355 protein-coding genes, 12 tRNA genes, 1 other RNA gene and 5 pseudogenes (1 of these 373 cut by a window edge) are annotated in these 396,610 nt (G+C 62.4%); 186 read left to right on the top strand and 187 right to left on the bottom strand.

The window, feature by feature from the left end; all coding sequences use genetic code 11:
• From HMPREF3176_RS05625 to HMPREF3176_RS05610, 4 genes are all read left to right on the top strand, one after another.
• Window positions 1-33, top strand: a tRNA-OTHER gene (locus HMPREF3176_RS05625) (it extends 54 nt beyond the left edge of the window).
• A gap of 22 nt (window positions 34-55) precedes the next feature.
• Window positions 56-126, top strand: a tRNA-Cys gene (locus HMPREF3176_RS05620).
• Between the two features lie 46 nt (window positions 127-172).
• Window positions 173-246, top strand: a tRNA-Val gene (locus HMPREF3176_RS05615).
• A 73-nt stretch (window positions 247-319) separates the two neighbouring features.
• Window positions 320-1,171, top strand: coding sequence for an HAD hydrolase family protein (locus HMPREF3176_RS05610; protein WP_070458753.1), 852 nt, complete (start codon window positions 320-322; stop codon window positions 1,169-1,171).
• 2 nt (window positions 1,172-1,173) lie between these two features.
• On the opposite strand, the gene HMPREF3176_RS05605 is transcribed toward HMPREF3176_RS05610, so the two are convergent.
• Window positions 1,174-2,166 (bottom strand): L-lactate dehydrogenase, encoded by a 993-nt coding sequence (locus tag HMPREF3176_RS05605; RefSeq protein WP_070458877.1) that lies wholly within the window; start codon window positions 2,164-2,166, stop codon window positions 1,174-1,176.
• 167 nt (window positions 2,167-2,333) lie between these two features.
• Between HMPREF3176_RS05605 and thrS the strand changes: the two genes are divergently transcribed.
• From thrS to HMPREF3176_RS05545, 12 genes are all read left to right on the top strand, one after another.
• Window positions 2,334-4,334, top strand: a complete 2,001-nt coding sequence (gene thrS, locus HMPREF3176_RS05600) for a threonine--tRNA ligase (RefSeq protein ID WP_016664402.1) — start codon at window positions 2,334-2,336, stop codon at window positions 4,332-4,334.
• Between the two features lie 5 nt (window positions 4,335-4,339).
• Complete coding sequence (locus HMPREF3176_RS05595) at window positions 4,340-4,942, top strand: HIT family protein (RefSeq protein WP_040386938.1); 603 nt, start codon at window positions 4,340-4,342, stop codon at window positions 4,940-4,942.
• Window positions 4,939-6,216, top strand: a complete 1,278-nt coding sequence (locus tag HMPREF3176_RS05590) for a PrsW family intramembrane metalloprotease (RefSeq protein ID WP_070458751.1) — start codon at window positions 4,939-4,941, stop codon at window positions 6,214-6,216. Before HMPREF3176_RS05595 ends, HMPREF3176_RS05590 begins: the two co-directional genes overlap by 4 nt.
• Window positions 6,217-6,239: 23 nt before the next feature.
• On the top strand, window positions 6,240-6,995 hold the full coding sequence (locus HMPREF3176_RS05585; RefSeq protein ID WP_016664405.1) for a YebC/PmpR family DNA-binding transcriptional regulator: 756 nt from the start codon (window positions 6,240-6,242) through the stop codon (window positions 6,993-6,995).
• A 20-nt stretch (window positions 6,996-7,015) separates the two neighbouring features.
• Window positions 7,016-7,600 carry a crossover junction endodeoxyribonuclease RuvC gene (gene ruvC, locus HMPREF3176_RS05580; protein WP_070458749.1) on the top strand — a complete coding sequence of 195 codons (585 nt, stop codon included), beginning with the start codon at window positions 7,016-7,018 and terminating at the stop codon, window positions 7,598-7,600.
• 27 nt (window positions 7,601-7,627) lie between these two features.
• Window positions 7,628-8,284: a Holliday junction branch migration protein RuvA gene (ruvA, locus tag HMPREF3176_RS05575; RefSeq protein WP_070458747.1), complete on the top strand. Its 657-nt coding sequence runs from the start codon at window positions 7,628-7,630 to the stop codon at window positions 8,282-8,284.
• Window positions 8,281-9,390: a Holliday junction branch migration DNA helicase RuvB gene (ruvB, locus tag HMPREF3176_RS05570; RefSeq protein ID WP_061212487.1), complete on the top strand. Its 1,110-nt coding sequence runs from the start codon at window positions 8,281-8,283 to the stop codon at window positions 9,388-9,390. The genes ruvA and ruvB overlap by 4 nt, the downstream gene beginning before the upstream one ends.
• 67 nt (window positions 9,391-9,457) lie before the next feature.
• The gene (yajC, locus tag HMPREF3176_RS05565; protein ID WP_246826658.1) at window positions 9,458-9,832 is read left to right on the top strand and encodes a preprotein translocase subunit YajC; all 375 of its coding nucleotides are present in this window, start codon (window positions 9,458-9,460) and stop codon (window positions 9,830-9,832) included.
• A gap of 62 nt (window positions 9,833-9,894) precedes the next feature.
• Window positions 9,895-11,766 (top strand): protein translocase subunit SecD, encoded by a 1,872-nt coding sequence (gene secD, locus HMPREF3176_RS05560; RefSeq protein WP_070458743.1) that lies wholly within the window; start codon window positions 9,895-9,897, stop codon window positions 11,764-11,766.
• Window positions 11,766-12,755, top strand: a complete 990-nt coding sequence (gene secF / locus HMPREF3176_RS05555; protein WP_016664411.1) for a protein translocase subunit SecF — start codon at window positions 11,766-11,768, stop codon at window positions 12,753-12,755. Before secD ends, secF begins: the two co-directional genes overlap by 1 nt.
• The gene (locus HMPREF3176_RS05550; RefSeq protein ID WP_016664412.1) at window positions 12,752-13,300 is read left to right on the top strand and encodes an adenine phosphoribosyltransferase; all 549 of its coding nucleotides are present in this window, start codon (window positions 12,752-12,754) and stop codon (window positions 13,298-13,300) included. Before secF ends, HMPREF3176_RS05550 begins: the two co-directional genes overlap by 4 nt.
• 81 nt (window positions 13,301-13,381) lie before the next feature.
• Window positions 13,382-15,652, top strand: a complete 2,271-nt coding sequence (locus tag HMPREF3176_RS05545) for a RelA/SpoT family protein (protein ID WP_016664413.1) — start codon at window positions 13,382-13,384, stop codon at window positions 15,650-15,652.
• On the opposite strand, the gene HMPREF3176_RS05540 is transcribed toward HMPREF3176_RS05545, so the two are convergent.
• Together HMPREF3176_RS05540 and HMPREF3176_RS05535 are read right to left on the bottom strand one after the other, a co-directional pair.
• Window positions 15,619-16,356, bottom strand: coding sequence for a hypothetical protein (locus HMPREF3176_RS05540; protein ID WP_141742368.1), 738 nt, complete (start codon window positions 16,354-16,356; stop codon window positions 15,619-15,621). The two genes, HMPREF3176_RS05545 and HMPREF3176_RS05540, sit on opposite strands and share 34 nt — an antisense overlap.
• 86 nt (window positions 16,357-16,442) lie before the next feature.
• Window positions 16,443-18,026, bottom strand: a complete 1,584-nt coding sequence (locus tag HMPREF3176_RS05535; RefSeq protein ID WP_070435982.1) for a DUF349 domain-containing protein — start codon at window positions 18,024-18,026, stop codon at window positions 16,443-16,445.
• A gap of 171 nt (window positions 18,027-18,197) precedes the next feature.
• On the opposite strand from HMPREF3176_RS05535, the gene HMPREF3176_RS05530 reads away from it, so the two are divergent.
• The 5 genes from HMPREF3176_RS05530 (at window position 18,198) to HMPREF3176_RS05510 (ending at window position 22,408) form a co-directional block, all read left to right on the top strand.
• Window positions 18,198-18,929 (top strand): MBL fold metallo-hydrolase, encoded by a 732-nt coding sequence (locus HMPREF3176_RS05530; RefSeq protein WP_070458740.1) that lies wholly within the window; start codon window positions 18,198-18,200, stop codon window positions 18,927-18,929.
• Window positions 18,930-18,977: 48 nt separating this feature from the next.
• Window positions 18,978-20,324: a histidine--tRNA ligase gene (gene hisS / locus HMPREF3176_RS05525; RefSeq protein ID WP_070435983.1), complete on the top strand. Its 1,347-nt coding sequence runs from the start codon at window positions 18,978-18,980 to the stop codon at window positions 20,322-20,324.
• Between the two features lie 38 nt (window positions 20,325-20,362).
• Complete coding sequence (locus HMPREF3176_RS05520) at window positions 20,363-20,731, top strand: thioredoxin family protein (protein WP_070435984.1); 369 nt, start codon at window positions 20,363-20,365, stop codon at window positions 20,729-20,731.
• A gap of 112 nt (window positions 20,732-20,843) precedes the next feature.
• Entirely contained in the window at window positions 20,844-21,698 is an 855-nt protein-coding gene (locus HMPREF3176_RS05515) for a siderophore-interacting protein (protein ID WP_070458874.1), read from the top strand.
• A 98-nt stretch (window positions 21,699-21,796) separates the two neighbouring features.
• A complete protein-coding gene (locus HMPREF3176_RS05510) occupies window positions 21,797-22,408 on the top strand; it encodes a DNA-3-methyladenine glycosylase I (protein WP_070458738.1) in 612 nt (203 codons plus the stop codon).
• A gap of 12 nt (window positions 22,409-22,420) precedes the next feature.
• Here HMPREF3176_RS05510 and nirD read toward each other — a convergent pair whose 3' ends face one another.
• Entirely contained in the window at window positions 22,421-22,774 is a 354-nt protein-coding gene (gene nirD / locus HMPREF3176_RS05505) for a nitrite reductase small subunit NirD (RefSeq protein WP_070435987.1), read from the bottom strand.
• Between the two features lie 240 nt (window positions 22,775-23,014).
• Between nirD and nirB the strand changes: the two genes are divergently transcribed.
• The 3 genes from nirB to HMPREF3176_RS05490 are packed head-to-tail and all read left to right on the top strand — an operon-like array spanning window position 23,015 to window position 27,658.
• Window positions 23,015-25,723 (top strand): nitrite reductase large subunit NirB, encoded by a 2,709-nt coding sequence (nirB, locus tag HMPREF3176_RS05500; RefSeq protein WP_070458736.1) that lies wholly within the window; start codon window positions 23,015-23,017, stop codon window positions 25,721-25,723.
• Window positions 25,724-25,727: 4 nt separating this feature from the next.
• Complete coding sequence (cobA, locus tag HMPREF3176_RS05495; RefSeq protein WP_161493641.1) at window positions 25,728-26,801, top strand: uroporphyrinogen-III C-methyltransferase; 1,074 nt, start codon at window positions 25,728-25,730, stop codon at window positions 26,799-26,801.
• An 11-nt stretch (window positions 26,802-26,812) separates the two neighbouring features.
• Window positions 26,813-27,658: a uroporphyrinogen-III synthase gene (locus tag HMPREF3176_RS05490; RefSeq protein WP_052126885.1), complete on the top strand. Its 846-nt coding sequence runs from the start codon at window positions 26,813-26,815 to the stop codon at window positions 27,656-27,658.
• On the opposite strand, the gene HMPREF3176_RS05485 is transcribed toward HMPREF3176_RS05490, so the two are convergent.
• Genes HMPREF3176_RS05485 through metG form a run of 3 tightly spaced genes read right to left on the bottom strand, consistent with a single transcriptional unit; the run spans window position 27,639 to window position 30,957 of the window.
• Entirely contained in the window at window positions 27,639-28,361 is a 723-nt protein-coding gene (locus HMPREF3176_RS05485) for a sirohydrochlorin chelatase (protein ID WP_070458734.1), read from the bottom strand. The two genes, HMPREF3176_RS05490 and HMPREF3176_RS05485, sit on opposite strands and share 20 nt — an antisense overlap.
• Window positions 28,362-28,371: 10 nt before the next feature.
• Window positions 28,372-29,145, bottom strand: a complete 774-nt coding sequence (locus HMPREF3176_RS05480) for an ABC transporter permease (protein ID WP_070458732.1) — start codon at window positions 29,143-29,145, stop codon at window positions 28,372-28,374.
• Window positions 29,146-29,160: 15 nt separating this feature from the next.
• A complete protein-coding gene (gene metG / locus HMPREF3176_RS05475) occupies window positions 29,161-30,957 on the bottom strand; it encodes a methionine--tRNA ligase (RefSeq protein ID WP_070458730.1) in 1,797 nt (598 codons plus the stop codon).
• Window positions 30,958-31,008: 51 nt separating this feature from the next.
• On the opposite strand from metG, the gene HMPREF3176_RS05470 reads away from it, so the two are divergent.
• The 3 genes from HMPREF3176_RS05470 to HMPREF3176_RS10635 all read left to right on the top strand — a co-directional run bounded on the left by HMPREF3176_RS05470 (window position 31,009) and on the right by HMPREF3176_RS10635 (window position 34,368).
• Complete coding sequence (locus tag HMPREF3176_RS05470) at window positions 31,009-32,382, top strand: UTP--glucose-1-phosphate uridylyltransferase (RefSeq protein WP_070458729.1); 1,374 nt, start codon at window positions 31,009-31,011, stop codon at window positions 32,380-32,382.
• Between the two features lie 293 nt (window positions 32,383-32,675).
• Window positions 32,676-33,359, top strand: coding sequence for a DUF6318 family protein (locus HMPREF3176_RS05465; protein ID WP_141742367.1), 684 nt, complete (start codon window positions 32,676-32,678; stop codon window positions 33,357-33,359).
• Complete coding sequence (locus tag HMPREF3176_RS10635; RefSeq protein ID WP_305790911.1) at window positions 33,352-34,368, top strand: PKD domain-containing protein; 1,017 nt, start codon at window positions 33,352-33,354, stop codon at window positions 34,366-34,368. Before HMPREF3176_RS05465 ends, HMPREF3176_RS10635 begins: the two co-directional genes overlap by 8 nt.
• A gap of 582 nt (window positions 34,369-34,950) precedes the next feature.
• Here the strand turns inward: HMPREF3176_RS10635 and pdxY are convergent.
• Window positions 34,951-35,805 (bottom strand): pyridoxal kinase PdxY, encoded by an 855-nt coding sequence (gene pdxY / locus HMPREF3176_RS05455; protein WP_070458721.1) that lies wholly within the window; start codon window positions 35,803-35,805, stop codon window positions 34,951-34,953.
• 41 nt (window positions 35,806-35,846) lie between these two features.
• Window positions 35,847-36,458 carry a thymidine kinase gene (locus HMPREF3176_RS05450; RefSeq protein WP_070458720.1) on the bottom strand — a complete coding sequence of 204 codons (612 nt, stop codon included), beginning with the start codon at window positions 36,456-36,458 and terminating at the stop codon, window positions 35,847-35,849.
• Window positions 36,459-36,540: 82 nt separating this feature from the next.
• Here HMPREF3176_RS05450 and HMPREF3176_RS05445 point away from each other — a divergent pair, with 82 nt between their 5' ends.
• The 13 genes from HMPREF3176_RS05445 (at window position 36,541) to HMPREF3176_RS05385 (ending at window position 53,981) form a co-directional block, all read left to right on the top strand.
• Window positions 36,541-37,512 carry a sugar phosphate isomerase/epimerase family protein gene (locus HMPREF3176_RS05445; protein WP_070458718.1) on the top strand — a complete coding sequence of 324 codons (972 nt, stop codon included), beginning with the start codon at window positions 36,541-36,543 and terminating at the stop codon, window positions 37,510-37,512.
• A gap of 114 nt (window positions 37,513-37,626) precedes the next feature.
• Complete coding sequence (locus tag HMPREF3176_RS05440) at window positions 37,627-38,652, top strand: 3-oxoacyl-ACP synthase III (protein ID WP_070458868.1); 1,026 nt, start codon at window positions 37,627-37,629, stop codon at window positions 38,650-38,652.
• Window positions 38,646-41,309 (top strand): alpha/beta fold hydrolase, encoded by a 2,664-nt coding sequence (locus HMPREF3176_RS05435; protein WP_070458716.1) that lies wholly within the window; start codon window positions 38,646-38,648, stop codon window positions 41,307-41,309. The genes HMPREF3176_RS05440 and HMPREF3176_RS05435 overlap by 7 nt, the downstream gene beginning before the upstream one ends.
• Window positions 41,306-42,286, top strand: coding sequence for an NAD-dependent epimerase/dehydratase family protein (locus HMPREF3176_RS05430; RefSeq protein ID WP_083286260.1), 981 nt, complete (start codon window positions 41,306-41,308; stop codon window positions 42,284-42,286). Before HMPREF3176_RS05435 ends, HMPREF3176_RS05430 begins: the two co-directional genes overlap by 4 nt.
• Complete coding sequence (locus HMPREF3176_RS05425) at window positions 42,279-42,947, top strand: vitamin K epoxide reductase family protein (protein ID WP_070458714.1); 669 nt, start codon at window positions 42,279-42,281, stop codon at window positions 42,945-42,947. The genes HMPREF3176_RS05430 and HMPREF3176_RS05425 overlap by 8 nt, the downstream gene beginning before the upstream one ends.
• 148 nt (window positions 42,948-43,095) lie before the next feature.
• Entirely contained in the window at window positions 43,096-43,878 is a 783-nt protein-coding gene (locus tag HMPREF3176_RS05420) for a ComEA family DNA-binding protein (protein ID WP_070458712.1), read from the top strand.
• The gene (locus tag HMPREF3176_RS05415) at window positions 43,859-46,240 is read left to right on the top strand and encodes a ComEC/Rec2 family competence protein (RefSeq protein WP_168161950.1); all 2,382 of its coding nucleotides are present in this window, start codon (window positions 43,859-43,861) and stop codon (window positions 46,238-46,240) included. Before HMPREF3176_RS05420 ends, HMPREF3176_RS05415 begins: the two co-directional genes overlap by 20 nt.
• Before the next feature lie 118 nt (window positions 46,241-46,358).
• Entirely contained in the window at window positions 46,359-47,978 is a 1,620-nt protein-coding gene (locus HMPREF3176_RS05410) for an ABC transporter substrate-binding protein (RefSeq protein ID WP_070458707.1), read from the top strand.
• Window positions 47,975-48,931 (top strand): ABC transporter permease, encoded by a 957-nt coding sequence (locus tag HMPREF3176_RS05405; RefSeq protein ID WP_070458706.1) that lies wholly within the window; start codon window positions 47,975-47,977, stop codon window positions 48,929-48,931. The genes HMPREF3176_RS05410 and HMPREF3176_RS05405 overlap by 4 nt, the downstream gene beginning before the upstream one ends.
• Entirely contained in the window at window positions 48,928-49,806 is an 879-nt protein-coding gene (locus HMPREF3176_RS05400) for an ABC transporter permease (protein ID WP_016664445.1), read from the top strand. Before HMPREF3176_RS05405 ends, HMPREF3176_RS05400 begins: the two co-directional genes overlap by 4 nt.
• Before the next feature lie 4 nt (window positions 49,807-49,810).
• On the top strand, window positions 49,811-51,655 hold the full coding sequence (locus HMPREF3176_RS05395; protein ID WP_070458704.1) for a gamma-glutamyltransferase family protein: 1,845 nt from the start codon (window positions 49,811-49,813) through the stop codon (window positions 51,653-51,655).
• A 9-nt stretch (window positions 51,656-51,664) separates the two neighbouring features.
• The gene (locus HMPREF3176_RS05390) at window positions 51,665-53,290 is read left to right on the top strand and encodes a dipeptide ABC transporter ATP-binding protein (RefSeq protein WP_070458866.1); all 1,626 of its coding nucleotides are present in this window, start codon (window positions 51,665-51,667) and stop codon (window positions 53,288-53,290) included.
• Window positions 53,283-53,981 (top strand): GntR family transcriptional regulator, encoded by a 699-nt coding sequence (locus HMPREF3176_RS05385; protein WP_040386529.1) that lies wholly within the window; start codon window positions 53,283-53,285, stop codon window positions 53,979-53,981. Before HMPREF3176_RS05390 ends, HMPREF3176_RS05385 begins: the two co-directional genes overlap by 8 nt.
• A 19-nt stretch (window positions 53,982-54,000) precedes the next feature.
• Here HMPREF3176_RS05385 and HMPREF3176_RS05380 read toward each other — a convergent pair whose 3' ends face one another.
• Complete coding sequence (locus tag HMPREF3176_RS05380) at window positions 54,001-54,804, bottom strand: sulfite exporter TauE/SafE family protein (protein WP_051120649.1); 804 nt, start codon at window positions 54,802-54,804, stop codon at window positions 54,001-54,003.
• A gap of 99 nt (window positions 54,805-54,903) precedes the next feature.
• Between HMPREF3176_RS05380 and holA the strand changes: the two genes are divergently transcribed.
• Window positions 54,904-55,893: a DNA polymerase III subunit delta gene (holA, locus tag HMPREF3176_RS05375; protein ID WP_016664450.1), complete on the top strand. Its 990-nt coding sequence runs from the start codon at window positions 54,904-54,906 to the stop codon at window positions 55,891-55,893.
• A gap of 213 nt (window positions 55,894-56,106) precedes the next feature.
• On the opposite strand, the gene rpsT is transcribed toward holA, so the two are convergent.
• Both rpsT and HMPREF3176_RS05365 read right to left on the bottom strand, forming a co-directional pair.
• Entirely contained in the window at window positions 56,107-56,373 is a 267-nt protein-coding gene (rpsT, locus tag HMPREF3176_RS05370) for a 30S ribosomal protein S20 (RefSeq protein WP_016664452.1), read from the bottom strand.
• 253 nt (window positions 56,374-56,626) lie between these two features.
• Window positions 56,627-57,229: a type II toxin-antitoxin system PemK/MazF family toxin gene (locus HMPREF3176_RS05365; protein WP_070458702.1), complete on the bottom strand. Its 603-nt coding sequence runs from the start codon at window positions 57,227-57,229 to the stop codon at window positions 56,627-56,629.
• 121 nt (window positions 57,230-57,350) lie between these two features.
• Here HMPREF3176_RS05365 and lepA point away from each other — a divergent pair, with 121 nt between their 5' ends.
• Genes lepA through hemW form a run of 3 tightly spaced genes read left to right on the top strand, consistent with a single transcriptional unit; the run spans window position 57,351 to window position 61,144 of the window.
• Complete coding sequence (lepA, locus tag HMPREF3176_RS05360) at window positions 57,351-59,192, top strand: translation elongation factor 4 (protein ID WP_034372992.1); 1,842 nt, start codon at window positions 57,351-57,353, stop codon at window positions 59,190-59,192.
• Between the two features lie 10 nt (window positions 59,193-59,202).
• On the top strand, window positions 59,203-59,976 hold the full coding sequence (locus HMPREF3176_RS05355; protein WP_070458701.1) for an MOSC domain-containing protein: 774 nt from the start codon (window positions 59,203-59,205) through the stop codon (window positions 59,974-59,976).
• Complete coding sequence (hemW, locus tag HMPREF3176_RS05350) at window positions 59,960-61,144, top strand: radical SAM family heme chaperone HemW (protein ID WP_016664456.1); 1,185 nt, start codon at window positions 59,960-59,962, stop codon at window positions 61,142-61,144. The genes HMPREF3176_RS05355 and hemW overlap by 17 nt, the downstream gene beginning before the upstream one ends.
• A gap of 584 nt (window positions 61,145-61,728) precedes the next feature.
• Here hemW and HMPREF3176_RS05345 read toward each other — a convergent pair.
• A complete protein-coding gene (locus HMPREF3176_RS05345; protein ID WP_016664458.1) occupies window positions 61,729-62,607 on the bottom strand; it encodes a DUF3097 domain-containing protein in 879 nt (292 codons plus the stop codon).
• 125 nt (window positions 62,608-62,732) lie between these two features.
• Between HMPREF3176_RS05345 and hrcA the strand changes: the two genes are divergently transcribed.
• From hrcA to HMPREF3176_RS05290, 11 genes are all read left to right on the top strand, one after another.
• Window positions 62,733-63,761 carry a heat-inducible transcriptional repressor HrcA gene (gene hrcA, locus HMPREF3176_RS05340; protein WP_016664459.1) on the top strand — a complete coding sequence of 343 codons (1,029 nt, stop codon included), beginning with the start codon at window positions 62,733-62,735 and terminating at the stop codon, window positions 63,759-63,761.
• A gap of 33 nt (window positions 63,762-63,794) precedes the next feature.
• Window positions 63,795-64,946 carry a molecular chaperone DnaJ gene (dnaJ, locus tag HMPREF3176_RS05335; RefSeq protein WP_016664460.1) on the top strand — a complete coding sequence of 384 codons (1,152 nt, stop codon included), beginning with the start codon at window positions 63,795-63,797 and terminating at the stop codon, window positions 64,944-64,946.
• Window positions 64,943-65,734: a 16S rRNA (uracil(1498)-N(3))-methyltransferase gene (locus tag HMPREF3176_RS05330; RefSeq protein ID WP_070458699.1), complete on the top strand. Its 792-nt coding sequence runs from the start codon at window positions 64,943-64,945 to the stop codon at window positions 65,732-65,734. Before dnaJ ends, HMPREF3176_RS05330 begins: the two co-directional genes overlap by 4 nt.
• Before the next feature lie 162 nt (window positions 65,735-65,896).
• Window positions 65,897-66,247, top strand: a complete 351-nt coding sequence (locus tag HMPREF3176_RS05325) for an HIT domain-containing protein (RefSeq protein WP_016664462.1) — start codon at window positions 65,897-65,899, stop codon at window positions 66,245-66,247.
• Between the two features lie 2 nt (window positions 66,248-66,249).
• Entirely contained in the window at window positions 66,250-67,257 is a 1,008-nt protein-coding gene (locus tag HMPREF3176_RS05320; protein WP_016664463.1) for a PhoH family protein, read from the top strand.
• On the top strand, window positions 67,254-67,748 hold the full coding sequence (gene ybeY, locus HMPREF3176_RS05315) for an rRNA maturation RNase YbeY (protein ID WP_016664464.1): 495 nt from the start codon (window positions 67,254-67,256) through the stop codon (window positions 67,746-67,748). Before HMPREF3176_RS05320 ends, ybeY begins: the two co-directional genes overlap by 4 nt.
• Window positions 67,745-69,046 carry a hemolysin family protein gene (locus HMPREF3176_RS05310; RefSeq protein ID WP_016664465.1) on the top strand — a complete coding sequence of 434 codons (1,302 nt, stop codon included), beginning with the start codon at window positions 67,745-67,747 and terminating at the stop codon, window positions 69,044-69,046. Before ybeY ends, HMPREF3176_RS05310 begins: the two co-directional genes overlap by 4 nt.
• Window positions 69,047-69,056: 10 nt before the next feature.
• The gene (gene era / locus HMPREF3176_RS05305) at window positions 69,057-69,995 is read left to right on the top strand and encodes a GTPase Era (protein ID WP_052126893.1); all 939 of its coding nucleotides are present in this window, start codon (window positions 69,057-69,059) and stop codon (window positions 69,993-69,995) included.
• 177 nt (window positions 69,996-70,172) lie between these two features.
• Entirely contained in the window at window positions 70,173-71,885 is a 1,713-nt protein-coding gene (gene leuA, locus HMPREF3176_RS05300) for a 2-isopropylmalate synthase (RefSeq protein WP_070458862.1), read from the top strand.
• Window positions 71,886-71,897: 12 nt separating this feature from the next.
• Entirely contained in the window at window positions 71,898-72,668 is a 771-nt protein-coding gene (gene recO / locus HMPREF3176_RS05295; RefSeq protein ID WP_016664468.1) for a DNA repair protein RecO, read from the top strand.
• Window positions 72,665-73,465, top strand: coding sequence for an isoprenyl transferase (locus tag HMPREF3176_RS05290; protein ID WP_016664469.1), 801 nt, complete (start codon window positions 72,665-72,667; stop codon window positions 73,463-73,465). Before recO ends, HMPREF3176_RS05290 begins: the two co-directional genes overlap by 4 nt.
• Window positions 73,466-73,471: 6 nt before the next feature.
• Here the strand turns inward: HMPREF3176_RS05290 and HMPREF3176_RS05285 are convergent, their stop codons facing one another.
• The 5 genes from HMPREF3176_RS05285 to HMPREF3176_RS05265 are packed head-to-tail and all read right to left on the bottom strand — an operon-like array spanning window position 73,472 to window position 77,227.
• Window positions 73,472-74,035: a DedA family protein gene (locus HMPREF3176_RS05285; RefSeq protein WP_070458697.1), complete on the bottom strand. Its 564-nt coding sequence runs from the start codon at window positions 74,033-74,035 to the stop codon at window positions 73,472-73,474.
• Window positions 74,036-74,050: 15 nt separating this feature from the next.
• Window positions 74,051-74,458, bottom strand: coding sequence for a Fur family transcriptional regulator (locus tag HMPREF3176_RS05280; protein ID WP_269472711.1), 408 nt, complete (start codon window positions 74,456-74,458; stop codon window positions 74,051-74,053).
• A 5-nt stretch (window positions 74,459-74,463) separates the two neighbouring features.
• On the bottom strand, window positions 74,464-75,333 hold the full coding sequence (locus tag HMPREF3176_RS05275; protein WP_016664472.1) for a metal ABC transporter permease: 870 nt from the start codon (window positions 75,331-75,333) through the stop codon (window positions 74,464-74,466).
• Complete coding sequence (locus tag HMPREF3176_RS05270) at window positions 75,330-76,064, bottom strand: metal ABC transporter ATP-binding protein (RefSeq protein WP_034373007.1); 735 nt, start codon at window positions 76,062-76,064, stop codon at window positions 75,330-75,332. Before HMPREF3176_RS05270 ends, HMPREF3176_RS05275 begins: the two co-directional genes overlap by 4 nt.
• Before the next feature lie 44 nt (window positions 76,065-76,108).
• The gene (locus tag HMPREF3176_RS05265) at window positions 76,109-77,227 is read right to left on the bottom strand and encodes a metal ABC transporter substrate-binding protein (RefSeq protein ID WP_141742362.1); all 1,119 of its coding nucleotides are present in this window, start codon (window positions 77,225-77,227) and stop codon (window positions 76,109-76,111) included.
• A gap of 142 nt (window positions 77,228-77,369) precedes the next feature.
• Between HMPREF3176_RS05265 and HMPREF3176_RS05260 the strand changes: the two genes are divergently transcribed.
• From HMPREF3176_RS05260 to dnaG, 4 genes are read left to right on the top strand one after another with little or no spacing between them, the layout of a single operon-like run.
• A complete protein-coding gene (locus HMPREF3176_RS05260) occupies window positions 77,370-78,758 on the top strand; it encodes a glycine--tRNA ligase (protein WP_070436019.1) in 1,389 nt (462 codons plus the stop codon).
• 16 nt (window positions 78,759-78,774) lie between these two features.
• Window positions 78,775-79,932 (top strand): tRNA dihydrouridine synthase DusB, encoded by a 1,158-nt coding sequence (gene dusB, locus HMPREF3176_RS05255; RefSeq protein ID WP_016664476.1) that lies wholly within the window; start codon window positions 78,775-78,777, stop codon window positions 79,930-79,932.
• Between the two features lie 3 nt (window positions 79,933-79,935).
• Entirely contained in the window at window positions 79,936-81,249 is a 1,314-nt protein-coding gene (locus tag HMPREF3176_RS05250; RefSeq protein WP_034373020.1) for a deoxyguanosinetriphosphate triphosphohydrolase, read from the top strand.
• A 15-nt stretch (window positions 81,250-81,264) separates the two neighbouring features.
• Window positions 81,265-83,268 carry a DNA primase gene (gene dnaG / locus HMPREF3176_RS05245; protein ID WP_070458693.1) on the top strand — a complete coding sequence of 668 codons (2,004 nt, stop codon included), beginning with the start codon at window positions 81,265-81,267 and terminating at the stop codon, window positions 83,266-83,268.
• Between the two features lie 29 nt (window positions 83,269-83,297).
• On the opposite strand, the gene HMPREF3176_RS05240 is transcribed toward dnaG, so the two are convergent.
• From HMPREF3176_RS05240 to HMPREF3176_RS05225, 4 genes are all read right to left on the bottom strand, one after another.
• Window positions 83,298-83,789 carry a DUF3145 family protein gene (locus HMPREF3176_RS05240; RefSeq protein ID WP_070458692.1) on the bottom strand — a complete coding sequence of 164 codons (492 nt, stop codon included), beginning with the start codon at window positions 83,787-83,789 and terminating at the stop codon, window positions 83,298-83,300.
• Window positions 83,790-83,874: 85 nt separating this feature from the next.
• The gene (locus HMPREF3176_RS05235) at window positions 83,875-84,360 is read right to left on the bottom strand and encodes a peptide deformylase (protein ID WP_070458690.1); all 486 of its coding nucleotides are present in this window, start codon (window positions 84,358-84,360) and stop codon (window positions 83,875-83,877) included.
• Window positions 84,360-84,848, bottom strand: coding sequence for an OsmC family protein (locus HMPREF3176_RS05230; RefSeq protein WP_061211880.1), 489 nt, complete (start codon window positions 84,846-84,848; stop codon window positions 84,360-84,362). Before HMPREF3176_RS05230 ends, HMPREF3176_RS05235 begins: the two co-directional genes overlap by 1 nt.
• Window positions 84,849-84,928: 80 nt before the next feature.
• A tRNA-Asn gene (locus HMPREF3176_RS05225) sits at window positions 84,929-85,001 on the bottom strand.
• A 151-nt stretch (window positions 85,002-85,152) separates the two neighbouring features.
• On the opposite strand from HMPREF3176_RS05225, the gene HMPREF3176_RS05220 reads away from it, so the two are divergent.
• Window positions 85,153-85,229, top strand: a tRNA-Ile gene (locus tag HMPREF3176_RS05220).
• 10 nt (window positions 85,230-85,239) lie between these two features.
• Here the strand turns inward: HMPREF3176_RS05220 and xerC are convergent.
• Complete coding sequence (gene xerC, locus HMPREF3176_RS05215) at window positions 85,240-86,397, bottom strand: site-specific integrase (RefSeq protein WP_070458688.1); 1,158 nt, start codon at window positions 86,395-86,397, stop codon at window positions 85,240-85,242.
• Window positions 86,398-86,683: 286 nt separating this feature from the next.
• Between xerC and HMPREF3176_RS10235 the strand changes: the two genes are divergently transcribed.
• Window positions 86,684-86,965, top strand: a complete 282-nt coding sequence (locus HMPREF3176_RS10235; RefSeq protein WP_141742361.1) for a hypothetical protein — start codon at window positions 86,684-86,686, stop codon at window positions 86,963-86,965.
• A gap of 72 nt (window positions 86,966-87,037) precedes the next feature.
• A pseudogene (locus HMPREF3176_RS10230) lies at window positions 87,038-87,483 on the top strand (transposase); the annotation flags it as partial.
• A 343-nt stretch (window positions 87,484-87,826) separates the two neighbouring features.
• Here HMPREF3176_RS10230 and HMPREF3176_RS05205 read toward each other — a convergent pair.
• Both HMPREF3176_RS05205 and HMPREF3176_RS05200 read right to left on the bottom strand, forming a co-directional pair.
• A complete protein-coding gene (locus HMPREF3176_RS05205; RefSeq protein WP_055087787.1) occupies window positions 87,827-88,048 on the bottom strand; it encodes a hypothetical protein in 222 nt (73 codons plus the stop codon).
• Complete coding sequence (locus HMPREF3176_RS05200; RefSeq protein ID WP_055087789.1) at window positions 88,045-88,353, bottom strand: ArsR/SmtB family transcription factor; 309 nt, start codon at window positions 88,351-88,353, stop codon at window positions 88,045-88,047. Before HMPREF3176_RS05200 ends, HMPREF3176_RS05205 begins: the two co-directional genes overlap by 4 nt.
• A 349-nt stretch (window positions 88,354-88,702) precedes the next feature.
• On the opposite strand from HMPREF3176_RS05200, the pseudogene HMPREF3176_RS05195 reads away from it, so the two are divergent.
• Together HMPREF3176_RS05195 and HMPREF3176_RS10060 are read left to right on the top strand one after the other, a co-directional pair.
• Window positions 88,703-90,024: pseudogene (locus tag HMPREF3176_RS05195) on the top strand (ISL3 family transposase).
• A gap of 17 nt (window positions 90,025-90,041) precedes the next feature.
• A pseudogene (locus tag HMPREF3176_RS10060) lies at window positions 90,042-90,875 on the top strand (IS3 family transposase); the annotation flags it as partial.
• 102 nt (window positions 90,876-90,977) lie between these two features.
• Here the strand turns inward: HMPREF3176_RS10060 and HMPREF3176_RS05190 are convergent.
• Window positions 90,978-91,580: a cadmium resistance transporter gene (locus HMPREF3176_RS05190; RefSeq protein ID WP_070458686.1), complete on the bottom strand. Its 603-nt coding sequence runs from the start codon at window positions 91,578-91,580 to the stop codon at window positions 90,978-90,980.
• The gene (locus tag HMPREF3176_RS10055) at window positions 91,577-91,936 is read right to left on the bottom strand and encodes a Cd(II)/Pb(II)-sensing metalloregulatory transcriptional regulator CmtR (RefSeq protein WP_083286253.1); all 360 of its coding nucleotides are present in this window, start codon (window positions 91,934-91,936) and stop codon (window positions 91,577-91,579) included. Before HMPREF3176_RS10055 ends, HMPREF3176_RS05190 begins: the two co-directional genes overlap by 4 nt.
• 92 nt (window positions 91,937-92,028) lie before the next feature.
• Here HMPREF3176_RS10055 and HMPREF3176_RS10435 point away from each other — a divergent pair, with 92 nt between their 5' ends.
• Complete coding sequence (locus HMPREF3176_RS10435) at window positions 92,029-92,355, top strand: hypothetical protein (RefSeq protein WP_016664491.1); 327 nt, start codon at window positions 92,029-92,031, stop codon at window positions 92,353-92,355.
• 27 nt (window positions 92,356-92,382) lie between these two features.
• The gene (locus tag HMPREF3176_RS05180; protein WP_016664492.1) at window positions 92,383-92,574 is read left to right on the top strand and encodes a hypothetical protein; all 192 of its coding nucleotides are present in this window, start codon (window positions 92,383-92,385) and stop codon (window positions 92,572-92,574) included.
• Window positions 92,575-93,480: 906 nt separating this feature from the next.
• Here the strand turns inward: HMPREF3176_RS05180 and HMPREF3176_RS05175 are convergent.
• From HMPREF3176_RS05175 to aceE, 6 genes are all read right to left on the bottom strand, one after another.
• On the bottom strand, window positions 93,481-94,719 hold the full coding sequence (locus HMPREF3176_RS05175; RefSeq protein WP_016664494.1) for a beta-ketoacyl-[acyl-carrier-protein] synthase family protein: 1,239 nt from the start codon (window positions 94,717-94,719) through the stop codon (window positions 93,481-93,483).
• An 86-nt stretch (window positions 94,720-94,805) separates the two neighbouring features.
• Entirely contained in the window at window positions 94,806-95,054 is a 249-nt protein-coding gene (locus tag HMPREF3176_RS05170) for an acyl carrier protein (protein ID WP_016664495.1), read from the bottom strand.
• Between the two features lie 188 nt (window positions 95,055-95,242).
• Window positions 95,243-96,244 carry a beta-ketoacyl-ACP synthase III gene (locus HMPREF3176_RS05165; RefSeq protein WP_016664496.1) on the bottom strand — a complete coding sequence of 334 codons (1,002 nt, stop codon included), beginning with the start codon at window positions 96,242-96,244 and terminating at the stop codon, window positions 95,243-95,245.
• A 5-nt stretch (window positions 96,245-96,249) separates the two neighbouring features.
• Complete coding sequence (locus tag HMPREF3176_RS05160; RefSeq protein WP_016664497.1) at window positions 96,250-97,191, bottom strand: ACP S-malonyltransferase; 942 nt, start codon at window positions 97,189-97,191, stop codon at window positions 96,250-96,252.
• A gap of 12 nt (window positions 97,192-97,203) precedes the next feature.
• The gene (locus HMPREF3176_RS05155) at window positions 97,204-97,596 is read right to left on the bottom strand and encodes a GntR family transcriptional regulator (RefSeq protein ID WP_016664498.1); all 393 of its coding nucleotides are present in this window, start codon (window positions 97,594-97,596) and stop codon (window positions 97,204-97,206) included.
• 5 nt (window positions 97,597-97,601) lie between these two features.
• Window positions 97,602-100,370 carry a pyruvate dehydrogenase (acetyl-transferring), homodimeric type gene (gene aceE / locus HMPREF3176_RS05150; RefSeq protein ID WP_141742359.1) on the bottom strand — a complete coding sequence of 923 codons (2,769 nt, stop codon included), beginning with the start codon at window positions 100,368-100,370 and terminating at the stop codon, window positions 97,602-97,604.
• 229 nt (window positions 100,371-100,599) lie between these two features.
• Between aceE and HMPREF3176_RS05145 the strand changes: the two genes are divergently transcribed.
• Together HMPREF3176_RS05145 and HMPREF3176_RS05140 are read left to right on the top strand one after the other, a co-directional pair.
• Window positions 100,600-101,010: a DUF3052 domain-containing protein gene (locus HMPREF3176_RS05145; RefSeq protein ID WP_016664500.1), complete on the top strand. Its 411-nt coding sequence runs from the start codon at window positions 100,600-100,602 to the stop codon at window positions 101,008-101,010.
• A gap of 79 nt (window positions 101,011-101,089) precedes the next feature.
• Window positions 101,090-101,163: transfer RNA gene (locus tag HMPREF3176_RS05140), tRNA-Val, on the top strand.
• Window positions 101,164-101,795: 632 nt separating this feature from the next.
• On the opposite strand, the gene HMPREF3176_RS05135 is transcribed toward HMPREF3176_RS05140, so the two are convergent.
• Complete coding sequence (locus HMPREF3176_RS05135; protein WP_016664501.1) at window positions 101,796-102,875, bottom strand: GNAT family N-acetyltransferase; 1,080 nt, start codon at window positions 102,873-102,875, stop codon at window positions 101,796-101,798.
• A gap of 59 nt (window positions 102,876-102,934) precedes the next feature.
• Between HMPREF3176_RS05135 and HMPREF3176_RS05130 the strand changes: the two genes are divergently transcribed.
• From HMPREF3176_RS05130 to HMPREF3176_RS05110, 5 genes are all read left to right on the top strand, one after another.
• Window positions 102,935-103,531 (top strand): TetR/AcrR family transcriptional regulator, encoded by a 597-nt coding sequence (locus HMPREF3176_RS05130; protein ID WP_311201024.1) that lies wholly within the window; start codon window positions 102,935-102,937, stop codon window positions 103,529-103,531.
• A 574-nt stretch (window positions 103,532-104,105) separates the two neighbouring features.
• Window positions 104,106-105,398 carry an aminotransferase class V-fold PLP-dependent enzyme gene (locus HMPREF3176_RS05125; protein ID WP_070458684.1) on the top strand — a complete coding sequence of 431 codons (1,293 nt, stop codon included), beginning with the start codon at window positions 104,106-104,108 and terminating at the stop codon, window positions 105,396-105,398.
• Window positions 105,395-105,859 (top strand): Fe-S cluster assembly sulfur transfer protein SufU, encoded by a 465-nt coding sequence (sufU, locus tag HMPREF3176_RS05120; protein WP_016664504.1) that lies wholly within the window; start codon window positions 105,395-105,397, stop codon window positions 105,857-105,859. The genes HMPREF3176_RS05125 and sufU overlap by 4 nt, the downstream gene beginning before the upstream one ends.
• Before the next feature lie 34 nt (window positions 105,860-105,893).
• Window positions 105,894-106,721: a Nif3-like dinuclear metal center hexameric protein gene (locus tag HMPREF3176_RS05115; protein WP_070458682.1), complete on the top strand. Its 828-nt coding sequence runs from the start codon at window positions 105,894-105,896 to the stop codon at window positions 106,719-106,721.
• The gene (locus tag HMPREF3176_RS05110; protein ID WP_070458681.1) at window positions 106,718-107,764 is read left to right on the top strand and encodes a S66 family peptidase; all 1,047 of its coding nucleotides are present in this window, start codon (window positions 106,718-106,720) and stop codon (window positions 107,762-107,764) included. The genes HMPREF3176_RS05115 and HMPREF3176_RS05110 overlap by 4 nt, the downstream gene beginning before the upstream one ends.
• Before the next feature lie 3 nt (window positions 107,765-107,767).
• On the opposite strand, the gene yaaA is transcribed toward HMPREF3176_RS05110, so the two are convergent.
• Window positions 107,768-108,538: a peroxide stress protein YaaA gene (gene yaaA / locus HMPREF3176_RS05105; protein WP_070458679.1), complete on the bottom strand. Its 771-nt coding sequence runs from the start codon at window positions 108,536-108,538 to the stop codon at window positions 107,768-107,770.
• Between the two features lie 49 nt (window positions 108,539-108,587).
• Here yaaA and rnpB point away from each other — a divergent pair.
• Window positions 108,588-108,922, top strand: an RNA gene (rnpB, locus tag HMPREF3176_RS05100) — RNase P RNA component class A.
• Window positions 108,923-108,951: 29 nt separating this feature from the next.
• Here the strand turns inward: rnpB and ppgK are convergent.
• Together ppgK and map (HMPREF3176_RS05090) are read right to left on the bottom strand one after the other, a co-directional pair.
• Window positions 108,952-109,803, bottom strand: coding sequence for a polyphosphate--glucose phosphotransferase (gene ppgK / locus HMPREF3176_RS05095; protein ID WP_070458677.1), 852 nt, complete (start codon window positions 109,801-109,803; stop codon window positions 108,952-108,954).
• 41 nt (window positions 109,804-109,844) lie between these two features.
• On the bottom strand, window positions 109,845-110,750 hold the full coding sequence (gene map, locus HMPREF3176_RS05090) for a type I methionyl aminopeptidase (protein WP_070458675.1): 906 nt from the start codon (window positions 110,748-110,750) through the stop codon (window positions 109,845-109,847).
• A gap of 52 nt (window positions 110,751-110,802) precedes the next feature.
• On the opposite strand from map (HMPREF3176_RS05090), the gene HMPREF3176_RS05085 reads away from it, so the two are divergent.
• A complete protein-coding gene (locus HMPREF3176_RS05085) occupies window positions 110,803-111,015 on the top strand; it encodes a hypothetical protein (protein WP_070458860.1) in 213 nt (70 codons plus the stop codon).
• Window positions 111,016-111,028: 13 nt separating this feature from the next.
• On the opposite strand, the gene panB is transcribed toward HMPREF3176_RS05085, so the two are convergent.
• Complete coding sequence (gene panB, locus HMPREF3176_RS05080; RefSeq protein WP_070458673.1) at window positions 111,029-111,841, bottom strand: 3-methyl-2-oxobutanoate hydroxymethyltransferase; 813 nt, start codon at window positions 111,839-111,841, stop codon at window positions 111,029-111,031.
• 102 nt (window positions 111,842-111,943) lie between these two features.
• Between panB and HMPREF3176_RS05075 the strand changes: the two genes are divergently transcribed.
• Genes HMPREF3176_RS05075 through HMPREF3176_RS05065 form a run of 3 tightly spaced genes read left to right on the top strand, consistent with a single transcriptional unit; the run spans window position 111,944 to window position 117,167 of the window.
• Window positions 111,944-113,275: a glutamine synthetase family protein gene (locus HMPREF3176_RS05075; RefSeq protein WP_070458672.1), complete on the top strand. Its 1,332-nt coding sequence runs from the start codon at window positions 111,944-111,946 to the stop codon at window positions 113,273-113,275.
• Window positions 113,276-113,282: 7 nt separating this feature from the next.
• The gene (locus HMPREF3176_RS05070; RefSeq protein ID WP_070458670.1) at window positions 113,283-116,255 is read left to right on the top strand and encodes a bifunctional [glutamine synthetase] adenylyltransferase/[glutamine synthetase]-adenylyl-L-tyrosine phosphorylase; all 2,973 of its coding nucleotides are present in this window, start codon (window positions 113,283-113,285) and stop codon (window positions 116,253-116,255) included.
• Window positions 116,256-116,267: 12 nt separating this feature from the next.
• A complete protein-coding gene (locus HMPREF3176_RS05065; protein ID WP_070458668.1) occupies window positions 116,268-117,167 on the top strand; it encodes a hypothetical protein in 900 nt (299 codons plus the stop codon).
• A 27-nt stretch (window positions 117,168-117,194) separates the two neighbouring features.
• On the opposite strand, the gene glnA is transcribed toward HMPREF3176_RS05065, so the two are convergent.
• The gene (gene glnA / locus HMPREF3176_RS05060; protein WP_070458666.1) at window positions 117,195-118,619 is read right to left on the bottom strand and encodes a type I glutamate--ammonia ligase; all 1,425 of its coding nucleotides are present in this window, start codon (window positions 118,617-118,619) and stop codon (window positions 117,195-117,197) included.
• 114 nt (window positions 118,620-118,733) lie between these two features.
• Between glnA and HMPREF3176_RS10045 the strand changes: the two genes are divergently transcribed.
• Window positions 118,734-119,165 carry an RDD family protein gene (locus tag HMPREF3176_RS10045; RefSeq protein ID WP_168161949.1) on the top strand — a complete coding sequence of 144 codons (432 nt, stop codon included), beginning with the start codon at window positions 118,734-118,736 and terminating at the stop codon, window positions 119,163-119,165.
• Between the two features lie 70 nt (window positions 119,166-119,235).
• On the opposite strand, the gene HMPREF3176_RS05050 is transcribed toward HMPREF3176_RS10045, so the two are convergent.
• The 3 genes from HMPREF3176_RS05050 to lipB form a co-directional block, all read right to left on the bottom strand.
• Window positions 119,236-119,949, bottom strand: coding sequence for a DUF4191 domain-containing protein (locus HMPREF3176_RS05050; protein ID WP_034373100.1), 714 nt, complete (start codon window positions 119,947-119,949; stop codon window positions 119,236-119,238).
• Window positions 119,950-120,016: 67 nt separating this feature from the next.
• Window positions 120,017-121,078 carry a lipoyl synthase gene (gene lipA, locus HMPREF3176_RS05045; RefSeq protein WP_016664518.1) on the bottom strand — a complete coding sequence of 354 codons (1,062 nt, stop codon included), beginning with the start codon at window positions 121,076-121,078 and terminating at the stop codon, window positions 120,017-120,019.
• Window positions 121,079-121,174: 96 nt separating this feature from the next.
• Window positions 121,175-121,864 (bottom strand): lipoyl(octanoyl) transferase LipB, encoded by a 690-nt coding sequence (lipB, locus tag HMPREF3176_RS05040; protein ID WP_168161948.1) that lies wholly within the window; start codon window positions 121,862-121,864, stop codon window positions 121,175-121,177.
• 130 nt (window positions 121,865-121,994) lie between these two features.
• Here lipB and HMPREF3176_RS05035 point away from each other — a divergent pair, with 130 nt between their 5' ends.
• Window positions 121,995-123,221: a hypothetical protein gene (locus tag HMPREF3176_RS05035; RefSeq protein ID WP_070458660.1), complete on the top strand. Its 1,227-nt coding sequence runs from the start codon at window positions 121,995-121,997 to the stop codon at window positions 123,219-123,221.
• Between the two features lie 58 nt (window positions 123,222-123,279).
• Here HMPREF3176_RS05035 and sucB read toward each other — a convergent pair whose 3' ends face one another.
• The 3 genes from sucB to HMPREF3176_RS05020 all read right to left on the bottom strand — a co-directional run bounded on the left by sucB (window position 123,280) and on the right by HMPREF3176_RS05020 (window position 128,081).
• The gene (sucB, locus tag HMPREF3176_RS05030; RefSeq protein WP_070458657.1) at window positions 123,280-124,950 is read right to left on the bottom strand and encodes a 2-oxoglutarate dehydrogenase, E2 component, dihydrolipoamide succinyltransferase; all 1,671 of its coding nucleotides are present in this window, start codon (window positions 124,948-124,950) and stop codon (window positions 123,280-123,282) included.
• 18 nt (window positions 124,951-124,968) lie between these two features.
• A complete protein-coding gene (lpdA, locus tag HMPREF3176_RS05025) occupies window positions 124,969-126,378 on the bottom strand; it encodes a dihydrolipoyl dehydrogenase (RefSeq protein ID WP_016664522.1) in 1,410 nt (469 codons plus the stop codon).
• Between the two features lie 233 nt (window positions 126,379-126,611).
• Window positions 126,612-128,081: a leucyl aminopeptidase gene (locus tag HMPREF3176_RS05020; protein WP_070458654.1), complete on the bottom strand. Its 1,470-nt coding sequence runs from the start codon at window positions 128,079-128,081 to the stop codon at window positions 126,612-126,614.
• A 47-nt stretch (window positions 128,082-128,128) separates the two neighbouring features.
• Between HMPREF3176_RS05020 and HMPREF3176_RS05015 the strand changes: the two genes are divergently transcribed.
• The 8 genes from HMPREF3176_RS05015 to HMPREF3176_RS04980 all read left to right on the top strand — a co-directional run bounded on the left by HMPREF3176_RS05015 (window position 128,129) and on the right by HMPREF3176_RS04980 (window position 136,402).
• Entirely contained in the window at window positions 128,129-128,476 is a 348-nt protein-coding gene (locus tag HMPREF3176_RS05015) for a hypothetical protein (RefSeq protein WP_016664524.1), read from the top strand.
• Window positions 128,473-128,916 carry a hypothetical protein gene (locus HMPREF3176_RS05010; protein WP_016664525.1) on the top strand — a complete coding sequence of 148 codons (444 nt, stop codon included), beginning with the start codon at window positions 128,473-128,475 and terminating at the stop codon, window positions 128,914-128,916. Before HMPREF3176_RS05015 ends, HMPREF3176_RS05010 begins: the two co-directional genes overlap by 4 nt.
• Window positions 128,917-128,920: 4 nt before the next feature.
• Window positions 128,921-130,309: a replication-associated recombination protein A gene (locus tag HMPREF3176_RS05005; protein ID WP_070458651.1), complete on the top strand. Its 1,389-nt coding sequence runs from the start codon at window positions 128,921-128,923 to the stop codon at window positions 130,307-130,309.
• 140 nt (window positions 130,310-130,449) lie between these two features.
• The gene (rpsD, locus tag HMPREF3176_RS05000; RefSeq protein WP_016664527.1) at window positions 130,450-131,073 is read left to right on the top strand and encodes a 30S ribosomal protein S4; all 624 of its coding nucleotides are present in this window, start codon (window positions 130,450-130,452) and stop codon (window positions 131,071-131,073) included.
• A 138-nt stretch (window positions 131,074-131,211) separates the two neighbouring features.
• The gene (gene alaS / locus HMPREF3176_RS04995; protein WP_070436037.1) at window positions 131,212-133,893 is read left to right on the top strand and encodes an alanine--tRNA ligase; all 2,682 of its coding nucleotides are present in this window, start codon (window positions 131,212-131,214) and stop codon (window positions 133,891-133,893) included.
• Complete coding sequence (gene ruvX / locus HMPREF3176_RS04990) at window positions 133,890-134,372, top strand: Holliday junction resolvase RuvX (RefSeq protein WP_070458648.1); 483 nt, start codon at window positions 133,890-133,892, stop codon at window positions 134,370-134,372. Before alaS ends, ruvX begins: the two co-directional genes overlap by 4 nt.
• 9 nt (window positions 134,373-134,381) lie before the next feature.
• Window positions 134,382-135,530, top strand: a complete 1,149-nt coding sequence (mltG, locus tag HMPREF3176_RS04985) for an endolytic transglycosylase MltG (RefSeq protein ID WP_070458646.1) — start codon at window positions 134,382-134,384, stop codon at window positions 135,528-135,530.
• Between the two features lie 23 nt (window positions 135,531-135,553).
• Window positions 135,554-136,402, top strand: a complete 849-nt coding sequence (locus HMPREF3176_RS04980; protein ID WP_168161947.1) for a shikimate dehydrogenase family protein — start codon at window positions 135,554-135,556, stop codon at window positions 136,400-136,402.
• Here the strand turns inward: HMPREF3176_RS04980 and HMPREF3176_RS04975 are convergent.
• Window positions 136,399-136,863 carry a tRNA (cytidine(34)-2'-O)-methyltransferase gene (locus tag HMPREF3176_RS04975; protein WP_070458643.1) on the bottom strand — a complete coding sequence of 155 codons (465 nt, stop codon included), beginning with the start codon at window positions 136,861-136,863 and terminating at the stop codon, window positions 136,399-136,401. The genes HMPREF3176_RS04980 and HMPREF3176_RS04975 overlap by 4 nt on opposite strands.
• A 154-nt stretch (window positions 136,864-137,017) precedes the next feature.
• Between HMPREF3176_RS04975 and HMPREF3176_RS04970 the strand changes: the two genes are divergently transcribed.
• Together HMPREF3176_RS04970 and HMPREF3176_RS04965 are read left to right on the top strand one after the other, a co-directional pair.
• Window positions 137,018-137,103 (top strand) — tRNA-Leu (locus tag HMPREF3176_RS04970).
• Window positions 137,104-137,735: 632 nt separating this feature from the next.
• Window positions 137,736-138,560, top strand: coding sequence for a hypothetical protein (locus tag HMPREF3176_RS04965; RefSeq protein ID WP_016664533.1), 825 nt, complete (start codon window positions 137,736-137,738; stop codon window positions 138,558-138,560).
• 169 nt (window positions 138,561-138,729) lie between these two features.
• Here the strand turns inward: HMPREF3176_RS04965 and HMPREF3176_RS04960 are convergent, their stop codons facing one another.
• On the bottom strand, window positions 138,730-139,185 hold the full coding sequence (locus tag HMPREF3176_RS04960; protein WP_168161946.1) for a prepilin peptidase: 456 nt from the start codon (window positions 139,183-139,185) through the stop codon (window positions 138,730-138,732).
• A 111-nt stretch (window positions 139,186-139,296) separates the two neighbouring features.
• On the bottom strand, window positions 139,297-139,584 hold the full coding sequence (locus HMPREF3176_RS04955) for a DUF5703 family protein (protein WP_016664535.1): 288 nt from the start codon (window positions 139,582-139,584) through the stop codon (window positions 139,297-139,299).
• A 112-nt stretch (window positions 139,585-139,696) separates the two neighbouring features.
• Between HMPREF3176_RS04955 and HMPREF3176_RS04950 the strand changes: the two genes are divergently transcribed.
• Together HMPREF3176_RS04950 and HMPREF3176_RS04945 are read left to right on the top strand one after the other, a co-directional pair.
• On the top strand, window positions 139,697-139,990 hold the full coding sequence (locus HMPREF3176_RS04950) for a hypothetical protein (protein WP_016664536.1): 294 nt from the start codon (window positions 139,697-139,699) through the stop codon (window positions 139,988-139,990).
• 147 nt (window positions 139,991-140,137) lie between these two features.
• On the top strand, window positions 140,138-141,010 hold the full coding sequence (locus HMPREF3176_RS04945; RefSeq protein WP_016664537.1) for an undecaprenyl-diphosphate phosphatase: 873 nt from the start codon (window positions 140,138-140,140) through the stop codon (window positions 141,008-141,010).
• A 33-nt stretch (window positions 141,011-141,043) separates the two neighbouring features.
• Here HMPREF3176_RS04945 and HMPREF3176_RS04940 read toward each other — a convergent pair whose 3' ends face one another.
• Window positions 141,044-141,895, bottom strand: coding sequence for a PAC2 family protein (locus HMPREF3176_RS04940; RefSeq protein WP_070458640.1), 852 nt, complete (start codon window positions 141,893-141,895; stop codon window positions 141,044-141,046).
• 79 nt (window positions 141,896-141,974) lie between these two features.
• On the opposite strand from HMPREF3176_RS04940, the gene HMPREF3176_RS04935 reads away from it, so the two are divergent.
• The 15 genes from HMPREF3176_RS04935 to HMPREF3176_RS04865 all read left to right on the top strand — a co-directional run bounded on the left by HMPREF3176_RS04935 (window position 141,975) and on the right by HMPREF3176_RS04865 (window position 157,581).
• Complete coding sequence (locus tag HMPREF3176_RS04935) at window positions 141,975-143,066, top strand: M50 family metallopeptidase (RefSeq protein WP_083286247.1); 1,092 nt, start codon at window positions 141,975-141,977, stop codon at window positions 143,064-143,066.
• Between the two features lie 30 nt (window positions 143,067-143,096).
• Entirely contained in the window at window positions 143,097-144,134 is a 1,038-nt protein-coding gene (locus tag HMPREF3176_RS04930; RefSeq protein WP_070458637.1) for a tRNA (adenine-N1)-methyltransferase, read from the top strand.
• Window positions 144,131-145,687: a proteasome ATPase gene (arc, locus tag HMPREF3176_RS04925; protein WP_070458634.1), complete on the top strand. Its 1,557-nt coding sequence runs from the start codon at window positions 144,131-144,133 to the stop codon at window positions 145,685-145,687. Before HMPREF3176_RS04930 ends, arc begins: the two co-directional genes overlap by 4 nt.
• Window positions 145,684-147,360, top strand: a complete 1,677-nt coding sequence (dop, locus tag HMPREF3176_RS04920) for a depupylase/deamidase Dop (RefSeq protein ID WP_083286246.1) — start codon at window positions 145,684-145,686, stop codon at window positions 147,358-147,360. Before arc ends, dop begins: the two co-directional genes overlap by 4 nt.
• Before the next feature lie 63 nt (window positions 147,361-147,423).
• Entirely contained in the window at window positions 147,424-147,612 is a 189-nt protein-coding gene (locus tag HMPREF3176_RS04915; RefSeq protein WP_016664543.1) for a ubiquitin-like protein Pup, read from the top strand.
• The gene (gene prcB, locus HMPREF3176_RS04910; protein WP_070458631.1) at window positions 147,609-148,367 is read left to right on the top strand and encodes a proteasome subunit beta; all 759 of its coding nucleotides are present in this window, start codon (window positions 147,609-147,611) and stop codon (window positions 148,365-148,367) included. The genes HMPREF3176_RS04915 and prcB overlap by 4 nt, the downstream gene beginning before the upstream one ends.
• On the top strand, window positions 148,364-149,047 hold the full coding sequence (prcA, locus tag HMPREF3176_RS04905) for a proteasome subunit alpha (protein WP_034373137.1): 684 nt from the start codon (window positions 148,364-148,366) through the stop codon (window positions 149,045-149,047). The genes prcB and prcA overlap by 4 nt, the downstream gene beginning before the upstream one ends.
• On the top strand, window positions 149,044-150,432 hold the full coding sequence (gene pafA, locus HMPREF3176_RS04900) for a Pup--protein ligase (RefSeq protein WP_070458628.1): 1,389 nt from the start codon (window positions 149,044-149,046) through the stop codon (window positions 150,430-150,432). Before prcA ends, pafA begins: the two co-directional genes overlap by 4 nt.
• A complete protein-coding gene (locus HMPREF3176_RS04895) occupies window positions 150,429-151,421 on the top strand; it encodes an FKBP-type peptidyl-prolyl cis-trans isomerase (protein ID WP_070458625.1) in 993 nt (330 codons plus the stop codon). The genes pafA and HMPREF3176_RS04895 overlap by 4 nt, the downstream gene beginning before the upstream one ends.
• A gap of 21 nt (window positions 151,422-151,442) precedes the next feature.
• Window positions 151,443-151,817 carry an FKBP-type peptidyl-prolyl cis-trans isomerase gene (locus HMPREF3176_RS04890; protein ID WP_034373142.1) on the top strand — a complete coding sequence of 125 codons (375 nt, stop codon included), beginning with the start codon at window positions 151,443-151,445 and terminating at the stop codon, window positions 151,815-151,817.
• Between the two features lie 128 nt (window positions 151,818-151,945).
• Window positions 151,946-153,901, top strand: a complete 1,956-nt coding sequence (locus tag HMPREF3176_RS04885; protein WP_070458622.1) for a primosomal protein N' family DNA-binding protein — start codon at window positions 151,946-151,948, stop codon at window positions 153,899-153,901.
• 24 nt (window positions 153,902-153,925) lie between these two features.
• Window positions 153,926-154,873 (top strand): methionyl-tRNA formyltransferase, encoded by a 948-nt coding sequence (gene fmt / locus HMPREF3176_RS04880; protein ID WP_070458851.1) that lies wholly within the window; start codon window positions 153,926-153,928, stop codon window positions 154,871-154,873.
• A complete protein-coding gene (locus HMPREF3176_RS04875; RefSeq protein ID WP_070458619.1) occupies window positions 154,870-156,417 on the top strand; it encodes an RsmB/NOP family class I SAM-dependent RNA methyltransferase in 1,548 nt (515 codons plus the stop codon). The genes fmt and HMPREF3176_RS04875 overlap by 4 nt, the downstream gene beginning before the upstream one ends.
• Before the next feature lie 27 nt (window positions 156,418-156,444).
• The gene (gene rpe, locus HMPREF3176_RS04870) at window positions 156,445-157,122 is read left to right on the top strand and encodes a ribulose-phosphate 3-epimerase (RefSeq protein WP_070458617.1); all 678 of its coding nucleotides are present in this window, start codon (window positions 156,445-156,447) and stop codon (window positions 157,120-157,122) included.
• Between the two features lie 9 nt (window positions 157,123-157,131).
• Complete coding sequence (locus HMPREF3176_RS04865) at window positions 157,132-157,581, top strand: PH domain-containing protein (protein WP_070458614.1); 450 nt, start codon at window positions 157,132-157,134, stop codon at window positions 157,579-157,581.
• Here the strand turns inward: HMPREF3176_RS04865 and HMPREF3176_RS04860 are convergent.
• Window positions 157,571-158,677 carry a DUF3866 family protein gene (locus tag HMPREF3176_RS04860; RefSeq protein ID WP_070458611.1) on the bottom strand — a complete coding sequence of 369 codons (1,107 nt, stop codon included), beginning with the start codon at window positions 158,675-158,677 and terminating at the stop codon, window positions 157,571-157,573. The genes HMPREF3176_RS04865 and HMPREF3176_RS04860 overlap by 11 nt on opposite strands.
• Window positions 158,678-158,716: 39 nt before the next feature.
• On the opposite strand from HMPREF3176_RS04860, the gene HMPREF3176_RS04855 reads away from it, so the two are divergent.
• The 8 genes from HMPREF3176_RS04855 to HMPREF3176_RS04820 all read left to right on the top strand — a co-directional run bounded on the left by HMPREF3176_RS04855 (window position 158,717) and on the right by HMPREF3176_RS04820 (window position 169,008).
• The gene (locus HMPREF3176_RS04855; protein WP_070458608.1) at window positions 158,717-160,678 is read left to right on the top strand and encodes a WYL domain-containing transcriptional regulator; all 1,962 of its coding nucleotides are present in this window, start codon (window positions 158,717-158,719) and stop codon (window positions 160,676-160,678) included.
• Window positions 160,679-160,787: 109 nt separating this feature from the next.
• Complete coding sequence (gene tatA, locus HMPREF3176_RS04850) at window positions 160,788-161,183, top strand: twin-arginine translocase TatA/TatE family subunit (protein ID WP_070458604.1); 396 nt, start codon at window positions 160,788-160,790, stop codon at window positions 161,181-161,183.
• Window positions 161,184-161,256: 73 nt separating this feature from the next.
• Window positions 161,257-162,144, top strand: coding sequence for a twin-arginine translocase subunit TatC (gene tatC / locus HMPREF3176_RS04845; RefSeq protein WP_070458601.1), 888 nt, complete (start codon window positions 161,257-161,259; stop codon window positions 162,142-162,144).
• Window positions 162,141-163,076, top strand: a complete 936-nt coding sequence (locus HMPREF3176_RS04840; protein ID WP_070458598.1) for a diacylglycerol/lipid kinase family protein — start codon at window positions 162,141-162,143, stop codon at window positions 163,074-163,076. The genes tatC and HMPREF3176_RS04840 overlap by 4 nt, the downstream gene beginning before the upstream one ends.
• Window positions 163,073-165,910: a DEAD/DEAH box helicase gene (locus HMPREF3176_RS04835; RefSeq protein WP_070458595.1), complete on the top strand. Its 2,838-nt coding sequence runs from the start codon at window positions 163,073-163,075 to the stop codon at window positions 165,908-165,910. Before HMPREF3176_RS04840 ends, HMPREF3176_RS04835 begins: the two co-directional genes overlap by 4 nt.
• Window positions 165,911-166,049: 139 nt before the next feature.
• On the top strand, window positions 166,050-167,657 hold the full coding sequence (lnt, locus tag HMPREF3176_RS04830) for an apolipoprotein N-acyltransferase (protein WP_083286244.1): 1,608 nt from the start codon (window positions 166,050-166,052) through the stop codon (window positions 167,655-167,657).
• Window positions 167,654-168,397, top strand: coding sequence for a polyprenol monophosphomannose synthase (locus HMPREF3176_RS04825; RefSeq protein WP_070436054.1), 744 nt, complete (start codon window positions 167,654-167,656; stop codon window positions 168,395-168,397). The genes lnt and HMPREF3176_RS04825 overlap by 4 nt, the downstream gene beginning before the upstream one ends.
• The gene (locus tag HMPREF3176_RS04820) at window positions 168,394-169,008 is read left to right on the top strand and encodes an FxsA family protein (RefSeq protein ID WP_083286243.1); all 615 of its coding nucleotides are present in this window, start codon (window positions 168,394-168,396) and stop codon (window positions 169,006-169,008) included. Before HMPREF3176_RS04825 ends, HMPREF3176_RS04820 begins: the two co-directional genes overlap by 4 nt.
• A gap of 38 nt (window positions 169,009-169,046) precedes the next feature.
• On the opposite strand, the gene HMPREF3176_RS04815 is transcribed toward HMPREF3176_RS04820, so the two are convergent.
• From HMPREF3176_RS04815 to HMPREF3176_RS04795, 5 genes are all read right to left on the bottom strand, one after another.
• Window positions 169,047-169,400 (bottom strand): RNA polymerase-binding protein RbpA, encoded by a 354-nt coding sequence (locus tag HMPREF3176_RS04815; RefSeq protein WP_016664563.1) that lies wholly within the window; start codon window positions 169,398-169,400, stop codon window positions 169,047-169,049.
• Window positions 169,401-169,492: 92 nt separating this feature from the next.
• Window positions 169,493-170,290 carry a glycerophosphodiester phosphodiesterase family protein gene (locus HMPREF3176_RS04810; RefSeq protein ID WP_232049731.1) on the bottom strand — a complete coding sequence of 266 codons (798 nt, stop codon included), beginning with the start codon at window positions 170,288-170,290 and terminating at the stop codon, window positions 169,493-169,495.
• Between the two features lie 8 nt (window positions 170,291-170,298).
• Window positions 170,299-171,225: an SURF1 family cytochrome oxidase biogenesis protein gene (locus HMPREF3176_RS04805; RefSeq protein ID WP_016664565.1), complete on the bottom strand. Its 927-nt coding sequence runs from the start codon at window positions 171,223-171,225 to the stop codon at window positions 170,299-170,301.
• Window positions 171,222-171,617, bottom strand: a complete 396-nt coding sequence (locus HMPREF3176_RS04800; protein WP_016664566.1) for a DUF3099 domain-containing protein — start codon at window positions 171,615-171,617, stop codon at window positions 171,222-171,224. Before HMPREF3176_RS04800 ends, HMPREF3176_RS04805 begins: the two co-directional genes overlap by 4 nt.
• Window positions 171,607-172,128 (bottom strand): hypothetical protein, encoded by a 522-nt coding sequence (locus HMPREF3176_RS04795; RefSeq protein WP_016664567.1) that lies wholly within the window; start codon window positions 172,126-172,128, stop codon window positions 171,607-171,609. The genes HMPREF3176_RS04800 and HMPREF3176_RS04795 overlap by 11 nt, the downstream gene beginning before the upstream one ends.
• 61 nt (window positions 172,129-172,189) lie before the next feature.
• Between HMPREF3176_RS04795 and fabG the strand changes: the two genes are divergently transcribed.
• Together fabG and HMPREF3176_RS04785 are read left to right on the top strand one after the other, a co-directional pair.
• Entirely contained in the window at window positions 172,190-172,972 is a 783-nt protein-coding gene (fabG, locus tag HMPREF3176_RS04790) for a 3-oxoacyl-ACP reductase FabG (protein ID WP_016664568.1), read from the top strand.
• Between the two features lie 102 nt (window positions 172,973-173,074).
• Complete coding sequence (locus HMPREF3176_RS04785) at window positions 173,075-173,563, top strand: SixA phosphatase family protein (RefSeq protein ID WP_051120652.1); 489 nt, start codon at window positions 173,075-173,077, stop codon at window positions 173,561-173,563.
• A 57-nt stretch (window positions 173,564-173,620) separates the two neighbouring features.
• Here the strand turns inward: HMPREF3176_RS04785 and glgC are convergent, their stop codons facing one another.
• Complete coding sequence (glgC, locus tag HMPREF3176_RS04780) at window positions 173,621-174,871, bottom strand: glucose-1-phosphate adenylyltransferase (RefSeq protein ID WP_016664570.1); 1,251 nt, start codon at window positions 174,869-174,871, stop codon at window positions 173,621-173,623.
• A gap of 211 nt (window positions 174,872-175,082) precedes the next feature.
• Between glgC and glgA the strand changes: the two genes are divergently transcribed.
• Window positions 175,083-176,276, top strand: a complete 1,194-nt coding sequence (glgA, locus tag HMPREF3176_RS04775; protein WP_070458592.1) for a glycogen synthase — start codon at window positions 175,083-175,085, stop codon at window positions 176,274-176,276.
• Here glgA and HMPREF3176_RS04770 read toward each other — a convergent pair.
• Window positions 176,246-177,034: a hypothetical protein gene (locus HMPREF3176_RS04770; protein WP_070458589.1), complete on the bottom strand. Its 789-nt coding sequence runs from the start codon at window positions 177,032-177,034 to the stop codon at window positions 176,246-176,248. The genes glgA and HMPREF3176_RS04770 overlap by 31 nt on opposite strands.
• Entirely contained in the window at window positions 177,031-178,563 is a 1,533-nt protein-coding gene (locus tag HMPREF3176_RS04765) for a ribonuclease catalytic domain-containing protein (RefSeq protein WP_070458586.1), read from the bottom strand. The genes HMPREF3176_RS04770 and HMPREF3176_RS04765 overlap by 4 nt, the downstream gene beginning before the upstream one ends.
• 65 nt (window positions 178,564-178,628) lie before the next feature.
• On the opposite strand from HMPREF3176_RS04765, the gene HMPREF3176_RS04760 reads away from it, so the two are divergent.
• From HMPREF3176_RS04760 to HMPREF3176_RS04735, 6 genes are all read left to right on the top strand, one after another.
• The gene (locus HMPREF3176_RS04760; RefSeq protein WP_034373196.1) at window positions 178,629-179,423 is read left to right on the top strand and encodes an ABC transporter ATP-binding protein; all 795 of its coding nucleotides are present in this window, start codon (window positions 178,629-178,631) and stop codon (window positions 179,421-179,423) included.
• Entirely contained in the window at window positions 179,420-180,241 is an 822-nt protein-coding gene (locus HMPREF3176_RS04755) for a TrmH family RNA methyltransferase (RefSeq protein ID WP_051120653.1), read from the top strand. The genes HMPREF3176_RS04760 and HMPREF3176_RS04755 overlap by 4 nt, the downstream gene beginning before the upstream one ends.
• Before the next feature lie 150 nt (window positions 180,242-180,391).
• Window positions 180,392-181,186 carry a hypothetical protein gene (locus HMPREF3176_RS04750; protein WP_016664576.1) on the top strand — a complete coding sequence of 265 codons (795 nt, stop codon included), beginning with the start codon at window positions 180,392-180,394 and terminating at the stop codon, window positions 181,184-181,186.
• Entirely contained in the window at window positions 181,186-182,994 is a 1,809-nt protein-coding gene (locus HMPREF3176_RS04745) for a DNA polymerase Y family protein (RefSeq protein WP_070458583.1), read from the top strand. The genes HMPREF3176_RS04750 and HMPREF3176_RS04745 overlap by 1 nt, the downstream gene beginning before the upstream one ends.
• 119 nt (window positions 182,995-183,113) lie before the next feature.
• Window positions 183,114-186,650 carry an error-prone DNA polymerase gene (locus HMPREF3176_RS04740; protein WP_070458580.1) on the top strand — a complete coding sequence of 1,179 codons (3,537 nt, stop codon included), beginning with the start codon at window positions 183,114-183,116 and terminating at the stop codon, window positions 186,648-186,650.
• A gap of 103 nt (window positions 186,651-186,753) precedes the next feature.
• On the top strand, window positions 186,754-187,479 hold the full coding sequence (locus tag HMPREF3176_RS04735) for a queuosine precursor transporter (RefSeq protein ID WP_070458578.1): 726 nt from the start codon (window positions 186,754-186,756) through the stop codon (window positions 187,477-187,479).
• A 184-nt stretch (window positions 187,480-187,663) separates the two neighbouring features.
• On the opposite strand, the gene HMPREF3176_RS04730 is transcribed toward HMPREF3176_RS04735, so the two are convergent.
• Window positions 187,664-188,545 carry an oxygen-dependent tRNA uridine(34) hydroxylase TrhO gene (locus tag HMPREF3176_RS04730; protein ID WP_070436061.1) on the bottom strand — a complete coding sequence of 294 codons (882 nt, stop codon included), beginning with the start codon at window positions 188,543-188,545 and terminating at the stop codon, window positions 187,664-187,666.
• A gap of 85 nt (window positions 188,546-188,630) precedes the next feature.
• Between HMPREF3176_RS04730 and HMPREF3176_RS04725 the strand changes: the two genes are divergently transcribed.
• The gene (locus tag HMPREF3176_RS04725) at window positions 188,631-189,587 is read left to right on the top strand and encodes a PAC2 family protein (protein ID WP_034373208.1); all 957 of its coding nucleotides are present in this window, start codon (window positions 188,631-188,633) and stop codon (window positions 189,585-189,587) included.
• Window positions 189,588-189,592: 5 nt separating this feature from the next.
• Entirely contained in the window at window positions 189,593-190,402 is an 810-nt protein-coding gene (locus tag HMPREF3176_RS04720) for a ParA family protein (protein WP_016664586.1), read from the top strand.
• Between the two features lie 163 nt (window positions 190,403-190,565).
• On the opposite strand, the gene HMPREF3176_RS04715 is transcribed toward HMPREF3176_RS04720, so the two are convergent.
• Both HMPREF3176_RS04715 and HMPREF3176_RS04710 read right to left on the bottom strand, forming a co-directional pair.
• Window positions 190,566-191,147 (bottom strand): MerR family transcriptional regulator, encoded by a 582-nt coding sequence (locus tag HMPREF3176_RS04715; RefSeq protein ID WP_016664587.1) that lies wholly within the window; start codon window positions 191,145-191,147, stop codon window positions 190,566-190,568.
• 125 nt (window positions 191,148-191,272) lie between these two features.
• Window positions 191,273-191,704, bottom strand: a complete 432-nt coding sequence (locus HMPREF3176_RS04710) for an FHA domain-containing protein (protein ID WP_061211961.1) — start codon at window positions 191,702-191,704, stop codon at window positions 191,273-191,275.
• A 224-nt stretch (window positions 191,705-191,928) separates the two neighbouring features.
• Here HMPREF3176_RS04710 and HMPREF3176_RS04705 point away from each other — a divergent pair.
• A tRNA-Pro gene (locus tag HMPREF3176_RS04705) sits at window positions 191,929-192,002 on the top strand.
• A gap of 110 nt (window positions 192,003-192,112) precedes the next feature.
• The gene (locus HMPREF3176_RS04700) at window positions 192,113-194,506 is read left to right on the top strand and encodes a hypothetical protein (protein WP_168161945.1); all 2,394 of its coding nucleotides are present in this window, start codon (window positions 192,113-192,115) and stop codon (window positions 194,504-194,506) included.
• Between the two features lie 6 nt (window positions 194,507-194,512).
• On the opposite strand, the gene HMPREF3176_RS04695 is transcribed toward HMPREF3176_RS04700, so the two are convergent.
• The 10 genes and pseudogenes from HMPREF3176_RS04695 to HMPREF3176_RS04650 form a co-directional block, all read right to left on the bottom strand.
• On the bottom strand, window positions 194,513-194,998 hold the full coding sequence (locus HMPREF3176_RS04695; protein WP_016664590.1) for an NUDIX hydrolase: 486 nt from the start codon (window positions 194,996-194,998) through the stop codon (window positions 194,513-194,515).
• Window positions 194,999-195,009: 11 nt separating this feature from the next.
• A complete protein-coding gene (der, locus tag HMPREF3176_RS04690) occupies window positions 195,010-197,196 on the bottom strand; it encodes a bifunctional cytidylate kinase/GTPase Der (RefSeq protein ID WP_034373215.1) in 2,187 nt (728 codons plus the stop codon).
• A gap of 71 nt (window positions 197,197-197,267) precedes the next feature.
• Entirely contained in the window at window positions 197,268-198,401 is a 1,134-nt protein-coding gene (locus HMPREF3176_RS04685; RefSeq protein WP_070458573.1) for a prephenate dehydrogenase, read from the bottom strand.
• The gene (locus tag HMPREF3176_RS04680) at window positions 198,398-199,276 is read right to left on the bottom strand and encodes a pseudouridine synthase (RefSeq protein ID WP_226998156.1); all 879 of its coding nucleotides are present in this window, start codon (window positions 199,274-199,276) and stop codon (window positions 198,398-198,400) included. Before HMPREF3176_RS04680 ends, HMPREF3176_RS04685 begins: the two co-directional genes overlap by 4 nt.
• Window positions 199,273-200,142 carry a ParA family protein gene (locus HMPREF3176_RS04675; RefSeq protein WP_016664594.1) on the bottom strand — a complete coding sequence of 290 codons (870 nt, stop codon included), beginning with the start codon at window positions 200,140-200,142 and terminating at the stop codon, window positions 199,273-199,275. The genes HMPREF3176_RS04680 and HMPREF3176_RS04675 overlap by 4 nt, the downstream gene beginning before the upstream one ends.
• Before the next feature lie 115 nt (window positions 200,143-200,257).
• Window positions 200,258-201,205, bottom strand: a complete 948-nt coding sequence (locus tag HMPREF3176_RS04670; RefSeq protein WP_070458571.1) for a site-specific tyrosine recombinase XerD — start codon at window positions 201,203-201,205, stop codon at window positions 200,258-200,260.
• A 9-nt stretch (window positions 201,206-201,214) separates the two neighbouring features.
• Window positions 201,215-202,174, bottom strand: a complete 960-nt coding sequence (locus HMPREF3176_RS04665) for a heme o synthase (protein WP_070458568.1) — start codon at window positions 202,172-202,174, stop codon at window positions 201,215-201,217.
• 149 nt (window positions 202,175-202,323) lie between these two features.
• Window positions 202,324-203,309: pseudogene (locus HMPREF3176_RS04660) on the bottom strand (IS481 family transposase).
• Window positions 203,306-204,550 (bottom strand): MFS transporter, encoded by a 1,245-nt coding sequence (locus HMPREF3176_RS04655; RefSeq protein WP_016664599.1) that lies wholly within the window; start codon window positions 204,548-204,550, stop codon window positions 203,306-203,308. The pseudogene HMPREF3176_RS04660 and the gene HMPREF3176_RS04655 overlap by 4 nt, the downstream one beginning before the upstream one ends.
• Complete coding sequence (locus tag HMPREF3176_RS04650) at window positions 204,547-206,199, bottom strand: ABC-F family ATP-binding cassette domain-containing protein (RefSeq protein ID WP_016664600.1); 1,653 nt, start codon at window positions 206,197-206,199, stop codon at window positions 204,547-204,549. The genes HMPREF3176_RS04655 and HMPREF3176_RS04650 overlap by 4 nt, the downstream gene beginning before the upstream one ends.
• 432 nt (window positions 206,200-206,631) lie before the next feature.
• Here HMPREF3176_RS04650 and tkt point away from each other — a divergent pair, with 432 nt between their 5' ends.
• The 5 genes from tkt to aroD all read left to right on the top strand — a co-directional run bounded on the left by tkt (window position 206,632) and on the right by aroD (window position 214,041).
• Window positions 206,632-208,731, top strand: coding sequence for a transketolase (gene tkt / locus HMPREF3176_RS04645; protein WP_016664601.1), 2,100 nt, complete (start codon window positions 206,632-206,634; stop codon window positions 208,729-208,731).
• A gap of 54 nt (window positions 208,732-208,785) precedes the next feature.
• Complete coding sequence (gene tal / locus HMPREF3176_RS04640) at window positions 208,786-209,889, top strand: transaldolase (protein ID WP_070458565.1); 1,104 nt, start codon at window positions 208,786-208,788, stop codon at window positions 209,887-209,889.
• Between the two features lie 87 nt (window positions 209,890-209,976).
• Complete coding sequence (gene zwf / locus HMPREF3176_RS04635) at window positions 209,977-211,515, top strand: glucose-6-phosphate dehydrogenase (RefSeq protein WP_016664603.1); 1,539 nt, start codon at window positions 209,977-209,979, stop codon at window positions 211,513-211,515.
• Window positions 211,512-213,209: a 6-phosphogluconolactonase gene (gene pgl / locus HMPREF3176_RS04630; protein ID WP_016664604.1), complete on the top strand. Its 1,698-nt coding sequence runs from the start codon at window positions 211,512-211,514 to the stop codon at window positions 213,207-213,209. Before zwf ends, pgl begins: the two co-directional genes overlap by 4 nt.
• A gap of 55 nt (window positions 213,210-213,264) precedes the next feature.
• A complete protein-coding gene (aroD, locus tag HMPREF3176_RS04625; RefSeq protein WP_070458562.1) occupies window positions 213,265-214,041 on the top strand; it encodes a type I 3-dehydroquinate dehydratase in 777 nt (258 codons plus the stop codon).
• A gap of 159 nt (window positions 214,042-214,200) precedes the next feature.
• Here the strand turns inward: aroD and secG are convergent, their stop codons facing one another.
• From secG to uvrA, 9 genes are all read right to left on the bottom strand, one after another.
• Window positions 214,201-214,443, bottom strand: a complete 243-nt coding sequence (gene secG, locus HMPREF3176_RS04620; RefSeq protein WP_016664606.1) for a preprotein translocase subunit SecG — start codon at window positions 214,441-214,443, stop codon at window positions 214,201-214,203.
• A 108-nt stretch (window positions 214,444-214,551) separates the two neighbouring features.
• Window positions 214,552-215,334, bottom strand: a complete 783-nt coding sequence (tpiA, locus tag HMPREF3176_RS04615; protein ID WP_016664607.1) for a triose-phosphate isomerase — start codon at window positions 215,332-215,334, stop codon at window positions 214,552-214,554.
• Between the two features lie 2 nt (window positions 215,335-215,336).
• Window positions 215,337-216,533 carry a phosphoglycerate kinase gene (gene pgk, locus HMPREF3176_RS04610; RefSeq protein ID WP_016664608.1) on the bottom strand — a complete coding sequence of 399 codons (1,197 nt, stop codon included), beginning with the start codon at window positions 216,531-216,533 and terminating at the stop codon, window positions 215,337-215,339.
• A 147-nt stretch (window positions 216,534-216,680) separates the two neighbouring features.
• Window positions 216,681-217,685, bottom strand: a complete 1,005-nt coding sequence (gap, locus tag HMPREF3176_RS04605) for a type I glyceraldehyde-3-phosphate dehydrogenase (RefSeq protein WP_061211973.1) — start codon at window positions 217,683-217,685, stop codon at window positions 216,681-216,683.
• Window positions 217,686-217,849: 164 nt separating this feature from the next.
• Window positions 217,850-218,833, bottom strand: coding sequence for a DNA-binding protein WhiA (gene whiA, locus HMPREF3176_RS04600; RefSeq protein ID WP_070458559.1), 984 nt, complete (start codon window positions 218,831-218,833; stop codon window positions 217,850-217,852).
• A gap of 1 nt (window position 218,834) precedes the next feature.
• On the bottom strand, window positions 218,835-219,815 hold the full coding sequence (gene yvcK / locus HMPREF3176_RS04595; RefSeq protein ID WP_040386554.1) for a gluconeogenesis factor YvcK family protein: 981 nt from the start codon (window positions 219,813-219,815) through the stop codon (window positions 218,835-218,837).
• A 42-nt stretch (window positions 219,816-219,857) separates the two neighbouring features.
• Window positions 219,858-220,760, bottom strand: coding sequence for an RNase adapter RapZ (gene rapZ / locus HMPREF3176_RS04590; protein ID WP_070458847.1), 903 nt, complete (start codon window positions 220,758-220,760; stop codon window positions 219,858-219,860).
• A 13-nt stretch (window positions 220,761-220,773) separates the two neighbouring features.
• The gene (gene uvrC, locus HMPREF3176_RS04585) at window positions 220,774-222,690 is read right to left on the bottom strand and encodes an excinuclease ABC subunit UvrC (protein ID WP_016664613.1); all 1,917 of its coding nucleotides are present in this window, start codon (window positions 222,688-222,690) and stop codon (window positions 220,774-220,776) included.
• Complete coding sequence (gene uvrA, locus HMPREF3176_RS04580) at window positions 222,690-225,524, bottom strand: excinuclease ABC subunit UvrA (protein ID WP_070458556.1); 2,835 nt, start codon at window positions 225,522-225,524, stop codon at window positions 222,690-222,692. Before uvrA ends, uvrC begins: the two co-directional genes overlap by 1 nt.
• A 50-nt stretch (window positions 225,525-225,574) precedes the next feature.
• Here uvrA and HMPREF3176_RS04575 point away from each other — a divergent pair, with 50 nt between their 5' ends.
• Entirely contained in the window at window positions 225,575-226,267 is a 693-nt protein-coding gene (locus HMPREF3176_RS04575; protein ID WP_016664615.1) for an MBL fold metallo-hydrolase, read from the top strand.
• Between the two features lie 9 nt (window positions 226,268-226,276).
• On the opposite strand, the gene HMPREF3176_RS04570 is transcribed toward HMPREF3176_RS04575, so the two are convergent.
• The 3 genes from HMPREF3176_RS04570 to coaE form a co-directional block, all read right to left on the bottom strand.
• A complete protein-coding gene (locus tag HMPREF3176_RS04570; RefSeq protein ID WP_016664616.1) occupies window positions 226,277-226,750 on the bottom strand; it encodes a YbhB/YbcL family Raf kinase inhibitor-like protein in 474 nt (157 codons plus the stop codon).
• Between the two features lie 91 nt (window positions 226,751-226,841).
• Complete coding sequence (gene uvrB / locus HMPREF3176_RS04565; RefSeq protein WP_016664617.1) at window positions 226,842-228,941, bottom strand: excinuclease ABC subunit UvrB; 2,100 nt, start codon at window positions 228,939-228,941, stop codon at window positions 226,842-226,844.
• A 22-nt stretch (window positions 228,942-228,963) separates the two neighbouring features.
• Window positions 228,964-229,638: a dephospho-CoA kinase gene (coaE, locus tag HMPREF3176_RS04560; RefSeq protein WP_083286239.1), complete on the bottom strand. Its 675-nt coding sequence runs from the start codon at window positions 229,636-229,638 to the stop codon at window positions 228,964-228,966.
• Window positions 229,639-229,717: 79 nt separating this feature from the next.
• On the opposite strand from coaE, the gene HMPREF3176_RS04555 reads away from it, so the two are divergent.
• Window positions 229,718-230,524, top strand: coding sequence for a trimeric intracellular cation channel family protein (locus tag HMPREF3176_RS04555; RefSeq protein WP_016664619.1), 807 nt, complete (start codon window positions 229,718-229,720; stop codon window positions 230,522-230,524).
• Window positions 230,525-230,540: 16 nt separating this feature from the next.
• Here HMPREF3176_RS04555 and aroB read toward each other — a convergent pair whose 3' ends face one another.
• The 5 genes from aroB to polA all read right to left on the bottom strand — a co-directional run bounded on the left by aroB (window position 230,541) and on the right by polA (window position 238,109).
• Window positions 230,541-231,638, bottom strand: coding sequence for a 3-dehydroquinate synthase (aroB, locus tag HMPREF3176_RS04550; protein WP_016664620.1), 1,098 nt, complete (start codon window positions 231,636-231,638; stop codon window positions 230,541-230,543).
• A 13-nt stretch (window positions 231,639-231,651) separates the two neighbouring features.
• Window positions 231,652-232,245: a shikimate kinase gene (locus tag HMPREF3176_RS04545; RefSeq protein WP_083286238.1), complete on the bottom strand. Its 594-nt coding sequence runs from the start codon at window positions 232,243-232,245 to the stop codon at window positions 231,652-231,654.
• Entirely contained in the window at window positions 232,242-233,477 is a 1,236-nt protein-coding gene (gene aroC / locus HMPREF3176_RS04540) for a chorismate synthase (RefSeq protein WP_016664622.1), read from the bottom strand. The genes HMPREF3176_RS04545 and aroC overlap by 4 nt, the downstream gene beginning before the upstream one ends.
• A gap of 129 nt (window positions 233,478-233,606) precedes the next feature.
• Window positions 233,607-235,070, bottom strand: a complete 1,464-nt coding sequence (gene rpsA, locus HMPREF3176_RS04535) for a 30S ribosomal protein S1 (protein WP_016664623.1) — start codon at window positions 235,068-235,070, stop codon at window positions 233,607-233,609.
• A 354-nt stretch (window positions 235,071-235,424) separates the two neighbouring features.
• Window positions 235,425-238,109, bottom strand: coding sequence for a DNA polymerase I (gene polA, locus HMPREF3176_RS04530; protein ID WP_070458553.1), 2,685 nt, complete (start codon window positions 238,107-238,109; stop codon window positions 235,425-235,427).
• A 25-nt stretch (window positions 238,110-238,134) separates the two neighbouring features.
• On the opposite strand from polA, the gene HMPREF3176_RS04525 reads away from it, so the two are divergent.
• Window positions 238,135-238,599, top strand: coding sequence for a PaaI family thioesterase (locus tag HMPREF3176_RS04525; protein ID WP_051120656.1), 465 nt, complete (start codon window positions 238,135-238,137; stop codon window positions 238,597-238,599).
• On the opposite strand, the gene HMPREF3176_RS04520 is transcribed toward HMPREF3176_RS04525, so the two are convergent.
• On the bottom strand, window positions 238,596-239,234 hold the full coding sequence (locus HMPREF3176_RS04520) for an ANTAR domain-containing response regulator (RefSeq protein WP_051120657.1): 639 nt from the start codon (window positions 239,232-239,234) through the stop codon (window positions 238,596-238,598). The genes HMPREF3176_RS04525 and HMPREF3176_RS04520 overlap by 4 nt on opposite strands.
• 206 nt (window positions 239,235-239,440) lie before the next feature.
• On the opposite strand from HMPREF3176_RS04520, the gene HMPREF3176_RS04515 reads away from it, so the two are divergent.
• Window positions 239,441-239,522 (top strand) — tRNA-Leu (locus HMPREF3176_RS04515).
• Window positions 239,523-239,581: 59 nt separating this feature from the next.
• Here the strand turns inward: HMPREF3176_RS04515 and pyk are convergent.
• From pyk to abc-f, 17 genes are all read right to left on the bottom strand, one after another.
• Window positions 239,582-241,060: a pyruvate kinase gene (gene pyk, locus HMPREF3176_RS04510; RefSeq protein ID WP_034373272.1), complete on the bottom strand. Its 1,479-nt coding sequence runs from the start codon at window positions 241,058-241,060 to the stop codon at window positions 239,582-239,584.
• A gap of 141 nt (window positions 241,061-241,201) precedes the next feature.
• The gene (gene lgt / locus HMPREF3176_RS04505) at window positions 241,202-242,137 is read right to left on the bottom strand and encodes a prolipoprotein diacylglyceryl transferase (protein ID WP_016664628.1); all 936 of its coding nucleotides are present in this window, start codon (window positions 242,135-242,137) and stop codon (window positions 241,202-241,204) included.
• Window positions 242,134-242,940: a tryptophan synthase subunit alpha gene (gene trpA, locus HMPREF3176_RS04500; RefSeq protein WP_016664629.1), complete on the bottom strand. Its 807-nt coding sequence runs from the start codon at window positions 242,938-242,940 to the stop codon at window positions 242,134-242,136. Before trpA ends, lgt begins: the two co-directional genes overlap by 4 nt.
• A 1-nt stretch (window position 242,941) precedes the next feature.
• Window positions 242,942-244,213 (bottom strand): tryptophan synthase subunit beta, encoded by a 1,272-nt coding sequence (gene trpB, locus HMPREF3176_RS04495; protein ID WP_070458841.1) that lies wholly within the window; start codon window positions 244,211-244,213, stop codon window positions 242,942-242,944.
• A gap of 31 nt (window positions 244,214-244,244) precedes the next feature.
• Entirely contained in the window at window positions 244,245-245,048 is an 804-nt protein-coding gene (trpC, locus tag HMPREF3176_RS04490) for an indole-3-glycerol phosphate synthase TrpC (protein WP_016664631.1), read from the bottom strand.
• A gap of 93 nt (window positions 245,049-245,141) precedes the next feature.
• Window positions 245,142-245,369, bottom strand: a complete 228-nt coding sequence (locus HMPREF3176_RS04485; RefSeq protein WP_034373278.1) for an HGxxPAAW family protein — start codon at window positions 245,367-245,369, stop codon at window positions 245,142-245,144.
• Between the two features lie 102 nt (window positions 245,370-245,471).
• Window positions 245,472-246,092 (bottom strand): Trp biosynthesis-associated membrane protein, encoded by a 621-nt coding sequence (locus tag HMPREF3176_RS04480; RefSeq protein ID WP_070458550.1) that lies wholly within the window; start codon window positions 246,090-246,092, stop codon window positions 245,472-245,474.
• Window positions 246,092-247,678 (bottom strand): anthranilate synthase component I, encoded by a 1,587-nt coding sequence (locus HMPREF3176_RS04475; protein WP_052126915.1) that lies wholly within the window; start codon window positions 247,676-247,678, stop codon window positions 246,092-246,094. The genes HMPREF3176_RS04480 and HMPREF3176_RS04475 overlap by 1 nt, the downstream gene beginning before the upstream one ends.
• Window positions 247,679-247,710: 32 nt before the next feature.
• Window positions 247,711-248,916, bottom strand: a complete 1,206-nt coding sequence (metK, locus tag HMPREF3176_RS04470; protein WP_034373288.1) for a methionine adenosyltransferase — start codon at window positions 248,914-248,916, stop codon at window positions 247,711-247,713.
• A 52-nt stretch (window positions 248,917-248,968) separates the two neighbouring features.
• A complete protein-coding gene (coaBC, locus tag HMPREF3176_RS04465) occupies window positions 248,969-250,231 on the bottom strand; it encodes a bifunctional phosphopantothenoylcysteine decarboxylase/phosphopantothenate--cysteine ligase CoaBC (RefSeq protein WP_016664636.1) in 1,263 nt (420 codons plus the stop codon).
• Between the two features lie 15 nt (window positions 250,232-250,246).
• Window positions 250,247-250,588, bottom strand: coding sequence for a DNA-directed RNA polymerase subunit omega (gene rpoZ / locus HMPREF3176_RS04460; protein ID WP_070458547.1), 342 nt, complete (start codon window positions 250,586-250,588; stop codon window positions 250,247-250,249).
• Window positions 250,589-250,702: 114 nt separating this feature from the next.
• Entirely contained in the window at window positions 250,703-251,290 is a 588-nt protein-coding gene (gene gmk / locus HMPREF3176_RS04455; protein ID WP_141740659.1) for a guanylate kinase, read from the bottom strand.
• Window positions 251,287-251,613 carry an integration host factor, actinobacterial type gene (mihF, locus tag HMPREF3176_RS04450; RefSeq protein ID WP_016664639.1) on the bottom strand — a complete coding sequence of 109 codons (327 nt, stop codon included), beginning with the start codon at window positions 251,611-251,613 and terminating at the stop codon, window positions 251,287-251,289. Before mihF ends, gmk begins: the two co-directional genes overlap by 4 nt.
• 253 nt (window positions 251,614-251,866) lie before the next feature.
• A complete protein-coding gene (gene pyrR, locus HMPREF3176_RS04445; protein ID WP_016664640.1) occupies window positions 251,867-252,436 on the bottom strand; it encodes a bifunctional pyr operon transcriptional regulator/uracil phosphoribosyltransferase PyrR in 570 nt (189 codons plus the stop codon).
• A 14-nt stretch (window positions 252,437-252,450) separates the two neighbouring features.
• Complete coding sequence (nusB, locus tag HMPREF3176_RS04440) at window positions 252,451-252,954, bottom strand: transcription antitermination factor NusB (protein ID WP_016664641.1); 504 nt, start codon at window positions 252,952-252,954, stop codon at window positions 252,451-252,453.
• Window position 252,955: 1 nt separating this feature from the next.
• Window positions 252,956-253,513 carry an elongation factor P gene (efp, locus tag HMPREF3176_RS04435; protein ID WP_016664642.1) on the bottom strand — a complete coding sequence of 186 codons (558 nt, stop codon included), beginning with the start codon at window positions 253,511-253,513 and terminating at the stop codon, window positions 252,956-252,958.
• 121 nt (window positions 253,514-253,634) lie between these two features.
• Window positions 253,635-255,239 (bottom strand): ribosomal protection-like ABC-F family protein, encoded by a 1,605-nt coding sequence (gene abc-f / locus HMPREF3176_RS04430; RefSeq protein ID WP_016664643.1) that lies wholly within the window; start codon window positions 255,237-255,239, stop codon window positions 253,635-253,637.
• Window positions 255,240-255,482: 243 nt separating this feature from the next.
• Here abc-f and ald point away from each other — a divergent pair, with 243 nt between their 5' ends.
• Together ald and HMPREF3176_RS04420 are read left to right on the top strand one after the other, a co-directional pair.
• On the top strand, window positions 255,483-256,604 hold the full coding sequence (gene ald / locus HMPREF3176_RS04425; RefSeq protein WP_034374907.1) for an alanine dehydrogenase: 1,122 nt from the start codon (window positions 255,483-255,485) through the stop codon (window positions 256,602-256,604).
• Between the two features lie 138 nt (window positions 256,605-256,742).
• The gene (locus HMPREF3176_RS04420; RefSeq protein WP_016664645.1) at window positions 256,743-258,008 is read left to right on the top strand and encodes a dicarboxylate/amino acid:cation symporter; all 1,266 of its coding nucleotides are present in this window, start codon (window positions 256,743-256,745) and stop codon (window positions 258,006-258,008) included.
• Between the two features lie 79 nt (window positions 258,009-258,087).
• Here the strand turns inward: HMPREF3176_RS04420 and HMPREF3176_RS04415 are convergent, their stop codons facing one another.
• Genes HMPREF3176_RS04415 through HMPREF3176_RS04390 form a run of 6 tightly spaced genes read right to left on the bottom strand, consistent with a single transcriptional unit; the run spans window position 258,088 to window position 262,968 of the window.
• The gene (locus tag HMPREF3176_RS04415) at window positions 258,088-258,408 is read right to left on the bottom strand and encodes a metal-sulfur cluster assembly factor (protein ID WP_016664646.1); all 321 of its coding nucleotides are present in this window, start codon (window positions 258,406-258,408) and stop codon (window positions 258,088-258,090) included.
• Between the two features lie 32 nt (window positions 258,409-258,440).
• Window positions 258,441-259,193: a Fe-S cluster assembly ATPase SufC gene (gene sufC, locus HMPREF3176_RS04410; protein ID WP_016664647.1), complete on the bottom strand. Its 753-nt coding sequence runs from the start codon at window positions 259,191-259,193 to the stop codon at window positions 258,441-258,443.
• A 15-nt stretch (window positions 259,194-259,208) separates the two neighbouring features.
• Window positions 259,209-259,544 (bottom strand): non-heme iron oxygenase ferredoxin subunit, encoded by a 336-nt coding sequence (locus HMPREF3176_RS04405; RefSeq protein WP_034373298.1) that lies wholly within the window; start codon window positions 259,542-259,544, stop codon window positions 259,209-259,211.
• Window positions 259,545-260,738 carry a Fe-S cluster assembly protein SufD gene (gene sufD, locus HMPREF3176_RS04400; RefSeq protein WP_034373302.1) on the bottom strand — a complete coding sequence of 398 codons (1,194 nt, stop codon included), beginning with the start codon at window positions 260,736-260,738 and terminating at the stop codon, window positions 259,545-259,547.
• Window positions 260,738-262,165: a Fe-S cluster assembly protein SufB gene (gene sufB, locus HMPREF3176_RS04395; protein WP_034373305.1), complete on the bottom strand. Its 1,428-nt coding sequence runs from the start codon at window positions 262,163-262,165 to the stop codon at window positions 260,738-260,740. Before sufB ends, sufD begins: the two co-directional genes overlap by 1 nt.
• Window positions 262,162-262,968, bottom strand: coding sequence for a helix-turn-helix transcriptional regulator (locus HMPREF3176_RS04390; RefSeq protein WP_016664651.1), 807 nt, complete (start codon window positions 262,966-262,968; stop codon window positions 262,162-262,164). Before HMPREF3176_RS04390 ends, sufB begins: the two co-directional genes overlap by 4 nt.
• Window positions 262,969-263,153: 185 nt before the next feature.
• Here HMPREF3176_RS04390 and HMPREF3176_RS04385 point away from each other — a divergent pair, with 185 nt between their 5' ends.
• The 5 genes from HMPREF3176_RS04385 (at window position 263,154) to HMPREF3176_RS04365 (ending at window position 269,135) form a co-directional block, all read left to right on the top strand.
• Window positions 263,154-264,050, top strand: a complete 897-nt coding sequence (locus HMPREF3176_RS04385) for an ABC transporter ATP-binding protein (RefSeq protein WP_070458545.1) — start codon at window positions 263,154-263,156, stop codon at window positions 264,048-264,050.
• Window positions 264,047-264,838: an ABC transporter permease gene (locus HMPREF3176_RS04380; RefSeq protein WP_016664653.1), complete on the top strand. Its 792-nt coding sequence runs from the start codon at window positions 264,047-264,049 to the stop codon at window positions 264,836-264,838. The genes HMPREF3176_RS04385 and HMPREF3176_RS04380 overlap by 4 nt, the downstream gene beginning before the upstream one ends.
• Before the next feature lie 37 nt (window positions 264,839-264,875).
• Complete coding sequence (locus tag HMPREF3176_RS04375) at window positions 264,876-265,844, top strand: COX15/CtaA family protein (RefSeq protein ID WP_016664654.1); 969 nt, start codon at window positions 264,876-264,878, stop codon at window positions 265,842-265,844.
• On the top strand, window positions 265,841-266,629 hold the full coding sequence (map, locus tag HMPREF3176_RS04370) for a type I methionyl aminopeptidase (RefSeq protein WP_016664655.1): 789 nt from the start codon (window positions 265,841-265,843) through the stop codon (window positions 266,627-266,629). Before HMPREF3176_RS04375 ends, map (HMPREF3176_RS04370) begins: the two co-directional genes overlap by 4 nt.
• A gap of 265 nt (window positions 266,630-266,894) precedes the next feature.
• Window positions 266,895-269,135 (top strand): CAP domain-containing protein, encoded by a 2,241-nt coding sequence (locus HMPREF3176_RS04365; RefSeq protein ID WP_016664656.1) that lies wholly within the window; start codon window positions 266,895-266,897, stop codon window positions 269,133-269,135.
• Window positions 269,136-269,637: 502 nt separating this feature from the next.
• Here the strand turns inward: HMPREF3176_RS04365 and acnA are convergent.
• Genes acnA through HMPREF3176_RS04350 form a run of 3 tightly spaced genes read right to left on the bottom strand, consistent with a single transcriptional unit; the run spans window position 269,638 to window position 275,669 of the window.
• The gene (gene acnA, locus HMPREF3176_RS04360; RefSeq protein WP_070458543.1) at window positions 269,638-272,298 is read right to left on the bottom strand and encodes an aconitate hydratase AcnA; all 2,661 of its coding nucleotides are present in this window, start codon (window positions 272,296-272,298) and stop codon (window positions 269,638-269,640) included.
• A gap of 39 nt (window positions 272,299-272,337) precedes the next feature.
• Complete coding sequence (locus tag HMPREF3176_RS04355; RefSeq protein WP_070458540.1) at window positions 272,338-273,663, bottom strand: class I SAM-dependent RNA methyltransferase; 1,326 nt, start codon at window positions 273,661-273,663, stop codon at window positions 272,338-272,340.
• Window positions 273,664-273,704: 41 nt separating this feature from the next.
• The gene (locus tag HMPREF3176_RS04350; protein WP_070458537.1) at window positions 273,705-275,669 is read right to left on the bottom strand and encodes an APC family permease; all 1,965 of its coding nucleotides are present in this window, start codon (window positions 275,667-275,669) and stop codon (window positions 273,705-273,707) included.
• A 144-nt stretch (window positions 275,670-275,813) separates the two neighbouring features.
• Between HMPREF3176_RS04350 and HMPREF3176_RS04345 the strand changes: the two genes are divergently transcribed.
• Complete coding sequence (locus HMPREF3176_RS04345) at window positions 275,814-276,482, top strand: potassium channel family protein (protein WP_016664660.1); 669 nt, start codon at window positions 275,814-275,816, stop codon at window positions 276,480-276,482.
• Window positions 276,479-277,189, top strand: coding sequence for a potassium channel family protein (locus HMPREF3176_RS04340; RefSeq protein WP_034373330.1), 711 nt, complete (start codon window positions 276,479-276,481; stop codon window positions 277,187-277,189). The genes HMPREF3176_RS04345 and HMPREF3176_RS04340 overlap by 4 nt, the downstream gene beginning before the upstream one ends.
• Window positions 277,190-277,229: 40 nt before the next feature.
• Here HMPREF3176_RS04340 and HMPREF3176_RS04335 read toward each other — a convergent pair whose 3' ends face one another.
• From HMPREF3176_RS04335 to dut, 4 genes are read right to left on the bottom strand one after another with little or no spacing between them, the layout of a single operon-like run.
• Complete coding sequence (locus tag HMPREF3176_RS04335; RefSeq protein ID WP_016664662.1) at window positions 277,230-277,928, bottom strand: DUF3159 domain-containing protein; 699 nt, start codon at window positions 277,926-277,928, stop codon at window positions 277,230-277,232.
• Complete coding sequence (locus HMPREF3176_RS04330) at window positions 277,925-278,287, bottom strand: OB-fold nucleic acid binding domain-containing protein (RefSeq protein ID WP_070436089.1); 363 nt, start codon at window positions 278,285-278,287, stop codon at window positions 277,925-277,927. The genes HMPREF3176_RS04335 and HMPREF3176_RS04330 overlap by 4 nt, the downstream gene beginning before the upstream one ends.
• A 3-nt stretch (window positions 278,288-278,290) precedes the next feature.
• The gene (locus HMPREF3176_RS04325) at window positions 278,291-278,974 is read right to left on the bottom strand and encodes a DUF3710 domain-containing protein (RefSeq protein ID WP_034373338.1); all 684 of its coding nucleotides are present in this window, start codon (window positions 278,972-278,974) and stop codon (window positions 278,291-278,293) included.
• Between the two features lie 2 nt (window positions 278,975-278,976).
• Window positions 278,977-279,477, bottom strand: coding sequence for a dUTP diphosphatase (dut, locus tag HMPREF3176_RS04320; RefSeq protein WP_034373341.1), 501 nt, complete (start codon window positions 279,475-279,477; stop codon window positions 278,977-278,979).
• 114 nt (window positions 279,478-279,591) lie between these two features.
• Between dut and HMPREF3176_RS04315 the strand changes: the two genes are divergently transcribed.
• A complete protein-coding gene (locus tag HMPREF3176_RS04315) occupies window positions 279,592-280,080 on the top strand; it encodes a DUF3093 domain-containing protein (protein ID WP_070436090.1) in 489 nt (162 codons plus the stop codon).
• Window positions 280,081-280,094: 14 nt separating this feature from the next.
• Here the strand turns inward: HMPREF3176_RS04315 and HMPREF3176_RS04310 are convergent, their stop codons facing one another.
• Complete coding sequence (locus tag HMPREF3176_RS04310) at window positions 280,095-280,397, bottom strand: DUF4193 domain-containing protein (protein ID WP_016664667.1); 303 nt, start codon at window positions 280,395-280,397, stop codon at window positions 280,095-280,097.
• Between the two features lie 244 nt (window positions 280,398-280,641).
• Here HMPREF3176_RS04310 and sepH point away from each other — a divergent pair, with 244 nt between their 5' ends.
• Entirely contained in the window at window positions 280,642-281,925 is a 1,284-nt protein-coding gene (sepH, locus tag HMPREF3176_RS04305; protein WP_070436091.1) for a septation protein SepH, read from the top strand.
• Between the two features lie 22 nt (window positions 281,926-281,947).
• Here the strand turns inward: sepH and HMPREF3176_RS04300 are convergent, their stop codons facing one another.
• The 3 genes from HMPREF3176_RS04300 to HMPREF3176_RS04290 are packed head-to-tail and all read right to left on the bottom strand — an operon-like array spanning window position 281,948 to window position 286,040.
• Window positions 281,948-283,042, bottom strand: a complete 1,095-nt coding sequence (locus HMPREF3176_RS04300) for an alkaline phosphatase family protein (protein WP_070436092.1) — start codon at window positions 283,040-283,042, stop codon at window positions 281,948-281,950.
• Window positions 283,039-283,596 carry a DUF5998 family protein gene (locus HMPREF3176_RS04295; protein WP_016664670.1) on the bottom strand — a complete coding sequence of 186 codons (558 nt, stop codon included), beginning with the start codon at window positions 283,594-283,596 and terminating at the stop codon, window positions 283,039-283,041. Before HMPREF3176_RS04295 ends, HMPREF3176_RS04300 begins: the two co-directional genes overlap by 4 nt.
• Window positions 283,593-286,040 (bottom strand): GNAT family N-acetyltransferase, encoded by a 2,448-nt coding sequence (locus tag HMPREF3176_RS04290; protein WP_070436093.1) that lies wholly within the window; start codon window positions 286,038-286,040, stop codon window positions 283,593-283,595. The genes HMPREF3176_RS04295 and HMPREF3176_RS04290 overlap by 4 nt, the downstream gene beginning before the upstream one ends.
• Window positions 286,041-286,102: 62 nt before the next feature.
• Between HMPREF3176_RS04290 and HMPREF3176_RS04285 the strand changes: the two genes are divergently transcribed.
• Together HMPREF3176_RS04285 and HMPREF3176_RS04280 are read left to right on the top strand one after the other, a co-directional pair.
• Window positions 286,103-288,565: a DNA gyrase/topoisomerase IV subunit A gene (locus HMPREF3176_RS04285; protein WP_070458534.1), complete on the top strand. Its 2,463-nt coding sequence runs from the start codon at window positions 286,103-286,105 to the stop codon at window positions 288,563-288,565.
• Complete coding sequence (locus HMPREF3176_RS04280) at window positions 288,562-289,431, top strand: D-hexose-6-phosphate mutarotase (protein WP_070458532.1); 870 nt, start codon at window positions 288,562-288,564, stop codon at window positions 289,429-289,431. The genes HMPREF3176_RS04285 and HMPREF3176_RS04280 overlap by 4 nt, the downstream gene beginning before the upstream one ends.
• Before the next feature lie 3 nt (window positions 289,432-289,434).
• Here the strand turns inward: HMPREF3176_RS04280 and HMPREF3176_RS04275 are convergent, their stop codons facing one another.
• Window positions 289,435-291,552 (bottom strand): DNA gyrase/topoisomerase IV subunit B, encoded by a 2,118-nt coding sequence (locus HMPREF3176_RS04275; RefSeq protein ID WP_070436096.1) that lies wholly within the window; start codon window positions 291,550-291,552, stop codon window positions 289,435-289,437.
• Between the two features lie 150 nt (window positions 291,553-291,702).
• On the opposite strand from HMPREF3176_RS04275, the gene HMPREF3176_RS04270 reads away from it, so the two are divergent.
• A complete protein-coding gene (locus tag HMPREF3176_RS04270) occupies window positions 291,703-291,903 on the top strand; it encodes a DUF7455 domain-containing protein (RefSeq protein WP_016664675.1) in 201 nt (66 codons plus the stop codon).
• Between the two features lie 90 nt (window positions 291,904-291,993).
• On the opposite strand, the gene HMPREF3176_RS04265 is transcribed toward HMPREF3176_RS04270, so the two are convergent.
• The 3 genes from HMPREF3176_RS04265 to HMPREF3176_RS04255 form a co-directional block, all read right to left on the bottom strand.
• Window positions 291,994-293,529 (bottom strand): RNA polymerase sigma factor, encoded by a 1,536-nt coding sequence (locus HMPREF3176_RS04265; protein ID WP_101686352.1) that lies wholly within the window; start codon window positions 293,527-293,529, stop codon window positions 291,994-291,996.
• A 127-nt stretch (window positions 293,530-293,656) separates the two neighbouring features.
• The gene (locus HMPREF3176_RS04260) at window positions 293,657-294,082 is read right to left on the bottom strand and encodes a universal stress protein (RefSeq protein WP_061211813.1); all 426 of its coding nucleotides are present in this window, start codon (window positions 294,080-294,082) and stop codon (window positions 293,657-293,659) included.
• A 74-nt stretch (window positions 294,083-294,156) separates the two neighbouring features.
• Window positions 294,157-295,452: a hypothetical protein gene (locus HMPREF3176_RS04255; protein WP_070458529.1), complete on the bottom strand. Its 1,296-nt coding sequence runs from the start codon at window positions 295,450-295,452 to the stop codon at window positions 294,157-294,159.
• Between the two features lie 162 nt (window positions 295,453-295,614).
• Here HMPREF3176_RS04255 and HMPREF3176_RS04250 point away from each other — a divergent pair, with 162 nt between their 5' ends.
• A complete protein-coding gene (locus tag HMPREF3176_RS04250; RefSeq protein WP_070458526.1) occupies window positions 295,615-296,697 on the top strand; it encodes a polyprenyl synthetase family protein in 1,083 nt (360 codons plus the stop codon).
• Window positions 296,698-296,748: 51 nt separating this feature from the next.
• Here HMPREF3176_RS04250 and HMPREF3176_RS04245 read toward each other — a convergent pair whose 3' ends face one another.
• Complete coding sequence (locus HMPREF3176_RS04245) at window positions 296,749-297,123, bottom strand: Rv2175c family DNA-binding protein (RefSeq protein ID WP_232049701.1); 375 nt, start codon at window positions 297,121-297,123, stop codon at window positions 296,749-296,751.
• Between the two features lie 64 nt (window positions 297,124-297,187).
• On the opposite strand from HMPREF3176_RS04245, the gene pknB reads away from it, so the two are divergent.
• Window positions 297,188-299,317, top strand: coding sequence for a Stk1 family PASTA domain-containing Ser/Thr kinase (gene pknB / locus HMPREF3176_RS04240; RefSeq protein WP_070436101.1), 2,130 nt, complete (start codon window positions 297,188-297,190; stop codon window positions 299,315-299,317).
• 6 nt (window positions 299,318-299,323) lie between these two features.
• On the opposite strand, the gene HMPREF3176_RS04235 is transcribed toward pknB, so the two are convergent.
• Window positions 299,324-300,748 carry a class II 3-deoxy-7-phosphoheptulonate synthase gene (locus tag HMPREF3176_RS04235; protein ID WP_052126924.1) on the bottom strand — a complete coding sequence of 475 codons (1,425 nt, stop codon included), beginning with the start codon at window positions 300,746-300,748 and terminating at the stop codon, window positions 299,324-299,326.
• Between the two features lie 46 nt (window positions 300,749-300,794).
• Window positions 300,795-301,520, bottom strand: coding sequence for a lysophospholipid acyltransferase family protein (locus HMPREF3176_RS04230; RefSeq protein ID WP_070458838.1), 726 nt, complete (start codon window positions 301,518-301,520; stop codon window positions 300,795-300,797).
• 133 nt (window positions 301,521-301,653) lie between these two features.
• On the opposite strand from HMPREF3176_RS04230, the gene HMPREF3176_RS04225 reads away from it, so the two are divergent.
• Complete coding sequence (locus HMPREF3176_RS04225; RefSeq protein ID WP_070458523.1) at window positions 301,654-303,453, top strand: AMP-dependent synthetase/ligase; 1,800 nt, start codon at window positions 301,654-301,656, stop codon at window positions 303,451-303,453.
• 24 nt (window positions 303,454-303,477) lie between these two features.
• Window positions 303,478-305,238 carry a DEDD exonuclease domain-containing protein gene (locus HMPREF3176_RS04220; protein WP_083286230.1) on the top strand — a complete coding sequence of 587 codons (1,761 nt, stop codon included), beginning with the start codon at window positions 303,478-303,480 and terminating at the stop codon, window positions 305,236-305,238.
• Here the strand turns inward: HMPREF3176_RS04220 and trpD are convergent.
• A complete protein-coding gene (trpD, locus tag HMPREF3176_RS04215) occupies window positions 305,189-306,286 on the bottom strand; it encodes an anthranilate phosphoribosyltransferase (protein WP_141742356.1) in 1,098 nt (365 codons plus the stop codon). The two genes, HMPREF3176_RS04220 and trpD, sit on opposite strands and share 50 nt — an antisense overlap.
• Before the next feature lie 228 nt (window positions 306,287-306,514).
• On the opposite strand from trpD, the gene HMPREF3176_RS04210 reads away from it, so the two are divergent.
• The 5 genes from HMPREF3176_RS04210 to HMPREF3176_RS04190 all read left to right on the top strand — a co-directional run bounded on the left by HMPREF3176_RS04210 (window position 306,515) and on the right by HMPREF3176_RS04190 (window position 311,200).
• On the top strand, window positions 306,515-307,201 hold the full coding sequence (locus HMPREF3176_RS04210; RefSeq protein WP_016664687.1) for an aa3-type cytochrome oxidase subunit III: 687 nt from the start codon (window positions 306,515-306,517) through the stop codon (window positions 307,199-307,201).
• Window positions 307,202-307,249: 48 nt separating this feature from the next.
• Window positions 307,250-308,050, top strand: coding sequence for a cytochrome bc1 complex diheme cytochrome c subunit (locus HMPREF3176_RS04205; protein WP_070458520.1), 801 nt, complete (start codon window positions 307,250-307,252; stop codon window positions 308,048-308,050).
• 5 nt (window positions 308,051-308,055) lie between these two features.
• Entirely contained in the window at window positions 308,056-309,132 is a 1,077-nt protein-coding gene (locus tag HMPREF3176_RS04200; RefSeq protein ID WP_070458832.1) for a cytochrome bc1 complex Rieske iron-sulfur subunit, read from the top strand.
• Window positions 309,133-309,138: 6 nt separating this feature from the next.
• Window positions 309,139-310,770: a cytochrome bc1 complex cytochrome b subunit gene (locus HMPREF3176_RS04195; RefSeq protein WP_034373367.1), complete on the top strand. Its 1,632-nt coding sequence runs from the start codon at window positions 309,139-309,141 to the stop codon at window positions 310,768-310,770.
• 100 nt (window positions 310,771-310,870) lie between these two features.
• Window positions 310,871-311,200: a hypothetical protein gene (locus HMPREF3176_RS04190; protein ID WP_070458517.1), complete on the top strand. Its 330-nt coding sequence runs from the start codon at window positions 310,871-310,873 to the stop codon at window positions 311,198-311,200.
• Between the two features lie 414 nt (window positions 311,201-311,614).
• On the opposite strand, the gene HMPREF3176_RS04185 is transcribed toward HMPREF3176_RS04190, so the two are convergent.
• The 5 genes from HMPREF3176_RS04185 to HMPREF3176_RS04165 form a co-directional block, all read right to left on the bottom strand.
• Window positions 311,615-312,031, bottom strand: coding sequence for an aa3-type cytochrome oxidase subunit IV (locus tag HMPREF3176_RS04185; RefSeq protein WP_070458513.1), 417 nt, complete (start codon window positions 312,029-312,031; stop codon window positions 311,615-311,617).
• Between the two features lie 2 nt (window positions 312,032-312,033).
• Window positions 312,034-313,746, bottom strand: coding sequence for an aa3-type cytochrome oxidase subunit I (gene ctaD / locus HMPREF3176_RS04180; RefSeq protein WP_070458512.1), 1,713 nt, complete (start codon window positions 313,744-313,746; stop codon window positions 312,034-312,036).
• Window positions 313,743-314,651, bottom strand: a complete 909-nt coding sequence (gene coxB, locus HMPREF3176_RS04175; protein ID WP_016664695.1) for an aa3-type cytochrome oxidase subunit II — start codon at window positions 314,649-314,651, stop codon at window positions 313,743-313,745. The genes ctaD and coxB overlap by 4 nt, the downstream gene beginning before the upstream one ends.
• A gap of 336 nt (window positions 314,652-314,987) precedes the next feature.
• Window positions 314,988-315,344 (bottom strand): HesB/IscA family protein, encoded by a 357-nt coding sequence (locus HMPREF3176_RS04170; RefSeq protein ID WP_070458509.1) that lies wholly within the window; start codon window positions 315,342-315,344, stop codon window positions 314,988-314,990.
• A gap of 43 nt (window positions 315,345-315,387) precedes the next feature.
• The gene (locus HMPREF3176_RS04165; protein ID WP_070458506.1) at window positions 315,388-316,761 is read right to left on the bottom strand and encodes a dipeptidase; all 1,374 of its coding nucleotides are present in this window, start codon (window positions 316,759-316,761) and stop codon (window positions 315,388-315,390) included.
• 132 nt (window positions 316,762-316,893) lie between these two features.
• Between HMPREF3176_RS04165 and HMPREF3176_RS04160 the strand changes: the two genes are divergently transcribed.
• Window positions 316,894-317,493 carry a DUF3043 domain-containing protein gene (locus HMPREF3176_RS04160; RefSeq protein ID WP_016664698.1) on the top strand — a complete coding sequence of 200 codons (600 nt, stop codon included), beginning with the start codon at window positions 316,894-316,896 and terminating at the stop codon, window positions 317,491-317,493.
• A 74-nt stretch (window positions 317,494-317,567) separates the two neighbouring features.
• Here the strand turns inward: HMPREF3176_RS04160 and aspS are convergent, their stop codons facing one another.
• Window positions 317,568-319,379 carry an aspartate--tRNA ligase gene (aspS, locus tag HMPREF3176_RS04155; protein WP_070458503.1) on the bottom strand — a complete coding sequence of 604 codons (1,812 nt, stop codon included), beginning with the start codon at window positions 319,377-319,379 and terminating at the stop codon, window positions 317,568-317,570.
• Between the two features lie 145 nt (window positions 319,380-319,524).
• The gene (locus HMPREF3176_RS10330) at window positions 319,525-319,842 is read right to left on the bottom strand and encodes a hypothetical protein (protein WP_168161943.1); all 318 of its coding nucleotides are present in this window, start codon (window positions 319,840-319,842) and stop codon (window positions 319,525-319,527) included.
• Window positions 319,843-320,274: 432 nt separating this feature from the next.
• Between HMPREF3176_RS10330 and HMPREF3176_RS04140 the strand changes: the two genes are divergently transcribed.
• The 3 genes from HMPREF3176_RS04140 to HMPREF3176_RS04130 all read left to right on the top strand — a co-directional run bounded on the left by HMPREF3176_RS04140 (window position 320,275) and on the right by HMPREF3176_RS04130 (window position 325,930).
• Window positions 320,275-322,164, top strand: a complete 1,890-nt coding sequence (locus tag HMPREF3176_RS04140) for a DEAD/DEAH box helicase (protein WP_070458496.1) — start codon at window positions 320,275-320,277, stop codon at window positions 322,162-322,164.
• 151 nt (window positions 322,165-322,315) lie between these two features.
• Window positions 322,316-323,830: a peptide MFS transporter gene (locus tag HMPREF3176_RS04135; RefSeq protein ID WP_246826654.1), complete on the top strand. Its 1,515-nt coding sequence runs from the start codon at window positions 322,316-322,318 to the stop codon at window positions 323,828-323,830.
• A 39-nt stretch (window positions 323,831-323,869) separates the two neighbouring features.
• A complete protein-coding gene (locus HMPREF3176_RS04130) occupies window positions 323,870-325,930 on the top strand; it encodes a CocE/NonD family hydrolase (protein ID WP_070458493.1) in 2,061 nt (686 codons plus the stop codon).
• A 68-nt stretch (window positions 325,931-325,998) separates the two neighbouring features.
• Here the strand turns inward: HMPREF3176_RS04130 and HMPREF3176_RS04125 are convergent, their stop codons facing one another.
• Complete coding sequence (locus HMPREF3176_RS04125) at window positions 325,999-326,352, bottom strand: sigma factor-like helix-turn-helix DNA-binding protein (RefSeq protein ID WP_070458491.1); 354 nt, start codon at window positions 326,350-326,352, stop codon at window positions 325,999-326,001.
• Window positions 326,353-326,504: 152 nt separating this feature from the next.
• Here HMPREF3176_RS04125 and HMPREF3176_RS10325 point away from each other — a divergent pair, with 152 nt between their 5' ends.
• Both HMPREF3176_RS10325 and HMPREF3176_RS04120 read left to right on the top strand, forming a co-directional pair.
• Complete coding sequence (locus HMPREF3176_RS10325) at window positions 326,505-326,669, top strand: hypothetical protein (RefSeq protein ID WP_016664704.1); 165 nt, start codon at window positions 326,505-326,507, stop codon at window positions 326,667-326,669.
• A gap of 14 nt (window positions 326,670-326,683) precedes the next feature.
• The gene (locus HMPREF3176_RS04120) at window positions 326,684-327,517 is read left to right on the top strand and encodes an SDR family NAD(P)-dependent oxidoreductase (RefSeq protein ID WP_070458489.1); all 834 of its coding nucleotides are present in this window, start codon (window positions 326,684-326,686) and stop codon (window positions 327,515-327,517) included.
• 59 nt (window positions 327,518-327,576) lie between these two features.
• Here HMPREF3176_RS04120 and HMPREF3176_RS04115 read toward each other — a convergent pair whose 3' ends face one another.
• Together HMPREF3176_RS04115 and HMPREF3176_RS10705 are read right to left on the bottom strand one after the other, a co-directional pair.
• Entirely contained in the window at window positions 327,577-328,173 is a 597-nt protein-coding gene (locus tag HMPREF3176_RS04115; RefSeq protein ID WP_246826652.1) for a cation diffusion facilitator family transporter, read from the bottom strand.
• Window positions 328,174-328,417: 244 nt separating this feature from the next.
• A complete protein-coding gene (locus tag HMPREF3176_RS10705) occupies window positions 328,418-328,561 on the bottom strand; it encodes a hypothetical protein (protein WP_371327112.1) in 144 nt (47 codons plus the stop codon).
• Window positions 328,562-328,752: 191 nt separating this feature from the next.
• On the opposite strand from HMPREF3176_RS10705, the gene HMPREF3176_RS04110 reads away from it, so the two are divergent.
• From HMPREF3176_RS04110 to pepT, 4 genes are all read left to right on the top strand, one after another.
• Window positions 328,753-329,433, top strand: coding sequence for a hypothetical protein (locus HMPREF3176_RS04110; protein ID WP_141742355.1), 681 nt, complete (start codon window positions 328,753-328,755; stop codon window positions 329,431-329,433).
• Between the two features lie 80 nt (window positions 329,434-329,513).
• Window positions 329,514-330,095: a hypothetical protein gene (locus HMPREF3176_RS04105; protein WP_141742354.1), complete on the top strand. Its 582-nt coding sequence runs from the start codon at window positions 329,514-329,516 to the stop codon at window positions 330,093-330,095.
• 177 nt (window positions 330,096-330,272) lie between these two features.
• Window positions 330,273-331,775, top strand: coding sequence for an AbgT family transporter (locus tag HMPREF3176_RS04100; RefSeq protein ID WP_070458476.1), 1,503 nt, complete (start codon window positions 330,273-330,275; stop codon window positions 331,773-331,775).
• A gap of 25 nt (window positions 331,776-331,800) precedes the next feature.
• Window positions 331,801-333,054: a peptidase T gene (pepT, locus tag HMPREF3176_RS04095; protein ID WP_210386450.1), complete on the top strand. Its 1,254-nt coding sequence runs from the start codon at window positions 331,801-331,803 to the stop codon at window positions 333,052-333,054.
• 79 nt (window positions 333,055-333,133) lie between these two features.
• On the opposite strand, the gene HMPREF3176_RS04090 is transcribed toward pepT, so the two are convergent.
• From HMPREF3176_RS04090 to HMPREF3176_RS04080, 3 genes and pseudogenes are all read right to left on the bottom strand, one after another.
• Entirely contained in the window at window positions 333,134-335,788 is a 2,655-nt protein-coding gene (locus HMPREF3176_RS04090) for an esterase-like activity of phytase family protein (RefSeq protein WP_070458474.1), read from the bottom strand.
• A 193-nt stretch (window positions 335,789-335,981) separates the two neighbouring features.
• Entirely contained in the window at window positions 335,982-338,009 is a 2,028-nt protein-coding gene (locus tag HMPREF3176_RS04085) for a S9 family peptidase (RefSeq protein ID WP_070458472.1), read from the bottom strand.
• 236 nt (window positions 338,010-338,245) lie between these two features.
• A pseudogene (locus HMPREF3176_RS04080) lies at window positions 338,246-339,553 on the bottom strand (phage portal protein).
• Between the two features lie 53 nt (window positions 339,554-339,606).
• Between HMPREF3176_RS04080 and HMPREF3176_RS10320 the strand changes: the two are divergent.
• The gene (locus HMPREF3176_RS10320) at window positions 339,607-339,759 is read left to right on the top strand and encodes a hypothetical protein (RefSeq protein WP_161493624.1); all 153 of its coding nucleotides are present in this window, start codon (window positions 339,607-339,609) and stop codon (window positions 339,757-339,759) included.
• Window positions 339,760-340,118: 359 nt separating this feature from the next.
• Here the strand turns inward: HMPREF3176_RS10320 and HMPREF3176_RS10220 are convergent, their stop codons facing one another.
• The 15 genes from HMPREF3176_RS10220 to HMPREF3176_RS04020 all read right to left on the bottom strand — a co-directional run bounded on the left by HMPREF3176_RS10220 (window position 340,119) and on the right by HMPREF3176_RS04020 (window position 353,639).
• Window positions 340,119-340,661 carry a hypothetical protein gene (locus tag HMPREF3176_RS10220; RefSeq protein ID WP_141742353.1) on the bottom strand — a complete coding sequence of 181 codons (543 nt, stop codon included), beginning with the start codon at window positions 340,659-340,661 and terminating at the stop codon, window positions 340,119-340,121.
• The gene (locus HMPREF3176_RS10215; RefSeq protein ID WP_141742352.1) at window positions 340,630-341,253 is read right to left on the bottom strand and encodes a hypothetical protein; all 624 of its coding nucleotides are present in this window, start codon (window positions 341,251-341,253) and stop codon (window positions 340,630-340,632) included. The genes HMPREF3176_RS10220 and HMPREF3176_RS10215 overlap by 32 nt, the downstream gene beginning before the upstream one ends.
• A gap of 26 nt (window positions 341,254-341,279) precedes the next feature.
• Window positions 341,280-341,855, bottom strand: a complete 576-nt coding sequence (locus HMPREF3176_RS10210; RefSeq protein WP_141742351.1) for a hypothetical protein — start codon at window positions 341,853-341,855, stop codon at window positions 341,280-341,282.
• Between the two features lie 724 nt (window positions 341,856-342,579).
• Window positions 342,580-342,652 (bottom strand) — tRNA-Ala (locus HMPREF3176_RS04075).
• Between the two features lie 46 nt (window positions 342,653-342,698).
• A complete protein-coding gene (locus HMPREF3176_RS04070) occupies window positions 342,699-343,340 on the bottom strand; it encodes a histidine phosphatase family protein (protein WP_070458470.1) in 642 nt (213 codons plus the stop codon).
• Complete coding sequence (gene rsfS / locus HMPREF3176_RS04065; protein WP_061211780.1) at window positions 343,340-343,729, bottom strand: ribosome silencing factor; 390 nt, start codon at window positions 343,727-343,729, stop codon at window positions 343,340-343,342. The genes HMPREF3176_RS04070 and rsfS overlap by 1 nt, the downstream gene beginning before the upstream one ends.
• On the bottom strand, window positions 343,726-344,754 hold the full coding sequence (locus tag HMPREF3176_RS04060) for a hypothetical protein (RefSeq protein WP_070458467.1): 1,029 nt from the start codon (window positions 344,752-344,754) through the stop codon (window positions 343,726-343,728). Before HMPREF3176_RS04060 ends, rsfS begins: the two co-directional genes overlap by 4 nt.
• A complete protein-coding gene (nadD, locus tag HMPREF3176_RS04055) occupies window positions 344,741-345,349 on the bottom strand; it encodes a nicotinate-nucleotide adenylyltransferase (RefSeq protein WP_082738721.1) in 609 nt (202 codons plus the stop codon). The genes HMPREF3176_RS04060 and nadD overlap by 14 nt, the downstream gene beginning before the upstream one ends.
• A gap of 10 nt (window positions 345,350-345,359) precedes the next feature.
• A complete protein-coding gene (locus HMPREF3176_RS04050; protein ID WP_061211778.1) occupies window positions 345,360-345,569 on the bottom strand; it encodes a hypothetical protein in 210 nt (69 codons plus the stop codon).
• Window positions 345,570-345,657: 88 nt separating this feature from the next.
• Entirely contained in the window at window positions 345,658-346,938 is a 1,281-nt protein-coding gene (locus HMPREF3176_RS04045; RefSeq protein ID WP_061211846.1) for a glutamate-5-semialdehyde dehydrogenase, read from the bottom strand.
• Window positions 346,939-346,975: 37 nt separating this feature from the next.
• Window positions 346,976-348,148: a glutamate 5-kinase gene (proB, locus tag HMPREF3176_RS04040; protein WP_061211777.1), complete on the bottom strand. Its 1,173-nt coding sequence runs from the start codon at window positions 348,146-348,148 to the stop codon at window positions 346,976-346,978.
• Window positions 348,148-349,686, bottom strand: coding sequence for a GTPase ObgE (obgE, locus tag HMPREF3176_RS04035; protein ID WP_061211776.1), 1,539 nt, complete (start codon window positions 349,684-349,686; stop codon window positions 348,148-348,150). The genes proB and obgE overlap by 1 nt, the downstream gene beginning before the upstream one ends.
• A gap of 148 nt (window positions 349,687-349,834) precedes the next feature.
• The gene (gene rpmA / locus HMPREF3176_RS04030; protein WP_034373440.1) at window positions 349,835-350,089 is read right to left on the bottom strand and encodes a 50S ribosomal protein L27; all 255 of its coding nucleotides are present in this window, start codon (window positions 350,087-350,089) and stop codon (window positions 349,835-349,837) included.
• Window positions 350,090-350,122: 33 nt separating this feature from the next.
• On the bottom strand, window positions 350,123-350,431 hold the full coding sequence (gene rplU / locus HMPREF3176_RS04025; RefSeq protein ID WP_016664727.1) for a 50S ribosomal protein L21: 309 nt from the start codon (window positions 350,429-350,431) through the stop codon (window positions 350,123-350,125).
• Between the two features lie 241 nt (window positions 350,432-350,672).
• The gene (locus HMPREF3176_RS04020) at window positions 350,673-353,639 is read right to left on the bottom strand and encodes an Rne/Rng family ribonuclease (protein WP_070458464.1); all 2,967 of its coding nucleotides are present in this window, start codon (window positions 353,637-353,639) and stop codon (window positions 350,673-350,675) included.
• A gap of 515 nt (window positions 353,640-354,154) precedes the next feature.
• Here HMPREF3176_RS04020 and HMPREF3176_RS04015 point away from each other — a divergent pair.
• From HMPREF3176_RS04015 to HMPREF3176_RS03995, 5 genes are all read left to right on the top strand, one after another.
• Complete coding sequence (locus tag HMPREF3176_RS04015) at window positions 354,155-355,729, top strand: cytochrome ubiquinol oxidase subunit I (RefSeq protein WP_034373446.1); 1,575 nt, start codon at window positions 354,155-354,157, stop codon at window positions 355,727-355,729.
• 21 nt (window positions 355,730-355,750) lie between these two features.
• Window positions 355,751-356,839, top strand: a complete 1,089-nt coding sequence (cydB, locus tag HMPREF3176_RS04010) for a cytochrome d ubiquinol oxidase subunit II (protein WP_070458461.1) — start codon at window positions 355,751-355,753, stop codon at window positions 356,837-356,839.
• Window positions 356,840-356,912: 73 nt separating this feature from the next.
• Window positions 356,913-358,565: a thiol reductant ABC exporter subunit CydD gene (cydD, locus tag HMPREF3176_RS04005; protein WP_083286229.1), complete on the top strand. Its 1,653-nt coding sequence runs from the start codon at window positions 356,913-356,915 to the stop codon at window positions 358,563-358,565.
• Window positions 358,562-360,421 (top strand): thiol reductant ABC exporter subunit CydC, encoded by a 1,860-nt coding sequence (gene cydC / locus HMPREF3176_RS04000; RefSeq protein ID WP_070458455.1) that lies wholly within the window; start codon window positions 358,562-358,564, stop codon window positions 360,419-360,421. The genes cydD and cydC overlap by 4 nt, the downstream gene beginning before the upstream one ends.
• On the top strand, window positions 360,396-361,577 hold the full coding sequence (locus HMPREF3176_RS03995; RefSeq protein WP_070458452.1) for a sensor histidine kinase: 1,182 nt from the start codon (window positions 360,396-360,398) through the stop codon (window positions 361,575-361,577). The genes cydC and HMPREF3176_RS03995 overlap by 26 nt, the downstream gene beginning before the upstream one ends.
• Window positions 361,578-361,592: 15 nt before the next feature.
• Here the strand turns inward: HMPREF3176_RS03995 and HMPREF3176_RS03990 are convergent, their stop codons facing one another.
• The 7 genes from HMPREF3176_RS03990 to HMPREF3176_RS03960 form a co-directional block, all read right to left on the bottom strand.
• Window positions 361,593-362,183 carry a response regulator gene (locus HMPREF3176_RS03990; protein WP_034374951.1) on the bottom strand — a complete coding sequence of 197 codons (591 nt, stop codon included), beginning with the start codon at window positions 362,181-362,183 and terminating at the stop codon, window positions 361,593-361,595.
• A 187-nt stretch (window positions 362,184-362,370) separates the two neighbouring features.
• Window positions 362,371-363,333: a bifunctional DNA-formamidopyrimidine glycosylase/DNA-(apurinic or apyrimidinic site) lyase gene (mutM, locus tag HMPREF3176_RS03985; RefSeq protein WP_070458449.1), complete on the bottom strand. Its 963-nt coding sequence runs from the start codon at window positions 363,331-363,333 to the stop codon at window positions 362,371-362,373.
• Window positions 363,334-363,345: 12 nt separating this feature from the next.
• Window positions 363,346-364,095 (bottom strand): ribonuclease III, encoded by a 750-nt coding sequence (gene rnc, locus HMPREF3176_RS03980; protein WP_083286228.1) that lies wholly within the window; start codon window positions 364,093-364,095, stop codon window positions 363,346-363,348.
• Complete coding sequence (locus tag HMPREF3176_RS03975) at window positions 364,092-364,712, bottom strand: YceD family protein (RefSeq protein ID WP_083286227.1); 621 nt, start codon at window positions 364,710-364,712, stop codon at window positions 364,092-364,094. Before HMPREF3176_RS03975 ends, rnc begins: the two co-directional genes overlap by 4 nt.
• Entirely contained in the window at window positions 364,709-365,224 is a 516-nt protein-coding gene (gene coaD, locus HMPREF3176_RS03970) for a pantetheine-phosphate adenylyltransferase (protein ID WP_070458447.1), read from the bottom strand. Before coaD ends, HMPREF3176_RS03975 begins: the two co-directional genes overlap by 4 nt.
• A 9-nt stretch (window positions 365,225-365,233) precedes the next feature.
• Window positions 365,234-365,815, bottom strand: coding sequence for an RsmD family RNA methyltransferase (locus HMPREF3176_RS03965; RefSeq protein WP_070458444.1), 582 nt, complete (start codon window positions 365,813-365,815; stop codon window positions 365,234-365,236).
• Window positions 365,816-365,817: 2 nt separating this feature from the next.
• Window positions 365,818-368,046, bottom strand: coding sequence for an ATP-dependent DNA helicase RecG (locus HMPREF3176_RS03960; RefSeq protein WP_070436140.1), 2,229 nt, complete (start codon window positions 368,044-368,046; stop codon window positions 365,818-365,820).
• 213 nt (window positions 368,047-368,259) lie between these two features.
• Between HMPREF3176_RS03960 and rpmB the strand changes: the two genes are divergently transcribed.
• On the top strand, window positions 368,260-368,451 hold the full coding sequence (gene rpmB / locus HMPREF3176_RS03955) for a 50S ribosomal protein L28 (RefSeq protein ID WP_016664741.1): 192 nt from the start codon (window positions 368,260-368,262) through the stop codon (window positions 368,449-368,451).
• A gap of 131 nt (window positions 368,452-368,582) precedes the next feature.
• Here rpmB and HMPREF3176_RS03950 read toward each other — a convergent pair whose 3' ends face one another.
• Genes HMPREF3176_RS03950 through HMPREF3176_RS03940 form a run of 3 tightly spaced genes read right to left on the bottom strand, consistent with a single transcriptional unit; the run spans window position 368,583 to window position 371,372 of the window.
• Window positions 368,583-369,233, bottom strand: coding sequence for a class I SAM-dependent DNA methyltransferase (locus HMPREF3176_RS03950; protein WP_371327110.1), 651 nt, complete (start codon window positions 369,231-369,233; stop codon window positions 368,583-368,585).
• 18 nt (window positions 369,234-369,251) lie between these two features.
• Window positions 369,252-370,280: a thiamine-phosphate kinase gene (thiL, locus tag HMPREF3176_RS03945; RefSeq protein WP_070458441.1), complete on the bottom strand. Its 1,029-nt coding sequence runs from the start codon at window positions 370,278-370,280 to the stop codon at window positions 369,252-369,254.
• Window positions 370,281-371,372 (bottom strand): GNAT family N-acetyltransferase, encoded by a 1,092-nt coding sequence (locus tag HMPREF3176_RS03940; RefSeq protein WP_070458820.1) that lies wholly within the window; start codon window positions 371,370-371,372, stop codon window positions 370,281-370,283.
• A gap of 66 nt (window positions 371,373-371,438) precedes the next feature.
• Here HMPREF3176_RS03940 and HMPREF3176_RS03935 point away from each other — a divergent pair, with 66 nt between their 5' ends.
• Window positions 371,439-371,969 carry a DUF3515 family protein gene (locus HMPREF3176_RS03935; protein WP_070458818.1) on the top strand — a complete coding sequence of 177 codons (531 nt, stop codon included), beginning with the start codon at window positions 371,439-371,441 and terminating at the stop codon, window positions 371,967-371,969.
• 3 nt (window positions 371,970-371,972) lie between these two features.
• Here the strand turns inward: HMPREF3176_RS03935 and HMPREF3176_RS03930 are convergent, their stop codons facing one another.
• The 6 genes from HMPREF3176_RS03930 to leuC all read right to left on the bottom strand — a co-directional run bounded on the left by HMPREF3176_RS03930 (window position 371,973) and on the right by leuC (window position 378,228).
• A complete protein-coding gene (locus HMPREF3176_RS03930; protein ID WP_070458438.1) occupies window positions 371,973-373,073 on the bottom strand; it encodes a D-alanine--D-alanine ligase family protein in 1,101 nt (366 codons plus the stop codon).
• Window positions 373,074-373,083: 10 nt separating this feature from the next.
• The gene (locus HMPREF3176_RS03925; protein ID WP_256365629.1) at window positions 373,084-374,103 is read right to left on the bottom strand and encodes an NAD(P)H-dependent glycerol-3-phosphate dehydrogenase; all 1,020 of its coding nucleotides are present in this window, start codon (window positions 374,101-374,103) and stop codon (window positions 373,084-373,086) included.
• Complete coding sequence (locus HMPREF3176_RS03920; RefSeq protein WP_070458435.1) at window positions 374,087-374,680, bottom strand: hypothetical protein; 594 nt, start codon at window positions 374,678-374,680, stop codon at window positions 374,087-374,089. The genes HMPREF3176_RS03925 and HMPREF3176_RS03920 overlap by 17 nt, the downstream gene beginning before the upstream one ends.
• Before the next feature lie 33 nt (window positions 374,681-374,713).
• Window positions 374,714-376,030, bottom strand: a complete 1,317-nt coding sequence (gene murA / locus HMPREF3176_RS03915; RefSeq protein ID WP_070458432.1) for a UDP-N-acetylglucosamine 1-carboxyvinyltransferase — start codon at window positions 376,028-376,030, stop codon at window positions 374,714-374,716.
• A gap of 116 nt (window positions 376,031-376,146) precedes the next feature.
• Complete coding sequence (leuD, locus tag HMPREF3176_RS03910) at window positions 376,147-376,758, bottom strand: 3-isopropylmalate dehydratase small subunit (RefSeq protein WP_070458429.1); 612 nt, start codon at window positions 376,756-376,758, stop codon at window positions 376,147-376,149.
• Between the two features lie 33 nt (window positions 376,759-376,791).
• Window positions 376,792-378,228, bottom strand: a complete 1,437-nt coding sequence (gene leuC / locus HMPREF3176_RS03905; protein ID WP_070458426.1) for a 3-isopropylmalate dehydratase large subunit — start codon at window positions 378,226-378,228, stop codon at window positions 376,792-376,794.
• 146 nt (window positions 378,229-378,374) lie between these two features.
• Here leuC and HMPREF3176_RS03900 point away from each other — a divergent pair, with 146 nt between their 5' ends.
• Complete coding sequence (locus tag HMPREF3176_RS03900; protein WP_040387009.1) at window positions 378,375-379,094, top strand: IclR family transcriptional regulator; 720 nt, start codon at window positions 378,375-378,377, stop codon at window positions 379,092-379,094.
• A gap of 26 nt (window positions 379,095-379,120) precedes the next feature.
• Here HMPREF3176_RS03900 and HMPREF3176_RS03895 read toward each other — a convergent pair whose 3' ends face one another.
• From HMPREF3176_RS03895 to HMPREF3176_RS03845, 11 genes are all read right to left on the bottom strand, one after another.
• Complete coding sequence (locus HMPREF3176_RS03895) at window positions 379,121-379,939, bottom strand: universal stress protein (RefSeq protein ID WP_070436146.1); 819 nt, start codon at window positions 379,937-379,939, stop codon at window positions 379,121-379,123.
• A gap of 128 nt (window positions 379,940-380,067) precedes the next feature.
• Window positions 380,068-380,140, bottom strand: a tRNA-Glu gene (locus tag HMPREF3176_RS03890).
• Between the two features lie 76 nt (window positions 380,141-380,216).
• Window positions 380,217-380,288 (bottom strand) — tRNA-Gln (locus tag HMPREF3176_RS03885).
• Window positions 380,289-380,426: 138 nt separating this feature from the next.
• A complete protein-coding gene (locus tag HMPREF3176_RS03880) occupies window positions 380,427-381,587 on the bottom strand; it encodes a hydroxymethylglutaryl-CoA synthase (protein WP_070458423.1) in 1,161 nt (386 codons plus the stop codon).
• Window positions 381,584-382,645: a hydroxymethylglutaryl-CoA reductase (NADPH) gene (locus HMPREF3176_RS03875; RefSeq protein ID WP_016664755.1), complete on the bottom strand. Its 1,062-nt coding sequence runs from the start codon at window positions 382,643-382,645 to the stop codon at window positions 381,584-381,586. The genes HMPREF3176_RS03880 and HMPREF3176_RS03875 overlap by 4 nt, the downstream gene beginning before the upstream one ends.
• Window positions 382,638-383,723 (bottom strand): type 2 isopentenyl-diphosphate Delta-isomerase, encoded by a 1,086-nt coding sequence (fni, locus tag HMPREF3176_RS03870; protein ID WP_016664756.1) that lies wholly within the window; start codon window positions 383,721-383,723, stop codon window positions 382,638-382,640. The genes HMPREF3176_RS03875 and fni overlap by 8 nt, the downstream gene beginning before the upstream one ends.
• Window positions 383,716-384,843: a phosphomevalonate kinase gene (locus tag HMPREF3176_RS03865; protein WP_016664757.1), complete on the bottom strand. Its 1,128-nt coding sequence runs from the start codon at window positions 384,841-384,843 to the stop codon at window positions 383,716-383,718. Before HMPREF3176_RS03865 ends, fni begins: the two co-directional genes overlap by 8 nt.
• On the bottom strand, window positions 384,840-385,832 hold the full coding sequence (gene mvaD, locus HMPREF3176_RS03860) for a diphosphomevalonate decarboxylase (RefSeq protein ID WP_070458420.1): 993 nt from the start codon (window positions 385,830-385,832) through the stop codon (window positions 384,840-384,842). Before mvaD ends, HMPREF3176_RS03865 begins: the two co-directional genes overlap by 4 nt.
• On the bottom strand, window positions 385,829-387,001 hold the full coding sequence (gene mvk, locus HMPREF3176_RS03855; protein WP_016664759.1) for a mevalonate kinase: 1,173 nt from the start codon (window positions 386,999-387,001) through the stop codon (window positions 385,829-385,831). The genes mvaD and mvk overlap by 4 nt, the downstream gene beginning before the upstream one ends.
• A complete protein-coding gene (gene gltX, locus HMPREF3176_RS03850) occupies window positions 386,998-388,539 on the bottom strand; it encodes a glutamate--tRNA ligase (protein ID WP_083286223.1) in 1,542 nt (513 codons plus the stop codon). Before gltX ends, mvk begins: the two co-directional genes overlap by 4 nt.
• A 51-nt stretch (window positions 388,540-388,590) precedes the next feature.
• A complete protein-coding gene (locus HMPREF3176_RS03845; protein WP_070458417.1) occupies window positions 388,591-389,382 on the bottom strand; it encodes a fumarylacetoacetate hydrolase family protein in 792 nt (263 codons plus the stop codon).
• A gap of 193 nt (window positions 389,383-389,575) precedes the next feature.
• Here HMPREF3176_RS03845 and HMPREF3176_RS03840 point away from each other — a divergent pair, with 193 nt between their 5' ends.
• Genes HMPREF3176_RS03840 through HMPREF3176_RS10315 form a run of 5 tightly spaced genes read left to right on the top strand, consistent with a single transcriptional unit; the run spans window position 389,576 to window position 395,208 of the window.
• The gene (locus tag HMPREF3176_RS03840) at window positions 389,576-390,520 is read left to right on the top strand and encodes a 3-methyladenine DNA glycosylase (protein WP_070458414.1); all 945 of its coding nucleotides are present in this window, start codon (window positions 389,576-389,578) and stop codon (window positions 390,518-390,520) included.
• 48 nt (window positions 390,521-390,568) lie between these two features.
• Window positions 390,569-391,390, top strand: a complete 822-nt coding sequence (locus tag HMPREF3176_RS03835) for an endonuclease/exonuclease/phosphatase family protein (RefSeq protein ID WP_070458411.1) — start codon at window positions 390,569-390,571, stop codon at window positions 391,388-391,390.
• A 34-nt stretch (window positions 391,391-391,424) separates the two neighbouring features.
• Window positions 391,425-393,980 (top strand): DEAD/DEAH box helicase, encoded by a 2,556-nt coding sequence (locus HMPREF3176_RS03830; RefSeq protein ID WP_070458410.1) that lies wholly within the window; start codon window positions 391,425-391,427, stop codon window positions 393,978-393,980.
• Complete coding sequence (locus HMPREF3176_RS10030; RefSeq protein ID WP_168161942.1) at window positions 393,977-394,495, top strand: PTS sugar transporter subunit IIA; 519 nt, start codon at window positions 393,977-393,979, stop codon at window positions 394,493-394,495. The genes HMPREF3176_RS03830 and HMPREF3176_RS10030 overlap by 4 nt, the downstream gene beginning before the upstream one ends.
• Window positions 394,496-394,533: 38 nt before the next feature.
• Complete coding sequence (locus HMPREF3176_RS10315; protein ID WP_083286221.1) at window positions 394,534-395,208, top strand: hypothetical protein; 675 nt, start codon at window positions 394,534-394,536, stop codon at window positions 395,206-395,208.
• Between the two features lie 363 nt (window positions 395,209-395,571).
• On the opposite strand, the gene HMPREF3176_RS10205 is transcribed toward HMPREF3176_RS10315, so the two are convergent.
• Window positions 395,572-395,772 (bottom strand): hypothetical protein, encoded by a 201-nt coding sequence (locus tag HMPREF3176_RS10205; protein WP_016664767.1) that lies wholly within the window; start codon window positions 395,770-395,772, stop codon window positions 395,572-395,574.
• 178 nt (window positions 395,773-395,950) lie between these two features.
• On the opposite strand from HMPREF3176_RS10205, the gene HMPREF3176_RS03820 reads away from it, so the two are divergent.
• Window positions 395,951-396,310, top strand: coding sequence for a Cd(II)/Pb(II)-sensing metalloregulatory transcriptional regulator CmtR (locus HMPREF3176_RS03820; RefSeq protein WP_070458407.1), 360 nt, complete (start codon window positions 395,951-395,953; stop codon window positions 396,308-396,310).
• A partial coding sequence (locus HMPREF3176_RS10540) for a cadmium resistance transporter (RefSeq protein ID WP_371327109.1) occupies window positions 396,307-396,610 on the top strand: 304 nt, incomplete at its 3' end. The genes HMPREF3176_RS03820 and HMPREF3176_RS10540, both read left to right, overlap by 4 nt.

The raw sequence follows: 396,610 nt of genomic DNA, 5'->3' as shown, positions 1-396,610 counted from the left end.
TGAGGGTCGCGGGTTCGAGTCCCGTCATCCGCTCTGGAATCTCAGGTTTCCACGTGGTGGGTTGGCCGAGAGGCGAGGCAGCGGCCTGCAAAGCCGTATACACGGGTTCGAATCCCGTACCCACCTCTCGTGTGGCCCGCAGCCACGCAAAATAGACCGCACGGTCTCATAAGGGCGATTGGCGCAGTTGGTTAGCGCGTTTCCTTGACACGGAAGAGGTCGCTGGTTCGAGTCCAGTATCGCCCACAGATAAAGACGCCCCGCGGGGCGTCTTTTTTATTGTCATCTCTCGTTTCCCTTGCCGTGAGAGAGTACAAGTATGAGCGGACAGCACGCACTCTTTCTCGACTTCGACGGCACACTTGCCGACCACGGAATCGTTCCTAAGGCTCACGTCGACGCACTCGCGCGCGTGCGCGACGCCGGTCATCTGGCGTTTCTGTGCACCGGCCGCCCGCACTCGCTCATTCCGCGCGACGTCGAAATGGCGCTCGACGGCGTCATCGGCTCGGCGGGAGCCTACGTCAAAGTGGGGGAGTCCATCCTTGAGGATTCGCGCTTCCCCGCGCACCTTGCCCGCCGAACCGTCGACACGCTCCTCGCAGCCGGCGATTTTCCCTTTGTTCTCGAGGCGCCCGAGGCGACCGTCGGAAACGCGACCGCAGAACAGTACATTCGCGAGCGCCTCGCCACGAGCTTTCGCAGCGGCACGGTCTCGCAAAAGGAAACGGGAACGCTCGGGCAGGGATCCGCGGATCTCCTCGGCGCCTTTGAGCGTCACAGTGATCTCTCGCAGGTCTCTTTTGCGAAAGTCGTCGCGTGGCGATGCCCGGTCAGCATTACCGAGATCGCACGGTCAATTGGCCCGGAGGTCCGCGACATGCCCTATTCGATTGGCGAGGATCAGGACACCTCTGGTGAACTGCAACTTTCCGCGATCGACAAGATCGACGGAGTTAAGCGCGTTCTCGAGCACACGGGGATTCCGCTCGAGCGTGCGGTCGGTTTCGGCGATGGCATGAACGATGTCGGCATGCTTCGCGGGGTGGGAGTCCCGGTGCCGGTCGAGGGGTCCGACGCCTCCCGCGCCATCAGCGACCCTGCTTATGTCATGAGTGGGCCGCGCGAAGGCGGTCTTGCCGACGCGCTCGAAAAGCTGGGACTCGTGTAGCCCTACTCGAGCTCGAGGCCGAGCTCCTCCTGGATGGCGGAAAGCTGACCGGCCGACGCCCTCAACAGATGGGTTTCGTGCTCATCGAGCGGAATGTCGAGCACGCGCTCGACACCGCCACGGCCCACGACGCTCGGGACGCTCATCGCCACACCGCTGACGCCACGGTAGTCATTCAGGACCGTCGAGACCGTCAGCACGGCTTTTTCGTCATTAATGATGGCCTCGCAAATCCGGGCCGCGGAAACCCCGATCGCCAGGTTTGTTGCGCCCTTGCCCTGGATGATTTGGTACGCCGAATTTGCGACCTCGTCGCGCACCGCGTCCAGTTCGGCCTCGGTGAAGGCGAGGGAACCGTCGGAATTCCTCCACTCGCGAAGCGGAATGCCGCCGATATTGGCGTTTGACCACACGGCAAACTCGCTATCGCCGTGTTCACCAATAATGCGTGCGTGCACGCTGCGTGGGTTCACGCCGATCCGCTTGCTCAAGAGCCATTTGAGCCGGCTCGAATCCAGAACGGTTCCCGAGCTAAAGATGCGAGACGGATCGAGTCCAGTGGCCTGCTGGGCGGCAACCGTGAGGACATCGCACGGATTCGTGACGAGCATGAACATCGCTTCGGGCGCCTGCTCGAGAAGCTGCGGCATAAGGGAGCGAAGAATCTTGACGTTGGTGCCCGCAAGATCGAGACGGGTCTGGCCGGGCTTTTGACGCGCACCAGCGGTGATCACGACGACGTCGGCGTCGGCCACGCACGAAATGTCGCTCCCGCCAAGGATCGTCGCTCCTGAGCCGAACTGTGCGCCGTGAGCGAGATCGAGAACCTCGGCCTCGGCCTTAGCGGTCGCGAGGTCGTACAGGGCAATCGTCTGCGCGCTCCCGCGCAGCATCGCGGCATACGCGACGGACGAGCCCACACTGCCGGCGCCGATCACGGCAATCTTGGTGGGGCGAGTGGAGGGAGAACCAGCTGAAACAAGGGGAGAAGTCATATTTTTATGGTTCGCTCGCGCGAGGCCCTTTGGCAAGTGAGTGATCCTCTTTTCACACGATCGATTCCCTCTCGCAGGCGCAGAAACCTTGAGACCTCACTCGTTAGACTGGACGGCGGAGCCGGCAGTGTAGGTCGGTTCGCACCCGAGAACTAAAGGAGTCATCCGTGTCCCAGCTTTCCATCGTCCTCGACGGCTCACCCACCACGATCGAGCAGGGGACCACGGGAGAAACGCTGTACGAGGGTCGCCGCGAGATCGTCGCCCTGCGCATCAACGGCGAACTGAAGGACCTGTACATCGCGCCCGCCGAAGGCGACACCGTCGAGGGCGTGGACATCGCGAGTGAGGATGGCCTCAACATTCTGCGTCACTCGTGCGCACACGTTCTCGCGCAGGCCGTTCAGCGTCGCGACAGCAACGCCAAGCTCGGTATCGGCCCGTTTATTACGGACGGCTTCTACTATGACTTCGACGTCGCCGAGCCTTTCACCCCCGAAGATCTCAAAGCGATCGAGAAGGACATGCAGCGTATCGTCAAGGAAGGGCAGCGCTTCCAGCGCCGCGACATCGATGACGCCGACGCGCGTGAAGAGGAAAAGGACGAGCCGTACAAGCTTGAGCTGATTGGCCTGAAATCGAATGCCGATACCGCCGCCGAAGGCGCGAGCGTCGAAGTCGGCGACGGTGGCCTCACGATGTACGACAATGTGAATAAGAAGGGCGAGGTCGTGTGGACCGACCTGTGCCGCGGGCCGCACCTGCCCTCGACGCGCCTCATCGGCAATGGCTTCTCCCTCATGCGCTCCGCAGCCGCCTACTGGCGCGGCAGTGAAAAGAACCCCATGCTCCAGCGCATCTATGGAACGGCGTGGGCGACGAAGGACGACCTGAAGGCCTACAAGTTCCGCCTCGAGGAAGCGCAAAAGCGCGATCACCGCAAGCTGGGCAGCGAGCTCGACCTGTTCAGCTTCCCCGATGAAATCGGCTCTGGCCTTGCCGTGTTCCACCCCAAGGGCGCCATGGTACGCATGGAGATGGAAAACTACTCCCGTCAGCGGCACGTTGAGGCCGGGTACGACTTCGTGTATACCCCTCACGCGACCAAAGGGCAGCTCTTCGAAACCTCCGGGCACCTCGACTGGTATCGCGACGGCATGTACCCCCCGATGCATCTCGATGAAGAACGCGATGCTGAGGGCAACGTCACCAAGCAGGGCCAGGACTACTATCTCAAGCCCATGAACTGCCCGATGCACAATCTCGTGTTCGCCGCCCGCGGGCGCTCCTACCGTGAGCTTCCCCTGCGACTGTTCGAGTTCGGCACCGTGTACCGCAACGAAAAGAGCGGCGTGATCCACGGTCTCACGCGTGCGCGGGGTTTCACCCAGGATGACGCCCACATTTACTGCACGCGCGAGCAGATGCGCGATGAGCTCACAACGCTTCTGACCTTCGTGCTCGACCTGCTCAAGGATTACGGCCTCGACGACTTCTATCTCGAACTGTCGACGAAGAACCCCGAGAAGTTCGTGGGTAGCGATGACGTGTGGGAAGAGGCGACGCGAACGCTCGAAGAAGTCGCGACCGCCTCCGGGCTCGATCTCGTTCCCGATCCGGGTGGCGCAGCGTTCTACGGCCCCAAGATTTCCGTTCAGGCGAAAGATGCGATTGGGCGCACGTGGCAGATGTCGACCATTCAGCTCGACTTCAACCTGCCCGAACGCTTCGATCTCGAATACACGGCGCCTGACGGCTCGCGCCAGCGACCCGTCATGATCCATCGCGCGCTCTTCGGCTCCATCGAGCGCTTTTTCGGTGTTCTCACCGAGCACTACGCGGGTGCCTTCCCCGTGTGGCTCGCGCCGGTGCAGGTCGTGGGGATTCCCGTAGCGGGAGAATTCGTGCCCTACCTCGAGGAGGTTGCAGCGAAGCTTCGCGCTCACGGCGTGCGCGTCGAAGTCGATGCGTCTGATGACCGCATGCAGAAGAAGATCCGCAACCACACCAAGGAAAAGGTGCCGTACATGCTGATCGCTGGCGGTGAGGATCGCGACGCCGGAGCCGTGAGCTTCCGCATGCGCGACGGAAGCCAGGACAACGGCATTCCGGTTGACGATGCAGTCGAGCGCATCCTCGAAGCGATCCGCACGAAGGCTCAAGTGTGAACCCGATGAACGGTGAGCAGGAGGCTCGAGTCGGGGAGGCCTTCGAGGACGCCCACGCATTCGCCGGCACCCCCGACTCCCTCCAGCGCCTGTGGACACCGCACCGCGTGGCATACATTCAGGGGGAGGGGAAACCCTCGAGCGCGGAGGCTACCGACGAATGCCCGTTTTGCACGGGGCCGGACAAGAGCGATGAGGACGCACTTATCGTTCACCGAGGCGACTTCGCGTTCGTGATTCTCAATCTTTTCCCCTACAACTCCGGGCACCTTCTCGTGTGCCCCTACCGTCACGTGAGCGACTACACCGACCTCACGCGCGAGGAATACCTCGAAATCGCGGAGCTCACGCGAACGGCGATGCGCGTGGTACGTGCCGTGTCCAATCCCGCGGGCTTCAACCTCGGGATGAACCAGGGAGAGGTTGCCGGGGCTGGAATCGCCGCGCACCTTCACCAGCACGTCGTACCGCGGTGGCTCGGCGATGCGAATTTCCTTCCAATCGTGGGGCGCACCAAGGCCCTCCCGTTCCTGCTCTCGCACACACGCGACATGTTTGCTGAAGCGTGGCCCGAGGCAGGGAAGAAAGGCGCAAAGGAGCACACGTGAGCACTACAGGGCAGTCGCGCGGCTACGGCTACGACGTTTACCGCGATGTCCCTGAGGACATCGCCCATGCGATGCCATCGTTCGGGGAACGTGCGAAAAAGAAGCCGCGCGGCAAGGTCGCCACGTGGATCATCTTTTTTCTCGCCTTTCTCGCGCTCGCCATCACCGCACTGCTGCTCTTCTACTTTGTGATCCTGCCGCAGGGGATTGGGACGAGCCTCGTCTCGCTCACGGCCGCCCTCGTACCGTTCGGCATTGTGCTCAGCGCCGTGTGGTGGCTCGACCGTAATACCCCTCAGCCGCGCTTTACGAAGACCTACGCCTTTTTGTGGGGATCCATCGGCTCCATTGCCATGACGTATATTTTCGGCACGGCAGTCGTCTTTTTGATCGCCATGCAGGCCAAGGACGCAAGCTCTCAGGAATTCCTCGCGGTGGCGTTCCAGGCCCCGGTCGTCGAGGAGTCGACGAAGGCGCTTGGGCTCGTGCTGCTCCTCCTTTTCGGGCGGCGCTACATTTCTGGGACGATCGACGGCGTTATTTACGCGATGCTCATCGCTGCTGGCTTCGCCTTTACCGAAAACATCACGTATTTCGCACGATCATTCGCTGCTGCTCAAGTCGAGGGTAACTCGACCGTTTTCTGGCAGACCTTCTTCTTACGCGGGCTTCTTTCACCGTTCGCGCACGCGAGTTTCACCTCGCTCGTCGGGCTCGGTGTCGGTATCGCGGCGGAGCGCCGGAGCCTCCCTCTCTACTTTTTCTTAGGAGCCGGCGGTCTGAGTCTCGGTATGGGCCTGCATGCCCTGTGGAATGGCGGTTCGATGCTCCTCGCGCTCAATGGCGTGACGAGTCTGAAAGGGCTTCTGTTCTGGTACGCGATCATCGAGGTGCCGATCTTCCTCACACTTGCGCTGCTCTTCATTTTCCTTCGCTGGCGCGAGAGGCGGATTCTGCGCTGGCGTCTTTCCGACTACGGGCGTGCCGGGTGGTTCACCCCTAGCGAGGTTGACATGCTCGTGGGCCTGCGCCGCCGTCGCCGCGCCGTGGCCTGGGCGGCAAGCTATGGAGCAGTTACCGCTTGGTCGATGAAAGAGTTCCAGCGCGTGGCGCTGCGCCTCGCCGCACAGCGGCAAGCTGCGCTTGCGGGACACACGTCCTCCAGGATCAAGGAATCCGAGGCCATGTTGCTTTCGCAACTGACTGAAACGCGGCGAGTACTGGCCGCGCTCACGTATCCGGTTGCGCCGGCGCGTACAATGGTTCAGCGATAATTTCCGAAGAACGAGGGAAACCGATGTCAGGTCACTCTAAATGGGCAACCACGAAGCATAAGAAAGCTGCGATCGATGCTAAGCGTTCGAAGCTCTTCGCGAAGCTCATCAAGAACATTGAAGTTGCGGCGCGCATTGGCGGCCCCGACCCCGCCGGTAACCCCACGCTCTACGACGCGATCCAGAAGGCCAAGAAGAGCTCCGTCCCGAACGACAACATTGATCGCGCGGTTAAGCGTGGCGGCGGGCTCGATGGCGCAGGAGTCAACTACGAGACTCTCATGTACGAAGGCTATGCCCCCGGCGGCGTCGCGCTTCTCGTCGAGTGCCTTACCGACAACAAGAACCGCGCCGTTTCGGAGGTGCGCGTGGCCTTCACGCGCAACGGTGGAAACATGGCTGACTCCGGCTCGGTGTCCTATCTCTTCAACCGCAAGGGCGTCGTGACCGTCACCAAGGCAGGCCACACGGAAGATGAGCTGCTCGAGATCGTGCTCGACGCGGGTGCCGAAGAGATCAACGACGAGGGCGAGGTTTTCGAGATCATCTCGGAGGCGTCGGACGTCGTCAGCGTCCGCACCGCACTCCAGGAAGCCGGCGTGGACTACGACAGTGCCGAGGCCTCATTCGTGCCGACCATGCGAACTGCGGTGGATCTTGAAGGTGCCCAAAAGGTGCTGCGCCTTATCGACGCGCTCGAAGACAGCGACGACGTGCAGAACGTGTACTCAAACCTCGATATTCCCGAGGACGTTGCCGCGCAGCTCGAGGCCGAATAGTCGGCCCACACGAGGGCTGTATGCGAGTTCTGGGAATTGATCCCGGTCTCACCCGGTGCGGGTTTGGGGTCGTCGATGGCGGCCCCGCCCGATCCGTGCGTCTTGAAGCCGTTGGCGTGATCACGTCGCCCCGGGACGCCGGCGTGGATGCACGCCTCCTCGAGATTTATCAGGGACTCGTGCACGTGATCGAGCAGTATGCACCGGATATCGTCGCGGTCGAGCGTGTGTTCTCGCAAAATAACGTTTCGACCGTCATGGGGACGGCGCAGGTGTCGGGTCTCGCGATTGTGCTCGCGGCCGAGAGGGGAATCCCGGTCGCGATGCACACTCCTTCCGAGGTTAAGCGCGCGATCACGGGCAACGGCCGCGCCGACAAGGCGCAGATTCAAACGATGGTCCAGAAGATTTTGCATTTGAATGCGCCGCCCAAGCCCGCGGATGCGGCGGATGCGGTGGCGATCGGGATCACGCAGCTGTGGCGAGGCTCAGGTCCGGTCAAGTTAGGGTCCGACGGCGCCCGGCGAACAAGCGCCCAAGCTCAGTGGGCCGAGGCCGAGCGAAAGGCTCGACTCGCCCAGGAGAAGTCGACCTCCCGCCTGTAGTCGTACGCGTGTTCTAAAATCGGGGGCGTGATTGCTTCCCTTCGCGGCGCCGTGAGCGCCATCGCTCTCGATTCTTTCGTCCTCGATGTTGGCGGGGTGGGGTACCTGGTCAACACGTCACCACAAACGCTGTCTGCTGTGCGTACGGGGCAAGAGATGCTCGTGCACACGGAGCTTGTGGTGCGCGAGGATTCGATGACGATCTACGGCTTCCTGACGAAAGACGAAACCGATCTCTTCCGCACGATTCAATCGGTTTCGGGGATCGGTCCGCGGATTGCGATCGCCGTGCTTGCAGTCATGGACCCCGCAACTTTCGCGCGCGCGGTCCTCGACGAAGACCTCAAGACCCTGACCTCGGTGCCGGGAATCGGCAAGAAGGGGGCTCAGCGCATGACTCTCGAGTTGAAGGACAAGATCGCCCCCTTCGCGGCGGGCACGTCGGAGGGCGCAGCCCCCGCTCCCTCGGCGCCGGAGACCAATGAAAGTTCGGTTCTCGATTCGCGCGCCGCGAAAGACGTCGTGCAGGGCCTTCAGGGCCTGGGGTGGCCCGAGAAGGGAGCCAAGGAGGCCGTCGAGGCGGTGCTGCTGAGCTATGAAGAGTCCGAGCAAGGATCGAGTGCGAGCCTCGATTCGGGTGTGCTGCTGCGCCTTTCGCTCCGTCAGCTGGGTGGGCGTTCATGATTGAACATTCCGGCGTGAGCGGCGAGGGAGCTGAGACAGGCGAGACTCTCCAGCGGATCATCGGTGCGGAAGCCGGCGCCCTTGACCGCGCGGCAGAGGGTGCCCTGAGGCCCCGTGAGCTTGCCGACTTCGTAGGGCAGAAGAAGGTGCGCGAACAGCTCTCGCTCGTGCTCGATGCCGCATCGCTGCGGGGAGCACCTCCTGAGCACATGCTCCTATCGGGGCCTCCGGGCCTCGGGAAAACAACACTCGCGATGATCATCGCGCACGAGCTGGGCTCGCCCCTCAAAATTACGTCCGGGCCAGCCGTCCAACACGCCGGTGATCTCGCCGCCATCCTCTCGTCGCTTGAAGAGGGCGAGGTGTTGTTCATCGACGAAATCCATCGCCTCGCACGCCCCGCCGAGGAAATGCTCTACATGGCTATGGAGGATTTTCGCGTCGATGTTGTGGTGGGCAAAGGGGTCGGGGCCACGGCGATCCCACTCGAACTTCCCCCCTTTACGGCGGTCGGAGCGACGACGCGCGCCGGGATGCTTCCCTCGCCTCTTCGCGACCGGTTTGGATTCACGGGTCACCTGGACTACTACACGGCTGAAGAACTCGCCCTTGTCATCGCAAGGAGTGCCGCGCGGCTGGAGATTGATATCGATCCTCAAAGCGCGCACGAGATCGCCTCGCGCTCGCGCGGTACGCCCCGTATCGCTAACCGACTTCTGAGGCGCGTACGCGACTACGCCCAGGTGCGCGGCGGCGGCGCGATCACGATGGACTCCACGCTCGAAGCGCTCACGGTGTACGAGGTCGATCCCCGTGGCCTCGATCGCTTGGACCGAGCAGTGTTGCAAGCACTGTGCACAAAGTTTGGTGGCGGACCGGTTGGCCTTTCTACCCTCGCGATCGCAGTCGGCGAGGAAACAGAGACCGTCGAGACCGTCGTCGAACCGTTCCTCGTTCGCGAAGGTCTCCTCGGGCGCACCCCGCGCGGCCGCATCGCGACACCGGCGGCATGGGAGCACCTGGGGCTTGACGTTCCCGCCGTCGACCCCGCACGTGGCGGAACACTCTTCGATGAGCCCGGACGTGAGGACGGTCGCTTTAACTGAGTGGGGAATAGCGGCCATACGCGGGTACAGTGGAACGGATTGTGACTCCCGATGGAAGGCTCGTCTCGTGCAAAACCCCATGCTTTTGATGATCATCATGCTCGTCGTGATGGCTGTACCGATGTTTCTCATGTCGCGCGGTCAGCGAAAGAGGATGCAGCAGCACCAGGAACTTGTGAAGTCTCTTGGCGTCGGTGATGAAGTTCGTACCCACTCGGGCTTTTACGGCATGATCGTCGAAGAAGAGGGCGACACGGTGATCCTGGAAACCGAGGACGGCTCGCAGCTCAAGTGGAACCGCAACGCGATCGCCGAGCGTGTCGACAGCTTCGGCGAAAACTCGGCCGAAGCGACCTTGAGCGATGCTCCCGCCTCCGATGCCGACCTGCGAAGTGACGCGGAGAAGAGCTCGGACTTCCTCGCTGACGACAGCAAGAACTGAATCGAAGAAGGCGACGCGCGGTACCCACGTGCGTCGCCTTCGTATGACTTAAAGGACCGTTCATGCCAGCACGACGCATAGCGCTTACGACGCTCACCGTCCTGATTCTCGTCCTCGGGGGCATCCTCGGCTTCGGCGTGGCGAACAACGGGTGGAAGGCCGCCCCGAAGCTCGCGCTCGATCTCGAAGGAGGCACTCAGGTCATCCTGCAAGCCAAGTCTCACGGCGGTGAGGCGATCACTCCCGAGCAGATGGAGCAGGCACGCCAGATCATTTCTCAGCGCGTGAACGCGATGGGCGTAGCGGAGACGGAGATCTCCGTCCAAGGCGGCACGAATATTGTCGTGAACGTTCCCGGGAAACTCGATGAGGCTACGAGCGATGCACTGCGGCGCACCGCCACCATGAGCTTCCGTCCTGTGCTTCTGCAGGTGGCGCCCAACGCTGGTGTTTCCGACGCAGGCGGGGCAAGCGACGGGACGAGCGAGAATGCTGCGTCGCTCGGTCCCGTTGCGCAGGACGTTGCAGCTGCCTCGGATGGCGGGGGAGAGGGATCCTCATCTTCGGCGAGCAAAGGCGTGAACACCTATAAAGGGGCGAAGGCCTGGAGTCAAGAATGGCTCTCAACGGTCGACCAAAAAGAGTTCGCCAAGCTCGACTGCACCGACCCCGACACGCTCAACAACCATTCGGTTACAGGCCGCGATGACGAAGCCGTCGTCGCCTGCGGAGCCGGTGGAACCTCGAAGCTGATCCTCGGTCCAGTTGTCGTCAGCGGCGAAGCGATCAAGGACGCGAGCGCCGGTGCGGACAAGAACAAAACCGGTCAGGATACGGGTTTCTATGCAGTCAATCTGACCTTTAACGATGCGGCCGGTAAGGCCTTCGGCGAAATGAGTTCGGCGCTCTACGGCGATCAGGGAGCGACTAAGCAGTTCGCAATCGTGCTCGATTCCCTCGTGATCTCTGCACCGCAGGTCCAGGCCGTGACGACAACCCAATCCACGATTACGGGCAACTTCACGGCCGATCAGGCGAAGGAACTTGCGAGCCAGCTCAAGTTTGGCGCGCTCCCGCTCGAGTTCACGGTGCAGTCAGAACAACAGATTTCCGCGACGCTCGGCTCCGATCAGCTCACCTCGGGCCTCATCGCGGGTCTTATCGGCCTTGCTCTCGTCGTCATCTATGCCGCATTCCAATACCGAGTGCTCTCAATCGTGACAACCGCATCGCTTGCCATCATGGGCGTGCTCGCTTACCTCATCATCACGCTCATGTCGAACATGCCTGAGATCGGCTATCGCCTTTCTCTTGCAGGAGTTGCCGGCCTTATCGTGTCGATTGCCTTCACTGCGGATTCGTTCATTGTGTACTTCGAACGTGTTCGCGACGAAATCCGCGATGGGCGCGGCATCGTCGCAGCGATCGACCACGGCTGGGACCGGGCGAAGCGTACGATCCTCGCGTCCGACGCCGTCAACGTCATCGCTGCTGTCGTGCTGTATCTCGTGAGCGCGGGCAGCGTACGCGGCTTCGCCTTCACGCTCGGTCTTACAACGGTTCTCGACCTTCTCGTGGTGTTCTTGTTTACGCACCCGCTCCTGCAGAGCCTTGGGCGCAAGAACTTCTTCGGGAAAGGGCACCCAGCCTCGGGCCTCGACCCCGCACTGCTCGGGCGCGACGTTCCAGCGTATGCGGGCCGCGCGCGCTTCCGCAGCTCCGAAGAACGCGGAAAGGGGCGTAAAGCCAAGGGCGGCGATAGGGGCGCGGCTGGCGTCGGAACTGAAACCCTTGCCGAGCGCAAGGCGCGCCTCGCACGCGAAGCCGCGGAGGACTCGCATGGTGCCGACCACAACGCCACTCCTACCGGCTCGCACTCAGCGACCACCGAAGCCTCCTCGCCCGAGGACACAACCCCGAAGGAGGACCGCTGATGTCGCGCTTTTCCACGTTCGGCAACGAACTCCACTCCGGTCAACGCTCAATCCCCATCGTTCCTCGCCGCAAATGGTGGTACTTGGGCTCTGCGCTCATCCTGGTGATCCTCGCAGCGATCACGGGGGTGCGGGGCGTGAACTGGGGTATCGAATTCACGGGTGGCAGCGAGTTCCAGATCTCGCACGTGAAGAACCCGGACCAAGCTCTCGCCCGTGATGTTGTGCGCGAACACGTGCCCTCGAACGAGCCGCGCATCTCGCAGGTGGGTGGCAATATTCTGCGCGTTCAAACGGAAGAGCTCTCCACCGATGCGACGAAGGCGCTCAGCGCAGACCTCGCGAAGGCCTACAACGTGCCTGCGGAGGATGTTTCGAGCTCATTCGTCGGGCCCAACTGGGGCGGGGACGTCACCGCGAAGGCTATCCAGGGCATCGTCATCTTCATGCTGCTCGTGACCATTGTGATGGCGCTCTATTTCCGAAACTTCAAGTCATCGGTTGCCGCGATGGCCGCGCTCACCCACGACCTTCTCTTCACAATCGTGGCGTATGGCGCGATCGGATTCGAGGTCACCCCCGCCACGGTGATCGGTTTTCTTACGGTCCTTGGCTACTCGCTCTATGACACGGTCGTCGTCTTCGACAAGGTGCGAGAGAACACTGAGGGCTTCCTCGAGCGCACTGACGCGAGCTTCGCGACCCTCGTCAACCGAGCGACGAACCAAACGCTCGTGCGTTCAATCAATACGTCGGTTGTTGCGCTCTTGCCCGTCGGCTCGATCCTGATTATCGGCGCATTTATTCTTGGAGCCGGAACGCTGAAGGATATTTCGCTCGCCTTGTTCGTGGGCATCATCGCCGGCACCTACTCATCCATCTTCCTTGCGCCGAGCTTCCTCGTGGACCTGCGTAAGGGCGAAAAATCTATCAAGGACCACACACTGCGCGTTGAGCGCACACATGAAAAGGACGTTGTCACGGCATGACCACTACGCCAGTACCCCCCGAAATTGCCGAAATCGAACGCACACACATCGGGCTCTACCAGGATTTTCCGCAGCCCGGCGTCCTCTTTCGCGATATCACCCCGCTTCTGCGTGACCCCAAAGCGATGAAAACCGTCATCAAGTACTGGGCGAGCACCGTTCCCGCCGAGGTTGATCTGGTTGTGGGAACGGAGGCACGTGGTTTCGTTTTTGGTGCCCCGCTCGCGTACGAGATGGACCGCGGTTTTGTGCCTGTGCGAAAGGCAGGCAAGCTTCCGGGGAAGCCGAACTCTCTCACCTACGACCTCGAATACGGTTCAGCAACGATCGAAATCGCGGAAAACGCCGTCCCGAAGGGGGCGCGCGTTCTCGTTCTCGACGATCTTCTGGCAACCGGCGGCACGGCCGCGGCGACTATCCAGCTCGTTGAATCGCTCGGTGCCGAGGTCGTGGCTGCCAGCTTCCTCATCGAGCTTCTCGGACTCGGTGGCCGTGAAAAGCTCGGTGACATCCCGCTGCACACCGTGTGGAGCATCCAGAACTGACTTTGAGTGCCCTGGACATGGCCACGGGCGTTTTTGGGTTTAAACTGGGATAATTCCGACACGAGGAAGGCGGTGAGCGGCATGGATGCGGATCGTGAGGACTCCCGCCCGCGCAAAGTTTGGGGAACGAAAGATGATCCCCTTCTCCTGCCGCTCATCGACGCAATCCGTGAACTTCATCCGGAAGCCGACCTTTCCCTCGTCTATCGCGCGTATAACGTCGCCGAGTACTGGCATCGCCCCCAGTTTCGCAAGAGCGGCGAGCCGTACATTACGCACCCGATTGCGGTCGCGACGATCCTCGCGGGCATGGGTTCCCCGCCCGATGTGCTCGCGGCGGCCCTTCTTCACGACACCGTTGAGGACACCGAATACACGCTTGAAGAGCTCACGACTGATTTCGGCGAGACAATCGCCGTCATGGTTGATGGCGTCACGAAGCTCGACAAAGTGCGGTACGGCGAAGCCGCGCAGGCCGAGACCGTGCGAAAAATGATCATTGCGATGAGCCGCGACATTCGTGTTCTGCTCATCAAGCTCGCGGATCGTCTTCACAACGCTCGCACATGGAAGTTTGTGTCGAGTTCGAGCGCCGAGCGCAAGGCAAAAGAGACACTCGAGATCTATGCACCGCTCGCGCACCGCCTTGGACTTAACGCGATTAAGTGGGAGCTTGAGAATCTGAGCTTCCAGGTGCTCTATCCGAAGCTCTATGACGAAGTGGTGGCGCTCGTTGCCGAGCACGCTCCGGCGCGCGAAGAGTACCTTGCGGGCGTGATCGGCACTATCGAGGAAGACATTAAATCCGCGCACATCGAAGGCACGGTGACGGGTAGGCCGAAGCATTACTACTCGGTCTATCAAAAGATGATCGTGCGCGGGCGCTCGTTCAGCGACATCTATGACCTTGTGGGGATCCGCGTGCTCGTGGACACGGTACGCGACTGCTACGCGGTTCTCGGTATTTTGCACGCGCGTTGGAGCCCTATGCCGGGGCGTTTCAAGGATTACATCGCTCTTCCGAAATTCAACCTTTACCAGTCGCTTCATACGACGGTCATCGGACCTGGCGGCAAGCCCGTTGAAATACAGATTCGCACGTGGGATATGCACCGCCGCGCAGAGTACGGCGTTGCCGCGCACTGGAAGTACAAAGCCGCTACGGCCCGCGGCGAAAAGATCGAGGATTCCCCGCAGAGCTCTGCCGTCGGCGGGGATATGTCGTGGCTTCGCCAGCTTCTTGACTGGCAGAAGGACACGACGGATTCCGATGAATTTCTCGAGTCGCTGCGCTACGAGATGGCCTCGAATGAAGTGTACGTGTTTACGCCCAAGGGCGATGTTGTCTCACTCCCGCAGGGGGCGACTCCCGTCGATTTCGCGTACGCGGTCCACACGGAGGTCGGCCACCGCACGATGAGCGCGCGCGTGAATGGCAAGATCGTGTCGCTTAAATCGGAGCTGAACACGGGCGACGTCGTCGAGGTCTTCACGTCGAAGGCAGAGGGTGCAGGTCCCAGCCAGGATTGGCTGAATTTCGTGGCGTCGACTCGTGCACGCACGAAGATTCGACAGTGGTTCTCGAAAGAGCGACGCGAAGAGGCGCTCGAGCGAGGCCGTGACGAGCTTGCGCTTCAGCTCCGCCGGCAGAATCTGCCGTTGCGCCGCATGCTCACGCACGAGATGCTCACAAACGTCGCGGCGGACCTCAATTACGACTCGGTCGACGCGCTGTATACGGCGATCGGTGAGCACCATGTGAGCGCCGAGAATATCGTGGGTCGCCTCATTTCTGAGGTGGGCGGCGCCGAGGGCGTTCAGGACGACATGGCCGAATCTGTCGTGCCATCGCGGGTGCTCGCGAAGCCGCGCCGCGCCTCACATGCCGATCAGGGCGTCGTTGTGGATGGTCAGCGTGATTTGTGGGTGAAGCTCGCAAAGTGCTGTGCCCCCGTGCCCGGTGATGACATCGTGGGTTTTGTGACGCGTGGCAATGGCGTGAGCGTGCACCATGCAGCGTGCGCGAATGCGGAGCAGATGCGTGAGAAGCAAGCCGATCGCTTCGTGCCGGTGAGGTGGTCTGGCGCGACGAACCAGGCCTACATGGTTCATATCAAGGTCGAGGCACTTGATCGATCACGGCTTCTTACTGATCTCGCTGACGTGATCTCCGAGCTTGAGGTCAATATCCTTTCGGCCTCAGCGCACTCGCTTCCGGATCGTATCGGTGTCGTCTTCTTCTCCTTTGAGCTTGCGGATCCCTCTCATCTTCGTAACGTGCTCACGCAGGTGCGGAAGGTGTCGGGCGTATTCGATGCTTACCGCGTGACGAGCGATGGCAAGCCGATGTGATCTGCGGTCTGATGGTGCGTTTTGGCAGCGCGACCTTCGAGCGTCTTTTCGATCTCTTTAGCGAGTGCTGCGAGCTTTTTGTAGCGGGCTCGCCCCGTCCGTGGTCCCGAGTAACCGTTGCCCCGGCCTGAGCGACACGCGCGATAGGCGATGCGCGTGAGGTCGCTGCTTGTCACCCATCCCTGAGCGACGAGCCTTTCGGCATAGATGCGGGCGGTTTCGTCTGCGCCTTTGCGTGCGAGTTCAGCGAAAGCGCGGTGGGGCGCGAGCGTGGGGATTCCCGCGGGATAGGCGATGTCTCCGGTGGCGAGGGTGATTTTGCGAAGCTCGAGGTCGTCATAGCGTTGGCTGTGCCGTTCTGAGGCGACGATGAGGCGTGAAGGCGAGTAATCGCCGCCGCACCATATCCAAGCCGCTGTGTGATCCGCGATGACTGCTCCCGGGGCGGTCGCGGTAGGGGAAATCCGCTCGATGGCAACGCCGACGGCCGCTGCCCGTTCGCGCACGCCGACTGTGGGAGTGACGGCCAGGGCAAATCCCGAGCCAAGTGAGGCGAGCGGTAGGTCTCGCGCAAGAAACGGAAGCGATGCACCGGGCTCGAGGAGGAGTGCGTGCCCCACGTCGAAAGCGAACGGCGCGCGGCCTGCTTCGCGAAGGTGAGGCGCGAGGCATGCTGTCGCGGTGGCATGTGTGGGGCGAGTCATGGCACCAGAATCACACGAAAGGCGGGAGCCCGCAGGGCTCCCGCCTTTCATTGTGGAGAACTTTAGTTGTTGAGCAAGTTCAACGCCTAGCCAAGATCTTTAGCGCTACGCTCGATCACTTCGAGCCATTCGCGTCGGGCATCGAGAGCGGCCTGCGCCTTCTCGATTTTCTTTGCATCGCCCGTGGCTTTGGCCTTCTCGAGATCCTCTTCGTAGCTCGCGATGGCTGCGTGCAGCTGCGAGGAGGCGCCCTCGACGCGTGCCTTGGTGCGCGGGTCGGTCCGGCGCCACTCGTCGTCCTCAGCCTTCTGGAACGCGGCGCGAACGGCGCGGATACGGTCCTCGACGCGACGCATCGCGTTGCGGGGGACACGGCCAGCGGCGTCGTAGCGGTCCTCGATCGAGCGGAACTGCTCCTTTGCCTTGTCCAAATCGGTGATGGGCAAAAGAGCCTCAGCCTCGGCGAGGAGGGCTTCCTTCACTTTGAGGTTTTCGGACTGTTCCGCCTCGATTTTCTTGAGGTCGGCGTTGCGGCGATCAAAGAAGGAATCCTGCGCGGCTTTGAACTTTGCCCACTGGGCGTCGTCCTTCTTGCGGTTACCGCGGGGAGCAGCACGCCACTGATCCATGAGCGAGCGGAACTCTCGGGCCGTAGGGCCGAAGTCTTCAGAGTCCCGGATAGCCTCCGCCTGTTCGATGAGGCGTGCCTTGATCTTTTCCGCCTTCGCGTGCTGTTCATCGAGCTCACTGAAGTGCGCCCGGCGCTTGCGGTCAAATTCGCTTCGGGCGGCTGAGAGGCGCTTCCACAGCTTGTCCTCGACTTCCCGTTCGAGCGACACCTCGTTCTTTTGCATCTCTTTCCAATTCGGCACCATCGAGCGCATCGTCTCGGCGGCCTTCTTCCAGGAGATGCGGTGGGAGTCGGTGGCGACGAGCTCCTCGATTCCTTCGACGAACGCGGTGCGCTTCTTAGTCGACTCCTCGCGGGCAGCGAGGCGTGCCTTCTCAAGCTCGCCGATGAGCTCCTTCGCCTTCTCTCGAAGTTCGTGGGCGCGTTCGCGCAGCGCGGGGATGTCGCCGACGACCTTCGGCTCCTTCATGTTCTTACGCATCTGCTCGAGGATGCGGTTGAGGTCTGCCTGGGTGAGCCCGGGAACCTGGAGCTTCTGCTCGACCACGTCGAGGAAGGCGCTCAGATCGAGGTAGGCGTGGGCGAAGGGGGTGAGAGCCTTCTCGCGCTCGGTGCCTTTTTCAACGGTGCCGATTTCGCGGATCTGGGTGCCGTCCTTCACCGTGACGGTGCCTTCGTCGGTCACATCGCCGAACGTGAGGGCTTCGGTGACCTTGGCGTCGTCGTAGCTTGTTGCAGTGGGAACGATAGGAACGAGCGGGGTGCGCGGCGCCTTACCTTTAAGCTGTGCGGGGGAGCCGGGCTTAGGGGCGCTGGGCTTTGGTGCTCCCGGCTTTGGGGCACTGGGCTTAGGTGCCGACGTCTCGGCTGTTTCGTCCGACGCCTCCGCCGCTTTTGGCGCTTCTGCTTCGGTGGCCTGCGCGCTTGCCTCTGCTGAGTCAGGGGCGTGCGTGGCCTGAGGGGATTGAGGGGCCTCAGGCGTTGCAGGGGCCTCAGGCGCGGCGGGGTTCTCGGGGGTGTTCTGGTCGTTCTCGTTCACGAGCTTCTCCTAGGATTCGAGGGCACCGGGGTGCCTCGGACAGGGGACGGGGCATATTGCCTCGCACCAACGGCGGCGCATTAGCCACGGCATTACCTAAAACTGTATCGCGGATAACACTGCGAACGGAATTCGATGCCGCGGCATGGGAAACGCGGCACGATGGTAGGCATGACTGATGTGCGCGCCACCCTCGATTTTGTGCTGTCCCCCTATTTGAGTGCCACGTGCTCGATCCTGAATGACGGAACCGACGCTCTCGTCGTGGACCCCGGGCTCGAGGTCCACGAGGAAGTTACGAACACGCTTGGGGAGCAGGGCCTCAACCTGCGAGCGATCCTCGTGTCTCACGGGCACCTCGACCACGTTGCCGACGCCGCCCTCCTAGCCTCGCAGTTCAACGTGCCGGTGTACGTGGGTGCTCGCGACGAGTACAGGCTTGAGGACCCTATGGGCCAGCTACCGTCGGCGTTTACCAACCAGATCCGGCCCCGCTGGGACGCGCGCGGCTGGTCTAAGCCCGCGGACGTGCGGCCCCTTGGAGACGGCGATGTTCTCGATGCGGGGAACCTGCGCCTCGTCGCACACGCGTACCCCGGACACACAGAAGGCTCGACACTCTATTTCTTCGACGGTCCCGTGCACATCAATCCGCTCGTCGGTGTGACGCCGCGTGCCCTCACCGCGCCCGCCCTGGCCTTCACCGGAGACGTGCTGTTCAAGGGAACGATCGGCCGCACCGATCTGCCGGGCGGCAACCCTGAGGAGATGAAAGCTTCGCTTACGAAGCTTCGAGGGTTCGCTCTTGGCCATGCTGAGGCAGTGATTGTGCCGGGTCACGGCCCCTTGAGCGTCTTCCGGGACGAACTCGCGGATAATGGATACCTGCGCACCGCCTTCTGAGGCTGGATCAGCGTAGAAGACACCACAACTTGTCAAGGAGAATAGCTCATGGCGAAAGTGACGCCGCTTTCCGGATTTCCCGAATGGCTCCCTGCCGAGCGCCGCATCGAGCAGCACGTGATGGACACGTTCCGGGATGTCGCAGAGCTGCACGGCTTCTCCAATATCGAGACCCGTGCGGTTGAGCCGCTCGACCAACTTCTGCGCAAAGGGGAGACCAGTAAAGAGGTCTACCTGATCTCGCGCCTTCAAGCCGACGATGAGGATCGCGATAAGGAGGGCCAGAAGCTCGGCCTTCACTTCGACCTCACCGTCCCGCTTGCGCGGTATGTTCTCGAGCATCAAAACGATCTCGCGTTCCCCTTCCGCCGTTACCAGATTCAAAAGGTATGGCGCGGCGAACGCCCCCAGGACGGTCGTTTCCGCGAGTTTTATCAAGCGGATATAGACATCATTGGGCAAGATACGCTGCCCTCTCACATGGATGCCGACGTCGCGATCGTGATGGCCGAGGTGCTCGGAAAACTCCCGATTCCTGGCTTCACGATCTCGGTGAACAATCGCAAGCTTTCGCAGGGCGTCTTCGAGGCACTGGGGCTCACCGACATCGAAGGTGTCCTCAGGCAGCTCGACAAGCTCGCCAAGGTTGGCGAAGCGGAGGTGCGCACACTCCTTATCGAGCACGCGGGAGCGAGCGAAGAGCAGGCCGACGGCTGCCTCGCCTTTGCGCGGATCAAGGCGACCCATGAGGACCTTGCCGAGAAAGTCAACGCACTTGGCGTCTCGAGCGAGGCGATTACGCACGCACTCGAGGAGCTGAGCTTCGTGATCCGCACCGTCAACGCCTCGGTGCCGGGTGCTTGCATCGCCGATCTCTCGATCGCGCGAGGTCTCGACTACTACACGGGAACGGTGTTCGAAACCTTCGTAGAGGGCCACGAGGATCTTGGTTCGATCTGCTCGGGCGGCCGGTACGACACGCTCGCAACCGACAACCGCCACTCCTACCCGGGCGTTGGTCTTTCGATTGGTCTTTCTCGTCTTGTCTCGCGGCTCGTGACGCGGTCGCTCGCGACCTCCACGAGGGCGGTGCCGACCGTCGCACTCGTCGCGGTAGCGGACGAGGAGCACCGTGAGGCGAGCGTCGACGTCGCCCGTGTGCTGCGTTCGCGAGGTATTTCTGCCGAAGTCGCACCGAGTGCCGCGAAGTTCGGCAAGCAGATCAAGTACGCGGATCGCCGCGGTATTCCCTTCGTGTTCTTCCCCTCCGAGGATGGCAGGGGAGAAGTCAAAGACATTCGCAGCGGCGAACAGACCCCAGCCGACGCGCATACGTGGCAGCCACCAAAAGACGACATGACCGCGCGTGTGGTGGCGACCACCTCGACCAAATAACCTGAAATAAGAACGCCTTTGAGGGAGTTAGAAACGACATGGCAACCGTAGAAATGACCAAGGAAAACCACGACGAACTCGTCAAGGACGGGATCGTTTTCATCGACTTCTGGGCAGAGTGGTGCGGTCCGTGCCAGCGCTTCGCCCCGATTTTCGAGAAGGCCTCGGAGGAGAACCCCGACGTGACCTTCGCGAAGGTTGACACGGAGGACCAAACCGAACTGCAAATGCAGTACGGCGCAACGTCGATCCCCACCATCGTGGCGTACCGCGATGGCATCCCCGTGTTCGGCCAGCCCGGCGCCCTTCGCCAGGCTGACCTCGACTCGCTTATCTCGCAGGTGCGCGGCCTCAACATGGACGAGGTCCGCAAGGCCTACGAAGAGCAGCAGGCAAAACAGGGCTAGTAAGCACTTGCTCTCCGCAAGAGGGAAGAAGCTCGCCAGGAACGGCGAGCCTCTTCCCTTTTTTGAAAGTGCGAGGTTTTGAAAATGGGGAGCTGTCGGTATAGTGCTGCGCATGATATCGGACAGCGCCGCAGCCCCTCCCCGTGGCAAAACCAAGCGCCAGCAGGCCGTGCTCACAGTTCAGGACAAGACGCAGGTGAGTAAGAACCTCGTGAGGCTCTGCCTTGGCGGCTCTGACTACGTAAAGCTCAACCGCAATTCGTGTACGGACGCATACGTCAAGCTCCTTTTGCCACAGCCGGGAAGCGGTCTAGCAGCACCCTTCGACATGGATCGGCTGCGAAATGAGGCCCCCGAACTCCTGCCCGCACGTCGCACGTATACGGTTCGCCGCTGGGATGATGCGAATGAACGGCTCTGGATTGACGTTGTCGTGCACAACGCTCCGGGTCAGCACGGCCTTGCATCCGACTGGGCCACACGTGCGCACGAAGGTGACCAAATCGCGCTCATGGGGGCTGGTGGTGGCTATTCGCCGCACCCAGAAGCTGATCTCCACGTCCTTGTGGGGGATCACGCAACAGTCCCGGCGATCGCCGCCGCGCTGGAGGTAATGCCGTCGAGCGCACGGGGCCACGCCGTCATTCACGTCGAGGACGAAGCCGATACTCTCTCTCTTTCTCACCCGGAGGGCTTCTCGCTCGAATGGGTTGTTGGCGCGCGCGAGGGGCTGCTCGTGGCTGTCGAAACGCTCGATATTCCACACGGCATCATCGACAAGCGCGGTGTCCATGTCTTTTGCCACGCCGAACGCGGCCTCACGAAGCAGTTGCGTGCCCATCTCGTGCGCGAAAGAGGAATTGCGCGCGAAGACATTTCGATCTCGGCGTATTGGGCGCTCGGCCGAGTGGAAGATCGATTCCAGGCAGAAAAGCGCGAAGCGATCGGTCGCATTGACCCCGATTGAGGGCGGTCTTGCTACGGCTCGTGCTCCACACCTTGGTGTTTTCCAAGTCCTTGCACTGCCGAGAACATGCTGCGAAGAGCAGTCGCTAGTCTCGAAGCATGAACAGTACTCTCACCACGCTGCCAAGCTGGGCACGCACAAGCGAGCTTATGGAGCACTACTACCTCACCGAGTGGGGAGTTCCCGTCACCGATGAACAGGGCGTATTCGAACGCCTGAGCCTCGAAGTATTCCAATGCGGTTTGTCGTGGAAAACGATTCTGACGAAGCGCGATGCTTTCCGCGAGGTCTTCCACCAATTCGCGGTCGATCGTGTCGCAGCTATGGGGGAGAGCGACATCGAACGGCTCATGGAGGATGAACGGATCATCCGCAACCGTCGGAAAATTGAGGCGGTCATCGGCAACGCTCGTGCCGCGCAAGCGCTGCGCGATGACGGCACCGATCTTGCGCGGCTCCTGTGGAGCTATGTCCCAGAAAAGACCTACGCGCCCCGAACTCAGGAGGAGATTCCCGCGCGCGATGAGACCTCGGCGCGTATGTCCGCTGATCTCAAGGCGCGCGGGTTTTCATTTGTGGGGCCCACGACCTGCTTCGCCCTCATGGAGGCGATCGGCATCGTCGACACGCACCTCGTCACCTCACCGCGGCGCGGCAGCTCGGGCATATTCGATTCCGACGGTCGCCGCATGGCCGGCGAGGCCGGCTAAGAACGCGTGCGCTCAGGCCGGATTTTTAGAATCGAGATCGACTTCGATCACGCCATCGCTCACGCGTGAGGCGTACACGGGCAGGGTGTAGGCGTCGTTGGCGTAGCACTTGCCGGTTTCGAGATCGTAGACCTCTTTGTAAATGGGGCTCGCGAGTGTCGCACGGCGCGCGCCTTCGACGTCGCGGTCGCCAACGATGCCGCGCGACATGACGCCCTGCTGGGTTCGGGGGTCAACGTTTGACACGACGTAGATCTGCTCGTCCCATGCCTTAACGACGGCGACTTGTTCGGTGCCAAAGAGAGCGGCTTCGGGAAGGTTCGGGTCGATGTCGGTGACCTTGCAGATGCTTTGCCAGTTGCTCATGGTTGTCCTCGCTTGTCGAGCCGCGAGAAGTGCGGCAGTAGGGGCTATAACGGGAATTAGCCGCGGTCATTGTAGGGAGCTGGTCAGCGGTTTTGCAGACCAAAGTCCCCCGCGCGGGGCGCATGACTTCGCTGTGAAATCCCCTCGTTCTTGTGCCTCTACTGTACTCGAATAACCCACCGCTCATTGTGTAGGGTGGGAAGACGTCTACACCCCTAAGTCTTCGAAGTAGGAGCCGCCTTGAGCACTGCCGACGTAACCCCCAACTCTGAAGCCACAGGCGAGGAAACCCTCGTCAAGCACGTCGTTGTCGTGGGCGGTGGCCCAGCTGCCCAGCGATTCGCCGAAACCATGCAGGCACGCGACAAGGCCGGCGCTTACAAGATCACGGTGATCTCTGAGGAGAACGTCGAGCCCTACGATCGCGTGAACCTCGCGAAGCGCTGGGACAAGAGTTACGATCTCACCCTCGGAGACCGCTCCCTGTGGGATGACCCGCGTATCGATCTTCGCCTTGGCGATCGCGTGAACTCCATCGAGCCCGAATCCAAGCTCGTGCGCACCTCTTCCGGCACCGTGTACGGCTACGACGAGCTCGTACTCGCGACAGGCTCGAATGCTTTCACCCCGCCGATCAACGGCTGGGACACCAAGGGTGTGTTCGTGTACCGCACCGTTGACGACGTCGACGGCATGAGCGCGACAGTTGAGGCGCTCAAGAACGATGAAAAGCGCACGGGTAAGGCCATTGTCCTCGGCGGCGGCCTCCTCGGCCTCGAAGCCGCAGGTGGCCTCGCGAGCGAGGGCTACGAGGTTCACCTCGTTGAGCTCGCCGGATGGCTCATGCCGGCTCAGCTTGACGAAGGCGGCGGCAACCTTCTCAATCGCCTCATCGAGCAGCGCGGCATCGTGCTGCACACGGGCGTGAGCCTCGAGCAGGTGCTCGCGCGCATCGAGTACCGCAAGGGCAATACTGCAGACGAAGAGGCAATTAACGCCGCAGCCTCGAATGTGCGCGGGGTCAAGCTTTCCGATGGCACCGAGCTCGAGGCAGACCTCGTGTGTCTCGCCGTGGGCATTCGACCGCGAGACGAGCTCGGCAAGGTGAACGGCTTCGAAATGGGTCCGCGCGGCGGCATTATGGTCGGCCAGGATTGCCGCACGTCGGTCGAGCACGTGTGGGCGATTGGCGAATGTGCCGCGATGGAAGGCCGCACCATCGGCCTTGTGGCTCCCGCGAACACGATGGCCGAGGTCGTTGCGGATCAGCTCCTCGGCGGCGAAAAACTCTTCGGCGAAATCGACGGTTCCACCAAACTCAAGCTGTCCGGCATCGACGTTGCAAGCTTCGGTGATGCGAAGGGCGCGGAGAAAGACTCGCTCGACGTTGTCTACGCCGACCCCACTCGCGGCATCTATCAGCGACTTGTCATGAGTCCCGATGCGGCCGTGCTGCGCGGCGGCATCCTTGTGGGTGATGCCTCGAACTATTCAACGCTTCGCGCTTACGTTGGGCGCGAGCTTCCTGGCGATCCGGCCGCTTACCTGGCAGCGGGCGGCGGCGAAGTGCCCGATTCAGGCGATATGCCCGACGACGTCATCGTCTGCTCGTGCAACAACATTTCCGCGGGCACCATCAAGGCAGCGATTAACGGTGAGGGTGACTTCGCCGAAGCGTGCCACGACATTCCGTCGATCAAGGCCGCAACGACGGCCGGCACCCAGTGTGGCTCGTGTGTGCCGCTTTTGACCAAGATCCTTGGAAACGAGCTTGCGAAGTCCGGCATTGCCATGTCGCGCGGCCTCTGCGAGCACTTCTCGATGCCTCGCGCCGAGCTCTTCCAGATCGTTAAGGAACACGACCTCAAGAGCTTCCCCGAAGTCATTGGCCGCTACGGCAAGGGCAATGGCTGTGACGTGTGTAAACCCGTCGTCGCATCGATTCTCGCGTCGCTTCGCGACGACTACATCCTCGGCAAAGGGCTCCAGGAGCTCCAGGATACGAACGACCGCTTCATCGCGAACATGCAGAAAGACGGCACCTACTCGGTGATCCCGCGCATGCCCGGCGGTGAGGTCAACCCCGAGGCGCTTGTCGTTCTCGCGGAGGTCGCACGCGACTTCAACCTGTACACGAAGATCACCGGCGCGCAGCGCATCGGTCTGTTCGGTGCCCGCCTTGAGCAGCTTCCGAACATTTGGACGCGCCTCGTGGAGGCCGGGTTTGAATCGGGCCAGGCTTATGGCAAGAGCCTTCGCGCGGTCAAGAGCTGCGTGGGTACGGATTGGTGCCGTTTCGGTCAGCAGGATTCCGTCGGCATGGCTGTGCTCCTCGAGAACCGCTACAAGGGCCTGCGTTCGCCGCACAAGTTCAAGCTCGGTGTGTCGGGCTGCGCGCGCGAATGTGCGGAGGCGCGCGGCAAGGACATCGGCGTGATCGCGACAGATAAGGGTTGGAACCTTTACGTCGGCGGCAACGGTGGCTTCACGCCGCGCCACGCCGACGAGTTTGCGCACGATTTGAGTGACGAAGAGCTCGTGAAGTACGTCGACCGTTTCCTCATGTACTACATCTCGGATGCCGATAAGCTCCAGCGCACCGCATCGTGGGTCGAAGCTAGGGGCATCGACCACGTTAAGGAGGCCGTGCTTGAGGATTCACTCGGCATGGGCGAGCAGTGGGAGCACGAGATGCAGAAGTTCGTGGACAACCACAAGGACGAGTGGGTCGAGGCCGTGAAGGATCCCCAGAAGCTTTCGCGCTTCCGGTCCTTCATCAACGCCCCCGACACGCCGGATCCGCTATTCGCGCGCGTGCCGATGCGCGATCAGAACCGCCCGGCCACCCTCGAAGAGCGCGAAGAGGTCCTCATTTCGGGCCCGGTAATCTCGTTCCGCGATGCGCATGGCCAGGAGGTTTCCGCCGATCAGGTTCTCGAACGCAAGTAATTGCGTGAAGGCTTCTGATTTCTCAGTCGCACACCAGTGGCGGGACCGCGTCGTTGATCTGACGGATCACCGCGGTCCCGCCGGTTGGCGTGCTGCGCAGGCGCTTGCTCGCGAAGGCGCCCTTGTTTACCTTGGGGACACGACCCCGCGCGAGCGCGCGTGCAATTTCGACCAACGTGCGCGGGAACTCGGGCACGAGGCGCTCGTGCTTCAGTGGGCGAGCGAGCCACGTGGGCAGATTCGTTCCGACGCTTGCCCGCCTCACGCCGAGAAAGTGACGCTTTCCGAAGACCAGGAACCGTCGGACAATCGCGCCCACGCGCCCGGCGTTGTCACCCTCGTGGGTGGAGGGCCGGGGGAGCCGAACCTTCTGACCGTAGCCGCGCTCAAGGCGATTGTGCGTGCCGACGTCATTCTTCTCGATCGTCTGGGCGTGGCGCTCAATGTCATGGATCTCGCGCCTGGCGCACTCGTTCTCGACGTTGGTAAGGCCCCGGGACGCCACAAAATGTCGCAAGAGTGCATAAACGACACAATGCTCGCCTTTGCGCGCGAAGGGGCGAGGGTGGTGCGGCTCAAAGGTGGGGATGTGTTCATTTTTGGGCGCGGGGGAGAAGAATGGCGGTTCCTCGCCGCTCACGGCATCCGCGTCGACATCGTCCCTGGAATCACGAGTGCGCTCAGCGTTCCCGCCCATGCGGGCGTCTCGGCAACCTATCGCAACGTGACGCGCGCGGTCACGATCATCTCGGGACACCAGCCATTTAACAATGCCGAGCTTTCGGCCCTCGTTGCGCTTGGCGGCACGATCGTGATTCTCATGGGAGTGGCAACCTTCCCCTCAACCGTCGCGGGCTTGCGAGCGGCTGGCCTGCCGGATTCCACTGGCGTCGCGCTCTTAGAGCAGGGCTACACCGCCCGCGAGCGCCACACGTTTACAACGCTCGGCGCTGCGATCGAGGATGCCCGCTCCCGCAACGTGACGAACCCGGCGATCATCGTGATCGGTGACGTCGTCAACGTCCGGGAAACCTCGGCAGAACTCACCGAAACAACCCCGCTCGCCGCTACCGAATAAGAGGAGTTCACATGAGCATCCCTAACCCGACCGCCGCAGCCGAACCGACTGAGCGTCCTCTTGCCGGTCTGCGCGTGGCCGTGACCGCTGCCCGACGTGCCGATGACCAAATCGCGGCTCTTGAGCGCGCCGGAGCCGAAGCATTCCACGCTCCCACGATGCGCATCGTTCCAGTCGAGGACGACACGGCACTGATCGAAGAAACCCACGCTCTTCTCGAGGCAGCCCCGCCGACGTTCTTCGTGACGACCGGGCAGGGCATTAATTCGTGGCTCGACATACTTGAGGATCCTCTCAAGCAGCGGGTCCTCGACTACCTCTCCACGACACAGATCATTTGCCGCGGATCTAAAGGCCGTGGCACCGTTCGCAAGTGGGGTCTTCCTGACGCTCCGAGCAGCGAGAAAGAAACGAGCACGTCGATGGTCGAGCTCGCGCTCGAACTCGGTATCGCCGATGGGCCAGTGGGGCTTCAGCGCCACGGATACGTCCCAGACAAGGCTCTCGCGCCGCTCGGCGACCGTGAACTCTACGTTGTGGCACCGTATCGGTGGGAACTCGCCGAGGACCTCGCACCGGTCCACACTCTCGTGAACGCGATCATCGCACGAGAGGTCGATGCGGTGACGTTCACCGCGGCGCCAGCCGTCGTAGCGCTCTTCCAGGTCGCGGAGGAGATGGGGGCTCGCACACAGCTTCTCGAAGCTCTCGACAACGACGTGTGCCCGGTTGCCGTCGGACACGTGACCGCCGAGCCGCTTGAAGACGAGGGGCTGCGCCCGCTTTACCCCGAGCGCGAAAGGCTCGGCGCAATGGTCAAGCTCATGGGAGAAAAGCTCAGGTCTCGCGAGCGTTGAGCCTAGAAAGCGCATCTTCGTAGCGCGCAGCTACGATCGGGGCGAGGGCGTCACCGAGGTGGTCGAGAACCAGCCAGCCCGCGTCCTGGGCCCGCTCGCGCGCCCTATCGAGCAATAAGCCGGGGGCGGCGAATAGGGGCAGCACAGTTCCTGGGCCCTTTGCTTTTTCGAGGCGATCGTTGATGCGGGGCTCGCACGTGGCAAAACGTACGTGAACGCTGCGTCCCGTGCACGCCGAGAGGTCATCGCCGAGCGCTTGAACCGCTTCGTTTGCACCCGGGCGCGACGAGCCAACCGCGAGGAGGATAATCTCGCCGCGTGGATGGTCACCCTCGCCCTGGTCGAGCCGCGTTGCGAGGACGTCCACCATCTCTGCGCCCGTGCCGATCACCTCGGCCTGCACGAGTTCGATCCCGTGGGCGGCTTTCGCCTCGCGCAGCTCGGTCGGTGCGTCCTCAGTCGCGTGATAGGCCTCGGTGAAAAGAAGCGGCACCGCGACAGCGGAGGAATACCCGTGTTCAGCGAGCATTTTTGCAACCTCGGTAATTGAAGGCGCGGCAAAATCCTCTAGATAGGCAGCGTGAGCCTCGATGCCGAGGCGAGCTCCTGCAGCGGAAACGAGGGACTCGGTCACGGCTGCGGCATCGGGGTTGCGGCTTCCGTGGGCGATACCTATCAATGCGGGGGCATTCGATAACGTCATACCAAAAACCCTACCCGACGTGCGCTTCCTTGATATTTTCGGCGCGCCCCGGCCGGCCGGCGGCAACGGGATCGGATCCCCACATTATGAGTGCTGCCGCGATCGTGCCGGTCACCATGATGCCCGCGAGCACGAGCAGCTGGAACCGGCCAGCTTCAAGCGGGGAAGCGCCCGCGAACACGGCACCCACAAACGCCCCCGGCATGGTCACAATTCCCGTGACACGGGTTTGATCCACATTCGGGATGAGAGCCTCGCTCATGGCCCTGGACGCGATATCGCGCACCGCCCGGCGATTCGTTGCACCGAGACCGAGCCATCCCTCGATCTCACCCCAATGCTGCGCGACGTCCTGGCCGAGCCTACGGCCTGAGAGGGTTACGACGCTCATGGCATTACCCGTAATAATGCCGCCGAAGGCGAGAAGGTTTTGTCCCGTGAAGGACAGCGCACCCGTGAGGAAGACGGTAAGAACAGACACCGCTACAGCCGTGCTCATCGAGATCGCGACGAGCACAACGGTGCGGGCATCGCCACCAAGTCGCCTCGACGAGGTCCAGATGCCAAAGCCGAGCATGACGAGCAGCGCGAGAAAGACGTACGCAACGTTCGTGATCGCGAAGCTAAGGACGCTTGCGAGGATCGCAAGCTGCAAAAGTGCCCGCACGAGGGCCACGGCAGGATCCAACCACTTGGGAATGCTCCACGCACGCCGGAGCGCGAGCGTCAAAGTGAGGCACAGAGCGAGAGCGAGCGCAGTCGCGAGAAGAACAGACGTGCTCACGCCCAACTCCCGAACCTACTGTTTATCGACACCGAGGCGCTCGAGCTCCTCTTCGATGATGCTCGGATCGAGCTTGCGGAAGATCGGCTTTGGTTTCGCGACAGGCGCTCCGACCGTCACCGGGCGGTGGCCCCACGCAGGAACGTTCGTGTAGTCGCCCGTGATAATCGGGTATGAGCCGTCGGCGTCGAGATCGTCGACTTCTTCGATGCGCGGCATCGGCGCAACCTCGAGAGTGCCGCCCAGCACCTTCTCCACCTCGTTCGCGGAGAACGGCAGGAACGGCGCAAGCATGGTGTTGAGGTCGGTGACGACCTGCGCGAGCACGTGAAGGATCGTGAGCAGGCGGAGCCGTTCCTCCTCCGCTTTGAGCTTGAACGGCTCGGTCGCCGAGACATAGGCGTTTGCCTCACCCACGAGGTGCATGATCTCGCTGATCGCGGCACGCTGGCGGTGGGTACGAATGAGGTTTCCGACGGTGTCAAAACCCTCGGTGACCTTTGCGAGAAGGGCGTTATCGGCATCCGTGAACTCACCGGCGGCGGGGATCTCACCGACGTTTTTCGCGATCATCGCGGCCGTTCGGTTCACAAGATTGCCCCATCCGGCAACGAGCTCGTTATTCGTGCGTGACACGAACTCGCTCCACGTGAAGTCGGCATCCTGGTTCTCAGGGCCCGCCGCGGAAATGAAGTACCGCAGGGCGTCGGCCTGGTAGCGTTCGAGAACATCGCGCACATAGATGACGACGCCCTTGGAACTCGAGAATTTCTTCCCCTCCATCGTGAGGAACTCCGAGCTCACGACCTCCGTCGGAAGATTAAGCGTGCCAAGCCTGCCGGGCTCGCCGCCCTTGCTGCCGCCCCCGTTGTGGGCGATCAACTCGGCCGGCCAAATCTGCGAGTGGAAAACGATGTTGTCCTTGCCCATGAAGTAGTAGGAAAGAGCCTCCGGGTCATTCCACCACTTGCGCCACGCTTCCGGATCGCCCGTGCGGCGCGCCCACTCAATCGAAGCGGAGAGGTAGCCGATCACGGCGTCGAACCACACGTACAGGCGCTTCGTGGGCTGATCCTCCCACCCCGGAACTGGAATGCCCCAGTCGATATCGCGGGTCATCGCGCGCGGCTTGATGTCCTTGAGGATGTTCTGGCTAAAGCGGATGACGTTCGGGCGCCACAGCCCCGTCGCCTCGCGCCCGTCAAGCCACGCTCCGAGTGCGTCGGCGAGTGCGGGAAGGTCTAGGAAATAGTGCGTGGTTTCGATGAACTTCGGGGTCTCGCCATTGATGCGGGAGACCGGGTCGATGAGATCGGTCGGGTCGAGCTGGTTGCCGCACGCATCGCACTGATCGCCGCGAGCACCCGGCGTTTTACACAGAGGGCACGTGCCCTCGATGTAGCGGTCGGGGAGAGTGCGGCCGGTCGAGGGGGAAATTGCGCCGCGGGTGACCTGCTCAATCATGTAGCCGTTGTCCCGCACGGTCGTGAACATTTCCTGCACGATCGCGTAGTGGTTGCCCGAGGTCGTGCGAGTAAAAAGATCGTAGGAAAGGCCCAAATTGACGAGGTCCTCGACGATCACGCGGTTGTTGCGGTCCGCGAGTTCGCGCGCCGTGATGCCCTCCTGATCAGCGGCCACAAGAATTGGGGTGCCGTGTTCGTCGGTTCCCGAGACCATGAGCACGTCGTGCCCGGCCATTCGCATGTAGCGCGAGAACACATCGGAAGGGACACCGAATCCGGCAACGTGGCCGATGTGGCGGGGTCCATTTGCATAGGGCCAGGCAACAGCAGAAAGCACAGTACTCATAGGGCTCCAATTCTACGACTTTTTATGAGGGAAGCGTCCTATCCTGGGGGCATGAGTTACGACAACGACACGAATGCCACCGGACTCACGCTCGCCCAGCAGAAAATGCGCGAGGCGGGCGTGGCGGAAGCTGCCATTAACGTCTTCAGCGACTTTTACCACCAGCTCGAGCAGGGCGTGACCGGTTCGATCCCTGAAGAGACAATCTCGCCGCTCACCGAGGTGGATCGACTCGCCGATGTCGAGGTTGATCCCGAGGTTGCGAAGGATGCTTTCTCGAAGCTCGTTGTCATCAACCTCAATGGTGGGCTTGGCACCTCGATGGGCATGGATCGCGCGAAGTCCCTGCTCCCTGTACGCGATGGCAAGAGCTTCCTCGAGATCATCGTCGAACAGGTGCTCGCCGCTCGAAAGAAGACTGGCGCCCGCCTCCCGCTGCTGTTTATGAACTCGTTCCGCACGCGCGAGGACACCCTCGAGGTGCTCGCTAAATATCCCGACCTTCAGGTGGGGGATCTGCCGCTCGACTTCCTCCAGAACAAGGAGCCGAAGCTCCGCCGCGACGACCTCACGCCCGTCGAATTCCCCGAGAACCCGGAGCTGGAATGGTGCCCGCCGGGCCACGGCGATATTTACACGGCCCTTCTCACCTCAGGCGTGCTTGATGCCCTGCTTGAGCAGGGGTTCCGCTACGCTTCAATTTCGAATTCAGACAACCTCGGCACCGTTCCCTCACCCGAGATCGCCGGTTGGTTCGCCGCTTCCGGCGCCCCCTACGCGGCTGAACTGTGCCGCCGCACAGCAGCGGACCGCAAGGGAGGCCACCTCGCCATTCGTAAGTCCGACGGTCGCCTCATCCTGCGCGACACCGCCCAAACCCCGGCGGAGCAGATGGACTACTTCACCGATGAGCACCGCCACCCGTTCTTCCACACGAACAACCTGTGGTTTGATCTTGAAAAGCTCAAGGAGATTCTCACCGAGCGCAAAGGCGTCATGGGTCTCCCGCTCATCCGCAACGAAAAGACCGTCGATCCTTCCGATAAATCGAGCACGCCGGTCTACCAGATTGAATCCGCCATGGGGGCGGCGATCGAGGTCTTCGAGGGGGCAACCGCGATTGTCGTTGACCGCTCGCGCTTCCTGCCCGTGAAAACAACGAACGATCTGTTGCTTGTGCGCTCCGACGTCTATGAGCTCACCGATGACTTCGCTCTTGAGAAAGTCGTCGAGAAGGCTCCGCTCGTGAAACTTGCCGACGGCCCCTACAAACTGGTGGGAGATTTTGAGCAGCGTTTCCCCGCGGGTGCGCCGAGTCTCAAGGGCGCTACCTCGCTCACTGTCGAGGGCGATTGGACGTTCAATGAGGGCGCTCGAATCGAAGGGGACGTGACGCTCGGGGCCGAGGGCGGAACCCTTCCCTAACCTCCCCTCCTCCTCGAATTGCATAGGGGATCCGGGGGTTTGGCGCGGTACATGTGGCCGCCCAGGCCCCCGTTTTAATGCTTTGTCGCCTTCCAAGAGCCATTGAAGTGCTTGGTCTCGGCGGGGGGCGCCGCTGAGTTCAGCACATGCCGGCTCGCTAGACTCTCTTCGCTCGTGAAGAGTTTCCACATTTTCGAAACAGCCGTTGCGCTGGCTGTGGCGTTCTGGTTGGCTATGTGACATGGGCCTCGCTCGGGGGAGTGGGGCGGTAGTGGACCGGATCGGGGGAGTGCATGTTGAGCGGGCGAGCGCGGGCTTGTGGTGTTTTCGGCGTTGTCGCGTTGGTGGCGGCGGGGTTGGTCGGCTGCGGCGGGGGTGAGCCTGCTGGCGGTCCGACGCTTGCTGCGAAGCCATCGACTTCTTCGACCACTAGTGATGCTGGCGGCTCGGACGGTGGCGGTGCCAGCGATGGCGGCGGGGAAGAGTCCTCTCGCACGGCGAATCTTCCACCCGAGAACGCCGCATTGAAGGCTCCTGATTTCAAAGATTACACCGGTATCACTTACGAGACCGATCAGGGCGCCCAGGAGACTGTTCGGTTCTTCTTCGATGCGATGTATTACGGGTATGCCACGGGCGATGTCTCGCCTTTCCAACGCGTCGTCGATGAGTCTGCATGCGAAGGATGCGCGAAGATCATCAACGATGTTGGAACATGGAGAACGTCGGGAAGTTATCTCACACCTTCTAAAAATGCGGCTCTTTCACTCGAGCGCATGCAGGATGAAGACTCTTATCGCGGGCGCACTCCGATCTATTACAGCTTTGAACGCAGTGCGGCAGTCAAGAAAACCTTAGACGGAAAGTCAGAAAACTTCCCTCAGCAAAAATATGAAGCGTCTGCACTGCTGGCGTGGCAAAACGATCACTGGGAAGTGGTAGCTGTGTCGTGGCGAAAGATGGCTGCCGATGAATAGACGCTTGTCGTGGCCATTCTTGATCGCTTTGTTTGTCTTGATAAATCTGGCATTACCTGCGTATCTGGCGAGAGCTGAAGGTTCGGATAGTCAATTTGATGCAGGCTTCACGGATGACGCTATCAGAATAGATGGCCACAAGCGTGGTCGTGGTGATTCTGTTGAGCGGCCGGTGGATATGTCGCCGGGGAAGCGTGATGCGGTGTCGGATGTTCCGCGGAGGGTGTGGGTGCCGGCGAGTGATCGGGATTTGGGTTGTCGTAGCGGTGGGCCTGATGTGTTTCGGGTGCTTGCTGTGACGTCTTTTTGTCGCGCTGCGCGCGCGGTGTGTCCGTCAGCTTTTCCGGGGGCGTCAGTGGTGGTGGGGCGTGAGGTGGAGGTGTCGACGGGTGCGCCGGTTTTGGGGACGGAGCGTGTGTCGGGGTGTTCGTCGCCGTCTTCGGGTTCGGGTGGTGGTGGTCCTGTGATGCCGGTGGTGTCGCAGGAGGATTTTCGTTCGCTTGGTGTGAAGCCGCTTGTGGCGCATTTGGGTCCGCCTGGTCAGTGGATTCCGGTGGGGATCGACATGATTGTGTGGGCTGAGTCGGGTGTGCAGGTGTTTGAGGTGGAGATGTTTGGGCAGTCGGTGCGGGTGCGGGCGACGCCGGTGAAGTATGTGTGGGATTTTGGGGATGGGACGGTGTTGACGACGTCGTTTCCGGGTCGGCCGCATCCGTCGAGGGATGTGTCGATGCGGTATGTGGGGCAGGGGTGGTATGAGGTTTCGCTTGTGGCGGTGTTTAGTGGGGAGTTTTCGGTGGCTGGTGGTCCGTGGCAGCCGGTTCAGGGGACGGTTGAGGTGGCTTCGGAGAAGAAGTGGATTTATTCGGATGTTCGGCAGTCGCGTCTTGTGGGGGATGAGGTGCCCGAGGAGTATGTGGGTATTCCTGATCGGGGTGCGGACACGCTCGGCCCAATAGACCCGGAAGCGGAAACGACGGTCTTGCTAGAGCCGCGGAAGAAACGATGATGGGCGGTTTTGATGAGCAGCGTTGTGCACGAGAGAATCGCTGCTTACGACAGATTCGCTCTGTCGTGAAAATGCCGTAGCGGTTGGGGCATAGGTACCGGAAAGGCATGTCCTATTCTTAGCGTGCTTTTGCTGGTCTTCTACACCCCGATTCTCATGGATGTTGAGTGCCTCAAGCAGCGCCTCTTGCGGTCAACTGATTCACTCCGCTTGTGGGAGGCGAGAGGAGCTGGAAAAGAGAGGTGAGGTCGTGGCTCCCTGTTGGAGAGGCGAGTTTAGGTGAGGGTGGGAAGTCCTAGAGGCGGAGCCAGCTGAACAGGTAGGGCGGAATGAGCCCGAGGCTGCCGTCGGACCTAGACTGCGAACCCAGTGACCACCGGCCTTAGGCCCACTCCCTGGAGCCGTCTCGCATTACGATCGAATTAGGCGAAGGAGGGGGGCAAAGGCGCCGCTATCGGTGATCTCTAGGCATCCCAAACCCCCACAACCCCTATGCAATCCGAGGAGGGTGAGGGGGGAACCCCCGCAGCACCTATGCAATCCGAGGAGGGCGGCACCAAACCCCCACAACCCCTATGGAATTCAGTGAGGGAGGGGGTGGGCCTTGAATTTCGTGTCGGGGTTGACGAAAGCCTCCTGGCATTCAACGATGAGGAGCTCGCGCGCCTTCGCCTCGATCGTGCGGTCGATGAGCTCGAACACCGAAGCGGCCGTCTTCTCGAGCGCCTCGACGGGGCCGGCGCCACCGAGCAAATGCGCAGCGAAGAGAGCCGTCGTCACATCGCCGCTGCCATGAACCTTCCGCTCAAGGCGGGGGGTTGCGAGAAGATACGCGCCCGACGAATCAGCGACGAGGAGCTCGAGCATGCCGTCGGCGGTGTTTTTCGTGATCACGCTCGTTACCAGCACGGTCTCGGCACCCTCGGTACGCAGCTGCTCGACCGCTTCAAGCGTGCCCTCGAGCGTGGACACATCGGTCCCCGTGAGTACGCCAAGCTCGAAGTGATTGGGCGTAAGTACCTCGGCGGCAGGAACGACTTTGTTCGCCATGAGCGGCGGAATATCGGCATCGACGTAGAACCCCTCGCCGGCATTGCCCATGACCGGGTCGGCGATATACACGGCGTTCGGATTATGAGCCTTCACGCGCTCCACCGCGTCGAGAATCACGTCGGTCACAGCCGCGGATCCCTGGTATCCGCTCAAGATAGCGTCGGCTTCGTCAAGAATGCCGAGCTCTTCGATCCCCAAAACAACCTCGTGAACGTCCTTCGCGTCGATGACGGGACCGCGGAACGTCGGGTGACCCGTGTGGTTTGAGAAAAGGACGGTGTTGACGGGCCATACTTCGTGGCCGAGCCGCTGCAGCGGAAAAACTGCGGCAGAATTACCCGCGTGCCCGTAGGCCACGGCGGACTGGATCGTCAAAATCTTCATGCGTCTCTCCTTGACGGCAGTTGAAAGGTGCACATCGCTGTTTAGAAAAGGGCGGGGCCGAGCGCTTTGGCTTTTTCGTCCAGATAGCACGTGCCGCACAGGGACTCGTAGGTGACGCGGCCAGCGCCATCAATCGCCACCTGATCTCCCTCGAATACGAACATGCCGTTTACGCTGCGGCAATTGAATTCGGCCTGAGAGCCGCATCGACACATGGTCGGTAGCTTCTCGAAGTTGTCGGCCAGCTCGAAAAGTCGCGACGAGCCAGGGAATTGGCAGGCGAGGAAGTCCGTGCGAAGCCCATAGCAAATCACCGAGATCTGATCGTTTTTCGCGACGAGAAAGAGTTGATCGATTTGGTCGCGGTCGAGGAACTGGCTCTCGTCAACGAGCACCACGTGGAAGTCGCGGTCGGGGCGTGCGGCGATGAACGCTTTGATTTCTTCGCGCAAGTCATGGCCAGACTCGATGAGAACGTCGACGCGTCGTTTTGCGCCTCCGCGGGCGAGCACCCAGTCCTCGCCCTTCGTATCGATAGCGGGCTTGACCGTGATCGTGCCGAGGCCTCGTTCCTCGTAGTTGTAGGCCGTCTTAATGAGGGTGTCGGATTTTCCCGAATTCATCGCGCCGTATTTGAAGTGGAGCTTAGCCATCGGTTCCTCCTGAGCGTCCCTTCGCCGTGCGCGAATCTGTCCTCCCCAACCTTAGTGCACCTGGCCTTGCTAGCGTGAAGGCGTGAGCACACGTGAGGATAGCGCCGGCGGCCGAAAAGTATTCACTCGCAAAAATCAGGCGAGGAAGAACTCGGAAGTTTGGCGCGAGAGGAGCCGGGCAGGCGTCGGAATCCGAGAAGCCGGCCCTGGCAACGGAACGGGCCGTACCAACGAGGGTAGTGCCCAACCCGGGGGCTCCCACCCGCACCGCGCGATTCCCGTGGGCCTGTCGACCTCGTCGCTTTTCCCGCTTGGCCTCGAGGACACGTTTAAAGCGGCGCGTGAAACCGGCTATGACGGTGTTGAGGTCATGTGTTCTCTCGATCCCGCAACGCGTGACGCCATGCGTCTTCAGACCCTCACTCGCGTGTACGACCTTCCAATCTTGTCGCTTCACGCACCAACTCTCTTCTTCCTGCAGTTCGCGGGCGGCTTGGACCCCAAGAAAAAGCTCGAGGACACGATGCGCCTCGCCGTGGATCTTGGGGTTCCGACGGTTGTCGCCCACCCGCCATTTCGGTGGCAGGGACGTTACGCGAAGAATTTCGTGGAGACCGTTGCTGAACTCGAAGAGCGCTACGCAGTCGCGCTTGCCGTCGAGAATATGTATCCGTGGCGCCTCGGCGTGCGTGAGGCGCTCCCGTATTACCCCGACCACGACCCCACGGATGAGGATTACGCGCATCTTACGATCGATCTTTCGCACGCGTCGACGGCGGGGGATGATGCGCTCGCGATGATCGAACGCGTGGGGGATCGGCTCAGCCATCTCCACCTCACCGATGGGTCGGGGCACACCTTGCGCGATGAGCATCTGGTGCCGGGCGATGGCGATCAGCCGGTTGCCGAAATTCTGCAAAGGCTCGCGCGTCGAGGATGGGGCGGGTCTGTCATCGTGGAGATCGCGACGGGCGCGAGCCGGAACTTTGAGGCGAAGCTCGCCCCTATCGAACGCTCGCTCACGCTCGCCCGCAGAGAACTCAGTCACGTTTGAGCCCCGCAGCCCCCTGATCAGGTCAATTTTTCACCAAATCTCCAGTGCTTCGGTGGACAATAATGGGGCGCTTTGAGAGGCGCGAACCGAGACCGAAAGCGAATAGTAGTAGTGATCCCCAACACCGCGTTTGACCATAAAAACGCCGCCATTCTCTCCGTTTCCGCCGTGGAAGCTCAGGTTCCCGTCACATCCGATTCGATCGACGAGATGCTTTCACCGGCCCGCAAGCGACTTCGCTTGCCGAAGGGCACGCTTCAACGCGTGGCCGGTGTGTACGAGCGGCGATGGTGGAAAGACCCGGAAAACGGTTGGAAACAGGGTGCCGTGATTGCCGCTGAGCGTGCGATGGCGAGCGCGGGCATTACGCGCGAGGACGTCGGGGTCCTCATCAACGCTTCCGTTTCGCGTCAGCATCTCGAGCCGGCGATGAGTGCCCATATTCACGCGGCGCTCGGTATGCCCGCCTCGTGCATGAACTTTGACATCACGAACGCGTGCCTCGGCTTTGTGAATGCGATGACCCTCGCCGCCGGCCTTATTGATGCCGGTCAAATCGATTACGCGCTTATCGTGGGCGCGGAGGATGTCGAGGAAGTTCAGCGGCGCACCGTTGCGCGCTTGAACGACAAGAACTCGACGCGCCAGGATTTCAATAACCAGTTTGCGTCGCTCACGCTCGGTTCGGGCGCTGCTGCGGCCGTTGTGGGGCGCTTCGATAAACACCCGGATGGCCACCGGATCGTGCACACGCAAACGCGTGCGGGCACCGAGCACCACGAGCTCTGCATCGGCAACATGGACGATATGCGTACCGATACGGCCGGTCTCCTTGAAAACGGCCTCGAGCTCGTGACGCAAACGTGGCGCGCCGCCGAGGAAAGCGGTCGCAATTATTCGAATAAGCAGTGGTACATCACCCATCAGGTGTCGATGGTGTACACGCGTGCCTTCGCGAAGGCTATGGGAATCAACCCCGAGATCATTCCAGTGACCTTCCCCGAACTTGGCAACATTGCCGCGGAGGCCGTTCCGCTCACTCTTGCCCTCAACCAGGATCGCTTTGCGAAGGGCGATGAACTTTTGCTCCTCGGCGTCGGCTCGGGATTGAACACGGCGATGATGGAGGTCCAGTGGTGAGCGCGAAGACCTTCCAGGACGTGCAGGACGTTCCCGATCTTCCCGGGGTTGAGCCTGAACTGCACCACACGCTCAACGTGCGGGACTCGTTCGGCGATATGCGCCGCTGGCACTACCTCGATAACGACCGTCAGCTTGCCGAGCGAGGCATTGAGCCCCGGGGCACGCTTCTGTGCGTCCACGGCAACCCCACCTACTCCTTCCTTTATCGCAGCCTGTTCAACGAGGAGATGCTCGAAGCGGGTTGGCGTGTCGTTGCCGTTGACCAGCTCGAGATGGGCTACTCGGAACGCACGGGACGAGAGCGACGCTTGCAGGACCGCATTACCGATCTTTCGTTGTTCACGGATGCACTCGGCCTTTCCGGCAACGTCGTGACGGTGGGGCACGATTGGGGCGGCATTGTGTCGATCGGCTGGGCCCTCGACAACCGTCACGACGTGATCGGCATGGTGCTCACGAACACCGCTATTCATCAGGAACTTGGCGAGTCGCTCCCGGCTTCACTTCAACTCGCAACGGCCCCCGGTTTTCTGCCGTTCTCGACGTCGCGCACGGATGCGTTCCTTCGCACGACCGTGAATCTCTCTAAGCCGCCGCTGCCGCGCGAGGTGCGGGAGGGCTACTACGCGCCGTATCGGTCGAGAGCGCGCCGTCGGGGCATCGAAACGTTCGTCGCCGATATTCCGGCGAGCGCGGAGCACCCCTCGCGCGCGACCCTTGAGCGCCTTGCGGAGGGCCTCAAGGGCATGGACGTTCCCACCCTCATGGTGTGGGGGCCGCGCGATGCTGTCTTTTCGGACCGATACCTTCGCGATCTTCTTGAACGTGTCCCGCATGCCGATGTGCATCGTTTCGAAGGCGCATCGCATCTCGTGTGGGACGACGCGCCCGTCGCCCCGCTTGTGCGGCGCTGGCTCAAGGAACGGCTCATCAACGGTGCCGACCATCGCGAACGTTCGGTTTCGAGCTTTGCTGAACAGCCCGAGTACCGACGTCTCGGCTCGCTCATTACTGAGCGCGCAAACGATCCAGCAACGATGTATGAGCCCGCTGTCGTCGAGATGCTCGCCGAGGGGCCTCGCACGATTACGTGGAGCCTTCTTGAAAAGCGTGTGGCGCAGCTTGCGAGTGGAATGCGCGCGCATGGCATCAAGGCCGGTGATCGTGTGAGCGTTCTCGTGACGCCAGGCGCCGACCTCACGGCGGTGCTGTATGCATGCCTCCGGATCGGCGCGATTGCCGTCGTCGCTGATGCAGGCCTGGGGGTTAAGGGCCTCACGCGCGCAATCGTGGGTGCCCACATCGACTACGTCGTGGGGATCCCTACGGCTCTTGCGGGAGCCCGCGCACTCGGTTGGCCTGGTGAACGTATTTCCGTTCGGACACTGCCCACGATCGATCGCGCTGTGTTTGGTGTAAGCACGTCGATCGATGAGCTCATGCGCGAGGGCGAGCAGATTCACGCTCTTGGTGGCGGCGATGAATGGCCCGACATCGATCCCGATGCGGATGCGCTCGTACTGTTTACATCGGGGTCGACCGGCCCCGCGAAGGGGGCCGTGTACACGCATCGACAGGCGAGCGCGATGTTTGCGGCGGTGGGGGACACCCTTCAGCTGCGTCCTGAACGCGGGCTCGTTGCCGGATTCGCGCCGTTCGCACTGCTTGGCCCGGCCCTCGGTGCGCCGAGCATCGTGCCCGAGATGGACGTGACGCGCCCCGGCGAGCTCACCGCAAGCGCCCTCGCCGATGCCGTCGATGAGCTCGGTTCACCGGCAGTCTTCACTGCTCCGGCTGCGCTCCAGAACATTATCGACACGGCTGGCGCGCTCGATGAGCGCCAACGCGAGGCACTTTCGCGAGTACCGAGCTTCTTTAGCGCGGGGGCACCAATTCCCGCGCCGCTTCTTCGCGCGCTACGCGATGTGCTCCCGAACGCGCACTCGTATTCGCCCTACGGCATGACCGAGTGCCTCGCGGTCGCGGCGATCGACCTCGAGGGAATTGAAGCCGCTGGTGAGGGAAGCGGCGTGTGCGTGGGTGCGCCCGTCCCGCGTGTGGAGCTCGCAATCGCGCCGCTTCAGTCCGACGGCCGCGCAGCCTCCACGGTCACCACTGAGCCCGGTGTTGTCGGTGAAATTATGGTCCGTGCCGCGCACGTTCGCGACCGCTACCTCATGCTGTGGGATACGACGCGAGAGTCGATGCGCTGCGAGGGCTATCACGCGACGGGAGATGTCGGTCAGCTCGATGCCGAGGGCCGCCTGTGGGTTGAGGGGCGTCTTGCGCACGTGGTCACGACTGCGGCGGGCCCCGTGACTCCGGTGCAGATAGAGAAGGCCGCGGAAAGTCTCGACTTCGTGCGTCGCGCGGGTGTATGCGGGGTAGGCCCCGCGGGAACGCAGCAGGTCGTGGTGATCTACGAAGACCCGGCGACGTTCCGCCCGGGTAAGGGCCAAACGCCCAAGCCCGCGACTCCCGAGCGCCAGGCCGCGATTCGCGAAGCCGTTGAAGCGGCAACGGGTATTGCCGTGACGGCTGCTTTTGAAACGACGACGCTTCCGACCGACATCCGCCACAACTCGAAGATCGAGCGCGCAAGCCTTGGGGCGTGGGCCGCGCGCGAGCTGGCCGGTGAAAGGAGTGCGCTGTGAAAGTTCTTGTGACCGGTGCGAGCGGCATGCTCGGCGGCGAGGTCGCAAAGCGGCTTCGCGATGCGGGCCATGAGGTGAGTGCGTTCCAGCGCCGCCCCGCGGGGATTGAAGGCATCACCGACGTGTGCGGCTCGCTGACTGAGGCGGACCAGGTGCGCCGTGCCGTTGACGGCAACGACGCGGTCGTGCATCTCGCGGCGAAGGTTTCCATCTCGGGTCCGGAGGAGGAATACCGCGCCATCAACATCGAGGGCACTCGCAACGTGGTGAATGCGCTTCGCGCCCAGGGTGGCGGGAAGCTCGTGAACACGTCTTCGCCGTCGGTCGCCCACTTTGGCGAGGCTATCGTCGGGCTCGACGCGACCGCCCCTGAACCTACGCACGCCCGCGGGCCCTACGCCCGCACGAAGGCCGCCGCTGAACTCGTGGCGATGGAGGCAGACGGCACGGACGGCATGCTCGTCACGACTTTGCGACCGCATATAGTGTGGGGCCCCGGTGACACCCAGCTCGTGGAACGCATCGTCGAGCGTGGCCGCAAGGGGACGATGCCCCTTCTCGACCGCGGCATGGCGCTCATCGACACTACGTACATCGATAACGCCGCTGAGGCATTCGTCGCGGCACTCGATCGCATCGAGGACGTGCACGGAGAGAGCTTTGTGATTACGAATGGGGAGCCGCGCACGGTTCGCGACTTCGTGGTGGGGTTGTGCGATGCGGCCGGTGTCTCGCGCCCGCGAATCACGGTTCCCGGCCCGCTCGCACGCGTTGCGGGTCGCGTGATCGAGAAGGCGTGGGAGTTGCGGCCCGGCTACGATGAGCCGCCCATGACCGAGTTTCTCGCGGAGCAGCTGTCGACAGCGCATTGGTTTGATCAGCGACGTACGTGCGAGCGTTTGCAGTGGACGCCGCGCGTAAGTATGGACGAAGGCTTCGCGAAGCTCAAAGCGTATTACGATAAGGCTCGTGACTGAAGATTTAACGACTTCTCCTTACGGCGAGAAGGATATTGCGGCCATTGATGCTCAGATTCGCGCTGAACAAGACGCGAAGCCTCGAGCTTCTCAGCGCACCGTTGGGTTCGTGCTGCTCATCGGGTCTGTGCTCGGGATCGTCGCGTCATTCGCGCTTATGCAAGATAAGCTCGCGATTCTCGCGGACGCGAATGCGTCGCTGGCCTGCGATATCAACCCGTTCATCTCGTGCGGGACGTTTATCCAAACGTGGCAGGCCCAGACATTCGGTTTTCCGAACATGTACCTCGGGTTCATGGGATTCTCGATCATGGGTGTCGTCGGCGCTCTGCATCTTTCTCGGCTTGCGCTTCCGCGGTGGTTCCAGTGGGCGACGTTCGGAGGGCTCGCCTTTGCATTTGCCTTCGTTTTGTGGCTCTCGAGCAACGCCCTTTTTGCCATTCGCGCCCTGTGCCCGTGGTGCCTCCTGGTGTGGGCGGTCGTGCCACCCATGTTTTGGTCCTTCGTGACCTTCCTTGTGGAGGAGGGCATCATCGAGGTGCGCGGGCTCGTGCGCACCGTGCTGCGTTCGTGGATCGCGCTTTCTCTCGCGTGGTACGCCGTGGTGATTGTGGCGGCTTTCTTTGTGTTCCTCCCCGAATGGCAGGCGATGTTCTTCTAGGCACCGTGGCGCTCCAGGCTCCACAATCCCCGGTTGTCCCCAGTGGATGGCCGGGGCTTTTTCTTGGGCGGGGCTCGTTCCTAGCGTGGAGGCTATGAACAATACGACGGGGCGCGAGAGGCGACACCGCGCAGATACACAAACGAGTGTGAACACGCGCTCGTGGGATGACCTCGAGGAATGGTCACGCGAAGAGGCCGGCGTAGGTCGGGGCCCTCGATGGTCAGCGCTCAAGGACCCGCGCGTCATACTCGGGATCCTTACCGCGGGTGTGCTCGTGCTCGGTGGGGCACACATGGCTACGTCGATGACGCCGCGTGACGACACGGTCGCGGTCAACGCGCCAACTTCCGAGGGGACACAGGAGGCGACTACGGAGATAACCGAGGGGTCGGCGCCGGAAGGTACCTCACCCGCATCGGCTGTTCCGGCCCCCGACTCCTCGAACGCTCCCGCTGCCGGTAAGCAGACGGTGGTGGTCCACGTCGTGGGGGCAGTGAGGCAACCAAAGCTCGTCGAACTTCCGTCACACGCGCGCGTCGGCGATGCTCTCGAGGCTGCGGGCGGACCCACCGAAGACGCCGATCTGGGCCGCATCAACCTCGCGCGCGTCGTAAGCGACGGCGAACAGGTGTATGTGCCACGCGAAGGGGAAGAAATCCCGTCAGAAATCGCGGGGCCAGCGACCGGCGTCGAGTCTTCCCCCTCGGGCCCAGGAGCGGAGGCCAGCGGGGACGGCGCTCTCGTCAACATCAACACGGCTTCCGAAAGTGAGCTCGACGAGCTTCCCGGCGTGGGCCCCGCGATCGCCGCCAGAATCGTTGAGCATCGCACAACCAACGGCCCATTCTCGAATATCGAACAGCTCCAGGATGTCAAGGGGATTGGTCCTGCCATCTTCGAGGAGCTTCGTGAGCGCATCAGTATCTGAGGGCGTGAACGGGTGTGGTGTGAGGCCCGTGAGGGGGCTGAGCCTCATCCCACACGCCGCTGTGCTCTGGCCGGCAACCATTGCGAGCGTGTCTCTCGGACCTGTCGTGCTTCTCGCCGTCGTTATACCGGCGCTTCTCCTGGCCATAGTGCGAGAGAAACGCCTGCGGGCACATGCACTGCTTGCTGTTCTTCTCGGTGCGGCAATCGCAGGGCCAGTTGCACGCGTGCACAGCGAGAACCTGAGCCTCGAGGAAGCTCTTCGCGAAAGAAACGTTGTGACGGAGGTGCAGGTCGCCTTACGCGAGCAACCGTCAGAACCCTTAAAGGTGCGCGCGTGGGATACGACGGTTGCGCGTGCGTCGAGCCAGCCCGAACTTTCGAGGATCACGGTTGGTGCAGGAAACAAAGCGATTTCGAGGCAGATACGAATCGTGCTCACCTGGTCGAAACACACGCGCGGGGGCGATCCCTTCTCGCTTGAACGCGGAGACATACTGCGTGCGCGGGGATACGCCGAAAAGGATGGCTCCACGCTCTTTCTCGAGATTGCCGACTGGCAGCCGGAGCCGTCACGACCTGCTCAGGGTGAGGGGGCGATGGCCGCCGTAGGGCGTGTCCTTGACTCCTGGCGAGAAGAGCGAAAAGAGGGTGTACGGTTAGCCTCCTCGTTTTTGCCTGCCAATGAAGCAGCGCTCGTCGTGGGCATGACCCTTGGCGACGTGACGGGTCTTGCCAGAGAGGTGAAGGATGATATGGCGACCTCCGGGCTCACGCACCTCGTTGCTGCCTCGGGGGCAAACATTGCTCTCACCTATGCTTTTGTCACGCTGCCGCTGCTTGCCGTGGGCGTGCGCCGCAAAGCGCGGGTTCTGGCGGGGGCTGCGGGGATCGCCGTGTACGTGGCTGCAGTGGGCCCGGAGCCCAGCTTGCTGCGAGCCGCACTCATGGCCGTTCCACTCATGATTGGACGCTATGCGGGCTTTCGTACGCCGCCTCTCAACGCGCTTGCGCTCACCGTTCTCGCATGGTGCGTCGTTGATCCGGCGCTCGTGGGAGAGGTGGGCTTCGTGCTCAGCGTCGGTGCGACGGGCGCTATTCTCGCGCTCTCGGTTCCGCTTGCTGAGGTTATCCGGCAGGTCAGTCGCGAGAGAATTTCCCGCAATCTCGCGCTTGTGGTTTCCGTTCCGACGGTTGCCCAGGCCGCATGCACACCGGTCTTGCTCCTGCTTGCTCCCGAAACGTCAGTGTGGGCTGTGCCTGCGAACATTGCCGCGGAACTCGTCGTGGCGCCCGCAACCGTGAGCGGTTTTGTTGGCATTATTGTCGCGCATGTGTGGGCGCCGCTCGGCGTACCATTCTTCGCCCTTGCGGGGGCAGGTGCGCACGTTCTCGTGCTCATTGCACAGGTGAGTGCCGCACTTCCGGGAGCGCACATCGCGTTGCCCGCCGGCGCGGGAGGTGCACTGGCCACGGCAGGGGTGCTCATCGTCGTAGGGCTCACGCTTTGGTTGCGCACGCGCCGCGAGGTGCGCTGGGCGCTCGTATTCCTCGCAGTGATTGCCCTTTTCGGAGGAGTCTCCACGCTAATCCCCGGGGACGTCGAAGACTGGGATGTCGTGATGTGCGATGTTGGGCAGGGCGATGCAATGCTCGTGCGCGCCGGGGGAAAAACAGTACTCATCGATACGGGACCAGACCCGAACATGCTCGCCCGATGTTTGGACCGTGCGGGAGTCGGAGCGATCGACCTCCTCGTCGTGACCCACCCTCACGCTGATCACGACGGCGGAATACCCGCGTTGACGGGGAAGCGTACGCCGCAGCAGGCGTGGGTGTGCCCGCTGGATACCTCGACGAAAGCAAAGCTCCCTCGGACTGAGGTGGACACCGTGCTCGCGCCTCGTACGGAAACCGTTGGGTCGCTGTCCCTCGAAGTTCTGTGGCCGCGTTCAGCCGAGGAAGCGAGAGCCCTCGGGGCAGGCGAGGGCGGGGGTGAGGAGTCGGCGCTCAATGACTGTTCGATTTCGATGCTCGTGAAAACGCCCGCGTGGAGTGCTCTGACGCTAGGTGACCTAGAGCCTGATGCGCAAGCCGTGCTAGCGAAATCGGGCGTTGTCGAGGCAGTCGAGCTCGTCAAGGTCGCGCACCACGGCTCGCGCCGCCAAGAGCCGGCGCTCTACGATGCGGCGCACGCCTCGATTGCCGTCATTGGTGTAGGCGCGAACACGTTTGGGCATCCTCACCAGCGCACTTTGTCACTGCTAGCGGAGCGAGGAATGGCGGTTAGGCGCACGGATGATGACGGGATGGTGGTGATGAAACGCGCCGGGGATGGGTGGTTGGTGCGCACCTCGCGATAGCGATGTATACAAAAAGTCTCACGATGTGAACTCGCTAGACGAACCGTCTCACACCTCCTACTTTGTATACAACGATTTGGGGAAGTGCCCCGAATGCTTCTCGGAAGGGAGGTGCGGGATGAAACGCAGAACGATCCTCGGCGCGGGCATTGTTGCGCTCGCAGGCGTGGGGTGCGTGCCCCGCCAAGAACTGGATGATCCCCCCGAACGCCCCGACATCGTGGACAGTAATTCCACGGGTCAAAACCTGCACAATGGGGGCGATCTCGTCATGGCGCTCTCAGCGGAGCCCGACAAGCTCGACCCCACGACGTCGTCCTCGCTCTATACCCGTTACGTCATGCAAACGATGTGCGAGAAGCTCTACGACCTCAACCACAGAGGTGAGATCGTTCCGATGCTGGCCGCCGCTCTTCCCGAGATTAGCGACGATGGGCGTGAGGTCGTGATCCGCCTACGTGAGGATGCGGTCTTTGCAGACGGTGAGCCGTTTAACGCCGAAGCCGTTCGTATCACGCTTGATCGCCACTTCAATCACGAGCAGTCCTCCCGGCGTTCGGAGCTCGGCCCCATCACCGGCATCGAGGCATTCGAAGAGTTTGCCGTGCGGGTGACTTTCGAAAAATCATTTTCCCCGTTTACCGCTGCGCTTGCCGATCGCGCGGGCATGATGCTGTCCCCGAAAGCCCTCGAGGAACTCGGCGATGACTTTGCATCGCATCCGGTGGGGGTCGGGGCTTTCAAATTCGTTGAGCGCATTCCTCAAACTTCGATTACCGTCGAACGTGATCCGCTCTACTACGACGCGCGCAACGTGCGACTCGACAGCGTGACCTACCGGATCATGGCCGATGCCAACATCCGCGCCGCGAATATTCAAAGTGGCGATGTGCACGTTGCCGACAGCATCTCGCCGCAGGACATCGAAGCGGTCAAGGCCTCGCGTGATATCAACACTCTCCAGGTGCTCTCGCTTGGATACCAAGCCATCACCATCAACCTTGAGCCCAAGGACGACGCTGGTCACCCCCTCGATAAGGGCCCCATAGCGACAGATGAACGCGTGCGACTCGCGTTCACGAAGGCGATCGATCGCGAGGCCCTCGTGAACACGGTGTTCAACGGGTGGTTCGATGCAGCGTGCTCGCCGATCTCGCCCTCGAGTCCGTTCGCGACCGAGGAATCCACTCAATGTCCTGAGTACGATCCGGAGGAATCAAAGCGTTTGCTCGAGCAGGCGGGCGCCCCGGTGCCGTACCCGATCACCCTCAAGGTCTCGAATTCTCAAGATTCGCTCCGCTTCGCCCAGGCCCTGCAGGCCCAAGTAAAGGAAGCGGGGTTCGCCATAAGGGTTGTTCCTACGGAGTACACGGCAATGCTCTCGGCTCAGGATTCGGGTACGTACGAGGCGATTCAGCTCGGCTGGTCTGGCCGTGTGGATCCCCACGGCAACGCGTACAACTTCTGGACCACCGACGCGAACAACAACTACGCGGCCTTCAGCGATCGCACGCTCGACGATCTGCTCACGAAGGCTTCTGAAGTCACCGACCTTGACGAACGCTCCGCGCTGTACGGAGCGGCTGTGAAACGCATGCAGGAAACGAACCCCGTGATCTACCTGTACCGTCAGCGTTCGCTCACCGCCTACAGGGCGAATCTCGTGGGGGTCTCGACCTACGCGGACGGTGTCGTCAAGCTCTCCCACGCGGCTTTTATCGAAGGGAGGCAGCCATGACCCGCTTTATCTCCGTACGGTTCCTCGAGTCGCTGTGCACGCTCGTGCTGTCGTCGATCGTCATTTTCGTTGGCGTACGTGCGCTTCCGGGCGACCCCGCCGTCGCAATGGCGGGGGAGGAAGCCTCAAAGGAGCAAATCGAGGCAATTCGGGCAAGTCTTGGGCTCGACGATCCCCTCATCGTTCAATACGGCGCGTTCGTGAAGAACATGTTTACGCTGAATCTCGGGGAATCGACGCGAACGGGCCAGGATGTTGTGTCGATGCTCGTGACCGCCCTTCCCGTCACGGTCCTGCTTTCGCTGTATGCCATCATCGTCGCGATCGTGATCGGGCTGCTCTTCGGGATCTTTGCCGAGCGTCGCAGGGGTAAGCTCGATGAGCTCGGGGCGAATATCGCCGTTCTTTTCGGGCTCTCCGTGCCGAATTTTTGGCTTGGCCTCCTCGCGATTCTCGTGCTTGCCGTCTCGCTCGGGTGGTTCCCCGCCTCGGGGTACGTGTCCATTACGGAGGACCCACTGAGGTGCCTGTACTACCTCACGCTTCCTGCCTTCGTGCTGGGATCGGGGCTCGCAGCGGTCATTGCGCGCCAAACTCGTGCGAGTCTCATCGACACGATGGCGACGGACTACGTGCGCACGGCCCGGGCGACGGGCATCGCGCCCTCGCGCATCTTGTTTCGATACGGCCTTCGCAATTCGCTCATCGTGCTCGTCACGATCGTCGGTCTCCAGCTGGGCGGTCTGATTTCCGGTGCCGTTGTGACCGAGCGTATTTTCGCGCTCCCGGGAATCGGGCGCATCACGCTCGATGCGGTGTTTTCGCGTGACTATCCCGTGATCCAGGCCGTTGTGCTGCTCGTGACGGTTGCCTACATCGTCATTAATTTCCTCGTGGACGTCCTCTACTCCGTTGTCAATCCGCGAATCAGAACGGGAGGTGCCGCATCGTGACTGCTACCGCGATCTCACACTCATCCGATACTTACGCCCCTACGAAAGGCGTGGGCAAGCGTCTCCTCGCTTCTCCCGCGGGCCTCGTCGGTTCCGTGCTCGTGGCGTTCGTGATTCTCGCAGCGCTACTTGCGCCAGTGATCTCTCCGTACCACTACGCCGACACGAATTTCACCTACCCCTTCCAGGTGCCGTTCACGGAGGGCTTTTGGCTCGGAACCGACGACCTTGGGCGTGACGTACTCTCTCGCTTGCTGTACGGCACCCGAGCTTCACTTCTCGTCGGCCTGCTCGCCGTTGCTCTCGCAGTTGTCGTGGGGACGCCGCTCGGCTTGCTCGCGGGATATTGGCGCAAGGCGGATATGGTCATCTCTCGCTTTGTTGACGTGACTCTTGCATTTCCGTTTCTTGTGCTCGCCGTGGGTCTCGCCGCGATCTCGGGTGCGAGCCTCACCAATGCGGCGATTGCATTGGGCGTTGGCAATATTCCGTCGATGGTGCGCGTCGTGCGCGGCGAAACGATGCGGTTGAAGGGAGAGGCCTTCGTCTCGGCGGCGATTGCTGCCGATGCTTCCCTCGTGAGGATCCTCGGGATGCACATTCTGCCGAATACGCTCAGCGCGATCATTGTGCAGGTCACGGTGATCCTTCCCGCTGCCGTCATCGGCGAGTCGATGCTGTCGTTCCTTGGCCTCGGTATCCAACCGCCAGCGCCGAGCCTCGGCATCATGCTTTCCGATGCGCAGCAGTGCATCTACCGCTCACCTACCGTCGCGATTGCGGCTGGCTTGACCATCGTGCTCATTTGCTTCGCATTCAACCTTTTTGGTGATGCGTTGCGCGATGCACTCGATCCCAACTCGTCGAAGGAATGACCCCATGACGACGTCGTTCACACCCGCCCCGGCTCCGCTCGCCCGTCTCGATCTCAAGGGCACGTTTGGAATGAGCGCATCGACGCACTGGCTTGCGACCGCGAGCGCGCAATCGGTCCTGGAAAAGGGCGGTAACGCGTTCGATGCGGCGGCGGCTGCGGCATTCGTGCTGCACATCGTCGAGCCCCACTTAAACGGTCCCGGTGGTGACATGACGGGGGTATTCGTGACTGCCGAGGACCCGCGCCATCCGCGTGTACTCATGGGGCAAGGCGCTGCTCCCGCCGGTGCGAGTGTCGAAACATATCGGGCGCTCGGGCTCGAGCGTGTGCCCGGTTCGGGTGCGCTTGCGGCCGCGATTCCTTGCGCCGTGGACGCCTGGCTCCTTCTGCTTCAAGAGTACGGAACGCTCACCTTGGGGGAGGTTCTCTCGTACGCGATTGGGTACGCGCGCGAGGGCCATCCTTTGCTCGAACGCGCGGCAGGCGTCATTGAGTCCATGCGCGAGTTTTTTGTGGAGCACTGGCCGACGTCTGCCGATCTCTGGCTGCGCGACGGTATCGCGCCGAAAGCCGGCGACATCGTGAAGAATCCTGCTTACGCGACTGTGCTCGAGGATCTTGTCGATGTAGCCGCGGCGCACGAGGACCGTGCCAGTGGGGTTCGTGCAGCGCGTGAGCGTTGGCGCACGGGCCCCGTTGCCAAAGTGATGGCCGCTTTTGTGCAGGAGCCGCACCGGCATTCCGACGGCGGTGATTACGCGGGGGTGCTGACAGAGGATGACCTCGCGTGCCCGGGTGCGCGCGTGGAGAGTCCGACGGTTGCGTCATTTAGGGGCTTCGACCTCTATAAGACGGGCCCGTGGGGCCAGGGGCCCGTGCTGCTTCTTGCGCTCGGTATTCTCGAGGGCTTTGAGGATGAAGATCTCGATCCGTCGACGGCTCGCGGTATCCACACGATCGCGGAGGCCCTCAAGCTCGCGCTTGCCGATCGCGATGCGTTTTTCGGCGACGACAATAGTGTGCCGCTCGAGGAACTGTTGAGCGAGGAGTACCTCGCCTCTCGCCGCGCGCTGATAGGCGAGAAAGCGTCGGAGGAGCTTCGCCCCGGTCGCCCCGGTGGGCGCGTCCCAACGCTCGTGTGTGCTGAAACTCGTGAGGCATACGATGCGCGCGGCGGCGCGCGCGGTGACGCTGCAGGTGAGCCGACCGTGCGCGTGAACACGGGGGAGGAAGAAACGTATCCTGAAACGGGCGAATTGCGCGGCGACACCGTTCACATCGATGTCGTGGATCGGTTCGGCAATATGGTGAGCGCGACACCTTCGGGTGGGTGGCTCCAGTCCTCACCGACGATTCCCGAACTGGGTTTTTGCCTTGGCACTCGGCTCCAGATGACGTGGCTGGACGAAAGGTCACCGTCGGCCCTCGCCCCCGGGAAACGACCCCGCACGACGCTGAGCCCCACTCTCGTGCTGAAAGACGGTGAGCCTATCCTCGCGACTGGAACGCCGGGAGGGGATCAGCAGGATCAGTGGCAGCTTCTCTTCCTTCTGCGGGTGCTCGTGGGCGGGTACAGCCCGCAAGAGGCGATCGAATCGCCCATGATGCACACGACCTCGATGCTCGAGAGCTTTTGGCCGCGCACGTGGGAACCCGGTCAGCTCGTGGTCGAGGATTCGCTGGGCGATGCGGTCATTGGCGAACTTGAGGCCCGCGGTCACCGAGTCGTGCGGGCAGGGACGTGGTCACTCGGGCGTTTGAGCGCCGTGACGCGCGACCCGGTGACAGGAATGCTCGGTGCCGCGGCGAATAATCGGGGCCAGCAAGGATATGCGGCAGGAAGGTGAGGCTCCATGATGCACACAGATGAATTCGTGCTTGAGGTACGCGACCTTGACGTCACGTACGGGAGCGCGGCCGGCCCCACTGTCCGCGGAGTGTCTTTCACGCTTAGACCGGGGGAGAAGCTCGCGCTCGTAGGTGGGTCCGGTTCTGGCAAGTCCACGACGATCGCCTCCGTCCTCGGCCTACTGCCGGGCGAAGGTCGCATCACGGGTGGCTCGATCACCTATCGCGGAACAGAGCTCGTGAACGCGTCGCCCGCACGATGGCGAGACGTCCGCGGCAAGCGGATCGCGCTCGTGCCTCAGGACCCGATGTCGAACCTCAACCCGACGATGCGGGTTGGCGATCACATTGCCGATGCGCTTCGCGCTTACGGGATGAAGGACAAGAAGGCGATCGAGCGCGAGGTCGTGCAGCTCATGGCGGAATCGGGCATTCCGGATCCGAAGCGGCGTGCGAAGCAGTATCCGCACGAGTTTTCCGGGGGCATGCGCCAGAGGATTCTCATCGCGATTGCACTCGCGGGTGACCCTGACCTCGTGATCGCGGATGAGCCGACGAGTGCACTCGACGTCACCGTTCAAAAGCACATTCTTGACCACCTCGAATCCCTCGTGGAAGAACGCGGGATGTCGCTGCTTTTTGTGACGCACGATCTTGGCGTTGCGGCCGATCGAACCGATACCGTTCTCGTGATGAGCAAGGGCGAGATCGTTGAAAGAGGGGCGCCGGGGCAGGTCCTTGCGAATCCCCGGCACCCATACACGCGGGAGCTCGTTGACGCATCCCCCACGCTCGAAGGAACGAAGAAGAGTGCTTCCGCATGCGAGGGGGGAGAAGGCGCGTCGAGCGAAAACGTCCTCGAAGTTGAGAAGGTGACGAAAGTCTTTCGCTTGCGCGGCGCGCGCAAGGGCGAGGTTCGTGCAGTGGACGACGTCAGTTTCACGGTGCGACGTGGATCGACCCTCGCGATCATTGGCGAATCGGGGTCGGGAAAATCGACCCTGGCCTCGATTATCCTCGGTTTGCAGGAAGCGACGAGCGGGGAAGTGAAGCTCGACGGGCGCTCAGTCGTCAACGCGAACGCACAGCAGCGCAAGGAACTTCGCCGCTTCACGCAGCCCGTGTTCCAGGACCCGTACTCGTCGCTCAACCCGATGTGGACGGTCGAACGGATCGTGCGCGAGCCTCTCGACACATTCGGAGTCGGGCACAAAAGCGAGCGCCGTGCGCGTGTTCTCGAGGTGCTCGATCACGTTGCACTACCGTCGAGTGCCGCTCGTGTGCTTCCCGGGCAGCTCTCGGGCGGTCAGCGCCAACGCGTTGCAATCGCCCGGGCGCTCGCGGCGCATCCTCAACTCCTCGTGTGTGATGAGGCCGTCTCAGCCCTCGACGTTCTCGTCCAAGACCAAATCCTCGCTCTCCTCGGTGACCTTCAAAAAGACCTTGGTGTCAGTTGCGTGTTCATCACGCACGACCTTGCGGTGGTGGCAAATCTCGCGGACGACGTTGTGGTGATGAAGGCCGGAAAGGTCGTGGAAAAGGGCTCGGTGTACGATGTCGTGCGAAACCCTCAACACGAGTACACGCGAGGGTTGCTCGATGCCGTCCCCGGAAGGGAGTTCATGCGTGTCTGACGCCGCGGCTAAGACCGTGACCGCCACCCTGCGCAAGCGAATTATCGCTGCCCAGTACGCGGCCGGCACTCCGCTTCGTGAAGTTGCCTTGGCGAAGGAGTTTGAGCTGTCGCGCGTCCCCGTGCGTGAGGCATTGCGCATCCTCACGGCGGAGGGCTTCGTTGATACGCGGGCAAACGTCGGATCCCGCGTGGCCCACCCGCCCTTTGACGATGCGCGCGAGCTGTTTGACCTCCGCATCACCCTCGAAACCTCACTCGTGCGGGACGCAGCCGCGCGATTTGCCGAGTTCTCCGCTCCCGGGGCTGCCCACGTCGAGCGTTCGCGCCGTCTGTGCATGGAAATTGAGGAAGCCCTCGCGCAAGGCGACGAGGCGTTTGCGAATCGAGACGGTGCTGGAATCGCGGAGGCGAATCTCCGCGTGCACCAGGGACTTGCGGATCTAGCCATGCGTCCCGTGCTGAGCCACATTCTCCAGCAGATCGGCGGGCGCGTGGAGTGGCTTCATAGCGCGCATCGTGGCTTCACGGTTACGCGCGACACGTCTGCCTGGGATCAGCACAAAGTGATTTACGACCTCGTGCGCGCGGGGGATGCGCACAGCGCGCACGAGCGGATGCGTGCCCACCTGGAGGCATCGCGCGACGCCTTCGTCGCGAGCCTCTCGAGTTTGGCCGACGAGGATCGGTAACGAGCGCCCTCACGTTTTTCTATACGAACTGTCGCACGAGTGCGACGAGTGCGACGACGACGATGGTCGCGCGCAATACCGAGTTCGGTAGCCGCTTCGCAACGTGCGAGCCAACATAGCCACCGATCATCCCGCCCGCGGCGAGAATGACGACGCCAACCCACCACACGTGCGCGTCGAAAAACACAAACGCCACGAGGTAGACAATTGCGGCCGTCGCATTGACGTAGAGCTGCATGAGGTTCTTGACCGGGTTGACGTCTTTCATGCTGCGGGACGTGGCGATGCCGAGGATCCCCATGTAGAGAACGCCCTGTGCAGCGGTGAAATATCCGCCATAGACGGCGGCCGCCCCCATGGGCGCGACGAGCCACGGACTTTCGTATGCCTCGCCGACGGGGCCCGTTTGCGTGCCAGGATCGGCCTCGCGCCGTTTATTGAGCCACGCCGTCAGGTAGGGCTGACCGATGACGAGGGCGAGCGCAACGATGATGAGAATGGGCACGACGATGTCGAGAGCGCTCGAGGGGGAGAGGAGGAGCAGTATCGAGCCGGCGCTCGCGCACACGATCGTGGTGAGAGAAAGGGGAGCGAGGTGGCGCTTCTCTGCCGCGATTTCTTTGCGGAAGCCAAGGACGGAGGCGATTGTCGCGAAGGACATTCCGATCGTGTTGGTGCGCACAGCCACGCCGGGCGGGACGCCGAGTGCGAGGAGCACGGGGAGGGTGAGGAGAGAACCGGATCCGACGGCTGCATTGACGATGCCCGCGAGTATGCCCATGACGAACAGCAGCAGCGCGCTCAAACCCAACACGGGTTCCACCTCCAGTTTGTTGTATACATTTAGATGTCATGAGCCACCGTAGCCGCTGACCTCGCGTCAAGCGCAAAGCGTTCGCGATGTGGTCGATAGACTTTCTCCATGGCCGAAGTCCAGTGGCACAGTATCGAACCCGCGCCCGTTGTGCTTATCGCGGGCAAGGAAGCGCTCCTCGCCCAGCGCGCGCTCGAACGCATCGTCCGGCTCAGTCGCGAACGCCACGCCGATCTTGAGATCCACCGTTTCACCTCAACCGAAATTACCAAGAGCGACGTCCTTCAATACACGGCCCCCTCGCTTTTCGGCGAGCCACGCCTCGTCATCATCGATGAGGTGACACGCGGCGCGGAGCCTCTCATCAACGCTCTTATGGAATACGTGCAGAGTCCCGAGCAGGACGTCACGCTCGTGCTCATCAATCGCGGTGATCAGCGCGCCAAGAAGCTCCTCGACGCCGTGAAGAAATCGGGCGCTCCATGGGTGAACGCGGCAGAGATCAAAACCGCGAAAGCAAAGATGACCTTCGCGATGAGCGAGTTTTCACGCGCGCGGCGCCGCGTCAACTCCGATGCGGTTAAAGCTCTCGTCGATGCCTTCGGGGCAGACCTCATGGAACTAGCGGCCGTGAGCACCCAACTCATGCGCGACACCGAGCCCGAGCCGGGTCAGCAGGCTGGCCCCATCACGCTCAGGCACGTCGAGGCTCTTACGGCAGGCCGCGCGGAGACAACGGGATTTGCGATCGCCGACGCCTGCCTCGCCGGCAAAGAACGCGAAGCGCTCGTGCTGCTTCGCCAAGCCGAACTCTCGGGGCTGTCTCCCGTCGCCATCGTCGCGACGATTGTGCGCAAGGCCAGGCAGGTGGCGCAGGCAGCGATTCCCGGTGCGACGGCAAAGAGCACAGGCATGCAGGACTGGATGTTCCGCAACAACGCTCAGCTCGCCCGCCACTACTCGGAGCGCGCGCTCGCCTCGGTGTTCGAATCCCTCGCCGCAGCGGATGCCGCGGTTAAGGGTAATGATCGTGACCCAATGTGGGCGCTTCAACGCCTTATCGTAGAGATTTCGCGCGCGAGGAGGGGGCGGGCATGAATCGTTTCGACTGGCGAACCGCTCTGTGGGTGATTGGTGGTGCGCTTCTCACGCTTCTTCTCGTGCTGACATTCGCGAAGGACCTCATCGCGCAGGTGCGGGTCATCTTCGGCTAGGTAGGTCGGCGCACGGGTCGATCCACTGCCGAAGAGGCAACCAAAAAGGCCCCGCCGAAGCGGGGCCTTCCGTCACGCTAAAACGCGAGAATTATGCTCACTTCTCGAGCGTCGCTACAAGCTTTGCGAGACCCGACTTGCGGTTTGCAGCCTGGTTCTTGTGGATGACGCCCTTCGACACAGCCTTGTCGAGCTTGCGCGAAGCCTCACGAAGAGCCTTGGTCGATGCTTCCGCATCGCCGGCAGCGACCGCGGTGCGAACCTTACGCACGTAGGTCTTGAGCTCGCTGCGGTACGCCTTGTTGCGTGCCTGAGCCTTCGCGTTGGTCTTGTTGCGCTTAATCTGGGACTTGATGTTTGCCACGAGGTGCCTTTTCTAGATGTTGAGGTGAAACGCCGCTCATGAGAGGTGCTCGCGCTCGACGGGGACGGGCGGTGGGGTGTCGCCTGGAGACGTCAAACGTTCGCATCACGAACGGAAAAACTCACGCCGGCGCATGCAGCACTCTGCCCCAGAGACACGAAAGGGACGAAAGTGCGCCGCACACAGCGCAGTATGTTCACACATACAGCCGTCAACTTTACCAGCGCTAAGCGTGAAAGCCCAGAGTTAAAACTCACCAGCCATGCGCGTCACGTGTGGCATTAGCCACCCGCTCAAAGCGTGCTTTGTCCAGTTTGCCGCCCTCTCGTCGCACCTTCGCCGCTTCGAGTCTAATGAGCCGATCGACCCGCACCTCGGAGGGGCGATGCCGCGAATCCCACGACCCGGTGCCGATATCGACCCAACGATTGCCGTGCTCATCGGTGTGATCGCCTTTGCCGCGATCGCGCGAGGTGAGCATGAGCGCCACGATTACGCCGCCGCCTTCGTCGGCGATCACGAGAACGGGGCGGTCTTTACCTTGTGAGCGGTCCTCCTCGAACGGGACCCACGCCCACACGATTTCGCCCGGATCCGGATTGCCATCAGCGGCGGGGGCGTACGTGATGTTCAGGGGAGCGTTGCCCGCACGGTCGGGGAGAGCGGTTCGGGTGTCGCTTGAGCGAGCATCGGCGCGCGAATCTGGCCCGACGCTTGCCCGGCCACCGTCGGAACCCTTCATTTTTCCTTCGAGCGAGCGCACTCCCTCCCGCGCAAGGCGACGGGCGGCGCGTTGCACCTGACGGTTGCGGGCAAGGGAGCCCGCGATGGACCGGAGGGAGGAGAAAAGGCTCATGATGTGACCGTATCAACCCTTGCGTGGGCCCGCGTGAACGAGCCAAAACTGTCCGTGCATGGGACAATGGAATCATCTATGCCCGTCGAAAGGATTCCCGTTGACTAGCGCCCCCGCGAACATGCGCGAGATTGAGCCAGCCGCGACCTCTATGGAGAGGATCCGTAACTTCTGCATCATTGCGCATATCGATCACGGAAAATCGACCCTCGCTGACAGGATGCTCCAGCTCACCGGGGTCGTCGACGAACGTGCGATGCGGGCCCAATACCTCGACCGCATGGATATTGAACGCGAGCGCGGTATTACCGTGAAAAGTCAGGCCGTGCGCATGCCGTGGGTTGTGGACGGCGAAGCCTATGCGCTCAACATGATTGATACGCCGGGCCACGTGGACTTTACCTACGAAGTTTCTCGCTCGCTCGCGGCCTGTGAGGGCGCGATTCTGCTCGTCGACGCCGCTCAGGGGATTGAAGCGCAGACCCTCGCGAACCTCTATCTCGCGATGGATAACGACCTCGAGATCATCCCCGTCCTCAACAAGATCGACCTTCCTGCCGCCGATCCCGAAAAGTACGCGGCGGAAATCGCTCAGCTCGTGGGTTGCGATCCCTCGGATGTTCTCAAGGTTTCGGGCAAGACGGGCGAAGGCGTCGAGGCATTGCTCGACCATGTCGTGCGCACCGTCCCGCAGCCGCAAGGCGAGATCAACGCCCCCTCGCGCGCGATGATTTTTGACTCCGTGTACGACACGTACCGCGGGGTCGTGACGTACGTGCGCGTTGTGGATGGCACACTCGACCCGCGCGAAAAGATCCAGATGATGTCGACGGGCGCGACTCACGAGCTTCTCGAGATCGGCGTGATCTCTCCCGAACCGAAGCCCACCAAGGGCCTCGGGCCCGGCGAAGTCGGGTACCTCATCACGGGTGTGAAGGACGTGCGCCAGTCGAAGGTCGGCGACACGGTAACCGCGGCGCTCCGAGGTGCCGAAGAAGCCCTTCCCGGATATTCAGAACCGAAACCTATGGTGTTCTCGGGTCTCTTCCCGATCGACGGTTCAGACTATCCGGCGCTGCGCGACGCGCTTGACAAGCTCAAACTCAACGACGCCGCGCTCAACTACGAGCCTGAAACCTCAACCGCGCTGGGCTTTGGCTTTCGCGTGGGCTTCCTTGGCCTTCTCCACCTCGAGATCGTGCGCGAGAGGCTCGAGCGCGAGTTCAACTTGGACCTGATTTCCACGGCCCCGAGCGTGATTTACCACGTGACGATGGAGGACGGCACCGAAGTCCAGGTGCTCAACCCTTCCGACTTCCCCGAGGGCAAGGTCCACGAGATCCGCGAGCCCGTTGCGAAATCCACGATCCTCGTGCCCAAGGAATTCGTGGGCACCGTCATGGAACTGTGCCAGTCCAAGCGCGGCACGATGAAGGGCATGGACTACCTGAGCGAAGACCGCGTTGAGCTCCGCTACATTCTTCCCCTCGCCGAGATCGTGTTCGACTTCTTTGATCAGCTCAAGAGCCGTACGAAGGGCTACGCCTCGCTCGACTACGACGTTCAGGGCGAGGAAGCGGCCGACCTGGTCAAGGTTGACATGCTTCTCCAGGGCGAAACCGTGGACGCGTTCAGTGCGATCGTGCACCGCGACAAGGCCTACCACTACGGCGTGGAAATGGCTGGCAAGCTCAAGAACCTCATTCCGCGCCAGCAGTTCGAGGTGCCGATCCAGGCGGCGATCGGCTCGCGCATCATTGCGCGCGAAAACATTCGCGCGATCCGCAAGGACGTGCTTTCCAAGTGCTACGGGGGCGACATCTCCCGTAAGCGCAAGCTTCTCGAGAAGCAGAAAGAAGGTAAGAAGCGCATGAAGTCGATCGGCTCGGTCGACGTGCCGCAAGAGGCCTTCATCGCGGCGCTGCGCTCGGACGGCGGATCGTCGGACGGCAAAAACAAGTAAGGGGACGAACATGAACGTCGAACCACTTTCGGTCGCTATCGCTCAAGGCCCCGCGCGCGTGATTGCGACGTGCACGGTGGAATCACTCTTCCACGTCGAGGAAACGGGCATCCGCTCGGGGATCAACAAGGTCCCGCGCGCGGAGGGCATCAAGCTCCTTACGCACGGCGTGCTTGGCGATGTGCAGGGCGATACCGAACACCACGGCGGTCTTTTCAAGGCCGTGTACGCTTTCGCGCGCGAAACCCGCGACGAACTTGCGCGCCGGGAGGGATTGAGTGGTCTGCCCGACGGTGCCTTCGGCGAAAATCTCGTCACGGAGGGCATTGATACTGACGAGGTTGTCATTGGCTCGCGCTGGCGGATTGGCGGTGCCGAGCTTCAGGCGAGCGGGCCGCGCCAGCCCTGCAAAACTTTCGCCGTGTGGATGGGGCGCTTCGCCGATCAGGCTGGGATCGAGCCCCGAGGAGCATGGGGCCGCCGCTTCAACGCCTACGGCAAGTCGGGCGCGTACTTCCGCGTTGTGCGGGAAGGCGTTGTGCGCCCGGGTGACGAAATCGAAGTGCTTTCGGTTCCCGAGCACGGCGTAAGCATAGGCGAGATCTTCCGCGGTCTCTCGAGCGAGATCGATCCAACGAGCGCCAAGGCACTCTTGAGCTGGGCCCGCGACACGGAAACGCCCGTGTACACCTCGATGGCAAGGGGGTGCCTCGCGGCGCTCGAGAGCGCCGGCATCTCCTTCGAATTCCCTGCCTCGCTCATCACCGATGGCCGCGGGAACTAACGCCGAGCGCCGAGGGCTCTCGGTCTACATTCACGTGCCGTTTTGCGCGGTGCGCTGCGGCTACTGCGACTTCAACACCTACACGGCGAGGGAGCTTGGTGGGGGAGGATCGCAAGCCGAATATCCTGCCAATGCGATGCGCGAAATGGAGCTCACACTCGCAGACGATCAAGCGTCGGACTTCACGTACGACCGCGTGGTCACCGTGTTCTTCGGAGGCGGGACCCCCACGCTTCTGCCTGCAGATGACCAGGCGCGCATGCTCGCCCACCTCGACTCGCTTATCCCTCTCGCCCCGGGCGCCGAGGTGACGACCGAGGCGAACCCCGACTCCGTTACGCGAGACTCCCTGATGCGACTTGCCGAGGCTGGGTTTACACGCGTGAGTTTCGGCATGCAATCGGCGGTGCCGCGTGTGCTCGCGATCCTCGACCGCACCCACAACCCAGAGTCCGTCCCGCGGGCCGTCGCGTGGGCCCGGGAGGCAGGCCTGCAGGTGAGCCTCGACATGATCTATGGAACGCCGGGGGAAAGCCTCGCGGATGTCGAGACCACGATCGACGCGATCACCGAGATGCAGCCGGACCACGTGAGCGCATACTCGCTCATCGTCGAGGGCAACACCAAAATGGCCCGCCAGCTGCGCCGCGGCGAACTCAGCGAGCCCGATCCGGACTTCATGGCCGATGCCTACGAGCTCATCGCCTACCGCACGCGAGCCGCGGGCTTCGAGTGGTACGAGGTCTCGAACTTCGCGCACGGCGAGGAGTTTCAGTGCCGCCATAACCTCGCCTACTGGCGGGGCCGCGACTGGTGGGGGATCGGCCCCGGCGCGCATCGACACCGCGACGGCTACCGCTCGTGGAACCTCAAGCACCCCTCGCGCTACGCGGCGGCTCTTGCGCAGAACCGGCTTCCCGTGGATGGCTCCGAGCAGGTCTCTGATGAGGATCGCGCGCTCGAACGCCTCATGCTCGAGATGCGCCTTCGCGAAGGATTTTCCGCGGCGAGTAATCCGCTCACCTCGAGCGATGAGGCACGCGAGGTGCTCGAGCGGCACGTGGCAGCGGGGCGGTTGGATGCGAGTGCGTGGGATAGCGGGATCGTGAGGCTTTCCGACGCCGGCCGGCTCATCGCCGATGCCATCACGCGCGATGTTTTGCCTTGAGAGCGCTTTTGAAGCGGCTGAGACTCGGGTGATCCCTACGGTTCATGTTGATCACTTTCGTTGTCCGCTTTCTTATTCCGGGCGACGAATTGTTGAAGAACGGTAAAAATTAGAAAGCCGAGAAGCAGGATCGCCACGATCATCACGACAACAACGAAAATGACCATAAACCACGCGGACCTAAAAATCATGAGATTCCTACGCTTTCGAAAGTCGCCGCTGACTCGATTTTGCACTTACCTGAACCCACCTCGTACTTTCGATCGCGTTCAGTGCAGATGAGGCTCCGGTCAAGCAAACGGTAGAGGTATTGGGTTTATCGAACCCAAGATTACTCAGTGACACGCCATACCCGCCAGAGGACTTATGTCGTACCAAGTGATTCTTCCTGGTGTGTCTTTAATGTACTCGTACGCAGAGTCGAATTCTCTCCAGACCACCCACTCCGTAGATTCCGGCAGAGGCGGGGACGCGGCCGCTCAGTCGACGCTTCCGGTGGCCCTTGAGCGCGGGCGAGGTAAGCGTCGGATTTGCTCCCGAGCTCAAACCCCCACAACCTCTATGCAATCCGGGGCTGCTCCAGGTCAGGGAGCGGTGACGAAGTCGATGAGCTCCTCGATACGCCCGCTGAGCGTTGGTTCGACATCGGCGTACGAGCGCACACGAGAGAGGATCTTCTGCCAGCCCTCGGCGATATCGGCTTGGGACTCGGCGGGGAGGCCGAGCGCCCTAAGTGATCCCACCTTGATGTCGGTTCCCTTGGGGATGTGGGGCCATTTCTCAAGCCCCACTCGTGCGGGCTTCACGGCTTGCCACACGTCCACGTACGGGTGGCCAAGGATGAGCACGTTGCCCGCAACGCCCTTCTCCCGCATGACGGCCTCGGCGATCCGCGTCTCTTTCGATCCGGGAACGAGGTGGTCCACGAGGATTCCGAGCTTGCGGCCCGGCGCGGGGTTAAATGCCCGCACGCGCTCGAGGAGATTATCGGCGCCATCGAGCATCTCGACGGCGACACCCTCGATGCGCAGGTCGTGCCCCCACACCTTCTCCACGAGTTCCGCATCGTGCTTGCCTTCAACCCAAATCCGGGAGCCGCGCGCGACGCGGGCACGGGCCCCTTCGACATAGGTTGAGCCCGACGCGCTTCGTTTAGGGGCTGACGTTTGCCGAGCAGCCGTCGGACCGCCGCTCGTTGGCGGGGTCAAGCGAACGGGCTTTCCATCGATTAGAAAACCGGGGCCGAGGCGGAACGTGCGAAGGCGCCCGTGACGATCCTCGAGTTCGACGATGTGGATACCGCCCGACTTCTCCACGCGCGTGACGGCGCCGACCCAGCCGGTTTGCACATCCTCGACGACGAGCCCGCGCTCGGCAGGGACATCCCTGCTCGCGGGGCGTTTCGGGTGAAAGGCATCCCCGGTACCGGAAAGGACGTCGTGGCCGTATCGATCGATATTCACGGCGCTTTACGCTACCAGGGGCGTGTTCGCTCACAGGGGATCGCCACACCGTGCAAGGGTCGCGCACTACGCGTAGTATTGGCACTCGAAGCCTGTGACTGCTAACGCGCGAAAGGATGAGAAGTATGGATGAGCGCAAGCTCAGCATCCTCGGCGCGATCGTGGAAGATTACGTGGCGACTCGCGAACCGGTGGGCTCGAAGTCGTTGCTCGAGCGGCACGAACTCGGCGTCAGCGCGGCGACCGTACGCAACGATATGTCCGTGCTCGAAGAAGAGGGCCTCATTATGCAGCCCCACACGTCGGCGGGTCGCATTCCCACCGACAAGGGCTATCGCGTTTTCGTCGACTACGTCGCGCAAGTCAAGCCTCTCTCGGCTCCTGAACGGCGCGCGATTCAGACGTTTTTCGACGGCGCCCACGACCTTGATGACCTTCTTTCGCGCACGGTGCGCCTGCTGTCGCGTCTCACGAATCAAGTGGCGGTCGTGCAGTACCCGGCGCTGCGACAAGCACACGTGCGCCACGTTGAGCTCGTGAAGACATCCGAGACTCTCCTGCTCGTCGTGCTCATCACAGACGCGGGGCGCGTGGATCAGCAGACGATTTCGCTCACACATCCCCAAGAGGCCGCCTATTACGAGAGGCTTCGCGAGCGCATTAATCGGGTATGCACGTCAAGGCCCGTGACCTCCGTGGGCGGGGATCTGGAGGCACTGCTCGATGCGGAATCCGAACTGACCCGCGCGGCGGCGACCGAGGTGCTCGACACGCTCGGTGAGCTGCTCGCCTCTCGCCGCGAGGATCGCATGATCGTCGGCGGAGTCTCGAACCTTGCGCGAGGCGAGCAATTCTCTCGCGAGGTCGGGCCGATGCTTGACCTGCTCGAGGAACAGCTCGTGCTCCTTCGACTCCTCGGCGAGATGCATTCGAACTTCGGCGAGGTCGATGTGTTGATCGGCGAGGAACTCAGTAGCGTTTCGGGCGATGCCCTTCAGCGAGCGGCCCTCGTGGGGAGCGCCTATACCGAAACGGCGGGCGCTGCCTCCCCCTCCTCGCGCATCGCGATCCTCGGCCCCTCGAGCATGGACTACGTGACCTCGATTTCTTCCGTGCGCGCTGTCGCGCGGTACATTTCCCGTTTCATCGGTTAAGAACTGAACCCAACTCTCAAGGAACCACACTTCGTGAACGACGACTTTTACGAGATTCTCGGCGTCTCAAAGGACGCAAGCGCGGACGAGATCAAGAAGGCCTACCGCAAGAAGGCCCGCAAGCTGCACCCCGATGTCAATCCCGATCCAGCCGCAGCCGATCAAATGAAGAAGGTCTCTCAGGCATACGAGACCCTCTCCAACCCCGAAAAGCGTCGAATGTACGACATGGGCGGTCAGAACCCATTTGGGGGCGGTGGCTTCGGTGGCTTCGGCGGGGGAGCGACGTTCGATTTCTCCGACCTCTTCGATGTGTTCGCGGGTGCGTCAGGAATGAGCGGACGCGGGCGTGGCCCGATCCCGCGCGAGCGGCGCGGCAACGACATCCTCCGACGCATGACACTCGAGCTCGATGACGTCGTCTTCGGCTCCGAAAAGGAGCTGACATTCGCGACGGCTGTGACCTGCAATCGCTGCCACGGTAACTGCTGTGAGCCCGGAACGGGAACGAAGAAGTGCACCGTCTGTAGCGGAAGCGGTCACGTGCAGCGCACGGTGAACTCTCTGCTTGGTCAGATGGTGCAACTCGCGCCGTGCTCGGCCTGCCAGGGACACGGCACGATCATCGAGAATCCTTGCAGCGAGTGCCAGGGGCACGGCCGTGTGCAGGAGGAGCGCACGATTACGCTGCGCGTTCCCGCGGGCATCGATACAGGTCGCCGCATCCAGCTTCGCGGGGAGGGCGAAGCGGGTGAGGCTGGCGGCCCCGCCGGAGACCTCTTCGTCGAGGTTCGCGTCAAGGAGCACGAGATCTTCCATCGCGAAGGCAACGATCTGCTCGCGCGCCTCACAATTTCCATGATTGCCGCGGCCCTTGGCACGAAGGCCACTCTCACGACCTTCGACGGCGAGCGCGAGGTCGAGATCAAGGCTGGAACTCAGCCCGGTGATGTCATTCGGCTCCGCGACCTCGGCGTCACTGCATTGCGCGGCGACTCTCGCGGCGACATCCTCATCGAGGTGGGCGTCGAGATCCCGAAGAAACTCTCGGGTGCCGAAAAGGATCTCCTCGCGAAGTTTGGCGAGATGCGCAACGAACCCGACCTTCGCTCAGCGGCGAAGAACGCCCAGCACAGCGACGGCGGCGTCTTCGCGAAACTCCGCGAGAAATTCCGCGATCTGTGAGCCTCAAGAACTTCCTTCTCCTCGAGGGGACTCTCGAGGGCGCCACCGCCGGAAGCTCAATCGAGATCGGCGGGGACGAAGGGCACCACGGGGCACGCGTCATGCGGCTTCGCCCGGGCGAGAGCATCCTCCTGACGGACACGCACGGTCACCAGGCGGAGGCTACCGTCACGAACATCTCGAAGAGTAGCTTCGACATTCAGCTGTGCAGCGCGCCCACGCACGAGCCAGCGCCGGAGACGACATTTGTGCTCGTCCAAGCGCTCGCTAAGGGCGGCCGCGACGAATCGGCGATTGAAATGGCGACCGAACTTGGCGTTGACCGCATCATTCCCTGGCAAGCTGATCGCAGCGTCGTCCAATGGAAAGGTGCGAAAGAGGGTAAGGGACTTGAGAAGTGGCGTGCGCGTATCAACGCCGCAGTTAAACAGTCTCGTCGCGCACGCATCCCCGTGCTCGAGCCCGTCGTCACAAGTGACGATCTCGCTGCCCAAATCGCGCGTGCAGTTGACAGCGGATCGACGGTTCTTGCCCTGCACGAGAGTGCAACCGTAGGACTCGGGGCACACCTACGCGATCTCAATCATGCCGCGGGTACGCAAGAAGGCATTCCTCGCGACGTGTGGGTCATCGTCGGGCCCGAGGGCGGTATTAGTGACAGCGAGATCGACCGGTTTGCTCGCGCTGGTGCCACGCCGACGCTTCTGGGCACGGAGATTCTTCGGGCCTCGAGCGCGGGCCCCGCGGCTCTTGCGGCCCTGTGCGCAGTAACCGGGCGGTGGCAGTAGCCCCACCGCGATGCTAACTGCCTTCACGGCTCGCGGCCGGCGAGCGTCGGAAGCACAAGCCGCGCGGTACCCTCGACTACTAGACTGGTGGAACCAGCGCACACACGAGCCGCCACGCGCCCATTCCCGGCACCGTGCGGCGGCAGCCCTGAGGAGGAACCGATGACCACGACCGCACCAGATTGTGTCTTTTGCCAAATCGTTGCCGGCGAGATCCCGTCGACCAAGGTTTACGAGGACGCCGACGTCGTGTGCTTCAAAGACCTTGAGCCGAAAGCTTCGGTTCACGTGCTCGCCGTGCCGAAGGAACATTACGCCAACATCGTGGAGCTCTCGGCCAACAAGGACCTGCTTGCCGCGGTCGTCAAGGCAGCGGGCGCGGTCGCGAAGGAACATGCCCGAGGCGAGTTCCGTTTCCTCTTCAATACCGGTGAAAGCGCTGGCCAAAGCGTTTTCCACGTGCACGGGCACATTCTTGCCGGTAAAGCCCAATCCGAAGGAGACCTCTTCTAACCGTGCAGGAGACCACCGAAATCCTCGAACGCTACGTCGCAATCCCCGACCACTTGCGTCCCGTCGCCGTTCTCGGCGCGAATGATCAGGCACTCAATGTCATCGAGAAGATCATGCCCGACATCGACGTGTCGATGCGCGGACACCAGATCACACTGCGCGGCCCCGAAGGCTCTCTCGATCGCGCTGCCGCCATCATGAACTCTCTCATTGAGATCGCCGCAAGCGGCGAAACCGTGACGGGCGAAGCCGTCCACCGCGCCGCAGAACTCTACGGCGATGATCGGCGACGTGACCAGCACGTGTCGGCGATCCTCAGTCAATCAGTTCTCTCCGCACGAGGGCGCACGATTAGGCCGAAGACGATCGGCCAGAAAGAGTACGTGGACGCTATCGATGAGAACACGATCGTGTTCGGCATCGGCCCCGCAGGCACCGGAAAAACGTACCTCGCGGTCGCGAAAGCCGTGCGTGCACTTCTCGATAAGCAGATCAACCGGATCATCCTTACGCGCCCCGCGGTCGAAGCAGGCGAGCGCCTCGGATTTCTCCCGGGCACGCTCAACGAGAAGATCGACCCCTACTTGCGCCCGCTCTACGACGCGCTACACGACATGCTCGACCCCGAGTCCATCCCGCGGCTCATGGGGGCGGGAACGATCGAAGTTGCGCCGCTCGCATACATGCGCGGGCGTACGCTCAACGATGCCTTCATCATCCTCGACGAGGCGCAAAACACGACACCCGAGCAGATGAAGATGTTCCTGACCCGCTTGGGTTTCAACTCGACCATGGTGATCACGGGCGATGCGACCCAGGTGGATCTTCCCGGAGGCACCAGCAGCGGCCTCAAAGTCGTCGAACGCATCCTCGGTAAGGTCGACGACATTGCCTTTTGCCACTTGAGCTCCAAGGATGTCGTGCGCCACCGACTCGTCAGCGACATCGTCGACGCCTACGCGCGTTGGGATCTTTCCGAGTTCTCACCGAAGAAAAAGGGGAAGCGATGAGCATCGAAGTCAACAACGAAACGACCGCCAAGATCGATGCCCGCGAGTTCGTTGATCTCGCCCGCTACGTATTCGACGCTATGTTCTTGCACCCGGCCACCGAACTGTCGATCACGTTTGTGGACGAGAAGGCCATGAGTGAACTCCACGAGGAATGGATGGACCTCGAGGGGCCCACCGACGTCATGAGCTTCCCCATGGACGAACTTCGCGAAGGACGCGAAGGGGAGCTCGCCCCCGAGGGCCTCCTCGGGGACATCGTCATCTGCCCCACCGTCGCCGCGCAGCAAGCCCGTATTGCCGGCCACAGCTCTGAAGAAGAAATGCTTCTTCTGCTCACTCACGGCATCCTTCACCTGCTCGGCTACGACCACGTCGAGCCCGAGGAAGAGCGTGTGATGTTCACGCTCCAGCGCAAGCTCCTGTTGACGTTTCTCGCTGGCCGTGGCTCTCGCGTGGGCATCTGCGATACCGGCGGCCCCGACGCATGAGTGCCATCGCTTTTCTCGTTCCACTCGCTATCGTCGCGATCGTCCTCGCGGTGTGTTTCTCGGCTGCTGACGCCGCGCTCAGCACGCTTTCGCGCCACAGTATCGAGCGCTACTTTGAAGACGAAGAAAAGAAGCGGGACCGCATCCTCACGATGCACGACGACACCCACACGACGTTCGCAACCATCGCGCTCGGGCGCGTTCTTGCCGAAACGACCTACGCGGTTGTCATCACAGCATTCATGTTCGAACGGCTCGAGGGCCTGTGGCTACCACTCCTCCTCGCGATTACGGTGACCTTCCTCGTGTCGTTCATGGGAGCCTCCGTGTCGCCCCGCACGCTAGGCAGGCGTGCCCCAGAGAAAACGATCTCGGCTCTTTCGCCGCTTGTCCGTTTCGCCCGGGTCGTCCTCGCCCTTCCTGCGAAGGTCCTCATCCACATCTCGAACGCCTTCACGCCCGGAGGAAAGGTCGCGGGGGGACCATTCGCGACGGAGGAGGAGCTTCGCCACTTCGTGGATCGCGCGAGTGAAACGGAAGCGCTCGAAGACGACGAGCGCAACATGATCAAGGGTGTGTTTGATCTTGACGACACGATGATCCGCGAGGTCATGGTGCCCCGCACCGACATGGTGACGATCGACGCGGACGCGACCGCGAACAAGGCCATGCGCCTGTTCGTACGCTCGGGGTACAGCCGAATTCCCGTCATCGGCGAAGAGGGCGTCGACGACCTGCTCGGCATGCTGTACTTCAAGGATGTGATGCGTGCGATTCATTCGCCGTGGGATCCCGGCGGCGATCGGCCCGTCACAGAGATCATGAGGCCCGTGAAGTTCTACCCGGAGTTCCTCACTGCCGATCGCGTCATGGAAGCCATGCGTACCTCTCGCGTGCACGTTGGTATCCCCGTTGACGAATACGGTGGTGTTGCCGGCATCGTCACGATTGAGGACATCCTCGAAGAGATCGTGGGGGAGATTGCCGACGAGCACGACCGCCGCGAGCAAGAGGCCGAGAAGGTCGCCGAAGGCGAATACCGCGTTCCCGCGCGCATGACCATCGTCGAGGTCGGCGAGCTGTTCGATCTCGAGATCGAAGACGACGATGTTGACACGATCGGTGGTCTCCTCGCGAAGACCATCGGAAGGGTGCCGATCGTGGGCGCCGAGGGCACTGCCCACGGTTTACACATGGAAGCGGATCGCACGAGTGGCAGACGCAAGCAGGTCTCGGCAATTCTCGTCAGTCGCGCCCCGCGCGATACCGGTGACGAGTCGCACGAGAGCGACGATTAGGAGAGCAAAAGTGGAAACCGTGCATCGAAGTGGCTTCGTCGCTCTCGTCGGCAGGCCCAACGTCGGCAAATCGACGCTCACGAATGCGATGGTGGGGGACAAGGTCGCGATTACGAGCTCGAAACCTCAAACGACGAGGCGAGCCATTCGAGGGATCGTCAGCCGCGAACACGACCAGATCATCATCGTCGATACCCCGGGCGTTCATCGCCCCCGCACCCTCCTTGGTAAGCGCCTCAACGATCTCGTGCGCGAAACCCTGGCCGAGGTTGATGTCGTGGGCTTTTGTCTTCCGGCTGACCAGAAGATCGGGCCTGGCGATCGCTTTATCGCGGAGGACCTTCGACAGTTGCGTGGCAACCGTCGGAGCCCGGCGATCGTGGCGATCGTGACGAAGGTGGATCTCGTGAGCCGCGACGAGCTCGCCGCTCACCTCATGGAGGTTGAGCGTTTTGTCAAGGCTGAAGACATCGTTCCCATCTCCGCGCTTGAGGGTGAGCAGATCGACGTGCTCATGGACGTCATTGCCTCGCATCTTCCCGAGGGCCCAGCGCTCTACCCGGATGATCAACTCACGGAGGAGAGCGTGAGCGACCGTATCGCGGAGCTCGTGCGCGAGGCTGCGCTCGAGGGTGTGCGCGATGAACTCCCGCATTCCCTCGCCGTTGTGGTCGAGGAGATCGTGGAGGAGTCGCTCGATGGTGATCCGTTCGCGGAGGTAGCGCCCGGCGAAGGCAGGCTCGTGGTGCGCGTTTCGCTCTTCGTTGAACGCGACTCCCAAAAGGGAATCGTGATCGGCAGGGGCGGTAAGCGTCTCAAGCAGGTCGGTACGCGGGCGCGTCGTGGCATCAGGGATCTCATGGGTCGCCCGGTCCATCTCGATATTCGGGTGAAGGTCGCCAAGGATTGGCAGCGGGACCCCAAGCAGCTCGGTCGCCTGGGCTTCTAGTTTTTGGATCGGCTCCGTCTCACATTTCGAGTGTCCGACGGTTGCCGCTCTCGCATTGCTTGCCCCAGGTGTAAGGTGACGGCCATGAACCGAGACGCTCGTATTGTTGCCGCAACCGAAGATCCGCGCACGCCAGTTCTCGGCCAGCATGGGGATGCGCCCCAGGTGCCCTCTGGTATGCCAGTCGAGCGGTATCTCCCGTTTCACGAGCAGATTCCCTTCACGCTTGAGGGGCGCGAGTGGCCAAACCGCGTGATTACCCGTGCGCCGCGCTGGTGTGCGGTGGATCTTCGCGATGGTAACCAGGCACTCATCGACCCCATGAACACCGAGCGGAAGCTCAGAATGTTCAACCTTCTCGTGGGGATGGGATTCAAGGAGATCGAGATCGGGTTTCCTTCGGCGTCGCAAACGGACTTTGACTTCTGCCGCACCCTTATCGAGCAGGATCTCATTCCGGATGACGTGACGATTCAGGTGCTTGTCCAGTGTCGTGAGCACCTGATTGAGCGCACGTACGAGGCGCTCCAGGGCGCTAAGCGCGCAGTCGTGCATTTTTACAACTCGACATCGATCGTGCAGCGCGATGTCGTATTCCGCGCGAACGAGGACGAGGTTCTCGACATAGCCGTGCAGGGGGCGTTGCTCGCGAAGAAATACGAGGAGTCGCTCGATGGCTGCGACATCACCTACGAATACTCGCCCGAGTCATTCACCGGCACGGAGCTCGAGTACGCGGCACGCGTGTGCAACGCGGTCATCGACATCATCAAACCGACCCCCGAGAAGAAGATCATTATCAATCTTCCGGCGACGGTCGAGATGGCGACCCCAAATGTGTACGCGGATTCCGTCGAATGGATGGATCGCCATTTGCACGCACGCGAGAGCGTCGTGCTTTCGCTTCATCCCCACAATGACCGCGGCACGGGGGTGGCGGCGGCCGAGCTCGGTTACCTCGCGGGGGCGGACCGCATCGAGGGGTGTTTGTTCGGCAATGGGGAGCGAACGGGCAACGTTGATCTCGTGACGCTCGGCCTCAATCTTGCGACGCAGGGCGTTGATCCTCAACTCGACTTGTCGAATGTGCCGGAGATTCGCCGTACGGTCGAACACTGCAATCAAATCGGGGTCCATGAGCGTCATCCGTACGGCGGCGACCTTGTGTTTACCGCTTTTTCGGGTTCGCACCAGGATGCGATCAAGAAGGGCCTTGAGCGCATGGACACCGATGCGCAGCGCGCGGGTGTCGAGGTGAGCGAGGCGACGTGGCGCGTACCCTACTTGCCCGTTGATCCCAAGGACATCGGCCGCAGCTACGAGGCGGTTATCCGGGTGAATTCGCAGTCCGGCAAGGGTGGCATGGCGTACCTCCTGCGCACCGAGCACGGACTCGATCTTCCTCGCCGCCTGCAGATCGAGTTTTCGACCATCGTGCAACGCCGCACCGACACTGCCGGTGGTGAAGTGACTCCAGCCCAGCTGTGGGAGGCGTTCGTCGACGAGTACCTTCCCAACCCCGATGCGTCCAAGCGCTGGGGACGCTACGGCTTCAGGGGGCTCACCCAGCACTCTGAGGGCGAAGGGACAGACAGAATTGCTGTGCAGCTTCGCGTCGAGGATCACGAGAGCACGATCGAGGGCCTCGGTAACGGCCCGCTTGATGCATTTGTGAAGGCGCTCGCCTCGCGCGGGGTCAAGGTACGGATTCTTGACTACGCCGAGCACGCTCTGAGCGAGGGTGATGACTCGCTCGCCGCAGCGTACATCGAGGCTGAGATTGGCGAGTCAATCTATTGGGGCGTGGGTATCGACGGCTCGATTACCAGGGCCTCACTTCAGGCGCTAATTTCGGCGCTCAATCGTGCCGCACGCGCGGGGATTCTTTAGGGCCGCTCGCAGGTGGCATCGAGGCTGTACCGCGACGATGCGATCGTCCTCCGAACCCAAGACTTGGGGGAGGCCGATCGCATCGTCACGCTCTATTCGAAAAACCACGGGAAGATCCGCGCGGTCGCGAAGGGAGTGCGGAAAACGTCCTCCCGTTTTGGCGCTCGGCTCGAGCCTTTCCAGCGCGTCGACGTGCAGTGCCATCGGGGACGCTCCCTCGATACCGTTTCGCAGGTCGTGACGATCACCGCTTACGCCGAGCAGATCGCTGGCGACTACGCGCGCTACACGGCAGCGGCGGCTATGGGCGAGCTCGTGGAGAGACTCACGAACGAAGGATTCGACCCTACGAGCGCGCACTACATGATGCTCGTTGGGGCACTGCACGTGCTCGTGAATTCCGGGCGGCCGCCCGTGCTCGTCCTTGATGCCTTTTTGCTGAGGAGCATTGCGATGGCGGGTTGGCGCCCGGAGCTTCGCAACTGCGCTGTGTGCGGGGCAGAAGGGCCGCACCAGGCATTCGATGTGAGCCAAGGTGGCGTCGTGTGCCGAGAATGCCGGCGCCCCGGCGCCGTGGCAGCGCGACCGAGCGTGACCGAACATATGATCTTTTTACTCGCGGGAGACTGGGACGAGGCCCTCGCAACCGACCCTGCTGCGCAGGCAGAAGCGGGCCGTCTCATCGCGCGTATTCTTTCCTATCACCTTGAGCGGCCGCTTGCTGCCCTAGAATTGGTGGATCGATTCATCGAAAGCGCGCCGGCGCTAAAGGAGAACGCGTGAAAGCCAGCTACGTGAACCCGCCCGAACACCCCTCGGGGGAGAAGGCCCCGGTTCTCGAGGAACGCTTCATCCCGAAACACGTCGCTGTCGTCATGGACGGCAACGGACGCTGGGCTAATAAGCGGGGTTTGCCTCGCACAGAGGGGCATGCAGCGGGCGAGGCGGCTCTCCTTGACGTTGTTGCCGGGGCGATCCAGGCGAACGTGACGCACCTGAGCGCCTACGCGTTTTCGACGGAAAACTGGTCGCGCTCCCCGAGCGAAGTCCGTTTTCTCATGGGCTTTTCGCGGAGCGTCTTGCGGCGACAGCGAAACACGCTCCACTCGTGGGGAGTGCGCATCAAGTGGATCGGCCAGGCAAAACGGCTGTGGCCTAGCGTGATCAAAGAGCTGCGTGAAGCGGAAGAACTCACGAAGCACAACACGGGGCTCACGCTGTATATGTGTGTCAACTATGGCGGTCAGGCGGAGCTCACGGATGCGGTCCGTGAGATCGCGACAAAGGTCAAGAACGGCAAGCTTTCGCCGTCGCGCATCAACGAGAAGACGATTCGTGCCCACCTCTACGACCCCGACATGCCCGACGTCGATTTGTTCATTCGCACCTCGGGCGAGCAACGCACCTCGAACTTCCTCCTGTGGGAGGCCGCCTACGCCGAGATGCTCTTCGTTCCCGAGCTGTGGCCGGACGTCGATAGGCGAACCCTCTGGCGCGCCATTCTCGACTACGCCAAACGCGACCGTCGATTCGGCGGGGCGATAGACAAGGTTGCGACGTCCGAAGGGTTCGGCGAATAGGGCGCGCTAGCTGTCGCGCTCGGCTTTGCCGCTTCCCATCTCGGGGAGCAGCGGGGCACGTTCGCCCGTCACGACGCGTTCGCGCGCCAGCTTTCTCGTGGCGCGGTTTCTCTCGGCGCGTTTGCGAAGAATGTAGGCGGTCAGCAGTCCGACGGCTGCCACCGCCATCGCTGCCGCCACGTAGGGATTGCTGAGGGCCACCCTCCACCACAGGGCAAATGCGGCAAGACCTACGGTTGCGTAGATAACGGCCCACGCAAACCCGCCGATGAGGAGGGCCGGGAGGTAACGAGCAAGTGGCATGCGTGTTACTCCCGCCGCGAGGTTGGCGGCCGTTTGGAAGCCGATGGTGAGGAAGCTGAGTGCGACGATCGGCGCGCCCCATTTGTTGACTTTTTCTGCGGCGTTTTCAACTCGCGGGCTCGTGAGGATCGCGTGGAATCGGCCGCGGTCCGCGAGTGTGTAGGCGAGCCTTCCCAGGAGGTACGTGCCCCCGGCGCGGCAGTAGATCACGACCATGAGGAAAGCGATCGCGGGCAGAAGAGGAAGGGAGTTAATCCAATCGAGCATTCGAGCAGGAGACGCCTACTTCGCCGCGGACGATGCCGAGCAATCGGGGCATAGACCAAAGATTTCGAGCGTGTGCTCGATCTGGGTGAAGCCATTCTCCTCAGCGACCTTATTCGCCCACCCTTCAAGCTCGGGCGGAAGGAACTCGATGGTCTTGCCGCATGTGCGGCACACGAGGTGATGGTGGTGTGATTCCGTCGTGCACTGACGATAGATTGCTTCGCCCGAATCGGTGATGATGACGTCCACGAGACCAGCGTCGACGAGCGGCTGCATGTTCCGGTACACGGTTGCGAGCCCCACCGACTCTCCGTCGGCTCGCAAAAGATCGTGCAGCTGCTGTGCCGTCATGAAATCCTGTGCTGATTCGAGCGCGCCCAAAATCGCGGTGCGCTGTTTAGTGGTGCGGAGTGGTTTTGCCACGACAATCACGTGCCCTTCGGTTCGTGCGAGATTCTCGCGCGGCCAATACTTGCCTGCGCGAGAACTCCCAGGATATAGAACCCAATCGCAATCAGCACGATCACGCCACCAGGCGGAAGATCCACGTACACGGTCAGTAGAAGCCCGCTGACGGCACAGACGACGCCAAGAAGCATACTCACGCGCATCGTGCGCGTGAATCCGCGAACGACCTGTTGCGCAGCCGCGACCGGCACAATCATGAGAGCGGACACCATCAGGGCACCGACGATTCTCATCGCGAGGGTCACGGTGAGCGCAGCCATAATGGCGATCAACACGTTCACGGCACGTACGGGAAGACCGATCGCTCGCGCGTGCTCCTCATCGCTCGTGACGGCGAACAGAAGTGGGCGCGCGCCGACGCCGACGAGAAGAATGACGAGTGCAAGAGCGAGCGCAACCCACAGATCGGAGTGCGTGACCGTCGCGAGTGACCCGAAGAGATATGCCATGAGGCTCTGCGACGTGCCCCCAGCAAGTTGAATGATCACGACTCCGCCGGCGATGCCGCCGTAAAAGAGTATCGCGAGGGCTGTGTCGCGGCTCGTATGGCCGACTTCGCGCACATACTCGATGAGCACGGCACCTATGACACTCGCGGCAAGCGCTCCCGGGATCGCGAGCGCATCGCTACTGGAAAGCTGGAAGATCGAGCTAGCAAGCCACCCGATTGCCACACCCGTGAGCGCGACGTGGCCAAGCCCGTCGCCGAGAAGCGAAAGCCGCTTTTGCACGAGGTAGGTGCCCACGACGGGCGCTGTCAGCCCCACTAGTACCGCGATGATGAGGGGGTAGCGGACGATCGGCGAGAGAAGAAGGTCGAGGGGGCTCACGGGTGAATCTCGTTCCCTAGGCACTGGTCGATGGTCTCGTTCACGTGGTGCTTTCCGTCCTCGCTCTCGCTTGCATCCGCATGCGGATCGTCGTGGGGGAGTGGGCCGTCGTGAACAATTCGACCTTCCTCCATCACGATTGCGCGCGTAATGAGGTCGCGCAGCGGGTCGAGATCATGGAGCACGACAACGACAGTCGTCCCACGCTCGTGGAGCTTGCCGATGAGCTGAGAGATGTTCTCTTGAGTCGCGGCATCAACCCCGGTAAAGGGCTCGTCGAGGACAAGAATGCGTGGCTCCCGCACGAGAGCGCGAGCGATCATGACGCGCTGACGCTGACCACCGGACATTTCCGTGACGGCGCGGCTCGAAAGTGCACCGAGCCCCACGAATTCGAGGGCACGCTGGACCTTGTGCTTCGGTGCCCGGGTGAACAGTCGCGTGCTCGTGAGCAGGCCGCTCGCGGTCGTCTCGTACGCGCTTGCCGCAATATTTCCGCTGAACGCGGCCATTTGTGGCACGTATCCGATCGCGTCGTGCACACCCCGCGTAGTCGAGGGGCGCCCGAGGATCTGGGCGCTTCCACCCGAAAGGGGCAGCACCCCGATCATGGCCTTGAGTAGCGTCGACTTACCCGAGCCGTTCGGCCCGAGAATCGCGACTACTTCGCCCTCGTTAATGCGGGCTGTGACGTCCTTGAGGACGACGTTGCCGCCGCGTTTGAGGCTCACATGTCGAACCTTAAACGCGGCGGCGTCGTGAGTGGTGGCGCTACTCACTGCCAGGAAGCAACGAGTTTGTCGGCGTTGTCTCGCATGACCTGAGCATAATCTTTCTTCTCATCGAGCTGCGTCTCAAGATTGTCAAGTTCCTCCGCCTTCGCGCCCGTGCGGCTCGCGAGCGCCTCAGCGACGGCGGGGGTCGCCGAGGTCTCGAAGAAGACGGTCGTCAGCTTCTCCTTCTTGACGAGATCAGCGAGCTCGAGCAGACGTTCGGTCGAGGGCTCGTTTTCAGGGTCAATGCCCGCGATGCCGATTTGATGAAGGTCGTAGGTCTTTGCGAGGTAGGCGAACGCGGTGTGGCTCGTGATAAAAGCCTTCTCTCGCGTCACGGAGTCGTACTTTTCGTGGAGTTCTTCGTCGAGTTTCGTGAGCTCCTTTTCGAGCGATTCGTAGTTCTTCGCGTAGTCCTTGGCGTGATCTGCGTCGATCTCGGAGAGAGTGTCGGCGAGTACCTTTGCCGCCTTGATCATGCGGTGCGGGTCCTGCCAAAAGTGCGGGTCGATGCCGCCGTGATCGTGATGATGTTCGTGGCCACCGTGCTCGTGATCATGCTCGTCAGAGTGCTCATCGTGTTCGTGTTCGTGTTCGTGTTCGTGCTCGCCGCCGCCGTCACTCGCCTCATGCTCGTGATCGTGTTCGTGTTCATGCTCGTGAGCATGCTCATCGCCGTGTTCGTGCTCGTGCTCCTCACCGCTTGCGGGCAGAATGTCCACAAACTCGTTGAGGTTCAGAAGCTTCTTCGGCTTGTGAGCCTTGATGGCATCGTCGACGGCTGTTTGGTAGTGCTCGATCTGCACCACGAGGTCAGCATCGGCCATTTGCGCAACCTGCTGCACCGAGAGCTCGAGGCCGTGAGGGTCGATGCCCGGCTTCACCGGGTTGATGATTGAGACGTGCTTTCCGCCAATCTTCTCGGCGAGGTACTGGGTGGGGTAGCAGGTGATCATGACCGAAACATCGCCGGAACCCGAGGAGGCGTCGGACCCCTTTGCGCCACCCGACGTGCCGCCACACCCGGCAAGAAGTGCCGCGAGCGAAAGCCCGCCGCCGAGCGTGAACGCGCGGCGAGAAATGGGGGAAGACATGCCTGAAAGTGAGCGTGAATCATTCATGAGAACTATTATCAATGATTGTTGTGGTGTGCGGCAAATCTTCACCTACCCGCGTGCAAGAAGGATCAACCTTTCGGCGGTTTCTGGTTAGGGTGGAACAAAGCACGCAAGTCATGCGTGCCCATCGTTCCAAGGAGATCTCGTGGCGAAGCCCCAACCGTCGAAGCTCGATAACGTCATCGCCCTCGCGAAGAAGCGCGGATTCGTGTTCCCCGCCGGCGACATTTACGGCGGCACGCGTTCGGCGTGGGACTACGGCCCCCTCGGGGTTGAGCTCAAGGAGAACATCAAACGCCAGTGGTGGCGCACGTTCGTGACTTCGCGCGCCGACATGGTGGGCCTCGACTCCTCGATCATCCTGCCTACTCGCGTATGGGAGGCCTCGGGGCACGTCAAGACCTTCACGGACCCGCTCATCGAATGCCGCAGCTGCCACAACCGCTTCCGCGAGGATCACCTCGTGGAAGAGTTCGAGGAACGCAAGGGGCGTAAAGCCGAGGGCATGAGCGAGATCCCATGCCCGAACTGTGGCACCAAGGGCGAGTACACCGAGCCCCAGCAGTTCTCGGGCCTCATGAAGACCTACCTCGGCGCAGTCGATAACGAGGAAGGCCTGCACTACCTCCGCCCCGAAACAGCGCAGGGCATTTTCGTCAACTTCCTCAACGTCGTCACCGCTGCGCGCGTGAAGCCGCCTTTCGGCATCGGCCAGGTCGGCAAGTCCTTCCGCAACGAGATCACTCCGGGCAACTTCATTTTCCGCACCCGCGAATTCGAACAGATGGAGATCGAGTTCTTCACCCAGCCCGAGCGTGCCGGCGAATTTTTCGACGAGTGGGTCGAGGCATGCGAGAAATGGTTTTTCGATCTCGGTATCAAACCCGAAAACATCCGTCGCTTTGATGTTCCGGAAGAGGAGCGTGCCCACTATTCGGATGCCACCATCGACCTCGAGTACCGCTTTGGTTTCCAGGGCAGCGAATGGGGCGAACTCATGGGCGTCGCTAACCGTACTGACTTCGACCTCGCAAGCCACACGGAAGCTTCGGGCACGAAGATGCAGTACTTCGACCAGGCAAGCGGCGAACGCTACACCCCCTACGTCATCGAGCCGTCGTTTGGCCTTACGCGTTCGATGATGGCGTTCCTTATTGACGCCTACGAAGAAGACGAGGCTCCCAACACCAAGGGCGGAGTCGATAAGCGCACCGTTCTCAAACTTGATCCGCGCATCGCGCCAGTCAAGGTCGCCGTGCTTCCGCTATCCAAGAGTGAGGACCTTCAGCCCACCGCGCACAACCTTGCCTCGGAGCTTCGCGGGCTGTGGAACATCGAGATGGACCTCTCTGGTGCGATCGGTCGACGCTACCGTCGCCAGGATGAAATTGGCACGCCTTACTGTGTCACGGTCGACTTCGACACGCTCGACGATCAGGCCGTGACCGTGCGCGATCGAGACACCATGGCGCAAGAGCGCGTAGCCCTCACCCAGATCAAGGGCTACCTCGCCGAGCGCCTTGCGGGATGCTAGGGAGCCGCTTTCGCGCATGAGCCGTTCCCTCACGATTGGTCCTCACACGAGCGACACTCCCGTGGTTCTCGCCCCGATGGCGGGCGTGACGAACATGCCGTTTCGTCTCCTGTGCCGCGAGTTCGGCGCGCTTCACTCGGAAAACGACGGTGGGTTTTTCGTCTCCGAAATGGTGACGAGCCGCGCGATCGTCGAACGCCACCCGGAAACAATGCGTCTCGTGACGATGGGGGAGCGGGAGACGCCTCGCTCGGTTCAGCTATACGGCGTTGATCCCGCGACCATCGCCGCTTCGATTCGCGTGCTGCGCGAGCTTGATCTCGTTGACCACATCGACCTCAATTTCGGTTGCCCCGTTCCTAAGGTCACCCGCAAGGGCGGCGGTGCGGTGCTTCCGTGGAAGACGGAACTGTTCACCCGTATCGTGACCGAGGCCGTGAAGGCCGCCGAGGACGTCCCCGTGACGGTCAAGACCCGGATGGGAGTCGATGACTCGCACCTCACCTATCTCGACGCGGGACGCATCGCGGAAGAGGCCGGTGCTGCGGCGATCGCGCTCCACGGGCGCACGGCCAATCAGCACTATTCGGGGCATGCTAGGTGGGACGCGATCGCGGAGTTGAAGCAAGCGGTCACGAGCATTCCGGTGCTCGGAAACGGGGATATCTGGAGCGCTGAAGACGCTTTGCGTATGGTCGAGCAGACGGGGTGTGACGGCGTGGTCGTCGGCCGAGGCTGCCAGGGGCGGCCGTGGCTCTTCGCCGATCTTGCCGCGGGATTCGCCGGCAAACCTGATCGAGTGAAACCGACACTCGGGGAGGTTGCCCAGGTGCTCATTCGCCACGCCGAACTTCTGATCGAGTTCTTTGAGGACGAAGGCCGAGGCGTGCGTGACCTGCGCAAGCATGTCGGCTGGTACTTCAAGGGATACCCGGTGGGTGGCAAAGCACGGCACGCCCTTGCGACCATGGAATCGCTCGAGGACCTCAAGGAGAAGCTTGCTGGTCTCGACTGGGACGCACCGTACCCGGGTGAGCCGGTTGAAGGCCCCCGCGGGCGGGCAGGGCACCCGAAACGCACCCACATGCCCGACGGCTGGCTCGATTCGCGCGAGATCTCAGAAGAGCACCGCGCTCGTTTGCACGAGGCGGAACTTTCCGTCTCGGGAGGTTGAGACGTGCCACCACACATTCCTGCCCCGTACCATTCGCGCGACATTGAGCGTTTTTTCGCGGAGCCACCGAAGTCCCAGGCACGCACGCCGTTTCAACGCGATCGCGCGCGAGTGCTGCACTCGTCGGCGCTCAGGCGCCTCGGTGCAAAGACCCAGGTGCTCGGGGCTGGCTCGAACGATTTTTCCCGCACCCGGCTGACCCACTCGCTCGAGGTCGCACAAGTGGGCCGCGATATCGCCCATGAACTTGGCTGCGACCCCGATATCGTGGACGCCGCGTGCCTCTCACACGACCTGGGGCACCCGCCGTTTGGGCACAACGGCGAGCGGGTGCTCAATGAACTCGCGCGTGACATCGGCGGATTTGAGGGGAACGCTCAAACACTTCGCCTGCTCGCGAGGCTCGAACCGAAGGTCCTTGGTGGCGAAAAGAGCTACGGCCTCAACCTCACGCGGGCGGCGCTCGATGCAGCGATCAAATACCCGTGGCGGCGCGGTGAAGGGCCGAATCCCAACTCGCCTAAGTTCGGGGTCTATGAGGATGATCTGCCCGTGTATGAGTGGGCGCGCGAAGGCGCGCCCGAGCACCGTAAGTGCCTCGAGGCACAGGTCATGGATATTGCTGACGATATCGCCTATTCGGTGCACGATATCGAGGACGCGATAACGGGCGGAACCATCACGCTGCGCGCACTGAAAGACCCGCAAGAGCGCGAAGCTGCGCTCTATGTTGTCCAGGACTGGTACACCCCGCATCTCGAAATTAGTGACCTTGATGTCGCCCTCACGCGGCTCGAAAACGAAACGGTGTGGCAGTGGGAGCATTCGGGCGATCCGTTCTCCGCGGCGGCATTGAAGGACATGTGCTCTCAGCTCATCGGTCGCTTCGTGGGATCGGTTGTCGAGGCGACTCGTCAGGCACACGGGCAGCACGCACTCGCACGCTTCGAAGGAAGCGTCGTGATTCCCGAGGACACCGAGCGAGAGATCTGCGTTCTCAAAGGTCTCGCGGCCGCATACGTCATGTCGAGCAGGGCTCAGCAGGGCGTGTATGCCCTCCAGGAGCAGATCCTTACGGATCTCTTTGCGCTCTTTCGCCGCACGGGAGCGGCGCACCTGGATCCCATCTTTACCGTGCTGTACGAGCGGGCGAACACGCTTCAGGAGCGCGAGCGAGTTATCGTGGATCAGATCGCGTCGCTCACCGATGTCTCCGCAGTGCGACTGCACTCCGAGTTCTTCTCTGGCGCCTACTCGGATGCATTGGCGGGCGATGTGCCACTTCCCGGGTTCGGCCCGGAAATCCCGTTTAACTGAGCGAGGAAGGTGCGCGTGAAAGGCCTCATCAAACGCGAGGACATCGTGGCTGTGCGCGAGCGCGCGAACCTCGAAGAGATCGTCTCCGAGCACGTCTCCCTCAGGAGCGCGGGCCTAGGTTCGATGAAGGGCCTGTGCCCTTTCCACGACGAAAAAACGCCCTCGTTCAACATCCGCCCCGCGATCGGCCGCTACCACTGCTTCGGCTGCGGCGAGGGCGGAGACGTGATCGAATTCGTCCAAAAAATCAACCACATGAGCTTCACCGAAGCAGTCGAATACTTGGCGTCGCGCTACGGTATCCATTTGCGATATGAAGAATCCTCTTCCCGCGCTGATCGCGATTCCGGGCCGCGCACGGATTTCGGCACCCGACAGCGTTTGCTCGCCGCGCACGAGGTCGCGGAGGCGTTCTTCCGTGAACATCTGACGAGCCCCGAGGCGGAGATCGGCCGCAGGTTCCTCGCTGAACGTGACTTTGGCCCTCGCGCCGCCGCGCACTTTGGCATCGGCTTCGCTCCTCAGGGCTGGGACAATCTCGCGAAGCATTTGCGTGGGCGCGGATTTACGGAAAAGGAACTGACACTGAGCGGGCTTGTTTCTGAGGGGCAGCGCGGCGTGTACGACCGATTCCGCGGCCGCCTCGTGTGGCCGATTCGGGATGTGACGGGCAAGACGATCGGCTTTGGAGCGCGGCGCCTTTTTGACGACGACAAGGGCCCGAAGTACCTCAACACACCCGAGACCCCCATCTACAAGAAATCGCAGGTTCTCTACGGTCTCGACCTTGCGCGCAAAAACATTTCCTCGAAACGCCAGGTGGTCGTCATGGAGGGCTACACCGACGTGATGGCAGCCCACGCAGCCGGTATTGACACCGCCGTCGCCTCGTGCGGAACCGCCTTCGGCTCCGAGCACGTTACCCTCGTGCGCCGGATTATGGGCGACACTTCTGCGCTCAGCTCGCTGAGCCTTGCCAGCGGTAGCGGAACGTTCGCGGGGGCCGGGGGAGAAGTCATCTTCACGTTCGATGGCGACGAAGCGGGGCAAAACGCGGCTCTCAAAGCATTCCGCGAAGACCAACGCTTCGTTGCCCAAACGTATGTCGCCGTCGATCCCCAGGGGATGGACCCGTGCGACATTCGCGTCAAGCGCGGTGAGGAAGCGCTCAAAGACGTCATTGCTGCCCGCATTCCCATGTTCGAGTTCGCTATTCGAGCAGCGCTGCGTTCCGTCGACCTCGACACCGCCGAAGGCCAGATCGCCGGCCTGCGAATGGCCGCCCCTGTCGTTGCACAGATCAGAGATCACGCGCTTCGCCCCGAATACGCGCGCAGGCTCTCCGGGTGGCTCGGCCTCGACGAACGAACCGTTCAACGGGCGGTTCAGGACGCCGGCAAGGCGGTATATGAGCAGCGCAGGATCGCGCAGCAAGCGTCGGAACACCCCCCGGAGAGCCCCGGCGCGGGCGGTTCCGACGCCACCCACGCACCCACCGATGCCGAACCCCTCCTGTCGCCCATCCGCCTGCGAGATATAACGCAGACGCACGACCCGATCGAGACGGCCGAAGTGCAGGCACTGTCCCTCCTGCTTCAAGCGCCCTCATGCGTTAGTATCGAGGATGTGCATGCGCTGCCCGACGAGCCATTTCGCACGGTGACCCTGCAGAGCGTGTGGGACTGCATGATTGCGACCGGCCTCTTCGAGGAAGCGGCGCACAAGAACGTGAGCGTGCGCGCGTTTGTCGAAGCGGTCATGGAAATTGCAGGCGATTCCTTGCGCCCGCTCATCGGCGACCTTGCCTCCTACCCGCTTCCCGCGCGCGACGAGCAGCAACTGAACCGTCTGGGGCCCGCGCTCATACGCCGACTACAGCAGTTGAGCTTCACGCACGACATTTCCGAGCTGCGTCGCAAACTCGGTAGGCTCACCCCCGAGCGTGACGCCGAGGAGTACCGGGCGACCATGAATGCCCTTCAAGAGGCGCAGCAAAAACTCCGCGCCCTCAAAGACTAGAGACACGCGGAGTTTTTGAAAACGGTCCGTCAGCCGACGAGGTGAAGGCGGCGCGGTTCCTCACCGCTCGCGGCCACGCGGAATGCCTCGAGCTCGCGATCCCACGCCTCGCCAAGAGCCTTGCCGATCTCCTGTTCGATGCGCGCGGCGTCGCCGGCACCAGCGGCAATGCAAAAACGAATACGGTCTTCGGTGAGCGTGACGTTGCCCGCCGCATCGATCGCGGCGTGATGGATGCCGAGCGAGGGTGTATACATCCACCGTGCCCCCTCTTCGCCGCCTCCCGGCTCTTGCGTGACTTCGAAGCGCACGCTGTCCCAGCCACGCAGCGCAGTCGCGAGGCGTGCACCAAGGCCTTCGGGGCCGGTCCAGTTGATCGCCATGCGTAGCTGCGAGGGATCACTTTCGTGGCGATGCCACTTCACGCGTACGGGCACACCAAGAACTCCGCTGACGGCCCATTCAAGATGAGGTGCGAGGGCACGCGGCACGGAGTGGATTGTGAGGGTTCCACGAGCCATGGGCTTACCTTTCGTATCAATCGAAACGTCTTCCCCACGATTCGCGTTGATACTTGCGGTGGCCTAGCTCGGGCCTTACGACAGTCTAGAGGTTTGCGCGGATAGCCCGCAACGCCTTCTTCTTCTCGCTCTTCTCGAGGCCGTCGATATAAAGCGCACCGTCGAGGTGACCCACCTCGTGCTGGATCAAGCGCGCGACAATTCCATCGCCCTCGAGCACGATTTTGTTTCCGTCAAGGTCAATGCCCTCGCACGCCGCCTTCGCGGCGCGTTCGCGCGGAAACCACAGGTCCGGAACTGAAAGGCAGCCTTCGTCACCGCCCTGCTTTTCCTCAGACAGGTAGGTGATGACCGGATTCAGGATGTAGCCGAGCTCACCGTCGATGTTCCAGGAAAACGCGCGCAAGCTCACCCCGATTTGATTCGCGGCAAGACCGGCGCGCCCCTCCTCGTTGACGTTCTCGAGGAGATCCTCGACAAGGCCGCGAACGCCAGGGGTGATGTCCTTGATCGGATCGCACTCGGTGCGCAGAACCGGGTCGCCAACAATGCGAATGTCGCGCTTGGCCATTACTTCTCCTCCTCGTGCGATGCAGCCGCGCCAGCGGAATGTGCATCGGTAATCGTGTGGCGCACTTCGGCCCCAGGAACGACAGTGCGCTGAATCGTGCACGCCGCATCAATGACGCGATCGATGACGGCGGCGAGCTTTTCCCGCTCTCGTTCATCAAGACCGGAGAGATCCAGCTGAATCGTCTCGTCAATCTCATGGTAGCGGTCGTCCTTTTCGTCGGACGTACCGTGCGCGTAAAGTCGCGCCGCAAAGTCCTCGCCGAGGCGCCGCGCAACTGAATGATCCATCGACATTCCCGCGCACCCAATGAGAGCGAGCTTCAAAAGCTCTCCGGGGCTGACGCGGCCTTCTTCGAGGCCAATGGGGATCTCCACCCCCGACTGTGTGTGACCGACGTACTGGCGAGTGGCGACTCGATCGACCCACACGCTACCCGGTCCGAAATCCTCGGGCCGCTCAAATGACTCGGGCGAGTGAACACTCATGGGTACCTTCCTCCAGGCCTTGGGGGCCTAACGCTACCGCGAAAAGTGAAGGCCCCGGGGATCCCCGGGGCCTTCTGTTGCTCCCCCAATTGGACTTGAACCAATAACCCTTCGATTAACAGTCGAATGCTCTGCCGATTGAGCTATGGGGGATCGACTCGAAATACATTAGCAGCGCCCCGGCCTATCTCGCCAATTCAGAGGCTCAATCTGGCGCAGATGTGCCAAAGGCCACGCTCATGGCGCTCGGGCCGCGTCAACTTTTCTTCCGGGCCGCGAACCAGCGATAATGGTGCGCATACGCGGGCCCGTAGCTCAGTTGGTTAGAGCACCGGACTCATAATCCGTCGGTCGCGGGTTCAAGCCCCGCCGGGCCTACCATATGCCTAGGTCACACCGTGTTTTTGGGCGATTTTTCGGCTTGATTTTTCCGCGAAATCTCGTCGATTGTCCGTTTATTGTCCGTTTTGATTTTTGACTGCAACGTAGCCAGGGCGCGTTCGGGTACGCCGTGGGTGGAGTAGTGGCGCTCTGCCACTTGGATGGTGTGCCCCATGAGGGATTCGCGATCCATTCGTGAAAGGCCCGACTCTTCGAGTCGGCGTTCAACGATGCGGCGGAAAGTATGCGAACTCATTTCCCCGTGCCCGGCATCAGATAGTGCGCGTTTAATTGAGCGGGTGAGGGCGCGAGGGTCGGGGATGTTACCGGTGCGCGCGGTGGCGAAGACGAACTCCATTTCCGCGTCTGTCGCTCCGGGCTTCATGCGAACAGATAACCGCCGCCTGAACACTTCGCATGCTTGCTTCGTGAGCGGGATAGAGCGGTAGGAGAGCTTCGACTTCAAGCGGGGCTCCCACCGGCGCTCCCCATCTTCGGTATGGATCTGGCCGCGTAGATGAATCGCGGGTGGGTCACTTTCAAGATCGACGTCTTGCCATCGCAGCCCGGCGATCTCTCCGATACGGCAGCCGGTTTGAAGGAGCAACATGATGGCATCAGAGGAGTTACTACGTTGAGCTCGAGGGTCATTCGTCACCGTATCCATGAGGCTTGCGATTTCCTCATCGGTGTAGGCGCGGTCTTTATGAACCACCTGCGGGTTTTTGCTGACTGCGCCGTCGCGGGGAAGGCGCAGCCGGTCAAGTGGTGAAGGTGGCGGGGTGCCGGTTACATCGCCATCGGCGATCTCCCAGAGTTTTCGCCAGATTGTCAGGACGTGCTTGCGCTCGCCCGTCAGCCCTTCGCGACCAAGGCGCAGCAGCTCGTCGGTGAGCTGGTTTCTCGTGATGTCGTCGATTTTGATGTCGGCGAGCGGGCTGTTGAGTGCGTAGGTTTTTGCTGTGTAGCGATATTTCGTTCTCGTGGCGCTGGAGCGTTCGCGCTCGAGAACACCTGAGTCGATTCCATCAAGGTAGCGCTGAGCGTATTCACCGAGGGTTTTTCGGGATTTTTGCTCTTCGATCTCGCGCGCGAGCTTCTCTTCTGCCTCGCGCATTTTGAGCTTGATCCGGTGTTCGATCGCGCCTTTCGTGGGGCCCGAGACCATGAACCGGACATCTCTACCGTTGCTGAGTTTTGCGCGCGCTCTAGCCCGACGCGGAAGAGAGGAAGGTTTGACTCCTTGAGCTTTCGCCTCCTCCTCACTGACCCATTTCCCTTCGAGCTTGACTTGGTGCGAGATGGTTCCGATTTCTCCGGGCGCGAGGGACTGGCGTGGCATGGCGGTACTCCAGGTGGATCAAGGCGAGGTCGCTCTTAGTCTCTCACCACGAGAAGGCTTCTAGTTCTTGGCGGTACACAAAATTGCATCGGCCAGTTTGAAAGGGAGCGTCATGGGATACCGCAAAAACCGCGACAGTAATGGAAATCGCCGCTGTCCAAGCGGCATAGTTATCTACGGATCGCGCGGCGAGGTGCAAAAAGCGCTCGACAACGGGCGATGGGTTGGCAAGTCTGGCCTGCACAAACACCCCCAAGGCGCCTATTTCTGCAAACAGTGCAAGCGGTGGCACCTGACGAGCATGACGCCGGAGCAGTCTCAGGCGTGGCTTGAGCGCCAGCGGCGTAAGCGTGAAAGGGAAAACCGTCGGCTTGATTTAGCTTTGGAGCGCTAGAACCCCTGGAAGGCCGGAGGTTGTGAAGCGTCCTGGGTTTAGTTCCTACCTCAGCTAAGGAAGGATTGAACTATGCCTAGAAGGTATTCCGTCGAGTTCAAGGAGAAGGCGGTCCATCAGATCATCGAAATGGTCCGCTTGGAGTCTTGCTGACTGCAACGCGCCTACACGGAGGTTGGTGAGCTCCTTGGAGTATCTCACCACACGTTGCGGGCTTGGTACCGTGACAGCGCTTCAGTACGTGATGACTCTGACGCTTCAGGCGGCGAGACAATGGAAGAAGAGCTCAAGCGTCTGCGCCGCGAAAACCGTGAGTTGAAACGAGCAAACGGGATTCTTAAGACTGCTTCGGTTTTTTTCGCAGCGGAACTCGACCGACCCACGACCAAATGATCTCCTACATCGACACGTATAAAGATCAGTTTGGGGTCGAGGCCATCTGCCGAGTCCTTAAACAAGCAGATCATGGATTCATTACTGGCTCTTCAGAGCTGAGTGTGGGCGCGCCGGCGGTGCGGGGTAGCTGGAGGTAGGCGTCGAGGTCCCCGATGATGAGCGGACTCTTACCTCTGCTCGCACCAAGGACCTCGACAATGCTGAACTCTACGTGCGCTACACCCTCATCTGGGAAGAGCCTCTTAAGGTCGTGGAGGTTGGAGGTCTGACGGTGGGTGGGCTTGGATGCCTCGAGCCCGGGGCGCTCGACGCGCCAAAGTCCGCGGCCGCCGGCCTGGATCGCTCACAGGTCACCGGAGCGGACGAGTGCGTAGGGCTGGGAGCGGCCAATGGACTTGATGGTCTGCACGCCCTCCAGCGTCATGAAGAGGGGCGTGGCGGTCACCGGCTCTCTGGAGGGCCTGATTACTCGGGGATCTCGCTGAGTTGGGCCTCAATCCGATCCAACCGCTCGGTGATGTTGCTTAGGTGCTCCACGATGAGTTGGTTCGAACCATCGATCGCCGTCGCCGTTTCGCGTCGTGCGCTGGTGACGGCGCCTACCACCCAGACGGTAAGAACAACGAAGATCGCGAGTGGTATTGCGGCGGCGAGGATGACAACAAATACGGTAGTGGTAACTGTCATGAAGATTCCCTTTCCTGTTCTTGATTAATCAGGTGCACAATGTGGTCTGGAGTTATTTCAAGCTGAAACGGAGCGACCCAGTAGTGCTTCCTCACTCGGCTCTCTCCGAGCTGTTCCAGGCCACTCTCGATGAGTCGAGCAGCTTCCAAGCGGTTGAGGTGCTGGTAGAGCAGTGGCCGAGACATCCCGAGTCGGCGGGCCAGCTCACTGACATGGGTCGACTCCGTCTCTAGAGAGGCGATAATTCGCAACCGGGGCTCACTTCCGAGAGCATTGAGTATCTGAGCGAGCCGTGCTGCGTCCATTACCCCTCCGGATCGTAATCGAACGATGTCAGGTGTAAGTGTATGCTTACAGTCAGCGGTGCGCAAGTTCTGCCGGGTCTGGCGGAGACGCTGGCTGCTCACCCGGGGTGGCCGGTCGGACTGCGGGCCGGCCTGCACCGCCGGCGAGTACGGGAGGGGTCGACCTCATGGGGTCGCCTCCTCCTTGCGTGCGACGAGCTGCGAAGTCTCCTGGGGCCTGACCCTTGTTCGGCTCTTCACCGTTGCGGTGGGGAGTGAGGGGTTCGACGGGTTGAGCGGCGGGTAGGGGTCGAGGTCCCCGAGGATCAGGAGCGACCAAGCTGCCCGATTTGTTCTCGAGGACCTCGACGTGTCTCACGCTACGGGGTGCGCCGACGCGCGCACGACCACCAATCCCTGCGCTCGCTGCGATCTTCTGTTCGGGCTCGATGGCGTTCGAGTCGAGCGGGTTGATCGCGACCCGATCACCATGCGGGTGACGGTCTCGACGCCCTGGCAGCTGGCGTGCTGCCCGGACTGCGGGGTCGTCGCGCTCAGCCGCGGCCGGCGGGTGCGGGTGCTGCGCGACGTGCCGCAAGGCGACGTTCGGGTCCAGATCGTCTGGCGGCAACGACGTTGGCGCTGCGGCGAGGTCGAGTGCCCGCGGGGGACGTTCGCCGAGCAGGTCCCGACCCTGGTCGCCGCTCGCGGCGTCCTGACCCGCCGCGCGGTGTGGTGGGCAGTCGGGCAGCTGCGCCGCGAGCACGCCACGATCGCTGGGCTCGCCCGCCGGTTGGGGGTCGGCTGGGCGACGCTGTGGCGCGCGGTCAAGCCCGAGCTCGAATGTCTGGCCGGTGACCCGACCAGGTTCGCCGGTGTGACGTCCCTGGGGGGGGCGATGAGCACATCTGGCACCACGGTGACGTGCGTGAGCGCGGCCCGAAGGAGTTGACCGGGATGGTCGACCTGACCCGTGACCAGGCCGGACGCGTGCACGCCCGGCTCCTGGACTTGGTGCCCGGTCGCTCGAAGAAGGCCTACACCGACTGGCTGCTCGACCGCGGCGTCGACTTCCGCGCGCGGATCGAGGTCGCTGCCCTGGACCCGTTCGGTGGCTACAAGTCCGCGATCGACGCCGAGCTCGCCGACGCCACCGCCGTCCTGGACGCGTTCCACGTCGTCAAGCTCGGCACGCAGGTCGTCGACGAGGTACGCCGCCGAGTCCAGCAGGACACCACCGGGCACCGCGGCCGCAAGGGCGACCCCCTGTTCGGAATCCAGACCATCCTGCGCGCCGGCGCCGAGAACCTCACCGACCGCCAGCTCGCCCGCCTCGAGACCGCGATCTTGGCCGTTCCCGCCCACGAGGAGGTCAACGTCGCCTGGCGCTGCGCCCAAGACCTCCGAGCCGCCTACCGCGCGAAGGACACGACCAAGGGCCCTCGCCGCGCCGAGAAGATCCTGGACGCGTTCCACACCTGCCCGATCCCCGAGGTCGCCCGCCTGGGACGCACCCTGCGCCGCTGGCGGCAGGCGTTCTTGGCCTACTTCGACACCGACCGCGCGAACAACGGCGGCACCGAGGCCGTCAACGGCATCATCGAGCTGCACCGGCGCCTCGCCCGCGGCTACCGCAACCGCGACAACTACCGCCTCCGCATGCTCCTCGTCGCCGGCGGACTGATCACCTGATCCCTACCGGAACGGCGAAGAGCCTCATTACTTCACGCGGCTACCGCAAAGCCTCTGCATGCACTCCCAGCGCAAGGGCCTTAACCGATAGCCTTCTCATCCCAGCGATTCAGCGTGTGCATGCGCAGAATTTCTCGGTTTACGGCATCCGCAAGATGTGGCACGCGATGAACCGTGAAGGTTTTCATATCGGCCGCGACAAGACCGCACGACTGATGAAGCTCGCAGGTGTTTGTGGCCGCAGGCGTGGACGAACCCCTGTGACAACGATTAGCCCGAAGACACCGAATCATCGCCCAGACCTTGTACAGCGAGACTTTCGTGCACAAGCGCCAGGCAGGCTGTGGGTTGCCGACATTACCTATGTTCACACCCTGTCAGGATTCGCCTACACCGCGTTTGTCGTGGATGTCTACAGCCGAAAAATTGTTGGTGTTGCTACACGCTCGACGATGCGTACCGATGCGCTGCCCATGGAGGCTTTGGAGCATGCGTTAACGACTGCAGGACGAATCCATGCAAACCAGCTGATTCACCACAGTGATCGGGGCAGCCAGTACGTGTCACTGACGTACTCCACCGCGCTAGCGGAATCCGGAATCCGTCCGAGTGTGGGAACAGTCGGCGATTCTTATGACAATGCTCTAGTCGAAACAGTCAACGGCCTCTACAAGGCGGAACTGATTCATACTCAAGGTCCGTGAACGTCGGTCGGAGAAGTCGAATTGGCCACCTTGCGGTGGGTGCATTGGTGGAACACCAAGCGTCTTCACGAAGCATTGGACTACACCACCCCACAGGAAGTAGAAACCGAGTACTATCTCACCCAGCCCATCAACACAGGGCCGTAAAAGAAGCGGAACCAAACCCAGGACGCTTCAATCGGGAGCGTACACGAGACCCTTGTTGATGAGGCTGGCACGGGCGGGGCCTTTTGGAACACTGCCGCTACGTCAGAGTCCGAAGGCTCCGCCGCTGACGAGGATCACGATGCCGAGGCCGATGAGAACGATGGGAAAGAGGATGTGCTCCCAGCTTTCGAGCACTTCCGCGATCGGGGGGCGGGTGGCGACGAACTTTGCCAGGGCCACCAGGACCGCAACGAGCGCGAGGAAGATAACGATGTAGGTGACCACTGCGAGAGCTTCCACGCTGAGGAAGACAGGGGTGTAGACACCGATGTTGTCGCCGCCATTGGCAAAAGTGACGCCTGCGACTGTCCACACGCCGACCTTCTTGCCGGCAACCTTGGCCTCGTCGTCATCGTCGTCATCGTCTCCGCGCCAGGCCTGCCATGCGGCCCAGAGGCCGATGCCCAGCGGGATGAGACCAAAGTATGGAATGACTGCCGGGGGCAGAAATGCTCCGGCGCCGATGGCCACAAGGATCGCGGCGACGAGGATGCCGGCAAATCCGAGGTACTGGCCGGCCAGAATGCGGGCGGTGGTGCCGCTCTGGCGTGCCCCTGGCGCGAAGAAGAGGGAGAGCACGATGATGTCGTCGATGTTGGTAGCTGCGAACAGGCCTATCGCCTGCAAGACCGTGGTGAGGTTCATGCGCCCTCCCCAGCTACGTTGCATTCGGGAAGCGAGCAGGCGGGGTCGATGCACGGGGCGTCTTCGTCTACTGCCAAGGTGGCATCGACCAATGTAGTCAGCGCCTGCGCCAAGTGTGGATCGGCGATCTCGTATCGTGTCCGACGACCCTCGGGCTCGGAGACGACGATCCCACAATCGCGCAAGCATGCCAGGTGGTTGGACACGTTCGAGCGTGTCAGGTCCAGATCTCGGGATAGTTCCGCCGGGTAAGCGGGATGGTCGAGCAGGGCCAAGATGATCCGGGATCGAGTAGGGTCGGCCAGTGCACGACCCAGGCGGTTCATTACGTCGAGGCGCGAAGCAATAGTCAGCAGTCACTGAACTATACAGCGAGCACTGAATTAGTCAAGTTCCGGGTAGCGGTGCAGCTGTGTGTGCTGCTCAAGTGACAGTGGAAGGAGCAGAGATGGCAGAGATTCCGGCAAAGTTGCAAAAACAGCGTCGCCAGTTCGAGATTCAAGTTGCGCACGAGCCTGGCGTAGTTCGGGAGATCGGTTTTCAGGCCCCAAGCAATGATACGAACGGGACAAAACTCGATGGCCTCATCATCTTGAACCGGGAAGGCTCGAACAAACTTATCTACCTCATCCGCAGCCTCGATTCGATTCCCGTTTGCAGCGGGGACACCTCGGGGTTCGACGACGGTTCGCGCCGCCAAGGAGAACCTTGCCGGATGGATTGCCGAGAGGGACAACGAGGGAGACAACACTGGCGACGGTGCATACTTGGTTGAACCACGCTCGTTTCTGATGATCGGCCCATGTGCGATTTGTGCCGCGCCCAAGGCAACCGAATTGGCTCGAAGTTCCGTAGCTTTGAAAGTTTCCGCTCGAACCGCAAGTCACCGGAGGTGCTCACCTTTGACGAGCTTGTCGAGCGTTCACGGTGGAGCGTGGAGCTTGCCGAGAGGCAGGAAGAGGCGGAAGCGGAATTTCCTGACTTCCCGTTCTAAGGAGCGCTTCTGCTCATGTCAAATAATTGACTTCTGTCGTGTAACCGGAGTCGGAACCCGGTGTGACCGGGGTGTAGCCACGAACCCGGTACAACTGGTCGGGGAGTTTACTGAAAGCTCCCACCGGGGGAATAGGGGTTTCGTACGGGATCCATCGGTACTCCTCAAAACTAAAGAAATCTGCTCGCTTAAAGCATTTTGCTGCACGGGGTTATGCGCCCTCGTATTTCGGGCTCGGTCTCGGTCTCGGGTGGGTGGCGTGTGCATGGTTCGGGTTATATGCCCACTCAAGGAAAGCCGGTCATGGACGCTAAGACCCTCACGCCCGCCAAACGCCTTAGCCGCTTCGCTGTTATCGCGGCGGTGATCTTTGCAGCCCTCACACTTGTCATTACTCCGGCGCGGGCGCTTGCCCACGGTGAAGGTGTGCTCCAGATCGGCAACGAAGCGCTCACGGGCGAGGGCATGGTGGCCGTTGGTGAAAGCACGCCGGTGCTTCGAGGGTCAGATGGGTTGGTCGTCTTGGCAGATGGGACGTTTGATTCGTCCACTTCGACGACCTCAAAGTGCTATGGCAACGTGAGCAGTCAAAACAGGTTCGTGCCGGTGATCCGGTGGACATCCAATAACGCGATCGGGAAGTTCCAAACGAAGCCGCCGAGCGGGTTTTTCGAGGACACTCAAAACACGATCGACTCTGCTTTCAACATGGCCTCGATGATCCCCGCGCTCGTTGGTATACCTGCGCAAATGCGATGTATGCGATTTTGGTTGACTCACACACGGGCATATCCGTCGGTCGCGGGTTCAAGCCCCGCCGGGCCTACGCAAAGCCCTCGCATGCAGCACAAACGGGGCCCGACAACCGTTGGACTCCGTTTGTACGTGTGCGACCGAGCGCGTCGATTACGCGCTTGCGAACACGACCGACATGTCGTGGCCGCCGAAGCCGAAGGCGTTGTTGATCGCCGCGATGTCACCACTCGGGAGCTCGCGCGGCTTGCCGTTTGCGACGTCCATCGAGACGCCTTCGTCGAGATTTTCGATGTTGATCGTGGGCGGCGCCACCCGATTGTGGAGGGCGAGAATGGTGAAGATTGATTCAACAGCGCCCGCGCCGCCGAGGAGGTGGCCCGTCATCGACTTCGTCGACGTGACGACGACCTGATCGGTTTCACCCTCAAGAGCGATTGAGATGGACTCGAGTTCGTTGAGGTCGCCGAGCGGGGTCGAGGTGCCGTGCGTGTTGACGTGAACGATGTCGCGTGCGGTAAGGCCAGCGTCGGTGAGGGATTCGCGGATCGCGCGAGCTTGGCCTTCGGTGCTCGGGGCGGAAATGTGGTGGGCGTCGGAAGCCATGCCGCGCCCAGCGAGGTAGGCGTAGATATGCGCACCGCGGGCTTTGGCGTGTTCCTCAGTCTCGATGACCATGATTCCGGCGCCTTCGCCGAGCACGAAGCCGTCGCGATCACGGTCGTACGGGCGAGAGGCGGTCTCGGGCGAATCATTGCGGGTGGAGAGAGCGCGAATGTTCGCGAAGCCCGCGAGGGGAAGCGGATGCACGCAACCTTCGGTGCCGCCAACAATGGCGATATCGGCGCGGCCGCTGCGCACGAAGTCGAGGCCGTGCGCGAGTGCCTCGGCGCCAGATGCACACGCGGAAACGGGCGTGTGCGCGCCTGCCTTCGCTCCGAACTCGATCTCGATGTGAGCGGCGGCGGAGTTCGCCATGAGCATGGGGACCGTGAACGGATTCACGCGGCGCGCACCGCGTTCTTTCACGGTGTCCCACTGGTCGAGGATCGTCCACACGCCACCGATGCCGGTACCGACCACAACGCCAAGGCGCAGAGGATCGACTTCGGGGTTGCCTGCGTCCTTCCAGGCCTCACGTGCGGCAATTATCGCGTACTGGCCGTTGGGGTCGAGCTTTTTAGCTTCTGGCTTCGATAGGTAGTCGAGGGGATCGCCCGCAACCGTGCACGCGAAGTCGACGGCGAGTCCGTAGCGCTCGGCCCAATCGTTCTCGAGTGTGTGGGCGGTCGATTGTCCCGCAAGGGCGGCGTTCCAGGAGCTTTCAATGTCGACTCCAAGCGGGTTGAACGTGCCTAGGCCGGTAACAACTACGCGAGGGCTCTCGCTCATGGGTTCTCCTTGCGGGCGTGATGGAAAAGGGCGAAAAGATTAAAGTGCGCGCCCGCCGCTAACGGGCGAGCGCGCACCGGCAACAATCAGGCCTGAGCGTTCTGGATGAACTTGACGGCGTCGCCAACGGTCACGAGGTTCTTGACCTCTTCGTCGGGGATGCGCACGTCGAACTTCTCCTCAGCGTTCACGACGATGGTCATCATCGAGATCGAGTCGATGTCGAGGTCGTCGGTGAAGGACTTGTCGAGCTGAACGTCAGCGGTCTCAACACCGGTTTCCTCGTTTACGATCTCGGCGAGGCCAGCGAGGATGTCTTCTTCGGTGTGTGCCATGAGGCTCTCCTTTGTGCTTTACGAATTAAATCAGCGGCATAAGCCTACAGGCATAAACCTGAAGGTTCTGGTTCCGACGGTTGCAAGTTTGACGTGTGTCTCGCTCTGCTCGATCGCGGCTCGCCCTGCGCTCGGGCGCATGAGATCGTCCCGCGGGGTAGGTCCGGACCGGGCAAGCGAAGCACACCCTACGGCAAGACGACGATCTGGCACGCGTACGCGAGGCCGGCACCAAAACCAATCTGCACGCACACGTCACCGGACTTCGCCTGGCCCTCGTCGAGGAGACGATGCACGGCGAGCGGAACAGATGCGGCAGAAGTGTTGCCGGTATCAGCGATGTCGCGGCCGATGACGACGCTCTCGGGAAGCTTGAGCTGTTTAGCGAGCTCATCGATGATGCGCATGTTCGCCTGGTGAGGGACGAAAACGTCGATGTCGTCGACGGTGAGCCCCGCTTCATCAAGAGCTTTACGGACAATCTCGGCGGTGTGCCACACGGCCCAGCGGAACACGGTGCGGCCATCCTGCTCGAGAGTCGGAAAACCGAGCTCCGGCTGGTCGCGGTACTCGAGAAGCGAGTGCGTCATGCGGATCGTGTCCCAATGCTCGCCGTCGCTACCCCAGATAGTGGGGCCGATCTTCGGTTCGTCGCTAGCGGCAACGATCGCAGCACCCGCCCCGTCGCCAAGGAGGAACGAGATCGAGCGGTCGGTGGGGGAGATGAGATCTGAGAGCTTCTCTGCGCCCACGATGAGCACGTTCGTTGCGGCGCTCGAGCGCACGAGAGCGTCGGCTTGGCCGACCGCGTAGCAGAAGCCTGCACACGCCGCCGAAATATCGTAGGCGACTGCATCCTCAATCCCGAGCCGGGCCGCGAGAAGAGTTGCCGCAGAAGGCGTTTGATATTCAAACGAAATCGTCGAGACGATGACCGCGTCAATGGCCGAAGCGTCGAGACCCGACTTTTCGATTGCTTCTCGCGAGGCCTCTTCGGCGAGGTCGATGACGTGAATGCCTTCGCTCGCACGCTTGCGGGTCACAATGCCCGTGCGGCGGCGGATCCATTCGTCGGACGAGTCGATAGGGCCTGCGATGTCATCGTTCGTGACAACGAGGTCGCCGCGTGCGGCGCCGTAGGCGAGAATCTGTGAGCCCGCAACGGGCTTCGAGGGGCGAAGAGTGACCACCGAACCTATGCCTCCTTCGGGGTCTGGCCGGCATGCTCGCGCACGAAATCGCGCGCGGCATCGAGCTGATCGGGAGTATTGAGATCGAACCGAGCGATCGACTTTGCGTCCCGCTTGACGAGACCGGTGAGGGTGCCTGCAGGTGCAAGTTCGAGGATGCCGGTGACACCCTCGGCCTCAAACGTGCGCATGCACGCGAGCCAATCGACGGTATGGGCGACTTGCGTGACGAGCGACTCGAGGAACGCCTGACCGTCGTGGACGACGGCGCCATCGGCGTTCGAGACCACGGGAATCTGGGGGGTGCGCACCGAGTAGTCGCTTACTCGAGTGGCGAGCGCTTCTCGCGCGCTTTCCATGAAAGGGGAGTGGAACGCGCCGGCCACCTGCAGCGGGATTACGCGAGCCTTTGCCGGCGGATTTTCCTTGAGGCTCTCGAGCTGCGCGAGCGAGCCGGCTGCGACGACCTGAGCCGCTCCGTTGATGTTTGCGGGAACGGCACCGGCGGCTTCGATCTTCGCGAAAACGTCCTCGCGCAGACCGCCCACGACTGCCGCCATCCCGGTTTCTTCTGCCGCGGCGGCTTCTGCCATGGCCCGCGAACGATCACGGACGAACTCCATCGCGTCCGTCTCCGTGAGGGTCCCGCTCAGACCAGCCGCGGCAACCTCACCGACCGAGTGCCCCGCGTAAAAATCGGGGCGCGGCATGTCGAGCGCGCCGAAAAGTACGCTGTGCACGATCAGGCTCGAGGCAACGAGAAGCGGCTGGGCAATCGCCGTGTCACGTATCGTGTCGGCATCCGACACGGTCCCGTGCTTCACAATGTCGACGCCAGCGGCTTCGCCGAGGGAGCCCGCATATTCCGCGACGCTATCGATGTCCAGCCACGGGGCGAGAAACCCCGGTTTCTGAGCGCCCTGGCCGGGCGATGCAATGACGAGCACGCCACTGTCCTTTCACACTGTCGAACGAGAGGAGGCCGCTTCCGTGCGGAGCGCGGCCTCGAACATCGCGAGGGAGACGTCGGCCCCAACCCCCGATGAAACTGCCAGGCGCGCGGCATGCGCAAGAGCCTCTTGAAGCGAGCGTTCCACCTCGCCCCAGGGTTTTATGCGCGTGCCCCGGCGCCCATCGGTTTCCACAATACCTGCCGCCGCAAGTGACTTAATGGCCTTCGCCGCCGTGTTCGGTGCGACGTGGCAGACTTCCGCGAGTGCACGGACGGAGGGCAACTTCTCACCCGGGGCGAGAGTGCCCTCCGCCGCGGCATTCGCGATTGAATCATGGAGCTGCGCGGCGGCGTTCGGCGCGGACGCGTCGACTCGGAGCCACGGCAGTTCAGCGACCATGATGCTCAGGCGTCCCCGCCTGCGCCACCGGACGAACCGGCGTTGACGTTCAGCAGATCGTACTTGTCGATGGCCTGCTTGACGATCGACCGGTCAATCGTGCCCTGATCCGCGAGCGACTTGAGAGCGCGCACGACGAGCGACTCGCGGTCGATGTGCAGGTAGCGGCGGCCCGCAGCTCGCGTGTCTGAGAATCCCCAGCCTTCGGCGCCAAGAACGGCATAGTCGTTCGGCATCCAGGGGCGGATCATGTCGGGAACGAGGTAGTCGAAGTCCGTGGTCGCCACGAACGGGCCCTCGGCGTCCTTGAGCTTCTCGACCATCCACGGCGTCCTGGGTTCCTCTTCGGGGTGGAGGAAGTTGTGCTTGTCCGCGGCGAGTGCGTCGTTGCGCATCTCGCTCCACGAGGTCACCGACCATACAGCCGAGCGAACGCCCCAGTCCCTGTAGAGAAGATCGCGTGCTTCGCGAGTCCACGGGACTGCAACGCCCGAGGCCATGAGCTGGGCAACGGGGCCGTCGCCCTCTTGAACATCATCGACCTTGTACATGCCCTTGATGATGCCCTCGACATCGACATTCTCGGGCTCAACGGGCTGGTGGATCGGCTCGTTGTACACGGTCAGGTAGTAGAAGACTTCCTGGAGGCGCTCTTCGTTCTCCCCGTACATGCGCTGCAGGCCATCGCGCACGATGTGCCCGATCTCGTAGCCGTAGGCGGGGTCGTAAATAACCGCACCGGGGTTCGTGTACGCGAGCAGCGGGGAGTGGCCATCCATGTGCTGGAGACCTTCACCCGCGAGGGTCGTCTTGCCAGCCGTTGCGCCGATCACGAAGCCCTTGGCCATCTGGTCGCCGGCGGCGTAGAAGAAGTCGCCGGTGCGCTGGAAGCCAAACATCGAGTAGAAGATGTAGAACGGCACGAGAGGCACCTCGTGCGTCGAGTAGGCCGTACCCGCAGCAGTGAAGGCGCTCGTCGAGCTGATCTCGTTAATACCCATGTGCTTGATCTGACCCTGCGAGGATTCCTTGTACGCAAGGAGGAGATCGCGGTCCACCGAAAGGTAATTCTGGCCCTTCGGATTGTAGATCTTCGCGGTCGGGAACATCGCGTCGAGGCCGAACGTGCGGGCCTCATCGGGAATGATCGGAACCCAGTACTTGCCAGTTTCCTTGTCACGCATGAGGTCCTTGAGAAGGCGCACGAGTGCCATCGTCGTGGCGACCTCCTGCTTGCCGGAGCCGCGCTTCGCGACGGCCCAAGTCTTCTCGCCGGGAACCGTGAACGTCGCCTTCTTGTGGCGGTTATCGGGAACAACGCCGCCCAGTTCTGCACGGCGCTCACGCATGTACTGCATTTCCGGCGAGTCTTCGGCCGGCATGTAATACGGCTGGTTGTAGAGATCAGCCTCGAGCTGCCGATCGGTGAACGGAATGTGCAGCGTGTCGCGCAGCTGCTTGAGGTCATCGATCGTGAACTTCTTCATCTGGTGGGTCGCGTTACGGCCCGCGAAGTTTTTGCCGAGCACGTACCCCTTAATGGTGTGCACGAGGATGACGGTCGGCTTGCCGTTCTTCACTGTCGTGGCATGCTTGAACGCCGCGTAGATCTTCTTGGGATCGTGGCCGCCGCGCTTGAGACCCCACCAAATGTCGGCATCGCTCATGTCTTCGACGAGGGCCTTCGTGCGCGGGTCGCGGCCGAAGAAGTTATCGCGGATGAAGCCGCCCGATTCGGCGCGGAACGTTTGGAAGTCGCCGTCGGGGGTCGTGTTCATGAGGTCCACGAGGGCGCCGTCGGTGTCTGCGGCGAAGAGCTTGTCCCAGCCCTCGCCCCACACGACCTTCACGACATTCCAGCCCGCGCCGCGGAACTGGGCTTCGAGCTCCTGAATGATCTTGCCGTTGCCACGCACGGGGCCGTCGAGGCGCTGGAGGTTGCAGTTGACGACGAACGTGAGGTTGTCGAGCTGCTCGTTGGCGGCGATGTGGAGGGCGCCTCGCGACTCGACCTCGTCCATTTCGCCGTCGCCGAGGAATGCCCACACGTGCTGCTCGCTCGTGTCCTTCAGACCACGGTTGTGGAGGTAGCGGTTAATGGAGGCTTGCTCAATTGCGTTGACGGGGCCGATGCCCATCGAAACGGTGGGGAATTGCCAGAACTCCGGCATCGCGCGCGGGTGCGGGTAGCTGGGGATTCCGTGTGGGTTCGACTTTTCCTGGCGGAAACCGTCGAGATCCTTTTCATTCAGGCGCCCCATGAGGAAGGCTCGCGAGTAGATACCGGGGGAGGCGTGGCCCTGGAAGAACACCTGGTCGCCACCGCCGCGGTGTTCGCGACCGCGGAAGAAGTGGTTGAAGCCAACCTCGTAGACGGTGGAAATGGAGGCGTAGCTCGAGAGGTGGCCACCGACGCCGATTTCGGGACGCTGCGCGCGATGCACCTGCATTGCTGCGTTCCAGCGCACGGCCCGTCGGATCGACTTCTCGATGTCGAGATCGCCCGGGTACTCGGGCTCGTCCTTCGCGGCGATGGTGTTGACGTAGTCGGTGTTTTCCACGCTGGGAACGTCAACATTCTTTTCGCGTGCGCGCGTGAGGAGGTTGCCGACGATGTGGGAGGCACGCTCCGCGCCGCTGTTCGCTACGACCGCGTCGAGCGATTCGATCCACTCCCTCGTTTCTTCGGGATCCACGTCGTTCGCGTGGCTGGGAAGACCGATCCCTTGACGCCCGGTGATGTCGTTCGAGTTCACGCTGTTGTTCTCCCTCATGGTGTGAGTGAAAAGGGCTGTGCCTTAAGGCCCGCCATTGTGCCGTCCTAGCGTATAGCGTGCGCCCGAAAGAGAGGTGAGCGCGGGGCGGTTAAAGGTGCCGCGGGTCTCACACTTCGGGCGTGGCTTCACGTCGTGTTTTTGTGAGTGACACCGCCGGAGTCCTTAGGTACAGTTGGAGCGTCCCGAGATCCTCCATCTCATTTCCGACCTCCGAAGGAGTCGCCCCTTGTCACCGGTTGCAGCTTCGAGCGACAACCTTGCCGAAGTTTTTGAGTTCCACGAAGGCCAGCTCGTTCAGGAATTCGGGTATGACGACGATGTAGATCTCGACCTTCGCGATGCCATCGAGGACCTTATCGACGCCGACCTCGAAGATGAGTACTCCCGCGAGATCGTGGACGGTGTCATTATGTGGTGGCGCGATGGTGACGGTGATCTCACCGATGCGCTCGTCGATTGCCTGTCGAGCCTCGTCGCCGGAGGGCCCGTATGGCTGCTCACGCCGAAACCCGGCCGCCCGGGTCACGTGGATCCCGCGGATATCCAGGAAGCGGCGAACACCGCCGGCTTGCGCGGAATGAATGCGGTTTCGCTTGCGCCGGATTGGTCTGGCACGCGGTTGGCCTCGCGGTCGTAGTTTTCGCGGAAGAGTTTTCCGACGCCTTTCCGCTTCCCGTTTTGCCGAATCCAGCCGCTCGTGCGACGATAGTCCGCGCGGGTCTTTAGCTCAGTTGGTTAGAGCGCCACGTTTACACCGTGGATGTCGGGGGTTCGAGTCCCTCAAGACCCACGTAAGATGAGAAAATCGAAACTTGCCCCGCCTGATGGCGGGGCAGTTTTGTTTCTGCGGTGACGTGCACCGGGGCGTCGATGCTGGTGTGGGCAAGGACGGTGGGGTGGTCTGCTCGGGTGTGTAGGTGGCGTTTTCTTCGTCGTGGATGGTGATGCGGGTGAACAGGGCGCGGTTGAGGATGCGTCGTTCGGCTGGGTCGCACTTGTTGTAGAGGTTGTCGAGGAGTTTGGTGAGCCGGTCCAAGCCTGTTCGGGCCGCGGCGTAGGTGTCGGTGACGTTGCCATGCCGGTCTCCTTCCGCGAACCTGTCCACAGGGTCGAAGAACCAACCCGGTGCCCAGCAGTAGGCCAGTCATGACGAGGGGGTACATGTTGATGATCCACAGTGACTCACTTACGCTCGCCGACAACCCGTCCGTCAGAAGAGGCACGACCACGTAGAGAATCGAAGTGTCGACCGTTGCAAGCAGCAAACCGAGAGAGACGGCGGTGAGCACGAACCACCGTGTGCGCTGCGAGGCCGGCGCAGGGGGATCTTGAGTCATCTCAGCCTTGCAATATTCCGATACGTCGTCAGAGCGCGGTAGATTTGGGGACCGTATACAGGGAGCATGAAAGTCAGACTCCTGATCATTGGCGCATGTGCTCGGAGGCAAGTCGCGCGAAGATGAGGGTGTCGGTCCATTCGCCCTTGCTGAACCAGTCCTGGACGTGACGTGCTTCGAGCCGGAGCCCGACACAACGAGCCAGTGCTGCCGAGGCGCTGTTGCGGGCATCCATCTGCGCGGTGATGCGGTGGAGCCGGTAGTGGTCAAACCCGAGGGCGAGTACTGCTCGGACGGCTTCGCTGGCGAAACCTTGCCCACCGTGCGCTGGGTCGAGAACCCACCCGATCTCGCCTTGACGGTGCTCGTGATCGGTGAGCCACAACGCGACGTCTCCGATTGGGACGCCGTCATGCTCGATGACCAGCGCAAGCGCGCCACTCTCGCCATCGATGTCAGTCTTCGCTAGGCGTTCGGTGAGCTTGTCGTGGGTGACTTCCGCGGTCCATGGCTCGTCCAGCAGGTAGCGGGCAACGTCGGGTCGCGAGTACAGCTCGTGAAGCCATTCGGTATCGTCGGCGTTATGCGGACGGAGCCGAAGCCGCTCCGTCGCCAACGGCCACTGGGCGGTGGGCTTGAGATCGCGCCGGTAATGGAAAAGTTCCTCGCGCTGTCCTGCGGGCGTGGTTCCGACGGCTCGCTCGACCTCATGGAACCCTGCGTTCGTCAAGCACCGCTGGGAGGCCTTGTTCTCCAGGAGCGTGCGTGCTGTCAAGGTTCGCAATCCACTGTTGCGTGCGAAGCGCGATGCCAACTCCAGGCCCCGACGAGCGTGCCCTGCTCCCCGCGCATCCGGATGAATCCAGAACCCGACCTCGGCAGCCTCGGAGCTGGCGTCGAAGAGCACCAAGGAGCCCACAAACCGGTCCGTCTCGGCGTCGGCAAGTGCGAGAACTGCCAGCGTGCCGGACGACAGACCCTCAGCAACCTCGTCACGGATCATCCGTCGCACGGACTCGGGGGTGTAGTCGGACTCGGGCAGGTGGCCGAAGCGCCGCACAGCTTCATCCTTGGTGCCGGCTGCATACGCGCCTGCGTCCAACTCAAAGAGGGGGCGTAGGCGAGTGTTCTCAAAGGTGATCGGGAGGGTGGTGGCATCCAGCATGCGCTAAACCTAACATAGAATGGATAGCTAACGGAAGCGTGTTTGGTTAGGCTGGTGGGGTGAGCTACTGGGAACATCGCAAACCTGTGCGACGCCTCCGCGCAGTAGACCTCGGGGAGGTTGCGAGGGCATCGGTGAGGCTGCTGGACGAAGGCGGGTTGAGGGCCCTCACCCTGCGTTCTGTGGCACAACAGGTGGGTGTTGCTCCAGCCAGCCTGTACTCCCGCGTCGAATCCGTCGACGACCTGTTCGACCTCGCCCTCGACACAGCGCTTGCAGACGATCCCGTGATGTCCGAGTCGATCCGCAACGCCGACCTGTCTGCCCTGATGCACGCCTTCTTCGCGCACCTCACGACCCACCGGTGGGCCGGTCAGGTCATCGGTATGCGCGCTCCCAGGGGCCCGGCGTACCTGGCCCTTTCCGAGCGGATGTGCGTCCTGCTCGAACAAGCGGGTACCCCGGATCCGCTGGGAACTGCCTACCGATTGTCCAACCTGGTGATTGGCGCCTCGCTGACCGCACCCATGGCGCCTGACGAGAAGCGCGTCGCCATTGACCCTGACCAAGCTCCTACCTATGCGCGGCTGCACGCGACGCACCACGTCAGCCCACGCGAGATTCTCTCCGACGGCCTCACGGCACTCCTGTCGTGAGGGGGCCTTTTGATTCGGGGCCGCCCTGCGTCGCTAATGGCCACGGACTGGTCTCCGTGAGAGTGCGCCCCCTTCGCAGTGCGCCGATAGTCGGACGGGCTGATCCCGACATCGTTCGCGATCGCGCGGAGCGCCTCGCTATCGTGATACCGCCGTTCCAGAGAGTCGGCTGCCTCGCTACCGATGCTGCGGTGCGGACTTACCGGTTCTGGCTCACGTTGGGTAGGCCGCCCCGCGCGACTGCGGATCGTTCGGTGCAGTGATCTCATGGAACCCACCGGTGGGGCGAGTTTCTACAAGCTTTCTGCTAGGTCCACCATCGCCACCCTCACTCTTCGCGAAGAGTGAGGGTGTTGTGACGTTGTGTTCTGGTTGCTCAGTCGCGGTGAGCGCACGCCGTGTCGACAATGCGGGCGCAGCCCTTGTATCTTCGCTCCGGACGAAGGGCGGGGCCCGTGGCCCGAACGGCTCGTGTGAGGCTCTGACATATTCCCCACAGATTTGCGCTTTCGGTTTTGCAAAATTCCTATACTGGAGGTCGCACGCTCGAACGGTCGACAAGGAGCATTCATCCATGACACCTGAAGTGTCCGCGCAGCATCCCGGGCTCGACGTCGAGGCTATCCGCCGCGACTTCCCGATTCTCCATCAGAACCTCGCGGATGAAAAACCGCTGGTGTATCTGGACTCGGGGGCGACGAATCAGCGCCCCCAGAGCGTGATCGATGCCGAAGTAGCGTTTCTCACGGCGAGCAACGCGGCGGTTAAGCGCGGCGCCCACCAGCTCGCGGAGGCGGCAACGGATCGTTACGAGGGGGCGCGCGAATCCATCGCTAGTTTTATTGGTGCGACGGACCCTCGAGAACTCGTCTTCACTAAGAACGCGACCGAAGCACTCAACCTCGTGGCGTACGCCCTCGGTAATGCGGATTCTTCAACTCCGGAACACCTACGCGTGCACGAAGGCGATGAGATTCTCGTGACCGAGATGGAGCACCATTCGAACCTCGTGCCGTGGCAGGAACTTGCCCGCCGCACGGGTGCGACGCTTCGCTATATCCCCCTGACGGACGATTTCGAGTTCGACCTCACCGATATAGATTCGCTGCTGAATGAACGCACGAAGGTTTTCGCTTTCGCGCATCAGTCCAATGTGCTCGGCACGATCAATCCGGTTTCCACTCTCGTGGCGCGTGCCCGCGATGTCGGTGCCCTTACAGTGCTCGACGCATGCCAATCCACGCCTCACATGCCGATCGACGTGGCCGACCTCGGTGTCGATTTTCTCGCCTTTTCCGGGCACAAGATGCTGGGCCCCACGGGCATCGGCGCGCTGTGGGGGCGATATGAACTTCTCGCGGAGCTCCCGCCGTTCCTGCTCGGTGGTTCGATGATCGAGATCGTGCACATGGATCACACGACCTTCGCGGAGCCCCCTGCACGTTTCGAGGCTGGAACCCCGATGATTTCGCAAGCAGTGGGGCTCGAGGCAGCCGTCGGATATCTCCGGAACCTGGGCATGGCGAACGTTGCCGCCCACGAAGCTGTCCTTACCGAGCGCGCCCTCGAGAATCTCGCGAGGATTGACGACGTGCGGATCATCGGCAAGGGCCCGGGCGAAGGGCGCGCGGGCGCCGTCGCGTTCAGTGTTGAAGGCCGCCACCCCCACGACATTGGGCAAGTCCTCGACACGCTCGGCGTTGAAGTGCGCGTGGGGCATCATTGCGCGTGGCCGCTTCATCGTCGATATGGTGTTCACGGAACGACGCGCGCAAGCTTCAGCGTGTATAACACGCTCGACGAAGTTGACCGCCTCGCCTCTGCACTCGAGGAAGCCATCTCGTTTTTCAAAGGATTTGATCGATGAACCTCAATGCGATGTACTCCGAGCTCATTTTCGAGCACGACAAACGCCCCCAGAATTTTGGGCTTCGCGAGCCGTTCCAATCCGAAGTTCACCACGTCAACCCGACGTGTGGGGACGAGATCACGCTGCGCCTCCAGCTTGATGGCGACGCGGACAACCCGACGATCACGGATCTGTCCTATGACGCGACGGGGTGTGCCATGAGCCGCGCCTCCGCCTCCATCATGAGCGATCTGCTCATCGGCGAGAGCCTCCAGGATGCGCAGAAGACGTTTGACCACTTCGACGAGGTCATGCACTCTCGCGGCAAAAACGAAGGCGACGAAGACATCATTGGTGATGGGATCGCACTCGTGGGCGCAGCAAAGTTTCCCGGCCGCGTGAAGTGCGTACTCATGCCGTGGAAGGCCTATCAGGCGGCCCTCGCCGAAGCTCAAGCTGCGCGCGGATCGCAATCCTGACTCTCGTTCACTGACAACCGCCGAGGTGCAACCCATGACGACCATCGACCGCGTGACCGCGCTGCTCGAGAGCCTCTACCCGCTCCAATGGGCGGAAGAGTGGGACCGCGTGGGCCTCGTGCTCGGGGACCCCGCCTGGGAGGTTCAGCGGATACGCCTCGCGGTGGATCCGACGGTTGCCGAGGCTCGCGAGGCTGCGAAGCGTGAAGGAACGCTCCTCATCACGCACCACCCGTTGTTGCTACGAGGCGCGAACTTTCTGCCGGCAACGACGGGTAAGGGGGCGGTGGCGACCGAGATCCTCCGCTCACGCGGAGGGCTGTGGTGCGGTCACACCAATAGCGACCGTTCGCGAAACGGCACCGTTGGGGCATGGCTTGAGCTGCTGGGCCTTTCCGACGCCAGGGCGCTTGAGCCGGGTAGGCCCGCGGACGATGAGTCCTTCTTTGGCCTAGGAGCCGTGGGCGAGTGTGCCGAGCCGTCGACCGTCGGTGTCGTGGCCCGGCTTATCGCGAAGAGCGTGCCCGCCACTGCTCAAGGGGTCCTGTATACCGGCGAAGCGGATCGCGAGGTGCGCAGTATTGCGGTGTGCCCGGGCGCCGGGGACTCTTTTCTTGAGGCCGCAACGAACGCGGGGGTGGATCTTTACATCACGTCGGATCTGCGCCACCACCCCGCGCTCGAGCACCTCGAATCGCGTGCGGATCACTCTGGCGTGCCCGCGCTCATCGACCTTCCGCATTACGCGAGCGAATACCTCTATCTGCCGCATCTCGCCTCGCTTGTGAGCGAAGAATTCCCCGATCTTGAGGTCGAGGTTTCAGCTCTCTCAAGCGATCCCTTTACGGAGGCAGTGAGATGAAACGCCTTGTTAAGCCGACGCCGGTCCGCGAGGGCGACAAGGTCGCCGTACTCTCGCCCGCGTGGGCGGCTCCCGCGTACTTTCCCGCGATCCACGAGCAGGCGATGAGACGGTTCGAAGAGATCTTCGGGCTCGAGGTCGTCGAATACCCCACGACTCGTGCACTCGGTGCGAGTCCCGAGGAACGGGCGCGTGACGTGAACGCTGCCTTTGCCGATCCCGAAATCCGCGCGCTTATCTCCACCATCGGCGGGGACGATCAAATACGGATTCTTCGTCACCTCGACCCGACGCTTCCCCTCGCCGACCCAAAACCGTTCTTCGGCTACAGCGACAATACGAACATGTGTAACTGGCTTTATGCACAGGGCCTTTCGAGCTACTACGGCGGCTCGACCCAGGTGCACCTAGGCAGCGGCCCGACGGTTGATAGCGAACATGTCGCCTCCCTTCGCGCGGCGCTCACGGGCACGGGGGATATCACCTATACGCTTCCGGCCGATAGCCAAGACTACGGCTTTGATTGGAGCGAGGAGCGCGCCCTCACCGAGGCCTCTCCGCGCGAAGCCTCGGCACCGTACGAGTTCTACGGCGCGAAAACACGTGTACGCGGGCGAACGTGGGGAGGCTGCCTCGAGGTGCTCGACCAACTCGCGTGGGCGGACCGTCTGCCCGACCCGGCCGAACTCGAGGGCGCAATACTCGTGTGTGAAACATCGGAAATGCTCCCGAGCCCCGACCTCGTGGGCCGCTGGATCCGTGGAATGGGGGAGCGCGGCTACCTCGAAGCCGCCGCCGGGATGCTCGTCGCGCGGCCCGTCGTCGACGACCGGGACAATCCCGCCCCCGAGAATGTGCGCGCGGCTCGCCGTGCGGCGCAGCGTGACTACGTGCTCGCCGAACTTTCGCGATACGCGCCGGGTCTTCCCGTGTGTTTCGGCGTTCCTTTCGGACACACGCGCCCGCAGTACGTCATCCCTTACGGTGGGGAGGTCACCATCGATACGGGCCGGGAAGAGGTCGTAGGCCACTACGGGCAGTGAACGTCAGCGGCGCTCCCAATCGTCGATCACGGTGAGTGTCCGCCGAGTTTTGCCATCGGTGATCTCGAAATCCAGTGCATCGCCGAGGGCGGAGGTGAGCACGTCGAGGACGCCCTCAGCTGTTGTCGCAGCCTCTGGCGCCGCGCAAAGAGCACGCGCAACGAGGCCTCGGTAACGCTTAGCGTCGTGGCTGATCACCTGGCGCGTGCCCTCGCGCACCGCCACCGGGGACACCTCGAAAACCTGCGCGCCCTTAAGCGGCATCATCGAGCGATACGCACCAGAGCGGCAATCGATCACGATCTCGCCGCTACGCTCGATTGCTGCGCCAATGTCTTTGAGATGTCGCTTCCACCATGTCGAGACCTTTCCAAGTCCCAACACTTCGCTTCCCGCTGAAAGACGATAGGCGGGGATGAGGTCCTCGGTGCAGTCGACCACCCCAAAGAGTGCGGACTGGACGAGAAGCCGGCAGCCGTCGGACACGGAGACCGTGCCGAGGGCATCGTAGAGAACTCCCGAATACACCTCGAGTGGCGGTGCGACCGGTTCCCGCTCGAGGTGGGCCATGCGCTCGCGCAGCTCCGGTTGAGTAGTCGGGATTTTGAGTGCGCTCATCGCGGTGTCGCTCTCGGCAGTGAGCTTTGCCGCGCGCAGCATGTCCTCACGTGCTTCACGTAGTTCACCCCACGACATCGAGGCGAGATCGAGACTCGATGCTTCGAGGGCGGTAGGGCGAGTTTTCGTTTCCGACGGTGGTAAGAGAATTAACATCTCGCGCGTGCTCCTGTTGGTCGGGCGTGGAGTAAAGTTGAGGACTGGACCAGTCAGCTGGACAGTCGCGAGGTATTGCCTCGAGGAAAGTCCGGGCTCCCCCTGGCACGGTGGTGGGTAACACCCACCCGGAGTGATCCGCGGGCCAGTGCCACAGAAAGCAAACCGCCTGCTATGCAGGTAAGGGTGAAAGGGTGGTGTAAGAGACCACCGCGGCGCCAGCGATGGTGCCGGCACGGTAAACCCCACCGGGAGCAAGGTCATGCAGGAGGCGCCAAGGCTGCCAGGCCGAGTCTCCGGGTAGGCCGCTCGAGGTCGTCGGTAACGGCGATCCTAGATAGATGACTGTTGAAACAGAACCCGGCTTATAGGCTGGCTGGTCCGCGCCTTAGGGGCCCCCGATGCCCTTCGCCTCAGGCCTCTTCGACCGACTCAGCAGCGAGTTCCGCCGCCGATTCGTTCTTCTTGTCTTTTTTGGCCTTCTTCTCGCCCTTGTCTTTTTTCACTTCGAGCTTACGCTCGGCGTGAGCAAGTGCAGCCGCACCGATGATGCCTGCTTCGTTGCGGAGTTTCGCGGGCACGATCTCGGTTTTGAGATCGAGGAAGTGAAGGTACTTCTTCGCGTCTTTCGACACGCCACCGCCCACGATGAACAAATCGGGGGAGAAAAGGAACTCAACGTGGCCGTAGAACTTTTGCAGGCGCTCCTTGGCCCATTCCTCGTAGCTGATACCGGTCTTCTCGAAAACCGAGCTCGCGGCGAACTTCTCAAAGCTCTTTCCCTCGTACGTGAGGTGGCCGAGTTCCGAATTAGGAATGAGCTTGCCGTCCATAAACATTGCCGAGCCGATTCCGGTGCCGAGAGTCGTCATGATGACAAGGCCGGACTTGTCCTTGCCTGCGCCAAACTCCATTTCGGCGATGCCGGCGGCGTCAGCATCGTTGACAACGAAGACCGAGTGGCCCGTGACCTCAGAAAGGAGGGTATCGACATCGGTGCCGATCCACGAATCGTCGACATTTGCCGCTGACTTCGCGACCCCGTGCTGAATGATCGCGGGGAAGGTCACGCCCACGGGCATGTCCGCGGGAACATCAAAGGAGTCGATGAGCTCCTTGACCGTTTTCGCGACCGCATCGGGGGTTGCCGGTTGAGGCGTGGGGATGCGCACGCGCTTGTGGGCGAGTTCCCCCTTCTTCAGATTAACGGGCGCACCTTTGATGCCGCTGCCGCCGATATCGATTCCGAATGCTTCCTTGGCCATGGTGAAAGGTTTCTCCTTGCGGGGTGACAATGTCCTTTAGTCTACGCGGAAATCTCAGCGTCCGGGTCGGTCAGAATCTCGTAGCCGTCCTCGGTGATGAGGAAGGTGTGCTCGAACTGCGCCGTATAGCCCTTATCGCGTGTCGTGACCGTCCAGCCGTCGTCCCACTGATCCCACTCACGTGAGCCGAGCGTCACCATTGGCTCGACCGTGAAAATCATGTTGGGTTCGATGACATCGTCGTAATGAGGCGCGGAATCGTAGTGGGGGATGATCAGGCCGTTGTGGAAACCCTCGGCGACACCGTGCCCCGTGAACTCCCGGACCGATTCGTAGCCGAAGCGGCCCACGTACTTCTCGATCACGCGGCCCACGACATTGACCTCGCGGCCGATCTTCGCGGCTCGGATCCCGCGGAACATCGCTTCCTCAGTGCGTTCGATGAGATCCGCTGCTTCCGGAGCGATCTCGCCGACGGGGAATGTCGCGTTCGTATCGCCGTGCACGCCATCGAGGTACGCGGTGACATCGACGTTGAGAATGTCGCCCTCTTCCATGACGGTGGAGTCGGGGATGCCGTGACACACCACTTCGTTGAGGCTCGTGCAACACGACTTCGGGAAGCTCAAATATCCAAGCGTCGAGGGGTAGGCGCCGTGATCGAGGATGACCTCGTGGACGATGGCATCGATCTCATCGGTCGTGATACCCGGTTGTGCCGCCTTGCCCGCTTCTCTCAGCGCGATTGCGGCAATGGCGGAGGCGCGGCGCACGCGCTCGATGACCTCCGGGGTTTGCACGTAGGGGCCGCAATTATCGGATTTGGCCTCGTCTTTGAACGCGTATTCAGGTCGCGCGATCGACGGGGGAACCTGTCGAAGGGGGCCGATGGTACCCGGTTCAAGCACGGAACGGTTTTCGGGGCGAAGCCAGTGGTCTACAGTCATGGTTACCAGTCTGGCAGGTTCATCTGGATAACGACTAACGAAAGGCCGTGTGATGAGCGAGTTCTATTACAACACCAAGACCTCTGAGATCGAAGAAGGTATGCAGAGCCCGGCGATTGAGCTCATGGGCCCGTACCCGACCCGCGAAGCGGCTCAGCACGCGCTTGAAAGAGCGGCTGAACACAACGAACAGTGGGAGGAAGAAACCGAGGAGTGGAACGAGTACTACCGCGACGACGACGATCAGGACGACGAAGACCGGTAGTGCATCGACCTCACTATTGTTCGAAGGTGTGCTCGGGCGCGGGGAAGCTTTTCGCGCGCACAGCGTCGGCGTATTCTCGCGCCGCCCTTGACAGTTCGGAGCGCAGGTCGGCAAACGCCTTGACGAATCGGGGTTCGAAGCCGCTCAGCCCCGCCATGTCTTGCCACACGAGTACCTGACCATCGCATCCTGTCCCCGCGCCGATACCGATCGTTGGTACTTCGAGCGTTTCGCTCACGCGTGTAGCGAGAGGAGCCGGCACGAGTTCGAGGACGACGGCGAAGGCGCCAGCCTCTTCGAGAGCAACTGCGTCGGCGAGGAGAGCGTCGGCCCCCTCCCCGCGGCCCTGCACCTTGAACCCGCCGAGCTGATTGACCGACTGAGGCGTGAATCCCACGTGCCCGCACACGGGGATTCCCGCGTTGACGAGCGCCTCAACCTGGGGAAGGATTTCACGGCCGCCCTCGAGCTTGACCGCGTGTGCCCCCGCCTGCATGAGTTCGACACCGTGACGCACCGCGTCCTCAACACTCGCTTGGTAAGTCCCAAAAGCGAAGTCGGCAAGAACTAGGGGCCGCGTGCACGAGCGAGCAACGGCCCCCGTAAAGCGCACGATGTCCTCATGCTTGGTGTACACGGTCGAGTCGTACCCGAGCACGGTGTTCCCCGCCGAATCACCCACGAGAAGAACATCGATACCGGCCTCATCGAAGATGCGGGCGCTGAACGTGTCGTAGCTCGTGAGCATCGTGATCGCTCGGCCCTCCTTCTTGAAATCGCGGAGGGTGTGGGTGCGGACCTTGCGCGGTGTGGCGCTCTCGCTCACGGGAATTCCTTTCGTGCGTGTCCAATGCAGCGGGTGCGACCTCAGCGTAGTGGCTCGGCGGGGGACTTCTGGAGCGCAGTGGGCGTGGGGCACAATTGATGTATGGAACGCCACCAGGATTCAGTGCTCAGGCAGGTCGAGGAACAGGGGATTGATTACATCCGCCTATGGTTCAGCGATGTTGTGGGGCGGCTCAAGTCGATCGTGATTTCCCCGCACGATCTCGACAAAGCCTTTGACGAAGGGATCGGAATTGACGGGAGCGCGATCGAGGGCCTGACCCGCTCCTATGAATCCGACATGCTTTTGCGCCCGGATCCCTCGACCTTTCGGGTTATGGGGGCGCCGCGCGGCGGCGAAGCCGGCGTCATGATCTGTGATGTCTTCACGCCCGATTCCGAGCCGGCCGCTTCGGATCCCCGCCGGGTTCTTCGCGATGCCCTCGCGCGTGCCGAAGCCAAGGGCCTCGAATTTTTTACCCATCCCGAAGTGGAGTTTTACCTGTTCGAACGGGCATATGAACAGGGAGTTGGCCTTACCCCCGTCGATCAGGGCGGCTATTTTGACTACGTGCAGCGAGTCGACGGTAGTCGGTTTAGACGCGACGCTATGCGAGAGCTCGAGCGCATGAACATTCACGTCGAGTACTCCCACCACGAGGGCGGGCCGGGCCAAAACGAGATTGACCTTCGCTACGCGGACGCACTCACGACCGCAGACAACCTCCTCACGCTTCGCGCTGTCGTGAAAGGCATCGCGCTCAGCGAAGGAAAATTCGCGAGCTTCATGCCGAAGCCCATGATTGAACACCCGGGTAACGGCATGCACACTCACCTGTCTCTTTTTCAAAACGGCACGAACATTTTTCACGAACCGGGCGCCGAGTACGGGTTGTCGCGAACAGCGCGCCACTTCATCGCAGGCTTGCTTGTGCACGCGCGCGAGTACTCGATCCTCACGAACCAGTTCGTCAATTCCTACAAGCGTCTGTGGGGAGAACAAGAAGCCCCGAGCTACATCGTGTGGGGGCACAACAACCGCAGCGCCCTCGTGCGCGTTCCGTTCCATAAGCCTACGAAAGGCACGAGCTCGCGCGTCGAGTTCCGCGGTCTCGATTCTGCCGCCAATCCCTACCTCGCATTCGCGGCGCTTTTAGCAGCGGGCCTCAAGGGCATCGAGGAGGAATATCCGCTGCCAGAGGGGGCAGAAGACACCGTGTGGGAGCTGACTGAACGGGAAAGAAAAGCCATGGGCATCGAGCCGCTCCCGTCGGATCTTCTGCGCGCGATCGAAAGCTTCGAAACCTCCGAGCTCATGGCTGACGTCCTCGGCGAGCAGGTCTTTGAATACATCCTGCGTGATAAGCGCCGTGAGTGGGGGGGGTACCGCCGCCAGGTCACCGACTCAGAGCTGCGCACGACCTTCGATATTTAGACCACGCATGAGACTCGAGACCGGCGCGATTCAGGCGCTCCAGGCGGGCACAGACGAAGGCGAATTCAGCCACTTCGATCTGGCGCGCCTCGGTTTCGTCCGCACGGAAAGGAGCGCCGCTCTCCTCGCGAGCGATGCTCTCTCTCGGGTTCCTCCCGCGCTTGTGCGAGACATGGGCGCGTCGGCGGACCCGGACGAGGCGCTCCTTGCTCTGACGCGCCTTGCCGAATCTGCAGCGGAAGCCGGCGAAAGCGCGCAGTTTGACAGGGTCGTTGCGGATGAAGCACTGGGGCGCACGCTCGTGAGGATCCTCGGCAGTTCGGTCGCGCTCGGGGATGCGCTCGCACGTCACGTGGATGCAATCGAAGAAATCCTCGAGTGTCCGACGCTTGCCGGCCCCACGCGTGAGCGTTTTCGCGAGGTGATGCTCGCCGCCGTCGGCACACGCGCGGATGCTGCCGTGGCCGTGGCGGAAAAGGGGCCCGCGCCGCGTCATGCTTTCCGCCGCGCGTACTATTTTCTCCTCGCTCAAATCGCGGCTCTCGATGTGTGCGCAACCGATCCGTTTGCGCATCAGGAAGAGATCTCGACGCTCCTCAGCGACCTCGCCGACGCGGCCCTCGAGGGGGCGCTCGCCCTTGCTCGCGCGGCAACACCCGAGCACGACAAGGTGCGACTCGCGATCATTGCCATGGGTAAAACTGGCGCGCGCGAGTTGAACTACATCTCAGATGTTGACGTCATGTATGTCGCTGAAGCCGCTCGAGGCGGCGTGAGTCAAGAAGAGGTCACCACTATTGGCAGTGCCCTCGCGCGTGAAGTCGCGCGCGTATGCGCGGAACGCACAGCGGAGGGAAGCCTGTGGCAGATTGACGCCAACCTTAGGCCGGAGGGGCGAGACGGCGAGCTCGTGCGAACGCTCGAATCGTATGCCCAGTACTATCGAAAATGGGCTCATTCGTGGGAGTTCCAGGCGCTTTTGAAAGCCCGCGCATGCGCGGGAGACACCGAACTCGGTGCGGAGTTTGAGCGCCTCACCGCGCCGCTCGTGTGGCAGGCTTCGACGCGTGAGGGTTTTGTTGAGGACACTCGCGCGATGCGCGCCCGCGTGCTTGCCAGGGCTGATGCTGACCGGGATCTCAAGCTTGGGCGCGGGGGACTGCGCGATATTGAGTTCACCATCCAGCTGCTCCAAATGGTGCACGGGCGAACAGACGAGCGAATCCGTGAAGCTGGCACCCTGAGCGCACTGGACGCGCTCACGCGGGGTGGATACGTGGGCCGAGAGCACTCGGTCGAGCTCGCCGATGCCTACCGCTACTTGCGCGTATGCGAGCACAGGCTCCAGCTTTGGCGCCTTCGGCGCACACACATGCTGCCGTCAACCGAGCCCGACGAGCGGCGCCTCGCCCGCGGCATCGGCACGCGGGTGGAGAACCTTCGCGCCGATATCGATGCCGTGCGCAGGCGCGTGCGCCAGCTACACGAGGAGATCTACTACCGCCCGCTCCTCGTGACATCGGCGCGCCTGAGCGATGGCCAGATTGCGCTGAGTCCCAAAGAGCAGCGCGCTCGCCTCGAAGCGATCGGCTACCGAGATCCCAAGCGCGCACTTCACCACATCGATGCGCTCACCAAGGGGCTCAGCCGCGCATCCGCGATTCAAAAACAGCTGCTGCCCGCCTTCCTCGAATGGTTCGCGAACGGTGTCGATCCCGACCTCGGCCTGCTGTCCTTCCGGCGACTTTCGGATACCCTCCGCGAAACGCACTGGTTCCTTGGGATGTTGCGCGACTCCGGCGCAGCCGCCGAGCGTCTTACGCGCATCCTTTCGAGTTCTCGATACGTCGGCGAACAGCTCGTCCTGCATCCCTATGCCGTGCGCTGGCTCGCGAACGATGCTCAACTGACGCCCCTGAGCCGTGCACAGCTTGCGAGCGAGCTTGACGCGATCGCGGGGCGCGCGGACAGCGAAGACGACGTGATTGACGCCCTTCGTACCGTGCGCGCGCGAGAAATCGTCCGCATCAGCATCGCGCACCTGTGCGGTCTGCTCGACCTGCCGTCGCTAGGGGAGTCTCTGACGACCCTTGCCGAGGCAATCCTCACCTTCACGGTTGAATTCGTGCAACGGCATACAGAAGTCGAGCTCTGCGTCGTCGCGATGGGGTCGTTCGGCGCTCGTGAAATGGGTTTTTCCTCCGATGCAGACGTCCAGTTCGTGTGCACGAGAGGCACGGAAGAAGCGATCGCCGCCGCTTCGCGCGTGCAGAAAATACTCAACGCCCCCGCCTCGGGCATCAACATGCGCGTCAACGCCGACCTCCGCCCCGAAGGACGCTCCGGCCCGCTCGTGCGCACCCTCGCGAGTTTCGACGACTACTACGCCCATCACGCCGAACGGTGGGAAAGCCAAGCACTGCTGCGTGCCCGCGTCATCGCAGGCTCCGAAGACACGAAGGCAGCCGTGACCGCCGTCATGGACCGCGCGAGATACCGCGCGGGCGGTATGGACGAGCGCGATCGGCGCGATTTTGCACGGATGAAGGCCCGCATCGAAGGGGAAAGGCTCCCGCGAGGCGTGAAATCGACGCACCACCTCAAACTCGGTCGCGGCGCGACGACCGACGTCGAGTGGAGCGTCCAACGGCTTCTTCTTGAATACGCGGGGGACGACGTAAGCCTCCGAACCGTCGGAACCCTCGACGCGCTCGCCGCCCTCGAGACCGCCGGGCACCTGAGTAGCGCCGACGCAGAGGCGCTGCGTCGAGCATGGCTCCTCGCATGGGAGCTACGCCGCGCACTCTTTTTGTGGCGGGGGCGTGAAACCGACGCACTCCCTACCGACCTGGTCGACTTGCGCGCGCTCGCAGCGCTCGTGCACGAACCCGTGGACAACGCCAGGGCAATCGAGGAGAGATACCTCAAAGTCACGCGCCACTCGCGCCAGGTCGCCGAACGCCTGATCTTCGGCGAGTAGCCTGAAGAGGTTATGACCTCACCCGAATTGAGCGCCCAAACCGCACGCGGACGCATGTATCGCATGGAGCCCGGAGGAAAACTCATCCATCCCTCCATCACCACGGTCGCCGGGATGCGCGCAAAAGATCACCTCAACGGATGGTACGCGCGCATGGCCTCGAAGCGTGCCCTCGAGATGTTCTCGTACCTCGACCGCAACCCGTCGCGTGCCTTCGACGAGATTCGCCGCGTCAACCGCAACAGCTGGACCACCCAAAAGCGCATCGCAGAAGCCGCCCCCGACTATACGAAAACGACGGCAGACTTCGGCACCTACGTCCATGCCTTGTGCGAGGCGTGGGAGCGATCGGGCGAGCGCCCCACTGATGCCGACATGCGCGATCTTGCCACCGAGATGCGCAGCGGCGGTGACCTGTTGAGCATGGAGACGAACCTCGGCGAGCTCGTTCGGCGTGCCAACGTGCGCCTCGATGGCTTCGCCGGTTTCCTCGACGATTTCCAACCGGAGTTCATCGAGATCGAACAAACCGTGGTGAACCGCACGGTGGGTTATGCCGGTACAACGGACGCGATCGTCAAAATCGGCAACACCCTCCTCACCGGCGACATCAAAACCTCCAAAAAGGTGCGCGGAGACTACGCGCTGCAGGCAGTTGCGGTCATGAATGCCGAGAACCTTCTCGACAATGACGGAACCCTTCGCGACATGCCAGAGCTTACGGGCGCCTTCATCATCCACCTGCCCGAGTCCGGCGGGTACGGCGCCGTTCCGCTGCGCACGTCACAAGCCGAGTGGGAAACCTTTAAAGCCTTGCGAAAGGCGTGGGACTTCGCGCCAGATGATTGCGCGCTTAGCGAGGCACAGAGTCCAAAAGAACTCTTGCTCACGCTCTTGAACGCCAAGCTTTAGCACGAAGCCCCACGGCTCTTTATCCGCTTACAGGTCGTAGTAGAGCTCGAACTCGTAGGGGTGGGGGCGCAGCCTAAACGGCTCGACCTCAAACTCACGCTTGTACGCGATCCAGGTCTCGATGAGATCCTCCGGGAACACGTCCCCTTCGGTGAGGAAGTCGTGATCGCGTTCGAGCGCATCAAGCGCGTCCTCGAGCGAAGCGGGAAGAGTCTTGATCTCCGCGTGCTCCTCCGGCGGAAGCTCGTAAAGATCCTTATCAATCGGCTCGGGCGGCTCGATGCGGTTCCTGACGCCGTCGATCCCCGCCATGAGCTGAGCTGCAAACGCCAGGTAGGGGTTTGCCGAGGGGTCCGGAGCACGGAACTCAAGGCGCTTCGCCTTCGCCGAACTGCCCGTCACGGGAATACGAATGGCGGCGGAGCGATTGCGGGCCGAATACACCATGTTGACCGGAGCTTCGAAGCCCGGCACGAGGCGCTTGAAAGAATTGACGGTGGGGTTCGTGAACGCCGTGAGTGCGGGGGAGTGTTCGATCAAGCCACCGATGTACCAACGGGCGAGGTCCGAAAGACCGCCGTAGCCGCGCTCGTCGTAGAAGAGGGGCTCTCCGTTCTTCCACAGCGATTGGTGGCAGTGCATACCCGAACCGTTATCGCCAAAGATCGGTTTCGGCATGAACGTCGCCGAGCGGCCGTTCTCCCACGCAACATTCTTGATGACGTACTTGAACTTCATGACGTCGTCGGCAGCCTGAAGAAGCGTCGAGAATCGATAGTTGATCTCCTGCTGGCCGCCCGTGCCCACCTCGTGGTGGGCACGCTCGACCTCGAGTCCGACCTCGTCCAGGACGCGCACCATTTCGTCGCGTAAATCAGCCATCTGATCCACGGGAGCAACGGGGAAGTACCCGCCTTTCATCGCGGTCTTGTAGCCCTGATTACCGAATTCTTCCTCGCGACCCGTGTTCCAGGCAGCCTCGTTCGAGTCGATCTCGTAAAAAGCGCCTTTGGCTTCGGTCTGGTACCGAACGGAATCGAAAATGTAGAACTCAGCCTCGGCGGCAAAGAAGGCGGTATCGGCGATGCCGGTTGAGCGAAGGTATTCCTCTGCCTTCGCGGCGACCGTTCGCGGGTCACGGCTGTAAGGCTCATCGGTAAACGGGTCAACGATGGCGTAGTTGATGACCAGGGTCTTTTGGTCGCGGAATGGATCCACGTAGGCGGTGCTCAGATCGGGGATGAGCTTCATATCGGACTCGTGGATTGCCTGAAAGCCGCGAATCGACGAGCCATCGAACAACTGTCCCTCAGCGATCGCCTCTTCGTCGAACGTCTTTGCCGGAACATTGAAGTGCTGCATCACGCCTGGCAGGTCGCAAAAGCGGATGTCGATGAATTTGACGTCCTCTTCCTCGATAAACTTCACGGCTTCGCTGGGATTGCTGAACACGTATCCTCCGTCCGTGCTGGGCGCACGATTGCTATGAGTGTTTTGCGCGTCCTAGTTTACGGCCCCACATTGGACGGTTTGCGCACTGCGGGTGCACGAACGTACGGTTCAGGGATGAATAGCAGCCTCAATAGTGACGAGTCAGTCTCCAGCGCGAGTAAGCCTGACTCTTTCTCGGGTGCGGGTCTTGGCCTGCCAGACCAAGGGTCCGGCTCGCTCGCGCCCATCCCGCTCCGCTTTTTATCCACGTGCATCGATTGGGCTGCCGCGGCGGCGGTGTCGGCCGCTGTTTTTCACTACGACCCGCTCGCCACACTTCTGCTCTTTCTCGCGCAGGTCATTCTCATGCAAACGCTCTTCGGGGCGAGTATCGGGCAGTTTGTCACCTCGCTTCGAGTACTCCCCGTAACTGGGCGATCGCCCATGATCGCCCGTGCCATCGTGCGCAGCGCGGTCATGCTCAGCATCATCAGTGCTTTCGTTGTGAACGATAATCGGCAAACCCTTCACGATCTCGTTGCAGGTGTCGTTGTCGTGCGTGCATAGGCGCTCGTGTCCACATAAAAGTGGCCCCGCAAGTCAAAACTTGCAGGGCCACGTGTGAATGGGCGCCGCTCTAGCGGCCGCGCATCGCTTTGCGATTCGGGCGCGCACGCATGGGATCCACACCCTTCGGGATCGCCTGGCGAACGGGGTTAGGCAGAGCGTGAAGACGGCGTCCAATCTCGCCCGCCTCAGCCTTCGTGAGCTCGTTCTTCATTCCCGTGAGGTGGCGGTTAAGCTTCGGAAGCGGAACCTCCCCCTCGCCGTGGCCAACGAAAACCGCGTGAACGGGCACATTCGGGAACATGCGGTTCATGCGCTTGACCTCTTTCGCCATGAGCTTTCGCGAGCCGCCGCCGGAGCCCTCAGACACCAGCGCGATGCCCTTACGGCCACTCGCCCGGAAAAGCATCGATCGACTACGCGCATCGAAAGCAGCAGGCTCCTGCTCGACGTTCCACCCACGTGAAATTTGCTGCATCACCGCGATCGAAGCGCCGGGCTGATCCTCGATCTTCGCGTACGTCGCTTTCTGTGCCTTCCGGCCAAGGATGATCATCGCGATGAGAATGCCGAAACCGAGCCCGATGAAGGCGCCGTAGATCGGGTGACCGAAAGCGCCAAACACCAGGGCGAGCACGACGGGGAGCCCCACGATCGAGAGAACCATGAGCGGGGCTGTCGAGCGATCGTACGCCTGTGTCTCCTTGAAGACGTCGATCGTCTGCCGGATGCGGCCGGGCTTTTTCGCCTGAGCGGGGGCGTCGGTCGTATTCTTGCGTGCCATTAATCCTTGTCCTTAACGCGATGCGAGTGATCCGAAGACCACCCCTAAGCATAGCGGGGTTGAGTACCTAGGCGTTCGCCGCAGCCTTGCGCGCTGCGCGCTCCCTGTCACGCTTTTCACGCGCTGCCTGTCGCTCCACGACGCTCGTCGCTTCCTGAAGGGCAGGGGCCGAGGAATTGAGGTGAGAAAGTTCCTCGGGGATCTCCCGCCCCAGCTTTTCCATGGCTTGTGCCCACAGGCGGCCGGCGCGATACGACGAGCGCACCATGGGTCCCGCCATGATGCCCGCGAAGCCCATCTCGTAACCGGCCTCGGATAGCTCGAGGAATTCCTGAGGCTTGACCCAGCGGTCGATCGGATGATGAAGCTTCGACGGTCGCAGGTACTGAGTGAGGGTGAGGATATCGCAGCCATGATCGCGAAGGTCCTGCATCGCGGCAAGAATCTCCGCGGTGTCTTCACCCATGCCGAGGATGAGGTTCGACTTGGTGATCATGCCGTTGTCTTTTGCATCGGCGATCACTCCGAGGCTGCGCTCGTAGCGGAAGGCGGGGCGAATCTTTTTGAAGATTCGCGGCACGGTCTCGAGGTTGTGGCCGAACACTTCTGGCTTCGAGTCGTACACCTGTTGCATCGCGCTCGAGTTGCCTTTGATGTCGTCGATGAGCAGCTCGACCCCGGTGCCGGGGCTGATCGCGTGGATCTGGCGGCAGGTCTCGGCAAAGAGGCCTGCGGCGCCATCTTCGAGGTCATCGCGTGCCACGCCGGTCACGGTTGCATACTTCAGCCCCATCTCCTTGATGGACGTCGCCACCTTAAACGGCTCGGCGGGGTCGATAGCCTGCGGCTTGCCGCTTGCGATATCGCAAAAATCGCACCGACGTGTACAGGTATCGCCACCGATGAGGAATGTCGCCTCGCGATCCTCCCAACACTCGAAGATGTTGGGGCATCCAGCCTCCTCGCACACCGTGTGCAAACCGCGCGAGTGCACGCGCTTTTTCATGTCGGTGTACTCGGGGCCCATGTTCGCCGTGGTTTTGATCCAGTTGGGCTTGCGTTCGATCGGGGTTTCCGCGTTGCGGGCCTCGACCCTGAGCAGGCGGCGTCCTTGAGGTTCAACTGCCACGTCACACTCTCCTTGCGAATAGGGGTCTCAAGATTCTAGTGGGCTTCACTGCCCAGGCCGCACAGCATTGGTGTGATCTCCGCGGCCCAATGGTGTTTAGTTAAGGCCGCGTTCGGCCTCGAGCTCTCTCATGACGTCTTCGACATCGGCGAGAACATCTCGGGGACGCACCGTGCGTCCGCTTTCGACGGAAAGCGATGTCACGCCCGCGTCGTCGATGCCGCAGGGAATAACATTCATCGCCCATGAAAGATCGTTTTCACAGTTCAATGCGAAGCCGTGCATGGTGCAGCGCTTAGCGACCCGCAAACCGATCGCACAGACCTTGCGGTCCATTCCAAGCTCATCGAGTACCCAAACGCCGCTACGGCCCTCCACGGGCGCGGTTGCAACCCCGGCGCGAGTGCAGACCTCCATGATGGCTTGTTCGATGCCACGCACGAAGCCCACCACGTCGATAGGGGCGGGAAGCTTCACGATGGGGTAGCCCACAAGTTGGCCCGGGCCGTGCCAGGTAATCTTTCCGCCTCGATCGACATCGACGACGGGGGCGCCATCGCGTGGACGTTCGATATCGAGTGTGCGGCGACCCGCGGTGTACACGGGTTGGTGTTCGAGGAGGAGAAGCGTGTTGGGGCGCTCGCCCGCAATCACTTCGGCATGAATTTTCTTTTGGACATCCCACGCTGCGTTGTAGTCAACGGGGCCCGGGGGAAGATCAAACTCTTCGTGAGCGGATTCGATCCCGGAATCTTCTGAAAACGCGAGGTGGATGATGTCAAGCACCACCCCATGCTAGTTCGCCAAGGGCCTGCACAAAAGTTTCCTATGAGCGATCGAACGAGTGCCGGCACCGACTTATCCACAATTTCGGATATCCACTGAAAAGGTACCGGAATGGGGCTCGAATAGAGACATGAGCCTTTACCCTTCGCGCCTCAGCGCCATCGTCAGTAACGGTCTGCGTCCCGTGCGCCTCATCCGCAGCGAGGAAGGCCGGCAGGTGTGGCACGCCCGCGATCACAGGGGCCGACGGTTGACGCTCATCCGTGCCCGCTCATTTCGCGCGCTCAAGAAGGTGCGCCAAGAAATCGCGCTGCTTCGCGCGTTGAGCGCCCGCAACATCCCAGCCGTGCCAGCTCTTAAATGGCGCGGTGTCGCGGCCTATGCGATAGCGGAAGGACCGAGCGCTCTCGCCCCGCCGCGAGGAAAACGAGCCGAGCGTAGCCCGATTGCCGGTGCGGGTGCAGGCGAAGCGCAGGCAGCGTCGGATCTCACCGCGCTTTTGTCCACCCTTCACTCGCAGAATCTGGCCTTGGGCCTCCAGGGCGTCCGGGGGCTTGAACTTGCGCCAAACGGGCGCGTCGTTGTCACGGATTTTTCACGCGTGACGAACCTGACGCCTGTGAGCAAAAGACATGATGAGCAGTGGCGCGCGCGGCTCACTAGCGGAAGTGGAACCTACCGATACGCCCATCGTCGGGCCGGGGGCGTGACCGAAGCTCCCTCCTCAAACCCACAAGAGCGGGCTACTTTGCCATCGCGTTCCGAGACCGCGCGTGCGGATCGCGCTACAAGGGTCGCGCCGCGCTCTCGACACCAAGACGGGCATTCGCGGCGAAGCGGCCGGAACTTTCGACGGCTGTCCTTCGGGCTCGGAGCGATCGCCGTTGTTGCATGCGCCTTACTTGTAGGGGCTACCGCGCCGGCGACGGCGCCCCAATCCTCGGCAACGGCGGTCTCACAACACGCGGTAATGGAGGATCCCGCTAGCGTTATCACGGCTCTCGCCGCCGAGCGGCACCGCTACCTCGTGGGTGCGACGAGCGAAAACACCTCTGCCGCTCCCGGAAGCGAGGCGGAAGCGGCCGACGAGAAACTTCGCGCAGCCATCGCACACGCACACGTCGATGGTGGAGACATTCGCATCCTCAACGCCCGGATACTTGAGTGTCGCGATAACAGCGCCCGTGTGCGTGTTCGTGTGATCGACTCGGGCGCCCGCATCATGGGTGCAGGGGAGTCTCGCGAACTGTCCGAAAGCGAGCCCTATGAGCTGGACGTGCAGCTTGAGCGTGTGCGCGGTGCATGGCGTATTTCCTCGACAGTGCCCGTGAGCGACGGCCAGCGGCGCTTTACGTGAAAGCCCGGGCCATACTTTCTTGCGAAAGTATGGCCCGGGCACATTCAGCGTGTCAGGCTTAGAGGCCGAGGTCTCCCTCGAACGCGCCGTCCTCAAGCCGCTTCTTCATCGTCGAGAGGAATCGAGCAGCGTCGCCGCCATCCACGAGGCGGTGATCGTAGCTGAGGAACAGGTACATCATCGAGCGGATCCCGATCGTCTCGTTACCGTCCGCATCCTTCACGACAGCCGGGCGCTTCACGATCGTGCCGCAGCCGAGAATACCCACTTGCGGGTTCGGAACGATCGGCGTGTCGAAGAGAGCACCGCCCGAACCGGTGTTGGTGATCGTGAACGTCGCACCCTGCAGGTCGTCCGGCGTGAGCTTGTTGCCCTTCGCCTTCGCACCGAGCTCGCCGATCTGGCGAGCGAGACCGGCGAGGTTGAGATCCCCGGCGTTCTTGATCACCGGCACGACGAGTCCGCGTTCGGTGTCCGCGGCCATGCCGATGTTCTCGACGCCGTGGTACTTGATCATGTCGCCCGCGATCTCCGCGTTCAGCTTCGGGTGCGCCTTGAGGGCCTCGACGGCCGCCTGCATGATGAACGGGAGGAACGTGAGCTTAGCACCCTCGCGCGCGAGGAAGTCGTTCTTTGCGCGAGCACGCAGGGCGGCGATGCGCGTCATGTCGACCTCGACGGCGGTCGTGAGCTGTGCCTGAGTCTGGAGCGACTCCACCATGCGCGACGCCACAATCTTGCGCAGGCGGCTCATCTTCTCCTCGGTTCCGCGTAGCGGGGACACCTCGACCTTGGGCGCTTCCTTCTTCGAGGGGGCTGCGGCGGCAGCCGGCGCGGCTGCAGGCGCGGGAGCCTCGGCCTTTGCCTTCGCGTCGATCGCATCCTGCACATCCTGCTTGCGGATGCGGCCACCGATTCCCGAGCCCTTCACCGAAGCGAGATCGATGCCGTTGTCGGCAGCGAGCTTACGCACGATCGGCGTGACATACGCCTGGGAGTTGTTGCTGGAGGAAACGGTCTGCGAGGCGCTCGCCGCTGGGGCGCTGCTCTCTTCGGCCTTGGGGGCCGACGCATCGCTCGAGGCCGCAGGGGCGGCCGAAGCCGGGGAGGCGTCGGACGGTGCACCCGAACCGATCACGGCAATCGCCGCGCCGACCTCTGCCTTTTCATCTTCCTGCACGAGGATCTTCTGGAGCGTGCCGGCAATGGGGGAGGGCACCTCGGTGTCGACCTTGTCGGTGGACACCTCAAGGAGTGGCTCATCAGCTTCAACCTCGTCGCCCACTTCCTTGAGCCAGCGCACCACGGTGCCCGAATCAACGGATTCACCGAGTGCGGGCATCGTGACTTCCTGCCCGTCAGCCGCACCCGAGGCCCTCGCGGCATCAGCAGGGCGCTCGCTCGCGCCGGCGGGAGTCTCCTCAGCGGTCGACGGAGCCACCGTCTGGTCCGAGGCGAGGTTGTCGCCATCGCTAGGCGCTTCAGCACCGGAGCCATCGCCCACAACGGCGAGATCAGCGCCGACTTCCGCATCCTCATCTTCGTTCACGAGGATCTTCTCGAGGACACCCGCAACGGGTGAGGGAACCTCGGTGTCGACCTTGTCGGTGGACACCTCAAGGAGGGGCTCATCGACGGCGATCTCCTCGCCGACTTCCTTGAGCCAGCGGACAACGGTGCCCTCGGTGACGGATTCACCGAGCGCGGGCATCTTAACGATTTCAGACATGTTCGTTTCTCCTCGTGATCAGGCGTGGGCGTGAAGCGGCTTGCCAGCGAGAGCGAGTGCGGCCTCGCCCATCGCCTCGTTCTGAGTGGGGTGGGCGTGGATGAGCGAAGCAACATCCTCGGGCTCCGCCTCCCAGTTGACGATGAGCTGCGCTTCGCCGATCTGCTCGGACAAGCGCGCGCCGATCATATGGACACCGACAATCGGGCCGTCCTTTTCGCGCACGAGCTTGATGAAGCCCTGCGTACCGAGAATCTGCGACTTACCATTGCCGCCGAGGTTGTAGTCGTATGTCGCGACATTATCCTCGCCGAACTTCTCCTTGGCCTGCTTCTCGGTGAGACCGACGGAACCGATGTTCGGCTCACAGTAGGTCACGCGCGGGATACCGGATTCGTCGATCGGCTGGGGATTGAGGCCAGCGATCTGCTCGGCCACGAAAATGCCCTGCTGGAAGCCGCGGTGAGCGAGCTGAAGACCAGGCACGATGTCGCCGACGGCGTAGATGCCGGGAACGTTCGTTTCAAGGGTCTCTTTGTTCGCGAGCACGAAGCCTCGGTCCATCTCGATCCCCTGCTCTTCGTAGCCGAGGCCCTTCGTCTGCGGGCCGCGGCCCACGGCGACGAGAAGGTAGTCACCCTCGTAGGTCTTGCCGTTGGCGAGCGTGACCTTGACGCCGGTCTCAGTCTGTTCGGCCTTTTCGAAGAAGACGCCGAGCGAATACGCGATCTTGCGCTTCTTGAAGGCGCGCTCGAGGTTCTTCGAGATGGCCTCGTCTTCGTTTGCAACGAGGTGCGGCAGGCCCTCGATGATCGTGACCGATTCAGCGCCGAGCGACTTCCATACCGACGCGAACTCGACGCCGATCACGCCGCCGCCGAGGATGATGGGGTTCTTCGGGACCTCGGGGAGCTGAAGCGCAACCTCGGAGTCGATGATGCGGCCACCGAGCTCGAGTCCCGGGAGTGTCTTCGAGAAGGAGCCGGAGGCGAGGATGATGTTGTCACCGGTGAGGGTCTGCTTTGAGCCGTCCTCGGCTTCAACTTCGATCGTGTTCGGGCCAGTGAGGCGACCGAAACCGTTCACGAGGGTCGCGCCGGAGGCGCCTACGAGGCCCTGAAGGCCCTTGTAGAGGCGGCCGATGACCTTGTTCTTGAAGTCGAGCATCTTTTCGGTGTTGACCGCGGAGGCAGTCATCTCGATGCCCACGGCCTTAGCTTCTGCCGGCGTATCGGCAATCTCGCCTACGTGAAGCAGGGCCTTGGTGGGCACGCAACCGCGGTGCAGGCACGTGCCGCCGAGCTTGTCTTTTTCGACGAGGGCGACGCTCTTTCCAAGCTGGGTGGCGCGCAGCGCGGCCGCGTAGCCGCCGCTGCCACCTCCCAGAATCACGATGTCGAACTTCTGGTCTGTGGAGGTATCCGCCACGTTCAGCTCCCTAACTGTTGAGGATTGGGGGCATGTCGCCGAAAGTCCCGGCCTCGAACGCTAAGCCAGCCGGTGCGGCATGCACGCCCATTATCGTAAGACACGCCCCTGGATGTCGCCGTGGGTCGGCCGTGAGCGGGGCCAGAGTGTGGGAAAGCCCCCAACTTCGCCCGCGGCTGCGGGGCAAAAGCGGGGGCTTTCCGACGATTGCTGCGCGTGAATCGCGCAACGTTTTACTTGGCGGCTTCGCGCTCAATAACCTCAACGAGAGTGCGCATGCTCATGCCGGTTCCGCCCACATTCGAGTACCCAAATGCTTTCTGGGTGAAGGCAGGCCCGGCAATGTCGACGTGCGCCCACTTGGTCTTGCCGACGAACTCCTTGAGGAAGATGCCCGCGCTGAGGGCGCCACCGGGGCGCTCGCCGATGTTGCTGAGGTCGGCAACACGGCCGTTGAGGCCTTCGCGCAGCTCTTCGGGGAACGGGAGCGGCCACATGGGTTCGCCAACCGCCTTCGATGCTTCCCATACCTCGTCGCGAGCATCGTCGGTGCCCATGACGCCGGCGGTGCGGTTGCCAAGCGCGACGATGGCGGCACCCGTAAGCGTCGCAACGTCGATGAGGAGATCCGGTTCGAGAGCGGCGGCGTCCACGAGGGCGTCTGCCATGACCATGCGGCCCTCGGCATCGGTGTTGAGTACTTCGACGGTCTTGCCGTTACGCATCGTGACGACGTCGCCGGGGCGCTGCGCTCCGCCACCGGGGAGGTTCTCGGCGAGCGCGAGGAACGTCGTGACGTTGACGTTGAGTTCGAGCGCGGCTGCGGTGACGGTCGCGGCCAGAACGGTTGCGGCACCGCCCATGTCCATCGTCATCTCATCCATGCCGGCGCCGGGCTTGAGGGAAATGCCGCCCGAATCGAACGTGATGCCCTTGCCGACAAAGGCGACGTGGCGCTTGGCGCGCTTGGGTGCGTACGAGAGCTTCACAAGACGTGGTGGGCGAGTCGAACCCTGGCCCACGCCCACGATGCCGCCGTAGCCGCCGTCGGCGAGTGCCTTCTCGTCGAGGACCTCGATCGTCACGGGGAGCTTCTTCGTGAGCTCCTTTGCCCGCTTCGCGAAAGACTCGGGGTACAGAAGATTCGGCGGGGTGTTGACCAGGTCGCGAACGAGGTGAACGCCTTGGGCAATCTTTTCAGCGCGATTCGCCGCGCCTTCGAGGGCCTTGAGTTCCTTCTTATCGGCGACGGCGAGAACGATCTCCTCAACGGGCTTTTGGTCGTCCTTGAGGTCACTCTTGTATTCGCCGTAGGCGTAGGCGCCGAGAGCTGCACCTTCGAGAGCCGCAGCGATGTGTGCCTCGGAGGCGGCCGGGAAGGCAAGGGCGATGCTTGTGTGGCCGGTGAGGGTTCGCGAAGCGGAACCAAAGGCGTAGCGGATGTCTTCGCACGTGACATCTTCAAGTGCCTCGGCGCCGAGGCCAACGCCGACGATTGCGTGAGCGCGGTAGGCAGCGGGCGCCGGGATCGTCGTGAGCGCTCCCTTGGCGCCACTGGCCTTGACGGCAGTGAAGGATTCTTCGAGCGATGAAAGCCCAACCGGGCTTGCCGGTGCATCCTTTGCGCTCTTAAGGAGGGGGACCACGAGGACGTCCGTCGTGATCGAGTCAACGTTGCTGATGCTCAGAGTTATATGTGCCATGTGCTTATCGTAGGGGAGTCACTCGAGTTTGAGGTGGGAGTGGGCAAATGCTGATCGCCCTGTACGTTGTTGCGGCTCTCGTAGCCGTTCTCGGCGCGGTCTATGTCATCAAGGATCTTGCAGCAGACCTGTTGCTCATGGGGGCTTCGCTCGCCCTAGCGCTCGTGTGGCTTATCGGAGCTCTTGCGTGGCTCCTCGCTCCGGTGAGCCCTGGCGATGCCGTGATCTTTTGGGGCTATGTTGCCACCGCAATCGCACTGCCGATCGCGGGCGTGTACATCTCGTTCCTCGAACGTACCAAGTGGGGCTCGTTCGCCATTGCCGCCATCGCGCTCACATGCGTCTTCCTCGCCTACCGGCTACCCCAAATCTGGCCCGCGGGGTTCGCGAAATGACGCCCGCCGGTTCCACGAAGTCGTCGATGACGCAGGAGAATCCACGCGGCTTCCGCATGGCCCTGTTCGTGGTTTACGGCGTGTTTGCCGTATCGGCGACGGCGCGCGCACTCGTGCAGTCGATTCGCGATTTTTCCGAGGCACCGCTCGCCTTTTCCCTCAGCATTGTTGCTGCGCTTACGTACGTCGCGATCGCGGTCTTGCTGATTCGGAAGGCTCCCCACTGGCGAGCGATCCTCATTCTCGTCGGCGTCGAACTCGTCGGCGTTGTCGGCGTGGGCGCTTTGAGTTTCGCCCAGCCCGAATGGTTCCCGAAGGCGACGGTCTGGTCGCACTTCGGCGAGGGGTATGGGTATGTTCCCCTCGTGTTGCCCCTTGTCGCGGGGATCTCGATCATCGTTGCTCGGCGGCGCGAATCTCGCGCGCCCTCGCTACGCTAGACGTGTGGACGACGATCTTTTTTCCCTCAAGCCAGGCGTGCAGGCCCCAAAGACTCTCGCGGACCGCAACGTCGATCACCGCGCGCCGCTAGCCGCCCGTATGAGGCCGCGTTCGCTCGACGAGATCGTCGGTCAAAAGAATGCTCTTGCCGACGGCTCACCCCTGTTTCGTCTCGTGGGAGAGGACGATTCGCATACGGCCCCGAGCTCAATCATCTTGTGGGGGCCACCCGGAACGGGCAAGACGACGATCGCTTACGCCGTCGCGCGGGAGGGCGATCGCGAGTTCGTCGAGGTTTCAGCGGTGCTTGCGGGAGTCAAAGATATCCGTGCTGTTGTTGATGCGGCGCGCTCGCGCCTGCGCACGACTGGCCGCGAAACGATTCTCTTTGTCGATGAGGTGCACCGGTTTAATAAGTCGCAGCAAGATGCGCTTTTGCCGTCGGTTGAGAACCGGTGGGTGACACTGATCGCCGCGACGACCGAGAACCCCTATTTTTCAATCATCACCCCGCTGATCTCGCGCTCGATTGTGCTCACCCTCGATTCGCTCGGTGGAGAGGAGATTGATGCACTGCTGACGAGAGCGCTCGCCGAGGAGCGGGGGCTCGGCGGTTCGGTCGAACTTGAGAGCGATGCCCGCGAGGCGCTCGTGCGTCTCAGCGGAGGCGATGCCCGCAAGGCCCTCACAGCGCTCGAGGCTGCTGCTGCTTCAGCACTGAAGACCCCAGAGAAGCGGATCACGGGCGATATCCTCGCCCACGCGATCAACCGTTCGATGTTGACCTACGATCGCGAGGGCGATCAGCACTACGACGTCATCAGCGCGTTCATTAAGTCGATGCGGGGAAGCGATCCGGATGCGGCCCTGCACTATCTGGCCCGCATGATTGAGTCGGGCGAAGACCCGCGGTTCATCGCGCGGCGAATCGTGATCGCAGCGAGTGAGGAGGTCGGCATGGCCGACCCGACCGCGCTTCAAGTTGCCGTGGCCGCAATGCAGGCAGTCCAAATGATTGGGATGCCCGAGGGGCGGATCCCGCTCGCCCAAGCGGTCGTGCACATCGCAACGGCCCCAAAGTCCAATGCGAGTTACGCGGGAATCAATCGAGCGATCGCCGATGTGCGCGAAGGAAAAGGGCGTTCGGTTCCCGCACATCTTCGCGATGGGCATTACAAGGGCGCCGAAAAGCTTGGCCACGGCGTTGGCTACGTGTACGCGCACGACGAGCCGCGGGGAGTGGCACGTCAGCAATACGCCCCCGACGACCTCGTCGGCGTTAACTATTACGAACCAACGGATCGCGGTTTTGAAGCGCGCGTGAAGAGCTCACTTGCGATTTTGCGTTCGCTCACGCGCGGCGCGGGTGGGGTGCAGGGGTCCGACGGTTGACGCGCGGTGAGCGATCCCACAGAGGCTTGTGTCTCCCAAGCCCCTGAAACGCTTGAGGCTCGGCACTCGGCACGGTAAAGTTTTGCGCTGAATCCGCGGCTGCCAAATGGATTCATCGCATCGAAATTGAGGTAACTTACGTGACCAGTGTCACCAAAGCACGTCGTACCGCACGCCTTTCGCGTGCGCTCGGTCTTGCGCTTACCCCGAAGGCCGTCAAGTACTTCGAGAAGCGCCCCTACCCGCCGGGCCAGCATGGTCGTGGCCGCCGTTCGAACTCGGACTACGCGGTTCGTCTGACCGAGAAGCAGCGCCTTCGCGCTCAGTACCAGCTTCGTGAGAAGCAGCTCCACCGCGCCTACTTCGAGGCCAAGAAGCTCCCGGGTCTGACCGGTGAGTCGATGATCGAGCTTCTCGAAACTCGTCTCGACGCCCTTGTTCTTCGCGCGGGCTTCGCTCGCACGATCCTTCAGGCTCGTCAGTTCGTCTCGCACCGCCACATCCTCGTGGACGGCGAGATCGTGAACATCCCCTCGTACCGTGTGAAGCCGGGCCAGACCATCCAGGTCAAGCCGAAGTCGCAGACTCTCGAGGCTTTCGCGGACGCCGCTGAGGGTTCGAACTCCGACGTTCAGGCGTCGGTTCCTTCGTACCTCTCGGTGCAGCTCGAGGAACTCAAGGCTCAGCTCGTTGCTCGCCCGAAGCGCTCCGAGGTCCCCGTGACCTGCGACGTCGCGCTCGTCGTCGAGTACTACGCTCGCTGATTTCTTTATGGAGGAGGCCTCACGGCCTTCACTTCATGCGGCTCCGACCAGTACGAGAACGTACACTTGGTCGGGGCCGCTTTTCGTTAAAGGCCCAGCCCAGTCCACGCCCGTGAGGGCTTAGGGAAGGAAGAACCCATGCAGACAGCCGAGGTTTCACGCCGGTGGCTCGAATTCTTCAAGAGCAAGGACCACGAGATTGTCCCGAGCGACTCGCTCGTCTCCTCTGATCCTTCGATCCTTTTCACCGTTGCCGGCATGGTGCCGTTCATTCCCTACATTGTTGGCACGGATACGGCTCCGTGGCCACGTGCGGCGAGCGTCCAAAAGTGCATCCGAACGAACGACATCGACAATGTCGGCAAGACCACGCGTCACGGCACGTTCTTCCAGATGGCCGGCAACTTCAGCTTTGGGGATTACTTCAAGGAAGGCGCGATCGACTTCGCGTGGGAGCTTCTCACGACGAGTGTGGGTGAAGGCGGGTACGGACTGGAGGGCGATCGGCTGTGGATCACCCTGTGGGAGAACGATCAGGAAGCCTACGACCACCTCACGCGCGTGATCGGCATCGATTCTCGCCACATTGTGCGCCTTCCGAAGGAAGAAAACTTCTGGTCGACCGGCCAGCCTGGTCCGGCCGGCCCATGTGCTGAATGGCATTACGATCGTGGCCCCGAGTTCGGCCCCGAGGCCGAAGGAGGCAGCGTCGACCCGGGCGGCGATCGCTACCTCGAGATCTGGAACCTTGTCTTTGACCAGTACATGCGAGGCGAGGGCAGCGGGAAGGATTACCCGCTGATCGGTGAACTCGACCGCAAGGCGATCGATACCGGTCTCGGCGTTGAGCGTCTCGCCTATCTTTTGCAGGGCAAGAACAACATGTATGAGACCGATCAGGTCTTCCCCGTCATCGCGCGCGCGGAGGAGTTGACGGGGCTTCGGTACGGGACGGGCGACGAGCAATCGGATGTGCGCATGCGCGTCGTTGCCGACCACGTTCGCAGCGCCATGATGCTTGCGTCGGATGGCGTGCGCCCAGGTAATGAGGGGCGCGGTTACGTGATGCGCCGACTTATTCGACGCGCGGTGCGCTCGATGCGTCTACTTGGGTTTGATAAGCAGGCGCTGCCGGAGCTGCTGCCAGTCTCGAAGAACGCCATGGTGGCGTCGTATCCCGTTCTCGAGGAGAAGTTCGCGAAGATCGAAGAGGTTCTGTACACGGAAGAGGATGCCTTCCGTCGCACGCTCTCCAACGGCACGCAGATTTTCGAGGGTATGAGCGCGAACCTCAAGAAGAGCGGATCGGATCTGCTCGCGGGGGATGATGCCTTCACGCTCCACGACACGTACGGCTTCCCGATCGACCTCACCCTGGAAATGGCTGCAGAGGCAGGTCTGCGCGTTGATGAGGCTGGCTTCCGGGCAGCGATGCAGGAGCAGCGAGAGCGCGCCCGCGCCGATGCCCAGGCCAAGAAGGCAGGGCATACCGATACAGCACTGTTCAATGACATCGTGAACACCAACGGCCTCACACGCTTCGTGGGGTACACGGACGACACGGTCTCGACGACAGTCGGCTCGATCCTTGTCAACGGCGCCCTCGCAGAAACCGTCAGTGCCCCCGCCGACGTGGAAATCGTCCTTGCAGACACGCCGTTCTATGCAGAGATGGGCGGTCAGCTCGCCGACCAGGGCACGATCAGTCTTGCCGGCGGCGGCATCATCGAGGTTGACGACGTCCAGGCGCCCGTCAAGGGGCTTTCTGTCCACCGTGGTCGCCTCATCGAAGGGGCTGCCCGTACCGGCGAGTCTGCGATCGCACGCATTGACACAGAGCGTCGCGGCGCCATTGCCCGTGCCCATACGGCAACGCACATGGTGCACCAGGCGCTGCGCGAAGAACTTGGCGAAGGCGCGACCCAGGCCGGTTCCGAGAATTCGCCGGGCCGCATGCGCTTTGATTTCCGCTACGGCCAGGCCGTTCCGCAGAGCTCCCTCGCGCAGGTCGAGGGCAAGGTCAACCAGATGCTGCAGCAGAACCTCGAGGTGACAGACGCGCAGATGCCGATCGACGAGGCGAAAGCGCTCGGTGCTCAGGCATTGTTCGGTGAGAAATACGGCGACATCGTGCGCGTCGTGTCGATCGGTGGCGACTGGTCGCGCGAGCTGTGCGGCGGCACGCACGTGCCCGTCACCGGCAGCCTCGGCTCAGTCCAGCTCGTTTCGGAGGCTTCGATCGGTTCGGGCGTCCGTCGCGTTGACGCGCTCGTTGGCGAAAGTGCCTATAAGTTCCATTCGAAAGAGCACGCACTTGTCTCGCAGCTCGCGGAGATTTTGAAAGTGTCTACGGACGACATTCCGGGGCGTGTGCAGGCGCTTACGAAGCGTGTGAAGGAGATGGAGAAAAATCTTCAGCAGATGCGAGGTCAGCAGCTGCAGGCCGAGGCAGGCAAGCTCGTGGAGTCCGCCGCTCCCGTCGGCGGCGTGCGCGTGATCGCCCATGACGCTGGCGAGGGAGTGGCAGCGGGGGACTTGCGTACTCTCGCGACGGATTTGAGGGCGCGCCTTGGAGAATCAGAGCCCAGCGTGGTGGCACTCGCAGGGGAGTCCGATTCTCGCGCAGCGCTCGTTGTCGCCACCAATGCCGCGGCGCGCGAGGCTGGCATCAAGGCCGGGGCGCTCTTGCGCGACGCTGCCGCAGCGATGAACGGTAGAGGGGGCGGCAAGGACGACCTCGCTCAGGGCGGTGGCGGCGAGCCGTCGCTCGTGCCCGTTGCGCTAGAGACGATTACCGCGGCACTTCGCGCCCGCGTATGATGCCTCGGCGATTTGTGCGGATCGGCGTCGACGTGGGCGATGCCCGCGTCGGTGTCGCCCGCAGTGACGCCGACGGCCTCCTCGCGACGCCCGTCGACACGTTCCCGCGCGAGGAAGCCGCACCAAAGCTCCAAGCTCTCATCGCCGAACTTGGCGCCGAGCGACTCTATGTCGGCAAGCCCCGCTTGCTGAGCGGCGAATGCGGCACGGCAGTGGAGAAAGCTCACGCGTTCATCGCAGAACTCGCGGAACTCGAACCAATTGAGTTGGAACCCGAGTACGACGTGTACCTTGTAGACGAACGCATGAGCACCGTGAGTGCTCACCGTGCACTGAGCGATTCGGGGCGTCGACATCGCACACATCGACCGGTGATAGACCAGGTCGCTGCAGTCATGATTCTTCAGACTGCTCTTGATTTCGAACGCGCGCGTGGAGCTGCGGCTGGAGAGCCGTGGAGCTACAGCGATCCCCAGTAAGGAGTATTCGTGCCAGATTCTTCCCTTGAGGACCTGCTGGGTTCGTCGGGTCACCATGAGCCTCGATCGAGGCGCGGCAAGCGTCGGAACCCGAAGCCGAGCCCGGTGAAGCGGTTCTTGCCCGCCGTGTTGGTGCTCGTCGTCCTCGGAGCGCTCGTGGGCGGCGGATACTTCGGCTACTCCTGGATCTCTACCAACGTGGATGTGTCGAGCGCGGCGAAAGACTACGAGGGCGAGGGATCCGGCGAGGTCGAGATTGTCGTGAAGGATGGCGACAGTGGCTCGGACATCGCGACAACTCTCGTCGACGCTGGCGTGATCAAAACGAAGGGGCCGTTCGTCAACGCCTTTGCGGCGAGCCAGGATGCCCCGAACATTACGCCTGGCACCTACAAGCTGCGTAAACAGATGAGCGGAGCTTCAGCGCTAACCCTGCTGCTCGATCCTTCGAGCCGCGTGGGGATTCGCGTGACTATCCCTGAGGGACAGACCACTCGAAAGATGTACGAACGGTTGAGCGAGGCGACGGGCATCCCCGTCAAAGAGTTTGAAAAGGCCGGAGCTGATTATGAGGCACGCGGAGTGCCGAAGAACCCAGCGAAATCAATTGAAGGGTACCTGTGGCCCGGCACCTACGATTTTCACGAAGACGATTCAGCCGCCGATATCCTCGACACGATGGTCTCCCGTATGACCACGAAGCTCAAGAAGAAGGGGATTCCCGAAGACAAGTGGCACGAGACCCTCACGATTGCCTCGATCGTGGAGAAGGAAGCACGCAATCCCGAGGACTACGGGAAGGTCGTGCGGACGATCGACAATCGTCTTGCCGGCGTTGGCGAGGCGGGCGGTAAGCCCATGAATCTCCAACTGGATTCGACGGTCGCCTATTTCAGCAGGAGCGAAAAGATCTCCACGACACCCGAGCAGCGGGCGACTGACTCGCCTTACAACACGTACAAGCACGCCGGGCTTCCCATCGGCCCTATCTCCAATCCCGGCGATGCTACCCTCGATGCCGTGAAGAATCCGCCAGAAGGGCCCTGGCTCTACTGGGTGACCGTCAATACGGATACCGGCGAGACGAAGTTCGCTGCCACTAAGGCAGAGCACGACAAGAATGTGGCGCAGTGGCGCGAATGGGCGAAGAAAAAGTAAACAGTCATCGACTGAGGTTTGCCGTGATCGGGGACCCGATCGCTCACTCGCGCTCGCCCGAACTGCATGAGGCAGCCTATCGCGCGCTCGGGATTGAGCACGCGAGCTACGAGCGGGTCCACGTGCCACGCGGAGAATTTGCGCGTTTCGCGCGCGACATACTCCCGCTCTACGACGGCGTGAGCGTGACGATGCCTCACAAGGCGCATGCACACGAGCTCGCCGTGGCTCACGGTGCCCACGCTGAGCTCCAGATCGCGAATACTCTGCTCCCGATCGGCTCGGGCCGCAAGCGGCGATACGTCGCCTTCAACACCGATGTCGCGGGAATCCAGGGGGCGCTCGATTCTGCGGGAATCTCGGGGATCGAAAGTGCGACTCTTCTTGGATCGGGCGCAACCGCCCTCTCACTCGCCGTGGCCCTGCATGAAGCAGGGTGCAAGCGTTTTACTCTTCTCGCGCGCTCACGCCAGAAACTCACCGCCCTCGAATCACTTCTCACGAGCCGAGGCGCTCACGTGCGCGTGGGGGACTGGGATCATCCCGCACGAAGCTTTGATGCCGACATCGTCGCGAGCGCGCTCGGACTCGAGGGGGCCAAAACAGTTGCCAACAGCGTCCTTGCTCACCTGGACGAGGTAGCGCGAGTGCCGTCGGCCTTTTTCGATGCGCTGTACTTTCCGGACCCCACCCCGCTCGCGCGAGTTCGCATGGCTCTCGCCGACCGCATGGATTGCGCGACCGTCCCGGCATTCGCGACCGGCGCGCACATGCTCGCGCATCAGGCCGCCCGGCAGGTCGAACTTATGTGCGGCGTTGAGGCTGCTCCCGCCGAAGGGATGTACGAAGCAGTATTCGGAGTCGGGATCTAGAGCGCTCCGGAGTAGCCAAGCTGACGCCACGCCTCATATACGGCGATCGAGGCGGAATTAGCGAGGTTCAGCGAGCGACGCCCTTCGAGCATAGGAATACGTACGCACTTTGTGATGCGGGGGTGCTGCAGAACCCACTCGGGAAGACCTGTGTCCTCCCTCCCAAAGAGGAGAACATCGCTTTCGCGGTAGGTGACGTCGTGGAAATGCGCATCTGTATGTCCCGTGAATGCGAATACGCGTGAATCCGGGAGGGCGGCGAGGGCATCGTCGAAGCTCTCGTGAACTGTCATGACCGCGAGATCGTGGTAGTCGAGGCCCGCGCGACGCAAGTGCGCGTCGTCAAAGTTGAAGCCGAGCGGTTTGATGAGGTGAAGCGGCGCCCCCGTCACGGCGGAGAGCCTGATGGCGTTGCCGGTGTTACCGGGGATGAGAGGTTCAAAAAACATGATGTGGGGCATAGGTTCGAGTCTCTCACGTCGCTCATTCTTACCCGAACCTCCGTCGGCGCGTGATTCCGTTCACGAATCCGCAAAAAACGAGCTCTGAATTTCCTCCGACGTGCGCACGGTGGTAATCTCATTGAGTCGCAAACGAAGAAGCGACAAAAACCCGGTCCGGGTGGCGGAATAGGTAGACGCGCTAGCTTGAGGTGCTAGTGCCCGCTTAAGGGCGTGGGGGTTCAAGTCCCCCCTCGGACACCGTGGAGAAACCCTCCGTGCGCAATCGCAGCACGGAGGGTTTTCTGTTGCGTGTAATCACCCCCTGCAGCGCGCGCGTTCGGGAGTTTTGCATCCGCGAACGTTTACCGAAAGTTATTTCTTGTTCAAGCGGAAGTCTTGTTGCCGTTTGTCCGCTCTGCTTTGATTGTGATGGGCGTCTCGCGGGGGCGGAGAGACGAGTTCCAACCATGCGGAGCGGGCATGCGCTAACGCACCTGCGGTGCGAAGGCAAGGCGGGGGCCTTCCTTCTCCACTTACGCTGCGGCATGAATGACGACCGGTTGGAACCGCGGGCGAAGCCGTGCATAGCGATATGAATGGAGCTTCGCCCGCCCCGCCCGCACCACCGCTCAGTTCATGCTTCCAAAGCGCGCCGCGCATCGATTAGAGCGCGCAAGTTCCGTTTTAATCACACTGTTGTGGAAGATGGACCTTAGTCCCACAACTGGCGCGACAGCGTTATGGTAACGTCGTTTCACCCGGCTACGGCCTTACGCCCCGTAACGAGCCGCAGGTCGTGCACTAGTGGTCTGCAAATCGTGCGGCGCGCACACGAGCCTGGTTATCCGGCCCCAACCGGGTCCGGTCCTTTCCCTAGCTAGGAGAAAACAATGAAAGCTATTGTCCGCATGAGCGCAGTCGCTGCGACCGCCGCCCTCACCTTCGGCTTCGGTGCCGCTGCAAACGCGGAAACCGTCGATTGCAACGACCTCACGGCTGAGCAGAAGGCTGACCTCGAATACGCTGCAATGGGCATCATCAGCGTGCCCGCAGACCTCCAGAAGTGCGTTGGTCAGTGGGATACCCCGACCGGCGAAGAGGCCGCTGCTGCTGAGAACGACTACAGCGATGCCGCTGAGAAGGAATACAACAAGAACACTCAGCCTGAGTGGGATACCCCGACCGGTGACGAGGGCGCTGCCGCTGAGAACGACTACCTCGACGCCGCAGAGAAGGAATACAACAAGAACACTCAGCCTGAGTGGGACACTCCGACTCGCGACGAGGCTGCCCAGGCAGAAAACGACTACCTCGACGCCGCTGAGAAGGAATACAACAAGAAGAACGAGATGCCGGAGTGGGACACTCCGACTCGCGACGAGGCTGCTCAGGCAGAAAACGACTACCTCGATGCTGCCGAGAAGGAATACAACCGCCTCAACGAGCAGAACAACGCCGAAATGCCCTCTGGCAACAACGGGGAAGAGAAGGTGACCGACGGGGAAGCGGGCACCTCCGAAGCCTCGGAAGGTGACAACGACGGCGCCTCGGAAGAAGCCGATGGCGCCACGGACAAGCAGGAAGAGAAGGCCGCTGCTTCGAACAGTGGTTCTGGTCTTGCCCGCACCGGTGCTTCGGTGGGCATCCTCGCTGCACTCGGTGCCGCTGCGACCGCAGTTGGCGGTGGCGTGAGCTACCTCCGCAAGCGCGCCTGATCTCTATCGCGGAGTTTCATTCGCTTCTCTTGAAAGGGGCGCCCCTCTCGGGGCGTCCCTTTTCGTTCACTCGCACGCGAGTTGAGTATTGTGACCGGGGTCCGGTTCGTGCCGGAGTATCCGAAGGTGAGGGCAGCGGCCAGCCTTGGCTTCCTTAGATCAAGCGGCGTTAAAAAAGACCGAGGAGCGCGAGCCCAAGGCCTCCGTAGGGAGCGCTCAGAATGATCGGGCCGAATGCGAAACGGGCCTTGGTGCTTCTCGTTCTGACAAGCACCCAGAACGCTGCAAGTGCCCCCGCGCCGCATATCCACGCTAAAGCTCCCAGAAGGACCGGTATGCCGCCGAGTCCCGCGAGTACAACGGTGGCCGGGGTGACTTTCGCATCGCCCATTCCGATACTCCCGGGGGACAGGAGCGCAAAGACAAAAACCAACGCACCAACAACGACGGCGATGGCACATGCACCAAGCACGCGCTTTTCGACCGTGGGAATCATGAGGGCAGTCACCGCTGCCGTACAGGCCACCGCACCGGTGATCGCGAGTGTGAGTTTGTTGGGTAAGCGATGCTCGCGGATGTCGATGTACGACAGGGGAATCGCAAACGTGAGGTGCGTTAAAGCCACGATTGCAAAGAGTGCCGTTGTGTCGGCCGAGTCGAAAATACTGATCACGCTTCTCAGTTCACCACATGACAGCTGGCATCGCCGCCTGGACACCAATTCTGTGGACAACCATTACGGTGCGGTGACACGCATGATGCGTCGGCGCAGCCACACCTTTTTCCCGCCGCCGATGAACTTCTGCGTCCGGGCAAGTTCCCAGCGCCCGTACTCGGCCTCGTCCGTGAGGGCCTCGCGGGCCTGACCAATCGACGTCCCCTTAGGGATCGTGAGCACCTGAAACTCGTAGTCGCGCGCCGAGCGTCCCTTCGCCACCGGAGCCTGAAGCAGGCTGGAGGGGGTGGAGACCTTCCACTGAGGAGGAAGGATCGATGTGCGTGATCGGTCCGGAATGTTTGTCATGAGCGCTCCTTTCCTCGAGCGAGTCTGCCACCTTGCGTGCCGCACAAAAAATTGCCGCCAAATTCCGGGCATTCCGCTACCTTTTGCGGGGGTTTCGCGGTATTTTCGTTGCATGAACACGAAAGATCCTCGCGCCGCACTGACCGCACTGATCGCCGCCCTTGAGCGCCACTTCGATGTCATCGCCGCCACGAATGGCGAGGATGAAGACCAGCTCGACGTTGCCACCGAACGTCTCTCGCTCGCCTTTGAGAATTACGACGACGCACTTTTCGATGCGTACAACGTCGCGACCCCATTCATTATCTTTGACGACGATGAGGACGACTACGACGAGGACGACGATTTCGACGACTTCGACGATCTCGATCTCGACGATGACGACGACTATGACGATGAGGACTGAGCGTCCGGCGGCGATCCCGTAATCGATCACACACTACGCGGTGCCTTCCAGGCGGGGAGGTGCCGCGTAGTGTCGCATTGTGGCAAAATCGCCCGGCGTGCCGCGCATGGATCTGATGCCCACGCAACCTGATAAGGAGTCGTTGAGTTGAGTTTCCTCGATGCGGTGATCCTGGGCATTGTCCAGGCGCTCACCGAATTTCTTCCCGTGTCATCGAGCGCTCACGTGCGCGTCGTTGGTGAACTTCTGAACCCAGGGCAGGATCCCGGGGCGGCATTTACGGCAATCATGCAGCTTGGAACTGAGCTCGCCGTCCTCATCTACTTTTTCAAGGACATCGTCCACATCATCGCGCAGTGGGCGAAGTCGCTCGTAGGTAAGGTTCCGCATTCGGATCCGGATGCCCGCATGGGGTGGTTTGTCATCCTCGGATCGATTCCAATCGGAGTTCTCGGGCTCTTGTTCGAGAAGCAGATCGACCACGCGCTTCGTAATCTGTACATCACGGCAGCGATGCTGATCCTCTTCGCGGTGTTTCTCGCGTATGCAGATGCACGCGGTGCGCAGGAGAAGAATCTGGAGGACTTGAGCCTCAAAGACGCGATCCTCTACGGCCTCGCGCAGGCTCTCGCCCTCATCCCTGGCGTGAGCCGCTCCGGTGGCACGATCACGATGGGCCTCATCCTGGGTTACAGCCGCAAAGCCGCGGCGCGTTACGCATTCCTGCTCGCGATTCCGGCGGTGTTCGCGTCTGGCCTGTACAAGGCGTACAAGGAGGTGCCGGCCCTCTTGAGCCCCGAGGGGCGTGCCGCCGCTATGGCAGCGGGGGAGCCAAGCCTTTCGGCGATCATCGTCGCCACGCTCGTGGCGTTCGTGCTCGGCTATGCGGTGATCGTGTGGTTCATGCGCCTCATCGAGAATCACTCGTACTCGGTGTTTGTGTGGTACCGCCTCATCGCAGGCACGGTTCTTCTTCTCCTGCTCGTGTTCGGGGTGGTGTCCCCGCTCGGGGGCGCGTAAAGCTTCCAGAACCGACGTAAGACGGCGGCGCGCCTAGTGCGTGTCGCCGTCTTCGCGTCTGCGAAGGAATTGCTCGAACTCGGAAGCGATTACATCGCCCGATGCCTCCGGCAGTTCCGTCGCATCCCTCATCTGTTCGAGTTGCTCAACGTACTGCTTGATGTCCTCTTCTTCGTTGGCCATGGCGTCCATACCTCGCTCCCACGCGCGTGCATCCTCCGGAAGCTCGCCGAGGGGAATGTGCAGGTCAAGTTCGCGATCGAGTGCGGTAAGGAGTGCGAGGGTGGCCTTGGGGGCGGGGTTTTGGCCGACGTAGTTCGGGACCTGGACCCACAGGGAAAGGGTTCCGACGCCAGCAGTGTGGGCGGCGTCGTTCAAAATGGCGGGGATACCGATGGGGCCCTCGTAATCGTCGGCGTCGGCAACCCTCGGGGTTTGCGAGCCCCACGTTGTCGATGTTGGCAGCGGCCGCGTGTGCGGGGTGTCGGCGAGCAGGGCCCCCAGTGTCACGAGAAGCGTGCACTGAGCGGATGTCACGTGCGTGAGGATGTCTTCGCAGTAGCCCGTCCAGTTGAAGGAGGGCTCGGGGCCGGTGATGATGAGGATCCGCGTGCCGCGGTGGGGCTTGAGGGGAATGATGTGCGTGTGCGGCCAGGTCACGCGACGTTGGCCTTCGCTATCCCTGGCCAGGAGTGGGCGGTTGATCTGGAGGTCGACGTAGTGATTAGCGTCGATGGTGTGAGATGGGCGTTGCTCATCGACACCGATCGTGTTCATCAGGTGGGTGAGGGCTTCACTACTGCCGGTACCTGCATCGTTCCAGCCGCCGAAGGCTGCGATGGCTATTGTGCGGTTGACCTCGTCGTGAGCGGGGTTTTCGGGCACGCATTCCTCCTTCAGCTACGCCGTTAGGCGTGTCGTGCAAGTATAGTTCTCGACGCTGCAAGGTCGAAACGAGGCGGATATGGGAGCTGAGCTGGAACGGACGATGCCAAAGGTCTCCGTCGGGGCCGGAAGTATTCTTTTTGCGGTGTTGCTTGCGGTGATGATTCAGCCGCAGTTCGCCCAGTACTTGCCGGGGGCCTTTGCTATTGGCGCGGCAGCAATCGCAGCAGTGCTCTTTTTGCTCTCGGTTGCTTTGCACGAGCTCGCACACGCGTGTGTCGCGCGCGCCTTCGGGGCGCGGGTGCGTGAGATCGCCCTGACCTTGTTTGGCGGGCATACGACGTATGAGGGACCGCGTCTGAGCCCTTCGCGCTCGATGCTCATCTCACTTTCGGGACCGGCCACGAATGCCATCCTTGCCCTCATCCTGAGCGCCGTCGCTCGGGCCCTGACGCCCGTGCTCCTGAACGCCGATTCGGGAGCACTCGCGATGTGCGCGCTTGCGTGCCATTTTGCCTCGACCCTCAACTGGGCGCTCGCAATCTTCAATGTCCTCCCGGGGCTGCCCATGGATGGCGGGCGGGCACTTGAGGCGATCCTCCGTGCACGTGGAACCAACGCTGCCCGGGCAACGATCATCACGGGGTGGGTAGGCCGTGTGATCGCCGTCGGCGTCGTGGTCGTCCCACTCGCGCTCTCCGCCGTGCGCGGAGACCTACCGTCCCCGCTATGGACGGTGTGGAGCATTCTGATCGCGCTATCGCTGTTTCAGGGAGCCTCGCAGGCTATCGCTCACGCGCGCTTTCTCGAGAGCGCCGATATGCTGCACATCGCGCACGTGTCGCAAGAGGTTCGGACGCTTTCGAACGCGGCAACGGTTGAGCGGGAACGGTCCTACCTCGAACGCGGTGGGCTCTACGTCGATCCCGACGGCGTCGTCCTCGCCCCGGCTGCCGCGATCGCTGAGGCGCCTGCGGACTATCCGGTTCACGCGGTGCTCTCACCCGTGGTGAGGGCAACGGTGCTCGATGGGCGTCCCGAGGGTAGCGACCTTCTCGCTGCCATGCAGGCTGATGAGGCGCCCGCCTATCTCGTGCGCAACGACGCAGGTCAGTTTGTGAGCGTGATTTTTGCGCAGGATGTAGCCCGCGCGCTGAACGCTCGCGGGTGAGGTGCGCAAAAGCCACGTAGACTCACTGTCATGACTTCGCCGCACGAAACCGACCCCACCGTCACCGCACGCCTCGACCGTACGGGGCCCTTCGTTGTGGGGGACAAGGTCCAGCTCGCCGACCACAAGAATCGCCTCAACACGATCACGCTTAAAGAGGGCGGGGTGCATCATTCCCACCGCGGGTTCCTTCGCCATGACGACCTGATCGGCAAGAGCGATGGCACGGTTGTCGAGAACAGCGCTGGCGTCGCCTTTCAGGCGCTGCGCCCGCTCTACAACGACTACATGATGGCGATGCCTCGCGGCGCGGCGATTATCTACCCGAAGGATTCCGCGCAGATCCTCATGTACGGGGATATTTTCCCGGGGGCACGCGTTCTTGAGGCAGGGGTGGGCTCGGGTGGGCTCACGATTGCGCTTTTGCGGGCGCTTGGGCCCGACGGCTCTTTGCGCTCCATCGAACGCCGCGAGGATTTCGCCGAGGTCGCGAAGGCTAATGTCGAAAGTTTCTTCGGCTCCGTGCCCTCGTGGTGGGACTTGAGCATCGGCGATTTCCAAGACGGCGCGCATGATCTCGCGCAGCAGGGCGAGCGCGTCGACCGTGTCGTGCTCGATATGCTCGCGCCGTGGGAGTGCGTGGACAGTGCGGCAGAGGTGCTTGAGGACGGCGGCGTGTTTCTCGCGTACGTCGCTACGGTGACGCAGCTGTCTCGTACGGTCGAGGCGCTGAGGGATCACGGCGAGTTCACCGAGCCCTATGCGTGGGAAACGATGATGCGCCCGTGGCATCTCGATGGCCTTGCGGTGCGCCCTGAGCACCGCATGAACGCCCACACGGGGTTCTTGTTGACGTCCCGTCGCACGGCTCGCGGCTGCACGGCGCTGCTTCGCAAGCAACGCCCGGCCCCCGGTTCGCGGGATGAGGCGGAGCTCAACGACCCCGCAAACGAGGGCTTCGGTGGCTCGAGTCATGAATGGACGAGCGAGGACTTCCACGAACGCAACGTTGCGCCGCGCAAGACGAAGCGGGCACTTCGAGACATTAGGCAGGGGAGGACGCGGTGAAGACCTATCAGGAGCTGAACGAGGAACTGTCTAAGCTTGCTCGCAGTAACGAGCAGCTCGTGAAGTCGCTGTCGAAAGCGCGCGAACAGATCGTGCAGTTGCGAAGTGATCTCGAGTCACTCGCGGATCCGCCGTCGTCTTTCGGAACGTTCGTTGCGAAAGTCGAGGATAACCAGATCGATATCCTCCACAGTGGTCGAAAGCTGCGCGTACTCGTTGCCCCCGACATTGACGTCGAAGCGCTTACACAAGGCCAAGAGGTGCGCCTCAATGAGAACCTCATAGCCGTTGAAGCATTGATGCACGAGACGACGGGTTTTGTCGCGACCGCCGTAGAGCAGCTTGAGGATTCTCGTGTGCTCGTTCAGGTTCACGCCGATGAACAGCGCGTCATGAACGTCGTTCCGGAACTTCTGGATAGTCGTATCAATAGGGGCGATCACCTCATGGTTGCCCCGAAATCCGCCCTCGTTCTCGAGGTTCTTGAACGCAAGGAAGTTGCGGACCTCATCCTCGAGCACATTCCGGATGTGTCCTACAGCGATATCGGTGGCCTTGGTGACCAGATTGACGCAATCCGCGACGCCATCGAGATGCCGTTTCTGCATCAGGAGCTCTTTCATGAGTATGGTCTTCGCCCGCCAAAAGGCGTGCTCCTGTATGGCCCGCCCGGGTGCGGAAAGACCATGATTGCCAAGGCTGTTGCGCACGAACTCGCCCTCAAAGCGGCACGTCAACGCGGCCAGGATCCGAGTGAGGTTGTGAATCGCTCGTGGTTCCTGAATGTCAAGGGACCGGAAATTCTCAACAAGTATGTGGGCGAGACGGAACGCTCTATTCGGCTCGTGTTCGAGCGCGCCCGAGAGAAGGCAAGCTCGGGCAATCCGGTCGTCGTGTTCTTCGACGAGATGGACTCGCTTTTCCGCACGCGCGGGTCGGGGGTGAGCTCGGATGTCGAGTCAACGGTTGTGCCACAGCTTCTTGCCGAGATCGACGGAGTTGAAAGTCTCGAGAACGTCATCGTCATCGGGGCCTCAAACCGCGAGGACATGATCGATCCGGCGATCGTTCGGCCCGGGCGACTCGACGTCAAGATCCGCATCGAACGCCCTGGCCCCAAGGCGGGCGCGGAAATCCTGCGGCTCTACCTCACGCATGACGTCCCGCTTGCCGAAGAACTCGACGTTCTCGTGGATTTCGCTATCGAGCGTATTTACGCGCGCGACGACGATATGGCCTATGTCGACCTCGAGTATGCGGATGGGACAGCCGAGGTGCTGTATTTTGCGGAGTTCATGTCCGGCGCGATGCTTCGCAACATTGTGGACCGCGCGAAGAAGCTCGCGATTAAGGCGGAGCTTTCCGACGGTGAGCGGGGGATTTCTCGCGCTCACCTTCTCGAAGCGATCCACACAGAGTTCAAGGAGAATGAGGACCTTCCCTCGACTGCAAATCCCGATGATTGGGCCCGAGTTTCGGGTCGTCGCGGCCAGCGTATTACCCGCATGACGCCGCGCCGCGCGGCGAGCAGCGAGGAGGTTGCGGCACCGTGAGCTCGGTCATTCCGTCCCTGACGACTCGGCGCCCAATGGGCATTGAAACGGAATTCGGCATCGTTCACACGTCTGATTCCGAGCGTGAACGTTCCGGGGCGAACGCGTCAATTCGCCTCTCGCACTATGCCGTCGCGGCTTATGCCCTGCTCGAGGACTCACCGAAGCGCCGTGTTCGCTGGGACTACGGCGACGAAACCCCTTTGCGTGACGCGCGTGGGTTTGAAGTTCAGCGCGCTGCCGCACACCCTACTCAGCTCACCCATGAAGCGCACGATGCGCACGTTCCAAGCGTCGACGCGGATTTCGAGATCACGGTCGGTGACGAAATTCCGCTCGACCTCGACGATGCCGCGACCCTGCATTTTGCGGAACGCCGTGCGATCGGAAACGCGGTACTGACCAACGGTGCTCGACTCTACGTCGATCACGCCCATCCCGAATACTCTTCGCCAGAGGTCATGACCGCCCGCGAAGCGGTCGTGTGGGATAAGGCGGGGGAGCGTATCGCTCGGCTCGCCATGGCTCGCATCGAGGAGGCCGACGGTATCCCGGCCCTCGCGCTGTTCAAGAACAACACCGATGGCAAGGGCCAAAGCTACGGGACGCACGAGAACTATCTCGTGGACCGGGGTGTCCCTTTTGAGCGCCTTTGCGAAATTCTCATCCCCTTTTTCGCGACGCGCCAGATTCTCGTGGGGGCGGGACGCGTCGGGATCGGCACCCGCGGTGAGATCGACGGCTTTCAGATCAGCTCACGCGCCGACTTTTTCGAAAACGAGGTGGGGCTCGAGACGACACTCAATCGGCCAATCGTCAACTCTCGCGACGAGTCCCATGCGGATTCCTCGCGATTTCGCCGGCTGCACGTCATTATTGGCGATGCGAACCTCTTCGAGACCTCAACGTTCCTCAAGCTCGCGATGACTTCCCTCGTTTTGAGCCTTGCGGAACGGGAACACGCGACAGGAAAGTCGCTCCTTCCGGACATTCAGCTCGTCGATCCTGTCAGCGCCGTCCACGAGATTTCGCATGATCTGGGCTTCGCGAAAACCTATGCCACCACGGATGGTAGGCAAGCGTCGGCCCTGGATATTCAACGCGCCTACCTGAGCGCCGTGAAGAATTCGCTCGAGGGAGACGAGGCCGATGCAGAGACCCTCGAGGCGATCGCGCTGTGGACCGAGCTTCTGGAGGTGCTCGAGCGTAATCCACTGGACGCCGCGGATCGCATCGAATGGGTGGGCAAGTACGCCCTCGTTAAAGCGTTTCGGGAGCGGCACGGACTGGAGTGGTCCGACCCTCGGCTCGCGGCGCTCGATCTCCAGTTCACGGATGTCCGCGAGGATAAATCCATCTACGAGAAGCTTGCGAAGGCGGGGCGCGTGCGCCGGCTCGTGCGCGATGACGAGATCTCGCACGCGGTGACACACGCTCCCGAATCGACCAGAGCGTACATACGAGGCGGCCTTGTCACGCACCACCGCGACGATCTTGACTCGGCAGGGTGGGACGTCGTTACGGTGCGACACGAGGGTGCGGCCATGCGCGTGCGTCTCGCTGATCCAACGGTCGCGTCGAAACAGTGGTGCGAGGCCCACGGGGTCGATCCAAGCGGGGCGATTGAGACTCTCCTTGAAAGTTTTCGGAAGGCCGCTGATGAGATGCGGTGATGGCGCGCCCCGCCGCGGGGCGCATGTAGCGTGGACACGAATGAAGAGAAAGGACGTCGCAGCATGACACAGTCGCAGATTCACGGTTCCGGTGGCGGCGATGAGAATGACGAGCCGCTTATCGACCAGAACTCCGGCCAGATTCAAGCGTCGATCGCCTCAAGCGACGATCTCCTCGACGAGATCGACCTTGTGCTCGAATCCAACGCGGAGAGTTTCGTGAAGTCCTTCGTGCAAAAGGGCGGTCAGTGACCAACCTTGGCGACCCCCTCACCTCGCTTTCGGCGCATTTGAAGGCGGAGGGCCTTCTGGCCCCCGAGCTTTCAGGCGTAAGCAACGCTCATGTGACTGTTGCCGAGGCGACGACGATCATTGCCGTCCACCATACGGGTGGGAAGGCCGTCACGCTCGCCGCTGATCGACGTGCGAGCGCCGGCCACCGGATCGTCAAGGACGACATGATGAAATTGTTCCTTGCCGATTCTCACTCGGCCATCGGTATCGCGGGCACCGCCGGACTCGGCATTGAGTTCGCGCGCTTGTTCGCCCTCGAACTCGAGCACGTCGAGAAAATCGAAGGGCACGCGCTTAGTCACGAAGGCAAGGTTCGAAGGCTGAGTATTCTCGTGCGCGCGCACCTCCAGCTTGCTCTGCAGGGCCTCGCCGCCGTCCCGCTGCTCGCTGGCTTCGATGAGCGCCTGGGCTTGGTGCGTGTGCACACCTTCGATGCAACCGGAGGATCCTACGAGGAGGAGGAGACGGCGGCCATCGGCTCGGGCAGCGACATCGCGCGGGCGGTTCTCGATGCACGGCGAAACATTCTCGACTGCGACCGCGAAGAAGCCCATTGCCTTACCCTTCAGGCACTCGCCTCCGCCTCCCGTCGAGACTCGGCAACATCGGGCCTTCGCGGCGAGTCACTTCCCGTTCTTGTCGACGTCGATGCTGAAGGCGCGCGCTTCGTGGATGCGGATCGGATCCTTGAGCTCGCTAAGGAGCTTTCATGAGCATGCCGTTTTACGTCGATCCCGAACAGCTGACGAAGGATCGGGCCGACTTCTCTCGTCGCGGAGTGTCGCGTGGTCTGCCGGTTATCGCCGCGAGCAGCGCCGATGGCATTGTCATCATCGCCCTCAATTCATCGACGTCTCTCATGAAAATTGGCGAGGTACACGACCACATCGCCTTTGCCGGCGCAGGAAAGTTCCACGAGTACGAGGCGCTCAGGCTCGCGGCCGTGCGGTGGGCCGATACTCGCGCCTACCAGTATTCCCGCCGTGATGTTTCGGCTTCCTCCCTCGCCAACGCTCTCGCCCACGCCATTGGCGAGGCGTTCGTCTCCGCACCAAAACCGCTGGAGATTGCGCTCTTGCTGCCGGAAGTCGGGCAGGCGCCAGAGTTGGATCGTATTTTCTCTTTGAGTTTCGATGGATCTTTGAGCGATCACGGCACATTCGCCGCGATCGGCGGTGTTCCCGATGGGCTCGCACAACGCGCCTTCGACAGCGCTCTTTATGAGCGCGAAGCCGAGGCCGTGATCGATTTTTGCGTACGCGAGCTTGCGCGAACCCACGCCGATGACAGAATTCATGCCGAGATTGCCCTGCTTCGACGTGGAGTTGAGTTGCGTTCGTTTGAGAGGCACACTCCTGTCAGTATGGCGAGGGCGGAAAGGTCGCATCTATGAAACGGCGCGTGGGCGGATTAGAGACAGAATTTGGGCTTCTCGCTGTAACCGCCGATGGGCGGCAAGCCCTCGAACCTGAAGCCGCAGCAAGGGAACTGTTCCGGCCGGTTGTCGCGTGGGGGCGTTCCTCGAACGTGTTTCTTACGAACGCGGGCAGGCTCTATCTCGACGTCGGCTCCCATCCCGAGTATGCGACCGCGGAATGCGACGATCCGTGGGACATTGTCGCCCAGGAGCGCGCGGGCGAGCGGGAGCTTCACGCCCTCGTCCACGAGGCCAACGCGCGATTGAAATCCGACGGCCGCGACGCACGCATTCATTTGTTTAAAAACAATGCTGATTCTCAGGGCAATTCCTTTGGAAGCCACGAGAATTACCTCGTGGAGCGCAAAGGCGAATTCACACGCCTGCCAGCATTGCTGCTGCCATTCCTCATTACGCGGCAAATCGTCACGGGGGCCGGGGGAGTTCTCGACGGCGAGGGCGGGCCGGTTTTCGGCTTCTCGCTGCGGGCCGACCACATGTGGGAGACGGTTTCGTCCGCGACAACCCGTGCACGCCCGATCATCAACACGCGCGATGAACCCCACGGCGATCCGTCGCGCTATAGGAGACTGCACGTCATTTCTGGAGACTCGACCATGAGTGAAGTCTCCACCTGGCTGAGGTTCGCGATGACGTTCGCCGTGTTGCGATTTATTGAAGACGGGCACGCTTTTGCAGACTTCGAGCTCGCGGACCCGATCAGCGATATTCGCCGGATTGCGCGAGACCTCACGGCGAGCGAACCACTCCAGCTGAAGAACGGCGGCGTAAGCACGGCGCTTTCGATTCAGCGCGCTTATTTCTCCGCTCTCGAGCGCACATACGATGACCTCGACCCTCGAATGATGGACACGTGGGACCGAGGGTTGCGAGCGCTCGAAACGGGCAATTTCTCGCTCGTCAATCGCGAACTCGACTGGGCGATTAAGCACGAGCTGTTTACGACGGTGGCGGATCGTCGTGGGCTCGCGCTCAACGCGCCCGAGATTCAGCGCCTCGAACTGGCCTATCACGATATTGATCCCGGTCGAGGCGTGTTCTATGCACTCGAGCGCCGCGGACTTGCGACGAGCGTCCTGAGCGACGAGCGAATTGAGGCCGCCCGTCGAGTGGGTCCGGCTACAACTCGCGCGCACTTGCGTTCAAGAGTCTTGACACTCGCACGGGAAAAGGGGATCGACGTTGCGGTGGATTGGACAACCGTGCGACCGAACACACCCGGCGCTCTTCCCATCACACTGCTCGATCCGTTTGAGGTCGAAAACCCAGAAATCGACCGCTTGCTCGATAGTCTTGAAGAATATTCATCGGCACCCGCCGAGCTGAAAGGACTCCAGTGATTAACCGTCGCTCGCTGCTCGCTGCAGCTGCTTCCACTTCCGCCCTTGTAACCCTCGGGGCGTGCGCGAAAAAATCGTCACCTACGGCGAAGGGCGCTGCTCAAGCATCGGACTCGGGCGCATCCACGGCCTCGGCCTCGGATGGCGGCGGTAGTGCGGCCGACGAGGCCAACCTTCTTGACCGCGTGAAGGTCACCAGTGCGTTCGGTGAGGATCCGACTGTCGATTTCGACGCCCCGCTGGAGTTTTCAAACTTTCACTCAACCGTGGTGAGCAAGGGCGACGGCCCTGCAATCGCCGAGGGCGATTTCATCGTGACCCGTTCCGCCTATTTTGATCCGGAAAGCGCGGAAGTGCTTGCTTCGCAGTGGAAGGAGGGGACGTTCTCTCCTTTCAAGGTGGATAAGCAATCCGTGGGCCAAACGGCGACCGAATTCTTTACGGGGTTGACCTCCCATTCGCGCTTTCTCATGGCCGGCGTGGCCGGGACCCAAAAACAAAAGGTGCTCCAGGTCGGGGACGTCGTCGGCGTTGCATTGAAGCGAGCTGAGGGCGACGCACAGAAGCTTCCCGCGGAGGTTCCCGGTTTCGCCCTCGGTGAGGACGGCGCTCCAAATCTCACCGCCAAACCGAACGGTACCGCTCCCACCACGCAGGTTGTCGCCCCCGCGATCAAAGGTCACGGACCGGCCGCGAAGAAGGGCGACACGCTCATCATGCACTACCGCGGTTGGGACTGGGCAACCGGAGAAGAGTTCGACTCGTCGTGGGGGCGTGGCACCCCGTTCTCGTTCAAGCTAGGCGACGGCCAGGTCATTAAGGGCTGGGATGAGGGGCTCGAGGGTGCAGCGCAAGGTAGCCAGATTGCTCTGATTCTTCCGCCGGCGTCGGCCTACGGGGAAGCCGGCGAAGGCAATCAGAATCCTCTCGCCGGCAAGACCCTGCTCTTTGTCGCCGATGTTCTGTACGTGGCCTCGCCCGAGGCCTAAGCACTAAATCTCAGGAGAATCATGTCGAAACCAGTTGTGAGCGTTGAAGGGTGCGAAGCGCCCGAGGAACTCGTCATCATCGATGAGAAGATCGGTGACGGTGACGAAGCCAAGGCCGGCGACGTTGTCGACGTCCACTACGTGGGGGTAGGCCTCAGCGATGGCAAACAGTTCGATGCGTCGTGGGATCGAGGTGAGCCGCTGCGCTTTACGCTCGGCGTAGGCCAGGTCATTCCCGGCTGGGACCGCGGAGTGCAGGGAATGCGCGTGGGCGGGCGCCGACGTCTCGAAATCCCCTCGTCGCTTGCGTACGGTCCCCGCGGTATCCCGGGCGTTATTAAAGGCGGGGAAACCTTGATCTTCGTCTGCGATCTCGTTGGGGTGACCGGGCGCTGACCCAAGAGCCACCGGCGCTCTTTGACTCCGCGACACCCAAGAGCGAAGACAGCAGTCGCAATGGACGACCGTTCGAAACCACCGCGGGCTTCTCGCTCGCGACGGATCGGCCGGTCGTCTCTGTTCACGTGCTCGGTACTCTCGCGCACCTCGATCGCCTCTTCGAATACGCGGTCCCCGCGGCTCTCGATGCTGTTGAGCCCGGGATGAGGGTGCGTGTGCGATTCTCCGGCCGCGAGCACGAGGCGCTCGTACGGGCACGCTACGAAAGACCCGACACTGTCCGGCCGCTCGCACCGCTCGTGTCCGTCGTAAGCGAGGACGTTCTCCTTTCGGAGCACATGTTTCGGGTGTGCGAGGACGTTGCGCAGCGGTACGCGGGATCGCTCAGCGACGTGCTGCGACTCGCCGTTCCCGCGCGCAGCGCAGGCGCGGAAAAGGCACACCGGGCGCGCATGGAACGCCATGCACGCGAAAAATCTGGCGCACCTGATAAGAAAACTGCTTCGACCGGTGACCCTAACCCTCAGTGTGAGAAGTACCGTTCCAAATTCGCGGGGCTCGGAGCTTTCCTCGAGCACTCATGCAGTGGAGACCGCACTCCGCGGGCGTCGATCGTTCTCGATCCGGTGGATTCGTGGATTGAACTCGTGCTCGAATGCCTGTCGGGACTTGAGGATGATGCGGGAGCGATCATCCTCGCGAGTGATCAGCGCGACGTCGATCGACTGGCAAAGGCTCTCACGGCGCATGCGATCGACCACGTCCAATTCGGTAGCGCACAGGGCCCCCATGCGCGGTACACGGCGTTTCTGTCCACACTCCAGGGGCGCTCACGCCTCGTCATCGGGACGCGCAGCGCTGTTTTTGCTCCCGTGGCAAACCTCCGCATGATCCTTGTATGGGATCCGGATGACGACCTCTACGAAGAACCACGAGCGCCCTACCCCCACGCGCGCACTGTCGCCCTCACGCGAAGCTTCCACGAAAGCTGTTCCCTGCTCTTCGTTTCGCGGGCACCGTCGGAATTCGCCCGCTACCTCACCCTTGCCGGCACTCTCGCGGCTCTCGAACCCGTGCCCGCCGCCCATGCCCATACTCACCCACGTATCGAGCTCATGGACGCGTACTTGCGTGAGAGAGAGGGGGCAAGCGGGTTTTCGCGTTTGCCGTCGCACGCCCACGCGGTTATACGCCGAGGGCTTGCGGAAGGGCCCGTGCTGGTCCACGTGCCGCGAGCGGGATACGCCCCGGCACTCGCGTGTCGATTTTGTGGGACCAAGGCGACGTGCGTGCATTGCCACGCGACGCTCGCTGCGCCCGGAAGAGGGGAACTATCGTGCAGCGTGTGTTCTCGTCGGTACGGCCACTATCGGTGCCAGGAATGCGGGGGAGCGGATCTGCGCCCCATAGTCCTCGGCCAAGAACGCACCGCTGCCGATTTGAAGCGCTCCTTCCCGAACGCAACGCTCCACGTATCGGGCGGGGCCTCCGGAATTGTGGAGGATTCTGACGTTCGCGACGGCGACCTCGTGATTGCAACGCCGGGCGCAGAGCCGCAGCCCGAGGGCGGATACGCGGCGGCGGTGATCATCGACGCGGCCGCCTCCCTCGGCAGAGCCGCCTACAACGCCGACTGCGAAACAATCCGCCGTTACTCCCATGTGATCGGCCAGACCCGCACGTTCGACAAGGGCGGGCAGGTGCTGATCGTTGGACCCGATCAGCACCCCGCACTTCGTTCGCTCGTTCTCGTGCGCTCGAACGCATTTATTGACCGAGTGCTTGAAGAACGCGCCGAACTCGGGCTTCCCCCTGCGTTTAAGGTCCTTGAGGTGCGAGGAGACCGAACGGCGTGCACCGATTTCCTCGAACGGCTCGATGCGCCGCGAGGCGTCGATATCTTTGGCCCCACGGAGGTCGAGTCTTCCACCATTGACGCCGAAGCGCGCGTCGTGCTCCGGTGCCCCGTCAGGCACGCGCCTGCATTGGTGGAGGCAGCGCGAGCGGTCATGCTCGTGCGTAGCGCGAAGAAGCATCCGGGCTCCCTTCGCCTTCAGGTTGACCCCCCGCATGTCTTCTAGGCGTGGCCGCTAGACTTGGGCATCATGCGAATTCTTTTTGCCGGAACGCCCGACGTTGCCGCTACCTGCCTCTCCGCCCTCGCCGATTCCTCCCACGAAGTCGTCGGCGTACTCACGCAGCCCGATGCCCGCGGCAAGCGGGGGAAGAGCCTCGTGCCCTCTCCCGTTGCGGTCCTCGCGCAAGAGCTGGGAATCCCATCGTTCAAACCCGCTGACGCGCGAAGTGCCGAAACACGCGAGTGGATCCGCGAGAGCGGTGCCGAGGTAGCGGCCGTCGTCGCTTACGGTCAGATTCTCGAGCGCCCCGTGCTCGAGTCCCTTCCCGGCGGATTTTTTAACCTTCACTTTTCGCTGCTTCCCGCGCTTCGCGGCGCGGCACCGGTACAGCGCGCGATTGAGCAGGGCCTTCAGGAAACCGGCCTTAGCGTGTTCAAACTTGACGAAGGCCTCGACACGGGCGCGTTGGCGCGCCAGGAGCCGCACTCGATTGCCCCGCTTGCGACTGCGGGAGAGCTCCTCGAAGACATGGCCGAGCATGGCGCCCGGGTTCTTGTCGAGGTCATAGATGAACTCGGCCGCGGTACTTTGACTCTCACCGCGCAAGAAGAGGAGGGAGCGAGCTACGCGCGCAAACTTCGAGCCGACGAAGCACGGATTAACCCGGCGCGCCCCGCGCGGGAGGTTGCCGCTCACATTCGCGCGTTTGCCCCCAATCCTGGCGCATTCACGAGCGTGAGAGGTTCGAGGCTCAAGGTTCTCGGCGTAGGAAACACAGAGGCGCCCGAGGGCATGAGCCTCGCCCCCGGCGAATTCGGTGTCACGAAGAAGCACGTGTTCCTCGGCACCGCCACCGAGCCTCTCGAGCTGACGCTCGTGGGGCCGGCGGGCAAGAAGCACATGGCCGCTGCTGATTGGGCGCGCGGCGTACGACTGGAAACGGGCGAGCGCATGGAAGAGGAGAGCGCGGCATGAGCGAGGAGCGACAGAAGCGTCGCGGGGGACATACCCAGCGTCACCGGAACGACGCGGGTCACGAGCGGAGCGGTTCGCGCGGCAGGGGCGGCCCTCGACGCGGTTACTCGCGCAAGCGCCCTAGCGAACGCCGCCGCGAAACGACCCCCTCAAGGTTGGCCGCATACGAGGCAACGCGACGTGTGAGCGAGGAGGATGCCTACGCGAACATCGTGTTCCCCACCGTTCTTCGTCGCCATCGCGTGGAGGGACGCGATGCCGCTTTTGCCACGGAGCTCTTCTACGGGTCGCTCAGGGCACAGGGGCGGCTCGACGCAGTTCTTGCGGAATGCGTGGACCGCCCGCTTTCGAAAATTGAGCCTGCTGTTCTTGACGTTCTTCGCCTCGGCGCGTACCAGATGCTTGACATGGGGGTCGCGGCGCACGCTGCTGCTTCCGAAACGGTGGGCCTCGCACGCGAGGTGACCGGGGCAGGGTCTGCCAGCCTGGTCAATGCCGTGCTCCGCCGCGTGGGCGAAAAAACACTCGAGGAATGGCTTGCCATTGTCGTTCCGGCCCGCGAGGACGACGAGGACCGTTTCCTTGCGATCACCTATTCTCATCCGGAATGGATCGTGCGCGCGCTGCGGGAGGCCCTCAAAGCTCACGGGCGGGATCCACGCGAGATAGACGCCCTGCTGGCCGCCCACAATGACGCGCCTTCGGTCAGCCTCGTCATGCGACCCGGTCTGACCGACGAAAATGAGCTTGCGCAAGCCGGTGCACAGCCCGGCCGCTGGTCGTTGTTTTCGATGGCATGGCCAGGCGGCGATCCGGGGACGATTCCCGCGGTTAACGAGGGACGTGCCGCTGTTCAGGACGAGGGCTCGCAGCTTGTTGCACTCGCGCTTGCCCTCGGCGCGGATAGCCTCGTCGTGGAGCCCGACCATCACTGGCTTGATCTCTGCTCTGGGCCCGGGGGCAAAACTGCGCTTCTCGCCGGTGCGAGCATCACCCACGACGCCGAGGTTTTGGCGGTCGAGCTACAGGAACACCGCACGCGTCTCGTTGAGCGTTCGGTCCACACGCTCGTAGAAGCGGGTGCGGAGGTCGAGACGCTCACCGCCGACGGCCGCTCGATCGGCGAACGTTTCCCCGAACAGTTTTCGCGCGTCCTCGCCGATGTCCCGTGTTCGGGCCTCGGAGCGCTACGGCGCAGGCCAGAATCGCGGTGGCGTAAGCAGCCCGGTGACCTCGGTTCTCTTGGGCGTTTGCAACGCGAGCTTTTCGACAGCGCGGTCGCGGCCACCCAGGTAGGTGGCGTGATTGCCTACGTCACGTGCTCGCCGCACGCTAATGAGACGCTCCTCGTGGCAAAGGCGGCGCAGCGCCGGCACGGGGATCTCGAAGTTCTCGACGCTCGTGAAGCGCTGCGTGCCGGGCTTCGTAGCGATGCGGGTGACATCGACCTCGGCGACGGCCCCTTTGTGCAGTTGTGGCCGCACGTGCACGGCACAGACGCCATGTTCCTCGCGCTGTTTCGCAAAACCGATCCAGAATCCTAACCTTCCACCCCGATAGGAGAGCCTCCCGTGTACTCGACGTCGTCAACGAGCATCCACCCGTCCATTCTCAACAGCGACTTCATGCACATCGGTTCCGAACTCGACAAGATTTCCAATGCCGAGGCCGCCCACATCGACGTCATGGACAACCATTTCGTGCCCAACATGACGTTCGGCGTCAGCATGGTTGAGCAGATCGCGAAGCGCTCACCGATCCCGCTCGATGCCCACCTCATGATCGATTCGCCCGACCGCGATGCCGTGGCATACGCCGAGGCTGGAGCGCAGTCGGTGACGTTCCACCTTGAGGCCTCGAGCGCTCCCGTGCGACTCGCGAGGGAGCTTCGAGCGAAGGGCGTTAAGGCCGGCGTTGCGCTGCGCCCAGCGACACCGGTCGAGCCTCTCGTGGACATCCTTGGGGAGTTCGACATGCTCCTCGTGATGACGGTCGAGCCCGGCTTCGGTGGGCAATCGTTTATCGACTCGATGCTCCCCAAGGTTCGACGAGCGCGTCGCGCTATCAGTGAGCAGAACCTCGACGTGTCGATTCAGGTTGACGGCGGCATCTCACGCGCGACGATCGAGGGAGCCGCTGAGGCCGGGGCGAACGTGTTCGTCGCGGGAAGCGCGGTCTATAAATCAGCCGATGCGGCGGCTGAGATCGACGCCTTGCGTGAACTCGCGCGCACGCATCGTCACGACTAACCGCCCCCCATGACTGCCACTTCGCACATCCCAGAACTACCGCTCACGTATCGCCCCCGTGCAGTACGCAGGTGGGGGTACATCGTCGCCGCAGTGTTCGCCCTTGCGTGCCTCGTGATGGCCGTGTCGCTTCCGCTTCTCACCCACAAGCTCCTCGATTCGCTCGGTTTCGTGCTGCTCGCGCTGGCAGTGGGCTGGTTTTGCCACCGGCACGCTAGCGTCCACGTGCGAGCCGACGCCGCCTGCGTGACGGTGCGCAATGCTTTTTCGACGCGCCGCTTCGAATGGGCCGAACTGATCGGGGTGAGCTTCCCCGAAGGAGATCCGTGGGCACACCTGGATGTGGCCGATGGCGACACGTGTGCCGTAATGGCCTTTCAACGGGCCGATGGCGAAAGAGGCGTCGACATGGCGCGCGAGTTCAACGCGCTCATCGACACACACTCGCTTAGGCCGTAGGCGCCTCGGCGGCAAGTCGTCCTGCAAGGGCGCTGTAAAGGAAACTCGCCCGATCCTCCTCGAGCCCGCGGCCCATGGTCGACACGCGTACCGGCAGCGCCCGTATCGCCTTTTCGAGGCCCTCACCTGACGTTGCGGTGACTCGATGGGCAGGCACCCCGTGGGCAGACCGCACCGAGTTAATGTGTGCGTAGATTTCGGCTATCTCGAGATCGATATCGCTGCGCTCGGATGGGGATAGGCTCGGTAGCTCGACTCCCGCAAAAAGCATGCGCTCGAGCACGGTCCTCGAGTGGTGGGAGAGGCCCACGTGGCGCGAGCGCGGGTCCGCCTCGGATACGCGTGGCGCACAAATGGCTCGCGCCCCCATCGCAGCTGCGGCGTGGAGGGCATCCGCGACGGCGATTGAACCAAAGCCCCAGCGTGTACCGGTCCCGAGGTTTCCGGGTCCCTGCGCTACGATGACGGCGTCGGCCTCGAAGTGTGCGCGTGCCGCGGCAAGAGCCGAGGGCACGGACACTGCTTCGGCGTCGCCCCCGAATGATTGCCCGGCGCTGATGGTGGCTGAAAGAATTCCCTCCTCGCGAAGGCGGGCATTAGCACGCGAGTATGCCACGGGTAGCGCAGCCCAATCCGTGTGGACATACACGAGCCGCGCCCCGGGCCGCACCGCGTGAAAGCCCGCGGCGATGGGGCCGACGGCTGAATGCAAACCGGCGACGATGACGCTCATCCCGTCGAGGCTCTCCACGGCGTCAATCGCCTCGTGGGCCGGGGAAGCAGGGTCGTCGATGGCATCGACCATCATCTGCTGCGGGGTATAGCGGGCCTTCATCATGTGGCCCGCGGGAAGCTCTCCGCGCTCGCACGCATCAAGATTGGCGATGATGAAAGCGTCGCCTCCCGTTCCGAGGCTCTTTCGAAGGGCATTGGTGTTGAGCAGGAGGCGATCGCCCACCGCCGGCGCCGCGACCATGTCGAGATAGGCGAGGGCGCTCACGCGGGTACCGTCGGAATCGAGCGCGGCCCACACGCGGCAGACACCCGGCCATGCATCTCGGTGCTCGAGCACCGTTCCCGTTTCCTGCGCGATCATGGTCCCAAGCTTACCGAGGCGGCGCGCTAGGGTTGAGATGTGCCACCTACGCAGAATGTCGAGCGACTCCTGAGCCTCGCGCTGACCCTCACGTCGAGCACACGCGGCCTCACGCGGGAGGAAGTGACGGAGCTTGTGCCGGGGTACGAGCGCATGAATCCCACGAGTGTCCGCCGTCAATTCACCCGCGATCTCGCTCGACTAGCCAAGCTCGGAATCGATGTCGACTCCACCCCCGACCTCGTCAATCCCTCCACGCTCAGGTATACGGCCTCCGTGCGCGATGCTGCGTCGTCGACCGGCACGTTTGACGCACACGAGCGCCTCATGCTCGGCGCTGCGGCAGCGATGTGGAGCACTCAGTCCGCGGGAAGCCTCGGAGCCCGCATTCGCGCAAAGCTCGCCTCGCTGGGAGTTCCGCCAGTCTCGGGCATTGCGCGCGGAGCGCTCGGCTCCTCGCCCGCAAGCACCCCGCTCCTCGAGGCCCTTGAGTCCGGCAAAACCGTCACCTTCGCCTATCGTTCCTCGGCGGCGGCGGCCGCCCATAAACGACGCGTGGAGCCGTGGGCTTTCGACGTGGCTCGCGGGCGCGAATATCTCTACGGCTACGATCTCGACCGGGACGCTCCTCGACTCTTTCGCGTCAGCCGCATCGAATCGATCCCTGTTGAAGGGCCGTCCGCGAAGCACGCGCGTGAACCGCATCCGCCGATCCGATCGCTCCTTTCGAACGATCGGACGCGCGCCGGCCAGTCGAACGAGAGCGCCGAACAATTGCGCGTGCGCATCGCGCCCTACAAAGCGCTCGACTTGCGCTCTCAACTCGGCATGGACGCTGGGAGTCCGCTTGCCGAGGTCCCACTGAGCAAGGCCGACGGAATCCTCAGCGCAGCATGGGCCGAGCCTCTATGGGTGGCACTGGAAGGAGACCACCCTCTCGCTACGACATGGGCGCTAACAAGAGCAAGAATTGCCGCCCTCCATACCGGGGCCGCCTCACTGACGTGGGAGCACGCATCCACGTTCGACACCGTCAAACAAAAACGCGCACGCGACGTAGGCACGGGCGATGGCGAACTGACACGCCTGAGTGCAGAGATCGCCTACCTCCATTCGTTCGGAGACGTTGCCGTAGCCGACATGGCCCGCGATTTTGGGCTCACGGTAGACGAGCTCAATGCCGACCTCGACATCATCTACAACGCGGGGGACTACTCGCGGGGGTACGACGAACTCGTCGAAGTCACGCGCGCTGACGGATACGTCTCCATCGCTGGAGCCGACCCGCTCGCGCGTCCCATGACCTTCACCGCTAGTGAAATCAGCGCACTCCTCATCGGCCTCGAGGCCGTCGCCGACTCGCGCGGCGGACTTTCGGTATCCGCGATCGAAGCCCTTAGGGCCAAGCTTGCCGCGATGGTGCCCGAGGGAGCCGCTCAAGGCGGGCAACCCTCGGAGGCCCCTCGTGACCACGAGAATCCCACCCTCACGCGCATCCTCGATGCGCACGCCACGAAACACCCCGTGCGCATCATGTATTCGCCTGCCGCTCGGCACGGCATCAGCGTTCGCGACATCGAGCCACGCGAGGTCACATCAAAGTACGGCGCTCTGTATGTACGCGCGTATTGCCGGCTCGCGGGGGCCGAAAGGGAGTTTCGCTCCGACCGCATCGTTGACTCGTGGGAATGCACCGATCCCGCCGCTCCCGCAACCGGTGATTTCACGACACCGCTTGATGTCGCGCTCGAAAACTGGCCGACTGTCACTCTCGCCATCGGCCCCAAAGCGAGATGGATTCTCGATGCCTTCAACGCGAGCGAGCTTCGCGCCGAGCCCAACTCCACGAGAGTGATCGCACGCATCACGCCTTCGTCGAGCCATGCACTCCTTGCCGCGATCTTCGAAACCCACGGCGAAGCAGAAGTTCTTGACCCGGATCACATTCGATCCGCAATCAGGGGCGTGGCTGAGACTAAGGTCGCGCGTCTAGGGGAGTAGGCTGGAGCGGCCGAGACGATCCGGACCGACCGGTGGTGTCTATGCGAAAATTTTTTATAGTGTCGATCTCCTCGACACACACATCACACGCTTTGGATGGTGATTACACATGGGTACAGGTTTCTTTCGGAGCCCTTGGCCGATCTTGATTCTCCTCGTTCTTGTCGTGCTGCTTTTTGGCGCGAACAAGCTTCCGGGCCTTGCACGCAACATGGGTGAATCCATGCGCATCTTCAAGAACGAAGTTTCCGAAATGCGCAAAGAGGATGACGACGACCACGCCGAGGCGTCCATCAATGTCAAGCGCGATCGCGAAGGTGCGCGTCGCGACGACCGTTCCTACGACGCCCGCGATGATCGCGACCGCGACTACCGACGTGACGACCGTGACTACCGTCGGGACGACCGCGACGACTTCCGACGCGAAGAACCCGTGCGCGAGGCTCGCGATCGCGAGGACTTCCTCGGCGACGGCCGCTCTGACGACCTCTACCGCCGGGACTGAGACGAAACGCATCTAGCGTGCCCGGTCCTCCACTGGCGAGGGCCGGGCAGAAACTGAGGGTAGGACGACACACGTGGCAAAGAAGAAGAAACGCCCCCGCGATCCAGAAGGGCGCATGAGTCTTGGCGAGCATCTCGCCGAACTTCGTGACCGCATCTTCATCGTCGCGGTATTCGTGGTCCTCTTCTCGATTGCCGGTTGGTTCCTTTACTACCCGCTATATGAGGCACTCGCCGTACCTTTCCGTGAGCTCAAGGGGCTCGGATACAACGTTGCGATCAATATCGGTGGTGTCGCCGGCACGTTCGAAACGCACTTGAGGCTCGCCGCCTACATCGGAGTGGCGCTGAGCATCCCGGTGATCGTGTACGAGGCGTGGGCATTCATCTCACTTGGGCTCAAAAAGAACGAGAAACGGTGGGCTCTTGCTTTCCTGTTCTCTTCGGGGCCGCTCTTTCTCGCCGGCGCCATTTTCGGGTACTTCGCGATCACAAGAGCGATCCCGATCCTCATGACTTTCGGTCCTAACAAGGAAGTTCTTCAGCTCGTCGAGTTTCGCGACTACATCGAGCTTGTCGTCAAGACCTGCATGGTTTTCGGCGTCGCCTTCATCTACCCGGTATTCCTCGTCGCGCTCAATATCGTGGGGATCCTTCCGTGGCGCACAATCCTCAAGGCCTGGCGCTGGGCTATCCTCCTCAGCTTCATTTTCACCGCCGCGATGGTGCCGACGCCTGAGCCAATCACGCTTCTTCTCGTGACCTCTCCCTTCCTCATTCTCTTCTTTGGTGCCGTGCTCGTCGCCTACATCCTTGAGACGCGGCGCGAGAAGCGCCTCAAGAAGCAGGCAGCCTTCACGGAATCCGGCGAATACGTGCCGTCCCAAATTGCGCTTCCCAAGTCGCTCGATGACGCCTACGCCGACTCCCACAAGGACACCGGCGGTTCCTCAGAATCATGAGCCGCCTCCGAGTAGGTGTTATTGCGAACCCCTACGCAGCCAAGCGCCGCTCAGGGAATATCGGCCACGACGTCTGCGCACTGCTCGGCGCCGCGGGTTTGTCGGTGATCGACCTTTCTGCCCCCGATGCCCTCACGGCGAAGCGGCGTGCCGAAGCCGTCATCGACACCCTTGACGCTCTCGTGGTCGTCGGGGGTGACGGCACCGTGGCTCTCGGGGCCTCTCTCGTGTGCGGCACGAATATTCGCCTCGGCATCGTGCCGGCAGGCTCTGGGAATGACTTTGCACGCGCGATCGGGCTTCCCCTTGATGATGCCGACGCCGCCGTGCGCGTGATCGTCTCCGCGCTCGCACGGGGCGAGCAACGTATTGACGCGATCGAGGTGCACTTTGAAGGCGGGCCGGAGGGTAGCAGCGTCATCGCCCTCGGCAATCTCAACATGGGCTTCGACGCGATTGTTAATGCGCGCGCGAATCGTTCCCGCTACGGCTATTCGGGTGCCGTCGCTCGAGAGCTCCTTTCGTACAGGCCGCGCCGATACTGGGTCGAACTCGACGGCGGCGAACGCCAGCACATCGACGCTTCACTCGTGACGCTCAGCAATGCTGGCTACTTCGGTGGCGGGATGAAGTACTGTCCCGTCTCAAAGGTCGACGACGGAGTGCTCGAGTTCGTCACTGTTTCGGGCCTTAGCAGGGCTGGACTCGTACGCTTTTTCCCTCGCGTGTTCTCGGGAACGCACGTATCCCTGCCTCACTACACGGTCACTGCTTGCGCTTCGCTCACGATCGGCTCGGACGATCCTATTGAGGTGTGCAGCGATGGGGAAACACGCGCATTTCTCCCGCTTCGCGCTCGAGTTTTGCCCGGGGCGGTGAGCATCCTCGCCCCGCAGCTTCACGACGACCAGTTTCAGGAGGCAGCAGCATGAATGACGCTCCAGGTACCGGCCTTCGCGGGCACTTTACCGCGCGATTTGCGTTTGATCTCGATCCGTTCCAGTTGAGCGCCATGGACGCGCTCGACCGAGGAAGCTCGGTTCTCGTAGCTGCTCCCACGGGCGCGGGCAAAACCATCGTCGGCGAGTATGCCGTTCACCGGGCCATGGCACACGGCGTCAAGGTCTTCTACACGACTCCGATCAAGGCCCTGAGCAATCAGAAGTACCAAGAACTCGTGGAGTGGCTTGGGCACGAATCGGTCGGGCTTGTGACGGGCGACGTGAACGTCAATTCGGAAGCCCAGGTCGTCGTGATGACGACCGAGATCCTTCGCAACATGATGTACGCCGATTCTCCGACTCTTCATTCGCTCGGCTATGTCGTGATGGATGAGGTCCACTATCTCGCGGATCGAATGCGAGGGCCCGTGTGGGAAGAGATCATTATTCACTTGCCGCGAAGCGTGCAGCTCGTTGCCCTGAGCGCGACCGTTTCGAACGTTGAAGAATTTGGGGCGTGGATAGAGGAAGTGCGCGGGAGTACGGAAGTGATCGTTTCCGAGCGCCGCCCGATCCCGCTGTGGCAGCACGTGCTCAACGACCACGAGCTCATCGACGTGTTTCTCGACGAAGACGGGCGGGCAACCCCCTCGCACGGGCCGTTTGCCCATCGACGCTATCGCGAGGTCAATCCCATGCTCGCCGAAATCGGCAAGGGGACATGGGGCGACGTGCCAGACGGTAACCGCTACGGCGGCAAACGTCACGGGCGGGGGCGGAAGAGTGGCAGGTCGGGCCGCCGGGGCTATCGGGATCGGCGCAACGATCAGCGTGGTCCGCATCGTTCGCATCGCCACGAGCAGAGGATGCGGCCACGGGCGATGAGCCGAGCCGACGTCATCTATCTCCTCGAGGAGCGCGGCATGCTCCCCGCGATCTTCTTTATTTTTTCCCGGAGCGGCTGCGATCAGGCAGTGGCACAACTCATGCGAGCGAACGTGCGGCTCACGGATGACGCGGAGCGCTCGCAGATCAAAGAAGCCTTTCGCGCCGCGCTCGGGGATTTGCGTGCTGACGATTACGACGCGCTCGGGATTGGCAGGATTGAGCGGGCGGCGATGAACGGACTCGCGGCCCACCACGCGGGTCAGCTTCCCGCTGTCAAGGCCGTGATCGAGGATCTTTTTGCTCGTGGACTCATCAAGGTCGTGTGCGCAACGGAGACCCTCGCCCTCGGCATCAACATGCCGGCGCGCACCGTCGTCCTGGACAAGCTGACGAAGTTTAACGGGACTGAGCACGCGAAGATTACGCCGGGGGAGTACACGCAGCTCACGGGGCGGGCGGGACGCCGCGGCATTGACGTCGAAGGGCACGCTGTCGTCGTTGTTGGCTCCTCGATCGCGGCACAGGACGTCGCCGGCCTCGCCTCGACTCGAACGTACAAACTGCACTCTGCCTTTAGGCCCACGTACAACATGGCCGTGAACCTCCTTGGTCGATTCAGTCTTGACGAAGCGTACGAGACCCTTGAAAGCAGCTTCGCGCAGTTTCATACGGACCGAAGCGTCGTGGCGCAGGCGCGCAAGGCGCGCGAGAAGCACGAGGTGGCCGAGCAATACCGCGAGGCGATGCACTGCTCGAAGGGCGATATCGCGCAGTACGCGGACATCCTCGAAAAGATCTCGGCTCGCGAAAAAGAGCTGAGCCGAACGCGTGCCGATAAACAGCGCGAGCGTACTCGCTCAATCGTCGGGAAGCTCCGTCGGGGTGAGGTCATTGCCATCCCAGGGGGACGCCGCTCAGGTTTCGCGGTTGTCATTGACCATGACAAGACGGTTCGCGGGCCACGCGTGTGGGTCATCACGCGTGAGGGCCAGCTTCGAGATCTCTACACCGAAGATTTCACCGCGAGTCCCATGGTGCTCACGACCATGCGGGTGCCCTCGCTCGACCGGGTACGTAGTGCGAGGGTGCGAAAGGACACGGCATCCGCTCTGCGGGAAAAGCTCCGAGGTGAGGACTCTCCTCGCGCGGCGGTGAGGGCCCGCTCGAGTGAGAAAAGCGCGAACCCGAATCATGACTCTCTCCTCGTGCAGCTCCGCGAGGCCCTGCGAGAGCATCCGTGCCACCACTGCGACGATCGCGAACAGCACATGCGGTGGATCTCGAGGTACCGGAAAGCCGCTCGCGAGGCGGCGCGGGCGGAGCGAACAATTGCGCAGCGCACGTCGCAGCTCGTGCGGCAGTTCGATCGGGTGCGCGCGGTTCTTGAGGCACTCGGGTACGTGGGAGAATCCGACACCAGCCGGCACGTCACCGTCACCGCAAAAGGCGAGTTGCTCAAGCGCATCTATTCGGAGCGTGACCTCATCGTGTGCGAGGCCCTCGACCAGGGAGTGCTCGACGGGCTCTCGACGGCAGCACTTGCGGCTGTCGCGAGCGCGCTCAGTTACGAGCCGCGCCGCGAAGAGGGGGGAAGCGAAGACCACGACGACCGTTCCGTCTCCCGCGCCCTGTACGCGCTGTCCGTTCTGGCCGACGACATTAATGTGCAGGAAAGGCGGGCGGGACTCGATCAAACTCCCGCCCCCCATCCCGGTCTGTGCTCGGCGGTGTACCGCTGGGCAAAGGGGGAGGGGTTCGCGCAGTCGATCGGAAACGCGGCCGTCGCCCCTGGCGATTTCGTTCGTCACGTGCGTCAGGTCATCGATCTTCTCGATCATCTTGCTCATGTCCCCGGGCAGTCCCACGCGGGCGTTGCGGCGACAGCGCGGAAGGCTCGCCTTCAGCTTTTGCGCGGGATCGTGGCCCAGGATATGTAAAAGTGCTGTTTGGAGAAACAGTGTGGGTCGAGTGATCGGTGAAGGCGAGGAATGTCGGTACAGCAAACGCATGTGGCGGTGATTTCCGCGTCCACTCCACGCCGCCGACTCTGCGCTTTGCCGGTGCAAGGAGACCGTTGTGAAGGATAACCCCTCGGCGGCCGACGACATTCGTGAGGTCCTCGTCCCTCATTTCGAGGGAGAGAAATTTACACCGCCGATTATCGCGCTCCTCAGTGCCATCGCCGGCGGGGTCCTGTTCCACTTCTCTTTTGACCCCTACGGGCTCTGGGGTCTGCTGCCCGCTGCTCTTGGCGGGCTTATTTTTGCATCGTTCACGCGCCGCTGGATCACGGCTGTGGTTGCGGGCCTCACCTTCGGCGTGAGCGCATTCATCCCGCTTTTTTCCTGGGCCAATATTTATGCGGGACTCGGGCCGTGGCTCGCCCTTGCCGCCTTTGAGGCTCTCTACATCGCTGTATTTAGTTTTCTCACGCGGCTCATACTCGTCCGCCGCGGCATTCGCTTCTCGAGCAGCGTCGGGATCGCGTGCCTGTGGGCGATCATGGAATTCGTGCGTGCAAGTGTTCCGTGGGGCGGCCTCTCGTGGGGAATGAGCGCGTTTGCCTTCTCGAACTCCCCTCTCTTGAACTTTGGCCCGTGGCTCGGTATTACCGGGCTTGGCGCTGTTTCTGGGTTGCTGGGGGCACTCGTGTTTAGCGCCCTGTGTGCGCTGACTTTTCGGCGGGCGAGGGGGCGAAACGGCATGCACGCCGTGTGGCCCGCATCCGTGGCGATCATTATTGTTCTGTGCGCCCTTGTCACGCCTCGGCCAGCCAATTCCGTTGACTCGGGCCATCACTCGATTCATATCGCCGGTATTCAAGGCAATATCGAGCGCCCCAAGGCCGGCTCGTACTACATTCCCGACACCATGTTCGACAATCACGTCGAACGCACCCGCGAGTTCCTCGCCACGAATGAGAGTGCACGCCTCATCGTCTGGCCAGAGGATTCAACCGGATGGGACGTGACCGCTCATCCGGAACGCATGGCGACGCTCAAGGACCTCGCGCGCGAATCGGGAGCGCCAATTCTCGTGGGCACTCAGCGGCCCAACGGTGAGAAAGCGCGCTTCAACACGTCAGTTTTGGTTGACGACAACGGTCTCACGGGCCAGGAATACACGAAACGCCACCCGGTGCCTTTTGGCGAATACATCCCTCAACGAAAGTTCTTCGCAAAGATTACCGACAAGGTTTCGCTCGTCGAGCGCGATATGACACCGGGGGATAAGCCCGGAATAATCGACCTCTCGGGAGCGAAAATTGGCGTGCTCATTTGCTTTGAGATTGCCTACGAGCAAAGTGTCGCCGATACCGTGAACGCGGGGGCTGAACTGCTCGTCGTCCAATCCAACAATGCGCTCTTCCTCGATTCTCACGAGTCCGTTCAGCAGCTCGCACAAGCGAAGGTCTTCGCCGTCATTTCGGGACGGAGTGTCGTGCATATTTCCACCGTGGGAGATTCCGCGATCTTTACTCCCGAAGGTCGCAAGCTTGCGGGCCTTGGCCACTGGACCGCAGGCACCATGACGGCAGACGTTCCCGTTCGCACGGGGCTCACCCCCGCCATGCAGCACGGTGTCGCGATTCGCGGAATCATCGCGGCATGTGCAGGCGTTGTCCTACTAGGGAGCATTATTGCTCCGCCGCGTACCATCAAGGAAAGGCGTTCCCGTCCGTGACAACGCTCGTCATCATTCCCACCTACAACGAGATCGACGCGCTCCCGCCCACGCTCGAGCGCCTCAGGTCTGCAGTTCCCGAGGCGCACGTACTCGTTGTTGACGATGGATCGCCGGATGGGACTGGCCAGTGGGCCGATCGCCTCGCCGAACGCGATGAGCAGGTCCACGTCCTGCACCGTACCCAAAAGGGCGGCCTCGGGCCCGCATACCTCGCGGGTTTCGCATGGGGTCTCGAGCACGGCTATGACGTGCTGTGCGAGATGGATGCCGATTCCTCCCATAGGCCCGAGCAACTCGGAACGCTCCTCACGGCGCTCGAACGTGGCGCCGACCTCGCGATCGGCTCGCGTTGGGTCCCTGGGGGAGCGGTCCACAATTGGCCCCTCAATCGCGAGCTTCTCTCGCGTGGCGCAAACACCTACGTAAATCTCGCTCTTGGGCTAGGCGTGAAAGATGCGACGGCAGGCTTTCGAGCCTTTCGCGCACCCATCCTCACACGCGTTCTCGCGGGCGAGGACATCGCAAGCCAGGGCTACTGCTTCCAGGTCGATATGACTCGCAGGGTCCGTGCCGCGGGCTTCGTGATCCGGGAAGTTCCGATTGACTTCGATGAACGCGAATACGGTGAATCCAAAATGAGTTCCGCAATCATCAAAGAGGCCATGCTTCGAGTGACGCAGTGGGGTATTCACCACCGTCTCTCACAAGCCCGTTCGCTCGTGAAAAAGGGTGCATGATGAACGACGCTCGCCTCTCTCGTTCCCTTCCGGCATGGCTGCTGCCCGTCGGCGCAATCCTGCTCGGCATCGTCGAGATCGCGATCCTCATCTGGATCGGTTCTGCGACTCACTGGTGGGTACCTCTGCTCCTTATTGCCCTCGGGTGGGTCGTCGGCTTCGCTCTCATACTGTCCGCTGGACAGCAGTCGATCACGCGAATCATCTCTCTGTGGCGCGCCGCCACTGGCCGCGGTGAACGTAAGAAGCACCTGTCTCGCCCAGCCTTCACGCTGATCTCCGCCATGCTGTTCTTTTTCCCCGGTGTCCTCACCGACATCGCGGGACTCATCCTCTTGTTCACGCCCGTGCAGCAAAAGACGCTCGATACCGTAGGGCTTGGCTCCGGAAAGTCTTCGCGCCGAGTTCTTTTCACTTCGCATCGGGGTTCGGTCATTGAAAGCGAGATTGTGATCGATACGACCGGGCAAGCGTCGGACCCCCAAGGCTCCCGCCCGGACACCACCGCACACCCGAGCGGCCAGCTCCCGCCTGCCCCCGAGAATGATCGCTCAAGCAGTGAGGGCGGAAACGGAAAAACGCCGCCCCCTTACGAGGGCGACGTTCTCTAGGATCTACGGTGGCGGGGGACAGGCCGCCGCCACGGCCACTACAGGAAGTGGCGGTTCGAGTGAAGCTTACCGGCGCGAAGAAGCTCCAGGCGCTTGTCGAGAAGCTCCTGCAACTCTTCTTCTGAGCGGCGCTCGAGGAGCATGTCCCAGTGGGTGCGCTGAGGCTTACCGGGCTTGCCTTCGGGCTTTTCGTGATCGCGAAGAACGGCGGTCTCACCGCAGCGGCACTCCCACACGAGCGGTACATCGGCCTCTACCGAAAACGGGAGGATGATGATGTGCTTGTTGGGGCAGTCATACTTTGCTTCCTGGCGCGGAGCGGCGAGAACGCCGTCATCCGTTTCCATCGAAAGCGAACCGAGTCGGGTGCCTCGCAGTGAGCGAGAGTTCATCGAGCGACCTTCTTCCCTACATTGTCCGTTGTGGGCGCCTTTGGCGAATCTTCGCCAGCATTCACGACCTATGAACGCCTCGGCCGGTGGTGTTATTCCCTTCCGGGCCCCGTGCGGTGATTGGCACGAGCCTCGCGAACCTTCACGAGCCGATCAACACGGTTACTTACGATACCATCCACGCCCATGTCGAGGAGGGCGTGCATGGCCGGCTCGTCATCGATTGTCCACGCGTGTACCTCACACCCAGCCCGGTGTGCGGCGGCCACGAAACGGGGCGTAAGGATCGGGAGCCCCCTATAGCGAATGGGGACCTGGAGGGCCGCATAACGTGCGAGCACCCTTGTGCTCAGCCGCTCGGCCCCCAACCACGAGGCTGCAAGGAACGCCGCGACCGTCGTGCGAGAAGCGCTAGCCATGACCTGATGCCCGCAGGCGCTGCTCGCTCGTGACACGACTTCATGTGCGACCGCGGGATCAAAGCTTGTCAGGCACACCCGCCGACCGGCGCCCGTTCGCGCGATGGCTGCGACGGTGGGCTCTATGGCAGAGGCCGCCTTCACATCGATGTTGAAGGGGAGGTCGGGGAACGACGCGAGTGCATCATCGAGGCGTGCGATCGTGCCACGATCGTGCACACGGACCGTGCTCAGACGCGACCACGGGGTTTCGGCTATCGCGCGTGGGTCGCCGCCCGCGACTCGCGCAAGCGTAGGGTCGTGGAAGGTCAGCGCCACGTTGTCACTGCTCGCGCGTACGTCGGTTTCCATGACGTCCGCCCCGTGCGCGCAGGCGGCTGCAAAGGCCTCAAGTGTATTTTCTCCACCTTCAGGCGCGAAACCGCGGTGGGCTATCGCGCGGGGAAGCGGTCCCGAAAAGTATCGACGCACTGGCGAGCTCACGACCCGTACCCTTCGTCGAGCAGCGAATCTTCCTCGTCCTCATCTGTGCCGCGCGAGCGGTGTCGGGTGTGACGAGTGGCGCCGTACCGCCGCACAGAACCGCGAGCAGGCGCCGCGGCGACATCGTTGGCGACGGTGGTGGCTAAGGCGGCGTCGGACTCCTCCTCGCCCTCGTAGTCGCGAAGCGTACGACGTGCCGCCACCACAAAACCGAGCACGAAAAACGCCGAAAAAATCCACCACTGAAACGCGTAGGACAAATGCGGGCCAAGCGAGGTCGAGGGTTTTTCCAGGGCGGAAAGCCCTTCCGGAGCTACCCCGTTCTCGCTTACGACTTCGCCGTAGGCGCCCTCGAGGACATTCTCGAGCTGCGGTACTTGAGAGAGGACGTCAGTCGCATTCACCGAGTGGAGCTGCCCCGGGACTTCTGGTCTGTCGGAGAGCCGGGGTTCGCGCGGCCTCAAGCGCGCGACGAGCTCGACCTCGCCGGAGGGAACTTTCGGTCGGGACGCAGGAACCGAGTCCGTCTGCCCCGTCGTGACCCAGCCGCGTACGGCCAGAAAAGTACTGCCGTCGTTCGTCTCGAACGGGACGAGCTGCCAAAACCCCACGCTCGAACCCTCAACACGGTTTCTCACGTACAGCACACATTCGGGGCGCGAGCAATAGTGGCCGCGGGCGCGCACGACGGTGTAGTCATCGGCTGCGGCTAATTTCGACCGAGCCGAGGAGGGCGCGTCAGCGAGCGCAATCGGCTCGGCATCGTAGTGTTGCTCGATCACCGCCGCCCGGGCCCGCTTTTCCTCAAAACGATTCAATTGCCAGATGCCAAGCCGCACGCACGTAAGCGTCGCGAGCGCGACAAAAAGGAATGCGAGCGCCCACCGCCACGTCACAATTGGGCGAAGATCGACGCGCCTCACAGGTGCTCACCGCCCCATGTCTCGCGGACCGTGCCGTCCTCGTCAACCGTGATGAACGGCTGAGAAGGCTCTGCCGTAAGAACAAAGGGAACGGGCTGATCATCGAGGCGCTGCTCCCGGTTCGGTGGTGTGGGAACCGCCTGGTCGTTGGCAACGAGGACCGCGAAAAGGGGCAGGACAACCGCTCCGATCAACGCGACAAGCTTCCATACGCCAGGCACAACGATCAGCAGGGCGAGGCACACCATGCGTATCGCCATGGCGAGGATGTACGTCCGTGAACGGCGCGACACATCGGCAGAGCGCGCAATGGGAATCGCCGCGGGTGGCGCCGAAAAAGACGTGTGAACGCTCGCGGGAGGGACGGAGTTCTCGAGGGGATCAGAGGGCATGAACGCCTGACAGCGAAGACGAGTGCAGCAACGATGCCGCGGCGCTTTCACCCTTCGGCAGCTCGTTCATCGCAAAGGAGAACAGTTCCGAGAATCCATAGACCGCGGCAGCCACGAGGAGCGCGCCCACCACGCACAGGCACACGTTCACGATGATCCGCCTGCGGCGAGCGTGCGGATCGTAGGGGCCAAACGCTCGCGGCTTCTCCGGGGGAAAGCCATTGATGAGCGAAGAGCCGGCTTCGCTTGCACTCACGTGCCCAGGAAGTTCAACGGTCGCGGGGTACTGCCGGATACGCTCAGCCACGATCGCACTTGCGTGGACGTTTTCGCTGCGCACAACGGGAGCGGGAACAGTGGGGGAAGGTCCGACGGTGGAAGTGTCATAGTCAAGACGCCATCCCGCGGGGACTTCCGGCCACTGAGGGTTCGGTTGCCACGACTGCGGAAGCGTCCCGGTACCCTCGGGAGGCTCGGGCCATGACGGAGGCGGATTAAAGCGTGACGTCACCGGTGCTCTCCTCCCGCGTGCCAATCGTGTCTTATGACGTGCCGTCCTACCATCGTAGGCTATGCGCCGCCGCGCAATCTTTAGCGATAGGCTTGGGCCGAACCTCATTCTTCCACAGCGTGAAAGGGCAACTGTGACCTCTCGAAGCGTGTTGATTACCGGCGGCAACCGTGGCATTGGCTACGCGCTCGCCGAACACTTCCTTTCTCTCGGCGACAAGGTGGCCGTCACCTCGCGATCGGGGGAGGGCGGCCCCGAAGGTGCGCTCACCGTTAAAGCGGACGTCACCGACCCGTCATCGCTCGATGCGGCCTTTGCCGAAGTCGAGGAAGCACACGGGAGCGTCGAGGTCCTCATTGCCAACGCGGGTATCACTGACGACCAGCTCATGCTGCGCATGAGCGACGACTCCTTCGACAATGTCGTCAATACAAACCTGAACGGTACGTTCCGCACCGTAAAGCGGGCCATCAGGGCCATGATGCGTAAGAAGAAGGGCCGCATCATTCTCCTGTCGTCAGTGGTGAGCCTCCTCGGCTCGCCCGGCCAGGTGAACTATGCCTCGTCGAAGGCTGGCCTCATCGGTATGGCACGCTCGCTCACGCGCGAACTTGGCTCGCGCGGCATCACGACCAACGTCATTGCCCCCGGCTACATCGAGACGGAAATGACGCGCGGGCTCGACGAGGCTCGCAAGGAGCAGTACCTCTCGCAGATTCCCGTCGGTCGCTTCGCAGCACCCTCTGAGGTCGCAAAAGTTGCGGCGTTCCTCGCGAGCGACGATGCGTCATACATTTCGGGCGCCGTCATTCCTGTCGACGGCGGCCTCGGCATGGGACACTAAAACTGCGCACTTCCACAACGAGAATTAATGTCGAGCGCGCCTTGGGCGCAGAACGGGTGAAATCGCGTGAGTGATGAACCTCCTAGTCGCATCCTTCTTTTGATGCGGCATGGAAAAGCAGAATCGGATGCCGCAAGCGATATGGAACGCGTGCTCACTGATCGAGGGCATTCGCAGGCCAGGCTCATCGGTGACTACCTTTGCGCGCAGGGGGTACGGCCGAGCTGTGTGCTCGTCTCCTCTGCGGCGCGTACGCAAGAAACGTGGAGCGATGTCCACGCGTCACTCGGGAGCCCTGAATGCAGCGTGAGTGTGCTCGACGAGCTGTACCACGGAGGTGTTCGGGATGTGCTCTCACTCATCCGGGACGTCGATGATTCTTGCCGGGTTCTCCTCGTCGTTGGGCACGAGCCCACCATGAGCCAACTCGCTGCTTACCTCGGCAATGACGATGACTCTGATCCCGCCTCCCTAGCCCAGGTGCGCATCGGTGTGCCGACCGGCTCCATGAGCGTCCTTACCTCGAGTGTCGATTCGTGGAAAGACGTCGCAGAAGAGGAGCTCAATCTGCTCACCCTCGTGCGGGGCTAGCGCGGCTCACGCAAAAAGGGAGGGGCCCCGACGGGCACCCTCCCTTTTTCTTTCAGGTCAGTGCTGCGGCGCGATGATTGTGCCCTTGCCAATCACCGTGATTCCTGAATCCGTCACGGTCCATCCGCGAGCGAGGTCTTCCTCGCGGTTGAGGCCGATTTGGGTCCGCGGAGGAATCACGATGTCTTTGTCGATGATCGCGCGGTGGATTTGCGAGTGACGGCCAACTGTCACATTGTCCATAATCACCGAATCGGAAATAGAGGACCACGAGTGGAGTTGGGCCCCCGGCCCGATGACGGAGTTGGAGATTTGCGCGCCCGACACCACGACGCCTGCCGAAACGATCGAATCGACCGCGGTTCCCACACGACCCGGGCCGGCGTGAACGAATTTCGCGGGTGCGAGGGCCGATCGCGATTCCGTAAACACCGGCCACGCGGTGTTGTACAGATTGAAGATCGGGTGGATCGAGATGAGATCCATGTGTGCTTCGTAGAAAGCATCGAGCGTTCCGACGTCTCGCCAGTAGTCGCGGTCGCGGTCCGTAGAACCAGGCACGTCGTTGCGAATGAAGTCGTAGACTCCCGCGTCGTTGAGGTTCACGAAGTGGGGCACGATGTCGCCCCCCATGTCGTGGTTTGACTCGCCGTTGTCTGCGTCCCTCGTGACGGCCTCAACGAGGGCGTCGGCGGTAAACACGTAGTTCCCCATCGAGGCAAGCACCGAGTTCGGATCATCCGGCAGGCCCTGGGTCTCCTTGGGCTTTTCGACGAACTGCGCAATGCGAGTGGGATCTTCGGGATCGACTTCGATCACGCCGAACTGATCGGACTGCTCGATGGGCTGCCTGATCGCTGCCACCGTGCACGAACGACCCGATTCGATGTGGGCCTCTACCATCTGCGAAAAATCCATCCGGTAGACGTGGTCTGCACCCACCACCACGATGTAGTCGGGCTTGGAATCACCAATGATGTTGAGGTTCTGATAGATCGCATCGGCGCTCCCGAGGTACCAGTGCTTACCCATGCGCTGCTGAGCAGGCACGGGGGCGACGTAATTGCCGAGCAGTGAGCTCATGCGCCATGTCTTTGCGATGTGTGTGTCAAGCGAATGCGACTTGTATTGAGTAAGGACGACAACCTGGAGATAACCGGAGTTCACGATGTTGGAAAGCGCAAAATCGATTAGCCTGTAGGAGCCTCCAAACGGCACGGCGGGCTTTGCGCGATCGAGTGTGAGCGGCATGAGGCGCTTGCCTTCACCGCCGGCGAGAACAATTGCGAGGACCTTCGTTGCGACCATGCTTCAATCGTACTGCACAGTTAGGTGCATCACGTCCTCGTTTACCGCGTGCTCATTTCGGAGCCGCTTAGCTTTTGTTTCGCGGGAACGTACCGGCCATGCGAGCTTTCGTACGTGTGACTATCATGACAATGCGGAGGGCGAACAGCCAGCAGGTGCAGCGCCCAGCCCGTTTCGCCCTTGACGTCTCACCTAGGTAGGCAGTTCCGTAATGCGCGTTGACATCCTGACGAAGGAATACCCACCCGCGATCTATGGAGGCGCCGGCGTTCACGTCGATGAGCTCAGCAAGGTTCTTCGAAGCCGCATCGACGTACGCGTACGTTGTTTCGGCGAAGAACGCAGCGAAGCCGGCGTCCAGGCCTATTCCGTCCCCGAAACCCTCGCCAGCGCTAACTCCGCCCTCCAGACCTTCGGTGTCGACCTCGCCATGGCGCAAGACTGCGCTGGTGCGGACCTCGTACACTCCCATACCTGGTACGCAAACTTTGCCGGGTTCACCGCACAGCAACTCCACGCGATTCCGCACGTGCTTTCTGCTCACTCCCTCGAGCCACTGCGCCCCTGGAAAGCCGAGCAGCTGCAAGGCGGGTACAGACTCAGCTCTTTTGCGGAAAAAACCGCTTACGAGAACGCCGACGGCATCATCGCCGTCTCCGGGGGAATGCGCGAGGACATCCTCCGCTCATACCCGAAAGTAGATCCGGCGCGCGTCCACGTCGTGCATAACGGCATCGATGTCACCGCGTGGAAGCCGAATCCTGCGACCGATGTTCACGAGCGATACGGCATCGATCCTCATGCCCCCACCGTCATCTTCGTTGGACGAATCACGCGCCAAAAGGGGCTGCCGTTCCTGCTGCGCGCCCTCGCCACCCTCGATCACGGCGTCCAGGTCATTCTGTGTGCCGGCACTCCAGATACTCCGGAAATCGCCGCCGAAGTCGAGCAACTCGTCGCCACGCTCAAATCTGAACGAGAGGGCGTTTTCCTTATTTCGGAGATGCTCCCGCGTCACGAACTCACGCAGCTACTCTCGCACGCCACCACATTCGTGTGCCCGTCTGTGTACGAGCCGCTCGGCATCGTTAATCTCGAAGCAATGGCCTGCGGTATCCCCGTCGTGGGCACCGCCACCGGCGGTATCCCCGAAGTGATTGTCGATGGCGAAACCGGCATTCTCGTGCCGATCGACCAGGTGAATGACGGCACGGGCGCGCCCGTGAATCCGGATAAGTTCGTTGGGGACCTTTCCGACGCCCTCAACGAGATCCTCTCGAACCCGCAGCGCGCCCGCACGTGGGGCGCTGCCGCACAAAAGCGCGCACGCGATCACTTCTCGTGGGAATCCATCGCCGATCGCACCGTTGAGGTTTACAACGCCGTTCTTGGCGCAGATGCGTAGCTGAGCGTGAGGGCAAGCACCTCGCGCCCCTCCCGTGCAAGAATTCGCAACTCCTCTAAAGCCTTCTGCGCTCCTGCATCTGACGAGGTCGTTGCCTGCGCGATCGCGGCCTCGGCAAGAGACACCATGCGCCCGGCGAGCCTCGCGGCGTGCACATGCGTATCGGGCATGCCCCGTGGAGGCTCGACTAAAACAAACCCCTGAGGGAGCGCCTCAGGCCTTACGGGTTCCTCTGGAATGAGGTCGTATTCGACAAGCCGTTCGTGGGTGTGTGAAAGAGCGCGATAGAGGCGCTCACGTGCACTTGCCGCATCCGATGCCGCAACGGGAATCGGTGTCGGCGACACGTCGAGCCTTGCGATGTCGAGAGTGCGCGCCTCAGCATGCCGGGCAGGGGCGACGGTCAGCAGATGCTGTGCGATAGCGCCGTCTCCAACCGTGAGGGCCTGCCCGCCCGCGAGCGCCGCCATCACACCTCGCGGGCCGCCGGCGATTCCGGCGATCCTTCCGGGCTCGGGCAAGACGACCGTGAGCGTGGGCATGGCGAGGGCACGCACGTCGAGAATCCACGCGAGCGTGTCGAAGTGCGCGCCGCCGAAGGTACCAAAGCCCGCATCAAGGAGATCAGCGGCCTCCTCGATCGGCATGTCCCGGCGCAGTGCGGCTCCCGCAAACAACGACAGCGCACCGAGGTAGGGCGCCGGAATGAGGTTCTGCAGAGACGTAGGCGCTTTCGATGTCGAGGCGATGATTCTCATGCGGGCGTCGGACCCTGCGCACCGTCCGTGCCACGCGCGCGACCTGCGCTCACGACCGAGAACTCCGCCCAGTTCCGAGACTCTTCCACCCGTTCAAGGCGCGCTTTCACGCGCGTGCCTATCGGAAGGTTCTCCCCGTCAATCCACCGCGCCACCGGGGGATTGCTGAACTGAACTTCGATTCGATCGGGGCGAGCATTCGAAGGGTTCGATCCGCCATCGGTCGCGGGCCTGAAGTCGAGCACCGTCCCCTCGAATTCACTTCCCACAAGCGTCGAGAGAACACCGATTTCGGCGATTTCGCGCGCCTTCTTCTCCACTGCCGAGTGGCGTTGCTGGGCGCTGTGCATGAGCGAGGGAAGCTCCGGCAACGCCGCACGAACGCGATCATCGAGCGGTGCTCCCGTCTTGAGGCTGTGGCAGACATGGAGAACGAAACGGTCGACGAGGCGGCGCAGGGGCGCGGTGGTGTGCGCATATGGGGCCGCTATCGCCGATTGTTCGAGAACCTCCGGAAGCGTGCCGTCGAACGCCTCGTATCCCGCCCCTCGAAAGAGTGATGTCGCCTGGTCAAGGAGGGCAAGGTGGCGCCCCTTGCGCCAGTCGAGCGTGCGAAGGAATTCACCATAGGGGAGGTCCTGTGGCCACGGCTCTTTCAGGGCTGCAGCTTGCGCGCGGAAGCGCTCGATCGCCTCGGGAGCTGCCGGAGGCATCGTGCGAAGAATGCCGAGCTTGCCCTCGATCATGATCTGCGCGGCGGCCATCCCCGTCATGAGGGAGATTTGCGCGTTGTGCTCTTCGATTGGCTCGGGCAGGCGCCACTGAAGGTGCACGGAATCGTCATCGGTCACGACTTCCTGTTCGGGCGAGTTAAGCGAGGCTCCTCCGCGTTCAATTTCGAGCGCCGCCCGTTTTTCTCCCACCTCGACGAGCAGCTGCATCACACTGCCCGCTTCTCCGCGTTCGAGTGCGCGCTGAACCGCGGTGTAGGCAAGCTTTTCACGATTGCGCACGATGGCGCGCGTAAGGTTCACGTGCGTGACGCTTGCGCGCTCGTCGAGGGAGAAGTCCCACACGAAGGCCGGAGTGTCTTTGCCCGGTAGGAGTGAGGCTTCGTCTTCGCAGAGCACGACGGGGTGCAGCGGGATGCGCCGATCAGGTAGGTAGAGCGTGAGGCCACGCTCACGAGTCTCGGCATCGAGAGGCCCGTGAGGCTCGACGAAGAGGGGGACATCGGCAATCGCGTAGCGCACTCGGTAGCCCGTGCCGTCACGCTCAATGTGGAGGGCCTGATCGAGATCCGTTGAGCTTTCGGGATCAAGGGTCACGAACTCGATTGCGGTGAGGTCCTCGTGCTGTGCCGCATGCTCTCTCCAGGTGCGAGCTGCACTCTCGGCCTCGGCGAGGGCGGCCTCGGGGTACGTGGTATCGATACCAGACTTTTCGAGTGCCTCATCGATTCGTGCCGCGACTGTGGTGAGCGGCGCTTTCTTGCGGTCGCCGGGCATTGAGAGGCGTTGAACGGGCACAGTTCACTCCTTGGAATAACGGTCCGTTTTAGTGTAGTGAGCATCGCCTGCCGTAGGCTGGAGGCATGGTTGCTGTGTGCTCATTGAGCGATGTTGTAGTGCGCCGTGGCGCAAAGACTCTTCTGGATCACGTTGACTTCCGTGCTCGTGAGGGGGAGCGGTGGGTCGTGCTTGGCCCGAATGGTGCGGGCAAGTCCACCCTCATTCGCCTGCTCGCGTCGCGACTGCACCCCACAAGCGGGAGCGTGCAGATTCTCGAGGAAAAGCTCGGGCGCGTTGACGTGTTCGAGCTTCGACCCCTGATTGGCCTCTCCAGCCAGGAGCTCGCCGAGACGATTCCCGCACAGGAGACGTGCCTCAATGTTGTTATGACGGCCGGCTACGCGGTCGTGGGCCGCTGGCGCGAAACGTACGAGAGCGAGGATGAACAGCGTGCCCGCATGCTCCTTGGCGCGTTTGGGGTGGCCCCGCTCGCTGAGCGCACGTTTGGCTCTCTCTCCACCGGGGAGAAGAAGCGCGTGCTTTCCGCCCGTGCGCTCATGACCGATCCCGAGCTGCTTCTCCTCGACGAGCCCGCTTCAGGCCTCGATGTGGGAGGCCGAGAGGAACTCGTGCGCTCACTCGGGGCTCTCGCAAAGGATCCCGCGACCCCCGTCACGATCATGGTGACGCACCACCTTGAAGAGATCCCCACGGGGTTCACCCATGCACTTTTGCTGCGCGAGGGACGGGTTGTCGCCTCGGGGCCAATCGCCGAGACCCTTACTTCGCAGAATCTCACGCGCACTTTCGGCCTCCCGCTCGCTCTTGAAGAGCGCGGTGGTCGTTATTTCGCGACGGCAGTTCCGCTTACGCAATGAGCCTCGTCTCGATGAGCGCGCACGCGGATCATCCGCTGCTCGCCGATTACGTGTCGATGACCGACGTCAAGCTGCGCTCGTGCCTCGAGGTTGAGCGCGGCTTGTTCATGGCTGAAAGCTACAACGTGATCGAACGGGCCCTCGAGGCAGGCGCCACGCCACGATCGTTCATGATGAGCGAGAAGTGGCTCGAAAAATTCTCGCCTCTTTTTTCGCGCTTCCCTGATGCTCCCGTTTTTGTGGGCAGCGAAGCTGAGCTCGAGGAGACGACGGGCTTTCACGTGCATCGCGGCGCTCTCGCTTCGATGCAGCGACCGAAGGAGCGCTCCGTCGAATCCGTCATTGAGGGGGCGCGCACCGTCGCCGTGCTCGAAAACATCGTGGACCACACGAACGTCGGCGCGATGTTCCGCAGTGCGGCCGCCCTCGGCGTGGATGCGGTTCTCGTCACGCCTTCTGCAGCGGACCCGCTGTACAGGCGCGCGATTCGAGTCTCGATGGGCACGGTCTTTCAGGTGCCGTGGGCGCGCTTTGAGTCATGGCCTCGCGGGGGAGTGGACCTCCTGCGTGCGCGCGGTTTCGATACGCTCGCACTTGCACTCACGGAGAATTCTCGCCCGCTGCACGAGGTTGATCTTTCGGCTTCACGAAAGGTGGCCTTCGTTCTTGGCACCGAGGGGCATGGGCTCACCGAGCAGACTCTTCGCGCCGTAGATGAGAGCGTGATTATCCCCATGAGCGGTGGCGTCGATTCACTCAATGTCGCCGCAGCGAGCGCAGTCGTGTTCTGGCAGCGCGAGGTATCTATGCGCGCGTGAGGTGCGTGCAAGTTTAAATGTCTCACCCCTCCCCACAATGGGAACATATGTTCGATACTGACGCAAGGACCCCCGGATCACTCTTGATCCCGCACCCTTTTCGCCCTAGTATTCGAACACGTGTTCTATTTTGTGTGAGTGGAGAGGGCAATGTCCGTACAGGTTTCTGTAGCGCCGCGCATCGCGGCGGATCCGCAGCGCCTCGCGCTCGCACAGTCAGTCCTCGGTCAGGCAGAGGCGAAAACTCAGCGCGAGCGCGGCCCAGTGCGTGGGGAGGAACTCGAGCGCAGCGGGCACTCGTTCCCCGTTCCCCGGGCTCTCGAGGAACTCATTTCGCGAGGTGAGGTGCGGGCGGGTAGCAGCATCGAGGTGACGGGGCCGTGCGGAACGTCGCTCGCCCTTGCACTCGCGGCGGCCGCCATGGGGGAGGAGTCCTGGTGTGCCCTCGTGGGTATGCCCCACGTGGGGATCGCCGCGTGCGCCGATATCGGCGTAGATCCGCGGCGCACCGCTCTTATCCCCGATCCAGGGGCGCAACTTTCTTCCGTGCTCTCCGCGCTCATCGATGGCATCGAGGTGATTGTTCTCGGTGCTGATCTCGCTCTCACACCCGCGCAGTGGCGCACGGCAAAAAATCGCGCGCGCACACAGGGGTCCCTACTCATTCGCCTGGGGGAAGCACGCTGCGACCTCGCCGTGCAGTCCTCCTCGCCACGCTGGGTGGGGCTTGCGCGCGGCTCGGGCAGGCTCAGGTTTCGCAGCGCTCGTGTCGCGGCGTGTGGCAGGGGTGCTGCGGGTTCCGGTTCAGCAATGGAGATTCGTATTCCGACGCCTGCCGGGGTGCTCGCGAGCGCACCGCGCACGGCGGTGCCCACCTCACGCAGGGGCAAAGCACCCTCTCGGGCGCGCGCGACGCTCACACTCGTGCAATCGGGGAATCGATGATGGCGCAGTCCACGCGCACCGCATGCGTGTACATCGATAATTGGCCCGTCCTTGCCGCGATTGAGAGGTACGAGCGCGCCGGCGAGAAAGTGCCGAACGAGATCGCGATTATGGAGCATCATCGTGTTGTCGCTGCCAGTCCCTCGGCCATGCACGCCGGTGTCGCACTTGGCATGAAGAAGCGTTCTGCCGAGGCCTTGTGCCCGCACATCGCGGTTGCAGAGCGCGATCTCGATGCCGAGTGGCGCGTTTTTGAAAGCGTGTGCGCCGCCGTGGATACGGTTGCCTCGGGGATCGAACCTCTTGGGCCGGGAACGCTTTTGCTTCATGCGCGAGGTCCATCTCGACACGCCGGGGGAGAACACGCTCTCGTCCGTGCTCTCCTCGATGCCGTCGCCGATCATACGGGCTGGGAGAGCTCCGTGGGAATCGCCGACGGCCCACTCGCCGCCATTCTTGCCTCTCGCTCCGGGCGCATCATACTTCCGGGAGAATCGGCGCGTTTTCTCGCCCCCTTCCCCATAGAAGCGCTCGAGCACGCCCCCGTGGGGGCGGGGAAACGCTTTTGCACACCCGGGGTTTTCGAGGGGCCCGCGCACGTAGCTGAGTTCATCAGCGTGCTTCGCCGCCTCGGCATCACCTCTCTCGGCGCGCTGAGCGAGCTTCCACATTCCTCGGTGAGTGAGCGTTTTGGGCCGCTCGGCGCGCTCCTGCACATCCTCGCGTGCGGAGGTGAACCGGGCGAAGGGGAGCGCGTGCGGCCAGCTCAGCCAATCCTCGTCGAGCGTCACCTCGATCCGCCGCTCGAGCGCGTCGATCAGGCTGCGTTTATCGCGCGCCCCCTTGCCGAGGAGCTCGCCGAAAAGCTGCGAAAACACGGCCTTATGTGCACGCGGCTTCGCATTATCGCGCGCGGTGAGAACGGGAGCGAAGTTGAGCGCACGTGGCGCCATGAGGGCGCCTTGAGCATCGATGACGTCGTGGATCGCGTGCGTTGGCAGTGTGACGGGTGGATACTCGCTGCCGAACGGGGCGCCTCACGCCCGGGCGATCCTCGCGAGGGCCGCACAACAGCTGCGCCCATCGTTCACGTGCAACTCATTCCCGTGCACACCGAAAGTGCGGGGGAGTACGCGCAGCGGCTGTGGGGGCACGCAAGCACGGCCGAAAAGCGCGCCGCGCGGGCCCTCACGCGTGTGCAATCACTAGCGGGGGAGGAGTCCGTTCTTGTCCCTGCCGAAAAGGCAGGCCGTTTTTTGAGCGAGGCGATCACGGTGCTGCCCTTTCGCGCGGTACGCGTACGCGAGCACCGCGAGGGGCCGTGGGTGGGCTCTTTTCCGCGCCCCTTGCCTGCCACGGTTTTTACTGAGCGGATCACCGCGCGTCTCCTATGCGAGGGGCAAGCGGTCTACGTGAGTGCGCGGGGACTGCTCACCGGCGCCCCTGCACACCTCGTTCTCACGCATTCGGACAATGGCGTGAGCACCGAGGACGCGGCACACGCGAACGCCTGCGCGCACGATGCGGCAGGATCCAGGAGCGCAACCGTAGCCGCGAAAGGCGACGTTGGACGTAGCCGGAAAGGGGAGGAGCCTGCGCCGCTTCCCGCCGCGCTTCGCCACCTCGGCTACGAGAGGCTGCTCCCCATCGCGCACTACGGCCCGCCCATCCTCCTTGATCAGCGGTGGTGGTCCGAAGGCGCGGGAAGCCGTAGGAGCGCGCGGCTTCAGATCGTGCTCGAGGGAGGGGAGGCACTTGCCCTACTCTCACGCGAACGTGCGTGGGAGGTGGAGGCGCTCTATGACTAGGGCTGTTTTGATGACTGGGGGTGTCGTGACGGGCGACTGTTGTGCGTGGGTCCCGTGTGACGCACGTGAACGTGGTGGATTGTGCGTCTTGCCGGGTGAACATGAGTGCAGGGGCAGGCATGAGTAAGTGGTTTCTTGGCCCGCCATCGTGGCGCGATCTCGAGGCGGTTTTGAGCGATCGGCCGGTTCCCGTGCGTCCCACGGTGACGCTTGTGAATGCGGGCACCACACACGAAAGGGAACACCCGCGAGGGCAAAGCGAACGCCGGCACGCCTCAGCCCTCAATGCCGAGCTTGACATCCCCTTTGCCGAGCTTCACGCGCATTCGCACTTCAGTTTTCTCGACGGAGCCTCGAGCCCGGAGGACATGGTTGCCGAAGCTTCACGGCTCGGACTGCGCGGCCTCGCACTCATCGACCACGATGGATTTTACGGAGCCATCCGCTTCATGAAGGCGGCGTCGGAAGCCGGCCTGCCCACGATTTACGGCGCTGAACTGACGCTTCCCGCAGGGTTTACAGCCGGACTCCCGGGGCCGTCCGCATGCCCCTCTCCGCTTCGTGCGGCTGCGGCAAGCGCGCCACGCACGGGCAGCGCTGATCCCGAGGGCGAACACCTCGTGCTTCTCGCGCGTGGGGCGGCGGGGTACCGAAGGCTTTCGTCCCTCATAGCGCGTGCGCACCTTGCCGGCCCCGGCAAGGGCACGCCGCTCTACAGTGCTGCAGGCGTGGTCGAGGCGCTCGCAAGCGGCGACATCGTCGTTCTCACGGGGTGCCGAAAATCCCCATTCACGCAAGAGCTCCTTGCTCTCCTCCCGCAAGGCGACCTAGAGCAATCGGCGTATGCGGCCGCGCGCGGAATCGAGGCCGCACTTCGCGCAACCGGCACGCTTGAAGCCCCGGGTGCTCCCGCCCGCGATGGCGAAGCCCCGCGCGTGATCGTGGAACTTCCCCTCACGGGCGATTCCCTCGAATCCGAACTTCACGACGCGCTCGTGCAAGGTGCACGCATCGTGCGAGAAGAACACGGTTTAAGCGAAGCCGAGTTGCCCGTCGCTCTCACCTCCAACGCACACTACGCACGCCCAGAACACAAGCACCTCGCGGATGTCCACGCCGCACTTCGCGCACGGCGCAGCCTCGCTGACGCGGACCCTTTTCTCCCGTCACGTCTGGCCCATCTCAGAAGCGGAGCGGAGCTTGCACAACTCGTGCCGCGCTACCCGCGCGCGATCACGACCGCCGCGCATCTCTCTTCGAGCCTCGCGTTCGATCTCTCCCTCGTCGCTCCACACCTTCCTCCTGCGCCCACCCCCGAGGGCCACAGCGAGGAAAGCTGGCTTCGGGCCCTCACCGAACGTCTCGGAGAGGCGCGCTACGGGCCGAGGGCAAACCCGCGCCTCGAGGGAGCGTGGGAACAGATCGATCATGAGCTTCGCATCATCACTGAACTCGGCTTTCCCGGCTATTTTCTTATCGTCTACGACATCGTCGAGTTTTGCCGCGCACACGGGATTCTGTGCCAGGGGAGAGGCTCGGCTGCGAATTCCGCCGTGTGCTACTGCCTCGGTATCACGTCGGTTGATCCGGTCTTTCACGGACTACTGTTCGAGCGTTTTCTCGCTCCCGAGCGCGATGGCCCACCGGATATCGACGTCGATATCGCCGCGGACCGGCGCGAGGAGGTCATCCAATACGTCTTCACACGCTACGGGCGCGAGAACGCCGCGCAGGTCGCGAACGTCATCTCGTATAAGGCGAGGCTCGCGGTCCGCGATGCGGCACGAGCACTCGGCTATAGCGTGGGGCAGCAGGACGCCTACGCACAGATGATCGAACGATCCTTTTCGTCTTTACGCGAGGCGAACATCCCCGAGGACGTGAAGACCCTTGCCACCCAGCTTCGCGATGCTCCGCGACACCTCGGGATCCACTCGGGCGGGATGGTGTTGTGCGACCGGCCCGTCATTGATGTCGTGCCGATCGAACACGCGCGCATGCAAGGCCGAACGGTCGTGCAGTGGGACAAAGACGATTGCGCGGATGCGGGACTCGTGAAATTCGATCTCCTTGGTCTCGGTATGCTCACGGCCATTGACCACGCTTTCTCGATCATCGAACGAGTCCACCAAGAGTCGTTGACCCTCGCGAGCATCCCGCAAGAGGACCCGGCGCTGTACGACATGCTGTGCAGGGGCGATGCCGTGGGGGTGTTCCAAGTGGAGTCGCGCGCACAAATCGCGACTCTGCCTCGCCTCAAGCCGCGTGAGTTTTATGACCTCGTCGTCGAGGTCGCCCTCATTCGCCCTGGGCCCATCCAGGGTGGAAGCGTGCACCCGTACTTGCGCAGGCGTTCCGGCGCCGAGGACGTCACCTATCTCCACCCTCTTCTCGAGAAATCCCTCGGCCGCACTCTCGGGGTACCGCTCTTTCAGGAGCAGCTCATGCAGATGATGGTCGACCTCGCGGACTTTACGCCCTCGCAAGCCGACCAGCTACGCCGCGCGATGGGGTCGAAGCGTTCAACCCAAAAAATGGCGGCGATGCGCGAGGCGATGTTCGAGGGCATGGCCTCAAACGGCCTCACACCCGAGCAATGCGAGCTTGTCTACCGCAAAATTCTCGCGTTCGCGAGCTATGGCTTTCCCGAGTCACATGCCTATTCCTTCGCCTATCTCGTGTATGCGAGCGCTTTCCTCAAGTGCCACTTTCCTGCAGCCTTCACGGCCGCGCTGCTGCGGAGTCAGCCGATGGGGTTTTATTCACCTCAGTCGCTCGTCTCGGACGCCCGCCGACACGGCGTTGAGGTGAGGGGAGTGGACATCACCCGCAGCGACGCCTGGGCAAATCTCGAGGTCGATGCCGAGCACACGGCCACAACTTTCGCCGAGCGTGCAGAGTCGTGCGAGGGCGGGCATCCACCGCAGGTCTGTGGCAGCGAGGCCGCGCGCGGGCCGGCGATTCGCCTTGGACTCGAGTCGGTGCGCGGGATCTCGCGCGCATTCGCCAAGGAGATATGCGAGGAGCGTGCGCGCGCTCCCTTTCGGTCAATTGCCGATCTTGCGCATCGCACGGGCGTGAACACGCACCAACTCGAGGCGCTTGCGACGGCTGGGGCACTTGACTCACTCGCCCCCTCAAGGCGCGCAGCTTTGTGGAGTGCGGGTGCGGCGGGAGGCGTGAATCCCGGGACGATTCCTGGCCTCGCCCTCGCGCACAACGCTCCCACGCTTCCCGGAATGAGCGATGCCGAACTCATGGCAGCAGACACATGGGCCACGGGGATCTCTCCCACGCGCCATCCGTTCACGCTTGCTCGGGAAGGAGGGCTCAACAACGAGGTGCTTCCCATTGAGGAGGTGAAAAAAGCCGAGCACGGCACGCGAGTGTGGACGGCGGGACTCATCACGCATCGCCAGCGTCCTGCAACCGCCACGGGCATAACGTTTCTTGGGCTCGAGGACGAAACGGGCATCCTCAACGTCGTGTGTTCCCAGGGCTTTTGGAGAGCGAACCGTGCTCTCTTACGCACAGCTCCCGCGGTTCGCCTGCGTGGCCTTGTCGAGCGTAACGACGACGGCGTGGTGAGTTTCCTCGCCGATGCCGTCGAGCCTCAGCCGATCGCAGCGAACACAACCTCGAGAAACTTTTGTTAGAGCAGGCCATGACCCCGTCATTCGGTGCCGGGGGAGTGAGCCTCGCGGCACGACACGAACCTGGGAGCGCGAGAACCGGTGCGACTCACTTTAAAGTAGGCGCATGACCGATAACGCTTCCGCCCAACCCGCAAGCGACGCACGCGGCAAGGCCGTGTATGCGAAACGAGGGAACTCCCACTATGACGTCCTGAGCGCGCTCATGGCCGTCGTCGTCGTCATTTCCGGCATTGGCGCCGCCAAGGGCGTCACGATCGGATTCGTGATTACCGACGCGGCGTTCTTCCTTTTTCCTCTTGCCTATATCCTCGGCGACATCATTACCGAGCTGTATGGACCGCGTGCAGCGCGCCGCGCCATCCTGACGTCGTTCGCTCTCAACGTTTTCGCGGTCGTGTGTTACGCCGTCATCATTTGGCTCCCGGGCTTCGACGACGACTATGGAGTTGCGAAACAGGGCGCGCTCGAGCTCGCGATTGGGCCTGTATGGCAGATCGTTCTTGCTTCTCTGTGCGGCTTTCTTGCCGGGCAGAGCCTGAACTCGTTCATTGTGAGCCGAATGAAGCGCCGCACGGGCGAGCCCGGCATCGTCGCGCGACTACTCATGTCAAGCGGCACGGGCGAGCTCGTCGACACAATCATTTTCTGCACGATTGCCGCGCCGGTGCTCGGGATTACGACATTCGGCCAGTGGCTGAACTACACGGGCTTCGGCTTCTTGTACAAGGTCATCGTGCAGTACGCGGCAATTCCCGTCACGGCTTACGTGATCGCACGACTCAAGAAAGCGGAACCTAGCTACCAAGAAGCCCTCACGCGAATTGCATAGAAGTTGTGGGGGTTTGGCATCGGCGCAGTTTCGCCCCGCCACACGCATTATGCCGATAATGTACGTTATGTAAAGTCGGTGCGGAAAGCGCCTCACGGGTCTAGGTCCGACGGCTGCTCATCAATCGTCGGACCCCTACCCCGCACAACGACACCAGCCCTCACCGCGCCGGTGACGCACAAAGCTATTGTTCACACTGACCACACGCGGGAGCGAGACCTTTGCTCGTGCACGCCTCACAGCGCAAGAACTGCTGGCGGCACGCCGGATTCACGCAATTGACATACACCGGCGTTTTTTCTCCGCACGCAACGCATGACCCAAGCGACTCGGCACCGCCGCCGAACTCCATGTGCATGCGCCCATCGAAGACATACAGGGAACCGTCCCACAGGCCATCATTGCCGTATTTTTCCCCGTAGCGGACGATCCCGCCGTCGAGTTGGTACACCTCGCTGAAGCCGCGATTCTTCATGAGTACCGTGAGCACCTCGCAGCGGATTCCGCCCGTGCAGTACGTGACCACGGGGCGATTCTTAAGGTCGTCGTACATGCCGGATTCGAGCTCGCCGACGAAATCGCGCGTCGTTTCCGTCTGGGGAACAACGGCGCCGCGGAAACGGCCAATTTCCGCCTCCATGCGGTTACGACCATCGAAAAAGACGACGTCCGACCCTCGGGCGTCGACGAGGGCGTGCAGGGCCTCGGGACTCAGGTGCTCTCCCCCGCCAATGACGCCCTCAGCTCCCACCTTGACTTCCTCGGGAACGGTGAACGTCACGAGTTCTTCCCTGACCTTCACGGAGAGCTTTGGAAAGTCGCGGCCTGTCCCGTCGGACCATTTGATGTCGGCGGCTCGGAACGGCGCGTAACCTCGCGTACGCTTGACGTACTGCTTCACCGCGCCGATCTCACCGCCCACCGTCGCGTTAATGCCGTCTTTCGAGACGATCACGCGGCCCTTGAGGCCCAGCGAATCGGCGAGTGCAAACTGCCACAGCTTCACTGCCTCCGGGTCGGCAAGCGGAGTAAAAACATAAAAGAGAACGATTTTGTGAACAGCCACGTCACAAGTCTAATCGGCAGCGGAATAACTCTTCGCCAGCCGGGCGTTCTAGGGTGTATAAACCGTGCACATTAGGAGGTTTTCCGTGCTCGATCCCACCACGCTCTTCAGCTATGAACGCGATGTCGACTCACGTTCCCTTCACGCGAGCACGCTCGTCGTGACTCTCGGCTCTTTTGTCGACTCCGGGCGTGTCCAGGAGAAACTCGACGAGTTCATCACGGACAACTATCCCAATCGCATCGTGGGGACGTTCGACTCCGATCAAGTCATCGACTACACGGCGGTGCGGCCGCCCATTTCGCTCGAGCAGGATCACCTCACGGGGTACTCCTCCCCCGCGCTCACTCTTCGCGAGGTCTCGCCCGAGGGCGAGGCGCCGTTCTTGCTTCTCAGCGGCCCCGAGCCTAATTTCCAGTGGGAGCGCGTGGCGCACGCGGTCAGGATCATCGTTGAACAGCTCGGCGTGACGCGCACGCTCGTCGCCACGAGTTTTCCCGGCGCTACACCGCACACGCGCCCCGTCGCGGTAAGCAGGTACGCGGGCGATCCCAAGGACCTGGTTCTCGCAAGCCCGTTCCCGGGCACCATCGAGATGCGGGCGTCCTTCCCGGCTTTGCTCATTGTACGCATGGCTGAGGCTGGCCACCCCATCATCGGCCTCGCCGCTCACGTGCCGTCCTATGCGCACGAGATCGAGTACTACCCGGCTCTCCCTGCGCTATTTACGGCGCTCGATATTGAAGGCGGCCCAGCTTTTACGCCAAACAAGAAGCTCGAGGAAAAGATTGCCGAGGTGCGCGAAGCCCTCGACCAGAGTGCGGCTGAGAACGAGCAGCTTGCCTCACTCATCAAGGGATTCGAGGACAACTACTCGCGTATGGACGGCATGGTGCAGCACCTCACTCCCGGTGCCGACACTCCCCTCCCCGGCGCCGAAAACCTCACGACCGAAGTCGAGGACTTCCTCAAAGAAATCCTCGATGAGCCGGAAAACACGGACGAGGAAGGCGAAGACCCCGGCCCGGATTCGATAGGCTAAATAGCGTGTTTGTCGTCAGCGTATATTCACTCAAAGGCGGCGTCGGAAAGACCTCCGTCACTCTCGGTCTCGCGTCCGCGGCCCTCAACCAGGGCGTGAACGCACTTGTCCTCGATCTCGACCCTCAGGGCGATACCACTCTCGGCCTACTCGGGCACCCGGGAGGTGAGCCCGACATCGCCGAGGTGATTGCGTCAGGGCGAACCGAGACTGTCGACCGTGCCATCGTGCAATCTCCGTGGGTAGCTGGCGAAAACGGCGAGGCTTCTGCCTCGAGCCACCTCGACATCATCCCGGGCAGTCATCGCTCGTCGAGGCTCGACTCCCCCGCCCTCGCGCAACGGAGCGTAAGGCGCCTTCGGGAGGCGCTGAACAAGCGTTCCTACCACTACGACATCGTCCTGGTGGATTGCCCGCCCTCGCTCAACGGCCTGACGCAAATGGCTCTCGCAGCCTCGGATCGCTCCATCGTCGTCTCCGAACCCGGGTTCTTCGCCGTTTCCGCTGCCGACCGAGCACTCAAGCTCGCCGATGAACTCCATGACAACGGCATCGCTCCCCGTTTGCAACCGCTCGGGATCCTCGTGAACCGCTATCGCCCCCGCAGCGTGGAACACCAGTTTCGCCTCAACGAGCTGCGCGAACTCTTCGGGGATCGCGTGCTCGACCCCGTTCTCGAAGAACGCGTGGGGCTTCAGCAGGCACAGGGCGGGGCCATCCCCCTCCACGCGTACGAAGGTTCAAGCGCGAAGCAGCTCACCGAGGATTTCGATCGCCTCCTCGCGACGATCATGGACTCGCGTCAGAACTCCTAGGGCTTCCGGCGCGAGGGGCCGCAGCCTTTCGCGGGGCCCGTTCCCCTCGTTGCCTCAATGTCAAACGCCCCTCTACGCATGTCGATAAATCCCGACGTGACATGCATAAAGGGGCGCCAGTAGGCGTGACGGCTCGGCTCAACGTCGAGGCGTCGATGTTCTTTTAGCTGGCTTTACGCGCGCGGCGTGCGGCGAGTTCGTCGCGAAGAGCCTCAGCGGCGTCGTGCTGCGGGTCGACGCTCGGAAGAATCGCAAGATCGGTTTCAACCTCGCGCGCCACTCGACCAACAGCGATACCGAACACACCCTGGCCGCCCTGGACAAGGTCGAAGACATCTTCGGCACTCGTACATTCGTAGACAGAGGCACCGTCGCTCATGAGAGTGATCTGTGCGAGATCGTCGGCGCCGCGCGCACGCATGGCATCGACGGCGACACGAATCTGCTGGAGCGAAACACCCGTGTCGAGGAGTCGCTTGACGACCTTGAGCACCAGGATGTCGCGGAAGCCGTAGAGGCGCTGCGAGCCCGAGCCCGTGGCTGAACGGACGCTCGGCTCAACGAGTCCTGTGCGCGCCCAGTAATCAAGCTGCCGGTACGTAATGCCCGCAGCTTTGCACGCCGCCGGGCCACGGTAGCCGAGTTCGCCGGGAGTATCGACGAGATCGTCGAAAAGGACTCCCTGGGCTTCGGTTGCCGGGACTGTGCTCTGCGCACCAAAGGTGCTGCTATCGCGCTTGCTCACGTGTGCCTCCAGTAGGACTTTCGTGTCGGGGAAGGGAGAAAGTCTCGAGGACAGAATACCCATCCCTGCAAGCTTGCGGGATTAAACGCGCCGAAGTGTGGCGAGAATTTTTTCTCGCCGCGGGTTCACGAGAGCGTGAAGAACGTGAAACGGTACTTGCCGATCTGGATCTCGTCGCCGTTACTCAGGTGGGCTTCCTCGGTCAGCTCGCGGTTCACATAGGTGCCGTTGAGAGACCCCATGTCGAGAATCAGGAAGCCCCCTTCGGTGCGCACGAACGTCGCATGCTTACGGGACACAGTGACGTCATCGAGGAAGATTTCCGATTCCGGGTTGCGGCCGGCCACGGTGCTTTCCGAGTCGAGCAGGAAGCGCGCCCCCATATTCGGGCCCTTGCGCACGATCAGGAGGGCCGTGCCTGCGGGCAGCGCCTCAACAGCCTGGCGATCCTGGGCAGAGAGACCGTGCTCGGCGTCTTCGGTGAACTCCACCTTGCCGTCGATGGGAGAAATTTTGGTGGTCTGCTCGGGGGTGGAGTCAAACACGTGTTCATTCATGTTGCAGACCTTCTTTCTTCACACGCCCCATCCCGCGAACCGGCATGAGAGTCCAAAACTTCCGATCCCATTTTGCCACCGCGTTTTGCGCATATGTTCGTTTTTTGGCCCAACACTGCGAACCTTTTAGCTGTTCTTGACCAAGCGGCAAGCGTGGCACGCCTCACCCTTGTGAATTCGCGATTCGGCAAACACCTCGGCTATAGTGGACAAGTCGAAAACCGCGGGCTGTGGCGCAGTTTGGTAGCGCACACGACTGGGGGTCGTGGGGTCGCAGGTTCAAATCCTGTCAGCCCGACGCGGATCAATGGGCGAGGCACTTCGGGTGCCTCGCCCATTTCTTTGTATTTCGCCCGATGTCTCTGACTTATAGTCGAGAGCAAAATGAGGCTTATGGAGGTTGGTGCAATGCCCACATTTTTCGGTCATGTGACTCACGAAGGGGACATCAAGGCGTGGCCAGAGGTCATCGAAAGCGGGAGGTGTGCACTCGAGGGGTACGTATTGCCGTCAGGGGCACGCTGCGCTCTCACGGGCTCCGAGGGGTCCGACGCTACATCGCGTCTCATCGAGGCGGAGGGTGTAGGCAGCCTCGCCACGCTCAACGGCGAGTTTGCTCTGGCTTTCATGGACGCTGACTCCTCGCTCGTCCTCGCGCGAGACGTTTTCGGATCGCGGCCTCTTTATTACGCGCGCACGTCAACGGGAATCGCGTTTGCCTCCACGATCGCCGACCTCCTTCGTCACACGGATATCCCGCGCGAGCCCAACACCGACGTGCTGCGCCGCTACCTTCTCGGCGATACTCAGCGCGGTAGTGAAACATTCTTCTCTGGCATCGCTCGCGTATTGCCGGGAGAGTCGGTGAAATTCGCACGCGAGGGGCTCGTGCGCACTCCTCTCCTGGACGCGCATCAAGACGTTTTCGCTGCTCCCTCGAACCCGCGCCGCGCCGACCACTCATGCATCGAAGAGTTCCGGACGCGGCTCACAGATGCGGTCACGCGACGCGCCACCGGCGAAGGGGCGGCCCTCGTGAATGAGCTCGATCCGGTTGCCTCACAAGCCCTCGAGCATGCCGTGCGCACAGCCGATTCGCCGCTTGAAGTCCTGCGCTGTATACCTAGCGCGGGTGGCCCATCCAGCGACGCCCGAGAGCACCAGGGCGTCGTCACGGGCACGCCGCAAAGCTTGAAGAAGGATCTCCCGCTTGTGCTTCGCACGTATGAAGAACCTCCGGCCTCGCTCGAGTCCTACTTTGCGTGGCTTCATCTTCGCGCGTGCATTCAGGGTGAACAGCAGCTCGCTCTCGATACCTATGGCGCCTCGGCGCTCCACAGGGCTTCCGACACTCGATCCACACTTCTGTCCCGCGTTATGGGTGCTGCGCGAGGGAGCGCACGTGATCGATGCGAATCCCTCCTCGGCCCCTCGCTGCGCAGCGGCGAAAGGGAACGGGCGATTGGCTTCGAGCCCTCCCCCGAGTATGAGGGCCCTCTCGCGCCGCTGGCGACTTCCGGGTCTCATGAAGCGGAGCAGCGCGCAAAAGCCGCACACGCGCTTGGCGGTCACGTCATGGTGCGCTCCCCGTTCACCGATCTCGACCTTCTCCGTTTCTATGCGTCGCTTGAGGAGACCGCCTTCGGGGGCGCAGGGACACGCTCCCTCATCGAGGCGGCCTACGACCAGGCACACGAAAAAGCCCCGTCGCTTTCCATGCAGGAGCGAGAAACAGCCTGGTTTAAGCGCATTAAAGGCACGTACTTTTCTTTGTTCTCGTCGCAGACCTTTGGCACCCGCGGATGGTTTGACCAAGCCGAGGTTCTCAAGGCTTTCGATGCGCACATCAATGGCCGTTCGAGCGTCAGCGCCGCCCAGTTGTGGCGTTTCGCGTGTGCGGAACTGTGGGCGCGCGTTTTCTTCGACGCGGATGACCTCGAGGCTCTCGACGCGCATGAGGATTCCGGCGTGCTGGCCGACGATAACGGTCAGTCGCTGCCGCCCGATCCGCACACCCCGCTCACCGCTAACGCGGGCAAACAGCTCGATCTCGAGCTGAACGACGGGACGCTAGCACGCCGCTACCCGATTCAGACGGCGAAGTTCTCCAAGGATTCGCGCATGGATGAGGAAATTGCGGGCTACGTCAAGCAGTTCTTCAAGGACCTTGACGAGCGGGGCACGAACGAGGATCGTCACGCAACCGAGAACCGCCGCTGGAGTTTCACGGTGTCGGAGAAAATCATTGCGATCATGCAGGGCCGTTCGTGGTTCGTATGGGAAATCAAGCCGTCTTTCGCCGCCAAGCAACTGTCACGGTTCGTGACACGCACCCCCGCGGGGATCGGCCTCGGTGACCCGGTCACGATGCAGCTCGCGATCAATGAGGCTGGGCTTGCCCGCATCACGTATGCCGCGGCCCTCGGTGCCCTCGGGAAGCTGCGAGGCAAACGCGGCGTGTTTTATGAGCACGCGGGAGCCAATGTCCGGGCGATCGACGGTCCAACTGAATACTCGGTGTACCCGTCGAACGTCTCGGCAAAACTTCCGCCAAAGGATCCGGATCTCGTTGCAGCTCACCTCGTGGATGTTATTCGCGAGGTCGTCCCTGCGCGTTTCGTCGAGACTTTCGACGGCGTCGTCGTGATGGATGCGAACGATATCGGGCGCAACGTTCTGGGCCTTGCGGCTTCACGTGAGCGGGAGCACTACGAGGCGCAGTTCGCGGATAACCCACTTGGGCAGGGGTCGCAGCAGACCCCCATGGCCGTCGTGTTCGAGCGCCCCGTGCACGAATGCTGAAGGCTTTTACCGTTTGAAATACGCCGCGCGGTCACCGCTGAAGAGCTGGTCGATCGCGCGGCGCAGGCCTGCCCGAAAGCGACGGTTGAGCTCGGGCATGTCGTCGATCGGAAACCACGCGGCTTGGAGATTCTCACCATCGGCCGGGTGCGGTTCTCCCCTGACGTGGGTGGCCACAAAGGCGAGATCGAGGTAGCTTGCGAGGTCGCCGTTGGCATGCGTGACGGGCCCGACGGCCCCCACATTCGAGAGAAACTCGATCGTGCACGCGCATCCCGTTTCTTCCAGGACTTCGCGTACCCCTGCACGGGCGGGCTCCTCCCCCGGGTCGATAATGCCCGTAACAGGCGTCCACTGGTGGGTGTCGGCGCGCTGAACGAGGAGGCAATGAGTTCTGTCGTCGTCGAAGACGAAGACCGTCACACCCGAGAGCCACAGGTGGTCGTGACCGATCTTCTCGCGGAGCTTAAGAACGAAGTCGGGCGTGGGCATCGCGTCCCTCCTTACCTGTTCTTTCTCTTTTCGCGAACGCGAACGCTGATCTCCACGGGGGAACCGTCGAACGAGAAGTCCTCGCGCAGACGACGCTCGATAAAGCGGCGGTAGCCGTGTTCGAGGAAGCCTGAAGCGAAAATCACGAAGCGGGGCGGACGCGTACGGGCCTGCGTCGCAAAGAGGATGCGCGGTTGCTTGCCGCCTCGCAACGGGTGCGGGTGCGCCGCAACTAGCGTTCCGAGGAAGGCATTCAGGCGCGAGGTCGGGATGCGCGTGTCCCACGATTCGAGTGCGAGATCGAGCGCGGGGACGAGCTTGTCCGTGTGTCGCCCGGTGAGAGCGGAGATGTTCACGCGGGGAGCCCATCGAACGTGGGAGAGGTCCTTCTCGATTTCCCATTCGAGCTGGGCGCGCCGCTCTTCATCGATCAAGTCCCACTTATTGAACGCGAGCACGAGTGCGCGGCCGGATTCAAGGACCATGTCGATGATCTTGAGGTCCTGGGTCGAAATCGGTTCTGATGCTTCCAGGAGAACGACGGCGACTTCGGCGCGATCGAGCGCGGCCTGGGTCCGGATCGATGCGAAGAAGTCAGCCCCTTCACTTTGGCGAACGCGGCGACGGATGCCTGCCGTGTCGACGAAGGTCCACTCGCGTCCGTCGAGTTCGATGACTTCGTCGACCGGGTCGCGTGTGGTGCCAGCGGTAGGGTCGACGACGACGCGGTTCTCGCGCGCAAGCTTGTTCAGTAGGGAACTCTTGCCGACGTTGGGGCGACCGATGAGAGCCACGCGGCGCGGGCCAGTTGGCTTGGCACGCGTTTGCCCTTCTTCCGGAAGGATGTCGAGGATACGGTCGAGCACATCTCCTGAGCCGCGTCCGTGAAGAGCCGAAACGGGGTGCGGTTCGCCGAGCCCCAGATTCCAGAGGGCTGCGGCCTCGAGTTCACCTCGCTGGTCGTCGACCTTGTTAGCGACGAGGAGCACGGGCTTCTTGGAGCGTCGGAGAACACGCACGAGTTGCTCGTCGGTGTGAGTGATGCCCACGTTCGCGTCAACGACGAACATCACGGCATCGGCGAGGCCAATGGCGAGTTCAGCCTGTTCGGCGACCCGGTAGGCAATGCCGTCAACCTTGTCTTCCCAACCACCCGTGTCGACGAGCATAAAGTCACGGCCAGCCCAGTTCGCTTCGTAGAACACGCGGTCTCGGGTCACCCCGGGGGTATCCTCGACGACCGCTTCGCGGTGCCCGAGGATGCGATTGACGAGGGTAGATTTTCCGACGTTTGGCCGGCCGACCACGGCGAGGACCGGGAGCATTCGTTCATCGTCGGCGCTCGCAACGGGGGCGTACTCCTCCGTCAGGAGGCTGCGATCCTCCTCGTCGAGGCCGTAGTCTTCGAGGCCGGCGCGCAGCGATGCCGTGCGAGCCTCGTCGTCGAGATTGCTGTCGTCGAAAGCCTCGGGGATTTCCCCCGAAAGAGATTCGTCGTTCTCGGGCTCATCATCGATGAGTTCGATTCCGGGAACGAGCTCGAGCACGGTGTTGATGACCTCGTCGATGTCGAGGTCGGTCGTGTCAATAAGGTGCACGCCTTCGGCTGCTTCCGTAAATTCGGAAACCGTCGAATCATCAGCATCGCGGCGAAGAACCTGGTCGCGCATACGCTCGCGCACGTCTTCGGTTTCCTCAAGACCGAGCTGGCCCGCCCTGCGCCTTAGTCGAGCTTCCGGGCTGGCCGTCAGCAGCACGCGTACGTCGGCATCGGGGGCGACGACCGTTGTGATGTCGCGGCCTTCAGCGACACAAAACCCGAGTTCGTTTGCGGTGGTAAACAGAACGGCGCGCTGGCGTTCCTGGAGGATGGCCCGGACGTCCGTGTTGGTTGCCACTCGACTCACGCACGTCGAGATTTCCTCTGAGCGGATCTGGTCCGAAATTTCCGTGCCGCCAACGATAATCGCCGGATCATCGGGATTGGTGTGCACCACGAGGTCGAACTCAGCGACGTGGGCCGTCACGGCTTCGCGATCGTCGAGGTCGACACCGCTGTTGAGGCACGACCACGCTGCCGCGCGATACATGGCCCCCGTATCGAGATAGCCACCCTGAAGTGCTCGCGCTACCTCTTTCGACACCGTCGACTTCCCCGAGCCTGCGGGGCCATCGATCGCGATGGTGACGCCGTTCATGTCTTCCCTCCCCTGTCGCTGGTCAAATTCCAAGTTTAGTCGTGGGACGCGTCCACGCGTGCGCCAGCCGATCACTCTGTGCCCGCGCGTGCCCAACCTCTCTTTTCAAGCATCGCGGTGAGGCGAGGTTCGTCGGCGCGCGTGACACTCACGTGCGCGAGCCCCATTCTTTGCCCAAGAGAGTGCTCGAGGCGCAGATCTTCGAGGTTGATGTTCTCCTCCCCCATGTGGGTGAGGAGGCGCGCAAGCTCCCCGGGCTCGTCAGGTACGAGCACCGTGACCCGGCAAAAGCTCTCCGCTCCCCCACCGTGCTTGCCCGGAATCCGGGCAACGCCGTCGTTGCCGGCAGCGATCGCCCGGGCAATGCGGGCGCGCGAGCCCGGTTGCGGGTCCATGTCGTCTAGCGTCTCGAAGGCCCGTGTAAGCCCATCGAGATCCTCGCCTAGAGCCTTGAGGATTGGCGCGATGCGCCCCGCGTTGGCTGAGAGGATCTCGACCCACAGCCTCGGATCGCTCGCGGCGATGCGCGTCGTATCTCGCAGGCCCTGCCCCGACAGCCCTAGAGCCGCTTCACTCGCCACGGTCAGTCGACTTGCGAGCACGCTCGAGACGATCTGCGGAACGTGCGAAACATAGGCGACGGCCTCATCGTGCACATCGGGTTCGATCTCCACGACCGTCGCTCCGAGTTCAACGCCGAGCAGCCGTGCGAGGGCGAAACTTCGAGGGCTGGTCGCAGGCGTCGGAACCACCACGAAGGCCCTGCCCCTGAACAGGTCTCCCCTCGCGGCGACCACCCCTGCCACTTCCCGGCCGGCCATCGGGTGCGTGCCGACGTAGCGAGAGGCGTCAAGCCCTCTCGCCGCCGCACCGTCGAGCACCCCCTGCGCAATGGGCTGTTTCACGCTCGCAACATCGAGCACGCATGCCCCGGGGAACTCCTCGAGAGCGTCGAGTGCCACCGATGCGCACACATCGGGTGGTGTCGCGACAATGACCATTTGCGGCTCGTCGCCCTCGCGGACCTCGCGCCCCACCCCGAGTTCGCACGCGAGCCTGGTCGTTCCCGGGGACGAATCGCGAACGAGAACGTCGAGACCGGCGTGGCCGAGAGCCATGCCGATCGATCCGCCAATCAATCCCGCACCTATGACGAGAACGGGGCCCTCGAGCGCTACAGCTTCGCGACTGGCGCCAATGCTCACAGGCCGACCTCCGCCATCAGGGTGCCGAGTTCTTTTCGGGTCAGTTCACGCGTAGCACCCGGCTCAAGATCGGCGAGAACGACGGGCCCGATTCGCGTGCGCACGAGACTCGTAAGTTCATACCCGAGCGCAGCAAACATGCGGCGAACGATCCTGTTTCGCCCCTCGTGAAGGGTGACTTCGACTATCGCCTCTCGCCCATCATGGGCAACGAGGCTTGCGCGGTCGGCCCGCGCCGGCCCATCGTCGAGTTCGAGGCCGGCACGCAGCTTCGCCAGAATCGACCGGGGGAAGGATCCCGGGCAGTCAAAACGGCACACGTAGGTTTTTGACACCTCAAAGCTCGGATGCGTGAGGCGGTGCGTCAGCTCCCCGTCGTTGCTCAAGAGGAGAAGCCCCTCAGTTTCATAGTCGAGCCTGCCGACGTGGTACAGGCGCACCGGGTAGCGCGCCGCAAACTCCTCGAGAGTGCGGCGCCCCTGCGGATCCTCCATCGCGCTCATCACCTTGCGCGGCTTATTGAGGGCAACCGTCAGTTTCGCCTCGTCGAGCTGCACGCGACGCCCGTCGACGTGAATGACGGCAGTGCGCGGATCGACGCGGACTCCCTGCTCCTGCACGACCTCACCCCCAACAGAGACACGCCCCTGCGCGATAAGCGCTTCGCACGCACGGCGCGAGCCAAAACCCGCATTCGCGAGCACTTTCTGAAGACGTACACCGTCATGGGGAACAGGTTCCGACGGCGCCTGCGAGGAGTCATCCCGACGTGCTCGCGGCGCGCCTGCGGAGTCGCGAAGCCGCACCTTTTTCGGCGCGGTGAAGTCGCTCTTGCGCCGTTTCGGCCTGCGCCCCGGCCGATTCGGGCCCGTCAAGCCGCTGCCCCGCGCGCAAGCAGTTCGCGCGCAAGCTGGCGGTAGGCGTCGGCACCCTTGTTGTTCGAGGCAAACGTCGTAATCGGTTCGGCCGCAACCGAAGCGTCCGGGAACTTCACGGTGCGGTTGATTGCCGTATGGAACACCTTGTCGGGGAAGGCCTCAACGACTCGGGCCACAACCTCGCGCGCATGCAACGTGCGCGGATCGAACATCGTGATGAGAATGCCATCCATTTCGAGGCGCGGGTTGATGCGGTCCTGAACCTTTTCAATCGTTTCAACGAGAAGGGCAACGCCACGAAGCGCAAAGTACTCGGCCCCAAGCGGTATGATGACGCCGTCGCTCGCCGCAAGCGCATTGACGGTCAGAAGACCGAGCGACGGTTGGCAGTCGATGAGAATAATGTCGTAGTCACCGACGACGGGGCGAAGCACGCGGGCAAGAGCCATTTCGCGCGCGACCTCGTTGACAAGCTGGACCTCCGCCGCCGACAGATCGATGTTGGCCGGAAGAATCTCCATGTTTTCCGTCGTCGTCGGCTGGATCGCCTCGCGAATGTCGTGATCGCGCTCCAGAAGCAAGTTGTAAACGGTGAGGTCGAGTTCGTAGCTGTTAATGCCCGTTCCGGCGCTGAGCGCACCCTGGGGATCGAGGTCTACGAGAAGAACCTTGCGGCCAAGCTCAGCAAGTGCCGCACCGAGATTAATGACCGAGGTCGTCTTCCCCACGCCCCCCTTCTGGTTCACCATCGAAATGATTCGCGCGGGTCCGTGAGAGTCGAGTGCCTTCGGCTCGGGAAAGTCCGGAAGCGGGCGCCCCGTGGGGCCGTAATTGAGGTTCAAATCAAGCTCGCTCTTTGTCACGTGTACCTGTCCCTACGTCGTTGGTGTTCGCGGGCTCTCGCGTGCACTCACTGCACGCGGCCCATGAAAATAAGTCTAACCGGCAGCCCTGGATACGAATTCCACCCGCGCCCCACTACAGCGCTCGCGGATGAGAGCTCGCGTGTATTTCTCGAAGCGCCTGTTGACCCAGGTGTGTGTAGCGCTGGGTCGTCGTGATTGAGGCGTGCCCTAGCAGCTCCTGCACCGTGCGGACGTCAGCCCCACCTTCCAGAAGATGCGTCGCATAGCTGTGACGAAGCGTATGAGGACTCACGTGCGCCGTAATCTTCGCATCCTCGGCTGCGGTCTTGACGATCGCAAAGGCGGCTTGCCTCGTCAGGCGCGTGCCCCTATTGCCCAGAAAGATCGCAGGGCTTCCGCTCCCTTTCGCGAGAAACGTTGGACGAGCCCGAGTGAGGTATGCCTCAAGCGCCTCGAGGGCGTACCGCCCGAGCGGGATAAGACGCTCTTTATTGCCTTTTCCGCGCACGCGAATGATCTGATCGGCTAGCGCAGTGTCATCAACGTCGAGCGCGAGCGCCTCGCTGATGCGGCAGCCAGTGCCATAGAGCACCTCGACGAGGGCCCGGTTGCGAAGGGCGCGCTCGGCGGCAAGTCCCCCGGTGAAAGGCCCCGACGCCGCGTCGATGAGCGCCGTTACCTCCTCAACGCTCAAGGCATCGGGAAGGCGCAAAGGAAGGGAGGCTTCGCGTACCCGCGCCGCCGGATCGCCCGTTCGCGTTTCGTTCTCTTCATCGAGGAAGCGGTGGAAGGCACGGATCGAAGCGAGCGCTCGCGCCGCGGACGAAGGCGCGAGGGGAGCAGTTCCCACGCTCCCCTCGCGCAGAGCACCGATATACCCCGCAATCGTGGGCGTTTGAACGTCGCGCACATCGATCGCGCTCCCGTCGAGATACGACAGGTACCGCGTGAGATCGCGGCGGTACGCAGCGACGGTGTTGGGGCTCAATCCTCGTTCGATCCGAAGGTGCGTGAGGAAGGATTCGGCAAGGCGTGTAGCGCTGTCGACGCGCTCGGGCATGAGGTCTCTCTACAGCACCACGAAGGGGTCGATGGCAAGCGCGACGAACACGAGCGTGAGATACGTGATCGACGCGTGGAACACCCCCATGGGGTTGAGCTTTGAACCGGTCATACCGCGCCGCACGCGCACCGCGTATCGCACAACCAGAAACAAGAACCAGCCGCCGAACACGATCGAGCTCACCGTGTACACGATGCCGGTGGGCGCGAGGGGAATGATCGCAAACGAGCACAGCAGCATCATGACCGTGTGGAACACCATGTGCTTCGCGACGGTCGTGCGCGAGCTCACGACGGGGAGCATAGGAACCTCGGCGCGGGCGTAGTCCTGCGTAAAACGCTCGGCGAGCGGCCAGTAGTGCGGCGGCGTCCAAAAAAAGATCACGAGGAAAAGAAAGAACGCGGTCCATGAGACGCCACCCGTGACGGCGGACCAGCCGATCAAAACCGGCATGCAGCCCGCAATCCCGCCCCACACGATGTTCTGACTCGTGCGGCGCTTGAGGATCATCGTGTAAAACACGACGTACAGCAGGATCGCTTCGAGCGCGAGGAGTGCCGAAGGAGCGTTGACAAACGCCCACAGGTACACCACCGAGAGCGCGCACAGGGCGAGCCCGAATGCGAGAGCCGCTTGCGGCGAAACCTCACCCGTGACGAGCGGGCGGTTCTTCGTGCGCTTCATCTTCGCATCGATGTCGCGGTCCAGATACATGTTGAGGACGTTCGCGCCACCGGCGGCAAGGTAGCCGCCCACCATCGTGTTGAGGATCAGCAGCCACGACGGGAAACCACCGGCCGCGAGAAACATCGTGGGGATAGTGGTGATGAGCAAGAGCTCAATAATGCGCGGCTTAGTGAGAGCAACGTACGCGAGAAGGGTACGGCGAAGCGAGCGGTCACTTCCGCCTCCATGCTGCGCCGTCGCCTCATGGGAAAGGGTGGTCGTGCCGGGGCTTTGATTCACTCGCGTTCCTCGATTGCGTGGAGATTGCGTGGACGAAAAGGCTGGGGAGGGCCTTGTGATAGGGATTGGCCACAGCGAAGGGCCTAACGTCCCTCCACAATAGTCGCCCGGGAGGCCGGGAGCCAGGATCTCTCGGGTAAGTCACGCCACTAGATGTACTGCTCGGGGACGTTGATCAATCGTGAGAACGGCGGCTGGTTGTCGCAGGCCGTGTGCGGGCGGTGCTGGTTGTACTGGTGCAGCCAATCCGGCAGGGCGTCGCGTCGTTCTTGCTCGCTGGTGTAGCAGCGGGCGTAGGCCCACCCGTCGGCCATGGTCCGGTGGAAGCGCTCTACCTTGCCGCTGGTCTGCGGCCGGTACGGACGCGTCCGCATCGGGGGGATCGAGAGGGCCTCGCAGGTGTCCCGCCACAGGTGCGAGCGATAGGCGCCACCGTTGTCGGACAGCACCCGCTCTACGGAGACGCCGCGATCGGCAAACCACGCCACAGCCCGATGCAGGCCCCCGACCGCGGTGACGGCGGTCTCGTCGTCGTGGACCTCGGTGTACGCGACGCGGGAGTGGTCGTCAATGACGGTGTGCACGAACGCGTACCCGAGCCTGGGGTTGTGCCACTTGCTCTTCGGCTTACCCGGTGTCGCCGTTCGGTTGTGGTCGCCTTGGCGGCGGCCGACGTAGCGCCAGCCGCCACCGTCGGGGATGTTCCCGAGCTTCTTCACGTCCACGTGGACCAGGGAGCCGGGGTGGGGTGTTCGTACCGGCCGATCGGTTCGCCACTCTCGCGGTCCACGTAGGAGAGCCGGTTCAGTCGGGCACCGGCCAAGATGCGGTGGACGGTTGAGGGCGCGATGCCGAGTCGGGCGGCGAGCTGCACGGGGCCCTCACGCAGCCGTATCCGCAGGCTGACGCACCGCTTCGTCGTCGCCTTGTCCGTCTTGTTCGGTGAGGTCTTCGGCCGGGACGAGCGATCCTGCATCGACTCGCCGGCGCGATAGCGGTCGACCCACCTCTTCACGGTCGGCCAGGAGACCTTGAAGCGAGCGGCGACTTCGCTGATGGGCCTACCGTCGTCGACGACGAGCTGAGCCACCTTGAGCCGGTGGCGAGGTGTCAGGGTGGCGTTGGCGTGCATCACTCCTCACCTGCTGCGACGGGCGTCGTCCGCGGCGTTCGGAGTTGCCCAAGGACTGCAAGGAGGATCGTCGTGGCGAGCGGCACGAGTCCGGCGGCGATGAACAAGCTGGCAGCGGCGATGTGTCGGCTGAGGAGTCCGGTGAGTGCGATGGACAGTGGCATGAAGGCGATGGAGATGAAGAAGTCGAGGCTGGCGACTCGGCCGAGCATCTCCAGCGGTACGTGTTCCTGCAGGACCGTGCCCCAAATGACCATCCCGACTCCGATCGACGCACCGTAGACCGCCAGTCCGGCGCTGATGATCCACGGATTGTTGGTGAATGCGGAGATGGCCAGTGGAAGGCAGCCGAGTGCCCATGCGCCGACCATTACGGGCAGGAAGTGTGAGGGGGTGGGCCATGAGCCGGCGACGAGGGAACCCACCAGGCCGCCGACGCCCAGAGCTCCGAGGACGACTCCGTACACAGCCGGACCGTTGTCATGGGTCGAACGTACAAGCGCGGGCAGGAGAACTTCCAGCGGGCCGGTCACGGCCAGGCCCATGGCGGCCGCCAACAGCACGCTGGAGCGAACCCAGCGCGTGCGGGCGACGTAGCCGAACCCGTCGAGCAGGTCCCGCAGCGCAGAGGTGGCCGGAGCTTCGGCGTCGGTCTCGGCTGAGCAAGGGGCAGGAAGCCGCAGGGCGGCGATCAGGGCGAGTCCGACCGCGCCGGCGATGAGGTACCCGCCCGCGGCGGGCACGCTCGCGCCGATGACGGCACCGACGACACCGGGGGCGAGGGTCTGTCCTACCAGCGGCCGGGTGGTCCCTTCGAGCCCATTGACGGCCATCAGGTCGTCGCTTCCCACGAGGACGGGCACGAGCGCGGTGTAGGCCGGGAAGAAGAAGGCGGTCGAGACGCCGATGATGAACGCGGACACTGCCAGCATCCAGAAAGTGGCCGCGTCGAAGATGGCGGCGGTGGAGGTCGTCGTCGAGGTGGCGAGGTTGACAGTGAGGACGCCGACGATGACGGACTTCTTGGCGACGCGGTCCGCAAGTACCCCGGCGGGCAAGGAACCTGCGAGCAGGCCGATGCCGCTCCACGCCACGACACCCGACAAGGTGGCCGCCGTGGCGCCCAGGTCGAGGGTCTGCATGGCTAAGTAGAGGGCCCAGGCACCCTGGGCGAAGACGGTGAGCACCATCGCTGCAAACAGCGGTCGGTAGCCGGGGACGGACAAGGGGCGAAGGGGGTTCATGGCAGGTCCTTTGGGGCAAGGCTGAGGTGGGGCCAGTCGGTGAGGTCGTCGAGCATCTGCCGGTCGTGCGTGGCGACGATCGTGGCGCAGGAGGTCCGCAGGAGCTCGGTGGTGATGTCGTCGACGAGGCTCGATGACAGATGGTTGGTGGGCTCGTCCAGGAGCAACAGGTCCGGGTCCACCGCCAGGCACATGGCCAGATGGAGGCGGCGTTGTTGCCCTTGCGACAGGTGCCCCACGGGTGTGCGGGTTGCCGCGGGCTCAAGCAGCCCGAGTGAGCCGAGGGAGGGTGCCTGTGATCGGCGGCCCTGCGTGGCCAGGTACGTCTCGTAGACCACGTGTGCGGGGAGGGCGTCGTCCCAGTCAGGGACCTCTTGAGACAACAGGGCGACGCGCACCCTCGGGTTCACCCGCAGCTGGCCTGTACTCGGGGCCAGTCGCCGACCGAGAAGCCCCAACAGTGTGGACTTCCCAGCACCGTTCGGCCCGGTGACCACCAACCGGTCTCCACCGCTGATGTCCACCGAGACCGGGGTGGTCAACTGGTCAGTCACGGTGAGCATGGAGGCGTTGACGATGTTCTGACCGGTCCGCGCTGACGATATGGGCCATGCCAACCGCAGCGGTGGCTCTGGCACGTCGATCTGATGACGCTCTAGGTCCACGATGCGGCGGTTGAAAGCCTGGACCACCCCGGCAGCGCGCGTAGCCCGTTGGTGCTTGCCCGTTCCCTTGTCGGGTCGCCAACCGCCTTGCGACAGGCGGGAGCGTGCGTCGTCGGCGGCGCGGGTCAGTTCCTGATGCCGGGCGACCTGGGCGGCATAGTCTTGCTCCCAGGCGGCCCGTTCTCGTTGCCGCCCTTCGATCCAGCCCTCGTAACCGCCCGCGTAGGTGCGCGGAAGGCCATCGCGGGTCGGGTCGAGGTCCAGGAAGCTGGTCGCCACGTCGCGCAGCAGGGCGCGGTCGTGGCTGACTAAGGCCAGGCCACCGGGGTGGTGCCGCAGGCGCTCAGTCAGGAACGACAGCCCTGCCGCGTCCAGGTGGTTGGTGGGCTCGTCCAGCAGCAACAGGTCAGGGGTCGATCCGAGGGCGACCGCCAGCCGTACCCGGTACCGCTGACCGACCGACAAGGTCGACAGGACCCGATCGCGGTCGCTACAGGCGTCCAGGCCCGCCAGGGCGATGTCAACACGGCGGTCTGCATCCCAGGCGTCCAGCCGCGTGGCCGCCTCGAGTGCGGCGGAATAGGCGTCGGCCGCGTCATCGCCCGCGGCCAGCGCCGCGGTAGCCACGTCGAGGGCCTGCAGAGCGGCCCTGGATGGGGCGGTAGCCTCGGCAATGAGGTCACCGACCGTGCGATCGCCCTCGGTGGCCATGTCCTGTTTGACCAGGACGAGGGAACCCACCCGGGTCACCACTCCCGAGTCGGGTTTCAAGATCCCCGCCAGTATGTGGAGCAAGGTGGTCTTGCCCCGGCCGTTGTCGCCGACGATCGCCAGTCGCGACCCGGTGGAGACGGTGACGTCAGTCCCACTCAGCAGCGGCCTGTCGCCGAGTGTCAGGTGGAGTGATTCAGCGCGGATGTGTGCAGCGGATCCTTGGGATGTCCCGATCCAAGCACATGACTGTAAAGGTTCTGTGGTTGGCATTGTGTACTCTCAGCTCGTCATGGAGCCGGGCACCACGAAGCGGCCGCCCGGCAGATGGCCAGGACGGCAGACGAGAGGTCATAAGGGGTCCCGCCGCCGTCAGCGGACGGAACGCAGCTTCATCGAGGCGATGCCTGAGTACATGCGGCCGAGGATACAGAGACCGGGCGATGCCACGCAAGTCAACTAACGTCCCCGGTCAGTGCAACTAGACGTCCAGGTCCGACGCTTGCCGAGCAGCCGTCGGACCCACACGGCACAGCTGCGTGCCGGCGCCGCCGCTGAGCCCTTGTTTCCTGCATTTCCTGAGACAGCAGTCACCTATCCTCCAATTTCGCGCGATACTATCGACACGATTTTGGCCCCTCGCGCCGATCCGGTCCCGCCCTCGGCGCTTGAGATGGATCAACCGATGGAAGGGAAAGAACTTTCGTGAGTAGCAATTTCGTAGCCCCCGAGGGCTGGAGCGATCTCGACAAGCGTGCCATCGACAACGCGCGGATCCTCGCCGCGGAAGCCGTACAGAAGGTCGGCAATGGGCACCCGGGCACGGCTGTGAGCCTCTCCCCTGCTGCCTACCTCCTGTACCAGGACATCATGAACCACGATCCCAAGGATCCGGACTGGTTCGGCCGAGATCGCTTCATCCTCTCGTGCGGTCACACGAGCCTCACGCAGTACCTCCAGCTCTTCCTCGGCGGCTTCGGCCTCGAGGTTGAAGACCTTCAGGCGCTGCGCACCGAGGGCTCGAAGACCCCGGGCCATCCCGAAAACTTCCACACGGCCGGTGTCGAAATGACGACGGGTCCGCTCGGCCAGGGAATTGCATCGTCCGTAGGCTTTGCCATGGCGCAGCGCCGCGTTCGGGGCCTCCTCGATCCCACCGCCCCCGCCGGCGAGAGCCCGTTCGACACCTTCACCTACGTGATTGCATCCGACGGCGACCTCGAAGAGGGCGTGAGCCACGAAGCCTCCTCCCTCGCCGGCACGCAGCAGCTCGGCAACCTCATCGTCATTTGGGACGACAACGAGATCTCCATCGAAGGCGATACCAACATCGCCTTTACCGAGGACACCGCCGCCCGCTACCAGGCCCTCGGCTGGGATGTGCGCACCGTGGACTGGACCAATGGCGGCACCGAGTACGTCGAAAACCTCAAGGAGCTGAAGGACGCAATCGTCGCCGGCCAGCAGGTCACTGACAAGCCGACCTTCATTCGCCTCCGCACCGTGATCGCATGGCCGACCCCCGGCAAGTCCGGAGACCACGCTGCTCACGGATCCGCACTTGGCGATCAGCCCATCGCCGGGCTCAAGGACATCCTCGGTTTCGATACCGAAAAGACCTTCGAGATCGACGAAGAAGCTCTCGCACACGCCCGCGCCCTCATCGAGCGCGGTGCCCAGAAGCATCGCGAATGGGATGCCAAGGTGGAAGAGTGGCGCGCCGAGAATCCCGATGCCGCGGCGCTGTACGACCGCTTGATCGCCCGCGACCTTCCCACGGATCTCGACGAGGCGCTGCCGGTCTTTGAGGCCGACGAGAAGGGCCTCGCGACCCGCGCTGCCTCCGGCAAAGTCCTCTCTGCCCTCGCTCCCGTTCTTCCTGAACTGTGGGGTGGATCGGCTGACCTCGCGGGCTCCAACAACACGACTATGGCGGGCGAGCCGTCGTTCATTCCTGAGGCCAACCAAACCAAGGACTTTTCGGGCAGCCCGTACGGCCGCACCCTCCACTTCGGTATTCGCGAGCACGCGATGGGCGCCATCCTGAGCGGAATCTCGCTCTACGGCCTTACACGCCCGTATGGCGGCACGTTCTTCCAGTTTGCCGACTACATGCGCGGCTCGGTGCGCCTCGCCTCGCTGTGCAAGACTCCCGCGATCTACGTGTGGACACACGACTCAATCGGCCTCGGCGAAGACGGCCCCACCCACCAGCCTGTCGAGCACCTCGCCGCCTACCGCGCAATCCCGAACCTCTCGATCGTGCGACCGGCTGATGCGAACGAGACTGCTCAAGCGTGGAAAGCGGTCCTCAAGCGCGACGAGGGTCCCGCTGGTCTGATCCTCACGCGCCAGGGTGTTCCCACCTTTGACCGCGAGGAGTATGCGAGCGCGGACAACCTCGACAAGGGCGCCTACGTCATGAAGGACGCTTCCAACGGTGAGCCCGAGGTCATCCTGATCGCGACGGGTTCCGAGGTCCAGCACGCTGCAGGCGCGCAGAAGCTACTTGAAGCCGAAGGCATTCCCACGCGACTCGTGTCGATGCCCTGCGTCGAGTGGTTTGACGAGCAGAGCGAGGAGTACCGCGAATCGGTTCTTCCCAGCACCGTCAAAGCGCGCGTGAGCGTCGAAGCCGGGATCGCGATGCCCTGGTATCGCTTCCTCGGTGACGCAGGACGCGCAGTCTCGCTCGAGCACTACGGTGAGTCGGCATCGGGCTCGCTCCTGTTCGAGAAGTACGGTTTCACGGCCGAAAACGTTGCGGCGAAGGCGAAAGAATCCCTCGCTGCAGCTCGTAAGTAACCGCCAATCAATCGGATACTCAGCTCAACCGAACACCTCCCGAAAGGTTTTGCCATGACCGAACTGACGCAAAAGCTCAGCGACCTTGGCGTCTCCCTCTGGCTCGACGATCTCTCCCGTGCACTCATCGACACCGGAGACCTCGAAAAGCTCATGAGCGAACGCAACATCGTCGGTGTCACCACGAATCCCGCGATCTTCAAGGCGGCCATCGCGGGCAAGTCGGATTACGACCGTGCAATCGCCGACGCGGCTTCGCGCGGCCTCGATGCCGATGCAATCATCACGGAGCTGACGACGCGCGATGTGCGCGATGCATGCGACGTATTCGCGCCGACCTACAAAGCCTCGAACGGCTTCGACGGTCGAGTGTCGATCGAGGTCGATCCGCGCCTCGCGCACGAGGAGGATGCGACCGTCGAGCAGGCGAAGTCCCTTAGCGCACTCGTGGACCGCGAGAACGTGATGATTAAGATCCCCGCGACCGACGAGGGCCTCCCGGCGATCACCCGTGCGATCGCTGAGGGCATTAGCGTGAATGTCACGCTCATCTTCTCGCTCGAGCGCTACCGCCAGGTGATCGATGCCTACCTCAGCGGACTCGAGAAGGCAGCAGTAAACGGCGTGGATCTCTCACGCATCCACTCGGTGGCCTCCTTCTTCGTGTCCCGCGTGGACAGCGAAATCGATAAGCGCCTCGAAACCATCGGCGGCGATGCCCTCAACCTTCGCGGCAAGGCCGGCCTTGCCAACGCGCAGGCTGCGTTTGCCGAATACCTCGAGTATGTCGGCTCCGATCGTTTCGCCGCCCTCAAGGAAAAGGGCGCAAATCCGCAGCGCGCCCTGTGGGCATCAACCGGCGTGAAGAACGAGGCCTATCCCGACACGATGTACGTGGACCGCCTCGTGGGCAATCCGGTCGTCAATACGGTTCCAGGTAAAACCCTCGAAGCCGTTGCCGACCATGCCCGTATCGAGGGCCCCCTTACCGAGATCGACCTCTCCGCCGCACGCGAGACCCTCGAAACCATCAGCGCCGCCGGAATCGACCTCGACGATGTCTTCGCCGTGCTCGAGCGCGAAGGCGTCGAAAAGTTCGAGGCCGCTTGGGAGGACCTCCTCTCGGCGGTTCGTGACGCCGCCTCGGCCGCACAGTAATACCCCTTTACGCGCCGTGCCCGCGCCCCGTCCTTTGGGCGCGCGGGCACGGCCGCGACAGAAGTCAATACCTACCAAAGGACCATAGTGAGGCAGAACGAAGCTGCACCAGGCAACCCTCTGCGCGATTCGCGCGACCGTCGCCTCCCCCTCATCGCTGGACCGTGCTCGGTCGTCATGTTCGGAGTCACGGGCGACCTCGCCCGCAAAAAGCTCCTTCCTGCAATCTATGACTTGCACAATCGCGGTCTACTCCCCCCGGCGTTCGGCCTCGTGGGCTTCGGTCGACGCGACTGGAGCCACGACGACTTCGCCGATTACATGCGCGAAAGCGTAGAGAAGTACGCACGCACCCCCTTCAACGAGCACGCGTTCGAACAACTCAGAGGCGGCCTTCGATTCGTCACGGGTGCCTTTGATGACACTGAAGCCTTCGAAGAACTCACGCGAGTGGTAAGCGAGCTCGACGACTCGAGGGGAACGGGCGGCAACCATGCCTTCTACCTCTCCATCCCGCCCAGCGCCTTCCCTCAGGTCGCGGAACAACTTGCACAATCGGGCCTCAACACTCCCTCCGAACATTCGTGGCGGCGCGTCGTCATCGAGAAACCCTTCGGGCACGACCTCGAAAGCGCACGAGAGCTCAACGACATCGTCGAAAAAGTCTTTAAGCCCGAAGAAATCTTCCGAATCGACCATTACCTCGGCAAGGAAACGGTGCAGAATCTGCTCGCGTTCCGGTTCGCGAACCAGATGTTCGAGCCCGTGTGGAACTCGCGCTATGTCGACCACGTGCAGATCACGATGGCTGAAGACATCGGGATTGGCACCCGCGCCGGGTACTACGACGGTATTGGAACCGCGCGCGACGTCATCCAGAACCACTTGCTCCAGCTTCTTGCCCTGACGGCCATGGAAGAACCCATCACGTTCGATGCTGCCGAGCTTCGCAATGAAAAAGAAAAGGTCCTCGCCGCAGTCGAACTGCCAGAGGATCTCGCCGAAGGCACCGCCCGTGGTCAGTACGTCGGCGGCTGGCAAGGCGGTGAACAGGTCAACGGCTACCTCGAAGAGAACGGTATCTCGCCCGACTCGACTACCGAGACTTTCGCGGCGATCAAGCTCAAGGTCAATACTCGCCGCTGGGCAGGCGTGCCGTTCTACCTCCGCGCGGGCAAGCGCCTCGGGCGGCGCGTCACGGAGATCGCGATCGTCTACAAGCAGGTGCCGTTCCTTCCCTTCCGCGATACCGACACCGTAGACCTCGGCCAAAACGCGGTCGTCATCCGCGTCCAGCCGGATGAAGGTGTGACAATGCGTTTCGGCTCGAAGGTTCCCGGTACCCAAATGGAGGTGCGCGATGTCAACATGGACTTCGCGTACGGATCGACATTCACGGAGGAATCCCCCGAGGCCTATGAACGCCTCATTCTTGACGTTCTGCGTGGCGCTCCTCCTCTCTTCCCCCGGCAAAAGGAGGTGGAGCTCTCCTGGAAGATCCTCGACCCCATCCTCGAGTTCTGGGATGAGCATATGCCGCCCGCCCCGTACCGTTCAGGCACGTGGGGACCGCAGACTGCACACGACATGATGGCCCGCGACGGCCGCACTTGGAGGCGTCCATGATTTCGACACTTGAGAACACGACAGCTTCGCAGATCGGCGCTAAGCTTCGCGATTTGCGCGAAGAGGACGGACTCATTTCCCTCAACCGCGTCGCGACGCTCGTCATCGTGACGCACACCGGCTCGCTCGACGAGCCGATCCAGGCCGCGGTGCGGGCAAGCCAAGAGCACCCAGCACGGATCATTGTGATCGTGACCGAGCACGACTCGGATCGCGATGCCCTCGATGCGGAAATCAGGGTGGGTACGGACGCCGGCGCCGGCGAGGTCATCATTTTGCGCGCGCACGGACGCGTGAATGCTGGCCTCGACACGCTCATCACGCCGCTTCTACTTCCCGATGCCCCCATCGTCACGTGGTGGCCTTACACTCCGCCGGCCTCACCATCGCAGGATCCGCTCGGTGCAATCGCGCAGCGCCGCATCACCGACGTCTACCAGTGCGAAAGCCCGAAGTCGTCCCTTCTGCGTCTCGCCCGCGGCTACAAGTCGGGTGATTCCGATCTGTCGTGGTCGCGCATCACCAACTGGCGCGGTCTCGTCGCAACCGCGTACGACTACCCGCCCGCCGACAAGCCGAAAGCCATCACTATCGAAGGGCTCGAAGACAACCCATCGTCGCTGCTCATGCAGGCCTGGCTCCAGCGCTCGCTCGGCGAAGATGTTCCGGTCGAATTCAAGGTCGTCAAAGCCGATCACGGCCTGAGCGCCGTGACCCTTCACCGCGACGACGGCGACATCCGCCTTATGCGCTCGAGTGAGGAGGGCATCACGATGAGCCTTCCCGGCAACAATGACGACCAGTTCGTGACGATGCCGAAGCGCACCATGTACGACCTCTTGAGCGAAGAGCTTCGCCGTCTCGACCCCGATGACGTGTACGGCGATGTCCTCGCCGCGGCATTCCCGCTGACCGGTGACCCGAACAGTTTCGCGGTGGGCAAGCCCGAGTCAACCGACGTTGTTTCGGACGACATGGATGCCGTCGTGAAGGCCGTGGCGAAGGACGCCGTGGCTCGGATCGCCGCCGCTATTGAGGAGCGCGGTATCGCCCACCTCGTTCTCACGGGCGGGCGTGCAGGAACGGCGACGGCGGAGCGCATCGCTATCTCGCTTGAGTTCGCTGAGGTCGACACGTCGAAGCTGCACGTCTGGTGGGGTGACGAGCGCTTCGTCGCAACCAAGTCCTCGGACCGCAACGATCGCCCCGTGATCTCGGCGTTGACGACCGGCGCGGGCATCCCCGTGTACAACGTGCACACGATCCCCGGTTCCGACGCCGGTATGAGCCTTGATGAGGCCGCCGCCTGGTACGGGCAGCAACTCACGATCCAGGGAAGCGACTCAGCGTTCACGACACAGGGCGAGGCCTACTTCGATGTGCTTTTGCTCGGGGTTGGCCCCGACGGCCACGTCGCCTCGCTTTTCCCGGAACACCGGGATGCTCGGGCGACATCGGCCTACGCGGTTCCCGTACGCAATTCCCCGAAGCCACCGTCGGAGCGCATTTCGCTTTCATGGCCTGTGCTCAATAGCGCGCGTCACGTGTCCTTCCTTGTCGCGGGCTTCGATAAGGCGCAGGCGGTAAAGACGGCGCACGGGAAGGTCGATGCTGCGGCCTGCCCGGCCTCGGCGGTGCGGGGTACGGAATCGACGACGTGGTTCCTGGACAAGGAAGCAGCGCACTTCCTGTAAGCCACGAGTGCGAGCCACAGCTGTGGATCGCGGTGAAGAAAGGCGAACGAAAGCCATGACGACGGGCGTGATGATCGGCGAAGTCAGCCTCGGTGAAGGCCACAGGACAGCGATCATCGCGCCCGTGCTCGGTTCAAGCGTGAGCGAACTGAGCGATCAAGCGGTACAGGCGCGAGAGGCGCCCGTGGACATCCTCGAGGTGCGTCTCGATCACCTCCTGGGCGAGGCCGACGTTCCCTTCGCCCAGGCCGAGGCCGCCATTATGGACGCGCTCCGCGCTGTTCGCGCATCCGCTCCCTCGCATCCGCTGCTCGCGACGATCCGCACGGCGAGCGAGGGCGGCACGTGGAGCGTTACGGACGACGTTTACGCCGAGCTGCTTTCGGCAATCGCAAAATCCGGTCTCGCCGAGGCACTCGACGTCGAGATCGCGCGGCATCCCGCTGCCATCAGCTCCGTTCTCGAAGCTACCGAGGCCTCTGGCATTCCCGTTGTCCTCTCGCGTCACTACTTCGAGGCCACTCCCCCGCGCGAGGCGATGCTCGCGATGCTCGAATACATGACGACCCTCGCACCCCCGCAGCGGGCCATCGCGAAACTCGCGGTCATGCCGCAATGTCCCGAGGACGTCCTCGCCCTTCTCAGCGCGAGCCTCGACGCGAAAAAGCGCCTTGAGCGCCCGCTCATCACGATCGCGATGGGGCATCTAGGCAGGGTAAGCCGGCTCGCAGGCGAAGTATTCGGATCCGACGCAAGCTTTGCCACCGTCGGCCCCCAATCCGCCCCGGGGCAGCTCAGCGCCAGCACCCTCGCGATCGTTATTGATCGGTAGTTTCTCTTTCCCGGGGCCCACGCCGGTCAGCCGATTGAAGGGGCGAAGAGGAGAGTGAAAACTGGCTCGAGGGAAAGAAAAACACCCGAGTGCCTTCGAAATACACCCGGGTGCACAAATAATCAGTGTGGGAAAAACGGCGCGAGGCGCGCCAGGTCCCTACATGAAACGCTCAACCACGGCGATACCAATCGCCGAGCCAAGCCACACCACGCCCACGACGGTCGTAATGATGTTGAGGTTGCGTTCCGCAACGCCCGAAGAGCCCGCACCGGTCGAAATGCCGCCGCCGAACATGTCGGAGAGGCCACCGCCACGCCCCTTGTGCATGAGGATAAACATCATGAGCAAGAGGCTCGTGATCGCAAGAATCACGAAGAGAGCGATCTTGAGAATTTCCATGTCCGGGAGGTTCCTTCGGTTGACATAGGGGAAACGAGGTTAACAATACGCTACACGGCCCAGCCTAAGGCCGAGCCGCGTAGCGAGGTTATCACTTCGTGAGGGAAATCAATCAGCGACGTTGTAGGTGGCGATCTTCGCGAACTCATCGGCCTTGAGCGATGCACCACCAACGAGTGCACCGTCAACGTCAGCCTGCTGCATGAGGTCAACAATCGAGGAGGACTTCACGGAGCCGCCGTAGAGCACGCGCACCGAATCGGCAACCTCGTCGCCGAACTTCGTACGGAGCAGATCGCGGATCTCGCGGCACACTTCCTGCGCGTCTTCGCTCGTCGCGACTTCGCCGGTGCCGATCGCCCACACGGGCTCGTAGGCAATGACGATCTTCTTGACGTCCTCGGCCGAGAGGCCTTCGATGCCACCTTCGACCTGAGCGAGGGTGTATTCGACGTGCTTACCGGCCTTGCGCTCCTCGAGCGGCTCGCCTACGCAGAGAATCGGCGAAAGATCGTTCGCGAGTGCAGCCTTGACCTTGGCATTGGTCACCTGCTCGGTCTCGCCGTGGTACTGCCGGCGCTCCGAGTGGCCAACAGCTGCGTAGGTTGCACCGAGAGCCTTGAGCATCGCGCCCGAGACTTCGCCCGTGTACGCGCCAGATTCGTGCTCGGAAATGTCCTGACCGCCGTACACAATCCCGGAACCCGAACCATCGAGAACAGTCTGAACAGTGCGGATGTCAACAAACGGAGGAAGAACAGCAACCTCGACGGCATCGGTCTTGTGGCCGGCTTCCTTGAGGTTCTCGACGAGGTCCTCAAGGAGCGCCTGAGCCTCGATGTAGGTGAGGTTCATCTTCCAGTTGCCTGCAATAAGCGGGGTACGAGTCATGATCACTTCTCCTCAAGAATGGCGATACCCGGCAGCTCCTTGCCCTCGATAAGTTCGAGGCTCGCACCGCCACCGGTGGAAATGTGCGAGTAGCGCGCTTCGTCGAAGCCGAGATTGCGGATCGCGGACGCGGAATCGCCGCCACCCACGACCGTGTAGCCCGAGCATTCGGCGAGGGCTTCGGCGATAGCTTTGGTGCCGTCTGCGTAGAGTTCAAACTCGAATACGCCCATCGGGCCGTTCCAGAAGACCGTGCCGGCATCGCCGAGCTTCGAGGCGAACAGCTCGCGGGTCTTCGGACCGATGTCGAGACCTTCCTTGTTCGCAGGGATGTCGCTCGAGGGAACGACGTCGGCGGGGCCGTCCGGCCCGAAGTTTTCGGACACGACGTTGTCGACCGGAAGGACGATCTCGACGCCCGATTCCTCGGCGCGCTTGAGGTAGCCCTTCACCGTCTCCACCTGGTCTTCTTCAAGGAGCGACTTGCCTACCTCGTGGCCAAGGGCCTTCTGGAAGGTGTAGCTCATGCCGCCGCCGATGAGGAGGCGGTCGGCCTTGCCGAGGAGATTGTCAATCACGCCGAGCTTGTCGGAAACCTTCGAGCCGCCGAGAATCACGACGAACGGGCGTGCCGGCTCATCGGTCACCTTGCGAAGCGACGCGACCTCCTTTTCGACGAGCGAACCCGCCGCAGCCGGCAGGAGCTTAGCCACGTCGTACACGGACGCCTGCTTGCGGTGGACAACACCGAAACCGTCAGACACGAACGCATCGGCGAGCGAAGCGAGTTCCTTCGCGAAGGCTTCGCGCTCTGCCTGATCCTTGCTCGTTTCGCCGGCGTTGAAGCGGACGTTTTCGAGAACGGCCACATCGCCGTCACCGAGGCTTTCGACCGTCTGCTTGGCGCTCTCGCCAACGGTATCCGTCGCAAACGCGACCGGCGCCTCGAGGAGCTCGCTCAGTCGATCCACGGCGGGCTTGAGGGAGAACTTGGGATCCGGCGCGCCCTTGGGACGGCCGAGGTGAGCGGTCACAATGACACGCGCACCCTTCTCGCGAAGAGCATTGATGGTCGGCAGCGAAGCACGAATACGGCCATCATCCGTGATGGTCGTGCCGTCGAGTGGAACGTTGAGATCGGCGCGTACGAGAACGCGCTTGCCGGCGAGATCGCCGAGTGAATCGATGGTCTTAAGCATGGGTCACATCCTCATAAAAAGGGCGGGGTGGCGATTGCGCACCCCGGTGGAGCCTTTCAGCCCCAGGTGGACGAAGGGCCCGCGCCCACAGCGGTGCCGTGACGCGGACCCTTCGTTGAGGTACTCAAGAGTGAGCGGAGGGGAGAATCAGAGCTTCTCGCCCATAAGGACGGTCAGGTCAACGAGGCGGTTCGAGTAACCCCACTCGTTGTCGTACCACGACACGACCTTGACCTGGTTGCCGATGACCTTGGTGCAGCCGGCATCGAAGATCGAGCTGTGCGGATCGGTCTCGATGTCCTTCGAGACGATCGGATCCTCGGTGTAGGCGAGAACGCCCTTGAGCGGGCCCTCTGCGGCCTTCTTCACGGCAGCGTTGATCTCCTCGACGGAAACCTCGCGCTCAGCCTCGAAGGTGAGGTCCACGACCGAGCCGGTCGGCGTGGGAACGCGGAGCGCGTAACCGTCGAACTTGCCCTTGAGCTCGGGGAGCACGAGAGCAACCGCAGCAGCGGCGCCGGTCTTCGTGGGGATGATGTTGAGAGCTGCGGCGCGAGCGCGGCGCAGGTCCTTGTGGGGCGCATCGAGGATGCGCTGGTCACCCGTGTACGCGTGCACCGTCGTCATGAGGCCCTTGACGATGCCAAATTCATCGTTGAGAACCTTTGCAAGCGGGGCGAGGCAGTTGGTCGTGCACGAGGCGTTCGAGACCACGTGATGGTTCTCAGCGTCGTAGTCGCCCTCGTTCACGCCAACGACGAAGGTTGCGTCAACGTTCTTGCCGGGAGCCGAGATGATGACCTTCTTGACGGTATCGCCGAGGTGGGCCTTGGCCTTCTCAGCATCGGTGAAGAGGCCGGTCGACTCAACGACGACCTCAGCGCCAACCGACGCCCAATCGATAGCAGCCGGGTCCTTTTCCGAGAACACCTTGATCGACTTGCCGTCGATGGTGATCGAATCCTCGGTGGACTCAACCTCGCCGTCGAAGCGGCCGAGGATCGAGTCGTACTTCACGAGGTGCGAGAGGGTCTTGGTGTCGGTGAGGTCGTTGACAGCAACGATCTCGATGTCGGCGCCCTGCTCGAATGCAGCGCGCGCGAAGTTACGGCCGATACGACCGAATCCGTTAATACCAACCTTTACGGTCACAGTTCCTCCTTGGTGCACGGCGGCGTTTCCGCCGTGTGGGACTGGGCTTCGCGCACCTCCTTGTACGCATGGATCCCGCGTGTGCGGGTTGGCTCGATTCTATCAACATTGTGATGCGAGGCTCATAGGAACCTGGGGAGCCACAAGCGGCTCAGCGCGCTTTTTTATTCCGCATCTAACACTTCGGGACCAAGGTTTGCCTCGGTTCCAGGAATGCCGCGCTCCTCGGCAGTTTTATCAGCGAGGGCGAGAAGCCGACGGATCCTCCCTGCCACGGCGTCCTTGGTCATGGGCGGATCGGCGAGTTGGCCGAGTTCCTCGAGACTTGCCTGACGGTGTTCGAGGCGGAGAAGACCTGCGGCACGCAAGTGATCGGGAATGTCGTCGCCGAGAATTTCAATCGCTCTTTCGACGCGGGCGCCTGCGGCAACGGCGGCACGCGCCGACCGGCGCAGATTTGCATCGTCAAAATTGGCGAGGCGGTTTGCGGTCGCCCGTACTTCCCGCTTTGAGCGCTTGTCGTTCCAGAGCGCCGCAGTTTTTTCGGCCCCCATGAGTGCAAGCATGTGACCGATTGCTTCACCGTCGCGAATCACCACGCGGTCTGTCCCGCGTACTTCTTTCGATTTCGCTTGGATGCCGAGCCTCCGGGCCGATCCCACCATCGCAAGTGCGACTTCGGAGCCGGGGCAGGTGAGTTCAAGCGCGGCACTTCGCCCTGGTTCGGTGAGACTTCCGTGAGCGAGGAAAGCTCCTCGCCATGCAGCAGCCTGATCCTCTGTGCTCCCGCCAACGACGAGCGGCGGCAGGCCTCGTACGGGCCTCGAACGCGCATCGAGAAGGCCGGTTTGTTTCGCAAAGATCGCGCCATCGGAGAGCACGCGCACGATGTAGCGCGTCGAGCGCCGGATCCCCGACGCAGCGAGGACGGTGACTTCGCTCGGGTGCCCGTAGAGATCGGCGACGTAGGTCTTGAGTCGGCGGGCACTCGCCGACTGGTCGAGTTCGGCCTCAATCGACACCCGGCCACCCACGAGGTGGAGACCTCCCGCGAAGCGCAAAAGGGTCGCCACCTCGGCTTTACGTGCGCTCACGCGAGTCACGTCGAGGTGGGAAAGCTCCTCCTTGACATCGGCAGTCAGGGCCATTTCAGTCCTTCCATGGGTGGGTGAAAACGCCATTAAACACGTCGCGATACGCGGTCGCGAGTCGAAGCGGATCGTGAGTGGGGGTTCCGTCATTCGTGGATACCGTGCGCATGAGAACGTCGATTCCACGGTCGTGGGCGGCGGTAACGAGGGCCTTTCCACCGTCGCGTTCGACGGAAGGATCGGCTACGAGCGCATTGAATCGGAGCTCAGGGGCTGCGTCGCACACGATGGCAAGCAGATCAGTGCTCGTGAGGCCGACGGTTTCCGAGCGCCCCGCAGCGAGGTTCATCGTCAGCACTTTGCGTGCGTTCGTGTGCGTAATGGCGTCACGTAGTTCAGCGATCTTCACGTGTGGGAGGACGGAGGTGTACCAGCTACCGGGACCGATCACGAGCCATTCGGCCTCTTCGATCGAGTCGAGCACCTCGCGTGCGATCTGAGGTTCGGGCGGAATGATACGCAGGTCCTCGACGTGGCCGGTGGTGGCGGCGACATCCGCCTGGCCGCGGATCGTGCGAAGTTCTTCGCCCGGGAAAGATACGAGCGCCTCGATATCGAGAGGCTCGAGCGCCATCGGAAGAACACGACCGGAAGTACCAAGGAGTTCACCGACGTAGTCGAGTGCGGCGATGGGATTGTCGAGTAGCTGCCAGAGGGCGACGATGAGAAGGTTTCCGAGCGAGTGGCCGTTGATCTCACCGTCCGAGGTGAAGCGATGCTGCACGACATCGCGCCACGTCACTCCCCATTCCGAGTCCTCGCACAGGGCCGAAAGCGCCATGCGGAGGTCACCGGGCGGGAGGATCGGGAGCTCGGCGCGTAGCCGGCCCGAGGAACCGCCGTTGTCCGCCACGGTCACCACTGCGGTGAGATCACGCGTGAGGTGGCGCAGCGCGTTAAGACTCGCTGATAGGCCGTGACCGCCGCCAAAGGCCACCACTTTGGGCCCCCGCGTGCGCGAACGCAGGGGCGTGGGCATGAGCGAGGACGTACGCCTCGGGACATTGGCGTTCACGGCGCTTTACTCTCTGCCGAGATCGCGGTGGCGCACGCGCACCGGGTAGCCAAGCTTTCGAAGCTCATCGCCGATGGTCTCCGCGACCGCAACGGAGCGGTGCTTACCTCCCGTACAACCGATGGCGACGGCAGCGAATTGCTTGTTCTCCTCGCGGTAGCCGCGCAGTACGGGAATCAACATCTCGACGTAACGACTGATGAATTCCTTCGCGTTCGCTTGCTCCAAAACGTAGTCGGCAACCTCGCTATCGATGCCGCGCTTGTCGCGAAGCTCCGGCACCCAGTACGGGTTCGGAAGAAATCGCACGTCGGCAACGTAGTCCGATTCGATGGGAATGCCGTATTTAAAGCCGAAGCTCATGACGTTGACAGTCACGGTGTGGTCGTCCCCTTTGCCGAACTCCTTGCGCATGCGCATCGAGAGCTGGTGGACGTTCAGCGGCGAGGTGTCGATGACGATATCGGCCATCCGTCGCAGCGGAGCAAGCTGCTCTCGTTCGCGGCGGATCCCTTCGAGCACGCCCTCCTCGCCCTGGAGAGGGTGGGGGCGTCGAACCGAGTCGAACCGGCGCACGAGCGTGTTCTGATCGGCGCTGAGGAACACGAGGCGCGTGCGCACTTCCTGTTTCCGGAGGTCCTGGATAACTTCGGGAAGGTCATTGAAGAAGGGGCCGGAACGCGGGTCGGTAACGACGGCGAAGCGATTGGCGCGGCCGACGGCCTGAGACTGAAGGTCGAACAGGGTGCGGATCAGTTGCGGCGCGATGTTGTACACGACGTACCAGCCCATGTCTTCGAGAGCATGGGCGGCAGTCTCCCTGCCTGCACCCGCAAGCCCCGTGATGATCACGATTTCCGGGGCGATACCGCTCTGGTCCGACGGCTGCTCTGTCTCACCGTTGCCCAGCTCTTGCTTGTTCTCACTCAAGAATCTCTCCCGTCGTCATGTTCACCGCGGGGGCCCGCTCTTCGGATTGTAGTGCGGCGTGGATATTCGCCGCGAGTGCAGGGCCAATTCCAGGGACGCCTTCGAGGTCCTCGACGCGCGCCTTGCGAATCGCGTCGACGGTCGTGAAACGGTCGAGGAGCGCACGTCGCCGACTGGGCCCCAGGCCGGGGATCTCATCGAGCACGCTTTCGTGCATCGAGCGGCCTCGTTTGGAGCGGTGAAACGTGATGGCAAAGCGGTGTGCTTCGTCGCGCAGGCGCTGGATGAGAAAGAGCGCTTCGGATGTGCGCGGAAGAATGAGCGGGTAGTCCTCATCGGGCAGCCACACTTCCTCGAGACGCTTAGCGATGCCGATCAGGGCAACATCGGTGATACCCAGTTCATCCATGACGCGTTTGGCGGCATTAACCTGAGGTAAGCCGCCGTCAACGATGATGAGGTTCGGCGGGTACGCGAATCGAGTCGCGGACGGATCAACCACGTCACCGTTTGCCCGGGCTTCCTTCTGCTCGAGGTGGTGGCGAAGCCGTCGACGCAGCACGTCCTGCATGCTCGCCGTGTCATCACGCGCTGCGTCCCCGGAGATCGAGAAACGGCGGTACTCGCTCTTGCGTGGGAGACCGTCTTCGAACACGACCATCGAGCCGACGACGTTTGTGCCCTGCGAATGCGAGATGTCGAAGCATTCGATGCGCAGCGGCGCGTCTTCCATATCGAGCGCTTCGCCGAGATCCTCGAGCGCTTTGGAACGGGAGGTGAGGTCGCCTGTCCGGCGCAGTTTCCCGAGTCGCATGGCTTCTTTCGCATTTGCGCTTACCGTCTCAAGAAGCGCTTTCTTTTCACCCCGCTGGGGCACCCGTATATCGATGCTTTGACGGTTAAGGAGCGCTCGAATCTCATCAGGACGGGACGGCATGTGTGTCACGAGAATCTCGTGCGGGGCGCGTGTATCGGTCCCCTCGTAGAGCTGCGTGAGCGCCCGTTCCATGAGCTCAGCCGGGCTTGAATCATCCAAGAGCTCGGCAACCCACCCTCGTTGACCCCGGATACGCCCGCCTCTCACGTGAAAGACCTGCACGCTTGCCTCGAGCTCGTCGAGTTCGAGGGCGACGAGATCGGCGTCGGTCGCATCTGCAAGCACCACCGAGTTTTTTTCCATGACCTTTTCGAGCGCGGCAAGGTCGTCGCGATATCGGGCTGCGGCCTCGTAGTCCAGCGCGGCGGCAGCTTCCTTCATTTTGGTGCGCCGTTCGCGAACAAAAGCCCCGGTATTGCCGTCCATAAACGCCACGAGGTTTTCGGCGAGTGCTCGGTGCTCCTCGATGCTTACGTTGCCTACGCACGGCGCGGCGCATTTGCCAATGAAGCCGAGTAGGCACGGCCTGCCCGAGCGTTCCGCACGGTTGTACACGCCCTGGGTGCACGTTCGCACGGGAAAGACTCGCAATAGCAGGTCGAGAGTTTCGCGAATGGCCCACACGTGAGCGTACGGACCAAAGGAACGATCCGTTTTGTGGCGCTCTTTGCGCGTGATCATCGCGCGCGGCACCTGATTACCCATCGTCACGACGAGGAACGGGTACGACTTGTCATCGCGGAACTTCACGTTGAAGCGCGGATCAAATTCCTTGATCCAGGTGTATTCGAGCGTGAGTGCCTCGACATCGCTCGTGACGACCGTCCACTGCACCTGGCTTGCGGTGGTCACCATTTTCTGGGTGCGCGGGTGGAGGTTCGCGAGATCCTGAAAATAGTTGCCGAGCCTTTGGCGAAGATTCTTCGCCTTGCCCACGTAGATGACCCTCGAATCGGGGTCGAGGAACCGGTAGACGCCAGGATCCGTCGGAATAGACCCCGGCGCCGGCCGGTACGTCGCCGGATCCGCCATTACAGGAGCTCCCGCAGGAACTGCCCCGTGAACGACTCGTCGACCTTCGCGACGTCTTCGGGCGTGCCGGTCGCGATCACGCGGCCGCCTCCGCTGCCGCCCTCCGGACCGAGGTCGATGAGGTAGTCGGCGCTCTTAATCACGTCCAGATTGTGTTCGATCACGACGACCGAGTTGCCCTTGTCCACGAGTCCCTGAAGCACCGAAAGGAGTTTTTTAATGTCCTCGAAGTGCAAGCCGGTCGTCGGCTCGTCCAGCACGTAAATCGTCCGGCCCTTCGAGCGCTTGTGCAGTTCGGCAGCGAGCTTCACGCGCTGTGCTTCGCCGCCCGAGAGCGTCGTCGCGGACTGCCCGAGCCGCACATACCCGAGACCAACCTCGACAAGCGTCGACAACTGACGGTGGATGGCGGGAACCGCCTCGAAAAACTCGACGGCCTCCGAGATCGGCATGTCGAGCACCTCGGCCACGTTCTTGCCTTTGAAACGCACCTGGAGTGTTTCTGAGTTGTAGCGCGCTCCGTGGCACACCTCGCACTTCACGTACACGTCCGGAAGGAAGTTCATCTCGATCTTGATCGTTCCGTCACCGGCGCAGTTCTCGCATCGCCCGCCCTTGACGTTGAACGAGAAGCGTCCGGCCTTGTAACCGCGCACCTTCGCCTCGCTCGTTTGAGCAAAGAGGGTACGAATGCGATCCCAAACCCCCGTATACGTGGCCGGATTCGAGCGCGGCGTACGGCCGATCGGGGACTGGTCGACGTGGACGACCTTATCGAGGTGCTCGAGGCCTTCAACGCGCGTATGTCGGCCGGGGACGACGCGAGCGCGGTTGAGGTTCTTCGCGAGCACACGGTAAAGAATGTCGTTGACGAGAGTCGACTTGCCGGATCCGGACACTCCCGTCACGGCGGTGAATAGGCCCAGCGGCACCGTCACATTCACACCCTGAAGGTTGTTTTCGCGCGCATTCACGACCTTCAGCACACGACCGGGGTCCACCTTCCGGCGCTCTTTCGGCACATCGATCGTGCGCTCACCACTCAGGTACTGCCCGGTGATAGAGCGGGACTCCTCGAGGAGCCCCTCGTACGCGCCCGAATACACAACCTCGCCGCCGTACTCGCCGGCGTTGGGGCCGATATCGACGATCCAGTCAGCCGTGCGGAGCGTGTCCTCATCGTGCTCGACAACGATGAGGGTATTGCCGAGGTCGCGAAGCCGAACGAGGGTGTGGATGAGCCTCTGGTTATCGCGCTGGTGGAGCCCGATCGATGGCTCATCGAGCACGTACAAAACTCCCACGAGGCCCGAGCCAATCTGAGTCGCGAGGCGGATGCGCTGTGCCTCTCCCCCGGACAGGGTTCCGGCGGCACGCGAGAGGTTGAGGTAGTTCAGTCCCACGTCGACGAGGAAGCCGAGCCGTGCGTGGATTTCGCGGAGAATCTCGTCGGCAATCACGAGGTCACGCGAGGAGAACTCGACGCCCTCGAGGAAGGCCTTCGCCTCGCCAATCGGAAGATCCGAGAACTCGGCGATCGACTTTCCACCGATGGTGATGGACAGGACTTCGGGGCGAAGCCTGCGACCCTGGCACGCGGGGCACGGCGCGTGACGCATGAACTGCTCGTAGCGTTCGCGGGCCCAATCGGATTCAGTATCCTCGTGACGGCGCTTGAGGTAGTACATGACTCCCTCAAAGCCCGTCGAATAACGGCGCTCGCGCCCGAACCGGTTGCGGTAGCGCACGTGCACTTTGAAATTGTGTCCGTTGAGAAGAGCGTCCTTGGCGTCGTCCGGGAGGTCCTTCCACGGCGTGTCCATCGAGAACCCAAGCTCGCTCGCAAGGGCACTCATCACCTGCTGGTGGTGGTCGGCGCTGCCGAGGGTCCACGGCGCAATCGCCCCTTCCGCGAGCGTCGCCGATTCGTCAGGGATCACGAGCTCCGGGTCGATTTCAAGTCGCGTCCCGATACCCGAACATTCGGGACACGCGCCGTAGGGGGCGTTGAAGGAGAACGACCGCGGCTCGATTTCTTCGAGCTCGAGCGGATGCTCGTTGGGGCACGCGCGCTTCTCAGAAAATCGGCGCGTCCGCTCGGGCGAGCCCTCCGCTTCATCCACGAAGTCAGCGATGACAACGCCGCCCGCAAGCCGGGTCGCGGTCTCCACCGAGTCCGTCAGGCGCGTGCGCGAACCGCTCTTCACCGCAAGGCGATCAACGATGACCTCGATCGTGTGCTTCTTCGTTTTCGCGAGCGAGATGTCCTCCGACAGACGCATCACCTCGCCGTCAATGCGTGCACGGGAGAAGCCCTGTGATTGAAGGGAGCTCAAAAGGTCGGTGTGTTCGCCTTTGCGGCCCTTAATGACGGGCGCAAGAAGCTGGAAACGCGTACCTTCGGGATAGGCAAGAAGAGCATCGACCATTTGCTCTGCGCTCTGAGAAGAAATCTCAGCCCCGCACGTCGGGCAGTGCTGCACGCCCGTGCGCGCATAGAGCAAACGCAGGTAGTCATGAATTTCCGTGATCGTGCCAACGGTCGAGCGCGGGTTGCGGTTCGTCGATTTCTGGTCGATCGACACTGCGGGCGAAAGCCCCTCGATAAACTCGACTTTCGGCTTGTCCATCTGGCCGAGGAACTGCCTCGCGTAGCTTGAGAGGGACTCGACGTATCGGCGCTGCCCTTCGGCAAAAATCGTATCGAAGGCAAGAGAGGACTTTCCCGAGCCGGAAAGCCCAGAAAACACCACGAGCGCATTGCGGGGGATCTCGAGGTCGACGTTCTTGAGGTTGTGTTCGCGCGCACCGCGCACAATCAATGCATCAGTCACCTGGACAATTCTAGGAGCCGCTTCTGAAAAGCGAAGGTGCTCGCCGTAGCATGGTGAGCATGAGCACCCTCAAAAATCAGTACACGGGCAGCGTCACGAGCGGCGGGGAAAGCGACGTGCGAACCCTCGGCTCGCTCGTCATTCGCAAAGCCTCCGTCGGCCCCCTCGACAACAATGCGTACCTTCTCACGTGCAGGGTCTCGGGCGCCCAGCTCCTGATCGACGCCGCGGCCGATGCCCCGCGTCTCATGCGCCTCATCAGGGAGGGCTCCCCTACCTCCCGCCTCGACTCGATCCTCACGACTCACTCGCATCACGATCACGTTGGCGCGCTCGCGCAGGTGCGCGCTGCGACCCAGGCAAAAACTTTCGCGGGCGCCAAGGACGCCCCGGAGATCCCGACGCCGACGGATGTTCCGCTGAAGAATGGCGACACCATCAGAGTCGGCGTGAACGATCTCGAGATCGTCGCACTTCGCGGCCACACTCCCGGATCGGTGGCCGCGATCTACTGGGGGCAGGCCGACGGCACCCACGTGTTTACCGGCGACTCCCTTTTTCCGGGCGGCGTGGGCGCCACACGCGGTGATTCTGAGCGCTTCACCTCGCTGCTCAACGATGTCGAAGAGCGCCTCTTCGATGTTTTGCCGGACGAGACGTGGGTTTATCCGGGGCACGGCGAGGACACCACGATTGGTGCCGAGCGCCCGCATCTTGCCGAGTGGCGCGAGCGCGGCTGGTGAGTCGCCCCCCTAGTTGGCGCTGCCGGTGAGTTTGAACCTACCGGTGAGGCTCGCCGAGTCGAGTTGGTTCGCAAAGATCGCGAAACGAACCTGGGCCTGCGTAACTTCTTCGGAAATCTCGAGTTTCTCGACTGAGAGTGCGTGCACGGTATGGATGTAGCGGTGTACGCGCCCTTCGGGTGGGCACGGTCCGCCGTAACCTGAAAAGCCGTAGTCGTTCGCCCATTCACGGGCCGCCTCGGGCAGGCTCTCCCCCTCGGCAAGACCTGCCATGCTTGCGGGGACATCGAAGGCGATCCAGTGCCAGAAGCCCGAGCCCGTGGGAGCATCCGGGTCGAAAACGGTGAGAGCGAACGACCGCGTCCCCTCGGGGGCGTCAGTCCACGAGAGGTCGGGGTGGAGATTGTCGCCACCCGCGGCGTGCTCGGCAAAACGCACGGGAATTGTCTCGCCCTCGCCAAAAGCTTGAGTGGTAATACGCATGGGTCTCCTTGCATACGGTCGATTTGTGGGAGCCGAGCGGCGCTGCACGGAGTAATCCGGACATCGTACTCGCCTATGCGTTCATTGCCACCTAAGCTCCCGTGAACTGACGAAGTTCCTTCTTGAGTTCCGTCACCTCGTCGCGGATGCGCGCCGCAACTTCAAACTGGAGATTCTCCGCCGCCTGGTGCATATTCGCGGTGAGTTCCTCAATCATCTCGCGAAGCGCCTTTTCTGGGTTATCCCCCAGGTCAAGTGCGCGATTGCCGGTCGTGCCACCTCGCTCGGGCGAGCTTGAGCCCTTCGTGCGTTCCTTGCCCTTGCGATAGTCGGTCGCAAGCAGCGTCTCGGTGTCGATATCCTCGCGCGCAAGCATGTCTGTGACATCGGCGATCTTCTTGCGGAGCGGCTGCGGGTCGATGCCGTTTTCCTTGTTGTACGCGATTTGGATCTCACGGCGACGATTGGTCTCATCGATGGCTTCGCGCATCGAATCGGTGATCGTATCGGCATACATGTGCACTTGGCCCGAGACGTTACGGGCTGCACGCCCAATGGTCTGGATAAGCGAAGTACGCGAGCGGAGAAATCCTTCCTTGTCGGCATCGAGGATGGCCACGAGCGAAACCTCGGGAAGGTCGAGGCCCTCACGCAAAAGGTTGATACCGACGAGGACGTCGAATTCGCCCTGACGCAGTTCGCGCAGCAGTTCAACGCGCCGAAGAGTGTCGACATCGGAATGCAGGTATTGGACGCGCACGCCGTTCTCGAGGAGGTAGTCCGTGAGGTCCTCCGCCATGCGCTTGGTCAGCGTCGTCACGAGTACGCGCTCGTTCTTCTCGACGCGTTTTTCGATCTCGGCGCGAAGATCGTCGATTTGCCCGCGCACGGGTTTGACGATCACTTCGGGATCAACGAGACCGGTGGGGCGGATGATCTGCTCGACATAACCGTTGGCGCGTTCTAGTTCGTACTGGGCGGGCGTCGCCGAGAGGTAAACGGTCTGCCCGGTGCGCTCAATAAACTCGTCGAAGCGCAGAGGCCGGTTATCGAGTGCCGACGGCAACCTGAAACCAAAGTCAACGAGCGTGCGCTTGCGCGAGCGATCCCCCTCGAACATCGCGCCGATCTGAGGCACAGTCACGTGTGACTCGTCGATGATGAGCACGAAATCTTCGGGGAAATAGTCGAGCAGGGTATTCGGGGGCGTTCCGGGGCCGCGGCCGTCAAAATGGCGGGAATAGTTTTCAACGCCATTCGTCGTTCCGGTTTGGCGCAGCATCTCGATGTCGTGAGTCGTGCGCATGCGAAGGCGCTGTGCCTCGAGCAACTTGTTTTCACCCTCGAGTTCCTCGAGGCGTTCGGCAAGCTCGGCTTCGATATCCTTGATAGCGCGCTGAAGCCGCTCGGGGCCGGCGACGTAGTGGGAGGCGGGGAAGATGTGCATCTGCTCTTCCTCGCGGATCACTTCGCCGGTCACGGGGTGCAGGGTGTAGAGCGCGTCGATCTCGTCACCGAAAAATTCAATGCGGATCGCGAGCTCTTCATACATGGGGATGATCTCGACGGTATCGCCGCGCACACGGAACGTCCCGCGCACAAACGCGACGTCGTTGCGGTCGTACTGCATGTCGATGAACTTGCGAAGGAGAGCATCGCGCTCGATCTCCTCGCCGACGCTTAGACGCACCATACGATCCACGTACTCTTGCGGTGTACCGAGACCGTAAATGCAGCTCACTGAACTCACGACGACCACGTCTCGGCGAGTCAGAAGTGAGTTCGTGGCGCTGTGACGCAGCCGCTCCACTTCGGCGTTGATCGAGGAGTCCTTCTCGATATAGGTATCCGATTGCGGAACGTACGCCTCTGGCTGGTAGTAGTCGTAGTAGCTCACGAAGTACTCGACCGCGTTATTCGGAAGAAGCTCGCGAAATTCGCTCGCGAGCTGAGCGGCGAGGGTCTTGTTGTGCGCCATGACGAGGGTGGGGCGTTGAAGCTTTTCGATCAGCCACGCCGCGGTCGCGCTCTTACCCGTTCCTGTCGCCCCGAGGAGAACAACATCCTGTTCTCCTGCGTTGATGCGCGCTGCGAGTTCCTCAATGGCCTTCGGCTGATCGCCCGCAGGCTTGTATTCGGAAACAACTTCGAAGGGCTTGACTGCACGGGTCAGTTCGGTAACGGGACGCATGCCTTAACCCTAGCCCTCGCCCCTAGTCGAGGGCATGGAGTCGATGGTCGATGATGTCGCACGCCTCGGCGAGGGCGGCGTTGGCGCGCACGTCAAGATGTTCGGGTGCCCCCGCATTGTCGATGAACACGTCTGCCCTCGCGCGTCGCTCCTCATCGTTGACCTGCGCACGGATGACACCCTCGACGTATTCGCGGGACTTGCCGCGCTCGCGGACGACTCGGTCAATGCGCTCACGCTCGGGTGTCAAAACAGCGACAATGGCACGGTAGTGGCGGTCGTGCTCCAGCTCGAGAAGCAGGGGCGAATCGTGGATGACGAGAACGCGCGTGCCGTCAGCCGCGCGTGAGGCTATGGCCGCCTCGAGCCGGCCGACTTCCGCCCACAAATGGTGGTGCACAATCCGTTCGAGATCGGCACGCGAATCAGGATCGTTGAAGACGAGTTCGGCAAGTGCCGCACGGTCGATCCTCCCGGTCTCGGAGTTTCGATAGCTCTCGCCGAAACGTGCGATAGCCTCCTCAAAGCCTTCGCCGGGCTGGTCGAGGACGGCTCGAGAGAGCGCATCAAGATCAATCACGTGGTGGCCTTTTCGGGCCCATATTTTTCCGACGGTGGACTTGCCCGAACCGATTCCTCCCGTGAGGCCGATACGAAGCACTCCGGTCGGGGCATCGGGGACGGAAACGTGTGTCATGTGAGTTCACTCCTATCCGCGAGAGAGTTGAGCAACAACCTGCTTCTGGCCTTCGGGCCTGCTCCAATAGATTAGTGGAGTGAACACCACGCCCGATCACTTTCTCCTCACGAATCAGCTGCTTATCGCGATCGACCTCATCGGCGTGTTTGTCATGGGCATCGTCGGCGGCTCCCTCGCTCGCCGCCTTCAATTCGATGCGGTGGGATACGCCGTGCTCGGCGTCATCTCGGGCCTCGGCGGCGGCATCATTCGCGACCTCATCCTCAACTACGGCATCCCCGCGGCCTTCGCTAACCCCCTCTACCTCACCGTCGGCCTTGCCGGATCAGCGATCGCCTACTTCGTTTCCTCTGAGGGCGCCATGTGGCGCCACACCACGACCGTTCTCGACTGTATTGCGCTCGGGCTTTGGGCAGCCATCGGCACAGCGAAATCTATGCTCGTGGGCCTCTCCCCGCTTCCCGCGGTCATGCTCGGCGTCACGACCGGTGTCGGCGGCGGCGTCATTCGTGACATAGCGGTGGGGCGCATCCCCGTAGTGTTTGGGGGCGGCCCGCTCTACGCGACCGCTGCCCTCCTCACTTCGGTGCTGACATGGCTCGTCTACTACTTCGACCTGCCTGCCTGGACCGTGCTTATCGCCGCCTCGTGCGGCACTCTCCTCGCGATCTTCGCGCAGTGGAAGCAGTGGACGCTGCCCACCACGGCTCCCGATCTCGCGGTCACAATGAGCCCAAGCCAGCTTCGCGCCTTCGCCCGCCGCGTGCGCAAGGCTGAAAGGCGCCGCGTAGCGATCGAGACCGGCGCGATCCCCGTCGTCAACATCGACAACGACGACCTCGCGCGGGACATCCTCGAAAATCCACCGGAAGTAGAACCGTAACCCCTACCGGAGCTGCTTACGCGGTGATGGCGGCATAGCTTTCCTCGAGGAGCGCTTCACTCGGCCCCTCAAGGCGGATCGGCTCGCCGACTGCATCGAGGATGACGAAACGTAGCAGCGCCCCTCGCGCTTTCTTATCGCGCGCCATTGCTTCGCGCAATGCTCCCCACTGACCGTCCCGGTAGCGCGTGGGCAGCGCAAGCGATTCGAGAACATTCCGGTGGCGGGCGAGCAGAGCGCTACTCAGATGGCCGGCCCGGTGGGAAAGCTCGGCGGCAAACACCATCCCGACGGCGACGGCGTCGCCGTGTCGCCACGTGTACTTTTCATGGCGTTCGATCGCGTGGGCGAGGGTATGACCGTAATTGAGAATTTCGCGGCGTCCCTTTTCAGTGAGATCCTCGCTCACGACCTCAGCTTTCACCGTGATCGACCTGGTGAGGATTTCGGCAAACTCACTCGAGCGGGTATCGCGGACCCGGCCCGGCCCGCCTTCAATGATGTCGAGAATGCGGGGATCGGCAATAAAGCCAGCCTTCACGACCTCCGCGAGGCCAGCGGACACATCGTGCGCTGGTAGCCCCTCAAGCGCCTCGAGGTCCGCAATCACTGCACGGGGAGCATGAAATGCCCCCACAAGGTTCTTCCCCTCCGCCGTGTTGATGCCGGTCTTGCCACCAACCGCCGCATCAACCATTCCCGCAACCGTCGTCGGCACGTGAATGACGTCGATGCCGCGAAGCCAGGTTGCGGCAGCGAAGCCTGCGAGGTCCGTCGCTGCGCCGCCTCCCATCCCAATGATCAGGTCGCTTCGCGTGAAGTCGCGTGAGCCGAGTACGCGCCACAGCTCGCTCAGCGTGTCGATCCCCTTGGCCTGCTCGGCGTCGGGGATGGCGACGGTAAGAGCCTCGCGACCGTCGGACTCGAGCGCCGCGGCAAGCCTGCGGGCCCGCTGTGCGACGGGAGCTTGGTGGACGATAAGAACGTGGAGCACTCGCTCGGGGATCGCGGTGAGGATCGTGCGTTCAAGCCCCCTACCCACCGTCACGTCGTAGGAGCTCGATCCCCGACCGACGGTGATGCGAGTCGGCATCGCTGTGTCGAAACCTGTCACGTCGTTGTCCCCTTTAGTCGAGAGTAGTGGTGGGCTGCGGTGACGTCAGTTCGCGCGCGAGCGTGGCCGCGAGCTCATCCGGTGAAGCCTCAACGGTGTCGAGCGCCCATACCGCGACCTGGGCGAACAGTGGTTCTCGCTCCTTACTGACCTGAATCCACCGCGCGTGCGGGTCATCACCCGCGAGGACGGGCCTTCCCATACCCGAACCAATACGTTCACGCGCATGATCAGCGTCGAGAAGAAGACGCACGACGAGCCTATCGCGCAGACGCTCGCGGGTGGCGGGTGATGTCACCGCCCCACCCCCGAGGGCAAGGATCCCCTCATGCTCCGCGAGAAGGCGCGCAATGACTCTCTCTTCGAGCGCCCGAAAGTACTGCTCACCCTCGGAGGCAAAAATCTCCGGAATCGAGCGAGCAGCCTCCCGCTCGATCTCGCGATCGGAATCGACGAAGGCGAGCCCCAGCCGGTTGGCAACACGTGTGCCAACCGTCTTTTTTCCCGAGCCCATAGGCCCGACGAGCACGAGCCGCGGGCCCCCTTCATACAGTTCGGGAGTGCGTAGGCGTGCAAGCGTCGGGAGCGCCTGTTCTCGTTCGCTCACCGATCAGCACCATCTGCACGCGCCACGGCGCACTCGCGCACGCTCGACACACGAGGGGCGATTTCGGCCACGCTGTCTCCCCCAACCTTTTCGAGGAGAGCGTCGGCGAGAGTGATCGCGACCATCGCTTGAGCGATCACGGCCGCAGGCGCCACTGCACACACGTCGGAACGCTGATGGTTCGCAGTCGCTTCCTCACCGGTGGCCGTGTCGATCGTTCGCAGCGCCCGCGGCACCGTCGAGATCGGCTTGAGGGCACCACGAACGGCAATGAGTTCGGCGTTCGAGATTCCGCCCTCGGTGCCCCCCGCGCGATTCGACGCGCGGCTCGTACCAGCCGGGCCCGCTCCCTCACCGAGAATCTCATCATGAGCGAGACTTCCACGGCGGCCCGCGTTCGCGAAACCCTCACCGATTTCCACACCCTTCATCGCCTGGATACTCATGATTGCCTGGGCGAGGCGAGCATCAAGACGACGGTTCCATTGCGTGTGAGAGCCGAGACCGGCCGGAACGTTATAGGCGAGAACTTCGACGACGCCGCCCAGAGTGTCGCCGTCCTTCTTCGCCGCATCGACCTCGTCGACCATCGCCTGAGAGGTGTCGGCATCAAAACAGCGCAGGGGGTCCGCATCGAGGGTCGAGGCATCGGCGGGAGTAGGCAGCGCGCTACCTTCGGGCACGCGCGCTTGCCCCACCTGCAACGTGTGTGCCACGAGCGTAATGCCCGCGGCCTGTTCAAGGAGTGCCTCACACAACGCGCCGATCACCACGCGCGCAGCGGTTTCCCGAGCGCTCGCACGCTCGAGAACGTTTCGTGCATCCTCATGGCCGTACTTGGCCATGCCTGCAAGATCAGCGTGGCCGGGGCGCGGCCTCGTGAGGGGTTTGTTGCGCGCAATCTCGCGTTCATCGCCCGTACCCGCATCGATCATGAGATCCTCGCGCGAGACGGGATCGGCGCTCATGACCTTTTCCCACTTCGGCCACTCCGTGTTTCGAATTTCCACGGCGATCGGTGAACCTAGGGTTCGACCGTGCCGCACGCCAGAAAGAATGCGAACCTCGTCCTGCTCAAACTTCTGCCGTGCTCCGCGGCCGTAACCGAGCCGGCGCCGCGCAAGCGCATCCCGCAACGCTTCGTGCGTAATCTCGACTCCCGCGGGGAAACCGTCGATCATTGCCACGAGCGAGGGGCCGTGTGACTCCCCCGCGGTCATCCAATTCAGCACAGGTGGCCTTTCGCTTAGGAGGTAAGGCGCAGGGCATGCGCCCGTTGCCGATGCCATTCAGGTTAAAGGCGAAAGCGCCCCTCGCAAAACGAGGAGCGCTTTCGTGAGATCGCTAGGCGATCACGTCAATCAGTTGTTGCCCGTGAGCTTCTCGCGAAGAGCCGCGAGTGCCTCATCGGAAGCGAGGGTGCCCTCGTCGCTCGAGGAGGACTGGAACGAGGTCGGTGCGGCCTCGCCCGCTGCCGGCGCCGCAGCCTGAGCTTCGGCGTCGGCCTTCGCTGCCTCGGCAACTTGGGCCTTGTGCTGGGTCCAGCGCTCGTACGCACGGGCGTAGTCCGCTTCCCAGGCCTCGCGCTGAGCCTCGTAGCCCTCGAGCCACTCGTTGGTCTCGGGATCGAAGCCCTCGGGGTACTTGTACTCGCCGTTTTCGTCGTACTCAGCGGCCATACCGTAGAGAGCCGGATCGAACGTCGAGTCGTCGCCCTCGGGGTCGACACCCTCGTTCGCCTGCTTGAGGGACAGGGAAATGCGGCGGCGCTCGAGATCGATGTCGATGACCTTGACAAAGACTTCCTGGTCGACGCTCACAACCTGCTCGGGCAGGTCAACGTGACGCTGGGCAAGCTCGGAAATGTGCACGAGGCCCTCGATACCGTCCTCGACGCGCACGAACGCACCGAACGGAACGAGCTTCGTAACCTTACCCGGCACAACCTGGCCGATGGCGTGGGTGCGGGCGAAGAGCTGCCACGGGTCTTCCTGAGTGGCCTTGAGCGAAAGCGACACGCGCTCGCGATCCATCTCGACCGAGAGAACCTCAACCTTGACGGGCTGGCCAACCTCGACAACCTCGCTCGGGTGGTCGATGTGCTTCCAGGAGAGCTCGGAAACGTGGACGAGGCCGTCGACACCGCCGAGGTCCACGAACGCACCGAAGTTGACGATCGAGGAGACGTGGCCCTCGCGAACCTGGCCCTTCTGGAGGGTCTGGAGGAAGTCGGTGCGAACCGATGCCTGGGTCTCTTCGAGGTAGGCGCGACGCGAGAGGACGACGTTGTTGCGGTTCTTGTCGAGCTCGATGATCTTCGCTTCGAGCTCCTGGCCGATGTACGGCTGAAGGTCGCGCACGCGGCGCATCTCGACGAGCGAAGCGGGAAGGAAGCCGCGAAGGCCGATGTCGACGATGAGGCCGCCCTTGACAACCTCAATGACGGTGCCGGTAACGACACCTTCGTTTTCCTTGATGTCCTCGATCGAGCCCCATGCGCGCTCGTACTGCGCACGCTTCTTCGAGAGGATCAGGCGGCCTTCCTTGTCCTCCTTCTGGAGAACGAGCGCCTCGACCTCGTCGCCGACCTCGACGACCTCATCGGGGTCGACATCGTGCTTGATCGAGAGTTCGCGGGAAGGGATGACGCCTTCGGTCTTGTAGCCGATGTCAAGAAGAACCTCGTCCCGGTCAACCTTGACGACGGTGCCCTCGACGATGTCGCCATCGTTGAAGTACTTGATGGTCGAATCGATAGCGGCGAGAAGTTCCTCTTCGCTACCGATATCGTTGATGGCGATCTGAGGTGCGTTGTTCGTGGTCATGTAGTAAATGGCTCCGTCGGGACAGGTAGTAGATGGTACAGAAACACGTGTGAGCGAAGCGCACACACCTGGTCTAGCCTACCGGTCATTGCATCCACGGGTCAACGAAAAAAGCTCCGAAAACCCCGCTCTCGACGTCGAGGTGACCAATCCAACATCGAACGCTGTTCTATGGGGCGCCCACAACGTTTTCTTGACTGCCGCAACGATGATCTAGCGTGGCTCGCGGCCGTGATCCGATCCAAACGGGCGGGTTAATGGTGCGGCATCGCGATCGCGGGCGACGAGTGAGTCACCTGCCATTCAAACCCCCATAACCCCTATGCAATTCAGAAGTGGGGACGGAAATGGGGTTTAGTGCGCAGCCTCCAGCCAGGAGTGCCCAACGCCCACCGAAACGTCCATGGGCACGGAAAGCTCATAGGCTCCCTCCATGCCCTCGCGCACGACGTCACGCACGAGGTCGATTTCGCCGGGAGCGACATCGACGATGAGCTCATCGTGAACCTGGAGCACGAGACGCGAGGCGGCGCCGGTCTTCTTCAGCGCATGGTCAACGCGCAGCATCGCGAGTTTGATGATGTCGGCGGCGCTGCCCTGAATCGGCGAGTTGAGCGCCACACGCTCCGCATTTTCCCGCCGCTGTCGGCTATCGCTCGTGAGTTCGGGAAGGTAGCGGCGGCGCCCAAGAAGAGTTTCCGTGTAGCCGAGTGAACGTGCTCTCTCGACGCTTTCATGCAGGTAGTCCTGGACGCCCCCGAAGCGTTCAAAGTACTGTGCGCGAAGCGCTTGCGCTTCGCTTTGCGGAATGTGGAGCTGGCGAGCGAGACCAAAAGCGGAAAGACCGTAGGCGAGGCCGTAGCTGATCGCCTTCGTTTTCGAACGTTCTTCGCTCGTCACCTGATCGACCGGGATGCCGAACACTTGCGAGGCGACGAAGCTGTGGAGGTCTTCGCCGTCACGGAAAGCCTGGATGAGCCCCTCGTCGCCGGACAGGTGCGCCATGATGCGCATCTCGATCTGGGAATAGTCCGCGGTAAGAAGCGACTCGAAGCCTTCGCTCGCGTGGAAGGCGCCGCGGATTTGGCGGCCGGCCTCGGTGCGCGCCGGAATGTTCTGCAGGTTCGGGTTGGACGAGGCAAGGCGCCCGGTGGCCGCGACATTCTGCGAAAGGGTCGTGTGGATACGACCCTCCTCGCTCACGGATTTGCGCAGCGTTTCGATGATCTGGCGCAATTTCGTGACGTCGCGGTGTTCGAGGAGCGCCTGCACGAAGGGGTGGCCAGTCTTCGCGTAAAGATCCGTGAGGGACTCGGCGTCGGTCGAATGTCCCGTCTTAGTTTTGCGGGTCGGCGGCATCCCGAGCCGGTCAAACAGCACGGTTTGAAGCTGCTTCGGTGAGCCGAGATTGATCTCCTCGCCACCGATTTCCGCGAAGGCCCGAGTTGCGACCTCAGACTGCCGTTCGGCATGCATCGAGTCGAGCCGGTCAAGCTCGGAAGCGTCGACGGCGATGCCCGACTCTTCCATTTGCGTCAGCACACGCGCAAGCGGGAGTTCGAGATCATCGTGAATGGCACGGGTCTCGTGTGCATCCATGTCTTTCACGAGGATAGGGGTCAGACGGTACTCCGCCCTCGCGCGATCCAAAAGATCCTCGTGCAGCGCCTGCGCGGTGGGCTTCTTGTCGAGCTTCGGGAATTCCTCGTGAAGGTGGCGCATCGCGAGGCCGGCGACATCTGCGGGACGCTGCCCAGGCCTGCACAGGAACTCCGCGAGGGAGAGATCAACATCGAGGCCGCGAATGTCGAAGCCCGCACCGTTAAGAATATGCGCGAGCTCCTTGGAGTCGAGCGTCCATTTCGGGATGACCGAGTTTCGCAGCCATCGGTCGAGCTCACGGCGGTCCTGTTCGTTCATGCGCGAGGAATTGATGTCGAGGCTTGCGCTGCCGGTGGCAATCACCAGGCCGCGAAACTCCGCCTCCCCCATCGCCCAGGCGCCGTCGGCCTCAAGAGCGCCTCCCAAAGCGGCATGCTCCGCAAGGAGCGCGCCAAGCTGCCCGGCCTCCGGCTCAATCACGGGAAGGGTGGGGTTGGCGACGATAGACTCGGCTTCCTCGGCCCCGCTGTCCCCGGCGGGGAGGAGGCCTGCGGGAATGTCCCGACGGATTCCCGGCCCAAAGGCGAGCTCATCAAAGCGCGCGTTGATGGCGACCCGGTCCCCGCGTCCAAGGAGATAAGCGTCGAAGTCCTTCGGCAGGTCAAGGTCACGCACGGCTTCGTTCATGCGGCGATTGCGCACCACGTCCTCGACGTGATCGCGAAGCGACTGCCCCGCCTTGCCTTTAATCTCGTCGCGGTGCTCAAGGATGCCGTCGAGTGTGCCGTACAGTCCAAGCCACTTCGCGGCGGTTTTGGGTCCCACGCCGGGAACGCCCGGAAGATTATCGGCGCTCTCCCCCACCAGAGCCGCGAGATCCGGATACAGGCTCGGGGAAACGAGGTACTTCTCTTCGACAGCCTCGGGAGTCATGCGGCGAAGCTCCGTGACGCCCTTCACGGGCTGCAAAAGCGTAATCGTCTCATCAACGAGCTGGATCGCGTCGCGATCACTCGTGACGAGCAGAGGCTGCACCCCGGCGTCTTTCGCGTACGTCGCGATTGTCGCGACGATGTCATCTGCCTCGTAATCTTCGACGCTGAAATGCGCGATGCCCATAGCCTCGAGCACCTGCTGAATAAGGGCGACCTGTCCCTTGAACGCCTCGGGAGTGGCCTGACGGCCGCCCTTGTACTCGCTGTAAATACGATCGCGGAAGGTGCCGCCTGGCAGATCGAACGCGACCGCCATGTGAGTGGGCTTCTCGTTCTTCACGATGTTGAAGATCATCCGGCAGAAACCGTACACCGAGTTCGTCGCCTGCCCCGCGCTGTTCACGAACGACTCCGGTGGCAGGGCAAAGAAGGCACGGAAGGCCATCGCATGGCCATCGATCACAACGATGCGCCTCTCAGGGGCGTTTTCGATCTCGCTCATGCCTCAAGTGTGTCACGCTAGGCGAATGGACACGAATGCACGCGCAGCTAGCGCGACACAGGATGCACTCACACGCGTACGCGAGGAGCTCAAGGGAACACTGTGCGAGCGCATGGGAATGGACGTGCTCTCACTGACCGCGAGCACAGCACACCTCAGTATGCCGGTTGCTCCAAATCGCCAGCCCCAAGGGTTCCTCCACGGAGGCGCGAGTATCGCGCTCGCGGAAACCGCCGTCTCACTCGCCGCACGCACCCACGCGGAATGTCTTTACGGCGAGGGCGCAGGCGCCGTCGGACTCTCCTTCACCGCAACGCACCACGCGCCCGCTCGCGAAGGCTTCGTTCACGTGACCGCTCACGCACAGCACCTGGGCCGCACTCACGCGAGTTATCTCGCCGAGATACGACACGAGGACGGCACTCTCGTGAGCACCGTCCTCGGATCCGCGCGGCTCTTTTCACCGCGAGACGAGAGTCCTGCGCGTTAGTCCTTATGCGGGCCGAGCTGGTCGATGACAGCGTCGGCAACCTCGCGCATCGTCAGACGGCGATCCATCGACGTCTTCTGGATCCAGCGGAAGGCATCCGGCTCGCTCAGGTTCATGTTCGTCTGCAAGAGCCCCTTCGCACGGTCCACGCGCTTGCGGGTCTCGAAGCGTTCCTCAAGATCGCGAATCTCCTCGTTGAGCGAGGTGATCTGCTGGTAACGCGACAGTGCGATCTCGATAGCCGGCAGAAGATCATTAGGCGTGAAGGGCTTGACGACAAACGCCATCGCGCCCGCATCCCGCGCGCGCTCCACGATTTCCTGCTGCGAGAACGCCGTCAGCATGACGACGGGGGCAAGATGCTCCTTGCCGATTGCCTCCGCTGCGGAGACGCCGTCCATCTGCGGCATTTTGACGTCCATGACCACAATATCGGGCCGAAGCTCACGGACCTTCTCCACCGCGCTCGCACCATCGCCAACGGCGGCAATGACCTCGTAGCCCGCTTCGGTGAGGGTCTCGACGATATCCATGCGAATGAGGCTCTCATCCTCAGCCACAACAGCCGTGCGCGCCACGAGACCGGAATCCTGGCCCCTTTCAGCGGTCTCTTCCACAGCTTCGTTCTCGTTCATGGCATCCAATCTTTCGCCTGTGTCTTCGTGGTTGTGCGGCAAGCGCACTCCATATCCATAGTGCAGCACATCGGCTTCCAAAGCGGCATTTGTCGCTCCCCTGAACGATATTACTCACGTACACCGGGCAAGGAACGGCTCGTGCCAGTTAGGCAAGCGCGAACTCGTTGGTTATTCTATAGGGCGTGCCTCAAGACTGGCACATGGCCGGGTTGGCGGAATTGGTAGACGCGGCGCACTCAAAATGCGTTGTCTTCGGACGTACGGGTTCGAGTCCCGTACCCGGTACAGAACAAGGGTGGGGAGCATCGTGCTCCCCACCCTTTCTATGCGCAGCTACGTGAGGCTCAGGCCTCCGGAATAGCCTTGCCCTTCGCGATGCGGTCGGCTTCGACGCGCGCAGCCTCGGTGCCGTCAAGGTCACCGATACGGTGGACGCGCAGCGTGTTGGTCGAGCCGTGAACACCCGGGGGCGAGCCTGCAGCGATGATCACGAGATCGCCGGGCTGCAGACCCTTCTTCTCACGCAGCAGCTCGTCGACTACCTTTACCATCTGATCGGTGTCGGTCTGCATGTCAACGAGGTGTGCTTCGATGCCCCAGCTAAGGGCGAGCTGATGCTGGACCTTTTCGTACGGAGTGAGGGCGAGAAGGGGAATAGTGGGACGCAGTCGCGAAAGACGGCGAGCGGTGTCACCCGACTCGGTGAAGGTCACGAGATACTGCGCCGAGAGCTGATCGCCGATCTCCGCCGCTGCACGCGTGATCGCGCCACCGCGAGTATGCGGGATGGTGCCGAGCTCAGAGATGCGGTCCGCACCGTTTTCTTCGGTGTTCGTGACGATGCGCGCCATGGTGCGCACGGCCTCGAACGGGAATGCGCCGACGGAGGTTTCGCCCGAAAGCATGACGGCGTCTGCACCGTCGAGGATGGCGTTCGCACAGTCGGAGGCTTCGGCGCGAGTCGGGCGCGGGTTCGTAATCATCGACTCGAGGACCTGGGTCGCAACGATGACGGGCTTAGCGTTGCGGCGGGCAAGCTCGATCGTGCGCTTCTGGACGAGCGGGACCTGCTCGAGAGGAAGCTCAACGCCGAGGTCGCCGCGGGCCACCATGATGCCGTCGAACGCGCCGACGATACCGCGCAGGGCGCGAACCGCCTGTGGCTTCTCGATCTTGGCGACCACGGGGAGACGAATGCCTTCTTCGTCCATCACGCGGTGAACATCTTCGATGTCGTGCGCGTCGCGCACGAAGCTCAGTGCGATGAGGTCAGCGCCAAGGTGGAGACCCCAGCGGAGGTCGGCAATGTCCTTTTCACTCATCGCGGGAACTGAAACGGCAACGCCGGGAAGGTTGATGCCCTTGTTGTTCGACACGGGGCCGGGAACCTCGACCACGGTCTTGACGTCGGTGTCGGTCACCTCGACGACGCGAACGCCGACCTTGCCGTCGTCAATGAGAAGCGTATCGCCGGGGCGGCAGTCGCCGGGCAGTCCCTTGAAGGTCGTGCTCACACGCTCCTTGGTGCCGACGATGTCGTCGGTCGTGATGGTGAAGATGTCGCCGACCGCGAGATCGTGGGGGCCGTCCTCGAACTTGCCAAGGCGGATCTTAGGGCCCTGGAGGTCCACGAGAACTGCGACGTTCTTACCGAGATCCTCGGAAGCCTTGCGGATATTGGCGTACACAGCCTCGTGGTCCGCGTAGGTGCCGTGGCTGAGGTTCATGCGGGCGACGTTCATGCCCGACTCGATAAGCGTGCGGATCTGCTCATACGAATTCGTTGCAGGTCCCAATGTGCACACAATTTTTGCTTTACGCATGTCTACCCATCTGTAGCTTTGAAAGGCGGGACCCACGCGCTGTGTGTGCTCGGGAGCGAGCGCACAGGGGCGCGGGTCGCATCGCCGAGATCCACATCTCACCCTACAATTAAGTAATCGGGACCACTCCCAGATTCAGCCTTATTTCGCGGGGTTTTTGAGATTTTCTCCCTGGTCATGCGGGACAGCCACCGTCTCACTACCCGCGCGCCCTTCCGGCCGCGGCAGCGGATCGCCGTTAATCGTGTCGTAAGCACTGCGCGCCTCGCCCTTCTTGCGCGCACGGACCGTGAGCCACGCAAACACGCCGATCGCCACGAGACCCGTGATGATGTAAATGACCATGTGGATTCGCAAGCCAAAAACCATGGTTGAGGGTTCCGTGCGCATCGTTTCCATGAGGGTCCGGCCCGCAGAGTACGCGATGATGTACATGAGGAATATGCGCCCGCCAGCGATGGCGAACCGTTTCGCGAGAAGCAGCACCACGACGCAGGCGGCGATATTCCACAGCCCCTCGTAGAGGAAGGTCGGCTGATAGGTTCCGGGCACACAGCCAACGATCGTTTTGCCGTTGGTTTCACACGTAATCTCCAGAGCCCACGGCAGCGTGCTTGGCTCGCCGTGAAGTTCCTGATTAGCCCAATTTCCAAGCCTCCCAATGGCTTGCGCGACGAAAAGAGTAGGCGCGATCGAATCAGCCAGGGCGAGGAACTGCACGCCTTTGCGCCGAGTCATGACGAACGCCGCAAGGCCTCCTCCCGCGACCGCGCCCCAAATGCCGAGGCCACCTTCCCACATGCGAAGCGCACTCAGCGGATCCTTGCCGGGACCGAAGTAGTCCGGGATATTGACGCCCACGTGGTACATGCGCGCACCGATGATCCCCACGATGATCGTCACGAAGACGATGTCGAAGTAGTCGTCACGGTCACCATCGCGAGCGATCCAGCGCTGCAGCGACCACCAGTAGGCGATAGCGATGCCGGTCAGAATGAATAGTGCGTAAAAATGGATTGTGACCGGGCCGATGCTGAACGAGCTAACGGGCGGACTCGGAATAGTCGCTGAGATCATGCGCGCGCCTCCTCAATTCCGGAACGGAGTTCAATTGCGAGAGCTTCGAGAGAACGGAGCCCCTCCGACGGTGTCTGCGCTTCGAGGAGCCTTCGTACGAAAGCGCTTCCCACGATCACGCCGTCGGCATAGGTGCCCACTTCCGCGGCCTGTTCCCCGTTTGACACACCGAGACCAACGCACACCCGTTCGGCGCCAGCGCGCCGCGTGCGATCCACGAGGGTGTGCGCGGCATCGCCGACGCTCGAGCGAAGGCCCGTGACGCCCATCGTCGAGGCGGCGTAGACGAAGCCCGTGCTCGACTCGGTCACGAGGCGCAATCGCTCCTCGGGCGAGCTAGGTGCGGCGAGGAAAATGCGCTCAACGTTTCTCGTGCCAGAGGCCTCGATCCAGTCACCGCCGGAATCGGGCGTGAGGTCCGGTGTGATGACCCCAGCGCCACCCGCTGCGGCGAGGTCGCGCGCAAAAGCGTCGAGCCCGTACTTGAGGATGGGGTTGTAATAACTCATGACAAGAAGCGCGGCATCGAGATCGCTCACCGCATCGATCGCCGTCATCACATGCGCGGGGCGCGTACCGTGCGAAAGAGCTCGATCCGCCGCTTCCTGGATCACGGGGCCATCCATAACGGGGTCCGTGTAGGGGATCCCAAACTCGATTGCATCGACGCCCGAGCCGACAAGGGCGCGAACGGCTTCGATGCACCCGTCGAAGGTGGGAAAGCCCACGGGAAGGTAGGCCACGAGTGCGGCGCGCCCCTCCCCCTTGGCTCGGTCAATGACCTCTGCTGAAAGATGCCGCATGTCAGTTTCCTCCCTCACGCGCAAGCGCCGTGCGGATCTTCTCTTTGATGTCGTTGATGTCTGCGCGCTTATCGTTACCGATGAGCCCGAACCAGGTTGAGGCTGTCGTGACGTCCTTGTCACCACGGCCCGAAAGGTTCGCAACGATCACCGCACCTTCGCCGAGCTCGCGCCCGAGGGCGAGGGCACCGGCGAGGGCATGGGCGGATTCAAGTGCGGGCATGATGCCTTCGGTCATCGACAGCAACGCGAAGGCTTCCATGGCTTCGTTGTCGTTGATCGCCCGGTATTCGGCGCGTCCCGTATCGGCTAGATAGGCATGTTCGGGGCCGACGCTCGGGTAGTCGAGACCCGCGCTCACGGAGTGCGATTCGATCGTTTGGCCGTCCTCGTCTTGCATCACGTAGGAGCAGGCGCCGTGCAAAACACCGGGGCTGCCCGCGGTGATCGTTGCCGAGTGCTTGCCGGATGCGATACCGGAGCCCCCGGCCTCGCATCCCACGATTCGCACCGATGCGTCCTCGAGGAAGGGGTGAAATAGCCCCATGGCATTTGAGCCTCCGCCCACGCACGCAACAATCGCGTCGGGAAGGCGGCCCGCTTGCGCGAGGACCTGTTCGCGAGCTTCTCGACCGATCATGGCGTGGAACTCGCGCACCATGGTCGGGTAGGGGTGAGGCCCCGTCACCGTGCCGAGCAGGTAATGGGTGGATTCCACGTTGGTAACCCAGTCGCGAAAGGCCTCGTTAATCGCATCCTTGAGAGTGCGAGAGCCGTGAGTGACGGGAATGACTTCTGCCCCGAGCAGACGCATACGCGCGACGTTGAGGGCCTGGCGTTCAGTGTCGACCTCGCCCATGTAGATGCGGCAATCAAGCCCCAACAGTGCCGCTGCCGTCGCCGTCGCAACTCCGTGCTGGCCGGCCCCGGTCTCGGCGATCACGCGGGTCTTTCCCATACGTTTCGTGAGAAGCGCTTGCGCAAGCACATTGTTGATTTTGTGGCTTCCCGTGTGATTGAGATCCTCTCGCTTGAGGAAAACTCGGGCGCCGCCGGCAACGGCAGAAAATCGAGGAACTTCCGTGAGGAGCGAGGGACGGCCCGTGTATTCGCGGTTGAGCCGTTCGAGCTCGCTCGAGAAGGACGGGTCAGCTTTGGCCTCGTGCCACGCCTGTGTCAGTTCGTCGAGAGCGGGAACGAGCGCCTCGGGCAGAAACCTCCCGCCGAAATCGCCAAAGTCAGGTCCGTCCTGTGGGACAAAGGCATCTGTCACTTTCCACTCCTCTTGTTCCAACGTGCGCGTATCAGCGCCCTGCTCGGCGCTGCCGCTCAACACTGCAAAAGTCGCGCGCCGCCTTCGTGGGATCCGCGTGCCGCACGAGTGCCTCACCGACGAGAACGGCATCAGCTCCGGCACGTGCATAGGCCTCAACGTCGCGGATAGTTGCCACGGCCGACTCCCCCACGGCAAGGCGGTCGGAGGGCACCGACTCGAGCAGCGCACACGCATAGTGAAGGTCGACGTCGAGAGTCTTAAGATTGCGCGCATTCACACCGATGAGCTCAGCGTCGCTTGCGAGGGCCCGCTCGAGCTCTTCCGGCGTATGCGTTTCGACGAGAACCCGCATACCGAGAGACCTCGCGAGCGAGTACATATCGTCAAGTTGGGCGTCACACAGCGCCGCCACGATCAACAACACGACATCGGCGCCATGCGCTCGCGCTTCGAAAATCTGATAGTCCTCGACCATAAAGTCCTTGCGCAGCACGGGGACGCTTACGCGCTCACGAACAGCGTCGAGGTCACGGAGCGAACCCGAGAAGCGGCGCTCCTCGGTCAGTACGCTGATCGCCGTGGCACCGCCATCTTCATACGCGGTCGCGAGGTGAGCAGGATCGGGGATATCCGCAAGAGATCCTTTCGAGGGCGATGACCGCTTAACCTCGGCGAACAGACCGAGCGTCTCACGCTCGCGCAGGCGCTCAACGACGTCGAGAGCAGGCTTCGCCTCCCGAGCGAGACGCTCGACTTCGGCCCCGCTAACGTCGGACTTTCGCCGCCCCACATCCGCACGTACCCCCGCGATGATTTCCTCAAGAACGCTCACGCGCCGCACTCCTCTTCGTACTCTCCCCCGCCTTCACAGCACAACGCCCTGCACGAAGAGCAAGTCCTTCGTACAGGGCGTTGAGCGGACACGTCAGCGCTTAGCTTTCTGGCCGAAACCCGCGGCTCGCAGGACGAAGCCTACGACGAGCGCGAGAAGAACGGACGCGAGACCAACGATAAGGAGGATGTTCTGACTCGTGACCATTGCGAGGGCAATGAGCACCGAACCGAGGAGGACAAACGCCGAAAATACCCAGGCAGCCACGGTTTTGCCTTCGTTCTGCGGCGGGGCGGGGGGAACAAGGTAAGTCTTCGGCATTCTTCACTCCGGTCGAAAGTAGTTCTGAAGCGTATGCGCGCACGGGCGCGTCAAACTGCGTCTTTCATTGTGCCATGTTTTAGCGCAAGCGTCCTCGCACCTTCACACTCCGCGCTGCTCGTCGCTCGGGTCCTCACCAAGACTGAGCATGTCCCACGCCTCCGCATCAGTGTGCGGCACCGCGCCGGCGCCTTCTCCTGATCGCGTAGCGGTATGGCGCGTATAGCGAGTGCGCGATGCTCCTTCCCCGCGTATACGTGTGTTCATCGTTAATCGAGCTCCGACGAGCGCGATCAGAACGCCTGACACGATCGACAGCCACACGGGCCACGATGCCGAAACAGTGACGGGTGCATTCACCACACCGGTGGCTTCGAGTGCTGCGCTCGCGACCGCGTGTGCCGGATCAAGGGCAACCAGCACACCTCCCACGACAATCCCCACACCGGCCAGGGTGGACACAATCGCGCACGCGAGGGCAAGGCCGCGCCTCGACAGTGCAAGGGCGCCCGCCGCAGCAACCGCCACGAGAGCGCATGCAAGCGAGAGTGGGGAAGCCTTCGCCCCCGCAATGCTGAGTTCAGACACGTTACCGGCAAGGCCCACGACCTCGCCCTCAACCCACGTTGGTTGGGTGAGTACGGCGCCCACGCCCCCTGCGACGACAAGCGCGAGAATGAGCGGGGAACGCGAAGAGGAAGCATCCGACGATCGACCAGCCATCACTGTTCCCTTAGCGTCTCGGCACTCGCCACAGCGCGTTGAGCAGCAGCAGCCTTGGACAGCGATTCACGATGTTCCATCGTGGGGATCGAATCAGCGACGACACCACCCCCGGCTTGAACGTGCGCACGGCCGTCTTTCATGACGGCTGTTCGGATTGCGATCGCCATGTCGAGGTCGCCAGCGAAATCGAGGTAGCCGACGGTGCCGCCATAGATCCCCCGCGACACGGGCTCAAGCTCATCGATGAGTTGCATCGCGCGCGGCTTGGGTGCACCCGTGAGCGTGCCGGCCGGAAAGGTTGCCGCGAGAGCGTCAAAGGCGCTCAAGCCTTCTTTGAGCGTTCCCGTAACCGTCGAAATCACGTGCATGATGTGGGAATACTTCACGACGCTCATGAAATCTCGCACGATCACGCTTCCCGGCTCGCAGACCTTCTGCAGGTCGTTACGGCCGAGATCGACAAGCATGAGGTGCTCGGATCGATCTTTCGGATCGGCGAGGAGCTCGCCTTTTATCCTCTCATCCTCTTCAGCGTTAGTCCCACGCGGGCGCGAACCCGCGATCGGGTGCGTGCTCGCGTGGCGGCCGCGCACAGTGACGAGTGTTTCGGGACTCGCTCCCACCACATCGATCGATTTGCCATCTCCATCGTGAGCGCGCACGAGAAACATGTACGGCGAAGGGTTGAGCCTGCGCAGCACGCGGTAGACGTCGAGGGGGTCGGCGCTCGTTGCCTGCGTGTGTCGCTGCGACGGCACGACCTGGAAGATTTCACCGTCGATGATGTTCTGGATCGCCGTCTCAACTGACGCTTCAAAATCCGTCTGGTTCGTGCGAGCGGTACTCGACGGCCGCTGCACGGCAGAATAGACGACGGGGTTCGTCTCGACGTGCGTGCGAAGCGAATCGCGCATCGTGTCGATTCTGGCGAGGGCATCCTCGTAGGCTGCCTCTGCGCCGCTGTCTGCACCGTTGAGGTTGAGCGCGTTTGCCACGAGCAGAACCGTCGCGTCGCGGTGGTCGTACACGGCAACGTCTTGTGCAAGGAGCATGCATAGCTCGGGCGTACCGATCTCGTCTACGGGCTTGTGCGGGAGATTCTCGAAGCGCCGCACAGCGTCATAGCTTACGAAGCCCACAAGCCCGCCCGTAAACGGTGGTAGATGCGCCATCCGCGCGGATTTGAACTCAGCGGCGGTAGCCCTGAGCGCCTCGAGCGGGTCGCCCGATGTGGGAACCGAGGCCGGGACATCGCCAAACCAGCGCGCGTTGCCGTCTTTCTCGGTGAGAGAGGCGCGAGCGTTTACCCCAATGATGGACCAGCGGGAATCCTCCCCCTGGCCTGCGGACTCAAGAAGGCAACTGCCCGCGGGGCCCGACGGTGCCGTGAGCTTTCTGTACAGAGAGATCGGAGTGTCCTGGTCGGCCAAAAGCCGAATCACGACGGGCACGATGCGCTGTGTACGCGCGAGATCGAGGAAGGTTTTTCGGTCCGGCCAAATCTCGCCAAGCGTCTCGCCCTCGAGACCCTGAACAGTTTCGGGGTAAATATCGCGCTCGAACACGCGCCCTCCTTTCCTCATTGCTTAGCGAAACAATCGCGCAGATCGGCGCGTCATAGAGCGCGGGTGAGCTCTTCAGTTCTGTTGGTCTTTTCCCACTCAAATTCCGCAAGGGGACGGCCGAAGTGGCCAAAAACCGACGTTTTGCGGTAGATGGGTCGCAGAAGATCGAGCTCCTCAACGATTGCCTGCGGGCGCAGGTCGAAGACCTTTTCGATAGCCCGGGCAAGTTGATGCTCGGGAACCTTGCCCGTTCCAAACGTTTCAACGTAAAGGCCCACGGGGGCAGCGCGACCAATCGCGTAGGCAACCTGAATCTCGCACCGCTCGGCTAGACCCGCTGCAACCACGTTCTTGGCGACCCAACGCAGGGCGTAGGCGGCGCTACGGTCGACCTTCGACGGGTCCTTACCCGAAAAAGCGCCGCCGCCGTGACGCGCCATCCCGCCGTAGGTATCCACGATGATCTTTCTACCCGTGAGTCCGGCATCGCCTTTCGGGCCGCCGACGACGAAACGTCCCGTTGGGTTGATGTGACGCTTGACCCCTGTAATGTCCAGTCCAAGCTCGGCGAGTTCCTCGAGAACAGGCTGGATCACCACACGGGAGATCGCCTCGGTGAGTTGCCCCGCAACATCGACGTCCTCGGCATGTTGACTCGATACGACGACCGCATTCACGCTGCGCGCGACAAAATCGTCGTCATATCCGATCGTCACTTGCGATTTGCCGTCGGGGCGCAGATACGGGAGTACGCCGTCTCGGCGTGCGTTCGACAGGTTTTGCGCGAGCTTATGCGCCGCGTAGATCGGCAGCGGCATGAGTTCCTTCGTGTCAGCGCACGCGTACCCGAACATGAGGCCCTGATCACCAGCGCCAAGTTGAAAACCCTGCTCGACGCTTCCGCCCTTGAACTCCTCGGAATTATCGACCCCGAGCGCAATATCGGCCGATTGCGAGCCGATCGACACCTCGATGCCGCACGAGTCCGCATCGAAGCCCTTCTCGGAGGAGTCGTAGCCGATCGACCTGATCACGTCACGAACGATCGAGTTGACGTCACTGTAGCCTTCGGTGCGCACCTCTCCGGCAACATGGACGAGGCCCGTCGTCACGAGAGTCTCGACTGCGACGCGAGAGTTGAGATCCTGCGCGATCATGTCGTCGAGAATTGCATCGGAAATCTGGTCGCAGATTTTGTCCGGGTGGCCTTCCGTAACCGATTCGGAAGTGAAGTACCGCAAATCATTGAGTGTCATGTGCTGCCTTATCTGCGAGAGGTGGTGACGGAATCAAAGGAGTCGCCCGAGGCTAGCTGCGCTCGCGCTTGAGGAGAGAGGCGACGTGGTCAAGCATTGCGTGGGAAACCTCGTCTTTCGTCCCGCGTGCGGCTCCGCGAATTTCACCAGCGGCATCAAGAAACGTCAATGCGTTCGTGTCGGCCCCGAAAGCGTTCTCACTGACATCGTTGAACGCGAGGAGGTCTGCGCCCTTGGCGCGGGCCTTCCTGGTCGCGTGCGCGAGGGCGCTCGAATGCTCATCCCCCGTCTCGGCAGCGAATCCGCAAATCACGAACGGACGCTCACCGGCCTGCCGGCGTTCGACGAGGCCGCGGAGAATATCCTCGGTCTCCATCAAGTGAAGGGTGAGGCCTGACTCGCCCGCTTTTTTCTTGATTTTGCTGCGCGATGGCTCAGGCGTGAAATCGGAAACGGCAGCGGCCATGATCAGCACATCCGCGCTGCTTTCACGCTCCCGTACCGCGGCCGCAAGCTCTTTCGCCGATTCCACCCGCACGACGTCTACGCCCGCGGGAGGTTCGATGTGTGAACCCGCCAGGACGAGGCTCACGCTCGCTCCTCGAACGTACGCCGCGCGCGCGAGCGCCGCCCCCTGTTTACCGCTCGAGTGATTGGTGAGCACGCGCACCGGATCAAGAGCCTCGCGCGTCCCCCCTGCGGTGATCACCACGTGCGTGCCTTCGAGGTCGCACGTGCGCGACCCTGCCGCGAGGACTGACTCAACATAGTGCACAATCACTTCGGGCTCGGGCAGTCGCCCTACACCGGTATCGGTTCCGGTGAGGCGCCCACTCGCAGGTTCAATCACGCGCACGCCACGTGATCGGAGCACGTCGACATTTTCGCGCGTTGCGGGATGCTCCCACATCTCCGTGTGCATCGCCGGGGCGAGGATGACGGGTGCTCGAGTGACGAGGAGCGTGGCTGTAAGGAGGTCGTCGGCCCTTCCCATACGTGCCCGGGCCATGAAATCTGCTGTTGCCGGGACCACGACGACGGCGTCGGCCTCCTGGCCGAGACGCACGTGGGCAACCGAGTCCACATCGTCGAAGACAGAGGTGCGCACGGGATTATGGCTAAGTGCTTCCCACGTCGAGATGCCAACGAACTCGAGCGAAGCCTTCGTCGGAACAACGCGCACATCGGCGCCCCGTTCGGTCAAGCCGCGCACCACGTGAGCTGCCTTATATGCAGCGATGCCCGCACACACTCCAACGATGACGCGAAGACCCTCGAGGGGACGCGGCGCCACAGAAGGAGGCGATGCGGGCATCGTCAAAGCTTCGATTTAGAGGTTGAAGTCGATCGGCACCTCGGGGGCGTCGTCCCCGAGCGTGAGCGGCTCGCGCGCGGGAGGCTTGGGGGGGTTCTCGTCGATCTCCTTGGCCTCGAGCAGACCTTCGTCGATCTCGCGAAGTGCGATCGAAAGAGACTTCTCCTGGGGCTCGGTGTCAACCAGAGGTCCGACATGCTCGAGGAGGCCGTCTTCGACCTGCGAGTAGTAAGCGTTGATCTGACGCGCACGCTTCGCCGAGTACAGCACGAGGGCGTACTTCGAATCAACGGACTCGAGCAGCCGATCGATGGGCGGGTTGGTAATGCCTTCGGGCTGGGCAACGGTTCCAGGCACGAAACGTCCCTTCCTAGTGTGAAGTCAGATATCGGCGCTCGCGCATGACGAGCGCGCAAGGTCCCATCCTACCGGAAATAGCGCCCTAGCGACGGCGAAGGTCGGTGATGTCATTCACGCGATAGCGAGCCCAGCTTCGCGTGCGAGCGCGTCGACGGCCTCATCGAGATCGTCGTTCACGATCGTCACGTCAAACTCTTTTTCAGCGGCCATTTCCACCCGCGCGGTTTCAAGTCGCCGCTCCTGCTCCTCAGGGCTTTCTGTTCCCCGCCCCACGAGACGCTCAACAAGGACGTCCCAACTGGGCGGAGCCAAGAACACGAAGCGCGCATCCGGCATCGAGGAACGCACTTGGCGAGCCCCCTCAAGGTCGATCTCAAGGATGACCGCACGCCCCTCGGCCCGGGCCGCTTCGACGGCGCTCCTCGGAGTTCCGTAACGATTGCGACCGTGCACGAGGGCCCATTCGAGCATGTCGCCGTCTTTCACGGCATCGTCGAACTGTTCGGGACTCCAGAAAAAATAGTGGATCCCGTCCACTTCGCCGGGGCGCGGATCACGCGTGGTCGCGGAGACCGATAGATAGACCTCGGGGTGTTTCTCGAGAAGTCTGCGCGTAACAGTGCCCTTGCCGACGGCGGTCGGACCGGCGACGACAACGACGCGCCCGCGGGGCACGTCGAGCGACTGCGCCGGGCTCACTCTGCGAAGTGCTGAATAAGCTTTTCCGCCTGATGGCGGCCGAGGCCCCGCATCTTGCGCGAGGGCGAGATGCCGATCTCGTCCATAATCTGCGCAGCCTTGACCTTGCCAATGCCCGGGAGAGATTCGAGCATTGCGGAAACCTTAAGGCGAGCGACAGCCTCGCTCGTCTTCGCTTCTTCGATAAGGTTCGCGATTTCCTCACCGCGGTTGCCGGTCGAGTTCTTGAGGCGGTTCTTCACCTGCGCACGCTCCTGGCGGAGCTGTGCAGCCTTCTCGAGTGCGGCCTTGCGCGCTTCGGGGGTCAAAGTGGGGAGAGCCACGTGTCTACCTCTTCAATCTATTCGTGGGATGGTACCCATTCTCATGAATCTTCATGACGAAGCCCCAGAGAATTTGCAAACACTCTTCCGCGTCGCGACTGGCACTCAACGAGCAAACCGCTCGGCTTGGAGCTACGTATAGAGTTACCCACCAAGTTGATAAAGTCTTGAAGAACGCTGAAAAACCGCGAAATCGTGACCTATTTGTCACCTTGAGCAGGCATATCGTGTATTTTTTGCGTTCGGGACGGGATCAGCACCCGCCTGTTACTGATCTTTCAAGAACAATGGAGTCCGCGCCATCGCACTCCTCTAGCAACACGTTGACCCGCTCTCGCCGCGACGTCGGCAGATTCTTGCCGACGAAATCTGCGCGAATTGGCAGCTCCCTGTGGCCTCGATCGACCAAAATCGCCAGTCGAACAGCGGCCGGTCGACCGAGCGCGCTCAGGGCATCGAGCGCCGCGCGTACCGTACGACCTGAATAGAGCACATCGTCGACGAGAATAACCGTGCGGCCTTCGATCCCTCCCTCGGGAAGGCGCGTCTCTCGTTCCTCCCGCGCAGGCTTCGACGAGCGATCATCGCGAAAACGCGTGATGTCGAGCTCCCCCACGATGCTCGCGGGGTCGCGCTCGGTGTTGCCGGCACGCGCAATCGCCTCGGCGATGCGGTAGGCAAGGGGCACGCCACGGCTGTGAATCCCCATGAGCACGAAATCGTCGACACCTTTTTCACCTTCGACAATCTCGTAGCCGATCCGGGTCAACGCGCGGCGAATGTCGCCCGCCTTGAACACTTCCGTGCGGAGATCCTCAGCCATCGACGTCTCCCTTCTTAACCGAGTAGATCCTTCGCGTCCGCGATTCGCTGGAGAAGCGCATTGACGAACGATGCCGAATCTTCCGTCGACAGCTCGGCGGCAACGCTCGTGTACTCCTTGAGCAGCACAGGAGCATCGACTCCGGTGCCGTGAAGAATCTCGGCCGCTCCCATACGCAAGATCGCTCGGTCGACAGCGGGCATGCGTTCGAGCGTCCACGCCTCCGAGTGCGAAGCAATCGTGTCGTCAATGTCAGCGGCGTGCGCGGCATACATAAGCGCAAAACGCTTCGCTGCCTCGGGCAGCGGGGTCTGCGCGGTTGAGGTGACGGTGCGCTGCTCGGCTAGTTCCTCGACACCCACCTGGCGGGCGTCGGCCTCAAACAACACGTCAATCGCGCGCACGCGCGCACGCGTCACTGCACCAAATTTATGCGTCCGCGACGGGAGGGTCTTGACGAGTTCAACTTCGTCCCCCTCGCGCCCCGGCAGCGGAAGATCCAGCGGATCGAACGGCATATCAGGCACGTCCGAGGTAGTCGCCGGTGCGGGTGTCGACCTTAACCTTGGTGTTCTGCTCGAGGAAGAGAGGCACCTGGATTTCGAGGCCGGTCTCGAGGGTTGCGGGCTTCGTGCCGCCCGAGCTGCGATCACCCTGGAGGCCGGGCTCGGTGTGGGTAATTTCGAGAACGACCGAGGCGGGAAGCTCAACGAAAAGTACCGTGCCCTCGTGGAATGCCACGACGGCGTCCTGGCCCTCGAGCATGTAGTCCTTGGCGTCGCCAACGATCTCCGCGGTCACGTTGGTCTGCTCCCAGGTCGTGGTGTCCATGAATACGAAGAGGTCGCCATCCATGTACGAGTACTGCATGTCGCGGCGGTCGATCGTTGCGGTCTCGACCTTGACGCCCGCATTGAAGGTCTTGTCAACGGTTTTGCCGGAGAGAACGTTCTTGAGCTTGGTGCGAACGAACGCCGGGCCCTTGCCGGGCTTCACGTGCTGGAATTCGACAACGCTCCACAGGCCGTTCTCGAGCTTCAGGACCATGCCGTTCTTCAGATCGTTAGTGCTTGCCATGATTCTCCGTTCGGGGTTGCATTTGCGCACGCGCCCCTTCGAGGACGCACACAATCCTTAATTTTAGCGCCCTTCGGGCGCGGGAAATTTCCGACGGTTGCCGGTTTCCCCTTGATCCTTCTCACGCGAGCGCGATGAGCTCCTCGTATTCGGCGTTCCAGAGGTCTTCGACAGCATCGGGCATCATCAGCACTCGTTCGGGATCGAGCGCCGCGACGGCACCCGGGTCGTGACTCACGAGCACGATCGCTCCCTCGAAGGCGCTGAGCGCACCGAGGATTTCTTCGCGGCTCGCCGGGTCGAGGTTGTTTGTGGGCTCGTCAAGGAGAAGAACGTTCGCGCTGGAGACGACAAGGGTCGCGAGCGCGAGACGGGTCTTTTCGCCACCCGAAAGAACGCCTGCGGACTTGTGCACGTCGTCGCCCTGGAAGAGGAATGAACCGAGGATCTTGCGCACCTCGACTTCGGGCAAGTCCCCCGCAGCGCGCTGCATGTTGTCGAGAACCGTGCGCTCAAGTTCGAGCGTGTCATGTTCCTGGGCAAAGTAGCCGAGTTTTAACCCGTGACCGGCAATGATCTCTCCGGTGTCCGGGGTTTCGACGCCCGCGAGCAGACGCAAAAGGGTCGTCTTACCCGCACCGTTGAGTCCGAGAACGACAACGCGCGAGCCACGATCGATCGCGAGATTCACGTCGGTAAAAATCTCGAGGCTCCCGTAGCTTTTCGAAAGCCCCTCTGCCCTGAGAGGGGTCTTGCCGCTCGGGGCCGGTTTCGGAAAGCGAAGCTTCGCGACGCGTTCAACCTGACGTTCCTCCTCAAGGGAGTCGAGAAGCTTTTCGGCGCGGCGGAGCATCTGCTGGGCAGCAACCGCTTTCGTCGCCTTCGCCCGCATTTTTTCGCCCTGGGCCTGAAGGGTTGCGGCCTTCTTTTCAGCGTTGGCACGCTCACGTTTACGACGCTTCTCGTCGTCCTCGCGCTGACGCAGGTAATTCTTCCAACCCATGTTGTAGACGTCGATGACCTGGCGATTTGCGTCGAGATAGAACACCTTATTGACCACATGCTCAACGAGCTGGATGTCGTGAGAGATGATGATCATTCCGCCCGGATACTGCATGAGAAACTCGCGAAGCCACACGATTGAGTCAGCATCGAGGTGGTTGGTCGGCTCATCGAGCACGAGAGTTTCCGCCTGCGAGAAAAGGATGCGCGCAAGTTCGACGCGGCGACGCTGACCGCCAGAGAGCGTGCCGAGTTCGGCCTCGAGCAGGCGGTTATCGACCCCGAGGTTTGCCGCGAGTTGCTTCGCCTCCGCCTCGGCCGCGTAACCCCCCTGCGCTTCTAATTCGTTGTTGAAGCGCACGTAGCGATCCATCGCCTTCTCGCGCTTCGTCTCGCTGAGGCTCATGTCGGCCATATCCCGCTCGCTTTGCGCGAGTTTTTCGAAAATGCGGGCGAGGTTTCGCGCTTCAAGAATGCGCGCGAGCACCTTTTGCTTCGGATCCCCCTCGGTTGTGTCCTGAGGGAGGAAGCCGATCTGCCCGCGGATATCGATCGAACCCGCCGCGGCTTCGCGCTCGCCCGCCAACGTGCGAGTGAGGGTCGTTTTACCGGCACCATTGCGGCCAACAAGCCCCACGCGGTCGCCTTTCGCGACCTGAAAGTCCACGCCGCTCATAAGCATGCGTGCACCCACGCGGATCTCGAGGTCATGAACCGTGATCATGGTGTCCTTTACAAACTGACGAAGAAGGGCTCGACCCCTGGGGCCGCGTACAAGTCTAGTAATGCGTGGCCGATTCGGGCCCTGCAGCCGTCGGACTCCCCGCCCCGGGGTAGCGGATTGCACAAGCGCCCTGCACATCACGAACGTTTTGTGTAAGCCCCTTGAGCGAGAGCGTGGACTGCGTAAGCATGGAAGGAACGTGAATTCGGTGCGAAGGAGCGCCACGACGCAAAGGAGATGAACGTGAAAATCGGTATCGTGAGGGAAATCAAGAACAACGAATATCGTGTGGCGATGCACCACGCCGGCGTCGAGGAGCTGATCCGTTCCGGGCATGAGGTCGTTGTTGAGAAGGACGCGGGTGTCAACGCTGGTTTCACCAACACGGATTATGAGGGGGCCGGCGCACAGATCGCCGACACGGCCGAATCCGTCTGGGGCGAGGCCGATCTCCTCCTCAAGGTCAAGGAGCCTCTCGAGAGCGAGTACGGGTACCTCCGGGAGGATCAGATTCTCTTCACCTACCTCCATCTCGCGGCTTCACGCTCGCTCACGCAGGCACTCCTCGCTGCGAAAACTCCCGCGCTTGCCTACGAGATGGTGAAGGGTTCCGACGGTTCGCTTCCCCTCCTCGCACCCATGAGCATCATCGCCGGTCGGCTCTCCGCACAGGTCGCCGCCCATCAGCTCATGTCGCCGTTTGGCGGAACCGGTGTTCTCATGGGAGGCGCGCCCGGCACGGCGCGTGCCAAAGTTCTCGTCGTGGGTGGCGGCGTCGTCGGCGAGCAGGCTGCGATCGTCGCCGCTGGCATGGGCGCGAGCGTGACCGTGCTCGACATTAATTCCGCGCGGCTTGCCGATCTCGATCGCACGCATGGCACGCGTATCTCAACCGGATTCTCTAATGCGCAAGCCATCGATACCCTCGCGCGCGAAGCCGATGTCGTCGTTGGCTCTGTTCTCCTACCCGGACGAGCGGCCCCGAAGCTCATCAAACGTGAAACGATTGAGGCGATGCGACCCGGATCAATCGTCATCGATGTCGCGATCGACCAGGGCGGCTGTACCGAGGTCTCTCGTCCTACAACGCACGACGACCCAACCTTCCGTGTGGGTAATGCGACGGTCTATTGCGTCGCAAACATGCCCGGTGCCGTTGCCCGCACTGCAAGCGTTGCCCTTGCGGGGGCCAGCCTTCCCTACGTGCGTGCTCTCGCAAACGGAGGTATTGAGGGGATCGCCGGACACCCGGGTTTGCTTTCGGGATTCTCGACCTTCCGCGGCGAGCTCCTTCATGAAGAAGTGGCTGAGGCACATGGTCTTCCTTATCGGAGCGCTCGGGATGTACTCGCACACGAGCGGTAACGCCGTGCGCCCTCTGCAAAGGTCATCCCGCAGAGGGCGCCAAGCCGCTTGCTAAAAACGAGAGTGTGCGAGATATATCCCAGGTGCAGACGGCCCTCAATGCTGCTTTCAGCTGGCCAAAGCTGGAATAATGCACCCATGTTGCGTAATTACCGATTCCCTCTCATCATCCTGGCGTGCGTCGTTCTCGGCGCAATCGCCGGACTTGTTTTCGGGCCCGACGCCGCGGTTGTGAAGCCCTTCGGCGTTGTGTTCGTGAACATGATGTTCACGCTCGTCGTGCCGCTCGTCTTCTTCTCAATCGCGTCCTCGGTCGCCGCCATGGATTCGGCCAAACGGCTTGGGAAAATCATGGGGTCGATGATGCTCGTGTTCATTTCCACGGGAATCGTCGCCGCGATCATCATGCTCACGGTACTGTGGATCTTCCGTTCAAGTGAGCCGCTCAACATCACACTCACCGATCCAGGGACCGTCGAAAAGCCCGAATCGATTGGTGATCAGATCGTGCAAACTCTCACCGTGAACGAGTTCGGCGAGCTCCTCTCCCCCTCCAACATGCTCGCGCTCATCATCTTTGCGGTACTCGTCGGGTTCGCCACGAGTGGCATTGGAAAAGCTGGCGACGCGTTCCGCGAGTTCCTCTCGTCCGCTAGCGCCGTATTCCTGAAGCTCGTCTCGCTCATCATGTACTACGCGCCGATCGGTCTTGGCGCTTACTTCGCCGCGCTCATCGGCGAACTTGGTCCGCAACTCGTGGGCGGGTACGTACGTGCATTCGTCATCTATTTCCCCGTCACCATCGTCTACTTCTGCGTCGCATTCACGCTCTACGCCTACATTGCGGGCGGCACCAAGGGCATCAAACGCTTTTGGAGCAACATCCTCGAGCCCACCGCGATCGCGCTTGGCACCGGTTCCTCCGTGGCGTGTCTCCCGGCGAACCTCAAGGCCGCGCAGCGCACAGGTGTGCCGCGGGACATTCGAGAAACGATCATCCCGATCGGCGCGACGATCCATATGGAAGGATCAGTCCTTTCCGCGATCCTCAAGATCTCGTTCCTCTTCACCCTGTTCCAACGCGATCTCTTCACGATCGAGAACCTTCTCATCGCCGTCGGCATCGCGCTCCTCAGCGGCATGGTGATGAGCGGCATCCCTTCGGGCGGCTTCGTCGGAGAACTCATGATTATTACTCTCTACGGTTTTCCCACCACTGCGCTGCCGGTCATTTCGATCATCGGGACAATCATCGACGCTCCCGCAACCACGATCAATGCGGTCGGCGACAACTCCTCCTCTATGCTCGTGGCCCGCATGATTGACGGCAAAGACTGGATGGATAAGGGCGATCGCGAACGCGCCGAAGACGAGGCCCTCGCGGCCGCACCACGTACCGCGTAGGCTTCATCACGCCTCACAAGGGCGGGGCCCGGTTCACCGTGAAGTGAGCCGGGCCCCGCCCTTTCATAAGCCGCGCAGGTTAGAGGTTGAAGCCGATCGCGCGAAGCTGATCTTTGCCGTCCTCAGTAATGCGTTCCATGCCCCACGGCGGCATCCACACCCAGTTAATCCGGTGCGTCTCCGTAATCGGGTCGAGCGCAGCAAAAGTCTGCTCCTCGAGCACGTCTTGAAGCGGACACGCGGCACTCGTCAGGGTCATGTCGACAACGGCATTGCCGTTCTCGACGGTCACGCCATAGACGAGGCCGAGGTCAACGACGTTAATCCCGAGCTCGGGATCGATGACGTCCTTCAGTGCTTCGGTGACGTCCTGTACGCTGACGTCTTTCGATTCGGACATTGCTTAAGCCGTCCTTCCGGTGGTCGTGAGGCCTACGCCGTGAGGTAACGGTCGTAGCCCTCGGCCTCGAGGCGCTCGGCGAGCTCAGGGCCGCCTTCTTCCGCCACGCGACCATTCACAAAGACGTGCACGAAATCCGGCTTGATGTACTTGAGGATGCGCGTGTAGTGCGTGATGAGCATGACGCCGAGATCAGTCTCGTCCTTCACACGATTCACGCCCTCCGAAACGACGCGAAGAGCATCGACGTCAAGTCCGGAATCGGTCTCGTCGAGGATCGCGATCTTCGGGCGCAGCAGCTCCATCTGGAGAATCTCGTGACGCTTCTTCTCGCCTCCCGAGAACCCTTCGTTCACGTTACGCTGCGCAAAATGCGGGTCCATACGGAGCTTTTCCATCGCGGCGTTCACATCTTTGACCCACTCGCGCAGCTTCGGGGCCTCGCCCTCGACCGCCGTCTTAGCGGTGCGCAGGAAGTTCGAGACGGTCACGCCGGGAACCTCGACCGGGTACTGCATCGCGAGGAAGAGCCCGGCCTTTGCGCGCTCATCGACGCTCATCTCGAGAACGTCTTCGCCATCGAGGAGGACTTCACCCGAGGTGATTTCGTACTTGGGGTGACCGGCGAGCGAGTACGCGAGCGTGGACTTGCCCGAGCCATTCGGGCCCATGATCGCGTGAGTTTCACCGGAGCGGAGCGTGAGGTTCACGCCCTTGAGGATCTCCTTGGTGCCTTCGGGAGTTTCCACGGTTGCGTGGAGGTCCTTGATTTCAAGAACGGACATGGTGTTCCTTTCAAGTCAGGAAAGTTCGATGGGGTCGAGCGAAACGCTGATCGTGCCGCTCGCCTGGTCAATCGTGACGGGGTATACGGGTGTTGCGACATGCGCGGGAAGCTGCCTAGGCACGCCGGTACGTAAATCAAACTGACTACCGTGCTTCCAGCATTCCAAGGCGCCGTCCTCGACGTCGCCATCAGAGAGATTGACGTTGCGGTGGGTACAAAGGTCGCCGAGTGCGTGCACGGTTCCATCCGTGTCGCGCGCAAGGGCAATCTCGATACCGCCCACCTCGATGCCCATCACGGATCCAGGCGCGAGGTCATCAAGGTGTGCTACCGCGTGTGTCGTGGACATTTAGTTCATGCTCCGCTGCAGCTCGATCTCGATCTGCTCCGTGAGGTAGTCACGTACCTCTGGAACCTCGATTCTCTGGATGAGCTCCTGGAAGAAGCCGCGAACGACGAGACGGCGCGCCTCGATCTCGGAGATGCCGCGCGCCATGAGGTAGAACAGCTGCTCGTCATCGAAACGCCCGGTCGCAGCGGCGTGCCCCGCCCCTTCAATTTCGCCGGTCTCGATCTCGAGGTTCGGAACTGAATCGGCACGGGCCCCCTCGGTAAGAACGAGGTTGCGGTTCATTTCGTACGTCTCGGTGCCTTCGGCTTCCTTGCGGATGAGCACGTCTCCCACCCACACACTGCGCGCACCGCGCCCCTGGAGGGCGCCCTTGTACAGGACGTTCGATGTGCACTTCGGCGCGGCGTGATCCACGAACAGTCGGTGCTCGAGGTGCTGGCCTTCGTCGGAAAAGTACAGGCCGTCCTGCTCAACTTCGCCACCGGGGCCGGCGAACGTCGCGGTTGAATTCACGCGCACCGCCTTGCCGCCGAGCGTCACGACGATGTGCTTGAGGCGAGCGTCCTTCCCGATCTTCGCGACGTGAGTGGCGACGTGCACGGCATCGTCGGCCCAGTCATGGATCGCGATCACGGTCATCTCGGAGCCCTCGTCGAGGACCATCTCGACGTTCTGCGCGTACAGCGCGGAGCCCGTGTGGTTGATGACGTAGGTCGCGCGCGCATTAGCTTCGGTGTGCAGCACGATCTCGCCGTGGCTGGCGATGGATGCGTCGTGTCCAGAAACTTCCACGCGCGCCGGTTCGCTAGCCTCGGTGTTCGCAGGGGCCTTGAGGTACAGTGCGTTCGCGGTCAGCTCCGCGGCTGCCGCGGCGATGCGGTCCTCGGGGAGGATCGCCGTGTGGCGCGGGGCTTCCTTCTCCCCGAGCGAATCGACGACGAGCCCTTCGGGGGACTCGACCTCGTAGCTCACGACGCTTTCCTCGACGTGGGTCTCGCGTGCCTCAAAAAGCGGGGCGAGCTGCCGCAAGCTCGCAAAGCGCCACTCTTCTTCGCGGCCGGTCGGGATCTCGTGGTTGTCGATCCCAAAGGCGGCGTGGCGGGTCGCGCGAGAGAGGAGGCCGCTGCGCTCACCCGGAAGGGCAATACCTTCCGATTCGAGCTGTGCCTTCGAATGATCCGTCGTGGTCATTAACCCACGGCTCCTTCCATCTGCAGTTCAATGAGGCGGTTGAGCTCGAGCGCGTACTCCATGGGGAGCTCACGCGCGATCGGCTCGATAAATCCGCGCACGATCATCGCCATTGCCTCGGTTTCTTCGAGGCCGCGACTCATGAGGTAGAACAGCTGTTCTTCGCTGACCTTGGACACCGTTGCCTCGTGTCCCATCTGTACGTCATCCACGCGAACGTCGACGTATGGATAGGTATCGGTTCGAGAGACCTGGTCGACAAGGAGCGCATCGCAAAGGACGTTAGAGGCGGAGTGGTGCGCACCCTCATTGACCTGGACGAGGCCGCGATACGAGGAGCGGCCGCCACCGCGAGAAACCGACTTCGACACGATCGAACTCGAGGTGTGGGGCGCCATGTGGACCATCTTCGAGCCGGTGTCTTGGTGCTGCCCCTCGCCTGCGAAGGCGATCGAGAGAGTCTCACCGCGCGCGTGCTCACCCTGGAGCCAAACCGCGGGGTACTTCATGGTGACCTTTGAACCGATGTTGCCATCGACCCATTCCATCGTTCCGCCCTCTTCGACGGTCGTGCGCTTCGTGACGAGGTTGTACACGTTGTTCGACCAGTTCTGAATGGTCGTGTAGCGAACGCGCGCATCCTTTTTCACGACGATCTCAACGACCGCGGAGTGGAGCGAGTCCGACTTGTAGATCGGCGCCGTGCAGCCTTCGACGTAGTGCACGTACGAGCCCTCGTCGGCAATGATGAGCGTGCGCTCGAACTGCCCCATGTTCTCGGTATTGATGCGGAAATAGGCCTGGAGCGGGATTTCCACGTGGACGCCCTTCGGAACGTACACGAATGAGCCGCCCGACCACACCGCGGTGTTGAGCGCCGCGAACTTGTTGTCGCCGGCAGGAATCACGGTGCCGAAGTACTCCTCGAAGATCTCGGGGTACTCGCGAAGGCCCGTGTCGGTGTCGACGAAGATGACGCCCTGTTTTTCGAGATCCTCGCGGATCTGGTGGTACACGACCTCGGACTCATACTGAGCGGCGACGCCGGCGACGAGGCGCTCCTTTTCTGCCTCGGGAATACCAAGGCGATCATAGGTCGCCTTGATGTCTTCAGGCAGGTCTTCCCAGCTCTTCGCCTGCCCCTCTGTCGAGCGCACAAAATACTTGATGTTGTCGAAATCGATCTCGCTAAGATCCGCGCCCCACGTGGGAAGCGGCTTCTTTTCAAAGAGCGAGAGTGCGCGCAGTCGGCGCTTGAGCATCCATTCGGGCTCGTTCTTCAGGTGCGAGATGTTGCGCACGACTTCTTCACTCAGCCCTCGCTGAGCAGTGGCGCCGGCGGTATCCGAATCGTGCCAGCCATATTCGTAGCTGCCGATCGACGCGATGATCTCGTCCTGACTGAGCTGCTCTGGTGCAGTCGTCATGGCTTCCTTCCTTCTGTGAGCAAATCTGTGGTGACGTCCGAGGCAAGTTCCCCTTCGGCCATGGACTCGGCAATTGCCGCGCTCATGGCCGGGGTTAAGTGGGTGGTGCACACGTGCGCACCCGCCGCTCGAGTCGCGAGGCGCTGAACGGGAACGCCGAGCATTCTCGAAAGCGCAGCCGTTTCAACCTCGCACAGCTCCGGGTGCTTCGCGGCGATGTCTTGGACCGGGCAGCGTCCCTGGCACATCTGCACCGTCGTGAGGGTCCGCGACGGGGCACCGTCTCGCCCGAGAGAGCCGACGCTCACCGTGACCGGCCTGAGCGATGCGGCATAGCCGAGTTCTTTGAGAAGGTCGATCACGAGGCGCACGCGGCGCGCCGGCGTCACCTCACCTTCATCGCTTTCACGCGCATAGCGCCGCTCGAACTCCGCTTCCCATTCGGCGGTGCGCGCCTTCGCGAGTGCGACGAGGGCCTCGTGCCCGCCAGCGCGTTCGAGTTCTTTCATCGCCAGTAGAGCGAGGCTTTCGCACTCTCTCGAGGCTGCATCAGGCTCCGGGGCGGTCGCGGCGAGCACGAACTCCTTGCGAGGGCGCCCGCGCCCTCGGGGCCTGTGGGACGATTCCTTTTCCTCAATGATGCCCTCGGCGTGCAATTGGGATAGGTGCCGACGGATAGCAGCGCCGGTGAGGTGAAAACGTTCGGCAAGGTCGCCTGCGGCGATGGGACCGTCGATACTAATAGCCTCGATGAGGCGTTCGCGCGTCGAATCATTGACGGACGCTTCGGTGCGAGCATTCACGACATCCTCCTTTCGCCAAACCGGTGGACGATGCGATTCTACAAACCGTGAGTTTCGAAAAGATAGAGAGGGTTACCTAAGTCCCGGCGGAGCGCGGCGTATGTCACACACATCGCGAAAACCAGTCGACCGTCGGACCCCTCCCGCCCCTCGCCGCGGCTGCGCGCACATTACCATGATGTGCCATGGGCACTCACACTTCGACCGCAGCCGGGCGCGCGGCCACACCACCGCCGGCACTCGAAATCACTCACCTGCGTAAACAATTCGGTTCCGTCACGGCGTGCGAAAACGTGAGTCTCTCGGCGAAATTCGGGGAGATCACCGCGCTGCTAGGCCCAAACGGCGCCGGCAAATCCACGACGATCGCGTGCGCGACCGGGCTCCTCTCCCCCGACGGAGGCGAAGTACAGCTCCTAGGCGCCGACCCTCTCACTCACGACGCCGAGACGCGCGCGAGGGTCGGCGTCATGCTTCAGGACGGCGGCCTCACCTCAGGAGCCACCCCAGCGCAGCTACTCGCCTACGCCTCATCTCTCTACGCGCGGCCCCGGGATTGGCGCGCCCTTTCCCGCGAACTCGGTATCGATTCCTTCTCATCGACCCTCGTGCGCCGACTCTCCGGTGGTCAACGGCAGCGTTTGAGCCTCGCTCTTTCACTGCTCGGCGTGCCCGACGTTCTTTTTCTCGACGAACCGACCGCCGGCATGGATGTCGCGGTCAAGCGACGCACGCGAGAGCTTATCCGAGCCGAAGCGGAGCGAGGCGCCGCCGTCATCCTCACCTCTCACGCGCTCGACGACATCGCCTCGCTCGCGGATCGCGTCATCGTCATCGCCGAAGGCTCCGTGAAGGCCGACGGCACCCTCGCCGACGTCGAACGCACGCTCGGGAGCCAATCCCCGCTCTCGATCGATATTGCTGCGAGTGCCCCTTCGGAGGAGCGCCTCGTGGCGTTTGAACAGGCAGTACGTAACGCCGCCGAAATCCAAGGGGTCACTCTCGCCATCGAACACGGCCCCGATTCCCTCGAGGACATTCTCGTGTCGCTGTCGAACACGCGAGCAAAGGAGACGAAGTGAGCACGGACCCGCACTCGGTAATGTCCGATTCGCGCCGCGCCGCCCGCACCCCTCGGCGCATCGCCGCGCACGCACAACTTGAAGCACGGGCGATTCTCACCAACGGAGAGCAGCTCATGGTTTCGCTCATGCTGCCTGCAATGGTTCTTCTTGGCTTGCGGTTCGTCCCCGTTTCGCCCGCTCTTTTTGGCGGCAAGTCGCCGTCAATGACCGACGCCGTTGCCGCGACAGCGGTGACCGCCATCATTGCCACTTCCCTCACCTCACAGGCAATCGCCACCGGCTTCGACCGTCGAAATGGGGTGCTGCGTTGGATCGCCACGACACCTCTCGGTCGCGGCGGTTACATGCTTGGCAAATTGGGTGCGATGGCAATCGTGCACATCCTGCAGATCGTTGCGCTCGGCGCCCTGTCGTTCGCACTTGGCTGGCGGCCCACCGCTGGTGAAATCCTGTTGTCGATTCCCGTGTGGATTCTTGCCACGTGTGCCTTCGGGGGGCTCGGTCTTTTGATCGCCGGCACGCTTCGCACTGAGGCCGTACTCGCGCTGTCAAACATCATTTTTATTCTCCTCATCGCCGTCGGTGGGGTGGCGATCCCCGCGAACGGATTTCCCGCGCCATTCGACACTCTCGTCTCAGTGCTGCCGTCGGCTGCTGCATCGAGCGCACTCACCGAGACGCTATCGGGGCACGCACCCTCCCTCGCCGCGCTCGGGCTCCTCGCCCTGTGGGCCGCGGTCTTTGGGAGTTTGACGGTGAGATTCTTCCGCTGGACGAGCGCCTGATTCACCGATCCTGCCCCGCCTTTCTTACACTGAGCGCATGACAGCACACACGAACGCCCCCAGCTCCCTTCCACGGGAACGCAAACGCTGGATCACGGCCATTTTTTGGATCAATCTCGCGTGCCAAATCGGCATTATCGCGACCGGGGGCATCGTGCGTCTCACGAAGTCCGGGCTCGGGTGTTCGTCGTGGCCGCACTGCGAGCCGGGTGAGTTCACTCCTCGTTATCACCCTGAATCCGGGCTGCGCCCCTTCATCGAATTTGGCAACCGTGCCCTCACGCTCGTTCTGCTCGTGTTCGCAATCCTCGTGCTCGTGGCGACTTACAAGCATCTGCGGACCAAAGGCAAGGGGTTTGTGCGCCTTTCCTGGGTCCCGCTCATCCTTACCGTGTTCCAGGCAGTGTGGGGCATGCTTGTCGTGTATTTGCACTTGCACCCGTTCTTCGTGTCGGTGCACTTCATCGTCTCGCCAATCCTCGTGGCGTCCTCCGCGGTACTGGTGTACCGGCTTTATGAAGGCAATGGTTCCGCGAGGCTTGCCGTGAACCGCGGAGCACAGTTCGTGTATTGGCCGCTCGCTGCCGTCGGATTTATCGTGCTGATTCTCGGCACCCTCACGACCGGTTCGGGCCCCCACTCCGGTGACGCCAATACTCCACAGCGTTTCCCTTTTAACCCCGCGAAAATTGCGTGGCTCCACGCCGACTTCGTGTGGCTGTTCTGCGGTCTCCTGCTTGGCGTGGCAATCGTCCTGATGGTGACAAAAGCTCACGCCCGATCAAAGAGGGCCCTTGTCGCGCTCACGATCGTCACGCTCCTCCAGGCCGTGATTGGTTATATCCAGTACTTCACCGGACTCCCCGAAGCTCTCGTGGGACTCCACATGCTCGGAGCCGCGCTCCTTTCGGCGAGTATCGCTTGGCTCGGCGCCAGCCTGTTCACGTGGTACCCCCTCGGTGAAGGCACAGCCCCGGACGACTACTCGAAGGATGCCCAGTCATGAGGGGCTTTCGCACTCACCGCTACCCCACCCCCGAACAGATTCGCCCCGCCGGCGAGTTCGTTGCGGGCGTGCTCTCCTCGCTTCGTCGAACCGTGTCCGTAGGCGACAACCTTCTCGAGATTGATGCCGAAGTCCACCGCATGATTCGCGAAGCTGGCGCCACATCGTGCTACCTCGACTATCACCCGAGTTTCGGCGCTTCGCCGTTCGGGAAAGTCATTTGTCTGAGCGTGAACAACGCGGTGCTTCACGGCCGCCCCTACGATCGCACCTTGGAGAGCGGGGACCTGCTTTCCATGGACTTCGCGATCGAGCTCGAGGGCTGGGTTGCTGACTCTTCACTCTCGATTGTCGTGGGCGAGCAGCGAGAGGATCACCTGAAACTTATTCGCGATACAGAAAGCGTCATGTGGGCAGGTATTGGTGCTGCCCGGGCGGGCAATACAGTCGGCGATATCGGCCACGCGGTTGAGACCCGGGCCGCGGAGCTGGGTTACACGATTAATCACGAGTTTGGCGGCCACGGCGTTGGCCGTACCATGCACGAAGCGCCGTTCGTGCCGAATTTCGGTGCCCCGGGCTCAGGCCAGAAACTCCGCGAGGGAATGGCAATCACGGTCGAACCGTTTTTGACGCCGACGACCGACGTCATGACCATCACCGAGCGTGATGGCTGGACCGTCGAATCGGGCGACGGCTCAACAGGGGCCCACGCCGAACACACCCTCATCGTGACAAAGGGTGAGCCGATCATCGTCACGGCGCGCTCCGACGACCCAGCCTAATCGAGTCCCCTAGAATCTGCGCCGAGTAGACCGTCCGCAGGGGCTCTGGCGCGACGCGGAAGAAGAGTTCACCGTATTGTTACGATTTTGTAACGCCCTCGTCGCTCTTCGCCTACGTAAAAATATACGCGGATAGTAGTATCCCTAGCGGCCCAAGCCGATGAGCGGACGCAGATCCACCGTCTCCACTCCTGCGTTCCCTGGCAACCGATGCACAGGTTGAGTGCAGTGGCGGTAACCGTGACGAACAGAAAAGAGAATCCCTATGACCTTCACCCGTAAGAAGCTTGGGCCGGTGATCGGCCTTGGTCTTTCTTTGTCGCTATTAGCCGCATGTTCGGGCGGAAGCGCGGCCAACCACGCCGCCTCGCGGCCTTCCCCGAGTATGTCGACGTCTGCCGACTCCTCTTCGAGCGCGTCGACGTCACCGAATGGCACAAGCGACAACCAAGCGGGCTCTGGCGCTGCGGCAACCGAATCGACGCAGTCAGGAGAAGACGACGAGGACCACTCAAACGAATCTCTCGCCCAGCGGTGGGCGAGGAAGAAAAACCGTTCTTTCGGTCAGGATGCCAGCCGCATCGGTGAATCGGGCAACAGCGGCGTAGACAACAACTCCGAACTGAACGCCGGCAAAGCCCCCACGGATGGCCGCGGCAACGACAACAAGTCCGGTTTTGAGATCACCCCGGAGACCGCACTCGCTCGCAGCGAATCGGATACGCCCATTCCGCCCGCGAAAACCCCCGACCAGAACTCCACTCCGGTCGAGGACAATCCCGCCTCGAAACCGGCGGCACCGAAGCCGGCTCAAGACAACACTGGCGGCGAGAAGAACGGGACGATCGTCGCGGCTCCCGAGCCGAATAAGCCAGGCGATCACCGCGGCGATTCGGGTAAGCCTGGTAGGAAGCCAGGTAAGTCTGACGGCACCTCTCAGCCGGAGCGCCCGAGTAACCCGAGCAAGCCGAATAAGCCAAAGAAGACCGTCACTATCGCAGCCTTTGACGAAGAAGGCTACAACGCCGCGCTCAAGGATTGGAACAACAATCTCCAGTCAGCTCGCAACGCGTCCGCTCGCGCTAACACCGAGCTCGATAGGGCGCGCCGTGAGGCAGAATCCTCGCGTGCAAAGGCCGAAGAATCGAGGGCTGCCTACGAACGCGAGAAGGCGAAACTCGATGAGCTGATCGCGGCAATGCCGGGTGACGGCGATCTTGCAGCAAAGCGCGATCTCGCCGCTAAGCTCAAGGTTGAGGCTGAGAAGGCTGCCGCCGACGTCGAGGCTGCTGACGCAAAGCTCGCCGCGGCTCAGAAGGCTAAGCAGGATGCTGATCGGAAGCTTGGCGACGCCACGAAGCAGCTTGCGGCGCTTTCGGGCGAGCGGGAGCAGCTCGAACAGGGCAGCTCAGTTCTGTACTCGGCGCTCGATGAGCAAAATCAGCTTCGCGCCCTCTCGGATGCTGTCGCCGAACGCATCAATGCGTACCGTGTGAAGAACGGTTTGAACGAGCTCGTTTACGCGCCCGTGTTCAACGATGAGGCTGCCAAGTGGTCCACAAGCATGGCGACGAGCAAGGAGCTCAAGCACTCCAACAAGGACAAAACTGGCTACAGCGGCGAAAACGTCATTCAGGCGACGTGTGACCTGGATGCGTCCAGCGTCGATGAGTGCGCCGACGATCTGTTCAAGAAGTGGCACGATTCCGATGCCCACAACGCGAACATGCTGGACGAACGATTCTCTCACGCTGGTCTCGGCCTTGCGAAGAGCGATGACGGCCAGGTGTACGGCACCAACATGTTCTACATCAAGGAAGACGCGCGCCTCGCGAACTCCGACACCCGTGAGCCGAAGTCGAAGGCGATGCCTGAAAATCTCGAAGGCGAGTACGTGCCCGACGGCGCAATCGCTGCCACCGGCGGCTCGAAGCTCACCTACGAGGTCGACGATCGCAATACCACCGAATATGAGAAGTGGGAAGGCGGCAAGGAAGGCCTCGACTACACCAAGGGTGTGCAGCGCGGGGTGGATGAGCGCATCTCTTCACTGAGTGACGCTCCAAAGATCGAGGAGCTCAAGGATCTCGACTCCAAGATCGCTGACGCTCGGACCGAGGTCGACGAGGCGCAGGCCGAAGCCGATAAGAGCGCGAAGGAAGTCGCGGACGCCGAAGCCGCTAAGCAGGACGCTGAGCAGCGCAATACCGAGAGCACCGAGGCTTCGACGACCGCCGATCATGAACTCGCTGATGCGGAAGCTGCCGCTCCCGAAGCTGAGAAGGCACGTGCTGCGCAGCAGGCTAAGGTCGATAGGCAGACCGAGTCTGTGGGTAAAGCAGAGTCGAAAGCCGGCGCTGACAGCCAAGCCGCGTTGAAGGCTGAGAACGAACTCAAGGACGCTCAGGCTAAGGCCGATGAGGCAGCGAAGGCAGAGGCCGGCGTTGAGGCCGACAAGCCTACCGAGAAGGATTTCACCTCCTACCACGAGATCCCTGCGGAATGATCTAACGATTGCGCTTCCCGCACGGGATCCTTCGAAGGGGCCGCTTCATCACGAAGCGGCCCCTTTCGATACCCGTTTTACCCCTCCGCCGTCCTCACGATTGTGGAGACATCAGTGTAATCCTCGAAATCAGGAGCCTTGAGCGCCGCATTCTCCGGAGGAAGATTCGCTGTGCGAGAGGACTCTTCCCCACCGCCGTCACTAGCACCGCCGCCGTTCGAGCCGGCAGCATCGCTACTGGTCGAAGAGGCCGATGGAGTCGCGGCAAGCGTCGGACCGCCAGCAGACTCACCCCCACCACAGCCGACCAACCCCGCCGCCACCAACGCGACAACGCCGAAAACACCACAAGCCCGCGCTCGCCCGCTCAACATGCACTCCCCCGATCCGGTCCACTACCGCCCCACTCCCCCGAGCGAGGCCCATGTCACATAGCCAACCAGAACGCTACAGTCCGCGCAACAAGTGTCGCGCGGACTGTGGACAAGCGGAGCGTGTGCTCTTATTGGGCGAGCGAGCGAAGCACGTACTGGAGGATACCTCCGGCACGGAAGTAGTCGGCCTCGCCCGGGGTATCGATGCGCACGATCGCCTCGAACTCGATGGGCTCTGCACCTTCGCGTGTTGCGCGTACGGAGACGGTTTTCGGGGTGATGCCTTCGTTGAGAGCGCTCGCGCCAGAAATGGAGAAGGTTTCTTCGCCCGTGAGGTCGAGGCTTTCAGCCGACTCGCCAGCGGGGTACTGCAGCGGCAGCACGCCCATGCCAATCAGGTTTGAGCGGTGAATGCGCTCGTAGCTCTCGGCGATGACCGCGCGCACGCCCAGCAGCTTCGTGCCTTTGGCTGCCCAGTCGCGAGACGAGCCGGTGCCGTACTCCTTGCCGGCGAGGACGACGAGCGGGATTCCCGCTTCGGCGTAGTCCTGCGCGGCATCGTAAATGAAGCTCTGCTCACCGGTGAGGAAGTTCCTCGTGTATCCACCTTCGACGCCGTCGAGAAGAAGGTTTTTGAGACGGATGTTCGCGAAGGTGCCACGGATCATGACCTCGTGGTTGCCGCGGCGCGAGCCGTAGGAGTTGAAATCCTTGCGGTCCACGCCGTGCTCACGCAGGTACCGCCCGGCGGGCGAGTCGGCCTTGATGGCGCCGGCAGGCGAGATATGGTCGGTCGTCGTCGAGTCGCCAACCTTCACGAGTACGCGCGCACCTTCGATGTCACGAATGGCATCAAGCTCCATACTCATCCCCTCGAAGTACGGAGGTTTGCGCACGTAGGTCGAGTCTTCGCTCCACTCGAACGTGTCACCGTCGGGAGTGTCGAGGCCGCGCCAGCGTTCATCGCCGGCGAAGACATCGGAGTAGTCGTTTTCGAACATCTCCTGCGTGATGTTCTCGGCGATCGTCCGCTCGACCTCGGTGGGGTTTGGCCAGATGTCTCGCAAAAAGACCTCGTTGCCGTCGGCATCGCGCCCGAGCGGGTCGGTGTCGAAGTCGAAGTCCATGGTGCCCGCGAGGGCGTAGGCGATGACAAGGGGCGGCGAGGCCAGGTAGTTCATCTTGACGTCCGGGTTGATACGCCCCTCGAAGTTGCGGTTGCCCGACAGCACAGCGGTCACGGCAAGATCACCCTCGGCAATGGCTTCGGAGATCTCAGGGGCGAGGGGGCCGGAGTTGCCGATGCAGGTTGTACAGCCGTACCCGACGAGGTGGAAACCGAGTTTCTCGAGGAACGGCCATAGGCCGGCCTTCTCGTAGTAGTCGGTGACGACCTTCGAGCCTGGCGCCATGGAGGTCTTCACCCAGGGCTTTACTTCGAGGCCGCGCTCAGTCGCGTTCTTCGCCAGCAACCCTGCGGCCATCATAACCGATGGGTTCGAGGTGTTAGTGCACGACGTGATCGAGGCGATCGAGACGATGCCGTGGTCGATCGTGTAATCAGCTCCCTTGACCGCTGTGGGGTTCGAGGTGTTCTCGGCATAGGCCGGCAGGGATTTCGCGAAGCTTTCTTTGGCGTCGGTGAGCACGATGCGGTCCTGCGGGCGCTTTGGTCCGGCGATCGAGGGGACGACGGTCGCAAGGTCAAGCTCGAGGTACTCGGAGTACTCCGCTTCCCGCTTCGGGTCATGCCAAAGCCCCTGACGTTTTGCGTAGGCCTCGACGAGGGCGACGTGTTCGTCGTCGCGACCCGTGAGGCGAAGGTAGTCCAGTGTCACGTCGTCGATCGGGAAAATAGCGGCGGTCGAGCCGAACTCGGGGCTCATGTTCCCGATCGTGGCGCGGTTGGCGAGGGGAACCTGCGCGACACCTTCGCCGTAGAACTCCACGAACTTGCCGACGACACCGTGCGCACGCAGCATTTCGGTGATGGTGAGAACCACGTCGGTAGCGGTGGCCGCGGGCGGAATCTCTCCCGTGAGCTTGAAGCCGACGACTCGCGGGATAAGCATCGAGACGGGTTGGCCGAGCATCGCTGCTTCTGCTTCGATGCCACCAACACCCCAGCCGAGCACGCCGAGGCCGTTGACCATGGTCGTGTGGGAATCAGTGCCCACGCACGAATCGGGATAGGCGCGCAAGGCGCCGTCGACTTCGCGGGTCATAACGGTCCGGGCGAGGTACTCGATGTTGACCTGGTGGACGATGCCCGTGCCCGGCGGGACAACCTTGAAGTCATCGAAGGCGCCCTGGCCCCAACGAAGGAACTGGTAGCGTTCGCGGTTGCGTTCAAACTCGAGGTTCATATTGAGCTCGAGTGCATCGACGCGGCCGGCGACGTCGATCATGACGGAGTGGTCGATCACCATTTCCGCAGGGGCGAGCGGATTGATTTTCGAGGGGTCTCCGCCGAGCTCACTCATGGCTTCGCGCATTGTTGCCAGGTCGACGATGCACGGCACGCCGGTGAAGTCTTGCATGATGACGCGCGCCGGCGTGAATTGGATTTCTTCGCTCGGCTCAGCGTTCGGGTCCCAGCCGGCGAGGGCCTGGACGTGCGCCGCAGTGATGTTTTCGCCGTCCTCGGTGCGCAGGAGGTTTTCGAGCAGCACTTTCAAACTGTAGGGAAGCCGACGGTAACCTTCGACGGCATCGAGGGCATAAATCTCGTATTCGCGCGCATTGACGGTCAGGGATGTCTTGGCACCGAATGAATTCACCGTGCTCATGGGGTCTCCAATCGATAGTGGGGTCGATCGTTATCAGAATTATCGCGCGGCTCGTTCGAGCTTCACGACGCATTCCATGTGGTGGGTGTGGGGGTAGAGGTCGAAGACCTGGAAGTCAGTGATGGCCCACCCTTCGTGCTCGGCAACGCGCAGGTCACGGGCGAGGGTCGAGGGTTCGCACGACACGTACACCATGCGCGTTCGCGTGAGCTCGGCGAGGCGTGCCATCGCGGCTTCGCCGACGCCTGCGCGCGGCGGATCCATGACGACGCGGTCGGCACCCTCGGTGGAGCGAGCGAGGAAGTCGCGAACGTCAGCACTCACGGTCCTGGCCTGGGGGTATGCGGCAAGGTTGGAAGCGGCGTCAGCGCTCGCTCGCTCCGCGCCTTCGACGCTCACGAGTTCGCCTTCAGCTCCAACCGCGCGGGCGGCAGGGACGGAGAAGAGGCCCGCCCCGGCGTATAGATCCCAGACGCACTCGCCTTCGCGGGCGTCGAGGGCCTGTCCGACGGCGGCTGTGAGGAGGCGAGGCGCATCGACATGCACCTGCCAGAAACCACCGGCGTAGAGCGTGAAAGTGTCGTCGCCGACTATTTCGCGAACGGTGTCGTCGCCTCGAAGCGTGGTCGTGGCCGCGCGGGTGGTGAGCAGAACACTCGCCTTGTCGCAGCCTGCGGGGAGGTTAAGCTCCTCGAGACTCAACTCTTTTTCGGCGCGCACAATGATCGCGGGGCTGCTTCCGCTCGGGGCTGCGACATCGACTGCTACGACCCCGCTCGGGGCCTTCCATACCCCGATGCCGAGGCCCTGGATGACGGGGTGGGCAAGCGGGTTGGAGCCGACTGCGTGAATGTCATGGGAGCGCCATCCGCGCATGCCCACCTTGCCGTTGTCGACGGCAAACCGAACGCGGGAGCGCCAGCCGAGGCCCGTGTGGTCGTCACGCGCGGGTTCGATCTGAATGTCTTCGATCGGGTAGCTGGTGATTCGCGCGCGAGTCATAAGTTCCTGAAGAACTTCGGTTTTGATGCGCCGCTGGGCTTCGATACGGATGTGGGCGTAGTCGGCCCCACCGATCCCTTCGTAACCGGATTCAGGCCATGCGCTCGGTACTCGGTCAGGGCCGGCCTCGATCACGTCGATTGTTTCGGCACGCCAAAAGCGCGCATTCGAGCTCGACTCGGGAAGGAGCTCAGCGACGACCGTTTCTCCGGGGCAAGCGCCGCGAACGAAAACAACGCGGCCGTCGTGCCGGGCGACGAACGTTCCTCCATGCGCGGGCTTGTCGACCGTCACCGTGATGAGCCGCCCCTCCCCTGCGAGCTCCTGGACTTCTTCGGGACGCTCAGACGCAGGATGGGTCATGGGGTGCACTCCTTGACGACAGTGGTCGGGATGGTCACGATCTATGCGCTGTGCTCGGGATCGTTGAGATCCCAGGGGACCGGGCAAATAGACACACGCTCGTACTTATCGAGCCGCGTCGTCACTCGCCTGAGCACGTGATTGTGCATGATCGACTCCCACCAGTGTCCCACGAGATATTCCGGAATGTAGACAACGACAGCGTCGCGCGGATAGGTGCGTGTAAAAGATCGCACGTAATCGTCGAGAGGCGCGAGCAGATCACGATATGGCGAGTTAATGACGCGAAGCGGGATGGGAATTTCGCGCCGGAGCCATTCAGAGCTGAGCTTGTCGATCGCCGAGTCGTTGGTTCTCACCGCGACAGCTTGGAGACTCAGGTGCGGCGAGCTCATCGCCTTCTTAATGGCATGAACCGCTGGCCTGTTGAGCTGCGTGAGGAGCACGATTCCGCGCGTGGGGTCCTTGCCATCGAGGGGTGCGGGTGCGGCGATAGGCCAGCGGCCGCAGTCGTCGTTTTTTTCGAGAGCGAGGCGCGAGGAGATCCGTGCGTAGTAACGACTCACGATCGTCATCACGCCCCACATGAGGGCGACGGCACTGAGCGTGACCCAGGCTCCGAGGAGGAAGTTTGCGGTCGCGACGGTAAGCAGCACCACAGTCAGGCACACGGCAGCAACGATGCTCACGACGCGTTTACGGCCGTAGCGCTGGCGTTCCTTGAGCCGTACCGCGAGGCGGTATTTCTTCGTGTAGTGACGGAACATGCCGAACTGGCCGATCGTGAAGGTGGTAAACACACCCACGACGTACATGTGAATCAGCAGCGTGATGTTGGCTCCGGTCGCGAGAACGACAACGCCCGCGAGTGCTGCGAGAAGCAAAATACCGTTGGAGTATACGAGCCTGTCGCCCCGTGCGGCAAAGACGCGAGGGACATACCCGGTGCGCGCGAGAGCAGCCGTCAGAACGGGGAGACCCGTGAACGCAGTGTTCGCAGCGATGCAGAGCACGAGAGTTGCCATCGCGAGCATTGCAATGGCCATGATCGACCCTGGCCCGAAGATCGCTTCGGCGATCTGCCCGAGGACCGGGATCGCTTCACTCACGCGAGCCCCGCCCGCTTGGCGAGGAGAAAGGGATACCCCGGTGGCACTGGCAAGGACCATCACCCCGACGAAAAGTGTCGCCGTGAGCGCACCGGAGATGACGAGAGTGATCCGCGCGTTGCGAGCCTTCGGTGGTTGAAAGACGGGCACGGTGTTGGTGATGGCTTTGATCCCTGACACGACGGGCAGACCGCTGGAGAAGGCTCGTGCGAGAACCAGGATTCCCCCGATTGCGGTGAGGGCAGCCGGCGCACCCTCCCCCGGTTCTGGGATGCTCCCGGCCTGCGGCGACATGCCGAGAGTTCCACGCACCGCTTCAATTCCGCCCCACATGAGCGTCACAGCTATGAGGCCGATGAAGCCGTACACGGGCAGACTTACGAAACGCGCTGACTCCCGCGCTCCTCGGAGGTTCACGAGAGCGAGGAGCGCAACGATCGCGATCGCAATGCCGGTTTGGAAAGGGGCGAGGGCGCTCATGGCACCGCCGATGTACGCGCCGGCCTGCGAGGTGGCGACAGCGACCGTGAGCACATAGTCGGTCACGAGTGCGGCGCCAGCGAGACGCCCCGCGTGGGGTCCAAGGGTTGTGCGAGCAACAACAAAGTCGCTGCCACCGCCCGGAAACTCCTCGATCACATTGAGGTGGGCCGTCACCACGATGGCCATAACGGCAACAACGGCGAGAGCTACCCACGGGCTTAGTGCGAGAAGGCCGACGCCTGACAAGCCGAGCGTGAGGATGATTTCGTCTGGTGCGTACGCGAGTGCGCTGACGGTATCGGCGGCGAAGGAGGGGATTGCAAAGCGTTTGGGAAGGCGCTGGCGCGCAAGGCGATCGGAACTGAACGGACGCCCGATGACGATGCGTTTGACAGAAGCAAAGGGGCCAAGCACACGAATAATCTACTCCGCGCCCACGTCAGACGCACATCCGCACCCCTTGCACACATCCCTTCGCCGATGTGCGCGCTAGGCTGGACGATGCACGGGCACTACCCGTCACGCTCTAGACATCCGCATCTGCGCGAGGATCACTCAATGCATATCGTCATCATGGGCTGCGGCCGCGTCGGCGCCACGCTCGCCACGAAGCTCCAGGCAATTGGGCATTCGGTCGCGATCATTGACCGCAACGACAAGGCCTTCCGTATGCTCCCCGATGATTTCACGGGCCTCAAAGTCCACGGAATTGGTTTCGATCGCCGCTCCCTCGAACGCGCGCGATGCGACGAAGCAGTCGCGTTCGCCGCCGTTGCGGGCGGGGACAACTCGAACATTATCGCGGCACGTGCAGCGAGACAGCTGTACGGGATCCGCAACGTTGTCGCTCGCATCTACGACCCCAAACGCGCCGAGGTCTACGAACGCCTTGGCATCGCGACGGTGCCCACGGCCCGCTGGACGACGAACCAGATGCTCACGCGACTCATCCCCGGGCAGTCAGCTCGCGAATTTCAAGACATCTCCGGGAACGTGTCGATTCTTGCGTGCGATTTCCACTCAAGTTGGGTAGGCACGACCCTTGCAGACCTCGAGGAGCTGACCGCTTCGCGCGTCGCGTTCGTCACCCGATACGGCGAGGGAACCCTGCCCGCTCGCGACTACCGCATCCAGGAAGAGGACATCGTTCACCTCGCACTCGAAACGACCCGCGAGGGTGAAGTCACCGCGCTTCTCACCCACCGATTCGAGGAGGAAGCCGAATGAAAATCGTCATCGTAGGCGCAGGAAGCGTCGGTCGGAGTATCGCGCGCGAGCTCATCGATAAAGGCCGCACCGTTACCCTGGTCGACCTTGAAGAGGCACGGCCCGGCCTCGAGGACGTCTCGTGGGTACAGGGCGATGCCGCTGAGCTCGATGTCCTCGAGCGTGCGCAGCTCGCCGAGGCGGACGTCGTCGTTGCAGCGACGGGCGATGACAAGGTCAACCTCGTCGTCTCGCTTCTCGCCAAGACAGAGTTCGGGGTTCCCCGCACCGTCGGTCGCGTCAACCACCCTCGCAACGAGTGGATGTTCGACGACGCCTGGGGCGTTGACGTTGCGGTCTCGACCCCGCGCATCATGACGTCCCTCGTTGAGGAAGCCGTGAGCGTCGGCACCGTTGTCACCATGTTTTCGTTCGCAAAGTCCGAGACGGACATGGTCGAAATTACGGTTCCGGAAACCTCCCCGATCGTCGGCAAGGACATCGGCGACGTCACGTGGCCATCAAGCGCGACGCTCGTGGGCGTCGTACGCGAGGGGCATCCGCGCCCCCCGGCGCAGTCCGAAGCCCTTGAGCCGCGCGATGAACTCCTCTTTCTCGCACACCGCTCGTGCCTGACCACGCTCCAGCACACGGTCGTCCCCCGCGATCTTGAAGAAACCACCGCAGCGCTTCCAGTCGTTCGCGACGCGGATGAGGACGACGACTAGACGCCGCGCGGATGAGCCACGAGCCCGGCGCTCGCAGGCTTCACGCGCTCGGCGCAGAAGGGTGTGAGGCGCGGGAGGCGTCGGATTCCATACGCCCCACGAGCGCTCGGTGCTGCAGAAAAACCGCGTAGGTCACGAGCACAAACGCGGGTATTCCCATGAGCAGTTTGGCTACGCCGAGCGCGTCCGTCGCTCCCGCGAAATACAGCGGGGCCTGCACCGCGACCTTGAGCACGAAAAGTCCTGCAAAAAGGAGCGTGGAAGAGGTGTAGGTGTGCATGCCCGCTTTTGACGATCGCCACTGGGCCACGCGCGGGTCAACGATCGCTGCGACATAGCCCACGGCGGGATGTCTCACGAGCACAGAGAGCAGAAGTCCGATGGCGTACACGGCGTTCGTGACAAGGCCCGGCACATAAAAGCCGCTTCCGTTGCCGCTTTTAATGGCGATGAACGCCCCAAGAGCCACCCCAATTGCGCCGCTTATCGCCGGCGTGACCTGGCTTTTCGTGACAATCCGCCAGATGAGGGCAATAGCCACAACGGCAAGCGAGGCGGCGCTTGCGATGACGACGTTGCGAGTGAGCAAGAACAGGATGACGAAAAGGAGAGTCGGCACGACCGACTCGACTAGCCCGCGCACACCGCCGATCGCGTCCACGACGCTGTATTCCTTGGAGGAAAAACTCGCCTTGAGGCCGGTTGCGGGTGGCTCGGGAGCAGAAGAAGGAGAGGTCACTGGCCGTCGTCCTTTACACCGTGGATTGCGTAGCGCGGGTTGTACATGAGGCGTTTGCGGCCGCGAAGACCCACAAACCCCTCGACTTCGAGACGTGTCCCAGGCTCGATGCCTGCGATTGATTGCCGCCCGAGCCAGACGAGTGCGAGCCTTCCCGTGCCGTCGTGTAGCTCGACGTCGAGCTTCGGGTCGCGGCCGGCCGGCTGCACGACGATCGAGCTCACCGTGCCGAGGCAGCGGGCGCGGCGACGCGAGGTGATCGAACCAATCTCATCGCGATCCGCGAGGCCGTCATCCTCATCATCGGTGACCGCCGATGAGACGTTCAGAATTTCCTTCGCCTTCGCAAAGACGCTCACGCGCTACCTCACTTCGGCGATTGTGGGCCCCTGACCGAGCGGGTCGGTTTCATCCGGGAGCGCAGTCGCAGCACCTTCCCCAGGAATCGTCAACTCGAGTACCTCGCGGGGTGCCTTCGCCATCGAACCGCGAACGACGACGATTGAGCGAATGATGTCCTCGATCTCTTCGCGGATCGGTCCCGCCTGCAGTGCGGCACCGGAAATGACAGCGCGCAAGAACCAGCGGGGACCATCGATACCCACGAAACGCATGGGTCGGTGCGCGCGCGAGTTCGATCCCTTGACGGCGATCGGGATACGAGCGTAAAGCTCGGTGCCGAACGTCCCCTCGCGCGTTTCAGTTGTCCCGCCTTGCGACGCGATCGATTCGCGCAAGGACTTCCGGATCTCATCCCACAGCCCTTCGCTTTTGGGAGCCGCGAACGCATTGACCTGGACCTGGGAATCCCCGTAGGTCAGGGTGAGGCCCGTGACAGCCCTCGAGCGTTGCTCGACCTCAACGGCGATGCTCATACCCTCGCGTGCGGGGATCTGCAGCGATCCGAAATCGAGTCGCTCGTCGTCGGGCGCGTCCGCGATGTCGTAAGGTCCCTTCACCTCTTCTGGTTCAGGGGCGTGATCCTCAGAAGCCTGCACGTTTTCAGCGGGCGCAGCCTTCCTCTTTGAGCGTCCAAAAAGTCCCATGACTATGCCTCGTTTCCTGTGCTGACAGCGGTCGAAGAAAAGCCGCCGCTCGAGCCAAAACCTGCTTCGCCTCGCTCTGCTTCGTCGAGAGAATCCACGTCCACGATGCGCGGGCGCAGAATCGGGACGATCACGAGTTGCGCGATGCGATCACCGCGGGAAATGCGAAGAGTGTCGCTCCGGTCCGTGTTGAGAAGGGCAACCTTGAGTTCGCCACGGTAGCCCTCATCCACAATCCCGGGACCATTCACAATTGTGATGCCATGCTTTGCGGCGAGCCCCGAACGGGGGCACACAAGTCCGACGGTAGCCGACGGAAGCGCGATCCTCACTCCCGTGGGAATGAGAGCGCGTTCACCGGGGGCGAGCTCGTAGTCAATGGCACTCGCGAGATCAAGTCCCGCGTCGTCGGCGTGCGCTCGTGTGAGCGAGAGTTCTGGAGCGTCGCACACGGTCTGAAGTTCGACCGCCGACGCCGTGGATGCCGTGGCGTTTTCACTCATGTCTCAAGCCTATCCCCGCGCGGGTTCTTCTCGCTGATTCCTGGGTGCGTGGTGCGGCACGTATAGAGACGAGCCCAAGGCGCGACGCGTGTACGCCTCGAGGCATGTGAGACGATGGCAGCCATGACCTCCCTGTTTCATGAGCGCCTCCATCCCGGCCCATTTGTCGTGTGCATCGCGATTATCTTCGGTGTTTTGCTGGGGGCGATTCTTACTCCATTGAGCGAGATCGTCGGTATTGCCACCGCCATCACCCTCGGGGCTTTCTTTCCGGCGCTTCTCGTCGCCTCCTCGCCCGTGGTGGAGGTCCGCGCGGATGTGGTTGCCGCAGGCCCCGCGCGCATCGAGGTGGATGTTCTCGGTGAACCGCGCATCCTGAACAAAGCGGATTTCGAAAAAATTCTGGGGCCGGACATTCGCCCTCTTGATTTTCGAGTTGTACGCGGATGGATTTCGACCGGCGTTGAAGTACCGGTTATCGACCCCGACGACCCGACACCCGCACTCGTGTTATCGCTACGACGCCCCGAAGATTTTGCCTTGGCTCTCAAAACCGCGCAGAAAAAACGGGCGCACGAGGATTCTTCCTCGCACACCCGCTAAAGGTTCGCAGGGTTTCAGTCGCCCGAGCATTCTTTACAAATGATGAGCTTGCCCTCGACGTGATCGATCTGGCTGCGGTGCTTCACAAGGAAGCACGAGCCACACGTGAATTCGTCAACCTGACGAGGCAGCACGGTTACCGAGAGTTCCTCGTTGGAAAGGTCGGCACCGGGAAGTTCGAACCCCTCGGCAGCTTCGGCTTCGTCTTCGTCAACGGCAGGCGAGGCGTTATCGTTCCGGCGCCCCTTGAGTTCCTCAATCGAGTCCTCGCTCGAGTCGTCGTCCTTCTTGAATGGGGCGTCGTAATCGGTGGCCATGATTCTCTTTCACGGGGGTCTGGGGCGCTGGGGGTTTGGCGCCAAATGCGGAGTTGAGCAACGGCGGGAATTCTCCCAGGTTGGCTCTCACTTTGCAAGCTGTCCGAAGAAGATACCAGAGTTCCGCTCCTCGCGCCTCTATGGCCGCGATCGCTCTGACCTCGACGTGTCAGCAGTATTATTCGAGGCCGGCCCTTTAGTATTGGCAGCACGCGAGACCTCGACAGAGAAAGAAGGCCGTTTAATGCGCGAGCTCACACTCGGCGGATTGCACGAGAACTCCGATCACCTCATTCTGCTCGATGCTGAGGGCGAGCGGTACACGGTGCGCATTGATGAGGCTTTGCGCGCGGCGGTGCGCCGCGATGCCTCGTCCGTTGGCCTCATTCAGCAGTCCCATTCGTCCGCGCTGCGACCGAAAGACATCCAAGCCATGCTCAGGGGTGGCTCGACAGTCGAGTCGATCGCCGAGCTTGCGGACATGGATGTTGAGCATGTGAAGCGCTACGAGGGGCCCGTGCGAGCAGAACGCGATCACACGGCCCGTCGTGCTCAAGAATTCCGCACGTCCAAAGGCGGAACAGAAAAACTCATCGATGTTGTTGAGCCTCGCCTCCGTGCGCGAGGGGTTGAAGACGACATCGACTGGGACGCGTGGCGCCGAAGCGACGGTACCTGGACTCTCCAGCTCACCTTCGTCGCGGGTGGTCGCTCGCGCATCGCAACGTGGCAGGCCGATCTTCCGAACCGCGTCGTGACAGCCGAGGACAACGAGGCCCGCTGGCTTTCGGATTCCGAAGTGGCACCCGAGGCTCCCTCCGCGCGCCCCCGCTTCAAGGCGCAGCGCGCACACGTGTTCAACGTCGAAGAGGGCGAATCACCTCGTTCGGCCCAGACTCCTGCGACGACCACCCCCATTTCAGAGCGTGAGCTCGATGAGCTCAATGCGCGCCGCGGCACGCCGTCTGTCGACCACGGCCAGCAGGCACCCGTGTCACAGCCCGAGCCGCAGCTCGAGCACTCGACCGACGCCACAGAAACCTCGCCCTGGCAGAGCCTCGAGGAATACACGCCAGAAGAACCATCCGATCCGGCTCCTTCGGCCAGCGAGGAACCCGAACCTGTGAGCGAGGAACGCCCCGCCCCCGTGCGTATCGTGCCGATTACCGCGCGGCACCATGACCGCAAGGTTCACGCTGATTCTTTCGACACCGAGGAAGTCTCCTATGTCGAGGCTCCCGAGGATCTGAGCGAAGCTCCTGACCCCGCGCACGACCCCTCGGCCTCCGAAGAGGACCCTCGCGAAGACGAGACTCCCGAGGGCGAAGAGCCGGCCGAGGACGCCGCAGAAACCGCACCGGCCGCCGATGGCACCGAAGAGTCAGCCGAAGAAGGCGGAGACGAGGACTCTCAGCTCACACCACTTCCGGGCTTTGACGATGAGCCAAAGAAGCCAGCGAAGAAGCCCAAGCGCCAGCGCGCTTCGATTCCGTCATGGGATGACATCGTCTTCGGGCACAGGGACTGACACCTCCACCTCAAGACGCCACTCACACCTCGATTTGAAGGAACGGCACGAAAAGTTCGGCCTCGCTCAGCGAGCCGTGCACGCCGCGCTGCTCGAGAGAGGCCGCTGACACGAAGCCGGTGTGAGTGAATTGGTGGTGTCCCCGCGCAAAGATGAGGGCATCTCCGAGGCGTTCGTGCACCACCCGCGAATCGGCGAAACCCGGGTCGCCGAGCAGACCGCTCGAAAGCATCTGTTCGGCGTCGAGAACGAGGCCCCGCTCCCCTACCCAGTCGCGAAGATCGGCGAGGGGTGGGCTACCGTCGGAACTGTTGAACCGAACCATGAGTGCGCGCCCCTCCCCCGCGACGCCCGTGCACCGCGAAAGCGGAGCGGGCGCCTGGGCGAGATCGGCAATGTGGTCAAAGTTGGCGGGGATCATGCCGTGATCAGCGGTGATACTCACCCGGGTCCGTGGAGGAAGCGCACGCATGAGCGTGCCGAGGAACCTATCCGTATCCTCGAGAGCGTCGAGCCACGCGGTTGAGCCTGGCCCATAGCGATGCCCAGCCTTGTCGATTTCAGGAGCGTGAAGATAGCACGCACCGTTATCGCCCACGTGAGCGAGTGCCTTTCGCAGGGCACCGATCCGGCCTCCGGGTGAGGAGTAGCCGAAGAAGTCCCAGTGTTCGGCGGGCTGGAGCATTCCCGTGAGGAAGCTCGTGCGGTAGCGTGCGGGCCCCACGTGCGCGACCCGCCGCTGCTGGCGCTGCTCGGAAATATCCACGCGAATCCACTCGCGCGGCCCAAGGTCCTTAGCACCCGTAAGATTGTTGACTCGGGAGCCGCTCGCCGTAAGCCCTTCATAGCCGAGGATGCCGTGGCTGAGCGGCGCGAGCCCCGTGAAGAGTGAGGCGAGCACGCTCGTCGTGGTCGCGGGCGCGATGGTCGTCTCTCGTTCGATCTCCCTCGCGTGGGCACGGAAAAACCGAGCGTGTGCCCTCGCACGCTCAAGCGCCTCAAAGCCTAGGCCGTCGACGAGGATCAAGAGGTCGCGCCCTGAACCGTCCTCGAGCGCGTCACGCCACTTTCGCACGAGGCGGGGCGTGCCCTCGCGCCAATCGACGGGGGCGGTCATTGCGTAGCGTCGTAGAGAGAATCGAAAAACGCGAGTGCGTCGGCGATGGCCTGCTCGCCGTCGGCGAGTGCGCTCACCCTCAGCACGAGGTCGGCCTCGCGACTCTCACCCGTGTAGCCGTGGTCGGCGCTGCATTGGGGGTCATCGCACCATGCGGGCTGCACATCGAGCCTGCGGTTCGCGCCCCAACTGAGGCCGAGCGTCACCTCTGCTTCGCGCGGTGCGATCGCGGTTCCGTCAGTGTCGTACGCCTGGGCAAGCGCGAGATTGCCCACGCGAGCAAGTTTCACGCGTTCGGTCGACACAATGACCTGGGTGGGATTGAGTGCATCCGCGCTCTCATCGTCGAGATGCACGATGAGCAAATGGTCGTCCGTGAGCGCGAGGATCGTGAGGTGACGTCGCACTTCCGGCCCGTCGAATGTGGTCTCGGGCCTCACGAGATAGCTGCGGATTCGGGCATCGCGCACCGCACGCTCAAGAGCGGCGCGGGCCGTGTCGGGAAAATATCCGGCAAGCTCAAGTTCCGTGAGAAGTGTCGGTGGAAGGCTCATGGTTCCAGTGTAGTGAGGTCAGGCGTGCTCAGGTGGCGTGGTCCGACGGTTGCCTCGCATCCGCTGATCTCTATCCCACGGGCATTCACTCGCACTGGGCTCAGAGTGAGCGACGTGAGGTCTTCAAGCTCGAGGAATGCAGAAGCGAGAGTATCGATGGCGCTCGTGAGAAGCGCGCGGCCATGCGAACCACGTGGAGCGGCGGCATCAAGCACGCTCACCGCGACAAGTTCCTCGAGCATGGCCTCCGCTGTGCCGCCGTGAAGCGGTAAGCGCGCATAGGACGCATCGCCAAAGACCTCGTAGGCGATTCCGGTGAGTGCGAGAGAGAGGATCGGTCCGAGGGCTTCATCCCGGTCGAGCCGAATACGAAGCTCGCACTCGTGCTCGCGAGCCCTGCGCACATCGTTATACGGGAGGTTGAGAGCGCTGAGGAGGGCTCGTGGAAATTGGGATGACGCAAGGGCCGTGCGCGCGTCATCGAGTTGAGCGGCGGTCAGGGTTCGAGGAGCGTGCGCAGAGGGGCGCCTGTGTGCACGCGTGTGCGCAGCCCGCAGCGACGTGGCCAGAGCCTCGCTTGCACGGGATGCAGTGGCGAATACCGGCGGCAGGTTCGGGTTTTCGCGAAGCGCGGACCTGAGCACGCGAACGCGGGGCTCATCGCTCACGACGACCATGAGCACCTGGACGGCGGAGCCGGAGGCGAGGGTCGCGAGAGCCTCGGCGAGATGGATGAGATCCACGCGCTGAGTGTCCAGAATCGCGGCGATAACGCAGTCCACTCCCCCGGGCGCGGCCATCGCCGTGAAGGCGCGCGAAACGAACCGGTCGTCGCCGACGATCGGCACGCGGAAGTTCTCACTTCGCACGTCGAGTCCAGCCTCGTGCGCGGCGGCGCGCAAGGTCGCACCAAGCGCACTCGAATTCGAGAGAAGGCCCACGCGAGTGCCGTGCGCGCGCCCCTCGCGGGATAGCAGAGCAAGGGTATCGAGGAGGTGGTCGACACTCTGGGTGCGCAAGGCTCCGGCACGGTCGAGGATCTGATTAATCGCGTCATCGGGAAGCGTCGAGGACTGACGCGCGGTGTCGGCGGGCCCTCGCTCAGGTTCGTTCGGCGGGCGCACGATGAGCACGGGCACGCGCGCCGAAAGGGCCTCTATGTGGGAGATGAGGCGCGCTGGGTCGCCGAGGGACTCGAGCGAGAGTGCGACGAGCTCGATGTCCTCATCCTCGCGCCAGCGTTCAAGAGCGTCCGTCAGGGATAGGTCTGCGCGATTTCCCGCGGAAAGAAATTCCTTCACCCGCAAGCCACGTGAATCAGCCCCCGCGAGGATCATCGCGCTGAGCGCCGTTGACTGCCCCGCCATCGCGATCGTTCCACGTTCCGAGGTTCGTGGAGACAAAGATACGTTGAGGGGGTTCTCCCCCGTTCTAAAGAAGCCGAGGGACGAGGGGCCCAGAATGCGGATTCCGTGCTTTCGAGCAGCGTGCACGAGCGCTTCTTGCGCGGCATAGCCTTCATCGCCCGCGTCGGCAAAACCTGCGCTCACCACGACCGCTGCCTTCACGCCGCGGTCCGCGAGATCATCTATGGCCGAGATACAACGGTCGGGCCGGAGGGCGAGGACAGCGAGGTCGACGGGGCCTGGCACATCGGCGATGCTTCCAAAACTCTTCAACCCGTTGATCTCGTAAGCCTCGGGATTCACGGGGAAAATAGTGCCGTTGAAACCGCTTGCGATAAGCCCGCGAATGATCTGCGCCCCTACTTGGTCGCGCCGTCGACTTGCCCCAACGACCATGATCGACGTCGCGTCAAACAACAGCGACATGGATGCGGCCTCGGCTCGACGTACGCGATCGCGGCGCGCCTCATCGGTGGCAGCCGTCGGAACCGCGCTCCATGAAAGGGCCACGGCCCCTTCTTCCGCCTCGCCACGCTCGAGAGCGAAACCCAAACGCTCGAGGACGCGGAACATCGCGTCGTTGTCAGCGAGGACATCTGCGGTGAAGGTCTCGACCCCAACCGAACGTGCGAGTTCGGTGAGGCGCTCGAGAAGTACTGTACCAAATCCCTGCCCCTGGAGATGGTCGGCCACGACGCACGCGAGGTCCGCAACCGTGGGAGCGGTCCGGGTGAAACGCGCGACGCCGACGATCTGTTCCCCCCGGAACGCACCGAGGGCGATGCGATCACGTCCATCGACGCGCGTGAGCCGCTTGAGCTCATCGCGGCTAAGCGACTGCTTCGACGTGAAAAACCGCTGATACCGCGTTCGCTGAGATAAAACGCCGTAAAAGGCCTCGAGTGCACGGGCATCCGCGGGCGTGAGAGGCCGAACGAGGATGCCCATGCCGTTTGCCGCGCATTCGTAGGAGGACCACCACTCGGGGTAGAGCCCACCGTGTGCGCGCCCTTTCGCACTTCGCCTTCCTCGTGCCATGTGACAATTCTACGTTCGCCGCCTGCGCCGTATGTGGGATTGACGCTGGCACAATGGTTTGCATGGCCTCACGTACCTCTACGCCCGCCCCGGAGCCGATCAAGGAAAACATCGTCGACATCGACGTCACGAGCGAGATGGAGACGTCCTTCCTTGAGTACGCGTATTCGGTGATCTACTCCCGCGCGCTCCCCGACGCCCGCGATGGCCTCAAGCCTGTTCAGCGCAGGATTCTCTACACGATGGACAACATGGGCCTTCGCCCCGATAAGGGGCACGTGAAGAGCCAGCGTGTGGTCGGCGATGTGATGGGTAAGCTCCACCCGCACGGTGACTCCGCGATCTACGACGCACTCGTGAGGCTCGCGCAAGACTTCAACATGCGCCTGCCCCTCGTGGATGGCCACGGCAACTTTGGCTCGCTCGACAACGGCCCCGCGGCCGCCCGCTACACCGAGGCGCGCATGGCTAAGGCCGCGCTCCTGATGACGGCCTCGCTCGACGAGGACGTCGTCACCATGGTGCCGAACTACGACAATCAGCTTCTCCAGCCGGAAGTCCTGCCCGCCCAATACCCGAACCTCCTCGTCAACGGCGCCGCGGGTATCGCGGTGGGCATGGCCACCAACATGGCGCCCCACAACCTCGTCGAGGTCATCGCGGCTGCGCGTCACCTCCTCGACAATCCAGAGGCCTCGCTCGAGGACCTTATGCGCTTCGTTCCCGGCCCCGATCTTCCAAGCGGTGGCCGCATCGTAGGGCTCGACGGTATCCGTGACGCCTACGAGACCGGCCGCGGAACTTTCAAGATGCGCGCGACCACCAAAGTCGAGAATGTCACGAGCCGCAAGAAGGCGATCGTCGTGACCGAACTGCCCTACCAGATCGGCCCGGAGAAAATCGCCGAAAAGCTCCGCGATGCAGTGCAGGCCAAGAAGGTCCAGGGCATTAGCGACTACCAGGACCTCTCCGACCGCAAGAACGGAATGCGGCTCGTGCTCACCCTCAAGAGCGGCTTCAATCCCGAGGCAGTCCTCCAGCAGCTGTACAAGCACACCCCCATGGAGGATTCCTTCGGCATTAACAATGTCGCGCTCGTGAACGGGCAACCCCGCACGCTCGGCCTCAAACCGCTCTTGCGCGTCTTCCTCGATCACCGCATCGACGTCGTGCGTCGCCGCACTGAGTTCCGTCTCGGCAAGCGGCGCGATCGTCTCCACCTCGTTGAGGGCCTCCTCATCGCGATCGTCGACATCGACGAGGTCATTCAGATCATTCGCTCCTCGGACACGGTCGAGAGTGCGCGCGAGCGCCTCATGGCCGTCTTCGACCTTTCGAGTGCACAGGCCGAATACATTCTCGAACTGCGTCTTCGCCGACTCACAAAGTTCTCGCGGCTCGAGCTCGAGTCAGAGCGCGACGAACTCGAACGCGAGATCGCAGAGCTGCTGGAAATTCTCTCCGAGGAGGCTGCGCTCCACCGCGTTGTGAGCGCAGAGCTTCAGGCCGTCGCCGAAGAGCATGGAACGCCGCGCCGAACGATCCTCCTCGAGGCCGATGCCGCGAAGGCCAAAGCCACGCCCGCGAGCCTCGAGATCGAAGACGCGCCGTGCGATGTCCTCCTGTCCGGAACCGGACTCGTTGCCAGGGTCCCGCGCATCGACGCCGTAAATGCCGATGCGCACACGCGCTCGCAACACGATGTCATCCGTGCACGCGTGAGCACAACGACACGCTCCGTGATTGGCGCCGTCACCGACCTCGGTCGTCTCCTCCACGTCGATGTCGTCGACCTTCCTGCGCTCGCACCTTCGGCTGGATCCTCGTCGATCGCGGGCGGAACACGCTTGACCGACCTCCTCTCGCTCGAGAAAGGTGAAACGGTCGTGGGCCTCGTGCGGCTCGACCTTCCCGAAGGTGAAACCGACAAAGGCGGCATCGCGCTCGGTACCGCGAACGGCGTCGTCAAGCGCGTCAACAGAGACTTCCCGAAGTCGGACGGTTTCGACATCTTGACGCTCAAGGGTGACGACCGTGTCGTGGGCGTCGTCGACATGCGCGACGATGCCGACATGGATCTGGCCTTTATCACCGCCCACGCTCACCTCCTCCACTTCCCCGCCTCGGGCGTGCGTCCCCAGGGACGCAGCGGCTCGGGCGTCGCCGGTATCAAGCTCGGCGAGGGCGACGCGGTCATCGGATTCGGCGCCTTCGATGTCACGAAACCCGGCGAAGTCGTGACCGTCGCGGGCTCCTCGAGCGCACTCGACGGAGTCCAATCAGGCTCGCTCAAGGTTTCCGCCGCCTCGGAATACCCGGCGAAGGGACGAGCGACAGGTGGCGTTCGCTGCCATCGCTTCCTGCGCGGCGAAGACGTGCTGATCTCCGCATGGATCGTCAATTCGCCCGCACTCGCATGTTCGGATGCCGGCGCTCCCATCGACCTTCCTTCGCCGATCGCCAGGCGAGACGGATCCGGCTCGCCCCTCACGCTCCCGATCGCCTCGGTAGGCTCCCTGTCATGACGCCACTAACCATTCCCGACGGCGTGACGCTCAGCGAGCGCGAGGGCGCCACCGTACTGAGCGCCCGCACTCACGCATGCGCCCTCGATCTCTCGCTGTCCGGCGGCCACGTGACGAGCTGGATCCCGAACGGTCATGACGAGACCCTGTGGCTCTCGCCCCTTGCGACGTTCACTCCCGGGCATCACACCCGCGGCGGAGTCCCGCTCATAGGCCCGTGGTTTGGCCGCGGAAACTCGGGCACCGAAGAGCCACAACACGGATGGTTCCGGCGTGCCCAGTGGAAGCTTGCAAGCGTTGAGGTCACCCCCGACGGCACCATCAACGTCTCCCTCGACCTCGCTGAGATCCGCAACTATCTCGGGTTCGAAGTAGAAGCGGCCAGGCTGCACGTCCGTGCGGGCGCGACACTCGAGCTCAGCCTGGACGTCACCGCAGGCGGCACACCCCTCGACCTTGAGGCGGCGTTCCACACGTATTTCCTCGTGAGCGACGTGCGCGAGGCAACCGTCGGAGGCCTCGAGAACGTTCCCTACACCGATGCTGCCCGCTCTCGCACCGCGGGCCTAGGCCCCTCGGTCCTCCGCTTCTGCGCCCCCACCGACCTGGTCTTCGAAGCAGCACCGCCGCTCGTGTTGACCGACCCCGGTGCCGCGCGTCGGATGGTCATCGACCAGCACGGCGCAAGCCGCACGGTCGTGTGGACGCCTTGGCAGGCGGACGTCGCCGCCACCGCCGACATTCCCGACAGCGAATGGACGCGATTCGTGTGCGTCGAAACTGCGGTGAGCGAAGGCGGAACTGTGCATCTCGCCCCAGGAACGACGCACACTCTCACGGCGCGCTATACCCTCGAGCACAGCTGAGCTCTAGGCGTCGATCCTCTCGACGTCGAGTTCTTCCGCGCCTTCGACGATGAACTGCTTGCGAGGGGCGACCTCGGAGCCCATGAGGAGCTCGAACACGCGATCGGCCGATTCGGCATCCTGAATCGTCACGCGACGAAGCAGGCGCTGCGACGGGTCCATGGTCGTGTCCGCGAGCTGGTCGGCGTCCATTTCACCAAGGCCCTTGTAGCGCTGAATAGGCTCCTTGTACCGCTTCTTCGAACGCTCGAGCTTCTTGAGAAGCTGTTGCAGTTCCTTCTCGGAGTACGTGTACACGTATTCGTTCTTTTTCGAACCGCCGTGAATGATCTCGACGCGGTGCAGAGGGGGCACTGCCGCGTAGATGCGGCCTTGCTCGATGAGCGGGCGCATGTAGCGGTGGAAAAGCGTGAGCAGGAGGGTGCGAATATGGGCGCCGTCGACGTCGGCGTCGGTCATCATGACGATTTTGCCGTAGCGCGCCTGCTCAATATCGAATGTGCGCCCAGAGCCGGCCCCAATCACCTGGATGATATTGGCGCATTCGGCGTTCTTGAGCATGTCCGTAATCGAGGCTTTTTGAACGTTGAGGATCTTGCCGCGGATCGGCAGGAGCGCCTGAAATTCCGAGTCGCGTGCGCTTTTCGCGGTGCCGAGTGCCGAGTCACCCTCGACGATGAACAGCTCGGAGCGGTCGATCCCGGTGTGGCGGCAGTCGGCGAGCTTCGTGGGCATGGTCGAGGATTCGAGCGCGTTCTTGCGGCGCGAAACTTCCTTGTGCATGCGTGCGGCCACGCGCGCCCGCATCTCGCTCACGACCTTGTCCACAACGAGCGCCGCCTGCTCTTTTTCGCCCTTCTTGGTCGATGCGAGGAATGCGCCGAGTTCACGCTCGACGACTTTCGCGACGATCTGACGCGCGGCGGGGGTCCCGAGGACTTCTTTCGTTTGGCCCTCGAACTGTGGTTCATCGATACGGACGGTGACCACCGCGGTGAGGCCCGCGAGGGTGTCGTCCTTTTCGATCTTTTCTTTCTTCGCGTTGAATTTCACGCGGCGCGATTGCGCATCGACGGCCTTACGGACGACCTTGACGAGCGCCTGCTCAAAGCCGGTGACGTGGGTTCCGCCCTTGGGCGTTGCGACAATGTTGACGAAACTCCGAACGGTCGTGTCGTAATCCGCACCCCACCGCAAAGCGATATCGACTTCGCACGTACGGCTCACGTCCTTGGAGACCATGTGGCCGCTCTTATCGAGAACCGGCACGGTTTCCGTGTAGTCGCCCGATCCCGTCAGCCGAATCACGTCGGTGATTTTCTGGTCCTTCGCGAGATAGTCGACAAATTCGGAGATACCGCCCGCGTAGTGGAAGACGGTGCGCTCGCTCTGTTCGGGGGTGCGCTCTTCGCGCCTATCGAGAAGAACGATTGTGAGCCCTGGGACGAGGAACGCCGTTTGGCGGGCGCGGCGCTGAATCTCGTCGAGGACGACGTGGGCTCCTTTGATAAAGATCTGCGAATCGACCCAGTAGCGCACGCGCGTGCCAGTGACGCCTCGCTTGACCTTGCCGATCTCGCGCAATTCACCTGCGCCTGTGAACTTCGTAAACGGCGAGGCAGGATCGGGCGCGCCCTGATCGTCAAAAGTGCCCGCGATGCCTCGCTGGAAACTCATGGCGTAGGTTTTGCCGCCTCGGTCAACCTCGACGTCCATGCGAGAACTCAGCGCGTTGACGACCGATGCACCGACGCCGTGGAGGCCGCCCGAATTCGAGTATGAACCGCCGCCGAACTTCCCACCCGCGTGCAGCTTGGTGTAAACGACTTCGACGCCCGTGAGCCCCGTGCGCGGCTCCTTGTCGATCGGGACGCCTCGCGCTTTGTCCTGAACTTCGATCGAGCCGTCGGGGTGGAGGATGATCGTGATCTCGTCGCCAAAACCGCCGAGGGCCTCGTCAACCGCGTTATCAAGAATCTCCCACAGGCAGTGCATAAGGCCGCGCGAATCCGTCGAGCCGATGTACATACCTGGGCGTTTACGTACGGCTTCGAGGCCTTCGAGGACTTGAAGGTTCGCTGCATCGTAGGCTGCCGTCTGGGAGTTTGTCTTTTGTGCCACGCCCCGATCTTAGGCGGGAACGCCCCTGTTTCGGTGGATTTTTGGGCTCGACGATTGCCCCGCGTTAGGCGTACCACAGGCGATTGCGCTGCGAGCGAACCGGGATCGTTACTGCTCGCTTCGAGGGCGCGTCAAGGCGAGAATGGGGGCATGGAAACGATGCTTGAAGAACGCACTTTGACCGCGCACGATCGCTGCGATCGCTGCGGCGCGCAGGCTTACGTGAAGTTCGAACTTGAGGTGGGCGGCGAGCTTCTGTTTTGCGCCCACCACGCGCGCGCAAACGCCGAGGCGCTCGAGGGAATCGCCACTCGCGTTGTCGACGAAACCGAGCGCTTGAGCGCCGAATAGGGCGCAGTGACTGCGGGAAGCCCAAAAGCCCTTAGAAAAGAACAGTGGCCGCACCACACGGTGCGGCCACTGTTCTTCTCTTGACTCGACTTAATCGAGGTAATCGCGAAGGACCTGCGAGCGCGACGGGTGCCGGAGCTTGCTCATGGTCTTCGACTCGATCTGGCGGATACGCTCGCGCGTCACTCCGTAGACCTTGCCGATTTCATCGAGGGTCTTGGGCTGGCCGTCCTCGAGGCCGAAACGCATCGCGACCACACCGGATTCGCGCTCGCTGAGCGTATCGAGTACGGAGTGAAGCTGTTCCTGCAAAAGCGTGAAGCTCACGGCATCTGCGGGCACAACGGCTTCGGAGTCTTCGATGAGGTCACCGAACTCGCTGTCGCCATCCTCGCCAAGCGGGGTGTGCAGCGAGATGGGCTCGCGGCCGTATTTCTGGACCTCGACGACCTTTTCGGGGGTCATATCGAGTTCCTTCGCGAGTTCTTCTGGAAGCGGCTCGCGGCCGAGATCCTGGAGCATCTGGCGCTGAACGCGTGCGAGTTTATTGATGACCTCGACCATGTGAACCGGGATGCGGATCGTGCGGGCCTGGTCTGCCATCGCACGTGTGATCGCCTGACGAATCCACCAGGTCGCGTAGGTCGAGAACTTGTAGCCCTTCGCGTAATCGAACTTCTCTACGGCGCGAATGAGACCGAGGTTGCCCTCCTGAATGAGGTCAAGGAAGAGCATGCCGCGGCCCGTATACCGCTTTGCCAGCGACACGACGAGTCGGAGGTTTGCCTCGAGCAGGTGGTCCTTCGCGGCCTTGCCGTCAGCAACGATAAGTTCGAGGTCGCGGCCCTCGATGCTCTTCTTGAGCGATGGATCTTGCTTAAGCTTGTGCTCGGCATAGAGCCCGGCCTCGATGCGTTCGGCGAGCTCAACCTCCTGGACGGCATTGAGCAGCGCGACCTTGCCGATCTGCTTGAGGTAGTCCTTCACCGGGTCGGCAGTGGCGCCGGCGGTCACAACCTGCTGAGCCGGCGAATCATCATCGTCGTTCGTGAGCGCGAAGCCCTTGCTCGGATCGTCGTCGTCGGCGGAGTCGGTGTCGTCTGCGCCGCTGGAGCCTTCCGCAGCAGAATCTTCTTTCTTGGTGCCGCGTTTGCCGGCCTTCTTCGCCGACGTACGCTTGGCAGCCCTCTTGCGCGAGGCCTTCGATTCTGTTTCTTCGGAGCCGTCCTTTTCACGAGGAGCGTCTTGCTCGGCCGTCTCCGCTTCGGGCTCGCTCTTCGCACTCGAAGCGGTCTTTTTCGAGGTGTCCTTTTTCGACGCAGCTTTCTTGCCGCGCTTCGGGGCACTCTTCGAGGCCTCGACGGAATCAGCGGCATCGCCCTTACTCGCGCCGGCGCTCTTCGAGGCTGCCTTCTTCTTGCGGGAGTCGCTCGGACGGTCGAGGATCTCGATCCCGGTCTCCTCGAGCTTGTTGGAGAGCGATGCAACCTTGTACGGGGAGATACCGAGGGACTTGGCGGAGGCCTTGAGGGCCTCGTAGCTCACCGAAGTCGCTCCATCGAGAGCCGACGCGAGGGCCTCGATGTTCTTCGTGACTTCTTCTTTCTTAGACGTGCTCGTCGACACAGGCTTCCTTCAGTTGGGATCCGAGGGTGGTGCGCGGGCTCAGCTCTCGCACCGTGTGGCGGCGGGCGAATCGCGCACGAACCGTACAATTATAACGGCCCGATATTCGGATCTATTCCAGGCGCACCTAGTCTTTTGTCACGAGAACGGGGCACGGCGCCTCGAGTAGGAGCCGTTTCACGGTTTGGCCGAGCATGAGTCTGCCTACGGGGGCGCTGTGCCGAAGGCCGATCACGATGACGCTTGCGTTCTCCTCGCGCGCAACCCGCAGAAGAAAATCACCGATGTCTTTGCTGCTTTCAGCTCCCGCCTCACGCACGCGCACTTTGAGAGTTTCGAGGTAGGCACGCTCGTCGTGGCTCATGCGTGCAGACACGCGGTTGATCGCTTCCTGGACTTCCTCGGCATTCGCGCAGCACGCACCTTCGAAAGGATCCGCGTACGGGAACGAAGCTACGAGGAGCTCGCGGTCAGTGACGGCCACGTCGCGGATCGCAGCCTCGAGCGCGGCATCTCCCTGAGACGTCGGGGCATAGGCGGCGACGACAACCATGGCGATCCTTTCTACAAACAGCGCGCTCGAGTAGTGAGCACGCGGGGGAAGCTCAATAATCGTGCGGAGCAAGTCTACTGAGTTTCGGCCCGGTTCGTCACACGTACACGCGGTCCCGGACTCTTGCTCTGACCACAGTTATCCATGAGTCGAGGCATACGTTTTTCAAGCCAAAGCGGGCATATTCCCGCATGCGCGAGACCCAGAACGAGTTCAGCCATATCGCAGTGGTCTCCGGCTGCGAGGATGTCATCCGCCACGCGGAAGGCCTCCCCCATACGCCCGCTGAACCACAGGAGGAAGGCGGCAATCGCCCCAAGATTGGCGAGAGCCTCGCGGTAGCGAGGCGAACAATCCCACGCATTCGACGTTCGCCACAGGCTCTTAAACACCTCGATCACACGATCGCCCTGGCCGCCGGGCATGAGATGCGGCCCCGGAAGAAACTCTGGGTCCTCGAACACTGAAGCGATGGCCTCCGAGGGGCTCGCAAAAGCGTTCTGTTCAGATTCCACGACGTGCGCGATGATGTGGTCACGCCCGGGCCCCAATGCCGCTAGCGATGCGAGCACGTGAACGGCGTCCTGAAGGCGCTTGGCGTCACCATCCCCCATGCGCCCGCCCTCTCGTTCGTGACGCGCGTGCTGAGCACTCAGTTCCTCGAGCGCGCTACGACTCGGCCCCTCGAGGCACGTGAAGGTGCGAAATTCGGTGTCGCTCTCGCACAGCGAGCGAACGGAGGCAAGGAAAGCACCGTCCATCGCCTCCCTCTCGACTTTTTCGCGAAAGGGAATGCCGCTTGCGACCGCGCTCGCAGCGAACTGACTTTCTTCGAGCAGACCAAGGTGCGTGACTTTCCAGTAGTCGCCATCTGCCGTCGTACTGAGCGCCCACGGCCCTTCATAGGCGTGTAAGGCACAGGGGATAGTGAGACCGCGCATGAGGCACGCCTCGGCGACAAGGTCGCACAGCGCAACGAGCAGATCGATGGTCTGCGTGTCGTGACGATCTCTATCGAAGCATTCGGCCCTCTCCCCCGGGCACTCTGTGCATTCGCCGGGAACCGGCGAACCCGTAGCGAGGACGGCGAGGTGAGTTGCGCCGAGCGCCTGGAGGTTGAGTGCGAGCCGCGACACCTCAAAGGCTGCCCATTCGGGCTCTGTGCCCTCGTCAATGCGCATCCTGCTGAGCATGACCCCCGCCTCGCCATTTGGACTCGCACCACATCCAAAGACGATGAGTGAGGAATCGATATCAAGACGGTCAAAGTGCATGGCGACTGCCGCAAAAACATCGCGTGCATCAAGCAGATTAACGGTGGGAGCAAGCGCTTGCGACTCGCATGAATAATGCTGTGTTTTGTGTGTCATGCCTCAAGAGTTGCCGCTATTGACCGAACGTGCACGCCTGAGATCCTCGCTTGTGGAGGGCTGCGTCTGTGGGGCCCAAACCGCAGTTCGTCGCTCTGTGGCACGATGGAAATTCACAACAGCACGGCGAGAGCACACCACACCAAGCCGAGGAGGATCCGCGTGCATCACCCCCCTTTCGACGACGTTCGCGAGAGCGTCACCACAACCCTCACGCGCTTCCTCGAAACCGAGGGCGACGCACTGGGGGCAATCGCGCCGGAAGCTGCAGATCTTGCCGCGCTCCTCACGGGTTTTCTTGAGGGAGGCAAGTGCCTGCGACCGATGTTCGTGCACGCGGGCGCGTGTGCTGCCAACCCTTCGCTCGGAGACGCAGATGCGAATGACGTGGCGACGCTCGGCGCGGCCGTCGAACTCGTGCAAGCAGCGGCCCTCATCCACGACGATGTTCTCGATCACTCGCCGACCCGCAGGGGACGCCCCGCTATACATGCCGCCGCCACCCACGCACACGAGGCACGCAACCTCGCGGGAAGCGCGGAGGATTTCGGTATCGCGACCGCGGTCATCCTCGGTGATCTCGCCCTTGCGCTCGCCCATCAGCTTGCCTCTCACGCTTTTGCCGGAGCCGACGACCGCGCTCATTTCCAGGCGCTGTGTGCAGAGGTGATGACCGGCCAGTACCTCGACATCTTGAACCAGTCCGGCGCCATCACCTCCACGAAATCGGCAACGGATTCCGCCTCCCTCGTGACGCGCTGGAAGACCGTCTCCTACACGGTCCACAGGCCTCTCATGATCGGCGCGACCCGCTGCGACGCTTCTCCCGCGCTCCTCGAATCCCTCGGCGCCTACGCACTTCCCGCTGGCGAAGCTTTCCAGCTCCGCGACGACCTCGACGGAGTCTTCGGGGACGAGGCCGCCCTTGGGAAATCCACAAGCTCAGACATCCGTGAAGGCAAGCGCACGATGCTTCTCGCCCTCGCGCAGGAGCGCGCAGGCGAAACCGAACGCAGCGTTCTCGCAGCAACCGTCGGAAACTCTGACGCAGATACGGAGAGCATCGAACGCGTGCGCGAGATCATGACGGCCACGGGCGCACGCGAGAGCGTCGAGAACCTCATTCGTCAACGCGAGGACGACGCGCGCGAAGTTATCGCGAACGAACTCTCATCGCTCACCTCGAGCGAATCGTGCGAACTCCTCGACTTGCTCGTGCGAAAACTTGCCCGAACGGACCGCTGAGCCCCTTTCCCACATGAGTGAAGACGCGCGGGCCGTGCCCGAAAAATACGGCTAAAACCCGAGCGACTGGGCGCGCCGGCGCACCTCGCCACGCTGCCCGCTTCGCAAATGGTCGATAGGTCGACCGGGCAAAGAGGCATCGTCGGTAAAGAGCCACTCGATGATCTCGTGGTCGGCAAAATGCTGGTCGTGGAGAAGCATGATCGTGCCTCGAAGGTGCGGAAGGACCGCCCCGTCACGAAGGAATTCGGCGGGCACAGAACGGACCTTAGGGGTTCCGCGGCGCACCTCGACGAGGTGGAAGTCTTCAATCAAGCGCTGCACCTTGGTCACCGAGATACCGAGGATCTCCGCGACGTCGGGCAGTGGGAGCCACGCCTCTACGAGAGAGTCGAGCCGGTCGATGTCGTCAGCTGAGATATTCACGCCTTCAGCATATTCCAGGGTGTCGTGCGCGGGCACCCGGCGGCGGCCCGCATAGACTTGCGGCGTGAGTACCGAGTCTTCTTCCCCAGACATCGGCCTCGTCCTTAGCAACCGCTACCGCGTCGAGCACCTGATCGCACGCGGTGGCATGGCCACGGTGTATCGCGGCTTCGACGAGCGCCTGCATCGCCCTGTCGCGCTCAAAATCATGCACCCGCATCTCGCGGACAACCCTGAATTCATCTCGCGCTTCTCTCGCGAAGCCCGAAGCGCGGCCCGACTCACCCACCCCCACGTGGTCAATGTCTACGACCAGGGCGAAGATCAGGGGCGCGTGTACCTTGCCATGCAACTCGTCGAGGGCGAGACACTGCGCGACGAACTCCGCCGCGACAAAACCCTCAGCCTCAAACGCGCGCTGCGTGTGGGCCGCGACGTCCTCGCCGCGCTCGATGCCGCACACCGCTCCGGAATTATCCATCGTGACATCAAGCCTGAAAACGTTCTCGTGAACGCCGAGCGCGACATCCTCGTCGCCGACTTTGGCCTCGCACGCGCCGTTGGATCCGCGACGACCTCCGCCACCGGCACCTTGCTCGGTACGGTCGCGTATGTCAGCCCAGAGGTTGTCACACGCGGCGTGAGCGATGCCCGAAGCGACCTGTACTCGTGGGGCATCATGATGTTCGAAATGCTCGTGGGCCGCACTCCTTTCCAGGGCGACTCGGCCGTGCATATCGCCTACCAGCACGCGCATGAGGACATCCCCGCACCGTCACAATTTGCGTCGGGCATCCCCGCCTCTGTTGACTCCATCATCACGTGGGCGGCCTCGCGTTTGCCCGCCTCGAGGCCCACGCGCGCCCACGAAGTACTCCTCGCCCTTGACGAGGCTCTCGACACACTAAGCCCCACCGAACTCGCCTACCGTGCGCATCCCGCACCGAACGTCAAGGCCAATGCCGAGACGGCCGGCGTTCCTCGACTCACACGCCAGTTCTCGCCCTCAACGGCGCGCACCGATTCCGCTTCGTCACCAGCCTCCCCGGTATCACCGGTATCCCCGGCATCGCCGTCGAACGAAGCCCTCCTCGATGACAAAACCTCAGAAAAGTTCTGGGAAAACGACACCTCAGGTCGCGAACTTTCCACGACCGGAAGCGGTGCGGGAGCGGCGGTCAGGAAAAAGTTCGAGCTCCGCGAGCAGCCGTCGGACTCCCCCGATGCCGATGAAAGCATCCGAGAAGTAACCCTCACGGGCCCTCGCCGCTCGCGCGGTGCCCATGCGAGCGAGTCCCACCCCTCGCCAGCCCTGCGCCTCCTCGCACTCGCAAGCGTCCTTGCACTCGTCGCAGCGCTCGTCTTTGGCGGCGTACGCTGGTACGACACAGAAGGCCCTGGCGGCGCGCGCACCGTGCCGCTCGTTGCGGGCGCAACTCTCAGCGACGCTGAAGCCGCGCTAACGGCGCAACAACTTACGGTGACAACGGCACAGGCCTACAGCGACGACGTCCCGAAGGGCCACGTCATATCCTCGGATCCCGCCACGGGAGCGGAGGTCCGCAAAGGCAGTTCCGTGCGCCTCACTATTTCCCTCGGGCAGGAACTCTTTGACGTTCCGCAGGTGAAAGGGCAGGCGGTTTCCGACGCCACCTCAGCCCTCACTGACGCAGGTTTTCAGGTCAACGAGACCCGCGAATACTCGGCCGACGTGCCGAAAGACATCGTGATCAGCCAAGACCCCGCAGACGCGTCACTGCCCGCGGGCACGCACGTCACGCTCACGGTCAGTGACGGACCCGAGCCGGTCGAGGTTCCGAGCGTCGCGGGAAGTGAGCGCAAAGCGGCAATCAAAGCCATTGAAGGCGCGGGCCTCGTGCCAAAAGTGAACGAGCAGTACAACTCGAACGTGCCCGCCGGCCAGGTCATCTCGCAAGATCCCGCCGGGGCCACGTCGGTGCTTCCAGGCAGCGAAGTCAAGATCTCCATCTCGCTCGGCCCCAACCTCGTGGGGGTTCCCGACGTTTTCCGCAAGAGCGAAGCCGACGCCCGCGCGGCGCTCGAAAAAGCCGGGCTCAAGGTCCAGGTCGTCTACGAGCGAGGCACGCCCGTCTTTGGCCTCGTGTCCCAGCAGTCGCAGCCGGGCGGCACCAAAGTACCGCGCGGCTCGACCGTGACGATCACGGTGTACTAGCGGTGATCAGCTCGGCCGATCGCCAAGCATGTCGGCGACGAGAAACGCGAGTTCAAGCGACTGCGAGTGATTGAGGCGCGGGTCGACGAGCGTCTCATAGCGGCGGTGCAAGCCCTCTTCGTCAAGCTCGCTGGAACCGCCTAGAACCTCGGTGACGTCATCGCCCGTGAGCTCCATGTGAAGACCAGCAGGGTTTGTGCCGACCTCCCAGTGCGCCTCAAAAAAGCCGCGCACCTCATCCATGATGTCGTCGAAACGGCGAGTCTTATAGCCGTTCGAGCTCGTGATCGTGTTGCCGTGCATCGGGTCTGTCACCCACACGGCTTCAATTCCTTCACGCTTTGCTGCCGTGAGCAGCACGGGAAGCTTCTCGCGCACGTTCGTGGCGCCCATGCGGGTCACAAACGTGAGACGGCCCGGTTCGCGCTCCGGATCAAGGACCTCTGCGAGCCGAAGCATGTCATCCGCGCTCGCGTTCGGGCCGAGCTTCACGCCGATCGGGTTGCGCAGTTGCGACATAAAGTGCACGTGGGCGCCGTCGAGCTGGCGGGTTCGCTCACCGATCCACAGGAAGTGGCCAGAGCATCCGTAGATCTCACCCGTGCGCGAGTCGACGCGCGCGAGGGCCTCCTCGTAGTCGAGGAGAAGTGCCTCGTGAGACGAATAAAACTCGACCATGCGAATCGGGTCGAAGTCCACACCGATGGCCTCCATGAAACGCACGGCTCGCTCAATATCATCCGCGACTCGCACGTACTTCGAGTAGGCGTCGGACTCCACGAACCCCTTGTTCCAGGCCTGCACCTGCCGCAGATCCGCGAAGCCGCCGCCCGTGAACGCGCGCAGAAGATTGAGGGTCTGCGAAGCGGTCGTGTACATCTTCCACAGGCGCGAGGGATCGGGCGTGCGGGATTCGGAGGTGAACTCGTAGCCGTTGACCGCATCGCCGCGGTAACTCGGGAGGCTCACGCCGTCGATCGTCTCGGTGTCGCTCGAGCGAGGCTTCGCGAACTGACCGGCCATGCGCCCCATCTTGATCGTGGGAAGCGAGGCGCCGTAGGTCAGGATTGCTGCCATCTGGAGGATCGTCTGCACCTTGTTCTTGATGCGGTCGGCAGTCGAGTCCGCAAAGGTTTCTGCGCAGTCGCCTCCCTGAAGGAGGAATGCCTCGCCACGCGCTGCTTTAGCGAGGTGGGTGCGAAGAAGGTCAACTTCGCCCGCGAACACGAGTGGGGGCGCGGCCCTCAGTTCATCAAAGACCCGTGCCCGCTCCTGCTCGTTCGGCCACGTTGGTTGCTGGACCCTCGGATATTCGCGCCACGACGAAAGCGCCTCGAGATGGGCGGATGATTCGGAAAGCTCGAACGGGTGGAATGTCGCGGCAACGTTACGGTTCTGATAACTCACCCGGACATAGTAGGCGAAAGTCACGAGCGCGACATGTGGGTCCGCTCAGCGGCACTCTCGCGACCGGAACTCACGAGGCGTTCGCGTCCTTGAGTCTTTTCTTCACGTCCGCGGCGTACTCGTCCACATACTCCTGGCCGGATAGCTCGCGAATCGCCTCCATGAGCGAGCGCGTGAGCGTGCGAAGTTCTTCGCGCGTGGCGGGTGCGTCGCTCGGCTTGTCTGCCCTCAACGTCGCCAGCTGCGCGCGCATGTCGATCGTTGGACCGATCTGTGTATGGAGCTTTGAACGGAGCTTCGGCACGATGGATTTCTTCGAGCGTTGCGCCTCAAAGGCGCCAAGTTCGGCGACGGGGAGGATGGGCGCACCCGTCGCGAGCGCGAGACGTACAGCGCCTGTCTTACCGCGATACATTCGCCCGTCATGGCTCCTCGTGCCCTCGGGGAACACGCCGAGGGCGTGCTCACCTTCGAGCACCGCGATCCCCGCGTCGAGCGCCGAGCTCGCGCCACCGCTTCCCGAACGATCGACGGGAATCACATTGACCGAGCGCATGAGCCATGCAAAAAACTTCCCCGGTACCCCCTTGCCCTTGAAAAGAGCATCCTTTCCAAGCCAGTGAATCTCGCGCGGAATCATGCACGGCACAAAATAAGTTTCGAACGCGGAGGTGTGATTGCACGCCATGATCATGCGCCCCGAAGACGGAACGTGCTGGAGGCCCGCAACTGTGGGGCGCCAGAAGAGCGTGAGCAGAAATTTAACGATCGGCTGCAAGACGGGATAGAGATGCACGGGGATAACCCTATAGGGCCACACCCACCGTGAGGGAGGGAACGCGCCACACGAGGCCTCCTCCATGCCTCGATGCACGTAAGGCGCGTACACTCGAGTGCAACCCCGCCTCGAAGTCAAGGAGCATTCCCCCGTGTCACGCGAGTTCGAAACGCCGCAAATCGCAGAGTCGAAGCCAGACGAAAACATCACCGACTTCCTCCTTCTACGCCGCACCAAGTACGCCGACATTCCCCTGTGGGAGCGTCAGCTCACGCCCGGCACATGGTCACCCATGTACGCACCGGAATTCATCACGCTCGTGAAGCGTCTCGCACAGGGGCTTATCAACGAAGGCGTCAAGCCCGGCGACCGAGTCGCGATCATGTCTCGCACGCGCTTCGAATGGGTACTCATCGACTGGGCGTTGTGGTTCACCGGGGCGATCAGCGTGCCGATCTACGAAACGTCCTCCCCCGGCCAGATCGAATGGATCGCTTCCGATTCCGGTGCGCGCTTCATTTTTTGCGAAAACGCCGGCCATGCGCAGGACATCGACGAAGTCCGCTCTTCGCTCTCGGATCTCGAGCAGGTGTGGGTCATCGAAGAGGGCATCATCGAGCAGCTCTCCGTCGCAGAAGCCGATATCAACGACGACGCGATTGAAAAGTCACGCAAGAGCCGGCACAAGTCAGACACCGCGACAATCGTCTATACCTCCGGCACGACCGGCCGACCCAAGGGCGTAGAGCTCACGCACGCGAACTTCATGGATCAATCCCTCAACGCAGTGGGTCTTCTGGGCGAGGCGGTTATGCCCCCTGGATCGCGCCTGCTGATGTTCCTTCCGCTCGCGCACGTGTTCGCCCGCGACATCACGTTCATCACGATCGTGACGGCATGCACGACCGGGTTCTCTCCCGACGCAAAGCACCTTCTTGACGACCTCGCCTCGTTCAAGCCCACCGTTCTCCTCGCTGTGCCGCGCGTTTTCGAGAAGGTGTATAACGGCGCTGAGCAGAAGGCTGTTGGCGACGGTAAGGGCAAGATTTTCCACCGTGCCGTCGAGGTTGCCATCCAGTATTCAAAGGGCCTCAACACGGGCAAGATTCCCCTGCACGTGAAAGCCCAATACAAGCTGTTCGACGCGCTCGTGTACTCGAAGCTGCGCAATCTCATGGGTGGCAAACTCACCTACGCAATCTCGGGTGGTGCACCGCTTGGCGATCGCCTCCCCCATTTCTTCCGCGGGATCGGCGTGACCATTCTCGAAGGCTACGGGCTTACGGAAACAACCGCTCCCGTGGGGGTCAACAACCCGTGGAACGTGAAAATTGGCACCGTTGGTCCACCTTTCCCCGGCTCCAAGGTCAAGCTCAACGACAAGGGCGAGCTGCTCGTCAAAGGCGTCATGGTATTCAAGGGCTACTGGAACAACCCCGAAGCCACCGCGCAGGCCCTCCAGGACGGCTGGTTTAACACGGGCGACACCGCGAGCATCGATGAGGACGGCTACATCACGATCACGGGCCGTTCAAAAGAAATCATCGTCACCGCAGGAGGCAAGAACGTGTCGCCGGCCCAGCTCGAGGACACCGTTCGCCAGAGCCCCGTCGTTGGCCAGTGCATCGTTCTTGGCGACCAAAAGCCGTTCGTGTCCGCAATCGTGACTCTCGACCGCGAAATGCTCCCCCGGTGGCTCAAAAACCAGGGGCTCGGGTCGATGTCGCTTGCCGAAGCCATTACGAACGGGCAGGTCATCGCCGAGGTCCAGAGGGTCGTTGACGAAGCGAACACCTCGGTCTCCCGCGCAGAGTCGATCCGCAAGTTCGAGATCATCGATGCGGATTTCACGGAGGAAAACGGTTACCTCACCCCGTCGTTCAAGCTCAAGCGTGCCGCTGTTGTGAAGGACTTCTCCGAGGTCATCGACCGCATTTACACGAAGAAGTAAGGCGGCAACGCCATCACTCGAGCCGTGCAGCGGGCATTCGAGGATCTCGGCCCGGAGCTCATCGACGTCGAGTTCGTCGTCGTCGACCTCGAGACCACCGGAACGAATACCGAGCTGGATGCCATCACGGAAATTGGCGCCGTACGGGTTGTGGGTGGCGAGGTTGTCGAGGAGTTTCAAACCTTCATCAACCCAGAGCGCCCGATCCCCGCATACATTGCCGCGCTCACGGGGATCTCTGACCACATGGTTCGCGATGCGCCGTCCGCAGAAGCGGTCATCCCCGCTTTCCTCGAGTTCGCACGCACCTCGGTGCTCGTCGCACACAACGCACGCTTCGACATCGGTTTTTTGAAGGCGGCCGCTCTTCAACTCGACTACCGGTGGCCCCCTTTCGAGGTCGTCGATACGCTCACACTCGCGCGCCGCGTTTTCGGACGTGACGAAGTGAAGAACCACAAGCTTTCGACTCTCGCGGGAGCGGTTGGGGCAACGACGGTGCCCAACCACCGCGCGCTGTCGGATGCGCGCGCAACGGTCGATGTTCTCCACGAGATCATCGCGCGACTTTCTGCCGGTGGCGCAAGCCACCTCTCGGATCTCACCTCAAACGGGAAGAAAGCAAGCCCCGCCCAAATCCGTAAACGCCACCTCGCGGCGGACATCCCGCCCGTGCCCGGCGTGTACTCCTTCGTCGACGCCAACGGTTCAACGCTGTACATCGGCAAGTCGGGCAATCTCCGCTCGCGAGTGCGCACCTACTTTTCACCGAACGAGACCAGGCGAGCCGTCCTCGATATCATTCCCGTCACCGAGCGTATCGACATTGTGCAGTGTTCAAGCGACGCCGAAGCTGCAATCCGCGAGCTGCGCGCAATCGCGAGTGAGCGCCCCATCGCCAATCGCCAGGGAATCCGCCCTTCCAAGGGCAATTGGCTTCGAGTCACCCACGATGGGCTGCGCCTTGCGCGCACTGTGAAAAGCGAAACGTCGCTCCACGCCTATATCGGCCCGCTCCGCTCGCGCCACGACGTCGAGCCGATTCGCTCCCTCGTGTACGCGGCACTGACTGCGGCCATCGGGGCTGAAGAGGAGAACGCTGGTGCTGCGGAAGGTCGCACCGGGACCGAAAGTCCGACGGTTCCCCGGGAACCGTCGGCAGCCGCGGGTGGGTTGCCGGTGCCGCCGGTTCATGGACCGACGTTTGTCGCAGAACCGTCGGAGCCCGTGCGCAGCAGCGCAGGCTTCCACGCACGAATGCACCGGGCCCTCACCGAGGATCCGAGCGATGTTTTTGAGTACGCGGCGAAGAAGATGCGGGCGCTCGTGGGGAGGGGACTCTACGAGAACGCCGAGGCGCTGCGCACGAGGGTTGAGTTGTTTACTGATGCCGCGCGGCGTGCCGCGCGGTTGCGATCGATCGCGGAGGTTCCATTCCTCGTCGCGGCGCGCAAAATCTCGTGCCACGATGCTTCGGCTCAATCACCGTGGCAGTGGGAGGTTCTTGCCGTACGGCACGGGCGGCTCGGGGCAGCGCGCACAATGCCGGCGTGGAGCGACCCGCTTTCGGCTATCGAGGCACTTGCTCGCGAAAGCGAAGCGGAGGCCGCCCTGCGCGCCCCGCTGTGCTTCGGCTACCACCACGAGGCTGAGCTCATCCTCGAATGGCTCGCGAAGCCTGGCATCCGGATCGTTCACGTGGAGGGCGAGTGGTCGATGCCGTCTACCGCCCGCTTTACGATCGAAGAGTTTCAGCGGGTATTTCGACGCTCTGCGAGACGTTGATCCACCGCTCAAGCGCGGCCGTGGCGGCTCCGGAATCGAGTGAGTCTTCGGCCCGTTTCACCGCGCTGAGCATTCGCTCGGCGAAGGCCGGGCTGGCGTCGGAACTCTCCTTGAGCCCCTCGGCTGCGACGATGCCCGAAGCGGCATTGAGCACGACGGCATCTCTCACGGGCCCAGTCTTGCCGGCAAGCAGGTCTCGCGCCACCTGGGCATTGTAGGAGGGGTCGCCACCGCGCAACGCGTCGATACGTGCGCGTGAGAGTCCGTAGTCTTCGGGTGCGACAACGTGCGACGTAACGGAGCCGTCCCTCACCTCCCACACATCGGTTTCGGCGGCGATACTCAGCTCGTCGAGGCCGTCGCGCCCGCGCACGACGATTGCGGACGCGCCGCGGTCTGCAAAGACACCTGCGATGACAGGCGCCATCTCCTCGAATGCCACGCCGACGGAATGGGCACGAACCCCGGCTGGATTGGTGATGGGACCGAGCACGTTGAAAACCGTGGGCAGTTTGAGACCGGCTCGGGCAACCGCACCGTGTTTCATTGACGGGTGAAAAACCTGGGCGAAACAAAACGAGATTCTCGCTTCGTCAAGCACGCGCTGCACGCCCTCCACAGGAAGATTCAGGCGCACCCCGAGCGCTTCGAGTACGTCCGCCGAACCCGATTTCGAACTTACGGCACGGTTGCCGTGCTTCGCCACAGGGATCCCCGCGCCGCGGATCACGAGCGAGGCCATGGTCGAAATATTGACGGTATTGGCGCCGTCTCCGCCCGTCCCCACGATGTCGACGGCGCCAGTGGGCGCACTAATGATCCTCGAGTGTTCGAGCATCGAGGAGGAGAGGGCGTTGACCTCATGGGTCACCGCTCCCTTCGCCTGAAGCGCCACAAGGAAACCGGCGAGAGGGACCGGATCAACGTCGCCGCACATGATCTGCTGCATCGCCCACCACGCCTCTTCGGTCGTGAGATCGCGCCCTTTGATGAGAGCGTGGGTCAGTGCGGGCCACGTATAGATTTCTTGATCCGTCATGGCGCCCATATTAAGGCGTGAACGCTCGTGACGTAGCGCAAGCCCACCAGACGGAACACGGCTTAGATCACGGAAAAAACCGGGACAAAAGCCCCGTTCGATTCAACAATCGCGCTTCCAACAGGTATGCTGAAAAAACCTGCGCACGGACTTTTGTCCCAGCAGGGTCGCACGGGCCTTGCCCGCAGCGGCCGAGACCATGTGCCGTGCATGGCCTCGCAACCCGACCAACGACGAATGAGAACCGTGACAACTGCGACTCTTTCCTCCGCCCCTCGCACCTCCCCCGTGAGCAGGCCGAACACCACTCAGGTCGGCACCATCGTGTGGCTCGCGAGCGAAATCATGTTCTTCGGTGCGCTCTTTGCTATGTACTTCACGCTGTACGGCGTCGTACCCGAGGTTTTCTACGAGGGTCAGAAGAACTTCACGCTCAACTTCGCCATCACCAACACGCTCATCCTGGTCACGAGCTCAATCACGTGCCAGATGGGTGTATTCGCCGCAGAAAAGCGCCGCAAGCGCCGCACCGGCTCGATCGTCAACATCGCCGGCTGGGGCCTCATCGAGTGGTACACCCTCACCTTCATTCTCGGCGCGATCTTCGTGTCGGGCCAGGCCTTCGAGTATGCCGAGCTCGTGCATAAGGGCCTCACCATCTCGAGCACGCCTCATGGCTCAATCTTCTACCTCGCCACGGGCTTCCACGGCCTCCACGTCCTTGGCGGGCTTATCGCCTTCCTCTTCGTCCTCGCGCGCGCCTACTCCGCGAAGAATTTCACGCACCACGAAGAGGTCAGCGCGATTTGCGTGTCGTACTACTGGCACTTCGTCGACGTCATCTGGGTAGCCCTCTTCTTCGTGGTCTACCTGCTTGACCCGCTCGTTCTCCACACCGTTGAAGGCAACTGGGCCTTCTTCTAAAGCTCCCCTACTCGGATTCGCACCCTTTACCGAAACGAGGTCCTCACAGTGAAGGCTCTGGCCACACACCGCCATCACCCGATGGCGCTCCTTGCCATCATCTTGATGGCGTTGATCGCCACGGGCGGTTTGTTTGCCGTCCTCTCCCCCAAAGACGCTTCCGCTGAGGCCTTCTCGGCCTCCGACGTCGCCGAAGGGAAGAAGCTCTTCGTCTCGAACTGCGCGACGTGCCACGGCATGAACGGCGAAGGTCGCAAAGACAGTGACGGCAACACGGTTGGCTCGTCGCTCATCGGCGTTGGCGCCGCTGCCGTCGACTTCCAGGTGGGAACGGGCCGCATGCCCATGCAGGAGTCCGGCCCGCAGGCGCAGCGCAAGCCCGTGCAGTTCACCGATAAGCAGATCTCGCAGCTTGCCGCTTACGTGGCCTCGCTGGGCCCCGGCCCGTCGATCCCCACTGAGGAGCAGCTGAGCAAGGAAGGCGCCGACATCACCAAAGGTGGCGAGATCTTCCGCATCAACTGCGCCATGTGCCACAGCGCGTCTGCTGCCGGCGGCGCACTTACGGAAGGCAAGTGGGCCCCGACTCTTCGCGGTGTCGAGGACAAGCACATCTACGAAGCCATGGAATCCGGCCCGCAGAACATGCCGGTGTTTAACGACAACAACCTGAGCCCCGAAGACAAGCGCGACGTCATCGCCTACCTCAACCAGCTTGAAGAGAACGGCTCGCCCGGCGGCTACTCGCTCGGCGCGCTCGGCCCGGTCACCGAGGGCCTCTTCGCCTGGACGGCGATTCTCGCGATTCTGCTCGGCTGCGCTATCTGGTTGGGAGCTAAGGCAAAGTGAACGAACTGACACACAACATCGACGGCACCTCGCCGCGCACAGGCGTAAGCACTGTCGCCCGCGCGGAAGAGGGCGGTTTCCGCAACCCCGGCCTGCCGCCGCACGAATACCGGCAGGCGGACCTAGATCCGAAGGCCGAAAAGCGCGCCGAGCGCATCGTCTCGCTGCTGTTCGTCCTCTCGATTCTCGGCACGGCATTCTTCATCGCTTCCTACTTCCTCTTCAGCCCCACGGGCACGAACCTCCTCGCCGAAGAAGGCACGCTTTCGGCCGTGCACTGGTCAACTCTCACCATGGGTATCGGCCTCGCTGTTGGCATCTTCTTCATCGGTGCAGGTGCGATCCATTGGGCAAAGACCCTCATGCCCGATCACGAAGTCACCGAGGAGCGACACGCACAGCGCGGCGATGAAGAAACGCGCGAGGCCGCGTCGAAGATTCTTGTCGACGGCATCAATGAGTCCGGTATCGCCCGCCGCCCACTGGTCGTCGCCTCTCTCGCAGGTGCGCTGGCAGCCCTTCCTATCGCCGTTCTCTTTCCGATCTCGACCCTCGGTCCCCTTCCCGGCAATAAGCTCCACCACACGTTCTGGGGCCGCGCCACGGAAAACAAGAAGCGCGTTCGCATCGCCCGCGACCACGACCAAACGCCCATCAAGGCTTCGGACGTCACCGTCGGCTCGATTTTCCACGTGATGCCCGAGGGCCTCACCGAGGAGACTCCCGACTGGATCGAGGAGCGCGCGAAAGCAGCAGCTATTCTCGTGCGCATCGATCCTGCAGACGGTAAGAATGAGGCCTCGCTCGAGGCTGGCCACGAGGGAATCCTCGCGTTCTCGAAGATCTGCACTCACGTCGGTTGCCCCGTCGCGCTCTACGAACAGCAGACCCACCACATGCTGTGCCCGTGCCACCAGTCGACGTTCGATGTCACCGACGGCGCCAAGGTTGTCTTCGGCCCGGCGCACCGTCCGCTCCCGCAGCTTCCCATCGAGGTTGACGACGAGGGCTACCTTGTCGCAACCGGCGATTTCCCCGAGCCCATCGGTCCCAGCTTCTGGGACATTCACAAGGAGAAGTAATTCCTCATGAGTGACACCCAGACCACCGGCCTCGACCGCAACTCGAAGGCCTTCAAGCTCGGCTCGGTAGGCGCTAGCTGGCTCGATGAGCGTACGAGCGGCGCCAACATCGTCAAAGGTTTCGCACGGAAGATCTTCCCCGACCACTGGTCGTTCATGTTCGGCGAAGTCGCGCTCTATAGTTTCGTTGTTCTCGTAATCTCGGGCATCTTCCTCACGATGTTCTTCGTTCCCTCGATGAATGAAGTCGTCTACGAAGGCTCCTACACGGCGCTCCAGGGAGCGCACATGTCAGCAGCGTTCAACTCGACGCTGCACCTGTCATTCGATGTGTGGGGTGGCCTCCTCTTCAGGCAGATCCACCACTGGGCAGCGCTCACGTTCATGGTGGCGATCTTCGTGCACATGTTCCGCGTCTTCTTCACGGGCGCGTTCCGCAAGCCACGTGAGCTCAACTGGCTCATCGGCTTCGGCCTCATGGTGCTCGCGATGCTCGCTGGATTCTCCGGGTACTCGCTTCCCGACGACGTCCTCTCGGGCAACGGTTTGCGTATTGCCGACGGCGTCATGAAGGCCATTCCGATCCTCGGCACCTACGGCTCGATGCTCATGTTTGGCGGTGAATTCCCGGGCCACGACATCATCCCGCGGCTCTTCACCGTCCACATCCTCCTCATCCCCGGTGCGATCCTGGCGCTCATCGCGCTGCATATGTTCTTCCTCGTGATGCACAAGCACACGCAGTACCCCGGCCCGGGTCGCACCGATCGCAACGTGGTCGGCTACCCGCTCTTCCCCGTCTACACGGCGAAAGCCGGCGGCTTCTTCTTCATCGTGTTCGGTGTACTCACCCTCGTGGGCGCCACCGTCGCCATGAACCCGGTCTGGAACTACGGTCCTTACGACCCCTCCCCCGTGTCGGCTGGTTCGCAGCCCGACTGGTACATGCTGTTCCTCGAAGGCTCGCTGCGCCTCATGCCGGGCTGGGAGCCCACGATCTTCGGCTACCCAATCTCGCTCAACATCATCATTCCCGGCATGATTTTCCCGGGCATCATGTTCGGCAGCCTCGCGCTGTATCCGTTCATTGAACAGTGGGTCACCGGCGACGACCGCGAACACCACGTTCTCGACCTTCCGTACAACACGCCCGTGCGCACGGGATTCGGCGTCGCCTGGATTTCTGCCTACGTCGTTTCGATGCTTGCCGGCGCGAACGACCTCATGGCCGTCGCCTTCCACATGTCGCTGAACAACCTCACGTGGTTCTTCCGCATCGGCATCTTCGCGATCCCGGTCATCTCGTTCATCGTGACGAAGCGCGTGTGCCTCTCAATCCAGAAGCACAAGAAGCAGATCGCCCTCCACGGCGTTGAAACCGGCAAGGTTGTGCGCATGGAGAACGGTGAAACGCTCGAGATCCACGAGCCTCTCAGCGAGTATGATCGCTGGGTTCTCGTGAGCTACGACAACCACCGCCCGCTCAAGAAGGGCGAGGGCGTCTCGTCACTTCGGGCAAAGGCCTCGAGCTTCTTCTTCAAGGACCGTGTGGAGCCTGCGACGCCTGCGGAGCTTCGCGAGGCGCTCGAGCACTCGGGCCACGAGGAGCATAAGATCAAGGCTCTCGTCGGCAGCTGATCGAACGCCCTTCCCGAATTCCATAGAGGTTGTGGGGGTTTGCCACTGAGTTTCGGCTCGGGCAGGCCCCCACTTCTGTGCGCGCTCCCCGCAGGAGGGCATGTTTCCTCACCCCCTCGAAAACAAGGACATTGCAACTATCTCCCTCGGCACGGACCCAATTTTTACTTCGCTTCGACCGAAACCGATCGCGCACGACGTGAATCCGTACGGCCCCCGGGAGGCGGAACCCTGCCTGCACTCCCGACGCAACGCCGAGTCCTATAGCCACGGCACAACCAACCGCCAGTGCTGGCGGGCTTCGTCAGCGCCGCTCCCCGGAGTTTGGCTCCATCGACTGCGTGGCGAAGAATCGACCGCTGCTTGGAACATGCGAACCGACCTAGATACGGCGCCGGTGCGAGTACACCTCATCGGCCTCATGGCGTGAATAGCTAGCGGTGTCACGCTGCGCAATCGTCGGCTATCCAGGACTGCCCTCCTTGGAGACGGCCGTTTTCCGGGAGTTCGTTCATTAGCACTTCAAAACTCGGTTTCTCCGGGAATCCGGTCGTGCTTCACAAGCGGGGCTTTCCAAAATTTCAGTACTGCCGAGAGCCTTGCCGCTGCACGCCCGCAGCACGGCTCTCAGCGCACGGAGAGGGAGCCGACGGCTACCTGGAGCCGTCAGCCGCATTCTCATAGCTGTCCTGCGCCCGCGCGTTTAGCGCGTACGGGTAGTCCCGTTCCCTTTCATTGAATGTGCGAATGCCCGGCGGACTCTCTTAGAGCCTGCCGGGCATTCGACAGCGTGGATTCTATCTTTTCAGGCTGCCCCGCGGAACGCGGTCACGTACCTGAATTTTCAGTGGCTGTTGTGCCCCACCGAGTAGGCCATAACCCACATGATGACGCCGATCATACCGATCACGATTCCGAGCGCGGTGATCCAGTAAGCGATTGGGAAACCGCCAAACGCGAGGGAAGCACCGACCGCACACACGAGGGGCGCCCAGCTGTAGGGAGCGAAGACGCCCTTGTGGCCGGCCTCTTCGTGGACTTCGGCGTTGTCGTCGTCTTGGGCACCGCCACCGAAGCGGCGCTCGCTCATCCATACGTAGATGGCGATCATCCAGCACATTGCTGCGAGAGCAAAGAGTGCAGGAACGCCGACCCACTCGATGCCGCCGGGATCGACGTTGAGGGTGAGGAGGGTGTAAACAACGCCGACGACAGCTACGAAGCAGCCGATGAGGGCAAAGATAATGACGTTGGCGCGCATTCTTACTTACCTCCGTGGGCGCTAACGAGGGCTATCTCGTCGCGGTTGACGTGGACCTGATCGATCGCGGCGACTTCCGGGAACTTCTGGTCGAAGGCCGGGCGTTCCGAGCGAATGCGCGGCAGCTCGACGAAGTTATGGCGCGGCGGCGGGCACGAGGTTGCCCACTCGAGGGAAGCGCCGTAGCCCCAAGGGTCGTTCACGGTGACTTTCTCGCCCTTCATGTGGGTGAGGATCACGTTAAGGAAGAACGGAAGAGTCGAGGCACCAAGGATGAAGGCGCCGATCGTGGAGAACTGATTCATCCACTGGAAACCGTCCTCGGAGAGGTAGTTCATGTAACGGCGCGGAGCACCTTCGACACCCATGAAGTGCTGGATAAGGAAGGTCATGTGGAAGCCGACGAGTAGGAGCCAGAAGTGCACCTTTGCGAGGTCTTCGCGGAGCTTGTAGCCGAACATCTTGGGCCACCAGAAGTAGAAGCCCGCGAACATTTCGAAGGCCACCGTGCCGAAGATGACGTAGTGGAAGTGCGCGACGACGAAGTAGGTGTCGCTCAGGTGGAAGTCGAGAACCGGGGTGGAGAGGATGACGCCGGTGAGGCCACCAAAGAGGAAGGTGGTCATGAAGCCGAGCGTGAACAGCATTGGCGATTCAAAGGTGAGGGAACCGCGCCACATGGTGCCGACCCAGTTGAAGAACTTCACGCCTGTGGGAACCGCGATCATCATGGTCATGAAGGCGAAGAAGTCGAGCATCACTGCGCCGGTTGTGAACATGTGGTGTGCCCACACGGTCACGGAGAGGGCAGCGATCGAGATCGTCGCATAGACGAGAGTCTTGTAGCCGAAGATGGGCTTGCGGCTGAAGACGGGGATGATTTCAGAGGCGATACCGAAGAACGGCAGTGCGAGAACGTAAACCTCGGGGTGGCCAAAGAACCAGAAGAGGTGCTGCCAGAGGATTGGCCCGCCGTTGGCAGGGTCAAAGATATTGGCGTCGAGCACGCGGTCAGCGCCGAGGGCGAAAAGCGCGGCTGCGAGCGGCGGGAAGACCATGAGGATGAGGATCGACGTGATGAGGACGTTCCACGTGAAGATCGGCATGCGGAACATGGTCATGCCGGGCATGCGCATTGTGATGATGGTCGTGATGAAGTTGACCGCACCGAGGATGGTGCCGAAGCCCTGCATGCACAAGCCGAAGGCCCACAGGTCGCCGCCGAGCCCCGGAGTAAAGGTTGTGTCGGAAAGCGGCGCGTAGGCGAACCAGCCGAAAGATGCCGCACCCTGCGGTGTAAGGAATCCGGCGCACGCAATGAGTGAGCCGAATCCGGTGAGCCAGTACGAGAACATATTCAGCCGCGGGAACGCCATGTCGACTGCACCGATTTGAAGCGGCAAAAGGTAGTTTGCGAAGCCGGCAAAGAGCGGTGTGCCGAACATGAGGAGCATGATCGTGCCGTGCATCGTGAACAGCTGGTTGTACTGCCCCTTGGACACGACCACCTGCAGGCCTGGCTCCCACAGTTCGGCACGAATGAGCAGTGCGAGCACGCCACCGAAGCAGAAGAAGAAAAAGGCGGTAGCCATGTACATGATGCCGATCGTCTTGTGATCGGTCGTGGTGAGCAGCTTGAAGAGCTGGTTGCCCTTCTTCGTCTCAGGCGTGGCCGGGGTGAAGCGGCTCGTGGTCTCTGCGGTTGTAGTGCTCACTTTTTGGCATCCTCACGACGGTTTTCGATGCGGCGGTCGGAATCGTCCTTCATGTTCCAGGACTTTTGGAGGCGGTTGAGGTCGTTCGACAGCTGACCCGTGTTCCCCTTCGCGCGCAGCTCTTCCATGTGCGCTTCGAACTCTTGCTTGGAGACAACCTTGACGTTGAAGAGCATGTCGGAGTGGAACTCACCGCACAGCTCGGCGCATTTGCCGGCGTAGGTGCCTTCGATCTGCGGGGTCACCTGGAAGGCGGTGGTGTGACCGGGGAACATGTCTTTCTTGTAGAGGAAGTCCACGACCCAGAACGAGTGGATGACGTCGCGCGAGTCGAGCTGGAACTCAACGGTTTCGCCAACGGGAAGGTAAAGAGTGGGGAGATCTTCAGCGGCGCCTTCTTCGCCAGTGCGGAAGGACTGGACGCCTGGATCTTCGTGGACATCTGCGTCAACGTAGTTGAAATCCCAGCTCCACTGCTTCGCAACGACGTTGACGGTGACATCCGGGTTCGGGTCGAGACGTTCGATCTCGGAGATGTCACGCTGCGTGAAGTAGAAGAGGGTCATGATCATGATGACCGGAATGAGCGTGAACGTCAGCTCGATCGGAACGTGATAGCGCAGCTGGACGGGGAAGCCCTTGTCGCCCTTCTTGCGGCGGTAGGCGATGGCACACCAGAAGATCAAGCCCCACACGAGAAGGCCGACGGCGAGGAGGGTAATCCACGAACCGGTCCACATTGTGATGATGCGGTCTGTCTGGTTCGTGATCTGGTGAGTGGTGTCACCGGGGAGGAATCCTCGCTGCTGCTCTTCCGTGCAGCCCACGAGAGCAAGCGCCGTCAGGGCAAAGGCGGCGATGGCCTTCGGCATTCGGCGGCTGCGTTCCGGGGTTTGGGGGATCACAGGCTGACCTTCCATGTATCGCGTGGCGAATCGGTTGTGGGGAGATTCGCTCTCGATTGTGCGGTTGTTTCTGGCTACCTCGCTCCCGGCGTGGCACGGGGTGTGCACACTAATCGGGACGAGAGTCCTTAGTCATCATACGCGACTTGCCACCAAATGTTGCCTTCACCGTCGCTTTTTGCAGATTCCGTGGGGTTTGCTCAGTCACGTTTGGGCCGCTCGGGACGGGCAAGCAGGTCCAGCGCGAGGTTTTGGGTCCGACGGATGCCCGATTAACGCGCGAGTGGGCCACCGCGTGCGCGGCAGCCCACTCGCGAACTGAACGAACGAGCGCGTTTAGGCGAAGGAGTCTCCGCATGCGCACGAGCTCGACGCATTGGGGTTGTCGATCGTGAAGCCCTGCTTCTCGATGGTGTCGGAGAAGTCGATCGTTGCTCCCGACAGGAACGGGATCGAATTCCTGTCGACAACGACCTCGACGCCGTTGAAGTCAACGGTCGCATCGCCCTCAAGGAGACGTTCATCGAAGTAGAGCTGATAGATGAGCCCCGAGCAGCCGCCAGGCTGAACGGCGATACGAAGGCGCAGGTCATCGCGACCTTCTTGCGCGAGAAGCTGTTTCACCTTGTCGGATGCAACCTCGGTGAGGGTCACACCGTGTGCGGGAACAGCTTTAGTTGCGGTGTCGGTCATTGGTCCTCCGTGGTGGTCCGGTATGTCACGTGTGCGTCAAAGCCTACGCGGTTTCTTTCGGTTCGAGCTCGGCGGCGCCGAGCAGGATGAGTGCTTCAGCGACGCAGACGCGTTCGAAGTCGCCGAGGTGGAGCGACTCGTCGACGCCGTGGGCGCGCGAATCCGGGTCTTCAACACCGGTCACGAGCACATCCGCATTCGGGAACAGCTCGAGAAGATCGGAGATGAAGGGGATCGAGCCGCCAAGGCCCGTATCGACGGGTTCGACGCCCCACGAGTCATGAAACGCGCGGCGAGCCAGATCCATTCCCGCGCTGCTCGCGGGCGCAAGGAATGGTTTGCCGGCATCGACGGGCGTGAAGGTGACCTTCGCGGCGGCCGGTGTGTGGGCTTCAACGTGCTTTCTAAGAACCTCGGTGGCGTGTGCGGGGTCTTCGCCAGGCGCAATGCGCACGCTGACCTTCGCGCGAGCCTTCGATACGAGCGTGTTCGAGGCTTGCTGCACGGCCGGCGCGTCGATGCCGATGACCGAGATCGCGGGCTTCGTCCACAGGCGCGAGGTGATCGATCCGTCGCCGGCGAGCGGCAGCCCTTCGGGGACACCGGCGTCGCGGCGGAAGTCCGCTTCGTCCATGTCAACTTCGGGGGCATCGGCCACGTGAAGACCGTCGACGGCGATCGTGCCGTCTTCGTTGTGGAAGGTCGTGAGGACGCGCGAAAGCTGGGTAAGAGCATCGATCACGGGTCCACCGAACATGCCCGAGTGCACGGAGTAGTCGAGAACCTGAACGTCAAGCTCGAAGGCAACAACGCCGCGAAGGCTCGTCGTGAGGGCGGGGCGGCCGACGGCCCAGTTCGAGGAGTCGGCGACGACGATGATGTCGCTGCGCATGATGTCCTGGTGCTTTTCGAGGAACGGGCGGAAGGTCTCGCTGCCGTATTCCTCTTCACCTTCCACAAACACGACGATGCCGACGCCGGATTCTTCGAGCTCGTCCTTGAGCGCACGCAGGGCGGTCACGTGGGCCATAACGCCGGCCTTGTCGTCGGCAGCGCCGCGGCCGTACAGGCGGCCGTTGCGCTCGGTCGCTTCAAACGGCGGAGTTGTCCATTCGGATTCATCGCCGACGGGCTGCACGTCGTGGTGGGCGTACAGCATGACCGTCGGCTTACCTGGCTTCGCGGGACGTCGCGCGAGAACGGCCGGCGCGCCGCCCTCGACGGATTCGATGCTTACCTCGGGCATACCGGCATCCTTGAGGAGCGCGGCTACTTTTTCGGCACTAGCCCTCACGTGCGACTGGTCGTAACCGTCAAAAGCGATCGAGGGAATCGCGACGAGCGCCGTGAGGTCCTCGAGTGCTTGCGGTTGAAGGGCTTTGACCTTCTCATTGATTGCGTCGACGCTGAGCGACATTCCTCTTCTCCTTCCGCGCCGCTGGCGCGTTAATGGTCTTTGCTCCACCGTATCCCTGCAACCGTCGGAATTCCTCACGAAACCCCGTGCCTACTGTGCGTGTCCGGGCGCCGGGAGTCTAGAATTGGATGGGTGAATACCGACACGACTTCCGCTAACTCCGCCAGCCCTGCCCCAGCCGAGCATTCTGCGACGACCCCGAAGAAGGGGCGCCCGACCCGCTCGCGTAAGGACGCCCAGGCTGCGCGCCGCACGCCGCTCGTTCCGAAGGATCGCAAGGAGGCGAAGCGCCGTTCTAAGCAGAAGGACCGCGCGGCGGCCAATCGCGAGCACCAGGCTCTCCTCACCGGCGATGAGGCGCACTACCCCGTACAGCACCGTGGTGCCGATCGCCGACTCGTGCGTGACGTCGTCGACTCGCGCCATAACGTCGCCGAGTACTTCTTGCCACTGGCCCTGATCGCGATGCTGTTCCCCTTCGTGATGCAGCTCATCGACCCGGTAAAGTTCCAGGTCGTTTCGATTGTGTTCCTCGCCGTGCTGTGGGCAGGCATCATCGTCGTGGTGATCGATACGTTCCTCGTGCGGCGCAAAATCCGCAAGGCACTCATGGAACGGTTCGGCGTGGTCCCGGCCGGAATGGTGTCGTACGGGCTCCTTCGCTCAACGAACATCCGCCCGTGGCGCATGCCGAAACCGCAGATCAAGCATGGCGAGGACCCTCGTCCGTAGATTTTCTTCGCCCATGGGAAAGCCCCCGGCCCGAACATGTCGTTCGGTAACCGGGGGCTTTGTGCAGGGCCGGGTTACTTGGCGGTGTCCGACGGCTGCTCGGCCTTCGCCGAGTCCTTATCCTTTGCCTTCTTCTCCGGCTTGAAGTCCACGCCCGCTTCCTTACGCTGCTGCGGCGTGATGGGCGCCGGGGCTGCCGTCAGCGGGTCGTAACCGTTACCGGTCTTCGGGAAGGCGATGACATCGCGGATCGAGTCGGTCTTCGCGAGGATCGACACGATGCGATCCCAGCCGAACGCGATGCCGCCGTGGGGCGGCGCACCGAACTTGAACGCCTCGAGGAGGAAGCCGAACTTCTCCTGCGCTTCTTCTTCGCTGATGCCCATCAGTGCGAAGACGCGCTGCTGGACGTCGGCCTGGTGGATACGAATCGAGCCGCCGCCAATCTCGTTGCCGTTGCACACGATGTCGTAGCCGTAGCTGAGCGCCGAGCCAGGGTCGGTGTCAAACGTGTCAAGGAACTCAGGCTTCGGGGACGTGAAGGCGTGGTGAACGGCGGTCCATTCGCCGTGACCAACCGCGACGTCGCCGGCCGCTTCGGCGTCGCCGGCGGGCTCGAACATGGGCGCATCCACGACCCACACGAAAGCGAACTCGTCGGGGTTGATCAGCCCGAGGCGGTCGCCAATCTCGTTGCGCACGGCGCCAAGAAGGGCGCGCGAGCTCTTGGCCTCGCCGGCTGCGAAGAACACGCAGTCGCCCGCACTCGCGCCCACCTTCTCGGCGAGGCCGGACTTCTCATCATCAGAGAGGTTCTTGGCGACGGGGCCGCCAAGTGAGCCATCTTCTTGGAAGAGAACGTAAGCGAGGCCCTTCGCGCCGCGCTGCTTCGCGAATTCCTGCCACGCATCGAGCGTGCGGCGGGGCTGTGAAGCGCCACCTTTCATGACGATCGCGCCAACGTACGGCGCTTGGAACACGCGGAACGGCGTGTCCTTGAAGAACTCGGTCATCTCGGTGATTTCGAGATCGAAACGGAGGTCTGGCTTATCGGAGCCGTAGCGGGCCATCGATTCGTGGTAGGTGATGCGCTTGATCGGCGTTTCAATGTCGTAGCCGATTTGCTTCCACACGTTCACGAGAATCTTCTCGGCAAGCGCGATCACGTCTTCCTGATCAGCGAAGCTCATTTCGACGTCAAGCTGCGTGAACTCGGGCTGGCGGTCGGCGCGGAAGTCTTCGTCGCGGTAGCAGCGAGCGAGCTGGAAGTAGCGTTCCATGCCGCCCACCATGAGCAGCTGCTTGAAAAGCTGCGGCGACTGCGGAAGTGCGTACCACGATCCGGGAGCGAGGCGTGCCGGGACGAGGAAGTCGCGCGCCCCCTCGGGGGTCGAGCGGGTAAGGGTTGGCGTTTCGATCTCGACGAAGTCTTCGTTGAGGAGCACCTCGCGCGCGGCCTGATTGACTTTCGAGCGCAGGCGCAACGCATATGCCGTTTCCGCACGGCGCATGTCGAGGTAGCGGTAGCGCAAGCGAGCTTCCTCGCCCACCTCACTGTGCTCATCGAGCTGGAACGGGAGCGCAGCGGCGGGGTTGAGCACCTCAACCTCGGATGCGATGACCTCGATGTCGCCCGTGGGAAGAGCCGGGTTTTCGTTACCTTCGGGGCGGCGCTCGACCTTTCCCGTGACCTTGAGCACGAACTCGTTTCGCAAGTGATGCGCATCTTCTTCGCGAACAACGACCTGCGACACCCCCGAAGCATCACGCAGATCGAGGAAGGCCACACCGCCGTGGTCACGGCGCCTTCCAATCCAGCCGGCGAGAGTGACGTCCTGGCCGATGTGATCTGCCCTCAGATCACCGGCGCGGTGGGTGCGAAGCATGAAGATTCCTTTGACTTCGGGGTGGTCGGTCGTGTGCGGCGCATGCATGCGCGGGCACCGTAAGGGTGCGGTGCGCTCGGCGATCAGCCGCAATCCGCACCAGTTTAGCGCGCACGGCTAGCGAGTGCAGTCCGACGGTTGCCGCTCAACCGTCGGACCTGCCCCAAATCTCTTTGTCGTCTACCCCTGCCCGACACTTTGCCCCTTCCTCCGATGTCTCCTCCCCTCCAGCGAACTCCAACTCCCCCAGCCCATCTCTCCCATTCTTCCTCCCCTCCAGCCGCACCCCTTGCCCCTTTCTTCCGTCTCTCCTCCCCTCTAACTGCACTCTCAACTCCCCTGCCCGTCTCTCCTCGCTCCTTGGGTCGCCCCTGTCTCCGTTCCACGCCGCTCCCGCAACGAAAGTGGTGATTTTTGGCGTAAAGGACCTGATAAGCATCGTGAGGCGGCGATTTTTCACCACTTTCACCGAATCTTCTGGGGCGATAGGAACGAGGCGGCCCCAGGGACGAGAGGGGTTGGGGCCCAAGTGGGGGGAGCGAGGGCGAGCGGGGGAAAGCAATGGGCGAGCAGCAAGAGCAAGAGGTGATGCAAGAGAAATGGGGCCAAAAGCCACACGAACAATGCGCGAGGCCAGTAGAGAAATCTTGCGGAGGTGACCATTGTCGCGCCCTTCCCCCTCCCCTTGCGCCCCTGTTTTCCGTAAGCTGGTTCCAGCACGTGTGAGCGCCATGTGGGCGCGATGAGGACTTAGCGCCGATCCGGACGGCGCATTTTTTGTGCGGGATTCCCGCGGGGACGTGCTCGACAAGATGAGGGGCCGATGAGCGGCCCGAAAATGTTCACGTGCGTATTCCGGGGCGGGCGTGTGTGATGGCCCGGAAGGACCCGAATAATGACGACCGACAACCACAACGACACGGAAATCGCCCTGGAAAACCGCGAAGAAATCGCGGAAGCGCTCGAAATGGATGGCATGGCGCAGGCCGGTACAGACGCCGCCGACGGCGGCACGGATACAGACGCCCCCGAAGAAACAAGCAACGACGAGCGCATGCGCTTCGATGAACTCGGCCTTCCGCCGGAGCTTCTCGCGGCCGTCCACGACCTCGGGTTCACGCATCCCTCCCCCATCCAAGAGCGCGCCATTCCCGCACTGCTCGAAGGGCGAAGCGTCCTCGGCGTCGCCCAGACCGGTACGGGTAAAACCGCTGCGTTCGGTCTGCCGCTGCTCGCTGAAATCCGAGCATCGAATCGCTCTACTCAGGGACTCGTTCTTGCCCCAACGCGAGAGCTCGCCATGCAGGTGGCCGATGCAATCCAGTCCTTCGCCGCGAAGCTCGATGGTGTGAACGTCGTGAGTGTGTATGGCGGCGCCCCGTACGGCCCGCAGGAAAGAGCGCTCGAGCGCGGCGCCCATGTCATTGTCGGCACGCCCGGGCGCGTCATCGACCATCTCAAGCGCGGCAATATCGTGCTCGACGACCTGTCGACACTCGTGCTGGACGAGGCCGATGAAATGCTCCGCATGGGCTTCGCCGAGGACGTCGACGAAATCCTCGGTTTCGCCCCGAAGCAGAAGCGCATGGCACTTTTCAGCGCAACCATGCCTCCCGCGATTAAGCGCGTTGCGGAGGAGCACATGCCCGATGCGGTCAGCGTCGCCGTCGCCCGACAGTCGACGACCGTCACAAGCGTCGACCAGAAGTACGCGGTCGTGCCGTTCCGCCACAAGACGGGCGCCCTCACCCGCATCGTTGAGACAACGGATGCCGATGCCACGATCGTGTTTGTGCGCACGCGTAGCGCGGCCGAAGAAGTAGGAACGGCGCTCATTGCTCGCGGCATCGTGGCTGCGACCATCTCGGGCGACGTCCCACAAAAGGAGCGCGAGCGTATCGTCGAGCGCCTGCGCGACGGTTCACTCACGGTCCTCGTCGCGACCGACGTTGCCGCCCGAGGTCTAGACGTCGAACGCATCGGCCTCGTGGTCAATTTTGACATTCCCTCAGAACCCGAGGCGTACGTCCACCGCATTGGCCGCACTGGCCGCGCTGGCCGCACCGGGCAGGCGATCACTTTCGTCGCACCTCACGAAAAGCGAAAGCTGCGCAACATCGAGCGCACGACTCGTCAGGAACTCGAGGAAGTGCAGATCCCCTCACCGCTCGACGTCTCGCGCCACAAGATGAAAAAGGTGCTGAGTGAGGTACCCGCGCGTCTCGAGAAGGGACGCCTCAACCTCTACTACGACCTCCTCAACGAGTTCTTGAGCGAAAACAATGTCTCGATTGAACAGGTAGCAGCGGCGCTCGGTGCGATGACGGTCGGCGACGACGGCCCACGCGCGAGCGATGATGAGTTCACGGGTGCAAGCTTCCGCGATAAGGGAGCCAAGGGCGATCGCAAAGATCGTGGCGATCGGGGAGATCGCAACCGCGGCGAGAAGCGCTCACGCCGCACGAGTGCTGGCTTCACGACCTACCGCATCGCAGTCGGTAAGAATAATGGCGTGCGCCCGCAGGCAATCGTTGGAGCAATCGCCGGCGAGGGCGGACTCAATGGTCAGGATGTCGGCAAGATCGATCTCTTCCCCTCGTTCTCGCTCGTCGAGCTTCGCGATGGCGTCGACGAGGCAGCGCTCGCGCGCATTGGCCGCGCGCGCGTGGGTGGCAAGCCGATGCGTATTCAGGTCGATCAGGGTCCAAAGAAGGGCGGAAAATTCAAGACCCGCAAGGGCAAGCGATTCGAGGACCGCGGCGCAAAGAAGTCCAATCGCTGGTAAAGCGGCGAGACTTCTCACAGCTTCTCCCTTGCCAACCTTTACAGGCGCGCCTTGGGCGTCCACGGTAGAGGGAGCCGCAGATTGTATGCACGCATAGATACAGTGCGTTGTCGCGGCGCTCGATTCCCCCTCGCGCCACGAAAGGACTGGCATGGACGATCCCGCACCCATCGCACAGGAGCGCTTTGCCCGTGAAGCCGAACGAGACAGCGCCATCCAACAGGACCGCGCCTTCCTCGGCCACCCGCGCGGCCTCGCGACGCTCTTCGGCCTTGAGATCTGGGAAAGGTTCTCCTACTTAGGTTTCCAGGCGATCCTCGCCCTCTACTTCGCCGATGCCGTCGCTAATGGCGGCATGGGCTTTGAGGAAGGCGTCGCCTCGAGCATCGTCGCCGCCTATGGCGCGCTCGTGTACCTGCTATCGATCGTGGGGGCGTGGATTGCCGACCGAATTATCGGCACCTACCGCACGGTGCTTTTTGGCGGCATCATCATTGCTGCCGGGCACATCTTCATGGGTATCCCCGCGTCCTTCTCGACATGGCTCGGCCTAGCCCTGATCGTCCTCGGCACAGGTCTGCTCAAACCGAATGTCTCCACGAAGGTTGGGGAGCTCTACTCGAGCGAGGATGAGCGCCGCGACGCCGGGTTCTCGATCTACTACTCAGGCATCAACATCGGCGCATTTCTTGGCCCGATCATCGCGGGCTGGCTTGGCCAGGAGGTTGGCTGGCACTGGGGGTTCGCGGCCGCTGCCGTCGGTATGTTCGCGGGCGTCATTCAATATGTTGTGGGCTCGAAGAACCTCGCGGGTAACGAGGCGGCAGCACGCATCCGCGCCGCCTTCCGTGCTGACCGCGGTTTCTGGGCAACAATCGGGCTCATTGTGGCCGCCGTGATCGCCGCAGCTCTTTTCACGATCCTCGCAGAGGACGGCATCAACGCGCTCGTGAACGTCATCTCGATCGTGAGCGCGATCGTTCCGATCGTCATGCTCCTGCTCATGGCCCGCTCCCCCAAGGTCACGAAGGCCGAGCGCGCGAACCTTATGCCGTATTCACTCCTGCTCATTGCCCTGGTCGCGTACAACCTCATGTACTTCCAAACGGGCAATACGCTCAACTTCATGGCGCTCAACCGCACCGAGAACTCGCTGTTTGGCTGGGGCTACCCCTCGACGTGGTACATCTCCCTCACCGCGATCGTCGAAATCATCATGGGCCCGGTTCTCGCACTCCTGTGGGTCAAGCTCGGTAAGCGCCAGCCTCACGTTGCGGCGAAAGTTGGCCTCGGCACCGTGTTCGGTGGCGCCGCCTTCCTCGTCGTAGCGCTTGGAGCGAGTGTGAGCGGCGAGGCCGCGATGCTCTCTGCGATCTGGCTCGTGATCTGTTACATCTTCCTTGGACTCGGCGATCTCGTGCTGCAAACGAGCGGCATGAGCGCGACGACAAAGCTCGCTCCACGAGCATTCGCATCTCAGACGATGGCCGTGTGGTTTGCCGCGATGGCTCTCTCGCAGGGGATCCAAGCGCAAATCGTGAAGGTCTTCGACTACGACAACGCCGCTCTCTACTTCGGTATTCAGGGTGCCCTTGTCGTGGCCTACGGCGTGTTCCTCATGGCCATCACGCCCTGGCTGAAGAAGCGCATGACTCTTGTGGGATAGACCCCTCCACCGCTAGCTCGAAAGGAGTACAGCTCGTTCATGAAATACATCGACGACTTCCCCTATGACGTAAAAATCGTGGAGGATTGGATCCCTCTCGCCGACGGCACGAAGCTGTGGATGAAAGCTTTCATGCCCGTCACCGATGAGAAGGTTCCCGCCCTGCTCGAATACCTTCCGTACCGCGCGGGTGACTGGACGGCGCCTCGCGACCACGAACGCCACCCTTACTACGCGGGACACGGTTACGCATCGATCCGCGTAGATATTCGCGGCCACGGTAACTCTGACGGCGTGCCCGGCGACGAGTACGACGAGCAAGAACTAAGCGATGGCGAAGAGGTTCTCGCGTGGATCGCCGAGCAGGAGTGGTGCACCGGTGATGTGGGCATGTTCGGCATTTCGTGGGGCGGCTTTAACTCGCTCCAGCTTGCCGCCCGTAAGCCGCCGCAGCTCAAGGCAATCGTCACCACATGCTCGACAGATGATCGGTATGACAATGACGTGCACTATCTCGGCGGCTCTATGCTCGCGGTGGACATGCACGCGTGGGCGGCGACGATGCTCGCGTTCGAGTCACGCCCGTCTGATCCGCGCGTGGTGGGCGATCAGTGGAAGGACCAGTGGCTCGATCGTCTGAACAAGATGGAACCGTACATCGACGAGTGGATGCGCCACCAAACGCGCGACGAGTATTGGAAGCACGGATCCGCCTGCGAAGACTACGACAATATCGATGCGGCAGTTTTCGCGGTCGGTGGCTGGTTCGATCCGTACCGCGACACGGTTCTTCGCCTGTGCGAGAACCTCACTTCGCGCGGGAAGAGCGTGAAGGGCCTCATCGGTCCGTGGTCGCACCAGTACCCGGATCGCGACTTGCGCCCCGGCCCTCACATCGACTTCCTCGGGGAAACGCTCCGCTTTTGGGATCTTCATCTCAAGGGGAAGCAAACCGGCTTCGATGAGGAACCGCTGCTTCGCGCGTGGATGCTCGATTCGATGCGCCCGAGTTCGGTCTATGACGAAGTTGGCGGCACGTGGGTGGCCGAGGAATCGTGGAACACTGATGAGCGCCCCAAGGAACGCTTCTCTTTCGCGTCGGCGAACGCACTCCCGGCTGCGGAGCGTTCGGGTAGTGAAATCCGTGTCAAGAGCCCGCAGGATACGGGTATGAGCGCGGGCCGCTACTTCCCCTTTGGCAACTCGGGTGACCTCCCCACCGATCAGCGCGTCGATGACGCAAAGAGCGTGTGCTTCGACTTCGTACTCGATACTGATGTGCGCATTCTCGGTAACGCCGCTCTTCGCTTGCGTGTGAAGTCGGCTCATGCGAAAGGGCAGGCCTACGTTCGCTTGACCGACGTCGCCCCGGATGGCTCCTCCACTCTTGTCACGCGCGGGAACATGAACTTCTCCGCTCGCGAGGGACGCGATAAAGCCGTTGAGATGCCCAGTGATCAGTGGGTGGATCTCGACATTCCCCTCACGGGAATCGGCTACGTGCTGCCAAAGGGTCACACTCTTCGCGTCGCCATCTCGAGCGCGTACTGGCCGTGGGTGTGGCCGCAACCGGGGGCCGACGGTTTCTCGGTCGACATCGACGGAAGCTTCCTCGAGGTTCCCGTGCGCGAAAAGCCAGTGGAGGGTTCTGAGGCGGCATCGCGCGACGCAGCCGTCGGTTTCGCCGAAGCCGTTCAACCCACTCCCCTCGACGTCGAGTATCCCGAAGCGGGTAGGGCGGGTTCAGCTCGGCCCGAAAGGCTTGTTCAGCAGGACGTCGTGAAGCGCCAGACGATGCTGCAGGTTGACCCGGCCTACGGTGGCACCCGCGTGTACCCCGATGGCCTGCACTATGACGAGGACACGGTGGAGCGCTACTGGATTAGGTGGGATGATCCACTTTCGGCGCGCACCGAGGCTGTCTGGAATGTGGGCCTTAGGCGTCCGGATCTCGGCTGGGATGTGTCGCTCACGGCAACGACGCGAATCTCGTGTACCGCGGAGGTTTTCACCACCGAGTCGATCGTGGAGTGCCGCGATGGAGATGAGACAGTGTTTGAGAAACGCTGGAGCGAGGAGATCCCGAGGATCGCTTCGTAAGTACTTTTCTCCTGCCCACAAGCGGCGTCACCGCACGAAGGTGGCGCCGCTTTCGCGTGCCAGCTTTGCTAGCTGCTCAGCTGCGAGACGCGTTGCCGCGAGATCCCGAGGATCGTACCAATATCCTCCTGGCTAAGGCCGTCGGCTCGCATTTTTCTGATGATCGAACGGCGGATTTCCGAGGCCATTTTTGCCGCTGCCTCCGCTTCTGCGCTTGCGTGGTCGGCTCCGCGTTTAGCGTCGTCGTACTCGGTTACCACGCGCACCTCTCGCCCGGTGTGACCGGCATCCGCGAGAGCGCGCTGCACGAGGGGCGTAATCTGCGCGAACGTACGAGCACGGACTCGGATGCTCTCGCCGCCTATCGAGAGGGTCGCATCCCACTCTCGTCCGCTTCGCGTGGCCTTGACCTCGATCGCCATCGATTCGTCTCCTTTCGCTTACCCGGCACCACAATGATGCCACGTCCTCTTGCACGTCTATCGCAACCACTCCTAGCACATTGGGGGCATTAAGGAGGGTATGACGCGACCGGTAGAGTGGAGGCATCACCCCAACCGAGAAGGAGGCGCCCATGACCCCGCCGAAGTATGCCCAGGCGTTCCCGAGCGCGACCGCCGAGCAGAACATCACCGCCGCCAACGCTCGAGTCGAGGCGCGAATCGCAGGTAAGGGTGCGATCACTCCCCCTCAGTTCGCAACGCTCCTTCAGGCGTGGCGGCTCGAGAAGCTCGCGTGAGAGGCAAAGGCACCATGAGCACATATCTCTCCCCGGAAGGGCTGCGCGGCAAAGTCGCCTTCGTGACGGGCGCGTCCGGCGCACTTGGTTCCGACGCCGCCCGGGCCCTCAGCGCCCGCGGAGTTCGGCTCGCTCTCCTGGGCCGCAACACCGACAAGCTCGAGACTCTCGCCCGCGAGCTCGGTGGCCCTGAGAAGGCTCTCGCGATCGAGATGAACGTGCGCAACCTCGCCTCGGTCGAGGCTGCGGCGAAGAGCGCCGCCGACCATTTTGGCGGCATCGATATCCTCGTCGCCGGCGCAGGCATGGTGACGACTGAACTGGTCGAGGACTACTCGGCGACAGGCTTCGTGGATGACGTTGACACCAACCTCAACGGGGTATGGCGCACCATTAAGGCCACGCTCCCCTATATTCGCGAAGCGAAGGGGCACGTGTGCATCATTGCGTCCCTCGCCTCGTTCATTCACATGCCGGAGATGTCCGCATATTCAGCCTCGAAGGCCGGAGTGCTCGCGCTCGCTAATTCAGTCAGGCTTGAGCTCGATGGAAGCGGAGTGAGCGTCGGAACCATTCACCCCTCGTTCTTCGAGTCTGCTCTCGGGGATGCGCTCACCACCTCTCCGCTCCTGAATCGCGCAAGCGGTAACTTCGGCGGGCTCTTCACCCCGATCAAACGCGAGGACGTCGTTGCCGCGATCGTCAAAAACATCGAGCGTCGCTCACGGGTTGTGGTGCTACCGAAGGCGTTTTCGGCCCTCGCCCTCGTACCTGGTCTCGGCCAGCGCGTAATCGAACCGTATCTCACGCACAATCTTCGAAAAACGGCTCAGAAACTCTCGCGTTAGCGGGCGATCCCCCAGCTCTCAAGGGTCTGATCAACCATTCCGTGACGCCAACGGGCGCCCTAAGCCTCCAGCTCCGGCTCCTCCGCTCGGGCCTGCTCGAACACCTCTTTGGCGGCGCCAAGGTTGACGAGCCCAATGACGATGCCCACCGCGACGTCGGGGAGAACCGAAGGCCACACGAGGGTGAGAAGGCCTGCCGCAATGATGAGGACGTTCGCGAGCACATCGTTGCGGGCGGCGAGCCATGCGCCGCGCACGAGAGCATTGTGACCCGCGCGCAGGCGCACGAGGAGCACGGCACAGCAAGCGTTAATCACGAGCGCTGCAAGGGCTGTTCCGGAAAGCGCAAACGGTTCCGGCGGCAGCCCCGTGAGGAGCTTGTGAATCGCCATCGCGAACGCTGCGCCCGCGGGAATAAGGATGAGCCCTGCGAGCGCGTAGGAGGCTTTCCGTCTGCTCTCCAGCGGCCATGCGAGGGCGAGGAGAACGAGGGAGTTGATGAGGAAATCCTCGAGAAAGTCTGCCGCATCGGCGAGCAGAGAGGCGGAGCCGATCGCGAAGGCGAGTATCGCCTCGCCGAGGCAGCCGGCAAGGTTGAAGAGCGCAACGATGAGTATTATTCGACGCGCACGAGCGTCAAGCTCCGGTGTATTCACGGCCTCTCCCACGATTCAAGGTGTCCTTCCCTCACGCGAAAAAGGGGATGGGGCTCAAGCACAGCACCCTCGGGCGGGACCCCTTGCCAGCCTGGTTCGCGTTCTCGCACCTTCCTTCGTAAGTGTTCGGCTTCAAACGTTAGCTGCCCGGTAGTAACCGACAGAGAGCCGTCGAGTTGCCCGGGCGCGTGAATTTTCGAATGATCAAACGAGTATCTACGGGAATCTGCCTCACGTGCGATCCCTAAAAGGAATGCCCCGATGCTCCCTTGGGGATCGGCGCTCTCTCGAAAACGTTCGAGTTGGGGATGCTTCGTGTACCCCTTAGTGAGGCCCGCGAGCACCTTTGCGCCAAGAGTGCCTCACGCCAGCAGGCGACGAGTGCCATCCGATCAAGGTAGGCGGGATTCAAAGACCACAGCCGCAAGTGACACCCCCTTTCGTGGCGAAGAGAAATGCAAGCCTCTAGCTATTCGAACCGTGCTGTGGCCTAATAGCCAGTTACCCGGGTAGTCTGTGACGTAACCGACGTTTTCCGGCTTCGTTCAAGCGGCGCCACGCGGGTTGAAAGGGAAGGCGATGTCAGCACAGCAACCACCCCAGCAAACGCAGGGCTACCCGCAACCGCCACTTGGGCCCGAAAAGTCGTCGGGAAGGCGAGCAGTCGTCATCTGGTCCTGTATAGCGGCAGCGGCCCTCTTCCTCATTCTTGCGGTGGTGGCAGTCGTTGCATTTCTATTGTGGAACGGCTCGAAAGAAGAGCCTCCAGCTGCACCCACGACGACTCAAACGTCGCCGTCACCGGCACCCTCTGACCCCACCTCCGAGGGCCCCACTTCCCCGCCCGACGACACTGAATCGCCGACGCCTGTCGCACCACCAACGACCAACGCGCCCTCCGCACCGACACCGAAGTCTGCTGAAGAGGCGAAGGCGGCACTGCACTCGGCACTGCCGGAGAAGATCGAAAACTGGGTCCTCAAGGATGTTGGTGGGGACAAGATCTATAAGGACGGGGATCGTCGGATCAGCTTCCTCGTGATCAGCCTTTCCGAAGACCCTTCCAACCCCTCGGAGGGCCGTGAGGGTGAACAGGTGTTTGAGCGCGGCAGCTGCGGCCTAAATGCCCTCAACCCCGAGGCGATCACCTGCCTTATTTTTCCGCGCGCAACAGGAAACACCGCGTATTACATGACATCGAAGTACTCCGATATGGAGGAAATGGTTCGCGTTTCGAAAGCTGTGATCGAGGGCAAGTAGCCCCACGAAGCGCGCGTAAAGATAAGGGGGAAACCATGGCTGGCCCGCACAACCTGCAGAATCGGACACGATCGCCGCTGGTGATTACTTTTGCGGCCTGCGGCTGCCTCATCGCCGTAGGTGTAACAGGGATCATGGTCGCGGTCGCCGCGATCATCATCAATATGCCCAAAGCCGCAAACCCGCCGTCACCAACGTCTAGTGCGTCGACGTCATCGTTTAGTCCGTCGGCGTCGGCCGATGAAACCTCACCCCCACCTGCCTCTCCTACGGCTGGCGCCCCTCACCCGACGCCAGGTCGCCCGTCAACGAACACGGGAGATAACACCGACGACACCATAAACGCCCGCCTTCCCGACACCGTCGGTGAGTGGGATCTCGCCCACATCGGCACAAGGCCCATCTACGCGCGAGGCGAAAACACCATTTCGATCCTCATCTCCGACATCGCCGACGGTAAAGCCACCGCGGAAAATCCCTCGTGGGGGCTCGAAGGTGAGAAGGTTTTCGACCGCGGTGTGTGCGCGCCGCATCCCGATGGACGCGGAGGCTTCATGTGTTGGGTATGGCCCAAGGACCTCCCCGACACCGTGTTTTCAGTGCAGTCTCGCGATGCGTCGATGGAGGAAATCATTAAGGTCGCGGAGGCCGTCCGAGGCTAAGGCAGACCTCATTTCATTTAATGGGCACATCCACAAATTGTCTACAATCCGTGTAGGCTCTCGCGTACTCAGCCTTCACACGGCCTACCACGACGAAAGGATGACCCGTGACGGCGAACGCCTCCTCCCCCGCGCCCCCCATCTCAGGAAGCCGAACCCAAAGGCGTCCTCGGGCTCATCGTTCAAGTCGGCAACAAGATTCCCGACATCACGACGCTCTTCGTCAGCGCTCTCGTGATCGTTCTCGTCGTCTCGGCGCTTTTGTCGTTCGTGAACTTCGACTACATCAATCCCGCAACTGACGAGAAGATTCAAATCGTCAACATGCTCGCACCCGACCGTCTCGTCGAGCTCATGGCCACAGCCGTCACCAACTTCGCGACGTTCCCCGCGCTCGGCATGGTGATCGTGGCGACGATAGGCATCGGTATCGCTGACGGCTCCGGGTACATCAACGCCGCGCTGCGAAAGCTCCTCTCGTTCACCCCAAAGTCGCTTCTCACACCGATGATCATCGTCGCAAGCATGCTCTCGCACCTGGGTCCCGACACCGGTTACGTCGTCATCATCCCCGTCGCGGCGTACATGTTCTATGCGGTAGGCAAGCACCCCCTCGCGGGCATCGCAGCATCATTCGCCGGTATCGCCGGCGCGTTTGCCGCAAACTACACGCCTTCGGCAATCGACCCCGTTATCCAGGGGTTCACCGAACCGGCCGCCCACATCATCGACCCGAATTACAGCGTCAATATCCTCGCTAACTATTTCTACGGTCTAGGCGCGACCTTTACCGTCATTCCTGCGCTGTGGCTCGTGACCGAGAAGTGGGTCGAACCTTGGCTTCAGAAGAACTTCCCCCTCGATGTCACATCCGATGACATCGAGAACATCGATACTCCCCTCACTTCGCGCGAGAACCGCGCCTTATACATCTCCACGGGCGTCTTCATTCTCGTGATCGCGGCTCTCGTCGTCTCGCTCATCCCCAGCGATTCCGTATGGCGCTCACCAGAATCGGGTTCGCTCACGGCGCCCGATGCCCCCATCATGCAGTCCATCGTCATGATGATCTTCGTGCTCACTGGCCTCGTGGGTCTTCTCTATGGGTTTCTTTCGGGCCGTTTTACTGGCCCCAAAGGCGTGTCAAAGGCCATGGAGGCCATGACCGAGACCCTCGTTCCGCTCATCGTGTTCTATTTCTTCGCCGCTCAGTTCATGTGGGCCTTCAATCAGAGCCAGATCGGTTCGCTCCTCGCTGTCTCAGGCGCCGAGTTTCTACAAAAACTCAATTTGCCACCGCAGCTCACGGTCCTCGGCATCATTCTCTTCGTCGCGTGCCTGAATCTCATCATCACGTCTGCATCGGCAAAGTGGGCTATTCTCGCCCCGATCTTCGTCCCGATGCTCATGGGCGTGGGAATCGCACCTGAACTCACGCAAGCCACATTTCGTGTGAGCGACTCGGCAATCAACGTCATCACCCCGATGTTCGCGTTTTACCCGCTGATCATCACGTACTGCCAGCGATACGTGAAAAAGACGGGTATTGGCACGCTCTCCTCCATAATGTTGCCCTACTCGATCGGCCTCATGGTCACGCTCACGATCACACTGTTTATTTTCTGGGGCTTCAACATCCCTCTCGGCCTTGATTCAAGCTACGTCTACCCGCGCCCGTAACGTGCGCGAAGAAAGGATGATCACCGTGGCGTCTAGCCCAATCCAAGATGCCCTCGCTGAGCGTTTCCTGCGTTACTCGGCGATTTCGAGCCAGTCCGATGCGTCTTCGACAACCGTTCCCACAAGTGAGGGGCAGTGGGAGCTTGCGCGTTTGCTCAAGAGGGAACTCGAGGAGGCAGGGGCCGAGGCGATTCACCTCAGCGACACGTGTGTGCTCACCGCCAAGGTTCCCTCGAACCTCCCCGGGAATGCCGTGGCACCTGCGATTGGTTTTTGCACCCACCTCGACACGGTCGATGTGAATCTTTCCCCGGACGTGAAAGCCCGCGTGATCGAGTACGGCGGCGGGGACGTGTGCCTCAATGAGGCGAACGACGTCTGGATGCGCGAGAGTGAGCACCCCGAGATCGCCCGTTACAAGGGAGAGAGGATCCTCGTGACGGACGGTACGAGCGTTCTCGGCGCGGACGATAAGGCGGGGGTCACGTCAGTCATGGAGGCAGCGGTGCGTCTGCTGCAGGGTCCGACGGTTCCTCACGGTGACGTGTACCTGAGCTTCGTGCCGGACGAGGAGATTGGCTTGCGGGGCGTGCGGACGATGGATCTCGCGCGCTTCCCCGTCGAGTACGCGTTCACGCTCGATTCATGCGAGCTTGGGGAGGTTGTGGAATCGACCTTCAACGCGGCAAGCGTAAGAATCGACATCGTTGGTGTTTCCGCTCACCCCATGAACTCGAAGGGGAACATGGTCAACCCCATTCTGGTCGCGCACGACATCATTGCGCAGTTCGATCGGCGGGAGACCCCGGAGTGCACGGAGGGCCGCGAGTCCTACATTTGGGTGAACGCGATCGAGGGGAATCAGACCACGGCGCACATCGGTATCGCTGTACGGGACCACGACCGTGCGGGCTACGAAGAAAAGAAGCAGCGTATCCGCGATATTGCGGCGCGCGTGTCGCAGGCACATCCTCGGGCGAAGGTCACCGTCGACATTGAGGATGTGTACGGAAACATCGAGGACGCGAAAACAGAAGCGAACTCGGTCGCAACCGACAATATCGTGAAGGCAATGGCACAGCTCGGCATTGAGCCGATCCACCTGTCGATGCGCGGCGGCACGGACGGTTCGTGGCTTTCGCGTCAGGGAATCTTCACGCCGAACTTCTTTACGGGCGCGCATAATTTCCACTCGGTGTTCGAGTTTTTGCCGCTTAACGCCTTTGAGAAGAGTTTCGAGATGGTCAATACGCTCATTCGACAGGCGGCGCAGCAGTAACGCCCGCGTTCTGAGCCGTGAAAGGGCCGGCGGCCTCCCCGGGGAGATCGCCGGCCCTCGTGTTCGCGGGAAAGACCGCTTAGCGCTTGCGTACGGAGCGAGCGACGAGCGTTCCGCCAACGCCGAGCAGCACGAGAGCTCCGAGCGCGGTCACGAGGTAGGCGCTGCCTTCAACGCCTGTACGCGGAAGCGGCACGTGGCTCTTCTTCTTTCCTTGACTTGTCAGGCGGGTGGGCTCATCAGCTTTCGCCGGTGCCTTCGCTGGCGCTTCGACCGAGTTCGACGGCCCATCGGCAGGCGCGGGGACAGGCTTCTCAGGTGCCTCACCCGCGCCCTCATCCTCGCCTGTTTCGTCATCGGCGGGATCGGCAGGGAGGTCTTCCGACGGCTGTTCGCCTTCATCGGAGGCGACATCGAAGGCGTCACCGACCTTGCCGAGGCGGAGGAAGAGCGTCTCGCCAGTTGCGTCATCGAGGCCGTCGTTATCGGTGACGGCGTACATCGAGCCGTCCTTTGCGACGGTGAAGCCTTCGAGCTTCTCCTGGGTCCAGCCATTGGTTGCACGCAGCTTCGGCAGAACATCGAGGACCTTGCCCTTATCGAGCGCGATCGGCGCGCCGTTCGCGGCTGCGACTTCGTCTTCGCTGGGAAGCGATACCTGAACGAGCTGCTTCACCTCGGCGTCGGGGCCGTTGAGCTTATCGCGTTCGATGAGCACGAGCGTGTCGTCGACGATCGTGAGTTCGGAAAGGCCCATCCAGTCGCCCTTCGTGTCGGTCGCGGTGAGTTCGACTGTGTACCAGTTCCATGCTTTGGTCGTGGTGTTGTAGCGACCGATGCGTGCGACGTTTCCCTCCTGGGCCTCGAGAGGCTTCGCACTCGCGTCTTTCCACAGCGGACGTTGGATCGCGACAAAGACTTCTTCTTCGCCCTTCTCGTTGATGCGAGCGTCGATGCCCTCGAGACCCCACTTGCCAATGTGCGCGGAAACGTCCTCGGGAAGTGCGATTTCTTCCTGGATGTTGAGGTCGGCATCGGTGCGCACGAGGCGGTTTTTGTCGCCCGTCTTGCCTTCGGACGCGAGCCAGAAACCGCCGTCGTTGCGCTGGCTGAGCCCCTCGATGTCGAGACCTTCGGCAACTGCGCCATCGCGCTTGAGGGCGCGGCGCTCGGTGATGAGAGCAGGTTCTTTCGAGGCATCGATCGTGTAGACGTAGGCTACATCCAGTGCCGCGTCGGACGCTGCGTAAAGCGTGGAGGCGTCGGACTTGCTCGCGGCGAGCGAACCGAGCGCCGTCCACGGAACCGCGTGGCCGTCTTCGGATTTCGCAGAGACAATGCTCGGCTGGGCGGTTTCGGGGGCGTCGGCACCGAGCTTGTAGAGGTTCACGGCGCTGCGTACGCGAGCGGAGGCGTCGTCGGTTTCGCTCGAGACGGCGAGAAGATTGCGGCCGGGGATCGGCAGGATCCCTTCGGGGCCGTTCGTTGTGAACAGCAACTGCTCGAACGAGGGCTTTGCCGGGTCATTCACGTTGTAGACGGCAACGAAGTTGGAACGCTCGGAAGCAACGAAGGCGTAGCGCACGCCTTCGATTTCAGCCACGGCGAGTCCTTCAATCTCGGGACCCTTTTTACCGGCACGCTTTTCGTTGTGAAGACCGTACTTGTTTGCGATTTCCTCGATCGAATTGCCGGCATCCCACACGACGGTGCCCTCGGTGTCGAAGACAGTCCAGCCTCGCGAGCCGCCCTTCCAGTCGCCCTCGTTCGCGGTGGCAACGTGCTCATCATCGACCCACGCAATCGCGTCGGGCTCGCGTGGAATGTCGCTGAGCCGCCCGTTCGGCTGGATATCGCCGTCCTTGTCCGCGTCGATGCCGTCAAGATTCACCGTTCCGGCGGTGAACACGCTCGTGATCTCGTTCGTGTTGAGATCGATAATCGCGACGCCGTTGTTTTCCTGGAGAGTGACGGCGAGCTCGTTCTTCGAGTTGATCGACACGTACTCGGGTTCGAGATCCTCGGGGGTATCGAGGCCCGCATTCTTCACGATGTCGAGAACCTCACCGTCGCTGTCTGTGAAGCGCACGGGGACGGCCGTCCAGGTCGAGGGGTCGCCCTCGAGCTTGAGTGTTTGCACGAAGCCCGTAGGCATTTGCGGCAAACCACCCTCGACATCCTTGCGCTCTTCATCGCGCTGGTTCTCCATCGCGATTGCGGCAATCGAGCCGTCCTTGTTGATAGCGATCGAGTCGGGCTGGCCTTCGAGGTCGATCGAGGCGACCTGTTCTCGCGTGCTGACCTTGAGTACGTCGACGCGTCCCTTCGGATGCTCAAAGTCGCCGCCGGTCTCATCGATCACGACGAGCACGTAATCTCCGGCGACGGCAACCGAGGTGGGCTGGTCATCGGCGTGGCCAAGCTCGGCGAGCGAAACGCTGCCAGCTCCCTTGGGGGCGTTCGGGTCGGTGATGTCGAGGAACCCGATGCGCTTACCTGCAGCGTCGGTGTAGATGAGGGTGTTGCCGTCTTCACTCAGGGTCGAAATCTCGGCGACGGTTTCATCCGCGGGATCAACCCCCTCGGGGGCATTCATATACACCGGGTAAGTCGCGGTGCGTGCGAAGGGGCTTTCGACGTTCTCGTCGCCCTCGGCGAGAGCGGGGATAGCAAGGCCGAGGCCGAGCGAGCACACGAGGGCACTTGCCGCGAAGATTGAGGAGGTACGCTTCACGTCTTTGACTTTCTAAGAGATGCGGGATCGTTCACGCGCGCCGGGGAAAATTTCACGCACCCCCATCTTTGCCCCACCCGGTAAACGCACGGTTACGCAGCGGCGAGTGTTGGTTGAATCGCTCCGCTTGCAGCAGGAAAAACGCGGCCCGACGGCACCCTAGGAACCGCCGAGCCGCGCAGCGGGTATCGCGCTAACCGAGCAGGTCTGGGTAGTCGGTCTCTACCCCTTTGACGTGGCGGTCCACGAACGCGAGGACAGTCGAGTACCACGTGAACGCGTTGTTCGGCGTCAGCACCCAGTGATTCTCATTCGGGAAGTAGAGGAACCTGTGAGGGTTCTCCTCCGGGCTCTTGCCCGAGGCCTCAAGCAGCTCGTACCAGAGACGCAGACCCTCTCCGATCGGAACGCGGTAATCCTTATCGCCGTGGATCACGAGCATGGGCGCGACAATCTCCCCCACTGAATCAGCGGGGTTGTAATCGGCCACATGAGCATCATCGAGGTGGGCTCCCCAGTGCTGGCCAGCGTCGGTCGTGTGGCGGAACTGGTCGATGTTCCACAGGGACGCATGCGTGACGATGCAGTCGAAGAAGTCTCCCGTATGGCCCGCCACCCAATTCGCCATGTAGCCGCCGTAGGATCCGCCAAGCGCAGCCTTCTTCGTCTCATCGATTTCGGGGCGTTCAAGCGCGGCTTTGGTGGCTCGCATGATGTCGTCGAACGGGCTCCCACCAAGCTGATCCCAACCGCGGTCGATCATCTGCTGGCCGTACCCGGTTGAGATGGCGGGATCGGGAAGAAGCACTGCGTAGCCACGGGCGACGGCCGTCCACGGGTTCCAGCGCCAACTCCAGCTGTTCCACGAGCCGAAGGGGCCACCGTGAATCCACAAAAGAAGCGGCGCAGGGTTTGTTTCACTCGCGTTTTTCGGCACGCACAGCCACGAGCGCACGCTCGTGCCGTCTTCTGCCTCGATGCTGAACTCGGTGAGGTCGCCCGGAACCGCCGGGGCCTCAAGCGCAGCATCGATGCGGCTCACCTCGCGTGTGTCGGGATCGAGCCGCACGGGAAGCGGAGGCTGATCGATTGCATCTTGAAGGGCGACGAGGCTCCCGTCGCGCTCGGCGAGCGCGACGGCGTCGTAGTGGAAATTTCCCTCGGTGAGAAGCTCAACCGTTCCCTTATCGACATCGAGACGGAAGATTCCGCCGCGACCCTCATGGTCGGCCGTAAAGTAGATGCTCTTGCCGCAAGGCGTGATCGCGACGCAGCCAATCCAGTCGGAGAAATTCGTCGCCGTAGCTGTGCGCTCGCCGGTTTCAAGGTTGTAGATCGAATACTCGAGCTTCAGCGGCACCGTTCGGCTCACGGCCTGCTCACGGGCGAGGAGGAGGTAATCCCCCGCGGGGCTCACCGCTTCGAGCATGTGATGGGCGCCGTCTTCTTCGGCAAGTGTCGTGACGGATCCCGACTCAACGTCGATCTTCACCACGGTACTGAAAGAGTTGATCCCGCGCACCGTGCGATTCAGCGTCGCGTAAATGAAGCGACCGTCGGAACTAATCTGGGCACCCGAGACCCGTTCATGAGGGGCAAAGTGGGTGAGCTGGCGAAGCTCGAGCTCGGCGTCGCCGTCCTCGGTATCGAGCGGCTCGGCAACGAAGATCTGGCTCACGGTAGGGCCAAGGTCGTGATCCCATGCCCGCACGGGATAGCCGGTGTGGAGGATGCCCGTAAATTTCTTGTCTTCGCGCTCTTTCGCGATGCGAGCGTCGTCTTCGGCGTCCTTCGCGTGAGGATGCACCCCGCTCACGAGCGCGATGCGACCGCTTTCGCGCGCAACGCTAAGACCACCAAAGCCCGAGTGCCGCTTCGCGACGACGCGGGCCTCTCCCCCGCCGCTCGGAAGAAGAAAGAGGCGCTGTTCGCTGTCGTCATCGCCCGTGTCGCGCTTTGCCGTGAAGAGAATGTCGCCCTCATTGGTGATGCCCGCGAGGGCCTCCCCTTCGAGGCCGCGCGTGAGACGGCGTGGCTTTCGGGTGTCACCTCCGCCGCACGGAAGCTCCCACAGAGCACTCACGTACGCGTTTTTCTTCTGATTGAGTTCGGTGCGTACCGCAATGAGGCGGTCCCCTGCGGGAGAAAGCGCCAGGCCCGAAAAGCGCGGCTCGGCGACAAACTGTGTCAGGTCATGAAAAATTGATGCTGTCTCAGTCATGGAGCAAGCCTAGCGAGGAAAACGCACAGTGTGCTGCGCGTCTCACCCAGAGGAAGTCGGCCAGTGACAAACGAAAAACCCCGGGTGCCCGTGAACTACTCCCCACTAGTTGGTAACTGATTTCTCAGTCCAACTAATGGGGAGCAGTTCACACTACCCGCCGGGTTTTCACTTGTAGGAGCGGCAGGCTCCCAGTTCCAGAACCGTCTCACCGGCTCCTCCTTTCAAATGTTTGTTCAGGTGCAAGACCGCCAGACGGCGGTCGCCCTCCAACGGTGGCGGCAGAGACCCGGTGGCGTCTCCTCGCTGGACGTTGTGGTGGCATATGCGCCTGCCATGGCAAGCGGCAGCATGTTCCCGTTGACCAACGAATACAGATCCCCACCCTAGTCCTCTGGGATGCGGTCGAGGTTCTCTAAAGTGCGGATGTCGTTGGCGGACATCCACCCGTTCTGGCGGGCGACCGCATACCCGTTCATCCGGGAGACGCAGTCGCCGAGCAGCAGGTCCTCGACGTTGAACTTCACAAATACCTGACGTTTCTCACGCGGAGTCAGAAGTGTTTTAGTGATGGCTTGTTCCCAGCGGATCACCCATGGGTCGAGCGTGTATTTCACGAACTCCAACGACTGCTGCTCAATATTGGAAAACGAGCTCTTGTCGAGGTCTCCGATCATATGCGGCGGGACACGGAAGATGCGGGCGATCTCGTTGATCTGAAACTTCCGGGGATCCAAAACCTGCGCCTGCTCAGGTGAAACGGAGATCGGCGTGTATTTCATGCCCTCCTCAAGCACAGCCACCTTGTTCGAGTTCCGTGCACCACCAAAGGTGGCTTGCCAGGATTGGCGGACGCGGGAGGGGTCTTTGATCGTGCCCGGATGCTCCAACACCCCACCAGGCGCGGCACCGTTGGCAAAGAAACTCGCGCCGTAGTCTTCGGTGGCCATCGCCATGCCGATCGCGTTTTTTGCCGTCGCAATCGGACAAAAGCCCACCAGCCCATCGAAACCGAGACCTGGAATATACAGGACGTCGGCTGGTGTAAGTCGGACGCGTTCCCACTGCCTAGCAGGTTCGTCGCTACTGGTGTGGTACTCGTAATACAGGCGGCCTGCCTCGCCTCACCCAACCGACATGCGGTTCGGCATCAACGGATACAGCCCGATCACCTCGTCGCGGCCGTTGGGTATGACTTGGGCGTAGGCGTTGCCCCACAGCAAGAGGTGAGTCATTAAAGCTTCGCGGAACACGATGCGCGTCATTTCCGGACTCAGCTCATCATGCCGCAACCGGCATAGGCCTTGATCGGTGGCCTTGATTTTCGACCCAGACGGCCCAGTGCGGTAGACATGCAACGGCAGGCCCGCGATCGCCTCCGCCAAGATGCGCACGTACGAATAGGCGGCAGTCATCTGCATCGCGCTGCGTTCGGTCACAGTCCGCCCAGCAATGGTAGGGCCGAACAAGAAGTTGTAGCTCGAGGACAGCTGGTCGTTCGAAGCCCGCCGGGGTGTGCCGCGCAACCAGCCAAACAATCCCATTCGTTTTTCGTGCGGTGGAAAACTGTATTCACTTGAAGTGAAGAAATACCGGCATGAACGAACAAAACGACAGTGCCGCCGGCGAGGCGCGATATTTCCTTATCTTGGGTTGCACGGTAGGTAAACGAGAGCAGCACAGGGATTTTCTCTACACCCAGGAGAAGGGATGGTTGTGGACACTAGGCATGAGATTTCTGATCGACTGATGTGCTACGACGAAACCGAACCTGCAGACTCTCGATACATGATGCTCAAGAGAGCATTATGGAACGGATCGAAACCATCACCAAGGAAGAAATGATCACCCGGATTTCCAAGAGAAACGGCGACTAACGAGTCACAACACTAGTATGCGCGCTCGGCATACATCTACGCCACTCTTTTGGCTGACCTTTTCCAACCTAAGCACAATCTGATCTGGTGTGTGTTTACTAAGTTTCTCCACCATTCACCCATGCTCTTCGGCTACCTGCCAGGACAGCGATGGACAACACTCAAGCGACTCAGAGCTATAGACCTGGGTCACTCCACTTGCTAGGCCTGCAAGCACAATAACCTACAGAATCTAAGCTTTTTTAAGAAACGCGATAAAGCTTTCGGCATCCACCCTGTCATCACTGATGCATATCCCAGCAACGGCGAAATGGCTAAATTCAGGAGAGTCCATAAGGCGTTGTGCTTCCATAGGAAGTAACGATATCGCGCTACACTTCTCTCCCGACCCAGCTCCACATATTGTGAAATATTGATATCCTTTTGGGCGACTTTGCGAGTCAAGACGATCGTAAACAATGAGTTCTAATAAGTCTAGTTCTGCACAGTTATCAACGCGTATCGACATTGGTCTTTCGCGCTCGTAAGGTATGATATTCCAGACCTTGGGAGCTGGAGCATTTTCCTCATCGAGCGCCTCCGGTTTATTAAGGAGCACGCTAAAGGTCGCATCCTCGAACACGCTCACCTCACGCGTTCCTTGAGAAAGGCGTAGCAGAATGGCTGACTGACTATCTTCAGAAGTGCGATTGCTATTCTGCGAGCAACCGGAAAAGCCCAGGGTAGCGCTAAAAATCACCAGGCTAACTAGCGACAATTTGAATCGTTTGAGCATGAAGCAAACAATCATCTTCCCACTGTGACCAGATCCCAGAAAATGGTAGTGCCAATTCAGGTAAGTAGCATTGCGACCTCGGCAATGCTACTGACCCAGATAGCCCGTCCAGATGCCGCTGGCCATAGCACGCAAAACTAATCTTTGAACATTGCACCTTGGGGAGAGAATTCTCATCGGCCTTTAAGCTGAAAAACTCCTGAATATGCGCCTCACCCTTTCGGTTTTTACCTGACATTCCAACGGAATAGGGCTCGCACACCACAGCTACTTCCGTAATTTCACATTGAGCAATTCGCCTAATCGTTTCCCCAAAACACAAGAAAATTGAGCCGAATGGAACTGGATAATCACCATCGCATAAAAGATCCAGATGCAAACCTCTAGCTAGAAAATCTCCTGTAAGAAGCGAAAGGTCGCTATACACGAACCGGGTACTCCACAGACCTGCATAGGTATCTCTCTCGCCTTCAAACCCCAGGGCACGAGACAAGAGATAGAATTCATCAGCAATGTCGCGCGAAAAATCGCAACTTTCATTTGAACTAACCACATTGCCTTTGATTTGCACTTGCAGTGAGTGAAATCGCATGGCCCACCCTCATCACTCAATTCAATTTAAGCTCCGCAAGAAAGAGTGACTACATTACCATTGTGATGCCCCCAGGGTTTTTGAGTTCCAGGTGCAAACCCTTCCCCGTAGGTATACCACTTTGTACTCTTAGTTCCATTGCATCGATACCGAGCAACCGCAGCTTTCCCCCTGCCACCGCCTGGCCACACCGATACCATGCCGGACGAAGCCTTGGTGGAATATCCGAACCATCCCGTTTTCGCTTTTAGCGTTGACTTCACCCCCATTTTGCGACGCGCACCGCTAATAAGAGTCCACGACACATGTCCAGAGACCTCTGATCCTGATTTGTGAGCGTTATGTGCATCAATACGCCCAATGAACCTTACAGGGCGTGTTACAGCCATGGGCTGGATTGTGTTGTCTGCAGCGTCGTTGCCACCAACATAGCGATCAGATCCTTCAATCTGAGATGGAAACTCGTAGCTGTCACTTGAACCTAATTGGGCTATCGACTGTTTACTTTGGGGAGTTAGCTCAGAGGCGGAGGCCATAGTTGAAGTTGGCAACATCAAAGCTATTCCGATGGCAGTAACCTTAAACAATTTGGAAATCTTCATTTTATATCTCCGTCACCGTTGACATTGACTGTTGAGTGTGATGGGCATCGGGTGATGCATCCTGCCCTATTATAGGTTGGGCACACCTAACTGTCAACGGTTTTGTGTGCATTTACAGCACTAGAAGTCCCCGCTCGTCGTAGACCGACGTGCCCGCCTGGGCGCTGCCGCCTCGGATCGCGCGGTCGAGGGCCATGATGGTGGCGATGACGCCGTCGCTCTTCCCGGTGGACCTGGCGGGAGTCTTGTCAAAACTTGCCCCGCCGCTGGGTTACATGAGGTCACTGCACCGAACGATCCGCAGTCGCGCAGGGCGGCCTACCCAACGTGAGTCAGCACCGGCAAGTGCACACCGCAGCATCGGTAGCGAGACGCTCGACACTCTGGAACGGCGGTATCACGATGGCGAGGCGCTCCGCGCGATCGCGAACGATGTCGGTATGAGCCGTCGCCGGCTGGCGTCACTGCTTCGGGGGCGAGGCGTCCGTATCCGCGGAGCGTCTCCTCCTTCCGCAGAAGTTCGAGAGATGGCCCGGCTCTACCGTGTCGACGAATCACTCAAACGCATTGGTGGGGCTTGGGGTACTCAGCTGGCACGGTTCGGAACCACTTGCTCACCGCCGACGTCCTTGCCCACACCGGCATTAACGCCCCGGCGCAACTCACCGCAGAAACAAAACTGCCTCGCCATCAGGCGGGGCAGTTTCGATTATCTAATCTTACGTGGAGCTAACGGGATTCGAACCCGTGACCTTCTGCATGCCATGCAGACGCGCTACCAACTGCGCCATAGCCCCAAAATTTTTTGGGCGTCGCCGTAGCGACTCCAGTAATATTACACGCTCATTGGGCGGCGGCGAAATCCGGCGGGAGGTTCAGTGATGTGAGCCTCACCCACCCAGCGCCCTCGCGCGCTCGCCTGACTTCCACGACAGCGCGGTGGCAGTTGCCCATACTCGCAAGGCCATAAAAATCGCCTAGACCCGCGCCAATCATCGCGGACAGGCCAAGAGAAATTGCAGCGCCGTGCGCAACTACGACGACGGTGCCGACCTCGTGTCGATCACTGAACTCACGGCAAGCCGCATCGAAACGATGCGCGACATCCGCCCTGTGTTCAACTCGAGCCTTTTCGAGACCGCTCGAGACACCGGCACGCCACAGCGCAAACTCGAGAGGCCACCCCTTTTCGATCTCCTCGCGGGTCAGCCCCTCCCAGTCGCCAAATCCGCGTTCGCGCAGGCGAGCGTCGGATGAAACCTCTAGCCCGTGAGGCGCCGCGATTGCCTCCGCCGTCGCCATCGCGCGCCCGAGCGGTGAGGAGTACATGGCCGCTATGCTCTTGTCACCCGCAAGAGACCCCCCCACCGCGCGCGCCTGGGCGAGGCCCGCCTCGTTGAGGGGAATATCGGAAGCGCCTTGAATGCGGCCGGCATAGTTGTAGTCAGTTTGCCCGTGACGAACGAGGATGAGGCGAAAAGCCATTACTTCTCCTGCGCCTCCGCATCGGGACCGAGGTCAAGATCCAAGTCGATCGCCGGGGCATCGCGCCACAGGCGTTCAAGGGCGTAAAACGCGCGGTCCTCCGCGTGCTGGACGTGCACGACGATGTCGGTAAAGTCGAGGAGGATCCAGCGAGCGTCCTTCTCGCCCTCGCGCCGCTTCGGCTTGTAGCCCGCCTTGAACATTTCCTCTTCCACGCCATTGACGATCGCGTTCACCTGGCGTTCCGAGTCGCCTGAGCACACGACAAACACGTCGGTGATGACGAGCTGCTCAGACACGTCGAGTGCGATCACGTTGCCCGCAAGCTTGTCGGCCGCGGCCTGCCCGGCGATGCGGGCCATGTCAATGGATTCCTGGGTTGCGGTCACGAAGCGAGTCCTCCGGAAAGGTCATAGGGAACGGTCTCGGGAATGGGGGCGATTGCTTTCGCGATGCCGGGGCCAATCACGCCCGTCACGAGAAGCACAACGAGGGTAATCGCGATCGCTGCGACGAGCAACCACGTGATCCACATGCCGATTCCACCGGAGGTGCGACTCGGCTTGTCGAGCACCGTCCCGTCGAAGCGGGCCGCGGGCTTGGGCTCGGGTGCCTGATCGGCGGGAAGGTCACCAACCTCGAGCCACTCGGAGGCGTCGGAGAGCGGTGTCCCGTCGCTCGTCTCGTATACGAGGGCGGGTTCAGTTTCAGGATCGGCAGGCTTGGGTGCGAGAGCCTCGGAAGCGCTCGGCACCGACGTTTCAGGATCGGCGGGTACGGAGGTCCAGGCCGACGCCTGCCGAGCCTCGGCTGGTTCTTGCGCCGTGGGTTCGAGGACGGGTTCTGCGGGTGCGGTCTCGGCGCATTCGGCCCCGTCGATGGCGTCGCTCGCGTCGGGAGTGTCCGCACCCTCGGCGTCGTCGAGCTCTTGAGGATCGAAAATCGCGGTCTCGTACGCGTCAGTCGCGGGTTCGTCAGGGGTTACGGCTTCTCGGCCGAAGCGGGCACCGGGCCATGAACCCTTCTTCGCGCCGACGCTAGCCGCGGGAAGATCGTCACTCAGGGGGCCCGGGGTAGCTACCGAAACCTCCTGAGGCGCGGTCTGTTCTGCAGCCTTGCCGTCTTCGGTCTCCACGGCCGCGACTGGCTCGGAGGGTACGTGCGCTTCAGGCTTGGCCTCAACCGTGGGCTCCACGAGGATGTCGGCGCGGCGCTTTGCGCGCTTGCCGGTGTAGTGCTTCAGCTCGGGAAGCTGATCGTCTGCGACCGGAGGAATCACCGCCGTGCGGCGCGCATAAAGCGTGAGATCGCCCGTCACGCCGCGAGTTGCCGACGTGTTGTTCTCGTCTCCGCTCATTGCACGAGCGCGGCGCCCGTGCCGACGACCGGAAAGCTGCGTCTCAGTTCCCGTCATGCTCACTTCCTAGATAGAGCTTGTATTTGTTGATGTATTGCACGACGCCGTCGGGGACGAGGTACCACACCGGTACCCCCCGCTTGACGCGTGTGCGGCAGTCAGTTGACGAAATCGCCATCGCGGGAACCTCGATGAGGGTCACCCCGCTTGGCGGGAGGCCATCGGTGTTGATGTCGTGGCCGGGGCGCGTGACCCCCACGAAGTGCGCGAGGTCAAAAATCTCGCTGTAATCCTTCCACGTGAGGATGTTCGTGAGAGCGTCCGCTCCCGTGATGAAGAACAGGTCGTCGTTCGGCAATTGCGCGCGAAGGTCACGAAGAGTATCGATCGTGTAGGTCTGCCCTGGTCGATCGATATCGACACGCGAAACCGTAAAGCGCGGGTTCGCAGCCGTTGCCACGACCGTCATGAGGTAACGGTGTTCGGGGTCGGAAATCTCCTTATCCGACTTCTGCCACGGACGCCCAGTGGGGACGAAGATCACCTGGTCAAGGCCGAAAACCGACTGGACTTCGCTCGCGGCAACGAGGTGGCCGTGATGGATCGGATCAAAAGTCCCACCCATCACGCCAATCCGGCGCTTTGCGCTCATGCGGAATGCCTCAGCGGGAGGTGCCGCTGCGGTGCTCGCGCTCAACCTCGGCGACAGTCTTCGCGCTCGAGGACGGTTCCTGGTGGAGACCGCTGAAGAGCGACGTGATCACGAGCAAAAGCATGAGGATCACAAACGCCGCGACGCCGAACACGGCAGGGTGCGGCCCGTGAGAGTGTGCGGCGGCCTCTTCGGCGAGGATCAGAAAATCAGCGTGCATGCCAGACCTTTCGCAATCGTTCATCCCATCGAGGGGCTATGCCATTGTTCCACACATTGCCCCGCGCGCGAGGGTTACGCCGCGAAGCTCACCCCCTCACGTGGCCTTCGCCTCGCACAATCCACGTGGTACTCGTGAGCTCACGAAGGGCCATGGGCCCGCGCGCGTGCAACTTTTGCGTGGAGATGCCGATCTCCGCGCCGAAACCAAATTCGCCCCCGTCACTGAAGCGCGTCGACGCATTGACCATGATGACAGCGGAGTCGAGTCCCGCGATAAAGGCCCGTTCACTCTCAATGGAAGAAGTAAGGATTGATTCGGTATGCCCGCTCGTATGGGTGCGGATGTGCTCCACCGCTTCGTGCACATCGGCAACAACCTTGATAGCGAGGTCCAGCGAAAGGTACTCGGTGAAGAAATCTTCCTCTCGAGCTTCCACGACGCGCGCGGGCCCGCCGTGAAGCACCGCATAGGAGCGAGCATCCGCGTGCAGCACTACTTTTTTCGGGGCGAGCGCCTCGGCTAGACGTGGCAGGAAATCCTGGGCGATGCGTTCGTGGACGAGGAGGTTTTCGAGCGCATTGCACACCCCCACGCGCTGGGTCTTCGCATTGACCACGATGTCGATCGCGCGGTCCAGATCCGCGCTTTCATCGACAAAAATGTGCGTGTTTCCCGTTCCGGTCTCGATCGTCGGCACAAGGCTCTCCTCGACAACGCGGGAGATGAGGCCCGCCCCGCCACGAGGAATGAGGACATCGACGAGACCTCGAGCGCGCATGAGGGCACTAACGCCCTCACGCCCGAGGTCATCGAGGGAGGCCACGAGTTCCGCGGGAAACCCTTCGCCCGTGAGCGCGGTCCTGATTGACTCCACCAGGGCGCGATTAGTGGACGATGCGGCGCTTCCTCCCCGAAGGATGACGGCATTGCCCGACTTGAGTGCGAGGGCTGCCGCGTCAACGGTAACGTTCGGCCTGGCCTCATAGATCATGCCAATCACCCCGAGCGGAACGCGGACTTCGGTGAGCGAAAGCCCGTTCTCGAGCACCCCGCCACGCACAACCTCGCCGACCGGATCGGCAAGGGCTGTGGTCGCGCGCACCTGGGCGGCAATCGCCTGCACGCGAGACGGGTTCAACGCGAGGCGATCTCTCAGGCCCGGATCGATTCCGCTCTCATCCGCACGGGCAAGATCCTCGGCGTTCGCCTCGAGGATTCGCGCGCAATCCGCGTCAAGCTTCGCGGCTATCGCACGCAGAAGGGAGTCCTTTCGCGTGCGATTCTCGCGTGCAATCGTGCGTTGGGCGCGCTTGGCGCGCGCAGCAATGTCGTGAACCCTCTCGGTCACCGTCAACTGCTCATTCATGAGCACCACTTATAGCGCATATCTCCCACCAAAGCGTCTATTTCAGCAGCACGAGATCGTCCCTGTGCACAACCGTGTGCACCCCGATCTCGCTTTCGCGCGCAGCAACCTCTTCCGATGTGAGCCCCATGATGCGCGAGATAGCGTCGGAAGAAAAATACGTGAGCCCGCGCGCCCGTACCCGCCCCGAGCCGTCAGCGATGTCCACGGGAGATCCGGCCGCGAACGTGCCCTCTACGCGCGTGATTCCCACGGGAAGAAGCGAACGTCTCTGCTCGACAACCGCGTGTACCGCGCCCTCGTCGAGCACCAGGGTGCCCTCCCCGCGGCTCGCGTACATGAGCCACATGAGTCGAGACCGCCGGCGACCCGTGGTGCGCGCCGGAAAGAACGTGCCGAAATCTTCGCCTGAGAGAACGGCATCGAATCTCGCGGGGAGAGTGAGAACGCACGCGGTTCCCGTAATGGTGGCGTTATGGGCGGCCGAAAGCTTCGTCACCATCCCACCGGTTCCGACGGTTGACCCGCGTGAGCCGATTTCGACCCCTTCGAGTTTTGCCGCATCCTTCACGCAGGCGATTCTCTCGGCCCCCGGTTCCTTAGGCGGGCGTGTGAAAAGTCCATCGACATCGGTGAGAAGAACGAGGAGGTCGGCTCCCGTCACTTGCGCGACGAGGCTCGCGAGGCGGTCGTTGTCGCCGAAATGGATCTCGCGAGTGGCGACCGTGTCGTTCTCATTGACGATGGGGACCGCCCCTGCGGCGAGCAGCGCGTTGAGCGATGCCCGCACGTTCCTGTATTTCTCGGGGTGAACCATGTCGTCCTCGGTGAGCAACACCTGCCCCACAAGCACATTGCTCATGCCGAAGGCCTGCGACCATTCACGAATGAGCATGCCTTGCCCGACCGAGGCGAGCGCCTGGCTATCGGTGATCGACTCGGGTCGCGCGTTAAAACCCATCGGGCGAAGCGCCGCGGCGATGGCACCCGAGCTGACGATGACGACCTCGCGTCCCTCGTGAACAAGGCGCGACACGCTCGAGGCGAGTGCCCAAATCGCGTTGCGGTTGAGGTCACCGCTTGGAAGCGTGAGCGAACTCGAACCGATTTTCACCACGATGCGCTGTGCGCGCGTGAGAGAGGCTCGCGTATCGAGCCGTGCGGGGTCGTGTACACCGTGCCCGATACGTACCTTGTCGATTCGCGTCATTAGTCGTCTTTCGAAGGATCAGACCAGTGTCCTGCTTTACGCTCCGCTTCCATCGCACTGATCCGGTCCATGCGTTCCTTCACACGCACACGACGCACCTCGCGCTTTTCCTGACGCGTCGGGCGGGTACGCTCCTCAAGTCGCATGTCCGTACCGCGCTGGCCGAGGAATTCCGCACCTGTGACCATGGTCGGCTCCCAATCAAACACAACCGCGTCGTCTCCTGGGCCGATCACGACCGTGTCTCCGGCTTTCGCGCCCTTCTTGAAGAGTTCGTCCTCGATACCGAGGCGATTGAGCCGGTCGGCGAGGTACCCCACAGCCTCGTCATTTGCGAAAGCCGTCTGACGCACCCATCGCTCGGGCTTGTCACCGCGGATGCGGTACACGCGCTGCCCCTCGAACTCCTCCGGGGTGATCGTAAACCCGCCCGAATCCTGGTCCTCGGGGGTGATCGCGATCGTGGGGCGCTCGTCGCGCTCGGGGTTCGGGTTCTCGAGGCGCTGGCGCTCCACGAGGGCTCCGAGGGTCAGCGCAAGCTCGCGAAGGCCCGCGCGAGTCAGGGCGGACACTTCGAGAACGGGAACACCACGCTCCTTGAGCTCTTCACGCACCATATCGGCCATGTCTGAGCCGTCCGGCATATCAACTTTGTTGAGCACGATGACCGTGGGGCGCTCCATGAGGGGCGGAAGGCCAAGTCGACTCGACTCAGAATCGAGCCGTTCGGCGTACGTGCGCAGCTCGGTTTCGATGAGCTCGAGATCGTGGACCGGGTTGCGCTCCGCTTCCATCGTCGCGGCGTCAAGCACGTGGACGATCACGTGACAACGCTCGATATGCCGAAGGAAGTCGAGGCCGAGCCCCTTGCCTTCGGACGCGCCGGGGATGAGCCCGGGAACGTCAGCCATCGTGAAGCGGAATTGCTCTTGCTCGACCACCCCGAGATTCGGGGTGAGAGTTGTGAACGGGTAATCCGCAATCTTCGGGCGCGCCGCACTCATCGCGGCGATGAGCGAACTTTTGCCCGCGCTCGGGAAGCCCACGAGGGCTACGTCGGCGATGGACTTCATCTCAAGAACGATGGAACGTTCCTCGCCTGGTTCGCCTAGGAGAGCGAAACCCGGCGCCTTGCGCTTTGAACTCGCGAGGGCGGCGTTCCCGAGGCCACCCTTACCGCCACGCGCCGCAACGAACCGCGTACCTTCACCGACGAGGTCCGCGAGGAAGTTTCCTTCCTTGTCGCGCACGACGGTACCTTCGGGGACCTGGAGCACGAGATCCGCGCCTTTCGTCCCCTCGCGGAAGTCTCCCTTCCCAAATCCGCCCGACTCGGCGCGGCGGTGAGGGAGGTGGTGAAAGTCCATGAGCGTCGTGACATTGCGCGAGACCTCGAGGATGACGTTGCCGCCGTCGCCTCCGTTGGCGCCGTCGGGCCCCGCGAGAGGCTTGAACTTTTCACGCTTGATCGAGGCGCAGCCATTGCCACCATCACCGCCGGTGATGTGGAGAACAGCGCGGTCAATGAAGGTTGCCATGGTGGCCTTTCGACGCGAGCGGATGCGCGAAGAGCGCTCTTGGCACCAGCCTAAGCTGATCCGCTCTGGAGTGCAGGGAGGTTAAACGTGAGGCGGGGAAGAGCCCCGCTGGGCACTTCCCCGCCTCACGTGTGAAAGTGGGCCAGCCTCAGGCCGAGGCCACCACGTTCACCACGTTACGGTCGCGCTTACGCGCGAACTCGACGACGCCCTCGGTGAGAGCAAAAAGCGTGTCGTCGCCGCCACGGCCAACGCCCTGGCCCGGGTGGAAGCGGGTGCCGCGCTGGCGAACGATGATCTCGCCCGCGCCAACTTCCTGGCCCGCGAAGCGCTTCACGCCGAGGCGCTGAGCGTTCGAGTCGCGGCCGTTCTTCGAGGAGCTAACGCCCTTCTTTGATGCCATGAGTCAGTACCTTCTCTCGATATTTGAGATCGCTCAGGCGATCTTCGTGACCTTGAGCCGAGTCAGTTCCTGACGGTGGCCCTGGCGCTTCGTGTAGCCGGTCTTGTTCTTAAACTTGAGGATGCGAACCTTGGAACCGCGGAAGTCTTCGATCTTCTCAGCGGTCACGGTGACCTTCTCGAGGTCTTCCTTCGCGGAGGTCACCTTGTCACCGTCAACCAGGAGGACGGGAGCGAACTCTACGGTGTCACCCGCCTCGCCGGCCACGCGGTTGATCACGATGGTGTCACCAACCGACACCTTCTCCTGACGACCGCCTGCGCGGACGATTGCGTACACCACGTCACTGCTCTTTTCTCGTTGCTGACAATTATGCTGGGTGTTTTCCCTCAAACCGCGCGGGCCACCGGTTGGGGCTTTACGGTCACTGCCGAAAGCGCGACCGCGAGAACCGCTGCGGGAGGGAAAAGTCTACGGCACGAAATGCACCGACGTATAGCTTACGAAATGCATTCCCCAGAATCAACCGTTGCAGGCATCGCGACCTGCGAAAACGCTCGAGAATCCTGTGGAACTCATCACGTCACTCGCCCTGCGAGTCCCCGCTGTGACCCACGGCAGTGTCCTCGGTCTCAGTGGAGGCACCCGCGGGGGCCTCAGAAGTCGTGGGCGGCTCCGCTGATTCAACGGGTTCGCCACCCTCAGCCGGCGCGATGACCTGACCGTCGACAGTCACCTCGGGGGCCGAATGACCGGTGCTCGCAGCGGCAATCGAGGCAATCGTTGCGCGCGCGAGGGCACGCGAAGCCTCGTTGTCTTCAAGCCTGTGAACGTCCGAAGCATTCTTTGAATCGACGAGATCCTGCACGGCGTCTTTCGCCGAGGCGGCCTTGTCCTCGGCGGACTGCCCCTTTGACTCTCGCTTCGCCGACTTATTCGAATCGCCGTCTGAGTTGCGCGACTTCTTGGAGCGCCTGCGCGACTTCTTGGGCTCATCGTCGAAGGCGGGCGGCTCGTGATGATGCTGGCCGTCGAGATCGATTTGAATGCCACGCCCATTGCAGGCCTCGCACATGGTCGAGAACGTTTCAACGAGGCCCGCGCCCACGCGCTTGCGGGTCATCTGCACGAGTCCAAGGCTCGTGACTTCCGCGACCTGATGCTTGGTGCGGTCACGCGAAAGGCACTCGATCATGCGGCGCAGCACAAGATCGCGGTTAGCTTCGAGAACCATATCGATGAAGTCCACCACGATAATGCCGCCGATGTCGCGAAGTCGAAGTTGGCGAACGATCTCCTCGGCCGCCTCGAGGTTGTTACGGGTCACGGTTTCTTCGAGCGAACCGCCAGTTCCCGTGAACTTGCCCGTGTTGACGTCAACGACGGTCATGGCCTCGGTGCGATCGATGACGAGCGAACCGCCGGAGGGCAGGTAGACCTTGCGGTCCATCGCCTTCATGAGCTGCTCATCCACGCGGTATTTCGCGAAGGAATCCTTCTCCCCCACGTGTTTCGTGACGCGCTCGAGAAGATCGGGGGCGACCTCGCTAATGTATTCGTGCAGCTCCCTGTAGACGCTTTCGCCTTCGACGATGAGCGACGTGAAATCTTCATTGAAGATGTCGCGCACAACCTTGATCGCGAGATCCGGTTCGGTTGAGAGCGCGGTCGGGGCGTTCTTGCCCTTGGCGCTCGCTTTTTCGATCTTCTCCCACTGCTTCTGGAGTCGCTCGACGTCACGCTTGAGTTCGTCTTCGCTCGCGCCTTCAGCCGCGGTGCGCACGATAACGCCCGCTTCCGCGGGAACGATCGACTTGAGGATCTTCTTGAGGCGCGCACGCTCCTTGTCGGGAAGCTTCCGGCTGATGCCGGTCATCGATCCACCCGGGACATAAACGAGGTAGCGACCAGGCAGAGAGATCTGGCTCGTTAGGCGCGCGCCCTTGTGGCCAATTGGATCCTTCGTCACCTGGACCAGCACGGGATCGCCCGCCTTGAGAGCGGATTCGATGCGGCGCGGCTGCCCCTCGAGGCCAGCGGCATCCCAATTGACCTCGCCCGCGTAGAGCACGGCGTTGCGACCGCGACCGATATCAACGAAGGCAGCTTCCATCGATGGGAGAACGTTTTGGACCTTACCGAGGTAGACGTTGCCCACCATCGACGTGTGCGACTTCTGCGCCACGTAGTGCTCGACGAGGATGTTGTCCTCGAGCACCACGATCTGGGTTCGGCCCGGTCGTTCGCGCACGATCATCGTGCGCTTGACGGACTCGCGGCGAGCGAGGAACTCCGACTCGGTAATCGAGTGGCGCCTACGGCCGGATTCGCGGCCCTCGCGACGGCGCTGCTTCTTCGCTTCCAGGCGAGTCGAGCCTTTGACAGCCTTGACTTCGTCCCGCGCCTCGCGAACCTTGACGACTGTGTTCGGCGGATCGTCGGGGTGGGGCTCATCAGAGCCGCCTGAGCTGCCCGTTCGGCGGCGGCGACGGCGGCGACGGCTCGACGTGCCACCCTCGTCATCGCTGTCATCCGCATCGGTCGACGAGTCGCGATCGGCGACGTCCTTGGGCTCCTCTTCGCCATTCTCGCCCTGGGGCGAGTCGTCCTCACTCTTGCTTCCGCGACCGCGACGGCCGCGTCCGCCACGGCGGCGACGTCGGCGCGAGCTTCGCTGCGTGCCTTCACCGTCGGATTCTTCGGACTTTTCGGTGTCGTTCGCGCCCGTCTCCGCTTCATCTTCGCTCGCGGATTCCGAATCGGAGCCCTTTTTCTTCGCGCTGCGTTCAGTGCGGGCAGCCTCGCGCGACTCGCGCTCGGCACGCTCGATAGCTGCACGACGTGCGGCTTCGAGATCGGGAGCGCCAAAAGTAATGTCAACGGAGGCTTCGGCGAACGGGTCGCTGGCCTCTTCGCTATCGTCGATATCGCTCGCGGTCGCGGTCGGTTCCGAGGTCGGAGTAGGGGCCTGGAAGAGAAGCGAGGCAAAGCCGAGCATGTCGGGGGCCGACGGCTCTTCGGTTACCTCGACGCTCTGGCGAGAGTCGGCGAGGGCCTTGAGATCACTCGAAATGTCATGAGCCCCGAAGGAGCCTTCTTCTCGGCCGTCGGATTCTCGCGTGTCCGTGTCGGGTGCGGATTCGGATGCCTCGCTCGACGCACCCTCTTCATGATCCGTACGCCCCTCATCGAAGGCCGCGGGCTCACTCTCGTTTTCCACGACTGAGCTTTGGGCGGACGGCTCAGGCGAATTAGAACGTGCGGCATCGCTCGCGGGAATACTTGTTGCCGACTTCCCTGCCTTCTCTGCCTCTTTCTTGGCGGCCCGCTCGGCAAGCCGACGCTCGCGAAGATTGAGGGGTTTAGCGTCGCTCACGACGGCACTGCCTTGAGCGGCAACGCTCGTGTGCGCACTCGAGGAAGGAGCCGTGTGCTCCGGAGCGACAGAAGGCGCCCCTGCGGGCGCTCCTGCGGCGCGTCGTGCACGACGGCGCGGGCGCGAGGCGCCCTGACTACTCGATGATTCGTTATAGGAATCCACTTCAGCCATGTGGCTGCTCCGTTCTAGGGCGGCCCAGCGCATCCTGGAGCCGCCATATGTCATCGCCCGTGGGCGGAAGCCGAATTAACCCTCCCCCTTCGCGCTGCTCTTCACGAGCGCTGCGACACCCGAAGCCTTGCGTCACGGCCAAAGCGTGGCCGGAGCGACAACCGGATAGCGGGGGATCCTTTACGCCGGATGCGTCGGCGCAAACATCACCGCCAAGTATCGCACACGATGGCACGAATCGCTCGCAGGTAGGCAGCCGTCGGACACCTCGCGAGTGACCGCGCAGCGCAACAATGCCACCCGCAAACAGCGACGCACCGCCCGCAGCGGCACCCTTTTCGCGAGGCAATCATTGCATAAAACGGCGTGGCGACACGGCAAAAACCGCAGGCCAGAAACGCCTTAGAGGCGTAGAATGGCAAACAGCAAAGCCGGGCCTAAAGCCCCGACCAGCCACCCTCGAGGTTCCTAACCTGAGGGTGAACCACCCTGTCCCTCTCTAGAAAAGGACGCTCATGGACGCGCTCGATCTCGCGCGGTGGCAGTTCGGCATCACGACCGTCTACCACTTCATTTTCGTGCCGCTCACGATCGGTCTTTCGCTGCTTGTCGCAATCATGCAAACGATCGCTGTACGCGCAAAAGATCCCGTGAAGGCCGATTCGTGGACGCGCATCACGAAATTCTTTGGCTCAATGCTCATCGTGAACTTCGGCATCGGTATCGCGACCGGTATCGTCCAGGAGTTCCAGTTCGGCCTGAATTGGTCTGAGTACTCCCGCTTCGTGGGCGACATCTTCGGAGCGCCGCTCGCACTCGAGGGACTCGCCGCCTTCTTCATGGAATCAACCTTCCTCGGTCTGTGGATCTTCGGCTGGAACCGCCTCCCGAAAGGCCTGCACCTCCTCACGATCTGGATGGTGGCAATTGGCACGACCCTTTCGGCGTACTTCATCATTGCCGCGAACTCGTTCATGCAGCACCCCGTCGCTGCCGTGTTCAACCCTGAAACCGGCCGTGCGGAGCTCGACCCCTCGCAGGGCGGCATTTTCGCGCTCCTGACGAACGTTACGACCCTCGCGGCCTTCCCTCACGTGATTGCCGGTGCATGGCTCGTGGCCGGCTGCTTTGTCACCGGCATTGCCGCATGGCACATGGTGAAAAACCACAAGCGCGCCGAGGACCAGACCCTCTCGGGCGAGGAACAGGCCGCTGCCGGCCACCTCGCCAAGAACGTATGGCGTCCCGCAACCCGCTTCGGAGTCCTCGTCATGGTGCTGTCCGCCGTCGGCCTCCTGGCATCGGGCGACTTCCAGGGCAAGCTCATGTTCGAGCAGCAGCCCATGAAGATGGCCTCGGCTGAAGCCCTGTGCCACACCGAAACGGGCGCGAGCTTCTCGATCCTCTCGGTCGCGGGTCCCCGCGCGTTCTCTCAGGACTGCACCGACATCTCGCACATCATTGAAATCCCGTACGTGACCTCGATCCTCGCGACGAATGACCCGAACGCAACGCTCAAGGGCGTGACTGAGCTCAACGCTGAATACAAAGAAAAGTTCGGCGCTACTGCCGTCGATGCGAGCGGCAAGACCGTCGACGTCGACTACCGCCCGAACCTCTTCGTCACCTACTGGTCCTTCCGTCTCATGATCGGCTTCGCGGTCTTCTCGGGCATCCTTGCCGTCTGGGCCTTCTGGGTTACGCGTGGCAAGGGCGAGAAGGCACGCACCTCGGGTTCGACCTGGTTCGCGCGCTTCGCTCTGTTTGCGATCCCCATGCCGTTCATCGCCAACGCCTTCGGCTGGATCTTCACCGAGATGGGCCGTCAGCCGTGGATCGTTGCGCCGTCACCCACCGGCGACCCGCTCGTGCGGCTGCTCACGATGCAGGGCGTCTCAGGCCACGAAGGCTGGCAGGTGATCGTTTCGCTCGTGGTCTTCACGCTTCTGTACGGCGTGCTTGCGGTCGTGTGGTATTACCTCATGCGCAACCAGGCCCGCAAAGACATCAAGGCTCCGCGCTCGCTCTCCGCGAAGGAGAGTGCAGCTCCCGCTGAGATCGATACCCCGACCATCAGCTTCGGCTACTGAGAGAGAAAGGAGTAGACAATCATGGAAGCAACGTTCCTACAGACTCTGTGGTTCATTCTCGTCGCAGTGCTGTTCCTCGGCTACTTCATTCTCGAGGGCTTCGACTTCGGCGTGGGCATGAACGTCTTCGCGCTCGGCAAGGGCGAGGAGAAACGGAAGAATCAGATCATCACGACCATCGGCCCCGTGTGGGACGCAAACGAGGTGTGGATCCTCGTGGGTGGTGGCGCGCTGTTTGCCGCGTTCCCCGAATGGTACGCGACGATGTTCTCGGGCTTCTACCTCGCGCTCATCATCATCCTCGTGGCGCTCATCGTGCGCGTGTGCGCATTCAAATACCGCAACAAGGTTGAGAGCGCGTCGTGGAAGTTCGCGTGGGACATCTGCCACTTCGTTGGCGGTCTCGTTCCGGCACTCATTTGGGGCGTGGCCGTGGGCAACATCGTGCGTGGCGTCAGCATGGAGGCGAATGCCGGCGGCAAGAGCGTCGTCACTGATTCCCTCTTCGACCTTCTGAACCCGTTCGCGCTTCTCGCAGGTGTGGTGTTCGTGCTCCTCTTCTGGCTGCACGGCACGCTGTTCCTCGCTCTTCGCACCACGGGCGAGGTTCGACACGACGCGAACAAGCTCGCGGGCGTCATCGCCATCCCGACCATCGTCGCGGCGGCAGCGTGGGTCCTGTGGGCCCAGCTCGCCTACTCGAACAACGCCTGGACGTGGATCCCGCTCGTCGTCGCAGCGCTCGCCCTTATCGGGGCGTTCGTGCTGAACCGCGCAGGGCGCGAGGGCCTCGCGTTTGCTTCGACGTCGGTCGCTATCGGCTTCGCCACGATCATGGCCTTCGGCGCGATCTTCCCGAACGTGCTCCCTGCCGCCAATGATCCGGCTCTCTCGCTGACCGTCATGAACGCCTCGAGCACCGAGTACACTCTTCGGGTCATGACGATCGCGACCGTCATTTTGCTCCCGATCGTTCTCGCCTACCAGGCTTGGGCCTACTGGGTCTTCCGCGCTCGCGTTACGGGCGAGGGTTTCCCGGCCGCCCACGCGGCGAACCTCGCGCGAAAGGCGAAAGAGGGCTACCGCAAAGCCTTCGACACGGAAAGCTAAAGCACCTTTGGCAAAGCGACAGCCTCCACTTGATCCGAGACTCCTCCGTCACGTTCACAGCGCTCGCGCGCACGTGATCCGCACGGTTGTCTTGGGCCTCGTGGAGGCTGTTTGCGCAATCACGACCGCATGGTGCGTCGCCTCTCTCGGCGCGGATCTCCTCGCCCACCGAACATGGCCGCACGACAACCCCCTCCCACTCATCGTGCTCGCGATCGCGCTTGTGATTCGTGCGAGCGCCGTGTGGTACACGCAAGCCACGGGCCACCGTGCAGCGACCGAAACGATCGGAGAGCTGAGGCGGGCCGTCGTCGAGACGAACGCGCGTCTCGGCCCGCGCGGACGCACGGGCGAAGCCGCCTCGACAGCCGCACTCGCCACCGCGGGGCTCGAAAACCTCCGTCCCTATCTCACGGGGTACGTCCCGCAGCTTGCACTATCGGCGACAGTCACCCCACTCGCACTTACCGCGATCGCGGTATGGGATCTCACCAGTGCGATCGTCGCGTGTATCGCCCTTCCGCTCATCCCCATCTTCATGATCCTCATCGGGAAAATGACTGAAGGCTCCTCGGCCCGCTCTCTCGCGACCATGCGCACGCTGTGGGCCGAGACTCTCGATCTGGTCGAAGGCCTCCCGACGCTACGTGCGCTCGGCCGCGCACAGGGATCCGAGCGCATCGTCGCGGACCTCGGCGCGCGACACAAGAAATCCGCAATGACGACCCTTGCGTGGGCGTTCCTTTCGAGTTTTGCTCTCGAACTCATCGCTACCCTCGGCGTCGCGCTCATCGCCGTCTCCATCGGTTTGCGCCTCGTGGGCGGCGCAATGGAGCTTTTTCCGGCAATCGCCGTGCTCGTTCTTGCCGCCGAGGTGTATCTCCCCTTGCGCCTCGTGGGCCAGCAGTTTCACGCCTCGACGGATGGCCTCGCTGCTGTCGACGCCGCCTTCGAGATCCTCAATGCCCCCGCAGCGGCGGGCAAAGTGGAAACCGGTGACGAGGCCACCCGCCCCGCTGCCCCCTCGCTATCGCGCACGAGCATTGTCCTGCGTGATCTGAGCGTTGCGGGGCGCGACCGTCTCGCGCCTGCCCACCTCACTGCCGTCATCACACCCGGCCAGATCACTGCCCTTCGCGGCGCGAGTGGCGAGGGAAAATCGACGACGATCGCCGCCATCCTCGGGCTCCTCACGCCGACCACGGGCAGCGTGCTGCTTCGCACCGAGGAGGGAAACAGCATTGCCCTCAGTGAGATCGATCGAGAAAGCCTCTGGGCGCAGATCGCATGGCTGCCTCAGCGCCCCGTCGTGGGCCCTGGCACCCTGCGCGAGATCCTCCACGAGTCCCTTCCCGCGGGGATTGCCCCGGGAACCGAAGAGGCACACGCCCCCATTACGAGGGCGTCACGTGCGACCGGTCTCGACACACACGTCGCGGATGTTCACGGCTGGGACGTCGAACTTGGCCGCGGTGGAACCGGGCTTTCCGTCGGTCAGCGCCAGCGCGTCGCCCTCACAACCGCCCTCCTCGAGGCGAAACCACTCGTTATTCTCGACGAACCCACTTCGCACCTCGACGGGGCGAGCGAGGCGATGATCGTTCGCCTGCTCGAGACGCTGCGCGAACAGGGCTCAAGCGTCCTCGTGACCGCCCATAGACAGGCTCTCCTCGATGTCGCCGACCAGGTGATCGATGTGCGTGCCGCGGAGGTGCCAGTCCCGTGAAAATATCGTCGCGCGCTCTTTCACGCATGCATGAGCTCATGGAGATCAGCCCGCGTCAGCTCACATCAGCGGTCGCCGCAGGTGCAGCGACACTCGCGAGCGCCTTTGCCCTCGCGGTTGTGTCGGGCTACCTCATTACAAAGTCGTGGACGATGCCGCCAGTTCTCGACCTTTCCGTTGCCGTCGTGTCCGTGCGTGCTCTTGGCATTTCCCGCGGCGTCTTTCGGTATTTCGAGCGCCTGCTCACGCACGATGCCGCCCTCACCGGCGTCGCGCGCCTGCGTACCAACATGTACGCTGGGCTTGCGAGCGCCCCCTCAGCCCTCGCAGGGCGCCTCAAACGCGGCGATCTACTCGCGCGTATCGGCGATGACGCCGAAGACATGGCGAACGATGTCATTCGTGCCGTGGTGCCCGCCCTCGTCGCACTCGTCATGGCAGTCGCGATCCTTGCGACCATCGCCCCATTCTCGCCGATTGCGGCACTCGCCATGCTCGTTGGCCTCACCTTCGCGACGATCATCGCCCCGTTCTTCGCCTTCAAGGCGGCGCTCGTGGCGGAGCGCGAACTCGTCGAGGCCCGCTCTCGCCTCAATACGCTCTCGCTTTTTGCCCTCGACAACGCTGACGTCCTTCGCGTCAAGGGGCAATGGAACAGCACCCTCGCCGACCTAGAGGCCGCCCAGGAACAGTTTGATGCGGCCCTCGACAAAGCAGCCGTGCCCTCGGCTTTCGCACGTAGCAGCACCCAGATCGCTATGATCCCCGCGCTTCTCGGCTCGATTCTCGCCGCGGGCGCCGTCTACAACCTCGAAACCACGGGGTTGCTTGGCGGCCTCATCGGCCACACGGCGGGCATCATCGGCGTCATCATTCTCGCCCCGCTGTCGAGCTTTGAAGCGGCATCTGTTCTCCCGCAAGCAGCCAGTCAGCGCGCACGTTCGATCGTCGCCGCTGAACGCCTCCACGAACTCGATCCAGGCAACGCCCCGATCGCCTCAGCGTTCGACACTCGGGCAGGCTCGAGCGTGCGCGATGCTCTGCGCGCTGCGACAGAAGACGCGCAGTCGGCGATCGAGGGCCGCCGAGCCGTCGGACCCCCCTCTCGCGACGATGCGCCCACCCCCGCACCCGCACGCGCTGAACGCCCCTCCCCCGCAGTCCTGAGTGCATCTGGACTGACGACGGGCTGGAGTGCCGAGCATCCGCTCGCACACGGGCTTGACCTGAGCTTTGCCCCGGGAAGTCGCACGCTCGTGTACGGCGCTTCGGGCCGCGGAAAGTCGACGCTCGGCCTGACCCTTGCGGGGCTTCTCACCCCGCTGAGTGGGCGAGTTCTGTATGGCGATGCTCCCCTCACGTCATTCACTCCGACCGCGCTCGCCTCACGTGTGTCGTTTTACGCCGAGGACGCGCACGTGTTTGCGACGAGCCTTCGCGAGAATATTCGTGTCGTGCGCGGCGATCTCACCGACGCAGAAATCCATCATGCCCTCGACCTCGCGGGCCTCGGCGAATGGGTATCGGGACTCGCTTCGGGGCTCGACACAATCCTTGGCAGTGGCGGCGAGGACGTCTCCGGGGGCGAACGGCGAAGGCTTCTTCTCGCTCGCGCGATCGCGCACGGCGCTCCCGTGACGATCCTCGATGAACCTACCGAACACCTCAACCTTGACCTGGCGGCCGAGCTCATGGACGGTATTCTCACCCCGGGCGCGTTCTTCGCGGCCGATGCGACCGTCATCGTGATTACGCACGATCAGCGCTTCAAGGAATCGGGAGCGGCGGTGCTCGACCTCGACGCCCACACGACTCACGAAGGGAGCACCTATGTCGAACGCCACGAGAATCAGTGAGCTCACAGCGGCGGTCCTCAATGCCGAGGACCCCGACGATATCCTCGACCTCTTGGCCGATTCCACGTTCGAGATTCTTTCGCCCGACTCGCTCCTCGTGCTTCTCCCCCTGAACGATTCGACATGGGTGTGCGAGCTTGTTCGGGGGCGGTTTCAAGCTGAACTACTCGGAGCGTCCGTCTCTCACTCGTCGGAAACGGCCGATTCGGCGCCCTTGCCTTTCGTACTCGATCACGACTCACAGGAGGCACTCGCGACTCTCACGTGGGGTGACCTCACGCGCGCTCTTGCCGACGAGGACCTCCCGACTCCCGCGGGATCGACGAGCGCACTCGTGGCGTTTCCGATCGATGCGGGCGCCGCGAGGCGCGGATTACTCATCGCCGTTCGGTTCGCGGATGAGGACTCCGACGCCACCGCAGCTTTTACCGACGCCGAGAACGTGAGCGCCGCTTCGCTCGCCTCTCTCTTTTCGTTCGCGCTCAATGGGTCAACGGGGCGCAGCGCCATCGAGGATGACCTCAATAATGAACGCAACCGCATCGCCCGCGACCTTCACGATCTCGCCATCCAAGAGCTTTTCGGTGTGGGCATGCAGCTTGAGACCGTGATGTCGCAAGCCTCGCGTTTTCCTGAATACTCAGACGAAGGGCCGGTCGCGACGAGCCTTAAGGATTCTGTCGCGGGCATCGAGCGTTCGATCGCGGAAATCCGCGGGATCGTCCAGTCGCTGCGGAATGAGACGGTCGAGGTGACGCTCTCTCAGCGGCTTCGCCACGAGTGCGGGCTCGCGATCGCAGGCCTCGGCTTTGTGCCGTCGCTGCACCTTCAGGCACCGGTCGCCGAGCTCGACGCGATCGAAGGCGAGCTTAAGGAAGACGTCGTCGCGGTCGTGAAGGAGTGCCTGGCGAACGTTGCGCGCCACGCGCACGCGAGCGCGGTCTCCGTGAGCATCACGCTCTTCAAAGAGGGCGTGGATACGGTCATCCAGGTGAACGTGAGCGACAACGGGCGCGGCATCGATCCCAGTATCACGCGCCGCTCGGGGCTCGCGAACATGGGTGCACGCGCGCGGCGCCACCTCGGCTGGGTTGATTTTTACAGCCTCGACCCGGGGACGATGGTGAGCTGGCGCGCGACCATCATCGCCGAGTAGTGCGGCGCAGGGGCGTTACTTCCAGTCGGCTCGACGGCGCGAGACGACCCAGGCCGCGACCTGAGTGCGGCGCTGCAGCCCCATTTTGTGGAGGATGCCCGTGATGCGGTTCTTGACGGTCTTTTCGGCGACGCCGAGCTGGTCGGCGATTTCGCGGTTCGCGAGCCCGTCACCGATGTACTCAACGATGCGGCGTTCGACGGCGGAGAAGTCGAATTCGTCTTCGCTCGTGCCGCCCGCGGGCCACGCGGTTTCGCCGTTCGCCACCTTGAGGATCGTCGAGATGATCTCGGCCGAGCGCACGGATTTGAGGAGGAGCCCCGAGGCGCCAGCAGCGCGGGATTCGCGGATCGCCGCATCATCGTTGAACGAGGTGAGCACGAGCATGGTCTGGTTCTCGTTCTCCTGGCGGGCCGCGTTCATGACGTCGATTCCGGTACCGTCGGGGAGCTGGAGGTCCGTGACGAGGATGTCTGGCTGGACGGCGGGAAGCCGACGCTTGGCTTCGCCAACGGTGCTTGCCTCGGCGACAACGCTGAGGCGGGCATCCGCGTCAATGACGGCAACGATGCCGCGACGCACAACTTCGTGGTCGTCGACAATCATGACGCGGTACTGATCGCCGCTTACTTCGCTCACGCGGTATTCTCCAGTTCGTTTGATCGGGATCCTCACATGTCCTACCCAGACATCCTAGCCGAACGGGGACCAAATGCCCCACTACAACACCTTTATGCGGGCGTATAAGAGCGTGCGGCTACGCGCTCGCACGCTCCGTGCTTCTGTAGACCCTTTAGCGCAGGCGCTGGCAATAGGGGCAGAAGTGGCTCGAGCGATTCTGGAATTGCGCCCGCACGAGGGCACGATTGCACCGTGGGCACGGGGTGCCGTGCTTGCCGTAGGCCTTCAGCGACCGAGCGAAATAGCCGCTTCGGCCGTCGACGTTCACGTATAGCGCATCGAAGCTCGTGCCGCCCACCTCGAGGGCGCGCTGCATGACTTCACGGCACGCCCCCAGAAGCTCCTTGACCTTTCGACTCGAGATCCCGATCGCGGGGCGCGCGAAATGCAGCCGCGCCTCCCATAGGCCCTCATCAGCGTAGATATTCCCGATCCCGCTGAGGGTGCTTTGATCCAGGATGACGGATTTGATGGGGGCCGTGCGCCTACGGATCCGGCGCACGAGGAGCTCTTCATCGAGACAAGGATCGAGCAGGTCACGGGCAATATGCGCCGCGCTTTGCGGAATGAGCGGAAGATCGGTGCCCTCGCCCCCTGCACGAGCATCGGCCGTACCGATCAGCGGGCTTACGTGCATCCCGCCAAAAATCCGCTGATCCACAAAATCGATGCGCGCACCGCCCTCCATGTGAAGGCGAATGCGTAGGTGGGTCACGGGATCCGGCGCGGGCCCCTCGCTCACGTGCGGTTCCGACGCTTGAGGCGCCCCACTCACTGCCCCGTCGCGAACACGAAGCTGGCCGCTCATGCCCAGATGCATGACGAGCGCTTCGCCGTGCGCTGAAGGAATCGAGGGGGCGCAGCCGGCGTCGGACAGCGGCGCCCACAGGAACTTACCGCGCCTCGCAACCGAGCGAATGCGGCGCCCCTCGAGCTGACGCACGAAACTCTCTGTGCCGCCAGCGTGGCGCTTGAGCGAGCGCGCATCGAGCACTTCGACACGTTCGATCACGCGCGAGGCCATGTACGGCTCGAGGCCTCGACGGACGACCTCAACCTCGGGAAGCTCGGGCACCGCGGGCCTGCCCTACTCTTCGAACATCGTGAATGTCTCGCCGCGTGCGCTGTAGTACGCGAGGACGGCCCTGCGGGCGGCCTCCATCTCGGCCCCCTTCTTGCTCGTGCCTTCGCCTGTCCCCGCGAGGGTGTCGCCAACGCTCACGTGCGCGCGGAAGTGTTCGGTATCGCCCGCGGTCCATTCCTCGTACGTGTAGGCGGGGACAGCGCCAAGAAGTGCGCCGATCTCCTGCAGCCGCGACTTGTAGTCGAATGCGCCGAGCATGAACGTGTCGTCGTCGAGGATCGGTGAGAGGAGATCGAGCACGAATACGCGGGCCGCTTCGGCGCCGAGGCTCAGGTGCACGGCTCCGATAATCGCTTCGACGGCATCCTCGAGCACGGAATCTCGGTCGCGCCCTCCCGTAAGGGACTCGCCCTTGCCGAGTTTGAGGTAAGCGCCAAGGTTGTGCAGGCGTGCGATGTGTGAAAGGGCGCGCGTGCTCACGACGGTCGAGCGGCGGCGGGAAAGAGAACCCTGGGATGCGTCCGGGTAGGTGCGGTACAGGTGGTCGGCGACGGCGAGGCTCAGCACAGCGTCGCCAAGGTACTCGAGGCGTTCATTTTGCGGGCACTCGTCGTTTTCAAAACTATAGGAGCGGTGGGTGAGCGCGAGGTCGAGCAGGTCGGGATCGAGCTCGCCCTTCAGCGGGAGCGAAGCCAACAGTCCGCTGCGATCCTCGAGGTGCGGGATGGGCTGCCGTTTGCGCTTGCGGCTCACTTCTCCTCATCCTCGCGATCGTCGTCCTGCTCGAGCAGTCCGGCAAGAGCCGCAAAACGTGGGTCATAGACGACGTGCTCGTGGTCGGGGTCGTCCTCCATACGCATGCCGCACTGGGAGCACAAGCCCGGGCAGTCTTCGCGGCACAAAGGTTGGTAGGGCGCGGCCATCGCAAAAGCGTCGTGAACGAGGGGACCGAGGTCGATCACATCGCCCTCGAGTACGGGGACGTCCTCGTCTTCGAGCTCGGCCGGAACCTTCTCGGGGTAGCTAAACAATTCGTCGAAGCGCACGTCGAGGTGGTCGTCAACCGGGTCGAGGCAGCGCGAGCACTCGGCATGGACGTCTGCGCGTGCCGTCCCGGTCACGTAGATGCCTTCATCGACCGATTCGAGGCTTGCCTCGACCGTGATGTCGTCGCCGGGCCTTACGGCAAATTCGGGGTCGCCCACGGGCTGCGTGGAGGTTGCCGTGCGCGAAATGGTGCGCTGCGAGCCGATTTTATGGATGAGATCGATCGCGTCGATCTCAAGATCGAGCCCCGCGTTGAAGGGTTTTTCGGCCTGGGCGTCCTTCTTTCGGGGGCGCGGGGTGCTCTTGCCCTTCGCGTCGGTCATGAGTGCTCCTTTGAGTCTGCGGCTGGCGTTGTGTATGCGGCGGTGAGGGCGCGCGTTGACGCATCCGGAAGATAGCGGCTCGCATCACCGCCGAGCGAGTAAATCTCTCGAACGAGCGAGCTCGAGATGTGCGCGAGTGCGGGATCGGTCAAGAGGAAGAGCGTGTCCAACCCGCCGAGGTCCATATTGGCCCGCGCCATGGGTTCCTCGTACGCGAGGTCCTGGGCGTTTCGTATTCCTTTGACGAGGTGGGTTGCGCCGAGTTTCTTCGCGCCTTCGACAAGGAGGCCGCCCGGCAGCGTGTCAACACTCGCTCTATCGGCAAGGCCCTCGCGGGCAAGCGTCTCACGAATAGCTTCGCAGCGCGCGTCGAAGGGGATGCGCGCGCTCTTATGGGGGTTGTGGGCGACTGCCACGATCACGCGGTCGCTGAGCGCATACGCGCGCCTCACGAGATCGAGGTGCCCGAGAGTGAACGGATCGAATGACCCCGGGATAAGGGCGGTGAGCATGTGTTAAGCCTACCGGCTTGCCTCCGTGATCGCTGGATCGAGGTAGGTGAAGTATTCGACTCTCGTGTCCCCGAAATCTCGCGCTCCCTCGTCAACGAAATAGGAGGGTAGCGGAGTTTTTTCGCTTCGCGCGGAGCGTTCGAGCACGATTGTCGCCTCATCGGCAAGCTGGCCGGCTGTACCGAGGCCGGTCACGAGGCGCGCAAGCTCTTCGGTCGCAACGGCGTAGGGCGGGTCGGCGCACACGAGCGTAAAGGGGGCCTCTCGGCGGGGTCCGACGCTTGCCTGGCCACACTCGACCCTCAGGCTTTCTTCGAGGCCGAGAGTTCGGGCGGCCTCGCCGATGGCTTTTGCCGTGGGGCGATGCGCCTCGACGAGGACGGCGAAGTCCGCGCCTCGCGATAGTGCCTCGAAGGCGAGCGCCCCGGTTCCGGCGTAGAGGTCGAGAACCGTCGAGCCGCGCACGGCGCCCCACGAGTCGAGCCTTGAGAAGACTGCTTCGCGCACGCGATCACTCGTGGGCCGGGTGCGGTTCGTGGGAGGTGACGGCACGGTGCGTCCGCCGAGTCGTCCGGCGATAATGCGGGGCACGGTCAGCTCCTTTCGAGATTGTCGACGCCGCGAGCACTGTGGCGCGCAATCGCGGCATCGAGGGCATCGTGTTCGCTCGCGGATGGCGCCTCGAGGCTACTTGTCGTAAGCGCCCCGCGAGATAGGGCTTCGGTTACGAGAGCGTCTTCGCGGGCCTCGAGGATCATACGCGCGTCGCGGCCCACGTCGAGGAATCGCACGGCTACGGACGTTCCCGATTGAATATCGCCGACGAGGTCGCCGCCGCCGCGACGCTCGAGATCCAGCTCGGCGAGGGCAAACCCGTCGGTTGTGGAGGCGAGTTCTACGAGCCCGTCGTGCTGCGCGCTCTGGCGGGGGAACCGCGTGGCGAAGAACGCGATTCCCGGATGCGCGCCTCGACCAATACGGCCGCGGAGCTGGTGAAGTTGGGCGAGGCCGAAGCGCTCGGCATCGAGCACGAGCATGACGCTCGCATTCGGCACGTCGACTCCGACTTCGATCACGGTCGTCGCCACGAGCACGTCGATGTCACCGGCGGCAAACGCCTCCATGCGCTCGCGTTTAATGTCGCTTGGAAGCCGGCCGTGCAATTCCTCGATGCGAAGCGCGTCAAAGCCTGGTTTCGCCCGCAGCATCTCGAGCGTGGGAGTGACCGCGTGGAGTGGGTGTTCGCTCCCGAACGGATCTGCGGGAGTAGCGGCCTGTGCTGGATCCTCCGGATCGATGCGCGGACACACGACGAATGCCTGGCGGCCGGCGTGGACTTCCTCGAGGACGCGCTCCCACATGCGCTCGCGCCACGCGGTATCGCCCAGGGGCACGACAAATGAGGACACCTCGGCACCCTCGCGGGGACGCCCCTCGAGCGTGAGCAAATCGAGGTCACCGACGAGGGCGAGCGCAGCCGATCGAGGGATCGGGGTCGCGGTCATCACCATCATGTGCGGGCGCAGGTCGCCGGGTCCCTTGGACCGCAGTTGGCGGCGGTGATCCACGCCGAAGCGATGCTGTTCATCGATAATCACGAGGCCGAGCTTCAAAAAGTCGACGCCCTCGGTCAGCAGTGCGTGTGTTCCCACGGCGATCCCAGCCTCGCCACTCATGAGATCGAGAAGGCTCTCGCGTCGCTCGGAGGCCTTCTGGGCGCCAACGAGCAAGCGAACGCGCGTCGCCGACTCGTGCGCATCAAGGTGACCGCGGCGCGCAAGGTCGCCAAGCATCGCCGTGATGGTCGAGTAATGCTGCCGTGCGAGTACTTCCGTCGGGGCGAGGAGCACGGCTTGGAATCCGGAATCGACGGCACGCACCATCGCGCGCAGCGCCACCACGGTTTTTCCCGAGCCCACGTCTCCCTGGAGCAGGAGCGACGTGGGGTGGGGTGCAGCAATCCTCTCGGCGATCTGCTCCCCCACGTCCTTTTGCGACGAGGTCAAGGTGAACGGCAACCGCCCATCGAGTGCCCGGCTGAGGTCCCCGTAAGTCCCGAGCTGTGGGGCGGCGTCCTGAACGTCTTGTGCTCGGCGCCTGGCGAAAATCGACTGGATGACAAAAGCCTCTTCGAAGCGGAAATACCGCAGGGCGCGTTCGACCTCCGTTTGGTCGTGAGGCGCGTGGAGCATCCTCGCCGCCTCAGCGATCGTGGGCAGGTCGCGCTCACGCCTAATCGCGGCGGGAATGACGTCGCGCAGCTCGTCGACGTGCCGCAGCGCTTTTGTCAATAGTGAGCGCATGAGCTTCTGCGTCGCTGCACCGCGAAGTGGATACACGGGGGCGGGCTCGAGCGCAGCGGCGACCGCCCGGGCCTCCTCCGGCGAGGGGTCGCTTGCAAGCAGAAGGTAGTCGGGATGCGCGATCTGGTTTTCCCCCCGAAAACGCGAAACTGTTCCGCTCACAAGCACGCGCGTACCCTCGCGCAGCCTGCTCATATGCCAGTTGACGAGGTGCGCCTTGAAAAGAAAGAACGTGAGTTGGATGGTTTCGCCCTCGTCGTCGCACACGCGCACATCAAGGAGGGTGCCCTTGCGATTCTTCATCGCGCGCTCACGCACGCGTTCGACGGTCGCGATGACGGAAATGTCGTCGCCCTCGCTCAAATGGCGCAGGTCGCGCAAGGGGCCGGGCGAGGCATAGCGGCGTGGCGGAATGCGCACGAGGTCCTCGACATCCCCCGCACCCAGTGCGCGCGCGGCGGCGATTTCCTTGGGAGTCAAGAGGCCCGCGGGGAAACCGTCGGCCTTCGCCTTCACCACGATCGCTCCTTTCGCCCCGCCAACACTGACGGCATTCTTTCACGACCGACGTCGCGATGTGGCTGACTACACAGGGGTTATGGAGGCATCCCTATCGCTCTTCGCGCGCGAGTGGGCTATGCTTTTGGGGTTGCCCAGCGCCACGCGGCTCGATCCGCTGCATGAGCCTCGGCGCACAAATCAAGTACGTTAGCGATTATTCAGGAGAACACCGTGGCTTCCAAGTGTGACATTTGCGCCAAGGGCCCGAGCTTCGGCAAGAGCGTTTCCCACTCGCACCGTCGCACCTCGCGCCGCTGGAGCCCCAACATCCAGTCCGTGCGCACCGTGATCGGCGGCACCTCGAAGCGCCTCAACGTGTGCACCTCGTGCCTCAAGGCCGGCAAGGTTCAGCGCGCCGCCTGAGCATCCGGGCACTGCCCGAGCGAAAGCTTAGTAAAAGGACCTTCCCTCGGGGAGGTCCTTTTCGCATGCCCAAGAGACATCCGCCGTGGCACCACACACGAGGTGCCCGGGGAAGTCCCACCGAGGTTGCTCTACTTGCCCTCGCCCTTCACCGAGATGACAACGGCGAATCCAGGGTCATCGCTCGCCGGGCGTAAATCCCACGTCGAAAACACCTGGGGCACCTCGAAGCCCGCGGCGGCAGCATCCGCCACATAGCTCTCGAGCGAATACCCGCGGCCCGTTCCAAAACCGGCGACGATGCGACCTCCCGGACGCAAGAGCCTCGCGTAGTTCTCGAGAACGCGGCGCCTATCGCTTTCGGCAACAAACGTGACAACGTTGCCCGCCGTGACAACCACGTCGAATGTTCCGAGTGAGTCCTCACCGAGAATCGCGCACGCCTCGGCTAGGTCGCCTGTAATCCAGCGGGGACCTGGCGAGGTGCGCTCCGCATAGGCGACGAGGGTTGGGTCAAGGTCGATCCCCACAACGTCGTGGCCGCGACGAGCAAGCTCTGCACCGACGCGCCCGGTTCCGCTCCCGGCATCGAGCACGAGGGCGCCGCGAGGCGCGAGTGCATCGATGAGTCGCGCTTCCCCATCGATGTCCTTGCCTTCGGCGCGCATCCGCTCCCAGCGCTCGATGTACCACTGGGAGTGGCCAGGATTGCGTTCGAGGTTGCGCGTCCACTGTGATTTCCCGGGAGAGCCGGGCGTGGGATTCATGGGCATGATCGGCATAGAAGGCATCCATCCACCCTAAACGGAAAAATGGTCCCAACCGTACATGGCGAGTGGCACGCCGTCGAGACGCACGTCGCCATCGCCCTCGGCAGCGCGCACGCACCCAATCTCGCGGAATGCGGCACGCACCAGAGCGTTTTCGTCCCACACCGACCGAGGGAACGTCGCGAGCATGAGGTGCTCCTCCCCCGAACCCAGGACCCACTCCATGGGATCGACGCTCAACACATTGGCAAGCGGCGCGAGAAGCGCACAATCACTCTCGAGCGCCGCCCGCGACAGGTCGAGGTTTACTCCACTTGCGCGAGCAATTCGGCTCGCATCCCTCACGAGTCCATCGGAGATATCGATCATCGCGCTCGCCGAACGCCCCGCGCCCCACCCCGCTGAGAGGTCAGGCTCGGGTGCGAGGTGCCACGACAGTGCACGGCCCGCAATGCTCGCGACGGCTTGGCCCCGAGACTCAAGGTCGGGCAGTGTGGCGTCGGACTTCCCGAGCACCTGAGCGAGCCCGGCGCTGCTGAGCCCGAGTACCTCCCCGCCGACCGCAAGAACATCCCCTTCTTTCGCACCCGAACGCACGACTGCCGCACCAGAGCGCGCAAGTTCGCCGATCGCCGTGATCGAAACCGTGAGCTCGCGAGCGGTACCAAGGTCCCCGCCGATCACCGACGCACCGAGCGGGTGTGCCTCGCGCGCAATGCCCTCAGCGATGCCCTCGAGTACCGCGATCGGTGTGTCTTTGCCCGCGAGGACGGTCGTCAGCAGCCAGCGCGGCCGCGCCCCCATCGAGGCGACATCCGCGAGGTTCTGTACGGCAGCCTTGCGGCCGATGCTCACGGGATCAGAAATACCGAGAATGAAGTCGTAGCCCTCAACGATCGCATCGGTCGTGAACACGAGCTCCCCCGCGGCGCGAACAACGGCGCAGTCATCACCAGGGCCCACGATGACCGCATCATCGCGATGCTGAAAAAACGGGACAATTCGCTCGAGGATCCCCGCCTCACCAAGCTCGCCGAGGCTTGTTTCGTGCTGCCGCACTCAAATCCCTCGAAGCTTTCCTTCGAAGGTGATCTCTTTCGCGACCGTGCGATAGCCAAGGCGTTCGTTGATGGCATTCATGTGGGTGTTGGTGTGGTTCGTGTACGTGCGCAGCACATCGACTTTTGACTCAGTTTCGGTCAGGAGGCGATGCGTCATGAGCTTAAGCGCGAGGCCAAGGTTATGCCCGCGGTGCTCGGGCATGACCAGGGTGATGGCCTGCTCGCCAAGTCGCGAACCATCCTCGCGAAACATCACGTATGACGTCCCAGCAAACGTGCCGTTCGACGCGAGGGCGACCGCCGTGAGGCGGCGATAGCCACGCTCAGCGATCCTCGCTTCGATCGCTCGGACCCGCTCCTCGTCGTACTCGGGCTTCTCAAGCGAAGAATCCTCAGTCGGGGCATCCGCGACCATCTGATTGAGCAGCACACACCACTGCTCCATGTGCTCCTCAGGGACGTCCCCTTCCCAGGTAATGATGCGGTACTTGCCAAGGGAAGCTTCGACCTCGACGTGGAGGTCCTCGACGAGGTCGCGATCGAGCGGGAGCGAAACCGTGCTCACGAACTCCGTGGCGACCTTCGCGAGGCCAAGCCGGGTCGCGATCCTTGAAGCCGGAAGCTCGTTTTCCGCCTGAGTTGAATCCACGTGGGTGAGCGCATAGCCGAAAGCCTTCGGACGCTCCTCGTGCGTCATAATGTCCCGGAGCGCATCCGTGAGCATCGTGCCAATACCTTTGCCTCGCCACGCGGGATACACAACGAGCTCGATCTCTTGCGTATCAGTGTTCTCAGCGAGAGGGAGCTGAAGCTCGGCGAGACCGGCGATCATGCGTGCGCCTTCAAGGCTCTCCACCTCGGCCACGAGCTGGTATGAACGTTTGTGGTCGGTGTCTGCGTGTTCGGCACGAAGCTGGCCGGGCGTGCGGCGCTCGTGAGCGCCGCAAAATTCCTCGTCAAGAACGCGGTAGAGATCCCAGTACTGCTTAAGCTCCGCGTCGCTCGAATGATCGAGGAATCGCACCGTGACATGCGGCCCTTCGGGGAAAAGCTGCTCGGTGCGGGGTGTCAGTGCGTACTTCTCGCTCATGGTCACCAAGATTATCAGCTTCCGTCCAGGCACTCACGATCCAGACAGAGAGTTAGGGTGGTGTTCATGATGCATACGCCCCCGGCCCAGCCCCTGGCATGCGCGCTCCGGCGCGCGCTCGTCGCTTCGCTCGCGATCGGGAGCACCCTGGCACTCGCCGCGTGCGGAGCCGTCGCCGTACCCCCGCCCGAAGCCGACGCCACCAATCCCCGTTGCGCCGAGATCATCGTGTCGCTTCCCGATACCCTTCTGGGCCTCGATCGCAGCGAAACCACGGCCCAATCAACAGCCGCATGGGGTCACGGCGACAGTACGATCGTGCTTCGCTGCGGTGTGACCCCTCCCCCGCCCACGACCGATCTGTGCACCACGATCGCCGCGCGCAACGGCAAGGAGATCGACTGGATCGTGAAAGAAAACGACAAGCGCGGGATCGTGCACATGACGACCTACGGGCGAGAACCGGCAATTGACATCACCGTGCCTCGCTCGGTCGCCCCCGACCAGCCGAGCGCCGCGGCCATCGAACTCGCGAGCCTCATTGCGCAGGTCCCTCAATCGGGTGGTCGCTGCCTCGCATTCGACGACGCGCAATAGCCCCTAGCGCAGCCCTACGCCACGCTCAAGGGCATTGTCGATCAGGCGAGAGATCAGGTCGGCGTAGGAAATCCCCATGTTCTCCCACAGCACGGGGAACATCGAGATCTGGGTGAAGCCCGGCATCGTGTTGACCTCGTTGACGATCACCTCGCCCGCCCCGGTCACGAACACATCCACGCGCGCGAGTCCCTCGAGTTCGAGGGCTTCGAACGCACGCGCGGCCACCTCTCGCACTGCCGCCACGTACTGCTCGGGAATCGCCGCGGGGATATCGATCGTGACGGTGCCCTTGCCGAAATACTTCGACTCGTAGTCATAAAAAGCGAGATCCTCGCCGATGACGACCTCACCCGGAAGACTCGTGCGCGGTGCCTGTCCATTCTCCCCCTGGAGAACGCCGCATTCCACCTCGCGCCCCTCGACACCCTGCTCGATGAGTACCTTCGGGTCGAAGCGGAAGGCTTCGTCAAGCGCCGCATCGAGCTGCTCGGGGGCGTCCACCTTCGTCACGCCAAAACTCGAACCCGCGCGCGCCGGTTTGACGAACAGCGGATAGGTAAGGCTCGATGCGCGCTCGCGCACCGCCGCTCGAGGTTCACTCGCGCGCGCGACGACGCCGCGGGCAACGTTGAGACCCGCGCCTTCGAGAATGCGCTTCGTGAAGTCCTTATCCATCGAAGCGGCGGAGGCAAGCACGCCCGACCCGACATAGGGCACATCCCAGAGCTCGAATAGTCCTTGGATCGTGCCGTCCTCACCGTAGGGCCCGTGCAAAAGAGGAAACACCGCGTCAATATGTGCGAGGTGCTCAATACGACCGCCATCGCGCACGACGCGAAGCTCGACCTTTCCCTGCCCAAGTCGCGACTGCTGGAGGATGATTTCGTCACCCGAATCGGGCACGTGAGGGGCGAGCCCGTTCGTGATTTGCCAGTGCTCGGGATCCCCCGTGACCTCGACAAAGCGGCCATCGCTCGTCACGCCGATGGGTACAACGTCAAAACGCGAACGGTCAATCTGGCGCAGAATACCGCCGGCGGTCACGCATGAAATGCCGTGTTCGCTCGAACGGCCGCCGAAAATCAGCGCGATGGTGTGCACGTGGGCTCCTCTATTCGAATCGGACAGAACGCGAAAGAAGTGCGCTCGTCACTTCGGCAATATTACGCCCGCAATCAACGACATCGACGAGGGCACGGGTGATGGGCAAGTCCAGCTGCGAACGCTCGGCAAGCTCTGCGACGGCGCGGGCGGTAGGGACGCCTTCGGCGGTTTGTCCGACGCTTGCTCTGGCCTCCTCCAGGCTTAGACCTTCGCCAAGGGCCTTCCCCAGCCTGAAATTCCTCGAAAGCGGAGAGGCGCACGTCGCGACGAGGTCGCCCATCCCGGCGAGCCCAGCAAACGTGGGCGTTTCCGCACCGAGGGCAACGCCGAGCCGCGTAATTTCCGCGAAGCCGCGCGTAATAAGCGATGCGCGCGTGTTGTCGCCGTAGCCGAGCCCGGCGGCGGCACCCACGGCGATCGCGATGACATTCTTCATCGCGCCCGCAACCTCGACCCCCGTCACATCGCGGCTCACGTAGGCGCGGAAATAGGGCGCCGAACACCACGAGGCCACTTCTCTGGCTGTTTCCTCGCTCGCTGAGGCGATAACCGAGGCGCACGGTTGCTCGCGGGCGATCTCCCGCGCGAGGTTCGGGCCCGACAGCACCGCGATGCGGCTCTCATTAATGCCGCCGGTGGTCGCAAGAATCTGTGACATGCGCTCGTCGCTGCCGCGCTCGATGCCTTTGATGAGCGAGACGACGGGCAGGTGGGCAATGGATGGCCAGGCCTCGAGATTCGCGCGCAAGGACTGGGCGGGGACGGCGAGGACGATGCCACGTGCCCCTTGGATAACGTCCTCGGTATCGCTCGAAGCCCAGACGGAGGCGGGAAGCTTTAAACCGGGAACGTAGCTCGCGTTCTCGTGGTTGTCGTTGATCTGCGAAGCGAGTTCCGCTCGGCGCGCCCATAGGCGCACGCGATTGCCGCCTCGCGCGAGCATGTGCGAGAAAACCGTGCCCCACGATCCTGCGCCGAGAACCGCGATGTGGCCTTCGCTCTCGCCCGCCCTACTTCGAGCGTTCACCGTCGCCCGAAGGGAGCTGCCGGTTGCGACGGATACCGCGCGTCAATCCCGCGCGACGCGCCCGAGGCGAGGTGAGACGCGCTGTTTCGCGCCGCCTGAGCGTGGCAGGGGCGCGCTTGGCGAGCGTGTGAACCGCCGATGCGTGCATCATGCGTCGCGGGCCAAAGGTGAGGCGACCGCGGATCGTACGGTACTTGACCGCGGTCGTGATCCGCACGAGCTCACCACCGGGCTCGACGGCAACGCCGATGCGGATCATGAGCGAGGGCGTGTCGTCGATAATGAGAGCCTCGGAGCCCACAACCTCGCTCACATAGCGTTCGCGTTCGGGCGGCGGCACGAGGTCGAAAAGGCGAATGGCCTCATCCCGTACGGCCCGGGCACCACGCGAGGTCAGTGTCGCGTTCTCGTGAGAGAAAATCGCCTCGGCCCACACGCGCGGATCCGGTTCATCAACGCCCTTGGTTGGCACGATCACGACATCGCAATAGTCCGGAAGCGGAATATCGCGAAGTGCGAGAGACGTGTACCGCTCGTGCGACGCACCGGTCGCGTGCGTCGAGGGATTCTCTGTCACCGTTGGCTCCTTACCTCGAGCGTTGATTCGTTCTCACTCTTCCCAGAAATCGGCACCGAGCTGCGTGAGCTTGTCCCTGAAGGATTCGTAGCCACGATCGATGAGGTCGATGCCGTGGATCTGCGAGACGCCATCGGCCCCAAGTGCCGCGATCAGGTAGCTGAACCCGCCGCGCAGATCCGGGACCGTGATCTCGGCACCCTTGAGCGGACGAGGCCCGTTCACAACCGCCGAGTGATTGTAGTTGCGCTGACCGAAGCGGCAGCGGGAACCGCCGAGGCATTCGCGATACACCTGGATCTGCGCGCCCATGTCATTGAGCGCGCTCGTAAAGCCAAGGCGGTTCTCGTACACGGTCTCGTGGACGATCGATATGCCGCTGGCCTGCGTCAAAAGTACGACGAGGGGCTGCTGCCAGTCCGTCATGAAGCCGGGGTGGACGTCGGTCTCGATCGCTGCCGAGGAGAGGCCTTTACCCGTGTCGTAGAACCGAATCCCGTCGTCGTGAATATCGACGCCGGCACCGATCTTGCGCAGCACGTTGAGGAAGGTGCCCATCGCCTTCTGCTCGGCCCCGCGGACGAATACGTCGCCGTGAGTCACGAGGGCGGCGCAGGCCCAGCTCGCCGCCTCGATGCGGTCGGGGATGCAGCGGTGACGGTAGCCATTGAGTCTCTCGACGCCCTCGATCACGATTGTGCGATCGGTGCGCAGCGAAATGATCGCGCCCATCTTTTGCAAAACCGCGATGAGATCCTCGATCTCGGGCTCGACGGCGGCATTCTCGAGTTCCGTGATGCCCTTCGCCCGCACTGCCGTGAGGAGCACCTGCTCGGTCGCACCGACACTCGGGTACTCGAGGCGAATTTTTGCGCCGCGGAGGCCGTCCGGTGCCGTGATGTAGATGCCGTGTTCACGCTTATCGACACGAGCACCGAAGTTGCGCAGCACGTCGAGGTGATAGTTGATCGGGCGCGTGCCGATGCGGCAACCACCCAGATCGGGGATCACGGCCTCACCGAGGCGGTGCAGAAGCGGACCGCAGAAGAGGATCGGGATGCGCGAGCTTCCCGCGTGAGCGTCGATGTCCGCCACGTGCGCGCGCTCGACGTTCGACGGGTCCATGCGGAGGGTTCCCGCTTCCGTATCGCGCTCGATTTTTACACCGTGCACGCGAAGAAGCTCGCTCACGATCCTCACATCGCTGATGTCGGGGACACTCGTGAGGAAGCTTTCGGTCTCACCGAGAAGCGCGGCAACCATGGCCTTCGAGACCAGGTTCTTTGCACCGCGAACGGTGATCTCACCCTCGAGCGGCTTTCCGCCGCGCACATAGAAGCTTGAGGTCATAGTGGAGTTGATTCCTTTTCCGGGACGAGCCCACAGGTAACCGTCTCACCATACCGAACAGCGCTTTGAAAAGAACTGCACACGCGCCGGTGTACGCCGAGGGCGCAAAAGCTCCGCTACTGGTCGTCGGCAGTGCGCGCGGGAAGCGTCTTCGGGAGCCAGGAGGGCCGACGCTTTTCAAACTCCGCGATGTCTGCTTCGTGCCGCATCGTGAGCCCGATGTCATCGAGGCCCTCCATGAGGCGCCAACGGGTGTAGTCGTCGATTTCGAACGAGAAGGTCGAATCGGCCACCTCGACTACTCGATTTTCGAGATCGACGGTGATGTCGGTTCCCGGCGCGTTCTCGAGGATCTTCCAGATCTGCTCGATATCCGACTGCGAGAGGACTGCGGCAACGAGGCCCTGCTTACCGGCGTTGCCTCGGAAAATATCCGCGAATCGGCTCGAGAGCACCGCTTTGAAACCGTAGTCGCGAAGCGCCCACACGGCATGTTCGCGAGAGGAACCGGTACCAAACTCTTCGCCTGCGACGAGAACGGAGCCTCGCGAGTAGGGCTCGCGGTTGAGCACAAAGTCTGGATCCTGGCGCCACGCGCTAAAGAGACCGTCATCGAAACCCGTCTTCGTCACGCGCTTGAGGTACACGGCGGGGATGATTTGGTCGGTATCGACGTTGGAGCGTCGAAGCGGAACACCGATACCCGTGTGCGAGATGAACTTTTCCATGGTGTGAGTCCTTTCCCAGCGTCCTCGCGGCCCTCAGGCACGCACCGAGGCGTCGGCTTGTTCGAGATTGTCGAGGTCAGCGGGTGATGAAAGGGTTCCCCGCACGGCCGTCGCGGCCGCGACGACGGGCGACACGAGGTGGGTGCGCCCGCCCTTGCCCTGGCGCCCCTCGAAGTTACGGTTCGAGGTCGATGCGGAGCGCTCCCCCGGGGCGAGCTGGTCGGGATTCATGCCAAGGCACATCGAGCATCCCGCGTTTCGCCACTCGGCGCCAAAGGCCAGGATCTCCTTGTCGAGTCCTTCGGCTTCGGCCTGGAGTCGCACGCGCGCCGAGCCGGGCACGACGAGAACACGAACATTCGGATCCTTCGTGCGACCTCGGATCACATCGGTGAAAGCGCGCAGGTCTTCGATTCGACCGTTCGTGCACGAGCCCATAAAGACCGTGTCAACGCGAATGTCCTTGAGCGCGGTCCCGGGCTCGAGGTCCATGTATTCGAGCGCGCGCTCGCACGCAGCTTTCGCGTTGTCGTCGGCGAAGTCCTCTGGGGCGGGAACGGCGCTCGAGAGCGGCAGGCCTTGACCGGGGTTCGTGCCCCACGTGACGAATGGCTCGAGTTCATCGGCGTTGATCACGACTTCGGCATCGAAGGTCGCGTCGTCGTCGCTCCTGAGGCTCTTCCAGTACTCGACCGCTTCGTCCCACGCCTCCCCCGTCGGCGCGTGGGGGCGTCCCTTGACATACTCAAAGGTCGTCTCGTCGGGAGCGATCATGCCGGCCCGGGCACCCGCTTCGATAGACATGTTGCAGATCGTCATGCGCCCCTCCATCGAGAGGTTTCGGATGGCTTCTCCGCGGTATTCGAGCACGTATCCCTGCCCGCCACCGGTACCGATCTTCGCGATGACCGCAAGGATGATGTCTTTAGCGCTCACGCCCGGTTTAAGCGATCCTTCGACCGTAATCGCCATGGTCTTAAAGGGCTTGAGGGGCAGGGTCTGCGTTGCGAGGACGTGCTCAACTTCGGAGGTGCCGATGCCGAAGGCAAGCGCGCCGAATGCACCGTGGGTCGAGGTGTGCGAGTCGCCGCACACGACCGTAATTCCCGGCATGGTGAGCCCAAGCTGGGGCCCCACGACGTGGACGATGCCCTGGTCAACGTCGCCGAGCGAGTGGATACGCACACCGAATTCCTCGGCATTGGCACGCAGGGTGTTGATCTGGGTGCGGCTTGTGAGGTCGGCAATTGGTTTGTCGATATCGACGGTCGGCGTGTTGTGATCCTCCGTCGCGAGGGTTTGGTCAACGCGGCGCGGCGAGCGCCCCTCGAGCCGCAGCCCCTCGAATGCCTGCGGGGAGGTCACCTCGTGAAGCAGGTGAAGGTCAATGTACAGGAGGTCCGGCTCTCCGCCTTCGCCCTTGCGGACTACGTGGTCCTGCCAAACCTTTTCCGCGAGAGTTCCCGCCATGTGAGTGACTCCTCGATCGTCGTCTCCCCGCGTCGCTCCTTTGCGTGAAGCGCACGGCTCGTTGGCACCAAGTTTCGCGAAGGGTCAGTGGCGAAGCACTCGCATTTCACATCGCGAGACGATAGTCTTATTCCATGAACATTCAGATCGAAGAGGGAAGCGGCGTCGGTGTGATCGACAAAGCCGCCACGGTACTCGGCGCGCTTGAAGCGGGGCCCGCAACGCTCGCAACTCTCGTGAGCACAACCGGGCTCGCCCGGCCGACGGCTCACCGGCTCGCGGTCGCGCTCGAACACCACAGGCTCGTCGCGCGCGATATCCAAGGTCGCTTCATCCTCGGGCCTCGCCTGACGGAACTCGCCGCCGCCGCTGGCGAGGACCGTCTCCTCGCCTCTGCCGGGCCCGTTCTTGCCGAGCTCAGGGACCGCTCCGGAGAATCGGCGCAGCTCTATCGTCGCCAAGCCGAACACCGCGTGTGCGTCGCGACGGCCGAGCGCCCAAGCGGCCTGCGCGATACCGTCCCACTAGGCTCAACGCTCACGATGCGAGCCGGTTCCGCCGCACAGATTCTTCTCGCCTGGGAAGAGCCCGATCGTCTCCACCGCGGCCTTCACGGGGCTCGCTTCACAGCCTCAATGCTGTCGGCCGTGCGCAGACGCGGGTGGGCACAGAGCGTCGGCGAACGCGAATCGGGTGTTGCGTCCGTGAGTGCGCCGGTTCGGGGCCCGAGCGACCGCGTCATTGCCGCCCTCTCAATCTCGGGCCCGATCGACCGCATGACGCGACAGCCCGGAAAAATCCACGCCACTCTCGTCATGAGCTACGCGGAGAAACTTAGCGAACTCGTGCGCCAGGGCGGCCACTAGAAGTCCACTGGACGGGCTCGAGTGGCTTACTGCCTCTCGAGCCACACGGGGGTGTTCGCGTACTGCAAGAAAGCGGTATTCGACACGACGGGCTGACGCTCAAGTTCCCCGTGCTTGCCGCGCGCGTTCGCAACGATAAGCCTCGTGCCCTCGCTGCGGCGGATCAACTCTTTCGCCGTGTGCTGGCGACCGTACTCGGTGATCTCCACGTCCACCTCGGGCGCAACCTCGCGCAAGTGACGTTGAGCGCTCTCGAGAATGCCCGCCCATTTCTCCTCGGGAATCACGATCGAGGGAATAACGCGGACGCCGGTGCCGTACACCTTCGCAAACTCGGCGGCGCGCTCGAGCGCGCACTCAAAGGCCGTCCCACCGTCGTAAAACACTGCCACGGGGCCATCTGCGGCAATATCGCCGCGAACGACAACGATCGAACATTTCGAGCGTGTGAGGAGCGCCGAACTGGTCGATCCCACAATGATCGAGAGGAAGCGACCGAGCCCGCGCGAGCCGACCACGAGCGCATCTGCGGTCGCTGACTGCTGAATGAGCACGTCCACCGCGCGGCCGTCGACAATCTGGGTCGTCACTTCGCAGCCGGGGGCAACTTCGTGGGCGATCTGAGCCGCTTCATCGAGCAAGCGTTGCGCGGCGACCTTGAGGCCCGACCCACTCACGCCGGGAACGGGATCGACATCGACCCCCATGAGCGGCCACACGAATGCGTGCACAAGATGCAGGGGCTTATTCAGGGCGAGGGCATTGTGCGCCGCCCAGCGGATTGCGTGATCGGATTCCTCGGTGTCTTCGACGCCGACAACGATCCGGCCTTCATTTGCACTCATGGTTTTCTTCCTTCCACGGCCGGGCTCACGCTTTTGTGAGCCAAACTCCCTGCTCGCTTTAAGGATACGCCGGAAAGGTCCCGGGCACGAAAAAGCCCGACCACCGAAGTGGTCGGGCTTTCGCTCTGTACCCCGTACCGGATTTGAACCGGTGTTACCGCCGTGAGAGGGCGACGTCCTAGGCCGCTAGACGAACGGGGCCTTGCCTCAATGAGGCCTTAGAAACTTTAGCAAAGCTGCTGACTGTTTCCAAATCCAGGCCATGTGACCTGCATCGCTGGGGTACCAGGACTCGAACCTAGAACAACTGAACCAGAATCAGCCGTGTTGCCAATTACACCATACCCCAAGGGTTTTGCCCGGCGAGCCGAACGAAATACAACAGTAGTCCAGCGCGAAAGCCCCGGCAACTTTTCCTGCGCCCTTTGTGGAAGCTTTCACACGAATGCGATTCCGACGCTGGCCCTGCAACCGTCGGACCCCTTTTTCACGCTTTTTCGTACACCCGAATCGACTCGCGCACACCCGCTAAACGGAATGGGCCCTCACTCTCCGCACGCGTTTCATAATCGTCCGTGCGATCCGCGCGGATGTGCCGTTCGCGATATTCCTCATAGCCGATTTCTCGGCGCGCATCGAGCTGGGCCGTGAGCGCACCTGGGCGCACATGTTCGCGATCCCCTTCGACGAGCGTACCGGCGAAAAACTCGGCGACCGCGCCCGAGCCGTAGCTGAAGATTCCAATCCGCTCGCCTGCACGAAGCTCGGCGTTCTCGAGAAGTGACAAGAGCCCCATGTACACCGATGCCGTGTACGTATTGCCGAGGCGGCGGTTGTGAATCATGGTCTCCTCAAGTGAGGACACGGCGCTCGCGACCGACTGGGCGCCCGCGTGCTTCGCGAGGGTCTGCATGGCCTTCGCCGCCATCTTGGTGAACGGCTGGTGGAAGCACATGCGCGCGATGGAGGAGAACTCCGCTCCCCCGCGGCGCACGTAGTCGTCGTATGCCTCTGTCACGGCGCGCAAGTAGACGGTCACGGAGAAACGGCCGTCGACGAGGGCGGTCGTGCGGTCATTGGGACGCCAGAAGTCATGGACGTTTTCGGTGAAAAGACCCGAAGCGGGCTCGATTGCCATGATCGCGGGGTCAGCGCTCACGAGCATCGCTAGCGCACCCGCCCCCTGGGTTGCCTCACCACTCGAATCAAGCTCGTACCGGGCAATGTCGCTCGCGATCACGAGAACTTTTTCATCGGGGTTGCGCGCCACGATTCCGAGCGCAAACTGGAGTGCTGCGGTTGCCGAATAGCATGCCTCTTTGAGCTCGACGACTCGGACATTGTGCTCGAGGCCGAGGAGTTCGTGCGCGTAGATGCCCGCCGCTTTCGACTGGTCGATGCCTGTCTCTGTCGCGAGCACGAGCGTGCGGATCTCCTCGGTGCCGTGGCGCTCGATAATGGGCGCAGCCGCCCGGGCCGCGAGAGTGACAATGTCTTCGTCGTCGCCCGGCACGCTCATCTCATGTTGGCCAATTCCGCGCAAATACTTGCCGGGACTCGTGCCTTGTGCTTCGGCGAGCGAAGTGAGGGGGAAGAAGAGCGAGGTCGTCGCCGCTGAGATATCGGTGATGCCGATCGCGTGCGTCATCGCGAACTCCTTTCAAACTGGACGTGGGCGGCCATGAGCTCGCCGGGATTGGTCTGCGCGGCCATGAGCGAGAGCTCGCCGCATAGGACTGTTGCGGCGGCGATTCCCGCGAGACGTCGGGCGTTCTCCCCCGGCTCGCGTTCCTCGCGGCATCCCAGTCGCGCGAGATTGTCACTCACGAAATCAAGCCCTTTGCCGTTGCCCACGGACCCGACAATGAGATGCGGGATCGTGCACGAGAAATACAGGTCCTCGCCGTCTCGGCCCCGGCGTTCGGTGTGCGTGATGCCCTGGCTGCCTTCAACGATGTTTGCGGCGTCCTGGCCTGTCGCGAGATAGAACCCGAGCAGCATGTTGGCGTAGTGTGCATTGGCACTCCTGAGGGAGCCTGCGGCGATGCCACCCACAAGGTTCTTGCGCACATTGAGGTCCGCCATACGTTCGGCGCTCGTGCGCAGTCGCCGGCGCAGAACCTCTTCGGGAAGGACGATCTCCGCGATCACATTCTTGCCGCGCCCTCGAATTCCGTTCACGGCCGAGGTTTTCTTGTCGGTGCAGTAGTTGCCGGAGATGCTCGCGTATCGCAAAGCGCTCTCGCGGTTCGCGATGTGCGCCATGAGGGCGTCTGCGGCGAGGGTCACCATGTTGTGGCCAGCCGCATCGCCCGTGAGGAACTCGAGGCGCAAATACAGGAGATTACCGACGATCTCGGGGGCGATTTCGATCAGGCGCGCAAAGCGGCTCGTGCCGGCGACAACCTCCTGAAGCGAGGACAGATCCGCGCACACACGCCTCGCCGCGTCGTAGGCATCGGCCGCCGAATCTGCTTCGAAAAGGATCGAGCGGGTCATGCGCTCGTCAACGAGGGTCGTGCGGATTCCGCCCTCGACGAGCCGGGACACCGTTGCCCCGCGCTTGACTGAGGGAAACAGGGTCGTCTCGTAGGTGGCGAGGGGGACCTCGACCTCGCCTTCGGCCACGTTTCCGCTGATCCTCAGGGGCCCGAGCCATTTCATGGGAATCTGCGCGAAAGCGCCCTGCTCGCGTGTGTCACTCATGAGTGCCTCCATTCGCCTTTCCGCTGCGCCGCGCGTAGGGGGAAAGATCGATGCCTCTCGCCTCCGCGTACTCGCGCACGCGCCCCGTGAGCACGAGATCTGTGCGCGTGAGCGCGTCGACGTTTCGTGCGCCCACGAGCGCCATCATCGACCGCAGTTGCTCTTTCCACGTTCGGATTTCACCAATGAGCGCATCGGGTCCGTGGTCGCGCACGATCGCGAGAAAACCGCCCGCGACTCCCACGGCCTTCGCCCCTAGCGCGAGGCATTTGAGGACATCGAGGCTCGTGCGAACACCTCCGCTCGCGAGAAGCGGGAGCCCCGTGTCGCGCGACGCCCCGCGCGCATCGATCAGGCTCTCGACGGCGCTCTGACCCCAGCCATTGAGGTGGGAGAACTGATCGGTGCGGCGCGCGCTCTCGATGCGTGCGAAGTCAGTGCCACCATTGCCAGCCACGTCCACAAAGGCAACACCGAGTGAGGACAGCGTGCGTGCGCTAGCCCCCGTCATCCCGAAGCCCACCTCCTTCACGATCACGGGAACATCGACGGCCCGTGCGATCGCCTCGATGTGCTGGGCCCAGTGCTCGAATTCGCGATCTCCCTCGGGCATCACGATTTCTTGGACGGCATTCACATGGATTTGAAGTGCATCGGCGTCGATGAGCTCGACCGCTTCGCAGGCCTGCTCGGGGCTTGCGTTCGCTGAAAGGTTCGCCATGAGGAAGCCGTGTGGGTTTTCGTCACGAAGAACGGTGAAGCTCGGCGCGCACGATGGATCTTTGAAGTAGGCGCTCATGGACCCTGAGGCCATCGCGATACCCGTGTCCGCAGCAGCGATCGCGAGTGCCTGATTAATCTTGCCGGTGAACTCGCTACCGCCGGTCATGCCGTTGATATAGAACGGCAGAGGCCACGTGCGCTCTCCTATTTCAACCTCGAGGCTCACGGTCTCGACATTGACGGCGCTCAGGGCGTGATGAAGCACGCGCACGTCATCGAAGTCCCGTGAGCGGCGGTGGGCGGTCTCTTGCTCCATCGCAAGTCGAACGTGATCGTCTTTGCGGGAACTACTCATGGGCGCTTCCTTGCTTTTCGGTCGTCACATGTGTGCGGGCGTGGAGGTCCGACGGTTCTACGCCCACGTTGAGCGCGATCATTCCCGCTCGCCGCCAGGCTTGTCTCACCGCGGTCGCGACGTCGGCATTCGGGGCGAGGGCAAGAACGCAGTCCCCGCCGCCAGCTCCCGAGAGTTTTGCGGCGGCACCGTGTGCGACGGCGATCTCAGTCATAGCGCGCAGCTCTGGCGTTTCGATGCCGAGCGGCCCCTCGCTTCCTCCTGCCGCAGCGTCGAGATCACGCAATTGAGCGAGGACGCACTCGAGCACGCGCATGGCGTCAATCGTCGAGCCCGTGCGCACCGCCTCAACGAAACGCTCCACATGCGCAGCGTTCTCGCGCGCGAATGCTTCGAAGTCGATGCGTCCCGCGCCGGCAGCATCGTCGACTTGCGCTACGAGCGAGCGGGTCGACGCAGGCGCACCGCTCCAGCCGATGACGGTCTTGAGTGCGTGTGGCACGTCGAGAGACTCAAGAGCAAGGCCCGGCCACTGCGCGGCGAGCGCACTCTTGACGCCTTCGCGTGCGCGCAGATCGCGCACCGCCTCCCGATCGAATGATCGGTACAGGACCCAGCCACCGAGCACACTCGTGGCGACATCTGCACACGAGGCGCGCACATTGCCGTCGAGGACGGCGAGGGCCGAAAGTTTAAAAAGCTCTCGCGGGCTGAGAGCGATGTTGAGGGCGCGAGCCGTGGCGCCAATAGTCGCGACGACAACGGCGCCGGAAGAGCCAAAGCCATACTTGCGACCGTCGCTGTCATCAAGCGTCGACGACACGTGAATATCAAGGGCGGGCAGAGGCCCGTAATACTCCACGAAAACGTCGAGAGCGCGGAAAATAGGTTCTCGCGGTTGCTCGGATGCTGGTGCCTCGGCAATCACGGGAGCGTAGTCGCGCTCTTCGCCCCACTGCTCGCTCGCGACGCGCACGCCGAAGGCGCGACGCACGGGACTCACGCGGGCCGTGACCGCGCGATCCACGGCGATCAACACCGCGGGATTACCGGCGCGCACAACCCCGTACTCGCCAGCGACGAAAAGCTTTCCCGGGGCGCGGAATTCGAAAGCGCTCATGCTTCGCTCGGGCGCTCACCCTCATCGAGGAGGTAAGCACCGGGGCCGGCGTTCGCAACATGCATCTTCACGTCTTCGATCCTCTCACGCAGGCGCTCGGCAACGAGAGCGGCCTCGCGCGAGCGACACAGAATCTTCACGTTGGGTCCGGCATCGGCGCTCGCGTATGCCTCGATCCCCTGCTCTCGCAGCTCCTGGACCGCATCGATCATCGCGAAGCTCGTGCCCGTCAGGTATCGCACAGGCGGCTCCGCGCCGAGCATCGAGGCGTGCATGCGAAGGGCGCTCATCTCCGCGATCTCGCCGAGGCTCGTGAAATCCGCATCGTGCACGGCGCGCGACGCGCGCTCCAGAAGCACGGCGTTCGACGAAACCCATCCCTCGAAATAGGGAGAGGTCTCCACGGTGTGGTTCATGCCGGCGCGGCTGCCGATCTTCTTGCGCGCGCTCGAGATGACCGCGACGACCATCGAAAGAGGCTCGCCGCTCCACTCGAGGGGCTCGGCAATACTCGTGTCGTCACTCGTGCCTTTATTCCAGCGCGCGAGCCCGCCGAAAATTGAGCGGCATGCCGATCCGGAGCCGCGGCGCGCGAGGCGCGAAAGCTCCGCATCGCTCAGCGAAAGCCCGTACGCGACACTCGAAGCCTTCGCGAGCGCCGCGAAAGCGGCCGCGCTCGAGGCGAGCCCGGCAGCCGTCGGAACCGTGTTCGTGGAGGTGACGTGTGCGTGCGCCCCCGAGCCCGCGAGCTCACGCACACGATTAAGGACCGTGCGCACGCGCGCAGATTCCTCACCGGACAGCTCAACCCCGTCGAGGACGACCCGGTCGAGGGGATCGTCCGTCACCTCGACCGTCGTGGTCGTCGGGAATATGTCGAGAGTCAGCGACAGTGATCCGGTCGCGGGCAGATTGAGCTCGCGATCCGTTTTCCCCCAATACTTCACGAGTGCAATATTGGGGTGCGCGACGGCGGTAGCGCGGGTCATGAGCTCTCCTCACTCGCAGGGTTGATTGACCACACATTCTTCGCACCGGCAGCCGAAAGCGCACGCGAAAGCGCGGGGACAGCGCCGTGAGAAGGAGCGAGGGCGATGATGCAGCCGCCCAGGCCTCCACCCGTGAGCTTCGCACCGAGTGCGCCTGCATCGCGTGCCGCCCCCACGAGGTGTTCGAGCCGCGAATGCGATACCCCGAGCTCCGTCAAAATCTCCTGGCAGTCGTTCATTGCGCGACCCACGCTGCTCATATCGCCGATACGCAGCGCTTCGCGTGTGGTGTGCGCGAGCGAAGCGATCGTCTCGAGCGCATGATCCACGAGTCGGGGATCGCGTTCACGCCGTTCGCGGATGCCGCGAACCGCGTCGAGGGTGTGGCCGGGAAGCCCCGTGTCGGCCACGACGAGCGCCGGCGCGTGAGCAAGTTCGAGCGGTTCCGCCTTGCCTGCTTGGAACCACAGTGGGCCATCCGCCATGGTCTGGTATGCGTCAAGACCACTCGGAGTTCCATGCGCGATGCGTTCGACGAACTGCACGAGCTCGAAACGTTCCTCGCTCGTGAGTTCATGACCGTATAGGCGCGCAACGGCAACGGCGATCGCGCTCGCCATCGCGGCACTCGACCCGAGGCCGCGCGCCGTGGGAATGCTTCCCTCGACCGTGACTTCGGCGCGTCCAGGCTTCTCGCCCACGTGGCTGAGAATTGTCCGCAGTGCCGACTGCGCGAGTTCGTCCTCGGCCTCTTCCGTATCGACGTCGAGGTAGATCGCGCCCGTGGAAGGGTCGCCGACGGTTGCAATGCGCCGCTTTCCACGCCGCTCCCCCGTTCGCGACGAGGGCACATCGAGCGTGAGGCCACTCTCGAAACGCACTTCGTCGCCGGGAACGGTCTGATCATCGAACGAGAAACCTTCGGTCAGCGAGTACGAGCCGCTGATCGTCCCGAACCCCTCGGCGGAGACGGATCCCTCGATGCGTCCGGCGTGAGTACTGACCGAATCCGGATAGGGCAAAAGCCTGGCCGTTGCCGTGAGGCTCAAGTGGGTAATGGGAAAGGCGATCGCGGGATGCCCGTACACGACAGCGTGCTCGCCGATCAGAATCGTCTTGGCGTGCGCGCTGCCGTGCCCGGTCGCGTACTCGAACGTCTCTTCGCTCACCGGGATGCGAGCAGATCGGCGAACGACGAAAGGCGGGCGATCGTGGATTCGTAGCCGAGAAGCTCCATCGATTCAAACAGCGGCGGGCTCACGCGACGGCCAGAGATGCCCGAACGAAGCGGCCCGAACGCGAGCCGGGGCTTGACGCCCATGCCGTCGATAATCGCTTCGCGCAGAGACGCCTCAAGCGTCGCGGTCGTGAAGTTCTCTTTGCCGCCTTCCTCGATGACCTCGATGGCGCGGCGCACAACGGAAACGGGATCGTCGCCAAGCTTCTTGAGGGCGTCCTCTTCGATCACGAGATCGGCATCGTCGATGAAGAGGAAGCGCAGCATCCCCGGGGCCTCACCGAGGAGGTTCATGCGCGGCTGCACGAGTGGCGTCGCCTTCGCGAGGAGGGCGCGCTGGTCCTCGGTGATGGGGGTTTCGACAACCCCGGCCTTCTCGAGGTACGGGATCATGCGCTCGGTGAACTCGGCCTCGTCGAGCATGCGCATGTGGTCGGCGTTAATCGCGAGCGCCTTCTTGTAGTCAACGCGGGCGGGGTTCGGGTTCACGTCGGCAACATCGAACTTCGCGACGAACTGTTCGCGCGTGAAGATGTCCTGATCGCCGCTGTAGCCCCAGCCAAGCAGCGAGAGATAGTTGATCATTCCCTCGGGCACGAAGCCCTCGTCGCGGTAGAGGAAAAGGCTCGACTCGGGATCGCGCTTGGAGAGCTTCTTGTTGCCCTCCCCCATCACGTAGGGAAGGTGTGCGTATTCGGGCGTGAACTTCGCGATGCCGATCTTCTTGAGTGCTTCGAACAGCACGATCTGCCGGGGCGTCGAGCTGAGGATGTCTTCGCCGCGCAGGATGTGGGTGATTCCCATGAGGGCGTCGTCGACGGGGTTCGTGAGGGGGTAGAGCGGCTGGCCGTTCGCGCGCACGACGACGTAGTCGGGGGTCGAACCGGCTTTGAACGTGATTTCGCCGCGCACGAGGTCGTTGAACGTGATGTCCTCATCGGGCATGCGCACGCGCCACACGGGCTCACGTCCTTCGGCGCGGAACGCTGCCTTCTGCTCTTCGGTCAGGTCACGATCGAAACCGTCGTACCCCGATTCCTTCGGGCGGCCAGCGGCAATGTGGCGCTGCTGGATTTCCTCGGGAGTCGAAAACGATTCGTAGATATAGCCGCCGTCCTTGAGCTTTTGGATGACGTCCTGGTAGATCTCGCCGCGCTGCGACTGGCGGTAGGGGCCGTCTTCGCCGCCCGCGTCCACGCCTTCATCCCATGTGATGCCAAGCCAGCGCATCGCCTCGAGAAGCTGGTTGTAGCTTTCTTCGCTATCGCGCGCTTGGTCGGTGTCCTCAATGCGGAACACGAGCGTGCCACCCGTGCGTTTCGCGTAGGCCCAGTTGAACAGGGCGGTGCGCACCATGCCGATATGCGGCGTGCCGGTTGGCGACGGGCAAAAGCGCACGCGGACCTCACTGTGGCCGCGCGTGCTGTCGAGGGCGGGAAGGCTCGCGAGATCGATGTTCTCAGCGCTCACGTGGGTGTTCTCCTTCGAGAGGTTGGCGGGGTGAGATCCCCGGATGTGGTCTTAGGCCTCGAGATCTTCGGGCGACACTATGCGGTTCGTGAGGGTGCCAATTCCGTCGATGTCGATGTCGACGGTGTCACCGACGTTCACGAGCCCGACGCCCGCGGGCGTGCCGGTGAGGATGACGTCGCCGGGAAGAAGGGTCGTCGAGCGCGTGATCTCCTCGATGATCTCGGGGATGCGGCGCAGCATGTCGGCGCTCGTGCCGTCCTGTTTGACCTCGCCGTTCACGCGCGAGCGGATGCGCGCGTTCGCGGTATCAAGGTCCGTTTCGATCCACGGCCCGAGCGGGCACGAGGTGTCGAAGGCTTTCGCGCGGAACCACTGGGACTCTTCGCGCTGGGCATCGCGCACCGTGAGATCATTCGCGCACGTGTAGCCCAGGATGACGTCCGAGGCGCGCTCGGCCGGGATGTTTTTCGCGAGGGTTTTGATAACGACCGCGAGCTCGGCCTCGAAGCTCAGCTCTTTCGCGTATGAGGGGTAGATGACCGGGTCGTTCGGGCCGATGACGGAGGTGTTCGGCTTGAGGAAGAGCAGCGGGCTCTCGGGGGCCTCGCCGCCCATCTCACGCGCGTGTTCGGCGTAGTTTTTGCCGACGCCAACAACCTTGGAGCGGGGAATAACCGGGGCAAGGAGGCGAACATCCTCGAGCGGGAGGATCGTGCCGTTCGGCTGAATCTGGGTGTAGAGCGGGTCTCCGGTGATCCCGTACACCATGTCCACGCCGTCCTTTTCTTGGACGATGCCGAACATCGGGTTCGAGCCGGTGGTGAATCGTGCGATGCGCATGCCTCCAGTCTAGTAGGGCCTTTCGTCTCTCACGGGCGCTCGAGCTATGCCCTTGCCCACCCCTCACTCTTTCTTCACATCCGTTTCTCCGCCCCCTCGCGATCAGGGTGGTTCTCGCGCGTAGGCTTGAGAGGTGTCTCCTCTCTCGCCCCACTCAGGCTCATTCGCCGCTCCCACACGTCTCACCACAGTCATGACAACCGGTGAGGTGCAACGTGCGCGCGCTGCACATGAGGAACGTGCCGATCGTTTAAACGCCCCTCACCGCGAGCGGAAGGCACGGGGCGAAAAGCACCCCATCGAGGACTTCCTGCACACCTACTATCCCTTTAGCCCGGGACAGCTGCGGCGATGGCACCCGGGTTGGCAGGTGGGGTACGAGGTCTCGGCGGATGGACCCCTTCGTGGTCAGGGGGATGTGGACTCCGACGGTTGCCGACGTTGGTATCGCGACGTGAAGGATCCATCGAGCGGCACAACGGGCGAGGTGCGCACGGCTGATATCGAACGTTTCGTTCGTGAGCGCGGCGATGCGGCCATGTGGATTCACCGTCTGCTCACCAACTCGAGTTTCGCCGAGAAGCCGGGGAACTTTTCGTGTTTCGGGCTTCACGAGTGGGCGATGGTGTACCGGCTTCGGCCAGGCGAGAAGCGCCACGAGTCGCTCCCCTTACGCCTCGGCGCCGAGGCGACTAACCGCGTCGTGGAAGAGAACCGCCTCGTGTGCTCGCACATCGACGCGTTCCGCTTCTTCACGCCCGAGGCGGTCCCGCTCAATGCGTCGCATCCCACGCGCGAGAGGCAGCCCATGCGTGATGATCCCGCGTGCCTCCACGTGGGCATGGATCTCTATAAGTGGTCGATGAAGCTCGCGCCCCTCCTGCCGAGTGATATCGCGCTTGACTGCTTTGAGCATGCACTCGACCTCAGAATTCTCGACATGGAGGCCTCCCCGTACGACTGCCGAGGATACGGATACGGGATCGTGCCCATCGAGACTGAGGAGGGTAAGCGCGAGTACGTGCGGCGCCAGCGGCTTCTCGCCGATCGTTCGGATGCGCTGCGCACGCGGATCCTCGCCGCCGTGGAACCTCTCGTGCCTCTATTTGCTAAGTCTTCTCGCCCCTGCGCGAGCTAAGTCTCCCAAACACCATTATTCTTCGACGTTTCGCGGCACAATAGATGTATGCCTGCTTCCCCGTCCACGTCCCCACGCACTGCGCGCGTCCGCGTCGCCACGTTCAACATTCATCACGGCGCTAATTCCCGCAACGTTCTCGATCTCGACGCGACCGCTTACGCCCTCGAGTCGCTCGAGGCCGATGTGATCGGCCTGCAGGAGGTTGACCGCTTCTTCGGTACTCGTTCAGATTTTGTTGATCAAGCAGCGTGGCTCGCGGATCGGCTTCAGATGCACGCGGAGTTTGCCCCCACGATCGACCTGGATCCGTCGCGCCGCTCCGCCGAACGCGTAGGGATAAACGTGCGACGCCAATACGGGATCGCCGTACTCTCGGCCTACCCGATTCTCGAGTCGCGAATGGCGCGCCTCCCCGAGAATCGTCTGATCGAACGCCGCGCGGTTTTGCGCACGCGTATTGACGCCGATGGTGTCCCGTTCTCGTTCTCGGTCACCCATCTCGCACTCGGCCCTGCGAGGGCGCGCCGCGCACAATTTCACGCTGCCCGCGAGGTCGCTTTCGAAGGCGAAGAACCAGCAATCCTCGTGGGCGACCTCAACGCTGCACCTTTGCTTGTGCGCGACTACTCGGTCTTTACAAAGGGCCTCACCGACGTGTGGGCCGCTAAGCACCGGTTCCCGCTCGCGAAGCGCTTTCTCGGCCGCACACATCCCGTGCTTCCCGTCCCCGCAAGGCGCATCGATTACATCCTCGCGAGCCGCGATATCCAGCCGATCTCGGCGAAAACCCATCGCACTCACGCCTCGGACCACCTCCCGGTCGTCGCCGAACTCGAGATCCCTCACCTCACCCCGGAATCCGCATAGTCGGCAACCTGCGGTGGGCTGACACAATGGAGCCATGCCACTTCTTCACGACTTTCTCCCCAAGAACTCGAGCGAAGACGCGATCGTTGAGGGCTTCATTGCGGCGCAAGCCGAGGTAGGGCGCACGCTCTATCCCCACCAAGAGGAAGCACTCCTCTCGATCGCCGCTGGCGACCACGTGATCGCCGCGACTCCCACGGGCTCGGGAAAAACGACAATCGCCTACGCGGCTCTCTATGCTGCGAGGGCGCGAGGGGAAAAGGCGTACTACACCGCTCCCATCAAGGCGCTCGTGAGCGAGAAGTTCTTCGAAATCGTCTCCATGTTCGGTGCCGAGGCCGTGGGAATGATGACGGGTGATTCATCGGTCAACCACGAAGCGCCCATCATCGTGTGCACGGCGGAGATTCTCGCAAACCACGCACTTCGCGACGGCGAGACAAGCGACATTGGGCTCGTCGTCATGGACGAATTCCACTTCTACGACGACTCGCAGCGAGGCTGGGCGTGGCAAGTGCCGCTCATTGAGCTTCCACAAACGCAGTTTGTGCTCATGAGCGCAACCCTCGGCGACGTGTCGTTCTTCGAAAAGGACCTCGAAGAACGCACAAGCCGGAACGTGAGCACAATCGCGAACGCCGAGCGTCCCGTTCCGCTCGACTTCCGCTGGGCAACAACCGACCTGCCCGAGACGATCAAGGAGATCCTCGAGAATCGCGACGCGCCCGTCTACATCGTCCACTTCACGCAAAAGGACGCCCTCGAGCAAGCGCAGCACCTTCTCGGCACAAAGATCCTCACACGCGAAGAAAAAGACAAGATCCGCGAGCTCATAGGCGACTTTCGGTTCTCGCGCGGTTTCGGCTCAATCCTCTCGAAACTCGTGCGCGAGGGCATCGGCGTGCACCACGCGGGCATGCTCCCCAAGTACCGCCGCCTCGTTGAACGGCTCGCGCAATCGGGTCTTCTCAAGGTCATTGCTGGAACCGACACGCTCGGCGTTGGCATCAACGTTCCCATCCGCACCGTGCTCATGACGGGACTCGCAAAGTTCGACGGACGCCGCCAACGTCTGCTCAACACACGGGAGTTTCTCCAGATCGCCGGTCGCGCCGGACGCGCGGGTTACGACACCGTGGGGCACGTCGTCGTCCAGGCCCCCGAATGGGCCGTCGAGTTTGAGAAAGAAAAGGAGCGCTTCGCGAAGCGAGCCGAAATGGGCTCCAAGCCCAACAACGCGAAGAAGAAGCAGCGCGAACCTAAAATGCGCGTTCCAGAAGGCCGGGTGAACTGGACCGAGGAGAACCTCAGGAAGCTTAGTGAAGAGCAGCCGTCGGAACTGAAACCTCACATGGCGATGACGAGCGCGATCCTCCTCGCGCTGATCTCTCGCCCCGGAAGCGCTCTCAAAGCGGCGCAGCACCTCATCGACGAAAGCCACCAAAGCCGCGCCCAAAAATTCGCGCTCAAGCGCCGCGCCCTCGATCTATTCCGCGGCCTCAAGGAGGCGGAGATCATCACGGTGCGCGACGAACCCGACCACCTGGGCCGCACCGTCACACTCGTGGACGACCTGCAGTGGGACTTCCAAATGAATCAGCCACTCGCGGCGTTCGCCATCGCGGCCCTCGACATCCTTGACGAGGATTCGCCGAGCCTCACGATGGACTCGGTTTCGATCATCGAAGCGATCCTCGAAGACCCGTTCCAGATTCTGCTCGCGCAGCAAAATGCGGCGAAGAGTGCGCTGCTCGCCGAGCTCAAAGCTGACGGCGTCGACTACACCGAACGCATGGCGCGCCTCGACGAGGTCACATGGCCGAAGCCTCTCGAGGAAGAACTCACGGCAGCCCTCGAGATCTATGCGAAGAATCGCCCATGGATCAACGTGCACGACCTCTCCCCCAAGAAAATCGTGCGCGAGTTCTACGAGACGGGCGCGACGTTCAGCGAGTTCGTCGCGCGCTACAAGCTCATGCGCTCGGAAGGCATCGTGCTGCGTTATCTTTCCGACGCCTACCAGGCCCTCCGGCGCACACTTCCAGTCGAGCTTCGAACCGAAGAACTCGAGGATGTGATCGAGTGGCTCGGAGTGCTCGTGCGCGGCGTCGATTCGTCCCTGCTGGATGAGTGGGAAGCGCTCACAAACCCCGATGACGATGAAGACGCGGCAAGCGAGCTCCGCCCCGATTCGCCTCGTTCTTTGAGCGCGCAAACCAAGGTTCTTACGCAAATGGTGCGCGCCGCGATGTGGCGCCGAGTCGAAGACTTCGCGTTCGAGCGCGAAGAGCAGCTCGGTGAACTCGATGGCGCGAGTGGGTGGAACGCCGACCGTTGGGGCGAAGCCATGGATGACTTTTATGACGCCCACGACCACGTCGTGATCGAAGATTACGCCCGCAAGAGCCAGTACCTGCGCATCGAGCAAGAATCACGGCGCTGGCTCGTGACGCAAACGATCGTGGACCCCGAGGGAGACAACGACTTCGTCATGCAGGCGATCGTGGACCTCGAGCAGACCGACGAGGACGGCGAGCTTGCCCTCACTCTCGAATACGTGGGGGACCTCGTGAAGGCGCCGTGGCGGTGAGCTCACCCCTCATCTTCGTGCTCGACGTGCCTAAGGGCGAGTGTGCGGATTTTGCCGCGCTCGCGAGGGCCGTTGCCACACGTCTTGAGGAAAGCGGCTGCGTGAGGCCCTCGTGGCGGAACGCGGTGATCTTCCGCGAAGAACGATTCCCCACGGGTCTCCCGTTCGAGCCTCCCGCCGCCATCCCCCACGCCGATCGCGAGCACACGCTTCGGGATGCCTTCGTGCTCGCCCGGCTCGAGCGGCCACTCGCCTTCGGTGCAATGGGAGATTCCGACGCCGCCCCGCTCGAGGTGCGGCTTGTTGTTTTTATTGTCGCGGGCAAGAACGCGAGCCAGGTGGAGGCACTCGAAAGGCTCCTCAGCATCCTTGGCGACGGAGCGCGCCGCGAAAGGCTCGAAGCCGGCTCGGCCGAGAACGCACGGCGGTCCTTCGAAGCGATGCTCGAACAACTCGCCACACTCACCACAGCCCCCGACAAACCCCCACACCCGCGAAAACCGGGACAGACCTGATCCTTCAAGCCAAAGCCAACCGTGAACGCGCTCAGCGCATGCGCGTCCTCTCCGACGAGCTGGACGGTCTCAGCGTCGAAGAACTTGAACGCCACGCCCCGTCTTACATCCAAGGCATCCGCGTCCTCTACGACGCAGCAGGCACCCCACAACGCGACGAAACAGCCTTCCGCCACGCACTCAAAACCGCACACCGCGCCCACAAACGCGGCCAACGCCTCAAAGACACCCTCATCATCGACGCCTACGAACACGCCTGCCGCATCGCCCACGCCCAAGACACCCTAGGCCGCCCCGACGAAATGCCCCCCATGCGCGACCGCCTCACCATGGCCCGCCGCGTCCGCGCCTACGCCACCACCAACAAGACCGTCAAAGAGGCCGGAACAGGCCTCAGCTCCACCCAACACGTCACCCCCACCGAACGCAGCGCACTACGCACCTTCGGCTCACGCGGCGGCAAAAAATCCGCACAACGCTGGACCGACCCCACCCAAACCGAGTACCACACCAACGCCCGCAAACCCCTCGAAGCCGCCAACAAACGCCGAGCGCAGCAGGCGAGGGCTTCGAAGGCCGAGGTGTTGGCGTTTCTCAGCAGGCAGATTGTCGAGTCGGGCACCCAGCCCACGCGACGGGAAGCCATGCAGGAATTTGGACTGTCTGAGTCCACCGCGAAGCGCTATCTCCGCGAGGTGCGGCATCTTCTCTAGGGGGGTCAGGCCGTAAGCATAGAACGGTTCCCCCTCCCCCCTGGGAGGGCACACGGCTTTCCCTCTTTTCCTCACCCTTCTCCCGCGGCCCGGCGCCCTACCCAAGGGGGGTCAGGCCAAAGGCCTTTCGCGGCATATCCTCGCGCGGCTCCGGTATTCCACGATGCCCTGCCGGCTCCCCGCTCCTGCGCCTCCATCCGAATCTCGCCAGGAGGGCCCAAGAAAAGGTCATTTGCCAGACCTCCCACCTAACGTCACCAGCGCAGGTCGCCACCCATGAGGGACAACACGACGAAGCCACCGTCTTTGGGGGCCTGGACTGACGCGGCGCTCGGTGAGCAGAGGTTGGACTCGAGGGGATGTTCAGCGGAAGTCGTAGTCGGGGTCCATCCCGCTGGAGAGATAGATGTCCTCAGCGTCGACTTCGCTGAGCATCTCGCTCATCGGAGAGTCGGCGCCAACATAGTGGTCTTCACCGATCATGCATCGGCATTCTTCGGCCCAGGTGTCGTCGGTCCCGTCTCCGACCTCTGTGTGCTTCCAGTGTTTTGGTCCTGTTGGCATGACCCAACTATAGAGGTCGAGGGGTGTTGGTTCGCGCTCAACGAGATGCTGTTGCAATGGGGTACCCCAGTAGGACAACCCTGCTGTGCCACGGAGCTGTAGCTTCTTGGGAGCAAGAGACCGAGAACACCAGGCCACCGGTCACGAACTGTTCAGTGCGCACTGTATAGTTCAGTGTATGTTGACTATTGCTTCGCGTCTGGACGTGATGAACCGCCTGGGTCGTGCACTGGCCGACCCCACTCGATCCCGGATCATCTTGACCCTGCTCGACCATCCCGCTTACCCGGCGGAACTATCCCGAGATCTGGACCTGACACGCTCGAACGTGTCCAACCACCTGGCATGCCTGCGCGATTGCGGGATCGTCGTCTCCGAGCCCGAGGGTCGCCGGACACGATACGAGATCGCCGATTCGCACCTGGCGCAGGCGCTGACGGCACTGGTCGATGCCACCCTGGCAGTGGACGAAGACGCCCCGTGCATCGACCCCGCCTGCTCGCTTCCCGAATGCAACGTAGCTGGGGAGGGCGCATGAACCTCACCACGGTCTTGCAGGCGATAGGCCTGTTCGCAGCTACCAACATCGACGACATCATCGTGCTCTCCCTCTTCTTCGCGCCAGGGGCACGCCAGAGCGGCACCACCGCCCGCATTCTGGCCGGCCAGTACCTCGGATTCGCCGGCATCCTCGGTGCGGCGGTCCTGGTGACCATCGGTGCCGGAGCATTCCTGCCCTCGGCAGCCATCCCGTACTTCGGTCTCATCCCTCTGGGCCTCGGCCTCTGGGCCGCATGGCAGGCTTGGCGCGGAGACGATGACGACGATGACGACGAGG

This window comes from Dermabacter sp. HMSC08H10 (assembly GCF_001807585.1).
GTDB lineage: Bacteria > Actinomycetota > Actinomycetes > Actinomycetales > Dermabacteraceae > Dermabacter > Dermabacter hominis.
Note: the sequence above shows the minus strand (reverse complement) of the source record. Positions and strands in the feature narration are given on the sequence as shown.

Excerpts from the sequence above, each read along its gene's own strand:
- HMPREF3176_RS05610 (WP_070458753.1), top strand. The coding sequence starts at position 320 with ATGAGCGGACAGCACGCACTCTTTCTCGACTTCGACGGCACACTTGCC.
- HMPREF3176_RS05605 (WP_070458877.1), bottom strand. The coding sequence starts at position 2,166 with ATGACTTCTCCCCTTGTTTCAGCTGGTTCTCCCTCCACTCGCCCCACC.
- HMPREF3176_RS05595 (WP_040386938.1), top strand. The coding sequence starts at position 4,340 with ATGAACGGTGAGCAGGAGGCTCGAGTCGGGGAGGCCTTCGAGGACGCC.
- HMPREF3176_RS05585 (WP_016664405.1), top strand. The coding sequence starts at position 6,240 with ATGTCAGGTCACTCTAAATGGGCAACCACGAAGCATAAGAAAGCTGCG.
- ruvC (WP_070458749.1), top strand. The coding sequence starts at position 7,016 with ATGCGAGTTCTGGGAATTGATCCCGGTCTCACCCGGTGCGGGTTTGGG.
- ruvB (WP_061212487.1), top strand. The coding sequence starts at position 8,281 with ATGATTGAACATTCCGGCGTGAGCGGCGAGGGAGCTGAGACAGGCGAG.
- secD (WP_070458743.1), top strand. The coding sequence starts at position 9,895 with ATGCCAGCACGACGCATAGCGCTTACGACGCTCACCGTCCTGATTCTC.
- secF (WP_016664411.1), top strand. The coding sequence starts at position 11,766 with ATGTCGCGCTTTTCCACGTTCGGCAACGAACTCCACTCCGGTCAACGC.
- HMPREF3176_RS05550 (WP_016664412.1), top strand. The coding sequence starts at position 12,752 with ATGACCACTACGCCAGTACCCCCCGAAATTGCCGAAATCGAACGCACA.
- HMPREF3176_RS05545 (WP_016664413.1), top strand. The coding sequence starts at position 13,382 with ATGGATGCGGATCGTGAGGACTCCCGCCCGCGCAAAGTTTGGGGAACG.
- HMPREF3176_RS05540 (WP_141742368.1), bottom strand. The coding sequence starts at position 16,356 with ATGACTCGCCCCACACATGCCACCGCGACAGCATGCCTCGCGCCTCAC.
- HMPREF3176_RS05530 (WP_070458740.1), top strand. The coding sequence starts at position 18,198 with ATGACTGATGTGCGCGCCACCCTCGATTTTGTGCTGTCCCCCTATTTG.
- hisS (WP_070435983.1), top strand. The coding sequence starts at position 18,978 with ATGGCGAAAGTGACGCCGCTTTCCGGATTTCCCGAATGGCTCCCTGCC.
- HMPREF3176_RS05520 (WP_070435984.1), top strand. The coding sequence starts at position 20,363 with ATGGCAACCGTAGAAATGACCAAGGAAAACCACGACGAACTCGTCAAG.
- HMPREF3176_RS05515 (WP_070458874.1), top strand. The coding sequence starts at position 20,844 with ATGATATCGGACAGCGCCGCAGCCCCTCCCCGTGGCAAAACCAAGCGC.
- HMPREF3176_RS05510 (WP_070458738.1), top strand. The coding sequence starts at position 21,797 with ATGAACAGTACTCTCACCACGCTGCCAAGCTGGGCACGCACAAGCGAG.
- nirD (WP_070435987.1), bottom strand. The coding sequence starts at position 22,774 with ATGAGCAACTGGCAAAGCATCTGCAAGGTCACCGACATCGACCCGAAC.
- HMPREF3176_RS05490 (WP_052126885.1), top strand. The coding sequence starts at position 26,813 with ATGAGCATCCCTAACCCGACCGCCGCAGCCGAACCGACTGAGCGTCCT.
- HMPREF3176_RS05485 (WP_070458734.1), bottom strand. The coding sequence starts at position 28,361 with ATGACGTTATCGAATGCCCCCGCATTGATAGGTATCGCCCACGGAAGC.
- metG (WP_070458730.1), bottom strand. The coding sequence starts at position 30,957 with ATGAGTACTGTGCTTTCTGCTGTTGCCTGGCCCTATGCAAATGGACCC.
- HMPREF3176_RS05470 (WP_070458729.1), top strand. The coding sequence starts at position 31,009 with ATGAGTTACGACAACGACACGAATGCCACCGGACTCACGCTCGCCCAG.
- HMPREF3176_RS05465 (WP_141742367.1), top strand. The coding sequence starts at position 32,676 with ATGTTGAGCGGGCGAGCGCGGGCTTGTGGTGTTTTCGGCGTTGTCGCG.
- HMPREF3176_RS10635 (WP_305790911.1), top strand. The coding sequence starts at position 33,352 with ATGAATAGACGCTTGTCGTGGCCATTCTTGATCGCTTTGTTTGTCTTG.
- pdxY (WP_070458721.1), bottom strand. The coding sequence starts at position 35,805 with ATGAAGATTTTGACGATCCAGTCCGCCGTGGCCTACGGGCACGCGGGT.
- HMPREF3176_RS05450 (WP_070458720.1), bottom strand. The coding sequence starts at position 36,458 with ATGGCTAAGCTCCACTTCAAATACGGCGCGATGAATTCGGGAAAATCC.
- HMPREF3176_RS05410 (WP_070458707.1), top strand. The coding sequence starts at position 46,359 with ATGAAACGCAGAACGATCCTCGGCGCGGGCATTGTTGCGCTCGCAGGC.
- HMPREF3176_RS05405 (WP_070458706.1), top strand. The coding sequence starts at position 47,975 with ATGACCCGCTTTATCTCCGTACGGTTCCTCGAGTCGCTGTGCACGCTC.
- HMPREF3176_RS05395 (WP_070458704.1), top strand. The coding sequence starts at position 49,811 with ATGACGACGTCGTTCACACCCGCCCCGGCTCCGCTCGCCCGTCTCGAT.
- HMPREF3176_RS05390 (WP_070458866.1), top strand. The coding sequence starts at position 51,665 with ATGCACACAGATGAATTCGTGCTTGAGGTACGCGACCTTGACGTCACG.
- holA (WP_016664450.1), top strand. The coding sequence starts at position 54,904 with ATGGCCGAAGTCCAGTGGCACAGTATCGAACCCGCGCCCGTTGTGCTT.
- HMPREF3176_RS05365 (WP_070458702.1), bottom strand. The coding sequence starts at position 57,229 with ATGAGCCTTTTCTCCTCCCTCCGGTCCATCGCGGGCTCCCTTGCCCGC.
- lepA (WP_034372992.1), top strand. The coding sequence starts at position 57,351 with ATGCGCGAGATTGAGCCAGCCGCGACCTCTATGGAGAGGATCCGTAAC.
- HMPREF3176_RS05355 (WP_070458701.1), top strand. The coding sequence starts at position 59,203 with ATGAACGTCGAACCACTTTCGGTCGCTATCGCTCAAGGCCCCGCGCGC.
- hemW (WP_016664456.1), top strand. The coding sequence starts at position 59,960 with ATGGCCGCGGGAACTAACGCCGAGCGCCGAGGGCTCTCGGTCTACATT.
- hrcA (WP_016664459.1), top strand. The coding sequence starts at position 62,733 with ATGGATGAGCGCAAGCTCAGCATCCTCGGCGCGATCGTGGAAGATTAC.
- HMPREF3176_RS05325 (WP_016664462.1), top strand. The coding sequence starts at position 65,897 with ATGACCACGACCGCACCAGATTGTGTCTTTTGCCAAATCGTTGCCGGC.
- ybeY (WP_016664464.1), top strand. The coding sequence starts at position 67,254 with ATGAGCATCGAAGTCAACAACGAAACGACCGCCAAGATCGATGCCCGC.
- HMPREF3176_RS05310 (WP_016664465.1), top strand. The coding sequence starts at position 67,745 with ATGAGTGCCATCGCTTTTCTCGTTCCACTCGCTATCGTCGCGATCGTC.
- leuA (WP_070458862.1), top strand. The coding sequence starts at position 70,173 with ATGCCAGTCGAGCGGTATCTCCCGTTTCACGAGCAGATTCCCTTCACG.
- HMPREF3176_RS05285 (WP_070458697.1), bottom strand. The coding sequence starts at position 74,035 with ATGCTCGATTGGATTAACTCCCTTCCTCTTCTGCCCGCGATCGCTTTC.
- HMPREF3176_RS05265 (WP_141742362.1), bottom strand. The coding sequence starts at position 77,227 with ATGAATGATTCACGCTCACTTTCAGGCATGTCTTCCCCCATTTCTCGC.
- dusB (WP_016664476.1), top strand. The coding sequence starts at position 78,775 with ATGAGCCGTTCCCTCACGATTGGTCCTCACACGAGCGACACTCCCGTG.
- HMPREF3176_RS05240 (WP_070458692.1), bottom strand. The coding sequence starts at position 83,789 with ATGGCTCGTGGAACCCTCACAATCCACTCCGTGCCGCGTGCCCTCGCA.
- HMPREF3176_RS05235 (WP_070458690.1), bottom strand. The coding sequence starts at position 84,360 with ATGGCCAAGCGCGACATTCGCATTGTTGGCGACCCGGTTCTGCGCACC.
- HMPREF3176_RS05230 (WP_061211880.1), bottom strand. The coding sequence starts at position 84,848 with ATGAGTGTTCACTCGCCCGAGTCATTTGAGCGGCCCGAGGATTTCGGA.
- xerC (WP_070458688.1), bottom strand. The coding sequence starts at position 86,397 with ATGGTCTCGGGCCCCACGAAAGGCGCGATCGAACACCGGATCAAGCTC.
- HMPREF3176_RS10235 (WP_141742361.1), top strand. The coding sequence starts at position 86,684 with ATGGGATACCGCAAAAACCGCGACAGTAATGGAAATCGCCGCTGTCCA.
- HMPREF3176_RS05205 (WP_055087787.1), bottom strand. The coding sequence starts at position 88,048 with ATGACAGTTACCACTACCGTATTTGTTGTCATCCTCGCCGCCGCAATA.
- HMPREF3176_RS05200 (WP_055087789.1), bottom strand. The coding sequence starts at position 88,353 with ATGGACGCAGCACGGCTCGCTCAGATACTCAATGCTCTCGGAAGTGAG.
- HMPREF3176_RS05190 (WP_070458686.1), bottom strand. The coding sequence starts at position 91,580 with ATGAACCTCACCACGGTCTTGCAGGCGATAGGCCTGTTCGCAGCTACC.
- HMPREF3176_RS10435 (WP_016664491.1), top strand. The coding sequence starts at position 92,029 with ATGGCAGAGATTCCGGCAAAGTTGCAAAAACAGCGTCGCCAGTTCGAG.
- HMPREF3176_RS05180 (WP_016664492.1), top strand. The coding sequence starts at position 92,383 with ATGTGCGATTTGTGCCGCGCCCAAGGCAACCGAATTGGCTCGAAGTTC.
- HMPREF3176_RS05175 (WP_016664494.1), bottom strand. The coding sequence starts at position 94,719 with ATGAGCGAGAGCCCTCGCGTAGTTGTTACCGGCCTAGGCACGTTCAAC.
- HMPREF3176_RS05170 (WP_016664495.1), bottom strand. The coding sequence starts at position 95,054 with ATGGCACACACCGAAGAAGACATCCTCGCTGGCCTCGCCGAGATCGTA.
- HMPREF3176_RS05155 (WP_016664498.1), bottom strand. The coding sequence starts at position 97,596 with ATGGTCGCTGAACTGCCGTGGCTCCGAGTCGACGCGTCCGCGCCGAAC.
- aceE (WP_141742359.1), bottom strand. The coding sequence starts at position 100,370 with ATGAGGGAGAACAACAGCGTGAACTCGAACGACATCACCGGGCGTCAA.
- HMPREF3176_RS05135 (WP_016664501.1), bottom strand. The coding sequence starts at position 102,875 with ATGCTGGATGCCACCACCCTCCCGATCACCTTTGAGAACACTCGCCTA.
- HMPREF3176_RS05125 (WP_070458684.1), top strand. The coding sequence starts at position 104,106 with ATGACACCTGAAGTGTCCGCGCAGCATCCCGGGCTCGACGTCGAGGCT.
- sufU (WP_016664504.1), top strand. The coding sequence starts at position 105,395 with ATGAACCTCAATGCGATGTACTCCGAGCTCATTTTCGAGCACGACAAA.
- HMPREF3176_RS05115 (WP_070458682.1), top strand. The coding sequence starts at position 105,894 with ATGACGACCATCGACCGCGTGACCGCGCTGCTCGAGAGCCTCTACCCG.
- HMPREF3176_RS05110 (WP_070458681.1), top strand. The coding sequence starts at position 106,718 with ATGAAACGCCTTGTTAAGCCGACGCCGGTCCGCGAGGGCGACAAGGTC.
- yaaA (WP_070458679.1), bottom strand. The coding sequence starts at position 108,538 with ATGTTAATTCTCTTACCACCGTCGGAAACGAAAACTCGCCCTACCGCC.
- ppgK (WP_070458677.1), bottom strand. The coding sequence starts at position 109,803 with ATGGCCAAGGAAGCATTCGGAATCGATATCGGCGGCAGCGGCATCAAA.
- map (WP_070458675.1), bottom strand. The coding sequence starts at position 110,750 with ATGACTGTAGACCACTGGCTTCGCCCCGAAAACCGTTCCGTGCTTGAA.
- HMPREF3176_RS05085 (WP_070458860.1), top strand. The coding sequence starts at position 110,803 with ATGAGCGAGTTCTATTACAACACCAAGACCTCTGAGATCGAAGAAGGT.
- HMPREF3176_RS05075 (WP_070458672.1), top strand. The coding sequence starts at position 111,944 with ATGGAACGCCACCAGGATTCAGTGCTCAGGCAGGTCGAGGAACAGGGG.
- HMPREF3176_RS05070 (WP_070458670.1), top strand. The coding sequence starts at position 113,283 with ATGAGACTCGAGACCGGCGCGATTCAGGCGCTCCAGGCGGGCACAGAC.
- HMPREF3176_RS05065 (WP_070458668.1), top strand. The coding sequence starts at position 116,268 with ATGACCTCACCCGAATTGAGCGCCCAAACCGCACGCGGACGCATGTAT.
- HMPREF3176_RS10045 (WP_168161949.1), top strand. The coding sequence starts at position 118,734 with ATGAATAGCAGCCTCAATAGTGACGAGTCAGTCTCCAGCGCGAGTAAG.
- HMPREF3176_RS05050 (WP_034373100.1), bottom strand. The coding sequence starts at position 119,949 with ATGGCACGCAAGAATACGACCGACGCCCCCGCTCAGGCGAAAAAGCCC.
- HMPREF3176_RS05035 (WP_070458660.1), top strand. The coding sequence starts at position 121,995 with ATGAGCCTTTACCCTTCGCGCCTCAGCGCCATCGTCAGTAACGGTCTG.
- sucB (WP_070458657.1), bottom strand. The coding sequence starts at position 124,950 with ATGTCTGAAATCGTTAAGATGCCCGCGCTCGGTGAATCCGTCACCGAG.
- HMPREF3176_RS05020 (WP_070458654.1), bottom strand. The coding sequence starts at position 128,081 with ATGGCACATATAACTCTGAGCATCAGCAACGTTGACTCGATCACGACG.
- HMPREF3176_RS05015 (WP_016664524.1), top strand. The coding sequence starts at position 128,129 with ATGCTGATCGCCCTGTACGTTGTTGCGGCTCTCGTAGCCGTTCTCGGC.
- HMPREF3176_RS05010 (WP_016664525.1), top strand. The coding sequence starts at position 128,473 with ATGACGCCCGCCGGTTCCACGAAGTCGTCGATGACGCAGGAGAATCCA.
- alaS (WP_070436037.1), top strand. The coding sequence starts at position 131,212 with ATGCAGACAGCCGAGGTTTCACGCCGGTGGCTCGAATTCTTCAAGAGC.
- ruvX (WP_070458648.1), top strand. The coding sequence starts at position 133,890 with ATGATGCCTCGGCGATTTGTGCGGATCGGCGTCGACGTGGGCGATGCC.
- HMPREF3176_RS04975 (WP_070458643.1), bottom strand. The coding sequence starts at position 136,863 with ATGCCCCACATCATGTTTTTTGAACCTCTCATCCCCGGTAACACCGGC.
- HMPREF3176_RS04965 (WP_016664533.1), top strand. The coding sequence starts at position 137,736 with ATGAAAGCTATTGTCCGCATGAGCGCAGTCGCTGCGACCGCCGCCCTC.
- HMPREF3176_RS04955 (WP_016664535.1), bottom strand. The coding sequence starts at position 139,584 with ATGACAAACATTCCGGACCGATCACGCACATCGATCCTTCCTCCTCAG.
- HMPREF3176_RS04950 (WP_016664536.1), top strand. The coding sequence starts at position 139,697 with ATGAACACGAAAGATCCTCGCGCCGCACTGACCGCACTGATCGCCGCC.
- HMPREF3176_RS04935 (WP_083286247.1), top strand. The coding sequence starts at position 141,975 with ATGGGAGCTGAGCTGGAACGGACGATGCCAAAGGTCTCCGTCGGGGCC.
- HMPREF3176_RS04930 (WP_070458637.1), top strand. The coding sequence starts at position 143,097 with ATGACTTCGCCGCACGAAACCGACCCCACCGTCACCGCACGCCTCGAC.
- HMPREF3176_RS04915 (WP_016664543.1), top strand. The coding sequence starts at position 147,424 with ATGACACAGTCGCAGATTCACGGTTCCGGTGGCGGCGATGAGAATGAC.
- prcA (WP_034373137.1), top strand. The coding sequence starts at position 148,364 with ATGAGCATGCCGTTTTACGTCGATCCCGAACAGCTGACGAAGGATCGG.
- pafA (WP_070458628.1), top strand. The coding sequence starts at position 149,044 with ATGAAACGGCGCGTGGGCGGATTAGAGACAGAATTTGGGCTTCTCGCT.
- HMPREF3176_RS04890 (WP_034373142.1), top strand. The coding sequence starts at position 151,443 with ATGTCGAAACCAGTTGTGAGCGTTGAAGGGTGCGAAGCGCCCGAGGAA.
- fmt (WP_070458851.1), top strand. The coding sequence starts at position 153,926 with ATGCGAATTCTTTTTGCCGGAACGCCCGACGTTGCCGCTACCTGCCTC.
- HMPREF3176_RS04875 (WP_070458619.1), top strand. The coding sequence starts at position 154,870 with ATGAGCGAGGAGCGACAGAAGCGTCGCGGGGGACATACCCAGCGTCAC.
- HMPREF3176_RS04865 (WP_070458614.1), top strand. The coding sequence starts at position 157,132 with ATGACTGCCACTTCGCACATCCCAGAACTACCGCTCACGTATCGCCCC.
- HMPREF3176_RS04860 (WP_070458611.1), bottom strand. The coding sequence starts at position 158,677 with ATGATCGCGCAGGAAACGGGAACGGTGCTCGAGCACCGAGATGCATGG.
- tatA (WP_070458604.1), top strand. The coding sequence starts at position 160,788 with ATGGGTACAGGTTTCTTTCGGAGCCCTTGGCCGATCTTGATTCTCCTC.
- HMPREF3176_RS04840 (WP_070458598.1), top strand. The coding sequence starts at position 162,141 with ATGAGCCGCCTCCGAGTAGGTGTTATTGCGAACCCCTACGCAGCCAAG.
- HMPREF3176_RS04835 (WP_070458595.1), top strand. The coding sequence starts at position 163,073 with ATGAATGACGCTCCAGGTACCGGCCTTCGCGGGCACTTTACCGCGCGA.
- HMPREF3176_RS04820 (WP_083286243.1), top strand. The coding sequence starts at position 168,394 with ATGATGAACGACGCTCGCCTCTCTCGTTCCCTTCCGGCATGGCTGCTG.
- HMPREF3176_RS04815 (WP_016664563.1), bottom strand. The coding sequence starts at position 169,400 with ATGAACTCTCGCTCACTGCGAGGCACCCGACTCGGTTCGCTTTCGATG.
- HMPREF3176_RS04800 (WP_016664566.1), bottom strand. The coding sequence starts at position 171,617 with ATGCCCTCTGATCCCCTCGAGAACTCCGTCCCTCCCGCGAGCGTTCAC.
- fabG (WP_016664568.1), top strand. The coding sequence starts at position 172,190 with ATGCGCCGCCGCGCAATCTTTAGCGATAGGCTTGGGCCGAACCTCATT.
- HMPREF3176_RS04785 (WP_051120652.1), top strand. The coding sequence starts at position 173,075 with ATGCGGCATGGAAAAGCAGAATCGGATGCCGCAAGCGATATGGAACGC.
- glgC (WP_016664570.1), bottom strand. The coding sequence starts at position 174,871 with ATGGTCGCAACGAAGGTCCTCGCAATTGTTCTCGCCGGCGGTGAAGGC.
- glgA (WP_070458592.1), top strand. The coding sequence starts at position 175,083 with ATGCGCGTTGACATCCTGACGAAGGAATACCCACCCGCGATCTATGGA.
- HMPREF3176_RS04770 (WP_070458589.1), bottom strand. The coding sequence starts at position 177,034 with ATGAGAATCATCGCCTCGACATCGAAAGCGCCTACGTCTCTGCAGAAC.
- HMPREF3176_RS04760 (WP_034373196.1), top strand. The coding sequence starts at position 178,629 with ATGGTTGCTGTGTGCTCATTGAGCGATGTTGTAGTGCGCCGTGGCGCA.
- HMPREF3176_RS04755 (WP_051120653.1), top strand. The coding sequence starts at position 179,420 with ATGAGCCTCGTCTCGATGAGCGCGCACGCGGATCATCCGCTGCTCGCC.
- HMPREF3176_RS04750 (WP_016664576.1), top strand. The coding sequence starts at position 180,392 with ATGTCCGTACAGGTTTCTGTAGCGCCGCGCATCGCGGCGGATCCGCAG.
- HMPREF3176_RS04745 (WP_070458583.1), top strand. The coding sequence starts at position 181,186 with ATGGCGCAGTCCACGCGCACCGCATGCGTGTACATCGATAATTGGCCC.
- HMPREF3176_RS04740 (WP_070458580.1), top strand. The coding sequence starts at position 183,114 with ATGAGTAAGTGGTTTCTTGGCCCGCCATCGTGGCGCGATCTCGAGGCG.
- HMPREF3176_RS04735 (WP_070458578.1), top strand. The coding sequence starts at position 186,754 with ATGACCGATAACGCTTCCGCCCAACCCGCAAGCGACGCACGCGGCAAG.
- HMPREF3176_RS04710 (WP_061211961.1), bottom strand. The coding sequence starts at position 191,704 with ATGAATGAACACGTGTTTGACTCCACCCCCGAGCAGACCACCAAAATT.
- HMPREF3176_RS04700 (WP_168161945.1), top strand. The coding sequence starts at position 192,113 with ATGCCCACATTTTTCGGTCATGTGACTCACGAAGGGGACATCAAGGCG.
- HMPREF3176_RS04695 (WP_016664590.1), bottom strand. The coding sequence starts at position 194,998 with ATGCCCACGCCCGACTTCGTTCTTAAGCTCCGCGAGAAGATCGGTCAC.
- der (WP_034373215.1), bottom strand. The coding sequence starts at position 197,196 with ATGAACGGCGTCACCATCGCGATCGATGGCCCCGCAGGCTCGGGGAAG.
- HMPREF3176_RS04670 (WP_070458571.1), bottom strand. The coding sequence starts at position 201,205 with ATGCCCGAGCGCGTCGACAGCGCTACACGCCTTGCCGAATCCTTCCTC.
- HMPREF3176_RS04655 (WP_016664599.1), bottom strand. The coding sequence starts at position 204,550 with ATGAACCCCCTTCGCCCCTTGTCCGTCCCCGGCTACCGACCGCTGTTT.
- HMPREF3176_RS04650 (WP_016664600.1), bottom strand. The coding sequence starts at position 206,199 with ATGCCAACCACAGAACCTTTACAGTCATGTGCTTGGATCGGGACATCC.
- tal (WP_070458565.1), top strand. The coding sequence starts at position 208,786 with ATGACCGAACTGACGCAAAAGCTCAGCGACCTTGGCGTCTCCCTCTGG.
- pgl (WP_016664604.1), top strand. The coding sequence starts at position 211,512 with ATGATTTCGACACTTGAGAACACGACAGCTTCGCAGATCGGCGCTAAG.
- aroD (WP_070458562.1), top strand. The coding sequence starts at position 213,265 with ATGACGACGGGCGTGATGATCGGCGAAGTCAGCCTCGGTGAAGGCCAC.
- secG (WP_016664606.1), bottom strand. The coding sequence starts at position 214,443 with ATGGAAATTCTCAAGATCGCTCTCTTCGTGATTCTTGCGATCACGAGC.
- tpiA (WP_016664607.1), bottom strand. The coding sequence starts at position 215,334 with ATGACTCGTACCCCGCTTATTGCAGGCAACTGGAAGATGAACCTCACC.
- pgk (WP_016664608.1), bottom strand. The coding sequence starts at position 216,533 with ATGCTTAAGACCATCGATTCACTCGGCGATCTCGCCGGCAAGCGCGTT.
- whiA (WP_070458559.1), bottom strand. The coding sequence starts at position 218,833 with ATGGCCCTGACTGCCGATGTCAAGGAGGAGCTTTCCCACCTCGACGTG.
- yvcK (WP_040386554.1), bottom strand. The coding sequence starts at position 219,815 with ATGCCCACGCCCCTGCGTTCGCGCACGCGGGGGCCCAAAGTGGTGGCC.
- uvrC (WP_016664613.1), bottom strand. The coding sequence starts at position 222,690 with ATGGCGGATCCGGCGACGTACCGGCCGGCGCCGGGGTCTATTCCGACG.
- HMPREF3176_RS04575 (WP_016664615.1), top strand. The coding sequence starts at position 225,575 with ATGGTGAGCATGAGCACCCTCAAAAATCAGTACACGGGCAGCGTCACG.
- HMPREF3176_RS04570 (WP_016664616.1), bottom strand. The coding sequence starts at position 226,750 with ATGCGTATTACCACTCAAGCTTTTGGCGAGGGCGAGACAATTCCCGTG.
- uvrB (WP_016664617.1), bottom strand. The coding sequence starts at position 228,941 with ATGCGTCCCGTTACCGAACTGACCCGTGCAGTCAAGCCCTTCGAAGTT.
- coaE (WP_083286239.1), bottom strand. The coding sequence starts at position 229,638 with ATGACACACGTTTCCGTCCCCGATGCCCCGACCGGAGTGCTTCGTATC.
- rpsA (WP_016664623.1), bottom strand. The coding sequence starts at position 235,070 with ATGACCACGAACAACGCACCTCAGATCGCCATCAACGATATCGGTAGC.
- polA (WP_070458553.1), bottom strand. The coding sequence starts at position 238,109 with ATGAGCGAGATCGAAAACGCCCCTGAGAGGCGCATCGTTGTGATCGAT.
- HMPREF3176_RS04525 (WP_051120656.1), top strand. The coding sequence starts at position 238,135 with ATGGACACGAATGCACGCGCAGCTAGCGCGACACAGGATGCACTCACA.
- HMPREF3176_RS04520 (WP_051120657.1), bottom strand. The coding sequence starts at position 239,234 with ATGAACGAGAACGAAGCTGTGGAAGAGACCGCTGAAAGGGGCCAGGAT.
- pyk (WP_034373272.1), bottom strand. The coding sequence starts at position 241,060 with ATGCGTAAAGCAAAAATTGTGTGCACATTGGGACCTGCAACGAATTCG.
- lgt (WP_016664628.1), bottom strand. The coding sequence starts at position 242,137 with ATGATCTCAGCGACTATTCCGAGTCCGCCCGTTAGCTCGTTCAGCATC.
- trpA (WP_016664629.1), bottom strand. The coding sequence starts at position 242,940 with ATGCGGCATCTTTCAGCAGAGGTCATTGACCGAGCCAAGGGGGAGGGG.
- HMPREF3176_RS04485 (WP_034373278.1), bottom strand. The coding sequence starts at position 245,369 with ATGCCGAAGACTTACCTTGTTCCCCCCGCCCCGCCGCAGAACGAAGGC.
- HMPREF3176_RS04480 (WP_070458550.1), bottom strand. The coding sequence starts at position 246,092 with ATGGCTGGTCGATCGTCGGATGCTTCCTCTTCGCGTTCCCCGCTCATT.
- HMPREF3176_RS04475 (WP_052126915.1), bottom strand. The coding sequence starts at position 247,678 with ATGAGGAAAGGAGGGCGCGTGTTCGAGCGCGATATTTACCCCGAAACT.
- metK (WP_034373288.1), bottom strand. The coding sequence starts at position 248,916 with ATGACACTCAATGATTTGCGGTACTTCACTTCCGAATCGGTTACGGAA.
- coaBC (WP_016664636.1), bottom strand. The coding sequence starts at position 250,231 with ATGCCCGCATCGCCTCCTTCTGTGGCGCCGCGTCCCCTCGAGGGTCTT.
- pyrR (WP_016664640.1), bottom strand. The coding sequence starts at position 252,436 with ATGGCTGAGGATCTCCGCACGGAAGTGTTCAAGGCGGGCGACATTCGC.
- nusB (WP_016664641.1), bottom strand. The coding sequence starts at position 252,954 with ATGCCGTTCGATCCGCTGGATCTTCCGCTGCCGGGGCGCGAGGGGGAC.
- efp (WP_016664642.1), bottom strand. The coding sequence starts at position 253,513 with ATGGCAAGCACTAACGATCTGAAGAACGGCATGGTCCTGAAGCTCGAG.
- abc-f (WP_016664643.1), bottom strand. The coding sequence starts at position 255,239 with ATGATCACGGTTCATGACCTCGAGATCCGCGTGGGTGCACGCATGCTT.
- HMPREF3176_RS04420 (WP_016664645.1), top strand. The coding sequence starts at position 256,743 with ATGTTGCGTAATTACCGATTCCCTCTCATCATCCTGGCGTGCGTCGTT.
- HMPREF3176_RS04415 (WP_016664646.1), bottom strand. The coding sequence starts at position 258,408 with ATGTCCGAATCGAAAGACGTCAGCGTACAGGACGTCACCGAAGCACTG.
- sufC (WP_016664647.1), bottom strand. The coding sequence starts at position 259,193 with ATGTCCGTTCTTGAAATCAAGGACCTCCACGCAACCGTGGAAACTCCC.
- HMPREF3176_RS04405 (WP_034373298.1), bottom strand. The coding sequence starts at position 259,544 with ATGTCCACGACACACGCGGTAGCACACCTTGATGACCTCGCGCCTGGA.
- sufD (WP_034373302.1), bottom strand. The coding sequence starts at position 260,738 with ATGACCACGACGGATCATTCGAAGGCACAGCTCGAATCGGAAGGTATT.
- sufB (WP_034373305.1), bottom strand. The coding sequence starts at position 262,165 with ATGACGACTGCACCAGAGCAGCTCAGTCAGGACGAGATCATCGCGTCG.
- HMPREF3176_RS04385 (WP_070458545.1), top strand. The coding sequence starts at position 263,154 with ATGGGCACTCACACTTCGACCGCAGCCGGGCGCGCGGCCACACCACCG.
- HMPREF3176_RS04375 (WP_016664654.1), top strand. The coding sequence starts at position 264,876 with ATGACAGCACACACGAACGCCCCCAGCTCCCTTCCACGGGAACGCAAA.
- map (WP_016664655.1), top strand. The coding sequence starts at position 265,841 with ATGAGGGGCTTTCGCACTCACCGCTACCCCACCCCCGAACAGATTCGC.
- HMPREF3176_RS04365 (WP_016664656.1), top strand. The coding sequence starts at position 266,895 with ATGACCTTCACCCGTAAGAAGCTTGGGCCGGTGATCGGCCTTGGTCTT.
- acnA (WP_070458543.1), bottom strand. The coding sequence starts at position 272,298 with ATGAGCACGGTGAATTCATTCGGTGCCAAGACATCCCTGACCGTCAAT.
- HMPREF3176_RS04355 (WP_070458540.1), bottom strand. The coding sequence starts at position 273,663 with ATGACCCATCCTGCGTCTGAGCGTCCCGAAGAAGTCCAGGAGCTCGCA.
- HMPREF3176_RS04345 (WP_016664660.1), top strand. The coding sequence starts at position 275,814 with ATGCATATCGTCATCATGGGCTGCGGCCGCGTCGGCGCCACGCTCGCC.
- HMPREF3176_RS04340 (WP_034373330.1), top strand. The coding sequence starts at position 276,479 with ATGAAAATCGTCATCGTAGGCGCAGGAAGCGTCGGTCGGAGTATCGCG.
- HMPREF3176_RS04325 (WP_034373338.1), bottom strand. The coding sequence starts at position 278,974 with ATGGGACTTTTTGGACGCTCAAAGAGGAAGGCTGCGCCCGCTGAAAAC.
- dut (WP_034373341.1), bottom strand. The coding sequence starts at position 279,477 with ATGAGTGAAAACGCCACGGCATCCACGGCGTCGGCGGTCGAACTTCAG.
- HMPREF3176_RS04315 (WP_070436090.1), top strand. The coding sequence starts at position 279,592 with ATGGCAGCCATGACCTCCCTGTTTCATGAGCGCCTCCATCCCGGCCCA.
- HMPREF3176_RS04310 (WP_016664667.1), bottom strand. The coding sequence starts at position 280,397 with ATGGCCACCGATTACGACGCCCCATTCAAGAAGGACGACGACTCGAGC.
- sepH (WP_070436091.1), top strand. The coding sequence starts at position 280,642 with ATGCGCGAGCTCACACTCGGCGGATTGCACGAGAACTCCGATCACCTC.
- HMPREF3176_RS04300 (WP_070436092.1), bottom strand. The coding sequence starts at position 283,042 with ATGACCGCCCCCGTCGATTGGCGCGAGGGCACGCCCCGCCTCGTGCGA.
- HMPREF3176_RS04295 (WP_016664670.1), bottom strand. The coding sequence starts at position 283,596 with ATGAGCCTTCCACCGACACTTCTCACGGAACTTGAGCTTGCCGGATAT.
- HMPREF3176_RS04290 (WP_070436093.1), bottom strand. The coding sequence starts at position 286,040 with ATGGCACGAGGAAGGCGAAGTGCGAAAGGGCGCGCACACGGTGGGCTC.
- HMPREF3176_RS04285 (WP_070458534.1), top strand. The coding sequence starts at position 286,103 with ATGGCCTCACGTACCTCTACGCCCGCCCCGGAGCCGATCAAGGAAAAC.
- HMPREF3176_RS04280 (WP_070458532.1), top strand. The coding sequence starts at position 288,562 with ATGACGCCACTAACCATTCCCGACGGCGTGACGCTCAGCGAGCGCGAG.
- HMPREF3176_RS04270 (WP_016664675.1), top strand. The coding sequence starts at position 291,703 with ATGGAAACGATGCTTGAAGAACGCACTTTGACCGCGCACGATCGCTGC.
- HMPREF3176_RS04260 (WP_061211813.1), bottom strand. The coding sequence starts at position 294,082 with ATGGTTGTCGTCGCCGCCTATGCCCCGACGTCTCAGGGAGATGCCGCG.
- HMPREF3176_RS04255 (WP_070458529.1), bottom strand. The coding sequence starts at position 295,452 with ATGACACACAAAACACAGCATTATTCATGCGAGTCGCAAGCGCTTGCT.
- trpD (WP_141742356.1), bottom strand. The coding sequence starts at position 306,286 with ATGGGCGCCATGACGGATCAAGAAATCTATACGTGGCCCGCACTGACC.
- HMPREF3176_RS04210 (WP_016664687.1), top strand. The coding sequence starts at position 306,515 with ATGAGAACCGTGACAACTGCGACTCTTTCCTCCGCCCCTCGCACCTCC.
- HMPREF3176_RS04195 (WP_034373367.1), top strand. The coding sequence starts at position 309,139 with ATGAGTGACACCCAGACCACCGGCCTCGACCGCAACTCGAAGGCCTTC.
- HMPREF3176_RS04190 (WP_070458517.1), top strand. The coding sequence starts at position 310,871 with ATGTTTCCTCACCCCCTCGAAAACAAGGACATTGCAACTATCTCCCTC.
- HMPREF3176_RS04185 (WP_070458513.1), bottom strand. The coding sequence starts at position 312,031 with ATGCGCGCCAACGTCATTATCTTTGCCCTCATCGGCTGCTTCGTAGCT.
- HMPREF3176_RS04170 (WP_070458509.1), bottom strand. The coding sequence starts at position 315,344 with ATGACCGACACCGCAACTAAAGCTGTTCCCGCACACGGTGTGACCCTC.
- HMPREF3176_RS04165 (WP_070458506.1), bottom strand. The coding sequence starts at position 316,761 with ATGTCGCTCAGCGTCGACGCAATCAATGAGAAGGTCAAAGCCCTTCAA.
- aspS (WP_070458503.1), bottom strand. The coding sequence starts at position 319,379 with ATGCTTCGCACCCACCGCGCCGGTGATCTGAGGGCAGATCACATCGGC.
- HMPREF3176_RS04140 (WP_070458496.1), top strand. The coding sequence starts at position 320,275 with ATGACGACCGACAACCACAACGACACGGAAATCGCCCTGGAAAACCGC.
- HMPREF3176_RS04135 (WP_246826654.1), top strand. The coding sequence starts at position 322,316 with ATGGACGATCCCGCACCCATCGCACAGGAGCGCTTTGCCCGTGAAGCC.
- HMPREF3176_RS04130 (WP_070458493.1), top strand. The coding sequence starts at position 323,870 with ATGAAATACATCGACGACTTCCCCTATGACGTAAAAATCGTGGAGGAT.
- HMPREF3176_RS04125 (WP_070458491.1), bottom strand. The coding sequence starts at position 326,352 with ATGGCGATCGAGGTCAAGGCCACGCGAAGCGGACGAGAGTGGGATGCG.
- HMPREF3176_RS10325 (WP_016664704.1), top strand. The coding sequence starts at position 326,505 with ATGACCCCGCCGAAGTATGCCCAGGCGTTCCCGAGCGCGACCGCCGAG.
- HMPREF3176_RS04120 (WP_070458489.1), top strand. The coding sequence starts at position 326,684 with ATGAGCACATATCTCTCCCCGGAAGGGCTGCGCGGCAAAGTCGCCTTC.
- HMPREF3176_RS10705 (WP_371327112.1), bottom strand. The coding sequence starts at position 328,561 with ATGGCACTCGTCGCCTGCTGGCGTGAGGCACTCTTGGCGCAAAGGTGC.
- HMPREF3176_RS04110 (WP_141742355.1), top strand. The coding sequence starts at position 328,753 with ATGTCAGCACAGCAACCACCCCAGCAAACGCAGGGCTACCCGCAACCG.
- HMPREF3176_RS04085 (WP_070458472.1), bottom strand. The coding sequence starts at position 338,009 with ATGACTGAGACAGCATCAATTTTTCATGACCTGACACAGTTTGTCGCC.
- HMPREF3176_RS10320 (WP_161493624.1), top strand. The coding sequence starts at position 339,607 with ATGAACGAACAAAACGACAGTGCCGCCGGCGAGGCGCGATATTTCCTT.
- HMPREF3176_RS10220 (WP_141742353.1), bottom strand. The coding sequence starts at position 340,661 with ATGCTCAAACGATTCAAATTGTCGCTAGTTAGCCTGGTGATTTTTAGC.
- HMPREF3176_RS10215 (WP_141742352.1), bottom strand. The coding sequence starts at position 341,253 with ATGCGATTTCACTCACTGCAAGTGCAAATCAAAGGCAATGTGGTTAGT.
- HMPREF3176_RS10210 (WP_141742351.1), bottom strand. The coding sequence starts at position 341,855 with ATGAAGATTTCCAAATTGTTTAAGGTTACTGCCATCGGAATAGCTTTG.
- HMPREF3176_RS04070 (WP_070458470.1), bottom strand. The coding sequence starts at position 343,340 with ATGGCTTTTCGCCTCATCCTCGTTCGTCACGGGCAAACTGACTACAAC.
- HMPREF3176_RS04060 (WP_070458467.1), bottom strand. The coding sequence starts at position 344,754 with ATGACGGGAACTGAGACGCAGCTTTCCGGTCGTCGGCACGGGCGCCGC.
- nadD (WP_082738721.1), bottom strand. The coding sequence starts at position 345,349 with ATGAGCGCAAAGCGCCGGATTGGCGTGATGGGTGGGACTTTTGATCCG.
- HMPREF3176_RS04050 (WP_061211778.1), bottom strand. The coding sequence starts at position 345,569 with ATGCACGCTGATTTTCTGATCCTCGCCGAAGAGGCCGCCGCACACTCT.
- HMPREF3176_RS04045 (WP_061211846.1), bottom strand. The coding sequence starts at position 346,938 with ATGAATGAGCAGTTGACGGTGACCGAGAGGGTTCACGACATTGCTGCG.
- proB (WP_061211777.1), bottom strand. The coding sequence starts at position 348,148 with ATGACGCGAATCGACAAGGTACGTATCGGGCACGGTGTACACGACCCC.
- obgE (WP_061211776.1), bottom strand. The coding sequence starts at position 349,686 with ATGGCAACCTTCATTGACCGCGCTGTTCTCCACATCACCGGCGGTGAT.
- rpmA (WP_034373440.1), bottom strand. The coding sequence starts at position 350,089 with ATGGCATCAAAGAAGGGCGTTAGCTCCTCGAAGAACGGCCGCGACTCG.
- HMPREF3176_RS04020 (WP_070458464.1), bottom strand. The coding sequence starts at position 353,639 with ATGGCTGAAGTGGATTCCTATAACGAATCATCGAGTAGTCAGGGCGCC.
- HMPREF3176_RS04015 (WP_034373446.1), top strand. The coding sequence starts at position 354,155 with ATGGACGCGCTCGATCTCGCGCGGTGGCAGTTCGGCATCACGACCGTC.
- cydB (WP_070458461.1), top strand. The coding sequence starts at position 355,751 with ATGGAAGCAACGTTCCTACAGACTCTGTGGTTCATTCTCGTCGCAGTG.
- HMPREF3176_RS03995 (WP_070458452.1), top strand. The coding sequence starts at position 360,396 with ATGTCGAACGCCACGAGAATCAGTGAGCTCACAGCGGCGGTCCTCAAT.
- HMPREF3176_RS03990 (WP_034374951.1), bottom strand. The coding sequence starts at position 362,183 with ATGATTGTCGACGACCACGAAGTTGTGCGTCGCGGCATCGTTGCCGTC.
- HMPREF3176_RS03975 (WP_083286227.1), bottom strand. The coding sequence starts at position 364,712 with ATGACCGACGCGAAGGGCAAGAGCACCCCGCGCCCCCGAAAGAAGGAC.
- coaD (WP_070458447.1), bottom strand. The coding sequence starts at position 365,224 with ATGCTCACCGCCCTTATCCCGGGGTCATTCGATCCGTTCACTCTCGGG.
- HMPREF3176_RS03950 (WP_371327110.1), bottom strand. The coding sequence starts at position 369,233 with ATGCCGATCATGCCCATGAATCCCACGCCCGGCTCTCCCGGGAAATCA.
- HMPREF3176_RS03940 (WP_070458820.1), bottom strand. The coding sequence starts at position 371,372 with ATGAGCGAGAAGTACGCACTGACACCCCGCACCGAGCAGCTTTTCCCC.
- HMPREF3176_RS03935 (WP_070458818.1), top strand. The coding sequence starts at position 371,439 with ATGATGCATACGCCCCCGGCCCAGCCCCTGGCATGCGCGCTCCGGCGC.
- murA (WP_070458432.1), bottom strand. The coding sequence starts at position 376,030 with ATGACCTCAAGCTTCTATGTGCGCGGCGGAAAGCCGCTCGAGGGTGAG.
- leuD (WP_070458429.1), bottom strand. The coding sequence starts at position 376,758 with ATGGAAAAGTTCATCTCGCACACGGGTATCGGTGTTCCGCTTCGACGC.
- leuC (WP_070458426.1), bottom strand. The coding sequence starts at position 378,228 with ATGGCGGGAACTCTCGCGGAAAAGGTTTGGCAGGACCACGTAGTCCGC.
- HMPREF3176_RS03895 (WP_070436146.1), bottom strand. The coding sequence starts at position 379,939 with ATGAGTGCAAATGAAGGCCGGATCGTTGTCGGCGTCGAAGACACCGAG.
- HMPREF3176_RS03880 (WP_070458423.1), bottom strand. The coding sequence starts at position 381,587 with ATGACGCACGCGATCGGCATCACCGATATCTCAGCGGCGACGACCTCG.
- HMPREF3176_RS03875 (WP_016664755.1), bottom strand. The coding sequence starts at position 382,645 with ATGAGTGACACACGCGAGCAGGGCGCTTTCGCGCAGATTCCCATGAAA.
- fni (WP_016664756.1), bottom strand. The coding sequence starts at position 383,723 with ATGAGTAGTTCCCGCAAAGACGATCACGTTCGACTTGCGATGGAGCAA.
- HMPREF3176_RS03865 (WP_016664757.1), bottom strand. The coding sequence starts at position 384,843 with ATGAGCGCTTTCGAATTCCGCGCCCCGGGAAAGCTTTTCGTCGCTGGC.
- mvaD (WP_070458420.1), bottom strand. The coding sequence starts at position 385,832 with ATGACCCGCGCTACCGCCGTCGCGCACCCCAATATTGCACTCGTGAAG.
- HMPREF3176_RS03845 (WP_070458417.1), bottom strand. The coding sequence starts at position 389,382 with ATGCGCATCGCACGATTCACCACCGGCTCGAACCCGATGTTCGGCATC.
- HMPREF3176_RS03840 (WP_070458414.1), top strand. The coding sequence starts at position 389,576 with ATGACAACCGGTGAGGTGCAACGTGCGCGCGCTGCACATGAGGAACGT.
- HMPREF3176_RS03835 (WP_070458411.1), top strand. The coding sequence starts at position 390,569 with ATGCCTGCTTCCCCGTCCACGTCCCCACGCACTGCGCGCGTCCGCGTC.
- HMPREF3176_RS03830 (WP_070458410.1), top strand. The coding sequence starts at position 391,425 with ATGCCACTTCTTCACGACTTTCTCCCCAAGAACTCGAGCGAAGACGCG.
- HMPREF3176_RS10315 (WP_083286221.1), top strand. The coding sequence starts at position 394,534 with ATGCGCGTCCTCTCCGACGAGCTGGACGGTCTCAGCGTCGAAGAACTT.
- HMPREF3176_RS10205 (WP_016664767.1), bottom strand. The coding sequence starts at position 395,772 with ATGCCAACAGGACCAAAACACTGGAAGCACACAGAGGTCGGAGACGGG.
- HMPREF3176_RS03820 (WP_070458407.1), top strand. The coding sequence starts at position 395,951 with ATGTTGACTATTGCTTCGCGTCTGGACGTGATGAACCGCCTGGGTCGT.